The sequence below is a fragment of the Aeromonas sp. NJAU223 genome (genome assembly GCF_051125555.1).
In the GTDB taxonomy this organism is placed as follows: domain Bacteria; phylum Pseudomonadota; class Gammaproteobacteria; order Enterobacterales; family Aeromonadaceae; genus Aeromonas; species Aeromonas veronii_G.
Window position 1 is genome coordinate 3825001 of record NZ_CP144204.1, and the last position, 392500, is coordinate 4217500.

The 392500-nt window shown below is 62.0% G+C and carries 384 protein-coding genes, 8 tRNA genes, 2 rRNA genes, 2 pseudogenes and 1 riboswitch (1 of these 397 cut by a window edge); of the genes and pseudogenes, 170 read left to right on the forward strand and 226 right to left on the reverse strand.

What is annotated here, in order from left to right:
• On the forward strand, positions 1-2814 hold the 3' portion of the coding sequence (gene rapA / locus VZC39_RS17455; RefSeq protein ID WP_349919608.1) for an RNA polymerase-associated protein RapA. It extends 54 nt beyond the left edge of the window; 2814 of the gene's 2868 nt are visible here — the last part of the coding sequence; the start codon falls outside the window, past its left edge; its stop codon occupies positions 2812-2814.
• 95 nt (positions 2815-2909) lie between these two features.
• Complete coding sequence (gene rluA, locus VZC39_RS17460) at positions 2910-3578, forward strand: bifunctional tRNA pseudouridine(32) synthase/23S rRNA pseudouridine(746) synthase RluA (RefSeq protein ID WP_349919609.1); 669 nt, start codon at positions 2910-2912, stop codon at positions 3576-3578.
• 60 nt (positions 3579-3638) lie between these two features.
• Here rluA and VZC39_RS17465 read toward each other — a convergent pair whose 3' ends face one another.
• From VZC39_RS17465 to VZC39_RS17485, 5 genes are all read right to left on the reverse strand, one after another.
• A complete protein-coding gene (locus VZC39_RS17465) occupies positions 3639-3827 on the reverse strand; it encodes a hypothetical protein (RefSeq protein ID WP_349919610.1) in 189 nt (62 codons plus the stop codon).
• Positions 3828-3886: 59 nt separating this feature from the next.
• Positions 3887-5818 carry a putative bifunctional diguanylate cyclase/phosphodiesterase gene (locus VZC39_RS17470; RefSeq protein ID WP_349919612.1) on the reverse strand — a complete coding sequence of 644 codons (1932 nt, stop codon included), beginning with the start codon at positions 5816-5818 and terminating at the stop codon, positions 3887-3889.
• 25 nt (positions 5819-5843) lie between these two features.
• Positions 5844-6290 carry a molybdopterin-binding oxidoreductase gene (locus VZC39_RS17475; RefSeq protein WP_434476202.1) on the reverse strand — a complete coding sequence of 149 codons (447 nt, stop codon included), beginning with the start codon at positions 6288-6290 and terminating at the stop codon, positions 5844-5846.
• A 146-nt stretch (positions 6291-6436) separates the two neighbouring features.
• A complete protein-coding gene (groL, locus tag VZC39_RS17480) occupies positions 6437-8071 on the reverse strand; it encodes a chaperonin GroEL (RefSeq protein ID WP_349919616.1) in 1635 nt (544 codons plus the stop codon).
• A 40-nt stretch (positions 8072-8111) separates the two neighbouring features.
• On the reverse strand, positions 8112-8405 hold the full coding sequence (locus VZC39_RS17485) for a co-chaperone GroES (RefSeq protein ID WP_005309514.1): 294 nt from the start codon (positions 8403-8405) through the stop codon (positions 8112-8114).
• A gap of 241 nt (positions 8406-8646) precedes the next feature.
• Between VZC39_RS17485 and VZC39_RS17490 the strand changes: the two genes are divergently transcribed.
• Positions 8647-9981, forward strand: a complete 1335-nt coding sequence (locus VZC39_RS17490; RefSeq protein WP_349922552.1) for an MATE family efflux transporter — start codon at positions 8647-8649, stop codon at positions 9979-9981.
• 27 nt (positions 9982-10008) lie between these two features.
• Here the strand turns inward: VZC39_RS17490 and VZC39_RS17495 are convergent, their stop codons facing one another.
• Positions 10009-10482, reverse strand: a complete 474-nt coding sequence (locus VZC39_RS17495; RefSeq protein WP_349919618.1) for an FxsA family protein — start codon at positions 10480-10482, stop codon at positions 10009-10011.
• Positions 10483-10927: 445 nt separating this feature from the next.
• On the opposite strand from VZC39_RS17495, the gene aspA reads away from it, so the two are divergent.
• The 3 genes from aspA (at position 10928) to VZC39_RS17510 (ending at position 14675) form a co-directional block, all read left to right on the forward strand.
• The gene (gene aspA / locus VZC39_RS17500; RefSeq protein ID WP_349919620.1) at positions 10928-12370 is read left to right on the forward strand and encodes an aspartate ammonia-lyase; all 1443 of its coding nucleotides are present in this window, start codon (positions 10928-10930) and stop codon (positions 12368-12370) included.
• A gap of 131 nt (positions 12371-12501) precedes the next feature.
• Positions 12502-13821: an anaerobic C4-dicarboxylate transporter gene (locus tag VZC39_RS17505; protein ID WP_349919621.1), complete on the forward strand. Its 1320-nt coding sequence runs from the start codon at positions 12502-12504 to the stop codon at positions 13819-13821.
• Positions 13822-13949: 128 nt separating this feature from the next.
• Complete coding sequence (locus VZC39_RS17510) at positions 13950-14675, forward strand: lipopolysaccharide kinase InaA family protein (RefSeq protein WP_349919622.1); 726 nt, start codon at positions 13950-13952, stop codon at positions 14673-14675.
• A 47-nt stretch (positions 14676-14722) separates the two neighbouring features.
• Here VZC39_RS17510 and gshA read toward each other — a convergent pair whose 3' ends face one another.
• The 4 genes from gshA to VZC39_RS17530 are packed head-to-tail and all read right to left on the reverse strand — an operon-like array spanning position 14723 to position 20636.
• A complete protein-coding gene (gene gshA / locus VZC39_RS17515) occupies positions 14723-16321 on the reverse strand; it encodes a glutamate--cysteine ligase (RefSeq protein ID WP_434664191.1) in 1599 nt (532 codons plus the stop codon).
• A gap of 60 nt (positions 16322-16381) precedes the next feature.
• Positions 16382-19195, reverse strand: a complete 2814-nt coding sequence (locus VZC39_RS17520; RefSeq protein ID WP_349919624.1) for a M16 family metallopeptidase — start codon at positions 19193-19195, stop codon at positions 16382-16384.
• Between the two features lie 27 nt (positions 19196-19222).
• Positions 19223-19657: a YqaA family protein gene (locus VZC39_RS17525; RefSeq protein WP_434664193.1), complete on the reverse strand. Its 435-nt coding sequence runs from the start codon at positions 19655-19657 to the stop codon at positions 19223-19225.
• Between the two features lie 13 nt (positions 19658-19670).
• Positions 19671-20636: an NADP-dependent oxidoreductase gene (locus VZC39_RS17530; protein ID WP_434664195.1), complete on the reverse strand. Its 966-nt coding sequence runs from the start codon at positions 20634-20636 to the stop codon at positions 19671-19673.
• 65 nt (positions 20637-20701) lie between these two features.
• On the opposite strand from VZC39_RS17530, the gene VZC39_RS17535 reads away from it, so the two are divergent.
• Positions 20702-20860 carry a hypothetical protein gene (locus VZC39_RS17535; RefSeq protein WP_434664198.1) on the forward strand — a complete coding sequence of 53 codons (159 nt, stop codon included), beginning with the start codon at positions 20702-20704 and terminating at the stop codon, positions 20858-20860.
• 94 nt (positions 20861-20954) lie between these two features.
• Here the strand turns inward: VZC39_RS17535 and VZC39_RS17540 are convergent, their stop codons facing one another.
• The 5 genes from VZC39_RS17540 to rpsF form a co-directional block, all read right to left on the reverse strand.
• A complete protein-coding gene (locus tag VZC39_RS17540; protein ID WP_434664199.1) occupies positions 20955-21947 on the reverse strand; it encodes a Preprotein translocase subunit SecY in 993 nt (330 codons plus the stop codon).
• Between the two features lie 773 nt (positions 21948-22720).
• Positions 22721-23464, reverse strand: a complete 744-nt coding sequence (locus VZC39_RS17545; RefSeq protein WP_434664202.1) for a ferredoxin--NADP reductase — start codon at positions 23462-23464, stop codon at positions 22721-22723.
• 112 nt (positions 23465-23576) lie between these two features.
• Entirely contained in the window at positions 23577-24023 is a 447-nt protein-coding gene (gene rplI, locus VZC39_RS17550) for a 50S ribosomal protein L9 (RefSeq protein ID WP_349919632.1), read from the reverse strand.
• Between the two features lie 49 nt (positions 24024-24072).
• Positions 24073-24303, reverse strand: coding sequence for a 30S ribosomal protein S18 (rpsR, locus tag VZC39_RS17555; RefSeq protein WP_005313392.1), 231 nt, complete (start codon positions 24301-24303; stop codon positions 24073-24075).
• A 32-nt stretch (positions 24304-24335) separates the two neighbouring features.
• Positions 24336-24722, reverse strand: a complete 387-nt coding sequence (rpsF, locus tag VZC39_RS17560; protein ID WP_349919633.1) for a 30S ribosomal protein S6 — start codon at positions 24720-24722, stop codon at positions 24336-24338.
• A 235-nt stretch (positions 24723-24957) separates the two neighbouring features.
• Between rpsF and VZC39_RS17565 the strand changes: the two genes are divergently transcribed.
• Positions 24958-26181: an Nramp family divalent metal transporter gene (locus VZC39_RS17565; protein WP_349919635.1), complete on the forward strand. Its 1224-nt coding sequence runs from the start codon at positions 24958-24960 to the stop codon at positions 26179-26181.
• A gap of 104 nt (positions 26182-26285) precedes the next feature.
• Positions 26286-27134, forward strand: a complete 849-nt coding sequence (locus VZC39_RS17570) for a hypothetical protein (protein WP_434664209.1) — start codon at positions 26286-26288, stop codon at positions 27132-27134.
• 26 nt (positions 27135-27160) lie between these two features.
• Here VZC39_RS17570 and VZC39_RS17575 read toward each other — a convergent pair whose 3' ends face one another.
• From VZC39_RS17575 to rnr, 5 genes are all read right to left on the reverse strand, one after another.
• Positions 27161-27997, reverse strand: a complete 837-nt coding sequence (locus VZC39_RS17575; protein WP_349919637.1) for a DMT family transporter — start codon at positions 27995-27997, stop codon at positions 27161-27163.
• A gap of 100 nt (positions 27998-28097) precedes the next feature.
• Positions 28098-28550 (reverse strand): GNAT family N-acetyltransferase, encoded by a 453-nt coding sequence (locus VZC39_RS17580; protein ID WP_349919638.1) that lies wholly within the window; start codon positions 28548-28550, stop codon positions 28098-28100.
• Between the two features lie 57 nt (positions 28551-28607).
• Complete coding sequence (locus tag VZC39_RS17585; RefSeq protein ID WP_349919639.1) at positions 28608-29174, reverse strand: Crp/Fnr family transcriptional regulator; 567 nt, start codon at positions 29172-29174, stop codon at positions 28608-28610.
• A gap of 10 nt (positions 29175-29184) precedes the next feature.
• A complete protein-coding gene (gene rlmB / locus VZC39_RS17590; RefSeq protein WP_349919641.1) occupies positions 29185-29934 on the reverse strand; it encodes a 23S rRNA (guanosine(2251)-2'-O)-methyltransferase RlmB in 750 nt (249 codons plus the stop codon).
• Positions 29931-32324, reverse strand: a complete 2394-nt coding sequence (rnr, locus tag VZC39_RS17595; RefSeq protein ID WP_434664214.1) for a ribonuclease R — start codon at positions 32322-32324, stop codon at positions 29931-29933. The genes rlmB and rnr overlap by 4 nt, the downstream gene beginning before the upstream one ends.
• A 133-nt stretch (positions 32325-32457) precedes the next feature.
• On the opposite strand from rnr, the gene VZC39_RS17600 reads away from it, so the two are divergent.
• Positions 32458-33480 carry a GGDEF domain-containing protein gene (locus tag VZC39_RS17600; protein ID WP_349919643.1) on the forward strand — a complete coding sequence of 341 codons (1023 nt, stop codon included), beginning with the start codon at positions 32458-32460 and terminating at the stop codon, positions 33478-33480.
• Between the two features lie 64 nt (positions 33481-33544).
• On the opposite strand, the gene luxS is transcribed toward VZC39_RS17600, so the two are convergent.
• Genes luxS through VZC39_RS17620 form a run of 4 tightly spaced genes read right to left on the reverse strand, consistent with a single transcriptional unit; the run spans position 33545 to position 36693 of the window.
• Complete coding sequence (gene luxS, locus VZC39_RS17605; RefSeq protein ID WP_434664218.1) at positions 33545-34054, reverse strand: S-ribosylhomocysteine lyase; 510 nt, start codon at positions 34052-34054, stop codon at positions 33545-33547.
• 18 nt (positions 34055-34072) lie between these two features.
• Complete coding sequence (locus VZC39_RS17610; protein WP_434476159.1) at positions 34073-34696, reverse strand: transglycosylase SLT domain-containing protein; 624 nt, start codon at positions 34694-34696, stop codon at positions 34073-34075.
• Between the two features lie 26 nt (positions 34697-34722).
• Entirely contained in the window at positions 34723-35061 is a 339-nt protein-coding gene (gene glnB, locus VZC39_RS17615) for a nitrogen regulatory protein P-II (protein ID WP_100294159.1), read from the reverse strand.
• 9 nt (positions 35062-35070) lie between these two features.
• On the reverse strand, positions 35071-36693 hold the full coding sequence (locus tag VZC39_RS17620) for an NAD+ synthase (RefSeq protein ID WP_349919645.1): 1623 nt from the start codon (positions 36691-36693) through the stop codon (positions 35071-35073).
• Positions 36694-36831: 138 nt separating this feature from the next.
• Between VZC39_RS17620 and VZC39_RS17625 the strand changes: the two genes are divergently transcribed.
• Positions 36832-37353, forward strand: coding sequence for a GspH/FimT family pseudopilin (locus VZC39_RS17625; RefSeq protein ID WP_349919646.1), 522 nt, complete (start codon positions 36832-36834; stop codon positions 37351-37353).
• 13 nt (positions 37354-37366) lie between these two features.
• Here the strand turns inward: VZC39_RS17625 and VZC39_RS17630 are convergent, their stop codons facing one another.
• The 12 genes from VZC39_RS17630 to murJ form a co-directional block, all read right to left on the reverse strand.
• Positions 37367-37654, reverse strand: coding sequence for a TapY2 family type IVa secretion system protein (locus VZC39_RS17630; protein WP_349919647.1), 288 nt, complete (start codon positions 37652-37654; stop codon positions 37367-37369).
• Complete coding sequence (locus tag VZC39_RS17635) at positions 37651-41229, reverse strand: pilus assembly protein (protein ID WP_434664224.1); 3579 nt, start codon at positions 41227-41229, stop codon at positions 37651-37653. The genes VZC39_RS17630 and VZC39_RS17635 overlap by 4 nt, the downstream gene beginning before the upstream one ends.
• Before the next feature lie 11 nt (positions 41230-41240).
• Positions 41241-41672 carry a type IVa pilus pseudopilin TppD gene (gene tppD / locus VZC39_RS17640; RefSeq protein WP_434664227.1) on the reverse strand — a complete coding sequence of 144 codons (432 nt, stop codon included), beginning with the start codon at positions 41670-41672 and terminating at the stop codon, positions 41241-41243.
• The gene (locus VZC39_RS17645) at positions 41669-42679 is read right to left on the reverse strand and encodes a PilW family protein (RefSeq protein ID WP_434664230.1); all 1011 of its coding nucleotides are present in this window, start codon (positions 42677-42679) and stop codon (positions 41669-41671) included. The genes tppD and VZC39_RS17645 overlap by 4 nt, the downstream gene beginning before the upstream one ends.
• Complete coding sequence (gene pilV / locus VZC39_RS17650) at positions 42676-43236, reverse strand: type IV pilus modification protein PilV (protein ID WP_434664232.1); 561 nt, start codon at positions 43234-43236, stop codon at positions 42676-42678. Before pilV ends, VZC39_RS17645 begins: the two co-directional genes overlap by 4 nt.
• Before the next feature lie 3 nt (positions 43237-43239).
• Positions 43240-43647, reverse strand: a complete 408-nt coding sequence (tppA, locus tag VZC39_RS17655) for a type IVa pilus pseudopilin TppA (RefSeq protein ID WP_349919653.1) — start codon at positions 43645-43647, stop codon at positions 43240-43242.
• Between the two features lie 111 nt (positions 43648-43758).
• Positions 43759-44694 carry a 4-hydroxy-3-methylbut-2-enyl diphosphate reductase gene (ispH, locus tag VZC39_RS17660; protein ID WP_349919654.1) on the reverse strand — a complete coding sequence of 312 codons (936 nt, stop codon included), beginning with the start codon at positions 44692-44694 and terminating at the stop codon, positions 43759-43761.
• Positions 44695-44773: 79 nt separating this feature from the next.
• The gene (fkpB, locus tag VZC39_RS17665) at positions 44774-45226 is read right to left on the reverse strand and encodes an FKBP-type peptidyl-prolyl cis-trans isomerase (RefSeq protein WP_434664236.1); all 453 of its coding nucleotides are present in this window, start codon (positions 45224-45226) and stop codon (positions 44774-44776) included.
• The gene (gene lspA, locus VZC39_RS17670) at positions 45223-45732 is read right to left on the reverse strand and encodes a signal peptidase II (RefSeq protein WP_434664238.1); all 510 of its coding nucleotides are present in this window, start codon (positions 45730-45732) and stop codon (positions 45223-45225) included. Before lspA ends, fkpB begins: the two co-directional genes overlap by 4 nt.
• The gene (ileS, locus tag VZC39_RS17675; RefSeq protein ID WP_434664241.1) at positions 45732-48593 is read right to left on the reverse strand and encodes an isoleucine--tRNA ligase; all 2862 of its coding nucleotides are present in this window, start codon (positions 48591-48593) and stop codon (positions 45732-45734) included. The genes lspA and ileS overlap by 1 nt, the downstream gene beginning before the upstream one ends.
• Positions 48593-49567 carry a bifunctional riboflavin kinase/FAD synthetase gene (ribF, locus tag VZC39_RS17680; protein ID WP_349922557.1) on the reverse strand — a complete coding sequence of 325 codons (975 nt, stop codon included), beginning with the start codon at positions 49565-49567 and terminating at the stop codon, positions 48593-48595. The genes ileS and ribF overlap by 1 nt, the downstream gene beginning before the upstream one ends.
• Positions 49568-49716: 149 nt before the next feature.
• Positions 49717-51279, reverse strand: a complete 1563-nt coding sequence (murJ, locus tag VZC39_RS17685) for a murein biosynthesis integral membrane protein MurJ (RefSeq protein ID WP_434664242.1) — start codon at positions 51277-51279, stop codon at positions 49717-49719.
• Between the two features lie 191 nt (positions 51280-51470).
• Between murJ and rpsT the strand changes: the two genes are divergently transcribed.
• Complete coding sequence (gene rpsT / locus VZC39_RS17690; RefSeq protein ID WP_005308808.1) at positions 51471-51734, forward strand: 30S ribosomal protein S20; 264 nt, start codon at positions 51471-51473, stop codon at positions 51732-51734.
• 49 nt (positions 51735-51783) lie between these two features.
• Here rpsT and VZC39_RS17695 read toward each other — a convergent pair whose 3' ends face one another.
• The 8 genes from VZC39_RS17695 to rppH all read right to left on the reverse strand — a co-directional run bounded on the left by VZC39_RS17695 (position 51784) and on the right by rppH (position 59527).
• Positions 51784-52086 (reverse strand): ArsR/SmtB family transcription factor, encoded by a 303-nt coding sequence (locus tag VZC39_RS17695; protein WP_434664250.1) that lies wholly within the window; start codon positions 52084-52086, stop codon positions 51784-51786.
• A 43-nt stretch (positions 52087-52129) separates the two neighbouring features.
• A complete protein-coding gene (gene nhaR, locus VZC39_RS17700) occupies positions 52130-53062 on the reverse strand; it encodes a transcriptional activator NhaR (RefSeq protein WP_349919663.1) in 933 nt (310 codons plus the stop codon).
• Complete coding sequence (locus VZC39_RS17705) at positions 53049-53453, reverse strand: hypothetical protein (RefSeq protein ID WP_434664252.1); 405 nt, start codon at positions 53451-53453, stop codon at positions 53049-53051. Before VZC39_RS17705 ends, nhaR begins: the two co-directional genes overlap by 14 nt.
• Entirely contained in the window at positions 53450-54640 is a 1191-nt protein-coding gene (nhaA, locus tag VZC39_RS17710; RefSeq protein WP_434664254.1) for a Na+/H+ antiporter NhaA, read from the reverse strand. The genes VZC39_RS17705 and nhaA overlap by 4 nt, the downstream gene beginning before the upstream one ends.
• 276 nt (positions 54641-54916) lie before the next feature.
• Complete coding sequence (gene thyA, locus VZC39_RS17715; protein ID WP_349919666.1) at positions 54917-55711, reverse strand: thymidylate synthase; 795 nt, start codon at positions 55709-55711, stop codon at positions 54917-54919.
• Positions 55712-55802: 91 nt separating this feature from the next.
• Positions 55803-56639, reverse strand: coding sequence for a prolipoprotein diacylglyceryl transferase (gene lgt / locus VZC39_RS17720; protein ID WP_434664257.1), 837 nt, complete (start codon positions 56637-56639; stop codon positions 55803-55805).
• A 67-nt stretch (positions 56640-56706) separates the two neighbouring features.
• On the reverse strand, positions 56707-58986 hold the full coding sequence (gene ptsP / locus VZC39_RS17725) for a phosphoenolpyruvate--protein phosphotransferase (protein WP_349919669.1): 2280 nt from the start codon (positions 58984-58986) through the stop codon (positions 56707-56709).
• Between the two features lie 13 nt (positions 58987-58999).
• Positions 59000-59527, reverse strand: coding sequence for an RNA pyrophosphohydrolase (gene rppH, locus VZC39_RS17730; protein WP_349919671.1), 528 nt, complete (start codon positions 59525-59527; stop codon positions 59000-59002).
• Positions 59528-60260: 733 nt separating this feature from the next.
• Between rppH and mutH the strand changes: the two genes are divergently transcribed.
• Together mutH and VZC39_RS17740 are read left to right on the forward strand one after the other, a co-directional pair.
• A complete protein-coding gene (gene mutH, locus VZC39_RS17735) occupies positions 60261-60935 on the forward strand; it encodes a DNA mismatch repair endonuclease MutH (RefSeq protein ID WP_349919672.1) in 675 nt (224 codons plus the stop codon).
• A gap of 83 nt (positions 60936-61018) precedes the next feature.
• Complete coding sequence (locus VZC39_RS17740; RefSeq protein WP_349919673.1) at positions 61019-61348, forward strand: isoamylase early set domain-containing protein; 330 nt, start codon at positions 61019-61021, stop codon at positions 61346-61348.
• Between the two features lie 105 nt (positions 61349-61453).
• On the opposite strand, the gene rplS is transcribed toward VZC39_RS17740, so the two are convergent.
• From rplS to ffh, 5 genes are all read right to left on the reverse strand, one after another.
• Positions 61454-61801: a 50S ribosomal protein L19 gene (rplS, locus tag VZC39_RS17745; RefSeq protein WP_005313505.1), complete on the reverse strand. Its 348-nt coding sequence runs from the start codon at positions 61799-61801 to the stop codon at positions 61454-61456.
• A 35-nt stretch (positions 61802-61836) separates the two neighbouring features.
• Complete coding sequence (gene trmD, locus VZC39_RS17750) at positions 61837-62583, reverse strand: tRNA (guanosine(37)-N1)-methyltransferase TrmD (RefSeq protein WP_434664267.1); 747 nt, start codon at positions 62581-62583, stop codon at positions 61837-61839.
• Between the two features lie 34 nt (positions 62584-62617).
• Entirely contained in the window at positions 62618-63139 is a 522-nt protein-coding gene (gene rimM / locus VZC39_RS17755; protein ID WP_277856305.1) for a ribosome maturation factor RimM, read from the reverse strand.
• A gap of 24 nt (positions 63140-63163) precedes the next feature.
• Positions 63164-63412, reverse strand: a complete 249-nt coding sequence (gene rpsP, locus VZC39_RS17760; protein WP_010673084.1) for a 30S ribosomal protein S16 — start codon at positions 63410-63412, stop codon at positions 63164-63166.
• 184 nt (positions 63413-63596) lie between these two features.
• Positions 63597-64973: a signal recognition particle protein gene (gene ffh, locus VZC39_RS17765; protein WP_349919675.1), complete on the reverse strand. Its 1377-nt coding sequence runs from the start codon at positions 64971-64973 to the stop codon at positions 63597-63599.
• Positions 64974-65299: 326 nt separating this feature from the next.
• On the opposite strand from ffh, the gene VZC39_RS17770 reads away from it, so the two are divergent.
• Complete coding sequence (locus VZC39_RS17770) at positions 65300-66091, forward strand: cytochrome C assembly family protein (protein WP_434664270.1); 792 nt, start codon at positions 65300-65302, stop codon at positions 66089-66091.
• A 39-nt stretch (positions 66092-66130) separates the two neighbouring features.
• A complete protein-coding gene (locus tag VZC39_RS17775; protein WP_349919679.1) occupies positions 66131-67411 on the forward strand; it encodes an HlyC/CorC family transporter in 1281 nt (426 codons plus the stop codon).
• A gap of 31 nt (positions 67412-67442) precedes the next feature.
• Here the strand turns inward: VZC39_RS17775 and VZC39_RS17780 are convergent, their stop codons facing one another.
• Positions 67443-67910, reverse strand: a complete 468-nt coding sequence (locus VZC39_RS17780; protein WP_434664271.1) for an Rrf2 family transcriptional regulator — start codon at positions 67908-67910, stop codon at positions 67443-67445.
• Between the two features lie 111 nt (positions 67911-68021).
• Between VZC39_RS17780 and hmpA the strand changes: the two genes are divergently transcribed.
• Positions 68022-69215 carry an NO-inducible flavohemoprotein gene (gene hmpA, locus VZC39_RS17785; protein ID WP_434664272.1) on the forward strand — a complete coding sequence of 398 codons (1194 nt, stop codon included), beginning with the start codon at positions 68022-68024 and terminating at the stop codon, positions 69213-69215.
• A 75-nt stretch (positions 69216-69290) separates the two neighbouring features.
• On the opposite strand, the gene VZC39_RS17790 is transcribed toward hmpA, so the two are convergent.
• The 6 genes from VZC39_RS17790 to VZC39_RS17815 all read right to left on the reverse strand — a co-directional run bounded on the left by VZC39_RS17790 (position 69291) and on the right by VZC39_RS17815 (position 74313).
• Positions 69291-69881 carry a tetratricopeptide repeat protein gene (locus tag VZC39_RS17790; protein WP_434668507.1) on the reverse strand — a complete coding sequence of 197 codons (591 nt, stop codon included), beginning with the start codon at positions 69879-69881 and terminating at the stop codon, positions 69291-69293.
• A 429-nt stretch (positions 69882-70310) separates the two neighbouring features.
• Complete coding sequence (mdh, locus tag VZC39_RS17795) at positions 70311-71246, reverse strand: malate dehydrogenase (RefSeq protein WP_349919683.1); 936 nt, start codon at positions 71244-71246, stop codon at positions 70311-70313.
• 242 nt (positions 71247-71488) lie between these two features.
• Positions 71489-72151, reverse strand: a complete 663-nt coding sequence (gene artM / locus VZC39_RS17800) for an arginine ABC transporter permease ArtM (RefSeq protein ID WP_434664274.1) — start codon at positions 72149-72151, stop codon at positions 71489-71491.
• 2 nt (positions 72152-72153) lie between these two features.
• Positions 72154-72804: an arginine ABC transporter permease ArtQ gene (gene artQ, locus VZC39_RS17805; protein ID WP_434664277.1), complete on the reverse strand. Its 651-nt coding sequence runs from the start codon at positions 72802-72804 to the stop codon at positions 72154-72156.
• 3 nt (positions 72805-72807) lie between these two features.
• Positions 72808-73548, reverse strand: a complete 741-nt coding sequence (locus tag VZC39_RS17810) for a transporter substrate-binding domain-containing protein (RefSeq protein WP_349919687.1) — start codon at positions 73546-73548, stop codon at positions 72808-72810.
• Positions 73549-73572: 24 nt separating this feature from the next.
• Positions 73573-74313, reverse strand: a complete 741-nt coding sequence (locus VZC39_RS17815) for an ATP-binding cassette domain-containing protein (RefSeq protein WP_349919688.1) — start codon at positions 74311-74313, stop codon at positions 73573-73575.
• A 200-nt stretch (positions 74314-74513) separates the two neighbouring features.
• On the opposite strand from VZC39_RS17815, the gene argR reads away from it, so the two are divergent.
• A complete protein-coding gene (gene argR / locus VZC39_RS17820) occupies positions 74514-74984 on the forward strand; it encodes a transcriptional regulator ArgR (RefSeq protein ID WP_005308670.1) in 471 nt (156 codons plus the stop codon).
• A 196-nt stretch (positions 74985-75180) separates the two neighbouring features.
• On the opposite strand, the gene VZC39_RS17825 is transcribed toward argR, so the two are convergent.
• From VZC39_RS17825 to glnK, 5 genes are all read right to left on the reverse strand, one after another.
• Complete coding sequence (locus tag VZC39_RS17825; RefSeq protein WP_434664283.1) at positions 75181-76086, reverse strand: Dyp-type peroxidase; 906 nt, start codon at positions 76084-76086, stop codon at positions 75181-75183.
• Positions 76087-76123: 37 nt separating this feature from the next.
• Positions 76124-77200 (reverse strand): ABC transporter ATP-binding protein, encoded by a 1077-nt coding sequence (locus VZC39_RS17830; protein ID WP_434664286.1) that lies wholly within the window; start codon positions 77198-77200, stop codon positions 76124-76126.
• A 41-nt stretch (positions 77201-77241) separates the two neighbouring features.
• Positions 77242-78867: an ABC transporter permease gene (locus tag VZC39_RS17835; protein WP_434664288.1), complete on the reverse strand. Its 1626-nt coding sequence runs from the start codon at positions 78865-78867 to the stop codon at positions 77242-77244.
• A gap of 39 nt (positions 78868-78906) precedes the next feature.
• Positions 78907-79914, reverse strand: a complete 1008-nt coding sequence (locus tag VZC39_RS17840; RefSeq protein ID WP_434664290.1) for a Fe(3+) ABC transporter substrate-binding protein — start codon at positions 79912-79914, stop codon at positions 78907-78909.
• A 251-nt stretch (positions 79915-80165) separates the two neighbouring features.
• Positions 80166-80504, reverse strand: coding sequence for a P-II family nitrogen regulator (glnK, locus tag VZC39_RS17845; protein ID WP_169046793.1), 339 nt, complete (start codon positions 80502-80504; stop codon positions 80166-80168).
• A gap of 201 nt (positions 80505-80705) precedes the next feature.
• Here glnK and arfB point away from each other — a divergent pair, with 201 nt between their 5' ends.
• Both arfB and VZC39_RS17855 read left to right on the forward strand, forming a co-directional pair.
• A complete protein-coding gene (gene arfB, locus VZC39_RS17850; protein WP_349919697.1) occupies positions 80706-81122 on the forward strand; it encodes an alternative ribosome rescue aminoacyl-tRNA hydrolase ArfB in 417 nt (138 codons plus the stop codon).
• 41 nt (positions 81123-81163) lie between these two features.
• A complete protein-coding gene (locus VZC39_RS17855) occupies positions 81164-81655 on the forward strand; it encodes a methylated-DNA--[protein]-cysteine S-methyltransferase (protein ID WP_434668509.1) in 492 nt (163 codons plus the stop codon).
• 549 nt (positions 81656-82204) lie between these two features.
• On the opposite strand, the gene VZC39_RS17860 is transcribed toward VZC39_RS17855, so the two are convergent.
• From VZC39_RS17860 to VZC39_RS17890, 7 genes are all read right to left on the reverse strand, one after another.
• A complete protein-coding gene (locus VZC39_RS17860; protein ID WP_434664294.1) occupies positions 82205-83401 on the reverse strand; it encodes a NupC/NupG family nucleoside CNT transporter in 1197 nt (398 codons plus the stop codon).
• 182 nt (positions 83402-83583) lie between these two features.
• Positions 83584-84519, reverse strand: coding sequence for a LysR family transcriptional regulator (locus tag VZC39_RS17865; protein ID WP_434668511.1), 936 nt, complete (start codon positions 84517-84519; stop codon positions 83584-83586).
• A 76-nt stretch (positions 84520-84595) separates the two neighbouring features.
• A complete protein-coding gene (locus tag VZC39_RS17870; RefSeq protein WP_434664296.1) occupies positions 84596-85129 on the reverse strand; it encodes a glutathione peroxidase in 534 nt (177 codons plus the stop codon).
• A 75-nt stretch (positions 85130-85204) separates the two neighbouring features.
• Positions 85205-85768, reverse strand: a complete 564-nt coding sequence (locus tag VZC39_RS17875) for an NnrU family protein (RefSeq protein WP_434664299.1) — start codon at positions 85766-85768, stop codon at positions 85205-85207.
• Between the two features lie 210 nt (positions 85769-85978).
• Positions 85979-87112 (reverse strand): glycerate kinase, encoded by a 1134-nt coding sequence (locus VZC39_RS17880; protein WP_434664302.1) that lies wholly within the window; start codon positions 87110-87112, stop codon positions 85979-85981.
• A gap of 9 nt (positions 87113-87121) precedes the next feature.
• Positions 87122-88384: a GntP family permease gene (locus tag VZC39_RS17885; RefSeq protein WP_349919704.1), complete on the reverse strand. Its 1263-nt coding sequence runs from the start codon at positions 88382-88384 to the stop codon at positions 87122-87124.
• Positions 88385-88503: 119 nt separating this feature from the next.
• The gene (locus VZC39_RS17890) at positions 88504-89619 is read right to left on the reverse strand and encodes a sugar diacid recognition domain-containing protein (protein WP_349919706.1); all 1116 of its coding nucleotides are present in this window, start codon (positions 89617-89619) and stop codon (positions 88504-88506) included.
• Between the two features lie 212 nt (positions 89620-89831).
• Between VZC39_RS17890 and VZC39_RS17895 the strand changes: the two genes are divergently transcribed.
• From VZC39_RS17895 to VZC39_RS17905, 3 genes are all read left to right on the forward strand, one after another.
• A complete protein-coding gene (locus tag VZC39_RS17895; RefSeq protein WP_349919707.1) occupies positions 89832-90206 on the forward strand; it encodes a YacL family protein in 375 nt (124 codons plus the stop codon).
• Positions 90207-90257: 51 nt separating this feature from the next.
• Positions 90258-90548, forward strand: coding sequence for a hypothetical protein (locus VZC39_RS17900; RefSeq protein WP_349919708.1), 291 nt, complete (start codon positions 90258-90260; stop codon positions 90546-90548).
• A 225-nt stretch (positions 90549-90773) separates the two neighbouring features.
• On the forward strand, positions 90774-91604 hold the full coding sequence (locus VZC39_RS17905; RefSeq protein WP_349919710.1) for a CPBP family intramembrane glutamic endopeptidase: 831 nt from the start codon (positions 90774-90776) through the stop codon (positions 91602-91604).
• A 76-nt stretch (positions 91605-91680) separates the two neighbouring features.
• Here the strand turns inward: VZC39_RS17905 and VZC39_RS17910 are convergent, their stop codons facing one another.
• The 5 genes from VZC39_RS17910 to VZC39_RS17930 form a co-directional block, all read right to left on the reverse strand.
• Positions 91681-92100 carry a DUF4426 domain-containing protein gene (locus tag VZC39_RS17910; protein WP_349919711.1) on the reverse strand — a complete coding sequence of 140 codons (420 nt, stop codon included), beginning with the start codon at positions 92098-92100 and terminating at the stop codon, positions 91681-91683.
• Positions 92101-92104: 4 nt separating this feature from the next.
• Complete coding sequence (gene yggU / locus VZC39_RS17915; RefSeq protein WP_434664306.1) at positions 92105-92413, reverse strand: DUF167 family protein YggU; 309 nt, start codon at positions 92411-92413, stop codon at positions 92105-92107.
• Entirely contained in the window at positions 92413-92964 is a 552-nt protein-coding gene (locus VZC39_RS17920; RefSeq protein WP_349919714.1) for a YggT family protein, read from the reverse strand. The genes yggU and VZC39_RS17920 overlap by 1 nt, the downstream gene beginning before the upstream one ends.
• Before the next feature lie 25 nt (positions 92965-92989).
• Positions 92990-93814, reverse strand: coding sequence for a pyrroline-5-carboxylate reductase (proC, locus tag VZC39_RS17925; protein WP_349919715.1), 825 nt, complete (start codon positions 93812-93814; stop codon positions 92990-92992).
• A gap of 202 nt (positions 93815-94016) precedes the next feature.
• A complete protein-coding gene (locus VZC39_RS17930; RefSeq protein WP_349919717.1) occupies positions 94017-94736 on the reverse strand; it encodes a YggS family pyridoxal phosphate-dependent enzyme in 720 nt (239 codons plus the stop codon).
• A 39-nt stretch (positions 94737-94775) separates the two neighbouring features.
• Here VZC39_RS17930 and tapT point away from each other — a divergent pair, with 39 nt between their 5' ends.
• The 3 genes from tapT to yaaA are packed head-to-tail and all read left to right on the forward strand — an operon-like array spanning position 94776 to position 97753.
• Positions 94776-95810: a type IVa pilus ATPase TapT gene (gene tapT, locus VZC39_RS17935; RefSeq protein WP_349919719.1), complete on the forward strand. Its 1035-nt coding sequence runs from the start codon at positions 94776-94778 to the stop codon at positions 95808-95810.
• A gap of 26 nt (positions 95811-95836) precedes the next feature.
• Entirely contained in the window at positions 95837-96946 is a 1110-nt protein-coding gene (locus tag VZC39_RS17940; protein WP_349919721.1) for a PilT/PilU family type 4a pilus ATPase, read from the forward strand.
• Positions 96947-96979: 33 nt separating this feature from the next.
• Positions 96980-97753: a peroxide stress protein YaaA gene (gene yaaA, locus VZC39_RS17945; protein WP_434664310.1), complete on the forward strand. Its 774-nt coding sequence runs from the start codon at positions 96980-96982 to the stop codon at positions 97751-97753.
• Positions 97754-97934: 181 nt separating this feature from the next.
• On the opposite strand, the gene srmB is transcribed toward yaaA, so the two are convergent.
• Positions 97935-99158, reverse strand: a complete 1224-nt coding sequence (gene srmB, locus VZC39_RS17950; RefSeq protein WP_349919724.1) for an ATP-dependent RNA helicase SrmB — start codon at positions 99156-99158, stop codon at positions 97935-97937.
• Positions 99159-99285: 127 nt separating this feature from the next.
• Between srmB and VZC39_RS17955 the strand changes: the two genes are divergently transcribed.
• Positions 99286-99996, forward strand: a complete 711-nt coding sequence (locus tag VZC39_RS17955) for a tRNA1(Val) (adenine(37)-N6)-methyltransferase (RefSeq protein ID WP_434664312.1) — start codon at positions 99286-99288, stop codon at positions 99994-99996.
• Positions 99997-100232: 236 nt separating this feature from the next.
• On the forward strand, positions 100233-101495 hold the full coding sequence (gene brnQ, locus VZC39_RS17960; RefSeq protein WP_349922565.1) for a branched-chain amino acid transport system II carrier protein: 1263 nt from the start codon (positions 100233-100235) through the stop codon (positions 101493-101495).
• Positions 101496-101567: 72 nt separating this feature from the next.
• On the opposite strand, the gene VZC39_RS17965 is transcribed toward brnQ, so the two are convergent.
• The 3 genes from VZC39_RS17965 to zur are packed head-to-tail and all read right to left on the reverse strand — an operon-like array spanning position 101568 to position 102709.
• A complete protein-coding gene (locus VZC39_RS17965; RefSeq protein ID WP_349919727.1) occupies positions 101568-101795 on the reverse strand; it encodes a hypothetical protein in 228 nt (75 codons plus the stop codon).
• Between the two features lie 6 nt (positions 101796-101801).
• Entirely contained in the window at positions 101802-102263 is a 462-nt protein-coding gene (locus tag VZC39_RS17970) for a chemotaxis protein CheX (RefSeq protein ID WP_434664314.1), read from the reverse strand.
• Positions 102263-102709: a zinc uptake transcriptional repressor Zur gene (gene zur, locus VZC39_RS17975; protein WP_349922568.1), complete on the reverse strand. Its 447-nt coding sequence runs from the start codon at positions 102707-102709 to the stop codon at positions 102263-102265. Before zur ends, VZC39_RS17970 begins: the two co-directional genes overlap by 1 nt.
• Positions 102710-102845: 136 nt before the next feature.
• On the opposite strand from zur, the gene dusA reads away from it, so the two are divergent.
• Entirely contained in the window at positions 102846-103832 is a 987-nt protein-coding gene (dusA, locus tag VZC39_RS17980; RefSeq protein WP_434664316.1) for a tRNA dihydrouridine(20/20a) synthase DusA, read from the forward strand.
• A 2-nt stretch (positions 103833-103834) separates the two neighbouring features.
• Positions 103835-103984, forward strand: a complete 150-nt coding sequence (locus tag VZC39_RS17985; RefSeq protein ID WP_349919731.1) for a hypothetical protein — start codon at positions 103835-103837, stop codon at positions 103982-103984.
• 70 nt (positions 103985-104054) lie between these two features.
• Here the strand turns inward: VZC39_RS17985 and VZC39_RS17990 are convergent, their stop codons facing one another.
• Both VZC39_RS17990 and hupA read right to left on the reverse strand, forming a co-directional pair.
• Positions 104055-104480: a hypothetical protein gene (locus VZC39_RS17990; RefSeq protein ID WP_349919733.1), complete on the reverse strand. Its 426-nt coding sequence runs from the start codon at positions 104478-104480 to the stop codon at positions 104055-104057.
• A 112-nt stretch (positions 104481-104592) separates the two neighbouring features.
• Positions 104593-104865: a nucleoid-associated protein HU-alpha gene (gene hupA / locus VZC39_RS17995; RefSeq protein WP_005305063.1), complete on the reverse strand. Its 273-nt coding sequence runs from the start codon at positions 104863-104865 to the stop codon at positions 104593-104595.
• A 340-nt stretch (positions 104866-105205) separates the two neighbouring features.
• On the opposite strand from hupA, the gene rsd reads away from it, so the two are divergent.
• Together rsd and VZC39_RS18005 are read left to right on the forward strand one after the other, a co-directional pair.
• The gene (gene rsd / locus VZC39_RS18000) at positions 105206-105688 is read left to right on the forward strand and encodes a sigma D regulator (RefSeq protein WP_349919734.1); all 483 of its coding nucleotides are present in this window, start codon (positions 105206-105208) and stop codon (positions 105686-105688) included.
• A 102-nt stretch (positions 105689-105790) separates the two neighbouring features.
• Positions 105791-106180 carry a PilZ domain-containing protein gene (locus VZC39_RS18005; protein ID WP_349919736.1) on the forward strand — a complete coding sequence of 130 codons (390 nt, stop codon included), beginning with the start codon at positions 105791-105793 and terminating at the stop codon, positions 106178-106180.
• A 69-nt stretch (positions 106181-106249) separates the two neighbouring features.
• Here the strand turns inward: VZC39_RS18005 and radA are convergent, their stop codons facing one another.
• Positions 106250-107617, reverse strand: coding sequence for a DNA repair protein RadA (gene radA / locus VZC39_RS18010; protein ID WP_434664325.1), 1368 nt, complete (start codon positions 107615-107617; stop codon positions 106250-106252).
• 100 nt (positions 107618-107717) lie between these two features.
• Here radA and VZC39_RS18015 point away from each other — a divergent pair, with 100 nt between their 5' ends.
• Positions 107718-110087, forward strand: coding sequence for a PilZ domain-containing protein (locus VZC39_RS18015; RefSeq protein ID WP_434664327.1), 2370 nt, complete (start codon positions 107718-107720; stop codon positions 110085-110087).
• 102 nt (positions 110088-110189) lie between these two features.
• Here the strand turns inward: VZC39_RS18015 and VZC39_RS18020 are convergent, their stop codons facing one another.
• Both VZC39_RS18020 and serB read right to left on the reverse strand, forming a co-directional pair.
• Positions 110190-111095, reverse strand: coding sequence for an alpha/beta fold hydrolase (locus VZC39_RS18020; RefSeq protein ID WP_434664329.1), 906 nt, complete (start codon positions 111093-111095; stop codon positions 110190-110192).
• Between the two features lie 27 nt (positions 111096-111122).
• Entirely contained in the window at positions 111123-112127 is a 1005-nt protein-coding gene (gene serB / locus VZC39_RS18025) for a phosphoserine phosphatase SerB (RefSeq protein WP_434664332.1), read from the reverse strand.
• Positions 112128-112313: 186 nt separating this feature from the next.
• Here serB and VZC39_RS18030 point away from each other — a divergent pair, with 186 nt between their 5' ends.
• A complete protein-coding gene (locus VZC39_RS18030) occupies positions 112314-112922 on the forward strand; it encodes an AhpA/YtjB family protein (RefSeq protein WP_349919742.1) in 609 nt (202 codons plus the stop codon).
• Between the two features lie 64 nt (positions 112923-112986).
• On the forward strand, positions 112987-115242 hold the full coding sequence (locus VZC39_RS18035) for a PAS domain S-box protein (RefSeq protein WP_434664335.1): 2256 nt from the start codon (positions 112987-112989) through the stop codon (positions 115240-115242).
• A gap of 118 nt (positions 115243-115360) precedes the next feature.
• Here VZC39_RS18035 and VZC39_RS18040 read toward each other — a convergent pair whose 3' ends face one another.
• The 8 genes from VZC39_RS18040 to VZC39_RS18075 form a co-directional block, all read right to left on the reverse strand.
• Positions 115361-116149, reverse strand: coding sequence for an RT0821/Lpp0805 family surface protein (locus VZC39_RS18040; protein WP_434664337.1), 789 nt, complete (start codon positions 116147-116149; stop codon positions 115361-115363).
• Between the two features lie 132 nt (positions 116150-116281).
• Complete coding sequence (deoD, locus tag VZC39_RS18045; protein WP_100858606.1) at positions 116282-116995, reverse strand: purine-nucleoside phosphorylase; 714 nt, start codon at positions 116993-116995, stop codon at positions 116282-116284.
• Between the two features lie 148 nt (positions 116996-117143).
• On the reverse strand, positions 117144-118352 hold the full coding sequence (locus VZC39_RS18050; RefSeq protein WP_434664339.1) for a phosphopentomutase: 1209 nt from the start codon (positions 118350-118352) through the stop codon (positions 117144-117146).
• A gap of 14 nt (positions 118353-118366) precedes the next feature.
• On the reverse strand, positions 118367-119698 hold the full coding sequence (gene deoA / locus VZC39_RS18055) for a thymidine phosphorylase (RefSeq protein ID WP_434664340.1): 1332 nt from the start codon (positions 119696-119698) through the stop codon (positions 118367-118369).
• An 83-nt stretch (positions 119699-119781) separates the two neighbouring features.
• Positions 119782-120555, reverse strand: coding sequence for a deoxyribose-phosphate aldolase (gene deoC, locus VZC39_RS18060; protein ID WP_349919749.1), 774 nt, complete (start codon positions 120553-120555; stop codon positions 119782-119784).
• 390 nt (positions 120556-120945) lie between these two features.
• Entirely contained in the window at positions 120946-121116 is a 171-nt protein-coding gene (locus VZC39_RS18065; protein WP_349919750.1) for a XapX domain-containing protein, read from the reverse strand.
• Between the two features lie 123 nt (positions 121117-121239).
• Positions 121240-122514, reverse strand: coding sequence for a NupC/NupG family nucleoside CNT transporter (locus VZC39_RS18070; RefSeq protein WP_349919752.1), 1275 nt, complete (start codon positions 122512-122514; stop codon positions 121240-121242).
• A gap of 213 nt (positions 122515-122727) precedes the next feature.
• A complete protein-coding gene (locus VZC39_RS18075) occupies positions 122728-123516 on the reverse strand; it encodes a TatD family hydrolase (RefSeq protein ID WP_349919754.1) in 789 nt (262 codons plus the stop codon).
• A gap of 40 nt (positions 123517-123556) precedes the next feature.
• Here VZC39_RS18075 and tppF point away from each other — a divergent pair, with 40 nt between their 5' ends.
• Positions 123557-124171 carry a type IVa pilus pseudopilin TppF gene (gene tppF, locus VZC39_RS18080; protein ID WP_349919755.1) on the forward strand — a complete coding sequence of 205 codons (615 nt, stop codon included), beginning with the start codon at positions 123557-123559 and terminating at the stop codon, positions 124169-124171.
• Here tppF and VZC39_RS18085 read toward each other — a convergent pair.
• The 4 genes from VZC39_RS18085 to amt all read right to left on the reverse strand — a co-directional run bounded on the left by VZC39_RS18085 (position 124140) and on the right by amt (position 128238).
• A complete protein-coding gene (locus VZC39_RS18085; protein ID WP_434664344.1) occupies positions 124140-124322 on the reverse strand; it encodes a hypothetical protein in 183 nt (60 codons plus the stop codon). The two genes, tppF and VZC39_RS18085, sit on opposite strands and share 32 nt — an antisense overlap.
• Before the next feature lie 82 nt (positions 124323-124404).
• Complete coding sequence (locus VZC39_RS18090; protein WP_349919757.1) at positions 124405-124917, reverse strand: GNAT family N-acetyltransferase; 513 nt, start codon at positions 124915-124917, stop codon at positions 124405-124407.
• A gap of 274 nt (positions 124918-125191) precedes the next feature.
• Positions 125192-126544, reverse strand: a complete 1353-nt coding sequence (rlmD, locus tag VZC39_RS18095) for a 23S rRNA (uracil(1939)-C(5))-methyltransferase RlmD (RefSeq protein ID WP_349919759.1) — start codon at positions 126542-126544, stop codon at positions 125192-125194.
• A gap of 284 nt (positions 126545-126828) precedes the next feature.
• The gene (amt, locus tag VZC39_RS18100; RefSeq protein ID WP_349919761.1) at positions 126829-128238 is read right to left on the reverse strand and encodes an ammonium transporter; all 1410 of its coding nucleotides are present in this window, start codon (positions 128236-128238) and stop codon (positions 126829-126831) included.
• 915 nt (positions 128239-129153) lie between these two features.
• On the opposite strand from amt, the gene VZC39_RS18105 reads away from it, so the two are divergent.
• The gene (locus VZC39_RS18105) at positions 129154-129522 is read left to right on the forward strand and encodes a VOC family protein (RefSeq protein ID WP_434664345.1); all 369 of its coding nucleotides are present in this window, start codon (positions 129154-129156) and stop codon (positions 129520-129522) included.
• Between the two features lie 187 nt (positions 129523-129709).
• Here the strand turns inward: VZC39_RS18105 and VZC39_RS18110 are convergent, their stop codons facing one another.
• From VZC39_RS18110 to VZC39_RS18120, 3 genes are read right to left on the reverse strand one after another with little or no spacing between them, the layout of a single operon-like run.
• Positions 129710-130753: a site-specific integrase gene (locus VZC39_RS18110; RefSeq protein ID WP_434664346.1), complete on the reverse strand. Its 1044-nt coding sequence runs from the start codon at positions 130751-130753 to the stop codon at positions 129710-129712.
• A gap of 3 nt (positions 130754-130756) precedes the next feature.
• Positions 130757-132310 carry a KAP family P-loop NTPase fold protein gene (locus tag VZC39_RS18115; RefSeq protein ID WP_434664347.1) on the reverse strand — a complete coding sequence of 518 codons (1554 nt, stop codon included), beginning with the start codon at positions 132308-132310 and terminating at the stop codon, positions 130757-130759.
• A 38-nt stretch (positions 132311-132348) separates the two neighbouring features.
• The gene (locus VZC39_RS18120; protein ID WP_319859502.1) at positions 132349-132999 is read right to left on the reverse strand and encodes a LexA family protein; all 651 of its coding nucleotides are present in this window, start codon (positions 132997-132999) and stop codon (positions 132349-132351) included.
• A 118-nt stretch (positions 133000-133117) separates the two neighbouring features.
• On the opposite strand from VZC39_RS18120, the gene VZC39_RS18125 reads away from it, so the two are divergent.
• From VZC39_RS18125 to VZC39_RS18165, 9 genes are all read left to right on the forward strand, one after another.
• Positions 133118-133303 carry a Cro/CI family transcriptional regulator gene (locus VZC39_RS18125; RefSeq protein ID WP_319859501.1) on the forward strand — a complete coding sequence of 62 codons (186 nt, stop codon included), beginning with the start codon at positions 133118-133120 and terminating at the stop codon, positions 133301-133303.
• 11 nt (positions 133304-133314) lie between these two features.
• The gene (locus VZC39_RS18130; protein WP_323891709.1) at positions 133315-133602 is read left to right on the forward strand and encodes a hypothetical protein; all 288 of its coding nucleotides are present in this window, start codon (positions 133315-133317) and stop codon (positions 133600-133602) included.
• A gap of 28 nt (positions 133603-133630) precedes the next feature.
• Positions 133631-134113, forward strand: a complete 483-nt coding sequence (locus VZC39_RS18135) for a phage regulatory CII family protein (protein ID WP_434664348.1) — start codon at positions 133631-133633, stop codon at positions 134111-134113.
• Between the two features lie 12 nt (positions 134114-134125).
• Positions 134126-134554, forward strand: coding sequence for a hypothetical protein (locus VZC39_RS18140; RefSeq protein WP_434664350.1), 429 nt, complete (start codon positions 134126-134128; stop codon positions 134552-134554).
• Between the two features lie 39 nt (positions 134555-134593).
• A complete protein-coding gene (locus tag VZC39_RS18145; RefSeq protein ID WP_259232510.1) occupies positions 134594-134779 on the forward strand; it encodes a hypothetical protein in 186 nt (61 codons plus the stop codon).
• 2 nt (positions 134780-134781) lie between these two features.
• Positions 134782-135069 carry a helix-turn-helix domain-containing protein gene (locus tag VZC39_RS18150; RefSeq protein ID WP_434664352.1) on the forward strand — a complete coding sequence of 96 codons (288 nt, stop codon included), beginning with the start codon at positions 134782-134784 and terminating at the stop codon, positions 135067-135069.
• Positions 135070-135110: 41 nt separating this feature from the next.
• Positions 135111-135326: a ParE family toxin-like protein gene (locus tag VZC39_RS18155; protein WP_261998993.1), complete on the forward strand. Its 216-nt coding sequence runs from the start codon at positions 135111-135113 to the stop codon at positions 135324-135326.
• Between the two features lie 7 nt (positions 135327-135333).
• Positions 135334-135786, forward strand: a complete 453-nt coding sequence (locus VZC39_RS18160; protein WP_434664354.1) for a hypothetical protein — start codon at positions 135334-135336, stop codon at positions 135784-135786.
• 339 nt (positions 135787-136125) lie between these two features.
• On the forward strand, positions 136126-138891 hold the full coding sequence (locus tag VZC39_RS18165; RefSeq protein WP_434664356.1) for a replication endonuclease: 2766 nt from the start codon (positions 136126-136128) through the stop codon (positions 138889-138891).
• A 104-nt stretch (positions 138892-138995) separates the two neighbouring features.
• Here VZC39_RS18165 and VZC39_RS18170 read toward each other — a convergent pair whose 3' ends face one another.
• Entirely contained in the window at positions 138996-139388 is a 393-nt protein-coding gene (locus VZC39_RS18170) for a DUF2158 domain-containing protein (RefSeq protein ID WP_434664358.1), read from the reverse strand.
• 40 nt (positions 139389-139428) lie between these two features.
• Complete coding sequence (locus VZC39_RS18175) at positions 139429-139656, reverse strand: YodC family protein (protein ID WP_434664360.1); 228 nt, start codon at positions 139654-139656, stop codon at positions 139429-139431.
• Between the two features lie 334 nt (positions 139657-139990).
• Here VZC39_RS18175 and VZC39_RS18180 point away from each other — a divergent pair, with 334 nt between their 5' ends.
• Positions 139991-140524: a hypothetical protein gene (locus tag VZC39_RS18180; RefSeq protein ID WP_434664362.1), complete on the forward strand. Its 534-nt coding sequence runs from the start codon at positions 139991-139993 to the stop codon at positions 140522-140524.
• A gap of 34 nt (positions 140525-140558) precedes the next feature.
• Here VZC39_RS18180 and VZC39_RS18185 read toward each other — a convergent pair whose 3' ends face one another.
• The 3 genes and pseudogenes from VZC39_RS18185 to VZC39_RS18195 all read right to left on the reverse strand — a co-directional run.
• Positions 140559-140813 (reverse strand): ogr/Delta-like zinc finger family protein, encoded by a 255-nt coding sequence (locus VZC39_RS18185; protein WP_290023169.1) that lies wholly within the window; start codon positions 140811-140813, stop codon positions 140559-140561.
• Positions 140814-140870: 57 nt separating this feature from the next.
• On the reverse strand, positions 140871-141917 hold the full coding sequence (locus VZC39_RS18190; RefSeq protein ID WP_434664363.1) for a phage portal protein: 1047 nt from the start codon (positions 141915-141917) through the stop codon (positions 140871-140873).
• A gap of 1 nt (position 141918) precedes the next feature.
• Positions 141919-143733, reverse strand: a pseudogene (locus VZC39_RS18195) (terminase large subunit domain-containing protein); the annotation flags it as partial.
• A 177-nt stretch (positions 143734-143910) separates the two neighbouring features.
• On the opposite strand from VZC39_RS18195, the gene VZC39_RS18200 reads away from it, so the two are divergent.
• From VZC39_RS18200 to VZC39_RS18315, 24 genes are all read left to right on the forward strand, one after another.
• Positions 143911-144828 (forward strand): GPO family capsid scaffolding protein, encoded by a 918-nt coding sequence (locus tag VZC39_RS18200; RefSeq protein ID WP_434664364.1) that lies wholly within the window; start codon positions 143911-143913, stop codon positions 144826-144828.
• 10 nt (positions 144829-144838) lie between these two features.
• Positions 144839-145900 (forward strand): phage major capsid protein, P2 family, encoded by a 1062-nt coding sequence (locus VZC39_RS18205; protein WP_434664366.1) that lies wholly within the window; start codon positions 144839-144841, stop codon positions 145898-145900.
• Between the two features lie 2 nt (positions 145901-145902).
• Positions 145903-146628 carry a phage terminase small subunit gene (gpM, locus tag VZC39_RS18210; protein ID WP_434664368.1) on the forward strand — a complete coding sequence of 242 codons (726 nt, stop codon included), beginning with the start codon at positions 145903-145905 and terminating at the stop codon, positions 146626-146628.
• A gap of 105 nt (positions 146629-146733) precedes the next feature.
• Positions 146734-147195 carry a head completion/stabilization protein gene (locus tag VZC39_RS18215; protein ID WP_434664369.1) on the forward strand — a complete coding sequence of 154 codons (462 nt, stop codon included), beginning with the start codon at positions 146734-146736 and terminating at the stop codon, positions 147193-147195.
• Positions 147192-147707, forward strand: a complete 516-nt coding sequence (locus VZC39_RS18220; RefSeq protein WP_434664371.1) for a phage tail protein — start codon at positions 147192-147194, stop codon at positions 147705-147707. Before VZC39_RS18215 ends, VZC39_RS18220 begins: the two co-directional genes overlap by 4 nt.
• A 25-nt stretch (positions 147708-147732) precedes the next feature.
• Positions 147733-148845 (forward strand): DUF2586 domain-containing protein, encoded by a 1113-nt coding sequence (locus VZC39_RS18225; RefSeq protein WP_434664373.1) that lies wholly within the window; start codon positions 147733-147735, stop codon positions 148843-148845.
• Positions 148846-148848: 3 nt separating this feature from the next.
• Entirely contained in the window at positions 148849-149304 is a 456-nt protein-coding gene (locus VZC39_RS18230) for a phage protein (protein WP_434664374.1), read from the forward strand.
• A 10-nt stretch (positions 149305-149314) separates the two neighbouring features.
• Positions 149315-149524 carry a TraR/DksA family transcriptional regulator gene (locus VZC39_RS18235; RefSeq protein ID WP_434664376.1) on the forward strand — a complete coding sequence of 70 codons (210 nt, stop codon included), beginning with the start codon at positions 149315-149317 and terminating at the stop codon, positions 149522-149524.
• A gap of 23 nt (positions 149525-149547) precedes the next feature.
• Positions 149548-149874, forward strand: a complete 327-nt coding sequence (locus tag VZC39_RS18240) for a phage holin, lambda family (protein ID WP_434664378.1) — start codon at positions 149548-149550, stop codon at positions 149872-149874.
• Complete coding sequence (locus VZC39_RS18245) at positions 149861-150322, forward strand: glycoside hydrolase family 24 protein (RefSeq protein WP_434664379.1); 462 nt, start codon at positions 149861-149863, stop codon at positions 150320-150322. The genes VZC39_RS18240 and VZC39_RS18245 overlap by 14 nt, the downstream gene beginning before the upstream one ends.
• The gene (locus VZC39_RS18250; RefSeq protein WP_434664380.1) at positions 150319-150753 is read left to right on the forward strand and encodes a hypothetical protein; all 435 of its coding nucleotides are present in this window, start codon (positions 150319-150321) and stop codon (positions 150751-150753) included. The genes VZC39_RS18245 and VZC39_RS18250 overlap by 4 nt, the downstream gene beginning before the upstream one ends.
• Complete coding sequence (gene lysC / locus VZC39_RS18255) at positions 150686-150880, forward strand: Rz1-like lysis system protein LysC (protein ID WP_434664382.1); 195 nt, start codon at positions 150686-150688, stop codon at positions 150878-150880. The genes VZC39_RS18250 and lysC overlap by 68 nt, the downstream gene beginning before the upstream one ends.
• Positions 150877-151140 (forward strand): putative phage tail assembly chaperone, encoded by a 264-nt coding sequence (locus tag VZC39_RS18260; protein ID WP_434664383.1) that lies wholly within the window; start codon positions 150877-150879, stop codon positions 151138-151140. The genes lysC and VZC39_RS18260 overlap by 4 nt, the downstream gene beginning before the upstream one ends.
• A gap of 41 nt (positions 151141-151181) precedes the next feature.
• Positions 151182-151325 (forward strand): DUF6890 family protein, encoded by a 144-nt coding sequence (locus VZC39_RS18265; protein WP_434664385.1) that lies wholly within the window; start codon positions 151182-151184, stop codon positions 151323-151325.
• Between the two features lie 3 nt (positions 151326-151328).
• Entirely contained in the window at positions 151329-153383 is a 2055-nt protein-coding gene (locus tag VZC39_RS18270; protein ID WP_434664386.1) for a phage tail tape measure protein, read from the forward strand.
• On the forward strand, positions 153380-153703 hold the full coding sequence (locus tag VZC39_RS18275) for a DUF2590 family protein (protein WP_124251776.1): 324 nt from the start codon (positions 153380-153382) through the stop codon (positions 153701-153703). Before VZC39_RS18270 ends, VZC39_RS18275 begins: the two co-directional genes overlap by 4 nt.
• Complete coding sequence (locus VZC39_RS18280; RefSeq protein ID WP_434664387.1) at positions 153700-154887, forward strand: baseplate J/gp47 family protein; 1188 nt, start codon at positions 153700-153702, stop codon at positions 154885-154887. Before VZC39_RS18275 ends, VZC39_RS18280 begins: the two co-directional genes overlap by 4 nt.
• Positions 154880-155482, forward strand: a complete 603-nt coding sequence (locus tag VZC39_RS18285) for a phage tail protein (RefSeq protein ID WP_434664389.1) — start codon at positions 154880-154882, stop codon at positions 155480-155482. Before VZC39_RS18280 ends, VZC39_RS18285 begins: the two co-directional genes overlap by 8 nt.
• A complete protein-coding gene (locus tag VZC39_RS18290; protein WP_434664390.1) occupies positions 155479-157638 on the forward strand; it encodes a phage tail-collar fiber domain-containing protein in 2160 nt (719 codons plus the stop codon). Before VZC39_RS18285 ends, VZC39_RS18290 begins: the two co-directional genes overlap by 4 nt.
• Before the next feature lie 11 nt (positions 157639-157649).
• The gene (locus VZC39_RS18295) at positions 157650-158072 is read left to right on the forward strand and encodes a tail fiber assembly protein (protein ID WP_434664391.1); all 423 of its coding nucleotides are present in this window, start codon (positions 157650-157652) and stop codon (positions 158070-158072) included.
• Positions 158069-158950: a hypothetical protein gene (locus VZC39_RS18300; protein ID WP_434664392.1), complete on the forward strand. Its 882-nt coding sequence runs from the start codon at positions 158069-158071 to the stop codon at positions 158948-158950. Before VZC39_RS18295 ends, VZC39_RS18300 begins: the two co-directional genes overlap by 4 nt.
• Positions 158947-159498, forward strand: a complete 552-nt coding sequence (locus VZC39_RS18305) for a hypothetical protein (protein WP_434664393.1) — start codon at positions 158947-158949, stop codon at positions 159496-159498. Before VZC39_RS18300 ends, VZC39_RS18305 begins: the two co-directional genes overlap by 4 nt.
• A complete protein-coding gene (locus VZC39_RS18310) occupies positions 159495-161108 on the forward strand; it encodes a hypothetical protein (protein ID WP_434664394.1) in 1614 nt (537 codons plus the stop codon). The genes VZC39_RS18305 and VZC39_RS18310 overlap by 4 nt, the downstream gene beginning before the upstream one ends.
• Before the next feature lie 10 nt (positions 161109-161118).
• A complete protein-coding gene (locus VZC39_RS18315) occupies positions 161119-161817 on the forward strand; it encodes a phage virion morphogenesis protein (RefSeq protein WP_434664396.1) in 699 nt (232 codons plus the stop codon).
• 753 nt (positions 161818-162570) lie between these two features.
• Here the strand turns inward: VZC39_RS18315 and VZC39_RS18320 are convergent.
• The 4 genes from VZC39_RS18320 to VZC39_RS18335 form a co-directional block, all read right to left on the reverse strand.
• Positions 162571-163572 carry a type II toxin-antitoxin system PemK/MazF family toxin gene (locus VZC39_RS18320; protein WP_434664398.1) on the reverse strand — a complete coding sequence of 334 codons (1002 nt, stop codon included), beginning with the start codon at positions 163570-163572 and terminating at the stop codon, positions 162571-162573.
• A gap of 568 nt (positions 163573-164140) precedes the next feature.
• Positions 164141-164494: a hypothetical protein gene (locus VZC39_RS18325; RefSeq protein WP_124252049.1), complete on the reverse strand. Its 354-nt coding sequence runs from the start codon at positions 164492-164494 to the stop codon at positions 164141-164143.
• Between the two features lie 91 nt (positions 164495-164585).
• Positions 164586-164870, reverse strand: coding sequence for an ADP-ribosyl-(dinitrogen reductase) hydrolase (locus tag VZC39_RS18330; RefSeq protein WP_124252050.1), 285 nt, complete (start codon positions 164868-164870; stop codon positions 164586-164588).
• Between the two features lie 200 nt (positions 164871-165070).
• Positions 165071-165155: transfer RNA gene (locus tag VZC39_RS18335), tRNA-Leu, on the reverse strand.
• Positions 165156-165298: 143 nt separating this feature from the next.
• Between VZC39_RS18335 and VZC39_RS18340 the strand changes: the two genes are divergently transcribed.
• The gene (locus VZC39_RS18340; protein ID WP_434664400.1) at positions 165299-165817 is read left to right on the forward strand and encodes an RDD family protein; all 519 of its coding nucleotides are present in this window, start codon (positions 165299-165301) and stop codon (positions 165815-165817) included.
• Between the two features lie 241 nt (positions 165818-166058).
• On the opposite strand, the gene lptG is transcribed toward VZC39_RS18340, so the two are convergent.
• Both lptG and lptF read right to left on the reverse strand, forming a co-directional pair.
• A complete protein-coding gene (gene lptG, locus VZC39_RS18345; protein ID WP_434664401.1) occupies positions 166059-167129 on the reverse strand; it encodes an LPS export ABC transporter permease LptG in 1071 nt (356 codons plus the stop codon).
• A 25-nt stretch (positions 167130-167154) separates the two neighbouring features.
• Positions 167155-168267, reverse strand: coding sequence for an LPS export ABC transporter permease LptF (lptF, locus tag VZC39_RS18350; RefSeq protein ID WP_434664402.1), 1113 nt, complete (start codon positions 168265-168267; stop codon positions 167155-167157).
• A gap of 172 nt (positions 168268-168439) precedes the next feature.
• On the opposite strand from lptF, the gene pepA reads away from it, so the two are divergent.
• From pepA to pbpG, 6 genes are all read left to right on the forward strand, one after another.
• Entirely contained in the window at positions 168440-169951 is a 1512-nt protein-coding gene (gene pepA / locus VZC39_RS18355) for a leucyl aminopeptidase (RefSeq protein WP_349919791.1), read from the forward strand.
• 154 nt (positions 169952-170105) lie between these two features.
• Positions 170106-170558 (forward strand): DNA polymerase III subunit chi, encoded by a 453-nt coding sequence (locus VZC39_RS18360; protein WP_349919792.1) that lies wholly within the window; start codon positions 170106-170108, stop codon positions 170556-170558.
• Between the two features lie 62 nt (positions 170559-170620).
• Positions 170621-173473 carry a valine--tRNA ligase gene (locus tag VZC39_RS18365; protein WP_434664404.1) on the forward strand — a complete coding sequence of 951 codons (2853 nt, stop codon included), beginning with the start codon at positions 170621-170623 and terminating at the stop codon, positions 173471-173473.
• 252 nt (positions 173474-173725) lie between these two features.
• A complete protein-coding gene (locus tag VZC39_RS18370) occupies positions 173726-175018 on the forward strand; it encodes a hemolysin family protein (RefSeq protein ID WP_434664405.1) in 1293 nt (430 codons plus the stop codon).
• Between the two features lie 18 nt (positions 175019-175036).
• Positions 175037-175702, forward strand: a complete 666-nt coding sequence (locus tag VZC39_RS18375; protein ID WP_349919798.1) for a DedA family protein — start codon at positions 175037-175039, stop codon at positions 175700-175702.
• A 136-nt stretch (positions 175703-175838) separates the two neighbouring features.
• Positions 175839-176666, forward strand: coding sequence for a D-alanyl-D-alanine endopeptidase (gene pbpG / locus VZC39_RS18380; RefSeq protein ID WP_434664408.1), 828 nt, complete (start codon positions 175839-175841; stop codon positions 176664-176666).
• Positions 176667-177171: 505 nt separating this feature from the next.
• Here pbpG and VZC39_RS18385 read toward each other — a convergent pair.
• The 12 genes from VZC39_RS18385 to pncC all read right to left on the reverse strand — a co-directional run bounded on the left by VZC39_RS18385 (position 177172) and on the right by pncC (position 184742).
• Positions 177172-177248 (reverse strand) — tRNA-Arg (locus VZC39_RS18385).
• A gap of 29 nt (positions 177249-177277) precedes the next feature.
• A tRNA-Arg gene (locus VZC39_RS18390) sits at positions 177278-177354 on the reverse strand.
• Between the two features lie 28 nt (positions 177355-177382).
• Positions 177383-177459 (reverse strand) — tRNA-Arg (locus tag VZC39_RS18395).
• A 26-nt stretch (positions 177460-177485) separates the two neighbouring features.
• Positions 177486-177562, reverse strand: a tRNA-Arg gene (locus VZC39_RS18400).
• Positions 177563-177660: 98 nt separating this feature from the next.
• A tRNA-Arg gene (locus VZC39_RS18405) sits at positions 177661-177737 on the reverse strand.
• Between the two features lie 3 nt (positions 177738-177740).
• A tRNA-Ser gene (locus VZC39_RS18410) sits at positions 177741-177833 on the reverse strand.
• Positions 177834-178047: 214 nt separating this feature from the next.
• Complete coding sequence (gene csrA, locus VZC39_RS18415; RefSeq protein ID WP_005315760.1) at positions 178048-178236, reverse strand: carbon storage regulator CsrA; 189 nt, start codon at positions 178234-178236, stop codon at positions 178048-178050.
• Between the two features lie 92 nt (positions 178237-178328).
• Entirely contained in the window at positions 178329-179576 is a 1248-nt protein-coding gene (locus VZC39_RS18420; RefSeq protein WP_349919801.1) for an aspartate kinase, read from the reverse strand.
• Positions 179577-179592: 16 nt separating this feature from the next.
• On the reverse strand, positions 179593-182217 hold the full coding sequence (gene alaS, locus VZC39_RS18425; protein ID WP_434664411.1) for an alanine--tRNA ligase: 2625 nt from the start codon (positions 182215-182217) through the stop codon (positions 179593-179595).
• 338 nt (positions 182218-182555) lie between these two features.
• Positions 182556-183071 carry a regulatory protein RecX gene (locus VZC39_RS18430; RefSeq protein ID WP_349919803.1) on the reverse strand — a complete coding sequence of 172 codons (516 nt, stop codon included), beginning with the start codon at positions 183069-183071 and terminating at the stop codon, positions 182556-182558.
• A 35-nt stretch (positions 183072-183106) separates the two neighbouring features.
• Entirely contained in the window at positions 183107-184171 is a 1065-nt protein-coding gene (recA, locus tag VZC39_RS18435; protein WP_349919804.1) for a recombinase RecA, read from the reverse strand.
• A gap of 79 nt (positions 184172-184250) precedes the next feature.
• A complete protein-coding gene (gene pncC / locus VZC39_RS18440) occupies positions 184251-184742 on the reverse strand; it encodes a nicotinamide-nucleotide amidase (RefSeq protein ID WP_434668514.1) in 492 nt (163 codons plus the stop codon).
• Positions 184743-184998: 256 nt separating this feature from the next.
• Here pncC and VZC39_RS18445 point away from each other — a divergent pair, with 256 nt between their 5' ends.
• Positions 184999-185406, forward strand: a complete 408-nt coding sequence (locus VZC39_RS18445; protein WP_434664413.1) for a Spy/CpxP family protein refolding chaperone — start codon at positions 184999-185001, stop codon at positions 185404-185406.
• 248 nt (positions 185407-185654) lie between these two features.
• Positions 185655-188225: a DNA mismatch repair protein MutS gene (gene mutS / locus VZC39_RS18450; protein WP_434664415.1), complete on the forward strand. Its 2571-nt coding sequence runs from the start codon at positions 185655-185657 to the stop codon at positions 188223-188225.
• A gap of 89 nt (positions 188226-188314) precedes the next feature.
• Here the strand turns inward: mutS and VZC39_RS18455 are convergent, their stop codons facing one another.
• Together VZC39_RS18455 and VZC39_RS18460 are read right to left on the reverse strand one after the other, a co-directional pair.
• Entirely contained in the window at positions 188315-189913 is a 1599-nt protein-coding gene (locus VZC39_RS18455) for a BCCT family transporter (RefSeq protein ID WP_434664417.1), read from the reverse strand.
• Between the two features lie 9 nt (positions 189914-189922).
• Positions 189923-190450, reverse strand: coding sequence for a hypothetical protein (locus VZC39_RS18460; protein WP_349922574.1), 528 nt, complete (start codon positions 190448-190450; stop codon positions 189923-189925).
• A gap of 164 nt (positions 190451-190614) precedes the next feature.
• Between VZC39_RS18460 and VZC39_RS18465 the strand changes: the two genes are divergently transcribed.
• On the forward strand, positions 190615-191094 hold the full coding sequence (locus VZC39_RS18465; protein ID WP_434664418.1) for a MarR family winged helix-turn-helix transcriptional regulator: 480 nt from the start codon (positions 190615-190617) through the stop codon (positions 191092-191094).
• Between the two features lie 59 nt (positions 191095-191153).
• On the opposite strand, the gene VZC39_RS18470 is transcribed toward VZC39_RS18465, so the two are convergent.
• Positions 191154-191735 carry a YjaG family protein gene (locus VZC39_RS18470; RefSeq protein ID WP_349919811.1) on the reverse strand — a complete coding sequence of 194 codons (582 nt, stop codon included), beginning with the start codon at positions 191733-191735 and terminating at the stop codon, positions 191154-191156.
• Positions 191736-191895: 160 nt separating this feature from the next.
• Here VZC39_RS18470 and VZC39_RS18475 point away from each other — a divergent pair, with 160 nt between their 5' ends.
• Complete coding sequence (locus VZC39_RS18475) at positions 191896-192840, forward strand: D-2-hydroxyacid dehydrogenase (RefSeq protein WP_434664420.1); 945 nt, start codon at positions 191896-191898, stop codon at positions 192838-192840.
• A gap of 66 nt (positions 192841-192906) precedes the next feature.
• Here VZC39_RS18475 and mepM read toward each other — a convergent pair whose 3' ends face one another.
• Positions 192907-194244, reverse strand: a complete 1338-nt coding sequence (gene mepM, locus VZC39_RS18480) for a murein DD-endopeptidase MepM (protein ID WP_349919814.1) — start codon at positions 194242-194244, stop codon at positions 192907-192909.
• A 270-nt stretch (positions 194245-194514) separates the two neighbouring features.
• Between mepM and VZC39_RS18485 the strand changes: the two genes are divergently transcribed.
• Both VZC39_RS18485 and VZC39_RS18490 read left to right on the forward strand, forming a co-directional pair.
• Entirely contained in the window at positions 194515-195813 is a 1299-nt protein-coding gene (locus VZC39_RS18485) for a LapD/MoxY N-terminal periplasmic domain-containing protein (RefSeq protein ID WP_349919815.1), read from the forward strand.
• Positions 195810-196751 carry a TAXI family TRAP transporter solute-binding subunit gene (locus VZC39_RS18490; RefSeq protein ID WP_349919817.1) on the forward strand — a complete coding sequence of 314 codons (942 nt, stop codon included), beginning with the start codon at positions 195810-195812 and terminating at the stop codon, positions 196749-196751. The genes VZC39_RS18485 and VZC39_RS18490 overlap by 4 nt, the downstream gene beginning before the upstream one ends.
• Here the strand turns inward: VZC39_RS18490 and VZC39_RS18495 are convergent.
• Entirely contained in the window at positions 196746-197417 is a 672-nt protein-coding gene (locus tag VZC39_RS18495; protein ID WP_349919819.1) for a transglutaminase-like cysteine peptidase, read from the reverse strand. The genes VZC39_RS18490 and VZC39_RS18495 overlap by 6 nt on opposite strands.
• A 64-nt stretch (positions 197418-197481) precedes the next feature.
• Positions 197482-198396 carry a zinc ABC transporter substrate-binding protein ZnuA gene (gene znuA, locus VZC39_RS18500; protein ID WP_349919820.1) on the reverse strand — a complete coding sequence of 305 codons (915 nt, stop codon included), beginning with the start codon at positions 198394-198396 and terminating at the stop codon, positions 197482-197484.
• Positions 198397-198489: 93 nt separating this feature from the next.
• On the opposite strand from znuA, the gene znuC reads away from it, so the two are divergent.
• Together znuC and znuB are read left to right on the forward strand one after the other, a co-directional pair.
• Positions 198490-199254, forward strand: a complete 765-nt coding sequence (gene znuC, locus VZC39_RS18505; RefSeq protein WP_349919821.1) for a zinc ABC transporter ATP-binding protein ZnuC — start codon at positions 198490-198492, stop codon at positions 199252-199254.
• Between the two features lie 20 nt (positions 199255-199274).
• On the forward strand, positions 199275-200054 hold the full coding sequence (znuB, locus tag VZC39_RS18510; RefSeq protein WP_349919823.1) for a zinc ABC transporter permease subunit ZnuB: 780 nt from the start codon (positions 199275-199277) through the stop codon (positions 200052-200054).
• An 18-nt stretch (positions 200055-200072) separates the two neighbouring features.
• Here the strand turns inward: znuB and VZC39_RS18515 are convergent, their stop codons facing one another.
• Positions 200073-200990, reverse strand: a complete 918-nt coding sequence (locus VZC39_RS18515; protein ID WP_349919825.1) for a LysR substrate-binding domain-containing protein — start codon at positions 200988-200990, stop codon at positions 200073-200075.
• 91 nt (positions 200991-201081) lie between these two features.
• On the opposite strand from VZC39_RS18515, the gene VZC39_RS18520 reads away from it, so the two are divergent.
• Complete coding sequence (locus VZC39_RS18520; RefSeq protein WP_349919826.1) at positions 201082-201939, forward strand: DMT family transporter; 858 nt, start codon at positions 201082-201084, stop codon at positions 201937-201939.
• 16 nt (positions 201940-201955) lie between these two features.
• Here the strand turns inward: VZC39_RS18520 and VZC39_RS18525 are convergent, their stop codons facing one another.
• Positions 201956-202537: a uracil-DNA glycosylase family protein gene (locus VZC39_RS18525; protein ID WP_434664423.1), complete on the reverse strand. Its 582-nt coding sequence runs from the start codon at positions 202535-202537 to the stop codon at positions 201956-201958.
• Positions 202538-202638: 101 nt separating this feature from the next.
• Between VZC39_RS18525 and rarD the strand changes: the two genes are divergently transcribed.
• Positions 202639-203532, forward strand: coding sequence for an EamA family transporter RarD (gene rarD / locus VZC39_RS18530; RefSeq protein ID WP_434664424.1), 894 nt, complete (start codon positions 202639-202641; stop codon positions 203530-203532).
• Complete coding sequence (locus VZC39_RS18535; protein WP_434664425.1) at positions 203529-203879, forward strand: GIY-YIG nuclease family protein; 351 nt, start codon at positions 203529-203531, stop codon at positions 203877-203879. Before rarD ends, VZC39_RS18535 begins: the two co-directional genes overlap by 4 nt.
• Before the next feature lie 41 nt (positions 203880-203920).
• Here the strand turns inward: VZC39_RS18535 and pspG are convergent, their stop codons facing one another.
• From pspG to VZC39_RS18555, 4 genes are all read right to left on the reverse strand, one after another.
• Complete coding sequence (pspG, locus tag VZC39_RS18540; protein WP_434664426.1) at positions 203921-204139, reverse strand: envelope stress response protein PspG; 219 nt, start codon at positions 204137-204139, stop codon at positions 203921-203923.
• Between the two features lie 46 nt (positions 204140-204185).
• Positions 204186-204392, reverse strand: a complete 207-nt coding sequence (locus tag VZC39_RS18545) for a PspC domain-containing protein (RefSeq protein WP_349919831.1) — start codon at positions 204390-204392, stop codon at positions 204186-204188.
• Positions 204393-204394: 2 nt separating this feature from the next.
• On the reverse strand, positions 204395-205057 hold the full coding sequence (pspA, locus tag VZC39_RS18550) for a phage shock protein PspA (RefSeq protein WP_434664428.1): 663 nt from the start codon (positions 205055-205057) through the stop codon (positions 204395-204397).
• 203 nt (positions 205058-205260) lie between these two features.
• A complete protein-coding gene (locus VZC39_RS18555) occupies positions 205261-205989 on the reverse strand; it encodes a 1-acylglycerol-3-phosphate O-acyltransferase (protein WP_434664429.1) in 729 nt (242 codons plus the stop codon).
• Positions 205990-206152: 163 nt separating this feature from the next.
• Between VZC39_RS18555 and VZC39_RS18560 the strand changes: the two genes are divergently transcribed.
• The 4 genes from VZC39_RS18560 to VZC39_RS18575 are packed head-to-tail and all read left to right on the forward strand — an operon-like array spanning position 206153 to position 209902.
• Positions 206153-206524, forward strand: coding sequence for a hypothetical protein (locus tag VZC39_RS18560; RefSeq protein WP_434664430.1), 372 nt, complete (start codon positions 206153-206155; stop codon positions 206522-206524).
• A 50-nt stretch (positions 206525-206574) separates the two neighbouring features.
• Complete coding sequence (locus VZC39_RS18565; protein ID WP_434664431.1) at positions 206575-208614, forward strand: protein-disulfide reductase DsbD family protein; 2040 nt, start codon at positions 206575-206577, stop codon at positions 208612-208614.
• 10 nt (positions 208615-208624) lie between these two features.
• A complete protein-coding gene (locus VZC39_RS18570; protein ID WP_434664433.1) occupies positions 208625-209362 on the forward strand; it encodes a DsbA family protein in 738 nt (245 codons plus the stop codon).
• A gap of 3 nt (positions 209363-209365) precedes the next feature.
• Positions 209366-209902 carry a protein disulfide oxidoreductase gene (locus VZC39_RS18575; protein ID WP_434664434.1) on the forward strand — a complete coding sequence of 179 codons (537 nt, stop codon included), beginning with the start codon at positions 209366-209368 and terminating at the stop codon, positions 209900-209902.
• 91 nt (positions 209903-209993) lie between these two features.
• On the opposite strand, the gene VZC39_RS18580 is transcribed toward VZC39_RS18575, so the two are convergent.
• Positions 209994-210404: an EF-hand domain-containing protein gene (locus VZC39_RS18580; RefSeq protein WP_434664436.1), complete on the reverse strand. Its 411-nt coding sequence runs from the start codon at positions 210402-210404 to the stop codon at positions 209994-209996.
• A 312-nt stretch (positions 210405-210716) separates the two neighbouring features.
• Here VZC39_RS18580 and atcJ point away from each other — a divergent pair, with 312 nt between their 5' ends.
• The 7 genes from atcJ (at position 210717) to VZC39_RS18615 (ending at position 216120) form a co-directional block, all read left to right on the forward strand.
• Positions 210717-211001 (forward strand): cold adaptation protein ActJcold adaptation protein ActJ, encoded by a 285-nt coding sequence (gene atcJ / locus VZC39_RS18585; protein ID WP_349919844.1) that lies wholly within the window; start codon positions 210717-210719, stop codon positions 210999-211001.
• Between the two features lie 7 nt (positions 211002-211008).
• Entirely contained in the window at positions 211009-211539 is a 531-nt protein-coding gene (gene atcA / locus VZC39_RS18590) for a cold adaptation protein AtcA (RefSeq protein ID WP_434664438.1), read from the forward strand.
• A 13-nt stretch (positions 211540-211552) separates the two neighbouring features.
• Positions 211553-212320 (forward strand): cold adaptation protein AtcB, encoded by a 768-nt coding sequence (atcB, locus tag VZC39_RS18595; protein ID WP_349919848.1) that lies wholly within the window; start codon positions 211553-211555, stop codon positions 212318-212320.
• Between the two features lie 11 nt (positions 212321-212331).
• Complete coding sequence (gene atcC, locus VZC39_RS18600; protein WP_434664439.1) at positions 212332-213234, forward strand: cold adaptation protein AtcC; 903 nt, start codon at positions 212332-212334, stop codon at positions 213232-213234.
• Between the two features lie 177 nt (positions 213235-213411).
• Positions 213412-213663 (forward strand): hypothetical protein, encoded by a 252-nt coding sequence (locus VZC39_RS18605; protein WP_434668516.1) that lies wholly within the window; start codon positions 213412-213414, stop codon positions 213661-213663.
• A 182-nt stretch (positions 213664-213845) separates the two neighbouring features.
• On the forward strand, positions 213846-214220 hold the full coding sequence (locus tag VZC39_RS18610) for a hypothetical protein (protein ID WP_434664440.1): 375 nt from the start codon (positions 213846-213848) through the stop codon (positions 214218-214220).
• A gap of 649 nt (positions 214221-214869) precedes the next feature.
• Entirely contained in the window at positions 214870-216120 is a 1251-nt protein-coding gene (locus VZC39_RS18615) for a hypothetical protein (RefSeq protein ID WP_434664441.1), read from the forward strand.
• 155 nt (positions 216121-216275) lie between these two features.
• Here the strand turns inward: VZC39_RS18615 and parC are convergent, their stop codons facing one another.
• The 12 genes from parC to nudF all read right to left on the reverse strand — a co-directional run bounded on the left by parC (position 216276) and on the right by nudF (position 227593).
• Positions 216276-218570, reverse strand: a complete 2295-nt coding sequence (gene parC, locus VZC39_RS18620; RefSeq protein WP_434664443.1) for a DNA topoisomerase IV subunit A — start codon at positions 218568-218570, stop codon at positions 216276-216278.
• Between the two features lie 136 nt (positions 218571-218706).
• On the reverse strand, positions 218707-220605 hold the full coding sequence (gene parE / locus VZC39_RS18625; RefSeq protein ID WP_434664444.1) for a DNA topoisomerase IV subunit B: 1899 nt from the start codon (positions 220603-220605) through the stop codon (positions 218707-218709).
• 116 nt (positions 220606-220721) lie between these two features.
• The gene (locus VZC39_RS18630) at positions 220722-222734 is read right to left on the reverse strand and encodes an FUSC family protein (protein ID WP_434664445.1); all 2013 of its coding nucleotides are present in this window, start codon (positions 222732-222734) and stop codon (positions 220722-220724) included.
• 1 nt (position 222735) lies between these two features.
• Positions 222736-223602, reverse strand: coding sequence for an efflux RND transporter periplasmic adaptor subunit (locus VZC39_RS18635; protein WP_434664447.1), 867 nt, complete (start codon positions 223600-223602; stop codon positions 222736-222738).
• The gene (locus VZC39_RS18640; RefSeq protein WP_349919863.1) at positions 223595-223816 is read right to left on the reverse strand and encodes a DUF1656 domain-containing protein; all 222 of its coding nucleotides are present in this window, start codon (positions 223814-223816) and stop codon (positions 223595-223597) included. Before VZC39_RS18640 ends, VZC39_RS18635 begins: the two co-directional genes overlap by 8 nt.
• Before the next feature lie 110 nt (positions 223817-223926).
• Entirely contained in the window at positions 223927-224328 is a 402-nt protein-coding gene (locus tag VZC39_RS18645) for a GFA family protein (protein ID WP_434664449.1), read from the reverse strand.
• Between the two features lie 32 nt (positions 224329-224360).
• Positions 224361-224984, reverse strand: a complete 624-nt coding sequence (locus VZC39_RS18650; RefSeq protein WP_434664450.1) for an NUDIX hydrolase — start codon at positions 224982-224984, stop codon at positions 224361-224363.
• Between the two features lie 2 nt (positions 224985-224986).
• The gene (locus VZC39_RS18655) at positions 224987-225574 is read right to left on the reverse strand and encodes a YqiA/YcfP family alpha/beta fold hydrolase (protein ID WP_434664452.1); all 588 of its coding nucleotides are present in this window, start codon (positions 225572-225574) and stop codon (positions 224987-224989) included.
• Positions 225571-225741 (reverse strand): YqiA/YcfP family alpha/beta fold hydrolase, encoded by a 171-nt coding sequence (locus VZC39_RS18660; RefSeq protein WP_434664453.1) that lies wholly within the window; start codon positions 225739-225741, stop codon positions 225571-225573. The genes VZC39_RS18655 and VZC39_RS18660 overlap by 4 nt, the downstream gene beginning before the upstream one ends.
• A complete protein-coding gene (gene cpdA, locus VZC39_RS18665; RefSeq protein WP_434664455.1) occupies positions 225665-226483 on the reverse strand; it encodes a 3',5'-cyclic-AMP phosphodiesterase in 819 nt (272 codons plus the stop codon). Before cpdA ends, VZC39_RS18660 begins: the two co-directional genes overlap by 77 nt.
• Before the next feature lie 26 nt (positions 226484-226509).
• Positions 226510-226950 carry a DUF1249 domain-containing protein gene (locus VZC39_RS18670; RefSeq protein ID WP_349919871.1) on the reverse strand — a complete coding sequence of 147 codons (441 nt, stop codon included), beginning with the start codon at positions 226948-226950 and terminating at the stop codon, positions 226510-226512.
• A 1-nt stretch (position 226951) separates the two neighbouring features.
• On the reverse strand, positions 226952-227593 hold the full coding sequence (gene nudF, locus VZC39_RS18675; RefSeq protein WP_349919872.1) for an ADP-ribose diphosphatase: 642 nt from the start codon (positions 227591-227593) through the stop codon (positions 226952-226954).
• Positions 227594-227905: 312 nt separating this feature from the next.
• Here nudF and tolC point away from each other — a divergent pair, with 312 nt between their 5' ends.
• Positions 227906-229231, forward strand: coding sequence for an outer membrane channel protein TolC (gene tolC / locus VZC39_RS18680; RefSeq protein WP_349919873.1), 1326 nt, complete (start codon positions 227906-227908; stop codon positions 229229-229231).
• Positions 229232-229358: 127 nt separating this feature from the next.
• On the opposite strand, the gene hldE is transcribed toward tolC, so the two are convergent.
• Positions 229359-230786 (reverse strand): bifunctional D-glycero-beta-D-manno-heptose-7-phosphate kinase/D-glycero-beta-D-manno-heptose 1-phosphate adenylyltransferase HldE, encoded by a 1428-nt coding sequence (gene hldE / locus VZC39_RS18685; protein ID WP_434664457.1) that lies wholly within the window; start codon positions 230784-230786, stop codon positions 229359-229361.
• Between the two features lie 269 nt (positions 230787-231055).
• On the opposite strand from hldE, the gene lpxL reads away from it, so the two are divergent.
• Positions 231056-231979 (forward strand): LpxL/LpxP family Kdo(2)-lipid IV(A) lauroyl/palmitoleoyl acyltransferase, encoded by a 924-nt coding sequence (lpxL, locus tag VZC39_RS18690; protein WP_434664458.1) that lies wholly within the window; start codon positions 231056-231058, stop codon positions 231977-231979.
• A 58-nt stretch (positions 231980-232037) separates the two neighbouring features.
• Here the strand turns inward: lpxL and VZC39_RS18695 are convergent, their stop codons facing one another.
• From VZC39_RS18695 to VZC39_RS18705, 3 genes are all read right to left on the reverse strand, one after another.
• Positions 232038-234014: a bifunctional 2',3'-cyclic-nucleotide 2'-phosphodiesterase/3'-nucleotidase gene (locus tag VZC39_RS18695; protein WP_434668518.1), complete on the reverse strand. Its 1977-nt coding sequence runs from the start codon at positions 234012-234014 to the stop codon at positions 232038-232040.
• 126 nt (positions 234015-234140) lie between these two features.
• Positions 234141-234761, reverse strand: coding sequence for an L-lysine exporter (lysE, locus tag VZC39_RS18700; RefSeq protein ID WP_434664459.1), 621 nt, complete (start codon positions 234759-234761; stop codon positions 234141-234143).
• Positions 234762-235096: 335 nt separating this feature from the next.
• On the reverse strand, positions 235097-235876 hold the full coding sequence (locus VZC39_RS18705) for a LuxR family transcriptional regulator (RefSeq protein ID WP_349919880.1): 780 nt from the start codon (positions 235874-235876) through the stop codon (positions 235097-235099).
• A gap of 64 nt (positions 235877-235940) precedes the next feature.
• Here VZC39_RS18705 and VZC39_RS18710 point away from each other — a divergent pair, with 64 nt between their 5' ends.
• The 8 genes and pseudogenes from VZC39_RS18710 (at position 235941) to VZC39_RS18745 (ending at position 246474) form a co-directional block, all read left to right on the forward strand.
• Entirely contained in the window at positions 235941-236567 is a 627-nt protein-coding gene (locus VZC39_RS18710; RefSeq protein ID WP_349919881.1) for an acyl-homoserine-lactone synthase, read from the forward strand.
• A gap of 288 nt (positions 236568-236855) precedes the next feature.
• A complete protein-coding gene (locus VZC39_RS18715; RefSeq protein ID WP_434664462.1) occupies positions 236856-237755 on the forward strand; it encodes a LysR family transcriptional regulator ArgP in 900 nt (299 codons plus the stop codon).
• A gap of 86 nt (positions 237756-237841) precedes the next feature.
• Positions 237842-239860, forward strand: a complete 2019-nt coding sequence (locus tag VZC39_RS18720) for an exoribonuclease II (protein ID WP_434664463.1) — start codon at positions 237842-237844, stop codon at positions 239858-239860.
• Between the two features lie 592 nt (positions 239861-240452).
• Positions 240453-242381, forward strand: coding sequence for a PTS mannitol transporter subunit IICBA (locus VZC39_RS18725; RefSeq protein ID WP_434664464.1), 1929 nt, complete (start codon positions 240453-240455; stop codon positions 242379-242381).
• 34 nt (positions 242382-242415) lie between these two features.
• Positions 242416-243558: a mannitol-1-phosphate 5-dehydrogenase gene (locus VZC39_RS18730; RefSeq protein ID WP_434664466.1), complete on the forward strand. Its 1143-nt coding sequence runs from the start codon at positions 242416-242418 to the stop codon at positions 243556-243558.
• Positions 243559-243670: 112 nt separating this feature from the next.
• On the forward strand, positions 243671-244192 hold the full coding sequence (locus tag VZC39_RS18735; protein WP_349919889.1) for an MltR family transcriptional regulator: 522 nt from the start codon (positions 243671-243673) through the stop codon (positions 244190-244192).
• 22 nt (positions 244193-244214) lie between these two features.
• A pseudogene (locus VZC39_RS18740) lies at positions 244215-246127 on the forward strand (cation:proton antiporter).
• A 98-nt stretch (positions 246128-246225) separates the two neighbouring features.
• Positions 246226-246474, forward strand: a complete 249-nt coding sequence (locus tag VZC39_RS18745) for a hypothetical protein (RefSeq protein WP_349919891.1) — start codon at positions 246226-246228, stop codon at positions 246472-246474.
• A 40-nt stretch (positions 246475-246514) separates the two neighbouring features.
• Here VZC39_RS18745 and VZC39_RS18750 read toward each other — a convergent pair whose 3' ends face one another.
• Both VZC39_RS18750 and zntB read right to left on the reverse strand, forming a co-directional pair.
• Positions 246515-247033: a mechanosensitive ion channel domain-containing protein gene (locus VZC39_RS18750; protein WP_349919893.1), complete on the reverse strand. Its 519-nt coding sequence runs from the start codon at positions 247031-247033 to the stop codon at positions 246515-246517.
• A 9-nt stretch (positions 247034-247042) separates the two neighbouring features.
• Positions 247043-248035: a zinc transporter ZntB gene (zntB, locus tag VZC39_RS18755; RefSeq protein WP_434664468.1), complete on the reverse strand. Its 993-nt coding sequence runs from the start codon at positions 248033-248035 to the stop codon at positions 247043-247045.
• A 104-nt stretch (positions 248036-248139) separates the two neighbouring features.
• On the opposite strand from zntB, the gene VZC39_RS18760 reads away from it, so the two are divergent.
• Positions 248140-248592, forward strand: a complete 453-nt coding sequence (locus VZC39_RS18760) for a YaiI/YqxD family protein (protein WP_349919896.1) — start codon at positions 248140-248142, stop codon at positions 248590-248592.
• Positions 248593-249327: 735 nt separating this feature from the next.
• Positions 249328-252123, forward strand: coding sequence for a beta strand repeat-containing protein (locus VZC39_RS18765; protein ID WP_349919898.1), 2796 nt, complete (start codon positions 249328-249330; stop codon positions 252121-252123).
• A 188-nt stretch (positions 252124-252311) separates the two neighbouring features.
• Here the strand turns inward: VZC39_RS18765 and VZC39_RS18770 are convergent, their stop codons facing one another.
• Positions 252312-253517 carry a NupC/NupG family nucleoside CNT transporter gene (locus VZC39_RS18770; protein ID WP_349919900.1) on the reverse strand — a complete coding sequence of 402 codons (1206 nt, stop codon included), beginning with the start codon at positions 253515-253517 and terminating at the stop codon, positions 252312-252314.
• A 541-nt stretch (positions 253518-254058) separates the two neighbouring features.
• On the opposite strand from VZC39_RS18770, the gene dbpA reads away from it, so the two are divergent.
• Positions 254059-255438 carry an ATP-dependent RNA helicase DbpA gene (gene dbpA / locus VZC39_RS18775; protein WP_434664470.1) on the forward strand — a complete coding sequence of 460 codons (1380 nt, stop codon included), beginning with the start codon at positions 254059-254061 and terminating at the stop codon, positions 255436-255438.
• Positions 255439-255518: 80 nt separating this feature from the next.
• Positions 255519-255809 (forward strand): YkgJ family cysteine cluster protein, encoded by a 291-nt coding sequence (locus VZC39_RS18780; protein ID WP_349919903.1) that lies wholly within the window; start codon positions 255519-255521, stop codon positions 255807-255809.
• Between the two features lie 16 nt (positions 255810-255825).
• Here the strand turns inward: VZC39_RS18780 and VZC39_RS18785 are convergent, their stop codons facing one another.
• Positions 255826-256251 (reverse strand): hypothetical protein, encoded by a 426-nt coding sequence (locus VZC39_RS18785; protein WP_349919904.1) that lies wholly within the window; start codon positions 256249-256251, stop codon positions 255826-255828.
• A 274-nt stretch (positions 256252-256525) separates the two neighbouring features.
• Between VZC39_RS18785 and VZC39_RS18790 the strand changes: the two genes are divergently transcribed.
• Positions 256526-257932, forward strand: a complete 1407-nt coding sequence (locus VZC39_RS18790) for a PepSY-associated TM helix domain-containing protein (protein ID WP_434664471.1) — start codon at positions 256526-256528, stop codon at positions 257930-257932.
• Between the two features lie 70 nt (positions 257933-258002).
• Here VZC39_RS18790 and VZC39_RS18795 read toward each other — a convergent pair whose 3' ends face one another.
• The 5 genes from VZC39_RS18795 to VZC39_RS18815 form a co-directional block, all read right to left on the reverse strand.
• Positions 258003-258218 carry a DUF6500 family protein gene (locus VZC39_RS18795; RefSeq protein WP_434664473.1) on the reverse strand — a complete coding sequence of 72 codons (216 nt, stop codon included), beginning with the start codon at positions 258216-258218 and terminating at the stop codon, positions 258003-258005.
• A gap of 12 nt (positions 258219-258230) precedes the next feature.
• Positions 258231-259247: a CobW family GTP-binding protein gene (locus tag VZC39_RS18800; protein ID WP_434664474.1), complete on the reverse strand. Its 1017-nt coding sequence runs from the start codon at positions 259245-259247 to the stop codon at positions 258231-258233.
• Between the two features lie 116 nt (positions 259248-259363).
• Positions 259364-259561, reverse strand: coding sequence for a YbdD/YjiX family protein (locus VZC39_RS18805; protein ID WP_290019660.1), 198 nt, complete (start codon positions 259559-259561; stop codon positions 259364-259366).
• Positions 259562-259621: 60 nt separating this feature from the next.
• Positions 259622-261745, reverse strand: a complete 2124-nt coding sequence (gene cstA / locus VZC39_RS18810) for a pyruvate/proton symporter CstA (RefSeq protein WP_434664475.1) — start codon at positions 261743-261745, stop codon at positions 259622-259624.
• A 248-nt stretch (positions 261746-261993) separates the two neighbouring features.
• Positions 261994-262899, reverse strand: a complete 906-nt coding sequence (locus VZC39_RS18815) for a 1,4-dihydroxy-2-naphthoate polyprenyltransferase (protein ID WP_349919911.1) — start codon at positions 262897-262899, stop codon at positions 261994-261996.
• 214 nt (positions 262900-263113) lie between these two features.
• Here VZC39_RS18815 and VZC39_RS18820 point away from each other — a divergent pair, with 214 nt between their 5' ends.
• The 8 genes from VZC39_RS18820 (at position 263114) to VZC39_RS18855 (ending at position 274237) form a co-directional block, all read left to right on the forward strand.
• Complete coding sequence (locus VZC39_RS18820) at positions 263114-264448, forward strand: isochorismate synthase (RefSeq protein ID WP_349919912.1); 1335 nt, start codon at positions 263114-263116, stop codon at positions 264446-264448.
• A 33-nt stretch (positions 264449-264481) separates the two neighbouring features.
• Entirely contained in the window at positions 264482-266218 is a 1737-nt protein-coding gene (gene menD, locus VZC39_RS18825) for a 2-succinyl-5-enolpyruvyl-6-hydroxy-3-cyclohexene-1-carboxylic-acid synthase (protein WP_434664478.1), read from the forward strand.
• Positions 266208-266963, forward strand: coding sequence for a 2-succinyl-6-hydroxy-2,4-cyclohexadiene-1-carboxylate synthase (gene menH, locus VZC39_RS18830; RefSeq protein ID WP_434664479.1), 756 nt, complete (start codon positions 266208-266210; stop codon positions 266961-266963). The genes menD and menH overlap by 11 nt, the downstream gene beginning before the upstream one ends.
• Before the next feature lie 71 nt (positions 266964-267034).
• A complete protein-coding gene (menB, locus tag VZC39_RS18835) occupies positions 267035-267895 on the forward strand; it encodes a 1,4-dihydroxy-2-naphthoyl-CoA synthase (RefSeq protein ID WP_434664480.1) in 861 nt (286 codons plus the stop codon).
• Positions 267895-268824, forward strand: a complete 930-nt coding sequence (menC, locus tag VZC39_RS18840) for an o-succinylbenzoate synthase (RefSeq protein ID WP_349919918.1) — start codon at positions 267895-267897, stop codon at positions 268822-268824. Before menB ends, menC begins: the two co-directional genes overlap by 1 nt.
• Positions 268817-270238 carry an AMP-binding protein gene (locus VZC39_RS18845; protein WP_434664483.1) on the forward strand — a complete coding sequence of 474 codons (1422 nt, stop codon included), beginning with the start codon at positions 268817-268819 and terminating at the stop codon, positions 270236-270238. Before menC ends, VZC39_RS18845 begins: the two co-directional genes overlap by 8 nt.
• A gap of 223 nt (positions 270239-270461) precedes the next feature.
• The gene (locus tag VZC39_RS18850; protein WP_434664484.1) at positions 270462-273206 is read left to right on the forward strand and encodes a collagenase; all 2745 of its coding nucleotides are present in this window, start codon (positions 270462-270464) and stop codon (positions 273204-273206) included.
• A gap of 137 nt (positions 273207-273343) precedes the next feature.
• Complete coding sequence (locus VZC39_RS18855) at positions 273344-274237, forward strand: SanA/YdcF family protein (RefSeq protein ID WP_434664486.1); 894 nt, start codon at positions 273344-273346, stop codon at positions 274235-274237.
• A 69-nt stretch (positions 274238-274306) separates the two neighbouring features.
• On the opposite strand, the gene VZC39_RS18860 is transcribed toward VZC39_RS18855, so the two are convergent.
• Together VZC39_RS18860 and VZC39_RS18865 are read right to left on the reverse strand one after the other, a co-directional pair.
• Positions 274307-274921, reverse strand: a complete 615-nt coding sequence (locus tag VZC39_RS18860; RefSeq protein ID WP_349919925.1) for a superoxide dismutase — start codon at positions 274919-274921, stop codon at positions 274307-274309.
• Between the two features lie 22 nt (positions 274922-274943).
• The gene (locus VZC39_RS18865; RefSeq protein WP_349922582.1) at positions 274944-275369 is read right to left on the reverse strand and encodes a hypothetical protein; all 426 of its coding nucleotides are present in this window, start codon (positions 275367-275369) and stop codon (positions 274944-274946) included.
• A gap of 280 nt (positions 275370-275649) precedes the next feature.
• Between VZC39_RS18865 and VZC39_RS18870 the strand changes: the two genes are divergently transcribed.
• Together VZC39_RS18870 and VZC39_RS18875 are read left to right on the forward strand one after the other, a co-directional pair.
• Positions 275650-276561 (forward strand): lipase family alpha/beta hydrolase, encoded by a 912-nt coding sequence (locus tag VZC39_RS18870; RefSeq protein ID WP_434664488.1) that lies wholly within the window; start codon positions 275650-275652, stop codon positions 276559-276561.
• Positions 276558-277310 carry a lipase secretion chaperone gene (locus VZC39_RS18875; protein WP_434664489.1) on the forward strand — a complete coding sequence of 251 codons (753 nt, stop codon included), beginning with the start codon at positions 276558-276560 and terminating at the stop codon, positions 277308-277310. Before VZC39_RS18870 ends, VZC39_RS18875 begins: the two co-directional genes overlap by 4 nt.
• A gap of 93 nt (positions 277311-277403) precedes the next feature.
• Here VZC39_RS18875 and VZC39_RS18880 read toward each other — a convergent pair whose 3' ends face one another.
• From VZC39_RS18880 to sgrR, 3 genes are all read right to left on the reverse strand, one after another.
• A complete protein-coding gene (locus VZC39_RS18880; protein WP_434664490.1) occupies positions 277404-278105 on the reverse strand; it encodes a hypothetical protein in 702 nt (233 codons plus the stop codon).
• A gap of 31 nt (positions 278106-278136) precedes the next feature.
• On the reverse strand, positions 278137-278532 hold the full coding sequence (locus tag VZC39_RS18885) for an acyl-CoA thioesterase (RefSeq protein WP_349919930.1): 396 nt from the start codon (positions 278530-278532) through the stop codon (positions 278137-278139).
• 83 nt (positions 278533-278615) lie between these two features.
• Complete coding sequence (sgrR, locus tag VZC39_RS18890; RefSeq protein ID WP_434664491.1) at positions 278616-280322, reverse strand: HTH-type transcriptional regulator SgrR; 1707 nt, start codon at positions 280320-280322, stop codon at positions 278616-278618.
• 100 nt (positions 280323-280422) lie between these two features.
• Between sgrR and VZC39_RS18895 the strand changes: the two genes are divergently transcribed.
• Both VZC39_RS18895 and VZC39_RS18900 read left to right on the forward strand, forming a co-directional pair.
• Positions 280423-280599 (forward strand): hypothetical protein, encoded by a 177-nt coding sequence (locus VZC39_RS18895; protein ID WP_434664493.1) that lies wholly within the window; start codon positions 280423-280425, stop codon positions 280597-280599.
• A gap of 141 nt (positions 280600-280740) precedes the next feature.
• Complete coding sequence (locus tag VZC39_RS18900) at positions 280741-282009, forward strand: O-acetylhomoserine aminocarboxypropyltransferase/cysteine synthase family protein (protein WP_434664495.1); 1269 nt, start codon at positions 280741-280743, stop codon at positions 282007-282009.
• Between the two features lie 84 nt (positions 282010-282093).
• Here VZC39_RS18900 and VZC39_RS18905 read toward each other — a convergent pair whose 3' ends face one another.
• Complete coding sequence (locus VZC39_RS18905) at positions 282094-283269, reverse strand: iron-containing alcohol dehydrogenase (RefSeq protein ID WP_349919934.1); 1176 nt, start codon at positions 283267-283269, stop codon at positions 282094-282096.
• A gap of 210 nt (positions 283270-283479) precedes the next feature.
• On the opposite strand from VZC39_RS18905, the gene VZC39_RS18910 reads away from it, so the two are divergent.
• Entirely contained in the window at positions 283480-284064 is a 585-nt protein-coding gene (locus VZC39_RS18910) for a hypothetical protein (protein ID WP_434664496.1), read from the forward strand.
• 150 nt (positions 284065-284214) lie between these two features.
• Here the strand turns inward: VZC39_RS18910 and VZC39_RS18915 are convergent, their stop codons facing one another.
• Positions 284215-284649, reverse strand: coding sequence for a hypothetical protein (locus tag VZC39_RS18915; RefSeq protein ID WP_434664497.1), 435 nt, complete (start codon positions 284647-284649; stop codon positions 284215-284217).
• A 408-nt stretch (positions 284650-285057) separates the two neighbouring features.
• Between VZC39_RS18915 and VZC39_RS18920 the strand changes: the two genes are divergently transcribed.
• Entirely contained in the window at positions 285058-286530 is a 1473-nt protein-coding gene (locus tag VZC39_RS18920; RefSeq protein ID WP_434664499.1) for a C69 family dipeptidase, read from the forward strand.
• A 56-nt stretch (positions 286531-286586) separates the two neighbouring features.
• Here the strand turns inward: VZC39_RS18920 and VZC39_RS18925 are convergent, their stop codons facing one another.
• From VZC39_RS18925 to VZC39_RS18935, 3 genes are read right to left on the reverse strand one after another with little or no spacing between them, the layout of a single operon-like run.
• Positions 286587-287333: an SDR family oxidoreductase gene (locus tag VZC39_RS18925; protein ID WP_434664501.1), complete on the reverse strand. Its 747-nt coding sequence runs from the start codon at positions 287331-287333 to the stop codon at positions 286587-286589.
• A 43-nt stretch (positions 287334-287376) separates the two neighbouring features.
• Positions 287377-287619, reverse strand: coding sequence for a DUF3624 domain-containing protein (locus VZC39_RS18930; RefSeq protein ID WP_434664502.1), 243 nt, complete (start codon positions 287617-287619; stop codon positions 287377-287379).
• A gap of 30 nt (positions 287620-287649) precedes the next feature.
• Positions 287650-288123 carry a GNAT family N-acetyltransferase gene (locus VZC39_RS18935; protein WP_434664503.1) on the reverse strand — a complete coding sequence of 158 codons (474 nt, stop codon included), beginning with the start codon at positions 288121-288123 and terminating at the stop codon, positions 287650-287652.
• 185 nt (positions 288124-288308) lie between these two features.
• Between VZC39_RS18935 and VZC39_RS18940 the strand changes: the two genes are divergently transcribed.
• The gene (locus VZC39_RS18940; protein ID WP_349919944.1) at positions 288309-289751 is read left to right on the forward strand and encodes a RimK family protein; all 1443 of its coding nucleotides are present in this window, start codon (positions 288309-288311) and stop codon (positions 289749-289751) included.
• Between the two features lie 24 nt (positions 289752-289775).
• Positions 289776-290309: an MgtC/SapB family protein gene (locus VZC39_RS18945; protein WP_434664504.1), complete on the forward strand. Its 534-nt coding sequence runs from the start codon at positions 289776-289778 to the stop codon at positions 290307-290309.
• An 85-nt stretch (positions 290310-290394) separates the two neighbouring features.
• Here the strand turns inward: VZC39_RS18945 and VZC39_RS18950 are convergent, their stop codons facing one another.
• Together VZC39_RS18950 and VZC39_RS18955 are read right to left on the reverse strand one after the other, a co-directional pair.
• The gene (locus VZC39_RS18950) at positions 290395-292014 is read right to left on the reverse strand and encodes an alpha-amylase family glycosyl hydrolase (protein WP_434664505.1); all 1620 of its coding nucleotides are present in this window, start codon (positions 292012-292014) and stop codon (positions 290395-290397) included.
• A gap of 124 nt (positions 292015-292138) precedes the next feature.
• Positions 292139-292411 carry a DUF2442 domain-containing protein gene (locus VZC39_RS18955; protein WP_349919947.1) on the reverse strand — a complete coding sequence of 91 codons (273 nt, stop codon included), beginning with the start codon at positions 292409-292411 and terminating at the stop codon, positions 292139-292141.
• Between the two features lie 260 nt (positions 292412-292671).
• On the opposite strand from VZC39_RS18955, the gene VZC39_RS18960 reads away from it, so the two are divergent.
• Positions 292672-294636, forward strand: coding sequence for an LTA synthase family protein (locus VZC39_RS18960; protein ID WP_434664506.1), 1965 nt, complete (start codon positions 292672-292674; stop codon positions 294634-294636).
• A gap of 57 nt (positions 294637-294693) precedes the next feature.
• Here the strand turns inward: VZC39_RS18960 and VZC39_RS18965 are convergent, their stop codons facing one another.
• Complete coding sequence (locus tag VZC39_RS18965) at positions 294694-295164, reverse strand: Lrp/AsnC family transcriptional regulator (RefSeq protein WP_349919950.1); 471 nt, start codon at positions 295162-295164, stop codon at positions 294694-294696.
• Between the two features lie 161 nt (positions 295165-295325).
• On the opposite strand from VZC39_RS18965, the gene VZC39_RS18970 reads away from it, so the two are divergent.
• The gene (locus VZC39_RS18970) at positions 295326-295838 is read left to right on the forward strand and encodes a phosphatase domain-containing putative toxin (RefSeq protein ID WP_434664507.1); all 513 of its coding nucleotides are present in this window, start codon (positions 295326-295328) and stop codon (positions 295836-295838) included.
• A gap of 73 nt (positions 295839-295911) precedes the next feature.
• Here VZC39_RS18970 and metA read toward each other — a convergent pair whose 3' ends face one another.
• Positions 295912-296859, reverse strand: a complete 948-nt coding sequence (gene metA, locus VZC39_RS18975; RefSeq protein WP_349919953.1) for a homoserine O-acetyltransferase MetA — start codon at positions 296857-296859, stop codon at positions 295912-295914.
• Between the two features lie 143 nt (positions 296860-297002).
• On the opposite strand from metA, the gene VZC39_RS18980 reads away from it, so the two are divergent.
• Together VZC39_RS18980 and VZC39_RS18985 are read left to right on the forward strand one after the other, a co-directional pair.
• On the forward strand, positions 297003-298241 hold the full coding sequence (locus tag VZC39_RS18980; RefSeq protein WP_434664508.1) for an HD-GYP domain-containing protein: 1239 nt from the start codon (positions 297003-297005) through the stop codon (positions 298239-298241).
• A 34-nt stretch (positions 298242-298275) separates the two neighbouring features.
• Positions 298276-299439: a CinA family nicotinamide mononucleotide deamidase-related protein gene (locus tag VZC39_RS18985; RefSeq protein WP_434664510.1), complete on the forward strand. Its 1164-nt coding sequence runs from the start codon at positions 298276-298278 to the stop codon at positions 299437-299439.
• A 14-nt stretch (positions 299440-299453) separates the two neighbouring features.
• On the opposite strand, the gene VZC39_RS18990 is transcribed toward VZC39_RS18985, so the two are convergent.
• The 6 genes from VZC39_RS18990 to VZC39_RS19015 form a co-directional block, all read right to left on the reverse strand.
• On the reverse strand, positions 299454-299990 hold the full coding sequence (locus tag VZC39_RS18990) for a metal-dependent hydrolase (RefSeq protein ID WP_434664512.1): 537 nt from the start codon (positions 299988-299990) through the stop codon (positions 299454-299456).
• Positions 299991-300225: 235 nt separating this feature from the next.
• Positions 300226-301320, reverse strand: coding sequence for an ABC transporter permease (locus VZC39_RS18995; RefSeq protein ID WP_434664513.1), 1095 nt, complete (start codon positions 301318-301320; stop codon positions 300226-300228).
• Positions 301317-301442, reverse strand: a complete 126-nt coding sequence (locus VZC39_RS19000; protein ID WP_434664514.1) for a hypothetical protein — start codon at positions 301440-301442, stop codon at positions 301317-301319. Before VZC39_RS19000 ends, VZC39_RS18995 begins: the two co-directional genes overlap by 4 nt.
• Complete coding sequence (locus VZC39_RS19005) at positions 301439-301564, reverse strand: hypothetical protein (RefSeq protein ID WP_434664515.1); 126 nt, start codon at positions 301562-301564, stop codon at positions 301439-301441. The genes VZC39_RS19000 and VZC39_RS19005 overlap by 4 nt, the downstream gene beginning before the upstream one ends.
• Entirely contained in the window at positions 301561-302490 is a 930-nt protein-coding gene (locus tag VZC39_RS19010) for an ABC transporter ATP-binding protein (RefSeq protein ID WP_434668520.1), read from the reverse strand. Before VZC39_RS19010 ends, VZC39_RS19005 begins: the two co-directional genes overlap by 4 nt.
• 7 nt (positions 302491-302497) lie before the next feature.
• The gene (locus VZC39_RS19015) at positions 302498-303466 is read right to left on the reverse strand and encodes an HlyD family secretion protein (protein WP_434664517.1); all 969 of its coding nucleotides are present in this window, start codon (positions 303464-303466) and stop codon (positions 302498-302500) included.
• Between the two features lie 253 nt (positions 303467-303719).
• On the opposite strand from VZC39_RS19015, the gene VZC39_RS19020 reads away from it, so the two are divergent.
• The 3 genes from VZC39_RS19020 (at position 303720) to VZC39_RS19030 (ending at position 307460) form a co-directional block, all read left to right on the forward strand.
• Positions 303720-305384 (forward strand): DUF342 domain-containing protein, encoded by a 1665-nt coding sequence (locus VZC39_RS19020; protein WP_434664518.1) that lies wholly within the window; start codon positions 303720-303722, stop codon positions 305382-305384.
• A gap of 122 nt (positions 305385-305506) precedes the next feature.
• Positions 305507-306316 (forward strand): sugar-phosphatase, encoded by an 810-nt coding sequence (yidA, locus tag VZC39_RS19025; protein ID WP_434664519.1) that lies wholly within the window; start codon positions 305507-305509, stop codon positions 306314-306316.
• A gap of 370 nt (positions 306317-306686) precedes the next feature.
• Complete coding sequence (locus VZC39_RS19030) at positions 306687-307460, forward strand: gamma-glutamyl-gamma-aminobutyrate hydrolase family protein (protein ID WP_434664521.1); 774 nt, start codon at positions 306687-306689, stop codon at positions 307458-307460.
• Here VZC39_RS19030 and VZC39_RS19035 read toward each other — a convergent pair.
• The 7 genes from VZC39_RS19035 to lptM all read right to left on the reverse strand — a co-directional run bounded on the left by VZC39_RS19035 (position 307457) and on the right by lptM (position 312850).
• Positions 307457-307861 carry a hypothetical protein gene (locus tag VZC39_RS19035; RefSeq protein WP_349919969.1) on the reverse strand — a complete coding sequence of 135 codons (405 nt, stop codon included), beginning with the start codon at positions 307859-307861 and terminating at the stop codon, positions 307457-307459. The genes VZC39_RS19030 and VZC39_RS19035 overlap by 4 nt on opposite strands.
• A 108-nt stretch (positions 307862-307969) precedes the next feature.
• Positions 307970-308680 carry an HAD-IA family hydrolase gene (locus VZC39_RS19040; protein ID WP_349919971.1) on the reverse strand — a complete coding sequence of 237 codons (711 nt, stop codon included), beginning with the start codon at positions 308678-308680 and terminating at the stop codon, positions 307970-307972.
• Positions 308681-308710: 30 nt separating this feature from the next.
• Positions 308711-309664, reverse strand: coding sequence for a tyrosine recombinase XerC (gene xerC, locus VZC39_RS19045; protein ID WP_349919973.1), 954 nt, complete (start codon positions 309662-309664; stop codon positions 308711-308713).
• Positions 309657-310337 carry a DUF484 family protein gene (locus tag VZC39_RS19050; RefSeq protein ID WP_349919975.1) on the reverse strand — a complete coding sequence of 227 codons (681 nt, stop codon included), beginning with the start codon at positions 310335-310337 and terminating at the stop codon, positions 309657-309659. The genes xerC and VZC39_RS19050 overlap by 8 nt, the downstream gene beginning before the upstream one ends.
• A gap of 89 nt (positions 310338-310426) precedes the next feature.
• Positions 310427-311257, reverse strand: a complete 831-nt coding sequence (gene dapF / locus VZC39_RS19055; protein ID WP_349919977.1) for a diaminopimelate epimerase — start codon at positions 311255-311257, stop codon at positions 310427-310429.
• A gap of 112 nt (positions 311258-311369) precedes the next feature.
• Positions 311370-312620 carry a diaminopimelate decarboxylase gene (gene lysA, locus VZC39_RS19060; RefSeq protein WP_434664524.1) on the reverse strand — a complete coding sequence of 417 codons (1251 nt, stop codon included), beginning with the start codon at positions 312618-312620 and terminating at the stop codon, positions 311370-311372.
• Positions 312621-312640: 20 nt separating this feature from the next.
• On the reverse strand, positions 312641-312850 hold the full coding sequence (gene lptM, locus VZC39_RS19065; protein WP_349919980.1) for an LPS translocon maturation chaperone LptM: 210 nt from the start codon (positions 312848-312850) through the stop codon (positions 312641-312643).
• A 73-nt stretch (positions 312851-312923) separates the two neighbouring features.
• On the opposite strand from lptM, the gene cyaY reads away from it, so the two are divergent.
• Both cyaY and VZC39_RS19075 read left to right on the forward strand, forming a co-directional pair.
• Positions 312924-313238 (forward strand): iron donor protein CyaY, encoded by a 315-nt coding sequence (gene cyaY / locus VZC39_RS19070; protein WP_349919982.1) that lies wholly within the window; start codon positions 312924-312926, stop codon positions 313236-313238.
• On the forward strand, positions 313235-313888 hold the full coding sequence (locus VZC39_RS19075; protein ID WP_349919983.1) for an alpha/beta hydrolase: 654 nt from the start codon (positions 313235-313237) through the stop codon (positions 313886-313888). Before cyaY ends, VZC39_RS19075 begins: the two co-directional genes overlap by 4 nt.
• 76 nt (positions 313889-313964) lie before the next feature.
• On the opposite strand, the gene VZC39_RS19080 is transcribed toward VZC39_RS19075, so the two are convergent.
• The gene (locus VZC39_RS19080; protein WP_349919984.1) at positions 313965-316484 is read right to left on the reverse strand and encodes a class I adenylate cyclase; all 2520 of its coding nucleotides are present in this window, start codon (positions 316482-316484) and stop codon (positions 313965-313967) included.
• 322 nt (positions 316485-316806) lie between these two features.
• Here VZC39_RS19080 and hemC point away from each other — a divergent pair, with 322 nt between their 5' ends.
• From hemC to VZC39_RS19100, 4 genes are read left to right on the forward strand one after another with little or no spacing between them, the layout of a single operon-like run.
• Positions 316807-317736, forward strand: coding sequence for a hydroxymethylbilane synthase (hemC, locus tag VZC39_RS19085; RefSeq protein WP_349919986.1), 930 nt, complete (start codon positions 316807-316809; stop codon positions 317734-317736).
• A gap of 34 nt (positions 317737-317770) precedes the next feature.
• A complete protein-coding gene (locus tag VZC39_RS19090; RefSeq protein ID WP_349919987.1) occupies positions 317771-318505 on the forward strand; it encodes a uroporphyrinogen-III synthase in 735 nt (244 codons plus the stop codon).
• Positions 318502-319572 (forward strand): uroporphyrinogen-III C-methyltransferase, encoded by a 1071-nt coding sequence (locus VZC39_RS19095; protein WP_349919988.1) that lies wholly within the window; start codon positions 318502-318504, stop codon positions 319570-319572. Before VZC39_RS19090 ends, VZC39_RS19095 begins: the two co-directional genes overlap by 4 nt.
• A gap of 10 nt (positions 319573-319582) precedes the next feature.
• Positions 319583-320746 (forward strand): heme biosynthesis HemY N-terminal domain-containing protein, encoded by a 1164-nt coding sequence (locus VZC39_RS19100; RefSeq protein ID WP_434664525.1) that lies wholly within the window; start codon positions 319583-319585, stop codon positions 320744-320746.
• A gap of 155 nt (positions 320747-320901) precedes the next feature.
• On the opposite strand, the gene VZC39_RS19105 is transcribed toward VZC39_RS19100, so the two are convergent.
• Positions 320902-321153 carry a YkgJ family cysteine cluster protein gene (locus VZC39_RS19105; protein ID WP_349919991.1) on the reverse strand — a complete coding sequence of 84 codons (252 nt, stop codon included), beginning with the start codon at positions 321151-321153 and terminating at the stop codon, positions 320902-320904.
• Positions 321154-321316: 163 nt separating this feature from the next.
• The gene (glpX, locus tag VZC39_RS19110) at positions 321317-322327 is read right to left on the reverse strand and encodes a class II fructose-bisphosphatase (RefSeq protein ID WP_349919993.1); all 1011 of its coding nucleotides are present in this window, start codon (positions 322325-322327) and stop codon (positions 321317-321319) included.
• Positions 322328-322546: 219 nt separating this feature from the next.
• On the opposite strand from glpX, the gene VZC39_RS19115 reads away from it, so the two are divergent.
• Entirely contained in the window at positions 322547-323605 is a 1059-nt protein-coding gene (locus VZC39_RS19115; protein WP_349919994.1) for a porin, read from the forward strand.
• A gap of 236 nt (positions 323606-323841) precedes the next feature.
• Here the strand turns inward: VZC39_RS19115 and VZC39_RS19120 are convergent, their stop codons facing one another.
• Entirely contained in the window at positions 323842-324579 is a 738-nt protein-coding gene (locus VZC39_RS19120) for a class I SAM-dependent methyltransferase (protein WP_434664527.1), read from the reverse strand.
• Positions 324580-325053: 474 nt separating this feature from the next.
• The gene (locus VZC39_RS19125; RefSeq protein ID WP_434664528.1) at positions 325054-325536 is read right to left on the reverse strand and encodes a GNAT family N-acetyltransferase; all 483 of its coding nucleotides are present in this window, start codon (positions 325534-325536) and stop codon (positions 325054-325056) included.
• 279 nt (positions 325537-325815) lie between these two features.
• Between VZC39_RS19125 and VZC39_RS19130 the strand changes: the two genes are divergently transcribed.
• The 3 genes from VZC39_RS19130 (at position 325816) to VZC39_RS19140 (ending at position 329758) form a co-directional block, all read left to right on the forward strand.
• A complete protein-coding gene (locus tag VZC39_RS19130) occupies positions 325816-327858 on the forward strand; it encodes a TonB-dependent receptor (protein WP_434664529.1) in 2043 nt (680 codons plus the stop codon).
• A gap of 44 nt (positions 327859-327902) precedes the next feature.
• Positions 327903-328523, forward strand: a complete 621-nt coding sequence (locus VZC39_RS19135) for a PepSY-associated TM helix domain-containing protein (protein WP_434664530.1) — start codon at positions 327903-327905, stop codon at positions 328521-328523.
• A 200-nt stretch (positions 328524-328723) separates the two neighbouring features.
• Positions 328724-329758, forward strand: coding sequence for an acyltransferase (locus VZC39_RS19140; RefSeq protein WP_434664531.1), 1035 nt, complete (start codon positions 328724-328726; stop codon positions 329756-329758).
• Between the two features lie 5 nt (positions 329759-329763).
• Here VZC39_RS19140 and VZC39_RS19145 read toward each other — a convergent pair whose 3' ends face one another.
• Positions 329764-330105, reverse strand: coding sequence for a winged helix-turn-helix transcriptional regulator (locus VZC39_RS19145; RefSeq protein WP_434664532.1), 342 nt, complete (start codon positions 330103-330105; stop codon positions 329764-329766).
• Positions 330106-330221: 116 nt separating this feature from the next.
• On the opposite strand from VZC39_RS19145, the gene VZC39_RS19150 reads away from it, so the two are divergent.
• A complete protein-coding gene (locus VZC39_RS19150) occupies positions 330222-330527 on the forward strand; it encodes a monooxygenase (RefSeq protein ID WP_434664533.1) in 306 nt (101 codons plus the stop codon).
• Here VZC39_RS19150 and VZC39_RS19155 read toward each other — a convergent pair.
• Entirely contained in the window at positions 330508-331041 is a 534-nt protein-coding gene (locus VZC39_RS19155) for a GNAT family N-acetyltransferase (protein WP_434664535.1), read from the reverse strand. The two genes, VZC39_RS19150 and VZC39_RS19155, sit on opposite strands and share 20 nt — an antisense overlap.
• A 37-nt stretch (positions 331042-331078) precedes the next feature.
• Positions 331079-331696: an outer membrane beta-barrel protein gene (locus VZC39_RS19160; protein WP_434664537.1), complete on the reverse strand. Its 618-nt coding sequence runs from the start codon at positions 331694-331696 to the stop codon at positions 331079-331081.
• Positions 331697-331926: 230 nt separating this feature from the next.
• Between VZC39_RS19160 and VZC39_RS19165 the strand changes: the two genes are divergently transcribed.
• Entirely contained in the window at positions 331927-332565 is a 639-nt protein-coding gene (locus tag VZC39_RS19165; RefSeq protein ID WP_434664538.1) for an exopolysaccharide biosynthesis protein, read from the forward strand.
• Between the two features lie 59 nt (positions 332566-332624).
• Here VZC39_RS19165 and VZC39_RS19170 read toward each other — a convergent pair whose 3' ends face one another.
• Together VZC39_RS19170 and VZC39_RS19175 are read right to left on the reverse strand one after the other, a co-directional pair.
• A complete protein-coding gene (locus VZC39_RS19170) occupies positions 332625-333518 on the reverse strand; it encodes a diguanylate cyclase (RefSeq protein WP_434664539.1) in 894 nt (297 codons plus the stop codon).
• Between the two features lie 442 nt (positions 333519-333960).
• Positions 333961-334536 carry a penicillin-binding protein activator LpoB gene (locus tag VZC39_RS19175; RefSeq protein ID WP_349920014.1) on the reverse strand — a complete coding sequence of 192 codons (576 nt, stop codon included), beginning with the start codon at positions 334534-334536 and terminating at the stop codon, positions 333961-333963.
• A 306-nt stretch (positions 334537-334842) separates the two neighbouring features.
• Between VZC39_RS19175 and VZC39_RS19180 the strand changes: the two genes are divergently transcribed.
• Both VZC39_RS19180 and VZC39_RS19185 read left to right on the forward strand, forming a co-directional pair.
• Complete coding sequence (locus VZC39_RS19180; RefSeq protein ID WP_434664540.1) at positions 334843-335262, forward strand: GNAT family N-acetyltransferase; 420 nt, start codon at positions 334843-334845, stop codon at positions 335260-335262.
• A gap of 180 nt (positions 335263-335442) precedes the next feature.
• Positions 335443-336318, forward strand: a complete 876-nt coding sequence (locus VZC39_RS19185; protein WP_434664541.1) for a hypothetical protein — start codon at positions 335443-335445, stop codon at positions 336316-336318.
• Between the two features lie 552 nt (positions 336319-336870).
• Here VZC39_RS19185 and thiH read toward each other — a convergent pair.
• The 13 genes from thiH to VZC39_RS19250 form a co-directional block, all read right to left on the reverse strand.
• Complete coding sequence (thiH, locus tag VZC39_RS19190) at positions 336871-338085, reverse strand: 2-iminoacetate synthase ThiH (protein ID WP_434664543.1); 1215 nt, start codon at positions 338083-338085, stop codon at positions 336871-336873.
• Entirely contained in the window at positions 338082-338849 is a 768-nt protein-coding gene (locus VZC39_RS19195) for a thiazole synthase (protein WP_434664544.1), read from the reverse strand. Before VZC39_RS19195 ends, thiH begins: the two co-directional genes overlap by 4 nt.
• An 85-nt stretch (positions 338850-338934) precedes the next feature.
• Positions 338935-339141 (reverse strand): sulfur carrier protein ThiS, encoded by a 207-nt coding sequence (gene thiS, locus VZC39_RS19200; protein ID WP_434476163.1) that lies wholly within the window; start codon positions 339139-339141, stop codon positions 338935-338937.
• Positions 339138-339914: a HesA/MoeB/ThiF family protein gene (locus tag VZC39_RS19205; protein ID WP_349920023.1), complete on the reverse strand. Its 777-nt coding sequence runs from the start codon at positions 339912-339914 to the stop codon at positions 339138-339140. Before VZC39_RS19205 ends, thiS begins: the two co-directional genes overlap by 4 nt.
• The gene (gene thiE, locus VZC39_RS19210) at positions 339904-341508 is read right to left on the reverse strand and encodes a thiamine phosphate synthase (protein ID WP_434664546.1); all 1605 of its coding nucleotides are present in this window, start codon (positions 341506-341508) and stop codon (positions 339904-339906) included. Before thiE ends, VZC39_RS19205 begins: the two co-directional genes overlap by 11 nt.
• Positions 341505-343532 carry a phosphomethylpyrimidine synthase ThiC gene (thiC, locus tag VZC39_RS19215; RefSeq protein ID WP_434664548.1) on the reverse strand — a complete coding sequence of 676 codons (2028 nt, stop codon included), beginning with the start codon at positions 343530-343532 and terminating at the stop codon, positions 341505-341507. The genes thiE and thiC overlap by 4 nt, the downstream gene beginning before the upstream one ends.
• 266 nt (positions 343533-343798) lie before the next feature.
• Positions 343799-343912: riboswitch (TPP riboswitch) on the reverse strand.
• 35 nt (positions 343913-343947) lie between these two features.
• Positions 343948-344481 carry a GNAT family N-acetyltransferase gene (locus VZC39_RS19220; protein ID WP_434664550.1) on the reverse strand — a complete coding sequence of 178 codons (534 nt, stop codon included), beginning with the start codon at positions 344479-344481 and terminating at the stop codon, positions 343948-343950.
• Positions 344482-344494: 13 nt separating this feature from the next.
• Complete coding sequence (recD, locus tag VZC39_RS19225) at positions 344495-346576, reverse strand: exodeoxyribonuclease V subunit alpha (protein ID WP_434664552.1); 2082 nt, start codon at positions 346574-346576, stop codon at positions 344495-344497.
• Positions 346573-350172 (reverse strand): exodeoxyribonuclease V subunit beta, encoded by a 3600-nt coding sequence (gene recB, locus VZC39_RS19230; protein ID WP_434664553.1) that lies wholly within the window; start codon positions 350170-350172, stop codon positions 346573-346575. The genes recD and recB overlap by 4 nt, the downstream gene beginning before the upstream one ends.
• A complete protein-coding gene (recC, locus tag VZC39_RS19235; protein ID WP_434664554.1) occupies positions 350172-353558 on the reverse strand; it encodes an exodeoxyribonuclease V subunit gamma in 3387 nt (1128 codons plus the stop codon). The genes recB and recC overlap by 1 nt, the downstream gene beginning before the upstream one ends.
• 274 nt (positions 353559-353832) lie before the next feature.
• Positions 353833-354225: a DoxX family protein gene (locus VZC39_RS19240; RefSeq protein ID WP_349920033.1), complete on the reverse strand. Its 393-nt coding sequence runs from the start codon at positions 354223-354225 to the stop codon at positions 353833-353835.
• 84 nt (positions 354226-354309) lie between these two features.
• The gene (locus tag VZC39_RS19245; protein ID WP_349920035.1) at positions 354310-354996 is read right to left on the reverse strand and encodes a pirin family protein; all 687 of its coding nucleotides are present in this window, start codon (positions 354994-354996) and stop codon (positions 354310-354312) included.
• A 29-nt stretch (positions 354997-355025) separates the two neighbouring features.
• Positions 355026-355358, reverse strand: a complete 333-nt coding sequence (locus tag VZC39_RS19250) for a hypothetical protein (protein ID WP_349920037.1) — start codon at positions 355356-355358, stop codon at positions 355026-355028.
• A 256-nt stretch (positions 355359-355614) separates the two neighbouring features.
• Between VZC39_RS19250 and VZC39_RS19255 the strand changes: the two genes are divergently transcribed.
• Both VZC39_RS19255 and VZC39_RS19260 read left to right on the forward strand, forming a co-directional pair.
• Positions 355615-356529 carry a LysR family transcriptional regulator gene (locus VZC39_RS19255; RefSeq protein WP_434664556.1) on the forward strand — a complete coding sequence of 305 codons (915 nt, stop codon included), beginning with the start codon at positions 355615-355617 and terminating at the stop codon, positions 356527-356529.
• Between the two features lie 455 nt (positions 356530-356984).
• Positions 356985-357749, forward strand: coding sequence for a helix-turn-helix domain-containing protein (locus VZC39_RS19260; protein WP_349920041.1), 765 nt, complete (start codon positions 356985-356987; stop codon positions 357747-357749).
• 113 nt (positions 357750-357862) lie between these two features.
• Here VZC39_RS19260 and VZC39_RS19265 read toward each other — a convergent pair whose 3' ends face one another.
• Complete coding sequence (locus VZC39_RS19265) at positions 357863-358630, reverse strand: UTRA domain-containing protein (protein WP_434668522.1); 768 nt, start codon at positions 358628-358630, stop codon at positions 357863-357865.
• Between the two features lie 253 nt (positions 358631-358883).
• Here VZC39_RS19265 and VZC39_RS19270 point away from each other — a divergent pair, with 253 nt between their 5' ends.
• From VZC39_RS19270 to VZC39_RS19295, 6 genes are all read left to right on the forward strand, one after another.
• Positions 358884-359930: an ABC transporter substrate-binding protein gene (locus tag VZC39_RS19270; RefSeq protein WP_434664557.1), complete on the forward strand. Its 1047-nt coding sequence runs from the start codon at positions 358884-358886 to the stop codon at positions 359928-359930.
• Positions 359931-359939: 9 nt separating this feature from the next.
• Positions 359940-360773 (forward strand): alkaline phosphatase family protein, encoded by an 834-nt coding sequence (locus tag VZC39_RS19275; RefSeq protein WP_434664559.1) that lies wholly within the window; start codon positions 359940-359942, stop codon positions 360771-360773.
• Complete coding sequence (locus VZC39_RS19280) at positions 360773-361669, forward strand: ABC transporter permease (protein ID WP_434664560.1); 897 nt, start codon at positions 360773-360775, stop codon at positions 361667-361669. Before VZC39_RS19275 ends, VZC39_RS19280 begins: the two co-directional genes overlap by 1 nt.
• A complete protein-coding gene (locus VZC39_RS19285) occupies positions 361662-362438 on the forward strand; it encodes an ABC transporter permease (protein WP_434664561.1) in 777 nt (258 codons plus the stop codon). Before VZC39_RS19280 ends, VZC39_RS19285 begins: the two co-directional genes overlap by 8 nt.
• 6 nt (positions 362439-362444) lie before the next feature.
• Positions 362445-363452 (forward strand): ABC transporter ATP-binding protein, encoded by a 1008-nt coding sequence (locus tag VZC39_RS19290; protein WP_434664563.1) that lies wholly within the window; start codon positions 362445-362447, stop codon positions 363450-363452.
• A 65-nt stretch (positions 363453-363517) separates the two neighbouring features.
• A complete protein-coding gene (locus VZC39_RS19295; protein WP_434664564.1) occupies positions 363518-364177 on the forward strand; it encodes an HAD family hydrolase in 660 nt (219 codons plus the stop codon).
• 53 nt (positions 364178-364230) lie between these two features.
• Here VZC39_RS19295 and VZC39_RS19300 read toward each other — a convergent pair whose 3' ends face one another.
• A complete protein-coding gene (locus VZC39_RS19300) occupies positions 364231-365757 on the reverse strand; it encodes a sensor domain-containing diguanylate cyclase (protein ID WP_434664566.1) in 1527 nt (508 codons plus the stop codon).
• 165 nt (positions 365758-365922) lie between these two features.
• On the opposite strand from VZC39_RS19300, the gene VZC39_RS19305 reads away from it, so the two are divergent.
• Together VZC39_RS19305 and VZC39_RS19310 are read left to right on the forward strand one after the other, a co-directional pair.
• The gene (locus VZC39_RS19305; protein WP_434664568.1) at positions 365923-366363 is read left to right on the forward strand and encodes a DUF2214 family protein; all 441 of its coding nucleotides are present in this window, start codon (positions 365923-365925) and stop codon (positions 366361-366363) included.
• Between the two features lie 243 nt (positions 366364-366606).
• Positions 366607-367518, forward strand: coding sequence for a DMT family transporter (locus VZC39_RS19310; protein WP_434664570.1), 912 nt, complete (start codon positions 366607-366609; stop codon positions 367516-367518).
• Between the two features lie 153 nt (positions 367519-367671).
• Here VZC39_RS19310 and VZC39_RS19315 read toward each other — a convergent pair whose 3' ends face one another.
• Positions 367672-368547, reverse strand: a complete 876-nt coding sequence (locus tag VZC39_RS19315; protein WP_434664572.1) for an AraC family transcriptional regulator — start codon at positions 368545-368547, stop codon at positions 367672-367674.
• A gap of 13 nt (positions 368548-368560) precedes the next feature.
• Positions 368561-369052, reverse strand: coding sequence for a GNAT family N-acetyltransferase (locus tag VZC39_RS19320; RefSeq protein WP_434664573.1), 492 nt, complete (start codon positions 369050-369052; stop codon positions 368561-368563).
• A 159-nt stretch (positions 369053-369211) separates the two neighbouring features.
• Between VZC39_RS19320 and VZC39_RS19325 the strand changes: the two genes are divergently transcribed.
• A complete protein-coding gene (locus VZC39_RS19325; protein ID WP_434664575.1) occupies positions 369212-370657 on the forward strand; it encodes a catalase in 1446 nt (481 codons plus the stop codon).
• Positions 370658-370949: 292 nt separating this feature from the next.
• Here the strand turns inward: VZC39_RS19325 and VZC39_RS19330 are convergent, their stop codons facing one another.
• Complete coding sequence (locus tag VZC39_RS19330; protein WP_434664577.1) at positions 370950-371273, reverse strand: YnjH family protein; 324 nt, start codon at positions 371271-371273, stop codon at positions 370950-370952.
• Positions 371270-371506, reverse strand: a complete 237-nt coding sequence (locus VZC39_RS19335; RefSeq protein ID WP_349920063.1) for a hypothetical protein — start codon at positions 371504-371506, stop codon at positions 371270-371272. The genes VZC39_RS19330 and VZC39_RS19335 overlap by 4 nt, the downstream gene beginning before the upstream one ends.
• On the opposite strand from VZC39_RS19335, the gene VZC39_RS19340 reads away from it, so the two are divergent.
• Complete coding sequence (locus tag VZC39_RS19340; RefSeq protein ID WP_434664578.1) at positions 371496-372866, forward strand: hypothetical protein; 1371 nt, start codon at positions 371496-371498, stop codon at positions 372864-372866. The two genes, VZC39_RS19335 and VZC39_RS19340, sit on opposite strands and share 11 nt — an antisense overlap.
• A gap of 78 nt (positions 372867-372944) precedes the next feature.
• Here the strand turns inward: VZC39_RS19340 and VZC39_RS19345 are convergent, their stop codons facing one another.
• On the reverse strand, positions 372945-373322 hold the full coding sequence (locus tag VZC39_RS19345; protein ID WP_434664580.1) for a hypothetical protein: 378 nt from the start codon (positions 373320-373322) through the stop codon (positions 372945-372947).
• A 193-nt stretch (positions 373323-373515) separates the two neighbouring features.
• Here VZC39_RS19345 and VZC39_RS19350 point away from each other — a divergent pair, with 193 nt between their 5' ends.
• The 3 genes from VZC39_RS19350 to VZC39_RS19360 all read left to right on the forward strand — a co-directional run bounded on the left by VZC39_RS19350 (position 373516) and on the right by VZC39_RS19360 (position 376931).
• On the forward strand, positions 373516-374892 hold the full coding sequence (locus tag VZC39_RS19350) for a bifunctional NUDIX hydrolase/phosphatase PAP2 family protein (RefSeq protein WP_434664581.1): 1377 nt from the start codon (positions 373516-373518) through the stop codon (positions 374890-374892).
• A 16-nt stretch (positions 374893-374908) separates the two neighbouring features.
• Positions 374909-376021, forward strand: a complete 1113-nt coding sequence (gene ydiK, locus VZC39_RS19355) for an AI-2E family transporter YdiK (RefSeq protein ID WP_434664582.1) — start codon at positions 374909-374911, stop codon at positions 376019-376021.
• A gap of 205 nt (positions 376022-376226) precedes the next feature.
• The gene (locus VZC39_RS19360) at positions 376227-376931 is read left to right on the forward strand and encodes an SDR family oxidoreductase (protein ID WP_434664584.1); all 705 of its coding nucleotides are present in this window, start codon (positions 376227-376229) and stop codon (positions 376929-376931) included.
• A 91-nt stretch (positions 376932-377022) separates the two neighbouring features.
• Here VZC39_RS19360 and VZC39_RS19365 read toward each other — a convergent pair whose 3' ends face one another.
• From VZC39_RS19365 to VZC39_RS19380, 4 genes are all read right to left on the reverse strand, one after another.
• Complete coding sequence (locus VZC39_RS19365; protein ID WP_434664586.1) at positions 377023-378144, reverse strand: agmatine deiminase family protein; 1122 nt, start codon at positions 378142-378144, stop codon at positions 377023-377025.
• A 17-nt stretch (positions 378145-378161) separates the two neighbouring features.
• Positions 378162-379259: an extracellular solute-binding protein gene (locus VZC39_RS19370; protein ID WP_434664587.1), complete on the reverse strand. Its 1098-nt coding sequence runs from the start codon at positions 379257-379259 to the stop codon at positions 378162-378164.
• Positions 379256-380155, reverse strand: a complete 900-nt coding sequence (aguB, locus tag VZC39_RS19375) for an N-carbamoylputrescine amidase (protein ID WP_434664588.1) — start codon at positions 380153-380155, stop codon at positions 379256-379258. The genes VZC39_RS19370 and aguB overlap by 4 nt, the downstream gene beginning before the upstream one ends.
• A gap of 134 nt (positions 380156-380289) precedes the next feature.
• Positions 380290-381342 (reverse strand): agmatine deiminase family protein, encoded by a 1053-nt coding sequence (locus VZC39_RS19380; protein ID WP_434664590.1) that lies wholly within the window; start codon positions 381340-381342, stop codon positions 380290-380292.
• A gap of 116 nt (positions 381343-381458) precedes the next feature.
• On the opposite strand from VZC39_RS19380, the gene VZC39_RS19385 reads away from it, so the two are divergent.
• Both VZC39_RS19385 and dhaR read left to right on the forward strand, forming a co-directional pair.
• Complete coding sequence (locus VZC39_RS19385; protein WP_349920073.1) at positions 381459-382340, forward strand: LysR substrate-binding domain-containing protein; 882 nt, start codon at positions 381459-381461, stop codon at positions 382338-382340.
• Between the two features lie 52 nt (positions 382341-382392).
• The gene (dhaR, locus tag VZC39_RS19390; protein WP_434664592.1) at positions 382393-384309 is read left to right on the forward strand and encodes a dihydroxyacetone kinase operon transcriptional regulator DhaR; all 1917 of its coding nucleotides are present in this window, start codon (positions 382393-382395) and stop codon (positions 384307-384309) included.
• A 67-nt stretch (positions 384310-384376) separates the two neighbouring features.
• On the opposite strand, the gene dhaM is transcribed toward dhaR, so the two are convergent.
• The 4 genes from dhaM to VZC39_RS19410 all read right to left on the reverse strand — a co-directional run bounded on the left by dhaM (position 384377) and on the right by VZC39_RS19410 (position 388380).
• Positions 384377-385087: a dihydroxyacetone kinase phosphoryl donor subunit DhaM gene (gene dhaM, locus VZC39_RS19395; RefSeq protein ID WP_434664594.1), complete on the reverse strand. Its 711-nt coding sequence runs from the start codon at positions 385085-385087 to the stop codon at positions 384377-384379.
• Position 385088: 1 nt separating this feature from the next.
• The gene (dhaL, locus tag VZC39_RS19400) at positions 385089-385718 is read right to left on the reverse strand and encodes a dihydroxyacetone kinase subunit DhaL (protein ID WP_434664596.1); all 630 of its coding nucleotides are present in this window, start codon (positions 385716-385718) and stop codon (positions 385089-385091) included.
• Positions 385719-385727: 9 nt separating this feature from the next.
• Positions 385728-386798, reverse strand: a complete 1071-nt coding sequence (dhaK, locus tag VZC39_RS19405) for a dihydroxyacetone kinase subunit DhaK (protein ID WP_434664598.1) — start codon at positions 386796-386798, stop codon at positions 385728-385730.
• A gap of 223 nt (positions 386799-387021) precedes the next feature.
• Positions 387022-388380: an NCS2 family permease gene (locus VZC39_RS19410; RefSeq protein WP_349920078.1), complete on the reverse strand. Its 1359-nt coding sequence runs from the start codon at positions 388378-388380 to the stop codon at positions 387022-387024.
• Positions 388381-388593: 213 nt separating this feature from the next.
• On the opposite strand from VZC39_RS19410, the gene VZC39_RS19415 reads away from it, so the two are divergent.
• Complete coding sequence (locus VZC39_RS19415) at positions 388594-388926, forward strand: cupin domain-containing protein (RefSeq protein ID WP_349920079.1); 333 nt, start codon at positions 388594-388596, stop codon at positions 388924-388926.
• A 151-nt stretch (positions 388927-389077) separates the two neighbouring features.
• Here the strand turns inward: VZC39_RS19415 and VZC39_RS19420 are convergent.
• The 3 genes from VZC39_RS19420 to VZC39_RS19430 form a co-directional block, all read right to left on the reverse strand.
• Positions 389078-389154, reverse strand: a tRNA-Asp gene (locus VZC39_RS19420).
• A 95-nt stretch (positions 389155-389249) separates the two neighbouring features.
• A 5S ribosomal RNA gene (gene rrf / locus VZC39_RS19425) occupies positions 389250-389364 on the reverse strand.
• Positions 389365-389483: 119 nt separating this feature from the next.
• Positions 389484-392372, reverse strand: a 23S ribosomal RNA gene (locus VZC39_RS19430).
• Positions 392373-392500 lie beyond the last annotated feature (128 nt).

The following is a 392500-nucleotide window of genomic DNA, read 5'->3' on the forward strand; positions in this document are numbered from 1 at the left end:
TTGGGAACTGTCGTTGCTGTAGAAGGACGCATGGTTACCCTGATGTTTCCGGCTACCGGTGAAAACCGCATGTATGCCAAAGAGGAGGCGCCGGTCACCCGGGTCAGCTTCAATGTGGGCGATCAGATCGTCAGTCACGAAGACTGGACCATGTTGGTCGAAGAGGTGCAGGAGAAGGATGGGCTGCTTATATATGTCGGCACCCGTACCGACAATGAAGAGCCCGTCGTCCTCAAGGAAGTGTTTCTCAGCAACTTCATCAAGTTCAACAAGCCGCAGGATCGCCTGTTTGCCGGGCAGATAGATCGCATGTCTCGCTTCACCCTGCGCTTTGATGCCCTGATCAACCAGCACCAGCGTCGCCGCAACCCGACTCGTGGTCTGGCGGGGGGCAAGGTCAGCCTGATCCCTCATCAGCTCTATATTGCCCATGAAGTGGGCCACCGTTATGCCCCCCGCGTGCTGCTGGCCGATGAAGTCGGTCTGGGCAAGACCATAGAAGCGGGCATGATCATCCATCAGCAGCTGCTGTCCGGCCGTGCCCAGCGCGTGCTGATCCTGCTGCCGGAAACCCTGCAACACCAGTGGCTGGTCGAGATGATGCGCCGCTTCAACCTGCACTTCTCCCTGTTCGACGAGGAACGCTGCATCGAGGCATTCGCCGATGCCGAGAATCCGTTCGAAACGGAACAACTGGTCATCTGCAGCCTCGACTTCCTGCGCAAGAAGCGCCGCCGCTTCGAACAGGTACTGGAAGCCGAATGGGATCTGCTGGTTGTCGACGAGGCTCATCATCTGGAGTGGAGCGAGGAGACCCCGAGCCGTGCCTACGAAATGGTCGAGGCCCTGGCTGAACAGGTCCCCGGCGTGCTGCTGCTGACCGCCACCCCGGATCAACTCGGCCACCAGAGCCACTTCGCCCGTCTGCGTCTGCTCGACCCCGAGCGCTTCTACGACTACGACGCCTTCCTCACCGAGGAGCAGGCCTATGGCCAGGTCGCCAGCGCCGCCCAGGAGCTGCTTGCAGGCGGAGACCTGAGCGAGGAAGCGAGACGGATCCTCGCCAGCCAGCTTGATGGGCTGGATCTGGCCGATACCGCCGCCCGTCAGCAGGCGGTCGGCAAGCTGCTGGATCAGCACGGCACCGGCCGGGTGCTGTTCCGCAACAGTCGTGCCAATATTCAGGGCTTCCCCGAACGTCACCTCAACGTCTATCCCATGCCGCTGCCGGAGCAGTACAAGACCGCCATCAAGGTGATGGGCATGATGGGGGGCAACGGCGGCGATCTGCAGACCCGCGCCTTGCGCTATCTCTATCCGGAGAAGATCTTCCAGCAGTTCGAGGGAGACAACGCCAGCTGGACCCAGTTCGATCCCCGTATCGACTGGCTGCTGGAACTGCTGCTCGGTGCACGCCAGCAGAAGGTGCTGGTGATCTGCTCCGAAGCGGCTACTGCCATCGCACTGGAAGAGGCGCTGCGGACCCGTGAAGGGATCCGTGGCGCCGTGTTCCATGAAGGCATGTCCATCCTCGAACGTGACAAGGCTTCCGCCTATTTTGCGCAAGCGGAGGGCGGCGCCCAAGTGCTGCTCTGCTCCGAGATTGGTTCCGAGGGCCGCAACTTCCAGTTCGCCAGCCACCTGGTACTGTTCGATCTGCCCCTCAACCCGGATCTGCTGGAGCAGCGCATCGGTCGTCTCGACCGCATCGGCCAGCAGAACACCGTCGAGATCCACGTTCCTTATCTGATAGGTACCGCCCAGCGGGCACTGCTCTGCTGGTATCACGACGGTCTGGATGCCTTCGAACAGACCTGCCCCACCGCTCGCCCCATCTTCGAGGCGGTACGCGATGAGCTGTTCGAGCTGTTGGCTGCCAACGAAGATAACCAGGATGGCCTGGATGCCTTGCTGGTCAAGACCCGTGAGCTGCACGAGCCGCTCAAGGCGAGGCTGGAACAGGGCCGTGACCGCCTGCTGGAGATCCACTCCAGCGGCGGGGCCGCTGCCCAGCAGCTGGTTGACAAGCTGGCGGCCGAAGACGACGACACCGGCATGATCTCTTTCGCCCTCAAGATGTTCGACGAGATCGGTGTCAATCAGGACGACAGAGGGGAGAATGCACTTGTGCTGACCCCGGGGGATCACATGCTGGTGCCAAGCTTCCCTGGCCTGCCCCAGGATGGCATGACCATCACCTTCGATCGCCCCACCGCCCTGGCGCGGGACGACATGGCGCTGCTCTCCTGGGAGCATCCCATCATGCGTGGCGGCATCGATCTCATTCTGGGCTCAGAGATTGGCGCGACCTCGGTTGCCCTGCTCAAGAACAAGGCTCTGCCGGTGGGCTCCATCCTGCTGGAGCTGATCTTCGTGGCTGAATCTGCCGCTCATCCCCAACTCTATCGTTTCATGCCGCCGACCCCGATCCGGTTGCTGATGGACAAGAATGGCCAGAACCTCGGCGAGAAGGTGGCATTCGATGCCTTCAACCGCCAGCTGACCCCGGTCAATCGTCACCTTGGCAGCAAGCTGGTGACGGCGTCACAACCGGTGATCCACGGTCTCATCGGCAAGGGGCAGGTCATCGCCGAAGAGCTGAAAGCCGGCATCGTCGACCAGGCTCGGGCACAGATGGCGCAGACCCTGCAGCAGGATCTGGACAGGCTGGAAGCACTCAAGGCGGTCAATCCGAACGTACGCGACAGCGAGCTGGATTATCTGCGCACTCTGCAGGCAGAATTGCACCACCTGATCGATCAGACCCAACTCAAGCTGGACGCCATCCGCTTTATCGTGGTCACCCATAACTGACAAGGTAGTGAAGGTGCATCGCGGCTGCCGTGCACCTTATTTATCGTGGTCACCCATAACTCAGTCACTGATGGGGCCTGCCCCTTGGATGAAAGATGCAAGACGCTACTTTTGAATATTCACCACCGTTGGAACCCTGGCTCGACATCCTGTTCAAGGACAGAGACATCATGGTGGTCAACAAGCCTACCGGCCTGCTCAGCGTGCCGGGGCGTGGACCGGAAAATGAAGACAGCGTCCTGCACAGGGTCAAGCAGCAGCACCCCAAGGCGGCGGCGGCCCATCGGCTCGACATGTCCACGACCGGAGTGCTCGTCATCCCCCTCACCCCGAATTCCCATCGGGAGCTGAGTCGCCAGTTTCGTGAGCGAGAGACCGAGAAGCACTACCTCGCCTGGGTGTGGGGTGAGCCGGAAGCTAGCTCTGGGCAAGTGGATCTGCCGTTGTGCGTGGACTGGCCCAATCGCCCAAGGCAGAAAGTCGACTTTGAAGAGGGGCGCCATGCCCTGACGCTGTGGGAAAAACTCAAGGTGGAGAATGGCAACAGTCTGATCAAGCTGACTCCGATCACGGGCCGTTCCCATCAACTGCGGGTACACATGCTGGAGCTGGGTCACCCCATCCTCGGGGACAACCTCTATGCCCATCCCGAGGCGCTGGCTGCCGCACCGCATCTCTACCTGCATGCGGCCATGCTGACCATCACCCACCCCCGTAGTGGCGAACGTATGAGCTTCGAGGCCCCCGCCCCTTTCTCATGCTAAGCCTTGATGGCGTTGAATAAGAAAAGCCCCCATCCATGGATGGGGGCTTTTTTATCAGGGTCAGACGTGGATATTGATGTTGCTTCCCAATGATCCCGTCGCCGACGGAGTCGGTGCCTGGGCTGGCTGGGCGGCCGTCTGCAGCAGTTTCAGGGCGGTTTCCCCCTCCTGAAGTTGCTGTTTTTTCGCCAGGCTGGCCACCATCAAGGCAGAACCATATGACGAGGATGCAGTGCTAGAAATGTCCATTGTGTACCTCCTGCCTAAGCACTATCGGCTCTCCTTCCCAAAACATGAGTCATTCACCATCAAATGAGGCATGCCTTGTCCGGTATACGCCTGGCCAGCCAGCGCTCTTCCATTTCCAGCAGAGTCTGATAGGCCTTCACCGCCTGTTCGGGACGGCTGAACAGATAGCCTTGCCCATAGAGATGGATGTCCGTCAGTGCGCGCAGCACATCGAGCTGGCCCTGTGTCTCTATCCCCTCACACACCAGCTTCTTGCCCAGCATGGAGCCCATCCGGCAGATATTGGCAACCAGCTCGGCTGCCTCGACCGAGGTGTCTATGCCCTGTATGAAGGATCTATCTATCTTCACCTTGCTCACCGGCAGCTTCTGCAGATAGCTGAGGGAAGAGTACCCGGTACCAAAGTCATCAAGGGCAAGTTGAACCCCCTGCTGATTGAGATCCTGCATCAGCTGCAGCGAATTTTTCACCTCCCGCATGGTGGTGTCCTCGGTCACCTCGAGCACCAGGCTGGCCGCGGGGATGTGATGATCCATCAGGGCCCTGGCCACCAGTTTCAAAAGATTGCGCTGATACATCCCTGGTGAGATGTTGACGCACATCTGCAAATCAACCAGTCCCAGATGCTGCCATTTGTGCAACTGCTCGCAGGCGGTATTGAGGATCCAGCTGCCGAGCTTCTCCGCCAGCTGGAACTCTTCCGCCACCTGGATCACCTCGTTGGGCGGAATGAAACCGAGTTCGGGATGACGCCAGCGCAGCAGTGCCTCCACCGCCTCGCAGCGTCCGCTCTCCAGATTGACGATGGGCTGGTAGTAGAGCTCGAGCGCATTGTGTTCAAGCGCCATCACCATGTCTGAGGCCAGATGCTTGCGTCTGGCGGTTTCATTGAGCAGAGAGTTGTCGTAAATGACATAGGGCACGTGGGTCTTGCGGCTGTGGAACAGCGCCTGTTCGGCCCGGCTGAGCAACTCCTGGGTCTGGTTGCTATCCATGGGGAAGAAGGCGATGCCGATGCCGACTTCCAGCCGGAAGGGATAGTTGTCGATGAGGATGTCCTGCTTGAGGGCATAGAGTATCCTCGCCACCAACTCCCTGACCTGGCGCAGATCGCTCCCCTCCCGCTGCAACATGGCCAGCTGATCTCCCCCGAGGCGGGCGATCCACTCACCGTTCTCGCACAGAGCATTCAAGCGCCTTGCCAGCTCCTGCAGCAGGATGTCCCCCGTGCTGTAACCGAACTTGCTGTTGATATCCCGAAAGTCGTTGATATCCACCAGTACCAATCCGAAAGGCGTATCCCGGCTGACGTAGGACTCCATCTTCTCCAGCAGCGCCAGCCGGTTGGCGAGGCCGGTCAGCGGATCGACCCGGGCTGCCCTGAAATGCCGCCTGGCCTCGCGCACCAGCAGGCCACTGAGCAGAATGACCGAGATCACCAGCCCCAGCACCATGAACAGCAGCGCATTGCGCAGTTGGGCGAAGCGCTTGTCATTGCCCGTGTAGACGTTGATGTTGTTCTGCATCACGGAGGCGAGAGAGTAGGAGAGAGGCTCTTGCAGGGGGGCTATCCGCATCAGGATCTGCTGATAATCTGGCGTTCCAGGCTTCAAATCCGCCAATTTTGGCTCAATTTCCCGAATATTACTCTCGGTCAACTGGACCAGCCGCAGCGTTTTTTGATTGTCCCCCAGGCTTTTGCGCAACTGGCCGCTCAAGAGGATCGGAGTCCGGCTCCAGAGGATGTCGTAACGCAGCAGCAGGGCCTCATGGTCGATGCCACCGTAATGGTAGATCTCGACCGCATTGAGGAAGCGTCCCAACTCCAGCTGCAGTTGCATCAGGGCCCAGGAGACATCATAGGTGTACTTTTCCATCACCCGGGTCGCATTCTGTATCTGCACAAGGCAATACAAGGTGCTTCCCGTGAACAACAAGATGGATAGATAGAGAACGCCGAGTAAGGGCCAGGCCCTGGTCTTCGCTTTCACCCTGAACTCCTGCAAGCCACCGTCATTACTGCTGAATATCGATCGAACTCAACTGCCAGATCATCATGTCGGTGAAGGCTGACCGTTTGAGCTCGGGGTATTGATCCAAGGGCAGGATAAACCACAGGGGCCCCTTGTCACGTACCCGCATGGTCATGCCGTCATCCTGCCACGCCAGAATGGGATCATATTGCTTGACCTTATCCCAGTTGATCCGGATCTGAAAACTATTCAGGGCGGTGAGAGTGATGCTCTTGCCCTTGGCACCCACCGCCGTCATCACATCCGCCAGCTTGGGTCCCACGTATTTATGCGGCTTGTCCACCCAGGGGCTGCTGGTCAGGATTTCATGCTGCGGCAGAGCCTTGATCATGGCCAGATCGAATACCACCTCCTCACTGCTCGGGTCGACGGGTTTCACATCCCCCGTCACCTTGAGGATCACAGGACCTGCCGGGGCCGCCATCACCATGGTCGGCAGGCACAGGGAAAACAGTAATGGGATCAAACCTAAATTGCGCATCCTCACCTCAGCTGATTGCACTATCAATAAATCCAGTTTAGTAGTCCTAAAAAAAACGGCTCGCAAATGCGAGCCGTTTGATAACAATGGGTTGATTACATCATACCCATGCCGCCCATGCCACCCATATCAGGCATGGCCGGTGCATCTTTCTTCGGCAGTTCGGTGACCATGCACTCGGTGGTGATCATCAGACCGGCGATGGAAGAGGCGAACTGCAAGGCAGAACGGGTCACCTTGGTCGGATCCAGGATACCCATGGCCAGCATGTCGCCGTACTGTTCGGTATAGGCGTTGTAACCGAAGTTACCTTCACCGTTCTTCACCGCGTTGGCGATGACGGAGGCTTCTTCACCGGCGTTGATGACGATCTGACGCAGCGGGGCTTCCATGGCGCGCAGAGCAACTTTGATACCTACGTTCTGGTCTTCGTTGTCACCACGCAGGTCGGCCAGCTTGGCGGCTGCGCGAACCAGTGCCACACCACCACCGGCAACCACGCCTTCTTCCACGGCGGCGCGAGTCGCGTGCAGGGCATCGTCGACGCGGGCCTTCTTCTCTTTCATTTCCACTTCGGTGGCAGCGCCAACCTTGATGACGGCAACACCGCCAGCCAGCTTGGCCACGCGCTCTTGCAGCTTCTCACGGTCGTAATCGGAAGAGGTCTCTTCGATCTGCTGACGGATCTGGGCCACACGGCTCTCGATCAGAGCAGCATCACCCACGCCATCGATGATGGTGGTGTTCTCTTTGGTGATGACGATGCGCTTGGCACGGCCCAGATCTTCCAGGGTCGCCTTCTCCAGCTCCATGCCCACCTCTTCGGAGATCACGGTACCGCCGGTCAGGATGGCGATATCTTGCAGCATGGCCTTGCGACGGTCACCGAAGCCCGGCGCCTTGACGGCGGCAACCTTCACGATGCCACGCATGGTGTTGACCACCAGGGTCGCCAGCGCTTCGCCTTCCACGTCTTCGGCAATGATGATCAGCGGCTTGCCTGCCTTGGCCACACCTTCCAGCACCGGCAGCATTTCACGGATGTTGGAGACCTTCTTGTCCACCAGCAGGATGAAGGGGTCATCCAGCTCGACGGAGCCGGTTTCCGGCTTGTTGACGAAGTAAGGAGACAGGTAGCCACGGTCGAACTGCATGCCTTCTACCACAGCCAGTTCATCTTCCAGACCCTGACCATCTTCGACGGTGATGACGCCATCACGGCCCACTTTGTCCATGGCTTCGGCAATCAGCTTGCCCACTTTCTCGTCGGAGTTGGCGGAGATGGTACCGACCTGAGCGATGGCATTGCTGTCGGCGCAAGGGGTGGACAGAGCCTGCAGCTCGGCGACGGCAGCCACTACTGCCTTGTCGATACCGCGCTTCAGGTCCATCGGGTTCATGCCGGCGGCAACGGCCTTCAGGCCTTCGTTGACGATGGCTTGTGCCAGTACGGTCGCGGTAGTGGTACCGTCACCGGCAGCGTCGTTGGCCTTGGAAGCAACTTCCTTGACCATCTGGGCGCCCATGTTCTGGAACTTGTCTTCCAGCTCGATCTCGCGGGCAACGGAGACGCCATCCTTGGTGATGGTCGGGGCGCCGAAGGACTTGTCCAGTACCACGTTGCGGCCTTTCGGGCCCAGGGTGACCTTTACTGCGTCAGCCAGAATGTTGACGCCTTCCAGCATCTTGATACGCGCGTCGTTACCAAACTTAACTTCTTTAGCTGCCATGTTCTTGAGTCCTTAAATCAATTCGGGGAAAAGGGGAAAATTACTCTTCGACAATCGCCAGGATGTCGGTCTCGGACAGGATCAGCACGTCCTGGCCATCCAGCTTCTCGGTCTTCACGCCGTAGCCTTCGTTGAAAATCACCTTGTCACCAACCTTGACGGCCAGAGCTTTGACATCGCCATTATCCAGAATGCGACCAGTCCCCACGGCCAGAACTTCACCACGGGTGGACTTCTGGGCCGCAGTGCCAGTCAAGACGATACCGCCAGCGGATTTGGCTTCAGCTTCGATGCGCTTGATGATGACGCGGTCGTGCAGTGGACGAATTTTCATCGATAACTCTCCCAAAATGAGTCTCTGTGTTGCTTGAGGAATGGCCGCATCCGGCCAAATTTGTAATGCCCCTGATCTGGGGCAAATTGGGTAGCCCTTCAAGGGCAAATACAAAAAAAATTTTTTCACGTACTATGAACATCCTTGATGGATGAGCGACCCGAGCCAGGACGGTGAATGGACGCGGCCGGCGTGCTGGCCCTGCAGCAACAGAGACGACCCCGTGAGCCGACCCAATCCCATGCTGACCGCCCCCATGCCTGCCGTGCTGCTGCGCATGACGGGCCCCATGATCCTCGGCATCGTCGCCATCCTGGCATTCAACCTGGTCGACACCTTCTTCATCGGCCTGCTGGGCACGCAGGCCCTCGCCGCCATCAGCTTCACCTTCCCGGTCACCTTCGTGGTCACCTCCCTCGCCATGGGACTGGGAGCCGGCCTCTCCGCCCTGCTCGGCCACACCCTGGGTCAGGGACGTCACGACGAGGCGGCCCGCATCACCACGGATTGTCTGTTTCTCGCCGTCCTGCTGGTGACCCTGCTCGCGCTGCTGGGGGCCCTGACCATCACGCCCCTCTTCACCCTGCTCGGGGCCAGTGCCGACCTCATCTCGCTGATCCATGACTACATGCTGATCTGGTATCTCACCGTGCCCCTGCTGGCCCTGCCCATGGTGGGCAATGCCGCCATCCGGGCCACCGGCGACACCAAGACCCCGAGTCTGGTGATGGCGGTGGCCGGGCTGGTCAACGGGGTGCTGGATCCCCTGCTCATCTTCGGCATAGGCCCCTTCCCCGAATGGGGCATCCGCGGTGCCGCCATCGCCACCTCCCTCTCTTGGCTGATGGCGACCCTGGTCAGCCTGCATATCTTGCGCAAGCGGGAGCGACTGCTGTCATGGCGCCTCTCACCGCGGCCACGGCTGCTGGCTCACTGGCGCGCCCTCCTGCACGTGGCGGTGCCCGCCTCCTTCACCAACATGCTCAACCCCTTGGCCAACGCCGTGCTGATGATCATCTTCGCCGGTCTGGGCACCGAGGTGGTGGCCGCCTACGGTGCCGCCTCCAGAGTCGAGGCCTTGTTGCTCATCGTGATGATGGCGCTCTCCTCGGTACTGGCCCCCTTCGTCTCACAGAACTGCGGGGCCGGCAATCCAGCGCGAGCCAAGGCGGCCCTGCTGCTCAGCATGCGCTTCGCCCTGCTGTTCCAGCTCGCCGTGTACGCCTTCATCTGGCTGACGGCTCCCCTCATCGCCGCCCTGTTCAGCGACCAACCCCAGGTGGCACGACTAATCGTGCTCTATCTGCATCTGGTGCCCATCGGTTACGGCTTTCAGGGCATGGTGATGCTGCTGGCGTCCGCCCTCAACGGCGTACGGGCATCCAAGGTCTCCTTCCTGTTCAACGGTCTGCGTCTGTTTGTGTTCTTGCTGCCAGGGGCCTGGCTGGGGGCAAAACTCGGGGGGGAGCAGGGGATCTATCTGGGGATATTGGTGGCCAATCTGGCGGCCGGGGGGCTGGCCTGGGGCTATGCCCATCGCCGTTTCGAGGGACTGTGCCATCAAGGAACCCCCTGAGGACACAGTCCGGTGTCATGTGCGCACCTACTCTTTGCGTTCGAACTCGCCTTCGATGGTGTTACCGCCGCGGTTGCCCGGTTGCGGCCCCTCACCCTGCCCCGGTTCAAAAGGGGATGACGGGTTCTGGAAGCCCCCCATCTGCATCCGGAACTGGCTGCTGCCCACCAGCTTGTCCGCCAGGCGGTTGCGCAACCAGGGCTGCAACAGCAGGATGCCGAAGAAATCGGTCACAAAGCCCGGGATGATCAGCAGCAGGCCGGCCAGCGCCAGCATCATGCCCCCCATCACTTCCCGGCCCGGCATCTCCCCCTGCTGCATCTTCTGCTGGGCACTGAACAGGGTCTTGATCCCTTCGCTGCGCACCAGGGAAGAGCCCAGCACGGCGGTCAATATCAGCAGCCCCACGGTTGGCAGGGCGCCGATCACCGAACCCACCTCGATCATCACGGTGAGCTCCAGCACGACCAGGCCGAATAATAACAATAACAACTTGCCCATAAGATCCTCGGTACGAGTAAAAGGGGTGAACCAGGCGGACCATGGCGAGGAGAGCGATTCCGGCACAGCCAGCCTGCTATCGGTTCTGACAACTGAAATGGGGCCAACTGTACATTTTTCAAGTCTGATGAGTGATACGGATCGGGATTCAGACAAATATCTTCTTGAATCTCTGGGATTGAAGTGTCTGTTCTGTCACAGTAATTCGCACAATTGCAGTATCTGTTTAATGACCACAAGTTATTTAGGGTCGGCTCAAATTTAGTGATCCAGGTCTAATATCAGATACCTCAATTGAGGTAATATCGACCCCAATGATTACCCGGGGGCAGCAAGCTCCCAACCGCCCCACTCGATGTGTGGTGCTTCAGGATGAAAAGTGCGTAAGGAAGTCGCGCCACTCGGTGAGGATTGTTTCCATTTATCTGATTTCTGAGGCATTACAATGAGCGACATCAAGAACGTCCGCATTGAAGAAGACCTGCTGGGCACCAAAGAAGTTTCCAATGATCTCTACTACGGTGTGCACACCCTGCGCGCCGTCGAGAACTTCAAGATCAGCTCCCAGAAGATTTCTGACGTTCCCGAATTTGTCCGTGGCATGGTGCTGACCAAGAAGGCCGCCGCACTGGCCAACGGTGAGCTGGGCACCATTCGTCCCGAAATCGCCGACAAGATCGTCGAAGCCTGCGACCTGATGCTGAACACCGGCAAATGCTTCGACCAGTTCCCGGTCGACGTTTACCAGGGCGGCGCCGGTACCTCCGTCAACATGAACACCAACGAGGTGCTGGCCAACATCGCCCTCGAGATCATGGGTCTGGAGAAGGGTCGTTACGACGTCATCAACCCCAATGACCATGTCAACAAGTGCCAGTCCACCAACGATGCCTACCCCACCGGTTTCCGCGTCGCCGTGGTCAACAGCACCGACACCACCCTGTTCGCCCTGGAAGGTCTGATCGCCGCCTTCGACGCCAAGGCCCAGGAATTCAAGCACATCCTGAAAATGGGTCGTACCCAGTTGCAGGATGCGGTGCCCATGACCCTGGGTCAGGAGTTCCACGCCTTTGCCGTCACCCTGCGCGAAGAGATCAAATCCATCAAGCGCTGTCAGGAACTGCTGCTGGAAGTGAACCTGGGCGCAACCGCCATCGGTACCGGCCTGAACACGCCGCCCGAGTACTCAGCCCTCGCCATCAAACGTCTGGCCGAGATCACCGGTCGTGCCTACGTGCCGGCAGAGGATCTGATTGAAGCGACCTCCGACTGCGGCGCCTATGTCATGCTGCACGGCGCCATCAAGCGTCTGGCCATGAAGCTCTCCAAGATCTGTAACGATCTGCGTCTGCTCTCCTCCGGTCCGCGTACTGCCCTGAAGGAAATCAACCTGCCGGAAATGCAGGCGGGTTCTTCCATCATGCCGGCCAAGGTCAACCCGGTTATCCCGGAAGTGGTCAACCAGTCCTGCTTCAAGGTGTTTGGCAACGATGTCACCATCACCTTCGCCGCCGAAGCCGGTCAGCTGCAGCTGAACGTCATGGAGCCCGTCATCGGTCAGGCCATGTTCGAATCCCTGAGCCTGATGGAGAAGGCCTGTGTCTCCCTGCGCGTCAAGTGCGTGGAAGGGATCACCGCCAACCCGGAAATCTGCATGAACCACGTCCTGAACTCCATCGGTATCGTGACCTACCTGAACCCCTTCATCGGTCACCATGAAGGTGACATCGTCGGCAAGATCTGCGCCCAGACCGGCAAGAACGTCCGTGAAGTCGTGCTGGAACGCGGCCTGCTGACTGCAGAACAACTCGACGAGATCCTCTCCATCGAGAACCTGATGAACCCGCAATACAAGGCCAAGCGCTACACCCGCGAAGCCACTGCATAAGCGAGTCAACAGGCCGGGGTTAGCCCCGGCCTGTTGTAGAGTCAGTTCCCGATTGGCCTCTCCAGCCCCATCGGGAATTGGCTTTCCTGCCACATAAAAACCTAAAAAAACTGGATTATGGAGTGTTTAATATGATTGGAATCGAGTTACTTGTCGTGCTCGCCGCTATCTATCTGGGGGCTCGGATCGGCAGCATCGGCATCGGCTTCGCCGGTGGCCTCGGGGTACTGGTACTGACCTGGGGGCTGGGCATGCCCATCCCGGGTGATCAGCTGGTCGCCTACCTGCCCTGGGACGTGATCATGATCATCGCGTCCGTCATCTGCGCCATCGCCTGTATGCAACTGGCCGGCGGGATGGACTACCTGGTCTCCCTTGCCGAGAAAGCCCTGCGCAAGAATCCCAAGCACATCACCTTCGCCGCGCCCGTGGTCACCTACCTGATGACCATGCTGGCCGGTACCGGTCACACCGCCTTCTCCACCCTGCCGGTGATCGCCGAAGTGGCCAAGGAGCAAGGCATTCGCCCCTCCCGTCCGCTCTCCATCGCGGTCGTCGCCTCCCAGATCGCCATCACCGCCTCGCCGATTTCGGCGGCCGTGGTCGCCTTCTCCGGCATGCTTGAGCCACTGGGGGTGGATTACCTGACCCTGCTGGCCATCTGCATCCCGTCCAGCTTCATCGCCTGTATCCTGGGTGCCTTCGTGGCCAACATGCTGGGCAAGCCGCTGGAGCAGGACGAAGTCTATCTGGATCGCAAGGCCAAGGGTCTCATCAAACTGCGCGGTTCCAGCCAGATTGAGCTCAAGCCCTATGCCAAGCTCTCCGTCGGCATCTTCGTCGCCGCCATCGTCGCCGTCATGGCCTATGCCACCGCCATCTCCGGCAACGTGGGCCTGATCGCGAGCCCCCCCATCCCCCGTGACGGCGCCATCATGGGCATCATGCTCTCCGCCGCCACCCTGATGGTCCTGCTGTGCAAACTGGACGCCTCCCAGGTCACCAACATGCCGACCTTCAAGTCCGGTATGTCCGCCTGCATCTGCGTACTGGGTGTCGCCTGGCTCGGCAACGTCTTCGTGAAGGGCAACATGGTCGAGATCCAGGCCTTTGCCGGTGACCTGCTGAACCAGTACAGCTGGCTGCTGGCCGTGGTGCTGTTCTTCTCCTCCATGCTGCTCTACTCCCAGGGTGCGACCACCAAGGCGCTGATGCCTGCCGCACTGGCACTGGGCGTGAGCCCGCTGGCTGCCATCGCCTCCTTCGCCGCGGTGAGCGCCCTGTTCGTGCTGCCGACCTACCCCACCCTGCTGGCGGCGGTCGAGATGGATGACACCGGCTCCACCCGGATTGGCAAGGCGGTGTTCAACCACCCCTTCTTCATCCCCGGTGTGGCCACCATCGCCATGGCGGTCGCCCTTGGCTTCTTCTTCGGCGGCCTGATCCTCTGATCTTGTCCCATGGATGAAGTTAAAACGGCCCTGCGGGGCCGTTTTCTATTTCAGCCTCTCATTCAGCTCCAGTCAGGCTTGGCAGGGGAGAATTAATCACTATCAGAAAAAACTTACAAAAGCGCGCTATGACACTGACCTCACTCAACTTTAACGGTCAAAAGCACTACTACCTGCTGGTCAATGATGACCTCCATCTGGACAGCTGGACCCTCAAGCAGAGCACCCAGACCCGGCAGTTCGAGGCGCAGGGCAGCAGTCTGTTCTGGCATCACAACGCCAGCAACAGTCTCTGCAAGCTGGTCGCCGACAAATACCCCCGCTGGACCCTGCGCTGGTTCTGTCGGGACCTGCTCAGCAAGCGGATGGTTGGCCATATCGATGCCTTTCGTGAATGGCGCAGCAATCGCCTGATCCGTCAGGCCGGGCTCAATGTGGTGCCCTGCAAGGCCGCCGGTCTCGCCCTCAACCCCCTCAATCCCCTCGGCTCTTTCCTCGCCGTGCAATATCTGCAGGATCACCAGTCGTGCGAGGCTTACTTCCAGCGTGCCGACGAGGCGAACCGGCTCGCTCTGCTGCGCCAGATGGCCAACGATATCTTCCAGCTGGCCAAACAGGGTTATTACCACCGGGATCTGCACCTCGGCAACCTGATGCAGGCCCCGTCGGGCGCCATCGTCTGGATAGATACCCATGTCCGCCGCCTCCCCCTACTGCAAAGCCAGCGCCGGCAGACCCTGATCGCCTCCCTGGAGCCCGGCAAGCTGTTTGGTCAGGGCTACCGTGACTACCTGCTGGCCCAACTGGAGCGGCTGGTACTCGCTCACCGCGCGGCACTGAAAAACGCCCCATAAAAAAAGCCGCTCGAGAGAGCGGCTTTTTTCATCTTGCGAAGCAGGCGTCAGACCGTGGTCTGGCGGGTACCGAAGTAGTCTGCCAGGAAGTCATCGAACGAGAGGCTGTCACCGCGCTCACGCTCCCGCTGCTTGGCCAGCGAATCCCGCGCCTCACCGGCGAAGTAGGCCTCGTCCCAGTACTCCAGCTCACCAGCCAGCATCTCCTCCCGGTAGCGGCTCGCCAGCTCGTCGCCGAGGCAGCCGTTGTCCTGGCCGCTTTCCAGCAGTTGCTTGAGCAGGCGGGCGGAATAGGTAAGTTCGGGGTTTAGCAGCTTTTCCCGATGCATGGCCAGCGTCTCGCGATAGCGATTGCGACCACAGCAGCGATCCAGCAGCTCGGCCACCTGATCCAGCTCGCCAAACAGCGTGAGGCCGAACTCCTTGAGGCCGATTGGGTTGCCCTGTTCGTCCTCCAGTTCGAGGCCGGGACGACGACCCTCCAGCACCACCTTGTTCTGGTTGCGGCGATTGCGCGCCACCTCCTCGTCGGTCAGCACAGGGGACGGGCGCAGCAGGCACCAGACAAGGAAGAGATCGAAGAAGCGGATCTGATCCACCTCGATGCCGAACGGCGTGAAGGGGTTCACGTCCACGGTACGCAGCTCGATGTATTCGATGCCGCGTTGCTCCAGCGCATCCGACGGCTTCTCGCCGCTGCGCGGGGTGCGCTTGGGCCGGATGGGCGCATACAGCTCGTTCTCCAGCTGCAGCACGTTGTCATTGAGCTGACGGTACTCCCCGTTCACCTTGACCCCGATCTTGGCGAACTCTGGATCATGGGTGTTGATGGCGCGGCGCAAACTGCTGACATAGGCCGGCAGGTTGTCGTGGCTGATCTTGAGGCCCGCCTGGGCGCTGTTGGTATAGCCGAGATCGGACAGGCGCAGCGCGGTGGCATAAGGCAGATAGAGGGTCCCCTTGCCGGTCTTCTGGAACGGCAGGCTGCTCTTGCGGCCCTTGAGGAAGGAGTCGCAGATGGCGGGGGAGGCACCGAACAGATAGGGCACCAACCAGCCGAAGCGGTAGACGTTGCGAATAAGCCCCATGTACTTGTCGGAGATGAAGCGCTGGCTGCAGCAGCCCTCGCCAACCAGATCCTGCCATTCGCACCAGAAGCTGTCCGGCATGGAGAAGTTGAAGTGCACCCCGGCGATGACCTGCATCAGGCTGCCGTAGCGGTTCTTCAGCCCCTGCCGGTAGAGGGTCTTCATCCGGCCTATGTTGGAGCTGCCGTACTGGGCCAGCCGGATGCTCTCCTCGTCACCGACGAAGCAGGGCATGGAGAGGGGCCAGATCCGCTCGTCACCGATGTGACGGATGCTGTGGCGATGGATGTCGCCAAGCTGCTCGATCAGGCTCTCGATGGAATCCGTGGCCGGGGTGATGAACTCCAGCAGGCTCTCGGAGTAGTCGGTGGTGATGTTGCCATGGGTCAGGGCGGATCCCAGACTCTTCGGATGATCGGTCTGGGCCAGGGTGCCTTCGGGGGTAATGCGCAGGCATTCACGCTCTATCCCGCGGCGGATCCCCTTGAGGGCGGTGACCCGCTCGGGGGCGCCAAGGGCAGCCAACAACTCGGTGAGCGACAAGCTAGTAGTAGTCATATTCACGGCTCATGTGTGGCCGCCCCGGCCGGGGCGGCGCTCATTATTTTGCTCTGCCTGTCAGGGCAGTTGCAGTGGATAGATGGGAAGATGAAGCTCGGCAAGCGGTTTTTCAAGCTTTTGCTTGTCTCCCACCACCACAATCACCATGTCGGCCGGGTTCAACCAACGGGCCGCACTGGCTTTCAGCGTCTCGGGTGACACCGTTTTGATCAGCTGACTCTGGGCCTGCACATAGTCGGGTTTCAGGTCATACATGATCATCTGCAGCAGGAAGCCCGCCTTCTGGCCCAGGGTCTCGTAGGAGAGGGCATCCTGCTGGGAGACGGCGCTGCGCATATAGGCCAGCTCCACCGGGGTGGGGCCGCTCGCGCGATAGCCATCCATCTCTTTGAGGAACTGGCGGATCGCATCCACGGTCGCATCGGTCCGCACATTGGCACCGGTGGCGAAGACCCCCGCCTCGCGGTTGGCGGAGAAGCCCGAGCTGGCCCCATAGGTGTAACCCTTGTCTTCCCGCAGGTTGAGGTTGATGCGGCTGTTGAAGTTGCCCCCCAGGTTGAAGTTCATCAGGTTGGCGACGAAGTAATCCCCCGTGGTGTCGAACGCCATGGCGCGGCGGCCGATGCGGATCACCGACTGGGGGGCTCCCGGCTTGTCCACCAGATAGATGCCGGGTTTGGCCTGCTCACCCTGAGGCTTGAGATCCCCAAGCTTGGGCGCGGCGCCCTTCCACTCCGGCAGGAAGCCGAGTTCGGATTCGATCTGCTGCTGGGTCACGTCCCCGGTCACCACCACCTTGGCATTAGTCGGGTTGTAATAGGCCTGATAGAAGCGCTTCACATCCGCCAGGGTCAGCTTCTCCACATCGGTCAGCACGCCGTTGCTGGGTTGACCCAACCGGTTCTGCTTGCCGTAGACCAGCTCGCGGAACGCCTGACCTGCCAGCCACTCCGGCTGCTGTTCGCTCTGCTTCATCCCTTGCAGCATCTGGGCCTTGAGTCGCTCGAAATCCGCCTCCCGCATACCGGGGCGTTCGAACACCTCGCGCACCAGGGCCAGGGTCTGGGGCAATTTGTCGGTCAGCGAGCTGATGGTGATGAGGCTGTTGTACTGGGCGGTGGAGACGCTGATGCTGGCGCCGAGCTTTTGCAACTCGTCGCTGAGCTCGGCCTCGGAGAGGCGCACCGTGCCCTGTTCCAGCATGGCGGCGGTGAGGCTGGCGAGACCGAGTTCCCCCTTGCCTTCCGCCCGGATACCGCCCGGCAGGGCGATCATGATGGAGACGGCGGGGATCTCGTCACTCTGGGTGCCGATGATCTCGATGCCCTTGTCCAGCTTGCCGTGCCAGATGGCCGGCACCTTGACGCTGACCGCCTCGCCAGCCTTGGGCTGCACGCTGCGATCGAAGCTGTCTTTCACCGGACGCAGGGCCAGAGGCTCCCCGTGCTTGCTGTAATCGGGCAGCTCCCGCTTGGCCGGACTGAAGTTGGGGGCGGCGGCCTGCCAGTCCGTCTTGCCCTTGGGCACCACGCTCAGCACCACGGAAGGCTTGCCCGCGATGAACTTGTCGTAGGCGGCCTTGACGTCATCGGCCTTGACCGCGGCGATGGCATCCAGGTTCTTGAACACATAGTTGGGATCCTGGGCCAGCACCTGACCCATGGCGAGCTGACTCACCTTGCCCTCTATGCTGTCCAGCCCCCAGATGGCGGAGGAGCGATAGCTGCTGATGGCCTTCTCCAGATCCGCAGGCTTGACGCCCCGGTTGGCGAAATCGGCGATCACCTTGTCCACTTCCCCCTTGAGGGTCTTGAGGCTGCCATCCACCGCCGGGTTCGGATAGGCATAGACCGTCAGGGTACAGGCCAGCTCCTCGCAGGAGTGACCGGCCCCCACCTCGATGGCCTTGCCGGTCTTGACCAGGGACTGATAAAGCATGGAGCTGGCAGAGCCGCCGAGCACGTCGGCAAAGATGTCCAGCGCCGGCTCCTGGGGATCGCCAAGCGCCACGGTGGGATAGCTGATGTAGAGCAGCGGCAGGTGCACCTTGTCCTGCAAGGTGACGTAGCGGGTCTCGGGCAGGGTTGCAGGCTTGGGGGTCGGCTCGGCCACATCGGGCCCGCGGGGAATGGATCCGAAGTACTGCTCAATCCAGGCCAGCGCCTGCTTGCTGTCAAAGTCCCCGCCCAGGGTCAGGGTCGCGTTGTTCGGCCCGTACCAGCGCAGGAAGAACTGCTTGAGGTCATCCACCCCGACCCTGTCCAGATCTTCCACATAACCGATGGGCTGCCAGGAGTAGGGATGGGTGCGCGGATAGAGCGCCTCTCCCACCTTCTCGCTCACCAGGCCATAGGGCTGGTTGTCGATGCGCTGGGCCCGCTCGTTCTTGACGGTGGCACGCTGGATCTCGAATTTCTTCTGGCTCACCGCATCGAGCAGGAAGCCCATGCGATCCGCCTCCAGCCAGAGCACCTTCTCCAGCTGGTTGGCCGGCACCGTCTCGTAGTAGTTGGTTCTGTCCTTGTTGGTGGTGCCGTTCATGTCACCACCGGCCTCGTTGATGATCCGCATGTGCTCCTGATCACCCACATGCTTGGAGCCCTGGAACATCATGTGCTCGAAGAAGTGCGCAAACCCGGACTTGCCCACCGTCTCGCGGGACGATCCCACGTGATAGGTGACATCCAGGTGCACCAAGGGATCCGATTTGTCCGGTGCCAGGATCACGGTCAGGCCGTTGTCCAGCTTGTACATCTGATAGGGAATGCCGAGCTTGCCCTCCTGCTTGACCTGCTCCGATACCAGGGTCGGGGCGGCCAGCGCCGGCAGGGCAAAGCCCATGAGAAGGCTTAATGGGATGAGTTGCTTCACGGTTACCTCGTGACTGAACGAAAAAGACTAGAAGATCTGCTTGGCCAGCAGAAACACCAGGGCATAACGAAACAATTTGCCGAGCCCGATAAGAATGAGAGAGCGCCAGAACGAGAGGCGCAGCCAACCGGCCAGCAGGCAGAGACCATCGCCTATCACCGGCGTCCAGGCAAGCAGCAGACACCAGTGACCATGGAGTTTGAGCCAACCGAGCGCCTTTTGTTCCCCACGGCCTTGAAAATCTTCCGGTTTCTTCTTGAAGGTGGCCAGCCAGCCGAGCCACCAGGTGGTCATCGACCCCAGCGTGTTGCCGAGGGTGGCCCAGAACAGCAGGCTGGCCATGCTCCACTGACCCTGGTTGGCCATCACCCCGAGCAACACTTCCGAGCTGCCGGGCAGCAGGGTCGCGGAGGTAAAGGCGCTCAGAAACAGCCAGCCCAGCCCGGTTTCCAGGGTCTCCATCACATCGTCGCCCTTATGCCGGATACTGCTCGGCGGCCGGCATGCGCAGCACCAGCTTGCCACGGGTGTGGCCCGCCTCGATGGCCTGATGGGCCAGCGCCCCCTCCGCCAGCGTATACTCGCCGGCCAGGGTGATGTGCACATCCCCCTGACGCAGCAGGATAAGCATCTGGGCCAGCTGCTTGTTGTCGGGGTGCACCAGCATGCCGCTCACCTCAACCCCCAGCTCGGCACCGGCATCCTTGATAAGCTGGGCCGTGATGGTCGGCACCGTCACCAGCCGGCCACCCGGTTTGACGCAGGCAAGGGCCGCCTTGCCACTCTCGCCCCCCGTCAGATCCAGCACCAGATCCACCTGGCCTACCTGGGCAACCCAGTCGGCATCGTGGTAATCCACCATGACATCGGCGCCGATCCCGTGCAGGAAGCCGTGGTTATCCGGGCTGGCGGTCACCACCACCTCGGCGCCATAGGCGCTGGCAAACTGCACCGCCAGATGGCCGACCCCCCCGGCACCGGCCAGGATCAGCACCCGCTGACCACGCTTGAGATCGCCATGCTCGAACAGTCCCTGCCAGGCGGTGAGGCCCGCCAGCGGCAGCGCCGCCCCCTGCTTGAGGCTGACGCCGTCGAGTTTGACCAGCTCGCTTTCGCTCACCACTATGGATTCGGCATAGGCGCCCGCCGCCAGCGGGAAGCCCACCATGCCGCACACCGGTTCCCCCTCCTTGAGGGAGGTGACACCGGGGCCGACTTTGTCCACCACCCCGGCCATGTCATAGCCCGGGGTCCAGGGCAGGTTGTCCTTGTTCTGGGCCGCCGCCCAGCCGAGCCCGGCCCGGGTCTTGGCATCGATGGGATTGACGCCGGCATAGCAGATGCGCACCCGCACCTCTCCCTCTGCGGGGATCCTGTCCTGCGAAGGGTTGAGCTTGAGTACCGAGGGGGCGCCGAATGCGGTAATCTGTAGCTGCGTCATTGCACAATCCATCCTGTTGATTGATCAAGGATCCACAGAATAACAGCGAGGACCACATGGCTCGAATGTTTCTTATCCCTCTGTTGCTGGCTCTGGGTTGGTGGGCCTTCCTGCTCTACTTCCGGATCCCGCTCAAACAGGGGGCCAGGGGGTTTTACTGGATCATCGGTCTGGGTGGCGGGCTCGCCGCCTTCCTCAGCCTGATGATGGTGCTGACCCACTAGCCCGTCCTCCAGCAACGACGAGGCCACCCTGAGGTGGCCTCCTGTTTTTCCCGTCTGGTAATGACATCCGTAGCCATTGCCCCCGGTGGCTCGCTCAACCCGCTTGCACGTTGAGGTGGTAGTGGCGGTTGCTGCCCTGCCCCAGCACCCCTTCTGCCAGCAGATGCTGGAACACCCTGTCCACCTCTTCCAGCGGCATGGCCAGTGCCTCGGCGACCCTGCGCTTGCTGCATTTGGACTCACCGCTCTCCAGCAGGCTTCTCACCCTGGCGACCAGCGCGGGTTCCGGCGCCGGTCTGGCGACGACCAGGGGCTCGGCAGGCACGGTCGGGGGCACTTCCGCCTCCCGCGGTTGCTGCTGTCGTTGCCACAGTCGGCGGAAGCGGTTCTCCTCCCCGATCAGGCTGACGAAGTAGGCGCCGAAGGCATCGAGCAGGATGGAGAGGAAGCAGACCAGCAGGAACTGCACCTGACTGATGCTCATGCCCACCCCGTCTGCCAGGCTACTCATCAGCCCCAGCATGGAGGATTGCTCATTGAGGGGCTTGGCGTCCCGCTCCTGGCGCAGCGCATCCTGCTTCAGTCTCAGCTTGGTGTTGGCCTGCTGCAGGCCGTTGACACCGCTTGAGATCCGCGCCATCTCGATATACTTGCGGGCCGCCTCCTCGTTGAGCAGGATCTGCCGCTCTATGCTGGCGATCTGCTCGTCGAAGCGGGCGATTTCCCGCTCGTGGCGGGCTTGCTGGCTCAGGATGGTGTTGGTGGCGCTGTTGATGCCACCGATGCTGCCACCGATGGAGATGGCCGCCAGCACGCTGTAGAACAGCAGCGACCAGAAGGCGCCGCCAAAGTCCCGGCGTGCCTTGCACTCCCCGTATTCATACCAGACGTAGAACTTGCCCAGCTCGAAGATGATGGCCAGACCGCCAAACAGCCACTTCATCAAGGGGTTGTCGTCGATGGAGAGAAACAGCAGCAGGGAGAAAACAATGGAGGCCAGGATGGCCAGGCCGGTGAAGGAGTAAACGGTGCTGAGCGCGAACCACCCCTTGGGGTAGCGCAGCGCGGCGGGGGCTTGTGTCGTCATGATGAGCGAAAGATGAGAAGCAGAGGAAAAGTTGGCTGCCGATTATAGTCAGCCAGCGGGCAGAATGAAGGCGGATCCCCGGATTTCCGCCATATCCGCATCCGGATGGGCAGAACCCGACCGAATTGGACAAATAGCCACCCCCTTGTCCCCAGCAGACGGGATCCGGCAGCCACCGGATGCCGTCATGATCAAGGGACGCGCGGATACACGGCGCCCTTTCATCTGTCCCCCTGATCATGGCGAGTCCCTCCCGCCAATCGGCCTGCCGCTCGTCCAGAGTGCAGCTGGGAGGCCATCGCCTCCCATTCTTTGCTCCGAATAGCCTGCACAACTCATGCAGACCGGGGGCGTACCGAGCAGGCTGCCTCCCAGACGGTTCGGCCAACCCGTTGAATTGCTTCAACGTTTCTGACGCCACCCAAGAAGCCGACGCGTTCAAGGCATTTAACCACCATTTCTGCACCAAGTTGCCGGAAGTCACCGACAGACGTTGTTCCGCTTTGGTTCAGGTTGCCCCCCCTACACTGAGGCCCCTGCTACCAGAGAGGTCATCATGCGCAACTCCGTTTCCCATCTGCTCTCCAGGCTGCTCAACAGCGGCGCGGCCTTCGCGGCGCCCCCGGCCCACGACAATGCAGCCAATCGGGAGCGCCCTTCGCAAGACTCACGCCAGAGCGACACCGAGCAGCACAACGCACCGCAAAGGAAAGAGTTGTCAGCTGGAGTGGATCACGAAACCATCAACGGGCAGCACATAACACTGCCCATCCCTACCAGTAATTCTCCATGCTGATATTGCCCGGCGCTCGTCTCAGGTTTTTGGCCAACCCCAGTGCCAGCAAGGATTGCTGGGTCTCCTTCACCATGGCGGGATTGCCGCAGATCATCACCTGACTGTGCTCGGCGGAAAACGCCAACCCTACCCGCTCCTGCAGGCTGCCCTCATCGATGGCCGCCGGGATCCGTCCTGCCATGGCCCCCGGCCTCGCCTCGCGGCTAACGAAGGGGACATAGCGGAATCGGGGGCCGTACTGCTCGACCAGGCTGGTGATGAGGGCCTGATAGGTGAGCTCCTCCCCCTTGCGCACCCCGTGCACCAGCACCAGGTTCTCGAACCGCCGGAAGACCTCGCCCTCCGCCAGCATGGCGAGGAAGGGGCCGATGGCCGTGCCGGTGGAGAGCAGCCAGAGATCCCGCCCGGCGGGAAGCTCGTCCAGGGTCAGGAAACCGGTGGCCTGGGATTGCACCAACAGGCTGTCTCCGGGCAGGAGGGCGCCGAGGGAGGGTGTCAGCTCCCCGTCCGGGATCGTCACCAGATAGAATTCGTGGTAGGGCGTGGTGGGAGGATTGACGAAAGAGTAGGCCCGCTGGACCCGTTGCTCGCCCCGTTGCAGGGCCAGCTTGGTGAATTGACCCGCCTTGTAGGGGGCAAGTTCTGCCGCCACACGCAGGGAGAACAGGGTGGGTGTCCATTCGATGCGCTCGATGACCCGGCCTTCGACCCAGGCTGCCATAGGGATCTCCGTCAGAGGAACAGAGCCCCACTCTACCCCGTGATCCCCGCCGGATTCAAAAATAAAAAAACCCGCGCAGTTGCGCGGGTTTTTTCTGCAAAGCGAGACGCTATTACAGAGCAACAACCTGGATTTGTACGGTTGCCTTGACGTCAGCGTGCAGCTGAACAACAACTTCGTACTCACCGGTGTTACGCAGAACGTTGCCCATGCGGACTTCGCTCTTGGCAACGGCTACGCCGGCAGCAGTGATGGCTTCAGCCACGTCACGGGTACCGATGGAACCGAACAGCTTGCCTTCGTCGCCAGACTTGGAGGCGATGACAACGGCAGCCAGTTCACCCAGCTTGGCAGCGCGCTCTTCAGCGGCAGCTTTACCGGCAGCCAGCTTGGCTTCCAGTTCAGCACGGCGAGCATCGAAGGTCTCGATGTTGGCCTTGGTAGCCATAACGGCTTTGCCTTGCGGGATCAGGTAGTTACGGGCATAACCAGCTTTAACGGAAACTTGGTCACCCAGACCGCCCAGTTTGGCGATCTTATCGAGCAGGATAACTTGCATTACCTTTCCTCTATGAAAGTTGAGTTAGGCGTAAGCGCCGGACCGATTCTTACTTGTTGTGCAGATCGGTGTACGGCAGCAGAGCCAGGTAACGAGCACGCTTGATGGCGCGTGCCAGCTGACGCTGATACTTGGCGCGGGTACCGGTGATACGGCTCGGTACGATCTTGCCAGATTCAGTGACGTAGTTTTTCAGAGTAACGATATCTTTGTAGTCGATCTCGGTAACGTTCTCGGCGGTGAAGCGGCAGAACTTACGACGACGGAAATAACGTGCCATGGCCTTTATCCTCTATGGAATGATCTTAAGAATTACTCTTCGGAAGACGCTTCAACAGCATCTTCGCGGCGCTCGTCGTCACGACGGGTGAAGCGCTCTTCCTTGGCCTTGGCCATCGGAGAAACTTCAGTCACGGCGTGCTTGGTGCGCATGATCATGTTGCGGATAACGGCATCGTTGAAGCGGAAGTTGGTTTCCAGCTCATCGATAACGGCCTGCTCGGCTTCTACGTTCATCAGAACATAGTGAGCCTTGTGCAGCTTGTCGATCGGGTAAGCCAGTTGACGACGGCCCCAATCTTCCAGGCGATGAATGGTACCACCGGAGGTGGTGATGGCGCCGGTGTAACGCTCGATCATGCCAGGTACTTGCTCGCTCTGGTCCGGGTGAACCATGAAGACGATTTCGTAATGACGCATTTTAGCTCCTTACGGATTAATTCAGCCTCTGCCCAGGTGCAGCCAGACCTCGGAGGCAAGGAACATAGTGGTGTTTTGACGCTGCTTTCTAGGGCGGCGTATTGTACGAAATCGCCTCTCCCACTGCAACCGGCGTCAACATTTGTTTTTATCGATGGATCTGATGCAAAACTTCAATTGATAACAATTATCATTTAGATCCATACTATCCTCAGGACTTTCTGGAGGGTGTGATATGCAACCCGCGCTGAGCACGGCCATCCCGGCCCGCAAATTCAAGCTGACCCTGCTGGGGCCAGCCTTCATCGCCGCCATCGGCTACATCGATCCGGGCAACTTTGCCACCAATATCCAGGCGGGCTCCACCTTCGGCTATCAACTGCTATGGGTGGTGGTCTGGGCCAACCTGATGGCCATGCTGGTGCAGACCCTCTCCGCCAAGCTCGGCATCGTCACCGGCAAGAACCTGGCGGAGCACATCCGCGACAAGCTGCCAAAACCCGCCGTCTGGGCCTACTGGGTACAGGCGGAGATCATCGCCATGGCCACGGACCTCGCCGAGTTCATCGGCGCCGCCGTGGGCTTCAAGCTGCTGCTCGGGGTCACCCTGCTGGAAGGGGCCTGCATCACCGCCGTGGTCACCTGGGGCATCCTCATGCTCCAGAGCCGTGGCCAGAAGCCACTGGAGTTCGCCGTGGGTGGTCTGCTGCTGTTTGTGGCCGCCGCCTATATCGTCGAGCTGGTGTTCTCCCGCCCTCATCTGCCCAGCCTGCTGGAGGGCGCCCTCTTCCCCGGCCTGCCCAACAGTGATGCCATCTACCTGGCCGCCGGCGTGCTGGGGGCGACCGTGATGCCCCACGTCATCTATCTGCACTCGGCGCTGACCCAGCACACCCAGGATCAGGGCACCATCAGCCAGCGCCTGCACACTACCAAGGTGGATGTGGCCATCGCCATGACCATCGCCGGCTTCGTCAACCTGGCCATGATGGCCATGGCGGCGGCGGCCTTCCACGGCACCGGCAACCAGCAGGTCGCCGAGCTGGAGACGGCCTACCAGACGCTGACGCCGCTGCTCGGCCCCGCCGCGGCGACCCTGTTCGGCCTCTCTCTGGTGGCATCCGGCATCTCCTCCACCGTGGTGGGGACCCTCGCCGGTCAGGTGGTGATGCAGGGCTTCGTGCGTTTCAGCATCCCGCTCTGGCTGCGCCGGCTTATCACCATGGCTCCCGCCTTCGTGGTGATCGCCATGGGGCTCAACACCACGGAGATCCTGGTGCTGAGCCAGGTGATCCTGAGCTTCGGGATCGCCCTGGCCCTCATCCCCCTGCTGATCCTGACCGGGGATCGCGCCCTGATGGGCCAGCATCGCAACCATCCGGTCACCCAGGCGCTGGGCCGTCTCATCGTCGCCCTGGTGATCGGCCTCAACGCCTATCTGCTGGTCTCCATGATCTGATTTATTCCGTCAGTGCAAGGCGGGCTCATTAACCCGGGTTAATGAGCCCACCCGCACTTTGGCGTATGCTGCCCCTCTGTATTTGCAACGGGCGGGAGCCATCCATGGAACATAGCCGCGCCAGCTTCGTGCTGGGCCATCATTTCGAGCAGGCCAGAATCGTCCATTGCCAGGTGGGCGAGCCGACCCTGCTGGTGACCGAACTCACCCCTTTCCATCCCCAGAGCCACCTCTGGCCCGATCAACCGGGAGACGTCGGCACCGCCAGCTGGGAAGGCGGCAGCGCCGTCGTGGGTCCCTGCCGCATGGGCGCCATCAGCCCGGAAGGAGAACTCTTCGTCGATCAGGCCATCCCGGTCAAGCGGGGCGCAGAGGGCTGGGCCTTCGTGGTGGTGCACCCGCTGGCGGGCCAACATGCGCTTCCCATCGGCGGTGAGGTCGAGCTGAAGGTCGATGCAGAGGCTCGCCATGCCCTGAGTCTGGGCCACAGCGGCTGTCACCTGGTGGCCCTGGCCCTGAACCGGGTGCTGATGCCTTATTGGCGCAAGGAGGTGAGCGAGCGGGATGCGCTGGAGCAACCGGATTTCGACCGCCTCGCCATCCAGTCCTCCCGGGTCGAGTCGCGAGGCTCCCGGGAGCAATACCGCATCGGCAAGAGCCTGCGCAAGAAGGGGGTCAACAGCGAGGCGCTGCTGGCTGAACTGCCCCGCATAGAGCAGCAGGTGAACGCACAACTGGCCGAGTGGCTGGCGAGTGGCGGCGAGATCCGCCGTTCACGGGCTGGCGAGGCCATCATCGACTCTCGCTACTGGCACTGTGTGCTGGAAGGCAGGGAGGTCACCATCCCCTGTGGTGGCACCCACGTCGGCAGCCTGGCGGAGCTTGGCATCGTCAGCGTGCAGCTAAATCCCCGTGAGGAAGGCTTCACCCTGCAAAGCCGGGTCTCCCCTTAAACGGCGGTGGCAGGCCAGGAGGTGGTTCAGGCGAGGCGGATCAGCAGGATGCCGCCGAGGATCACCAGAGCAGCCACCAGCCTGACCCTGCCCAATCGCTCCCCCAGCCAGAGCCAGGAGAGCAGCATGGCAAACAGCACGCTGCTCTCGCGCAGGGCCGCCACCAATCCGATGGGGGCCTGGGTCATGGCCCAGATGACGATGCCGTAGGCAAGCAGCGACAGAGCCCCGCCGATCGCCCCCGCGGACCAGTCCGCCCGGCCCAGGCTACGCAGAGAGGTGCGGCTCTGCCACCGCATCAGCAGCGGCATCACCAGCGCCGTCAGAGTGAACAGCCAGAGGGTATAGCGCACCGGCGCGCCGGCCGAGCGGGCCCCCATGCCATCGGACAGGGTATAAGAGGCGGTGAAGAGCGCCGTCACCAACACGGCGGTGAGCGCCGTCGGCGCCAGCCTGATGCCACCGCGCCAGGCCATCAACAGCACGCCACTCACCAGCACCAATGCCCCCATCACCGCCGGCAGCCCGGGCCACTCCCCCAGCAGCAGAATACCCAGCAGCAGGGTCAGCAGGGGCGCACTGCCGCGCGCCAGCGGATAGACCTGGCCAAATTCCCCCAACCGATAGGCTCGGCCAAGAAACAGGCAATAGCCGCAGTGCAGCAGGATGGAGAGTGCCAGCCAGGGATACTCGGCGGGGGCCGGCCACCCAACCAGGGGCAGCAAGGGCAGGCAGAACAGCCCGGAACAGAGGGAGACCAGCAGCACGCTGACCCGGCCCGCGGCCTGGCGTTTGGCCAGAGCGTTCCAGAGTGCATGCAGCAGGGCGGCCAGCAAGATGGCCGCGAAGATGGTGGGGGTCACAGCAGAATTCCATGCTATCGGGGCCGGGGATCATAGCCCTTTATTCCATGGCAATGTGGGAGCCATCGCATGATTACGCTTTTGACTCCCACCAACAACCTCAGAGGGCCTTGCGCATTCCCATATGGGGGATGTCATCCTCGAGATAACCTTCCCCTTCCGCCACGAAGCCGTGACGGCCATAGAACCCCTGCAGATGGGCCTGGGCACCAAGCCAGATGGAGTGCGCAGGCCAGAGACCCTCGCAGCCCCTGACGGCCTCCGTCAGCAGGCGGTGGCCCAAGCCATCCCCGCGGGAGCGCGGCGACGTGACCACCCGGCCGATGGCCGCGCCCTGCTCGTCCCCGATGCCGGGGGCCATGATGCGGGCATAGGCCGCCAGATGCTCACCGTCATATCCCAGCAGATGCAGCACGCCGTCCCGGCGATCCACCCCGTCCAAGTCCTGGAAGGGACAAGTCTGCTCCACCACGAACACCTCGGCGCGCAGGGCAAGCAGGTCATACAACTCGTCCGTGGTGAGTTCACACCAGGGTTTGAGGCTCCAGTTCATCACATACTCCTTACCGATCCGGCTCGTCAGCATACTCTTGCAGATACAGGGTCGGCATTAACCTTGGTTAAGATGCTTGAGCCGCTTGCGAATACGGCTGAGGCTGATGGGGGTGATCCCGAGATAGGCGGCTACCTGATGATCCGGCACCCTGGCATCCAGCGCGGGGAAGCTCTGCAGGAAGTGCTGATAACGAGCCTGGGGGCTCTCGGTCAGCAGCAGCAACTCCTTTTCCTCCTTGATCCTCAACTGCACCGCCAGCAAGTGATGATACCAGGCAGGCCAGCAGGCGAACGTGCGCAGGTCTGACAGCGCGAACAGCTGCAAGCGACAGGGCTCCAGCGCCTCCACGCTGTAGCGGGCGGGTTCACCCGAGAGCAGATGGTGGAAGTCGATGAACTCATCCCCCTCCCAGTAGAACTCCTTGATGTACTCGCGCCCGTCCGCCAGCACCACCCTGGCCCGCAGCAATCCCTGCTCCACCCTGACCAGCAGATCCGGGCGCGCTCCCGCCTGCCAGAGGCAATCGCGGGGTGAGAGCCTCACCGGGCGGGCAAAAGAGAGGAGGCGCTCGGCCTCCTGCTCATTCATGTCCCTATCCAGATTGAACAGGGGTCTGTCCATCCCGACCAACTCAGCCGCGACGCTGACGCACGGCTTCGAACAGGCAGACGCCGGTCGCCACCGAGACATTCAGGCTAGAGACGGCCCCCGCCATGGGGATGCTCACCAGTTCATCACAGTGCTCACGGGTCAGGCGACGCATCCCCTTGCCCTCAGCGCCCATCACCAGCGCCATGGGGCCGGTAAGCTTGGCCTGGAACACATCGTGATCCGCCTCGCCGGCGGTGCCGACGATCCAGACACCGCGCTCCTGCAACTCGCGCAGGCTGCGGGCCAGGTTGGTGACCTGGATAAGCGGCACCACCTCGGCGGCGCCACAGGCGACCTTGCGCACCACAGAGGTCAGACCGGTGGCCTTGTCCCGCGGCACGATGACCGCATGGACCCCGGCCGCATCGGCGCTACGCAGGCAGGCGCCGAGGTTGTGCGGATCGGTCACCCCGTCCAGCACCAGCAGGAAGGGCTGGGCCTTTTGCTCGGCCAGGCCGTCCAGCAGGCTGGCCAGATCGTGCTCGGCCAGCTTGGGGGCCTCGATCACCTTGGCCATGATGCCCTGATGATTGTTGCCCTCGGCCTTATCGTCGAGCGTCTTGCGGTTCACGCTCTGCACCTTGAGGCCGAGGGATTCCAGCTCGTCCAGCAAGGGTTGCAGCCGGTCGTCATCGCGGCCCTTGAGGGCCCATACCTCGATGAAACGCTCCGGGGTGCGCTCGAGCAGCGCGGAGACAGCATGAATGCCATAGATCAGTTCAGTACTCATTTAGTGCTCTTGGCCTTGTCGCGGGCCTTCTTGCCCGGTCGTCTGTTGCTGGGTTTGGCACGGCCGCCCTTGTCGGCCTTGACGCCATCCTTGCTCTCCTTGCGTTTCTCGTGGCGCTGGGCGCTCTTGGCCTTCTCCTTCTTGATCTCGGCCTGCTTGCGCGCCATCTCCTTGGCGTTCTTGCCGGTGGCCTGGAGGGGCTCTTCCACCATCACGAAGTCGATCTTGCGATCGTCCAGATTCACGCCCATCACCTTGACCCGGACCTTGTCACCCAGACGGTAGCGGCGGCGGAAGTTCTCGCCGATCAGCTGCTGGTGCAGGGGGTCGAACTGGTAGTAGTCGTTGGTGAGGGTGCTGACGTGCACCAGACCGTCGATGTGGATCTCGGCCAGACGCACGAAGAAGCCGAAGCCGGTGACGCTGGCGATGACGCCGTCGAACTCGTCACCCACGTGATCCAGCATGTACTCGCACTTGAGCCAGTCGGCCACGTCGCGGGTGGCGTCGTCGGCACGGCGCTCAGTCATGGAGCAGTGCTCGCCCATGGGATCGACTTCGTCCAGCTGGTAGTGATAACCACCACTCGGGGTCCACTTGTGACGCAGATTCCCCTGCTGCTCTTTGGCAGTCTGGTATTTAATCGCGCGGTGCAGGATGAGATCCGGGTAGCGACGGATCGGCGAGGTGAAGTGGGCGTAAGACTTCAGGGCCAGACCGAAGTGACCGATGTTGTCGGCCTGATAGACCGCCTGGCGCATGGAGCGCAGCAACATGGTGGAGAGCAGCTCCGCATCCGGACGCCCTTCAAACTTGGCGGCCAGCTCGGCGAAGTCCTTCGGCTCGGGCTCGAGACCCCCCTTGAGCTCCAGGCCCAGTTCGGCCAAGAAGTCGCGGAAACCGGTCAGGCGCTCTTCACCCGGACGATCGTGGGTACGGAACAGGGCGGCGGCCTCGTTCTTCTCGATGTAGCGGGCGGCCGCCACGTTCGCCTGGATCATGCACTCTTCGATGATCTTGTGGGCGTCGTTGCGCACCAGCGGCACGATACGGTCGATCTTGCGCTGGGCGTTGAAGATGAAGCGGGTCTCTTCGCTCTCGAACTCCACGGCGCCGCGTTGGTGACGAGCGTGCTTGAGGGCCTTGTAGAGGTTGTTGAGCTCCTCGATGTGGCCGATCAGCGGCTCATACTGCTGACGCAGCTTGGGCTCGCCATCCAGGATCCCCGCCACCTTGGTGTAGGTCATGCGGGCGTGGGAGTTCATCACCGCTTCGTAGAACTTGTAACCGGACATGCGGCCGGCGGCGGAGATGGTCATCTCGCACACCATGCACAGGCGGTCGACCTGCGGGTTCAGGGAGCAGAGGCCGTTGGAGAGCACCTCCGGCAGCATGGGCACCACGAACTCGGGGAAGTAAACGGAGTTGCCGCGCTGATAGGCCTCGGCATCCAGCGACGTACCGGGACGCACATAGGCAGACACGTCGGCGATGGCCACCCAGAGGCGCCAGCCGCCACCGCGCTTGGCTTCACAGAAGACCGCATCATCGAAGTCACGGGCATCTTCCCCGTCGATGGTGATGAGCGGCAGAGCGCGCAGGTCGATACGACCCTCTTTGGCCTTCTCCGGCACCTGTTCGCCCAGGCCCGCGATCTCCTTGGTCACCTCTTCCGGCCAGGTATGGGGAATGCCGTGGGTGCGCAGGGCAATTTCGATTTCCATGCCGGGAGCCATGTTCTCCCCCAGCACTTCCAGCACGGTGCCGACCGCGTTGAAGCGGGCGCTGGCACGCTGGTTGATGCGCACGACCACCACCTGGCTCTGACGGGCACCCTTGTTCTCCCCTTCCGGGATGATGATGTCCTGGCCGATCCGGCTGTCATCCGGCACCACGAAGCCCACGCCGTTCTCGACGAAGTAACGACCGACGATGTCCGCCTCGCGGGACTTGAGCAGACGCACCAGACGCGCCTCCTGGCGGCCTTTGCGATCGATCTCGGTCGGCTGCACCAGGGCATAGTCGCCGTGCATCAGGCGCTGCATCTCGCGGTTGTTCAGGAAGAGATCCGCTCCGCCGCCTTCGGGACGCAGAAAACCGAAACCGTCTTTGTGGCCGAGCACATAGCCTTTCACCAGATTCAGACGATCCGGCAGGGCGTAACATTGGTTGCGAGTGAAGACCAGCTGTCCGTCACGCTCCATGGCGCGCAGACGACGGCGCAAGGCTTCCAACGGCTCTTCCTCGGTCAGCTTGAGGACCTTGGCCAGCTCTTCACGGGACATGGGTTTCTCATGACCCTTGATGAGCTCCAGCAGCATCTCGCGGCTGGCGATGGGGTTTTCGTATTTTTCGGCCTCGCGTTGGAGGAAAGGATCTTTTTGAGACATAAGCAGGCCTTTGAATAAGGAATAACGCAGACATTATATCGAAGGGGGGAGCTAATGGCATCCATCGACTGCCTTTTGGCCAATCTCTCTGTCATACTGACCGCAGTTTGCAGGTATGTGAGACTCGGAATTCATGAGCAAGGACTCGTTTGCCCAATCCGCCGCCTATTTGAAACAGGCGGTTCCCCTGATGATCAAGTATCAAATCCCCACCACCCCGAACAATTACCATCTCTGGTACAACTACGTCTCAGGGGACATGCCCGAGCTCAACAGTGCCGTCGATCAGGCGATCAAGCAGCAGGGCACCTTCTCTCTCACCACCTGTGAGCGCCTCTATCACCAGCATCTGGCCAACCAGGATGAACAGCAGATGGAGACCATGAAGCTCAACCTGGCCGCCATGGCCAACGAGCTCAGCCACTCCATGCAGGATGCCCTGGTCGATACCGGTCAGTTCCAGGCCATGCTCGACAAGAGTTTTGACAAGCTCAGCCTCATCGACGACGACGGGCTCAGCCTGGATGACACCATGTCCATACTGCGGGAGCTGGTACGCGAGTCCAGGGACGTGCGCCTCTCCACCCTGCATTTTCGCAATCAGCTCAGCAGCGCCGAGAAGGAGATCAAGGAGCTGAAGGAGGCGCTGAGCGAGACCCGCAAGCTGGCTACCGAAGATGCCCTCACCAGCCTGCTCAACCGGCGCGCCTTCGATCTGGAGGTGGACAGCCTGATCCGCAGCCGTCAGCCCTTCTCGTTGATCATGGTCGACATCGATCGCTTCAAGAACTTCAACGACGAATATGGCCACCTGCTGGGGGATCAGGTGTTGCGCATCTTCGGCAAGCGACTGCGGGAGGTGAGCAAGGAGGGGATCACCGCCTATCGGCTCGGAGGGGAGGAGTTTGCCCTGCTGGCCCCCCGCCGCTCCCTGGCACTGACCCGCCAGATGGCGGAAAGCCTGCGCCGGGCCATCGAGAAGATGTCCATTCTGGATAGAAAGTCCGGCCGGCGCATCGATCACATCACCGCCTCCTTCGGCGTCGGTGAGCACAGCGGCCAGGAGAGCGCAGACGCCCTGATCGAGCGCACCGACAAGCTGCTCTACAAGGCCAAGGCGCTCGGCCGCAACCGGGTGATGCCGCTCCCCACCTGATGCCTCATGGCAAGAAGGCCGGTCAAGATGACCGGCCTTCTTCATTTCACAAATCCACTCGTTCTCAGAGGCTCTTGAGCTTCTCTTCCGGCAGAGCCAGTTCGTCGTTGCGGTTGACGCCGATGCCGCGATCCAGCACCTGACGGGCGATGGCATGCGCCTCCTCCAGGGAATGCATGGCATAGGTGCCGCACTGGTATTCGTTCAGCTCGGGGATCTTGCCCTGTTCCTGCACGGTCAGCACGTCACTCATGGCGGCCTTCCAGGCGGCACCCACACGGGCTTCATCCGGTGCACCGATCAGGCTCATGTAGAAACCGGTACGGCAACCCATGGGGGAGATGTCGATGATCTCGACGCCGTTGCCATTGAGGTGATCCCGCATGAAACCCGCAAACAGGTGCTCGAGGGTGTGGATGCCACGCTCGGAGAGGATCTCCTGGTTCGGTACGCAGAAGCGCAGGTCGAACACGGTGATGGTGTCTTTGTTCGGGGTCTGCATGGTCTTGGCGACCCGTACTGCCGGGGCCTCCATGCGGGTATGGTCGACGGTAAAACTGTCCAATAACGGCATTTCTGACTCCTGATGTGGTTACGAGAACCAGCCCCCGCTGGGAAGCTGATCCTTGCATTGTCGATACTGGGCGCCATAGCGCTGGGCACGGGCCTCTACCTTGCGGGAGACCTTCATCAGCCACCCCTTGGCTCGGTAGCTGCCACGCCGGTAGCCGCCCCAGCCTTCGTGATAATTGAGGTACTGGCCGTAGGCATCCCACTTGGAGGTGCCGTTCAGCCGCTGGGCCTTGTTAGTGTACCAGCCCATGAAATCGATGGCGTCGGCGAAATCATCCCGATCGCTCCAGCCGTTGCCGGTTTCCCGCTTGTAGTCGTCCCAGGTATCATCCTTCACCTGGGCATAGCCATAGGCGGAGCTGGCACGGCCGGTCGGGATGAAGAGGAAATACTGCATCGGTGGCTGGGCATCGTGCACGAAGGAGGACTCCTGATACATCATGGCCATCACCACGTGCACCGGCGTTCCCCAGCGCTCGGTCATCTTGAGCGCCGCCTTGTGCCAGTCCGGTTTCTCCCGAAAGATCTGGCACAGGTTCTCCGGCTGGGCTGGCGGCGTGGTGCTGCAGGCGGTCAATCCCATCAGCAGACCCAGCACCACCACGAAGCGCTTTCCCATCAACGGCAGAGCCGCTGTTCGCATGTCAAACTTTCGAGGCAAATCCAACATCAAATAGCGTCTTCGTTCTCTTCACCAGTACGAATGCGGATAACACGTTCAACTTCGCAGACGAAGATCTTGCCATCGCCAATCTTGCCGGTACGCGCCGTGTTCTGGATGGCCTCCAGGCAGGCATCGAGATCCTCGTCCTGCACCACCAGCTCCAGCTTGACCTTGGGCAGGAAATCCACCATGTACTCGGCACCACGATAGAGCTCGGTGTGACCCTTCTGGCGGCCGAATCCCTTGACCTCGGACACCGTCATGCCGTTGATGCCGATCTCGGCCAGGGCCTCGCGTACATCGTCCAGCTTGAACGGTTTGATGATGGCTTCAATCTTCTTCATGGTGACTCCTTACCAGTTCTGTTTGCCAAACCCGGACGTGATGGGGTAACGGCGATCCTTACCAAAGTTGCGGGCCGTGATGCGGGGCCCGACGGCCGCCTGACGGCGCTTGTATTCGTTGAGATCCACCAGCCGGATCACCTTGCGAACCACCGCCTCTTCGAAGCCCTCCGCCACCAGCTCTGCGACCGAGGCATCCTCCTCCACATAGCGCTTGAGAATGGCATCCAGGATGTCGTAGGGGGGCAGGCTGTCCTGATCCACCTGATCCGGTGCCAGCTCTGCCGAAGGCGGACGATCGATGACCCGCTGCGGGATCACATAATCGAGGGTATTGCGATATTCGCACAGTTTGAAGACCAGCGTCTTGGGCACATCCTTGAGCACGTCGAAACCGCCCGCCATGTCACCGTACAGGGTGGCATAGCCAACGGACATCTCGCTCTTGTTGCCCGTGGTCAGCACGATGCGGCGACGCTTGTTGGAGAGCGCCATCAGCAGCACACCGCGACAGCGCGCCTGCAGGTTCTCTTCCGTGGTATCCCGGGCGGTACCGGCAAACAGCGGCGCCAGCTGGGTCATGAAGCCTTCGAACATGGGTTCGATGGAGATGATGTCAAACTCCACCCCCATCCGCTCGGCCTGCTCCTTGGCATCCTCCACGCTCATCTGGGCGGTGTAGCGGAACGGCATCATCACCGCCTGCACCTTGTCGGCTCCGATGGCATCGGCCGCAATGGCCAGGGTCAAGGCGGAGTCAATTCCACCGGAGAGACCCAGCACGGCGCCCTGGAAGCCGTTCTTGGTGATGTAGTCGCGCACCGCCAGCACCAGCGCCTGATAGATCTCCGCCAATGGCGGGAGGGACGCCGCAGGCTCCTTCTCCTTCACCGGCTGGTTCTGCTCGAAGCGCACCACTGCCAGTTCTTCGGCAAACGGTGCCAGCTTGTGGGTCAGCTCGCCCTGGCCGTTGAACACCTTGGAGCAACCGTCAAAGATAAGCTCGTCCTGACCACACACCTGATTGAGGTAGACCAGTGGCAGACCGGTCTGGGCACAGCGCTCCGTCATCAACTCATGGCGGATCCAGGGTTTTTCACGATCATAGGGTGAGGCATTGATGGTCAGCAACAACTCGGCACCGGCAGCCTTGGCCGCCATGGCCGGACCCGATTGCCACAGGTCCTCGCAGATCAGCAGCCCCAGTTGATGACCACGGAAAGAGACCACGCAGGTTTCACTGCCTGCGGTGAAGTAGCGCTTCTCGTCAAACACGCCGTAGTTCGGCAGATCCTGCTTGAAATAGCGAGCCACCAGCCTGCCCTGCTCGAAGAGAGACGCCGCGTTGTAGAGCGCGCCCTCTTCACGCCAGGGGTGACCGACCAGGATCGCGCACTGGCCAGCCCAGGCAGAGATGCGGGCCAGTGCGACCTCGACCCGGAGCATCAGATCGGCACGCAGCAGCAAGTCCTCCGGCGGATAACCGGTCAGCGCCAACTCGGAGCAGACCAGCAGATCGGCCCCCTGGGCGTCCGCCTCGGCGGCCGCGGCCAGCACCTTGTCACAGTTGTCTTCGATGGCGCCTACCGTCAGATTTAACTGGGCAAGCATCAGAGAGAGGGCTTTTGCCATGGCGATGCATCTTGAATTCGAAAATGATGGGGAATGATAAAGAAAAGGCGCTGGCTGTGCCAGCCCAACCCTTGGGCTTTGCGCTGGAGTTCTGGCCACCAGCAGATAAGATGTAACTAATCGAAGGAGAGATTTGCCATGATCAAGGATGTGAAAGGATTCACGCTACTTGAACTGATGATCGCCGTCAGCCTGGGGGTCATCTTGCTCGGTATTGGGGCGCCCGCCATGTCGAGCCTGCTCAACGAGAATACGCTGCAATTTGAATCGCGCACCCTGCTTAAGTATCTGCGCTTCGCTCGCGGTCAGGCCGTCGACAATCAGCAAACCGTCACTGCCTGCCTGGCCAACGCCAGCGATAGCTGCGTCACCGCCAGCCCGACCCAAATGCTAGTGTTCGTCGATAGCAACGGCAACCGCATTTTGAATAACGGTGAGCAGCTCCTAGCAAGAAGCCATATTTTTCCTACAAACTTTAGTGCGACGAACCAAAGCTCAGAGGCCACCAAGCGCGCCACTGTATTTATCCCAGATGGAACCAGCCTTGTTACCAATACCACCCTTAATCTCTGCAGCCCAGGCAATGCCCGGGTCGATCTGGTCATCGCCCCTTCCGGGCGCACCACTCAGTCAACCCAGGCCAATATCATTTGCCCCTGATGCGTATGGCCTGCTATCGCAGTTGGCTAGCATCTTGCCGCATCCCCTCTTTTGACTGGAACTTGTCTCCCGCAGGACGACACTCCAGCAGTTTAAGCACAGGGACCACGGCACCGTTGACCTCGTAACCCCTCTGCTGGAATTTCTCCTGTACGGCCTGCTGGCTGTTGTCATTGACAGTTCCGTGCAGTACGACTCTCTGCCCGTTGGTCAATTCGACATAGCACTTCATGTCATCCGCCAGCGCAACTCCTGACAGCAGAGTAACGAAAGCCAGCATCACTCTTTTAAGCGACTTCATTGTGCCTCTCCTTCATACAGGTAGATCTTCTTGGGCGACATATCCATTTCGGCCTCTTCCGCTCCTTCTGCACATTCTCCGCCACCGGTACAGCGCTCAGGCTCACCATTGCCCTCATCCTTGAGGATGACCTCTTCCCCTGTGCCGCCCCCCAGAATGCGGATCTTGGCATCATCCCCGGCATGGACCACCAAATCATCCGCCACCTTGTTTTGCACCTCGACGTAGCGTTCGGGAGTCTCATTGCCATCCAGATCCACGACGTAGCGGAACGAGCTGCCGTAGTGCATATCCACCATGTATTGACGCGCCGCGCCAATGGACTGGATGGTGCACTGCTGGAATGACTGCACCTGGGGCAGGAAAGAGGTGAAATAGAGCTTGCCCTGCAAGACCACACCGGTCCCCAACGATTTCTCCCCCTCTTCGTTCAGCCAGTTGGCCCACCCCTTCGCACTGGTGATCCCCGCCTTGACCGCCAACGTTCCGGCAGTGGTCGTCTGGGCCGAGAGCGGATCATTGGTGACATCATAAAGATCGGAGACCTGAATGGGGGTTCTAGCCGGTGAAGTAGCTGTACGCGGAGTGACGTCATAGTCGCGCAGCATGAAATAGCCGTTTCGGACGCTCGATTCGGACGAGGGGCGATTGCGATCACCGCTACCGATCAACACGGCATCGAAGGGGCGGTCTTGATAGGAGTAGGTCGTATTGCCCCCGGAAGTCGTTGCCGTTACCTGCTTGTTGATGGTCCTCACCACTATGGGCTGGGTGAAGAAACGGCGATCGTCTGTCAGCGTTGCATCCGACCCCAGACTGGCAAACTTGAAGACCTTCCAATCCGACTTGGTGGCAGAAGGTAGGTCCATCCGCCAGATGTTGCCACCGGTATCCCCCACATAGATGCGATCAACCTTGTCATCCCCATCACTATCCAAGGTCGCCACCGAGCCAGGCATGCTGTCATTCATGCCACTGACCTGCAAATTGGAAGTCGACGTGGCGGCAGGGGTAGCACTGAACACCAGTGCTCCTGTTGCGGCATTGACGATATAGATCCCCCTCCCCATGCTGTCATTGGTTCCCAACCCCTGAGCACTCTTGTTGGTGTCATACCCCCCCGTAAAGATAAGGACCGGATCGGTCACTCCGGGGACGAAAGCCACCTCGGGGACCGACCAGGTCAATCCCAACTCACCAAAGCCCGTGCTCTGGGCGTTCAGTCGCCATTTCAGGGTCGGGGTATTGGGACTGGACAGATCGAAGGCGTAATAAGCCTTGCCACCACTTCTCAGCCCGGTAAATACCCAGACAAAGTCGTTTTCGGAAGACTTCAACACTCCGTTTCGATTGGTATCCTTGATGAGGGCAACGGGTGAAGAGTCGACACCATAGAGATGTTCAGCTGACTCGGCATTGACCCGCAGCGCCTGTTGATTGGCCAGAAACTCATAGGGAATCGTGGCCCAGCTCTCGTCGATGGTGCTGCCCATGTCCTTGAACATGTGCAAGAAACCAGCATTGGTGCCAAACAAGATCCGCAAATCTGGCGCATCCGCCATGTTGCCTGACTGGGGTCCGTAGTTCAGTACCAGCGGGCGGGAGTGAAGCGGATCCCCCATGATGTGGCTACGGAGGGTGGTCGAGGTATCAAAGTCCTCATCATCCACATCCAACCCTTTGGTCCAGTTGATCAGCTTGTCCAGCTCGGCCGAGTCACCGACTTTCATCAAGGTCATCAATGCCGCCTCACTCCCTGCCTGAGAGACCAGATTCGCCTTGGTCAAAGCATCGAGCCGAGTCTGGGCATTGTTGATGACATAGAGATTCCGGTTGCTCTTGGCCGCCAGCATGGCTTGCGCCCCACCCTCCGCAACCCTGTTACCGTCCCGGGTCGTTGACCAGTATGTTTGTGCACTGTCGAGGATGGTGCCATCGAATTTGATAGCAGGCAGGCCACGGCTGTCGGCGACATAACCGTCGGGGGAGAACATCAGTTTCTTCAGATTGCCCCGCCACCTTGGACCCACATCCGGTTCGAACATGGCGTAATAGATATTGTTGAGGCTGCGGGTCCGGTCGAAGTTATTGCTGGCGATGGCAGGTGAAACCAGCGAGGTATTGATCCTGAGGATGGCGAGCAGGGACGCTTTCAGGGCATCGGTCAGGGCCGAGGCGTTGGTTGCCGGGTAATAGACACCACCACCACGACGAGCGGTTTCGGCCAGTAAATTACCGGCACCGCTGATAGCTTCATCACCGAAACCAACGGTAAAGGTAGTGACCGTTTGAGTACCTGGAGAGACGCTATTGACGTCCTTATGCTTCATATAGCCAGCCAGTGCGGCCAGATAGCTACTCGACCGGTTATTTCCTGTGCCATAGGATACGGCCGAACCATAGGCTGCTTTTTCATCCGTTGAAAGTGTATTGATCAGCCCCTGAACGACGGAATCTGATGAGGTATCCTGGGTCGGCTCACCATCGGTGATATATATGACATAACCATTGTTGGAGCAGTTGTCATACGGGGCTTGATAGGTGCCGGCCGGGCTCTCTGCCGTGGTATCTCTCGGAGTGCCTTGCAGCCCATAGACGACCTGTTTGCCCCCAAAGAATTGGTAGGCCTCACTCAGCGTTTCACAAAGCGGGGTATTGGTGCTGGCGGTCAGGGCCTCCACTCTATCCAATAAATCCTGCTCGCCACTTTTACCATTGGCCAGCGTAGCTTCACTCCCCAATATGTCTCGAACGATTCGCCCGCCATTTGAAGAGTTGCTGTTGTTGGTATTGAATATGGCCAAACCAAAATCGACGCCGGGTGTCGAGGATATCAACCCTTTGACAGCATCCTTGGCAATACGCAGCCTAGATTCTTTGGAGTACCCGGTTGGGCCATAATACCACCGGATATAATTAGCCGAATAAATGGTCACCGCCGTATTGCTGGCATTGACGGCATTGGCCTTGTTCGCCGTATAAAACCACTCCCCGCGATTATTACTTGTTTTATCGACCGGATAACCTGTGCCAACAGACCAACTCCCGGTGTAGGGGTTGGCCGAATTACTTGCCGTCACGTCCTGCTTGCAGTCAACCAGGCTGATGTTGCTCACCTGATAACCGCTAAGGGAGTACCACTCTCCCCGCCCTCTTCCTGGCGGTGTACCACTCTCCACCTCATAGCTCCACATCTGGGACTGAAAATATCCCGTATTGGCGAGGGGTGTTTTGGACGTGGCGCACGCATTGAATTTGTCAGAGAAGCGCTTATTGCTGTTGATGGCGGGAATACTGCCGTCCGTGGAGAAATAGATAAACTTGTTGTTATTGGCCGTATCGGGGTCATTGCTCAGTACGGGATAGACGGTCGCCGGATTATACGCTTCTTTTATCTGCTCCATGGTGTCCGCCATACTGCCCGAGTTGTCGAATATCAGCAGTACCTTGGGCCTGAAATCACCGGCTTTGTTAAAGTCATAGATAAAGAGCTCGGTATCATCGGCTCTCGTTGTATTGGCAACCAGTATCAGGCTGGACCAGCACAAGACGACTCCAATTTGTCGTAACCACATATCCTTCGCTCCTATTTGGTGAGCAGTGGCTGTTCCACACCTGCAACCCAGTTCAACTGGCTCGCATATTTTCCATAATTCACCGAGGTCTGCAGCTCGACGTACTTGCACGCAGGAATGACGTTGTTGCTGCTTGCCTCCACCTTGCGTTTGCAGACTGTCTCCGTTCGCGTTGTCAGCGCCACTGCCGCAGAGGCGTTGCTGCTGTTGACCGTGATGGCCGCACTGGCCCCCATATTCGAGATCAGCGTCGACACGTTATTGCTCTGCATGGCGGCCTCAATGATCCCTTCGAGCCGATGTTCCGCCTGCCGGAAGCTGGCCGCCGAGCCGGCCATCTTGAGATCCTGACCCGATGACTGCATCACCACGACGGCAATCAAGGTCAGCGGTACCAGAATAATCAGGGCAACGATCAGGGCTACCCCACGTTGACGCTTCATGAGCTTCCCCCCATGACTGCCGGATTGCGCAGTGACACGCTGGTTTCTAGCAGCAACCGGCGAAAACCATCGCCATTACCCGTAACCGAGACATCGCCAACCTGATAGGTATTGTTATTGACGTAGCGGCCGGAAGCTTGCAATGAACGCACGAGCACAAAGACTCTGGCGGCGACGACTCGCCCCTCGCTCCACTCCTGCTCGGTAACATTGCTGCTGGCGACATAGCGATCGATGGTGCTGTCCGGCACCGGACTGTCATCAACACCAAACAGTATGCTGAGTCTCTCAATCCCTTCCGCCATGGCTCCTCCGATCAGCACGGAACCGCCATTGGCCGTCAGATACCGTTTTCTCAACTCGGGGCTGTTGGTGGTGGCATTGGGGGAGAGGTAATAAACGATGTGCTGATATTCCCACAATTGGCGTGCAGGCATGGCGGTCACACTGGGTATTGGTTCGCCCCCCTTGAACATCTGGGCGGCCTGGGTGTTGGTCGCGAGATAGAAGCGGTTGCCTGCGGCGTTTGCATCCGTGAGGGGACGGCCCATCAGCCGCTTGATACTGATGACATCCGTGTTGGCAATACGCGATGCTGTTGGAATACAAGAAAAGGCGCCACCAGTAATGCCTTTATTATTATCAATTCGAGCTCCCCATATAGCCCTAAATGCTCTGTTATCGGTTTTTCTGGGCGGAAGACTACCTCCCCCTAAATTGTCGGAGCAATCATCCGTTGCAAGCAAAGTTGATCCGCTACTTAAAGTCATCCCTTGCTCTTCTTTCATGGGAGAGCCCGTATAGTCCCCCCAGAAACCGGCCCATTTCAGATCCTGGGTCAGCATGCGCATGGCGATGCGGCCATTCTCCTGCAATTCGCTCTGATCGAAGGCGTCCTCCGTAGTGGCACGGGAAGCCACGAAGATGCTGAGCCCCCCGCCCACCAGAAAGACGCCGATCAACATGGCGATCAGCCACTCGACCAGGGTAAAGCCACGGGATTTCACAGGGTGGTCGTCAGTACGAACTGACGCCTCTGCCGATCTGCGACATTGCTCAGGCCGCAGCTGTCACGCACTGCGGTGACATTAGTGGCCCCATCGGAGAGGGACTGGCGGCCACGCCAGAAGATCCCCACAGTCAGACTGTTGTTGGCCCCCCGAATGACGCAGCCAATGGGGGACTGCAAGGATGATGCGGCACCGGAGACGGCCGCCCCTGCCAGAGAGCGCTGCCAGTAGTAGAGATCGAGCGCCTGCCTGTCGCTGCGACTGCAGCCCGCCATGGTGCCGTCGTCATTGCCACAGGAGGGGCGGTTCAGGGCCGTATTGGAAACCACTGCGGTGCCCTGGGCAGACCAGCTGTCCTTGTTGATCCGCGCACGCTCCACGAGATCGTTGGCGAGCCAATTGGCGATGGTGCGCTGACGGGCCTCATAACCGGAAAACTTGGCCGTCGCCTGCATGGCCACCAGACCCAGCAGGCCAAAAGAGAGGATCACCGCGGCTATCATCACCTCCAGCAGGCTGAATCCGGTCATGTGAGAACGACGTTGTGCTCTCATCGGCTAATCCCAGCAGGCATTGTTGGTGGTATCGCCGAGCCGGGTGGCGCTGCGGGTTCCGTTCTGATCGATGGAGAAGATGACACAATCACTGTCGGAACCTTGCGCTCCGGATGCCGTCGCAAACAGCGTAAATGTATTGCCTGCCGCGGAGATAACCAGATGATAGAGGCCTGAACCCGAGTTATCCGATACGTTCAACGCAGCCGCAGAGGAGGCGTACTGGTTGAAATCCATAAAATAGCTTTCTTGCCTGTTGGCGGCATCCAGCAGCATATTTTTGGCTTCAACACGGTGACTGACCAGCAGATAACGCTGATAGGAGGGATAGGCAATAGTGCCAAGAATCGCCACGATTGCGACGACTATCATCAATTCGATGAGGGAAAAGCCTCGATAGAACCCAATCATGTCCCATCCTTAGGTGACTGGTACTCCTGACAGTCTAATGCCGGATTGGTCGCAACGACAAACCCGGCATCAGAAACTTCATGCTTTATTCTTAGGCCATCCTGGCCAAATTCAAATAATTCTAAGCTCGGGCGGCACCTCGAACACCACGTTCTCCTCACGGCCCGGGTGTTCGGTCACTATCTTGCCCCCCAGCTCCCGCAGGCGAGTGATGACGTTTTGTACCAGGATGTCGGGAGCCGAAGCCCCGGCCGTCACCCCGATGCGCTCCACCCCATCCAGCCAGCCCGGTTCGATCATGGTCGCGTCGTCGATCAGATAGGCACGCGCCCCCACCTTCTCCGCCAGCTCCCGCAGGCGATTGGAGTTGGAGGAGTTGCGCGACCCCACCACCAGCATGGCATCCACCAGTCCCGCCATCTCCCGTACCGCATCCTGGCGATTCTGGGTGGCGTAGCAGATGTCATCCTTGCGCGGCCCCTGGATCTTGGGGAAATGCTGGCGCAGGGCGTCGATGACATCCGAGGTCTCATCCACGCTGAGGGTGGTCTGGGTGACGAAGCAGAGATCGTCCGGATTCTTCACCTGCAGCTTGGCCACATCGTCCGGCGTCTCCACCAGATACATGCCGCCCTCGTGGTTCTCGTACTGTCCCATGGTGCCGATCACCTCGGGGTGGCCGGCATGACCGATGAGCACGGCTTCGGAACCCTTGCGGCTGGCACGATGGACTTCCATGTGTACCTTGGTCACCAGGGGGCAGGTGGCATCGAACACCTTGAGGGCGCGGGACTTGGCCATCTCGCGCACCGTCTTGGCCACCCCGTGGGCGGAGAAGATGACGATGCTGTCGTCCGGTACCTCATCGAGCTCCTCGACGAAGACGGCCCCCGCCTCTTTCAGCTTGTTCACCACGTAGCGGTTGTGCACCACCTCGTGGCGGACATAGATGGGCGCACCGAATTTCTCCAGCGCACTCTCGACGATGCTGATGGCACGATCGACACCGGCGCAGAAGCCGCGGGGATTAGCTAGCAAGATATCCATCAGCACACCTCGCTCATGTCGATGGCACGATCGATCCCAACACAACAGAAGCCACGGGGGTTGGCGAGCAGGATATCCATCAGTGAACTTTCTCCTCGTCATCGACAGCCAGGATCTCCACCTCGAAGGTCACGGTGTGACCCGCCAGGGGATGATTGAAATCGACAGTGACCGACATGCCTTCCACCGCCCGGATGATGCCGGGCAGCTCACCGCCGTTGGGCTGATCGAAGATCATGATGGTGCCGACCTTGGGTTCCATATCGGCGCCAAACTTGGCTCTGTCCAGGTGGTAGATGTTGTCGGGATTGGAGAGACCGAACGCCTGCTCCGGTGCCAGGGTGAAGCTCTTGGTCTCCCCCTGCTTGAGCCCCAGCAGACACTGCTCAAAACTCATCGTCAGGCTGCCATCCCCCATCCGCAGACGAGCCGGTTTGCCGTGCAGCGCAGTGCTGTCGGCGACCGAACCATCTTCCAGCTTGATGGAAAAGTGGAACAGCACGCTGCTGTCAGCGGCAATCTGCTGGCTCATGCGGCCTCTTCCTTTTTCTTCTCACTGCGAAAACCGTCCAGCACTATCATGGCGGCACCGATGAAGATGAAGCTGTCCGCCAGATTGAACGCCGGCCAATGGGCACGCTGCCAGTAGAAGTCGAGAAAATCGACCACATGACCGAGCACCAGCCGATCGAACACGTTGCCGAGCGCCCCACCGATGATGAGGGAGTAGGCTATGCCGCTCCAGCGCTGGGTCACCGACTGCTTGCGCAGCCAGTGGATCAGCAGACCGCAGATGGCAAACGCCAGCACCGCGAAGAACCAGCGCTGCCAGCCCCCCTGATCCGCCAGGAAACTGAACGCAGCCCCCTTGTTGTAGACATGCACCAGGTTGAAGAAGGGGGTGATCTCCACCCCCGGATAACCAAATGGCAGCAACTTGACCACGGCGAGCTTGCTCGCCTGGTCCAGCACGAAGGCCAGCACCGCCAGCCACAGCCAACGCAGGCCGGTTTTTTGAGTGTCTTGAGTCATGTTCATCAGGCAAATTGACGCGTTTCGCCGTCACCCTCGACGTTGGTGACGCAGCGACCACAGATCTCTTCGTGACCAGCAATGGTGCCCACGTCTTCCACATGGTGCCAGCAACGGTCGCACTTGGCGGCGGCAGACTGGGCCACGCTCAGCCAGAGATCGTCGCGCTCGGTTGCGACGGCGTCCGCCGGTGCAGACTCGGCAACCACGACCTTGGCCTTGGAAGTGAGCAGCACAAAGCGCAGCTCATCGGCCAGTGCGTTCAGGCGCGCAGCCAGCTCCGGCTTAGCGAACAGGGTCAGCTCGGCCTGCAGGGAACCGCCGATGCGCTTCTCGCCACGGGCGGCTTCCAGCGCCTTGTTCACTTCCCCACGAACGGTCAGGATCTCCGCCCAGAAGGCATCGCTCATCTGCTCGCCCGCTTCCAGCCCGAACAGGCCGTCATACCACTCCTCGGTGAACACGAACTCGCCGCGCTCGCCCGGCAGCAGGGCCCAGATCTCGTCGGCGGTGAAGCTCATGATGGGCGCCATCCAGCGCACCATGGCCTCAGCGATGTGATAGAGGGCGCTCTGGCAGGAACGACGGGCCAGGCTGTCGGCCTTGGCGGTGTACTGCCTGTCCTTGATGACATCCAGGTAGAAGGAACCCATCTCGATGGAGCAGAACTGCATCAACTTCTGGGTCACGCCGTGGAAGTTGTACTCGTCGAACGCAGTCACGATCTCGGCCTGCACCGCCTTGGCACGGCCCACCGCCCAGCGATCCACCACCACCATGTCGGCAGGGGCCACCATGTCGGTCGCCGGGTTGAAGCCGTTCAGGTTAGCCAGCAGGAAGCGGGCAGTGTTGCGGATACGGCGATAGGCATCGGCGCTGCGCTTGAGGATCTCGTCGGAGACGGTCATCTCGCCGGTGTAGTCGGTGCTCGCCACCCACAGGCGCAGGATGTCGGCACCCAGCTTGTTCATCACGTCCTGGGGGCTGACCACGTTGCCGATGGATTTGGACATCTTACGGCCCTGACCATCCACGGTGAAGCCGTGGGTCAGTACCTGGTTGTACGGAGCCTTGTCCTTCATGGCCACGCCGATCATCAAGGAGGACATGAACCAGCCACGATGCTGATCCGAGCCTTCCAGATACATGTCGGCCGGGTTGCCGTTGAACTCGGGACGGGCATCCACCACGGAGGAGTGGGTAGAACCGGAGTCGAACCAGACGTCCAGGGTATCCGGCACCTTCTCATAGTTGTCGGCGTCCGCACCCAGCAGATCGGCCTTATCCAGATCCCACCAGGCCTGGATGCCTTTCTGTTCCACCAGCTTGGCCACTTCTTCCATCAGACGGACGGATTCCGGGTGCAACTGCTGGGTCTCTTTATGAACGAACAGGGAGATGGGCACACCCCAGGTCCGCTGACGGGAGATGCACCAGTCCGGACGGTTCTCGACCATGGCCTGGATACGGTTCTTGCCCCATGCCGGCACCCAGCCGCTTTGGCCGTGTTCGGCAATGCCCTGGGTCTCGATACGCTCGATCTCTTCCAGCGCACGCTTGCGCAGACCATTCTGCTCCATGCTGATGAACCACTGGGGCGTGGCACGGAAGATGATCGGGGTCTTGTGACGCCAGCAGTGCGGGTAGGAGTGGTTGAACACCTGATGGTGCAGCAGGGCACCACGCTCGGTCAGCACATCCACCACGGCGGTGTTGGCCTTGAACACGTGCTGGCCGGCGAACAGTTCGGTATCCGGCAGGTAGACGCCGTTGCTGCCAACGGGGTTGGCCACTTCCAGACCGTATTTCTGTCCGACCACGAAGTCTTCCTGACCATGGCCAGGGGCGGTGTGGACGATACCGGTACCGGCGTCCAGGGTGACGTGCTCACCCAGTACCACGGGGACATCGTAGTGGTAGAAGGGGTGGTTGAAGCGCAGCAAATCCAGGGTGCTGCCCTTGGCATAACCCAGGTTGTGGAACTGCTCGATACCGGCACGGTCCATCACGTCCTTGACCAGCTCGGCGGCCAGGATCAGGCGCTCAGGCTGCTCACCATCCACCTGCACCAGGGCGTAGTCCAGATCGGCGTGCATGGCGATGGCGCGGTTGGCCGGCAGGGTCCAGGGGGTGGTGGTCCAGATCACGGCAGAGATCGGGCCTTTACCGGTGTGACCTTGCGGGCAGTCGAACTTGGCCGCCACTGCAGCCTCGTCGACGGCCTTGAAGCGCACGTCGATGGAGGGGGAGTTCTTGTCGTAGTACTCGACTTCGGCCTCGGCCAGGGCGGAGCCACAGTCGGTACACCAGTGCACCGGCTTGGAGCCCTTGTGCAGGTGACCGTTTGCGACGATCTTGGCCATGGCGCGGATGATGTTGGCTTCGGTGCCAAAGTCCATGGTCAGGTAGGGATGTTCCCAATCACCCAGCACCCCCAGACGGATGAAGTCGGTCTTCTGCGCTTCAATCTGGGTCTTGGCGTATTTGCGGCACTCGGCGCGGAACTCGGCGGCGGAGACCTTCTCCCCCGGCTTGCCGACCATGCCTTCCACCTTCAGTTCGATGGGCAGACCGTGGCAATCCCAACCCGGCACATAGGGGGAGTCGAAGCCCGACATGCCCTTGGACTTGATGATGATGTCTTTGAGGATCTTGTTGACCGAGTGACCGATGTGAATGCTGCCGTTCGCATAGGGGGGGCCATCATGCAGAATGAAAGAAGGCTTGCCCGCTTTGGCGCGGCGAATGGCGCCGTAAAGATCCTGATCGTACCAACGCTTGAGCATGTTGGGTTCGCGCTTGGCGAGATCGCCACGCATCGGAAACTCGGTTTCCGGCAGATTCAGGGTGTGTTTATAGTCGCTCATCAGTCCTGGGTTCCCTTCTTTTCTAAAAGAGTGCTGGGTAAATTGAATGATGGCAGCCCGAACCAGGCTCGGGCCGCCAGGGCATCTCGTTCGATCTGCTCTTTCAAGGCGGTGAAAGAGGCAAACTTCTGCTCTTCGCGCAGCTTGTGGCGAAGCAGCACCTTGACCTGCTGACCATATAGATCACCAGAAAAATCAAATAGATGTACTTCCAATCTGGCTTGTGTACCGCTCAAGGTCGGCCGTACACCCACATTGGCGACACCGGGGAAGGTCTTGCCGGAACATAACACTTCCACCGCGAACACGCCACCGACCGGGATCACCTGCCGCTTCAGGGCAAGGTTGGCAGTGGGAAATCCTATGGTGCGTCCCAGCTTGTCGCCGTGGGCCACCCGGCCGCTGATGGCATAGGGACGCCCCAGCATCAGCTCCACTTCCGCCATGCGGCCGGCCGCGAGGGCCTCGCGCACCAGAGTGCTGCTGACCCGCTGGCGGGACAGCTGGAAGCTCTGGGTGCTGATCACCTCGAAGCCGAAGCGGCGCCCCGCCGCCTCCAGCAGGTGGAAGTCCCCTTCCCGCCCCTTGCCGAAGCGAAAATCGTCCCCTACCACCAGGTAGTGAACGCCGAGCTTCTCCACCAGCAGCTGCTCGATGAAGGTGCTGGCCGCCTGCTCGGCGAAACGGTGGGTGAAACGCACACAGAGCATGCGATCGATCTGCATGGCCTTGAGCGCTTCGTACTTCTCCCGCCAACGACTGAGACGCGCCGGCGCGGCGCTGCCCGCGAACAGCTCGAGGGGCTGGGGTTCGAACAGCATGACGCAGGCGGGCAAGCCCAGCTGGGCGGCTTTTTCCTGCAACCTGGCCAGCACCGCGTGGTGTCCCTGATGAACCCCATCGAAGTTGCCTATGGTCAATACACAGCCCCGGTGACGGGGCTTGATATTGTGAATGCCGCGAATAAGCTCCATCAGTGCCTTGTGCGTTGCTGCCATGGAAATCGGCGGATTATATATCAGGCGGCCAGCAGGATCAGCCCTCATGGCCCGATTTCAGCAGCCAGGAGGCCATCACCCCGCCATCCGCCAGGTTTGGCCTGATACAAGACACCTGAAGAGTCCTACTGCTTATCCGACTTCAGGTGCCTTGGTCGAATGCCGAGCGCCAACAGCACGATGCCGTAGAGGCCACCGCCTGCGCAGAGCAACAGGGTCAGCTCCAGGCTGGCCTTGCCCATGCTCCAGGCCCCCCACTGGGCGAGATCCGGTGACAGGTAGGCGAGCAGCCCGCCCATCAGCAGGGTCGCAGCCAGCAGTTTGAGGCAGAACACTCCGGTCTGGCGGGAAGGGCGATAGACGTTCTGGACATAGAGCCCCTTGAACAGCAGAGCCGCATTCAGGGTGCCGGAGCAGGCGGTGGCGAGCGCCAGCCCCACGTAGCCGAGGGGATAGATGAAGATGAGGTTGCACACCATGTTCGCCACCATGGCCATGATACCGATGCGCACCGGGGTCCTGGTGTCCTGGCGGGCGTAGTAACCGGGGGCCAGCACCTTGATCAGCATCAGGGAGAGCAACCCGGTGGTAGAGGCCAGCAGGCTGGCACTCGACATGCTCACTTCGTGCAGACCGAACTCCCCGCGCATGAACAGCACCCGCAAGATGGGCTCGCGCAGCACGGCGATCCCCACCATGGCGGGCAGGCCGAGCAGCATCACCATGCGTACCCCCCAGTCCATGGTGCGGGAGAAGTCCACCGGATCCGCATCCACGTGCTTCCTGGCGAGCGCCGGCAGGATCACCGTGCTGATGGCCACAGCGAACAGGCCGAGGGGAAACTCCAGTAGTCTGTCCGAGTAATAGAGGTAGCTGATGGCGCCGGTTGCCAGGAAGGAGGCGAGCATGGTGTTGATCAGCAGGTTGATCTGGCTGACCGAGACACCAAACAGCGCCGGGATCATCAGGGTGCGGATCTTGACCACCCCAGGGTGGTTCCAACCCCACTTGGGCCACACCAGCATGTTGATCTGGCGCAGGAAGGGGTACTGGAACAGGAACTGCACCAGGCCGCCGAGGAAGACACCGATGGCGAGCGAGATCTCCGGACGCTCCATCAAGGGGGCAATCCACCAGGCGGCCGCAATCATGGTGATGTTGAGAAACACCGGCGTGAACGAGGAGACGGCAAAGCGACCGAAGGTGTTGAGAATGGCCCCCGCCATGGCGGTGAAGGTGATGAACCAGAGATAGGGGAAGGTGATCTTGAGCATCAGGCTCGCGAGTTCGAACTTCTCCGCCGCCGGTCCGCCGTGCAGCCAGTCCCAGAACCAGCCCCAGCCAAACAGGGCCGTCAGCACCCCGGAGCCCAGCACCCCGAGCAGGGTCACTATAGTGACAATGCCGCCGAGTGTCCCCGCGACCGCGGCCAGCAACTCGCGCACAGCCTGCTCGTCACCGTTTTTCTTGTACTCCGTCATCACCGGCACAAAGGCCTGATTGAAAGCCCCTTCGGCAAACAGCCGACGCAAGAAGTTGGGAATGCGATTGGCGAAGAAGAAGACGTCTGCGGCAACCCCGGCACCGAGCAGATTGGCGATGACCACGTCACGCACCAAGCCCATCACACGGGACGCCAGCGTCATTCCGGACACTATCATGCCGGATTTGATCAATTTCTTACTCAAGACGAGGCCTCTGGAACTGTCGGAAAGAAAAGAATGCTGGTAGAATCGGCCGACAGTTTAACCGTCTCCCATCTGACACACCACCGGGGGGCGGTGTTTATTTGCACAAATCATTTGACAATATGTGGTTGGGAAGGCATATTTCCGGGCCTTTTCAATACACTCGCTAAGACAGTTTTAGGAGTTTTACCTTGGCTAACATCAAATCTGCTAAGAAGCGTGCTCTTCAGTCAGAGAAACGTCGTCAGCACAACGCCAGCCGTCGTTCCATGACCCGTACCTACCTGAAGAAAGTGATCGCTGCCATCGCCTCTGGCGACAAGGCTGCCGCCACTGCCGCTTTCGCTGTTGCTCAGCCGATCATGGATCGTATGGCGACCAAAGGCCTGATCCACAAGAACAAAGCTGCTCGTCACAAGAGCCGCCTGTCTGCCCAGATCAAAGCTATGGCTTAATCAGCTTCGGCTGCATAAAGCTAAAAAAACCGGCCTTATGGCCGGTTTTTTATTTGGGCTCGCTGCAATACAACTCGTGCAACAAGCCGATCAGCGCACGCACCTCGTGACTGCGCAGAGAGTAATAGACCGTCTGGGCCGCCTTTCGTGTCACCACCAGCTCGTCGCGCCGCAGCACCGCCAGATGCTGTGACAGGGCCGACTGGCTCAGTCCGAGCCGCTCGTTCAACTCCCCCACCGACAGTTCCCGCTCCAGCAGCTGACACAGAATGAACAGACGCCGCTCATTGGCCAGCGCCTTGAGCAGGGCCACCGCACGACCGGCATTCGCCGCCATCGCCTCCAGTTGCATTCCGGCCTCTCCCTTCACGGCCTGCCTATGCTCTTGCGCCATGTCAGAACGACAGGCTCGCCGGCTGGATGGTGGAAAGATTCTCTTCTCCGGCAAACAGGAAGGAGAAATCACTCTCGCACACCCGTTTGACAGCAGGATGCTGGATCATCCGCTCGGCAAAGATGACGTAATACTCCTCCATCAGATCCTGGGTCTCCCCCAGCAGTATCACCTCCTCCCCCTCCAGGATCTCCTCCCGATAGATGGTCGGCGCCATGAAGATGCCCTGGTTGAAGAAGCCGAACGCCTTCATCAGGGCCGCGTCATCGAACTCACCCAGGATGCTGGGGGAGATCCCCTGCTGCTCGAACCACTGGGTCAGCTGGCGGCCCATGGCGGTACGCCGGCCCGGGATGAGCAACTTGCGCTCCTCCAGACAGGCGGGGAAGCCTTTCTCCGGCAGGGGAGCCTTGCAGAAGAAGCTGACCCCGCAGCCACCGAGGCGCTTGGAGAGCAGCCCCGCGTGCTGGCTGGAGTCCACCGGGCAGTCGGAGAGGATCATGTCGAGCTTGTGCTCACTCAGCTGTTCCAGCAGCAATTCGTGGGTCGATTCGAAGCAGCGCAGGTGGATGGAGCCATCGTTCGGGATGACGGAGAGCAGCACCCGGCTGGCGAGTCGTTTGGAGAGGGCGTCGGCGATGCCGACGTCGAACAGGATCTGGCTCTCCTTGCGGTAGTTGACGATATCCAGCATCTCGTAGGAGAGGCTGAACATCTTGTCGGCGTAGCGAAAGACCAGCTGGCCCAGCTCGGTGGCCTCGAGGGAGCGGCCCTTGCGGATCAGTAGCTTGCCGCCGAGACGCTGCTCCAGCAGCTTGATCTGGCCGGTGACGGTCTGGGGGGTAAGAAAAAGGGCTTCCGCCGCTTGTGTGACGGAGCCCTTCTTCTGTGTCATCCAAAAATAATAGAGATGGTTGTAGTTAAGGTGTGACATCCGATGGGGTTCCCGCGGCAGGCGGGCTCCGGTAGCAGCTGAGTTCAACTGCCAGAATGTCATACATGTCGCTGACCGAGTCAACCTTGTTCGCGCCAAACTGCCGCTGCAGGCTGAGCTTGAGGGCCGCCGGGCTCGGCATCCGCTCACCGCAATAGCGCTTGTTGGACTTCTTGACCCTCTCCCCGGCCCGGCTGCTCAGGGCCCGCTCGCTGAAAGTCTCGCCAAACTGGGCCTTGGCCTGCTTGTCCCCCAGCATCAGGGCGCTGTCGACCACTCCGTTCAGATAGGCCGAACAGCTGGCTGATGCGGCATCCTGCTGACAATCCGCCAGACTGCTTGCCCAGAGCGCCGGGCTCACCAGCAGGGCCAACCATCCTGTTTTTTTCATAACCCCTCCGTGCTCTGATCCGCCTCCCGATTGGGAAGGGATATCCGCAGGGCGAGATAGCCGACCACGGCCGCCAGGGTGGACCCGACCAGGATCCCGAGGCGAGAGAAGCTACCGTAGTCCAATCCGCCATGCTCGAATGCCAGCGATGCGATAAACATCGACATGGTGAAGCCAATGCCGCACAAGATGCTGACAGCAAAGATTTGTTTGAAATTAACCCCGCTTGGCAACTGGGCAACCCCCAGTTTCACCGCCAGCCAGCTGATGGTGAAGATCCCGAGCGGCTTGCCGACGAACAGCCCCAGCATGATGCCGAGCGGCACCGGGCTCAGCAGGGAGGAGAGTCCAATCCCGTCGAGCGACACCCCGGCGTTGGCAAAGGCAAACAGCGGCAGGATGAGATAGGCGCTCCAGGGATGCAGCGCGTGCTCCAGATGCTTGAGGGGAGAGGCGTAGCGCTTGCCGCTGAGCGGGATCATGAAGCCCACGATGACACCCGCCAGGGTCGCATGGACGCCGGACTTGAGCACGGCTACCCAGAGCACCAGACCGACCAGCATGTAGAGTGCGATCCTGTCTTCCCCACGCCGGTTCATCCACAGCAGGGTCAGGGTCGCCAGGACACCGACCGCCAGCGCGCCCAGGGAGAGCTGCTGGGTGTAGAAGAGGGCGATGATGATGATGACGCCGAGGTCATCCATGATGGCCAGCGCCAGCAGGAACACCTTGAGGCTGGTCGGCACCCGCTTGCCAAGCAGCGCCATCACCCCGAGGGCGAAGGCGATGTCGGTGGCCGCCGGGATGGCCCAGCCGGCGCGGGTCACTTCATCGTGGTAGTTGAAGAAGGCGTAGATGAGCGCAGGAGCCAGCATGCCCCCCACGGCGGCAATGGCCGGGAAGGTCGCCTGCACCCGGGAAGAGAGCGCCCCCTCCATCAGCTCCCGCTTGACCTCGAGGCCAACCAGCAGGAAGAAGAGCGCCATGAAGCCGTCGTTGATCCAGAGCAGCAGCGGCTTGTCGATGTCGAGCGCCGCGATGCGCACCTGCACCGGCGTATTGAGGAAACTCTGGTAATACTCCGCCAACCCTGAGTTGGCCAGGGCGATGGCCAGCAGTGCGGCCAGGATCAGGATGATGCCGGAGGCAGACTCCAGCTTGAGAAAGCGCTTGAATACATCACTCATGGTCTGACTATCCATTATTTTGCATTTTTTTCAGTCTAGAGCCGGCACGGTATAATGAAAAATCGTTTCTAATTGCCACAAACAACGGGAAAACCGAAGGCAAAGCCTCCATTGTCTGCTATAAGCACCCCTTTATTCCCTTTTCATCCTCCGTCATCATTCAATTTTTCGCATAAATATATTGATAACGACACAATAAAAAAGGCGCCGTCAGGCGCCTTTCAGGTCGATGCGATTCCACCGGGGATGACGCCATCCGGGCGCCTTCATCCAGGATCAGATGGCCACGGGAGCCTTGATGCCGGGATGGGGGTCGTAACCCAGGATCTCGAAATCCTCGAAGCGATAGTCGAAGATCGAAGCCGGTTTGCGCTTGATCGCCAGGGTCGGCAACGGACGCGGTTCGCGGCTGAGTTGCAGTGCAGTCTGCTCCATGTGATTGGAATAAAGATGCACATCCCCCCCGGTCCAGACGAAGTCCCCCACCTCGAGATCGCACTGCTGGGCCATCATGTGGGTCAGCAAGGCATAGCTCGCGATGTTGAACGGCAGACCGAGGAAGACGTCACAGCTGCGCTGGTAGAGCTGGCAGGAGAGCTTGCCGTCCGCCACGTAGAACTGGAAGAAGGCGTGGCAGGGGGCCAGGGCCATCTTGTCCAGCTCTCCCACGTTCCAGGCGGAGACGATGATCCGGCGGGAATCCGGATTGTGCTTGATGTCGTCCACCGCCTTCTGGATCTGGTCGATGACAGTGCCATCGGCCGCCGGCCAGGAGCGCCACTGGGCGCCGTAGACCGGGCCCAGATCGCCGTGCTCGTCGGCCCACTCATCCCAGATGCTGACGCCGTGCTCCTTGAGGTAGGCGGTGTTGGTGTCACCGTTCAGGAACCAGAGCAGCTCGTGGATGATGGATCTCAGGTGGCACTTCTTGGTGGTGACCAGAGGGAAGCCCTCGGCCAGATTGAAGCGCATCTGGTGACCGAACAGGGAAACGGTGCCGGTGCCGGTGCGATCGGACTTGACCGTCCCCTCGTCCAGGATCTTCTGCATCAGGTCGAGATAGGCTCTCATTGCGTTGCCTCCTTCCGGCTATCACCATTCATTTTCGCTACCCAGCAAACATCTGGCAGCACAATACTCTTAAACCGACTCAGGGAGAGGATCACTGCTTGGCCTCCCGGACCCCGTCGCTCCCCTTGCCGAACAGCTGTGGCCGCTTGTAGGCGACCCAGATCATCAGGGCGCCGATGATGATCATCGGGGTGGAGAGGATCTGGCCCATGCTGATCTCCTGGAAGTAGAGGCCGAGCTGGCTGTCCGGCTGGCGTACGAACTCCACCAGGAAGCGGAACAGGCCGTAACACAGCAGGAACATGCCGGAGATGGCGCCACGGGGCGGGTTCTTGCGCCAGAACAGGTTGAGGATGATGAAGAGCACCACCCCTTCCAGGGCAAACTGGTAGAGCTGGGACGGGTGGCGCGGCTCGGGGCCCGCCTCCGGGAAGATGATGGCCCAGGGCACATCGGTGACCCGGCCCCAGAGTTCGCCGTTCATGAAGTTGCCGATGCGGCCCACCCCCAGTCCGAACGGGATCAGGGGTGCCACGAAGTCGGCCACGGTGAAGAAGTGACGCTTCGTCTTGTGGGCAAACCAGATCATGGCGGTGATGACCCCGATGAGGCCGCCGTGGAACGACATGCCGCCGGTCCAGATCTTGAACAGGTAGGTGGGATCGGCGAGGAAGAGATCGAAGTTGTAGAACAGCACGTAACCGATGCGCCCCCCCAGGATCACCCCGAGGAAGCCGTAAAACAGCAGATCAGAGACCTCGTTGCGAGTCCAGCCACTGTTCGGCGTATCGGCGCGGCGACCTGCCAGCCACATGGCGAAGGCGAAGCCGAACAGGTACATGAGCCCATACCAGCGTACCGACAACGGCCCCAAACTGAATGCTACGGGATCAATCTGCGAGAAAACCCAATATCCGTCGTGCTGCATAGTGCGGCCTCAATCATAAGAAAAGCCGCATTCTCCGATCATTTGTCAGATGTAACAAGATTGAATATCAATCGGGCAGCTTGGCCTTGTGGCCGGCCCGCAGCAGACCGCCCAGGCCATGCTCTTCCAGATAGCGGGCAAACAGGCCACGCAGCACGTGGGGATTGTCGTGTTTGAGGCCATCGCTCATCAGGGCCGTGAGCTCGTCGAGGTGGGACTGGCGCAGCACGTACTTGATGCGGGAGATGTTGTGGGTGTTCATGCTGAAGCGCCGATACCCCATGGCCAGCAGCAGGAGCACGCCGACCGGATCCCCGGCCAGCTCGCCACACACCGAGACCGGCTTCTGATAGCGGTGGGAAGCATCCACCAGGAGCTGCAGGGCGCGGATCACCGCAGGGTGGAAGGCGTCGTAGATGCTGGCAACCCGGGCGTTGTTGCGATCCACCGCCAGCAGGTATTGGGTCAGATCGTTGCTGCCCACCGACCAGAAGTCGATGAGGGGGGCCATCTCCGGCAGTATGTAAAGGGCGGAAGGCACCTCGATCATCACCCCGAGGCTGGGGTAGCGAATGAGGGCATTGCGGGTGGCGGCCTCTTCGGAGACCTCGCGCCAGGCTTGGTCCAGCAGTCGACGGGAGGCGCGGATCTCGCCGACGCTGCTGATCATCGGCAGCATGATGGCCAGGTTGTCCAGCCCCTCGCTCGCTCGCAGCATGGCCTTGAGCTGGACCAGGAACAGCTCGGGGTGATCCAGGGTGAGCCGGATCCCCCGCCAGCCAAGGAAGGGATTTTCCTCCACGATGGGGAAGTAGGGCAGTTGTTTGTCCCCCCCTACGTCCAGGGTACGCATGCAGACCGGTCTGTCCCGGTAGGTCTCCAGGATGCCGCGATAGCGGGCGGTCTGCTCCCACTCCGAGGGGAAGCTCTCCTGCAGCATGAAGGGGATCTCGGTGCGATAGAGCCCGACCCCGTCCGCCAGATGGTTGAGGGAGATCTCGGTATCCGCACTCAACCCCGCGTTGAGCAGCAGGGAGACCGGGGTACCGTCAGCGGTCTCGGAAGGCTGGGTGTCGACGCTGCGCACCAGGGTATCGAGGGCCTGCTCCTCGCTCAGCAACTGCCGGTACTCGGTCAGGATCACCTGATTGGGTTCGATGAAGAGATCGCCGCTGTAGCCGTCCACCACCAGGGTACGGCCCCCGATGTCGCCGAGCGGCAGATCCACCCCCATGATAGCGGCAACCCCCATGGCTCTGGCCAGAATGGCCGCGTGGGAGTTGGTGCCCCCTTTCAGCGACACCACGCCGCTCAGGAACTCCCGCGGTATCTCGGCGAGTATGGTGGCGGTCACCTCGTCGGCGACCAGCACCACGGGCTCCCCTATGGTGAGTTGTTCGGGCTCGTCCTGTACCAGCCGGCTGATGAGGCGCAGGGCGATATCCTTCACATCGGCGGCGCGCTCGCGCAGGTAGGGGTCCTTCATCCCCTTGAACTGTTCGATCAACCGGTCACTGATGAGCTTGACCGCCGAGATGGCTGTCCAGTGCTCCTTGCCGACCTTGTTGCGAATGGGTTTGATGTAGCCGGGATCGTCCAGCAGGTGCAGATAGATGTCGAAGATGGCGACCGAGTCCTGGCTGTAGCTCTCGCGAAAGCGCAGGGCCAGGCTCTCCAGATCGTGGCGCACCTCCTCGATGGCAAGTTCGAGACGCGCCAGCTGCTTGCCATGATCCTCATCCTTGCGGGGGGTAATGGAGTTCAGCGCCTTGCGCGGGCGCCACACCCAGGCCTTGGCGATGGCGATGCCGCTCGCGCCGGCAATGCCGCGCAGGGGTTTGCTCCAGTCGGTCTTCTGCAACCAGCCCTTGGCCTGGGCCTGGGCGATGCGCGCCGCCAGCTGGGCCGCCAGGGTGACCATGAAGGACTCTTCCCCCTCATCGAACAGGCGGCTCTCTTTTTGCTGTACGACCAGCACCCCCACCACCTGGCGCTGATGCATGATGGGGGCACCGAGGAAGGAGCGAAACGCCTCTTCAGCCACATCGGGCAGGAATTTGAAACTGGGGTGGGAGGGGGCATCCGCCAGGTTGATCAGCTCCTCGCGCTGACCCACCAGACCGACGATCCCCTGCTCGAATGGCAGGGTGGCCTTGCCCACCGCCGACTCGGCCAGGCCATCGGTCGCCGCCAGCCGGTAGCGCCGCATCTCGGGCTCGGCCACATAGACGGAGCAGCAGTTCACCGTCATGGCGAGCCGGGTCTGGCTCACCAATGCCTGCAAGGCCTGCTCGAGGGTATTGGCCTCGGCCATGCTTTCGACGATGCGTCTGAGTTCCGTCAGCAACTAGCTGTGCTCCTTAACGAGAGCGGTTACGCCGCCCATCCTTTCGATTAACCTGCACCACCGGCACCGGCATGGCCAGCGGGGCAAACTCTTTCATCACCCGGCGGTAGACCTCCCGCTTGAAGGAGACGACCTGACGCACCGGGTACCAGAAGCTGACCCAGCGCCAATCATCAAACTCCGGATGGCCATGACAGCCAAACTGGATCCTGGACTCCTTGCCCGGGTTCAACTGCAACAAAAACCACTTCTGCTTTTGGCCAATACAGACCGGTGAACTGTCCCAGCGAACGAGTCGTTTGGGTAAGCGGTACTTCAGCCAGTTGCGGCTGGTCGCCAAGATGGTCACATCGTCAGATTTGAGGCCTATCTCCTCATACAGCTCACGATACATGGCCTGTTCCGGCGATTCACCATCATCAACCCCCCCCTGCGGAAACTGCCAGGAGTGCTGCCCATAGCGCTTAGCCCACAAAACTTGTCCGTCACGGTTACAGATCACGATGCCGACATTGGGACGAAATCCGTCGCCATCTATCACGTGATCACCATATAAAGGCTGAATCTATAAAGGGATTGTTCCACATTCACCCCGTGGCGGCAAACAGGGACTGTCATCTTCCATTCATGAATAACTTGCCATTTCAAGCCAAGTTATAAACAAATTTATGGCGACACCCCATCGAGTTGCCCACCCAGACTGTGCATAAACCTGTGATCAAGCAGGTATATACAGTAGTTTTATCTCAGGGCATTCAAGCAGCCATTATCATAACCCAATCTCACGAAAACAAAATATCCATTTAAATACATATAGTTAATATTTAAGTGCTGGATCAAGATCCATGACTTTTGAGGTCGAGGATCCTCATCGGTATTTGTGAACAAGTCCCGCTGTTCAAAGATCCACCACGGCTGATTTATCCACAAGACTGGCGCATAATCTGCTCCAATATGGCGGGTAAAATCGGCGGGTTCTCACATTAATTTCTATCCGAGACCCAAGATTGATCCCTTTACGCCAGTTATCCAAGATTTCTGTGGATAACTATGTGCAACAGCCAGTCCAAACCCTTGGACAACTCGTTTTACGCAGGATCCTGTCCGGCGCATATCTAGAAAAAAACATCAAAACCCTTTAAAATCATCAGCATAAATATAATTTCGCTGCCGTCGCCCCCCTGTGCATAGACCACCCGGGATCGGTTATAAAAACAGCGATCCACACGCAGGATCCGGCTTGGTAGAATCAAAGCCACAGACGAGGAGCCCAGATGCCCAACAATCCGCAGTCAGAACAGGAGCTGCTGACCCGTGCCTATGCCATGGCGGGCCTGCCGCTGGCTCAGCTCGCGGCCAGTGCCGGGATCCCGGTGCCACGGGATCTGCGCCGTGACAAGGGCTGGGTCGGTCAGTTGATCGAGTGGCAGCTGGGCGCCAGTGCCGGCAGCAAGCCGGAGCAGGATTTCCCGGATCTCGGCATAGAGCTCAAGACGATCCCGGTGGATCCGGCGGGCAAGCCACTCGAAACCACCTTCGTCTGCGTGGCCCCCCTCATCGGGGTCAGCGGCCAGCGCTGGGAGGAGTCGAACGTGCGCAACAAGCTGTCACGGGTGCTCTGGATCCCGGTGGAAGGCAGTCGCGAGATCCCCATCGGCGAGCGCCGGATCGGCATGCCGCTGCTGTGGAGCCCGAGCGTGGAGGAAGACGACCTGCTGCGTCAGGACTGGGAAGAGCTGATGGACATGATAGTGCTGGGGGAAGTGGAGCAGATCAGCGCCCGCCACGGCCAGGTCATGCAACTGCGCCCCAAGGCGGCCAACAACAAGGCCCTGACCCGTGCCATCGGCCGTAACGGCCAGCCGATCCAGACCCTGCCACGGGGTTTCTACCTCAAGATAGCTTTCACCCATGGCCTGCTGCAGCGCCATTTCGCTCTGCCCATTTGACCCTGACTATCAACATTCCTGTCATAAGCTGGTATAAAAACAACCAGCAGCACTTTCTTCGCAGTCAATGACAAGGAGGCGTTATGCCGATCAACAAGCAGTTTCTCAAGTCCCGTCCCGAGGTCAAGGTGACCTTCGCTGTGGAAAAAGAGGCCGCCGGCGAGGCGGAGCAGATCTGGTTGCTTGGGGAGTTCAGCCAGTGGCAACCCATTGAATTAAAAAGGATGAAGAGCGGGGAGTTCAAGACCACCCTCAACCTTCCTACCGATGGCCCCAGCCATTTCGAGTTCTGCTATCAACTGGTGCAGCCGGATGGGGAGACCCTTTACGACAATGACTGGGCAGCGGATGACTATGTGCCCGGTCCCTTCGGGCGGGACAACTCGGTAATACGGGTCGCTCAACCGGCTTGAAACCGGGGCTGCCGCATCGCGGATACAAAAAAGGCTCGCCATTGGCGAGCCTTTTCACTACCTGTCGAGCTATTCGTCGACATACCGACACCAATTCGAATCGAATTAGTTGAGCTTCTCTTTGATACGAGCAGCTTTGCCGGACAGGTTGCGCAGGTAGTACAGTTTGGCGCGGCGAACATCACCACGACGCTTCAGTTCTACACTGTGGATCAGCGGAGAGTGAGTCTGGAATACACGCTCAACACCTTCGCCGTTGGAGATCTTGCGAACGGTGAAAGCAGAGTGCAGACCGCGGTTACGCTTGGCAATCACGATGCCTTCGAAAGCCTGCAGACGCTCTTTACCACCTTCTTTAACACGAACTTGAACACGTACGGTGTCGCCCTGGGCAAAAGCCGGGATGTCGGTACGCAGTTGCTCTTGTTCAAGCTGCTGAATAATCTTGCTCATTGTCTTTCCTTACCTAGGATAAACTGAAAACTCTACTAAACGCTGTCACGCACTTCGCGGACATACTCGGCAAGAAGTGATTCTTGCTCGTCAGTCAGAGCTAGGTTGTTAATAAGTTCCGGCCTTCTCTGCCAGGTTCGTCCGAGCGATTGCTTGAGCCGCCAGCGTCGAATCACTTCGTGATTGCCGCTTGTCAGCGCCTCGGGCACCGCCAATCCATCCAACAACTCCGGCCGAGTGTAGTGGGGATGATCCAGCAGTCCATCCGTGAAGGAGTCCTGCTCGGCACTGGCCTGATCGCCCAAAACCCCGGGGACCAGACGCGAAACCGCATCGATCAGGGTCATGGCAGGCAGTTCGCCACCACTTAACACGTAATCCCCGATAGACCACTCTTCGTCGACTTCGGTTTGTATCACGCGTTCATCGATACCTTCGTATCGACCGGCGACCAGAATCAGCTTTTGATTCGTCGCCAACTCGGTTACGCCCGCTTGAGTCAGCTTGCGTCCCTGAGGAGAGAGATAGATGACTTTCGCCCCGTCTCCCGCCGCTTGCTTGGCCGCATGAATCGCATCACGCAGCGGCTGAACCATCATTAACATGCCGGGCCCACCACCATAAGGACGATCATCGACCGTACGGTGTTTGTCGTGGGTGAAGTCCCGGGGGTTCCAGCACTCAATCTGCAGCAGGCCACTCTTGACGGCCCGACCCGTTACCCCGTGCTCGGTAATGGCTCGGAACATTTCCGGGAAGAGGCTAATCACCCCAATCCACATAAGAAACCTCCGGCACCCGTGTTAGCGCGGGAAACTAGAAACCAGGATCCCAATCAACTTCGATTGTGCGAGCAGTCAGATCAATATTCTTGATCACCTGCTCTTCCAGGAACGGAATCAACCGCTCCTTCGCACCGAAGGCATCTTTTACATTGGCTTCAACCACCAACACATCGTTGGAGCCGGTTTCCATCAATTCGGTCACCTTGCCCAGGTCGTATCCCTTGGTGGTCTTTACGGTGCAACCGATGAGGTCACGCCAGTAGAATTCACCTTCGGGCAACGCGGGCAACAGATCGGCGTTAACGCCAATCTCGACATTGGTCAATGCCAGGGCATCCTCGCGCACATCGATACCATCGAGCTTGCAGATCAGACCCTTGTTGTGACGCTTCCAGGCCGAAACCCGGATCTCACGCCACGCCCCGTTCTGATTGATCAGCCAGGGGTTGTAATCGAAAATCGCTTCGGCAACATCGGTGAAGGAGTTCACTTTAAGCCAGCCCTTGATACCGTAAACGGTGCCCAGGGTGCCCAGAACTACAGGTTTTTCCACCTTAACTCCCTACCGTTTGGCTGATTAAGCAGCTTTAGCAGCGTCTTTGATCAGCTTGGCAACGCGGTCAGAAACAGCGGCACCAGTAGCAACCCAATGCTCGATACGAGCCAGGTCCAGGTTCAGCTTTTCAGCGTTACCAGCAGCAACCGGGTTGAAGAAACCAACGCGCTCGATGAAACGACCGTCGCGGGCGTTACGGCTGTCAGCAACTACTACCTGGTAGAACGGACGCTTTTTCGCGCCACCACGTTGTAAACGAATGGTTACCATATCGTCCTCATAAACATCTAATGAACAAGGCCCGCAAATACGCGGACCCTAGCTTAAAATAAGCCGCATAATTCTACTTGGATTCGTAATAATTGCAACCGAGCCAGCCACTTTTTGCACAAGGATGAGCATGAAAAGGGCCCACCGCTGGTGAGCCCTTGCATGGCTGGCTGTCGCCTTAAGATTAGAAGGGGCCGCGGCCGCCACCAAATCCCGGTGGCAGCATGTTTTTCATCTGCCCCATCATCTTGCGCATGCCGCCCTTGCCGGACATCTTCTTCATCATGCGCTGCATCTCGGTGAACTGCTTGAGCAGCTTGTTCACGTCCTGCACCTGCATGCCGGAACCGGCTGCGATGCGGCGTTTGCGGGACCCCTTGATGAGATCGGGATGAGCACGCTCCTTCGGGGTCATGGAGCTGATGATGGCCTCCATGCGCACGGTGAGCTTGTCATCCATCTGATCCTTCACGTTGTCCGGCAGCCCGGACATGCCCGGCAGCTTGTCCAGCATGCCCATCATACCGCCCATGTTGCGCATCTGGGCCAGCTGTTCGCGGAAGTCTTCCAGATCGAAACCCTTGCCACTCTTGACCTTGCTGGCCAGCTTGGCGGCTTTTTCTTTATCGACGGTGCGCTCCACCTCTTCGATGAGAGAGAGCACGTCCCCCATGCCGAGGATACGGGAGGCGAGACGGTCCGGGTGGAAGGGCTCCAGCGCATCGGTCTTCTCACCCATACCGATGAACTTCACCGGCTTGCCGGTGATGTGGCGCACGGACAGGGCCGCGCCACCGCGGGCGTCGCCGTCCGCCTTGGTGAGGATGACACCGGTGAGCGGCAGCGCCTCGTTGAACGCCTTGGCGGTGTTGGCCGCATCCTGACCGGTCATGGCATCCACCACGAACAGGGTCTCGACCGGCTTGATGGTGGCATGCAGATCCTGGATCTCCGCCATCATCTCGCTGTCGACGTGCAGACGACCGGCGGTATCGACGATCACCACGTCATAGAACTTCTTGCGCGCCTGATCGATGGCGGCGGTGGCGATGGCCACCGGCTTCTGGGTCACGTCGCTCGGGAAGAAGTCCACCCCGATGTCGCCGGCCAGGGTTTCCAGCTGCTTGATCGCCGCCGGGCGATAGACGTCCGCACTGACAACCAGCACCTTCTTCTTGCTGCGCTCTTTGAGCAGCTTGGCCAGCTTGCCAACCGTGGTGGTCTTACCGGCACCCTGCAGACCCGCCATCAAGATGATGGCTGGCGGCTGGGCAGCCAGGTTGAGCTGCTCGTTGGCTTCTCCCATCACGGAGACCAGCTCGCCGTGCACTATCTTGATGAAGGCCTGGCCCGGGCTCAGGGACTTGGCCACTTCCTGGCCGACCGCCCGCTCCTTGACCCGTGCCACGAAATCACGCACGACCGGCAGGGCGACGTCCGCCTCGAGCAGCGCCATGCGCACTTCACGCAGGGTATCCTTGATGTTCTCTTCGGTCAGTCGACCACGGCCACTGACATTGCGCAGGGTGCGCGAGAGTCGTTCTGTCAAATTCTCAAACATGACGCATTCCGGTTCTTGGCGTAACAATTGGGGGCATTATACCCCAGACAATCCTGTGGGACGATTATTCACCGCAAGGAGCGAGGGGCAACCCCTTCACGAGCAAGACCTGCACATCCATCGGTACAGGATGCTCATGCCCGACACGGCCCAGCGAAGGCAGGATTTTGCCTCCTGTCGACACCAATGGGTGTCAGGGAAGGGATCAACCACCAGTCTGCTGCTTATATATGGGCAGTTAGCCGCTGGCGCAACTGGCGAGCATATCTTGTGCAAGGTATACTGCTCCTCTTATTCCATAAAGCTTGCTTAACAACGACCTGGTTATGATCGTGATCTCCATCCTGGCCCTGGCGTTTTATCTGCTGGCCATCATCGCCTCGCTGCACCTGCTGCTCAGCGCCAAGCCCGTCGGGCAGATACCGCTGTTCGCCTGTGTGGGCCTGGCCCTGACAGCCCATGGCGTTGCGGTTGGCAGCGAAGTGCTGGCTACTCAGTCGGGCCAGAACCTCAGCATGCTGAACGTCGCCTCCCTGGTCAGCCTCATCATCAGCTGCTTCATGACCTGCGTCACCCGCCGTTTCAACGGCTGGATCCTGCTCCCCGTGGTCTACAGCTTCTCCGCCCTGTTGCTGGCGGCGAGTGCGCTGATCCCGGGCCGCTACATCACGCATCTGGAAGCCCATCCCCAGCTGCTGCTGCACATCGGTCTGGCCCTGATGGCCTATTCGGTACTGATGATCGCCTGCCTGTTTGCGCTTCAGCTCGCCTGTTTGGACAGGCAACTCAAATCCAGAAAAATCAGCAATCTGCCAGCCATGCCACCGCTGATGACGGTGGAACGCCGGCTGTTCCAGCTCATCTCGGCCGGCCTGTTCCTGCTGACGCTCTCCATCGCCTCCGGGCTCTTTTTCCTGGATGACATGTTCGCCCAGGGCAAATCCCACAAGGCGGTACTCTCGATCCTGGCTTGGTGCGTCTATGTTTTGCTGCTGTGGGGTCACCATACCCGCGGCTGGCGCGGTCGCAAGGTCATCACCCTGAGCCTCATCGGCAGCGTCATCCTGACCCTGGCCTATTTTGGCAGCCGTTTCGTCAAGGAAGTCTTGCTGAGCTGACGGCCTAGCCATCCCCCAACCATCCAACAGGAGCCCTTCTTGGACAGTATCTCAACGAGTACATTACTGATTGTTCTCGTTATCTTGATCCTCTTGTCAGCCTTCTTCTCCAGTTCCGAAACCGGTCTGATGTCCCTCAACCGTTACAAGTTGCGGCACCTGGCCCAGACCAAGCACAAGGCCGCCCGCCGGGTTGAAAAACTGCTGGCACGGCCGGATCGTCTGCTCGGCCTCATCCTGATCGGCAACAATCTGGTCAACATCTTGGCCTCCGCCATCGCCACCATCGTCTGTATCCGGCTGTTCGGGGATCTCGGGGTCGCCATCGCCACCTTCGGCCTGACCCTAGTGGTACTGGTGTTTGGGGAAGTCACCCCCAAGACCCTGGCGGCCATGTTCCCGGAGCGCATCGCCTATCCAGCCTCCTGGGTGCTCAAGGGATTGATGGTCCCCCTCGCCCCTTTCGTCTGGCTTATCAATGGCATCACCAACCTCTTGCTCAAGCTGATGCGGCTGGAGCACCGCAAGGATGACTCTCTCAATACCGAGGAGCTGCGCACCATCGTCAACGAGGCGGGTAGCCTCATCCCCCAGCGTCATCAGGAGATGCTCATCAGCATCCTGGATCTGGACAAGATGACGGTGGAGAACATCATGGTGCCGCGCAGCGAGATCTCGGCCATCGACATCAACGACGACTGGAAGACCATACTGCGCCAGCTTGCCCATTGCGCTCATACCAAGATCCTGCTCTATCGCGACAATATCGATGACGTTGTCGGATTTTTGCACTCCAGGGATGCCCTCAGACTGGTGGCCAGGGATCAGTTCAGCAAGTCCAGCCTGCTGCGGGAAGTGGACCCCATCTACTTCATTCCGGAAGGAACACCTCTCAACGTGCAACTGGCCAAGTTCCAGCGCAACAAGGAGCGGATCGGGCTGATTGTCGACGAATACGGGGATATTCAGGGGTTGATCACCCTGGACGACATTCTCGAAGAGATCGTGGGGGATTTCACCACCTCCATGGCTCCGGCGCCCAGCGACGAGATCCACCCCCAGCCGGACGGCTCATTCCTGGTGGAAGGCTCCGCCAACATCCGCGAGCTGAACAAGGAGATGAACTGGCACCTGCCCATGGACGGTCCCCGCACCCTCAACGGAGCACTGCTGGAGTATCTGGAGGAGATCCCACAGCCCAACATCAGCGTGAGGCTGGCAGGCTATCCCATCGAGATCCTTGAAGTGGAGAACAATATGGTGAAGATGGCGCGGATAATGCCCCATCTATACCGCAACGAGTCGGGTTACGAGGATTGAAAAAAGGCTGCCGATGGCAGCCTTTTTCGTTTCACTCGTTTTCGTCGTCCGGCTCAAGCACCAGGGTCGGGATCATCTCGCCAAACACCCGCAGCAGTTCATCGCGATTGGCCAGCAAGTCTTTCAGGGTATAGCCGTCCATTACCGCCAGGAAGGCGTTCATCGCCTCTTTCAGGGCACTCTTCAGCAGGCAGACCGAGACGATGTGGCAGACAGGCGAGTTGCAGTCGATGCCATCCAGGTTCCCTTCCAGCGCCCGGATCACCTGACCGATGTTCACCTCCTCCGGTGCGCAGGCCATGCGGATCCCGCCGTTCTTGCCACGCTGGGACTGCAGGTAACCCAGCTTCACCAGCTGGTTCACCACCTTCACCATGTGGTTGCGGGATACGTCGTACAAGGCGGACACCTTGGCAACGCTCGACAGCTCCCCTTCCGGCAGCGTGGCCAGATAGAGCAGGGCTCTCAATCCAAAATCGGTATAGCTCGTCAGTCTCATAATGCCTGTGGCGCATAGCGCGAAAAAATTGGTTATTGATTCAGATCAATTAAACATCTAGGATGCAACTTATGAAGTGACATTCTAGATGTTCAATTAAAAAGGATCCCTATGTTAGATCAAGCCACCATCGCAGTCATCAAAAGTACCATTCCTCTGCTCGAATCTGCGGGCCCCGCCCTGACCCAGCACTTCTATCAACGCATGTTCAGCCACAATCCGGAACTGAAGGATATCTTCAACCTGGCGCACCAGCGCAGTGGTGGTCAGCCGTTGGCGCTGTTCAATGCGGTGGCGGCCTATGCCAAGAATATCGACAACCTGGGCGCCCTCTCCGGCGCGGTGGAACGCATCGCCCACAAGCACACGGGTTTTCTGATCCAACCGGAACAATATCACATTGTGGGTAGTCATCTCTTGGCCACGCTCAAAGAATTGGGCGGCAGTGCGGTCACCGACGAGGTACTGGACGCCTGGGGCAAGGCTTATGGGGTGCTGGCCAGCATCTTCATCGGTCGCGAGAGCGAGATCTATCAGGAGAAGGCGCAGCAGCCGGGAGGCTGGCAAGGCACCCGCCCCTTCATCATTCGCGAGAAGCGCAAGGAGAGCGAACTCATTACCTCCTTCGTGCTGGCCCCCGCAGACGGAGAGGCCGTTCTGAGCTTCAAGCCGGGACAATACCTCAGTATTCAGCTCAATCACCCCGATCTCGAGTATCAGGAGATCCGCCAGTACTCTCTCTCCGACGCCCCCAATGGCCGCGACTACCGCATCAGCGTCAAGCGTGAGCCAGAGGGTCAGGCCTCCAACCTGCTGCACGACGTGCTGCAAGTCGGTGACGAGGTGGCCCTGATGCCGCCGACCGGTGACTTTTTCCTGCAGACCGATGCCCGCACGCCCGTGGTGCTGCTCAGCGCCGGCGTAGGCCTGACCCCCATGTTGAGCATGCTCAACCAGTTGCTGACAAAGGGCCATGAGGCCGATATCCGCTGGCTGCACGCCTGCGAGCACGGGGCATTGCACGCCTTCAACGAGGAGATCCGGGACAAGAGCCGGCAACATGCCAATCTGGAGAGCCGGGTCTGGTATCGGGAACCACAGGTGCAGGACGAACAAGGGAAGGACTACGACTTCGCCGGCATGCTGAATATTGAACAGGTCAGCGGCCTCATCCCGGCCAATGCCAACTTCTACTTCTGCGGCCCGATCGCGTTCATGAAATCGGTGAAGGGGCAGTTGAGCGATCTCGGCGTGTCTGCCGACAAGATGCACTACGAAGTCTTTGGCCCCCACCAGGACTTCTAAGCCCGATATCCCCTTCAAAACAGCGAGGCCCACCGTCAGGGTGGGCCTCGTCCTATTCGTCCGGCAAACAGGGCTTTAGCGCATCGCCTTGGCGCGGGCGATGGCATTGGCCGGCATGCGTTTGCCCAATTGGCTGAGCAGGCTGGCCGCCTCCTGGTGAGTCGCCTTGTCACCGATGACGGCGCCGTGCAGCCAGTGATACGCCTCCTCGTAATCCAGCGGGCTCCCCATGCCCTGCAACAACATCTCCACCCACTCGATCTGGGCCCGCAGGAATCCCAGGCTCGCCGCTTCCCGCATCAGGGTCTCGGCACGTACCAGATCCTTCTGCACCAGTATCCCCTTCCAGTAGTAGCGGCCAAGCTGCTCCAGGGCCGGGGCCAACCCCTGATTGGCCGCCTCCCACATGTACTGGACCCCGATCTCCGCATTGGGTTTGATACAGACTCCCCAGGCCAGCATGTCTCCCCACAGGAACTGGTAGGCCGGGATCTTCATCACCGAGGCCCGCGCCTCGATGTCTTGGGTCAACTGGCACCTGTCCTGCTTCACCCGGGCCAGATGGCGCCCCTGTTCTATCCAGTTGAGCAGCTCATCCTGCCGATAGAGCGGCACCGCCTGCAGCTCTCCGCTGGCGATGGCAGCAGGGACCGCCGCCTTGGGCAGGGGGGCCGAGGCCTGAGCCTTGACCGTAGCCAAGGGCGCCGTCACCTCTCCCGCCGCTCCCAGCGCCGCGTCCTGCGGGGCAATGATGGGGGGGGAAATGGGAGCCGCGGAACCGATGGCAGCTGACGCCGGCAAGGCGTTCGTCAACGAAATCGTAGTCGAGACGGCGGCAGAGGTCGGCGTCTCGACCAGGGGGGCTGCGGCGGCAGAGGAGGCCGGACTCAGGGTAGCGGAGGCGGCCGAAACACTCTCTGCCCCCTGCAAGGGGAGGCTGCATAGACAGATAAGGCCGACGAGGGAACTGGGTTTAATCATAAGGATCTCCTGCTGCCTCCTGTTATCGGCAGCCTCCCCCGTTTCGTTAGCGTCTCACCGGCACCAGAGACGACAAAGGGGAGCCGAAGCTCCCCTTGTGACGACTCAAGCGGCTTATTTGACGAAGTCGATACCCAGCTGGATGTCGGCCTTCAGGGTGGCCAGCATGCTGTTCATGGCTTCTTGCTCGAAGGCGCTCAGCTTGCCGTAGTCCAGCACGGACTCGACGCCGTTCTTGCCAAGCAGCACCGGCTGCGCGAAGAAGGTGGCGTGCTCGCCGTTGCCTTCCACATAGGCGCACTCGATGACATTGGCTTCGCCCTGCAGACCCTTGATCAGGGACAGACCGAAACGACAAGCAGCCTGACCCATGGAGAGGGTCGCGGAGCCGCCACCGGCCTTGGCTTCCACCACTTCGGTACCGGCATTCTGGATACGCTTGGTCATGGCGGCGACTTCATCGGCGCTGAAGCTGGCCCCTTCGATCTGGGACAGCAGCGGCAGAATGGTCACGCCGCTGTGGCCACCGATCACGTTGATGCGTACCTTGTCGACGTTCAGGCCCTTGGCCTCGGCCACGAAGGTTTCGCCACGGATGACGTCCAGGGTGGTCACACCGAACAGGCGGCGCTTGTCATAGACACCGGCCTTCTTCAGCACTTCGGCGGCGATGGCGACCGTGGTGTTGACCGGGTTGGTGATGATGCCGATCAGTGCCTTCGGGCAGCTGGCCGCGCACTTCTCGACCAGGTTCTTGACGATACCGGCGTTGATGTTGAACAGGTCGGAACGATCCATGCCGGGCTTGCGCGCCACGCCGGCGGAGATCAGTACGACATCGGCGCCAACCAGAGCCGGGCTCGGGTCTTCACCGCAGAAACCTTTTACTTTCACGTCAGTCGGGATGTGGCTCAGATCGGCTGCAACACCCGGGGTGACCGGGGCGATGTCATACAGGCTCAATTCGGAACCAGCAGGCAGGCGATTTTTCAACAGCAGAGCGAGGGCTTGGCCGATGCCACCGGCGGCACCCAGAACGGCAACTTTCATGATCAACTCCATGTTCAAGCGTAGGTTTAAGGTTGTTTCTTGTTGGGATTAAGACGGCTTCTTATTGTGGGCATCACCTTAAAGGATCCCCTGCTAAAAAACAATCTGATAACAGTTGTAATCACAGGTTCTGTGAGCCAGGGAACAGCGACGAGGAAAACAGAGCGGAATATGCGATTTATGGGAGGGAAAGCACAGATTTCCTGTGCTTTCTTGACCATTAAGAGGTAAATAACACTGCTTTATGACTGGAATGCCAGTGCCCGGCGCTCACACCAACGGAAACCAATTGTTAACAATCCATTCATGGTCAGGTAGAGGGCTCCCGCCACGGTGAACACGGCCAGGGTGTCATAGGTCTGGGCGTTGAGGCGCTGGGCCAGCCCCATGATGTCCATGATGGTGATGGTGCTGGCGAGCGAACTCCCCTTGAGCACCAGGATCACCTCGTTGGAGTAGGCGGGCACCAGCCGGCGGGCGGCATGGCGCGTCTTCATCCACAGGGTCTGACCGGCGGAGAAGCCAAGCGCGCGGCAGGCTTCCACCTCGCCGGCGGGGATGGCGTCCAGCGCCCCCTTGAACAGCCGGGTGGAGTAGGCGGCGGTGTTGAAGCCGAGCGCCAGCACGGCGCAGAACCAGGGCTGCTTGAGCAGCGGCCAGAGCGGACTCGCTTTCAGCCACTCGAACTGGCCGGGGCCGTAGTAGATGAGGAAGATCTGGATGAGCAGCGGTGTGCCGGTGAAGATCAGCACCCAGAGTTGCACCAGCTGGGTGGCGACCGGGATGCGACGCTCCAGCACCCAGGTCATGGCGACGGCGAGCAGCACGCCGAGCAACAGGCTCGACGCCGTGAGTTGCAGGGTGATGGCCAAGCCACCCAGCAGGGTAATGAGGTAATCCTGCATGGTCAGCCTCCGTAACGGCGGGTATAACGGGCAGCCTGCTTGAGGCCGAACTCACTCACCAGACTGATGGCCAGATAGATGAGGGCCGCGGCGGCATACCAGGTGAAGGGTTGATAGGTGCTGGCCGAGGCCATCTGGGCCTGGCGCATCATCTCGTTCACCCCGATGAGGGAGACCAGGGCCGTATCCTTGAGCAGCACCAGCCATTGGTTGCCGAGCCCGGGCAGGGCGTGGCGCCAGGCCTGGGGCAGCACGATGCGAAAGAAGATATGTCCCTTGCCAAGCCCGAGGGCCAAGGCCGCCAGCCGTTGACCGGCGGGCACCGCATTGAGGGCCGCCCGCAGGGTCTGGGTGGCATAGCTGGCAAACAGCAGGGAGAGCGCCAGCACGCCGCAGGCGAAGGGGCTGAACTCCACGTACTCGCCGGTGATGAGGAACAGCACCTGGGTCGAGCCGAAGTAGATGAACAGCACCACCAGCAGTTCGGGCAGCCCGCGGATCAGGGTGGTCAGGGTGGCCACCGGCCACACCAGCCAGCCGCGCTTGCTGAGCTCGGCGGCGCTGAACCCCAGCGCCAGCACCATGCCCCCCACCAGAGACGCCAGGGCCAGCCCCAGCGTCATCCAGGCCGCATCCAACAACAGACTCAACATGGCTTATTGCTGCGCGAAGTATTTGTCATAGATCTTCTGATAGGTGCCGTTGGCCTTGATCTCGGCCAGCCCCTTGTTCAGCTGGGTCAACAGCTCTGTGTTGTCCTTGGCCACGGCGATGCCAAAACCGGTACCGAAGTACTTGGCGTCGGTCACGGGGGTGCCGATCACGCCGTAATCCTGGTGCTGCTTGAGCCACTCGGCGGCCACGGCGGTGTCGGCGAAGACGCCATCGGTGCGGCCGTTCATCATGTCGAGGAAGGCACTCTGGTAGCTGGCATAGGGCACGGTGAGCAGGCCCTTGCTGATCCAGTTATCCACCAGGTAGGACTGGTGAGAGGAGCCGTTCTGCACGCCGACCGTCTTGTCCACCAGATCTTCCGGTCCCTTGTAGGCACCCTTCTTGGCGACGAAGACCGCGGAGTTCTCGTAATAGATGTCGGAGAAGTCGACCTGGGCGGCCCGCTCCGGGGTCACGTCCATGGCGGCGATGGCGGCGTCATAGCGACGGAACTTGAGGCTGGGGATCAGGCTGTCAAACGCCTGGTTGTGGAAGCTGCACTCCAGTTTGGCCTGGGCGCAGATGGCGCGGGCCAGATCGATGTCGAAGCCCTGGAACTCGTTCTTGTCGTCCAGGTATTCGAACGGCGCATAGGTAGCCTCGGTGGCGAACTTGATCTCCTTGGCCAGCACGGAGGTGCTCAGCAGGCCCATGGCCGCAACCAACAACAGACTCTTTTTCATGACAGCTTCCTTATCGACTCAATATCAATGCATCAAGAATTCGGCAAACCGGCTGGTTTGCGGGGCCTGGAAGATAGCGGCGCTACCGGATTCGATGATCCGCCCCTTCTCCAGATAGATCACCTGACTGGCCACCTTGCGGGCGAACTCCACCTCGTGGGTCACCACCACCTGGGTGATGCCGGTCTGGCTCAGGCCGCGGATAATCTCCGCCACCTCTTTGGTAATTTCAGGATCGAGCGCGGCGGTCGGCTCGTCGAACAGCAGTACCTGGGGATCCATCATCAGGGTGCGGGCGATGGCCACCCGCTGTTGCTGGCCACCGGAGAGGCGAGCAGGCCAGGCGTCGCGCTTGTCGGCGAGCTGCAGCTGGGCCAGCAGATAGGCCCCCTTGTCGATGGCGGCCTCACGGTTCATGCCGAGCACCTTGATGGGCGCCTCGATGAGGTTCTCCATCACGGTGAGATGGGGCCAGAGGTTGTACTGCTGAAAGACCATGCCCACCTTGCGGCGCAGGGCCTGGGCCTGGCGATTGAATTGCACCGCAGAGAGGTCGCTCGGGAAAGAAAATTCACTGTCGCCAATGCGCAGCACACCGGCATCCGGGGTATCCAGCAGGTTCATCATGCGCAGCAGGGAACTCTTGCCCGCACCGCTAGGGCCCAGCAATACCAAGGTTTCGCCGGGAGCGGTCTTGAAGCTGACCTGCTGCAGTACCTGCACCTTGTGCCAGGATTTCTCGATGCCGATTAATTCAATACCCATACGACCTAATTGAATAAGTTTTCAAAATTTCGTCCTGATTCTAGCGCTAGCATAAGTGGATGCAAGCTATATTTGAATCAATATGCAGAAGAAGCGCCGCTTCCTTGCCAAAACCGGCATATGAATGCAAAATAGCAGCGCTGTTCGTACCTGTCCCCTGAGCGTGACGGGCGACCACTCCCCTCATTCGTGAGTCCAAGATGAAACATAACGACAAGCAAGAAAAACTGGCCAAGGCCTTTAAAGCCCTGCTAAAAGAGGAGCGTTTTGGCTCCCAGGCAGAGATAGTCACTGCCTTGCAAGAGATGGGCTTCGAGAACATCAACCAATCCAAGGTATCGCGCATGCTGAGCCGCTTCGGCGCCGTCCGCACCCGCAATGCCAAGATGGAAATGGTCTACTGCCTGCCGGTGGAACTGGGTGTGCCGACCACCTCCAGCCCCCTCAAGAATCTGGTACTGGACGTCGACCACAATGGCGCCCTGGTGGTGATCCACACCAGTCCGGGTGCCGCCCAGCTGATCGCCCGCCTGCTCGACTCCCTCGGCAAGGCCGAAGGGATCCTCGGCACCATCGCCGGTGATGACACCATCTTCATCACCCCGACCAGCGACACCGATATCGAGGAACTCTACCTCTCGGCGCTCGAGCTGTTCGAACAGACCCCCTGATCGGGTTGCCACCCTGGCGGCGCCACGACCCGAACGAAAAATCCCGGCCTAGGCCGGGATTTTTGTTTTCTGGGCCGCCTGCTGGCGGCCTGACTTGCATCCGAGCTCTACTGCCCGGCGCCAGAGATGCGCCGACCGGGTCAGAGATCCATGCCGGAGCGCCCGCTCGGGCACATTTTTCAGCGCATTCGTGCTGTTATTCCCCCTGGGATAGCAGGAAATCTTGTGAAGGAGCGAAGAAGGCAGCCCCCGTCACCGCCTTGGTGAAACGCAGCAGGTGATCGTAGTGGCTGCCCTCCCCCTTGTACATGCTGGCCAGCATGGCGTTGAAGTGCAGCGGCGTGCGGCAGCAGGAGATGAAGTAGAGCCCCTGCTCGCGCATGGTGCCCCAGGGCATGCTCTGGCGCAGTATCTCCATGGACTCCCCCTTGGGAGTCTTGAGGTTGACCCGCTTGATGTGGGAGGTCAGCGGCTTGTCGGCAGACTCGTATTCGATGTTGTCGGCCTTGGTGCGGCCGATGATGTCTTCCTGCTCCTTCAGAGCCAGCTTCTCCCAGTCCGCCAGGGCGTGAACCCAGCGCTGCACGTGGATGTAGGAGCCACCGGCAAACTCGCCCCCTTCCAGCAGCGCCACCTCGGCCCGGTGATCCTCTTGCGGATTCTCGGTGCCATCGACGAAACCGGTCAGATCGCGACAATCCAGGTTGCGGAAGCCGCGCACCTCTTCGGCCAACGCTACCAGACCCGCCAGCAGCGCCATCACCCGCTGACCGGCGTGATGCAGCACGTCCACCCGATCGGCGCGCAGTTGCACGAACAAGTCGAACGGGGTGTTCGGTGCCTCCTGACCGTTGGCAGACTGCGCCATGAAACCACGGAACTGGGGCGGGCGGGCAACCGGATAGAGGGCATCCCACCCTTCGGCACCGACGGCCACCAGGCCGCTGAATGCGGCATCGGGGAAATCGGCACTCACCGCATCCCACAGCACAGGCAGCTTGGCCAGACGGGCCGCCAGCTCGGCGCCGTCACCGGTGCGATTGAACATCAGATAGAGGGCGTGCAGATTCGGCTCTGCGCAGATCCCGGCTTGGGCTTTCATTTCTCTCTCCAAAGACATTGGCTAGGGCATCGCGGGATTATAAACCGGAATGGGGCCAATTCCTTGATTTCACATCGCTATCGGCCACATCCCCAAACAGCACCAGGGCATGGGGGGCGACCGTCACCCTGGCACGCTCCCCCTCGAGGGGCTCGCCAATACTGGCCTCCAGCAGCTGATCCCCGCACGCCACCAGCACCCGGCAGTGGTGGCCGAGGAATTGCTGCTCCCGTATCACCAGGTCCCCCTCAGCCGCCGCCGTCAGCACCAGCTGCTGGGGCCTGAGCATGAGTTGCAGCCGCTCGCCGACGGCCCGGCCATGGGGCTCATGGCCCGTCATCCGCCCCAACACAGTCTGCACGCTGTGGCTGTCCAGCACCTCGGCGGCCAGGTAGTTGACCCCGCCGAGAAACTCCGCCACGAAGCGGTTCTGTGGACGGCGATAGAGCTGTTCGGGCTCCCCCACCTGCTCGATGCGACCGGCCCGGAACAGCGCCAGCCGGTCGGCGAAGGCGAAGGCCTCCTCCTTGCTGTGGCTGACGAAGATGGCGCCGATGCCCTGGCGCTTGAGCAGGGCGCGGATCTCGAGGATGAGCTTCATCCGCACCTGGGTGTCGATGTTGGAGAAGGGCTCGTCCAGCAGCATCAGCCGCGGTTTGCACACCAGGGCGCGGGCGATGGCGACCCGTTGCTGCTGGCCGCCGGAGAGCTGATGGGGATAGCGATCCCCCAACCCTTGCAGATTGACCAGGGCCAGCGCCTCCGCCACCTGCTGCTCACGCACACTGCGGCTCTGGCGGATCAGCCCGAAGCCGACGTTCTCGGCCACCGTCAGATGGGGGAAGAGGGCGTAATCCTGGAAGATCATGCCGATGTTGCGCGCCTCCGGCGCCATACTCCGGCCCGGCCCATCCAGCAGGGTCTCGCCGAGCCGGATCTCTCCCTCAGCGAGTGGCAGCAGACCGGCCACGGCCTTGAGCAGGGTCGTCTTGCCGCAGCCACTGGCCCCGAGCAGACAGACGATCTCGTTGTCGGCCACCTGCAGTGAGAGCTGTTCCAGTACCGGCCGGCCGTTGTAGTGACAGCTGACCTTCTCGATATTCAGACAAGACAAGGCTCGTCTCCTTTGTTCTTTGACCCAGGCTGGACGCGGGCTCAGTGCCCCTGACTGTCCAGGTTGCGGTTGATCCAGATGAGCGGCACCAGCCCCACCAGCACGATGACGATGGCACCGAGCGCCCCCCGCTCCAGCATCTCGTCCGAGACGAACTGATAGACATGGGTCGCCAGGGTCTCGAAGTTGAAGGGGCGCAGCAGCAGGGCGGCGGGCAACTCCTTCATGGATTCGATGAATACCAGCAGGGCGCCGGCGAACAGGCCGCGCCGCACCAGGGGCAGGTGTATACGTCGCAACATGCCGCCGCTCCCCTGACCCAGGGAGCGGGCCGCCGCATCCAGGCTCGGGGAGACCTTGCCCATGCTGCTCTCCACCGAGCCGATGGCGATGGCCACGAAGCGCACCAGATAGCCAAACACGATGGCGGTGAGGGTGCCGGTCAGCAGCAGACCGGGCCCCTGCATGCCGAGCCACTCGGCCAGATCGTTGATGCCAAAGTCCAATGCGGTCAGGGGGACCAGTACCCCGATGGCGAGCACAGTGCCCGGCATGGCGTACCCCAGGCTGGCGATGCGCAGGGGCAGGAGGCTGCGAGCGCCCCCATCGAGGCGGCGGCAGAAGCCGAGCAGCAGGGCGACGGCCATGGCCAGCAGGGCGGTCAGCGCCGATATGGCCAAACTGTTGCCGGCGAAGCGCACAAACTCCGGCGTCCAGGAGAGCGCGAAGTAGCGTACCCCGTAATCGAGCAGGATGGCGAACGGCAAGGCGAAGCCCGCCAGTACCAGCCCCCAGCACCAGAGCCCGGCGAGCAGGCGCCATCCCCCCTCGAGGGGGTAGCGCAGCGGCGCCTCATGGCCCATGGATTTCTGGAACACCTGCTGACGCCGGCGGGAGCGGCGCTCGATGGCGATGAGCAGCACCACCGCCAGCAGCATCAGACAGGAGAGCTTGGCGGCGGTGGCCAGGCTGCCATAGCCGAGCCAGGTGTCGTAGATGGCCGTCGTCAGGGTATTGAGGGCGAAGAAGTGGACGGTGGCAAAGTCCGCCAGGGTCTCCATCGCCACCAGTGATGCGGCCACCATGATGGCGGGGCGCGCCAGAGGCAGGCTCAGGCGGCGAAAACTCTGCCAGGGAGTACAACCGAGCAAGCGGCTGGAGTGAATCAGGCTGACCGACTGCTCAAGGAAAGAGGCGCGGGCCAGCAGGTAGACATAGGGGAAGAGCACCAGGGCCAGCACCCAGGCAGCCCCCCCCAGGGAGCGGATGGCCGGGAACCAGTAGTCGGCCGGACTCTGCCAGCCGAACAGGGCGCGCAGCCCTGCCTGCAAGGGGCCCGAGTAGTCCAGCAGATCCGTGTAGACGTAAGCGACGATATAGGACGGCATCGCCATGGGCAGCATCAGTGCCCACTGCAACGCCCGGCGGCCAGGCACCTGGCACATGGCCACCAGCCAGGCGGTCGGCACCCCGAACAACAGGCTGAGCCCCACCACCCCCAGCACCAGTCCGGCGGTGTTGGCGAGGTAGTTCGGCAAGACGGTATCGGCGAGATGGGCGAACAGGGCGCCGTCCGCCGAGAAGGCGGAGAAGACGAGGGCGAGGACGGGCAAACCCAGCAGCAGGGCGCTCGCCCAGCTGCCGGCAATCCAGACAGGATGTTTCATGAGATCACAAGGTTTGATGGGGCCAGCGGCCCCATCCGATTACAGGTCGAACTTCACTTCATCCAGCAGCTGCAGGGCATCCTTGCGGTGCTTGGCGTAGTCGCTGACCGGCAGGGTGTCAGACTTTAAGCTGCCCCAGGACTTGACCATGGCGGAAGGCTCCACCCCGGCCTTGACCGGATACTCGGCGTTCACGTCCGCGTACAGGTGCTGGGCGGTGTCGCCGGAGAGGAACTCCATCAGCTTTTGGGCCGCTTCCTTGTTCTTGGCGTACTTGGTCATGGCCACGCCGCTCACGTTGACGTGGGCACCGCGATCGGCCTGGTTCGGGAAGTTGATCTCCACCGCATCGGCCCAGGACTTCTGCGCCGGATCCTTCAGCATGGCGCCGAGGTAGTAGCTGTTGCCCAGCGATACATCACAGATACCGTCCTTGATCGCCTTGACCTGATCCCGGTCGTTGCCCTGGGGCTTGCGCGCCAGGTTGGCCTTGACCCCTTCCAGCCAGGTCTTGGTGTCGGCCATGCCGTGGTGGACGATCATCGAGGAGACCAGGGCCACGTTGTAATCGTGCTTGCCGCTGCGAGTACAGATTTTCCCTTTGAATTCAGGCTTCACCAGATCTTCGTAGCGAATGGTATCGAGCTTGCCGAGACGATCCTTGCTGGAGTAGATGGCACGCACCCGGGTGGTCAGGGCAAACCACTTGTTGTCCGGATCCCGGTAGATGGAGGGGATGTTCTCCTGCAGGGTCTTGCTGTCCACCGCTTGCACCAGATCCTTGTCCACCAGATCGGTCAGGCGGCTGATGTCGACGGTCAGCATCAGGTCAGCCGGGGAGAGCTTGCCTTCCCGCTCCAGACGCTCGTTCAGCCCCTCTTTGGCGAACACCACGTTGACCTTGATCCCCGTCTCCTTCTCGAACTGCTGGATGATGGGCTTGATCAGCTCATCCTGGCGGTTGGAGTAGACATTCACTTCTGCGGCGGCAAAGGCCGACTGGGCGACCAGAGTGGAGAAGGCCAGTGCCAGCATCTTCATTTTCATCGTCATCCGTTCCTTGTGTTGCGTGTCGTTGAGAATTGTTTTTGTTTGCATTCTGCACGAGGCGCAACCCAGGGATCAAGGCGATTCCGGGAGGTAGGATCACATATTTAACCATTGACTAAACAAAAAGGCCGGATGGCATAGCCTCCGGCCTATCAATGATAATTCACTCTATTACTGCCTCGATCTGGCACGGTATGCTGCCCATCCCCCTTCCAACCCGCGAAACGAGGGATCGGGCCGCGCGAGGATCAGAGCGCCTCGTCGTCGCTCTCGCCGGTACGGATCCGCACCGCCTGCAGCAGGTCGTAGACGAAGATCTTGCCGTCGCCGATCTTGCCGGTGTAAGCCGCCTTGCAGATCGCCTCGATCACCCCTTCCACGTTGTCGTCGGCGGTGGCGATCTCCAGCTTCACCTTGGGCAGGAAGTCGACCTGGTACTCGGCTCCCCGGTATAATTCGGTATGCCCCTTCTGGCGGCCGAAGCCCTTGACCTCGGATACCGTCAGGCCTTCGACCCCCAGGCTGGCGATGGCCTCACGCACATCGTCCAACTTGAAGGGTTTGATAATCGCAGTAATCAGCTTCATCTGGTTGCTCCCAATCCATGGTATGTCGTGGAAGAGTCATCAATTCTTGTGCCAAGTATTTTTATTGTTTATTTTCATAAAGATAGCCTTTAACCCTTGGGCCGTCAGGGTCCGGGATCACCAAGGAAGCGCAACTCGCCCCAATATGAGGCACCAAGCTGCACCAGACTCCCTTGATGCACCAAATGAGAGCATCGCCCCATGTTAGTCATCTCCAACAGCGTCACCATTCCCTGGCATGAGCTGCAATTCCAGACCATGCGCGCCCAGGGCAACGGCGGTCAGCACGTCAACAAGACGGACTCCGCCGTCTGGCTGCGCTTCGATTACCGGGACTCTCCCAGCCTGACACCGCTCTACAAGGAGGGGCTGGAGAAGCTCGCCGACAGCCGGGTCCACGATGGCTTCATCCAGATCAGGGTCGAGACCCATCGCAGCCAGGACATGAATCGCAAGGAGGCCATGAACCGCCTGGTGGAGTTGCTGAAAAAAGCCGCCTGGCGCCCCAAGGCGCGCCACGCCACCAAACCGACCCGCAGCTCCCAGCGCAAACGGGTCGATGCCAAGAAGCGCAAGGGGGAGATAAAATCCACCCGCGGCAAACCCGGGCTGGACTAGCCCGGGATGCGCGCCATGAGGTGCAGAGAACCAGCATGCAGATAAGATACGACTTTTGTGACAGTGCCCATGGCCCCCTGCTCGTCGCCATCGACGCCCGGGGTCTGCGGTTTGTGGAGTTCGTGCGAGGGGAGAGACCCATAGTGCCGGCCCCGGAGTGGTTGCAAGACCCGCAGGCCCTCGCCCCTTTTATCGCCCAGTTCGAGGCCTACTTTGCCGGCCAGCTGCAGCGCTTCGATCTGCCCCTTGCCGCCCGTGGCACCAACTTCCAGCAAGCGGTGTGGGGGGCCCTGTGCGACATTCCCTATGGCGAGACCGTCAGCTATCTCGACATCGCCAGCGCCATCGGCAACCCCAAGGCGGTGCGCGCCGTGGGAGCCGCCAACGGCCAGAACCCCTTGAGCATCATAGTGCCCTGCCATCGCGTCATCGGCCGCAGCGGCAAGCTGGTCGGCTACGGGGGAGGACTGCCCATCAAGCAGTGGTTGCTCGCCCTGGAACAGAGTCACCGGGACTTTGTCCTCACCCCCTGACGGCGCCGCCCTGCCCCTTCAATGCCAGTGGCTGCTCGCTCTGGAACAGAGTCACCGGGACCTTGTCCTCACCCCCTGACGGCGCCGTCCTCCCCCTTCAATGCCAATGGTTGCTCGTCTAGCCCAAAGCCAGCGGGGCCCCATCCTCACCCCCTGACAGCCGCAGACCTCCGGGGATCTATCCTCCCCCGATCCCGGGGGAGTAAAACTTCACGTCTATGCTACCAATAATAAATCCATCGAAATAAAGTACTGATTATTTAAATAAACACAGCATCACAGGCATGCCCCATGAATACTGGGCAGCGTTTATCAAAATGAACACAGTATGAAGAATCGCCTCAGAAGGGCTTCAGAGAAAGGGAGGCATGATGACCCTGTACCTGGGTGGTATGGCTCATCCCTCATCCAGGTCGCACCCATGTGACGCTTCCAATCTGTCTTTTTCCCCGCGCCTCCCCAGAGGCGCTTTTTTTTTGCCTGCCATCCGGCCACAAAAAAGCCCGCCGAAGCGGGCCCTGACCGGAAGGTGCTAGCTTCGGTGGTCAATCAGAGGCTGAGGAACAGACCCGCGAGGGAGGCGCTCATCAGGTTCGCCAGCACGCCGGCCAGGATGGCACGCATGCCGTAGCGGGCGATGAAGGCCTTGCGCTCCGGCACCATGGCTCCCAGGCCACCGATCAGGATCGCCATGGAGGAGATGTTGGCAAAGCCGCACAGGGCGAAGGTGACGATGGCCTTGCTCGACTCGTTCAGGGTCTGATCCTGCACCAGGGCGATGAAGGCGACGAATTCGTTGATGACGATCTTGGTACCGATAAGCGCCCCGGCGGCCTGAGCCTGATCCCAGGGCACCCCGATGAGCCAGGAGACGGGAGCAAACAGCCAGCCCAGGATGATCTGGAAGCTCAGCTCCAGCCCCACCAGATCCCCGGCCCAGCCCAGCAGGCCGTTGAGCAGGGCGATCACCCCGACGAAGGCCAGCAGGGTCGCCCCCACCGCCACCGCGATGTTCAGGCCGGACATGGCCCCGTCAGCCGCCGCCTCGATGACGTTGGTGGCACGGGGGATCTCCACGTCCTCATGGTGATCCACTTCCTGTTCACCCGGCGGCACCAGGATCTTGGCCATGGCCAGACCGGCAGGGGCCGACATGAAGGCCGCCGCAATCAGGTATTTCAGCTCGACCCCGATGCTGGCATAGCCCACGAGCGTGCCACCGGCCACCGAGGCCAGGCCGCAGCTCATCACCGCGAAGAACTGGGAGTCGGACATCTTGGAGAGGTAGGGCTTGACTACCAGGGGCGCCTCCACCATGCCGACGAAGATGTTGGCGGTGGCGGAGAGGCTCTCGGCGCGGCCGGTACCCAGCAGCTTCTGCAAGCCACCCCCCAGCAGAGCGATCACCTTGGGCATCAGGCCGATGTGGTAGAGGATGGCGATGAGGGCGGAGAAGAAGATGATCACCGGCAACACGTTGAAGGCGAAGATGAAGCCCAGCTTGAACTTGGCGAGATCCCCGAACAGGAAGGCGATCCCCTCCTGGCCGTAACCGATCACGCTGCTGACGCTCTCGCTCACGCCGTTCAGCACGTGCTGACCCGCGGGCAGCCAGAGTACCAGAGCGGCGAAGAGCACTTGCAGGCAGAGGGCGAAGCCCACTGTTCGCAACGGGATACGACGACGATTATCAGAGCAGAGTACGGCCATGGCCAGAATACTCAGCATGCCGAGCAGGGCGATCATAGGGAGTCCATCGAGTGAGATAAAAGATGGGCGCGGATTCTGCGCCCCCTCCCCCATCACTGCAAGCCCGCCCGGTTACAGCCCTGTTAGCAAAAACGTTTTCACGATATCGGTTGCGGCAAGCTGCTGATTTCGCTGATCTTTGATATCACGAGAAAGCCAGTGTTCTTATATAGAAACGATCATTCCTCCCTGCCGGACAATTTGCCCCCGAGCCAGGGGCTGAGCCGCTGCTCCCAATAAGGGGTGGGGCCGAAGCTCTCCTTGAGGAAGTCGATGAACAGGCGGATCTTGGGATCCAGGTGCTCGCGCCTGGCATAGACGGCGTGTACCGCCATCTTCTGGTTCGGCCGCCACTGGGGCAGCAGGGGAATGAGCTGACCGCTCTGCAACTCCTTGTCCAGCAAGTAGTTGGCCACATAGGCGATGCCGAGACCGGCCAGCGCCGCGTCCCGCACCGCCTCCGCCAGATCCACCCGGTAGTTGCCCGCCACCTGCACCGTCTGGCGCTCCTTGCCCTGGCGAAACGACCACTCGTGATAACGCCGCTCCCGGCTCTGATAGGTGATGCAGTTGTGCTGGGCGAGATCCTTGGGTTGCAGCGGCGTACCGTGGCTCAACAGGTAGTCCGGCGAGGCCACCAGCACGAAGCCGATGTCCGCCAGTCGCTGCCCCACCAGGGCTTGCGGCTTGTCTTCATAGGTGGTGATCCAGAGATCCAGCCCCTCGTCCACCAGGTTGGTGCGGTGATCGAACAAGGACACCTCCAGCTCCAGCTCGGGATAGCGTGCCTGAAACGCCTTGAGCCGCGGGATCACGTGCAACCGGCCGAAGGACTGGCCGACCCCGAGGTGCAGCACCCCGCTCACCTTGCCGCGACGCTCCGCCACCATGGAGTCCGCCTCCAGCGCTACCGCCACCAGGGCCCGGCAGTGGCGGGCATACTCCTGACCGAGGTCGGTCAGGGCGAAGCGGCGGGTGGTGCGCTGCACCAGCTGGGCGCCGAGCTCGGCCTCCAGCAGGGCCAGCTGCTTGCTGATGTGGGACTTGGAGACCCCGAGCCGGCGCGCGGCCGCCGAGATGCCCTGTTCACGGACCAGGGCATCGAAGATCACCATTTGGGGCAGACGTTGCAGCACGGGATGTCCAGATGAAGAGAGGGGGAGCCATTATTCCAGACTCCCGGAACCCGGCCTAGGGTTCGAGCGCCTGTTTCAGCTCCCCCAGCAGGGGATCCTCTCCCGGCGCCTGGCTGGCACCATAGCTGCCAAGCAGCCTGCCATCGCGGCCGATGAGGTACTTGTGGAAGTTCCAGCCGGGGGCATCACCACCGGCGGCGGCTGCCAGCCCCCGGTAAAGCGGGCTGGCCTCGCTGCCGCGCACGGCGATGCGGTTGAACATGGGGAAGGTAACGCCGTAGTCTCGCCGGCAGACGCTCGCCGTCTTGCCCTCATCGGCGGACTCCTGCCAGAAGTCGTTGGAGGGGAACCCCAGAATAATCAGTCCCTTGTCCTTGTAGTTCTGGTAGAGCCGCTCCAGATCCGCGAACTGGCCGCGATAGCCACAATAGGAGGCGGTGTTGACCACCAGCACCACCTTGCCCTCGGTGAGCTGACAGAGGTTATGCCGCTGGGTGCTGTTCAACTCCCGCTGTTCCAGATTGAAGTAGGCAGGACAGGCGGCTGCACTGCCCGTCACCAGCCACAGCAGCAGGATCATCCATTTCATCTCGCGCTCTCCCGTGGGTATGCATGGTTTCATGATACTGGCAGCAGAAGTCGCTGTTGGCGACCCTCGGATCACTCAATGCAGGGGAATGCCGGTGAGCCAGCCGTGACCCCAGAAGATGAGCAGGGTAGTCACCGCCAGCCCGGCCCCCAGGCTGATCCCCGTCCCCAGCCAGGTCGCCGCCGGACGGGGCACGGCGCGCCAGTCCCGTACCGAAATCCAGACCAGGCTGATGAGCGCCCACAGACCCAGGCCACCGAACAACATCAGGGAGCGGGCTTCGCTGTTCACGGCCAGATGGGCGCCCGCCCACAGCAGGGTGCCGATCAGCTGGGGGTGCACCAGGTAGCGTCTGAAATGATTGTTCCCCTGGCCTGCACACAGCAGGATGAGCGCCACCGGCATGATGGCCATCGCCAGCATGGGGCCCCAGGCGGGCAGGAAGTAGAGCGGCATGGGGCTGGCCATGCGCCAGCCGGCGAGGATGCAGCCGATGGCCACGAACACCAGCAGGGAGAAGAGTCCCTTGTAGCGGTTCTCCCCCAGCCGTTCCCGCAGACGGGCGCGGTGTGCCGGGGCGAAGCAGGGATAGAGGTGAGTCAGGGTAAACAGCACAACCCCCAGGGTCAGCAGGATCATGGGCGTCTCCTCGCACCTTGCCCTTCATGGGGGTTAACTATGCCGCAAAGGGCTGAACGAGAATAGAAAAACCATATAAAAGACAGCGGGATAATGAAAAAAGCCGATCAGAGATCGGCAAGGTGCGTCAGAGGGTCTGGTGCCAGGCAGCCAGCCACATCCGCTACACGGGGCGGGGTTGGCCGGTGCCAGGCACCGGCCGAATAAGGTTTATTTGCGCAGCAGGTAGAGGGCGGCCACGTTGCGGGCCGTGAGCTCCAGATTGATGGTGGCGGTGGCCAGTGCCTCCGGCAGGGCCATGGCCCGGTTGACCACCGCGAAGACGGCATCCAGACCGTGTTCATGCACCACGCCGTAGTCATCGGTGAGACAGCCTGCGATGCCGATCACCGGCTTGCCGAACTGCTTGGCACAGCGGGCCACGCCGATGGGGGTCTTGCCATGAATGGTCTGGCTGTCGATGCGTCCCTCGCCGGTGATGACGAGATCCGCGTCGGCGACCGCTTCCGCCAGCTTCAACGCCTCGATGACGATCTGGATGCCGGGCTTGAGTTCGGCACCGAGCAGCCCCACCAGGGCAGCCCCCATGCCACCGGCGGCGCCGGCTCCCGGGATCTCCTTCACCTGCTTGCCGAGGGCCTGTTCGATGCAGTCGGCGTAACGGGCCAGGTTGGCATCCAGTTGCGCCACCAGCTCGGGGGTCGCCCCTTTCTGGGGACCAAACACCGCGGAGGCCCCCTTCGGGCCGCACAGCGGGTTGTTCACGTCACAGGCCACCTCGATGGTGAGCCCGGTCAGACGGGGATCCAGCTCGCTCAGATCGATGCTGGCCAGCTCACTCAGGCTGCCACCACCCTGGCCGATGGGAGTGCCATCGGCTTTGAGCAGCTTGCCGCCCAGCGCCTGGATCATACCGGCGCCGCCGTCGTTGGTCGCACTGCCGCCGATGCCGAGGATGAGGTGACTCACCCCCATCTCCAGGGCGGCCAGGATCAGCTCCCCCGTGCCCCAGCTGGAGGTCAGCAAGGGGTTGCGCTGCTCGGGCGCCACCAGATGCAGGCCGGAGGCGGCCGCCATCTCGATGACGGCACGCTCCCCATCCCCCAGCAGGCCGATGAAGCCTTGCACCCGGTTGCCGAGCGGGGCGGTTACCTCCACCGGCAGGATGTGGCCACCGGTGGCATCCACCAGGGACTGCACCGTCCCCTCGCCACCATCGGCCATGGGCAGCTTGACGTAGGTGGCGTCGGGCAGCACCTGCTTGAAACCGGCCTCGATGGCATCAGCCACCGCCATGGCGCTCAGGCTCTCCTTGAATGAATCTGGGGCGATAACAATTTTCATATCAATTCCTTAGGCGAGACCGAACACGCCAAACATCAGGGTGGAGACGGCAGCAATCGTCAGACCGACGGCAGTTTCATAGGGGATGAGCTTGAGACGCTCGCTCACACCCATGTGAACGCTGCCCCCGGTGGCATGGAAGAAGGAGCCATGGGGCATGTGGTCAAATACGGTGGCACCGGCGTGGATCATGGCGGCCCCCGCCAGACTGGTGATACCCAGTTCGATCAGGGTAGAGCTGAACACGTTGGAGGCCACCACAGTACCGGCCGTGGTCGAGGCGGTTGCCAGGGACATCAGGGCACCGGAGATGGGGGCCAGCAGGTAGGAGGGCAAACCGGACGCAGTCAGGCCGCTGATCAGCACATCTTTGAGGCCGGAGTTGGCGATGATGCCCGCCAGGGTACCTGTCCCCAGCAGCATGATGGCAACCGGCGCCATCCGCGCCAGACCGGAGACGGCGAACTGGTTCACCTTGCTGAATTTCCCCATCATCAGGGCGCCCACCAGGCCGCCGAGGGGCAAGGCGATGAGGGGATCGACGACGATGCCGGCCACCGGGCGCAGGGCCAGCAGCAGGATGGCGACCAGGGGCGCGCTGATGGCGGCCATGAAGCCGGGCAGAGCGGCGCCATCGAAGCTCACCACTTCGTCGGCGGCAACCTTGCTGCCCTTGTTGTTGAGGCGCTTGGCGAGCCAGTAGGCCATCACCAGACCGAACAGACCCGGGATGATGCCAGCCGCCATCACGGAAGTGAGGGGCAGGTGGAAGGCGTCGGAGGCGGCGATGGCGTTCGGGTTCGGGGACATGACGTTGCCCGCCTTGCCGCCGCCGATCATGGCCAGCAGGATGGCCGCCTTCGAGAGGTCGGCACGGCGCGCGATGGCGAGTGCAATGGGGGCGACCGTGATGACGGCCACGTCCACGAAGACGCCCACCGCAGTCAGGATCAGGGTGGCCAGGGCCAGGGCCAGCAGGGCCCGGGTCTCGCCAAGCTTGCGGACTATGGTCTCGGCGATGGTGGTCGCCGCGCCAGATTCAATCAAGACGCCCGCCAGCACACCGGCGGCCAGGATCCGCATCACGGCGGTGGTGATCCCCTGAGCGCCGCCGATCATCAGGGCGACGGTCTGGGTCAGGTCGGCACCGCCGATCAGGCCGCCGGCCAGAGCGCCGACGATCATGCCATAAGCGGGCGGTACCTTCTTCAGGATGAGGAAGATGGCGATGGTAAGCGCGGCGAGAGCGCCGAGCGCGGATACAGGGATCATGACGGGCACCTTTTGTTGTAGTTAGTGGCCGCCATTATGGGGATCCCCGCCGGGAAAGCTTTGGTTAAAAAACCAAAACTTGATGACGAAAATCCATGCTATTTGTTCAATTATACAAATCAACTATCCAGATTCAGTCCGAGATAGAGCAGAAACTTGTCATCTAACTTGTTGAAATTTAAACCAGTTATCTGCTCTATCCGGGTCAGGCGGTAGCGTAGGGTATTGGGATGAATGAAGAGTGAATCGGCACAGGGATGCAGATCACAATCCTGCAAGAAATATTGGCGCAGCGTCTTCTGCAGCACCCCCTTGGCGTCCTCCCTGGCCAGTTTCTGCAGGGGCGCCCGCAGCTGATCCGCCTGCCAGGAATCCGCCAGACTGCCGAGCAGCACCGGCAGCCGGTAATCCTCGAAGAAGTAGACCTGCTTGCGCGGCGCCTGGCGCATGCCACGGCGCAGGGTGTCTCGCGCCGTCTGGTAGGAGCGTGCCAGCCCGCCGATGCCGGCGAAGTAATCACCCACCCCGATGCGCATCTTGAAGTGGGGAATGCGGGCCAGCAGCTGCTTGATGCGGCTGCGCTCCTGCTCCGACTGCCAGACGCCGTCGCTGAGCTGGGCCGGCTTGAGCACCACGATCTCGTCCAGTCCGTTGATGGCCACCAGGTTGTCCCGCTCCGGGTTCTCCAGCAGGTGCACCAGCTCCCGCAGGCGGGCGGGATCCGCCTCCTCCAGCGCCAGCACCGCGACCACCCGTGGCTGGGCCAGATCCAGGCCGAGGAAGCGGGCCGCCTGCTGCAACTGATCGACTCGCCCCTCGCCGCGGATGAGCTGCAGCACCAGCTCCTCCTTGTGGCGCTTGTCCCACTGCAACTGCTCGGTGAGCGCCGCCTGCTCCAGGATGAGCTCCGCCGTCATGCGCACCAGTTCGGCGTAAGCGCGAACTTCGTCCGGATCCCCCGAGATGCCGATGACCCCGAGCAACTCCCCCTGATAAGCGATGGGCAGATTGATGCCGGGGCGGACCCCCTTGAGCTGCTTGGCGGTGGCGTCGCTGATCTCCACCACCCGGTTCTCGGTCAGGGCCAGCACGGCCCCCTCGTGACGCTGCAGCAAGCGCTCCGGGTTGCCGGACGCGATGATGAGACCGTGCTCATCCATGACGTTGACCGAGAAGGACAATATCTTCATCGCCCGGCTGACGATCTGCCGCGCCAGACTCTCATCAAGCTGCATGGGGACTCCGATCGGTGACGGGGGAGCGGGAAATGAACGACATGGGGTCTCCGTGTAAAAGCCGGGTGGCAGCGCAAAGATGCCACATCCTCAAGACAAGCGAGGGGGGGATCGCTAGAATAGGCCACTTTACCTCAGGTATGCCCCGCCAGGGATCACGGAATTGACGGGATCCCTGATGATGAGCCTGCCGTTATCTGATGGACGCCGCTATGGACTATGAATTTCGCCGCGACCCGTTTGGTGGCTATCGCGCCCGGTTCTCCATGGGTCACGAAGCCATCGGCCAGTGGCTGATCGACGAAGTGGGCAAGGATGAGGAGAAGCTCGATCTGCTGTTCTCCATCATCGACGAGCTCTCCAGCCGTGCCCGCGTCGAGTATCAGCTGGCCGGGGGCGACTACTCTTTGCTGCTCACCCACGAGGAGGCAGAGGTCAAGGCCAACGTCCTCAATATCGAGCTGGGCGAGGATCTCGACGATCTCGCCTACTACGATGATGAACAGCTGGCCATGTGCGGGCTGGAAGATTTTGCCCAGGTGCTCGCCTCCTGGCGCGCCTTTATCCGCAACGAGGATATGGGCTAGGTATTCAATACAGGCAGGGCAAGCGCCCGCCACAACCCAACAGGATTGACTATGTCTATTTACGATTTTGATGACGAACTGCCGGAAGACGAGCAGGATCAACCGAAGAAAGCCGCCCCGGCCAAGAAGAAAGGCAAGCAGGTGCTCAATACCCAGGTCAACCTGAGCCCGCGCGATGCCAGCCGTCTGAACGGCATGCACGTCGAGGCCATCACCACCCTGGATGACGTCAGCCTGCCGAAGAACGTGATCTTCAAGGCCGGTCTCATCGCCCTGGGTGAGCTGGAAGCCACCAAGCGCGCCGACATCATCGCCCGGGTAATCGCCGAATCCGGCCGATAAGCCTCGACACCCGGGTTCAAAGGCAGTCATTCATGCTGATGACGTGGGTAGATGAAAATTTAAATATCGCCTGACATGAAAAAACCGGAGCCTCTGCTCCGGTTTTTTGTATCCCGGCGATGGCAGGATCCTCGACAGCCACGGGATCCGACCAGTCTATTGACCCTTGTGTCACGGCAGGGGGAGCCGGTAAGGTGCGCCCCCTCGATGCCAAAAGGAGACTCAATGTTACCGCTTCCTGATGCCCTGATCTGGGGGACACTGGCGCTGGCCGTGCTGCTCTGTCTCGCCCGCCAACGCACGCCCGGCCTCATCCTGCTCGGGGTCGCCCTGACTGCCGCCCTGATCCTGGGCCGTATCGCGCCATCCGCCCTGCTGGTCAGCCTCGCCGGCCTGTTGCTGGCCTGGCGCACTCCCACGTTGCCCCAGCCCTGGCGCCCGGTGGCCCTCGCCCTGGTGCTGCTCTGGGCCATCGCGCTCACCCTGCACTTGGTGCCGGGGTTTGACAACCTGCGGGTACTGGACAAGGTTCAGGCCGGCCCCGCCAGCGTGCCTTTCACCCTTTACCTCAATCTGGACAAGCCGCTGATCTTCTTCGGCCTGCTGTTGGCCTGGCCCAGCCTGCTGGGTCAGGGCGGCCCCCTGCGCTGGCGCCCCCTGGCGCTGCTGGTGTTGCCGCTGGCGGCCATGCTGCTGCTCGCCTGGCAGCTCGGAGCCCTCAAGCCCGAGCTGGGGCTGCCCCACTGGTGGTGGCTGTTCGCCTTCAACAACCTGCTGTTCACCTGCGTGGCGGAGGAGGCGTTGTTCCGGGGCTTCATCCAGCAGGCCATCGCCCAGCGCAGCCGGGTCTGGCTGGGGATCCTGGCCGCCAGCCTGTTGTTCGGGGCGGCGCATCTGGCCGGTGGCCCGCTGCTGGTGCTGTTCGCCACCCTGGCCGGGGCCTGCTACGGGCTGGCGTTCCAGCTGAGCGGCCGCCTCAGCGTCGCCATCCTGCTGCACTTCCTGTTCAACTTCGCCCATCTGGCCCTGTTCACCTACCCCATGGCCAGTCGATAACGCTGGGTCGGCCGCAGAAAAGGCGGATAAAAAAAGCCCCGAACCGCAGGGTCCGGGGCTTTTGTGACGCCTGGCGTCAGTCGACGTAGAAGGTCTGCTGGAAGCTGAGGGTCTGCAGTTGCCCCTCTCCCATGATCTTCAGGGTGAACTGGTAGGTGTCCTCGTTGCGATAGGGCAGTACCGCCAGGTAGTAGATGGACTCCCCTTCCTTCACCTCCTGGAAGCTCAGGGTGCGGATGGTGCCGGTCAGGTTCTTGGCCTCGCCGCTGATGCCAACCGCCTGGGCCACCCCTTGTTTGTTCTGCACCGCGATATTGACGATGCCGTTGTAGCGGCTGCGTTCCAGCCCGTAGGCCTTGGCCACCTCGGGGGTGAGGAAGCTGGAGTTGAAGGCGCTGTAATGCACCCGCCAGGGGCCCAGCTCCTTCATCTGTTCCGCCTGCAACGGCAGCGCCATCAAGAGTGCCAGCAGGCAGCTCATCCAGGCTGTTTTCATGATGTCATCCCTCTCCTATTCCGCTTTCCAGCAGGGCATCTATCTCGGCGGGGATCTGCCTCGGTGCCTCGATGGCCACCGTCTTGTGCCGACCGAGCTCTCCCCGCACTATCCTGACCTGCCCCTTGGCCACCTTGAACTGCTTGGCCAGATATTTGATCAGATGGCCGTTGGCCTGGCCATCCACCGGCGGAGCCGTGATGGCCACTTTCACTTCATCGCCGTGCAAGCCGACGATTTGATCCCGGCTCGCCTTGGGCTGGATCATCAGATGCAGTACCAGATCGTCCCCTTCACGCAGGACGGCCGGCATCAGATCATCCACCACAGCTGGCCAAACAGATCCCCTAACAGATAGTTTATGGCCTGCAGCGCGATAAAGGCGACCAGCACGGAGAGATCCAGCCCGCCCAGGGCCGGCAGTATGCGGCGGATGGGGGCCAGGAAGGGCTCGGTCAGCTGATGCATCACGTACTCGATGGGGTTGCGACCCTGGCTGACCCAGCTCAGGATGGCGCGGATCAGCAGCACCCAGAAGATCATGGAGCCCGCTTTCTTCAGCACGGTGAGGAAGGCGAACAGGCTGAGGGTGAGCCAGTCAGCCAGCAGCACGTTCATGCTCTTGAGCAGCGCCAGCTTGGCGAAGGCGATGATGAGCGCCAGCACCACGGAGGCCATGTCCAGCCCGCCAAAGCCCGGAATGATGCGACGCAGGGGCACCACCAGCGGGTTGGTGAGCTTGACCACCATCTGGCTCATGGGGTTGTAGAAGTCGGCGCGGGCCCACTGCAGCCAGACGCGCAACAACACCACCATGAGGTAGAGATCGAAAATCGTGTTAATCAGAAAGTAAGCGGTATTCATCTGGGCTCCCGGTTAAGGACTGTGTTCAAAAAAGGGTTTCCATCTCGGCGGCGCGGGTCACGGCTGCCTGCATGGCGCGAGCGGTGAGCGGCATCAGCCCCTGCTCCTGGAAGGTCTTGACCGCCTCGGCCGTGGTGCCCCCCTTGCTGGTCACCTGCTCTCGCAGGGTTTGCAGGGAGAGCTCGGGATTGCGCTCCACCATGGCGGCGGCACCGAGGGCCGTCTGCTGCACCAGCAGCCGGGCCTGCTCGGGGCTGAATCCCATGGCTTCGGCCTCTTCGGCGATGGCCTGCATGAACAGGAAGAAGTAGGCCGGGGCACTGCCCGCCGCGGCGATAACGCCGTTGATCCCCGCCTCCTGCTCGGTCCAGAGGGTCTTGCCCACGGACTGCATCATCTGCTCGGCAAAGTTCCGATCATCCTGTCCGATGGCGGCAGGCGCATAGAGGCCCGTCATGCCGAGCCCCAGCAAGGAGGGGGTATTGGGCATGGCGCGCACGATGCGACTGTGACCGCCCGCCATCTCCTGGAGGCGCTCGACCCGGATGCCGGCGGCAATGGAGATGAGCAGCTTGCCCTCCAGGGAACCGACCCTGGCGACGAGCTCCGTCAGCATGGTTGCCATCAGCTGGGGCTTGACCGCCAGCACGATGGCATCGGCCGCCCTGGCCGCCTCGGTGTTGTCCTGGGTGACACGGATGCCAAACTGGCTGGCCAACTCGTCCAGCTTGGGACGGCTCGGGTTGGCGGCCAGGATGCAGTCGGCGGGGTAGCCCGCCTGGATGAGTCCGGCGATGATACTGCGGCTCATGTTGCCTGCGCCGATAAAGGCAAGAATTCGGTGTTGCATCACGCACTCCTGTGGTCAATGTGATTGGGACATCTGCCGTACCGGCGCCGATACGCCAGGGGATGACAGACTCCCGAAACTGATGGTATTGCCGCCCTGACTGTCGGCCCGCAATGGGCACAATCCCTTCGCCAGTCAGGATGTGCGGCACAGGATGATGAGGCCCGGCGGGGTTGGCCGGGGCAACCGCATCCCGTGCTCGCTATGAGTAGTCGCGGGCGCCGAAGATGGCGGTACCGACCCGTACCATGGTGCTGCCATGGGCGATCGCCGGCTCCAGATCCTCGGTCATCCCCATGGAGAGGGTGTCGACACTCGGGTATTGTCGCGCAAGCTCGGTGAACAGAGCCTGCATGCGTCGCATCTGCCCGGCCAGCACCGCCTCGTCGCTGGTGTGCTCCGGGATAGCCATCAGGCCACGCAGCCGCAGCCGCTCGCAGTTGGCCACCAGGGCCGCCAGCCGGAAAATCTCTTGCTCCGACGTACCGGATTTGCTGCTCTCTCCGCTAATATTGATTTGCAGACAGACATTTAGCGGCGCCATCCCGGCCGGACGTTGGTTGTTGAGGCGCTCGATCAGCTTGTCACGATCGACGCTTTGAACCCAATCGAATCGCTCTGCCACCAATCTGGATTTGTTGGATTGCAGGGGCCCGATAAAGTGCCACTCTATGTCTGCGTAGTCTGCACTCGCCGTCTGCTCGGCCCGGGCACGCAGGGTGTCGATCTTGGTGGCCGCCTCCTGGGCGTAGGATTCGCCGAAGCGACGCTGACCGGCGGCATAGGCGGCCTGAATATCCTCGAGGGGTTTGGTCTTGCTGACCGCGAGCAGCTCAATAGGATCGGCGCCACGGCCAACCCGTCTGGCCGCCTGTATGATACGTTCCTTTACCTGAAGCAGGTGCTGGGCAATCTGGCTCATATTTCGTTCGTGATCTTGTGATGGGAGAAAAACAAATCTATGGATATCACAGAGTTATTGGCTTTTAGTGTAAAGCATAAGGCCTCGGATCTACACCTCTCGGCCGGGGTTCCTCCGATGATCAGGGTTGATGGGGAGGTTCGCAAGATCAATTTGCCCGCCCTGGACCACAGGGAAGTACACGCCCTCATCTATGACATCATGAATGACCACCAGCGCAAGGAGCTGGAGGAGAACTTCGAGGTGGACTTCTCCTTCGAGGTGCCCGGCATGGCGCGCTTCCGGGTCAACGCCTTCCAGCAATCCCGTGGCTCGGGCGCCGTGTTCCGGACCATTCCAAGCCAGGTCATGAGCCTCGAGGATCTGGGGGCACCGGAGATGTTTCGCAAGATAGCCGAGTTCCCCCGCGGGCTGGTGCTGGTCACGGGGCCGACCGGCTCGGGCAAGTCCACCACCCTGGCGGCCATGGTCGACTATATCAATGACAACACTCACCAGCACATCCTCACCATCGAGGATCCCATCGAATTCGTGCACGAGAACAAACGCTGCCTGGTCAACCAGCGCGAAGTCCATCGCGACACCAAGAGCTTCACCAACGCCCTGCGCTCGGCCCTGCGGGAAGACCCCGACATCATACTGGTGGGGGAAATGCGGGACCTCGAAACCATACGCCTGGCCCTGACCGCCGCCGAGACCGGCCACCTGGTGTTTGGCACCCTGCACACCTCGTCAGCGGCCAAGACCATCGACCGTATCATCGACGTCTTCCCGGGCGCAGAGAAGGACATGGTGCGCTCCATGCTCTCCGAATCCCTGCGAGCCGTCATCTCCCAGACCCTGCTCAAGCGGATCGGCGGCGGCCGGGTGGCGGCCCACGAGATCATGCTGGGGATCCCGGCGGTGCGAAACCTCATCCGGGAAGACAAGGTGGCCCAGCTCTACTCTGTCATCCAGACCGGGATGACCCACGGCATGCAGACCATGGATCAGAGCCTCAAGCAGCTCGTCAACCGTGGCGTCGTGGCCGCGCTGGATGCCAAGGCCAAGGCGGCCGATCCCAACAACATTTAAGAGAACCTCAAACCCAAGGAGACGCTATGAACATGGATGTTCTGTTGGCTGCACTGGTTGAACAAAAGGGGTCGGATCTCTTTATCACGGTCGGCGCCCCCCCCACCCTCAAGGTCAATGGCCGCCTGGTGCCCCTCGGCGAGGTCCCGCTGGATCGCCAGACCACCCTGACGCTGGTCAGGAGCAGCCTGGATGCCGCGCACCTCGAACGCTACCAGCATAGCCGGGAGGCCAACTACGCCATCGTCCGCGAGGGGATAGGTCGTTTTCGGGTCAGCGCCTTCTGGCAGCAGGATCAGCCGGGCATGGTGCTGCGCCGTATCGAAACCCAGATCCCCGGCTTTGAGGAGCTGAAGCTGCCCCCTATCCTGCAGGATGTCGCCATGGCCAAGCGCGGTCTGGTGCTGTTCGTGGGGGCCACCGGTGCCGGCAAGTCCACCACCCAGGCCGCCATGATAGGCTTTCGCAATCAGCACGGTGACGGCCATATCCTGACGGTGGAGGATCCGGTGGAGTTCGTGCACAGCCACGACCGCTGCCTGGTCACCCAGCGAGAGGTGGGCATAGACACCGAGTCGTTCGATGTGGCACTCAAGAACTCCATGCGCCAGGCCCCGGACGTGATCCTCATCGGCGAGATCCGCACCCAGGAGACCATGGAGCTGGCCATCCAGTTCGCCGAGACCGGCCACCTCTGTCTCGCCACCCTGCACGCCAACAACGCCAACCAGGCGCTGGATCGCATCCTCCATCTGGTGCCCCAGGAGAAACACCGCCAGTTCCTGTTCGATCTCTCCTTCAACCTGCGCGCCATCGTCGCGCAGCAACTGCTGCCCAACCTGCACGGTCAGCGCCGGGTCGCCGCCTTCGAGATCCTGCTCAACACCCCGCTCATCACCGACATCATCCGCAAGGGGGAAGTCCATCGGCTCAAGGAGGTGATGAGCAAATCCACCGAGCTCGGGATGCAAACCTTCGATCAGGCACTGTTCACCCTGTTCTGTGGCGGCCAAATTGGCTACAGTGAGGCCCTCGCCCATGCCGACTCCGCCAACGACCTGAGGCTGCAGATCAAGCTCTCCGGTCGCCAGCAGCTGGGCACAGGTTCACTGGACAGCGCCACCCTGGATGAATGAGGGGGCGCTGACCATCGCGAATGAAGGAAAGTTATGCTGATTGTGGTTTCCCCGGCCAAGACGCTGGATTACGAGTCGCCGCTGGTGACCTCCCGTTTCACCCAGCCCGAGCTGCTGGATCACTCCGCCCGGCTCATCACCCGCGCCCGCCAACTGACGCCGGCCCAGATCGCCAGCCTGATGAAGATCAGCGACAAGCTGGCGGGGCTCAACGCGGCGCGTTTCAGCGAGTGGCAACCGGACTTCACCCCGGCCAATGCCCGCCAGGCGCTGCTGGCCTTCAAGGGGGATGTCTACACCGGTCTCGCGGTGGAAGACTTCAGCGAGGAGGACTTCGCCTTTGCCCAGACGCATCTGCGCATGCTGTCCGGTCTCTACGGGGTGCTGCGCCCGCTGGATCTGATGATGCCCTACCGCCTCGAGATGGGGATCCGCCTCGACAACGAGCGCGGCAAGGATCTCTATCAGTTCTGGGGCGACATCATCACCGAGCACCTGAATAAGGCGCTGACGGCCCAGGGGGACGAGGTGCTGATCAACCTGGCTTCCGACGAGTATTTCAAGTCGGTGCGCCCGAAAGCCCTGACGGGACGGATCATCACGCCGGTGTTCAAGGACGAGAAGAATGGTCAGTACAAGATCATCAGCTTCTACGCCAAGAAGGCCCGCGGCATGATGGCCCGCCACATCATCAAGCACCGCCTGACCGAGGTGGAGCAGCTGACCGGTTTCAACGATGGCGGCTACCGTTTCGTGGCCGAAGAGTCAGACCCGCACACCCTGATGTTCAAGCGCGCTGAAAATTAATTACAAAAAAAGTGAACCAACCACGGGATCCTCGGGTCTGAACCTATGAATCCTCTGTTGTAAGCACTTTTTTGTTAGCCGACGTTCATGCGTCGGCTTTTTTCTGTCCGCGATCCGGCGGGATCCTGCCAAGATCCCCTGAAACAAAACGGCCACCCTGAGGTGGCCGCCTGACAATGGCTTACTTCTTTTTCTTCTTGGCTGACTTCTTCTTGCCATCCTTCGGCTTTTTCTTCTTCACCGGCACCCGGGCTTCCTTGTGCTTGGGACGCAGCTCATCGATCACCCGGCGCTTGAGGCGCTCCTCGGTGTAGCGCTCGATCTTGGCCACCATGGCCATGTCGTGGGCCTCCACCAGGCTGATGGCGCAGCCCCGGTTGCCGGCACGGCCGGTGCGGCCGATGCGGTGCACATAGACGTCGGTGCCATAGGGCATGTCGTAGTTGATGACATGGCTGACGTTCGGCAGGTCGATGCCGCGGGCGGCGACGTCGGTGGCGATGAGGAAGGGCACCTCCCCTTCGTGGAACTTGCGAATGGATTCGATGCGCTTGGCCTGCTCCATCTCGCCGCGGATCCAGGCGCAGGGCACGCCCGCCGCCTGCAACTGGCCAGAGAGCTCTGCCAGCCGCTCGCGGGTCTTGACGAAGACGATGGCCTTTTGGGTCTGCGGATCCTTCAGGATGTGTATCAGCAGCGCCAGCTTGTGGGCGGCGTCATCCGCCAGGTGCACCCACTGGGTGATGGGGCGACGCTCGCTGCGGGGCGGCTCGGCGTGCAGTTCCACCGGATCTTTGAGGATCTCGTTGGCAAACTTGGTGAGGCCGGCCCCCTCCAGGGTGGCGGAGAACAGCATGGTGTGCTTGCGGTAGCGCGCCTCTTCCACGATGCGGTTCACGTCCTTGATGAAGCCCATGTCCAGCATGCGATCCGCTTCATCCAGCACCAGCACTTCGATGTCGTGGCTCTCGAACTCTTCCTTCTCGATGTACTCGAGCAGGCGGCCCGGGGTTGCCACCACGATGTCGGTGGTCTTGGTCAGCGCCGGCAGCTGCTCTTCATGGCTGACACCGCCGATGATGGTCTCGATGCTGAGGTGGGTGTGCACCGCCAGCGCCTTGGCGTGGGCACTGACCTGCAGCGCCAGCTCCCGGGTCGGGGTCAGGATCAGCATGCGGCAGGGGCCCGGCTTGCGGCGCGGGAAGTCCAGCAGATGCTGCATGGCGGGCAGCAGGAAGGCGGCGGTCTTGCCGGTTCCGGTCGGCGCGGACGCCAGAATATCGCGGCCATCCAGGGCTGGCTCCAACACCATCTGCTGGATGGTCGTGGGGCGGGTGAAACCCATCTCGGCCAAGGCCCGGTTGAGGGCGGGATTCAGGTCGAAATCATCAAAGGACTGGCTCATGGCAATACTCGGTCATTTAGGAAGCGGCAGATTATAGGCGATTATGTCGCCCGCTCCTATGGCGCTGGCACCTTAGCCGCTATAATCGCCGACCATTTTTTGTATCGCGGACGGGATAGAGGGCCAGATGGGGCGCAGCAACGGCTTTACCTTCAAACAATTTCATGTCGCCCATGACCGCTGTGCCATGAAGGTGGGCACCGACGGCATCCTGCTCGGCGCCTGGGCCCCGCTGACCGGCGTGCGCCGGGTGCTGGACATCGGCACCGGCAGTGGCCTCATCGCCCTGATGCTGGCTCAGCGCAGCACAAACGACTGCCAGATCGATGCGGTAGAGCTGGATAAGGATGCAGCCGGCCAGGCCAGAGAGAATGTCGCTGCCTCCCCCTGGGCCCACAGGCTCACCATCGTGGAAGCGGCCATCCAGGATCACCGGGCGGTGCCCTATGACCTCATCGTCTCCAACCCGCCCTACTTCGTGGCAGGTCAGGCTTTCAGCGACCCGGCCAGGGCATTGGCCCGGCACACCGGCAGCCTGGATCCCCGGGCGCTGCTGACCGCCTGCCAGCGCCTGCTGGCTCCGAGTGGCCGGGTGGCGCTGGTGCTGCCCACCGCCATGGCTGCTGAAATTTTATGCATTTCCGAGCATTTTGAACTGTATGCCAGTTGTTATACAGCTGTTATCACCAAGGAAGGGAAAGAGGCAAATCGCGTTTTATTGCTACTTCACAGAGGATTAAACAGGTGTGAACGGGGTGAAATTGTGATCCATTCTGCTACTGGAGGCTATTCCGACAGATACATCCAACTAACCCACCCCTTCTATTTGAAGATGTAAATTTTGTCTTGAAGAATTTTTCCACATCATTATGCTGACTGTTAAACGAGCACCCGCTCCAGACCAGCCAAAACCACTGGTCATGATGAAAAAAACAGCGGGGCTCCTTTTTTTTATCCCCGAGGGGCCTGGGTCACTGACCAATAAAAAACTATAACAAGCAATAGTTTACAAGACAGACGAGGTTGAACTTGACGAAATCACTCACGACGTCCGATGTACTCGGATTGGGCTTTATGACCTTCGCCTTCTACCTGGGCGCCGGTAACATCATCTTCCCGCCCCTGGCCGGCTATCTGGCGGGTGAGCACCTCTCCCTCGCCATGCTGGGCTTCCTGGTCACCGCCGTGGGCCTGCCGCTCATCACCATCATCGCCGTCGCCAAGGCTGGCAACGGCTGGGCCGGCATGACCAAGCTGCTGCCTGCCGGCATCGCCACCACCCTGGCGGTCGCCATCTACATCATCATCGGCCCGGCCTTCGCCGCCCCCCGTACCGGCCTCGTCGCCTACGAGATGGGCATCAAGCCCTTCATTGGTGACATGGGGCAGGCGGGTCTCGCCGTCTACACGGTTATCTTCTTCGGCATCGCCATCCTGGTCTCCATGAATCAGGGCAAGCTGATGGACGCCATCGGCAAATACCTGACCCCGGTGCTGATGATCCTGCTGCTGACCCTGGCTGTCGGCGTCTTCATGGCTCCGCAAGGCACCATGCCCGCCGCCACCGGCGACTACCAGAGCGGCCCCTTCGTGAAAGGGATCCTGGAAGGCTACAACACCATGGACACCCTGGCGTCCCTGATGTTTGGCGCCCTCATCGTCGATCTGCTGCGCCAGAAGGGCATCACCGACTACCAGAGCCAGTTCAAGTACCTGGCCATCGCCGGCGTCATCTCCGCCATCGGTCTGTCCGTGGTCTATGTCTCCCTGTTCCAGCTCGGTAACACCGCCGCCGGCGTGGCCACCGATGTCAGCAACGGCGGCGCCATCGTCAACGCCTACGTGCTGAGCCTGTTCGGTCAACCGGGCCAGTTCATCCTGGCCGGCATCATCACCCTGGCTTGCTTCACCACCGCCGTGGGCCTCATCTCCGCCTGCTCCGACTTCTTCCACAATCTCACTGGCATCGCCTACAAGAAGCTGGTCGTGCTGCTGGGTGTCATCTGCGCCGTTGTGGCCAACGTCGGCCTGAGCCAGCTCATCAGCCTCTCCATCCCGGTGCTGGTTGCCATCTACCCGGTCGCCGTGGCCCTGGTACTGGTCACCTTCCTGAAGGGCTACTTCGGTCGTCCGCGCCTGGTGTTCCGCTCCGTGCTGCTGGTCGCCTTCCTGTTCGGCTGCCTGGATGGCCTGGGCGCCGCCGGCATGAAGATGGATGCGTTCGCCTTCCTGCCGCTGTTTGACAAGGGCCTGGCCTGGTTGCTGCCAACCCTGCTGGCCTGTGGCCTGGGCGTGATGATCCGCGCCGGTGACAAGCTGGCTGCCGAAGCCGCCTGATAGTCCGCCGCACATGAAAAAGGGCCAGCATCTGCTGGCCCTTTTTGTTTGTCTCGAGATGAGCGGTTCGGGCTAGAGCCCGGCGCCCGGCTTGGGTTTGCCGGCCAAGCCATACCAGTGATGCTCTATCCTGCCCGCATGCCAGCTGAGAGTGCCCCATGGCTGCTTCGCCTGCCAGCGGGGGAAGCTTATCAGGACGCTGTTGTCCTCATACTTGTAGATGGAGGTCTTGAGCTGGATGTCCGACAGGATCAGCAGCAGGACTGCCGCGATGAAACTCCATTTCAACGCTTTCCACATGATGGGTTACTCGAAGCAGATTTCGATGGTAGCGCGGCCGTAGTCCGAATCGAACGGCATCATGATCTTGGCCCCGTCCGCCCTGTGGGTGATGGTGTGATTCGGCCCCGAGACGATGATGGGCGTCGCCATGTCGAACTCGTAGCCCTTCTCCCCCAGTATCCGCTTGGCCCCGCCGGTCACCATGTTGGTGATCTCCCCCACCATGTCGGTGACCTCCTCGTTGAGGGTGGTCGGCGCCTCCCCCAGCATGCGGCGCATGATCTCCAGCGCCAGCCCCTTCTCGAAGCTGATGGAGAGGGAACCGCGGGTCTGCGGGCCCACCATGCCGATGAGGCCGGACACATCCCCGCGTGCCAGCTCGTCCGTCTTGCGCTTGGGGGCACCGGGCTTGAGCTCCAGCTGCGCCATGGTGGAAATCACGTTGAGCAGGGAGAGCAGGAACGGGTTTACAAAATCAGCCTTCATCATGCCTCCGGGGCATCGGCGCAACGGGCACATTGACCGTGAGCCTCTATGGTCTTGTTGGTAATAGTAAAACCATGCTGGCGCGCCTGCTCGGAAAAGGCGCCGTCGATGGCGTTGTCGTGCAGCTCCACCACGTCGCCGCAGCGATCGCAGATCAGCAGCTGCATCGGGTGGGCATGGTCGAAGTGACAGCAGAAAATGAAGGCGTTGAGGGATTCCACCTTGTGGGCGAAACCTTGTTCCAGCAGGAAGTCGAGGGCCCGGTAGACGGTCGGTGGCTTGGCATGGGCCTCGGTCTGCTGCAACTGGGCCAGCAGGTCGTAGGCGCTGATGGCATTGCCGTGGGCCGCCAGCAGGCGAAACACCTGACGCCGGGTGGGGGTGAAGCGGATCCCGCGCTGTTCGCAGAGGCGTTCCGCCCTTAGTAAGAGTTGGTCTTGATTCATCATCACGCAGCTACCCTGTCAATTAGCCGGATACTATCACAGGGCCCAGCCGAGGCGGCGACAAAATTCATTTTCGGGGGGGCCCTCACGTTGTGGTAGGATCCGGCCCCTTGTTTTGCCACCCCGGATGATTTTTATGCAGGCGCAGCGCTTCTCCATCGCCCCCATGCTGGACTGGACCGATCGACATTGCCGTTATTTCCATCGGCTGATGACCAGTCAGACGCTACTTTATACCGAGATGGTCACCACTGGCGCCATTATCCATGGCAAAGGCGACTATCTGGGCTACAGCGAGCAGGAGCACCCCATCTCGCTGCAGCTGGGAGGCAGCAATCCGACGGATCTGGCCCGCTGCGCCAAGCTGGCCGCGGAGCGCGGCTATGACGAGATCAACCTGAACGTGGGCTGCCCCTCGGATCGGGTGCAGAACGGCCGCTTCGGCGCATGCCTGATGGGAGAACCCGCCCTGGTCGCCGACTGCGTCAAGGCAATGCGCGACGTGGTGGACATTCCGGTCACCGTGAAGACCCGCATCGGCATCGACGAGCAGGACTCCTACGAATTCTTGCAGGCCTTCATCGAGCAGGTGCGGGACGCCGGTTGCGACACCTTCATCGTCCATGCCCGCAAGGCCTGGTTGAGCGGGCTGAGCCCCCGCGAGAACCGCGAGATCCCGCCCCTGGACTACCCGCGCGTCTACCGGGTCAAGCAGGACTACGCCAACCTCACCATCGCCCTCAACGGCGGTGTCACCAGCCTGGAGCAGACCCTCGAGCATCTGCAGCATGTCGATGGCGTCATGATGGGGCGCGAGGCCTACCAGAATCCTTACCTGCTGGCGCAGGTGGACAACCTGTTGTTCGGCCAGAACAAAGCAGTACCGAGTCGCCACGAGGTGGTACGCATGATGTTGCCCTACATGGAGCAGGAGCTCGCCAAGGGCAACTACCTCTCCCACATGACCCGTCACATGCTGGGCCTGTTCCAGAACATGCAGGGGGCTCGCGCCTGGCGCCGTCACCTGAGCGAGAACGCCTGCAAGCCCGGCGCCGGCATCCAGGTGGTGCTGGACGCCATGGCCAAGGTGCCCGAGTTTCCCCAGACCGAGACGGTGGCATAAGCATGTATCGTTTCACCGGCACTTGGCTGCACAAGGCCCTGGTGCGCCTGTGCGCAGGCCTGCTCGCCATCCTCGGCATCAAGCTCAGCCCCTTCTATCTGCTGGGACTGGTGGTCGTGCTCGGCCTGCACAAGGATCAGCTGCTGGGCTGAGCCTTTTCCCTGCCCGCAGACACAAAAAAGCCGGAACCTCGCAGTTCCGGCTTTTTCATTGATGTGAAGCTTACTCGGTCGCCTCGACGAACTGCAGTTCGGGAGGCAGGGAGGTCAGCACGTCGGCGCAATAATCCCAGGTCGAGATGCGGTAATGCTGCAGATCCTCGTCCAGATGCAGGCCATCGGACTCCTGATGGAACCAGCTGGCGAAACGGGACGGGGTGATCAGCTGGATCTGCTCCTCGAGGGTGTGACTGTCGCGCCCCTCCGCCAGATCGCAATCCTCCATGACCCGCACGGCGAAGATATGGCGGAAGCTGACCCGGCACAGGTGCTGCGGCGGCAGATCGATGCTGCGTGCACGACCCAGCACCACGGTCAGGGTGTCACTCCAGATATCCTGATGCAGTTCGGCCACGACCAGGCCGGGGGGAAGTTGACGAGCGGGTGCCCAGGGCACGGCCACCTGCCGAATGGCATTCTTCTGTTCCATATCCACCTCGCTACAGCGACTGCCATATCCTGAGTGTATCTGAAACAAATTCTGCCGGCGATGGCAAGAAAAAACCCGGCAGGTGCCGGGTTCACAGGATTACTTGACGCTATTACTTGACGGCGTCTTTCAACGCCTTGCCTGCCACAAAGGACGGCACATTGGCGGCTGCAATCTGGATCTCTTTGCCAGTTTGCGGGTTGCGACCGGTACGGCCCGCACGATGGTTGACCTTGAAGGTACCAAAACCCACCAACTGAACGGCATCGCCCTCTTTCAGGCTCTGGGTAATACCATTGATGATCTCTTCCAGAGCAACTTTGGCCTGAGCTTTGCTCAGGTCTGCTTTGGCGGCAATTGCATCGACAAGTTGAGCTTTGTTCATAACATTTCCTTTATGATCGGGCATTTAGCACCGGGCCACTCTATTCAAAAAAAAACACTCAGGCAAAGGCTTTATCAGCCCCATTGGCTTGAATGCTGGGGTTTTCATCAAGATCTGCGGAAATAGTCACATATCTCGCCCCTTCATCGTCCTTGGTGACGACACGGCGGCGCACAACCGATGAGGGACTTGTACGCAAACCCCCACCTGATGTAACAATATCCCCACACTCCTATTGACGGTCAACAGGATTTTCCCTAGTTATAGGAAGTGTCGTCAGTCGATGGAATGACCGCAGGCCTGCCGCCATCGCGCCGCAGGCCATGCCCATGGAGGGTTTATGTTAACTGAACTGGAAAACACCAAGCGCGCTTTGGCAGGCAAACACAGGGCCATTGACGACTGGCTCGACGCTCGCCAGGCCTTGCTGGTCGAGTACATCCGGCTGGCCGGCCTCAAACCTGCCAGAGCCAAGCAGCGCTCCCTCCCCAGCCATAGCGAGTTGCAACGCTTCTGCGAACAGCTGGTCGACTACGTCAGCGCCGGTCACTTCGAGATCTACAACCACGTGGTGACGGCCTTCGAGCAGGCCAGCGGCGACAAGCTGGAGCTGGCCAAACGCATCTATCCCCATATCCGGGCCTGCACCGAGTTCGCCCTGGAGTTCAACGACAAGTACAGCAATGCCGACGAAGCCCAGTTGCTGTTGCTCGACGATGACCTGAACCACCTGGGCCCCGTGCTGGAAGACCGATTCAAACAGGAGGATCGTCTGGTGAAAGCGCTGCAGGTGGTGGAATCTCTCAGCCACCAGCAAGGTTGATGGTCAATACCGGAGCCAGCTCAAGATCCTGCCGCTCAAGCTGGATTACAATCTGAAGCAACCTTTGCCAGCCCTGAATCGGCCTTTCTACCGGAGATGAACATGCCAGAGCGCCGCCAGTTTACCCGGATCTTCTACCTGACCGCCGCCAGGCTGAGCCAGGGGGGGCGTCAGTGGCGCACCCAGCTGGTCGATGTCTCCCTGCAGGGTGCCCTGCTGCTCAGGCCGGAGGATTGGTCCCCCAGCGGCGACAAGGAGTACGAGGTCTGTTTCGTGCTCAGCGGCAGCGATATCGAGATCAAGATGCAGGTGGAGCTGACACACGAGGCCAGCAAGAAGCTGGGCTTCTACTGCCACCACATCGACATCGACAGCGCCAGCCACCTCAAGCGGATGATCCAGCTGAACGTGGGAGAAGAGCAGCTGCTCTATCGCGAGCTGGAACAATTGCTGCAGGAGCATCAGGATCACGCAGCCCCCAGCCCTGAGTGACCGGGCTGCATGATTCAAAAGAAAAAGGAGCGCCAACGCGCTCCTTTTTCTTTGCCGCAACTGACCTCGTTACAAGGCCTCGAGGGCGTCGGACAGTTTCTTCACCGGCACCACCTCCATCCCCTCGATGGGATGTTTGGGGGCATTAGCGTGAGGCACGATGGCACGCCGGAAGCCGTGCTTGGCCGCCTCCTGCAAGCGCTCCTGGCCGGAGGGCACGGGCCGGATCTCGCCGGAGAGCCCCACCTCCCCGAACACCACCAGATCCTTGGGCAGGGCCTGATCCCGGAAGCTGGAGACCATGGCCAGCAAGAGCGCCAGATCCGCGCTGGTCTCCTCCACCTTGACGCCCCCCACCACGTTGATGAAGACGTCCTGATCCGCCATCTGCAGGCCGCCATGGCGATGAAGCACCGCCAGCAGCATGGCGAGACGGTTGTGATCCATCCCCACCGCCACCCGGCGCGGGTTGGAGAGCTGGGAGTAGTCCACCAGCGCCTGCAGTTCCACCAGCAGCGGCCGGGTGCCTTCCCAGATCACCATGACGATGGAGCCCGGTGCCTGCTCCTCCCCCCGGCTCAGGAAGATGGCGGAGGGGTTGCTCACCTCCTTCATGCCCTGCCCGGTCATGGCGAAGACCCCGAGCTCGTTGACCGCCCCGAAGCGGTTCTTGTGGGAACGCAGGGTCCTAAAACGGGAGTCATGGCCCCCGTCCAGCAACACGGAGCAATCGATGCAGTGCTCCAGCACCTTGGGACCCGCCAGGGTGCCGTCCTTGGTGACATGGCCGACCATGAAGATGGCGACGTGGTTCTGCTTGGCGTAGCGGGTGAGCAGGGCCGCGGATTCCCGAACCTGGGAGACGGAACCCGGCGCGGACTGCACGTCCGCCACGTGCATCACCTGGATGGAGTCGATGACCATGATCTGCGGCTGCTCCTGCTGGGCGATGAGGCAGATCTGCTCGACGGAGGTTTCAGACAGCATACGCAGCTTGTCGGTGGGTAGCCCCAGCCGGCTGGCCCGCATCGCCACCTGTTGCAGGGACTCCTCCCCGGTCACGTACAGGGTCTTCATCCGCTCTGCCAGTCCGCACATGGTCTGCAGCAGCAGGGTCGACTTGCCCGCCCCCGGATTGCCACCGATCAGGATGGCGGACCCCGGCACCACGCCGCCGCCGAGCACCCGATCCAGCTCCTTGAAACCGGAGCTGAAGCGGGGGATCTCGGTGGTGGCGATCTCCGCCAGGGTCTGCACCTGGCTGCCGACGGCGCCGGCATAGCCACTGTAACGGGCGCTGCTTTTGCCCGGGGTATTCACCCCCAGCCGGACTTCGCTGATGGTGTTCCACTCCTTGCACTCGCTGCACTGACCTTGCCAGCGGGTAAAGTCGGCGCCACATTCGGTGCAAACATAGGCGGTTTTGTTTTTGGCCATGGATAACTCGGGGACAGGATGAATTCCTGCTTGATATACTTGGTTGCGACCGACAGATCAAACCCAGATTTGGAAAAGTGACCCTCCGCGGCAGGATGACATGGATTCAGAACAGCCCCTACACCTGATAGAACAGCTTGTCCCCCTGCTTCGGGAAAAGGACTTCGACGAGATCTTCAACCGTCTGACTCAAAACGAAAATACCAACAGTCGCTTCCTCCTCAAGATGGAGCTCAAGCGCAAGTGCACCCCCTGCCGTCGGGTGATCGACATGCGCAGCGAACTCGGCGAGCTCTGTCAGGTCTATGAGTCAGAGGGCGTGACGCATTTCATGCCCACCGAGGCCATCGCCCTGTTCCAGTCCCAGTGCTATCTCTACCGGGACAGCTACACGCTGGGGGTCTACGAGGCGTTGCAGGCCTGGTACAAACTCAATCAGGAGCGCATGGATCGCCTCTCCCTGCCCAGCAGCCCGTTTCATCCCTTCGACGTCAACGCCATCCCCTTCGCCAGCCACTATGGCCGCCAGGAGGAGCGGATGCACTTCAGCTCCCCCATGGTGCTCAGGCTGGCCAGCGGGGAGAAGATCTTCGCCAAGAGCTCGGATCTCTCCCTCGGCGGGATCCGGGTCTCGGTCCCCTACCTGCCCGACTACCAGACCGGTGAGCAGATCGAGGTCATCTTCACCGGTCTGGAGCGGGAATCGGCCAATCCCCTGCTGCGTCAGCCCATCGATTACCAGATCCTGGGAGAAGAGCAGAAAGAGGGGAAATTCTGGCTGAGGCTGGTGAAGATCGGGGATCATCCTGCCTTCGAGCGCTTTCTCAGTGAATTCATCGAACACAACCGCAGCCGCTACCGGGTCAGTGTCGATTACCTGCTGTCCGCCGCCATCATCAAGGGCTATGAGCAGTTCTACCTGCCGCGGATGACCGGCATGCCCCTGTTCTTTGGCAAGGGGGATGCCCCCGCCCTTGAAATCGCCCTGCGCACCGAGAACAACCAGCATCTGCTCGAATACTGGCGAGACGCCAAGAACCGGGACATGCTCGCCAGCCTGTTCTCGCCGGCCCGGCTGCGCGATCTGCTGCCCCAGGGCGGTGGATTGAAAGAGACCCTGATCTACAGCTTCACCCACTCGGTGCGCAGCCACCTCTACTTCTTCTCCGCCACCCGGGAGGAGCTGCAACAGAGCGGCCTGACCGCCCTCTTCTTCCAGGTCGGCGCCCGCCGCCCCAGCTGGCGCGTCTACAAGTTCAGCCTGGAAGCTTGTTCGCTGGCGGAGGCCGATCTCGACAGTCAACAGGGTGAACCCCACCAGTTGCAGGACATGCTGCTGCGAGAGAGGCTGAAACAGATAGGTTATGTGGGAGCGCTGCAGGAGATCGGCCTGGACAACCAGCGCGAGGAGTTCGGCTACGATGCCAGCCTGCACCACAACGCCAATGAATTGCAGCGCTTCGGTCACGGCATCGAGGCCGCCCCCTTCGAGATAGAGACGCTGCACTATGTGCAACTGCGCAAGGAGGCACGCTACGTTCACAAGACCGCCATCGTCATCCGCCACAAGGAGCGAGCCTGGCTCGGCTGGACCCGGGACATCTCGGCCCACGGCATGCAAGTCGAGCTGGAAGAGCCCCTCGACGGGGAGAAGGGGGATATCCTCCAGGTTGCCCTGCCCCGGTTGCAGGAGCTCTCCAAGAGCATGGATCTGCAGCGCCTGCCCTACCGGCTGGTCAGCCAGAACCTCAGTCGCACCGTGCTGCATCTGTGCATCGAGGGGACACCGGAGCGTCACACCGGCCATCAGTTCTTCAGCCTGCTGATCGAAAGCAACCAGAACAAACTCAAGGCCACCCGGGAGCACAGGCGCTACCGTGGCATGGCGCGGGCGCTGCGCAACATCTTCACCCACCACCTGTTCGACACCCCCGTCTACATCAACAAACAGAAAGCGGCTCCCCAGCTGGCGGCGGCGGGCCTCTCCCCCCGGCCCCGCAGCCTCACCAAGCTGCTGCACTCCTGCGCCGAGCAGGAGGGAGAGATCAACCTCTATCCCCTGTTCCAGGGGGGGCTCCTCAAGAGCCTGCTGCTCAATCCCTTGCGAGCCATCGAACGGGAAGACAAACCCGCCCAGGAGGAGGTCTATATCGCCAGCCTCCACTCCCAGGGAGGAGCGCCTCTGTTCCTCAGCCGTCTGGCGAGCAGCTTCCCGACCCTGGCGGACAAGCGCCGCTTCGTGGAGCTGGCCCTGCAACAGGGGCAGTTCTACTCGGTACTGGTCGGTATCTCCCGCACCGGCCGGCCGGATACCAGCTTCATCGCCAACGAGCTGGACTACATCGCCAAGTTTGCCATCCACAAGGCCAAGAAGCTGGAAGAGGAGCTGTGGAGCGTGGTGGGGGTCGGTGAGCTGACGGACACCAGCCAGGCCACCCTGTTCCGGCTCGGCATCCGGCCAGCGGCTTAACCCAGGGCAACCTTCGTCGGTTCACCCGCAAGAGAGAGGGCGGCCCCAAGGCCGCCCTCTCTGTATCCGGTCATCGGTTCAATCACCGATCTCCACGCCGCCTCAGGTCGCCTGCGGGTTGCCGAGCCAGGTGAGGATCTGGGGGAAGTGATCCTCCTGGGCCTGGGGAGCGGTCAGCATGTTGATGTGGTCATAATCGAGCCGGTTGCCGTTGTCCCGCCCGAGCCGGGTATGGCGGGTCGCCGAGCCCATCTCGCCGCTGAACCGGCGCACGTCGATGGGGTGGCCCAGCACCTTGTCGGCTCTGGCCGAGATCATCCAGAGGGGCGGCCAGGCCACCCGGCCAGCCGCCTCCCCATAGGCAAAGCCGTCATGGGGATCCTGCCAGGGGCCGCACTTCACCCAGGGGATGGTCTCCTGCAGGTAGCGCAGGGGTTCGTCGTCCGCCCCCATTTTCAGTTTGCGCGCCGCCAGGAAGCCGCTGTTGCGGGCCAACCAGGGCGCGAGCCGATTCCAGATGAGATCGACCTTCAGCCAACGTTCCGGATTCTGCACCGAGACGCCACGCTTGGTGCCGAAGAACACCATGCTGGCGATGCCATCCGCCATCTCGGGGAAACGAGCCAGGGTCGAGGCCATGATGACGCCACCCCAGGAGTGCGCCATCCAGTGCACCCTGGCATCGGGATGGCGCGCGGCCACCCAGCGCTGCAGGGCGGGGATATCCTCGGTGATGAGCTCATGTTGGCCGTGGCCGGCCCGTTCGGCAATGGCAGGAGTGCTCAGGCCCCGGCCCCGCAGGTCCGCCACATAGACCTGATAGCCGTGGCGAGCCAGGTAGCAGGCCAGCCCCTTGCCCGATTCGGTATAGAAGATGCGGCCATTCTCGATGGCCCCATGGACCATCAGGATGGGGTCGGCGTGGACCGCCACACCGGGGTGAATATGGCGGACATGCAGTCGATGCTCGCCGCAGGGGATAAACAGGGATTGTTGCAACAGTTCCATCTTGATTTCCGGTCCTCCTGACCGATGTCAACACCAGCGCAAATCGCGGCAGGCCAGTGCCCCGAGCAGGCAGATGACCCCTTCGAGGTCGTGGTGGTTGAGGGTGGCCGCCGCCTGCGCCCGCACCAGGGGCTTGGCATGAATGGCGATGCCGAGTCCCGCCACTCCCATCATCTTGAGATCGTTGGCTCCGTCCCCCACCGCCACCGTCTGGGAGGGGGGAACAGCATAGCCTGCCGCCAGTTGCTCCAACACCTCGGCCTTGACGGCGGCATCGACGATGCGACCGCTCACCTGGCCGCTCAGACGATCACCGTCCAGGGCCAGCTCGTTGGCGAAGATGGCATCCAGCCCCAGCGCCCGCTGCAGCTCACCGGCGAAGCGGGTGAAACCGCCGGAGGCGATCGCCACCTTCCAGCCAGCATCTTTCAGGGTATCGACCATCAGCCGCAATCCCGGCATCCAGGGCATGAGCCCCGCGACGTCATCGAGAATGGTGACCGGCGCGCCCGCCAGCAGAGCGACCCGGTTGCGCAGGCTGTCCGCAAATTCCAGCTTGCCCTGCATGGCTGCCGCCGTCACGGCGGCCACCTGCTCCCCCACCCCGGCCAGGCGAGCTATCTCGTCGATGCATTCGATCTGGATGGCGGTGGAGTCCATGTCCATCACCAGCAGACCGGGCTCACGCAGGCTGGGCAGAGCGGCGAGGTGACAGAGATCGAGATCCCAGGTTTCGGCCTTGATCCCCTGCACCAACGCGGGGGAGAAATGACTGGTGCCGAGCAGCAAGAGCGGGATCCCCGCCGGCTCTCCCGGCGGGTAGAGACTGGCTGACACCCCATGATGAGTCAGCAGGGCGGCCAGCCGCGCCAGATGGTGGGCCCCCAGCCCCTTGCCGAACAGCACAAGCCAGGCGGCATCCAGCGGCTCATCCACGGGGAGCAAGGCTTCGGAAGTCAGCAGCCAGTGGGGCGCGGAGCACAGGGCCAAAGGCCAGTCAGAGAGAGTCGGGGGGAGTTGGGACAACAACATAAGAGAGACGCCTTCCTTGGGGGTTCAACATGCTGGCCCAGAGTAGCGTATTGCTTTTTGTACAGGCAAGCGCCAAGATCCCGCCATGGATCCGCCCGGGTGAACAGTGCCTGGCAGGGTTCCCAGGCGGTGTGCCAGCAGCATGCCGCGGCTTTCCGGCATCACCCATCGCAAGAGGTTCGGGCTTTGCGTCATCTTCCCATCAAACGTGTCATCAGTCTGGCGGCCGGCACCCTGCTCGGCCTCTGGGTGCTGGGGCTGCTCATTCACATGCAGGGAGAGAGCCAGGCCGCCCTGCACAGCGAAGCCCGTGACCGCGCCCAGGCCCTGGTCTCCTACGCCGCCCGCGACATGGGCCGCTGGATCAAGGAGGACAAGGAGAGCGAGCTGGAACGTTTGGCGCAAGACCTGGCTTCCGAACCGGAGATCCTGGATGTCACCCTCTACGACTCCCGTGGCATTCCCCTGGCCCAGTCTGATCAGGCCGTGCCGCTGGAGAATCTGCTGCCCATCGGTGCCGACAACAAGTCCCTGCCGGAACAAGGCAAGGGGCGTATCCAGTTCGTGCAGGAAGTGCAGGATGGCAATCTGACTCTGGGCTACCTGAGGATCACCCTGGAGGAGCAGAAGCTGCTGGCCAAGCAGGATACCCATCTCAAGGTGAATCAGGAGAAACAGCGGCTGATGCTGCTGGTGATGCTGCTGGCCGGCCTGCTCATCTCCTACGGTGTGCGCCGCAACTACATGCGGGTACGCAAGCACAAAAAGCAGAGCAAACCCGCCGCCCCCCAGTAAATGGGGTAGATCGCTCCCGCCACCTTGTATATAACTCTGACAGGATGACTGGCAGGAGAGCCACATGATTGCCTCCCCCTTGCCCCTGGACGAGCACAGCCGGTTGGAACGACTGCAGATGCTCGGCCTGCTCGATCGGGAGCCCATCGACCAGCTGGATCGTCTCACCCGGCTCATCACCCGCCACTTCTCTCAGCCCATCGCCATGGTCTCCCTGACCGACGTGAACCGGCAGTGGTTTCTCGCCCGTACCGGCCTGGAACTGTGCGAGATCAGCCGGGAGCACTCCTTCTGCGGCCACGCCATCCTCCAGCCCGACATCATGCAGGTACCGGATGCCCGCCTCGATCCCCGTTTCGCCGACAACCCGCTGGTGACGGGAGAGCCCCGGGTCGTGTTCTATGCCGGCCGTCCCCTGCGCGCCCTCGATGGCGTGGTGCTTGGCACGCTTTGCCTGGTGGGTACTGAAGCCCACCACCTCGATGAGGAGGCGTGTCGCGACCTCGACGACTTCGGTCGCCTAGTGGAAAACACCCTGCACGACCTGGAGCGGCGCCATCAGGTTCGCAGCCTGAACCAGGTATTGGAGGACAAGGAGCACCTCTTCACCCTCACCTTCAACCAGTCGTCGATCGGCATGGCTCTCTCCACCCTCGATGGCAAGTGGATGCGGGCCAACCCGGGACTGGAGCGACTGCTCGGCTACAGTGAACGGGAGATGCTGGGGCGCACCTGGCACACCATGACCCACCCCGAGGATCTGCCGCAGGAACGATCCCTGTTCAATGCGCTGCTAGCAGGGGAGATCCGGGACTACCGGCTGGAGAAGCGGATGATCCGGGCCGACGGCAACCTGTGCTGGGTGCAGCTCAGCGTGACCCTGTGCCAGGGCCGCACCATGGAGCCCCACATGATCGCCGTGTTTGCCGACCTGACCGAGCGCAAGCAGGCCGAGGCCGACCTGCTGCGACTGCAGCTTGGGCTCGAGCAACAGGTGCGCGAACGCACTCGCGAGCTGTCAAACACCGTGGAGCAGCTGCATCTCGAGATGCAGGAGCGCGGCGCCGTGCAACAGCGTCTATGGCAGGAGCAGCGCCGCCTGCAGTACATGCTGGAGCACACCAGCAACGCCTTCCTGGAACTCGACGAATCCCTCGTCATCACCGGCTGGAATCCGGCTTCCACGACCCTGCTAGGCTGGCGAGCGGAAGAGATGTTGGGACAACGCCTGCCTCGCTTGCTTGGGAGTGGGCATCCCCTTATCCCCCTGCTGGAGACCCCGCAGAGCCCGCCACGACGTCTGGAGTGTGAGCTCGGGACCCGATCCGGCCAGCAGATCCCGGTCGAGGTGATCGCCGAGCGTTACCAGTTCGACGGCAAGGTGCGCCTCGCCCTGTTCCTGCATGACATCACGACCCGTCAACAGGCGTTGGCCGAGATAGAGCGCGGCCGGGCCCGACTGCGCTCCATCACTGACGGCCTGCCGGTGATCATCAGCATGATCTCTCCCGAGGGGCGCTACCTGTTTGCCAACCAGACCTATTGTCATTACTTCGGGCTTCGTGCCGATGCCGTGCGAGAGCTCAGCGTACGAGAGGTGATTGGCGAGGAGGCCCACGACATGGCCATGGCCCAGGTGGCAAGAGCCCTGGCGGGTGAACAGGTTAGCTACGAGCACAGACTCGACCTGCCCATCGGCACCCGCGATCTCAGGATCACCATGATCCCGAGCCGGGGGGATGAGCCCGGGGTCTATATCCTCGGCAGTGACATCACCGATTTCAAGGCACTGCAAAACCAGCTGGAACATGAGGCGGCTCACGACCCGCTCACGGCCCTGCCCAACCGGCGCGCCTTCACCCTGCGTCTCTCCCGGGAACTGGAACGGGTCCATCGAAACGGCGAACCCCTGGGCCTGCTGTTCCTCGATCTCGACGGCTTCAAGGGGATCAATGACAGACTGGGGCATCACGTCGGCGACGCCCTGCTGCAGCGCTTCGCCGCCGTGCTGATCGCCGAGGTGCGTCCGGGGGACATGGTGGCTCGCCTCGCCGGCGACGAGTTCACCATCATATTGCCAGCCCTGCGCCAGCCTGAGCAGGAGCTGCCCGCCCTGTGCGAGCGGCTGCTGGCGGCCATGGCCCTCCCCGCCGATGTCGCCGGTCATCTGCTGCCCCTCGCTGGCAGCATAGGGGGAGCCCTCTGCCACTCGGGGCAATATTGCCACATCGACGATCTGCTGCACCGGGCCGATGCCGCCATGTACAGAGCCAAGCAGGCTGGCAAGGGAGGCTTCTACCTCGATCTCGACACGGCATAATAGGCTGTCAGACCTCAAAGCAACGGGGAGGCCTGATGCCTCCCCGTTTCTTGCTCCACCCCAAATTTCTCGCAGGTTGCGCAGATCGGGCGTCAACGGCCCCCAACCCCGCTGGCGTTCAATCCGAAACGATCTCCCAGGAGCCATCAGGCTTCTGGCAAGCAGTACCGAAGGCATCCTCCTTCTTGCCCCCCACCGTGATGGTCTGCTGGAATTCGCGGCAGTAACGGCCACTGCTGCTGGTCCCTTCCCGCACCGCAGTCACCGAGCCGGAGGCGTCGCCATCGCTCCAGGTGACGGGATCATTCAGGGGCGCCGTAGTCGCCTTGACCTGGGCCGCCTCGTGCTCCCGCTGCTGCTCCTCATTGATGTTGTCGAGGATCTTCAGGGTAATGGCGGTGAAGGCCAGCCACTTCCAGGCATCGTTGTCATCGTAATAACTGCCATAGCCTCCATACCAGTGACCATAGGGACGAACCACCACCACGTCGTGATAGACACGGCGCCGGTTCGGCGGCACGACGATGTTGTTGTGGCGATTATCGATAACCACGTTGTTGCCCCTGATGTCACGACTGTTGTCGATATGGCGGTTGTCCAGCTGACGGTTGCCCTCGACATGGCGATCCTGTACCTGACGCTGGTTGACATGAACCGGACGGGTCGCCTTGTCCCGCGCCCTCACATTGCCCCACCCCTCGTTGAACTTCACCGACTCCCGATTGGCCTGACGGGGCACGGCCCTGTGCTGCACCGCATGGGGTTGGGATACCCGCTGCGACGCTGGCCTGTGCTGCGGCGCCCGGTGCTGACCCCTGCCCTCCAGCGCCAGCACCTCCTGCCAGAGCGTCGGGACTATCAACGTCATGGCAAGCAGCAACGGGGTCAGGATATATATTCGTTTCATGGTGTTAGCCTCGTGAGGAGTTGCCCGAAAGTATAGACAGCGCAACTCGCCAGCTGAGTTTTCCACCCCGATGAGGCATAAAAAAACGGCGACCCCGAGGTCGCCGTTCTTGCGTGGAGCCGAGGCTTGGGATCAGTCGCCCAGCAGCACGGAGTCCAGCGCCACTTCGATCATGTCGTTGAAGGTCAGCTGACGCTCTTCGGAGGTAGTCTGCTCACCGGTACGGATGTGATCGGAAACGGTGCAGATGGTCAGGGCCTTGGCACCGTATTCGGCGGCTACGCCGTAGATACCGGCCGCTTCCATCTCGACACCCAGGATGCCGTATTTTTCCATGACGTCGAACATGGAGGGATCCGGGGTGTAGAACAGGTCGGCGGAGAAGATGTTGCCAACGCGCACGGCAACGCCCTTGTTCTTGGCGGCCTGCACGGCATTGGCCACCAGATCGAAATCGGCGATGGCGGCGAAGTCGTGATCCTTGAAGCGCAGACGGTTGACCTTGGAATCGGTGCAGGCACCCATGCCGATCACCACGTCACGCAGTTTTACATCTTCACGGACGGCGCCGCAGGAACCCACGCGGATCAGGGTCTTCACGCCGTAGTCGGTGATCAGTTCCTTGGCGTAGATGGAGCAGGACGGGATACCCATGCCGTGGCCCATGACGGAGATACGACGGCCCTTGTAGGTGCCGGTGAAGCCGAGCATGCTGCGCACGTCGCACACCTGCTCCACGTTCTCCAGGAAGGTCTCGGCGATGTACTTGGCGCGCAGGGGGTCGCCCGGCATCAGTACGGTGTCAGCAAAGGCGCCATCTTTCGCATTGATATGAGGAGTTGCCATTCTCTTAATTCCTTCACACTAGGTTGAGTTTTATTGTCTTTATTGGGTTGCCCGCCACCTCGCGGCAGCGGGCGGGTAACTTACAGGACGCGGGTGCGACAGTGCAACCCGGGCAGGCGCATGCATCAGGCACACACTGGCTGCATCATCACAGGAAGCTGGTGCCGTATTGCAGCTTCGGCAGGCCGTGGTAGGCGGCGATGCTCTGGCCGATGTCGGCGAAGGTCTCGCGACGACCGAGGGAGCCCGCCTTGACCGGCTTGCCGTAGAACAGCACGGGGATGTACTCACGGGTATGGTCGGTACCGCTCCAGGTCGGATCGCAACCGTGGTCGGCGGTCAGTACCACCACATCGCCATCCTGCAGGATCTCGAACAGCTCCGGCAGGCGGGAGTCGAAATACTCCAGCGCATCGGCGTAACCCTTGACGTCACGACGGTGACCGTAGGAGGAGTCGAAGTCCACGAAGTTGGTGAAGACGATGGTGTTGTCACCGGCGGCCTTCACTTCTTCCAGAGTGCGATCCCACAGCTCGGTCAGGCCCGTGCCTTTCACCTGCTTGGTGATGCCTTGCTGGGCATAGATGTCGGCGATCTTGCCGATGGAAACCACCTGGCCACCCGCATCCTTCATGAAGTCCAGCACGGTCGGTGCCGGCGGCAGCACAGAGTAGTCGTGACGGTTGCCGGTGCGTTTGAAGTTACCCTTGCCGGTACCCACAAACGGACGGGCGATGACGCGACCGATGTTGTAGGACTCCAGCAGCTCGCGCACGATGTGGCATAGCTCATAGAGCTTCTCGAGGCCGTAGGTCTCTTCGTGGCAGGCGATCTGGAACACGGAGTCGGCAGAGGTGTAGAGGATCGGCTTGCCGGTACGCATGTGCTCTTCACCGAGATCATCCAGCACCTGGGTACCGGAGGCGTGGCAGTTGCCGAGGTAACCCGGCAGGCCGGCCTTCTCGACGATGGCATCCAGCAGCTCCTGCGGGAAGCTGTTGTGGTGATCGTGGAAGTAGCCCCAGTCGAACAGCACGGGCACGCCGGCGATTTCCCAGTGGCCGGACGGCGTGTCCTTGCCGGAGGATAGCTCCTGGGCGAAGCCGTAGGCTCCGACCACTTCGATGTCCTTCTTCAGGCCCGCCGGGAAGACGCCGGAGGCGAGCTCCCCGGCGTGACCCAGACCCAGCTTGTTCAGGTTCGGCAGGTTGAGCGGGCCACGGCCCTCGAACTCACCGGCTGCGCAGGCCTTGGCGATATGGCCAAGGGTGTTGGCGCCCACATCTCCGAACTTCTCGGCGTCGGCGGCAGCGCCAATACCGAAAGAGTCCATCATCAGAATAAAGGTACGTTTCATGGGACTTCCCCTTGTTACAAATCAGCCAGACCGATGCGACGATAGACCTCGGGCAGTGCCTCTGGTCGGGTGTCACCGATCCTGACAGCCGCCTGCACCATGCCGGCAGCCTGAGCAAATTGCTCTTCGGTTTGAGCGTGGATCAGCGCGAGCGGCTTGTCAGCATCGACGCTCTGACCCAGGCGGATAAAGTCGGTCAGACCGACCGCATAATCGAGTTTGTCACCGGCGGCGCGGCGACCACCACCCATGGCGACCACGGCCAGACCCAGCTCACGGGTATCCATGGCGGTCACGAAACCGGCCTTGGGCGCGAACACGGGACGCACGATGGCGGCCTTCGGCAGATGGTTGTCGTAGCGTTCCATGAAATCGCTCGGGCCACCGAGGCCGGTCACCATGCGACCGAAGATCTCGGCCGCCTTGCCGTTGTCCAGCACGGCCTGCAGTTTGGCGCGGGCATCGCGCTCGTCGCTGGCAAGACGGGCGGAGATCAGCATCTCGGCACACAGGGCCATGGTGACTTCATGGATACGCGGATTGCGGTATTCACCGGTCAGGTAGCGCACCGCTTCGCGCACTTCCACCGCATTGCCGGCACTGGAAGCCAGCACCTGGTTCATGTCGGTCAGGAGCGCAGAGGTACGGCAGCCAGCGCCGTTGGCCACGGCGACGATGCTCTTGGCCAGCTCTTCGGAGGCTTCGAAGGTCGGCATAAAGGCGCCGGAACCCACTTTCACGTCCATCACCAGCGCTTCGAGCCCGGAGGCGAGCTTCTTGGAGAGGATGGAGCCGGTGATCATGGCGATGGATTCGACGGTGGCGGTAATGTCACGCACCGCGTAGATGCGCTTGTCCGCCGGGGCGAGATCGCCGGTCTGGCCGATGATGGCCACGCCCGCCTCTTTCACCACCTTCAGGAAGCGATCGTTGTCGACTGAGGTCTGGTAGCCGGGGATGGCATCCAGCTTGTCCAGGGTGCCGCCGGTATGGCCGAGGCCGCGGCCGGAGATCATGGGCACGAAGCCACCGCAGGCGGCGACCATGGGGCCCAGCATCAGGGAGACCACATCACCCACCCCACCGGTGGAGTGCTTGTCGACGATGGGGCCGCCGAGGTTCAGATGATCCCAGGAGAGCACCATGCCGGAATCGCGCATGGCACAGGTCAGGGCCACCCGCTCATCCATGGTCATGTCCTTGAAGTAGACCGCCATGGCGAGTGCCGCGATCTGGCCTTCACCGATGGTGTTGTTGGTAATGCCCTGGACGAAGAATTGAATCTCTTGGGTACTGAGCGCTTCACCGTTGCGCTTCTTGCGAATAATTTCTTGAGGCAAAAACATCTTTCATTCCCTCCGTGCGCCGTGCACGAACACAGACCAAACAGGATCCAGATAGAGGGCGGCGTACCGCCCTCTGCCGCGACTCAGTAACCGCTGGTGTTGGCCGGCTTGTCGCCGTGACCCAGGGTCGCCAACAGGCTGGCCAGCAGGCTGGAGGCGCCGAAACGGAAGGTGCGGGGGGAGACCCAGTCCTTGCCCAGGATCTCTTCAGCCATGGCCAGATACTGACCCGCCACGGCGGCATCCTTCACGCCACCCGCCGGCTTGAAGCCCACTTTCGGGTTCTTGGCCTTGATCACTTCCATCATGATGCGCGCCGCTTCCGGAGTCGCGTTCACCGGCACCTTGCCGGTGGAGGTCTTGATGAAGTCGGCACCGGCGTCGATGCAGATCTCGGAAGCGCGACGGATCAGCGCCTCTTCCTTCAGCTCACCGGTCTCGATGATCACCTTCAACAGGGCTTGCGTGCCACAGGCTTCCTTACAAGCTTTGACCAGATCGAAGCCAACCTGTTCATTGCCCGCCATGAAGGCGCGGTACGGGAAGACCACATCCACCTCGTCGGCACCGTAGGCGACGGCGGCACGGGTCTCGGCCACGGCGATCTCGATGTCGTCGTTGCCGTGGGGGAAGTTGGTCACGGTGGCGATGCGCACGTCGGCGGCACCGATCTCACGCAGGGTCTTGCGTGCGATGGGGATGAAACGGGGATAGATGCAGACGGCGGCGGTGAGGCCGGCCGGAGACTTGGCCTTGCGGCACAGATCGATCACCTTCTGATCGGTGTCGTCATCGTTCAGGGTGGTCAGGTCCATCAGGTTCAGGGCGCGTTGGGCGGCCAGTTTCAGATCGGTCATGCTATGTCTCCAAAGTCTCGATGATTCCCAATACCAGCGATCAGCATCCGCCGAACCAAGGGGATCGGCAAGTGAAGATCCCGGGTAAACGGGATATGGAATTACAGCGCAAATGCACAGGCAATACGGCTGCAAATAAGGCAAGAGCCCTGTCACTTTCTTACAAAAGTGCGGACTTGGTTCCATGAAGACTTGAGAAAGGCCGACAACCGCTGACCCGGATTCCCAATCAATTCCATTTGACCGCCAACACCCGACTTGAGCGGGTATTAGTCAATGCCAGCACCCTGCTGGCATCGCCTATTTCAGCCGAGATACCCCGTGTTTGCAAGCCGGATTTGCCAATTTCAGAGGTACCTCACATCTGGCAAAACCGGGTCTGGAAAGTGCTTAAGAGAAGAATTTTGTCAGGATCCAGGAGTAGGCAATACCCCCCAGATAGACCCCGACTATGCCCATCACCCCAGACAGAACCGGTGGTGCCGGGATCGGCAATTTGAGGAAAGAAAACAACACTCCGACGAGAAAGCCGGCTGCCATCGCCAGTAGTACTTCATTCATATAACCTCCGATTTGACTCATTTTTTTATTAGTTTAAGCAGGAAAACGGTTGTCACCGCCCCAAACGCGAACGCCACAGCTTTTCGCTGTGGCGTTCGTCTTTACCCGTGTGTCAGGCAAACATTACATGGCGGTCAGTGCCAGGAAGAAGCCTGCGATGGTGGCAGACATCAGGTTGGACAGAGAGCCAGCCAGTACGGCCTTGAGGCCGAACTTGGCGATGGTGCCGCGACGGTTCGGTGCCATGGAGCCCAGACCACCCAGCAGGATGGCGACAGAGGACAGGTTGGCGAAGCCGCACAGGGCGAAGGAGATGATTGCCTTGGTGTGGTCAGACATGGCCACGCCGTTGATCAGCATCTCATCCTTCAGATACGGGGCGAAGTTCAGGTAGGCAACGAACTCGTTCACCACCAGCTTCTGACCGATGAAGGAACCGGCAACGACGGCTTCGTTCCAGGGTACCCCGATCAGGAAGGCCAGCGGGGAGAACAGCCAGCCCAGCAGCAGTTCCAGAGACAGTTCAGGCATGCCGAACCAGCCACCCACACCGGAGAAGATGCCGTTGATCATGGCGATGAGGCCGATGAAGGCCAGCAGCATGGCGCCCACGTTCAGGGCCAGTTGCAGACCGGCGGAAGCACCCGCAGCGGCCGCGTCGATCACGTTGGCCGGCTTGTCGTCCAGATCGCCATCGGCGGCGTTCTCGTCGTAGTTGGGGGTTTCGGTTTCCGGCACGATCAACTTGGCGAACAGCAGACCACCCGGTGCAGCCATGAAGGAGGCGGCGATCAGGTATTCCATCTTGACGCCCATGGAGGCGTAACCGGCCAGCACGGAGCCGGCAACGGAGGCCAGGCCACCACACATGACGGCGAACAGTTCGGAGTCGGTCATCTTGGAGATAAAGGGACGTACCACCAGCGGGGCTTCAGTCTGGCCCACGAAGATGTTGGCAGTCGCCGACAGGGACTCGGTACGGGAGGTGCCCAGCACCTTCTGCAGACCACCACCCAGCAGCTTGATTACCCACTGCATGATGCCGAGGTAGTAGAGAACCGCGATCAGGGAGGAGAAGAAGATGATGACCGGCAGCACCCGGAAGGCGAAGATGAAGCCGCCGCCACCGAACACTTCAAACATCTTGTTGCTGACCAGGCCACCGAACAGGAATTCGATGCCGTTCTGGCCATAGCCGATGACGCTGGAGACGGCATCGGAAACGCCGACCAGGATGTCACGGCCCACCGGGACGTAGAGTACGAATGCACCCAGGCCAGCCTGAATGGCAAAAGCACCCGCCACGGTACGAACTTTGATTGCCTTGCGATTGCTGGAGAACAGCACCGCGATAAGGATGAGCGTCGCCATCCCCACCAGACCCATAATCAGATTCATTATTAACACTTCCTCTTAAGTAGCACCTTCCAGCTTGTTAACGTTTTGTGTCTTGCAGCCGTTAATCAAGGGTGCGCATTATACTAATTACAGTGCGACAAAGTAGAATGCTGGTCACATTTTATAAGCCCGAAATGGGCTGGACATTGTTTAATTAGACCGCAAACGATTTTTATGGGTCCTATTTTTTATCACGGCGCTATCAATAGTTAATCAAGTGTTAAATGCCATGTCCAACCGTGGAAAAGCCTGCAGAGTGGATTCACGTAACACCGAGGCAACATCCGCCAGCTGTTGTTGCCGCAATTGCGCCAGCAGCTGGATGATGGTCAGCAGGCTGGCAGGGGTATTTGGCCCCGCTTGCTGCCCTTGCAGCGGCATATCGGGGGCGTCAGTCTCCAGCAACAACGCCTCCAGCGGCATCGCCCGCACCGCCTCCCGGGTCTTGTTGGCCCGCTCATAGCTGATGACCCCTCCGATCCCCAGTCGAAAACCCAGTCGCCAGAAGGTTTGAGCCTGCTGCAAGGAGCCACCGAAGGCATGGATCACCCCGCCTCTGGCCGGTTTAAGGCGTCTGAGAATCTTGGCAACGCTATCGTTCGCCCGCACCGAATGGACGATGAGCGGCAGATCGAACTCCATGGCCAGCTTCACCTGTGCCTCGAATGACTCGACCTGCCCCGCCTGCGGTACCTGGCTGCGCAGATCCAGTCCACACTCGCCGACGGCCACCAGGCCGCGAGGCTGGCTCGCCAGCAGGGAGCGCAGCCGAGTCAGCGTTCCCTCGCGTTGCGTCCCCACATGCCAGGGATGGATCCCGAGGCCATAGGCCATACCGGCATGCTGGTCAGCCAATGCCATCACCCTGCCCCAGTTTTCCTCCCCCACGGCGGGGATGATATACTCGCCCACCCCCAGTTGGCGCCATGCGGCCAGCTGCACCTCCCGCGTCTCGTCAAAGACCGGAAAATCGAGGTGGCAATGGGTGTCGATCAGTTGCATGTCACGCCTACCTGTTTGTCGTATTTAATGGGTTCATTCAATGTCAAAACGCGCTTCCCAAGGCTTCACCCTGATAGAACTGGTGCTGGTCATCATAGTGTTGGGGATCCTAGCGGTCACTGCCCTGCCCCGCTTCATCAACGTGCAGGATGATGCGCTCAAGAGCAGCATGGCGGCAACCGCAGGCGGTTTCTCCAGCGCCGTGCAACTGGCCCACGCGGGCTGGGCCGTCAAGGTGAAGGGGGAGCCGCTGGCACTCTATAACTTTAGCGGCATGGGCAAACAGGATCTCGACATCAACAGCCTGGGTTGGCCGGTGGGTACCAAGGAAGATCAGGGAGGCCAGGGGCCGGATACCGTCTTCCCGGGGGGAGAGAGCGATCAGATCTCCGTCAGCAGCCGGGACGACTGCGAGAGCCTGTTCGGGGGTCTGCTCGATACCGGTCAGACTGCTGAAGATGAGCTCCACACCGATTCGGACAGCGACTATATCTCCCGGCTCATCCCCGCCGACAGCCAGAGCGTCGGCAGCCTGCGCCACGACAACTGCCGCTATACCCTGCGGGATTCCATCGGCCGCTTCCCTGCCCATCCGGACGGGCTGGCGTTTGACTACAACAGCATCACCGGCGCCGTGACTCGCAACTTTCAGTGAGGGATGAGGGGGCCTCCGCCATGGCAGTCTCCCGATGATCTTCCTCTTCCCGGCGTACCGGCACGCAGCAGCGCCGGTTCTCGGGAGTGAGTCCCCACTCCTGGCACCAAGCATCGTAACGGGCCAACCAGCGTAACAAGATACCCTTCATCAACGTTCTCCTCTTCTTATCGGACCAGTCGATACGCTGCCCCATTGCGGCTTGCCCATCCAGCACCATCGGGCCAACGGCGTCATGGGGCACTGGACGGCAACAGCAGGCTCATGCTGATCTCGTCGACATAACCCTCGTCCAGTCGATACGCCTGCCGCCGCAACCCCTCATCCATGAAACCGCACTTGCGGTAGAGAGAGTGGGCCACCTCGTTATGGGCCATGACCCCCAATTCCAGCCGGCTGACCCCAAGGTCGCTGGCGGCTGCAATGAGAGTGCGCAGCAAACGCTCTCCCCAACCCTGGCCACGCGCACCAGACCGCAACCCCATCACCACCAGTGCACAGTGACGATTGCGCTGCAGGTTCCCTCCCAGCAGGACGGCAAAGCCCTGGACCTCGCCAGCCAGCTCCAGCAGCCACATGCGCTGATTGGGGCTGGCTGTCATGGTCGCCAGACGCTGGCGCTGCCCCTCGATATCCGAGGGCCGCTCCCCCGCCTCATAGAGCATGAAGCGGGTCTCCCCGTCCAGTTGCCGGAAGAAGCGATCCAGTGCGGCGGCATCTTCCACTCCTGCCAGACGAACGCTCATCCCTGCTTGCTCCTTCCTGCGGCCATAAAAAAACGACTCCATGTGGAGTCGTTTTTATCAGAGCCATCTGGCTAATTCAATTCACGCCTTGGCAGGCAGGCTCAGGCGGGCGACGGCCTCTACGTGCATGGCCGAGAGGGAACATGTCCATCGGCAGAATGCCTGTCTATCCGGTGTCAATCGGCCTTGGCAGGCAGGCTCAGACGGGCGACGGCCTCTACGTGCATGGACGAGAGGGAACATGTCCATCGGCAGAATGCCTGTCTATCCAGTGTCAATCGGCCTTGGCAGGCAGGCTCAGACGGGCGACGGCTTCTACGTGCATGGAGTGTGGGAACATGTCCACCGGCTGCACCTCGTCCAGCACGAAGCCCTGCTTGACCAGCCAGGCCAGATCCCGGGCCAGGGTCTGGGGATTGCAGGAGACATAGACCAGCCGGCGCGGCGCCATGGCGACCAGGGTCTGCAGCACCGCCTTGTCGCAGCCTTTACGGGGCGGATCCATCACCACCACGTCGGCGCTCACTCCCTGGGTGTGCAGCTCGGGCATCAGTTGCTCGGCTTTGCCCACGTGGAACTCGGTGTGCTCGATGCCGTTCAGGGCCGCGTTGCGACGGGCGTCGTTGATGGCGCTCTCCACCGACTCGATTCCCACCACCCGGGCCGCCTTGTTCGCCAGGAACAGGGAGATGGTGCCGATGCCGCAGTAGATGTCGAACACCGTCTCGCTGCCGGTCAGCTCGCAGTACTCCAGGGCCTTGGAGTAGAGCACGTCGGTCTGGCTCGGGTTGTTCTGGAAGAAGGAGAGGGGCGAGATCTCGAACGCGAGTTCGTGGATCTGATCACGGATCACCCCTTCCCCCAGCAGCACCCGGTTGCGATCCCCGAGGATACGGTTGGTCCGCTCCTCGTTGATGTTCTGCACCAGGGTGGTGATGGGCAGATCGCTCAGGGCCGCCAGCAGCTCGGCTTCAAACGGCAGGGTCTCCCCCAGGGTGACCAGTACCACCATCAGCTCGCCGCTCTTGAAGCCCTTGCGGGTCATCAGGTTGCGCACGCAGCCGCTGTGGTTCACCTCGTCATAAGCCTGGATCTCGTGCTCGCGCATCCAGTGGCGCAGGCGGGCGTTGAGCTCCACGTGCAAGGCGTCCTGCACCGCGCAGTCGTCGGCGGTGATGAGATCGTGGGAGTGCTTGCGATAGAAGCCAAGCTCGGCGCCAGCCTCGGTGCCGCGCACCGCATACTGCGCCTTGTTGCGATAGGCAAACGGGCTGTCCATGCCGAGGATGGGGTTGACCCGGGTCACCAGTCCGGCCTGGGCCAGCGCACTCTCCACCAGGGATTGCTTGAGCGTGAGCTGCGCCGGATAGGCAAGGGGGCGCACCTGGCAGCCACCGCATTCGGTGTTGGGGCAGAAATCCGGTACCCGATCGGCGGACGGCTGGGTCAGTTCCACCAGCTTGCCGTGCAGATAGTTGGGTTTGACTTCGGAAAGTTCCACCAACGCCTGCTCACCGGGCAGCAACCCTTCGACAAACAGGGGGCGATCGAACAGGCGTCCCTTGCCATCCCCTTTGTCGGTCAGTTCCAGAATATCGATCTGATGTTGGTGTCCCACTAACGGCATGAGCGGCTCCGAAGGCATGAATAAAGAAGGATGAAAGCAGGGCAAGCCCGGCTACCCCGAATAAAGGGTGGCAGAGTTTAGCGGAGATCCACACAAAATGCAGGCATAAAAACACGCCGACTCGCAGACGACCTCACTACGGGCACAGGGAAGGGCAAGCCGCTCAGACCTGCTTGGGGAAGATAGGATGGAACCTTATCGAGGCGACAACCCGACACAGCAGCCAGACAATAAAAAAGCCGCCGGACAGAGCCCGGCGGCAAACTTCTCAATGGGAACTTCTATTACAAACTGTACGCTTTCTCGCCATGGCTGGTCACATCCAGCCCTTCGCGCTCGGCGTCTTCCTTCACTCGCAGACCCACCAGCAGGTCCACCAGCTTGTAGGCCACGACAGAGACCACGGCGGTCCAGGCGACCGTCACCAACACCCCGATGACCTGCACCTTGACCTGCGCCAGGATGGAGTAGCCTTCGGCGACCTGGTTGGTCACATAGTCCCACACCCCGGTACCGCCCAGATCCGGGCTGGCAAACACCCCGGTCAGCACCGCACCCAGGATCCCGCACACCCCGTGCAGGCCGAACACATCCAGGCTGTCATCGGCCCCCAGCAGACGCTTGAGACCGTGTACGCCCCACAGACCAGCGACCCCGCTCAGCAGGCCGATGATGAGGCCACCACCGACACCGACGAAACCGGCCGCCGGGGTGATGGCGACCAGACCGGCCACCGCACCCGATACCGCCCCCAGCAGGGAGGGACGACCCTTCATCAGCCATTCGGCGAAGGTCCAGGAAAGAGCTGCCGCCGCCGGCGCCACCCAGGTATTGATCAGGGCCAGGGCAGCCGTGCCGCTCGCTTCCAGCGCAGAGCCCGCGTTGAAGCCGAACCAGCCGAACCAGAGCAGGGCGGCACCTATCATGGTCATGGTCAGGCTGTGAGGCGTCATGGGATCACGGCCGTAGCCCACCCGCTTGCCCGCCATGAAGGCCCCCACCAGACCGGCCACCGCCGCGTTGATGTGCACCACGGTACCGCCGGCAAAGTCGAGGGCGCCATGCTGGAACAGATAACCGGCAGTGGCACCGGCCGCTTCGGCCGCGGCGGCATCGGTATAGGCATCGGGACCGGCCCAGTACCACACCATGTGCGCCATCGGGATGTAGGCGAAGGTGAACCAGATCACCGCGAACAGCAGCACCGCCGAGAACTTCATCCGCTCGGCAAAGCCACCGACGATGAGGCCACAGGTGATGGCCGCGAAGGCCCCCTGGAACACCACGAAGATGAACTCGCTGATCCCCACGCCCTTGCTGAAGGTGGCACCGATGGAATCAGGGGTGATCCCCATCAGCAGCACCTTGTCGAAGGAGCCGTAGAAGGCGCCCCCTTCGGTGAAGGCCAGGGAGTAGCCATAGACCACCCAGAGCACGGTGATGAGGCAGAACAGGGTGAACACCTGCATCAGCACGCTCAGCATATTCTTGGCGCGCACCAGGCCACCGTAGAACAGGGCAAGCCCGGGGATCGACATCAGGATCACCAGAGCCGCGGCCACCATCAGCCAGGTATTGTCTCCCTTGTTGATGGTGACGGTCGCCGCCTGCACGGCCACTTCTTCGGCCCAACCTGGGGTGGCCATGGTGGCGCCCAGCGCCAACAGGCCAGTCATTACGAGTCTCTTGAACATACAGCCCTCTCCTTGTCGTCCCGGCACCTGGCCGGGTCCATGTCCTGATATGAATGTCACACTCGGCTATTTACTCACATCGTCAAACCGGTATTGCCCCTCTGCCGATCCCGTCGGGATCATCATGGCGACATGAATCTTTTAAAGCATAAAGCAGGCCAAAAAATATAATTCATATATTTCAATGCGTTGAGGTGACTGGCGATGCGCAATGCACCATGATGGCGCAGCCTGACCATCAAGGAGAAGGAGATCGCACTCCTGCTGTGCAGCCGCCGCAGGTCGCACCAAGATGGGACGGGATGTCAGCGCCTAACCGCAGGCGCGCCGTTCTATCTGGGCCGGGGCATTGAAGCATCAGGGCGTTGGGCATCAGGTGCTGGGACGTTCTCCACCCCGGCTGACACGCCACATGCCGCGCGATGCCCGCGCAAACAGGATGACCGAATGTGGCGAAGAGATAGGAGAGATCAGCCCCTACCAGCGCCACCAGTGGCGACGCCATATCGCCATATGAAGAGAGATAAAGAAGAAAAGCCGCATCAGGCCGCCGACCCATCGCCGGGCAATGCCTCCCGGCCCCGGCCAAGAGCCGTGATGATGGGGAACCCGCCCCTGGTGGCATTTATAAAATAAATGGATTGCCTGTTTTCATTAACGAATCGAATGATGTGATGGCCCGGATCCGGGGCATGACGGCCATACAGGACGTGAACTTGGCTGCGAGGAGAGGATCCCGGCACTCTATCCAGAGGTCGGTAGCGATGCCTTGCGACCCGGGCATGGCGATCGCGCTCTGCCCAGACGGGTGACCCCGGCAGTCAGGGCTGGCGAGCCTCGGATATTCCGGGTGATACTGGCTGCACGTTACCACGCGACCCCGCATCACTCGCTCCATCACCGCCAGAGGGCCTCATGAGCAACCTTAACATCACCGAAATCAAGGCCTTCGTGCCTGCCCGCGACTTCGCCCTGTCCAAACAGTTCTATCAGGATCTCGGCTTCACCCTGGCCTCGGATGGCTGCGGGGTCGCCTATTTCCATTTCGGGGAGGTGAGCTTCCTGCTGCAGGATCATTGCCACGAACAGCTGGCCGAGCACTTCATGATGCACATCCTGGTGGAAGATGTGGCGGCCTGGTGGGCCCACGTCAATGCCAGCGGGGTCGCCGCCCGCTACGGCGTCAGGGTCACCGAGATCGTCACCCAGCCCTGGCGAATGCAGGATTTCTGTCTGTATGACCCGTCCGGCGTGCTGTGGCGCATCGCCCAGAACATCGACTGAAGCCTCTGCAAACCCAGAAAAACAAAAGGCCACCCGCGAGGATGGCCTTTTGTCATGAATCTGTATGGTGCCCGGGGTCGGACTCGAACCGACACGTATTGCTACGGCGGATTTTGAAACCATCGCAAGCCGCTGTGAATCAATGGGTTGCCGTGTTTTCGCGGTTTTACTTGGGAATCAATAGGGGTTATTGGGTGTCGCTGGTGAGCGCTGCCGCCACTTTGCCGCCATTTTTCATCGCTGTGATCGGGTTTAGTTTGACTGCATCTTCGAGGTGGTCCGGGGCGAAGTGGGCATAGCGCATGGTCATCTTGATATCGGTGTGGCCAAGGATGCGCTGCAGCACCAGGATGTTGCCGCCGCCCATCATAAAGTGGCTGGCGAAGGTGTGGCGTAGCACATGGGTTCGCTGGCCGGCCGGCAGGGTGATCTCCGCGCGGCGTAGCGCTTTTTCGAACTCGGCGTAACAGTCACCGAACAAGCGGCCGGTGCGCTTGGGCAGCAAGGCCAACAGCCAACCGGCCACCGGCACGGTGCGGTTCTTCTTGCCCTTGGTGCGGGTAAAGGTCAGCCGGCCGATGCCGACCTGTGAGCGAGTCAGCTTTTCAATCTCGGACCAACGCGCCCCGGTCGAGAGGCACAGCATCACGATCAGCCACAAGTCGTTCAGCCCCGCGCACGCCGCCAGCAACTGTTCGATTTCATCCTGATTAAGGAACGCCAGCTCAGATTCTTGCACCTTGTACTGGCGCAGTACCTCGAGCGGGTTGCCGTGGGCCCACTCACCCAGGCGGCCGAGCTCATTGAACACGGCCTGCAGGTAGAGCAGTTCGCGGTTGATGGTGGTCGGGGAGACCTGTTTGCGCTGACCGGGCACATAAAGCTCACCCGCCAATCGCCGCTCGCGATAGGCCGCAAACTGCTGGGCAGTGAACTCGGTCGCCAGCGGGTTGCCCAACGCCTCCGCCAGCCAGACCAGCTTGTCGCGGCGCCGATCGCCATCGGTCAGGGTTTGGCCGTGGCGACCATACCAGAGTGCCACTAGGTCGCTCAGCCGCCGCTCATCCACATTGCTCGCCTCTGGCTGTTGCCAGGGCTGGGCCAACATATATTTTTCCCATGCCAAAGCTTCGCCTTTGGTGGCAAATTGCTTTCGCTTGCGGGGGCCTTCTCGCCCTTGTGGATATATTTCAGCAAGCCATTTTCCAGTAGATAACTTTCTAGTTGTCATAAATTAATCAAATGATATTGCTAATTCAACCAAGTTTTTATATATACTTCTATTTACTGTGTACATCCTATAATTAAGATAGGATATAGAAGCTAACTCCATTTCATACTCTTTATTTCTACTTTTTCCATGGAGCTCATCTACCTTAGTCATAACTCGCTTAGTTAATGTTTCATCATCATCCGTTAAATTATTAAAAACAAGACCAGTTAAATTCCTGTTATTAAAAGCTCCCGAGTAATCAAGGAAGACCTTTTCATAATAGGCAGCCAACTCAATACTATCGTTTACATACTGCCCATGAAAGTTATCAAAATACACGCGGATACTTATTTTGTTCTTGGATTTTGTCGCATCAAACTTAGCAGCAAAAATTGAATAATCCTGTTTCTCCTTACCCTCCACGATCATTCTATAGGCTTTCTCATCCTTAAATTGCAAGCAAAATAAAGTTGCAAGATAGATCAAATCAATTCGGCTGTCATCTTTCCTTAAGAACCTAACAACTGCTGTAATTCTCTCAAGTATTTGAATGGCATTCCTTGCCGGAATATTGAAAGCATCAATGACGGCGGCTACATTATCAATACTAGCATTTCCAATAGGCCATATCTTTATGTCATTATCATCCAAATATTCAGATTCAAACACGCTAGTATCGCACCGTGAAAAAATTGTTCTCCCGATAGTGCTCGTGGGAAGAGTAAATCTAGAATCAAAGAACCTTGATAGATAGGTCTTTGCATCAAACTCCAGGCCATAGACAACCTTTATTGCATGCTGAAGTTGTTCAGTATCTGTAGCAACAATAAAGAAAACACCTGGAACATCAAATATATGTTTAACAATCTCTAATATTTCAACTGCATAGCTCGGCCTGCAACGATCTAACTCATCAATAATGATAAATGTCGGATGTTCTACCTTATCATCTATACTATTATTCTGACCGATGACGGTATCAATCCATTCCTTCATTGTGTTCTTCAACGAGCTGATCGAGGATGCTTTTTTTTCATGCTCAGACATCAACAGGTTGGTTATTTTTTGGGCGGCTTTATCTATATTATCATTACTATTAGATGGCTTAGCACCGTCAATCTTATCTGGATATATTTCATCAAGAGCCAACCCTATATATTTCTTTGCCAATCCGCCAGCGATAATAGGAGCAATTTCCTTTACTAACCTAGCGCCAAATTCATAACCTCTGCTCAGAGCTGAATCTTCTTTTTTATCTGTTTTAGCTCTCAATTGGGAAATAACACTTGAAACGACTGACATCAAAGGATCATCGGAATGATCATTTTTCCAAGCATCAATATATATAACCGGGTGCCTTTTACTTAAATCATGCTTCCAACGTTTCAAGAAGTAAGTTTTTCCAGTTCCCCATTCAGAGTTCAAGTTGAGAACGTATGGCTTACTTTGGCTTTGGCCTCTTAAAAATGCAGTAAGAAAATCAGCATATCGGGTTCTATTTAAACAATCAGGGCCAAAGGCCTCGCCATCAATTACAACTGGTTCACACCAATTAAACTCACTATGGATAGACATATGACCTCATTATTATAATTTTGAAGCTTTCAGTACCTTCATCGTTTACGGAAGATCCGGTGCTCAACCATCACGCCGATGATCTCGATATGCTGCCGATCGGAATGCATGGTGGGGTAATCATCGTTGAGCGGTACCAGCTCAAACACTTCTTGTCCGTTCTCATCGATGCCACGCGGCCGATACTTCTTGAAAGTAGCCTCTTCGCCGCCGTTCTTGGCCACTACATAATCACCGGGGCGCGGCTGTTCATCAGGGTCAACGATCACCAAGTCCCCTTCGTTAAAGAACGGAGTCATGGAGTTACCGCGTAACCAGAGGCCAAACCCACAAGGGCCAATATCAACGCTGGCAGACACATACTCCACATTGCCATCAAAGCCAGTTGCCTGTTCACACATTCCACGCCAGTGGCCAGCCTGAACATAGCTAAGAATCGGCACTCGATTCCCCTGCGGGATCACGGCTGGCTCAACGTTCGACAGTTCAGGCGACCCCTTGCCCGTAGAAAGCCAGTGAGCCGAGACACCGAACGCCTTCGCCAGTGCAACAAGATTGTCACCACTTGGAGCATGCTCACCGCTTTCCCACTGCGAGATTGATGATTTTTTCACACCAACAAGTTCACCCAGCCTTTGCTGGGTAAGTCCTTGTTTTTTCCTAAGTTCTTTAATTCGTTCGCTCTTCATAGTTCAGAACTCTAAACCATCTAAAGATCAGAGTGTTGGACTTTTGAGTCCAGAGTACTTAACATCACCCAAAGTTCAGTTATTTGGACTTGTTCAACATGTTAAACAAGAGGGGATTATGAAAAAGTCTGACGCGATTGAGCACTACGGAACAGCTACCGCACTAGCCAGAGCTCTGGGGATCAATAAATCCGCAGTTTCCTTGTGGGGCGACACGATCCCCAAAGGCCGCGCCTACCAGATCGAGGTTATGACCGGCGGCAAGCTGAAAGCCAACCCTGTCCAACCTAGCTCAGCAGAATAGGGGCCGCCGCCATGCCACCTCGCCATATCAACCCTGCCGCATCATCTGCCCCAGTTGCAGCCGTCAGTGCGATCAATCTGGTGATCTCCCCCGACACTCCGCCGCTGATGCCTATCGCCAAGTTTGCCGAGTGGGTGGGCGTGTCTGTCGATACCGCTCGCCACTGGGTCAAAACCGGCCGCCTTGATGTAATGGAAAAGACCAGAGGCAACGAGCTGGTGATGGTCAAGGTGCATGTGTTTATCGCCAAGCAGATGGCGGGCTCCCTGTTGGCCCCCCAGTTCAAACTTGCGAGTTAACCCTAACGACATTTGGAGGGAAATCAGAGTGTCGAATACCACCAGAAACCTACACCCCCACTACCGCAGTGCCTGCGCGGGTTTCGTGAAGGATCGCAACGTAGAAAAGTTGGCCGCCAGCATGGGTATGTCGGCTCATGTACTGCGCAACAAGTTCAATCAGCAGCAGAAACACAAGCTGTCGGGTGACGACTTGATCGCTCTCTACCAGGTGACCAAAGACGAAACGCTGCTCGATGCCCTGCTGTTTGAGTGTGGCCTGACTGCAGTCGCCATTCCCGATGCAGAGCGGGCGCCATCCCTGACCCATCAGGTGATCAACCTGAATTCCCAGATAGCGAGCATCGGCCAGCGCACCCTGGAGCTCACGGAACGCGGCCGCATCACCAGCAACGAGCACCAATCTTTCATGAGCATTGCCGCCGCAGCGATGGGGTCGGTTGCGCTGCTGATCAATGACGTCGAACAACGCTTTCAGGTGGTGTCACCACTCGCTGCGCTGGCGATGTGAGGAGAGGAAACGATGAACACATTACAAGCGAGCGCAGCCGAGAGAGCACTGGCAGAAATGCGTCAGGCGATTTACCACGCCAATTGCAGGGTTGCGAAATATTGGGGTGAGCTCAATCAGCCGCAACGTCGAGCCATCTGCAATGAAGCCGAGTTACCCAGTTCGCTGGCAAGACCTGAATTCCCACTCGGGGAACGCGACCGCGAGGCCCTTTGTCTGGCCATGCGTCGCCTTGGGTACCAACACCTGTTTCACGGTGCGGTCAGTCTCGAAGAATGGCGCTCCGGTTTGATAGCTCCACCAGAAGAAAAACCGGAGGTAACAGGACCAGCCGACCGGCTAGCGAAGAGCAAGGGCTTGTTGATGACACTGGTCAACAACCCACAAACCGCAAATTGCGGGCAAGAAAAAACCCCGGTCACTGGTGCGGCAAACACCTAACGGGGCTCTCTATCAACCACTCTAGGAAGGGAAGTCGACATGGCAACTCTAGCAATCCCCTGCGCGCTGCGCAACCGCAAGATCCAGAACAGCCGTATCACAGGGCCATATGCCGCCCGCTACTCGGAAAACGACCTGACGATCCTGAGCCAGCGCGCTAATGCCCTGGTCTGGGCTTCTCTGTTTGGTCACATCAATCGCCTTAATGCCCATCAAGGAGCCTAACCATGACCCTGCACAACTCTGAAATGCCGTCCATGACGGCCCTCAATGACAGTACCCGTCAACGTCTGCGCCAACTGCGCGAATTTCTGGGACTGAGTCGTCCCAAATTCGCGGCACAGCTGGATATCCCGCCCACCACCCTCAAGAACTACGAGCTGGGCTATCGCGAGATTGGCGGCGGCCTGCTGCTGCGCATCATCAATACCCCCGGCCTGTCTGATTACGCCGTATGGCTGATGAAAGGCTCTCTGATCATTCCCCAGCAAGTGCGCCCAGCCCATCCCAACTAATCCAACAAGGGGCTGCTTCGGCAGCCCCTGGAGCAATGCACATGGAAGGATTCAAGAGCATTGGCCGGATCCCGGCCCAGATACAGGCAAAAGCGGCATTGATGCTCACCTGTAAACGCCCTCGCCGGCTGCAATCCGGGTGTGGGGATGTCATTGCCGTGGGCTACCGATACCGCCTGTTTCGGCCCTGTGGGGCCAGCGGTTATCAGCTGATGACCCACGAGCGGTACAACAAACTGACAGTAAAAAAGCGCTGAGGATGATATGAGCGACGCTATCAAGATCGCCCGCCAGGCCCCCAAGCTGATCGAGGGGCTATTGGCCGATATGTTTGCAACCCATGCCGAAGATAACCGGATCTGTTTGGGTGGAGTGTACTCCGGCCAACAGTACGTCCAGATCCAGCTGGTCGCTACCTGCAGTCCAGCTGCACTCATGGATGAAGACTATGTCGATGAGGAGTTCATCGGCGAGAGCGAGCCCAATCCGCGCAGCAAGCTGGCCAGCCACTGGCTAGCAGCCCGCGCTGAATTTATCACTGCAGGTGGTGAAGCCAGAGGAGATCGAAACATCTCCCAGGAACTGCTGGCGCTTGGCGCTGTGCGCTCGGTCTATTGGCTGGCTCTGGGCCAAGGAGATACCGCACTGGCCCGGGAGATCGGCGACTGGTGGAAAGAATGTGCTCCACTGCATGGTCAGGGTGAGGTGATCCAATGAGCTCTCGCTTGAGAATCGCCCAGGAAGAAACCATGGGTAGTTGGCGAACAATCATGCTCGGCGATACCGCTCGCTTACGCGGCTATCAGCGTGACCTGCTGACCATGCGCTCACTCTCTCCACGTCCACGGATCAGCATATCCTTCACCCTTCGCCAGTGTGCAGCAGCCCGCAAGATGAGAGGTATGGCAGCCAGAGCACTGGCGAGCTGTCGCCTTGAGCTTCAAGCACTGTCAGGAGGCGCCAAGTAATGATGGTCGCCTCACAGCACTATCCTGGTTTTTCCTATCTAGAGCGCCTGCTCGCAGCTCTGCCCGGTGACGAGCCCCTGTCGTTCTAATGTCGCTCCACCCCGATCTGTTCGACGCTAAACCCATATCCCCCAGGCAGCCTGCTGCCTGGAAATTGGCCGCATCCACCAAAGCCATGGCTCGTCGCATCATGGCTTGTCGTCGTGTTTCACTCTGTCCACTCGACGCATCCCGCCTCCCTGCCGCTCGACGCAGGGAGCTCGCCGGCGGCGATATCAATACCCAGGTTGAGGCCATCAAGAGCTATTTTGTCGGCATCCCTGGCGCCTATGCCCTGGACTGGGCGCTTGACCTGCTGGAGCGGCCGATCCCGCGTGAGAACGGCGGGCCTGGGGTGCAACTGCCCGGCGAGCTGATCGCCGAGTTGTTCGTGGGTTACTGCGCCCGTCGCGCCCCGGACGTCCTCAAAGGCGTGGCGATCTGCTACGACGCCAACCGCTGGCTATCAAGCCGCATCACGACCTTGCGCCAGGTGCAGAACGTGATCCCCGAACCACTCGAAGCGCTGCGCACCAAAGAGAGCCGCGAGCGCCTGGCCGTCAACTACGCCGAACGTGTCACCCGGCTGTTTAATGCCATCACCGATTTCGGCGCTGAGCAGGTGCCGGCGATCCGTTTGTGGAAGGCGTGCAGCCAACCGCTGACCGCTTGGGGCATGCTGCCCCGCCTGCCCAGGTTCAGAACGGCCGCAAGCCGCGACGACTTCATCGCACACCATCTGATCCGCTGGCTCGACCCCAAGTGGTGGGCCAGGCGCATGCGCAAAATCTGGGAGCAGTACAACGAACATTGCGCCATCCTGCTCGGCAAGGTGCGCAAAGGGGTATCCGCTTACGTGTCCAGCCAGGGATTGCAGGCCTTTATCGAGCGTCAGCGAATGGCCGCAGCCTGGCTCAAAGACATGGAAGCCTATAACGCCCAGGACGACATCATCATCAGCCTGGAGGATGCGGTAAAAGCCTCCATCGCCAACCCGGAGAACCGCCGCCATGAGTTGATCGTTCGGGCGCGCGGCTTCTCTGACGTGGCTGACGAAATGGGCTATGTGGGTCTGTTCTTCACCTGGACTGCGCCGAGCCGCTTCCACCCCTGGAAGACGGTACGAGCCTCCCAGGCCGGCGGGCCAGACAGCACAGAAGAGAACCCCAAGCACGACGGCTCATCCCCCCGCGACTCGCAACACTACATCAGCGAGCTGTGGAAGCGCTGCCGTTCTGCCCTCGATCGCAACCTGGCCAAGCGGGGGGAGTTCCTAGTGGCCGACCCTATCGACTATTTCGGCTTTCGGGTGGTCGAACCCCACCACGACGGCACACCTCATTGGCACCTGCTGATCTGGGTCAAACCCGAGCACCAGCACCGGCTGATCGGCATCCTGCAGCGCTATGCCCTGAGCCATGACAAAGGCGACCTGGAACGCAAACGCCACCCGGAGAGCAAAAAGCCCTATAGCGACATCACACCCCGCTTTGACTGGAAGGTAATGGACAAGGAGAAGGGCGGCGCCGTCGGCTACATCGTCAAATACATCGCCAAGAACATCGACGGGTACCGGGTCGGTGACGAAGGCGATCTGGAAGCCGAGACCGCGGCTACCGAAGGCGCCCGCCGAGTGCGGGCATGGGCATCGCTCTGGGGCCTGCGCCAGTTCCAACCGCTGAAAGGCCCGCCGGTCGGGATATGGCGGGAGCTGCGCCGGCTGCCTGGCCGCTTGCAAGAGGCCAAGGGGATCATCGTGGCCCCGCTGGCCAGCCCCATCATGGAAGAGTGCCGGCGCTATGCCGACGCGGTGGACTGGAAAAACTTCACCCAAGCCATGGGCGGCCCCTGCTGCCGGCGCGATGAACGTCCCTTGAGTATCCACCGCACCGCTTTTGCCGAACCCAACCAATACGGCGAACCGCAAACCAAGCTTGTGGGTGTGCGGGCTGCTGACGGCCTCATCCAGCAAACCCGCGTGGGGGAATGGGTACTGCGCAAATGTGGGTCACAGAGCGCCACTGAGGCCCAAGGCAGCGGGTTTTGGTCTGTGGGCGAGCGCAGCGAGTTAGTGGGTACCGAGCGAAGCGAAGGGGGTTTCCCCCTTGGAGCTCTGGCAACAACTGTACGCGACGATCTAGAAGGATCTAAAGAGGATCTGTTGAGTGATAGAAATCTATTCCATTTGGGGCTAGATGATGAAGAAATGACCATGATACGACACGGCTTGATTGTCAGGTCGGGGGACAGGTCAGTTTGCATCCGGGATGGAGTATTGAAAGTGACCGAACGGCACCCGTTCGAATCACCAAACGAGCTATCACCGTATCAAATTGAAGCCGAAGCCAGACGCCGGGAGGCAAAACGCCAGGCAGAACTCAAGGACGTGCGGGGCCTACTGGCCGAGTCGGGAGATCCAGCGGCCTGGCTGGCCAGCATGACGGCTGCCGGCGCCGAGGATGCTCTGGCGCTGCTGAATACCCTAGGGGATGAGGATACCGAGGCAGCCTGCGTCCAGCTTGACCGACTGCGCAATACCGTCGATCTGCGTACATGGCCATTGCCACCAGTCGAACGCCGCCAGGAGGCGATCAGTAATGCCGAGTTCTTCGGGTTACCAGCTGATGGCCTGCGCTCTACGGCACTCAAATCAGACGTGCACCACCTCATTGCTGAGACGACTAATACACGCTTGGCCGACGTTCGTCCAGAGCATCGAGAGGCGCTGATCACTCACCTGATGGCCAAAGCCGATGCCATAACTCCAAGTGGTGGTGACACAGTCGCATTTGTTGCCGATTGCTTACTGGCATAACCGAACAGATAAGAGGGAAACAGATTAGAGTCGTTGATTACCATCAACACAATGTGCGGTCAGGCATGGAGGTAAGGCAAAGGGGCCGGAGGCCCCTTGAAAGACTATCGGCTTTCTATAGCTAAAGCGTTTGGGTGAAAGCCAGCTGATAACGGAGCCATCTCTCTGGGATCGAACCACAGGCATACAGTTTTCGGCGTAACCCCATCGACATGTACGGAATCGACAGTCATTGACGGTCCGCCACTATGCAGTTGAACGACATCTCCGACATGAACTTCCTGCAAAGCGCCATCATTGAGGATCGCTTGTACTTGGAGTGGCACCAAAACCGCACCGGAGAGCCGCGTATGATAGCGATTTGGTCCGAATTTCGAGTCGAACCAAATACAATCAACATAGCCATCCTTACGGGAAACATGGGTGACAGTCATAATCGGACCGCCACTTCTTAGAACAACTTGTTGTCCAGGGTAAAATGTAACATTAGTTTGCATCCTCAGCTCTCCATGATGCCGATAACTGGATTTATCGGCATTAATTAGTGCCAGTTAGGCCAATCTTCTTTCGAATGGCATCAGCGTCAGGCTCTTCAAACTTATGAAGCGTGTCGGGATGGAAATATTCTGCAAAAGATGCCGCAGCATGAGACGTATCGAACCACCGACACTGATAAGTCCCTTGTGTAGTCACCGTCCCCGAAACAGTCATCACAGGCCCCCCACTCTTGAGACGAACCTGATCACCAATTTGGAATGCAGTCATAATTTTAGGCCTCTATATGAGCAGTATGCTCCACACGCATATTGGGGCCATCGCTCAAAACCCAAGCCCTTGATGATAATTTTTTCAACAGGCTAGAGATAACACCCCTGCCCCGTGGCAGAGCTGAGTATGTGAGGATTGAATTCCTCCCGAAATACGACTCGGAGAGAGGCCATCAATTGCGCCAGCAAAAGAGAGATGACTAGCGCAGTCTGTCGCCCTCTTTTGCTGGCCGGCAAGCGAAGCGCGGCAGAGCACGCTATTTGTTATTGATTATCAAACTCACAGCATGAAAAATACTCGGACGAGTATCATTGGTAACGATTGAGGATTTATGAAAAATATTGTCTTGCTGATGGCATCCCTTGCATTGAGTGCATGTTCACAAACGCCACATAACGATGCGAATGTGAAGTCATTTGCTGCGAAGCCAGGGGTATCAACCCCTCTGGATATGAGCAAATGGGAAGAGAAACGTAGTGGGCTGATTCCTGCCAGAAATGGCAATGTCATCTCCGCGAAGTTTTTTAATACGTACCCTGTCCCGGTCACCATCAGTCGACTCGAATTCCCTGCAACAGAAAATGTGGCATGTGCCATCAAATCAAATGCACAGATCGTTGTACCGCCATACACCATCACTGACATCGACTTGATTGATGCCGCTACTCTGGCGGAGTGCCACCCAGATTTGGTAACTCACAAAGGGGCTAAGTTCATTGGCGTACCCAATGATCGTGACTATGCAGAATCCACTCGTACAACGGGTGTCATGCTGCAATATGACACAAAGGTCTATAAAACAACGGGGAAGACCACCATGTCATACCCCCTTGTCTTTGATACTCGCAACATGTCATATAATTAAAAAATGAATAAGGGGCGCATAATGCGCCCCTTATTCATTGTCCTAGGTTGAGTTCCCGCTGCAGGGCCTGTCGCCCATCGGGACTGAGTGAGTTGATAAGGCTCAAGGCCAGTTGGCTGGTCGTGCGGCCCGATGGGCTCAGTGGGTGGCTGTATGACATCTGCGACACCCAGCTGTGCCCGCACTCTGCATCCGTGCATTGGCAGTACAGATCCGCGGTATCACGGCTCAGGCGGTGCGTCTTGGTGATGCGCCCCAGTTCCCCACATTCCCGACAAAATACCCGCATAAATCCCCCCTGATACCGTCGATAAAAACCGCTCGATTATACCTCTAAGCTGGATCTCTATACAGTGACACCGACCTCCAGAGAGCGGTTGAACTCCACCTGCAGCCGGCGTGGCAGATTGGCGCCATTGATCGCATCCTGGATAAGCTCGCACATCGGGATCGTTTCGTTTCGGGCATAGGTCCGGTCGTACTGCTCCGGGTTCCCGAGACCCGCACCACCATTGGCCGGGATGATGCCGGCAAGGGCAGCTGGGAACCGGTGAGCCGTCAGCACATCCTGGGCGGTGATCGCCTTGATGGCCGCGAATTCGTCCTTGGTCGCGATGTCCCCCACCGGGATCAGCTTGATGCCATCGGGCTTGCCGCCCGGGATGTTGACGAACATCGAGCGAAAATTCCCGACCCCCTTGGAGCTTGCGATCATCTCCTTCATTTCCGCTTCCTGGTCATCGTCCATGTTCGGGTCGGTGGCGTAGAAGATGAACCCCATGTGCGCCCCATTGAGGAAGTATTTACGCCGAAACATGGTGGCGTCCTGGTTGAGCAAGGCCGACTGCAGGCCCCCCAGGTAATCGGGCTGGCCGTACACCTGCTGCACCGGGTCGTACTGGGCCAGCCAGATGATGTCGGCCGCCTGGTAGTGCTTGTAACTGCCGTCGCGCTGCAGCATCAGGAAATTGCCATCCTGGCAACGGCGAAGATAAAGGCTCGACAGAGGGTAGAGCCCCACCACCTGGCCAAACCCGTTGCGCAATTTCAGCAAGGCCGCGTCCCCAAACTGCAGCAGGTTATGCACGAAGGCGGTGATCACCTCCCGGGGCACGCCCTCGCTGCTGATAAACCGGCCCGATACCATGTTGCGCCGCGCCATCAGGATGGCGCCATGGTGCGCATTGGCGCGGGCGACCTTGGCCAGCCCCTGCCGGTCGATAGGCGGCAGGTAATACTCGCCCCAGGGGCTGTAGAACACGTCCGTGTAGTCGGTCATCCAAGCCGTGGGATCGATGGGCTCGGCCATGGAAAAGCTGACCGATGGTCGGCTGCCGGTTGTAGTGGGGATGGGCCGCTCGGCCCGCTGCTGAAAGCGCTGTTTGCGGCTCATGTTTTCCTCGTTTGCTGATGGCCCAGGTGGATTTGCGGCGGCGCGATGTGTCGAGCGGTTCGTTGTCCACCGCGTGGGCGATGGCAAAGAACACGTCGGCGTGTCCGGTCTCGCTGCTGCGCGAGGCCCTAAACGTCAGCTGGCCACCGCCGGTGGTGCTGCGCTTGATGCTCATGAAGGCCAGCGGGATCTCGATGTCTTCCTGATCCCATTCGATGCGGTCTGACTCGACCACATCCACCATCTTGAGCACCAGCCGGGCCTTGCTCTCCACGTTGTAGTTAATGGGGGTAATGGTTGACTTGAACACGGGCTGCAGCAGGTCATAGACCCCGCTGCCCACCCCGGAGACGTCGATCCCCAAATAGGTGACCCGGAATTTCTTGGCGATCTTCTCTATCTCGTCCGCCTGGTAACGGAAGTTCATCCCGCGCCAGAAATGCTTCTCCAGCACCCGGAACTTTTCGCCCGGGAACAGCGGCGGGGCAACCACCACCAGGGTGGCGTTATCGCGGGTGCGGCTCGGGTCATAGCCCAGCCACACCTCGCGCTTGCCGAACGGCTCGGGATGCCCCGGGGTGTAGTCGCTCCAGTTGTTGATACTGGTCTGGGCCCGCTCCATGTGCTGGAACTTGAACACCGAGGCGTCATCGTCCACAAAGGCGCACATGTAGAGGTGGTCGAATACCTCGATGGCGGTCTCTTCGCGCAGCGCCTCGATGTCGATGAGGGTGAACCCCTTGGCCACCGCCTCTTCCAGGGTGAGGATGTAACGCCACACCCGATCCGGGCAGACCCGCCCCCCGTCGCGCAGCTCTGCTTCGGTCGGAAATTCGATAGCCTGGCGGGCCGGATCCTTGCCCTTCCAGTCATCCCCGGTCCACAGCTTGTAACCGCCATGGGCCTTGCTGGACGGAGTGGAGAAAAAGGTCTTGCGCCAGTGGGATTGCGACCCCATGCCGGTGGCCACATCGGTGACCGCCTTGAAGTTCTTGATCCAGAAGTATTCATCGGCGTAAAAGTTGCCGGTGTAACCCTGGGCACTGTTAGCACTGGTTGAGCAGAACACCAGCTGCGCACCGTTGGAGAGCACAATGGGGTTGCCGCTGAGCTCCACCCCAAGAAACTTGCGGGCAATGTTGATGATGTAGGAGCGGAAGATCTCGGCCTGGGCCCGGGTGGCGGACAGGAACACCTGATTGCCGCCGGTCAAGATGGCATCCTCCAACGCTTCGCCGGCGAAATAGTAGGTCATGCCGATCTGGCGGGACTTGAGGATGTTGCGGGTACGCGGGATGGCCGGGTCGTTCTTGACCTCACGCACGTACAGCTGGTGCGGGAACAGGGAGGCCAGCCACCCCTCGAAGTCTTCGGGGCCCAAGTCATTGACCCAGTTCTTGGTCTTCTTGCCGCCCTTCTTCGGCTTGCTCTCCCCGCGCTGGCGGCGCCCTTCACCCTCACCCGCCTCGCCAGTCTCATCTGGCGGGGCGGCCTGCCGGCGAGCCTTGAGGGCCTGCTCGCGCTCGGCCAGCTTGACGGCCTCCGCCTTGAGGGCGACGTGGTGGCTGATGAGCCTGTCCATTTCGGCCAGGTCGGCGTGGTTCTTCTTCGACTTGGCGGCCAGCGCCTGGTAACGACGGGTGATCGCATCTTCCAGCGCCTCGTCGCTTAATAGCTCCGTCCAGCCATACTTTTCGGCCCACAGGTACACCACCCGCACGCTGCCAAGGCCGAGTTCTTCCTTGATCTCCCGTGCACTCCAATGGCGCAGATAAAGCCGCTTGGCGGTTTGTCGTACCTCTTCTGTATAGGCCATGAGGCTCCCCAGTCATAAAGCTGGGGCTCATGATACTGAGCCGATCCCCCCCATCCCGCCGCCTTCATTCGGATGAATTCGGATAACCCCCGCTATCCGAAATCGCCCGAACGCCTCTGAGTGCTCCCCTGCGCTGGCCCCGATAACCTGACGCCAATTCGACACCAGGAGGCCGCCGTGCCAACACCGACAGACTCATCACTGCGCACCGGCTGGGTGGCGATCGCCACTGAGGGCCAGTCCGTGGATGGCCGTGAGATTTCGGCCAAGTGGATCACCGACATGGCCGACACCTACGATCCGACCTTCTACTGCGCACAGCTCTGGCCTGACCATGCGAAATGGGGCGAGAACCTGGGCTACGTGCAGGCCCTCAAGGCCGACAAGGTGGACGGCAAACACACCCTGTTCGCCATCCTCTGCCCGACCCGCGACCTCATCTATCAAAACCAGCGCGGCCAGTACAAGTTCTGCTCCATCGAGCCGCTTGATAATTTCACCGGTCAGGGCAAAACCTACCTGTTTGCGGTGGGCGTGACGGACATCCCCGCCAGCACCGGCACCACCATGCTCAAGTTTTCCGCCAAGCACCCGTCGCCAGCCGTGGGCACCAGTCAGCCGCTGGATTTGTCCGGTTTCTCGCTGCCTGCCGATGAGCACAGTCATCCCGACCGCGTCTCACTCCTGCACAAGGTGTTCAACTTCCTGGGCACTCACGGCGCCCCGACTGCGGCGATCCCCACTGAGTCACCGACCAGCACCCAACCCGAGGACAGTACCGACATGAACGAAGAACAGATGAACAAGCTGGCGGGGATGTTCACCGCGCTGGGCACCCAGATTGAAACCTTTGGCGCCAAGGTTGACGCGCTGACGGCAGACAAGCAATCGACTGCTACCGAGCCAGCCACCACGACCGATCCCGCCCCGGTCGCCGTCACCGGCGAGCAGTTTTCGGCTTTCGAACAGACCCTCAAGGGCCTGGGCGATCAGCTGAACAGCCTGAACGCCAAGATCGAAAAATTCTCGGTAGAAGCACCGGACCAGCGCCCCGATGCCCTGGGCGGCAGCGACACCCACCCGACCGTTTGCTGAGGAACCCTCTGTGAGTCAAACCAAAACCCCGCAGGCCGAGCAGTGCCTGAACCACTACAACGCGTTGCTGGCCAAAGCCTTCAACGTGCCCGAGAACGCGCTGGCCAAGCAGTTCTCCGTCAGCGCCCCCATGGAAACCGTGCTGCGCGGCGCCATCCTCGAATCCACCGAGTTCTTGAAACTCATCACCTGCCTGGATGTGGAGCAGCTGACCGGCCAGGTGGTGCAAGTCGGCGCCAGTGCCCTGCACACCGGCCGCAAGGTTGAGGGACGTTTTCGTCGCAAGATTGGGGTCGATGGCAACAAGTACAGCCTGACCGAGACCGATTCCTGCGTGCGCTTGGACTGGAGCACCCTGTGTTCCTGGGCCAACGCCGGCAACGAGGGCCAGTTCGTGCAACTGGTGTCCGACTTCACCAACCAGACCTTCGGCCTCGACATGCTGCGGGTGGGCTTTAACGGTACCCACATCGCCGACGACTCCGATCCGGCCACGTACCCGCTCGGTGAAGACGTGAACAAAGGCTGGCAGCAGCTGGCGCGTGAATGGAACAAGGGTAGCCAGGTGGTGAAAGCCCCCGCCGGCGACAAGATCTATTTCGACCCGGACGGCCACGGCGACTTCAAGACCTTGGATGAAATGGCCTCCGACCTCATCAACGCCACCATCAACCCGCTCTATCGCACCGATCCGCGTCTGGTGGTGCTGGTCGGTACCGACCTGGTGGCCGCGGCCCAGGCCAAGCTCTACAGCGAGGCCACCAAACCCACCGAACAGATTGCCGCCCAGCAGTTGGCCAAGTCCATTGCCGGTCGCCCGGCCTACATCCCGCCCTATTTCCCGGCGAACGGGATGTGGGTCACCACCCTGGCCAACCTGCACATCTACACCCAGCGCAACACCCGCAAGCGCAAGGCGGCCGACAACGACGACACCAAGGGCTTTGAAAACCAGTACTGGCGCCAGGAAGGCTATGCCATTGGCGATTATGAAGCCTTTGGCAGCTATGAAGAGGCCGATGTGGTGGTCGGGGCGCGCCCTGCTGACGCGCCCAGCGAGCCGGAGGCGTAACCATGGCTCTCTCGCCAGGCATGCGTCACAAGCAGCAGGTCTTGGCCCAGTTGGGGGCGGCGCAAGCCGCCACCACCGGGCAAGCCACAGGACTTGTGGCCAACAGCTTGCACCTGCAGCTGATTGCTCTGGAGCAGGATATGGCACGGCTCAAGGCGCTGGCCAGGATGAGCGACAAGGTGGCGATGAAACGGGATGAACTGTTTCCCAAATATCGCCCCTACGTGGACAAGTACCTGGAACTGGCGGCGCTCGGCACCGTGTACCAGAACGCGCTGTTTCAACGTCTGATCGTCTGGGCGTTTGACATCGGCGATCTGGAGACCGCCATCCGCTGGGCGCTACTGGCCATCGAGCAGAACCAGCGTACCCCGGGCAACATCAAGCGCGACTGGGCCCATTTCACTGCCGACACAGTGCTCGGCTGGGCCGAGGAGCAAGCGGCGCTGGGCCATGGCGTCGAACCCTGGTTCTCCCGGGTGTTCGACAAGGTGCGGGGTGACTGGCGCCTCAACGAGCAAGCCACCGCCAAATGGTACAAGCTGGCCGGTTGCCTGCTGCTGCGTGACAAGGACGGGGTACCTCGCCCCAGCGCGCTGGCAGACAACGCCACCCTGGAGCAGGCCGACCACTGGCTGGCCCTAGCCGAGAAGACCCACAGCAAGATCGGGGTCGGCACCTTGCGCCACAAGATCGCCATGCGCCTGCGCGCGCTCAACCCAGAATAACGACTCCCACGCCACCGCGCCCCGGCGGGGATGAGCCTGCAGCTGACCGCTCGCACCGCGCTCAATCCCGTGGCCTCAGGGGCGCCCCAATTGATAGGGCAGCACATGATTTCAGGCAAAAGCATCCACTACAGCGAGCAGACCATCACCAATGACGGCTTTTGGCCTGACGTGGTGTGTGGCGACTTCGAGCGCCGGCGCGCCCTGCCCGCTGACATGGACAGCGACGCCATCAGTGCGGCCCTGCTGGCGGCCATCAGCGAGATCAACCTGCAGCTGACCCGCCACCAGGCCACCTTGCGAGCCCAGGGCTACACCGAGGCCGGTCAGGTGCCCGGCCCCCGGCTCGCCGGCGGCAACAACGCGCTGACCGAGACCTACCTGGCCGCCGTCTTTGCCCGGGCCAAAGCCATGCTGCTGCCTGAGTTCGCCACGGTCACCGAGCGGGACGCCCGCAAAGACCTGGCCGAGCGCGCCCCCGACCTGCGTGAGCAGTTGCTGGCCGAAAGCCAGCAGCTGGTGCGCAGCATCAAGAACAAGCACCGGGTCGGGGTCTCGATGATATGAGCGAGACCAACGAGGCCCTGCATCCCCAGGGGTATTTCCTGTCAGCCCTGCACAGCGAGATTGAGCGTGTGCTGCCGGCCCGCTGCGCCCGCGCCCTCGACAGCTGGATGGAGGGCGGCACCATCAGCCTGGAACCCAAGGACATGGGGATCACTGGGATGGATCTGGCCTGGCTCAAATACACCGCCGTGTTTTCCCTGGAAAGCATGCCGTTTCGGGAGTGCCGCACCGAGACCCTGCTGGCGGTGATCGCCAGCTGGATACAGGAAAACGACCCCTTCCGCGAGCGCTTCGCCCTGCCCGATCCCACCTATGACGTGGTGCCCAATGATGAGCACAGCGCGGATCTGGATTTGGAGGTGAAGTTCGCCGAGCCCCTGCGCATCGTGGAAGACCCGGACGGTGCAATCCGCTGGCTGGATAAGACCTGGACCGTGGCCCCCTTTGAAGTGTGGGTGGCCGATGAAATCACGCTGTCGGTGGCGGGCAGTGCCCACCCTGTCCGCCCCTAACCCCGAGACTTAAGGAGTCCGCGCCATGTGGCCGAATGTACAGATCCACAACTTGAACCAGATGCAGGGGCCGGTGACGGAAGTCGAGCGCCACCTGCTGTTTGTCGGCAGTGCCGCCAGCAACACAGGCAAGCTGCTCTCCTTCAATACCCAGTCAGACTTCGACCAGTTGCTCGGCACAGCTGACAGCGAGCTCAAGGCCAACCTGCAGGCGGCCATGGTCAACGCCGGCCAGAACTGGACGGCCGCCGCCTTCGTGCTGCCCACCGACATGGATTGGAAAGAGGCGGTGCGTGATGCCCAGCAAACCCAGTCGTTCGAGGGGGTCGTGGTACTGGGGCAGGAGTGGGACACCGCCACCATCAACGCCGCCCATGCCCTTAGCCAGGAGCTGATCGCCCAGTGGGGGCGCTGGCAGTTCCTGCTGCTGGCGGTACCAGGTATCGGCCCGGATCAAGACTGGTCCACCTACGAGGCCGAGCTGGCCGCCCTGCAAGATGGCATCAAGGCCGATTCGGTCGGTCTGGTGCCTCAGCTTTGGCCCAACCTCATCGGGGCTTACGCCGGGCGCCTGTGCAACCGGGCGGTGAGCATCGCTGACAGCCCCTGCCGGGTGAAGACCGGCGCCCTGGTGGGCCTTGGCAACAAGCCGAAGGACAAGGACGGCACCGAGCTGCCGCTGGCCACCCTGCAGACCCTGGAAACCAACCGCTACTCGGTGCCGATGTGGTACCCGGACTATGACGGGCTGTTCTGGGCCGATGGCCGCACCCTGGACGGCGAGGGCGGCGACTACCAGGTGATCGAAAACCTGCGCATCGCCTACAAGGTGGCGCGCCGGATGCGTATCCGGGCCATCGCCCGCATCGGGGATCGCTCGTTCAACTCCACCCCGGGCAGCACCGCCATGGCCATCACCTACTTTGGCAAGGATCTGCGCGCCATGGCCAAGGCAACCACCATCAGCGGCCAGCTGTTCCCGGGCGACATCGCCTCCCCACAAGATGGCGACATCGCCATCCAGTGGACCGCCAAGAACCTGGTCTCGGTGTTCGTGGTGGTACGCACCGTGGACTGCCCCAAGGGGATCACCGTCAACATCATGCTCGATCTGAGCCTCAACAACGGGGAGGGTTAACCCGTGACCAAACGCTTTTCCGGTATCAACTTCGACACCACCCTGATGGGGGCCATGGTCCACGTCGAAAAGGCCAGCCTCTCCATCACCGATAACAGCGCCGTGGCACAAACCCGAGGCATTCCTGATGGCTTTGTGGATGGGGATGTGTCGGCCGAGTGTGAGTTCGAGCTCGACACCAAGAACCTCAAACAGCTGATCGCCGCCGCCAAGCGGGCCGGCAGCTGGCGCGGGATGGCGCCGGACGATGTGCTGTTCTACGCCAGCACCGGCAGCGAGGAGATCAAGGTGGAAGCCTTCGGCGTGAAGCTGAATGTGGCCGACCTGCTCGACATCGACCCCAAGGGCGGCAGCAAGGCCGTGCACAAGGTGAAAGGCTTCGTCACCTCCCCTGATTTCATCCACCTCGATGGCGTGCCGTACCTCTCCAAGGACGACACCCGCCACCTGATGGATTAAGGGGAACGCCTTGGACGACATCGACCGCGCCAACCACCACGCCGCCCGCATGCTGGCGGCCCAATTGGCCAATCAGGTGGGCAAGGGACGCTACCAGGGAGAGAGCCGCCACCAGTGTGAAGAGTGCGACGACCCCATCCCGGAAGGACGCCGCCGCCATGTACCCGGGGTGCGCCTGTGCGCCCCCTGTCAGACCCGCCTTGAGCGGCTGGGTCGCTAATCAGAGCAATGGACATGAACCCTATGCCAAACAAAGACCCCACCTTCTGGGCCGCCCTGCTGGCCTGGTTGATGGACAACTGGCCCGCCGTCTATGGGGCACTGCTGGCGCTGGCCATCGCCTTCCTGCGCATCACCTATGCCGGCGGACGGGGTCGTCGTCGGCTAATCGAATCCCTGCTGTGCGGCCTCATCACCCTGGCGGCCGCCACCGGGACCCATCTGCTCGGGATCCCCCAGGAGGCTACCCCACTACTGGGGGGCATGGTGGGGTTGCTTGGGATCGACATCATCCGCGACCGGGCCGAACAGATGTTACGCAAGAAGGAGGACAACAATGCCGCGCAGTAACTGCCATCCACAGGTGGCCGCCTTTCTCGACATGCTCGCCTATGCCGAAGGCACCAAGGATCTCGGGGACGATGGCTACAACAAGCTGGTCAATCCGGCGGGGTTCTTCGGTGATTACCGCACCCATCCCAACGTCTCGGTGATTGTCCGCCCTGGGTTGGTCAGCACCGCCGCCGGTCGCTATCAGCATCTGTCCAGGCACTGGAGCCATTACCAGCTGTTGCTCGGCCTGCCGGATTTCGGTCCCGCGTCGCAAGACACCTGGGCTATCCAGCTCATCCGCGAACGCAAGGCGCTGGACGATGTGCTCAAGGGGCGCATCCCCCAGGCGGTGGCCAAGTGCGCCAACATCTGGGCCAGCCTGCCCGGGGCCGGCTACGGCCAGCGCGAACATCGGCTGACCGACCTGCTGGCCAAGTTCACCGAGTTCGGCGGGGTGCTGGCATGAACACGCTCATCCGGTTCTTGCCGACCCTCATCGGGCTCGTACTGGGCACCCTGCTGTTTGCCCAGGGCGAACGGCTCACCGCTCGCACCAAAGCGCTGGCCAGCGCCAACGACACCATCAGCATCCTGCAGGCAGTCAACAACCAGCAAGCGACCGCCTTCCAGGAGCTGCTGATGCAGGCAAAGGGATTGCGTCTGCTGCTCGCCAACCAGAACGACGCGCTGACCGAGCTCGACAAACAGCACAGGAAAACTGCCGATGAACTGCAAGAAGCACTGGCCACGCCGCCGGCGGGCCGCCCGGACTGCGCTCGCGAGCCTCTGCCTGGTGGCGCTTTGCGCCTGCTCCAGCCAACCCACCACGGTGGTGCAAACCCAGCTGGTCAAGCGCCTGCCGCCGCCGGGGCTGGTACCCCATTGCCCGGAGCCTGATTTTACGGGGACCACCTACGGCGAGGCCGTGCGGTTTATTCCCACCCTGCAGACGGCGCTGCGCCGCTGCCAAACCCAGATAGCCACCCTGAATCTTTGGATTGAACAAGAGGAAACCACCCCATGAGCAAGCAAACCATCACCCTGACTATCGCAGGCCAAGACATCCGCTTTGTGCCCACCATGGTGGCCTACAACAGCTACATCAACGGCCTGTCGATGACCGACAAGGTGGCGCCGTCCCACCAGTACCTCAAGCGCATCGTCGACGCCGACAGCAAAGAGGCGCTGGATGACCTGCTGGCCCGCCCGGGCGCGGCCCTGCAGATCGCCGCCAAGGTCAACGAGCAGTACGCCCCTGATCTGGATATCGAAGTAAAAAACTGACCGCGCGCGCCGAGGCCATCGAGCACAACCAACTGGAGCAGGTGCTGGCGCTGCGCCGCCATTACCTGCCCCATGAGGATGACGAGCTCGACACCCTGGCTCGCGCCCTCTGGTTAGACAAGTACCACGCCCAACGCCACGCCCGCGCCGTCGCCGAGGGCATCGCCACCGCCTTCAATGGATAAATCATGGCTTCTGTCACCGAACAACTGATCATGAGGATTGCCCTGATTGATGCCGTTACCCGGCCGCTTGAGGGCATCAACAACCAGCTGAACCAGGTGAAAGAGACCGCGCAAAACGGCTTTGCCAATATCGCCGGCGGTGGCGCGGCCATGCTGGCCGGCACCATGGCGATCCAGAATGCCCTGGGGCCAGCCCTTGAAATGGACAAGGCCCTAGCCGAGGTCTCCTCGCTGGATGTCCATGAGAAGACCCTCAAGCAGCTGGCCGATACTGCCCTGCAGTTCTCCGTGGAATACGGCGAATCAGCCAGCGCGTTTGTCAGTGCCTCCTACGATATCCAATCCGCCATCGCAGGGCTGGAGGGTAATGAACTGCCCTCCTTTGCCCGTGCCTCAGCCGTGCTGGCCAAAGCCACGAAAGCCGACACCGCCACCATCACCAGCTACATGGGCACCATGTACGGCATCTTCGAGCAGCAGGCCAAGAAGATGGGCAAGGCCAACTGGGTGGAGGATGTCGCCGGCAAGAGTGCGCTCGCCGTGCAGATGTTCAAGACCACCGGTAAAGGCATGGCCGATGCCTTCGGCGCCCTTGGTGCCAACGCGACATCCGCCAAGATTTCGATGGATGAGCAGTTCGCCGTGCTCGGTCACCTGCAGGCCACCATGGGCGGCGGCGAGGCGGGTACCAAGTTCAAGTCCTTCCTGGCTGGGGTCGGCAACGCCCAGAAAGCACTCGGTCTCAAGTTCACCGACTCGGCGGGCAACATGCTGCCGGTGCTCGATATCCTGGACAAGCTCAAGGCCCGTTATGGTGACACCCTCACCGTGGCCGGCAGCGACGAGCTGAAAAAGGCGTTTGGCTCGGATGAAGCGGTCGCAATGATTAAGCTACTGATGAGCAACACCCAGGGGCTGGCCACCAGTATCAATGCCCTGAGTAACACCCACGGCATGGGCAAGGCAGAACAGATGGCGGCCGCCATGACGGACCAGTGGCAGCGGGTCGAATCGGCCTGGTTCGCCATCCGGGCGGCCGCCTTTAGTGCCGTGCTCCCCACCATCAACAAGGTGGTGGGCGCCTTTGCCGATGGTGGTGACGTGGTGCTGCGCTGGACCCGGCTCTTTCCCAACTTCACCAAGGTGGTGGGTTACGCCGTGCTGACCATTGCGGGCCTTGGGATCGTGACCGGTGCCTGGTTGATGCTAGCTGGCCTTGCCAAACTGGCGACCCTTGCCTGGGCACTGACGTTTGGCAGCCTCACGGCGCCCCTCAACCTATTGCGAAAAGCCCTCGCGGGCCTGCGCCCGGTGATCCTGGCCGTCAATATGGCGATGAGTCTCAATCCGGCGGTGATCATCATCGGGGCGATCCTGGCGCTGGTCGCCGCCGTGGCGCTGGCCATCATCTACTGGGACGAACTGCGCGCCACCTTCGCAGTGCTGACCGATTTTGAACTACTGAGCGCCTTCTTTGGTGGCCTGGCCGAGACCTTTGGTCCGCTCGCTTCGCAAGCATTGGCCCCCTTGGTGGATTTTTTCACCCTCATCGTGGGTCTGCTCGGTCAGGGGATCGCCTGGCTTGGCAGTTTCTTTGAGCAAACCAACCAGGCCAGTGTCGGGATTGACAACGTGGCCGATGCCGGCCGCCGGATGGGCAATATCCTTGGCACGGCATTCGACACCCTGCTCACCCCGTGGCGGGCGCTGATCGCGCTCATCAAGACCGCGCTCGATGCTTCAAATCAGTTCCTGGGCACCCAGTTCGACACCGGCGCTTTGAACGTGGATGTGCTGCCAACGTGGGCCGCCGCCCCCGTGGAGATGGCGCCAGCCAGCGTGCTGAACAGCCCCTTGGCCAGCTACCGCCAGCAGGACCAGAGCAAGGTGCCAGCAGGTGGCCTTGGCCAACAGCTGATCCAGGCCAACGCGGCTGCGACCACGGCCAATCAGAAGCCGACCCGCGCCCTGCATATCGCCGAGGTGCACATCACCCCCCAAACCATGCCGACCCCGGACGAGCTGGAGAAAAGCGCCTGGGTGGAGCAACGCGGATGAACGAACCCAAGTACATCGATCTGCTGGTAGTGAACGGCGCCTGGCAACTCGATGCCGGTGGCCAGCCACGCTACACCCAGGACCGCCACAGCATCGGCCAGGACATCAAGCACCGCATCATGGAGTCGGGGCTGGCCCGCAAGCTCATCGGCGAGCGCAGCCCGACCCTGCGAGCCGACGTGATGACCGAGATTGAACTGCTGGTAGAAGACGACGAGCGGCTGGTGCCCGGCACCATCGTGATCCGCGAAGAGGCCCCCGACCGGGTGCTGGTCACCGCTCGCACCTATGAATTCGGCGAACTGGAGGTAACCCTGTGAACCTGCGCCCGACCGTGGACTTTATGGCCCTGCTGGCCGAGGCCGGCGTCCCGACCACCGAACAGGCCATGGAGGCCGAGCTCAAAAAGGAGGTGGTGGCCGCCGGCTCCCTCATCACCAACGACAGCGATGTGAGCCCCTTCTGGCGGCTGGTGCGCGGGGTGGTCATTACCCCGGCACTGTGGCTTATTCGCACCCTGCTGGCGGGCCATGTACTGCCCAACACCTTTGCGGCCACCGCCACCGATGCCTATCTCGACCTCAAAGCATGGGATGTGGATCTCACCCGCAAGGCCGCCCAGAAGACCCGAGGGGTGATCAACTTCGTCAAAACCAATCCGAGCGAGGCGGTCACCATCCCGGCCGATATCTGGATCACCACCGAGCGCATCAACGGCACAATCTACCGAGTGAAGCCCCTGCAGGCGGTGGTGAGCCCTGCCGGCGAAGCGGTAGCCAAAGTGGTCTGCGAGGCAGAGCTCGCTGGCAGCGCCTGGAATCTGGCCCCGGGCTATTACAACCTGCTGAGCGAACCGGTGACCGGCATCCTGTCGGCCCGCAACGATGACAAGGAGTGGATCACCACCCAGGGGGCCGATGCCGAGGGCAACGACGCCCTCGGCCTGCGCATCCAGAACCAGTTCTCGGCGGTGGGTCGCTACCACATCGACGCGATTTACCGCTCCATGCTGGCGAGCGTGGCGGGGATCCGGGCCGATCACATCTTCTTTGAGCATGAGGGCCCCCGTGGCCCGGGTACCGCCAACGCTTATATCCTGCTGGAAGTCGGCGCCACCCCGGCCAGCCTTATCAACCAGCTCAACGACTACGTGGGCCGCCAGGGCAACCATGGCCACGGCGATGATCTGTTCGTGATGGCCATGCCCGAGACCCAGCACAGCCTGACGCTGGCGCTCTGGCCCCAGCCCAACCTCACCGACGAGCAGAGGGCGGCGCTTAAAGCAGGTACCGAGAACCTGGTCAAAGCAGCATTTCGCCAGTCGGCCGACTTCCCATCTGTCACCCGCACCTGGCCGCGCTCGCGCTTCTCGCTCTCCCAGCTGGGCCGCGAGATCCACAGTCAGTTCCCGCAGTTACAGAGCCTCAAGTTTACGCAAGATGACATCGTGTCGGGGCTGGCCATCCCCCGTCTGAGCTCGCTGGAGGTGACCCTGCATGACTGACCCGACCCCGCTTGAACACGACCTGCAGGCGCCGGTGCTGCCAGATGCCAGTGCCCCCTGGTGGGAAGACGGCTACACCATCAGCCCGGCCCACGCCGAGCCCGGATTTCTGGCCAAGGGCATCAACGCCTTCTGGCAGCGGATCAAAGGCTGGCTGTTGCTGCCCCTGGCCCAGCAAGACCCGCTGACTTGCTCGGAGTCCCTGCTGGCGCTGCTCGCCTGGGAGCGGGACATCACCCGCTTCAACGGCGAGCCGATTGCGCTCTTTCGCAAGCGGGTCAAGTTCGCCTTTGTGAACGCCCGGGACGCCGGCGAGGTGGCCGGCTTTAAACGCATCTTCGAGCGCCTTGGCATCGGCTGGTGCGATATCCACGAGCGCCAGGCCAATACCCCCTGGGACGTCATCACCATCGAGGTGACCGACGGCGCCATTGCGGCCAACCAGAAACTGATGGAAACCCTGATCCAACACTATGGCCGCACCTGCCGCCGCTATCGCTTCCAGGTGGTCTACCCGGTCACCGGCACCCTTCACACCGGCCGCATCGACATGAGCCAACAGGTGTTCGGCGCGTCACTTAAGAGGAACCCATGAGCCAGATCATTACCAATGCCTTCTCCCGCTACTGGCAGGAGTGCCTAGCAACTCAGGTGCCGGTGGTTCTCGATGAGTTCGTGCTGGCCAACGTGCCGGGGCTCGATCCCGATGCGGCCATCAACCCGGACAGCGGCCTGCCGCCGACGAGCCAGATTGTGCACCGCCATGCAGTGGACCAGCGCGGGCGCATCAACAACGACGCGGTGGCCTACACCATCGTCATGGACACCACGGTCGGCGATTTCAGCTTCAACGCCATGTACCTCATCAACAAGGCCAGCGGCCTGGTCGGGATGATTGTGCACAAGGGACTGGAGACCAAGCTCAAGACCGATGAGGCCAGCGGCCAGACCGGCAACAGCTTGGTCAAATCCCTGCTGATGGAGTACGACCGCGCGGCTGAGGCCAGCCTCACTCAGGTGGACGCTGGCACCTGGCAGATCGACTATGCCGCCCGCCTGCGTGGGATGGACGACGACCTGCGCCTACAGGCGCTGCAGTTCTTCGGGCCTGCGACTTTCTACGGCGATGGCTTCAAGCTGGTGAACGAATCCGGGATCTACAAGGTGCAGCCCGGGGTGGCCTATGTGGGTGGCCTGCGGGCGGAGCTCAACGAGGTCAAGAAACTGACCCCGGGCGCCAAGCCGGTGGGGCTCTGGCTCGACATCTACCGGGCGGGCTCCTTGCTCGATGCCTGGGTGAACCACTTTACCCTGACCTTGAGCGTGCCGGAGGTCACCGACTACCTGGACAGCAACGGCTATCAGCACCATGTGACCAAGGTGGCCATCGTCAATACGGACGGCAGCGTCACGGACGTGCGCCGCAAGCGCACCATCGAGCTGACCGGGGACGTCACTGGTAAGGGGATCCTGGAAGACGCCCAGGGCGTCACCATCGCGGTGGAGATCAAGGACAACAGCCACGACCACCAGATTGAGAACGTGGAAGGACTGACCCAGGTGCTGGCCAGCAAGCTCGATACCAGCGGCTATCAAGCTCGCCGCGACATGCTGAGCAACAACGGGACCTCTTTCGGTGTCACCTACAGCAAAGACATGGACACCTGCAAAGCCGGTGAATTTGGGCTGTATGCAACCATCAGCTGCCCGAATGGCCCACCGACAGCGGGCAACTATTTCTACTGCGAGACCAAGCGCATCTATGCGTCCGAACCCCTGCTCCAGATTGCCTGGCCATATGACGGTGACGGGGCAGTGGCCATGCGCAATTTCAGCGCAAACACCAAGGCGTGGAGCCCATGGCGTGAGGTGTTCGACACCGGTCACAAGCCGACCATCGCGGAAGTGGATGGCCTGCCACAAGCCTTGGAGAACGTGGCCCCATCCTCCCACACCCACCCGGGTTCTTGGCTCAACCCCATCAACCTGGGAACTGAAGACCTCGACACCCTGAAAGAGCCCAAGGTGTATGCACAACATGCCAACGCCAACACCTCGGCCGCCCGTCATTACCCGGAGAACTGCGCGGGGGCACTCATCGTCAGCAGTGGCGCCGGCCCCCAGCAGACCTACCACGTCTATAACTCCAGCCGAGTCTGGCGCCGCGCCCAGTACAGCACCGGGGCCTGGACGCCCTGGACGCGAGACTACAACACCGGCAACAAGCCATCAGCAGCCGATGTCGGGCTCGGGAACTTAGTGAACAAAGGCTGGAGCTATGACCCTATCGGTGACTCCTATGCGGTTCGGGACGGGGCTGGGGATCTGCAGGGGCGGCTTTTCCGGGCCTCCTATCAAAATGAGAGCAGCATATCGGGTGCCATGGCATTTCGGGTCAACAACACCACCGATAACTACACCCGTTATTGCAGTAACCCTACCGCCATCCGCAATTGGCTGGGTGCGGTGCCCGCAGCTCACAACCACCCCGCCGCCCAGGGTAATGCCGATGTGGTCGCCAGCGGCTGGGGACAAGTCGGCTCTTACGCCATGGCTTGTTGTATTGCCAACGTCGGCGCCCGCGCTGCTGGATATGCCATTGCTGGCGGCTATCTGAAGCTCGCTTGCGGCTCTGACCAGTGGGCCGGCCGCGGGGGCACCTTACCCGGCACCTGGAAGCTGCTCGGCTATATCGTCGGCGACGGCAAGGAAGGCGGCTGGAATAACTCAACCTGGATCCGCATCAGCTAAGGAGCAACCCCATGACGTTCGAAATTATCCAGGCACGCAATGTCACTGCTCATCCCGACCAGAAAGACGAACTGAACATGGAAGTGCTGTTCTCCCACCTGCAGGAGTTTGTCCCCTTCACTGCCAGCCGCAATGACTGCGAGGAACACGGTCGCGAGCTCTACAGCCGCGCCATGTTCGGCGAGTTTGGCGACATCAGGGAGCTTGTCCTGCCGCCCCCCACCGAGGCCGAGCAGCGGGCCCACATCGATGCACTACTCAAGCAGGCCGCAGCAGCCATGGCCCCACTGGAGGATGCCGACAAGCTGGGCATCATCAGCGAGGCCGAACGCGAGCAGCTCACCGCCTGGCAGCGCTACCGGGTTGCCCTCTACCGCTTGCCACAAAGCAACGGCTGGCCCGCCGAAGTCACTTGGCCAGAGGCCCCGCAATGAGTTGGACACAAGGCCAGCTGACCTGGCCAGCCAATACCGCCAGCCTGCACACCCGCGCCCAAGGCGTGCTGGGTCAGATCCCAGCCACCCAAGGCAGCGCCATGGCGCGCCTGCAGGCGCTGGCCAGTCGCGCCCAGTACCCGCGCCACCCGCTCGGCGAGACCGCTGCCGCGCTGGCCGGCCTGCGCGCCGAGCTCGACCAGCTGCTGGTCACCGGCCGCTGCCTCACCGTCACCCCCTACCAGCACGGGGTCGGCCAGCAGCAGGGCCAGCAGTTCAGCCTGGCCGCCCCCAATGCCGTCGCCACCCTGGCCGCCAAGCTGCAGGATGGGGCGGATCTCTTGCTGCCCACCGGGCAACTGCATGCCCTCGTCTGGCTGGCCACCGGCAACAGCGCCGAAGATCTGGCCCGCCAGCTGGCCATCCTCTGCGCCCTGCTGCCACTGCCGGAGTGGTGCGCCACCCTGCGCCGTCTAACGGCCAACAACGACGCCATGAGCCAGCCCACGGCGGCCAAGGTGCCGCGCTGGCGCGCCGATGAGCCGCTGAGCTGGGCACCGCTGCGCCCTGCTCGCCTGGCGCTGGGGGCAGAGTTCTCCCAGCTGGAGAGCCTGGCCCGGGACAGCCAGACCCCGATCGCCAAGCTGCAGGGGCTGGCGAAGCGCCGTGCCGACCGGCTGGCGACCCTCGCCGAGACGCTGGCCGCGCTGGGCACCCTCTCCGGCACCCTCTGGCACTGGCAAGGCCAAGGAGATGCAGCCAGCCTCGCCACCCAGCTCGGCCAAAGCGCCCCACCGGATCACAGCCATAGCATGACGGTCGGCGCCCTGCTGCTCTCCCCCTCCCCGCTCACCTTCTGGCAGGAGTTAACCCCATGAGCCAAGCCATGCTGACCCTCGATGGCGAGCCCATCATCATGAAGTCGATGCGGGTGTCCGCATCGATGCAGTTTCAGGACAAGGACCAGAGCGGCCAGACCAGCTCGACCAGCAGCGCCGAACAGGGGGCCAAAGCCAAGGAGCTCGACATCTCCGGCCTCATCCCGTTCAAGGATGAGCAGATGCTGAGCCGGCTGTTTGAGCTGGCAGACGCCAAAGGGAACGGCGGCAAGCGCCACGTCTACCGGATCGGGTCGCTGCTCGCCAAGTCGGTGAAGGTACGCCAGGCCAAGTTCGCCGGCCGCATCACCGCCAGCGAACAAGAGGGGCTGCTGGCCTGGCAGGTGCAGTTCACCCTGAAGGAGTTCAACTCGGTACCGGAGAAGCGTGAAGCCCGTTTACCTGGTAGCCCCGCCAACCTTGGCAAAGGCTCCACCGGCACCACGGCGGCCAAGGGCGGCCAGGGCCAAACCGGCGATGAGAAGCTATCCAAGGGGGAGGCTTTCTTCAAGAAACTGGACGACAAACTGGGGGATGTTCTGGCATGAAGTTGACCACCCGTCTGACTATCAATGACCAACCGGCTCACCTGGTCGAGCACGACATCATGCTTGACCTCAACGCCGGCGGCCGGGCTGCCCTGACCGCCCAGGGCGAGGTGCAAAAAGGCCAACCGATCACCATTGATGTCGGTTACAACAACGAGCTGCGCCGCTGGTTCACCGGTTACGTGTTCGATGTGCAGCCAGCGGCGGCGGGATCTGTGCAACTGCTTTGCCGAGAGCTGGCTGGCGTGCTGGCCGGTCGCCTCCCCGTCAGCATGCAGCATGCCACCCTGCGCAATCTGCTAGCCTGGCTCAGCACCGAGACCGGTCTGGTGTTCATGCTACCAGCCACGGCTGACTATGCAGACCGCCCGATCCCCAACTTCACCAGCGCCGGCACCGGTTACCAGTTGCTGGAGAACGCCGGCCGTGCCTTCGAGGTACCCGACTTTGTCTGGTACCAGCAACCCGATGGCGACATCTTCGTGGGGAGCTACGCCGATTGCCGCTGGCATGGCCGTGAGGTGGAGATTGACCCGGCCTGGACTAACCGCCAGGCGGGCAACCTTATCACCTTGTCACCGGTACCGGCCATGCGCCCCGGGGCGACCGTCAACGGCAAGCGGGTCACCCGGGTACGACTCAAAGGGGATGACATGACCCTGACCACCGTCACCCCGGGTAAAGTCAGCAAGTCGCTGGAGCGGCGCAAGATCGAAGGGGAGTTCCCGGAGCTCGCCGACAACATGCACCTGCCCAAGTTCGGGCGGGTTGAGGCCATCAGCGACCAGGCCCGCGCTGGCCAGCTCAACGATCCATTCCGCCCTCGCTATGCGGTGGATGTGCAACTGCTGGGTGAGGATGGCCAACCGGACAAGGCAGCCCCGCTATATCGGGCCGTACCGCTGCCGGTGCAGCTTGGCGGGCAGGAGCAGGGCCTGCTGCAGTTCCCCCTTGAAGGGACGCTGGTTGAACTGGGGTTCGCCTTCGGGCGGGCCGACCGGCCCTTTATCCGCACGGTGCTCGGTAGTGGCTGGGCCCTGCCGGACATCGCCCCGGGCGAGCAACTACAACAGCAACGGGCAGAGGTGTTCAGCCGCACCGACACCGTGGGCAACCTCTCCCGCCACACCGACCGGCGCCTGCACGACCACGCTCTGCAGATGCACCACCAGAGTGACGACTACCTGGGAGAACATGGCCAGCATCACCTGCAGGTGGCCCAACACAGCATCGAGGAGGTGGGCGGGTTCAAGCTTATCGAGGCGCTGGGCGCCATCGAGCTGCTGACCGGCGACGATCTCACCCTGGGAAGTCTGGGCAACCTGAGCCAGACCACGGCAGGGGATCTGGTCGAGGTGGTGGGCCAACTGCGCCGAGCGGTTGCAGGCGAGCTGCAGCACCTGGAGGCGCCCCGTTCGTGGATGGGTACAGAAGGCGTGAACATCTTCCGACTGCTGCTACAACTGATGAACGTGGTGGAACAGCTGGCGACAGCCACCGCCAGCCACACCCACGGCAGTGGGCCAGCTCCTGGCAACAGCGAGGCCATAACCGGACATGGCCAACAGGCCAAGCAGCTGGCCAGCCAGCTCTCTCCCATCATCGAATAGAGGTGTGCAGATGATTTCACTCACCATCAATCAGGGCTCCATGCTCAATCTGCTGGAACGCCTGAATGCTGCGTCTCTGCCACCGGCGAAACGTCGGCGCATCACCCAGCAGATAGGCCGCGAGGTGGCCAAGGTGAACCGCCAGCGCATCAGAGCCGGTAAAGCCCCAGATGGCACAAAGTGGGCGCCAACCAAGAGCAAACGCAAGCACAAGCGGCTCACAGGACTCTCCAAGCGTCTGCGCTCTCGCGGTACCGAAGACGCGGCCATCATCGACTTTGACTCCCGCTTTGCGGGGATGATCGCCAATCAGCAGCACCAGGGGATGTCACAGTCATTCACAGCTGCGCCCCCTAAGCCTGCACAACCGAGGAAATCAGAGCGGGACAAGAAGAAAGAACCGTTCAAACCAACGGACAGCCCTTGCACCCGCAGCCAGGCGCAGCGCCTGCGTGCGCTAGGGTACAAGGTGCTATCAGACCGGGGCGCTCGTCGTCGCTACCGCAAGCCCTCTCTCAAGTGGATACGGGGACATGTCAGTGTTACCCGGGCGGCCATCCTGATCAGAACCATCACTGGAGAGACCAGGAAGAACCGCTGGACGGTAGAGACCCCCGCCCGCCCCATGCTGCCCCAGGCAAACAACGACGAACTGCTGGCTATCGCAGCCAAGGCATTCAAGAAGATGGGATGGGGCACAGGCCAGTAACCCGCCGACCATCACACCGCACACGACAGCGACGCACCAGCGTCGCTTTTTTGTGGCCAGCCCCCGGCCCTGCAGCCCAGGCGCGACGGAGGAAACGCGCCGCTCACGGAATCCGCACTCCTCCCCCCCCACCTTCGCGGTAAAAATGTGGCGTTTTTTGCACAAATAAAATGGTGCAAATTCATCGTCTAACCCACGCCGTGGCGGGGTTCTTGGGGGGAGTTCAGAATTTCACAAAAATGCATTTTGTGATCGTTTTTCAAAACAACGATCACGCAAGATCTCGGCAAAGGAAAAGGTAAGTAATTGATAAGCAACGGGGATGACTATTTTTCGTGAGGATCTGGGGTAGCGGGCTGGAGCGGGTATGACCACTGGAGCGAAACGACAAAGCCTTGCGGGGCGCGGCTTGGCAGGCTGTTTTGGCAAAGATCCAAAATTTCACGAGTGAACATTTTCGGAATCCTTATACACCGGCCTGAAAAGCAATGTAACTGACAACAACCCCTAAGGCTAAGGGTTGCCCCCTACAAATGATACGAGGTATCGAACATGTAACGAGCATGATGGTGAATGTAAAAAGGCCCCTCTTAAGAGGGGCCTTTTGATATCTGGTTTACATAAACGGCTGGGCTACTTAAAGCGTCGCAAGGCTGGAAGCCGTTCCAATTGCCTTGCCGTATGAATCTAATGTAGTCTCGTTTGGCTTTCTCGTCAACACTATTTGCGCAAGATTGATAGCATCATCGTTTTTCAAGCCGGTAAAAGAGTACGGAATGCTATCACTTCGTTCTCAATGTACTGGTCGAGTTCTTCACCGTTAAGTTCTCTATGACACCCTCGATACATGTCCCAAAGAAGTTCTTTGTAGATGTTAAGCTTGTCCCTCTCAGCTAGAAGTAACCTCAGTTGTTGCTCGAGCTCTTCCTTCTCTCTCTCTTGTTCTTGCTGTCTAAGTAGATGTGTCTGCTTTTCAAGCCGAAGAGTATTTCGTTCTTTTCTAACCTGGGTATAGTCGCCAATCCCTACAGCTGACGAGAGTGCAACCTCAAGCTTCTTCATATCATCAGGTGTTAACTGACTTGGATAGCTCACATTTCGCTTAACGTGTTTTCTAGCATGATCAATCGACTTTGGAGGTAGTATCCTGGCTGGAGAGATCGTCTGAAGCATCCCACAAAGGACATAGCTATGTTTAGCCGGATCGTTGTAATCGACTAACCGTTGAAGCGATTCCGCACTAACTTCAAATGAAGTTGGATCTGGCGAAGACGGAACCCTAGAGGTGATGGGGACAACTTGGACACGATCACGGTTTGCTTTGATAACGACGGCTAACCGCCTTTTGTGCATTTCCCCTTTCTTGGCTTGATCTGGATAGCGTTTATTTGACCGATGCTCTCCAGTGACCTTCCTCACTGAATGGATGTATCCAAACTCAACCTCTACAAGAGTTCCTTTCCTTACAGATACCGACATGAGGCGTGCTCGACCACTGATGATCGTCTTCAAAAGATACTCTTCATCCAACGTTTGCACTCTCGGGCGAAGCATTACAATTGCATCTGTGAAAGACGTATGTACAACACCAGTCACTTCCCACCGATACTCTCTCTGCCCATCAAATTTCTTCGTGATGGTCATCGCATGATCAGAAAAATTAGCGTCAGGGAACAAAACCTCGCTTACACCTGATGAAGACTCTTCGCCAAGAACAGCCCCCGAGCCATCATCAAGCATGTAAGTTGTTTTCATTATTGTTGGCATTCGTTCAAAACCTATCTGCGAGGGATACAAATGCGGCATATTCTATCACTACCAACTCGGACTCGCAGTAATCCCAGATAGAATTATCAGCATCTCACGTAACTCATTACATGAAGCTAACCGAAGATTCCCATAAAATAAAAAACCCTAGCTATAGCTAGGGTTTCTACTGTTGATGTCACCAATAACATGGCCAGGGAATAGCGCCGCATGAACTTAGTAACATCAGACAGCGAGGCATCATACCTATATCAGGCCATCAGCCACAATTCACCTCGACAGATAGTCCCATTATTAATGAAGAACCCCCAGCGAGTACCAGGGCGTCTGCGTCTGATTTTCTCAGTGTGGTCAATATGTGGGCAAAGTAAAAAACAAATTCTTTTGTTTCATATGGTTATGAATGATTTACAAAAACACCCCGAGGTACCCTCATGGTCATGCGAATGCTCAGTCGTGGGCAATATGTGGCAACCAAAGACAAAAACAACAACAAAAACAATTATTTAAATACATAAAAAAGGAGGCCTGAGCCTCCTTCTTACTTGTCAAGCCATCACGCTCTTTTCAGTTGCGCTTCTGCTGCTTCCATCTCTCTAGCTAACTGCTCTTCTTTGCGCTGAGTAGCCAGCACTTCAGTTGCAATTCTTTTCATCTCGCAATCTACAAACCGAGTGAGAGCCTGTCGAACCAACGGTTGGTAACCGATACCATTAAGCTCCGCAATTGTTTTCAAATTCTCAATCAGCCCTTTCTGCAGCCTGATTGAGATTGGCTGCAGAGACAGAGCTTCGTTAATCAGCTCGTCGGTAGAGTGGTTAGATACAGCTACATACTGTTCGTCGGTGCCCAGAACCCCCGCGTCCCAGGCTTCTTCTGTGCCTAGAATCTTCTCTTGGTGGGTGCTCATAGAATTGATCCCTCGCATGTTTATATTTACCGCCGCAGACTTCGGCGTACATCTCTTTTTTAGCTCACGCCCATGTCTTATGGGAGCCAAATCAAACGGCGTATTTATTGTAGATGCCAATCTCAATCTGATTGGCTGCGTATGCAGTTTTGATGTGAATGTCGCCGTTTCTACGCATAAAACAGACCTTAAGCTTAATGCCTCGATCCGTCTCAGCAATAAACCACTCTGTCGGAGGGTTGGTTTGGTGATCTTCTCGGGTATCGATCAGAAACCCCTTCTCTCTGTTTGCGAAAGCTTCAATGACCTCGCTCTCTTCAACACAGTGCTTTACCTTTAGCTTAGCCCTGACAGCCGCTGATACGATAAGTGCCAAACCAGCCCCCATGCATTTACGTTGTATATACAGCGTATATCGCTAGGATTCTCACGTCAACATGATCCGAAGCAATGAAAGGGGAAACTGGGAGCTCAATCAGAAAAAGGCATGCTCTCGCTGCCGCCATTCTGTCGCCACTTGGCAATAGAAAAACAAAAGGCCATCCCTGAGGATGGCCTTAAGTCATTGAATTCTAATGGTGCCCGGGGTCGGACTCGAACCGACACGTCTTGCAACGGCGGATTTTGAATCCGCTGCGTCTACCGATTTCGCCACCCGGGCAACTGCGAGGGATTATACGAATGGCGTTTGGGCATGCAAGGTGTTTTTCTCTCGCCCATTGTTGTTTGCTCATTTATTCAACGCCTTGCCGATGCATGACCAGTTACATAGAATGCCCGCATCGTATTAATGGAATAAACACCATGGTCAAGCGCAAGACAATCACCCCTCTTCAACCTCCGCCCCAGCACAAGTACCCGTCGGCTGGCTTGCTGCGCCGCCTGGGCGCCCTGCTCTATGACTATCTGGTGGTCATCTCCTTGCTCATCATCGCGGGCTTCATCGGCATGGGGGTCGCCTACCTGCTGCTGGCCACCGGCGTGACCACCGTGCCCGAGGGCAAGGACGCGGCCTGGCTGCTGACCAGCCCGCTCTACAGCGCCTGGCTGGCCCTGGTGATCTGCGGTTTCTACACCTGGTTCTGGACCCGCGCCGGCCAGACCATCGGCATGCGTGCCTGGCGCCTGCGCATCCAGAACCTGGATGGCAGCAACATCCGCATCACCCAGGCCCTGATCCGGCTCGGCACCGCCGCCTTCGGGCTCGGCAACCTGCTGTGCGTGTTCAACCGGGAGCGGCCCCGCGCCTTCCAGGACATCTGGGCGGAGTGCGAGGTGGTGGTACTCGGCAAGCAGGACAACCTGGATCAGCTGAACAAGTAAGGCGGTTGGCCTGCAAGTGGGGATCCTCCCCCCTCAACGCCTATCAAGCAAAAAGGGCCCGGCGGGCCCTTTTCGCTGTTTGATGCGCCGACACAGGCCACAGCACGCCAAAACAAAAGGACCCGGTGGGTCCTTTTGTTTTCCTGTCCCGCACTCAGCGAGCGCGACTCAAAACATAACAGGCTGGGGGCAGGCGATCTCAGCATAAACCGGCACCGCAGCCCATTCTCACCTCATGTCGCTACTGCTTGCGGCTCAGGATATAGAAGGAAATACCGCCAAACAGCAGGCTGGGCGCCACTGCCGCCAGTATGGGAGGCACCGCATAGACCAGGCTCACCGGGCCGAACACCCGATCGCTCACATAGACGGCGAAGCCGGTCATGATCCCCATCAGCATCCGCGCCCCCATGCTCACCGAGCGCAGGGGACCGAAGATGAAGGAGGAGGCGAGCAGTATCATGGCGACCACCGAGAGCGGTGACAGCAGCTTGCGCCACATCTCCAGCTTGTAACGACCGGCGTCCTGCTTGTTGGCATCCAGATAGCCGATGTAATCCCGCAGCCCGGCGATGGGCAGGTTTTCCGGGTCGACGCTGACCACCCCCAGCTGCTTGGGGGTCAGCTCCGAGCTCCACGCCATCTGGGCAAGCTGCTCGTCCTGGATCTGCTTGGGGTCGTCGAAGCGGGTGATGTGTACCTGCTTGAGCAGCCAGTGGTGCTGCTCGAACACCCCCTCCTCCGCCTGGATCACATCGATGAGGTTGCGCGACGGGGTGAACCGGTACAGGGTGATGCCGGTCAGGGCGCCATCATTGCGTACCCCGTTGATATTGACGAAGTTGTTGCCATCCCGGGCCCAGACCCCGTAGGCCGAGACCGTCAACCGCCCTTCGGACATGGCCCCCGCCTTGATGTCATCGGCCATTCGCTTGGCGACCGGGGCCACGTACTCCCCCATCAGCCCCACCAGCAACATCAGCGGGATCGCCGTCTTGAGCGCCGCCATCACGATGCTGATCTTGGAGCGGCCCGCCGCCTGCATCACCACCAGCTCCGAGGTGGTCGCCAGCTGGCCGAGGCCGATGAGGCCGCCGAGCAGGGCCGCCAGCGGGAAGAAGAGCACCGCCTCTTTCGGCATGGAGAGCACCACGAAATAGAGGGCGTTGAGCATGTCGTAGTTGCCCTCCCCGACCGCCTTGAGCTGCTCCACATACTTGATGAGCGCCGCCAGCCCGACCAGGGTCAGCTCGCACAGCAGGATCGACATGAAGATGACCCGGCCGATGTATCTATCGAGAATGCCAAACATCAGCAGTAATTCCTATGTTGCAGCATCATGCTGATTTGCCTTTGAAAAAGTGGCCTTTCACCCCGTTCCACCAACTGGTGCCCTGCAAGTTGAGCGGCAGGCCGATCAGCAGCAGATAAGCCAGCGGCACCAGGAACATGCCGGGCCAATGGGGCAGTCGTCCGCTGTCGATGGCCGAGCGGGCAGCGCTCAGCAGCAGGAAATAGGAGAGATAGAGCAAGATGGCGGGCAGCAGCTTGGCATAGCGACCCTGACGCGGGTTGACCCGGGCAAGGGGCACCACCAGGAAGGTGAGCACCAGGATGGAGAGCGGCAGCGACAGGCGCCACTGCAATTCGGCCATCAGCTGATTGTCCTGGGTACCGAGAAGCTCCATGGTCGGCTTGGCCGCCGCCTTGCGGTTGGAGCGCTCCATCTCCTGCTGGCGGATCACCAGGCTGTATTCGCTGAATTCGGAGACCTGGAACTTCTTGCCGGTGAACTGGCCCTCGTAGCGGGAGCCATCGATCAGGGTCAGCCACTGCAGACCGTTGCTGTCGGCGGTCACATGGCCTTCGCTCGCCACCACCACGGAGGGGGGTGAGGTGCCTTCTGCCCGCTGCAGCACGAAGATCTTCTGCAGCTCGGAGCCCTTGTCGTTCAGATCCTGGATGTAGGCGACCAGCCGCCCCTTGTCGAGCTCCATGAAGCGACCCGCCTGCAGGAAGGAGATGCCGGGATCCGCCTTGAACTCGTCGATCACCTGATACTCACGCTCCTTGGCCTGGGGAGCGACCCAGCCGGTGTTGAAGGCCGCCACGGCGGCGGTCAGCAGGGCCAGCACCAGGGCGCTGCGCATCACGAAACGGTGGCTGAAGCCCACCGCGTGCATCACCGTCATCTCGCTTTCGGCATACAGGCGACCGTGCGCAAACAGAATGGCTAAAAACAGGCTGATGGGCAGCATCAACAACGCCATGTTGGGCAGGTTGAGCAGCAGCAGGGTGGAGACCAGGCGTGTCGGCACCTCGCCATCGGCGGCGTCACCGATGATCTGGATGAATTGCTGGCTGACGAAGATAAGCAGCAGTACGAATAACACCGCCAGCTGGGTTTTCAGGGTTTCCCTGAACAAATATCGGAAAACGATCACAGTCATTCCCAAGTAAACTTGTGTTTTTAGTCGAATGCCTGAAAAATAGGGCCCTATATTGGATTTTTACCAGTTTGAACTGCGGAGCCTGTGGCTGTTCGCTCCGCCTCTGATACCCCAACAAGCACCGCATTATTCAATAATTGGTGCCTTTTGTCTTTAGGATGTAGGAGATTCCATGGAGTTCAGTGTAAAGAGTGGCAGTCCTGAGAAGCAACGCAGTGCCTGCGTGGTGGTCGGCGTGTTTGAACCCCGCCGTCTCTCTCCGGTTGCCGAACAACTGGACAAGATCAGCGACGGCTACCTCAGCTCGCTGCTGCGCCGCGGCGATCTGGAAGGCAAACCAGGCCAGATGCTGTTGCTGCATCAAGTACCGGGCGTGCTCAGCGAGCGCGTGCTGCTGGTCGGTTGTGGCAAGGAGCGGGAACTCGACGAACGCCAGTACAAGCAGATCATCAACAAGACCATCACCACCCTGAACGAGACCGGATCCATGGAGGCCGTCTGCTTCCTGACCGAGTTGCACGTCAAGGGCCGTGATACCTACTGGAAGGTGCGTCAGGCGGTGGAAACCACCAAGGCGGGCCTCTACAGCTTCGATCAGTTCAAGACCAACAAGGCCGAGCCACGCCGCCCCCTGCGCAAGCTGGTGTTCAACGTGCCGACCCGTCGGGAACTGACCATAGGCGAGCGCGCCATCACCCACGGCCTGGCCGTGGCGAAAGGGGTGCGCGTCTGCCGCGACGTGGCGAACATGCCGCCCAACGTCTGCAACCCGGCCTACCTCGCCTCCCAGGCCCGTCGTCTGGCGGATGCCTATGACAACATCAGCACCAAGGTGATCGGCGAGCAGGAGATGGCCGAACTTGGCATGAACTCCTATCTGGCGGTGGCCCGCGGCTCCGAGAATGAAGCCATGATGGCCATCATCGAGTACAAGGGCAACGGCGATGCCAAGCCCGTGGTACTGGTGGGCAAGGGGCTGACCTTCGACTCCGGCGGCATCTCCATCAAGCCGGCCGACGGCATGGACGAGATGAAGTACGACATGGGTGGCGCCGCCTCCGTGCTCGGCACCATGCACGCCCTCGCCCAGTTGCAACTGCCCATCAACGTCATCGGCGTGCTGGCGGGGTGCGAGAACATGCCGGGGGGCAACGCCTATCGTCCCGGTGATATCCTCACCACCATGTCCGGCCAGACCGTCGAGGTGCTCAACACCGACGCGGAAGGGCGCCTGGTGCTGTGCGATGCCCTGACCTACGTGGACCGTTACGATCCCGAGACCGTCATCGACGTGGCCACCCTGACCGGTGCCTGCATCATCGCCCTGGGTCACCACACTTCGGGCCTGTTGGCAAACCACAACCCGCTGGCCCACGAGCTGCTGAACGCCTCCGAGCAGGCCGGCGATCGCGCCTGGCGCCTGCCCCTCTTTGAGGAGTATCAGGAGCAGCTGGAAAGCCCGTTTGCCGACATGGCCAACATCGGCGGTCGGCCGGCCGGCACCATCACCGCCGCCGCCTTCCTGTCGCGCTTCACCAAGAAGTACAACTGGGCCCACCTGGATATCGCCGGGACCGCCTGGAAGAGCGGAAAGGAGAAAGGCTCCACCGGTCGTCCGGTGCCCCTGCTGACCCAGTTCCTGCTCAACCGGGCCGGTGTGGCGGACGTCGAAGACAAGGAATAAGCCTTCTCTTCGGATGTCCCATCGGGAGAGTGGTATCACAAGGAAGAGGCTCGCCTCTTCCTTGTTTCATTGAGAACATTGGGAAACCGCGCACGGCACGGCACCCCAGAAGACGGCCAACTGCTGTCCGTCACAGCCAAACGGGACTGACCTGATGAGCCAAGTGACCTTTTACCTGATGAACGAGCAGGATGACGAGCGCGGCAGCGCCTGCGAACGTCTCGCCTGCCAACTGGCAGCCGATGGCTGGAGTGCGGGGCATATCTACCTGCTGTGCCGCGACGAAACCCAGGCCCAGCGTCTGGATGAGCTGCTCTGGCAGTTGCCAACCGATCGCTTCGTGCCCCATCAGTTGCAGGGGGAGGCCGGGCAGGCCCCGGTGGAGATTGGTCATCAGCCGCCGAAGCGGCGCTACGCCCGTCTCATCAACCTGACCGAGCAGACACCTTTGTTTGCAGGACACTTCGCTCAAGTGGTAGATTTTGTCCCCACTGACGAAACGCAAAAGCAGCAAGCCCGCGAGCGCTACAAGCACTATCGCCAGGCAGGCCATACCCTCGAGATGAGGGATCAGCCCGCTGCCGCACCGGATCCGGCGCAGCCCTGACGGCCGCCCCCGCAGATCCCGAATCCATTCACACCAGCATCCATCCAGAATACGGCGAGACCATGGAAAAGACCTTCAATCACAACGCCATCGAACAGGCGCTCTACCAGCACTGGGAATCCCAGGGTTACTTCAAGCCCCACGGTGACACCAGCAAAGACTCCTTCTGCATCATGATCCCGCCGCCGAACGTCACCGGCAGCCTGCACATGGGTCACGCCTTCCAGCAGACCCTGATGGACACCCTGATCCGCTACAACCGCATGCAGGGCAAGAACACCCTGTGGCAGGCGGGCTGTGACCACGCGGGTATCGCCACCCAGATGGTGGTGGAACGCAAGATCGCCGCCGAAGAGGGCAAGACCCGTCACGACTACGGTCGCGACGCCTTCATCGACAAGATCTGGCAGTGGAAGGAAGAGTCCGGTGGCACCATCACCCGCCAGATGCGCCGTCTCGGCGACTCCGTGGACTGGGAACGCGAGCGTTTCACCATGGATCCGGGTCTGTCTGACGCCGTGCAGGAAGTGTTCGTACGCCTGTACGAAGATGGCCTGATGTACCGTGGCAAGCGCCTGGTGAACTGGGATCCCAAGCTCAACACCGCCATCTCCGATTTGGAAGTAGAAAACCGCGAGATCAAGGGCCACATGTGGCACCTGCGCTACCCGCTGGCGAACGGTGCCAAGACCGCCGAAGGTCAGGATCACCTGATCGTCGCCACCACCCGCCCGGAGACCATGCTGGGTGACACCGCCGTCGCCGTGAACCCGGAAGATCCGCGCTATAAGGCCCTGATCGGCCAGCACATCCTGCTGCCGCTGACCAACCGTCTGATCCCCATCGTCGCCGATGAACACGCCGACATGGAGAAGGGCACCGGCTGCGTGAAGATCACCCCGGCTCACGACTTCAACGACAACGAAGTCGGCAAGCGCCACAACCTGCCGATGATCAACATCTTCACCCTGGACGCCCACGTGCGTACCGAGGCCGAAGTGGTCGACAGCAACGGCAACCCGAGCACCGCCTATGACGCCGCTTTGCCGAGCGAGTTCGCCGGTCTCGAGCGCTTCGCCGCCCGCAAGGCCATCCTGGCCAAGCTGGACGAACTGGGCCTCTTGGCCGAGACCAAGGATCACGTGCTGCAACAGCCCTACGGCGATCGCGGTGGCGTGCCCATCGAGCCCATGCTGACCGACCAGTGGTACGTGCGCGTGGCCCCCATGGCCAAGACCGCCATCGAGGCGGTGGAAGATGGCCGCATCCAGTTCGTGCCCAAGCAGTACGAGAACATGTACTTCTCCTGGATGCGCGACATTCAGGACTGGTGCGTCTCCCGTCAGCTGTGGTGGGGTCACCGCATCCCGGCCTGGTATGACGAGGCTGGCAAGGTCTACGTCGGGCGCGACGAGGCCGAGGTGCGCGCCAAGCACAACATCCCGTCCGTGACCGTGCTGCGTCAGGACGAAGACGTGCTGGACACCTGGTTCAGCTCCGCCCTGTGGACCTTCTCCACCCTGGGCTGGCCGAACAACACCGAGGCGCTCAAGACCTTCCACCCCACCGACGTGCTGATGAGCGGCTTTGACATCATCTTCTTCTGGATTGCCCGGATGATCATGATGACCATGCACTTCATCAAGGACGAGGACGGCACCCCGCAAGTCCCGTTCAAGACCGTCTACATCACCGGCCTCATCCGGGATGAAGAGGGCCAGAAGATGTCCAAGTCCAAGGGCAACGTGCTGGATCCCCTCGACATGATCGACGGCATATCTCTGCCGGACCTGCTGGAGAAGCGCACCGGCAACATGATGCAGCCGCAGATGGCCGAGAAGATCGCCAAGCGTACCGCCAAGCAGTTCCCGGAAGGGATCGACGCGCACGGCACCGACGCCCTGCGCTTCACCCTGGCGGCGCTGGCCTCCACTGGCCGTGACATCAACTGGGACATGAAGCGCCTGGATGGCTACAACAACTTCTGCAACAAGCTGTGGAACGCCTCCCGCTACGTGCTGATGAACACCGAAGAGCAGGATTGTGGCCTGAATGGCGGCGAGATGCAGTTCAGCCTGGCGGATCGCTGGATCCAGTCCCAGCTGCAGGTCGCCATCCGTGACTTCCGCACCGCCCTCGATACCTACCGCTTCGACATGGCGGCCGGCATCCTGTACGAATTTATCTGGAACCAGTTCTGCGACTGGTATCTGGAGCTGACCAAGCCGGTCCTCGGCAAGGGCTCGGAAGCCGAACAGCGCGCCACCCGCCACACCCTGGTGAACGTGCTGGAAACCCTGCTGCGCCTGGCGCACCCCATCATCCCCTTCATCACCGAAACCATCTGGAAGTCGGTGGCCCCGCTGGCGGGCGTGCATGCAGACACCATCATGCTGCAGGCCTTCCCGGAGTTCGACGGCGCCAAGCTGGACGAGACCGCCATGGCGGATCAGGAGTGGGTGAAGGAGTTCATCGTCAGCATCCGCAACATCCGTGCCGAGATGAACGTGGCGCCGAGCGTGGGGCTGAACGTGCTGCTCAAATGTGACGCCAAGGATGCCGAGCGTGCCCGGGACAACGAGGCCTTCCTCAAGTCACTGGCCCGTCTGGAGTCCATCCGCGTGCTGGCGGACGGTGAAACCGCGCCGTTGTCGGTGAAGAAGCTGATCGGCGCCACCGAGCTGATGATCCCCATGGCGGGCCTCATCGACAAGGAGGCCGAGCTGGCCCGTCTGGCCAAAGAGCTCGCCAGGCTCACCGGCGAGTGTGCCCGCATCGAAGGCAAGCTCGGCAACGAGGCCTTCGTGGCCAAGGCGCCGGATGCCGTCATCGCCAAGGAGCGCGAGAAGCTGGAAGACTACCGTCTCCAGCTGGTCAAGCTGGAAGCCCAGCAGGCCGAGATCGCCGCCCTCTAAGCGACGCCCATGCCATGCAAGAGCCCCCGTCAATCGGGGGCTTTTTTATGGGCCGCCCGCCGGCGAATGGGGAAAATGCTTCGCACCGTCCGCCCTGCCCCGGCAAAGCGGAGCCAATCAGCCCTTTCTTTTGGCCGTTCCCCCCCAGAAAATTCAAAAATTCACGAGCCAGATCCCCTGCTTTCACAAGCGCATCGCCCGCAAATTCATTACACTGCCAGCGACCTTTTCTATCAGGAGTGCTGTCGCAGTATGGAAATATTGATCCTGCTTGGATTGATTTTGCTCAATGGCGTCTTCGCCATGTCGGAAATTGCCATCGTCACCGCCCGCAAGGCGCGCCTCAGCAAGATGGCCAGCGAGGGCAGCCGCTCCGCCGCCATCGCCCTCAAGCTGGGCGAGAATCCGACCCACTTCCTCTCTGCAGTCCAGATAGGCATCACCAGCATAGGCCTGCTCAACGGTATCTATGGTGAATCCCTGCTGGCCCAGCCCTTCGCACTCTGGTTGCAGGAGTGGGGACTCACCCCCAAGAGCAGCAGCCTGATCGCCACCGTCATCGTGGTGGTGCTGGTGACCTATCTCTCCATCGTGGTGGGGGAACTGGTCCCCAAGCGCCTCGGTCAGCTCAACGCCGAACGCATCGCCTGCCTGGTGGCCCGCCCCATGCTGTGGCTGGCCACCCTGACCCGTCCCTTCGTCTGGCTGCTCTCCGCCTCCACCAACGCCAGCCTGCGCATCCTGCGGGTCGATCAGAGCGGCAGCAACAATGTCACCCAGGAAGAGATCCACGCCATGCTGGTGGAAGGGTCCGAGGCCGGCATCATCGAAGATCACGAGCACACCATGCTGCGCAACGTGTTCCGCCTCGATGAGCGCAGCTTGGCCTCCCTCATGGTGCCCCGCAGTGACATCCACTACATCGACCTCTCCCTGCCGCTGGACGTCAACCTGCAGCGGCTGGTGGAGTATCGCCACGGCTTCTTCCCGGTATGTGACGGCAGCCTGTCGGATCTGGTGGGCATCCTCAACGTCAGCCGGGTACTGCATGCCTACATCAAGGGAGAGCCCATCGATCTGGCCGCCCTGACCCAGGATGGCAGCCTGCTGCCGGAGACCCTCAACGGTCTCGAGCTGCTCAACCACTTCCGTACCCACTCGGAGCACATGGTGCTGGTGGTGGACGAATATGGTGAGTTGCAGGGGCTGGTGACCCAGCAAGATCTGCTGGAAACCCTGGCGGGAGACTTCCAGCAGGAGGGGGGCGAAGACAACTGGGCCTTCCAGCGCGCCGATGGCAGCTGGCTGCTCGACGGCCTCATCCCCCTGCCCGAATTGAAGGATTGTCTGGAGCTGGTACGGCTACCGGAGGAAGAAAAACATCACTATCACACCCTGGGAGGGCTTATCATGCTGCTCCTTGGCCGCCTGCCCCAGACCGGAGACATGGTCACCCTGGAGCAGTGGCAACTGGAAATTGTGGATATGGACGGCCTGCGCATCGACAAGGTGCTCGCCATGCCGCTGACCGACCAACCCAGCTAATCTGCGGAGTTTGCTTGTATGGAGCAGTTTTACCACCTGGCTCACGCCTTCATTAATCAGGATCTGGCGGTGCTGTCCGATCCCAAGATGGTCTTCATGGTCTATGTCGTCCTGCTGACCTTCCTGGTACTGGAAAACGGCTTCATCCCGACCGCCTTCCTGCCGGGAGACACCCTGCTGATCCTGACCGGCGTGCTGATCTATCAGGGGGTGCTGCCCCTGGCCGTCATTCCGCTGCTGATCGTGGCCACCTTCGTCGGCACCTGGCTCGGCTACATGCAGGGACGCTTCCTCGGCCATACCCAGATGTACCACAAGCTGATGTCCCACCTGGAAGACAGGCACAAGGAGAAGGTGCACTACCTGCTCAACAAGTACGGCATCATCACCCTGATCACCGCCCGCTACATCGCCTTCGTGCGCACCGCCTATCCCTATATCGTCGGGGCCAACGAGATCCCACAGGGCCGCTTCCTGGTGGTGAACCTCATCAGCTCCATCATGTGGATCTGCCCCCTGGTGGGTCTGGGCTACTACCTGAGCCACACCAAGCTGGCCGCGCAGTACGAGTCCCAGTTCCTCAGCGTCATCCTCTGTCTGCCGCTGGTGCTGCTGGTGGGCGGCCTGATCGCCATCGTCTGGCGCTGGTGGAGCAAACGTAAGGCCAGCGCCACCAAGCCTTGAGGCAAATCATCAGGGTCGCCGCGAGGCGGCCCTTTTTTATGGAAATAATGACGAAATCCTCACTCCCGCTCTTGTAAAGCGGGGGCAAAAATGAGTGAATCTAGCGCCTTTTTTTCGCCGTGGATGGAGTCGTTGTATGGGGTGTCGGATTCGCGCAATCGCGCTGGTGTGTGGCCTGATGAGCCTGCTGGGGCTGCCCGCAGCCATGGCGGCCCCCAACCCGGCCAAGCTGCAGCTGAAATCGGGCAGCGCCCTGGTGATGGACGTCAACACGGGCAAGACCCTCTACCAGAAGAACCCCACCCAGGTGCGCCCCATCGCCTCCCTCACCAAGCTGATGACGGCCTTGGTGGTACTGGATGCCAAGCAGAACCTGAGCCAGACCCTGACCGTGGATCAGAACGACAGGGATAACCTCAAGCACACCTACTCCCGGGTGCGCTTCGGTACCAAGGTGAGCCGCCGGGATGCCCTGCACCTGGCGCTGATGTCCTCCGAGAATCGCATGGCCTCGGCACTGGCCCGCCACTACCCCGGTGGCCGCGCCGCCTTCGTGCGGGCCATGAACAACAAGGCCAGAGCGCTTGGCATGCGCAATACCCGCTACTATGACTCTACCGGCCTGTCGACCCGCAACGTCTCCACCGCCCAGGATCTGGCCAAGCTCATCTCGGTGGCCTATCGTCAGCCGCTGATCCGCCAGTTCACCCAGAACGACAGCATGGAGATGCGCTTCTCCAACCCCTCCTACAGCCTGATGTTCAACAACACCAACCCCCTGGTGAAGAACCCGGACTGGGATGTGCGCCTCTCCAAGACCGGTTACACCGACGAGGCGGGCCGCTGCCTGCTGATGCGCGCCAAGCCGGATCGCCAGGAGCTGGCCATCGTGCTGCTCAACTCGGTGGGCAAGCGCACCCCCATCGGCGATGCCAACCGCATTCGCAAGTGGCTCAAAAGCTGAGCCCCACCCGATGACAAAAGGATGCCGAGGCATCCTTTTTTATTGGCCGGGATTCCTGATCCCTGAGCGTCTCGCGCTCCCGGTGCCTGTCTGAACCGCGCCAGGGGATGCCTGGACCCACTTGGTCATGAAGGCCGCTCACCAGCCTGCCCCCGCCAGTACCATTCTCCAAAGGGGTGCCAATGCCTCAGGGCCAGGCATGCCTGCCAGCACCGATGCTCGGGAGACGGCGGATCACTTGCCAGGACGGGCGCATGGGCTCCTCATGCCTGCTGGCGCCACGCCTTGGAAAGAGGCACCTGCACACAGGGTTGGGGGCAAGAGACGTTCAGAGCAGCCATGGCGGGCGCGTAATGCGGCGCCGGGAGGTGCCGACCAGTCGACGAAGGGGCCAATAAGGCAGAGAGAAAGAGAGGTAAATGTAGAAATGGCAGCATATCTGCATGCTGAAGTCGGTTTTTGGCACATAAAAAAACAGCCCCGACCGAAGTCGGAGCTGTCTATATGGTGCGCCCGAGAGGATTCGAACCTCTGACCACCTGGTTCGTAGCCAGGTACTCTATCCAGCTGAGCTACGGGCGCTCATCAACTTTTGACATTGCTTCTTAAAATGGTGCGCCCGAGAGGATTCGAACCTCTGACCACCTGGTTCGTAGCCAGGTACTCTATCCAGCTGAGCTACGGGCGCTCACAAACTTTGACATTGCTTTATAAAATGGTGCGCCCGAGAGGATTCGAACCTCTGACCACCTGGTTCGTAGCCAGGTACTCTATCCAGCTGAGCTACGGGCGCTCATAAATCATTGATTTCACTTTAAATGGTGCGCCCGAGAGGATTCGAACCTCTGACCACCTGGTTCGTAGCCAGGTACTCTATCCAGCTGAGCTACGGGCGCCCTGATTTAAAGCGATAAAAAAAGCTTACTCAACAGTAAGCCTTTTATAGCGTACCGACGTGCTGAAGGTCGATACATGACTCATCGTGAGTCGAATATGGTGCGCCCGAGAGGATTCGAACCTCTGACCACCTGGTTCGTAGCCAGGTACTCTATCCAGCTGAGCTACGGGCGCAAATGGCGGAGAAGGGGGGATTCGAACCCCCGATGCGGGTATAAGCCGCATACTCCCTTAGCAGGGGAGCGCCTTCAGCCTCTCGGCCACCTCTCCGTTTGCGGGGCTGATAATACTTCACAGGGATTTTTAGTCAAACACTTTTTTGGAGAAAACAGAGCGTTCGCTCAGCATTTGGCCAAAGAGTGGAATATTCAAGCAAAATGGGTATTTACCCACAACTTCCGTGCCCTGGCGGGCCTTTTCGGGAACCCGGAAAAACAAAAGGCGACACATGAGATGTCGCCTTATAGCAGCTTAGAGATGCGGCTTAGAAGTTCGGTTGACCCGGTACTTTCTCGGCCTGTATCCGCATGTAGATCTCTTCACGGTGTACAGAGACCTCTTTCGGCGCGTTCACACCGATACGTACCTGATTGCCTTTCACGCCCAGAACGGTCACGGTCACTTCGTCACCAATCATCAGGGTTTCCCCTACACGACGAGTCAAAATAAGCATTCGCTTGCTCCTGTATCCTGTTTTGTATTTATATCGATATAGCCATTATCTTACAAAGATACCGATATGGTAAATGGTTGAAACTAAATCAATCAGGGATTGTTCCCCAAGGGCTGCTCATGCGGCTCTTGATCCAACCCGAAAGCGGAGTGCAACGAACGCACCGCCAGCTCCAGGTACTTCTCGTCAATCACCACGGATATCTTGATTTCAGAGGTGGAAATCAACTGCATGTTGATCCCCTCCTCGCCCAATACCTTGAACATGGTGCGCGCGACGCCAGGGTGATTCCACATGCCGACCCCGACGATGGAGACCTTGGCGATCTCCCCGTTGCCCTGTACGCAGGCGGCCCCCAACTCGGTGGCGGTCTCCTCCAGCAGGGCGCGGGCCCGGCGGTAGTCATCGCGATTCACCGTAAAGGTGAAATCGGCGGTGCCATCCCCCATGGTGTTCTGCACTATCATGTCGACATCTATGTTGGCATCGCTGATCGGATTCAGGATCTGCGCCGCCACCGTGGGTCTGTCCGGCACACCCAGAATGGTCAGACTGGCCTCGTTGCGGTTGAACGCAATGCCGGAAACCAGGGGTGCTTCCATTCTCTCACCTCCGTATGTGATTAAGGTTCCCTCTCCGTCGACAAAGCTCGACAGCACCCGCAGCGGTACGCGGTACTTGCCCGCGAATTCCACCGAACGGATCTGCAGCACCTTGGCCCCCAGACTCGCCATCTCCAGCATCTCCTCGAAGGTGATGGTGGAGAGCCGCCTGGCCTTGGGCTCGATGCGCGGATCCGTGGTATAGACCCCATCCACATCGGTAAAGATCTGGCATTCATCGGCCTTGATGGCTGCCGCCACCGCCACCGCTGTGGTATCCGAGCCGCCGCGGCCCAGGGTAGTGATGGCGTTATGCTCATCACGGCCCTGGAAACCGGCGATCACCACCACCTTGCCCGCCCCCAGTGCATCCTGCACCTGTTCGGTATCGATGTGGGTGATGCGCGCCTTGCCATAGGCGGAATCGGTGTGAATGCGCACCTGATCACCGGTCATTGAGACCGCGGGACACCCCCGCTGGTTCAATGCGATGGCCAGCAGCGCTATGGTGACCTGCTCACCGGTGGAGACCAGCACATCCATCTCCCGCCGGTTGGCATCCGGATCCAGCTGCTGGGCCATGCCCAGCAACCGGTTGGTCTCACCCGACATGGCGGAAACCACCACCACCACGTCATGCCCCTGGGCGCGGGTCAGGCTCACCCGTTCGGCGACTGCCGCTATTCGTTCCAGCGTGCCGACCGAGGTGCCGCCGTACTTCTGTACATAGAGTGCCACAGATCACCTCGCCCGTTTACAGGCGCTCTTCCAGCCAGGAGTGTACGGATTGCAGTGCCGCCGGCACGGCCTCTGGCTGGGTGCCCCCTGCCTGCGCCATGTCGGGACGACCACCGCCCTTGCCGCCCACTTGCTGGGCCACCAGGTTGACCAGCTCGCCCGCTTTTACCTTGGCGGTCAGGTCGTTGGTGACACCGGCGATCAGATTGACCTTGTCGTCGCTGCTGGTCGCCAGCAGCACGACACCGGATTTCATCTTGTTCTTCAGCTCGTCCAGCATGCCGCGCAGGGACTTGGGATCCGCGCCATCCAGCGCCGCGACCAGCACCTTCTGACCGTTGATCTCGATCACCTGGCTCAGCAGGTCGCTGCCCGCCTGAGCGGCCAGCTTGGCCTTGAGCTGCTCCAGCTCGCGCTCCATCAGCTTGGCCTTGTCCATCAGCTGGCGCACCTTGTCGGCGATGGAGAACTGATCCCCCTTCACCAGGGCGGCCGCCTCTTCGATCTGCTCGCCCAGCTGGTGCATGAAATCGATGGCACCCTTGCCGGTCACCGCTTCGATGCGACGCACCCCGGCGGCGATGCCGCTCTCGGCGATGATCTTGAAGAAGCCGATGTCACCGGTACGCTTGGCGTGAGTACCGCCACACAGCTCGGTGGAGTAGTCGCCCATGCGCACTACGCGCACGTCGTCTTCATACTTCTCGCCAAACAGTGCCATGGCACCGGCAGACTTGGCCGCCTCCAGATCCATGACCTGAGTGGTGACGTCGTGGTTGGCGCGGATCTGGGCGTTGACCAGCTCCTCGATGCGACGAATGGTTGCCATGGTCAGGCCTTCGAAATGGGAGAAGTCGAAGCGCATGCGCTCTGCTCCCACCAGCGATCCCTTCTGGGTCACGTGATCCCCCAGCGCCTGGCGCAGGGCCGCGTGCAGCAGGTGGGTCACCGAGTGGTTCAGGGCCACGGCCTGACGGCGCTCGCCATCGACCTCGGCTTCGACCTCGGCACCCTTCTCCAGGGTACCCAGCTCCAGATAACCCTTGTGGATGATGGCCTTGCCCGCCTTCTGGGTATCGGTCACGGCGAAGATGCCGTCGTCCACCTTGAGCACGCCGCTGTCACCCACCTGGCCACCGGACTCGGCGTAGAAGGGGGTCTCGGCCAGTACCACCACGGCCTCTTCACCGGCGATCAGGCCATTCACCTCGACGCCATCCTTGTAGATGCCGACGACGGTGGTCTTTTCGCTGAGCTGCTTGTAACCGGTAAATGGAGTCTCGAAGTCGAGTTTCAAGACCTCGTTGTAGTTCACGCCGAAGCTGGAAGCCTCCTTGGCTCGGGCGCGCTGTTTGGCCATCTCGACGTGGAAGCCTTCCTCGTCGATGCCGATCTCCCGCTCACGCACCACGTCTGCGGTGAGGTCGGCCGGGAAGCCGTAGGTGTCATAGAGCTTGAACACCACCTCGCCCGGGATCACCTTGGCGTCCCCCAGGTTGGCCAGCACGTCTTCCAGCAGCAGCAGGCCGCGGTCAAGGGTGCGGACGAACTGCTCTTCCTCGATACGCAGCACGCGCTCCACCAGGGGCAGCTGGGCAATCAGCTCGGCGGCCACATCCTTCATCTGAACCGCCAGCTCGGCGGCCAGCTTGTAGAAGAACACCTCGGTGGCACCCAGCTTGCGGCCGTGGCGCACGGCGCGGCGGATGATGCGGCGCAGCACATAGCCACGACCTTCGTTGGACGGCATGACACCGTCAGCCACCAGGAAGGCGCAGGAGCGGATGTGGTCGGCGATGACCCGCAGGGACTGATTGCTCAGATCGTTGGTACCGACGATCTCGGCAGCCTTCTTGATCAGCGCCTGGAAGATGTCGATCTCGTAGTTGGAGTGCACTCCCTGCAGGATGGCGGAGATGCGCTCAAGGCCCATGCCGGTATCCACGGACGGGCGGGGCAGCGGCTCCATGGTGCCGTCGGCCTGACGGTTGAACTGCATGAAGACCACGTTCCAGATCTCGATGAAGCGGTCGCCGTCTTCGTCCGGGGAGCCGGGAGGGCCACCCTGGATGTGGTCGCCGTGGTCATAGAAGATCTCGGTGCAGGGGCCGCAGGGGCCGGTGTCACCCATCTGCCAGAAGTTATCGGAAGCAAAGGCCGCGCCCTTGTTGTCACCGATGCGCACGATGCGATCGGCGGGAACCCCGATTTCCTTGGCCCAGATGTTGAATGCTTCGTCGTCCGTCTCGTACACGGTCACCAGCAGGCGCTCTTTGGGCAGCTTGAGGGTACCGGTCAGGAATTCCCAGGCAAAACGGATGGCGTCCTGCTTGAAGTAGTCACCGAAGCTGAAGTTGCCCAGCATCTCGAAGAAGGTGTGGTGACGGGCGGTATAGCCCACGTTTTCCAGGTCATTGTGCTTGCCGCCGGCCCGTACGCAGCGCTGGGCCGTGGTGGCACGATGATAGGCACGCTTGTCTGCGCCAAGGAACACGTCCTTGAACTGGTTCATCCCTGCGTTGGTGAACAGCAGAGTCGGGTCGTTATGAGGAACCAGGGAGCTGGAGGAGACAACCTGGTGCCCCTGGGAGCGGAAATACTCGAGAAACGCGGCGCGTAACTCAGACGTGGACATATACATGGAAAATCCTGCTTGATTCGGATACGGACTTTTAATCGCAATAATGTAAGTTTTCTGCGGGGTAAAGTAAAACGTACCAGCCCCTGATGGGTGAAAAAGCCCCGTTCGGGAAGGGTGCAGGCGAGCCCTTGGTGACGGCGGCGTGCCACAGGGGGAAATCAGGGGAAAATACTAAACGAGTGTCCCGGCCAGCGTCAGTCGGCGGTGACCATTTTCGACGGATTGGGGAGCATCGCCACGTTGGCGTCAGGGGCTCGGGACACCCACTCAGGTGCTAAAAAGGCGGCGCCCTCCAGGCCCGAGGCTGTCAGATCCGAAGAGGCGCCACACTTTGGCGCTTATTCCTCCTGGCCCTGCATGACGGCGATGGCATAGCGGGCCTGATCCTGATTGAAACCACGGCCCAGCAGGTACTTGAGCCACTTCATGCGCAACTTGAAATCCGCGAAATCCGTTGCCCTGGCGCGGCGCTGCAACAGCTCGGCCGCCAATTCGAACCAATCCAGCTCAGGTTGCTCGAACGCCGCCTCTATCTGGTTGTCGTCCAGCCCCTTGCGACGCAGCTCGAAGCGGATCTTGATGGGGCCATGGCCCTTGGCTGCCCCGGCCCGCACCGCCATGGCGCCGTAGCGCTCGTCGTCGACCCAGCGATGCTCACGACAATAGTCGAGAACAGCCTCGATCACGGCGTCCGTAAAGCCCTGCTTGCGCAGCCGGTTCGCCAGCTCGGACTCGGCACTCTCCCGCCGCGCCAGACTGCGCATGGCGAAGGCGCGCGCCGCGGCAAACTGCTCTTCAAAGGTGGGCTCGGGGAGTGGGTTATCTGCGGGTTCTGACATGGGGGTATCGACCATAAATGAGAAGGCCGGGTATCAACCCGGCCTCTTTGTTATTCGAACTCTTGCTCGTTTTCGGGCTCGAACTCATCGGCCTCGGCCACCTCGGCCTTGCCGTCCTGCGGGATGGCACCCGACAGCAGCAGTTCGCGCAGACGGGCTTCCACCTCAGCCGCCATCGCCTTGTTCTCGGAGAACAGCTTCATCACGTTGGCCTTGCCCTGACCGATCTTCTCGCCGTTGTAGCTGTACCAGGCGCCAGCCTTGTCGATCAGCTTGTGCTTGACGCCCAGGTCCACCAGCTCGCCTTCCTTGGAGATACCGGCCCCGTAGAAGATCTGGAACTCGGCCTGCTTGAAGGGAGGCGCCACCTTGTTCTTGACGACCTTGACGCGGGTCTCGTTGCCGACCACTTCGTCCCCTTCCTTGATGGCGCCGGTACGACGGATGTCGAGACGCACGGAGGCGTAGAACTTCAGGGCGTTACCACCTGTGGTGGTCTCGGGGCTGCCGAACATGACGCCGATCTTCATCCGGATCTGGTTGATGAAGATACACAGACAGTTCGCGTTCTTGATGTTGGCGGTCAGCTTGCGCAGGGCCTGGGACATCAGGCGAGCCTGCAGACCGACGTGGGAATCCCCCATCTCGCCTTCGATTTCGGCCTTCGGCGTCAGGGCGGCCACGGAGTCGACGATGATGACGTCGACGGCATTGGAGCGCACCAGCATGTCGCAGATTTCGAGAGCCTGTTCGCCTGTGTCAGGCTGGGAAATCAGCAGATCATCGACGTTTACACCGAGCTTGGCAGCATAAATGGGGTCCAGAGCGTGCTCTGCATCGACGAATGCACAGGTCTTGCCTTTCTTCTGGGCTTCCGCGATCACCTGCAGGGTCAGGGTCGTCTTGCCGGAGGATTCCGGACCGTAGATCTCGACGATACGGCCACAGGGCAGACCGCCGATCCCCAGCGCCACGTCCAGGGAGAGGGAACCGGTGGAGATGGCTTCGATGTCCATGGTCTTGCTGTCGCCCAGACGCATGATGGAGCCCTTGCCGAACTGCTTCTCGATCTGCCCCAGCGCAGCCGCCAGTGCCTTCTGTTTGTTCTGATCCATGCCAATCTCCGCTGGGAATCGTGGTAAGAAATGAAGTTGGGCTAAGTATACTGTTTATGCATACAGTATCAAGCCAAAATTATCTGAGCAGGGCCAACAAGCCGGAGAGCGCCTGTCTGACGGCCTGTTGTCGCACTTGCTGGCGGTCGCCGTCGAAGCGGGCCAGCAGGGAGTGCTGGCGGCCGCTCTTGTCCGCCCAAGCGAACCAGACGGTACCCACCGGTTTGTCATCGCTGCCGCCCCCCGGGCCGGCGATGCCGCTGATGGCGACACTGATGCCCGCATCGGAGCGGGCCAGGGCTCCCCGCGCCATCTCCAGCACCACGGTCTCGCTGACGGCGCCGTGACGCAGCAGACTGTCGATGCTGACGCCCAGCATCTGCTGCTTGGCCTCGTTGGTGTAGGTGACAAAGCCCCGGTCAAACCAGCCCGAGCTGCCGGCGATATCGGTGATGGCGGTAGCCACGCCGCCACCGGTACAGGACTCCGCGGTCGTGGCCAGCCAGCCCCGCGCCGTCAGCGCCTCGCCCAGTTCCTGGGAGAGGCGGGCAATCTCTGCATCAAGCCCCATCGTCATGCCCTCGTTGGCCCCTTGCGGGCTGAATATGGGGCTCATTATGCAATTGCCCCTGCCCGGGGACAACCCGCGAGGCACCCCCTGCGTCAGCCTGGTTCAGGCGCCGGTGGCCGCTCACCAGACGAGCGCCCCGGCAAATGGTCCGCGCTTAAGCTTCAGTACATGGGGGCTCTCTATAATCAACGGGCGCCGCCGTTGGAGCGGCATCCACTTGATGAATACCTTCCGATGAAAACATGGAGAAGAACAGATGAAGCATCAGTTTAAAGTTGCCATGGCCGCGCTGGCTATCTGTGTGAGCAGCCAGGCCTTCGCCGCCGAGAATGCTCCCGAGCTGCAAACCGAGACCACCCTGGCCCAGGAGCTGAACCTGTCCAGCGCCCAGGTTGAACAGATCAAGGGGCTGCGGGAGCAGGCGGCCAAGGAGCTGAGCTCCGTCAAGCTCGATGCCATCGGTCAGGATGTCATCGTCAACATGATCAAGAGCGGCAAGTGGGATGAAGCCGCCGCCAAGAAACAGCTGCAGACCATCAGCAACGTCCAGGCCGAGGCTCGCTACTACCGCGCCCACTACCTGTTCGAGGTGAGCAAGGTGCTGACTGCCGAGCAAAAAGCCAAGCTGCACGAGATGCTGAGCGGCGGCGAAGCCATGTACTAAGGGCGATGCCCTCCCATCCCCGCTGCCTGGCGGGGATGTTGTCTATCCCCATTTATCCCCGCCACCCGAGTCCTCCCCACTCCAGCCAGCTCACTGCGTCAGGACACGCCAACCCGGTCAAGACGCCGGGTTTGCCCCCAAGACGGAGATTCCCCCTCACCATCCGCCCCCGAGCATGTAGAATGGCTGCCAGATTCAGACCCAAGATGGCAGACGCTTCCCTGCCAGAGCACCTTCTGGAATAGCACATGACAGCACAGCACCCAGTCAGCGGCGCCACCCTCAGCGCCCACACCCCCATGATGCAGCAGTACCTGACCCTCAAGGCCGAGAACCCGGAGATCCTGCTGTTCTACCGGATGGGCGACTTCTACGAGCTCTTCTATGACGATGCCCGCAAGGCCTCCCAGCTGCTCGACATCTCCCTGACCAAGCGCGGCCAGTCCGCCGGCAGCCCCATCCCCATGGCCGGGGTGCCCTATCATGCCATCGAGGGGTATCTGGCCAAGCTGGTGCAGCTCGGCGAGTCTGCCGCCATCTGCGAGCAGGTGGGGGATCCCGCCACCAGCAAGGGACCGGTGGAGCGCAAGGTGGTACGCATCATCACCCCGGGCACCGTCTCCGACGAGGCGCTGCTCAGTGAACGCCAGGACAACCTGATCGCCGCCGTCTATCACGATGGTCGCCGCTTCGGCTACGGCACTCTGGACATCGGCTCCGGCCGCTTCTTCATCAATCAGTTCGACAAGGAAGAGACCCTGCTGGCGGAGCTGCAACGCACCAACCCGGCCGAGCTGCTCTACCCGGAATCCTTCGAGTTCCTGCGCCACATCGAGGGCCGCCGCGGCCTGCGCCGCCGCCCGGAGTGGGAGTTCGAGCTGGGCACCGCCCGCAAGCTGTTGTGCCAGCAGTTCGGCACCCAGGATCTGGTGGGCTTCGGGGTCGAGCAGAGCGAGACCGCCCTGTGCGCCGCCGGCTGTCTGATGCAGTACGTGAAGGACACCCAGCGCACCGCCCTGCCCCACATTCGCGGCGTGCGACTGGAGCAGCCGGATCACGCCGTCATCATGGACGCCGCCACCCGCCGCAACCTGGAACTGACCCAGAACCTGGCGGGCGGTTATGACAATACGCTCGCCGAAGTGCTGGACAGGACCGCCACCCCCATGGGCAGCCGCTTGCTCAAGCGCTGGATCCACCAGCCAATCCGGGATCGGGTGATCCTCAAGGGGCGCCAGAGCACCATCGCCGAGCTCATCGAGCAGAACCTCTACGACGAACTGGGCGGCCTGCTGCGCCAGGTCGGCGACGTGGAGCGGGTGCTGGCGCGTCTGGCCCTGCGCAGTGCCCGTCCCCGCGATCTCACCCGGCTGCGCCAGGCCTTCGGCCAACTGCCCGAGCTGCAACGGCTGCTGGCAGACAGCGAACACGAGGCCGTGCAGCAGCTGAGCGAACGGGCCAGCACCTTCCCCGAGCTGCTGAGCCTGCTGGAGCGGGCCGTGATGGAGGTGCCGCCGGTGCTGATCCGCGATGGCGGCGTCATCCGCGATGGTTTCAACCAGGAGCTGGACGAGCTGCGGGATCTCGCCAACGGCGCCACCGCGAGCCTCGCCCGCATCGAGGAGCGGGAGAAGGCCCTCACCGGCATCAATACCCTCAAGGTGGGCTACAACAAGGTGCACGGCTTCTACATTGAGGTGAGCCGCGCCAACAGCCACCTGGTGCCGACCCACTACATCCGCCGCCAGACCCTCAAGAACAACGAGCGCTACATCATCGATGAGCTCAAGAAGTACGAGGACAAGGTGCTCACCGCCCAGGCCCAGGCGCTGGCGCTGGAGAAGCGTCTCTACGAGGCGTTGCTCGACGCCCTGTTGCCCCACCTCGGTGAACTGCAGGAGTCCGCCGCCGCGCTGGCGGAGCTGGACGTGCTGTCAAACCTGGCGGAGCGGGCCGAGACCCTGGACTACCGCTGCCCCACCCTGACCGAGGAGGATCAGATCCTGATCGAGGCGGGTCGCCACCCCGTGGTGGAACAGGTGATGACGGATCCCTTTATCGCCAACCCGATCAACCTGCAGCGCAGTCGCCGCATGCTGATCATCACGGGCCCGAACATGGGGGGTAAGTCCACCTACATGCGCCAGACGGCACTCATCGTGCTGCTGGCCCACATCGGCGCCTATGTGCCCGCGAGCAGCGCCCGCATCGGCCCCATCGACCGCATCTTCACCCGCATCGGGGCCTCGGATGACCTGGCTTCCGGCCGTTCCACCTTCATGGTAGAAATGACCGAGACCGCCAACATCCTCAACAACGCCACCGCCCGCAGCCTGGTGCTGATGGACGAGATCGGCCGCGGCACCAGCACCTACGACGGCCTCTCCTTGGCCTGGGCCTGTGCCGAGCAACTGGCGAGCAAGATAGGCGCCTACACCCTGTTCGCGACCCACTACTTCGAGCTGACCCAACTGCCCGCACTGATGGAGGGGCTGGCCAACGTCCACCTGGACGCGGTGGAACACGGAGACACCATCGCCTTCATGCACGCGGTGCAGGAAGGGGCGGCCAGCCGCTCCTACGGTCTGCAGGTGGCGGCACTGGCGGGGGTGCCCAAATCGGTGATCCATCAGGCTCGCCACAAGCTGGCCGAGCTGGAGAGCGCCACGCCGGCCCCCGCCGGCGAGGCACGCCCGGCCCCGGTCGTGCTGACACCCCAGCCCCACCCCGTGGTGGAAGAACTGGCAGCTGTGCGCCCGGATGAGCTCAGCCCCCGTCAGGCACTGGACCTGCTCTATCGCCTCAAGCAGTTGCTGTAACCGGCGCCGAACGACAGCCATGAAAAAAGGGAACCGCGAGGTTCCCTTTTTTATTTTCCGTTCAATGGCTTGTCATCGGCCGGTCTGGCTTAGGCCGGACCAATCCGGTCCATCAGGCTCAGGTGGGAGGAGCCGTCGTGACGCTTGAGGTTCTGCCGGTACTCGAACTGGCGCTGACTCTCTTGCTTCAAACCCAGCATCAGGGAGTAGCACATGGCCAGCATGATCAGGGAGAAGGGCAGCGCCGCTATGATGCTGGCCGCCTGCAGAGCCGCCAGACCGCCGGATACCAGCAGTATGGCCGCCACCAGTCCCTGACCCAGACCCCAGATGGCGCGGTGCAGCACGGGGGGATCCTGATCACCGATGGAGAGCAGCGTCGTGATCACGAGCGTGCCCGAGTCGCTGGAGGTGATGAAGTAGGTGCAGATGAGCAGGGTCAGAACCCCCTTGGCAATCCAGCCGAAGGTATCCCAGTGCAGCAGCTCCACCGTCTTGTAGAGGGCCAGGGTCACATCCTGGTTGACCGCTTCGACCACGCCACCGCTACCGAACAGCTCCAGGTGCATGGCGGTGCCACCGAACACGGTGAGCCAGAGCATGCCGAGCAGGGAGGGCACCAGCAGGACGCCGAGCACGAACTCGCGGATGGTACGGCCCTTGGAGATGCGGGCGATGAACATGCCGACAAAGGGTGCCCAGGCAATCCACCAGCCCCAGTAGAAGGCGGTCCAGCTGGATTGCCAGGCCGAGGTGCCGTTGGCCTCGGTATTGGTCCAGAAGCTCAGCTTGACGATGTTTTGCAGGTAGTCACCGATGTTCTGCACATAGGCGTTGAGCAGATAGGTGGTCGGCCCCAGCGCGAGGAAGAGGGCGAGCACGAAGACGCTGAGCCAGATGTTGAGTTCGGAGAGGATCTTCACCCCGCGTCCCACCCCGGAGATGGCGGAAAGAGTAGCAATAACGCTGATGCCACCGATGAGCCAGAGCTGGTTGGTCTGGGAGACCCCCATGCCAAACATCTGGTTCAGACCCGTATTCATCTGGGAGACCCCCAGTCCCAGGGAGGTCGCCACCCCGAACACGGTGCCGAACACCGCCAGCACATCGGCCGCGTGGCCCCAGAAGCCGTAGATGCGCTCACCGAGGATGGGATAGAGCACGGAGCGGATCGCCAGTGGCAGCTTGCGGCGGTAGCTGAAGAACGCCAGCGAGAGACCGACGATCACATAGATGGCCCAGGGATGCAGGCCCCAGTGGAAGAAGGTGAGGCGCATGGCGATCTGGGCCGCCTCCGGGGTCATCCCCTCGGTGATGAAGGGATTGCTCTGCAGGTGATACATGGGCTCGGCGATGCTCCAGAACACCAGACCTATGCCCATACCGGCACTGAACAACATGGAGAACCAGGCGAAGTAGCCAAATTCCGGTACCTGGTCGTCGTCGCCCAGCCGGATGCTGCCAAAGCGGCTGAACATCAGATAGACGGCGAAGAACAGAAACAGGGCGACTACCAGGATGTAGTACCACTTGAAGCCGGCAATGATGGTGTCTTTGGCGCCGGTAAACCAGGTTCCCGCAGTATCGGGATCAAAGACGCCGAACAGCAGGAACAGGGTCACGACGGTCAGGGCCGTCATGGCCATGGTGGGATTGAGGCCTTTCAACAGCCCTTTGGTTGCTCTCATCTGGCCTCCTTAGTCATGGTTGAAAAAATCTTCGCCGACGTGATCGCCCGCCCCGCCGATGGCGCGATAGACCAGACGGCCCGCCACCTGCTCACGGTGATCCACCAGGCTGACCGACGGTTGACCGTTCACCGCATGGCGCTTGCCGAGGAAGATGGCCATGGGAACCCCCAGGCTGGAGACGCCGCTGGTGATCCAGAGCCGGTTGAAATCGTAGGAGCCGCCGATGAATTCAAGTTGGGCCAAGCCGTTGTCCAGGCCCGCCAGGTAGAAGTTCATGGCGCTCTCGTCGGGGAAGAGGTGTACCAGCACATAGGCATAGCGCAGTTCGTTCACCAACTCCTTTAAGCTGAAAGCACCGGTGTTGCTGCAAGAGAGGGGCAACTCACCATCGTAGTGATGCACCTTGAGGTTGTTCGGGTCTTCGTCATAGGCGGGCTGGTAACGCACGAATGCCGAGGTATCTGGCAGTTCATAGCGAACTCTGACTACCCGTAGCTCGTTCACAAGGGACTTGATATCCAGGTCGTTCTGCATCATTTAGCTCCTCAAAGATCGGATTAAATTTCGAAAACAGCGGGATAACCTAACACAAAATTAGTTAGAGCAGAAACTATTAGACCAAAAACCATATTGACCTTGTGTGGAATTAGGCGGAAAATCTTGCGCCTCTCAACTACCAGGCCATGAGCCGGACCCCAGTGGAAAAACATGATGAAGTGCTGGTCGCCCTGCGCCAGATCATCCGTGCCATCGATATGCACTCCAAACGCTTGATCAAGGAAGCCGGGCTGACCTCACCACAGCTCCTGCTGCTCAAGGGGATAGACGAGCTGGGGCAGATCTCCATGCGCCAGCTGGCGGATCACACCAACATGAGCCAGGCCACCGCCACCACCATCATGGATCGGCTCGAGAGCCGCCAGCTGGTGCAGCGGATCCGCAGCGAGACCGACAAGCGCAAGGTACATGCGACGCTGACTGACGCGGGCCGAGCCCTGCTGGAACAAGCGCCGACCCCGCTGCAAGAGAGCTTCATCCTGCGTTTCCAGGCCCTGGAAACCTGGGAGCAGACCCTGCTGCTCTCCTCCCTGCAGCGGATCTCCTCCATGATGAATGCCGATGGCATCGACGCCGCACCAGTGCTGAGCGTCAGGCCCCTCACCGAGGAGCGGGCATAAAAAAAGCTCCCATTCGGGAGCTTTTTTTATGGGCAAGCGTGGAAGGCGCCACACTCGTATCACTCGTCCAGGCTGATACCGATGTTGGACACACCGCCCTGGGCGGCAAACTCGCGGATGGCCAGGATGCGGTCGCTGTCGCGCTCGAAGGCCACGCGCTTGAGCAGTTCGACCTGAAACTCCAGCTCGGCCTCGATGTACTCGTGCTCGTAGAGTTCCTCATCGGTCAGGTCCCGCTCTTCCAGCATCTCGATGAAGCCGGCTACGGTGCCCACAGACGCGTGACTGGCATCCGTGGCTTCTTCGCCCACCCGGCAAATTACCGAGTTGTAGGCGCAGCCCAGTGCGACGCAGGCATCCAGTGCCGGATAGGCACCATAGGATTCAAACTTGCTGGGCTCGGGAATGTAGATCTCGAACGCCTCCAGAATGGCCCCCAGATTGACCCGGGAACCCTTTACCGTGAGGTAGTTCCACATCTGATCCAGCGCGTGACGAAATGCCCTGGCATCGCCGAAACCGGACGCCTGGGAAAACAGCACATAGTTGGGGTACATGCGCTCTGCCAGCGCCAGGGTGTAGACGGTCTGCTGCCAAGGCTGCAGCTCGGCCAGTCGCTTATAAAACTTGTCACCAAACACTGGAGTCTGATCCTTTGCAAAATGTGGGGCAGATTGTAGCCCACGAGGGGGCTGGCGAAAACGAAAAAGCACCCTGCTCGGCTATCTTGCCCGATCAACTGGGGTAAGATGGGAACAGATCCCCCTTTGCCGTGCCATAAACATGATAAGGAACAAGAGTATGAGCCAACGTACCCTGCTTCTGCTCAGCCAGGACAACGCCCATTACGAGCGCCTGCTCAAGGCCGCTCACCTCCCCCATCTGCGCATTCTGCGGGCCGACAACCCGAGCGAAGCCGAACGGCTCATCGGTGAGGCACACATCCTGATGGCCGAGCCGGCTCGTGCCAAACCCCTGCTGCCCAAGGCCGGCAAGCTCGGCTGGTTGCAATCCACCTACGCCGGAGTCGATGTGCTGCTGGATGCCAGTTGTCGCCGGGACTACCTGCTCACCAATGTGCGCGGCATCTTCGGCCCCCTGATGAGCGAGTATGTGTTTGGCCACCTTCTGAGCCTGACCCGTCATCTGCCCCTCTACCGCGAACAGCAACAACAACAGCTGTGGCAGAGCCAGCCTTATCAGGGACTCAAGGGCAAGACCCTGTTGCTGCTCGGCACCGGCAGCATAGGCCAGCACATCGCTCACACCGGCAAACACTTCGGCATGCGTGTACTCGGCATCAGCCACAGCGGCCGTGAGCGGGCGGGCTTCGATCAGGTGTATCAGCTGCCGGCGCTGAACAAGATGCTGGCCCAGGCCGACGTCATCGTCAGCGTGTTGCCGGCAACCCGGGAAACCCGCCACCTGTTCACCGCCGATCGCTTCAACCACTGCAAGCCGGGCGCCATCTTCTTCAACGTCGGCCGGGGCAATGCGGTACACGAGGGAGATCTGCTGGCGGCCCTGCAAAATGGCAAGCTCGCCACCGCCGTGCTGGATGTGTTCGAGCAGGAGCCCCTGGCTCCCACCAGTCCCCTCTGGCATCAGCCCAATCTCATCATCACGCCCCACAACAGCGCCTACAGCTTCCCGGAAGATGTGGCCCAGATCTTCATCCGCAACTACATCCGCTTCATCGACGGCCAGCAGCTCGATGGGCGCATCGACTTCGACAAGGGTTACTGAGTCCGGCCCATAAAAAAGGCCCCGCCATGATGGCGGGGCCTTTTGCTATCTGGACAAGAAAGAGGCTCAACCCGCCTCCATCTCCTGGCGATAACTCTTCACCTTGGCGAGGAACTGGCGCTTCTCCTTGCCGGAGAGCGGTTCAGCCATGGGCAACTTGACCGTCATGGGGTTCACCGGGCGGTTGTTGATCCGCACCTCGTAGTGCAAGTGGGCCCCCGTGGAGCGTCCGGTGTTGCCGGAGAGGGCTATCTTGTCACCCATCTTCACCTTCTGACCGGGTTTCACCAGCAACTTGCTCAGGTGCAGGTAGCGGGTCATCAGGGTGCGGCCGTGCTTGATCACCACATAGGTACCAGCCAGCGGGTGGCGGGTCGCCTTGAGCACCACGCCATCACCGGTGGCCATCACAGCGGTGCCCACCGGCAGGGCGAAGTCGGTGCCCTCGTGGGGACGGACCTGCCCCGTGATGGGGTGGCGCCGGGCCGGGTTGAAATTCGAGCTGATCCGGTAGCGACTGTGGGTCGGATAACGGCGGAAACCACGCTCCAAGCTGTTCGCCTGACCGTCATAGTAGTTGCCGTCCTCCGACAGCCAGGCAGACACCGCCTTGCCCTGGCTGAACACCTCGACACCCAGCAGCTGGGTGTTGCCCGTGCTCTTGCCCTCGACCGTCTCCTGACGCACCAGCACCTTGAATTTGTCACCTTTTTGCAGATCTTTCGCGAAGTTCATCCGCCACTGGAACAGGTTGGCAATCTTCTGGATATGGTTGGCCGGGATGCCGGCATTGCGGGCGCTGACATAGAAACTGCCATTGATGACACCGTCATAACTCTTCTTCTGCCACTCCACCTTCTCGTTGAGCATGTTGGCGCTGTAGGTGTCATCGGTGCGCTCCAGCACCAGAGTCTGCTTGATGTTCAGGCGGATCTTGAGCTGCTGCAGTATGTTGTCCTGATCGATCAGCAACTCTATGGTCTGGCCAGGCTTGAGACGGGCCAGATGATTCTTGGCATCCGCATCCAGCACCTTGTAGAGGGTGGTGGTGGAAAGCCCCAGATTGTTGAAGATGGCCGTCAGGTTTTCACCGTTGCGCACCCGGTAATCCTGCCACTGGGGAGTCACATCCGCCGGGATGTCATCCTCCGGGGCGGCCGCCTCCACCAGTTCGTGGTCCGGGATATCGTTAAAATCGGTGTTATCTTCGTTGGTCGCGGTGCCCGGGGTAGCGATGGGCAACTCGAGACGCAGTGGCCGCTCCAGGATGTCACCGGGGGCTGGCAATACGGCTACCGCCGACAGCGTCATGGCCGTGAGCAGTAACATGGCATAAAAATGCTTGCGGGGAACCGGGGGTTCCCAGTTGGCAGCCTGCGCTACCAAGGGACGGAGACGTTTCATCCGCTATCCTGTCATTAGATCTAAGGGTGGTAGTTGTGTGTCTGTCTTTATGATTTTTTATTATGAAAACCGTGCATCTGGCAATTAGACCTAAATACTTACAAAAAGTTCATAGCTATATGCACGAACCCCACATTTTATGCATAACCTTCCTGTATTGGCAGAAATGATCGCCAGTTTCAGACATTTCTTTCTATTTTTAAGAACCCGATCCGGTTGTCGTCGCTCAAGAGCAACCAAATGTTGCAAGAACATTTCCATGGAGTGGATATGTCATTAGCAAAATTGTTAAACGTAATCATCCTGATCCTGTTCACCATTGGCGCCATCCTGCTGTTCATGCTGGAGATCACCACGGTGCGGCAATCCATCCTCGACCAGATGTCCGCCAACCTGGAGACGGCCATCACCGCCCTCGGCCTGGTGCTGCAAGGCACCCTGCTCAATGACGACAAGGTGCTGGCAGAAACCATCGTCAATGCCATGTTTGACGGCGGTTTCGTCAGCTCGGTCACCCTGCTGGATCCGGACGGCCAACTGCTGTTCCAGAAGGCATTCCACACCGCGCAACAGAACATCCCCGCCTGGCTGCCGAGCCTCATTGCCATGCCACCGATCAAGGTGGAGCAAGAGCTCACCGATGGTTGGCGCATTCTCGGCACCCTTACCCTCGAGGGGCACAAGGGCTATGCCTACCAGCATCTGTGGAACGCCATCAGCCGCACCGGGCTGGCCCTGCTCGGCGGCCTGCTGGTGCTGACCCTCATCATCCAGTGGGTATGCAACCGGCTGTTACGTCCTCTCGAGCAGGTGAACCTGCAATTGTTGCAGGTGCGCCAGCGCCAGTTCAGTGGCAACCTGCCCATCCCCTGGCTGAGAGAGTTGCGGGAGGTCGTCTCCTCCATCAACCAGCTGGTCTCCGAACGCAAGCGGGATCTGCTGCAGCAACGGCTCAAGATCACCCAGCTCGGCAAGCAACACGAGGGTCAAAGCAGCCAACCGCTGATGGGACTGACACAGACCCCGGGCGACATGCATCTGCAGCATTTCGTCTCTACCCAGGGGGATATCCGGCTCTACAGCCGCCTGCTCCCGCAAAACCCACCGAGTGCGGACAGTTCACCTGACGAGATCCGGGCGCTGCTCAACCACTGGCTCGCACAAAAGACGGAGGGGATACAGCTTCCTCTCAGCCTGCTCGCCCACCCAGACTGGGCACAGTTCTCGTCCACACTGGCCAGCGGCAAGGGCAAGACCCTGGACTGGCGCTGGGATCAGCCAAACTTCCCTCCCCTTGCCGAGGAGAGACTGTCGGCCCTGGCGGCTCAGGGGGTCGAGATGGCCTTCAGCAATGTCCCCATGAACAACGACAACCTGACCAGGCTCGACCCCGTCAAACCCGTGTTCATCAGTTGCCAGCTCACCGACGCCCCTCTGTACTGGAACCTGCTTTCCCAGTGCCTGCACGCCTCCGGATACACCCTGCTGGCAGAAGCCAGCGAGGTAACGGATATGGGCACCTTGCGCAGTTGGGGCATCGATGGCTATGCCAGCCAGGAGGCATCATGAAACGTTCCCTGTTGCTGTTCCCCCTGCTCCTGGCGTCTGCCTCTCATGCCCAGACCGTGTCCATCGGTACCGGTGGCGAGCAGGGGATTTATTATCAGGTCACCAAGGAGTTCTGCCGTCTGGCCAACAAGAGCGACCCCGGCCTCCAATGCAAGCCGCAGGCCAGCTCAGGTTCCATCGAGAATCTACGGCAGTTGCAGGCAGGGGAAAGCCCCTATGCACTGGTGCAATCCGACTGGCTCTATCAGGCCAGCCACGGCAGCGGCCCCTTTGCCAAACAACCCCAGCCCGAACTGCGTGCTCTGTTCGCCACCCATGCCGAGCCTTTCACCATAGTGGTGCGGGCCGATGGTGACATCACCAAGCTGGAACAACTCAAACTGGCCCCCATCGACATGGGGTTGAAGCACTCTGGCACCCGTCAGACGGCACTGGCATTGTTCTCTTTACTCGGCGCCACCGAGCAAGACCTCGATCTGAAAAGCGTGGCCAACCAGGCCGAAGCCCTGTGCAGCAAGCAGATCGACGCCTTCGGGCTGGTGATGGGCCATCCGAATCGCATCGTGCTGGACACCTCGAAGCGTTGCGCCATCCGCTTCTTGTCCATCGATGGCCCCGTTCGTGATCAGCTGCTGCAGGGGGTCAAGTATTACCAGCGCAGCCAGGTGCCGGCCCGCATCTACCCGGGCAATCTCAAGGCCACTCCCACCTTCGCCATCGCCGCCACCCTGGTGACCAATGCCAGCATGCCGGATGGGGATGTCTACCGCCTGACCAAGGCCATGTTGAGCCAGCAGACCAGCTTCAACGAGCAGACGTACGGTTACGCCAACCTGTTCCACAAGGCGCGCAATAAAGTCGGCCCGGTGCTGAGCATCAGTCAGCATCCGGGCGCGGCAAGGTACTTTGAGGAGTTGAAAGCGGCGGGCAAGTTATAGCTGACGGCGGGGGGCACGCAGATGCTCGCTGGAGAAGCGGCTCTGCATCGAAGTCCACTGGGTCAGGCGATCGGCGCTCCCCGCCAGGGTGCCTTCGCGCCGGGACTTCATCACCCAGATGCTCTTGGCATCAAAACTGTAAACCGGCTGCAAGTCGTTTCTTTTGCTGCCCGGCAGGATGCGGCCATTGATGTTGTCGAGGACCAGAGGGTCAGATTTGGCGGTAGGAAAGTAAAGCGTCACCATGTGAAACTGGTTGTATCGAATGGCCTTCACATAGGCCAGCCGCAGCTTCTTCTCATCCACCCCCAGCTCCATCAGGGTGTAGTACTTGGAGATACTGTAATCCTCGCAATCCCCACCACGGGCTCCGATAAACTCCAGCGGATTGGCCCAGTAGTCTTCCTCTCCCCATAACCTGGGATCCTCGCTATAGGTCAGGTTGTTGAAGTAGTTGTTCACCAGCTCCAGTTTCTGCTGATCCGTCGTGCCCGCCCGCGGGCTGAGCAAGCGAGAAAACGCCTCCGCCCGCTGCAGCGCCCGAGCGCCGTAGACTTCCTGCAACTTGGACTTGAGATCAGGGCTGGTGATATAGCTGGACAGCTGGGAAGCCTGCAACGGGGCACTGATCAGTGCCACCATGCAGGCGGGGATAATCCATTTCATACGGGACACTCCATGTCATGCGCTGGAGGTCAGTATAGTCAGCCCTGATGGTCACACCGGGGTGTTAGCGGCACTCGGCAAAGGCATCGGCCAGTTGCTGCATAAACTGCGGATAACCCTCGGGTCCTAGCGGTACTTGTTCACCCACTTCATCCAGCAGCAGCACCTTGGCCCCCGTATTGCGGGCGACCGACTCGATCACCGCGGGCGAGAATTGCGGCTCGGCATAGATGCAGCTCGCCTGTTTCTCCTCCAGCGCCTTGCGGATCTCCACCAGCGTCCTGGCACCGGGGCGGCGCTCAGGGCTCACGGTAAAGTGACCCTTGGAACTCATGCCATAGTGGCGCTCCCAGTAGCCATAGGCTTCATGAAACACGAAGTAGCCCTTCTGATTGACCGCTTTCATCTGTCCGGCAATCACCTTGTCCTTGGCATCGACCTTGGCCGTGAAGGCTTTCAGGTTGGCACCGTAACGAGCGGCATTGGCCGGATCCTGGGTGCTCAGCGTGTCACTCAGCGCCTTGGCGATCACCAGAGCCTGGGTCGGTCCCAACCAGATGTGAGGATCCACCCCCTCGTGATGATGTCCCTCATGACCGTCATGGTCATGACCCTCATGTTCCTCGTCACCGTGCTCCTCGTGTCCGGCCTGCTTACGATAGTCAAACAGCGGCATGCCCGGCACCTTGGTCAGGGTCAGCACATGGGGATGCTGAGCTAGTGGCTTGGCCATGAAACCCTCCAGCTCGGGGCCAACCCAAACCACCAGGTCGGCGTCATTGATGCTGCGAATATCGGAGGGACGCAGAGCAAAGTCGTGGGGAGAAGCGCCGGTCGGCAGCAGCACTTTGGGCTCGCTCACACCGTCGGTGATGGCGGCGGCGATGAAGCCGATGGGTTTGATGGTGGTCAGCACCTCGAGGGCACGGGCGGGCAGACTCACCGCCAGCAAGGCAGTGATCAGGGCAAGAATGCGCATAGGGGTCTCGTCAGGAAGTATGTGTGTGATAATATAACAGCCAACGCTATTGTTATATTATAACTCTCACAGGCTGTAAACCCCGGAGCTGTCATGACCCAACTAGTGGAGCTAAAAGATGTCTGTCTCTCGTTTGACGGACGTTCCGTGCTCGACAAGGTCTCCTTTACCCTGAACAAAGGCAAAATCACCACGCTGGTCGGCCCCAACGGGGCGGGCAAGAGCACCCTGAGCAAACTGGTATTGGGCCTGCTCAATCCGGACTCCGGCGAGATCCGGCGCCGCCGGGACTTGCGCGTCGGCTATGTCCCCCAGCGCCTCTATCTGGATCCCACCCTGCCGCTGACGGTGCGCCGCTTCCTTCAGCTTGGCAAGAATGGCCGCCTCTCCATCGAAGAGGCACTGAACCGGGTCGGCGCCCAGGATCTGCTGGACAACCGGATGCAGAAACTCTCCGGTGGCGAGATGCAGCGGGTGCTGCTGGCCCGTGCCCTGCTGGTCAAGCCCGAGCTGCTGGTGCTGGACGAACCGGTGCAGGGAGTGGACATCAACGGCCAGATCGAGCTCTACGCCCTTATCGGCCAGCTCGCCGCCGAGCTCCACTGCGCCGTGCTGATGGTCTCCCACGACCTGCACCTGGTGATGGCCAGCACCCACGAGGTGATCTGCCTCAATCGCCACGTCTGCTGCCATGGCGAACCGGAAAGCGTGGCTCGTCACCCGGAATTCGCCCGCCTGTTCGGGCGCCCGGAACAGGAGGTGCTGGCGGTCTATACCCACCATCATCACTGCGACGGTGAACACCACCATCACGAACCGCAGGCCCCGATCATCCGCCTGCCTTCTCGCAACAAATAGCCAAGCAATAGGACATTCCAGTGGACAGCTTTCTGTTATACGCCCTCGCGGCCGGCCTCGGCATCGCCCTGCTGGCCGGCCCCCTCGGCAGCTTCGTGGTGTGGCGCAAGATGGCCTATTTTGGCGACACCCTCTCCCACGCCTGCCTGTTTGGCATCGCGCTCGGCATCCTGCTGCAGGTGGATTTGACCCTGGCGGTGGTGGTCTGCTGCCTCGCCATGGCCATGCTGCTGGTCGTCATGAGCCGCAACCAGCAGGTGGCCACCGATACCCTGCTCGGCATCCTGGCCCACAGCGCCCTGTCGCTGGGCCTGGTGACCTTGAGTTTCATGGACAACGTGCGGGTGGACCTGATGGCCTACCTGTTCGGCGATCTGCTCTCGGTACAACCCATGGATCTGCTCTGGATCTACGGCGGCGGCGCCCTGGTGCTGCTCACCCTGTGGCGGCTGTGGGATCCCCTGCTCTCCATGACCATCTCCGAGGAGCTGGCGCGGGTGGAGGGGGTACGAGTGGATGTGCTGCGCTGCGTGCTGATGCTGCTGATCGGCCTGGTGATCGCGGTGGCCATGAAGTTTGTCGGGGCCCTCATCATCACCTCCCTGCTGATCATCCCCGCCGCCACCGCACGGCGCTTCAGCCAGACCCCGGAACAGATGGCGGGCCTCGCGGCCCTGATCGGTTGCCTCTCCGTGCTGGGGGGGCTCAGCCTCTCCTGGTATCAGGATACTCCGGCGGGCCCCTCGGTGGTGGTCTGCGCCACCAGCCTGTTCGTGCTGAGCCAGTTCAAGAAAGCCTGAATGCAGAGTCCGAGCGCCTCACGTCCGCTTGAGGGGTTCGTTTTCACCGGGGCGCAGGCTCGCCTGTGCCTCCTGCCAGAGCCACTGTCGCAACCGGCTGATGGCGGGTTCATGGGCCCGTGAGCGCTTGCAGACGAAATAGAAGTGATCCCCGGTCTCCAGAGCATGGAGCGGCAGCCGCACCAGGCCGGGATCCTCCGGTTGCAACATGTAGTCGTTGATGAGCGCCACCCCCTGATCCCAGTTGGCCGCCTCCAGCGCCAGCAGGATATGGCTGAAATGGTGCATCCGCGCGGTCGGGGCAATCGTCAGTCCGCCCACCTCGGCCCAGCGCCGCCAATCCTCCCCTTTTTCCCGGTAGATCGCCTGGATGGAGAGCAGTGGCAACTGCCACAGGGCCTCGGGCCACTCCCCCTCCACCTGCTGCCACAGGCGCCGGCTGCACACCGGCATCAGCCGCTCCCGGTAGAGCAGATCGTGCATGTAGCCAGGCCCCTCGGGGGACACGGTGATGAAGCCGTCCGCCACCCGATCGGAGAGCTCGGGATCTTCCGCCACCATCTCCAGGCTCAAGTCCAGCTCGGGGTAGAGCTGGCGCAGCCCCGCCAGACGCGGGATCAGCCACTTGACCGCGAACGAGCTGTAGACCGCGAGCCTGACCCGCATCTCGCCGCCACCGCGCAGCTGCTCGCTGCTGTGGGCAATCTGGCCGAGCCCCGCCGAGATCCCCTCGAAGTAGACCTCCCCCTGCGCCGTCAGGGAGAGCAGCCGCCCCTGGCGCAGCAGCAGCCGCTCCCCGAGAAAATCCTCAAGCAGACGAACCTGATGGCTGACGGCACTCTGGCTGACGTTGAGCTCCAGCGCCGCGCGGGAGAAGCTGAGCAGGCGGGCGACCACCTCGAAGTATTGAACGGCGCGCAGGGGAGGCAGCTTCATTATCTAAAATTCTCATGAATGGTCATTTTTTATCATTTTACTGGATAACAAGCCCCAGACTACTCTTACCGCTTCTGAAACGGGAGGCAGTATGAATGCAGTCGGGATAGGCATCCTCTATCTGGTGCTGGGCAACATGGTGGCGGTCTTCTCCGACGCCCTGGTCAAGGTGCTGGATCCGGATCAGCCGGTGTTCCAGTTCGTCTTCTTCCGCCAGCTCTCCGCCGCCCTGTTGCTGATGCCCTGGCTGCTGTGGTCCTGGCGCGCACACCCGCCGGTCGCCATCAAGTGGCACCTGCTGCGAGCCCACATCTGGGCGGCCGGGGTCTGTTTGATGGTGGTCGCCCTCACCCGGCTGCCGCTGGCCACCGCCAACGCCCTCTTCTACGCGGCGCCGCTCTTGATGGTGCCGCTCGCGGTCTGGCTGGCGGGAGAGGCGCTGTCGCGCCAGAAGGTGCTGACGGCACTGCTGGGTTTTGTCGGGGTATTGATCGTGCTGCGACCGACCGAGGTGAACTGGGCGGCCCTGGCCGCCCTCGGCGTGGCATTGTCATTGGCGGTCAACAACCTGCTGATCAAGCGCATCCCCCTCAAGCAACCCATTGCCCAGACCCTGTTTTTCACCAACGTGCTGAGCATGCCCATCATACTGGCGCTGGCCTGGTGGGAGGGGGGCGACTGGCAGTGGCAGATGTGGTGGCCCGCCTTCGGTTCGTCGGCGCTGATCATGGTCTATGCCGGGCTCTGCGTGATGGCCTATCGCAAGGCGGAGGCGAGCAAGATCGCCTCGGCGGAGTACACGGGGCTCTTGATGGCGGTGGCCATCGGGGTCTGGCTGTTCGATGAGCAGCCCGGCCTGCCGCTGCTGCTGGGGTGCCTGTGCATCATACTGCCCCTGGTCGCCATGGCCCGCAGCAAACCCAAGCCGCTGGCCGAGCCCGCGACCTGAGTCCGAGACAATAGGGTCACCCCAGCAGTGGGGTGACCCTCTGTTTAAGGTGCGGGATCACCTCCTGCTCGAACCAGGGATTCTTCTTGAGCCAGAGGGAGTTGCGCGGCGAGGGGTGGGGCAGCGGCAGCCAGGCGGGGCCGTACTCGGCCCAGTGTCTGACCGTCTCGGTGAGGGTGTGTTGTGCTGCCTTGCCCAGATAATGATGCTGGGCGTACTGGCCGATGAGCAGGGTCAACTCGACATTGGGCAACAGCATCAGCACCTTGTCGTGCCAGGTCGGCGCGCACTCGGGACGGGGGGGCAGGTCCCCGGACTTGCCTCGGCCCGGGTAGCAGAGCCCCATGGGCATGATGGCGATGCGGGATTCGTCGTAGAAGGTCGTTTTATCCACCCCGAGCCAGTGACGCAGCCGATCCCCGGAGGGATCGTCCCAGGGGATGCCGCTGGCATGGACCCGGGTGCCCGGTGCCTGACCGATGATCAGCAGGCGGGCAGAGGCGGCCCCCCGGATCACCGGTCTGGGGCCGAGCGGCAGGTGAGCCTCGCACAGGCGGCAGGCCCGGATCTGTTCAAACAGGACGTCGAGTCGATTCATGGGGGCATGGTAGCAGAGTTTTCCCGCCGATCCCGCTTGTGAAAGCCGTGGCGGATACCTATCATGCGGCCACAATTGTTTAATTTAATAAACGGAAAGCGATGAAGAACTGGCTGGGCCCCGGCAGTGCGGCCCTCTCTTTCGTGCTCTGGGGCATGCTGCCGCTCTATTACCAGTTCATGCCCGAGGTCAACATGTGGGAGCTGCTCTCTCACCGGGTGCTCTGGTCGGTCGTCCTGCTCGGCAGTCTGTTCCTGCTGCTCGGCGTACGGGTGCCCTGGGCACGCCTGCGCGGCGAGCCGCGCCAGCTCGGCCTCATCCTGCTGGCGGGCCCCGTCATGTCCATCAGCTGGTGCATGTTCACCTGGTGCCTGACCACCGGCCAGGTGCTGGCCACCAGCCTCGCCTTCTTCATGACGCCCCTGTTCAACATCGTCTTCGCCGTCCTCTTCCTCAAAGAGAAGCTCACCCCGCAGAAACACCTGGCGGTGGCCCTGGCGTTGGCCGGTCTCGCCTACATGCTGTTCTCCTACGGCGAGCTGCCCTGGTTCTCCCTCATCATGGGGGCCAACTTCGCCTTCTACGGCCTCATCAAGAAGAAGGTGCGCTATGACGCCGGGGCCAGCCTCTATCTCGAATCCCTGGTGCAGCTCCCCATCGCCCTGCTGATCATCGGCTATCTCGGCGTCCAGGGTACCAGTCTGTTTATGGACGGCGACTGGCGCGAGCGCCTGCTGTTGATGGGCAGCGCTCCCGCCACCCTGCTGCCGGTCGGGCTCTTCTGCTACGCCGTGGCCCGCACCCGCATGAGCACGGTCGGGTTGCTGCAATACATAGAGCCGAGCCTCGCCTTCCTGCTCGCCATCTTCTGGTTCGGGGAGACCCCGGATCCGGTGAAATCCGTGGGCTTCGCCTTCGTCTGGGCCGGCCTGCTGGTGAGCCTGCTGCCCCTGCATCGACTCCGGCGCAGTCAGGTGCAGTGGAAAGAGTCATGACGACAGACGTTTGTACCGATAAACCGGCAGATAACTGGTTTATCTATCTGGTGCGTACCCAGGGTGGTGCGCTTTACGCCGGTATCACCACGGATCCCGAGCGGCGCCTGCGCCAACATCAGAGTGGCAAGGGGGCGCGTGCCCTGCGTGGCAAGGGGCCTCTGACCCTGGTGTGGCAGCAGACCGTCTCGGACAAGGGCCAGGCCCTGCGCCTCGAATATCGCCTCAAGCAGCAGAGCAAGGCCTTCAAGGAGCGGCTGGTGCAAGAGCCAGCCCTCTGGGATGAGTGGTACAGCGCCTGGCTGACCAGCCTCTCCACCCCCGAGTCAGTCAGCCCTGCGCCATAAAAAAGGCCACCGCAAGGGTGGCCGTAAAGTGCGAGGGAGGCCTAACGATAGGTATTGGATTGCTTGCGCCTGTTGCTGAGCAGCCAGCACACCACCAGCCCCAACAGCAGCCAGGGCGCCAGCTTGATGACCAGAGCAAGCATGCCGGCCAGGATGCCAAACAGCGCGAAGACCCCGCTCACCAGCAACATGGCCAGCACGGTAAATCCGGTCAGCGCCATGGTGACCAGCACCAGCATCAAGACGATAAATTCCAGCATGTTTTGCTCCTTGGTATCTCATTGGCAGATAGAAACCCTGCCTGGGTCAATCCAGCCAGCGTTTCAATTCACGGCGCGGCGGCATGATGAGCACCGCCAGCAGGTAGGCCGCCAGGGCCAGGGGTGGCATCAGGATCAGGGCGAGCAGCATGACCACCCGCACCGTCACCCTGGAGATCCCGAGCCCGTTGGCAAGACCGGCGCAGACGCCGGTGAGCTTGCGGTGGGCCAGATCTTTCGGCCAGGGGGTCATGATCAGGCCTCCTCTTTTTGGCCCTTCAGACGGGCCAGCTCGCGTTCGATCTCGTCATTGAGCTCCAGCTCGCGGAACTGGGCCTCGAGGGAAGGATTCTGCCCCAGGGTCGCCGCCTCCAGCTGGGCTTCCAGCTGATCCACCCGGCCCTGGAAACCGTCGAAACGGGCCATCAGTTCATGCATGCGCTGGTTGTCCACCTGGGCACGGGCCCGGATCCGGCTGTGGGCGGTCTGCTCGCGCAGGGTCAGCATCTTCTGCTTCTCCCGCGCCTCGGTCAGCTTGGCCGCCAGGCGCTCGCTGTCGGCGGTCAGCTGGGCCAGCACCTCGGCCACCCGGGCCTTGTCCTGCTCCAGCTGTTCGCATTTCTTGACCTCGGCCAGCTTCTCGGTGAGGGCGGCGCGGGCCAGGTCTTCCCGCCCCTTCTGGATGGCGAGTTCGGCCTTGGCGGACCACTCCTGGATCTGGTTGCGCAGCGCCTGCTGGTGGCGTTCCAACTGCTTCTGCTCGGCGATGACGCGGGCGGCCTGGGTTCTCATCTCGACCTGGACCTGCTCCATCTCCTCGATCATCAGCCGCAGCATCTTCTGTGGCTCCTCACTCTTGTCGAGCAGGCTGTGCAGGTTGGCATTGATCACGTCGGTCAGGCGGCTAAATACGCTCATGGTCTGGCTCCTTGTGGATGGGATGGCTATCTCTCCCAAAAGCATTACAAGAGCCGTGCCAAGAAAATTTATCCTTTTCTTACAAACAGATGGGGATTGATAGTGGAAATTCAACGGGCCAGGCGTGGTGAAAAAAACCAATGAAGTGGTAATTCTCACCAATAAAAAAGGGAGCCAGTGGCTCCCTTTCTCTCTTCTCAGGCTCAGGCGGCCTTGTGATGACCCAGCCTGGCGTCCAGCTCCGCCAGCTTGGCCTCCATCCGGGCCCGGCAGGTGTCGGACAGCTCGCGAATGCCGGCGGCGCCGTGCTCCTTGCTGCACACGGGGGGCAGCATCTCCAGCAGCACCTCGCCGTTGTCCCAGCGGTTCAGGTCAACCTGACCGAAGTAGCTGGAGCAGACGATGGGCACCACGGGCACCTCGGCCTGCACGGCGGTGTGGAAGGCGCCGGCCTTGAACGGCAGCAGGCCACGGCCCTGGGAGCGGGTCCCTTCCGGGAACATCCAGATGGAGGTGCCGCGACCCTTGATGCGATCCACCACCTGGCCGATGGTGCCGATGGCGCGGGAGCGGTTGGATCTGTCGATCAGCACGTTGCCGGAGAGCCAGAAGATGAGGCCGAAGAAGGGCAACCACAGCAGGCTCTTCTTGCCCACCGCCACCACGCCGGGCACCACGGCGCCGGTCACGGTGAAGATGTCGAAGTTGCTCTGGTGGTTGCACACATAGACAGCCGGGCCGACCGACTTGATCTCGTCGGGAATGGTGACCCTGACCTTGAGCCCGATGAGGGGGCAGACCGCATGATACATGCGGGCAAAGACATAGACGTTGTTGGGATGGCGCGGGCGCACCAGACAGAGCAACAGACCGAATACGAACCAGAAGACGAGCAGCAGGGCAAGCAGCAGCACGCGGGCAATTTTGAGCATCGAACACCTCGGAATTTAACTCGGCGCAGTATACTGGTCCCCCTTTTAGCGAACAAGCGTTCGCCAAACAGAACTGACCACCCCGGGCGGTACAGACCGGCCTCGGCTTGCTCCTCCCGTCATTGGCCGTTAGGATGTGCCCATCTTGATGAAGGGGGCAAGCATGATTCACCAACAACGTGTGGCGAAACGACTCCTGCTGCTGGTCTGCCTGCTGGTGCTCAACTGCGCTGCCCAGCCGCTGGCCCGGCTGGCCCTGCTCGATCACGCCCTCAGCTGCCAGACCCTGCCCTCGCTCGCCGATGCCGAGGATCAGGATGGCGCCACCACCCCGCAGCCAAACAGCTGCCAGCTCAACGGCAAGTGGCTGAGCGCCGTCACCCTGCTCTGCGTCGAGCAGCTCTTCTTTGCCATCGCCCTGGTGATCGCCCTCCTGGCCCCGCTCTGGCGATATGTTCCCCCCTTGCCTCCCCCGAGAGTCATCTCACCGCCCGAGCGGCGTCTGCACCTTCGTCTCTGCGTCTGGCGGGAATGAGTTCGACTGCTAGCCATTAGCCGTCATTCATTTTTTTGCGAGAGAACAAGATGTCAAAACTCCTCAAGGCAACCCTGTTACTGGGCTGTCTGCTGTGGCAATCCACGGGATTGGCCAGCGACACGGGCTGGCTCACCAGCCCCCAGAACGATCACGCCAAGATCAGGCTGCAAGCCGATCGCAGCGACCCCGCCCAGACCCGGATCCTGCTCGCTGTGGCGCTGGAAGCAGGCTGGAAAACCTACTGGCACAGCCCGGGTGAGGGGGGGATCGCCCCCCAGATCCTGTGGGACCAGCCGGTCAGCGACTTCCAGTGGCACTGGCCCACCCCCCGTCACTTCGAGGTGGCAGGGCTCAGCACCCAGGGCTACCAGCAGAGCGTCAGCTTCCCCCTCAGCCTGAGGGCCGATGCGGATCAGCCCCTCAAGGGTACGCTGCGCCTCTCTACCTGCAGCAACGTCTGTATCCTGACCGACTACCCCTTCACCCTGTCAGCCGGTGAGGCGGCCCCGGCGGGCTTCGACTTCGCCTGGGCCAAGGTCATGAGCGCCCTGCCCCAGCCCCTGCCCGCCGACACCCAGGTGAAGGTCGGCTATGGGCACAATCAGCTGCAGCTCCTGGCGGAGCGCCCCCAGGGCTGGCAATCCCCTGCCCTCTTCATCGATGCCCTGGAAGGCGCCGAGTTCGGCAAACCCGAGCTGGCCGTGCAGGGCAATACCCTGACGGCCCGGGTGCCGGTCAGCGACGGCTGGCAGGGAGACGCGCCCGACTTGCGCGGCCAATCCCTCGGCCTGTTGCTCACCGACGGGGAGCAGGCCTGGCAGGCAAAGGCCGCCATCGGCGAGGCCCTCTCCCTGCCGGCGCCAGGCAGCTCCCTGCCCTGGCTGCTCGGCATCGCCCTGCTCGGCGGCCTCATCCTCAACCTGATGCCCTGCGTGCTGCCGGTGCTGGCCCTCAAGCTCGGCTCTGTGCTGCAACAGCAAACGCAACAACAGGGGACGATACGCAAGCAGTTCTTCGCCGCCAGCGCCGGCATCCTGGTCTCCTTCTGGTTGCTGGCCGCCATGAGCAGCCTGCTGCGCGCGACCCAGGGGGCGGTCGGCTGGGGCATCCAGTTCCAGAGCGCCGGTTTCATCGGCTTCATGGTGCTGGTGACGGCGCTGTTCTGCGCCAATCTGCTGGGCTTGTTCGAGATCCGTCTGCCGAGCGCCTTCAGCACCCGGCTCGCCACCAGCGGCGGCAACGGCCTCGGCGGCCACTTCCTGCAAGGGGGCTTTGCCACCCTGCTGGCCACCCCCTGCTCGGCCCCCTTCCTCGGCACCGCGGTCGCCTTCGCGCTGGCGGCGCCGCTCGGGGAACTCTGGCTCATCTTCACCGCCCTCGGGCTTGGCATGAGCCTGCCCTGGCTGCTGGTGGCGGCCCTGCCGCGCCTCGCACTCTGGCTGCCAAAGCCCGGTCGCTGGATGGGCCAGCTGCGTATCCTGCTCGGCCTGATGATGCTGGGCTCCAGCCTCTGGTTGCTGAGCCTGCTCGCCAACCACCTCGGCACCCTCACCACGGGCTGGCTGATGGTGGGCCTGTTGCTGGTGCTGCTGGCAGGCATCATCTGGCGTCATGGCATCCGCGGCTTCACGCTGGCCCTCTCCCTCTCGGCCCTCGTGGGGGGCGCCCTGCTGCTGGGCGGCGCCTTCAGCGCCCAGGGCGGCACAACCGCCGATCGGGTCGCCTGGCAGCCTCTGTCTGAACAGGCTATCACTCAGGCATTGGCCCAGAACAAGCGGGTCTTCGTGGATGTCACCGCCGACTGGTGCGTGACCTGCAAGGCCAACAAATACAACGTCTTGCTGCGCGATGAGGTGCAGACCGCCCTCTCGGCCCCGGATGTGGTGGCCCTGCGCGGAGACTGGAGCAGGCCGAGCGACACCATTTCCGCCTTCTTGCGCAAGCGGGGGGCGGCCGCCGTGCCCTTCAACCAGATCTACGGCCCCGGCCTGCCAGAGGGAGAGACCCTCTCTCCCCTGCTGGACAAGGGCGACCTGCTCGACGTCTTGAACAAGGCCGGCCTCATCAAGCCCGCCACCCATTTCTGAGGAGAATCCCATGAAACTGAACACCCTGACCCTGATCGCCGCCCTCTCCGCCAGCGTGCTGGCCCCGGCCCTGCACGCCGCCCCCTTCACCCCGGAGCAGGAGGCGCGCATCAAGGAGCTCATCCGCGAGACCCTGGTACAGAACCCCAAGATCCTCGACGAGGCGGCCGAATCCTGGGAGAAGCAGAATGCCGCGGCCCAGGAGGCCCAGCTCGGTGACTTCATCAAGGGCAATCAGGACGTGCTGTTCAACAGCGCCACCAGTCCGCGCCTGGGGGCCAAGAATCCCAAGCTGACTCTGGTGCTGTTCACCGATTACAACTGCCCCTACTGCAAGCAGTTCGATCCCGAAGTGACCAAGCTGCTCAAGGCCTACCCGAACGATCTGGGGCTGGTGATCAAGCTGTTGCCGTTCAAGGGGCAGACCTCCGCCAAGGCGGCCCAGTACAGCCTGACCCTGTGGCAGCAGGACCCGGCCCGCTTCCTCCCCCTGCACGACAAGCTGATGAGCAAGCAGGGCATGCTGACGGAGGCAGACATCAACAAGGCGCTGGCGGCCACCGGCAACGTGGCGCTCAAGCCTGATGCCAAGGCCAGCGAGGAGCTGCGCAGTAGCTTGCGCATCGGCACCCTGCTCGGGGTGCAGGGCACCCCGGCGACCCTGATCGGCAATCAGCTGGTTCCGGGCGCACTGCCCTATGAACAGCTCGAGCAGCTGGTCAAAGCCGAACTGGCCAAGCGGAGCTAAGCCATGGTCGATAACGTGCGCCCCAAACCGCCACGCTGGCGGCGTTGGGGCAAAGAGGCGCTCTGGCTGTTGCTGATGGCACTGATCGTCTCCACCCTGCTGGATCTGTGGCGCAGCCCCAGCCTGCCGGACGGGGCCATGCAGGCTCCTATCACCCTGCAGGATGGCACTCGCACCGATCTCGCCACCCTGAGCCAGGGACAGCCCCTGCTGGTCTACTACTGGGCGAGCTGGTGCGGGGTCTGCCGCTTCACCACCCCGGTGGTGGAGCAGCTATGGCAGGAGGGCGACAACGTGCTGACGGTGGCGCTGCGCTCCGGCAACGACACCCAGTTGCAACAGGGCATGAGCAAGAAGGGGCTCGGCTTTCCCACCCATAACGATGAGCAGGGCAATCTCGCCGCCCGGTGGCAGGTCGGGGTCACTCCGACCTTCCTCATCGTTCGGGACGGGGAGCTGGTGAGCAGCACCACCGGCTGGAGCAGCCGCTGGGGGCTCAAGCTGCGGCTCTGGTGGGCCAGCTGGTCGCTCCCCGCCTGATCCTGCAATGGAAAGAGCCCGGTTGCAGGACCGGGCTCTTTTATCTGACGGCAAACGCTCACCGGATGGTGGCTTCCTCGCGGCGGATCCGCTATTGCGCGGCCTCCATGACCCGCTTCTCCAGGTTGGCCTTGATCTCGGCCCGTTCGGACTCCCCAATCACCCCGTCCCCATTCTTGTCCAGGTGCGCGAACAGCTTCTCCTGACGGGCCATGAACTGCGCCTTGCTGGTGTCCCGTCTCGGCTTGAGCTGCGCCATCCGATCCGGCACCGGCTTGCCCGCCTGCTTCATCACACCCTCTATCTTGGCCAGGGCGGCCTCCTTCTCGGCGACGGAGATCACGCCATCCCCGTTCTTGTCCTGTTGGGCGAAGCGCTGCTCGGCCCGCTCCATGAACTGGGCCTTGGTGATATCGCCCATCAAGGGAGTGGAGGGCAAGGTATCGGTGGCAAAGGCAGCGCTGCTGCAGAGCGCGAGGGCGAGAAGACAAGGTTTGAACATGGCGATGATTCCTTATGCTGACCCGACAGGCCGGGCCCTGAATAATGAGACTCAAACCAAGCGCCAGCCAGGCACCCGGTACCGCAGTTGGGCAACGGGGCGGACAAAGAGTTCCGGCCGCCATCCCTTCTGCCATTGTAGCCCCGCCACCGAGTCCCATTCCCCCATCACTTTTTGCGCAAGAGCGCCGCACGCTCGTGGCAGTGGTGCCGGCTTTCCGTTAAAATGGCGAGTTTTTACCACGCCTGGTTCCCCAAGCCCCTCCGGCGCCAGCCTTGTGACTCTGATGATGCCAGTGATGCAGGATCTGCCATGAACAACTACTTTCGGGTGCTGGGCGTCAAGTCCAACGCCAGCGAAAACGACATCAAGAAAGCCTATCGACGGCTCTCGAACCAGTTCCACCCCGACAAGCTGATTGGGGCGAGTGAAGAAGAGAAAGAGCAGGCCGCCATCCGGCTGCATCAGGTGAAGAAGGCCTATGAAGTGCTTTCCGACCCCAAGGCCCGCGCCGCTTTCATCAAGGATTTCAACAACGTCATCGTGACCGATCCCGCTGCTGCCATGCAGGAGATGTGGGACCAATTTTACCCCTGAGGCTGATATGCAAAAAAAATGGGACCAGGCGCGGCTCAAGACGCTGCAAAGCGATGCCGGCGAAAACATCGAATCCTACCGGGATCAGGATCAGCCCAAGGCGCTGGAACAGTTCACCGGCAAGATGAAGGCCCTGCTGCTGGCGGATATCAGCATGCTGGAATTCATGCCCGAATACCTGCCGCTGGCCCTCTATGGCCGGGTGCAGTTCCCCCCCAAGGCCAAGCTGGAGTGGGCCAAGTGGCTCGCGAGCGGCGTCCAGCCCGACTGGGATGCGTTCAAGGTGTCGGTGGCGTTCAACAACGCAGACCTGCCCCTGGTCAAGGCCGTGCGTGCCCAGAGCGAGGATCAGCTCATCGAGGCCTGTGCCGTGCTCTATCTGCTGGACAACCCGCAGCCCCGCGGTGGCCGTCATGCCGATGACGACTATGAGTTGCGCGACGAGGATGACGAGGACGGGGAAGATGCCGACGCCGATTATCATGGCGGCGATGGCGAGGAAGACGATCAAGACATGTACGACGAAGTACGTTTCTAACTTGAGGCAGAGCATGAGCAACAGTCTGATAGAAATTACCGCCATCGAGATCAAGGAACTGGCGGTGATCGAGCCGAAACAGGCCAGCGAGAAGTTCGAACTGATCGCCAAGACCATGTCTGACGAGCAGTTGGCCGAAGTCATTGAAAACATTGATATCGTCACCCTGACCCAGATCAACGGCCAGCACGACATCTCCTTCCCGTCCATCATCTCCGAGCTGATGACCCCGGAGCGGATCCGCGACATCGTCTGCCAGCAGCCCCTCTACTGGGAAGAGGCCATCAAGAACAACGCCGACGAGCTGCAGCAGCACACCTTCGATTTTCTCAACTACCTGATCCGCACCCAGGACAGCGAGGCCAAGCAGCGGGAGATCCTCGAGTGCATCGCCGAGGATCCCGCCGGCCTCTTCTACCTCGCCATCCCCTTCATCGAGTTCTACCGGGGCGATCGCTACGAGGATGACGAAGGCTATGGCGACGTGCTGCACGCCGAAGAGGAGGATCTCGAGGAGTCCCTGCGCTACAGCGAGCGCCAGCAGGCCGAGGGCACCCACGACTACTCCCTGGATGACCCGAGAAGCCTGCTGATGCTCATTCGCGAGCAGGCCCCCGAGGTGGAAAAAGCCATCAAGGCCCTGTTGCGCAGCGAAACCTCCTCCTGGGATGGCATCATCAACAAGTTCGCCGCCGAACTGGTGATGCAGGCCAAGGAGAAAAACAAGGTCGAGGAAGACGAGTACGGCGACGTCGACGACATGTTCAGCTTCCTGGATTGAGGTGAAGACCCATGCAACTCGTCATTCGTGAAGCCAATGAAGGCCCCTTCCTCAGCCAGGTGCTGCGCTTCGGGCGCGACAACGAACGCCTGAGTCAGCAGCAGCTCGCCGCCATCAAGGGCAAGGCGGTGCTGATGAGCCTGAAATTCGCCGACAAGTACTACAACAAGTACAAGATGCACCTGCTCGAACAAGCCGCCCACGACGTCATCGGCGTGGTGAGCCTGGGGCTGCAGGAGCTCTCCGGGCGGGACACCGCAAAGGCGTTGGCCCTGCTGCAGGCGCCGGAAGGGCCCATCAAGCCATTCCAGAAGGGCTGGTCCATGCTCATCACCGTCAGCCCCAAGCAGGCGGGCAACAGCCTCTACGGGGACGTGGATGCGCGGCTCTTGGACAAGATCTCGAGCCCGCCGGACGTGGAGGAGTGGCAAGGCTGGCAGGAGTACGAAAAGGCCCTGGCCGAACACAACAAATCCCGGCTGATGGGGCTGCTGGACGGCCACTTCTTCGCCTATGACAACGATCACCCCACCATGGAAGACAAGCTGGCGGAGGCCCTGCTCTATCGCATCCTGTGCGGCAAGGGCAGTGGCGCCGCCCCGCTCAAGGTGAAGCAGGATCTCAAGCGTCGGCTGGCACGGGATATCGTGCTGCAAGATGCCTGGTTGGAGCAGGATTATATCGCCGCCCAGCTGGCACTGCTGCTGGCCGAGCTGCCCGCCGACATGGCCAATGCCCTGCGCCAGGAGCTGAGCCCGGGCTTCGTGTCCAATCTGCTGCACACCCTGAACTTCGTGCGCCAGTATCAGCAGTTGCAGCAGGAGAACGCCTCGCCGGAGAAGCTCGACAACATGGAGATGCGTGCCGGTCTCAAACACCCCCTGCTTGGCTGGCCGCTGTACCACGACTTCTAGGGATGCCCCCTTGCCCCAGGACCCCATCACGCCCGGCTCGCCGGGCGTGATGCTATCCAGCCTCGGCCAAACTACCCCCTAAGCGTCATAGGCCTGCAGTTTGTCAGGGTTATAATGGCTCCTTTCCACCGGCAGCAGGGGCCAGCCATGAGCAGAAAACCCGACCGCATCACCGCCATGCAGCAGATCATCGACGCCGTGAAGGCAGAGTTCCCGCTCTACCAGCCGGACACCTTCAAATGCGGCCCCGACAACACCTGCATCGGCTGCCCCAAGAAGCTGATGGAGCTGGTGGATACGGATCTCAGCTACTGGCAATACCAGATCGATCGCGGCATCCCGCCGACCTTCGACGAGCTCTACAGCTTCGGCAAGATGTGCAAGAACATCCGCCGGGCCCTGGTGCGCAATGGCCGCATCCCCGCCTGACGTTTTATAAACCACTGCCTTATGGTGATTTCGCAGATCGTTTCAGCTATCGGGAGTAGAAATACCCTGATGGGATAAGGCAGAGGCGATAATGTGCAATAAAACAGGCCGATCTCGGGTCTAGGATCAAGGGCCCCCAGCGGCTCACGCTATGCTCATCTCTCAATTCAGGAGGACACGCCATGACTCAGGAAAGGATCCAGACCCGCTACCCCTTGGGCGGCCCCTTCGCCACCCAAAGCGCGCTCAAGCAGGCCATCAGCCAGGCCATCGAGACCCACAAGCGGGACTTCTTCCCCCTGCTGGAGCGGCTGGTGGACGTGGGGGACACCCGGGTCAACTTGAGCCAGGAGAACCCGCTGCGAGTGCTCAGCATCGAGCTCGCAGACGATGAATCTGGAGGCATCGCCCAACTCAACTACGAATCCAACTTCGCCGAGAGCTGTCTCATCATCAACGAATACGACCAGCACCAGACCAGCGTGGCCTTTCGCCTCGACGGGGATCAGCTTGTCTTCGACGTCGAGTTGCCGATTGCGTGGAATTTCAATAACTGACGATTCATAGGCCTAATGCCGCTTGGTTTCGACACCCAACCGGCCAGCTCCCCTCACCCTAGCCCTCTCTCAAAGGGAGAGGGAACATATCGTGCCAGCCTAAGCCCTGACTGCCTCCATTCCAGCTACGCATCACCAAACCCCCCTTAGCTCACCGCCAGCCGGTATAGCTGCGACCTGCGCTCCCTTCTCCCCTTGCGGGAGAAGGGCCGGGGATAAGGGGGAATAAGCCATCAAGGCAGAAGCAATAGGCAAACAACAGAGAGTTGAATCAAGTAGGTCGATTAGCGAAGCGTAATCGGCCGCGCCGAAATCCCGGTGGCTATGGACATAGAGAAGAGATCAGCTGGAGCACCGGCAGAATTGCGGCAACCTGTTTTCGCGAACGTCTGATTACGCTTCGCTAATCAAACCTACGGCCCTGACCCTCTCCCAAAGGGAGATGGTCATCACAAAAATAAGACTCGGAACACAACAAGGAACCATTTGATTCTGATAAGCTAAGCGCCATAATCATTGTTAATTAACGTTTTAAGATTTCCAAAGTAAATGAACATGGTATTTTTACATGAGTGCATTAATTAGTCATTTTTAAATTTAGCATTGGTGGGCATTAAATTCCAACTTATATTAAGACAAGGACTGTATTATGAGCTTCATCATTGACATCCCATCGGAACTTGGAGATAAAAATTTAGCTGGGTTTTTCACTGGATGGACATGGCATGATGATCCCGAAAGCCCCGTTATTTTGCGTATTGAGCGCGGCACTCATATTGCGCCCTGGGCCGTCACACTATTTGGTGCGTATGCTATCTGGCTAAAAGAAGTAAGAGGAAAAGATGTCGAGCTCCACTATGATGAACATTCCTATATTGGAATGTTCATTGAGCAAATGGGACTACCTAATCTCGTTGGTCAAAAACCAAAAGCCATAAATAATGGTGACAACAGAATATTCCCCATCACTAGAATCTCCGAGAGCAAACAAATAGCTCCAATTGCAAGTGCATTAATGGAAATGCTAAGAATAGAAGATGAAGAAGTCGAAGGGGCTATAAAATACTCTTTAGTAGAATTACTACGCAATGTCGTCCAACATTCTAAAAGCAGAATAGGTGGGTTAGTTTCAGCAGTTTATTTCCCCAAAACTGGTCTTGTCGATGTAATTGTTGCGGATATTGGATGTGGCCTTCGCTCATCACTTAGAAATGCATATCGTGAAATAAATTCTGATCAAAAAGCGGTTAGATTTTCTCTTCTTCCACACGTCTCCGGAACTTTTCAAAGCGGAGCTTATCATGCTATGCGTGATAATGCTGGGCTTGGATTGTTCTTCATTAAAGAAATAGCATCAAGGGCTGGCGGTGGTTTCTTTCTTGCTTCAGGTGATATGCTTGCTGATATCTGGGGAAATAAAGATGGTTCTCTTGGAAAGAAATATATCCAGGCAAGGAACGGAGGATGGCGTGGAACCTTTGCTTTATTGCAATTAAGAAAGGACAGCATTGGTGAATTTGGATCATTATTAGCAAAGTGTCGTGAAATAGCAGATGAAGTCAGGAAGAACAGAACTAAATTTGCAATCGATTTCTTAGACGAAAAACTTGAAGTAGAAGGGTTGAAGACAATAAAAATAAAAGAATTCGAGGAGGATGTGGAGGTTGCTGCATCAATTAGAGATAGTGTGATAATACCTAGTCTAGATAGTGAAGAGCTTATTCTATTAGATTTTTCAGGAACAAGAGCGGCAACCCAATCTTTCATCCATGCGCTAATGTACAAAATATTTAGAGACGGAAAAAACTTAGAGTCTTGCTTAAGTGTATCTTGTGCAGACTCAGCCACTGCAGAAGCAATTAAAGCAGTAGCTGCATATGCTGCGGTTGAAGGGAGATAATGTTATAAATAATAAACGTTTAGTATTATCATGCACCATCAGTAACGTAGGTTGAGCTGAGTTTATGAAACTCGATATTTACCACGAAAATTAATTAATTTTAAATCACACAGTCTAAATAAAAGGGAACGACCAATTCGCTCCCTTATATTTATTTACCCTTCCTGATTTTCCCCGGCTATCGGTTCCGCACCGGCAGCGGGTTCTATCTCTATCCTATCTACCCGCTGCAGACCGCGGGGCAGCTTGGCGCCACGGCGGCCACGCTCGCCGCGGTAGTAGTCAAGATCCGAAGGTTTCAGGGTCAACTTGCGCTTGCCGGCGAACAGGGTCACCGACTGGCCTTGCGGGATGACGGCCGCCATCACCACGAACTCCTCCCGCGCCTTCACGCGCGCTGACGGTATGCTGATGAGCTTGTTGCCCTTGCCCTTGCCGAGCACCGGCAAGGTGTTCAAGGGGAACAGCAGCATGCGGCCCTCGTTGGAGATGGCCATGCAGAGATCGCTCTCGGGCGAGCCAATCTTCTGGGGCGCCATCACCAGGCCCCCTTCCGGCACGGTCAGCAGCGCCTTGCCGTTCTTGTTCTTGCCGATGAGATCGTCGTAGTTGCAGACGAACCCATAACCGGCGTCGGAGCAGATCAGGTAAGGCTCACCCTCGTTGCCCATCACCAGATGACGCACCTCCTCGCCGGCGCCGAGCGCGAAGCGGCCGGTGAGCGGCTCGCCCTGGCTGCGGGCGGAGGGCAGGGTATGGGCCTCCAGGGCGTAGGTGCGCCCCAGTGTTGAGAGGAACACCGCCTGCTGGTTGCTGCGACCGGGGGCGTGGGCCAAGTAGCTGTCTCCCGCCTTGTAGGAGAGCCCCTCCACATCCACGTCGTGGCCCTTGGCTGCACGAACCCAACCCTTGTCAGAGAGGATGACGGTGACCGGCTCGCTCGGAGTCAGCTCTTTTTCGGTCAGCGCGACTGCGGTGGCGCGCTCCACCAGCGGGGTGCGGCGCTCGTCGCCGTACTTCTCAGCGTCCGCCAGCAGCTCTTTCTTGAGCAGGGTATTGAGGCGACGCTCGGAACCCAGGATGAGTTCCAGCTTGTCGCGCTCCTCGGCCAACTCTTCTTGCTCGGCGCGCAGCTTGAACTCTTCCAGCTTGGCCAGATGGCGCAGTTTGAGTTCCAGGATCGCCTCGGCCTGGGTCTCGCTGATGTTGAAGCGCTCCACCATCACCTTGCCCGGCTCATCCTCGGTGCGGATGATCTCGATCACCTCGTCGATGTTGAGGTAGGCAATCAGCAAGCCTTCCAAGATGTGCAGGCGGGCCAGCACCTTGTCCAGGCGGAACTGCAGGCGGCGGCGCACCGTCTCACGGCGGAAGCTGATCCACTCGGAGAGGATCATCTTGAGATCTTTCACCTGGGGACGGTTATCGAGCCCCAGGATGTTGAGGTTGACTCTGTAGTTCTTCTCCAGATCCGTGGTGGCGAACAGGTGGGCCATCAGCCCCTCCACGTCCACCCGGTTGGAGCGGGGCACTATCACCAGACGGGTCGGGTTCTCATGGTCCGACTCATCTCGCAGGTCGGTGACCATGGGCAGCTTCTTGGCCACCATCTGGGCGGCGATCTGCTCCATGATCTTGGCGCCGGAGGCCTGATGGGGCAGCGCCGTGATGACGATGTCCCCATCCTCCTCGCTCCAGACCGCCCGCTGCTTGATGGAGCCCTTGCCGGTCTCGTAGATTTTGCGGATGTCATCGCGAGGGGTGATGATCTCGGCGTTGGTCGGGTAGTCCGGCCCCTGAATATGCTGCATCAGCACATCCAGGCCGGCGTTTGGGTTGTCCAGCAGCTCGGCGCACGCATAAGCCACTTCCCGCGCGTTGTGGGGCGGGATATCCGTCGCCATGCCGACCGCGATACCGGTCACCCCGTTGAGCAGAATGTGCGGCAGACGGGCCGGCAGCACCACGGGTTCTTTCATGGTGCCGTCGAAGTTCGGGGTCCACTCCACAGTCCCCTGCCCCAACTCGGAGAGCAGCAGCTCGGAGAAGCGGGAGAGCCGCGCCTCGGTATAACGCATGGCAGCGAAGGATTTGGGATCGTCCGGCGCGCCCCAGTTGCCCTGACCGTCCACCAGCGGGTAGCGGTAAGAGAAGGGCTGGGCCATCAGCACCATGGCTTCATAGCAGGCGCTGTCGCCGTGGGGATGGTACTTACCCAGCACGTCACCCACGGTACGGGCGGACTTCTTGTGCTTGGACAGCGCAGAGAGCCCCAGCTCGCTCATGGCGTAGATGATGCGCCGCTGCACGGGTTTGAGGCCATCGCCGATGTGCGGCAAGGCCCGATCCATGATGACGTACATGGAGTAGTTCAAGTAAGCCTGTTCGGTAAAGGTGCGCATCGGCTGACGCTCTACCCCGTCCAGACTGAGCTCGATAGCATCACTCATGTGATAGTTCTCTTCCGGTTCAGGAGCCGCCTTCTAGCGACTCCGGCTAAATGCTTACCGGCCCCGACAGGGCCGGCCGACGGCTTAGATGATGGCCAGGTTGCCCTTGTCGCCACGCGTGACAAGGGTGGCTGACCTAGATGATCGCCAGGTTGCCCTTCTCTTCCAGCCATTCACGGCGATCGGAGGCGCGCTTCTTGGCCAGCAGCATGTCCATCAGCGCCAGGGTCTCGTCCCCCTCTTCTCCCGCGTCGTCCATGGTGAGCTGCACCAGACGGCGGGTATTGGGGTCCATGGTGGTTTCCCGCAGCTGCTTGGGGTTCATCTCACCCAGGCCCTTGAATCGGGTCACCATCACCTTGCCCTTCTTCTTCTCCGCCTCGACCCGCTGCAACACACCGTTCTTCTCGTCCTCGTCGAGGGCATAGAAGACCTCCTTGCCGATGTCGATGCGATAGAGCGGCGGCATGGCGACGTAGACATGGCCCTGCTTGACCAGGGTTCTGAAATGCTTAACAAAAAGCGCGCAGAGCAGGGTGGCGATGTGCAGACCATCCGAGTCCGCATCCGCGAGTATGCACACCTTGCCGTAGCGCAGGCCGGACAGATCGTCCGAATCCGGATCCAGACCGATGGCCACCGAGATGTCGTGCACCTCCTGGGAGGCGAGCACCTGACCGGCTTCGACCTCCCAGGTGTTCAGGATCTTGCCGCGCAGGGGCATGATGGCCTGGAATTCCCGATCCCGCGCCTGCTTGGCGCTGCCGCCCGCGGAGTCACCCTCCACCAGGAACAGTTCCCCTTGCATGGGATCGGCGCAGTTGCAGTCGGTGAGCTTGCCGGGCAGGGCCGGACCCTGGGTGATTTTCTTGCGCACCACCGTCTTGGCGGCGCGCATCCGGCGCTGGGCGCTGGAGATGCAGAGCTCCGCCAGCTGCTCCGCCAGCTCGGTGTTGCTGTTCAAATAGAGGCTGAAGGCATCCTTCACCACCCCGGAGACAAAGGCCGAGCTCTGGCGCGACGAGAGCCGCTCCTTGGTCTGACCGGCGAACTGGGGATCCTGCATCTTGATGGAGAGGATGTAGGCGCAGCGATCCCAGATGTCTTCCGGCGTGAGTTTCACCCCGCGCGGCAAGAGGTTGCGGAACTCGCAGAACTCCCGCATGGCGTCCAGCAACCCCTGACGCAGGCCGTTGACGTGGGTGCCGCCAAGCGCGGTGGGGATCAGGTTCACATAGGATTCGGCGAGGCACTCGCCCCCTTCCGGCAGCCAGCACAGGGCCCAGTCCACCGCCGACTGCTCGGTGCTGAAGGTGCCGACGAAGGGCTGCTCCGGCAGACAGGTGAACTGCTTGACCGCATCGACCAGGTAATCCTTGAGGCCATCCTCGTAGCACCACTCAAGCCGGATGCCGGTGTTCTTGTCCAGGAACTTGATGGTGAGGCCGGGGCAGAGCACGGCTTTGGCTTTAAGCAGGTGCTCGAGCTTGGAGACCGAGAAGCGGGGCGAGTCGAAATAGCTCGCCTGGGGCCAGAAGCGCACCCGGGTGCCGGTGTTGCGGCGCCCGCAGGTGCCCGTGATGGTCAGCTCCTGCACCTTGTCGCCGCGCTCGAAGGCGATGTCATAGACCTGGCCGTCCCGGCGCACCGTCACCTCGACCCGATCGGACAGGGCATTCACCACCGAGATGCCCACCCCGTGCAGACCGCCGGAGAACTGGTAGTTCTTGTTGGAGAACTTGCCCCCCGCGTGCAGCTTGCAGAGGATGAGCTCGACCCCGCTGACCCCTTCCTCCGGGTGGATGTCCACCGGCATGCCACGGCCGTCATCGATCACCTCGAGGGACTGATCCTCGTGCAGGATCACCTCCAGATTGCGGGCATGTCCCGCCAGCGCCTCGTCGACGCTGTTGTCGATGACCTCCTGGCCGAGGTGGTTGGGCCGGGTGGTGTCGGTGTACATGCCGGGGCGACGACGCACCGGTTCGAGGCCATTGAGAACCTCGATGGCATCCGCATTGTATTGAGTAGACATGGAGGGCCTTGCGAATTGACGTTTGGGGAGAATCTTACTCGCTGAGCGGGGCTGGGACAAACCCGTCTGTGGCAAAGGGTGATCCAGAGGGGCCAAGTCACCCCGACTGGCGGGATTCAGCGGGCTTCGGGGGTGCCAGGCAGCGCCAATTGCAGTTGGGAGAGCGAGCATTGCAGCCGCCACACCAGCCCCGCTAGTGCCTGGGCCGTCGGTTCGGGATTGGCGGCCAGCCCCTGGCTGATACGCCCCAGTTCGGCCAGGGTGCGCGTCAGGGCATCATGCTGCACCCCGCCGGCATCCAGTATCCCCTTGAGGGAGCGAAGGCAGCCGTCCCGTACCAGATAGAGCGCCGGATCCCGGCTCTGCCACTGACGCAGTTGCCAGACGATGTGGCTGCAGTTGAGCAGCACCACGCCCCAGCGCAGCCCCCAGATCCTGGCGCCCTGATCCGTCCCCTGACCGAGCTGGCCGATGAGGTGATAGATCCTGGACTCGAACTCGGGCTCGCTCTGGTGCGGGCGGGATCTGAGCTGATCCATGAAATAGAGCCGCAGGCGGCGGATGAGGCGCCGGCTCTTGCGAGAGTCCGAACTGGGTCTGAGGATCTGGAACGCCAGCCCCGCCACCATGACCCCCAGCACCTTGGCGATGCTGTCGTTGACGAAGCCCTGATAGTCGTAGCTCGGCGGATTGGTGATGGCGAGGAAGGAGCCACAGAGCACGATGAGCTGGCCCCATAGCGCCGCCGAGGCGGGCTTCTGCAGCTTGAGCATCTGCATGGTCATCAGCGCCGGGAACAGCAGGGCGCAGAAGACCCAGAAGTCATCGATCTGGATCATCAGGCCGAACTTGATGGCGAAACAGGCGAGGCTCAGCAGCAGGATGGCATTGAGCATATTGCTCACCCCCTTCAGGGGCGCCGCCCCCGATGAGTAGAGCACGCAGCAGATGGAGAGCATGGTCAGCGCCGCCGCCCCGGATTCCCACTGGGTGCCTATCCAGAAGGCGCAGCCCAGCACCACGCTGGCGAAGGTGCGCAGACCATTGTAGGCCGCCTCCAGGCTGTCGGTATGGCTGGCGAGCGACGTATAGCGCGGTGGCGTCGGCCACTCCTGCCCTTCATAGCTTGCCAGTCGGCGAAGCCAGCGCTGGCACTCCAGATAGGTCCAGCAGAAGACCCGCAACCGCCACCAGAAGGTCTGCAGCCGATAGTCGTCGGAGCCCACGGCCAGGGGGGCCAGCAGGCGGGCGATGCGCACCTTGTCGCAATCGGGATCGCTCAGGGCATTGAGCACCTCGGCGAGCAGCGGCTGTAGTTGTGCCTCCAGCTCCGGCAGGTTGTGCAACATGCGGCGCTGGCCCGAGAGCAGGCTGACCATGCGCAGCTGGCGGTGCAGCAGGAAGTTGAGCAGCTTGTTGTGGCGCCTGAGCCGGTGGTGGCTCCAGACCGCCTGGATACGCAACAGGTTCAGGGTCAGGATCTGGCCTATCACCCCTTCGTGGGCACTGCGCACGTCGGCGCTTGCCTCCCCCAGCCAGAGCAGTCTTGCGTGTTCCAGCAGCCGGGCCTGGCTGCGCTGCAGGGAGGCCAGCAGGGTCTCTCCATCCGAGGTACTCGGCAGGATCATCATCATCAGACCGCCACAGAGGATGCCGGTGATCACCTCGCTCACCCGCGCCTGGGCGATGTCGAAGATGTGGCGGGGATCATCCACGTTGACGCAGGCGAAGGCGATGATGGCCGCCGTGTAGCCCGCCAGGGCGAAGGCGTAGGAGACGTTGTTCTGATAGTGGTTGGAGACGTAGGTGCAGAGTCCGAGCCAGAGCGCGATGAGGAAGGTGAAGAGCCAGGGATCGGCAAGGCCCAGACCGGTCAGCATCACGGCGGCCATGGCGCCGATGAGGCTGCCCACCACCCGTCCCAGACTCTTGCTGATGACGCCGCCAACGGTGGGAAAGCTCACCACAGCGGCGGAGGTCATGGCCCAGTAAGGGGAATCCAGCTCCAGCACGAAGGCCAGCCACAGGGACAGGCACATGGCCAGACTGTTGCGCAGGGCGTAGCGCCACTGCCCCTCATTGGCCTGGCCCCAGGGGGTGCGCCGCCAGAGGGATACCCCGGCGTTCATCTTACCCTCCTATGGTGATGGTGCAGGTGGTGCCCGCGATGAGCGCCAGATCGGACGGCACCTCCAGCAAGCGGATGCGCACCGGCACTCGCTGGGCCAGCCGCACCCAGGGCACGTTCGGTTTGACGTCGAGCAGCAGGCTGTCGCTCCCCTCCACGCTCTGATCGTGAATGGCGCGCCCTATGCTCTCCACCTCTCCCTTGAGCGCCTGTTCACCGCTGTAGAGCACGATCTGCGCCGGTTTGCCCGGCTGGATGTGCCTGAGCTTGGTTTCCTCGAAATAGCCCTGCACATAGAAGGAGTGGATGTCCACCAGGGCCACCAGGGGCACCCCGGCACTGGCATAGTTGCCGACCCGTGTCTGCAGGTTGGTGATGTAGCCATCGCTCGAGGCCTTGATGGTGGTCTGGGTGAGAGACCACCTGGCCTGCTCCAGATCCGCTTCGGCCACCTGATAGGCCGCCCGCATCGCCTGGGCGTTGAGCCGCGCCTCATCCACCGCCTCGGCGGAGATGACGGTGCGAGACAGGCTCTGGCGACGGTTCGCCTCGTGTTCGGCCTTGTCGAGATCCGACTTGGCCTTGGCGAGCGCCGCACTGGCGTTGTCCAGGGCGATGCGATAGGGCACGGGATCCAGGTTGAATAGCACCTCCCCCGCCTTCACCAGCTGGTTGTCCCGCACCGGGATGCTGACGATCTTGCCCGACACCTCGGGGGTGATGCTGACCAGCTCGGCCCGCACCTTGCCATCCCGGGTCCAGGGCCCCTGCATGTAGTAGTTCCACAGCCACCAGCCCGCCGCCAGCGCCAGGGCGCACACCAGCAGGGTGGAGAAGTATTTGAGGGTCGCGAGGGGAGATTTAGCCATGAAGCAGGATCCAGAACGCGCCGCTGACGGCGAGGATGAAGAGGGAGAGATCCATCAGCAGGGGGTGCCATACTTCGCCGCCGTAGAGCCAGTCCCGCAGCAGATGATGAACCGGCAACCAGCCGAGCAGACCGAGCAGCACCGCCTTGAACAGGGGCGGCAGATAGAGCGAGGCGCCCAGAATGAGATCGGGCAGGGCTGAGGCGATCGGCAATGGCGGCTCCCTGTGGATGGAGTAAAGAGCGGAAAACACCCGCCTTGGGCAGGCCAACCAAGGGTAACACAGCCCCCGGAGGCGCTACAGAAGCAGATGAAGCCTTCTTCTCAGCCCTTTCTGTCCGCCGGATGGTTGACCCCGTTTCGCACGGGCACGTCACCGAGATCAAACGGATTGACCCCCTCGAGACAGGCGAGGTTGTAGCCGTACTCGGCCGGGTTGGAGCGACGCTGATGATGGGTGTAGATGCCGCAGATGCCGCAGAAATAGTGCTTGGCGGTGCGGGTATTGAACTGGTAGCAACGCAGCACAGCCTCCCCCTGCAGGATGCGTATGCCCGCGAGCGGCACCGACGCGACGATGGCCCCGCGCCGCCGACAGAGGGAGCAGTCGCAGCGGCGGGGATCCACCACCCCGTCCGGCAGGCTGAGCTCCAGCACCAGCGCCCCGCAGTGACAGCTGGCCCTGTGTTTATCCTGGATGAGGGTATTGCCGATTTGCTTGATCATGGGGCCTCCTTGCCAGCCGATGTCACAAAGCGTCAGTCAAACAATGTCTCCACTCGCCCCTCTCGCACCCGCCCATGCAGGTTGTGCAACTGGCTCTCCACCACCCGGTGGCGGGAGAGCTCGGGCAACTGGTCGATGGGGAAGTAGCCGGCGCCCTGGGTCTCGTCGGTCTGGGTCAGCAGCTCGCCCCCCGTCACCTCGCACAGGAAGAAGGCCTTGTGGGCGTGGGGCAGCTGGGACGGATGGGGATGCTTGTGCTTGTCGAACAGCGCCAGCAGCCGTGTGGCATTGCACGCAAGACCGGTCTCCTCCTGCACTTCCCGCACCACAGCCTCTGCGGGGGAATCGCCGATATCGCACCAGCCCCCCGGCAGGGTCCAGCAGCCGTCGCTGCGCTCCTGCACCAGCAGGATGTGGCCGACCTCATTCACGATGAAGGCTCGCACATCCAGCTTGGGGGTGGGGTAGCCGCTGTCCAGTGCAATCCAGTGGGCGATGGCCGCGGGATCCAGCTCGCTCTGGCTGGCGATGAGGGTCACCGCGGCGTTTCGCAGCGCCTCGAAGCGGCCGATGTCGAAGGGATCCTTGGAGTAGGTGAGCCCGGCCTGGGCCGTGGCCAGCACCTGTTCAAGAAAGGCGGCCAACGGCGCTTGCATGGCTAGAGCCCGAGGAAGCGAATGATCTGGGCGGGATAACGCTCGAAGCCGACGAAGGCGTGGTTGCCGCCGCACTCCAGGGAGAGGCGGGCGAAGCGGTACTCCTCCAGCGCCTTGCGATAGTCGAGCACTTCATCCTCCTGCTGTTGCAGGATCCAGAGCCGCTCGGGGGCGCTCACCCTCACCGCCAGTGCACGCAGCTCGTCCATGTGGGCGGGCAGCAACTCATAGCGCTCATCGGTGTAGGGGTTGGTCTGGGGACCGAGATAGTCTTGCAGGAGCTCGTGGGGACGCACCGCCGGATTGATCAGCGCGGCGCGGCAGCCATGCAGCTCACTCACTCTGGTCGCCATGAAGCCACCGAGGGAGCTGCCCACGGCACCGAGTCGCAGTCCGTCACCATGGCGAGCCTTGAGGGTCGCTATCTGCTGTTCGATGGCTGCCCAGGCCGCCGCCGGGGTGTTGGGCTGGGCCGGGATCACAACCTGGATATCCGGCCTGTTTGCCGCCACCCAGGCCGCCATCTGCTGTGCCTTGGCGGATCCCGGCGACGAATTGAAGCCGTGCAGATAGAGCAGGACTGATTTCATGCCGGCTCCCTCATTAACTGTGCCTTGGCGGATCCCGGCGAAGAGTTGAAGCCGTGCAGATAGAGCAGGACTGATTTCATGCCGTTCCCCTCAGTAACCGGTGGCGTTGGGGTCTGGCACGAACTGTCCCATGGGCAGACGCCACACCTGGCTATCCAGCCGACCATCCGGATAGAGGGTCATATAGCGCCAGCCCGGGCCGGATTCATCCAGTGCGAACCCATCGGAAAGCGGCTTGAACTGGATGCAGGTGGAGGGACTGGCGATGAGCCTCACCCCGCGGTGCATCTCGTCAAATTCCTGATGGACGTGACCAAACAGTATGGTCTTCTGCTGCGGGTGACGGGCCAGCACGGCGAACAGCTCGTCGGCATTCTTGAGGTTGTGCTGATCCAGCCAGGCACAGCCCACCGGTACCGCCTGATGGTGCAGGGCGATGAGGGCGTGGCGGTCGGGGTACTGGCGCAGGGCGCGATCCAGCGCCGCCAGCTGGTGATCGCCGAGCAGGCCGTGGGGTTTGCCGCGTACCTGGGTGTCGAGCAGTATGATCTGCCAGTGATCCCCCACCAGTTGCTTGGCCTCGCTGATCCCGGCGGCATGCAACTGCTCCGTCATCAGCGGGCCGTCGTCATGATTGCCGGGCAGCCAGTAGATGGGGCGAGCCAGGGGCGCCATCATGGAGGCAAAACGCTGATAGGACTCGGGGCTGTGATCCTGGGAAAGATCCCCGGTCGCGAGCACCAGGTCGAATGGATGTGCATTGTCCTTCACCCGTGTCAGCACGGCATCCAGACTCTCGGCGGTGCGTACGGCCAGCAGTAGTCCTTCGGCACTGGCGAAAAGATGGGTATCGGTAATCTGTAACAGACGCACGTTTCCGTCCGGCGCCTGAGGTAGCTCTGTTTCCAAAATCACGCTTCTTTTTATGAGTTCAACTAGAGGATGTTAATCAAGCTGGTGCCATGTTTGAGACAAAACTTCAGCCATTCGGCCAGAAACAGATTTACCTGCTCCTTTTCATCCCTGTGGTGCATTTTTTGATTGGGATAATCATAACGTGGTTGCAACATTGAAATCTGTTGCGCGGCACACACTTCCGCCATGCGCACATCATGATACAAACGAATCTCGATACGAGCCTGCAAGTAGCTCGGCAACTCGGGATTATCCTGGGTCAGGATCACCTGGCTGGTGAAACGGCTGTCATCGCTGACGGTCAGCCTGAACTGCAGGCCGTTTCCCACCTGATAACGGCGCTCGTCCCCCACGGTACCACCCGGTGGCAGCAGCTTCATCAAGGCCATGTAGTTCACCTCGCAGGTACGCTGCAAGGACATCAGGTCAGGCACATGGCGCTTGGCGAGGAGTACGGACATCTCAGCGCCCCGCCAGCCAGCGCGTCTGCAGCTCACCATGATTGAGCGCCAACCATTGCAGGGCGATGACGGAGGCGGCGTTGTCGATGCGCCCCTCTTTCAGCCAGGCGTAGGCCTGCTCGCGGCTCACCACGTGCACCCGGATGTCTTCCCCCTCTTCCGCCAGACCGTGGATCCCGGCGGCCTGACTGGCGTCAACTTCCCCCACATAGACCTCGATCCGCTCGGTGCTGCCCCCGGGGCTAACCAGATAGCTGATGGCATGCTCACAGCGCCCCACCTCGAGGCCCGCCTCTTCCACCGCCTCCCGACGCACCACGGCCTCCGGGGTCTCCCCTTCGTCGATGATGCCGGCCACCAGTTCCAGCAGCCAGGGGGTGGTGCCTGTCTCCATGGCGCCGATGCGGAACTGCTCCACCAACACTATCTGGTCACGCACCGGATCATAGGGCAGCAAGGCTGCGGCATGGCCCCGTTCGAACAGCTCGCGGACGATGGGCTCGTTCCAGCCACCGGCAAATAATCTGTGCTGCAGGCGATAGACGTTCACCTTGAAGAATCCGTTATATCCGGATGATTTTTCGATGATTTTCACATCACTACCCGAGTAGTGACGGGTTTGTGGCAAGGTTTGCTGCGACATACGACACTCCTGCCAGCTTGACTTGGCGAGGTTTGACCATAATATTCGAGAACATGAATGAACGTTCATTCACTCATTCTCGCTGGCGATAGGGGATGGATTTTAGCAGCCACAGGGTATTTGGCTAGGCACGCAGCCCAGAAAATCCCCCCGAAACCTTGACATTACCGCTGCTGGAAAAGAGACAGTTCGCATTCAAATTTGCTTATAGTAGAGTGGTTAAGCTGAAATCAAGCTTGCTCGGTGACAATCTCTCCTCCCTCTTCATCCAGCGGACAGCTTTGGGTTGATACATAAGGTCAAAACTATCATATGAAAAGAACACTCTTGTCAGTCATGGTGATGCTGGGTGTGAGCAGCGCTGCTCATGCCGAAAACCTGCTCGATATTTACCAACAGGCCCAGGTCAAGGATACCCAGCTGCTGGAGTCCAAAGCGAGACGAGACCAGGCCTTCGAGAAGATCAATGAATCCCGTGCAGCCCTGTTGCCACAGATCAACCTGGGCGCCGGTCTGAACTATCTGCAGAACAAGAACGACACCCAGACCAACACCGGAGCCAACGGTTCCCTCACCCTGGATCAATCCATCTATCGCCGCAGCAACTGGGTCAATCTGGATCTCACCGAGAAGAGCGCCACCCAATCCGACGTGGGCTACAACCTCGAAATTCAAAACCTGATGCTGCGTACCTCCCAGGCTTACTTCGATGTGTTGAAGGCCATGGACACCCTGGAATTTGTACGCGCCAACAAGGTCGCGGTCGAGCGTCAGCTCGAACAGACCCAGCAGCGCTTCGAAGTGGGCCTGACCGCCATCACCGACGTGCATGAAGCCGAGGCCGAGCGCGATCAGGCGCTGGCAGACGAGATCAATGCCGAGAACACCCTGGACAACAGCTACGAGAGCCTGCGTGAGCTGACCGGCATCGATCACCGCCAGCTGGATGTGCTGAACACCGATCGCTTCGCTCCGCAGAAGACGCCGTTCAACTCCGACAAGTGGCTGGAGCTGGCGCTGGACAAGAACCTGGAACTGCACAGTGCCCGCATCGGCAAGGACATCGCCAAGGAGCAGATCGATCTGGCCAAGACCGGTCATGAGCCGACTCTGGATCTGGGCGCCGGTCTCAGCGCCGGTTACAACGACTACAAGGACGAGATCCGCAACCCCGAGAGCAACAGCAATCAGGGCAACGTGGGCTTGACCTTCAATCTGCCGCTCTATACCGGCGGGGCCACCACCTCCCAGGTCAAACAGGCGCAGTTCAACTACGTGGCCGCCAGCGAGCAGCTCGAGCGCAGCTTCCGTTCGGTACAGAGCACCGTACGCTCTTCCTACAACAACGTGAACGCCAGCATCGGCTCGGTCCGTGCCTACAGCCAGTCCGTCATCTCCGCCGACAGTGCCCTGAAGGCGACCGAAGCCGGTTACGAAGTGGGGACCCGCACCATAGTCGACGTGCTGGACTCCACCCGCAAGCTGTACGAAGCCAAGCAGAAGCTCTCCGAGGCGCGCTACAACTACATCCTCAGCATCCTCTCCCTCAAGCAAGCCGCCGGTACGCTGGAGCAGAAGGATCTGGAAGACGTGAACCAGGGTCTGATGCCCGCCCCTCAGGTCACCAAGAAGTCCTGATCCGGTTTCACGCCATGCAAAAGGCGACCATAAGGTCGCCTTTTTGTTGTCTGCCCATGCTTCATCAGGGCGGACGGACACCATCAAAAAACCCGGCCTCGGCCGGGTTTTTCATGACATATCAACCTTAGCCGCGTTCGCGGATGGTCTTGATGATGTCGCTGGTGGAGCAGCCGTCCTCGAAGTTCAGCACCCGCACCTCGCCGCCGTTGGCGGTCACCTCGGCGTAGCCGGCAATCTCTTCAGGCTTGTAGTCGCCGCCCTTGACCAGCAGATCCGGCAGGATCTCGGCGATCAGCCGCTGCGGAGTGTCTTCACCAAAGGGCACGACCCAGTCCACGGCACCGAGTGCCGCCAGCACCGTCATGCGGCGCTCGGTCGGGTTGACCGGGCGACCCGGCCCCTTCAGGCGGCGCACCGAGTCATCGGTATTGACCGCGACGATCAGGCGATCCCCGAGCTTGCCGGCGTTGGCCAGGTAGGAGACATGGCCCGCATGCAGGATATCGAAGCAGCCGTTGGTCATCACCACCTTCTCGCCCCGCAGGCGGGCAGCCTGCACGGCCACCTTCAACTGGGCCTCGGACATGACGCCGAAGCCGGTTTCGTGCTCGGTGTAGAGCGCATTGGCGAGTTCGACCGGGCTGACGGTGGAGGTACCCAGCTTGCCGACCACGATGCCGGCGGCGGTGTTGGCCAGGGCACAGGCCTCGTCCAGACTCTTGCCGGCGGCAAGGGAGGTCGCCAGGGTGGAGATGACGGTATCACCGGCACCGGTCACGTCATAGACCTCGTGCGCCTGGGCAGGCAGGTGCAGCTCGGGCTGACCTTCGCGGATCAGGGTCATGCCGTTCTCGGAGCGCGTCACCAGCAGGGCCGCCAACTCGAAGCGCTTGACCAGCTCCAGCCCCTTGGCGACCAGCTCGGCCTCGTTCTTCACCTTGCCCACCACGGCCTCGAATTCGGACATGTTGGGGGTCAGCAGGGTGGCGCCACGGTACTTCTCGAAATCCGTCCCCTTGGGGTCCACCAGCACGGGGATGCCGGCGGCGCGGGCACGAGCAATCATGCCGGGGACGTCGTTCAGGGCGCCCTTGCCGTAGTCGGAGAGGATCATCACGTCCGCCTGGGGCAGCGCCTGCTCGACCTTGTTCATCAGCAGGGAGGCGTCCACGTCGTGGAAAGCCTCTTCAAAATCCAGACGCAGCAGTTGCTGGTTGCGCGACAACACCCGCAGCTTGGTGATGGTCGGATAGTCCGCCAGACGAACAAAATCACAGGCGACCTTGACCCCGGCCATCTGGCTCGCCAGGGCGTCGGCCGGCTCATCCTGACCGGTCAGTCCCAGCAGCACGGCGTGGGCACCGAGCGCGGCCGAGTTCAGGGCCACGTTGGCGGCGCCACCCGGGCGCTCCTCGATGTGTTCGACCTTGACCACGGGCACCGGCGCCTCGGGGGAGATCCGGCCGGTGGGGCCGTGCCAATAGCGGTCCAACATGACATCGCCAACGACCAGGACGCGGGCTTTTTCAAACTCGGGCAGGGTGATCTTCATCTGTATCGGCTCTCAAAACCTGAAAAATTCAGTCCCGGATTTTATCACACTCTTTTCCCTGGCGTGAAAAAAGCGCGGTAACCCCAGCGGTGGCGGCCCTTCCCCGTCGTTTGACCCCTCTGACCAGATGCGGCGATTCGCACCCGCCCCCCCTTTTCGGATAGAATCCTCAGATTGCGCTTAACACCGTTCGCACGGGGCCAGTGCCGCGAGGCCCTCTCCCTCATGCGGCCTCCCGCTGATTTGCGATTGAGAACAAGAGACTCTTCATGGCCCAAGAACACGCTCCCCGCCTCGAACCCCGTCTGTTCCATCCCCGTTATTGGGGCAGCTGGCTCGGCCTCAGTCTGCTCTGGCTGCTGGTGCTGCTGCCCTGGCGCAGCCAGATGTGGCTGGGCCGCCAGCTCGGTACCCTGGCTCGCAAGATATTGAAATCCCGCGTCAAGATCGCGCGCCGCAATCTGGAGCTGGCCATGCCCGAGCTCAGCCGGGATCAGCGAGAGGCCTTGCTGGTGCAAAACTTCGAGAGCGTGGGCTGCGCCATCTTCGAGGTGGGCATCGCCTGGTTCTGGCCGGACTGGCGGATGCGCCGCCTGATGAAGGTGGAAGGAGAAGAGCACGTCATCGACGCCGTCGAGAAGGGTCAGGGCATGCTGCTGCTCTCCTGCCACTTCCTGACGCTGGAACTCAACGCCCGCTGCTTCGGCCTGGTACGGCCCGGGGTCGGCGTCTACCGCCCCAACACCAATCCCGTGCTGGAGTATGCCCAGTACCACGGCCGCTGCGCCTCCAACAAGTATCTGGTGGACCGGCTGGACGTGAAGGGGATGATCAAGGCCCTGCGCAACGGCGATGCCCTCTGGTACGCGCCGGATCACGACTACGGCGCCCATGCCAGCGTCTTCGTGCCCTACTTCGCGGTGGAGCAGGCCGCCACCATCACCGGCACCGCCACCCTGGCCCGGGTCAAGAACACCGTCACCCTGCCCTGCTACAACATCCGTACCCAGGACGGCTACACCCTGCACATCGGGGCGCCCCTGACGGATTATCCGAGCGGCGATGACGTGGCCGATGCCGCCCGCGCCAACCGGGAGATTGAAGCCGCCGTACGCCGCGCGCCCGAGCAGTACATGTGGCTGCACCGCCGCTTCAAGACCCGCCCCAATCCGGAGGATGCGGGTTTCTACTAAGCGCCGCCCCACGAAAAAGCCCTCGCACAGCGAGGGCTTTTTGTTATCGGTCTGGGAGTCAGCGAACCAGCCGGTAGATGGCGTAACCCGGATGTTTGGCATCACTCATTGGCAGAGTGGACTGATAGCTCAAGTCTGCCCCCGCCAGGGCTTTGGCCTCATCCCGTGGCGAAGAGTAGAGGCGCACGTCCACGCCCGCAGGCAGTACCTTCATGTGCCAGTTGTCGTTGGCCGCCGGGCTGAAGCCGGACGGGTTGTCCGCGGACTGGGACTTCAGATACTGGGCGATGATCTCCCGCGTTTCGAAGGGATCCTCGTGGACGATGTTGCTGCCATCGATCCCCGGGAAGTGTCCGCCGCCGCTGGCACGGTAGTTGTTGGTCACCACGTAGAACTTCTGGGCCGGATCCAGGGGCTGGCCGTTGAAGGTCAGGCCGCTGATGCGTTGGCCATCGCTCACCTTGGCGCCGTCCTTGTTGTAGCGGGCGGGCTGGGTGATATCCACCTCGTAGCTGACCCCGTCGATGACGTCGAAGTTGTAGGTGGGGAAGTTCTCGTTCACCAGCCACTGCACGCCCGTGTTGCCGGCGTCGATCTGGTTGAACTGGCCGGCGCTCATCTCCAGCCACTCCTTGACGGTGGCGCCGTTCACCTCCACCACCTGCAGGGTGTTCGGGTAGATGTAGAGGTCGGAGACGTTGCGCAGGGAGATGTTGCCCTGGGCCACATAGGTGAAGTCATTGATGCCGTTGCGACCACCGCGGAAGGGGGCGGCCACCGAGAGGATGGGGTAAGGCTCCTTGAGCAGGCCGTCTTTTTGCAACTGCTCGGCATGCTGACGCTGGGCGTCACTCACCAGTTGGACGGACGGATCATCCTGCACCAGGGCGAAGAAGCTGTGGATGGGGGAGGTGATCTTGCCGAGCGGCTCGTCCAGCCAGAGGTTGGTGGCGTCGTGATCCGCCTGCACCAGGTCCACCACCCGCTGATCCACGGCGCTGCCTTCGCTGGAATCGATCTTGCGCAGGCTGGCCTGGCTCTGCCTCACCTGCCACTTGCCATCCACCTGCTCCAGCTTGAGATCGATGATGCCGAGGTGATTGCCCCAGTAGCCGGGCATGACGGTGGGGATGCCACTCAGGGTGCCAGCCTGGTTGTCCACCTCCGGCAAGTCCGGGAAGTCGCCGGGGAAGTTCTTGTGGGCGTGGCCCAGCATCAGGGCGTCGATGCCCTTCACCTTGGCCAGGTGCCAGGCGGAGTTCTCCATCATGGCCTCGTAGCTGCTGGCGTTGATGCCGGTGTGGGCGACCACCACCACGATGTCGGCCCCCTTGGCGCGCAGCTCCGGCACGTAATGGTTTGCGGTTTCCACCATGTCGGCCACCACGACCTTGCCCTCCAGGTGGCGCTTGTCCCACTGCAACACCTGGGGCGGGGTCAGGCCGAGGATACCGACCTTGACGGTTTGCGGCTGGCCCTTGTCATCCGTCACCTTGCGCTCCAGCAGCAGGTAGGGGGTGAACTTGTTGCCGCTCCAGTCAATCTGCCCCTTGGCATCGCGCTTGAAACTCCCGGCCTCGAACACGTTGGCGTTCACGTAGGGGAACTTGGCCCCCGCCAGCACCTTGCCGAGGTAGTCCAGCCCGTAGTTGAACTCGTGGTTGCCGAGGTTGCCGGCGTCATAGCCGAGTTCGTTCATGGCCTTGAACACCGGATGAGCCTGCTTGTCGAGGTAGCCGGCACCGGACTGTTCGAAGATGTAGTCAGCCAGCGGCGTGCCCTGAATGAGATCGCCGTTGTCGAGCAGCAGGTTGTTGGGGTTCTCGGCGCGGGCGGCCCGGATCAGCAGAGCCGTGCGGGAGAGGCCGAATTTGCGATCCTCCTTGTTCTGGTAGTAGTCATAGCCCAGCACGTTGGAGTGGATATCGGAGGTCTGGATGAGGCGCAGGGAGACGGCTCCCGGTTGCGCCTCGCTGTCGTTGTCGCTGCTACAGGCAGACAACAGCACGATGGCGGCAATAGCCCCCAGTTTCATGGTTTTATTCACTGTCTATTCCCTTTTTTATGAGTGACGCTTTACCAGCGACGGGAATTTAACAGACGAATATGTCAGCAGATGAAGCCGGGACTCATTTTTATGAGGCCCGGCACAAAAATAGCCTTATGACGCCATCAGGGCCCCGAACGCCAACTTGGCTGCCAGCACCAGCATGATGATACCGACAATAATATCAATGGCTTGCTGCACTTTCCCCCGTGCGAGCCAGGGTGAAAGCGCCGCCGCCCCGAACGCCAGGCTGTAGAACCAGACCAGGGAGGCCAGCATGGCCCCGGCCGCGAAGGCGGGCCTGAGATCCTCGGCGAACTGGCTGCCGAAGGAGCCGAGCAGCATCAGGGTATCCAGGTAGACGTGGGGGTTGAGCAGGGTCACCCCCAGGGTCATGGCCAGCACGCTCTTGATCCCCATCAGCTGGGGGGAATCCTCCAGCGCCCCGCCCTGCCCGCGCCAGGCGCTGCGCAGGGACCGCACGCCGAACCAGCCGAGGAAGATCACCCCTCCCCAGGTCAGCAGCGCCAGCCCGATGGGGCTGGCCGCCAGCAGATTGGCACCGCCGAACACCCCGATGCCGATCAGCACGAGGTCGCACAGGCAGCAGAGGGTGGCCGTCAGCAGGTGATGGTTGCGGTGGATGCCCCGGCTCAGCACGAAGGCATTCTGGGCGCCGATGGGAATGATCATGGCGAGGCCGAGGGTAAAGCCTTGCAGGGTAGTGGCAAACATAGGGGGTACGTCCAGTGAAGAGATGGACGGCACTATAGAGCCTGCCTCTTCATCAGAGAAATTCATTCATTTGCTGATGCATTAGCCATTCTGATGACAAAGCGGTTTGCCATTCCCCCTCCCCTGTCAATAGCAGGATCTGACAATTGTCCCTCCCCCTCCCCGACCCGAGAATCGTCAGGGTTATTTCCCCGGGCACGGCAAAACGCCGGCCAGACGGGGAGAGACGCAATCCGGCATCCCGCGGCGACAAGGATCTTGGCACTGTGATCGGGAGAGGTGGAAGTGAGCTCCATGAGAAGCCCAGCGACAGCTTGTTGTCGCCAGGCCCGGGATCATTGCAGCAGCGAGGGATAGTTGGTGATCACGACCTGTTCCAGGTTGGGCAGCAGAATGCCGCTGCTCACCCCCTTGGCGATGGCCTGGTAGCGATTCATGGAGCCGGTCTTGCGGGTCACCTGATTGAGGTGGTAGTTCACGGTGCGCTCGGTGATGCCGAGGATGCAGGCGATCTCGCTCGAGGTCTTGCCTTCGCTGGCCCAGAACAGGCACTCGGTCTCCCGCTCGGTCAGCGCCTCCTGCTCCTCCTCCAGCATGCTCTTGCGCACGATCCGGATCGCCGCCTCGAAGATGTAGTTGGACATCCAGGAGAGGATGGGCGAGGACTCCAGCAGCAGATCGCTCGAGGCCCGCTCCCGGGTGATGAAGGAGAGAATGCCATTCTCCCCCGCCGCCCCGTGCAACGGGAAGGAGATGCCGTTGCGCAGGCCGAACTCCGCCGCCAGCCCCATCACATCCATGCTGCCCTCTTGCAGGAAGCGCGCCTTCTCGTCCAGCCGGTTCCAGTAGATGGGCAGGGTCTGCTTGCGGGCGAGCTGAATGATGGGATCACAGGAGAGCATGTGGTTGGCCGTGTAGGCCTGCACCCAGGAGTCGGGGCACTGGTTGAACAGCACCACCTTGGGCCTTTGCATGGACATGGGCAGGATGAGCGCAAAACGATAGTAGTCGTAACCCATTCCCAGGGTGAAGCGGCCGATCAGTTCGGCCAGCCGATTGCCATCGGTAACCAGTGTGAAATGTTCCAGATACTCAAGCAGTTGGTCGCGTGTCATTAGGCTAGCCCCCCTAGACAAGGCTTTGGATTATAGCGCCGAAACATGAAATGGAGAGACATGAATGCTTGTTTTCAAAGGAAAAATAAAAGAACACCCCAAATGGGAGGTCGAAAACGAGCTCTATCGCTTTCGCAAGCGAGTCTTCTCCGATCGGCTCGGCTGGGATGTGGAAGCCCACAAGGGGCTGGAGCGGGACAGTTTTGACAAACCGGACACCCACTGGGTGCTGATCGAAGACGAACAAGGGCTGTGCGGCTGCATCCGGTTGCTCAGTTGCGCCCAGGATTACATGCTGCCCAGCATCTTCCCCTGCGCCCTCGCCGGCGAGATGGCTCCCCGCGGCCCGGAGGTCTGGGAGCTGACCCGGCTCGCCGTCGACGCCAGCCGGGCTCCCCAGCTCGACAACGGCATCAGCGAGCTGACCTGCGTCATCTTCCGCGAGGTCTATGCCTTCGCCAGAGAGCAGGGGATCCGGGAGCTGGTCGCCGTGGTCAGCCTGCCGGTGGAGCGCATCTTCCGCCGCCTCGGCCTGCCCATCGAGCGTCTGGGCCACCGCCAGGCCGTGGATCTCGGCGCGGTGCGCGGGGTCGGCATCCGCTTCCTGCTGGACGAGCGCTTCGAGCGCGCCGTCAACCGGCCGCTGCGGGGCCGCTACAGCCGGGCCGGCGAGCTGCTCGGCACCCCCTGAATCCACTCAGCCCGCCCCATGCGGCCGACCCTCCGACTCTCGCCATAAAAAAGTCCCGGGACTGTGCCCGGGACCAAAACTCTCGCTATGGCCCGTTTCCACCCCATGCAAAAACGGACCGAGTGAGTATCCAATGAATCTCATTCGCCCGCTACTGTCACTTATCACAGTGGCCGACCTGCACCTTCCCGGCAGCCGGGATGCCACCAGAGCCCGCTTCGCCTGGTTGCCAACCCAGCACTTTCAGTAGCATATTTACTGATATTGAAATTTTCATAAGGAATGCTGATGAAGGCACTGGACTATAAGCTGCTGCTGGCGCTGGACGCCGTGATGGAGGAGCAGAATTTCGAACGGGCCGCCCAGCGCCTGCACCTCACCCAGTCCGCCATCTCCCAGCGCATCAAGCAGTTGGAGCAGCAATTCGCCGAACCGCTGATCATCCGCAGCCAACCCCTGCGGGCCACCGAGCTCGGCCAGAAGCTGCTGGCCCACTACCGTCAGGTGCGCCAGCTGGAGCTGGAGTTGGCGGGGGAACTCTCCCCCGAGGAACCCCAGGCACCGGTGCGGGTCAGCATCGCCATCAACGCCGACAGCCTGGCGACCTGGTTCCTGCCCGCCCTCGGCCCGCTGCTTGAGCAGCACCCCATCGAGCTGAACCTGCTGGTGGATGACGAGAGCCGCACCCTCGACAAGGTGCGCGAGGGCCAGGCATTCGGCGCCGTCAGCCTGCAGCCCCAGCCGCTCGCCGGTTGCTGTGTCGATGAGCTCGGCGAGATGCGCTACCTGCTCACCGCCAGCCCCGCCTTCGTCGCCCGTCACTTCCCGCACGGCCTCACCGCCACCGCGCTCGCCAAGGCACCGGCGGTGGCCTTCGACCAGCGCGACGACATGCACGTGAGTTTCGTGGCCCGCCACTTCGGCCTGAAACCCGGCGGCTACCCCTGTCACACGGTGCGCTCCTCCGAGGCTTTCGTCGCCATGGCCGAACAGGGACTGGCCTGCTGCCTCATTCCCGAGCTGCAGATCCGTCGCCAGCTGGCGGAGGGCAGCCTGCTCGATCTCTGCCCGGATCTTCACCTGGTGGAGCGGCTCTACTGGCATCGCTGGGTGCTGGAGCGGGGGCTGCACAAACAGGTCTCCCAGCGCCTGATCGTGCAGGGTCGCCGGGCACTGCAACCCCGCTGACGCGGCCATTCACCTTGGCTTTGGGGGGGTAAAAACGTATAGTGCTGGGCGATTCTTCATCGGTTTCCACCTCAGGTTCCTCACTTATGTTTCAAGACAATCCGCTGCTGGCCCAGCTCAAGCAACAAATCCGCGAGAACATCCCCAAGAAAGAGGGTGTGATCCGCGCCTCCGATCGAGGCTTCGGCTTCCTGGAGGTCGATGAGAAGACCAGCTATTTCGTGCCCCCTCCCTACATGAAGAAGGTGATGCACGGTGACCGGGTGAGCGCCCTGATCCGGACCGAGAAAGAGAAGGAAGTGGCCGAGCCGGACGCCCTGCTGGAGCAGGCGGTGACCCGCTTCGTCGGCCGCGTGAAGATGTTCCGCGACCGCCTCAACGTGGTGCCGGATCACCCCCTCATCAAGGACGCCATCAAGGCCCGCGCCAAGAAGGGTCTGGACGAGAAGTCCTTCAAGGAAGGGGACTGGGTGGTGGCGACCCTCAAGCGCCACGCCCTGGTGGACGGCAACTTCTCCGCCGAAATCACCCAGCTCATCGCCGACAAGGACGATCACAACGTGCCCTGGTGGGTAGTGCTGGCGCGCCACAACCTGGCCCAGATTGAACCGGCCGACCTGCCGGAGTGGAAGGTGATCGAGGAGGAGGAGCTGCCCCGCACCGACCTGACCTCTACCCCCTTCTTCACCATCGATGGCGCCAAGACCAAGGACATGGATGACGCCCTGGCTATCCGCAAGCTGGACAACGGCTGGGAACTGCTGGTGGCCATCGCCGATCCGACCGCCTACGTGGCCGAGGGCAGCGAGCTGGATCTGGAAGCCGCCAAGCGCGCCTTCACCGTCTACATGCCGGGCCGCAACGTGCCCATGATCCCGCGCACCCTCTCAGACGAGCTCTGCTCCCTGAAAGAGGGCGAGGAGCGCAACACCCTGTGCGCCCGCCTGCTCATCGCCGAGGATGGCCTGCTGCTGGAAGAGACCGAGTTCTTCGCCGCCCGCATCAACTCCCACGCCCGCCTCTCCTATGACGACGTCTCCGACTGGGCCGAGCACGGCAAAGAACTGAACATCGACGCCGAGGTGCTGGCCCAGCTGCCGCTGATGAAGGCCATGACCGAGGCCCGCATTGCGTGGCGTACCGAGCACGCCCTGGTGTTCCCGGACCGCCCCGACTACGACTTCGAACTGGGTGAGAACGGCGAAGTGCTGGCCATCCACGTGGAGCCGCGTCGCATCGCCAACCGCATGGTGGAAGAGTCGATGATCGCCGCCAACATCTGCGCCGGCCGCGTGCTCGGCAAGCAGGTGGGTTACGGCATCTTCAACGTCCACACCGGTTTTGACGAGGAGTCCCTCGATGGTGCCATCGAGCTGCTCAAGACCGCCGAGGCGCCGTTCGAGAAGGAAGAGATCGCCAGCCTGTCCGGCTTCTGCGCCCTGCGCCGCTGGATAGACAACCTGGATACCCGCTGGCTGGACGGCAAGATCCGCCGCTTCCAGAGCTATGCGCTGATGTCCTCCGAGCCGGGTGCCCACTACGGCCTGGGGCTGGACGCCTATGCCACCTGGACCTCCCCCATCCGCAAGTACGGCGACATGGTCAACCATCGTCTGCTGAAAGCCGTCATCGCCGGCAAGGCTCCGGGCCCGCGCCCGAGTACCGAGCTGACCGAGCACCTGACCGCCTGCCGCCGCCTGCACCGCATGGTGGAGCGCGACATCGGCGACTGGCTCTATGTCCGCTACCTGATGTCTGCCGCCGGCACCGATCAGGTGTTCAACGCCGAGATCATCGACGTGATGCGCGCCGGCCTCAAGCTGCGCCTGCAGGAGAATGGCGCCGTGGTCTTCATGCCCGCCCGCCACATCCTGGACAACAAGGACAGGCTGGAGTGCAACTGGGACAACGGCCGCGTCTATCTGGACAAGACCGAGGTGGTCTACGAGCTCGGTCAGGTGATCCAGGTCAAGCTGACCGAAGCGGTGGAAGAGACCCGCTCCCTCATCGCCAAGCCGGCGGTGGCGCTGGTACCTGGCCCGGCGCCGGTCGCCCCGGCCGCCGATGCCGAGACGCCGGCCGATCCGGCTCCCAAGGCGGAGTAAGCTCTCCCCTTTCAAAAGGCCCGCCCCGTGCGGGCCTTTTTCATGGCGGTGCCCGGGCCGCTCACCACTCATTCCCACCCCGCGTACCCCTTTCCCGATCCTTCCCCCTCAGGCTTACTACAGACGAAACTCTGCTCCCCTCCCTCTCTCTGCCTGAAAGTGGGCAACAAATCAGAGTGATTCATCGCTCAGTTAGCCCATTGCATGGCAGATCCATCGCTGCCACCCCCGGATACAGGTTCAGTGACAGGGCTTCAATTGGAGTCAAATTCGCATTTTGTGACTAAAATCACATTGACAGCCACTCACGGCAGGCATGAAAACGAGAAGTAAATCACGGTAAAACATCGTTCGCAGCAGAAAAGAACGAAAAGTAGCCAAAAAACAGTTCTAAATCGTGATTGGGATCACTCATGAGGGAGGGGGGAGGGAGGTGTATTTGAGAGGCAAGTCACAAGATGCCCCGTTTTCAGCCTAATTTGATCGCAAGCTGGTAGATTGAAGTTGCTTAGACGACCCGGATGGGGGTTCGGCAAAACCCACCACTCCGACTACCACTCTTAATCAAACAGGCTTAAAACGGGGTCCCGACATGTTATCACCGGATACCAAAGTCAAGATACAGAATTTTGGACGCTTCCTGTCCAATATGGTCATGCCCAACATAGGCGCCTTCATCGCCTGGGGCTTCATTACCGCCCTCTTCATCCCCACCGGCTGGCTGCCCAACGAGACGCTCGCCAAGCTGGTCGGCCCCATGATCACCTACCTGCTGCCACTGCTCATCGGCTACACCGGCGGCAAGCTGATCGGCGGTGAACGGGGCGCCGTGGTCGGTGCCATCACCACCATGGGGGTCATCGTCGGCACCGACATCCCCATGTTCATGGGTGCCATGATGGTCGGTCCCCTCGGTGGCTGGGCCATCAAGCGCTTCGACAAGGCGATGGAAGGCCGGGTCAAGAGCGGCTTCGAGATGCTGGTCAACAACTTCTCCGCCGGCATCATCGGCATGTTGTGCGCCATCCTCGCCTTCTTCGTGATCGGTCCCTTCGTCAAGGTGCTCTCTGGCGCCCTGGCTGGCGGAGTCGACTTCCTGGTCGCCCACAGCCTGCTGCCGCTGACCTCCATCTTCGTCGAACCGGCCAAGATCCTGTTCCTGAACAACGCCATCAACCACGGCATCTTCTCGCCGCTCGGCATCCAGCAGGCGACCGAACAGGGCCGTTCAATCTTCTTCCTGATCGAAGCGAACCCGGGCCCGGGCCTCGGCGTGCTGCTGGCTTACATGGTGTTCGGCCGTGGCAATGCCAAGCAATCCGCTGCCGGTGCCTCCATCATTCACTTCTTCGGCGGCATCCACGAGATCTACTTCCCCTATGTGCTGATGAACCCGCGCCTCATCCTGGCGGTGATCGCCGGCGGTATGACCGGTGTCTTCACCCTGACCCTGTTCAACGCGGGCCTGGTCTCTCCGGCCTCCCCCGGCTCCATCTTCGCCGTGTTGCTGATGACGCCCAAAGCCTCCCTCATCGGGGTGCTGCTCTCCATCGTCGCCTCGGCCACCGTCTCCTTCCTGGTCGCCGCCGTCTTCGTGCGTGCCCAGCAACCGGAAGCCGACGAAGCCGATGCCCTGGGTGAAGCCACCCGCAAGATGAAGTCCATGAAGGGTGCCAAGCCAGAAGCCGCTGCGGCCAAGAAGCCCGGTGGTGAACTGATGGCGGTACGCAACATCGTCGTCGCCTGCGATGCGGGCATGGGCTCCAGCGCCATGGGCGCCGGCATGCTGCGCAAGCGGGTAGAGGCCGCTGGCCTTAACATCAGCGTGACCAACCGCGCCATCAACAGCCTGGACGATCAGGTGGATCTGGTCATCACCCACAAGGATCTGACCGATCGTGCCCGCCGCCATGCGCCGCACGCCCAGCACATCTCCCTCAACAACTTCCTCGACAACGCCCTCTATCAGGAGCTGGTGCAGAACCTGAGTCTGGCCAGGGCTGCCAACGACGACGTAGCCAACCCGCACCTGCTGGTGGCCGCCAACGACGACAGCTTTGAGCCGCAGAGCACCGAGGTCTTCACCCTGAGCCTGCAGGACGTGCACCTGGGCCTTCAGGCCGACAACAAGGAAGCCGCCATCCTGGCTGCCGGCAAGCTGCTGGCCGAGCGTGGCTACGTGGCCCCGGACTATGTCGACGCCATGCTGGAACGCGAGCAGCTGGTCTCCACCTATCTTGGCGAGTCCATCGCCGTGCCCCACGGCACCATCGCCGCCAAGGAGCACGTGAAGCGCACCGGCATCGTCATCTGCCAGTACCCGGCCGGCGTGCCGTTCGGCGAGTCCGCCGACGAGGTGGCGCGGCTGGTGATCGGCATCGCAGCCCGCAATGACGAACACATTCAGGTAATAACCAAGCTGACCAATGCACTGGATGAACCGGGTCTCATCGACCGGTTGGCCAGCACCCGGGATCCCCAGGAGTTCCTGGATTTACTGGGTGCCGAACAGGCCGCATAACTCATCATCGTCTTTGGTTGTAGAGGTTAATATCATGAAAACATTGCATTTTGGTGCCGGCAATATAGGCCGTGGCTTCATCGGTAAACTGCTGGCCGACGCCAGCCACCAGGTCACCTTCGCCGACGTCAACGAGACCCTGATCGATCAGCTCAACCACCGCCAGGAGTACAAGGTGCTGGTGGTGGGCACGGATCAGAAGCTGGATGTGGTACGCAACGTGGCGGCCGTCAGCTCCGCCGGGCAAGAAGTAATCGATCGCATCGTCAGCGCGGATCTGGTGACCACGGCGGTGGGCCCCAACATTCTGGACAAGATTGCCAGCACCCTGGCCAAGGGGCTGCAGGCCCGCTTCGATGCCGGCAACCTGACTCCTCTCAACGTCATCGCCTGCGAAAACATGGTGCGCGGCACCAGCCACCTCAAGCAGGAGGTACTCAAGTACCTGCCGGTCGAGTATCATGCCCGGCTCGACGCCTGCATCGGCTTCGTCGACTCGGCGGTGGATCGCATCGTGCCACCCGCCGCGGCCAACGACGATCCCCTTGAGGTGACGGTGGAGAGCTTCAGCGAGTGGATTGTCGACCAGACCCAGTTCAAGGGCGAGCTGCCCAAGGTGGCGGGCATGGAGACGACCGACAACCTGATGGCCTTCGTCGAGCGCAAGCTGTTCACCCTCAATACCGGCCACATCGTCACCGCCTACCTCGGCAAGCTGAGGGGCTACCGGACGGTGCGCGACGCCATCGAGGATCCGCTCATTCGCAGCAAGGTGCGCCGCGCCATGGAGGAGAGCGGCGCGGTGCTGGTACAGCGTTACGGCTTCGATCCGCGGCTCCATGCCGCCTATATCGAGAAGATCCTGGCCCGCTTCGCCAACCCCTATCTGGTGGACGAAATCGACCGGGTGGGCCGTCAGCCGCTGCGCAAGCTGGCGGCGGGCGACAGGCTGGTGAAGCCGCTGCTCGGCACCCTGGAATACGGCCTGCCCAATGATCATCTGCAGGAGGGCATAGCGGCGGCGCTGCACTATCGCAATGCCGACGACCCTCAGGCGGTAGAGCTGCAAGCCTTGCTGGCGGAGCTCGGCCCGGCCAAGGCCCTGGCACAAGTGACCGGCCTGGATGCAGACAGCGAGATCGTTGCCGCCATCGTCGCCCGCTATCAGGCCCTGTGAGGACCCACTGGCGGTGTCCTGGTCTGCCCCGTCACGGGGTGATCAGGCGCCGCCAAGTTAAAAACCGGGAGAGAGCCTGGCTCTCTCCCAGTCAGCTGGACCCCAAGTACCTATGACCACACACCAGGAAGATGAAGTACTGGAACGACTGAACGAGCAGGATGGCCCCCGCGGCTTCTTCCTTGAGGTCGTGACCATCCTGGAAGAGGCGGTCGACTCCCTGATGCGGCGCGCGTTCCGCCAGGAGGAGTATGCCGTCAAATACGCCATCGAACCCCTGCTCAACCAGAGCGGCCCCCTCGGCCAGCTGGAGGTGCGCCTCAAGCTCATCTTCGCCCTCGGTCTCATCTCCCTCGAGCACTATCAGGACATCGAGGCCTACATGAAGATCCGCGATTTTCTGGTGCGCGACCCCAAGGATTACCGTTTCAGCGACAAACCCGTTCGCGACCTGCTCGATCGCCTGCATGGCATCAGTCAGGCCAGCATGATGCCGCAGGATCCCCCGGCCAACGAGGAAGACTGGCCCCTCTACCAGATGCAGCTCAACCGGCTCGATCAGATGGTACGCTCCGCCCTGGTGCTGGCGGTGACCGACTGCGTCACCGAGCTGCACAAGGAGAGCCCCATCTAGTCGCGCCGCACATTCCGCACCCATTTCCCCCTCCACCGCCTGGGCGCGGGTCGCTTACCCTGTTCCAATCGAATGTCAATTTGCCCCGCTTCCCCGCTACACTACTCCCAGTCCCATTACCTGCCCGAGGTTGGCATGATCGCACTCTCCCTGGCGGGGATCGCCCTGATCTCCCTGTTGGCCCAGTGGCTGGCCTGGTCCCTGCGGGTGCCAGCCATCCTGTTTCTGCTGCTCAGCGGCCTGTTGCTCGGCCCCGCGACAGGGGTGCTCGACCCCGATGCCCTGCTCGGGGATCTGCTGTTCCCGCTGGTCTCCCTGTCGGTGGCCATCATTCTGTTCGAGGGGGCATTGACCCTGCATCTGGCCGAGCTCAAGGGGATTGGGAAGGTGGTGCGCAACCTCTGCTCCGTCGGCATGCTAGCCAGCTTCGCGGTTATAGGCGGTGCCAGCTACTTCCTGCTGGGGCTGGATTGGCGAGTCGCCATGGTACTCGGTGCCGTACTGGTGGTGACGGGACCGACCGTGGTAGCCCCCATGCTCAACGTGATCCGGCCGGTGCGGGAGGTCGACAAGATCCTGCGCTGGGAGGGGATCGTCATCGATCCCATCGGAGCCTTGTTCGCGGTGCTGGTGTTCGAGGCGGTTCGCCTCGGCAGCCAGAGTGACGTGCTCAGCCACACCCTGCTGGCGCTCGGCAAGACGGTGGGGGTCGGCACCCTGATCGGGGTGGGCGCCGGCTGGCTCACCACCCTGCTCATTCGCAAGGACTGGCTGCCGGTCAGCCTGCACAAGTTCGGCGTGCTGGCGCTGGTGCTGGTCACCTTCACCCTCTCTGACTGGATCAGCCACGAATCCGGCCTGCTGGCGGTCACCGTCTTCGGCATCTGGCTCGCCAATCAGGAGGGGCTGGATCTGGAAGAGGTACTGGAGTTCAAAGAAGACCTCGCCGTCATCCTCATCTCCTCCCTGTTCATCCTGCTGGCGGCCAGGCTCGATCTGGCGCAGCTCTGGCAGCTCGGGCCCATGGTACTGCTCCTGCTGTGCGTGGTGCAGTTTGTGGCCCGCCCGCTCTGTATCCTGGTATCGACCATGGGATCGGATCTTCCCTGGCGTGCCCGCGCCCTGCTCAGCTGGATTGCCCCGCGCGGCATAGTGGCGGCGGCAGTGAGTGCCTCCTTTGCCATCAGCATGCACGAGGCCGGCATTGCAGATGCCGACAAGCTGGTGCCTCTGGTGTTCGCCGTCATCATCTTCACCGTGGTGTTGCAGAGCCTGACCTCTGCCCCCCTCGCCAGCCTGCTCGGCATGCGCCAGAGCGCTCCCAATGTCTGGCTGCTGATCGGTGCCAACTCGGTGGCCCGCGCCATCGCCAAAGCGCTGGCGGATCAGGGCATCCCGGTGCAGCTGTCGGATCCCGCCTGGGAACACTGCAAGCTGGCCCGCATGAGCAACCTGCCCTGCTACTTCGGCAATCCGCAGTCGGAGCAGGCCGAGTTGCACCTGCCGCTCACCAGCATCAGCACAGTGCTGGCCCTCTCTCCCAACCGCCACAACAACGCCCTCGGCGTGCTGCACTTCGCTCACCTCTATGGGGAGGAGAAGGTCTACTCCCTGCGCTCCAGCGATCAGCACGGCAAGGCGAACCGGGAGAGTGCCACCTTCCGCGCTCGCCAGAATCTGTTCGGAGCCGAGATGAACTTTGCCCGCCTGAGCGGCCTGCTGAGCCGAGGGGGTCAGATCAAGGCGACCCGGCTGCGGGAAGCCTTCGACTGGAACCAGTATCAGGAGGCCAATCCGGGCGCCATACCGCTGTTCCTGCTCGATGCCAAGGGGCAGCCACAGGTGGTCACCGGCCCCATTCAGCCCCAGACTGGCGAGCTGGTGATCGCCCTGCAACCGCCCCGAGACGCTCCCGTCCCGGATGCCATCAAGTAATCAGCGCCTGAGAGATGATAGAGGGCTGGCCGGACAGGGCTCCGCCCAGCCCGGGCAACTAGAATGAAGGTGAGTGTCATCGGTCATAGGAGGATGTCATGACGGTCACCGAATTGCGGACATTGCATCAGCAACAGCGTTTCAAGGAGGCGGAGATCCTGCACGATGTCATCTCACCTGGCTGGATCGTGGAATTTCGCGGGCAGGACGGTCGTCTGTACGCGATGACGGACACTCTGGGGTGCCCGGTGAGCTTCGCCTCCGCCGAGGAGGCGCGCGATCATATTCACCGGGTGGCCGATTGTCCGGTGCAGGTCGAGCATCTCTACCACTTCTTCGAACGCTGAGTCAGCCTGTCCATGAAAAAAGCTCCCGAGGGAGCTTTTTTCATTCTGGTTGCAGGGGCACGGCCTCCCTCTCCTCCAGCTTCCTGACCGGTTTTTGCAGAATCAGGTTCGCCGGATAGGTGACCATGTCTCCGTTGTCGTCCCGCACTCGCACGTAGAAGAGACCGATCTCTGTGATGACCCCCGTCACGGAGTCATCCTTGTCGAGGATGCGGATCCGATCGCCAATCTTGTAGGGAAAGGCGAAGAAGATGGTGATGCTGGCGGTGATATTGGAGAGGATCGACCACTGCGCCACCATGGCGACGCCGAGTACCGCGAAGAAGGAGGAGGCCAGTACCACCAGGCGAGAGAAGTCGAGTCCCCAGACTCCGGCCAGGATCAGCAGGGTCGCGCACCCCAGCAGGAAGTGGAACACATGCTCCACGTAGAGCACCCGGTTTTCACTCACCTGCCTGGATTTGGCCAGGGCCAGCAGGCTCTTGTGGATAAGCCCGCGAATAAGGGTGTGACCCAGCAGCAACAGCAGGGTCACGCCAAAAGATTCCCACGTCGTCATCTTCGCTCCTTACCACCAGCGTCTGTGTTTGAGCCAGACGCCCAGCCCGACGGCCAGCGCCAGCAGGGAGCCGCTGAAGATCCAGAAGGCGGCTGGGCTCTCGGCCCCCGGCATTCCCCCCAGGTTGATGCCGAACAGACCGGTCAGGAAACTGGCCGGCAGGAACAGCAGCGCCATGACCGACATCTGGTAGGCGCGGCGGTTGGTCGCCTCCGCCATCAGGTTGTTGATCTCGTCCGCCAGCACCGCGGTACGGGCCACCCCGGCATCCAGATCGTCCAGCCAGCGCCGCAGGCGATCGGCAATGTCGAGCAGGCGGCGCCTGTCATCTTCATCCAGCCAGCTAATCTTCTCGTTGGCGAGGCGGGCCACCAGATCCCGCTGGGGAGAGAGGTAGCGGCGGATCATGATGAGTTGCTTGCGGATCCTGGCCAGACGGCCGTTGGGGGGAAGATCCCGCAGCAGAACCTGCTCTTCCAGCTCCAGGATCTGATCGTGCAGCTCTTCGACAAACTCCCCCGCCCGGTCGGTCAGGGCATCGCAAATCTCCACCAGCCAGTCAGCTGGCGAGTCGGCTCCGCCCCCCAGCTTCAGCTGTTCGAACACATCCCGTTCAGACAACAGGGGGCGACGGCGGCTGCTCAGAATGAGATCGGGGGTGATGTAGATCCGCAGCGCCACCATCTCCTCGGGGCGGTGATCCTTGTTGTGGTTGATGCCGCGCAGGATCAAGAGCACCGTCTCCCCCATCCGGACCAATTTGGGGCGATTGCTTTGGCCGAGCAGAGATTCACGGACCACCTCATTGATGAGCGGCGTCTGCAGCAGCCAGCGAGCCGCTTCCGGATTGCCGTAATCCAGGTGCAACCAGCTGGGTTCGGCGGCGGGGATCTCGCTCCCCACCGCCAGAGGCTGCATGCCCCCCTTGCCATCCAACGTCAGGCCGTAAATCACATCACTGGGCACCCGATCCATCCACTCATCCTTTTCGCGTCGATTCATCGGGTCAGCTTACACGAAAGCGCGGCCTGGCTCAGCCCCGGGCGGTCTCTCTCGGCCAGCCATGCTAAGATGTGCCCTTCGTGTGAACCATTGGAAACCATGCCATGCCCATCTGGGTCGATGCCGATGCCTGCCCTCTCCCGGTCAAGGAGATCCTCTACCGTGCCGCCCACCGCACCCAGGTCGTTACCACGCTGGTAGCCAATCAGGGGCTGCGCGTGCCTCCTTCTCCCTTCATCAAGACCCAGCAGGTGGAGAAAGGTTTCGATGTGGCGGATCACGTGATAGCGCAGCAGGTTAAACCCGGTGACCTGGTCATCACCGGCGACATTCCGTTGGCGTCTTGGGTGATCGACGCTGGTGGCGAAGCACTCAATCCTCGCGGCGAGATCTATACCCGCGAAACCATACAGGCCAGACTCGGTATGCGTAACTTCATGGAGGAGCTGCGATCGGCTGGCGTCCAGACCGGTGGGCCCGCTCCCTTCAATGCCGCCGACAAACAGCGCTTCGCCAACGCCCTGGATAGATGGTTGCTCAAGGGCAAACTGACTTGACCCAGCACAGCGCTCCTCTTGCCACCATGGGCTTGGCTTGCCGGCCCATGGACTCAAGTCATCCCTTCCCATCCAGTTTCGTCCAGCCTGCTGTCTCACCTAAGTCTTGTCCTCATGCCATGGTTCACACCAAGGCCATCGATACCTGATTGCCGCCTTCTCCACCGGCAGAACGGTTCATCAATATAACTAAAGAACGGCGATTTGTTACAAAGCAATACTTTTAATTATATCAATAGCCATTGAAATACCCCTTCCCCTGACCTAGACATATTAACAAACCACAAATAATAAACTTATCCATAGCAGTCATCTAGGATTCACACCCTTAGCATTCACACCCACATAGAAAAGAGGGCTTGTCTCATAAAAAGCATCTATCACTAGAATTTAATACAGATAAATCAGCACATTGATAAAACATGTCATTCAACAAAAACAGAGATAAATATCTCTGCAGGATTCGCTGTCCCCTCATCAGGGTGAATCTCCTCTTACCTTAAGCACAGAGATTAAAGGGGAATATCCATGAGCAAGCCAATGACAGTATTTCTTTCGCTGTTTCTTACCTTCTTCTTATTCAGCTGCGGCGGAGGAGGCGGAGGGGGAGGCACCAAACCAACGAATCCATCCGCCAAAACTATCACCAAAATAGATATATCTGGCGATACCGCAGGCAATCAGGCCCGGGCAGAAGCCAACCCCAGCACCCCCCTTGGCCTGAGTACCCAGTATTTGGCCATCGCCACCTATAGCGACAACAGCACCGCCAACATTACTGACGTCGCCAGCTGGAGCAGCGCCGATACCAGCATCGCCACCATAGATGCCATGGGATTAGCCAAGACACTCAAGGTCAGTGAGACGGTGATCACCGCCAGCTATCAGGGAGTCACCAGCAATAGCTCGGAGCTCACCATCACGGATGCCATCCCCACCCAGGTTTCCATCATTCCCCCGACCACCAAGCTCGCCAAGGGGTTGTCACTGCAGTTGCAAGCCATTGCTACCCTCTCGGACGATACCACCAAGGATGTGTCGACTCAGGCCAGCTGGCAGAGTGACAACCCATCCGTGCTGAGCGTCGATAGCCAGGGGAAAATCACCGCAAACGATACTGGTGATGCGACTGTGACGGCCACCATATTGGGCGTCACTGGCCAAACCACTGTTTCTGCCGTCAATCTGGCCGTCAGCCAGATCCAGATCATTCCGGCCTCCGTGCAACTGGCCATCGGCACCACCACCAAGTTGACGGCCATTGCCACCTTTGCCGACAACAGCACCCAGGATGTCTCCTCCCAAATCGCCTGGCTGAGCAGCAACAACGCCGTTGCCACCGTCGATAGCACAGGCCTGGTGACCGGTGTCGCTGCGGGTTCAGTGACGCTGTCCGCCACCCTGCTCGGCGTCACCGCGACTACCAGCATTCAGGTCAACAACGCCAGCCCTACCGCCCTACAAGTCATTCCTGCCGTCTCGACCATTGCCCTCGGTACCAAGAGTCAGCTGCAGGCCATCGCCACCTTCAGCGACGGCTCGACTCAGGACGTGTCGGCTCAGGCACTGTGGAGCAGCGACAACCCCGTCATCGCCAGCGTAGACAGTCAGGGACAGGTCTCGGGTAACGGCATAGGCCAGGCCAGCATCACCGCCACCCTAGGTTCCGTCAGCCGCAGTGTCAGTCTGACCATAACCAATGCCATCGCCACCTCGTTGCAGATCATTCCGCCCACCGCCTCCCTGCCTGCAGGCACCAAGTTGCAATTCCAGGCCATCGCCAGCTTCAGCGACAACTCATCGCAGGATGTTAGCGACCAGGTCAGCTGGATTAGCTCGGATAACAGTGTGGCGGTCATAGACCAGTACGGTGAGGCAACTGCGGTCAGTACAGGAGGAACAAACATCTCGGCCCTCTTCCAAGGCGTCAGCAGCAATACTGTATTGCTGGTGGTCACCAATGCCACCGTCAGCAGCGTCCAGGTCGTCCTCGATAGCGGCAGTGGCACTCTGGCCAAGGGCAGCTCGGTCCAGTTCAAGGCTCAGGCGGTGTTGAGCGATGGCAGTACGCTGGATGTCTCCAACCAGGCTGCCTGGGTCAGCAGCGATCAGACCAAGGTCACCATCGATACCCAGGGTCTGGCGACCGGGGTCGCGGTGGGTACCAGTACCATCACTGCCAGCGTCAATGGCGTGACCAGCGCCGGGACAATCTTGACGGTCACCAACGCTATCATCGGCCAGATCCAGATCACCCCTCCCATTCTCACCCTGGCCAAGGGTACCAAAGGCAAGTTGACGGCTATCGCCACCTATAGCGATGGCACGACTCAGGACATCTCTAACCTGGTGGCCTGGAACAGCTCGGATATCGGTGTCGCCACCGTCAACCTGTCCGGTGAAGTCACCGCGGTCACCATTGGCAATGCCACCCTCACCGGTCGCGTGGGCAGCGTCACCAGCAATCCAGTCAGCCTGAGCGTCTCCAGTGCCAGCGTGAACCAGATCGACCTGTCTGCGACGGCATCGACTCTGGCGGCTGGCACCAAGACCCAGTTGACTGCCGTTGCCAACTACTCCGATGGCAGCAGCCAGAACATCTCGAGTCTGATCTCCTGGAGCAGCAGTGACAGCAACGTTGCCACCGTCGATACCAATGGAGAGGTGACGGCAGTATCCCCCGGGACTGCCACCATCACCGGCAGTTTTGGCGGGCAGACCAGCACCCTGATCATCACGGTCACGGCGGCAACGGTCAGTACCATCCAGATCAGCACCCCCTTGGCCTCCCTGGCACTGGGTACCAATGGTCAACTGAGGGCGCTGGCAACCTACTCCGACAATACGGTGGTGGATGTCACCAGCCAGGCCAGCTGGAGCAGCAGCTCTCCCGCCTTGGTGAGCGTGGATGCGAGCGGCCAGATCAAGGCTCTGGCCGTGGGTTCTGCCAACATCAGCGGCACTCTGGGCGGCATCACATCCACCATCAACATCGCGGCAACGGCTGCAACTGTGAGTTCGCTCAGCATAGAAACCATCCCCAATCTGGCGAGTGGAAACGAGGTACAGCTCAAGGCGACAGCAACCTTCAGTGACCTGACCACCCAGAATGTCAGCGCCCTTGCCCATTGGCAAAGTGACGATATTGGCGTGGTGACCGTCACCGGCACCGGGGTTGCACATGGGGTGGCGGCAGGCAATGCCAATATCAGTGCCAGCTTCCTGACCGGCTCAGACAGCAAGCCGATCACCATCACGGCAGCGACTCTCGGCAGCCTGACGGCCAGTTGCACCACCCAGGTCCAGCTCGGGCTGCTCGGCCTCCCGATTGCCAACATAGTGACCCGCAAGGCCGTCGCCAGCTTCTCTGATGGCAGCACGCTTGATGTCAGCAACAGCGTCACCTGGAGCAAGAATGGTGTTGTGCTCGGGGTAACCCTCAACAATATCGACATACTGCTGTTGACCCAGCAGGTGACTTACCAGGCCACCCTCAATGGCGTGACCAGTAATACCGTCACCTGTCCTTAAATAACCGGCATCGCCTCATCGTCCCTGCGATGGGGTCCTTGCCCCAGACAAAGAGGCCGCCACATTGGCGGCCTCTTCATTTTTCTGGTCACCCCCATACAGCACGAGACCGTATATCGATGCTTCCTATCACAAAAGAACAACCCCCTGCCTGGGCAGGGGGCTGTTGGCAAGACAAGAGCGACTTGTCAGATCATCACACCGGCGATCACAGCGGAGAGCAGGCTCACCAGAGTGGAGCCATACACCAGCTTCAGACCGAAACGGGAGACCATATTGCCCTTCTCTTCGTTCAGCGCTTTCACCGCACCGGCGATGATGCCGATGGAGCTGAAGTTGGCGAACGACACCATGAATATGGAGAGAATGCCGACGGTGCGCGGAGAGAGATCGGCGGCGATTTTGCCCAGATCCATCATGGCCACAAACTCGTTGGTCACCAGCTTGGTTGCCATGATGGAGCCAGCCTGCAGTGCCTCCCCGCTCGGGATACCGAGGATCCAGGCGATGGGGTAGAAGATGTAGCCCATCACGTGCTGGAAGTTGACACCGAAGGCCACCTCAAACAGGTAGTTCACCAGGGCGATCAGGGCGATGAAGCCGACCAGCATGGCCGCCACGATCACGGCCACCGAGAAACCGGCCATGATGTATTCCCCCAGCATCTCGAAGAAATTCTGGCGTTTCGGGCTATGGTGCTCGTCACCCTCTGCCAGGCTCTTGGCGTCGGTGACCGTGTTGTCAGGCTCATAAGGATTGATGAGGGAGAGCACCACGAAGGTACTGAACATGTTGAGCACCAGCGCCGCGACCACGTAACGCGGTTCAATCAGCTGCATGTAGGCGCCGACGATGGACATGGACACGGTCGACATGGCGGTCGCCGCCAGGGTATACATCTGCTTCTCGTTGAGGTGCGGCAGTATGTTTTTGAGGGCGATGAAGTTCTCGGACTGGCCGACGATCATGGAACTGATGGCATTGAAAGACTCCAGCTTGCCCATGCCGTTGATCTTGGCCAGCACGGTACCGATGCCGCGGATCACCAGCGGCAACAGGCGGATGTACTGCAAAATGCCGATCAAAACGGAGATGAAGACGATGGGCATCAGCACCATCAGGAAGAAGGAGAACGCCCCCTCATTCATCAGACCACCGAAGACGAAATCGGTCCCCTGTTTGGCAAATTCCATCAGCTTGGTGAAGCCTGCGGCAAAACCACCCACCACCGCCAGACCCACTTCGGAGTTCAACATGAACCAGGCCAGTGCCAGTTCAACCACCAACAGCTGGCCGATATAGCGCAGCTTGATCTGCTTCCAGTTGCGGCGGTTTGCCAGCAACGCCAACACGAGGACCATGACCAGTCCGAGCACAAAGTGAACGTATTCCATAGCGGTAGCACCTGAGTGAGTTTTAATTTTTTAACCGGCGCCATCATAGGGAATTGCCTATTTAAAAATCGGAGGGGCATCACAATTTGCAGTAGAAATATGTACCCAGAATAATACAAACGTTTTTAAATTAATTAATCTGCAAGAATACGTTTCAATTAACCGAGATAGTCAGCATAAACCAACATAAACAATGACTTGCAATACTGAAACCCGGTATTGATATACACTATGTAATCAAAGACAGGTTGATTAATGGCTTGAAAATGCCTGCTTGAAGTATATTGCGCTGCTTTATTTAATCACTTTCGATTGAAAAACGTTTGTATTCTTTGAGCATAATTAGTCATCCCCCTATGTTCGTCAGCCTGCCGTCGACATAGTCAGGATTCATCCAGACATCACACGGCTCGTTGCCCCAGGAGCCGCCGGGCTGCGCTCAAAAATCCGCCACAATCCATCACAGCGAGCATGACTTCTGGTACAATGCGCCCCCTTAAGCGCACCGCGCTCCCGGTTTTCTTTGAAATAGAGTCTTTTTGTGAACAACAGCGAATTTAGCAGCCTCAACCTCTCCCCCGCCCTGCTGGAGAACCTCGCCAGCCTGGGCTACCAACAGATGACCCCGATCCAGGCCCAGAGCCTGCCCCTGGTGCTGGAAGGCAAAGACCTCATCGCCAAGGCCAAGACCGGCAGCGGCAAGACCGCCGCCTTCGGCCTCGGCCTGCTCTCCCGTCTCAACGTCAACCGTGTCGACGTGCAGGCCCTGGTGCTCTGCCCGACCCGTGAGCTGGCAGATCAGGTGGCCACCGAGATCCGTCGCCTCGCCCGCGCTATGCCCAACGTCAAGCTGGTGACCCTGTGCGGCGGCACCCCGACCGCCCCCCAGTCCGCGACCCTGAGCTTCGGTGCCCACATCGCCGTCGGCACCCCGGGCCGCATCCTCAAGCACCTGGAGCAAGGCACCCTTGAGCTCTCCAGTCTGGAGACCCTGGTGCTGGACGAAGCGGATCGCATGCTGGACATGGGCTTTGGCGAAGACATCAACCGGGTCATCAGCCATGCCCCCGCCCGTCGCCAGACTCTGCTGTTCTCCGCCACCTACCCGGAGGGGATCGCCCAGATGAGCCGCGGCGTGCAACGCAACCCGGTGGAGGTGAGCGTGGAGTCCCTGCACGAAGGCAGCGCCATCGAACAGAAGCTGTATGAAGTGCCTGCCGGTCAACGCCTCGAGGCCCTGACCTGGCTGCTGAGCCACTATCAGCCGAGCTCTTGCGTGGTGTTCTGCAACACCAAGCGCGCCTGCAACGACGTGGCCGACCACCTGGCCGCCAAGGGCTTCTCGGCACTGGCGCTGAACGGCGATCTGGAACAGCGGGAGCGGGATCAGGTGCTGGTGCGCTTCGCCAATGGCAGCGCGACCATCCTGGTCGCCACCGACGTGGCCGCCCGTGGCCTCGACATCAAGGAGCTGGGCGCCGTCATCAACTATGAGCTGACCTATGACCCCGAGGTGCATGTGCACCGCATCGGTCGTACCGGCCGTGCCGGACAGCAGGGTCTGGCCCTGAGTCTCTATCAGCCCAATGAGGCCCAGCGCGTCAACTTCATCGAAGAGTACCAAGAAGCTCCCATTCCCCAAGGGGATCTGAGCGAGATCGGGCGCGAGCTCAAACCCGTCACGCCACAAATGGTGACCCTCTCCATCGATGCGGGCCGCAAGAGCAAGGTGCGCGCCGGCGACATCCTGGGCGCCCTGACCGGGGAAGGCGGCATTGCCGGCAGCGAGGTCGGCAAGATCCAGATCGCGGAGCAATACTCCTACGTGGCGGTCAAACGCCAGGTGGCGAGCGCCGCCCTCAAGCGGCTGCAGGAAGGCAAGATCAAGGGTCGCAGCTACCGCGCCCGCAAGCTGGGTTAAGACTCCCGCCATGAGCCAGACGCAGGCGCCGATGTGGCGCCTGTTTCATTTTTCCATGCCATGACCGCAAGGGTGATGAGATGACCCAACAGACACTACCCGAAGTGAGTTGCCAGAACTGTGAGGCCTGCTGTTGTCGCCTCGAGGTGATGCTGTTCACCGATACCGGTGTACCGGATCGCTATGTGGAGGAACGGGAAGGAGAGGTGCCCGTGATGCACCGGCTGGAGGATGGCTGGTGTGCGGCGCTGGATCGCAACACCATGATGTGTCGTATCTATGAGGTGCGCCCCCTCATCTGCCGGGAATTCGAAATGGGCGAGCCGGACTGCATCGACGAGCGGGACAAGTGGTTCATCCATCTGAACTGATTGCCAGCTGGCGCCTCTATGACACCGGTTCTTCAACGCGGAGCCTGCCGTCCAGTGCGGCCAGCTGTTCCCTGACCCAGTTCATGGCCTCCTCTTCACTCTCGCAAAAATGCACGCCCTGAAATGGCAGACCGGCAAAGACCCGCTCCGCCAGATACTGTTTGAAGCCCCCTGCCATCACCACCGCCAGAAAGGCGCAGCCGTTGGCCGCGCACCAGCCAAACTGGCTGCGAAAACGGGCAAGGACGTCGGGACCGGCAGCCTCGAACTCGGTCGCTATCTCGACGATCCCCCAGGGAGCCTGACTCAGGCTGGCGATCCGCCGACTGAACTCGGCCTCGTAGGCCATGGCCCCCGCCAGGTTGAACGCGCCAATCGGACGACAGAGCAGCACCCGTTCCCGCTGCTGCAACTCGAATTGACCGTGCGGTTGCAAATACACAACAACTTCCTCCTGGATTTTCCGCTACCCTGCTCACCCCATCAATATGCCACAAATAACTGACACAGTAATCAGTTACCACCCATTTCATCACTACAATTATTTTTGTAATCAATAAATTAGGTTCTATTCGCCAACACGGGCGCTGCGAACAAAGGCCAGGCCCCGAGCGCTCGGCGCTGTTTTATTGCAGTTAACAAAACGTTGCTGCTATCATCCGCGCCAGCAAACCTTCCACCAGCTGAAACCTTCACCCCGACCGCAAGGATCTGAGATGAAAAACCACGACGCGACTCATTACCAGCGGATCTGGCGCTGGCACTTCTATGCCGGCCTCTTCGTCGCGCCCTTCCTGATCCTGCTCTCCCTCACGGGTATGGTGTATCTGTTCAAGCCTCAGCTGGACAATCTCATGTATCCCGATCTGATGAAGGTTGCACCGGCCACCCAGACCCTGAGCGCGGATCAACTGCTGGCCAAGGCGGTGATCGCCATGCCGGATGCCAGCCTGCGCAAATACTTTCCCCCCACGGCGCCGGATGCCAGCGCCCAGATAGTGGTCCATCGCCAGGGCAGCGAGCTGACCCTGTTCATGGATCCCGCCAGCGGCGCCCTGCTCGGCACCATGGACAACAAGTGGAATCTGCAGGCGGTGGCGCGGGCCCTGCACGCCGAGCTGATGATAGGCACCACGGGCGATCGGTTGATCGAGCTGGCCGCCGGCTGGGGCATAGTGCTGCTTATCAGCGGTTTCTATCTGTGGTGGCCCCGCAAGGGACCCGGCGTCGGCGGCATCCTCTGGCCCAGAATGCACCAGCGGGGACGACTCTGGTGGCGGGATCTGCACGCCGTGGTCGGCTTCTGGGGAGCGGGTTTCCTGCTGCTGCTGCTGCTGAGCGGCATGACCTGGACGGGGTTCTGGGGGGATCAGTTCGCCAACCTCTGGAATCGCTTCCCGGCTGCCATGTGGAACGAGGTGCCCAAATCCGCCCCCCTCGCCCGCAGCCTCAACCATGCCCACGAGCAGACGGTGCCCTGGGCCATGGAGAGCACTCCCATGCCGAGCTCCCAGCCCGCCAGCGAGGGGCATGATCACAGTGCCATGGGTCACGGCGGTCACGAGGGCATGGTGATGGCCAGCCACCGCATCCCGCTGCAACAGGTAGTCGACATCGCAAGCACACGCAAGGTCGTCCCGGGTTACAGCATCACGCCCCCCTCGGGGGAGACCGGCGTCTACACCATCGCCATCTTCGCCGACGATCCGCGCAACGACGCCACCCTGCACATCGATCAATACAGCGGCAAGGTGCTGGCGGACGTACGCTGGCAGGATTACGGCCCGGTCGCCAAGGTGGTGGAGACCGGCGTCATGCTGCACATGGGCAAGATGTATGGCTGGCCCCATCAGCTCGCCATGTTCCTCATCTGCCTGATGGTCCTCGCCAGCTCGGTAAGTGGGCTCTGGATCTGGTGGAGCCGCCGTCCCCAGGGCCGCCTCGCTGCACCGCCCCTGCCCGCCAAGCTTCCCCCCATGCGGGGCGCCATCGCCGTGCTGGTACTGCTCGGGTTGGCCTTCCCCCTGGTCGGGGCTTCCATGGTGGTCATCTGGCTGCTGGACACCCTGATCTTCTCCCGCCGTCCGGCGGGTGCGACCCAGGCTGGCGGCTCCCGCGGCTAGCATCATCATCAGCCAGGCTAATAAAGAAAGGGCTCCCATCAGGAGCCCTTATCGTTTTTATCCCACCCGGTTACTCTGCTTCAACCAGGCGGATGATCTTGCTGGCCTTCTCGAAATGGTCCAGTCGGTGAGTCTGGATCCACCTGGTCGCCGCCTCCATCAGTAGCGCCGGATCCTCATTCTTGTTGGCAAAGAAGGCGTAGAAGGAGACGCCGACACCCTCCCCTTTCTGGGCGATCTTCTGCTGGCAGACCCGGAGCATCTTCTCTCTCAGCGACGCGCGCATCCATCTATCTCCTCAGTGCCCTGCCTCGACAAAACCGGCTCGCAGTGTATCGATGGGCAGGTAACGGCCGATGATCACCAGCCGCGAATGCGGCGCCTCTTCTTCTCCCCAGGGGGAGCCATAGTCGAAGCCCACCACCCTGTGCACCCCCTGCACGATGAGACGGCGCGGCTCCCCTGCGATGGCCAGCACCCCCTTGTAGCGCAGCATGTCATTGCCGTGCTGCTCGACACAGGCGTCCATGAAGGCGCCTGCCCGCTTCAAATCCAGCTCGCCCCCCTCGAACAGATGGGCCGCGATGGCATCGTGCCAGGAGCGGGGTCGGGCCGAAAGGGGCGAGAAGGCCTCAAAGCCCTGGCCTCCCCCCCGCACGATGCGCAGGCCCGCACTCAGGGTGAGTTCATCGCTCAGGGTAAAGGCGTCCAGATCCAGCCAGAGCGCCGCCGGGCACTCCCCTTGCACGATGTCGAGGATCTCGGCCCTGGGATTGATCCCGTGGATGCGGGTGATGGCGGCTGCCCGCGCCACCTCATCCACCCTGTCCGTCTTGGTGAGCAGGATACGGTCGGCAAAGCCGAGCTGGGCCGCCGCCACCGGATGCTCGTCCAGCTGGCGACCGATGTGCTCACAGTCCGCCAGGGTCACCACGGCGTCGAGGCGCAGGGCGTCCCGCAACCCCTCCTCCACGAAGAAGGTCTGGATGATGGGGGCGGGATCGGCGAACCCCGTGGTCTCGACGATCAGCCGCTCGAAGTAAAGTTCTCCCGCCGCCCGCCGGGCCAGCAGATCGCTCAGAGCGGCGCTGAATTCGCCCCGCACGCTGCAACAGACGCAGCCGTTGCTGAGCTCCACCACGCTGACCCCGGCGCCCCCCTCCAGCAAGGTGCCGTCGATATTGGCGGCGCCGAACTCGTTCTCGAGGATGGCCACCGAGGCATCTGCGTGGTGGCGCAGATAGTGGTTGAGCAGGGTGGTCTTGCCGGCGCCGAGAAAACCGGTCAGCAACGTGACGGCTACAACTTGCGTCATGATGGAAGTCCTGTGGGGAAGGGATGAGTGGCCGCTCCCAGCCACGCCGAGAAAACCGTCCAATCAAGGGTGACCGCTACAGCCTGGGTCATGGCAAGGATCCTACAGCAAAAGGATTAGCAGCAGCGCCCGCCATTCTTGCCGCCATAGCGGGCATCCTGGCGTTCGCGGAAGAACTCGTCGTGGCTCATGGGGGTCTGATCCGGGTGGGTCAGCCGCATGTGCTGCACGTAATTGTCGTAATCGGGCACCCCCACCATGAGTCTGGCGGTCTGCCCCAGGTATTTGCCCGCCTTGGCCAGGGTATCGAACATGGTTGCTCCTTGAACCGCTTGCCCACAAACCGGCACCGGGGTGCCGGTTTGTGGAGTCACTTACTTGAGGCTGGGGGCCAGATCGCCGTTATCATCCGACTTGGAGGATGCACCCTTGCCCGCCGGCATCGGCTGATACGGGGTCTCGTTGGCGGTCGGCTGCGGATCGTGCAGCGCCTTCATGGCCGTCTTCAGGGAGAAGAAGGCGAGGATCACCACCACCGCCATGAAGAACAGGGTCAGCCCCGCGTCCAGCCGGTTGTTGAACACCAGCTGGGCCAGCTGGGATTCGGTGTACTGGGCCGGAATGGTGCCACTGTCGATCATGGCCTGGAACTTGTTGGCGATGGCCAGGAAGCCGAGCTTGGGATTATCGCTGAAGGTCTTCTCCCAGCCCGCCGACAGGGTGCAGATGAGCAGCCAGCTGGTGGGCAGCAGGGCGACCCAGGCGTAGGCCTGGCGCTTCATCTTCACCAGTACCACCGCGCAGAGCATCAGTGCCATCCCCGCCAGCATCTGGTTGGCGATGCCAAACAGCGGCCACAGGGTGTTGATGCCACCAAGCGGATCCACCACACCCTGATGGAGGAAGTAGCCCCAGGCCAGTACGCACAGGGCGGTGGCCAGCAGGTTGGCCGGCAGAGAGTCGGTGCGTTTCAGGGATGGAGAAATAACCCCCATCAGATCCTGCAGCATGAAGCGCGCGGCCCGGGTGCCTGCATCCACCGCGGTGAGGATGAACAGCGCCTCGAACAGGATGGCGAAGTGATACCAGAAGGCGACGTTCATCAAGCCGCCGAGGGCGCCGTGCAGTATGTAGGCCATGCCCACCGCCAGGGTCGGGGCACCGCCCGCCCGGGCGATGATGCTCTGCTCCCCCACTTCGCTGGCGATACGGGTCAGGGTCTCCGGGGTGATCTGGAAGCCCCAGCCGCTCACCACGGCGGCGGCGGAAACCACCACGTCGGCAGTGCCCGCCGGTGCCAGCACCGCCATCGGGCTGTTCATGGCGAAGTAGACACCCGGATCGATGACGCAGGCGGAGACCAGGGCCATGATGGCGACAAAGGACTCCATCAGCATGCCGCCGTAGCCGATGAAGCAGGCCTGGTTCTCGTTGGCCAGCATCTTCGGTGTCGTGCCGGAGGAGATGAGGGCGTGGAAGCCGGAGACGGCGCCACAGGCGATGGTGATGAACAGGAAGGGGAAGAGATCCCCGGCCCAGACCGGGCCAGTACCGTCCACGAACTGGGTCAGCGCCGGCATCTGCAGGGTCGGTTGGGTCACCAGTATGCCGATGGCCAGACCCACGATGGTGCCGATCTTGAGGAAGGTGGAGAGGTAGTCGCGCGGTGCCAGCAGCAGCCAGACCGGCAGCACGGAGGCGACGAAGCCGTAGCCCACCAGCATCCAGGTCAGTTGCACCCCGTCGAAATCGAAGTAGGGGGCCCAGGTCTCGCTCTCGGCCACCCAGCCACCGGAGACGATGGCGAAGATGAGGCACACCAGGCCGATGATGGAGACTTCACCGATGCGCCCCGGCCTCAGGTAGCGGGTGTAGATCCCCATGAAGACGGCAAGCGGTATGGTGAAGGCCACCGTGTAGGTGCCCCAGGGGCTGTGAGCCAGCGCCTTGACCACTATCATCGCCAGCACCGCCAGGATGATCACCATGATCATGAAGGTGGCAATCAGGGCGATGACCCCGGCCGTCGGCCCCATCTCCGACTTGATCAGCTCGCCGAGGGAGCGGCCGTCCCGACGGGTGGAGACGAACAGCACCATGAAATCCTGCACCGCCCCCGCCAGCACCACCCCGGCCAATAGCCAGAGCATGCCGGGCAGATAGCCCATCTGGGCCGCCAGCACGGGGCCCACCAAGGGGCCGGCGCCGGCGATGGCGGCAAAGTGGTGGCCAAACAGCACCTTCTTGTCGGTCGGCACATAGTCCAGACCATCGTTGTGACGCACCGCCGGGGTCATGCGGGTGCTGTCCACCGCCAGCACCCGCTTGGCGATAAACAGACCGTAATAGCGATAGGCGATGAGATAGACACACACCGCCGCCACCACAATCCAGAGTGCGTTGATCTGTTCACCCCGGTTGAGGGCGATGTAGCCAAGGGAGCAGGCGCCGGCCAGTGCCAGTAACCCCCATCCCAGATGTTTTCCCAACTTGTCCATTTTGTGCTCCTTCCATGGATTTTTTACACAAGCAGTCAGATACGGTTACATCTCTATAGCAATCCGAGGAGTGCCACAATCGGGGCCCGTCACAACTCGGCCTGCCATCGGCATAATTTCTCAATATTGCCGACCGGATCACGGGCGGCCGGAGGCGACCATCCGGACATGGCTGAATGAATTGAGAAAAGCGGCGGCAGCGGCCACAAAAAAGGCCCCTCGCGGGGCCTCATACCTGTCATCTCCCCTCAGGAGAGGGCGAGACCGGTGGAAAGCAGCAGGCTGTAGAGGAAGGCGCTGATGGCGGTCTTCTTGAGGGCGCCGGTCAACACTTCCCCATCGAAGCTCAGCCGCAGGGTGCGGGCGGCGTCGGTGAGGGGCTTCAGGGCGGGCAGGAAGATCCAGGGCCAGAGACCGGCGTTCTGCGTCAGCAGGAAGGCGACGGTGGCCAGCACTGCCGCCCCGAGCAGGGCCCAGTGGTAGGCGATGGCGCGGTTGCGGCCGAGGCGCACCGCCAGGGTTATCTTGCCGCTGGCGGCATCGGTTTCGATGTCCCGCACGTTGTTGATGTTGAGCACGGCGGTCGCCAGCAGGCCGCAGGCGGTGGCGGGCAGCAGCAGATCCCACTGCAAGGTATGGGTGAACAGGTAGTAGGAGCCGAGCACTCCCAGCAGGCCGAAGAACAGGAATACCGAGATGTCGCCGAAACCGCGATAGCCGTAGGGGGTCTTGCCCACCGTGTAGGTGATGGCGGCAACGATGGCCGCCCCTCCCAACAGGATGAACAGCAATATCTGCTGCCAGGCCTCGCCGAAGGCACAGGCCAGCAGGGCGAGACCGCTGACGATGGCCGCCAGCGCCGTCATCCCCATGGCCACGCACATCTGCTTGCGGGTGATGAGACCGGACACCACGGCACGCTGGGGGCCGATCCGTTCGCCGTTGTCGGCGCCGGAGACTGCATCCCCATAGTCGTTGGCCAGGTTGGAGAGGATCTGCAGCAGGATGGCGGTCAACAGGGAGAGCCCCATGATGGTGCCGTCGAAGGCACCCCGGCTGGCGGCCAGCCCCGACCCCAGCAAGATGGAGGAACAGGCGAGCGGCAGTGTTCGCAAACGCGCCGCCAACAGCCAAACAGAGAAGGTATTTGTCATATTGTGATGGCCAAACAATCAGATATTGATCGTGTTAAGGGTTATCGAACCGGATTTCGGTATACTTGGCCCCGTGGGAACGCTTTGAGCTCCCTCGGGCAATTTACATGGAAGAATGGGCAGATAATATATAGGAAATCATCGCCCTTTGGCATCAACCTGCGCCATCCTCCCCTCGGAGCGATCGCCATTATCCGGCTCAGACAAGACATCCATGTTGGCTCAGACCCATATCAAGCAACAACTGGACGCCCTGCGTCACAGCAATGTCAGCGGCTTCGTGCGGTTGCGCGTGGCGGCACCGGTGCAATCCTTCCTGGGCTGGCTGGCGGCGCAAACCCTCTATCCCCGAATCTATTGGCAGGCCCGCGGCCCCGAAAGCCCCGAATATGTGGCCCTCGGCTGCATCCATGAACTGACCCGCCCCCGGGATATCCGCCAGGTCTGTGACAGCATCGACGCCGGCAGTGACGACAGCCCCCGCTATTATGGCGGCCTGGCGTTCGATCCCGATCAACCCGGCTGGCCGGGATTTGGCCCCTGCCGCTTCGTGCTGCCGCGCATCGAACTGGTACGCCGGGGCGAGTGCGTCAGCCTCTGCCTGAACCTCTGGCTGCCCGCACGGGCTGAGACCGCCGCCTTCGATGCCGAGTTGCAAAGCGCGCAAGCCGCCCTCGATGCCCTGTTGCCGGAATCCCCCCTGCCCGCGCTGCACAAGCGGGAGTGGCGGCGGCAGGATTGCCCGTCGCCCGCCCTGTGGCAGCAGCTGGTCGGCGCCGTCACCAGCCCGGCGGCCCAGGCCCACACCCCCAAGGTGGTGCTCTCGCGGGAGAGTCGGCTGGATCAGTGCGATGCCGACCTGTCGCCCCTCTCTCCCTGGTCCCTGCTGGCCCAGTGGGCAGGCCATGCCCAGGAGTGCTTCCACTTCGGCTTCCAATTCACCCCGGCCCAGGCCTTCATCTCCTGCTCCCCCGAGCGTCTCTATCGCCGCGAGGGGCGCCACCTGCTGACCGAAGCGCTGGCGGGCACCATTCGCCGCTCCGGGGATGCAGCCACCGATGAGCGGCTGGCGGCGGAGCTGCTGGCCGACAGCAAGAACCGGCTGGAAAACAGACTGGTTCATGCGGATATCCTGAACCGCCTGGCCCCCCTCACCAGCCACACCAGCCTGACCGAGCCACGGATCCTCAAGCTGCGACTCTTGCAGCACCTCAAGTGCGACATCGAGGCCGACCTCCACCCCGAGGTCTGTGACTGGCAACTGCTGGAGGCCCTGCACCCCACTCCGGCGGTGGGCGGTGCACCGCGCGAATCGGCGCTGGCCTTTCTGCGCGAATACGAGCCCTATGACAGGGGCTGGTATGCCGGCGCCTGTGGCATGCTGAGCCGGGAGACCTCCGAGTTCGCCGTCGCCATCCGCAGTGCCCTGGTACAGGGGCAGACCCTCCGCCTATACGCCGGGGCTGGCATAGTGGCGGGATCCGAACCCGTCGCCGAGTGGGCCGAACTCGACAACAAGATAGCCAACGTGCTCTCCCTGCTGGGATAGCGTTTTCCATCGTTTCCTCACTGCGAGAGCCTCATGTCCGCGCGCCCAGCCTTTGCCACTCAACACGCCACCTTCAACCACGTCTGGTCTTCCCTCCTGCTGGAGGAGCTCCATCGTCTCGGCGTGCGGGATATTGCCCTGGCCTCCGGCTCCCGCTCCGCGCCGCTGACCATGGCCGCCGCCGCCCATGAGGGTTTTCGTCGCCACCTGCATTTCGACGAGCGGGGTCTGGGCTTCATGGCCCTCGGGCTCGCCAAGGGGACGGGGCGACCGGTGGCGGTGATCATGACCTCGGGCACCGCAGTGGCCAACCTCTGGCCCGCGGTGGCCGAGTCCCAGCTGACCGGCGTGCCCCTCATCATTCTCTCCGCCGACCGGCCTCCCGAGCTCATCGACAATGGGGCCAACCAGGCCATCAATCAGCAGGGGATCTTCGGCCACTACCCCGTCTATCAGCTCAACCTGCCGAGCCCCACCCAGACCATTCCTGCCGCCTTCGTGCTGAGCTCGGTGGATCAGGCTCTGGCCCAACAGGCGCGCACCCCGGGGCCGGTGCATCTCAACTGCATGTACCCCGAACCCCTCTACCCGGGTGAGCACTATCAGGAGTTTGGCGACTATCTGGCGCCGTTGGGGGACTGGCTGAACTCCGGTGAACCCTGGAGTCCCTGGCTGATGGGGGAGCAGGCTTGCCCTCCCCAGGCCGACTGGACGGCGCTGACGGGCAAGCGCGGCGTCATCGTCGCCGGCCGCATCCAGGATCCGGCGCAGGGCGAGGCGGTGGCCGAGCTGGCAGAGCGCCTCGGCTGGCCATTGCTGGCGGATCTGCAGAGCCAGATCCGTTTCGATGAACGCAACCACATCCACGTGGATCTCGCCCTGCAAAATGGCGACTTCGCGGGTGAACTGGCCCGCGCCGAGGTGCTGCTGCAATTTGGCGCCCGCCTCGTCTCCAAGCGCCTCGGCCAGTTCATCAGGCAGCACTCCTGGCAGGATTACTGGCTGGTAGACCCGCAGCCGGCGCGCCTCGATCCCGATTACCGGCTGCGCCGCCGCCTGCTGTGCGAACCCGCCGCCTTCGTCGCCGCTCACCCGCTCCCTGCGGCGCAGGCGCAACGACCCTGGCACCGGCTGGCAGAACACCAGCAAGGGGCCAGCCAGCTGATCCGCGCCGCCTGCGATCGCTTCTCCGAGCTCGGGGTCTGCCACCGTCTGAATCAGCTGATCCGGGGCCAGCTGTTTGTCGGCAACAGCATGCCCGCCCGGCTGATGGACATGCTGGGCGAAACCGGCAAGGGGCCCCGCCGGGTGATGACCAACCGCGGCGCCTCCGGCATCGACGGCCTCATCGCCACGGCCTACGGCTTCGCGCAATCGGTCGAGCAGGGCAGCGATGAGCCCACCACCCTGCTGCTCGGAGACTTGAGCGCCCTGCACGATCTCAACAGCCTGGCCCTGCTTCGCAAGGGGAGCCAACCCCTGGTGGTGGTGCTGCTCAACAACGACGGCGGCAGCATCTTCCGCCTGCTGCCGGTGCCGACCCAGGATCAACTGCTGGAGACCTATTACTGCCTGCCCCACGGTCTGCATTTCGAGCACGCCGCCGCCATGTTCGGCCTCGCCTATCGGGCCCCCACCTCGCTGGCCGAATTCGAGCAGGTCTACGCCACCGCCCTGGAAAAAGGCGTAACGCTGATTGAAATCAAGGTACCGAGCCAGGAAGTGGCCGAGGATCTGAAAGCACTGGGGAACGCCATCCGTGGCCTCTAATCCAGAGAGTCGTGGGCTGCCGCTGGTACTGCTGCACGGCCTGCTCGGCGATGGCCACGACTGGCAGGATGTGATCGACGCCCTGCCCGGGATCGAATGCCACGCACTGGATCTGCCGGGCTATGGCCGCAACCAGCATTTGCGGGTGGACGGTTTTGACGAGGCCAACGCCTGGCTCAGCGGCGAACTCGAAACCCGCGGCATCCGCCACTACCGGCTGGCGGGTTATTCCCTCGGCGGGCGGCTGGCGCTCTATCACGCCAGCCACTCCCCTGCGGGGCTGCAGGCCCTGCTGCTGGAAAACTGCCATCCCGGGCTGCCAAGCGGCGAGCGGGCCGCCCGCCTCCGCCACGATGAGGAATGGGCCAGTCGCTTCGAGCACGAGCCCCTGGCCGAAGTGCTGGCAGACTGGTATCGCCAGCCGGTGTTCGCGGATCTCGACGAGGATGGACGGGCGCGACAGCTGGCCAGGCGCCTTGGCAATGATGGCCGGGCGGTGGCCGCCATGCTGCGGGCCACGTCGCTGGGCAAGCAGCCGGAACTCGCCCCCTGGCTGGCATCCACGGGCTTGCCCTTGACCTGGATCTCCGGCAACCGGGATCAAAAATTCCACCGCCTGGCTTGCCAGCTGGTGGAGCAGGGTTGCAATATCAATCACTTGGCGCTGGATGGCGGCCACAATCTGCACGCCGACCAACCCGAACGCTTCGCCGCCTGCCTGCGTGACTGGCTAGGCAGCACCTGAGCCGACCACCTGTCCGGCCCCGATCCATTCCGGCCTGCCCCTGCGGGCCGACCAACCACAAGAGAGTGCACATGATTGAAGCAATGACGGAAGCGGAACTCTACGCTCCTATCGAATGGCAGGATTGCTCTGCCGGTTACGAGGACATCCTCTATCACAAGTCCCAGGATGGCATTGCCAAGATCACCATCAACCGTCCCCAGGTGCGTAACGCCTTCCGCCCCCGCACCGTCAAGGAGATGCTGCAGGCCCTGGCCGATGCACGCTACGACGATCAGGTCGGCACCATCATCCTCACCGGCTTCGGCGAGAAGGCGTTCTGCGCCGGTGGCGACCAGAAGATCCGGGGCGACTACGGTGGATACCGGGATGACGAAGGCACCCACCACCTCAACGTGCTGGACTTCCAGCGCGACATCCGCACCTGTCCCAAGCCCGTGGTGGCCATGGTGGCGGGCTACGCGGTCGGTGGCGGCCACGTGCTGCACATGATGTGTGACCTGACCATAGCCGCGGACAACGCCCAGTTCGGCCAGACCGGCCCGAAAGTCGGCTCCTTCGACGGCGGCTGGGGTGCCTCCTACATGGCCCGCATCGTCGGCCAGAAGAAGGCCCGCGAGATCTGGTTCCTGTGCCGCATGTACGATGCCCAGCAAGCCCTCGACATGGGTCTGGTCAACACCGTGGTGCCTTTGCCTGAGCTCGAGCGCGAAACCGTGCGCTGGTGCCGCGAGATGCTGCAGAACAGCCCCATGGCCCTGCGCTGCCTGAAGGCGGCCCTGAACGCCGATTGCGATGGTCAGGCCGGCTTGCAGGAGCTGGCGGGCAATGCCACCATGCTGTTCTACATGACCGAAGAGGGTCAGGAAGGGCGCAACGCGTTCAACGAGAAACGCCGTCCCGACTTCTCCAAATACAAGCGGAACCCCTGATGACACTCGCCCTCTATCGCTACCATCTGCCTTTTATCCAGCCTCTGACCTTTCACGGCAAGGTGGAGGCGGCGCGCGAGGGCTTGCTGGTGCGCATCGACGACGGCTGGGGGGAAATCGCCCCCCTGCCCGGTTTCTCCAAAGAGACCCTGGCCGAGGCCCAGACCGAGGCCATCGCCTGTCTGACACAGCTGGCGAGGGGTGAAGCCATGGCCCCCCGCCTGCCCTCGGTGCAATTTGGCCTGGACTGTGCCCGGCGTCAGTGGCCTGAACAGACCGCCACCTTGCCCGACCCCTATCCCCTCATTCAGGGCTCTCCCCAGGAGCTGCTCAAGAACTGGAAGCTGTGGCTGCACGAGACCCCTATCAAGGCCAAGCTGAAGGTGGCCCGCTACCCCATGCGGGATGAACTCGCGCTGATCCGCCTGCTGCTGGACAGACGCCCCAATCTCAAGCTGGTGCTGGATGCGAACCAGGGCTGGACCCGCGAGGAGGCCTGGGCCTTCTGCGGCCACCTGGACGCGAACCGGATCGAATACCTGGAAGATCCCTGCGCCCGCTTCGATGACATCGCCTTCGTGGCCGCCCGCACCAACATGCCGGTGGCACTGGACGAACTGCTGAGCCAGGGGGAAGCCTGGCAGCCCATCCCCCAACTCAAGGCCCTGGTGCTCAAACCCATGCTGCTGGGCAGCCTCGCCAACAGCGAGGCCCTGGTGGCCCGTGCCCGGGAGCTGAGACTCAAGGTTATCGTCTCCTCCTGCTTCGAATCCGGCGTCGGTCTCGGCCAGCTCGCCCGCCTCGCCGGGGAGTGGGCACCGGATCAGGCGCCGGGTCTGGATACCCGTCGCTGGCTGACCGGGGATCTGCTGGACAAGCAGGGCCACCCCGATCTGGCACAGCTCAAACCCCTGTTTCACCGTGACTGAGGCCCAGTCCCCCGCCGGGCAGGCCACCGAGCCCTGCCCGGTACGCCACTGGGCCCAGCTGGCCCCGGAGCGGATCGCCATCCACGCCGCCACGTCGCTGGAACGGCCGCTTTGCTACCGACAGCTGGATCTGAGGCTCAACGCCCTCTGCGAGCAGTTGGCATCTGCTGGCTTACGGGCCGGCGACAGGTTGGCCGCCGTGGTGCGCGGTGCCGAGGCAGATGTTCTGTTGGCCTGGGCCTGCATTCGCAGTCAGATCGTCTTCTGCCCTCTCAACCCCGCCTTCCCCCTCAGCCGACAGGCCGAGCTGGCAAGCCAGCTCGCGGTCGCCGCCTTCTGGTCGGCGAGCGAGATCCCACATGGCCCCTGGCAAGGGCTGACGCTGGATTTCGAGGCTGAGCTGGAGGTAGGGAACAAGCCGCTGCTGCTGATTCCCGAGCGGCAGAGCAACATGATCCTCACCTCGGGATCGAGCGGCATGCCCAAGGCGGTGGTGCATCGTCTCGCCAACCATCTCGCCTCGGCCAGGGGCTCAAGCACCCTCATTCCCCTGGATGAGGCGTGCGGCTGGCTGTTGTCATTGCCGCTGTTTCACGTCGGCGGCTACGCCATCCTGTTCCGGGTCTTCCTGGCGGGGGCCGCGCTGGTGCTGGACGATCGCAGCCAGCCCCTCAAGGATCGGTTGGAGCGCCAACCCATCACCCACCTCTCCCTGGTACCGACCCAGCTCTGGCGCCTGCTGGCCCAAGGCTTCGATCCCGCCCGCACCCGGTTGCGGGAGCTGCTGCTCGGCGGCGCCGCCATCCCGGAGCCCCTGGTGAACCGACTCGCATCCCTGGGGCTGACCCCCAAGGTGAGCTACGGGTTGTCGGAGATGGGTAGCCAGGTCTGCACCGGCCAGCCCGCCGGCGCCGGGGTGGTGGGCCACCCCCTGCCCGGGCGGGAGATCTGCATCCGGCAGGGGGAGATCTGCGTGCGCGGTGCCACCCTGTTTGTCGGCTACTTCCAGGCGGGCGGGCTGGCGCTGCCGCTGGACGCCGAGGGGTGGTTCCACACCCGGGACAAGGGCCATTTCACCCCGGACGGTGCGCTCGTGGTGGAGGGGCGACTCGACAATCTCTTCATCTCGGGCGGCGAGAACATCCAGCCAGAGGCCATCGAGCAGCGGCTGGTGGATCACCCCGCCGTGGCCCAGGCCCTGGTCGTCCCCATCCCGGACGAGCAGTGGGGCCAGCGCCCCGCCGCCTTTATCGACTGGCACCAGGAAGCCATCGACGTCGCCGAGATGAGCGCCTGGATCAGAGCGTCATTGCCCGGCTTCATGGTGCCGGATCGCTGGCTGCCCTGGCCGGATCTCGGCGGCAACCTCAAACCCTCCCGCACCCGGCTCGCCGCCCTGGCCGCCTCGAGCTGACCCGCCAGGGGCGGACCCTCGCCCCTGTTCCCCCCATGCCCCCGCTGCCTACCCCCATATAGGGCTAAGCCCTTGCTATCGATATGGCTCCCAATGGGACTGACTTTGCCATCTTGCATGTGAAAGGCATGATTGCCCCGGCCCAGCTGGCCAATTGATATTCCTTTGGCACCCAATACCCTCCCTAGTCCCCCACGCCCATCCATCCACCAAAGGGATCAACATGAACTACCTGGGTACCCGGCTGCTGTTGTTGGCAGCCCCAAGCCTGCTCGCCACCTCGGCGCTGGCCAACTACAGCACCGACTGGCGGCACTACCAACTGGACGGCGAGACCAGCCGCCAGCTGGGGGATCGCCTCACCGAAGTCACCTACGAGTTGAACGCCCGCGACAGCGGCGCCCCCTATCAGCGGCTGCGGGTCTACCGCCGCTTCGACTGGCAGACAACCGACCTCGCCCCCCTGGCCGAGCGGCAGTGTAGCGAACCCAGGGTCAGGGTCGAGCAGGGCTGGCAGATCCGCTACCTCAGTTGCGAGCAGGTGGTGCCGGTGGGCAAGGCGATCCCTGCCAGCAGCTATGACTTCGGCTATGGCCTGAAGCAGGGTCGCTGGGAGCCCCTGGCGGGGACACCGACCGCCCCGCGCCAAGATAGCCTGCCACTGGCGGAGCGGATCGTCCTCGGTCACAGCGAACAGGAGCTGGATCGCTGTGAACTCGGCAACGATGGCCGCTGTACCGAACAGACATGGCAGTATCACCCCCGGGAGTGGCAACAGCTGAGCGTGCTGGAGGAAACCCCCAACGAGCGGGATGGCCGGCTCGAGCAGATCTTCTTCCGCCTGCAACCCGTGGCTGGCAGCCAGGCCGCCAGCCAGGTGCGTGAACTGCACGTCTGGCGCCAATACAGCTGGTTGCTGGAGGAGGCCAAGGCCCAGCAGGAGTGCGACGAACCCCAAACCCGCACAGAGGGCACCAGGATCATCAGCTACCGTATCTGCCGCCAGACTCTGCTCGCCGGCAGCGAGGTGCAGGTGATGCTCAAAGATACCGGCTATCAATACCCGGTCGGGGGGAGCGAGTGGCAGGCCTTGCCAGAGACGACCGAATGGCAGGAGAGCCGGACTCTCAATCGTCCCATCATACTGGCCAGCAAGGAGGAACAGCTCGACTGCCGCCGTGCCGATGGCCGTGCCTGCTCCGAACCCGAACTACCGGGCACGGATCTGCTGGACGCCGACGCGGCCAGGATAGTGCAGGATGCCAGCGGCCAGCCCGCCCCCGTGTGGCAGGAGAACTATGGCCACAACGACGCCAAGCTGCTGGCGGTCTCCCGCGGCATCCAGAGCCTGCTGGCGGCCAACCAGCCGGCCCACCCGGCCATGAAGCTGCTGCTGGAGTACGTGCGCGCCCACAACTATCACAACTACGGCAAGCACAGGGAGGATGGCCCCGCCGCCGCCGAAGCCCTGGCCGAGGCGCTGACCGCCCTCGGGGCCCATCCCCTGCTCTATCCCGAGCAGGCGAGCGATGAGGTGGGGGGCGTCATCGGTGCCTGGAGCATCGCCCTGCACGGCCAGTTCAGGAGCCCGGCGGTGCAGAGCCGGTTCGGCACCCTGCTCGGCCAGTTCAACCAGATGCTGGCCTACAGCACCCATCACGCCGGCGAGATCAACGGCCGCCATCCCTGGGCGACCGGCCTGTTCGATCTGCTCAACTTCATCGACTTTGCCAGCGACTACGCGGCCCCCTTCGCCGCCGACTTCCGCCAGCAGGACGAGGAACTGCGCAAGCAGCTGCGTGCCATCGGCATGAGCGAGCTGGCCCTGTGGCAAGGGCGGGACGGCCCGGATCTCTTCCTGCTCAACAACGTGCTGGATGCCTACACCCGCCTCTACCGGGTGGTGCGCTACACCCGCCCGGACGAGGCCGAGACCTATCGCAAGGGGCTGGATGAGGCCGTCATCGCCCAGATCCGCCACCACGGCCTGATCCCTGGGGGACCTCAGAGCCCGGATCTGCTGGAAGAGATGTCGCTGACCCTCTCCACCTACTACCTGACCTACACGGATCGCACCAGCGAGGCCTGCATCAGCGGTGATTTCGCCGGGCTCTGCACCCCGGTGCGGGTTGAAGACGTGCTGCCATTCGAGCACACCTGCTCCCCCACCCTGCGCCTGCGGGCCCAGGAGCTGACCATGAGCCAGGCCGAGGGGATCTGCCGCGAGCTGGGGGCCGAGGAGCAGCAGTTCCACCAGCAGATGGAGACCGGCGGCCAGCCGGTGGCGGATGACCTCAACGAGGCCCTGGAACTGGTGATCTTCGACTCTTCCGCCGACTGGAAACGCTACGGCAGCGCTCTGTTTGGCGGCGTTTCCACCGACAACGGCGGCATCTACCTCGAGGGGGATCCGGCGCGCCCGGGCAACCAGGCCCGTTTCTTCGCCTACGAGGCGGAGTGGAAACGCCCCGCCTTCCAGGTGTGGAACCTGCGCCACGAGTACGTCCACTATCTGGATGGCCGCTTCAACCAGTACGGCAGCTTCGGTCACTACCCCCTCAACCGCACTACCTGGTGGTCGGAAGGGCTGGCGGAGTTCATCGCCCACGGTCAGTGCTTCGCCCGCGGTCTGGACAACGTCAGCGCCCGTCCGGCGGGCGAGCGCCCCAGCCTCGCCGAGATCCTGCACCTCGATTACGACAAGGGGGGTGAGATGGTCTACTCCTGGTCCTATACGGTGCACCGCTTCCTGAACGAGACCGGACGCGGCGGCAGCTGGCTGGCCATGGCCCAGGCCCTGCGCGGCCCGGATCAGGCCCAGGCCATGAGTGCCTTCGAAGGCGAGCTGGACACGCTCATCGCCAGCGACAGCGAGGCCTACCAGTCATGGCTGGCCGACGAGCTGCTGCCCTGGTGGGCGGCCAACAAGGAGTCCGAAGCCTGCCAGGGCAACGATTCAGCCCACTGAGTTCCCTCCTTGCCATCACAGGGGCGGCCATGTCGCCCCTGAATCCTCCCGCCCAGCCCCCCCCCAGCGACAGTCTCTGCCCGAGTGACACCCTTCGGGGCCATCAAGCCTGACGCCAGCGCCCAAGTTGTAATAGAATGGCTCCTTGTCATCCCTTACTTCAGACCCGAATCGCGCCGCGCATGAAGAAGTTTGCCAAGATCCTGCTCGCCGTTCTCTGCCTGCTGCTGGCCTTTGTCGCCGCACTGCTGGGCTACAGCGAATGGACCGTCTCGGACGCCCGTCACTACACCTATGACGACGTCGATGCCGTGCCCTACAACCGGGTCGCCGTGGTGCTTGGCACCTCCAAATACCTGATCGGGGGCAGCCCGAATCACTACTTCAAATACCGGATCAAGGCCGCGGCCGAGCTCTACAACAACGGCAAGGTGGACTACATCCTGGTCTCCGGCGACAACGCCACCGTGCAGTACAACGAGCCGCGCCAGATGCGGCGCGCCCTGATCCAGGCGGGCATCCCCGCCAGCGCCATCTACAGCGACTACGCGGGTTTTCGCACCCTGGACTCCGTCGTGCGGGCCAAGGAGGTGTTCGGCCAGTCCCGCTTCACCGTGGTCTCCCAGGCCTTCCACAACGAACGCGCCATCTTCATCGCCCGCCACTTCGGCATCGAGGCCGTCGGCTTCAACGCCCTGGATCCCAGCGCCTATCAGGGCATTCGCACCCGGGTGCGTGAAGTGGGCGCCCGCCTGATGGGGCTGCTCGATCTCTATGTACTGGACAAGGGCCCCAAGTTCCTCGGCGAACCCATCGTCATCGGTGGCCCCATTCCCTGCGAGGCCCTGAGCACCCTGGGGGCGAGCCAGCCCTGCCTGCCCCTCCCCACGAGTCTGGGGGAGCCAGCAAAACCGCTGAAAACCGGCCAGGGCGGCGTGGACAAGCCTGCTCCGGCGAACCCCGCCAGCAGTGCCAGCGACACTCGCGAAGCCAGCAGCTCGGCGGTCCCCACCGGCTCGGCAACCGACTGAGGCGCATCGCCCCAAGAAAAGACCCGCCAGCTGGCGGGTCTTTTTTTCATGGGCAGTGACGGGCCGGGCTTATGCCAGCGCCTGCTGGTAGCGGCGCGCCACCTCGGCCCAGTCCACCACGTTGTAGAAGGCGGCGATGTAGTCGGGACGCTTGTTCTGATACTTGAGGTAGTAGGCGTGCTCCCACACGTCCAGCCCGAGGATGGGCACATGACCCTGCATCAGTGGGCTGTCCTGGTTGGCACTGCTCTCTACCTGCAGCTTGCCGGCCTTGTCCACCACCAGCCAGGCCCAGCCACTGCCGAAACGGCTCAGGGCCGCCTGGGTGAAGGCCTGCTTGAAGGCATCCAGCCCCCCCAGATCCCGCTCGATGGCGGCGGCCAGGGCGCCGCTCGGCACGCCACCGCCCTGGGGGCTCATCACTTGCCAGAACAGGCTGTGATTGGCATGGCCGCCACCGTGGTTGCGCACCGCCCCCTGGATCTTGGCTGGCAGGCTGTCGAAACGGGCCAGCAGTTCATCCACCGGCAAGGCGGCGAGTTCAGGGGCCCCTTCCAGGGCGACGTTCAGGTTGGTGATATAGGTCTGATGATGACGGCTGTGGTGGATCTCCATGGTCAGGGCATCGATATGGGGTTCCAGCGCATCGTAGGCATAGGCAAGGGCGGGCAGGGTATGGCTCATGTTCGTCTCTCTTGGTATGGGGTTAATGCAGTCGGGAGGCTGGCTCGGCCTGACACAGACACTGGCCGAGGCAACGTTGAATGCCGTCGTGGCTGCCGTGTCTGCGCACGAAGGCGAGCAGCTCGGTACGGGTGTTGTGGCTGTGGCGCTGGGCCGAGGCACGCAAGGAGGCAGAGCAGGCCGGTGACTGGCTGGTGGCCAGCAGGCAGTCATGGATATGGCACAGCATGTCGGCGGCTCTGTCTGGCAGGGTCATGGCGATCAGCAGATCCGCCATGTTGTGATGGGCCACCACCAGGGCCGCCACCGCTTCATCGGCATCCGGCCAGAAGGAGAACTGCTGGCGGGCCAGCCAGAGCGCCTGCTGGTAGCAGTCGAGCGCCCTGGCATGCTCACCGGCATCGAAATGGCGGTTGCCGCACAGGGTCTGCTGTTTCCAGTGCGCCATGCTGTTGTCCGCGTCACTCGCGCCGACCCATCCCTTCACCCAGCTTGCCGTCATGCCTTGAACACCGAAATGATAATAATTATTATTTAACTTATTTGTGCTGGGAACACAAGGGATAGATTTGCCACTCCCTTCTGCCCATATGGGTAGTGTTTTGTCGAGATGATCGGTTTAGTGACCGCACCCACAGATACATTCGAGTTCAACGACCATGCTGATGGGCACTGGCATGAGGCCGGTGGCTGCCAGGCGGCAGTCTGTCGACACAAGGATGATGCAAATGAAGAGATGGCTTCTGGCGCTGCTCTGCGCCCTGCCCCTGCTGGCCCAGGGGGCTGGCTACACCCAGACCCGTTATCCCATCGTGCTGGTGCACGGGTTGTTCGGCTTCGACAAGCTGCTCGGGGTCGATTATTTCTACGGCATTCCCCAGGCCCTGAGCCGGGACGGGGCCAGGGTCTACGTGGCCCAGGTCTCCGCCACCCAGAGTTCCGAGCTGCGTGGTGAACAGCTGCTCAAGCAGGTACAGCAGGTGCTCGCCATCACGGGGGCGGAGAAGGTGAACCTCATCGGCCACTCCCACGGCGGCCCCACCATTCGCTACGTGGCCTCGGTCGCCCCCGAGCTGGTCGCCTCCGCCACCAGCGTGGGGGGGGTCAATCAGGGATCCGAGATAGCGGATCTGGTGCGTGCCAGCGTCACACCGGGCTCGGCCGCCGAACAGCTGGCGGTGGCGGCGGCCTCGGCCCTGTCCGGGGTCATCTCATTGCTCTCCGGTGGCAGCAGCCTGCCCCAGGATCCCCTCAAGGCGCTCGATGCCCTCACCAGCAGCGGGGCCCAGCGCTTCAACCAGCGCTATCCGGAAGGGCTGCCCAGCCAATACTGCGGCGAGGGGCCGCTTCGGGCCGCCAACGGGGTCTACTACTTCTCCTGGAGCGGGCGCGGCAACATGACCAACATCCTGGATCCGGTGGATCCGGCCCTGGCCCTGACCGGTACCTTCTTCAAGGAGCCCAACGACGGCTTGGTCGGCGTCTGCAGCAGCCACCTCGGCAAGGTGATCGGCACCGGCTACCGGATGAACCACCTGGACGAGGTGAACCAGTCCTTCGGCATTCACCACCTGTTCGAAACCGATCCCCTCACCCTCTATCGCCAGCACGCCAACCGCCTGCAGGGGCTGGGGCTATGAAGCGGGGAACCCTGATACTGGGGCTGCTCTGCCCAGCCCTACTGCTGGCGGGGCTGACCCTGTGGCCAACCCCCGACACCAGCCTGACGGCCGCTCCCGAGCGCGGGGCCCTGCGCCACCAGCTGGCCCAGCGCATCGAGCAGGGAGAGACGGGCGAGGGGGACGATCTGATGCGCCGCTATCAGGGATTCCTCGCAGCAGAAGGGAGCCTGACGGTACCGACGGATCCCGGCCTCGCCAGCCTGCAGTTGCTGTTCGACGAGCGCGAGCAGTTGCGCCAGCTGAGCTTCACCCCGGCCGAGCAGGATCAGCTGTTTGCCGAGGATCGGCTGATGGAGCAGTGGACCCTGCGCCGCAAGGCGCTGGCGGAGGCGAGCGATGCCGACAAGCCGGGGCTGGCCACCGGGCTGGAGCTCTGGCTGGCGGAACAACCCCAGTGGTTCAGGGAGGCCGATGCCAATGGCCGCCTGCTGGCCGATCTGCAACAGATGGAGCGTCTGCCAGGGGATGAGCGGGCAGCCTTGCTGCAGGAGCGGCTGGGGCAGGAGGCGGCGGATCGCCTGCATCAGCTGGAACAGGGTCAGCAGGCGTTCGATCGGCAGCTGGCGGGCTATCTGGCGGAACTGACCCCTCTTTCCCTCGACGACAGACTCGGACAGCAGCAGGAGATACTGGCCAGATGGTTCCAACCAGAACAATGGGAAAGGGTAGAGGCACTGACCAGAATAAAACTCGGTGAAACCCGATAGGAAAACCCCCTGTCCGGTTTGCCCGGGCCAGGAATAGCACGAGAGATCCAGACAACGAGGGGGCCAGCGCCCCCTCGTTGTCTGTCGGCCGCCTTATTGCGGCTTGTTGGCGGCGGGCATCGGCTGCCAGGTGAGGCGGGTCACCTGGGTGCCCTGCAGCTCGCAGGTGAAGCAGAGATCCTGCCAGCCCTTCTCCTGGCGCAGAGAGACCTCCCCCTTCACCCCCTCTTCGCTCACCTTGATCTTCTGCGACTCGACCTCCACCTTGTCGCCCTTGGCCAGCGCCATCAGCTTGCCGCTGCACAGCCACTGGGCCAGCTCGGCTCCCTTCAACTTGACGCCCCCCTTGGCGGCCTTCTGCTCCGCCTGGCTCGGCACGAACAGCTGGCTCAGTTCGGCGGCCCGTCTGGTGAGCCACTCCTGACGCTGCTGCATGCTCATCTTGCTGACGAACTCCGCCGGCTGACCCTTGTCATCCAGCCACTGGGTCAGGGTGCCCGCGTCGTCGAAGGCGAACTGGGCGGCCGGCTCCTTCACCCCGAACAGATTGCCCCCCTTGAAGTAGTAGCGACTCTCCCCTTCCAGCTTGCCCAGCTCGTTCATGATGGGCACGGCGATGATGACGGGCTGGCCGTCGATCCAGGCCTTGATATCCACCCCGTCATGACTGAACAGCCGGGTGTCGAGGGCACTCTCGGCCCCCTTCTCCATCAGGGTGAACTGTTCGGCCAGGGTGGCGGCGAGTGCGGGCAGGGAGCTGAGCCCCAGCGCGAGAGCGATCAGGGTATTGCGCATATGTGTCCTGTGATGGCCCGGAGGCCTTGGGTTAACGCTCTATCAACCAGACCTGGAGCCCGGCCTTGTGTTGCTCGTCGAGCGGCCGGGACTGGCGGGTCTGGTAATTGAAATGGATCAGGGTGGTCTCGCCGGTGACGGCCAGCTCCCCCTCTTGCCAGGCTTCCTGCCACAGGGTAAACGAGCTGGTGCCGATGCGGCGCACCCCGGTCTTGATAGTCACCGGCTGGCCGTAGAACAGCTCCCGTTTGAACTGCACCTCATAGCCCGCGATGATCAGATGCCAGTCACGCACGTCCAGCTCGGGAGTGAAGAGACGGAACACGGGATCCCGGGCCGACTCGAACCAGACCGCCGGTACCGTGTTGTTGATGTGGCCGAGGGCGTCTGTCTCTTGAAAACGGGGTTGGATCTGCATTTCCAGCATGGATATCGACTCCTTGTCGTGGGACCGGGCACAGGCTAGCGCGCCCGCTGCCGCGACTCAAGCCTGTCAGTGCCCGGCCGGGATCAAGCTCCGTTTTCTGTCTGCTGCGCCCCCTGTTCGGGTTTTAACCAGGCGCTGCGAAAATCGAACCAGCCCAGGGCCGTCATGCGCACGCCATGCACACCCACCCGGCTCTCCAGCTCCAGCCAGTGGTGAAACAAGGGCACGAACCAGTGCTGGCGCTGCACCTGCGCCAGCAGGGCGCGGGGGCCGGGGGCCTCCTCCTCGGCGCGCCACTGCGTCAGACCCTGCCACAGGGCCTGCTGCCCCCCCCACACCCGGCGCAGCAAGGGGGTGCCCTGCAACCAGGCGTAGGGGGCGAAGGCCTGCTCGTGCTCGAGGTTGAGGGTGCCGAGCCAGAGATCCACGTCCTCATCCACGCCGCTCACCCAGCGATCGTAATCCAGGAAGCGCACCTCGAGCCGGATCCCCTGTTCGGCCAGCAGACTTGCCATGGCGCGGCCGCACTCGTCGAACTCCAGGTGCTGGTTGAAGCAGGCCATCACCAGCCGGGCCGGCAACCGCTCGGGCTCGGGGAGCGAAGCCGCCAGCCCCTCCCGCCAGTGAGGCAAGAGGCCGAGGGCACTGGTCCAGCCCCGTTGCAACTCGGGGGCGACCCGCGCCATCAGGGCGATGGGATTGAGCAGACGGGTCAACCAGTGGCGCAGAGCCGGATCCTGCAAGGCGGCGGATCTGTCGTCCTGCAGCAGGAAGTAGCAGCCGGACTCCAGTTCGGACTCCCCGCGCATGGTGCCGAGCTCCGGGCTGTCGCTGCCCAGTTGCAGGTGGCTCTCCAGGCGTTCCGCCAGCTCGGGCAGCATCCAGATGTCGATCTCGTCGAGCAGGGCGCGCAGGCCGAAATAGTCGTCAAAGGCGCTCAGGCACAGGTGCAGCGGATCATTGGTGGTCACCCGGTAGGGGCCGGTGCCGACCGGCTGCAAAGGGAATCCGGCCGTGCCCCTCAGCTCCCGGGGCAGCACCGCCGCCACCGGCTCTGCCAGCAGATGGAGCAACCAGGGATCCGGGCTGTCCAGATGCAGATCCAGGGTGCGCGGCCAGGGGCTCTCCAGCCGGGTGAAGTGGGCGAACAGGGGGCGATCCCGCAGCGCCTGCAGGCTATCGATAACATCCTCCGTCTCCAGCTCGCGGCCATGATGAAAACGTACCGCCGGCCTCAGGTAGAAACGCCAGTGGCGGGGGCCGAGGCACTCCCAGTGGTGGGCCAGATCCCCTTCGATTTCCCCATTTTCCTCATTTCGCCGGGTTAGACCGTTGAAGATCTGCCGGCTCAGGTGCACCTCGGAGCGGCGCAGGGGGGCCGTGGGCAGCAGGTGGGGCAGCGGGCGGTAATAGGGTACCCGCAGGATCTGGCGTCCGGCCCGGGTGGCCTGGCCGAGCTGCTCGATGAGCAGCGGGGTGAGCAGATCCAGCCGATCCTCCGCCACCCTCACCGCCTGGGCCAGCAAACCTTGCTGCAACAATGCCCGCAGGCGGCGCCGGATCAGCCCCTCCTGATTGTCCAGCAGGGTCAGCCGGGAGCGACGCCCGCGTCCCGCCTCGGCGGTCCAGTTAAGCCAGCCCTGCTCCTGCATGCGTCTGAGCAACAGGCGGGCGTTGCGCGGGGTGCAGCACAAGAGATCGGCCACCTCGGCGAGGCTTATCTCCCGTTCGTCGGCCCCGAGTTGCTGGGCGAGCCGTTGAAACTGCTGATAGAGACGAGTGGTGGGCATAAAAGAGGAAATCCATGTACGTGAAGTCGTCAGTTTTTACTTCCTCATTTTAGCTCAATACTGATGCCGAACATGAGTACAACGTCACAGGAGCACCATCATGAGCCATGTATCTACCCCCAAGCCGAACCGGACCCAACAGATCCTGCACCGCTACTTCCTGCGGATCCTGCCCCGCTCGCTGCCGCTGATCGAGGATCCCATGAACCAGCTCAACCGCCTGATGCAGTGGGACATGACCCAGATCGACGACAGGGAGTACCGCCGCCGCTTCTGAGCCCCGGGGACAGGGGCCGTATCACATCGCCAGCAGAAGCAATAGCTTTGCCGGATCTGCCTGTTTACAACGGGTCAGAGGCTGCTAGATTGGACGTCTATCCATCTATAACAGCGAGCTACATCCAGCAAGGAGTGTGTGATGAAAGATGCGACCCTGGCCCTGCACCACGGCTTTTCCCACGACCCCACCACCAAGGCGGTGGCCGTGCCCATCTACCAGACGGTGGCTTACGAATTCGACAACGCCCAGCACGGGGCGGATCTGTTCAACCTGGCGGTGCCCGGCAACATCTACACCCGCATCATGAATCCCACCAACGACGTGCTGGAGCAGCGCCTCGCCGCCCTGGAGGGGGGCATCGCCGGGCTGGTGGTATCGGCGGGCTCCGCCGCCATCACCTATGCCATCCAGGCACTCACCGCCGCCGGGGACAACATCGTCTCTACCCCCCAGCTCTACGGTGGCACCTACACCCTGTTCGCCCACATGCTGCCGAGCTTCGGGGTCGAGGTGCGTTTCGCCAAGGATGACAGCGCCGAGGCCATCGCCGCTCTCATCGACGACAGGACCAAGGCGGTCTACTGCGAGAGCATCGGCAACCCGGCGGGCAATATCGTCGATCTGGCAGCCTTCGCCCAGGTGGCTCACGCCCGCGGTGTGCCCCTCATCGTCGACAACACGGTCGCCACCCCGGTGCTGTGCAAACCCATCGAGCATGGCGCCGACATCGTCGTCCACAGCCTCACCAAGTACGTGGGGGGCCATGGCAACTCCCTCGGCGGCGTCATCGTCGACGCGGGCAAGTTCCCCTGGGCGGATCATGCCGAGCGCTTCCCCCAGCTCACCCGGCCCGAACCCTCCTACCACGGGGTGGTCTACACGGAAGCCTTCGGCCCGGCGGCCTTTATCGGCCGGGTGCGCACCGTGCCCCTGCGCAACACCGGCGCGGCGCTGGCCCCCATGAACGCCTTCCTGCTGCTGCAGGGGCTGGAGACCCTGAGCCTACGCATGGAGCGCCACGTGGATAACGCCCTGCGGGTCGCCCACCACCTCAAACATCACCCCAAGGTGGCCTGGGTCAGCTATGCCGGCCTGCCGGGCCACCCCCACTACCCGCTGGCGGAGCAGTACATGAAAGGTCGCCCCTCAGCCATTCTCTCGTTCGGGTTGAAGGACGGTTACGAGGCGGGGGTACGCTTCTACGATGCGCTGAAGATCTTCAAGCGGCTGGTCAATATCGGTGACGCCAAATCCCTGGCCTGCCACCCCGCCTCCACCACCCACCGCCAGCTGAGCGAGGCCGAGCAGGCCAGAGCCGGGGTCAAACCGGAGATGATCCGGCTGTCGGTGGGCATCGAGGCCATCGAGGATATACTGGCGGATCTGGATCAGGCCCTGGAGGCCTGAGGCCGAGCATGTCACCATCCTGTCTATAGCAAAACGCCCCGTCAGACGGGGCGTTTTGCATGATGGAGAACGACAGGCGCGGGATCAGATCGCGTGGGAGAGGATCCTGGCGACCTTGTCCGGATCGATGTCCTGGTGTTCCCCGAGGGCGGTCAAGTCGAAGCGCTTCAGGTTGGAGCAGATCCCCGGGATGCAGGACGCATCCAGGCCGTAGTCGGCGAGGCGGGTGCCCACTCCCATCTGCTGGAAGAACTGCTCGGTGCGGATGATGGCCTCCTCGATGCGCAGCGCCCTGTCTTCCCGTCTGGAATGCCAGACCCGCTCGGCAAACTGGGCCAGCTTCTCCTGCTTCTGGGACGCCTGCTCCCGCAGCAGGGAGGGCAGCACCACCGCCAGGCTCTGGGCGTGATCCAGCCCGTGCAGGGCGGTGAGCTGATGGCCGATGGCGTGGGTGGACCAGTCCTGGGGCACCCCGCGCCCGATGAGACCGTTCAGGGCCAAGCTGGCGGCCCACATCAGGTTGGCCCGCACCAGGTAGTTGGTGGGCTCCGCCAGCGCGCGCGGACCGTTGTCCACCAGCACCTGCAGCAAGCCTTCCGCCAGCCTGTCCTGCACCTCGCCCCCCACCGGGAAGGTGAGGTACTGCTCGGTGATGTGGATGAAGGCATCCACCACGCCGTTGCCGATCTGTCGTGCCGGCAGGCTGTAGGTGGTGGTGGGATCCAGCACGGCGAAGCGGGGCTGCACCAGCTCGCTCTTGAAGGAGAGCTTGGCGTCACCCCGGCTCACCACGGCGGCGGGGTTGCTCTCCGAACCGGTGGCCGGCAGGGTCAGCACGCAACCAAGCGGCAGCGCCGCGTCCACCGCCGCCTTGTGCAACAGGATGTCCCAGGGATCTTCCCCCTCGAAACGGGCGGCGGCGGCCACGAACTTGGAGCCATCGACCACGGAGCCACCCCCCACCGCCAGCAGGAAGTCGATGCCCTCGCGTTTCACCAAAGCTACCGCTTCCATCAGCTGATCGTACTGGGGATTGGCGCCGATGCCGGAGAACTCCTGCCACTCCATGCCCGCCAATGCCCGGGTCAGCTGCTCATAGACCCCGTTCTGCTTGATGCTGCCCCCGCCATAGAGCACCAGCAGGCGGCTGCCCGTCGGGATCAGCTCCGGCAGGCTGGCGATCTGGCCCTCCCCGAAACAGACCCGGGTCGGATTGGCATATTGGAAGTTGTACACGGCAAAGCCCTCGGTTGAATGCATGCAGGGGGATTGTGCGCCCCCCGGCGGGCAAGGTCAAAAACGGGATCCCCTTATCAAATGGCGCGGGGGGACACGGAAGGGGGATGGTACTCAGGTGTGACTTTGCTATGGTGGTAGCGGGGAGTGGCCATCCGGCCCTTGCCCTCATCGGTTCATCGCCGCCGCATCGCCAACGGGTGCGCACCATTTTCTGGTCACAGGATCTTTATCATGAAGCTGAAACACGCATGGATTGCCGGTCTGCTCACCCTCTCGTCCGTCTCCCTGGTACAGGCCGCCGTGGTCACCACCAATGTGGCCGTCACGCCGGGCAGCGCCAGCCTGGCGGAAGAGGTGACGGCCCAGGCGACGGTCACCGCCATCGATCTGGCCACCCGCAAGGTCAGCCTGAAGAATGCCGACGGCAAGCCCTTCGATCTGGTCGCCGGGGAAGAGGTTACCAATCTGCAGAACATCAAGGTGGGGGATGTGGTGGCGCTGCGCTACCTGCAACTGCTGGATCTGGAGCTGCTCAAGGGCACCGCCGGGGTACGCAAACGGGTGGTCGAGGTGGAAGGGAGCAAGGCCGCCGCCGGGCAGGAGCCGGGCGCAGGTGCCGGCATGCAGGTGACCATCTATGCGGACGTCATCGACATCGACAAGGCGACCCAGACCATCAAGGTCAAGGGCGTGGACAAGACCCTCACCGTCAAGGTGAACGACCCCGCCCAGTTTGCCCTGATCGCCAAGGGGGATCAGATCAAGGCGGTCCAGACCACGGCCATCGGTATCGGCATCGTGCCAGAGCAGAAGTGATCACCCCCTGATCCGCGGGGAGGGCGTACCTCCCCGTCTCCACCAACCCGCACCTGACCCCTGCTCTCGCCGCTCTTCGCCCCCAGCCACCCGGTGGCAAGCCCTTGCCAGCGGCCAACAAGGATTGCCGTTTGGGTCAGATTCTTACCCTCAGGCGCTCTGCGTCTCTGACGACTTGCCGATGAGTTTCTCCATGGCCGCCTTGAGCATGGCATCCCGCTGCTCGGTCAGGGCCTTGGTCTGTGCCTCCCGCTCCTCGCCGGAGAGCTGCTTGTTGCCAGCCACCTCCTTGAGCTGACTCTCGATGGCGTCAAATTTCTTGCGATCAAAGCCCAGCGCCTTGTCCACCAGCTGCTGGACCAGCACATTATTGGCGCTGCCGCTCTGGCCCGTGCTCTTGCCGCTCTTGGCCAGGTGCTCATAGGTCAGCACCTGCTGCGCCTTGCCGGTCATCACCTGGCTGGAGAGGCTGACTTGCTGATCCCAACCGCCGCCCTGCTGGCTGTCGCTGGCGCTGAGGGTGGCCAGAGCCCGTTGCTGGGACGCGCTCTGGGCGAGTTGTTGACCATAGGGTTTGATATTCATGAGAGCTCCGCGCTATCTGCCGGCCCGACCGGCGTTTGGGGATGCTTCCCCGTGATGGCAACAGCAGAGCAAGTTGCAGGCCAAGTTGCCGAGATGACGTCCAGACGCCCCCTTTCACCGCAGATCCCGCTGCCCAGGCACCATGGGGCCACAGCCCTCACCACTTATTGCTCTCATCACCGAACAAAAGCCATGAATGACCCATAGATCACAAAATAAACACCTGCAGAGGAATAAGATGCCAGCGCACAATACGGTCAGGACGCGGTATTGTGGATGAAGTGTTTGCAATATCAATAAGATGCAGACCAATCTACCGGCATCCCCAGGTTGCCGCCCAAGGCCTGCGGCAAGCCCCCTCTCCTCATCCAGCCTGACTCACACCCACTATCAGCTTCGGGCAACTCCATGAAAAAACACACCTTGAGCCTTCTCAGCGCCACCCTGTTCACCCTGATCGGCAGCAGTGCCGATGCCTGCACCGGCCTCATCGTCGGCAAGGGCGCCAGTGCAGACGGCAGCGTGATGATCGCCAGAAACGAGGATTTCGGCGTCAACAACTGGAACAAGCATCTGGTCTTCCATCCCGCCAGGCAGAACGAGGGCAAGCTGTGGAAGCTTGGCAACGGCCTTGAAGTGCCCATGCCCAAGGCCTTCCTCGCCTACTCCGCCATCCGTGACTGGGATGCCGTCACCAGCGAGCCCGCCGGCGGATATTACGAGGAGCGCGGCATCAACGAAGCCAACGTCGCCATCTCGGCCACCACCAGCGCCGAGGTCAACGAGCGAGCCCAGAAAGCCGATCCGCTGATCGAGACCGGCGTCATCGAGGCTGTCATCCCCACCCTGATCCTGCCCCAGGCGAAAAGCGCCAAGGAGGGGGTCGAGCTGCTCGGTCGCTATGTGGAGCAGTACGGGGCCGGCGAGGGCAACAGCCTCTATCTGGCTGACGTGAACGAGGCCTGGCTGATGGAGATAGGCTCCGGCCACCACTGGATCGCGGTGCGGGTCCCTGACGACAGCTACGCCATGGTGGCCAACGGCCTGCGCATCCACGACGTCAATCTGGACGGCGCCGATGTGCTGCACTCCCCCAAACTGCTGGAGTTCGTGCGCGAGCACAAGCTGCTGGACAACGCCGATGCCAAGGCCTTCAACTTCGCCAAGGCGTTCGGGGTCATCGCCGACCCTTACAACGTGGACAGGGAGTGGCTCGGCCAGCAGATGTTGAGTGCCTCCCACCAGCAGTCCACCCGCCAGGCGCAGTATCCCCTGTTCATGAAACCGGATGCCCCCATCGCCGTACCGGATGTGACCAGGGTTCTCAGCGCCACCTATGAGGGCACGCCACTCGACGGCAAGGCGGAGCGGCCCATTCGCATCGACCGGCAGCTCGAGTCCCACATCATCCAGTTGCGCAAGGAGATGCCCAAAGAGCTGCAGGGGCTCATCTGGCAGAGCTACGGCGTGCTGGCCGAGTCGGTGATGGTGCCCCTCTACAACACCCTGGAGTCCTACCCCCAACCCTATCGCACCGGGAGCGACAGCTACTCCGACGACTCCGCCTATTGGCAGTTCCGCAGCCTGACCGCGCTCGCCAACACCAATCCGGGCAAATACCTGCCCCTGCTGCGGGAGGTCTGGGCCAGGCAGAGCGACAAGTACCACAAGGAGGTGGCGGTGCTGGACAAGACCCTCAAGCAGACCTATCCCAGCGACAAGGGCACGGCGTTGCAACTGGCGTCGGATTACTCCTACGGTCAGCTGGAACAGAGCTATCAGTTGGCGAAAGCGTTGCGCTTCAAGCTGATGACGGATCTCACCAAGAGCACGGAGAAGAAATATTCGGAAGAAGAGTTCAAGAAGATCATGAGCCTGTAGGGTCAGGCATGAACGAAGAGGCACCTCAGGGTGCCTCTTTTTATTGCCTCACGGGATCAGTGGCGACTGATATGGAGCGGCCCGAAGGTCTGGGCCACCGGCATGATCTCGATGCTGTTGATGTTGACGTGGGCGGGCTGCTGGCTGACCCAGAGCACGGTATTGGCGATGTCTTCCGGCTGGATGGACTTCACCCCCTGATAGACGGAGGCCGCCTTGGCGTCATCCCCGTGGAAGCGCACGTTGGAGAACTCGGTGCCGCCGCACAGGCCGGGCTCCACATTGGTGACCCGGATGGCGGTGCCCGCCAGATCCGCCCGCAGGTTCAGGCTGAACTGCTTCACGAACGCCTTGGTGGCGCCATAGACGTTGCCGCCCGGATAGGGGTAGGTGCCGGCGATGGAGCCGATGTTCACCACGTGGCCGCGATTGCGCTCCACCATGCCCGGCAGCAGCAGGCGAGTGAGCAGGGTCAGGCCGCTGATGTTGGTGGCGATCATCTGCTCCCAATCCTCCAGATCCGCCTTGTGGGCAGGTTCGAGCCCGAGCGCCAGGCCGGCGTTGTTGACCAGCAGATCCACCTGCTGCCACTCGGCGGGCAAACCCGAGATGGCGGCGCGGGTGGCGGCCTTGTCCTGCACGTCGAACACCAGGGGCAGGAAGTTCTCCCCCAGCTCCCCGGCCAGGCTGGCCAGCCGCTCGGCACGGCGACCGGTGCCGATCACCTTATAACCGGCACCCACCAGCAAGCGACTGATGGATTCACCAAAACCGGACGATGCGCCCGTTACCATTGCAATCATCGGAACCTCCATTGTCATTTATCTAATTGATAGCTAAAAGAATTCATTCATTTCCCGCCGGCTTGGCGAAGCGTCGCCAGAGAAATACCAGCAGGTGCAGCCCGAACAGGCCGGAGCCCGCCAGGGCAAACAGCAGGGCGGTGAGAGCATTGACCGAGGTGTCGGCCCCCAGCCACCCCCAGGCCAGCCAGCCGATGGCCCCGATGAGGAGGGTCTGGGCGGCGCAGACCGGGCAGCGCCCCAGCTTGGCGCGGATGCTGGTCGCGAGGCAGTCATCGCAGCTCATGGTCATCCCTCGGTTTCTGGGCATCCCGGCTCATGGGTTGTCCCGTTGGTCCGCTTGCAGTTCCAGCACCAGCCTGTGTGCATGCTGACCCGGCCCGTAATAATCCGGCAGCCGCAGCCGAGCGCGGAATCCCAGCCCATGGTAGAGGGCGCCGGCCTCTGGGTTGGCATCGGACACCTCGAGGCGGATGGCCCCCCAGCCTGCGGACCTGCCCTCGGCGATCACCTGCTCCAGCAGGCGGCGGGCCCAGCCCTGGCGGCGCACCGTCCAGCGGATGGCAAGGGTCTGGATGGTGAGCCGATCCCAACCCCTGTGCTCCAGCACGCAGAGATAGCCCATCAACTGGGTCTTGTCGTCTTCCAGCAGCAGGGTGCGGCCCTTGGCCTGGTTGAGCAGATAGTGCCAGCGGCTGCGGCCGAAGGCGACCTCGGGGGGAAAACAGTAGCGCTCCAGCCGGGTGATGGCGCCCAGATCGTCGGGGTGGGCGGCCCGTAGGGTCAACAAGGCGTTATCCTCGTTCGGTTATTTATCCTCAGCACCAAAAATGCGACTTGTATCACAAGTTACCAAGGCAGATGATTAGGCACTGTAACCTCTTGTTTCCCCTCGCGCCATTGTCGTGCTTGTCGGTGCATCGAAGCCCACTGGGGAGACTGCCATCCAGGCAGTCCTTTTGTGGAGCCGAAAATATGAGTACCTATGTCATCGTCGAGGAGCTCGGCGACTGGCCCTGCCATGCCGACTACCTGCTGACCGCCCGCACTTACCTGCAGCACGGCCTGCCCACCACGGGGGGTCGCCCCCGCATCATCAACCTCTGCCGCAGCCTGGAACACCTGAGCGCCGGCTACTACTGCTCCTTGCTGGCCCAGGCTCGCAGCCACCACTGTCTGCCGGGGCTGCAGGCCATCAGCGTGCTGCAACCCCAGCAGCCGCCGGCCAAGTTGTGGCGCAAGCTGCAGGGCTGGCTGAGCCGCCAGAGCGAGGACAGGATCCGGGTACGCGCCATCTTCGGGCAGTGCGAGCAGAGCGAGCTGGCGGGGCTGGCCCGCTACTACTACGGCCTGAGCCAGCTGCCGCTGCAGGAGCTGACCCTCAAGCGCGGCCGCCACGGCTGGTCGGTACGCCAGCAGCAGAGCCTGTCACCACTGGAACTGAGCCAGGGCGAGCGGGAGCTGATGCTGCAACACGCCCAGGCGCTGGTGGGGGCCGCTGACGAAGAGCAGGCGGCCCCCCTCTATCAACTCGCCATCCTGGTGGATCCCAACGACGGCCGTGCCAGCAGCGACGAGCTGGCCCTGCGCCGCTTCATCCAGGCCGCCGCCGCCCAGGGGATCCAGGCCGAGATCCTGGCACCCTCGGCCATCGAGAGGCTGCCTGAGTTCGACACCCTCTGGCTGCGATCCGAGACGGCGGTGGGTCACTACACCTTCGAATTCGCCCGCCGCGCCGAACAGCTCAAGATGCCGGTGATCGACAGTTCCCGCGCCATCCTCGCTTGCAGCAACAAGCTCTATCTGTACGAACTGATGGTACGCAGCGGCGTCCCCATGCCGCCGACCATGGTGGTGACCCGCCGCGGCCGCCACCATGTGGACGAACTGGTACAACGGCTCGGCCTGCCGCTGATCGTCAAGGTGCCCGATGGTGCCCAGGGGCGGGATCTCGCCATGGCAAGCGACGAGATCCAGCTCGCGCGTCTGCTGGACGAGGGGCTCGGTCGCTCCGCCCTGCTGCTGGTACAGAGCCGGATCCCCGCCGAGTTCGACTGGCGCATCGGCTTCCTCGACGGTTCCCCGCTGTTCGCTTGTCGCCGCTTCCGGCCCGAGCCCGGCAACCGCATCCGTCGTCGCAAGCACCCCCTCGACATGAGCCGCATCGAGGCCCTGCCCCTCACCGAGGTGCCGGAGCGCGTGCTGCAGACCGCCCGCCGCGCCGTCCATCAACTCGGCAACGGCCTGTTCGGCGTCGATCTGCGCCAGCAGGGACGGGACTGCGTCTTGCTGGAAATCATCGACAATCCCTGGATCCGTGGCGATATTGAAGACAAGGAGGCAAAGGACCTCTATGAGCGCCTGGCCAGGGCCTTCCGGCAGCGACTGGAAAACCGGGGACAGGGCGCGCTCGGATAACAAGCATCGAACGCAGAGGTGAACATGATGACAACGCAGTGGTGGGACATAGCGCCCCTCGGCTGGGAGAATATCCTGGCCTGCCTGGTGTGCGGCGGTCTGGTGGGGCTGGAGCGCCAGCTTCACGGCAAGCCGGTCGGCATCCGCACCTCCTCCCTCATCGTCCTCGGTACATACTGTTTTCTCGCCATCGGGGCCACCGTCAGCACGGTGGCCGCCGATCAGGCGCGGGTGCTGGGCCAGCTCATCACCGGCATCGGCTTTCTCGGCGCCGGGGTCATGATGACCCGGGACGGCCAGGTGCAAGGCGTCACCTCGGCAGCCACCATCTGGATGCTGGCCGCCCTCGGCGCCCTCATCGGCATGGAGCTGCTGCGCCAGGCCTTGCTGCTCACCGGTGTCACCCTGGGGATCCTGGCGGGTGTGCACTACCTGGAGAGCAGCTTCAAAAGTCTGCGCCGCGGGGTACACGACAGGCTGGAGCTGTGGCGCAGCGGCAACGGTCATGCTCCCGCCCGCAACCACAGGGATGAGCTCGGCAGCGGCATCGAGAAATAGCGAATGCCGGAGAAACCGGCACAATGCAGCAGGGCTCCATATCGGAGCCCTGCTTGTTGCTGGGGTAAAGGTGTGAGGGGGCGCGCTATTGCAGCAGCAGGAAGCGTCCGCTGAGCGGCGGCAGCTCGACGGTCACGCTGCTGCCTCCGAGGGCCAGCCGCTCGCCGCTTTGCAGATCCACCAGGGCACTGCCGCTGCGCAATTTACCGACCGGCACCCCATAGCTCTGGGGCGTGCTGGAGACGTTGAGCAGGTAGACGACTTGTTCGGCTGCCGTCTGCTTGATGTCCCCGTAGACGCTGCCATCGGCCACCAGCTTGACCCGCTCCCCCTGATAGAGGGCGGGATGCTTGGCGCGCAGGGCCAGCAGCTGGCCGAGCCAAACCTTGAGATCCGCCTGCTCGCTGCTCGGCACGAAGTCGGTGACGCCCGGCACCTTGCCGTCGCTGCGAGCCACGTGATCGTCACACAATCCCTGGGCCGCGCAGTCGCCGCTCACCTGCTTGGCAAAGCCCGGCACCTCGTCACCAAACTCCTCCCCGTAGTAGAGGGTGATGGGACCGGAGCGGGCCGCGAGGAAGCTCAGGGCCGCCTTGTGGCGCAACCAGTAGCCCGCCGGATCGAAGTTGCCGCGCTGGAGCAGGTCACCGAAGCGCACCAGATCGTGGTTGCCCAGCATCAGGTTCGGCATGGCGTGGTCCGGGTAGTTCTCCACCTTGTTCCAGCTGGCATCGAGCACGCCAGCCCCCTGCCCGCCCTTGCCGGACTCTTCCACCGCCAGGGCCTGCACCAGGCCGTAGCGCAGGGGGAAGTCGAACGCCGAGGGGAGTGCCGGCCGGTCGCTCGGGCCATAGGCTTCACTTCGGATCTCGTCCGCCCCCTTCCACACCTCCCCCACCAGGTAGCCCAGGGTGCCCCACTGCTGGCCTGCGGCCTTGCGAGCCGCGCTCGCCTGCTCCACCTCGGTGCGAATGGCGCGCCAGTCGTCCAGCCCGAGCTGATAGGCCTGATCCAGGCGCCAGCCATCGATGCCGTACTGCTCGACCCAATAGCGCGCAACTTCCTTGAAGTAGGCGAGGCTCTCGGGTTTGCCGTAATCCACCAGCTGGCCCGGATACCCGGCGCCACCGCTCTTGAGGGCAGGCAGACGTCCCTCGGGGGAAGGCTTGCTCACCCCGACTGTGTTGACGTGGCCGAACACCCCGTCGAGCAGAACATAGAGCCCCCGCTTGTGGGCCTCGTCCACCAGGGTCTTGAGCTCCGCATTGGTGCCGAAATTGGGATCGACGTTGAAGAAGTCGCAGGCGAAGTAGCCGGTGGCATCCAGCCTGTCATCCCCGCCCTGACCGGCGCAGGAGTCAAACACCGGGGTGAGCCAGAGGGCGTTGACGTTGAGGCTCTTGATATGATCCAGGCTCTGGATGATCCCTTGCAGATCCCCGTTGTGCCGGGAGGGGCCATAGCCGACCCCGTAGTTGGCAGCCCCATTCCCGTCGACGAAGGACTCCACCATCACCTGGTAGATCCGCAGGTTGCAGGCGGCCAGATCCGTACCATAGCAAGCCCGGGCGGAGGCAGGAGGAGAAGGTGGATTGACTACCGGCGGCTGGGCCTCGGTCTGAGAGCCGCCACCGCCGCTGCCGCATGCAGAGAGGAGCATGGCTGCCCCCAGTAGGGCGCCATGGCGCAACTTTCCCTGTTTCATTGTTATCTTCCCGCTGTGGAGGTATCGGCGCAGGGTGCGCCGCACTGATGCCATGATAACCAGCGGACAGAAGGGGGTCTGTGACTGAAAACGTTATCTGGTTCAGCGTGTTAGCGCTGCCGGCTCAGTGCAGGTTACGGCTGTTGAACGCCTCGCGCTCGTCGATGGGGGTGATGAGGTGATAGACCTCGTGAGCGGCCAGCACGCAGCCTCCCGGCCAGGCCAGCTGATGGCGATCATTGATGAAGACCCGGGCACAACGTCGCTCCGTGTCCAGGGTGGCAAACAGGGGTTGCTCACGCCAGGGGGTCAAGTCCAGCGCCCCCGTGGTCCCGTCCGAAAGCACCACAAACAGACACCACCCCTGCAGATACTCCACATCCAGAAAGACCGGCATGATCTCGGCTCCATTCGAGAGATTCCGGCGCCATTATAGTGAAGCGCGCCCCATGCTTTGTGATGCCCATCACGTTTCAATCAGCCGTTTATACCGTCATTTTGTGTGAGATTGCCCAGTAAAACCGGCCACCGCCCCACTCCCTGAACATTTTCCTTCCCCTTGCCGCAACCTTATCGAACCGCCACTGTCATACATTTGCAACATCATAAAAATGGCCCCGGATGGGCTTAACAGACAGGCTTTTTTCAGGAAAAACAATGACAAAGATAAGGAATTGGCTGGGCCCATTTTGGCCCATTGCCGTGTTTTCAGTGATCGCGCTATTTGCCCTCTCCGCGAGCCGGATAGGGCTCGGGCTCTGGCAACAGGAGCGGGTTGAGGCGGTCAACGGCTGGTCTCAGATGTTGCTGCAAGGCCTGAGGGTCGACTTCGCCACCCTGTGCTGGGTATGGGGCGTCCCCGCCGTCTTTACCCTCCTGCTGGCCGGTCCCCATGCCCTCGGCCGAGCCTGGATGCAGCTGATCCGGCTCTGGCTGACCCTGGGGCTCTGGCTGATGCTGTTCCTCGAGATCTCCACCCCTTCTTTCGTCACCGAGTACGGGGTGCGCCCCAATCGCCTCTACGTCGAGTACCTCATCTATCCGAAAGAGGTGCTGGCCATGCTGTGGGCCGGTCGCAAGGGAGAACTGCTGCTGGCCCTGGTGTTCAGCACGGGCGTACTGGCTGGTGGCTGGTGGCTCGGGGGTCGCCTGATCCGCGGCCTCAGCTTCCCGCGCTGGTATCTGAGACCCGCCTTCGCCCTGCTGATCCTGGCCATCGGCTTCCTCGGCGCCCGCTCCAGTCTGGGCCACCGGGCCCTCAACCCGGCCATGGTGGCCTTCGCCAGCGATCCCCTGATCAACGCCCTGGTGGTCAACTCCTCCTACTCCCTGTTCTTCGCCATCAAGCAGATGGGGGCCGAGGAGAATGCCAGCGAGTTCTACGGCGAGCTGCCCCAGCAGCGGATCCTGGAGCTGGTGCGCGAGGAGGGCGGGCGCCCGAGCCAGGACTTCAACTCCGAAACCCTGCCGAGCCAGAGCTTCAACGAGGCCAGCCATACCGGCAAGCCGAAGAATCTGGTGATCCTGTTGCAGGAGAGCCTGGGGGCCCAGTTCGTCGGCTCCCTCGGCGGCCTGCCGCTGACCCCCAATATCGATGCCCTCTCGAAGGAGGGTTGGGCCTTCAACCAGCTCTACGCCACCGGTACCCGTTCGGTGCGCGGCATAGAAGCGGTGCTGACCGGTTTCACGCCAACCCCGGCCCAGGCCGTGGTCAAGCTCGGCAAGAGCCAGACCAACTTCTTCACCATCGCCGATCTGCTGCGGCAGCGGGGCTACAGCACCAGTTTCATCTATGGCGGCGAGAGCCACTTCGACAATATGCGCAGCTTCTTCCTCGGCAACGGTTTCAGCCACATCGTCGAACAGAAGGACTTCAAGAACCCGGTGTTCGAAGGTTCATGGGGCGCCTCTGACGAGGATCTGATGGCCAAGGCGGACGAGACCTTCCGGGCTCTCAGCAAGGAGGGCAAGCCCTTCTTCAGCCTGGTGTTCAGCTCCAGCAACCACGATCCCTTCGAGTTCCCGGATGGCCGGATCGACCTCTATGAGCAACCCAAGCAGACCCGCAACAACGCCGCCAAGTATGCGGACTACGCCGTCGGCGAGTTCTTCAAGAAAGCCAGAGCATCGGATTACTGGAAGGACACCCTGTTCCTGGTCATCGCCGATCACGACAGCCGGGTCGGCGGTGCCAGCCTGGTGCCCATTCCCCGCTTCCACATCCCCGGGGTCATCGTCGGCGAGGGCATCACCCCGCGCCAGGATCCGCGCATCGTGAGCCAGATAGACATGGCGCCGACCCTGCTCTCCCTGATGGGGATAAGCGCCGACTACCCCATGCTGGGCAAGGATCTGACCCAGATGCCGGCAGACTGGCCGGGGCGCGCCCTCATGCAGTACGACAAGAACTTCGCCCTGATGAGGGGCAACGACGTGGTGATCCTGCAACCGGAACGGGCGCCCGAGGGGTATGAATATGACCCGGCCAGCCAGCGGCTCACTCCGGCTGCGCAACCGGATGCCATGAAGGAGGCGGCGCTGGGACTGGTGCTCTGGGGCAGCCTGGCCTATCAGCAGGGGCTCTACCGGACCGCGCCTGACAGTCGCCTTGTGCTGAACTGATGCGATTTTGTAGACAAAAAAACCGCCATTTGGCGGTTTTTTATTTCCTCATGCTAATCAGGAGGGGGAGAAGCAGGGGAGTGAACGGCTGAACTTGTGCTCGAACACCAGGGACGTCTCCAGATGCACCACCTCTTCCCGGGCGGTGAAGTGATCGAACACGAAGTTGCGCAGGTGCTCGGTATCGGCGACGCAAAGATGCACCAGGAAGTCGTCCTTGCCCCCCATGTGGAACAGGCTGATCACCTCGGGCAGGGCCAGGATGGCGTCACGGAAGGCGTCGATGATCTGCCGGCTGTGGCGGGCCAGTTGCAGGGAAACCATGGCCTGGATATGACCACCCAGCGCCTGATAGTCCACCTCGCAGTGCGCCCCCTTGAGCACCCCGTCCTGTTGCAGTTTGCGCACCCGCTCCAGGCAGGTGGAGGGCGCCACGCCGACCAGGGCGGCCAGGTCCTTGTTGGTCATGCCCGCATCGCGAAACAGGTGGGCCAGGATGTCCAAGTCCAGTTGATCCAGGTTTCTCATCTTCACTCCTTGCATCACTCGATTTTTTTAAGACTCTGCCCGTAATCCGGGCCGAACACAACGCTCATTGACATGGCAATCACTGCCTCTATGCTTTGCCGCACTCGGGCCTGGCACCGACAGCGTCGTTCAACACCTATCGACCCCTCACAAGGAACCCCATGCACCCCTCCCATCCGTTCTGGAGTCTGGATGTCCCCCGTTTCGACGGCCAACTGCTGCTGACCCCCTGCCCCGGCACCCAGCAGGTGTCCGCCCCGCACGCCCTGAGCCAGTTGCAGCTGGCCGGTGCCCGAGCGCTCATCACCCTGGTCACCGCCGACGAGCTGGCGGCCCAGGGCCTGCATCGGCTCGGCGCCGAGTCTGAGGCCAGGGGCATGGCCTGGTACCATCTGCCCATTCGGGACGACGAGGCGCCGGATGCCCAGTTCGAACAGACCTGGCGCCAGTTGCTACCGGAGCTCATTTCCTTGCTGCGAGACGGCCAACAGGTCGCCATTCACTGCCGCGGCGGCAGTGGTCGTACCGGTCTGGTGGCGGCCGCCCTGCTGATGGCGCTGGGCCAGCCACAACCGGAGGCCATGGCCTGCGTCCGGGCCCACCGCCCCAGGGCATTCACCCTGGGCAGCCACCGCCTCTGGCTCGATGGCTGGGGAGCTCGGCTGGCGGACTGAGGCAATTCAACCGCCGGACTGCTCGCAGGCCCACTGTCTCTTCGGGATAGCGGATAGACCGGCCGTTGGCACCTCAAGGCTTGGGCGGCTGGTAAGTAAACACCTTGCCGATGTCTTCCACCTTGTAGCTGGTGAGCTGGTAGACGTAGTAGTTGAGCCAGTTGGAGAACAGCAGGTGGCCGTGGCTGCGCCAGCTGGCTCGCGGCGTCCGGGTCGGATCGCCCTCCGGGTAGTAGTTGACCGGCACGACGGGGGTGAGTCCGGCCGCCAGATCCCGCTGATACTCTCCGTCCAGGGTCAGGGCGTCGTATTCAGGATGACCGGTGACGAACACCTGACGGCAATCCTTGGTCGCGGCCAGATAGACCCCCGCCTCTTCGGACTCCGCGAAGATCTGCAGATCCGTGTGGGCGCGGATAAGATCCCCATCGAACGCCGCATAGCGGGAGTGGGGGGCGACGAACTCGTCGTCGAAGCCCCGCAGCAGCGGCTCGTGCTCATCGAGACGATGATGGCGATAGACCCCGGAGAGCTTCTCGCCGTGAGTCTGTTTCTCCATGCCGTACAGCGCCTTGAGCGCCGCCTGCACCGCCCAGCACAGGAAGAGGGTGGAGGTCACGTGCCGATGGGACCACTCGATGATCTCGACGATGCGCGGCCAGTAGACCACCTCCTCGAACTCCACCAGCCCGAGCGGCGCCCCCGTGATGATCATGCCGTCGTAGTTGTTGCCCCGCACCTGTTCGAAGTCGTGATAGAAGTTCTCGAGGTGCGCCTGGGGCGTGTTCTTGGACTCCCTGTCGTCGATGCGCAGCAGATCCACGTCCACCTGCAACGGCGAGTTGGAGAGCATGCGCATCAGCTGGATCTCGGTCTCTATCTTCTTGGGCATCAGATTGAGGATGAGCACCCGCAGGGGGCGGATGTTCTGGGTGACGGCCCGGGATTCCGTCATGACGAAGATGTTCTCTTCCCCCAGCACTTCGGCGGCGGGCAACTGGTCCGGGATCTTGATCGGCATACTGACTCCCTGTACTGCATCGGTAAACATGTCTGGACATCTAGAAGCCTATAATAAAGCGCCCGCCCTGTCATCAGATAGCTTTTCTTCATTCCGCCCTTTGACTAGCATACGACTTCACTCTGTTTTTCATGCCCAAGCCCATGACAGGTATCAAGATCTCGGTAGATCGGCTGCAAGTCGGCAATTATGTCTCCCTGCCACTGGGCTGGCGCGAACACCCCTTCCTGTTTTCCAGCTTCAAACTCAAGAGTGAACAGGAGATAGCGCTCATCCGCCGGCTCGGCCTCAAACTGGTCACCATCATCCCCGACAAGAGCGATACGCCCCCCAAACCCCTCGACCAGGTCGCTCCCCCATCAGCCGATGGCGGTGCCCTCGCCAACCGCCAGCAGGAGATGCAGCAGGAGAAGGCCAGGCGCATCGAGCAGTTGCAGCGTTATCGCCGGGATCTGCAGCAGTGCGAGAAGCAGTTCCAGCAATCCCTGGCCCAGGTACGCAGCCTGATGGGCAAGATCCAGTCCCGCCCCCTCAACGCCATCGGCGAGGCCCGGGAGCTCATCAACGCCATGACGGAACAACTGCTGTCGGTGGACGAGATGGTGCTGCACCTGGTCTCGGACAGCGAGGATGGCAACAGCCTGCAGTTCCACTCCCTCAACGTCAGCGTGCTCAGCATGCTGCTGGCCAGGGAGTGCAAGCTGCCGGCGGAGGCGATCCGCCAGGTCGGCATGGGGGCGCTGTTCCACGACATCGGCAAGTTGAAGCTGCCGAGCCAGCTGCTGCGCAAAAGCGGGCCCCTTACCAGACCCGAGCAGAATCTGATGGCCCAGCATCCCCGCTTCGGCCTGGACCTCCTGAGCCACGCCAAGGATTTCCCGGAGCAGGCCAGGAACATAGTGCGCCACCACCACGAATATCTGGATGGCAGCGGCCCGGAAGGGATCAAGGGGGCGCAGCTCGATCCCCTGACCCAGATAGTCTCCCTGGTCAACGAGTACGACAACCTCTGCCATCTGCAGGCCAAGGTGCCCTACTCCGCCCTCGGCAACCTCTACAAGCAGCGCAAGGGGCAGTTCAACATCGACTACCTCGGCATGCTGATCCGGCTGATGGGGATCTACCCGCCGGGCAGCGTGGTGCAGCTCTCCAACGGCCAGGTCGGGCTGGTGATGTCGGTCAACAGCGCCCGTCTGCTCTACCCCGCCGTGCTGGTGTACGATCCGCGCATCCCGCGCCAGGAGGCCGCCATCATCGATCTCGAGCAGGCGGAGCTCACCATCGCCAAGGTGATCCACCCCAAACGGCTGCCACCGGCTGTGTTCGAGTATTTGAACCCGCGCACCCGGATCAGCTACTACTTCGAGTACGCCAAGCCTTGAGCTGCGCGGCTCATCATCGACCTCAGGAGTCTGCATGCGCATCGAGATAATCAGCACGGGGGACGAGATCGTCACCGGCCTGGTGGTGGACACCAACGCCGCCTGGCTCAGCGCCCTCTTGCTGGAACAGGGCTGGCAGGTGCGCCGCCGCGCCACCGTCGGTGACAACCTGGCGGATCTGAAGGCGGTGCTCGCAGAGAGCAGCGAGCGCGCCGAGGTGGTGCTGGTGTGCGGCGGGCTCGGCCCCACCGCCGACGATCTCACCGCCCAGGCGGCGGCCGAGGCCTTTGAGCAGCCGCTCACCCTCCATCCGGACTGGCTCGCCACCCTGGAGGCCCGCTACGAGGCCCGCGGCATCCCCATGCCCGCCAGCAATGCCAAGCAGGCCCATCTGCCTCGGGGCTGCGAGATCCTGGACAACCCGGTGGGCACCGCCTGCGGTTTTGTGGTGCGACACCCGGCCAGCCACGGCCAGAGCCAGCTGTTCTTCACCCCGGGCGTGCCGTTCGAATTCAAGCAGATGGTGCGCGAGCAGATAGTGCCGCGCCTCAAGGCGCTGGCCGGAGAACAGACCGACACCGAGCTGCGCCGCTTCTACAGCTTCGGCGTCTCGGAATCCGCCCTGTCAGACAAGCTGGATGCCGCCCCCTGGCCAGCGGGGGTGGAGCTTGGCTATCGCTCCGCCATGCCGCTCATCGAGCTCAAGCTCATCGGCCACGGGGCGAGCGCCGCCGACCTGGATGCCGCCGAGGCGCGGCTGCTTGGGGAGATCGCCCCCTGGCTGGTGGGACGGGGAAACGAGGAGCCGGCCAGCCAGATCCTGGCTCTGCTCCGGGACCAGCCGCTGACGCTCTGCGAGGGAGAGAGCCGGGGTGCCCTGCTCGGCCTCTGCCACGACTATCCCCAACTGCAGGCCCATTTCGACCCGCAGCTCCCCAGCGAGCTGGAACAGCTGAAGCGTGCAGAGACGGGGCTCAGTCTCACCATAGGGCGGGCGGGATCGGACGGTGTGCCCCTGCTGCTGTGCGCCCATGGCCAGGTGATGGGCCAGACCCTCAAGGTCCGCCACCCGGATCCGGACAGCGGGCGCCGGATCCTCGCCTTCGCCGCCCTCGACATGCTGCGTCGCCACCTCTTGGGGCTGCCGGTGATCGCGGACTATCTCACCCTGACCCGCAGCGCCCTGCGCCGGGACTAGGTCATCGACCGGGCTCAGAGCCTCGGCAGCAGGGCGGCCAGGGTACCCAGCCCCTGACCGCCATGAACCCAGTAGCCCGCCAGCGCCAGGGTCAGCAGACAGAACGCCGCCTCGTAGCCGCCCCCGCTCTTGAGGGACAGGCCGGGCAGGCGAAAGCGCCGACGCAGGGGCCAGAACAGCGGGATCCCCGCCGGGGTGAGCCAATCCCCCAGCAGATGGCTCAGGTAGCCCACGATAAGGGCATCCTTCATCGCCACCGAGATAATCTCCGGCCCCTGAAACTGGGCCAGCCCCCAGATCCCCGCCCCGACCGCCAGCAGGCTGTGGGTAAAGCCGCGATGGCCGAACAGGCGCGACAGCGGCCCCGAGATCCAGGGCAACTGGCGGCCGAGCAGGGACTTGGGGTGATCGAGATCCGGCAGCAGGGCACTGGCCAGGGCGAGCGGCACCAGCTGCCAGAGGCTGGCATCGGCCAGGGCCGGGGTCAGCTCCAGCTTGTGGGCAATCAGGGTACAGGTTACGGCAAACAGCAGGTGGCCTTGGGCGGTCATGATGGGCGTCGATGGAGCAAGAGATGGGCGGAGGGGATACTGGCCCGATGAGACCGGGCGGCAGATTAGCACCCCTCCCCGGGTCATGAGCAAGATGAATGTTGCTCATTCCCAGTTTTTGCAGTCATTTATTCCACAAAATACCCGTTCCACAGGCCAATGTTGACTCATACGGCGCCAAATTCACCACCAAACAAGGGGGTCGACCAGCCCGAGGGCGCTGGCCGAGCTCCACTCAGTCCAGGCTCTTCTTGAAGCGACGGGCGGCCAGGGTCAGCATCAGCAGGGTGAACCCCGCCAGCCAGAGCACGTCCGACAACAGATCCCCCATGTCACCCCCCCGCAGCACTATGCCCCTTATCAGCCGCATGAAGTGGGTGGCGGGCAGCACCTCGGCCACCCACTGGGCCGGCACCGGCATCCCCTCGTAGGGAAACATGAAACCCGACAGCAGGATGGAGGGCAGCAGGATGAACACCGTCATCTGCATCGCCTGCAACTGGGTCTGGGCCAGGGTGGAGATGAGCAGCCCCAGGGTCAGGCTGGCGGCGATGAACAGCAGGGTCGCCAGCAGCACCTGGCCCAGGGCGCCGTTGATGGGCACCGCGAAGATGAGGTGGCCGAGACCGAGGATGATGACCACCTGGACGAGCCCCACCACTATGTAGGGCAGGATCTTGCCAATCATCAGTTCAAGCGAGCTGATCGGGGTGGTGATGAGCAGCTCCAGGTTGCCCCGCTCCCGCTCCCGCACGATGGCCGCCGAGGTGAACATGATCATGGTCATGGTGAGGATCACCCCGAGCAAGCCGGGCACTATGTTGACCGCCGCCCGGCGGGAGGGGTTGAAGTAGAGCACCGTCTCGAAGGTGGGGGGCGCACGTTCGGCCCCCGGCTTGAGTCCACTGAGGGGCATGGCGCGCAGCCCAAGCAGGGCATTGGCGATGACGGTATCGGACCCATCCACCAGCCACTGACCCGCGCTCTCCCCATCGCTCAGGCGGCGAGCCAGATCCCGGGGCAGCACCAGCACGGCGCGCACCTCCCCCCGGGTCAGGGCGGCTTCCGCCTCCTGCAAGCCCACGTAGCGCCGCTCTATCTGCACCACCTGGGTGGCCCTGACCGCCTCCACCAGCAACCGCCCCGGCACGCTCTCGCTCATGTCCACCAGCCCGGCCGGGAGCTGGCGCACATCCGTGTTGATGGCATAGCCAAACAGCAGCAGTTGCAGCAGGGGGATCATGACGACCATGCCGAAGGTCAGTCTGTCCCGCGCCAGCTGTCTCAGCTCCTTCTGGGTTATTGCCCAGAGCCGTCTCAGGCTGTTCATGGGTTCGCTCCTTCGGCAAAGATCCACGGGGTCATCACCGCCATGTCGACCGTCAGCCTGTCCCGCGCCAGCGGTCTCAGCTTCTTCCGGGTGATGGCCCAGAGCCGTCTCAGGCTGTTCATGGGTTCGCTCCTTCGGCAAAGATCCACGGGATCATCACCGCCATCCCCACCGTCAGCCTGTCCCGCGCCAGCTGTCTCAGCTTCTTCCGGGTGATGGCCCAGAGCCCTTGCAAGCTGTTCATGCCCTGCGCTCCTGTCCGGTACAGCTGACGAACACATCCTCGAGACTGGGTCTGGCCGGTGCCAGGCTGGCGTTCGCCAGGGCCGGGCTGGCCTGCCGCAGCCAGGAGACGGGGTCCGCCAGCTCCTTGTCCACCAGCACTCGCAGCCGCTGGCCGAGCTGGGCGGCGGATCGCACCGGCGCCAGTTGCAAGAGTTGCTGCTTGAGCAGCCGCAGATCCGGGGCCTGCACCTCCACCACCCGGGTGTTCATGGCCTCCATCAGCGCCAGGGGGGAGCCCTGGGCGCGCACCTTGCCCGCCTCCATGATGGCTAGGCCGTGGCAACGCTCCGCTTCATCCATGTAGTGGGTGGTGACCAGGATGGTGGTACCCCCTTCGCTCAGGTCGAACAGCTTCTCCCAGAAGTCGCGCCGGTTCTGGGGATCCACTGCCGAGGTGGGCTCGTCCAGCAGCAGCAGATCCGGGCGGTGGATCACCGCCGCCGCCAGCGCCAGCCGCTGTTTCTGACCGCCGCTCATGGCCCCGGCCCGGCGCCGCGCCAAGGGCGTCAACTCATAGGTCGCCAGCAGCTCATGCAGACGGGCATCGAGATCTCGGCTGCCCATGCCGTGGATCCGCCCCATGAATTCCAGGTTTTCCCAGGCGGTGAGTTCGTCATAGAGGGAGAACTTCTGGGTCATGTAGCCGATGCGGCGGCGCAGTGCCTCCGCCTGTTTCGGGATGGCGAGGCCCAGCACCTCGATCTCTCCCTCGGAAGGAGTGAGCAGGCCGGTCAGCATCCGCAGGGTGGTGGACTTGCCACAGCCGTTGGGGCCGAGAAAGCCCTGGATCTGTCCTCTGGGCACCGCCAGCGCCAGCCCGTCCACGGCGAGGAAGTCACCGAAGCGGCGACTCACCCCCCGGGCACTGATGGCCAGTTCACCCACGGATGTCTCACTCATGGGCGGGCTCCCCGCCATCGGCAGGCTCGGCCTGCACCGGCAGGCCGCTTGGCAGGTCCCGGGCCGCGGGCAAGTCTATCTCCGCCAGATAGACGAGCCTGGCCCTGTCCTGTTCGTTGAGGGCGTAATAAGGGGTGAAGGCGGGCTCCTGGGAGATCCAGCGCAGCCGGCCGTTCAAGGGATCCGCCAGACCATCCACCCGCACCCGCATGGTCTGACCTACGGGGTAATGTGCCAGGGCGGTCTCCGGCACATAGACCCGGGCGTAGGGGGCACTGTCCGCCTGCAGGGCTGCCAGCACGGCACCGACCGGGACCCGCTCGCCGAGGTTGTAGGGCAGGCTGTCGAGGCGTCCGCTGCGGGTGGCGACCACGGTGAGATCTGCCAGTTCACGTTCTGCCAGCAATACATCCGCTCTGGCCGCTTCGAGCTTGGCAGTGGATTCATCTATGTCCTCCGCCCGCACGCCCCGGGTCAGCTTGTCGAGCTGCTGGCGGGCGCCATCCCGCTCGGCCAGGGCGCCATCCCGCTCCGCGCGGGCCTTGTCCAGCTCCGAGGGGCTCTGCAGCTTCTGCCGCACCAGCCGTTCGGTACGCTGGAAGCTGCGCTCGCTCTCCTTGAGGGTCGCCTGGGCCTTGTCCAGGCTGGCGCGGGCGGCGGCGATGTCTTCCGGCCGCTCGCCATTGGTCATGCGGGCCAGGGCCGCCCGGGCACTGGCCTCCTCGGCACGGGCCCGGGCCAGTACCGCCTGCTGGCGGCTGTCGTCGAGCCGGGCCAGCACCGTGCCCTCCTCCACCCGGCTGCCCTCCGCCACCGGCAGGGCGCGGACAATCTCGTTGGCGGTGGCGGTGAGCAGTACTCTGTCCCGCTCCAGGGTGCCGAGCGCCTCGCCGCTACGGTCGGGCTGGCAGGCGCCGAGCAGACCCAGCAGGGGAATGAAGAGCAGGCAGTGACGTAGCATAGGGGCTCCTTGGCCCGGCACCCGAGTCTGACCCGGCAGGGGCCGCCCGGGGTGGGCGTTGATGCATGACTGTCGCCAGCATATCCATTGTCAGTATTTTTTTCCTCAAGCCAGCTCACTCATTTGCATTCAGCTCGTTGACCTAAAAAGAAAAATATCAGAATACTGCGATTCAGGGCCGTTCAGGCAGCATCCTTTGCCGCCAGCGCAGAGCGCCAGGGACGCTGGCGAAGGAGAGACAAGGAGGTACCCGGTGTTAGACAAAACGTGGTTTCAGCTGTCGGCGGACATGACCTATGTCTGTCTTCGCATCGCCCCCGGACTGACCCACCCCGTCGCCGAGGCCGACGTGCTTGGCCTGCTGCGGGCCTCCAACTGTCGTCGCTACCAACCCCTCACCGAAGGGATCCGGCAAGCGGTCACCCTGCTCGGTGCCCTGCAAGACAATCCCGATGCCCCCTCCCATGCCCCCGTCCCCATCGCCCAGCGCCAGGACGCCAGGTTGCTGCTGCAGGTCGAGAAGGATCTGATGAGCGCCAGGGCCCAGATCACCGCAGACTGGGGGGGCAAGCCCCTGACCCTGGAGCAGTTGCAACAAGCCCTGGCGGAGAGCCAGATCAAGCGCGGGGTGGAGCCGGCCAGGCTGCTTGCCGCCGTGCAGGCGGCCAGGGAGGCGGCTCCCGGCAGCCAGATCAACCCTGTCATCGCCCTTGGCCAGGCCGCCGAGCACGGGCTGGATACCCGGCTGGAGCGACTGGTGGAGACGGCAGCGGAGCGGATCCTCAAACCCCAGGAGCGGGATCACGGCAAGGTGGACATGCGCGACCTGGGTACTCTGCTGACCGTCAAGGCGGGCTCCCAGCTGATGCGGCGCCACCCCGCCACCCGGGGCATCGACGGTTTCACGGTGACCGGCCAGCCCCTGCCCGCCAAGGCGGGCAAGGAGAGCGCCATGGTGGCGGGGGAAGGCAGCTGCTTCTCCCCCGAGGATCCGGATCTGCTGCTGGCGACCCGGCCCGGCCTGCCCTGCCAGGAGCGGGCGGGCATGCGGGTCGACGAGGTGCTGAGCGTCAAGCAGGTGGATATCCGCCACGGTCACGTCATGTTCGAGGGATCCTTGCTGGTCACCGGTGACGTCATGCCCGGCATGCGGATCAAGACCAGCGGCGACGTGGTGATCGGCGGCTTCGTCGAGGGGGGCTATATCGAATCGGGGGGGACCATCACGGTGCGCAGCGGCGTCATCGGCCGCAAGCAGGATAACGACGAATACCTCTGTCACCTCTATGCCGGTGGCGAGATCCACGCCAGCTATGCCCAGTACGCCCGACTGGAGGCCGATGGCGACATCCATATCCAGAGCCAGCTCAGCCACAGCTATTGCCGCAGCGGCCAGGATCTCAAGGTGGGAGACAGCGCCATGCGCAAGGGCCACCTGATCGGGGGGATCAACATCGCCAACCGGCTGATCATGGCTCCCGTGCTCGGCGCCTCGGCGGCGAATCGCACCCGGCTGCAGATCCTCGGCGGCTACTTCAGCCACAAGGAACAGGAGCAGGCCCTGTGCCAGCGCAAGCAGGCCTGCCGGGAACAGCTCGACAAGCTGCAGGATCTCATACTGCGGCTGCTGCAACTGCCCCACGACAAGCGCAACCCCGAGACCCTGCAGAAGATCAAGGAGATCCGCACCCGCCAGCTCGACGAGAGCCGGTCTCTGGACGAACAGCTGGCGACGGCCCAGATCGAGCTGCAGGCCCTGATGACCAAGATGGACATCATCGCCACCCAGCGTCTCTTCCCCGGGGTCGAGGTGGAGATGGCTCACCACCACAACAGGGTCGACATCGAACACGGCCCCATCCATTTCGCCATCCGGGACGACCAGTTGCAACTGACCCCCTATCAGGGCCAGCGCTGATCCCAACGCTATCTGTCGTCGGCGTCCCCCACCGCTTGGCGTGATCCCGACGGTGATTTTCGCTACACTCGACAGCCCATTGGCCCCATGGGGCGGGCCAGCCAGACTCAGGTAGTGAGAAGATGTACAAGCTGATCGCATTGGATATGGATGGCACCCTGCTGAACCCAGAGGGCCGCATCACCCCCCGCACCCACGCCGCCATCACGGCAGCCCGCGCCAAGGGTGTCACCGTGGTACTGACCTCGGGTCGCCCACTGGAAGGCATGACCCCCTATCTGGCCGAACTCGGCCTCACCGGCCCCGATGACTACGTCATCTGCTACAACGGCGCCCTGGTACAGAAAGTCTCGGATCAACGCATCATCCGCAGCCAGCTGCTGACCGGCAAGGACGCCAGTGCCATCGCCCATCTGGCGGATGAACTCGGGGTCAACATCCACGGTTTCTCCGTGCGTCAGGGACTCATCAGCCCCAGGGTCAGCACCTATACCGAACACGAATCCCGACTGGTGAAGATGCCCATCAACCTGGTGGACTTCGCCACCCTGCCTGTCGACGAGCAGGTGATGAAGGTGATGATGATAGACCCGGAGCCCCAGCTCTCCCGCGCCATCGCCCAGCTGCCTGCCGAGCTCTATGAGCGTTATACCGTGGTGCGCAGCTCCCCCTACTTCCTCGAGTTCATGAACAAGCTGAGCAACAAGGGCACCGGGGTCGCCGCCCTGGCGGAGCACCTCGGCATCGACGCCAGCGAGGTGATCGCCGTGGGGGATGCGGGCAACGATCGCCACATGATCGAATACTCCGGACTCGGGGTCGCCATGGGCAACGCCACCGACGAGATCAAGCAATTGGCGCAGCACACCACCAGCCGCAATGACGAGGACGGGGTCGCCAAGGTGATTGAGCAGTTCATCCTGAATGCGTGATCATGGCCGGGGCACCCAGGGTGCCCCGCATTTTTCACCACCCAGCCTGCATGTTTAATATATCCACCATTATGACCACCCCCTCTCACACCCTCATCCCTTCAGCCCCCTGATAACGGGACTCGAGCTGGCTCCCGCCTTATCAAAATTAACATAAACGCATCATTTCGTTTGACATATTGAACGGCCTTGGCAGACTGGGATCAGGATCCAGGCTGTCATCGCCCAGGCTGACCGACGATTCTGGCACCCCGGCACGACCCCGGATCCCATGACCATGCCTTGAGGCATGCCCTTGTCGCCACCCAGTGGAAAGGGCCTTCCCAAGGCGCAGGATGAGACACCACAGCCAAGGATAGCCAGGTGACCTATGCCCAACCCCTCCCGATCCCATGCCAAACCCGTCGTGTTGATGACCATGGGGGCCCAGCCCCGTAACGGTCACCCCTATCAGGTGATGACCCACAAATACATCAAACCCCTGGTGGAGATCAGCGGCTGCGTGCCCCTGCTGGTTCCCACCTGCTGCGGCGCCGAAGATCTGGAGCAATACCTGGATCTGGCGGACGGCGTCTATCTGAGCGGTGCCGGCTCCAACATAGACCCCGCCCTCTACGGTCAGGAGAACCTGACCCCGGACAAGCCCCAGGACAGGGACCGGGATCTGTTCGATATCCCGCTGGTGCGGGCTGCCATCGACCGGGGTCTGCCCCTGCTCGGCATCTGTCGCGGCATGCAGGAGATCAACGTGGCCCTGGGTGGCGACATCTATCAGAAGGTCTATACCGAGCCCGGCTACGCGGATCACCGGGAAGATGCGGAGGATACGGTGGAGGATCAGTATGGTCACAGCCATCAGGTCAGCCTGGTGCCTGGCAGCTGGTTTGCCGAACTGATGGGAGAGGAGCGGATCCCGGTCAACTCGTTGCACGGTCAGGGGATCAAGACGCTGGCCAAGGGGCTGGCCCCGCTGGCCTATGCCGAAGATGGTTTGATTGAAGCCCTCCATGCCCCCGAACTGCCCCAGTTCACCCTGGCGGTGCAGTGGCATCCGGAGTGGAAGGCGAGCGAGAACCCCCACTCCATCAAGTTGTTCGAGGCCTTCGGGGCCGCCTGCCGCGAGCGCAGGCAGCAGCTGGGTTAATCGCCAAAGCCCTTGGCTTTGAGTCTCGGCAGCGCCCCGCGATCGGGGCGCAGGGTACGGCACACATCCAGCCCCTTGAGGCCCCGCTGGACGTGATCCGGGGCCTGGCCGAGCACCATGCCGTTGCCGCGATAGAGCTTGGTCTCTTCCAGCTCGAACAGCTCACCCCCAATCAGGAGCTGCTCCCGACCGTCGACCACCTTGCCCCGCTTCAGGGGCAGCGTCATGTCCACCTGGATTTCTCCCGTGGCGCAGCCCTCGCGCCAGGTAGCCTCGTCGGAGAAGGGGGAAATGGTGATCTCCCGCCAGGATCCATCTCGGAACTCCATCCGGTAGTGATCGCTCAGCAGATCGCACCCCGCCAGCACCATGGGCATCAGCAACCAGATGCCTCTCTTCATGCAGTTCAAACCCGCCGCTCCTTCATCTACTTGTGCCAAAGATAATCACCCCGCGCCAGGCCCCATGACAGGCACCGGAAACGGTACCTTGCTTATCGGCCGCGCCCCTCAGAGCAACAGGGTAGCCAGCTCGTCGAGGGCACTCAGCTCAACATCCGGCAACAGTCGCAAGCCCTGAGCTGACCGGCCGCCCTCGTTGAGCCAGGCGGCCCGATAACCGTGTAATCGGGCACCCAGCACATCGCTCTCGGGGTGATCCCCCACGTGCAGGATCCGCTCGGGGGAGAGCTTGAGGGCCGCCTGCACCGCCAGAAACATGTCGGGGGCCGGTTTCATCCGGGCGCCCAGCCCGGCCTTGCAGACCAGGGTGAAGTAGTCCGCCAACCCGGCCTGCACCAGATCCAGGTTGCCGTTGGTGATCACCACCAGGGGGTAGCGCGCCGCAAGGCGGTCCAGCAGGGCGTGGGTTTCGTCGCTGACCGCTATCTTCGAACGCTCTGCGAGGAAGCCGGCGAACACCGCCCTGGCCTCTCGCTGTGCCTGTTGCCGTGCCATTCCCCCCTGCATCAGGGCTGCGCAGATCCCCTGCTCGCGCGCCAGGCTGACGTCGTCGCGCAGCTCGGGGCGCGCCAGCAGCAGGTCGCGCTTGAGGGCGAGCCAGCCCGCCTTGTCGAGCATGGCGGTCGCCAGGTATTCACTGCGCAGGTGAGCCAGCATCCACTGCTCGGCACGGGTGATGGCGGGGCCGTTGTCATAAAGGGTGTCGTCGAGATCGAACGAGATGGCGGCCACCGGCTGCCAGCGGCGATAGAACTGCATGGACTCTCCTTGGGTGGCTGGGCTGCCCCCTTATTCGTTTTCCTCTGAACCCGGATCCCGCTTGGCTCTAGGGTGAGCACCGTCATACACCTTGGCCAGGTGCTGGAAATCCAGGTGGGTATAGATCTGGGTGGTGGAGAGATCCGCGTGACCCAGCAGCTCCTGCACCGCCCGCAGATCCCCCGAGCTCTCCAGCATGTGGGTGGCGAAGCTGTGACGCAGCTTGTGGGGATGAACGTGGGCGTTGAGCGCCTGCTTGTTGCCCCAGCCATCGAGCCGCTCCTGCACGGAGCGCGCCGACAGCCGCTGCTTGCGCTTGGAGACGAACAGCGCCTCCAGCTCGTCTCCCGCCAGCAAGGGGCGCACCTTGAGCCACTTCTGCAGCCACTCCACCGCCATGCGCCCCATGGGCAGTACTCGCTCTCGCGATCCCTTGCCGGTCACCCTGAGCTGACGATCATCGAGCTTGATGTCCGCGAGGTTGAGCCCCACCAGTTCGGCCAGACGCAGACCGGAGGAGTACATCAGCTCCATGATGGCGCGATCCCGCACCGCCAGCGGATCCTGCTCGTCGGTGATGTTGAGCAGCTGGTACATCTCGTCCACGTCGAGGTTCTTGGGCAGGGGGCGCCCCTGCTTGGGGGTCACGATGCCGCGGGCCGGATTGGCCGCCAGCCGCCCCTGGCGAACCTGCCAGTCGCAGAAACTGCGGAGGGCCGAGACCTTGGTGGCAAGGGAGCGAGGCGCCAGCCCCGCCTTGTGCATCCGGGTCACCAGGCTGCGCACCTGGCTCACCTCCAGCCTGGCCCAGTCGGTCAGGCCGAGACGCGCCAGCTCGGCAGTCATGGCTTCCAGATGAGCCTGGTAGTTGCTGCGGGTGTGGGGGCTGAGCTGACGTTCGACTCGCAGATACTCGATAAAGGCCGTCAGCGCCTGAGCCAGGGTGGCAGGCAGGGCATCGGCGGCGCCAGGAGCCTCAGCCACGGCCGATCTCGGGCAGGCGCAGTTGCAGCAGGCGGCCGAGCTGTCCCAGCAGCAGGGTATCCGTGTGGGGGGTGAAGTGGCCCGGATCCGAGCTGGCGAAGGCCAGCACACCCAGATCGCCAATCCGCATCAGGGCAACAGAATTGACCAGGACATCGCTACCAAACAGCGTCTGTTTCTCGCCCTGATTCAGCCGGCCGAAATAATAGTCTGTCCCCGGCAGGCGCTGACCCAGCAGTTGATCGAGCTGTTTGCCCTCCGCCAGGAAGCGCTGCTCCGGGCCGCTCAGCGGGAAGCGTTTCGGGTTGAGCCAGAGCCGTACTCCGGTCAGGCGCAGGCGCTGCACGAAGGCCTTGCCCATGACGGCGCTGACTTCGAACAGGCTCTGGCAGCCGTAGAGTTCACCGTAGAGATCCGCATAGATCTTGAAGATCCGCTCGTTCTCGCTGGCGATCCCCATCAGCTCGGTGATCTCCTGCTCCAGCTGCTCGATGCGCTCTCGCTGCCTGTCCATCTGGCGTTCCACCAGGGAGACGCTGCCCTTGCGCTCGTGGGGAATGCGAATGCGATCCAGCATGGCGGCATGACGCTGGAAAAACTCGGGATAACGGGCCAGGTACTCCAGCACTGTGGCTTCATCCATCAGTGATTCCTGCCGTTTGAGTTCGCTCATAACTTGGTTGATCCATCTGAAAAAGGGGCGCAGGGCCCCGACATTATCGTGACGGGGAGGGCTGACCCTCCCTCATGCCAGCAAGTCGCCTACAACTCTATCTGACCATCAAACACATGCTCGGCCGGCCCCGTCATGTAGACCGGCTGACCCGGCCCCTTCCAGGCGATGGTCAGCTTGCCCCCCGGCAGGGTGACGGTGACCCGCTCCTTGAGCTTGCCCTGACTGATGCCGATCACCACGGCGGCGCAGGCACCGGTGCCGCAGGCCAGGGTCTCCCCCACCCCGCGCTCGAACACCCGCAGCTTGATTTCGCTGGCGTTGACCATCTCCATGAAGCCGACGTTGACCCGCTCGGGGAAACGCTCGTGACGCTCCATGATGGGACCCAGGGTCAGCACGGGGGCCTCCTCCACCGAGGGCACCTCGATGACGCAATGGGGGTTGCCCATGGAGACCACGCCGCACATCACAGTATGCTCCTGCGCGCGCAGCAGGTAGGTTTTTTCTGCCTTCTGGGCCCGGAACGGCACCTTGCCCGGTTCAAACTGGGGCACCCCCATGTTGACCGTGACCTGGTTCTCCCCCTCCAGCTGCAGGGTGATGCGGCCACGGGCGGTGCTGACCGCGATCTTGTCCCGGTTGACCAGCCCCTTCAGGCGCACGAAGCGGGCGAAACAGCGGGCACCGTTGCCGCACTGCTCCACCTCGCTGCCATCGGCATTGAAGATCCGGTAGTGAAAATCGAGCTCGGGATCATAGGGAGGCTCCACCAGCAACAGCTGATCGAAGCCGATCCCGAAATGGCGATCCGCCAGCTTCTTGATGACGTCGTTGCTGAAGAACACCTTCTGGGTGACGCCGTCCACCACCATGAAGTCATTCCCCAGCCCATGCATCTTGGAAAAATCTATCAACATCCTGCGTTCCTGTGCCCCTTGGGCAGTAAATCCCCACCACACCGGCGACGGGTCAACGGCTCACGCTCTCGATTCGGCGGAACGTCTGGAAAACTCGGCAATGCCCGCGCACTCAGGGCAGCAGGTGCTCACCGCGCCAGAGATCGGCCAGCTGTTCCCGCTCCCGGATGAGGAACGCCTTGTCCCCATCCACCAGTACCTCGGCCGCACGGGGACGGGTGTTGTAGTTGGACGCCATGGTGAAGCCGTAGGCACCGGCGGAGCGTACCGCCAGCAGCGAGCCTTCACCGATCGCCAGGGTACGCTCCTTGCCGAGGAAGTCGCCGGTCTCGCACACCGGGCCCACCACGTCGTACAGCGCCTTCTCGTGGGTCGCGCGGCTGTCCACCTCGATGATGTTCATCCAGGCGCCATAGAGGGAGGGGCGCAGCAGATCGTTCATGCCGGCGTCGATCAGGGCGAAGTTGCGGGTCTCGCCCGGCTTCAGGAACTCCACCTTGGTCAGCAGCACTCCGGCGTTGGCGACGATGGCCCGGCCCGGTTCGAACAGCAGGGTCAGATCCCGGCCCGCCAGCTTGCGCTTGAGGGCTTCGGCATACTCGCTCGGATGAGGGGGCTGCTCGGCGCCGTAGTTGACCCCAAGACCACCGCCCACGTCCAGATGATGTATGTGGATGCCTTCCACCGCCAGCTCGTCGATGAGCCGCAGCAGCTTGTCCGCCGCCTCCATAAAGGGCGTGAGTTCAGTCAGCTGGGAGCCGATGTGGCAATCCACCCCCTTGATCTCGATGTGGGCCATGGCCGCCGCCTTGCGGTAGATGGCGGGAGCCTGCTCGATGGGGATGCCGAACTTGTTCTGCTTGAGGCCGGTGGAGATATAGGGATGCGTGCCCGCGTCGATGTCCGGGTTGACCCGAACCGACACCCTGGCGATCTTGCCCATGGAACCCGCCACCCGGTTCAGACGCTCCAGTTCGGCTTCGGACTCCAGGTTGAAGCAGAGGATCTCTTTTTCCAGGGCGAGGCGCATCTCGGCCTCGCTCTTGGCTACGCCGGAGAAGACCACCTTGGCCGGATCACCGCCCGCCGCCAGCACCCGGGAGAGTTCCCCGCCGGAGACGATGTCAAACCCGGATCCCAGACGGGCCAGCAGGTTCAACAGCGCCAGGTTGGAGTTGGCCTTGACCGCGTAGCAGATGAGATGGGGGATGTCGCCCGCCGCCTGATCGAAGGCGTGCCAGTGGCGCTCCAGGGTGGCACGGGAGTAGACGTAGAGCGGGGTACCATACTGCTCGGCAAGTTGTTGCAGGGGCAGCTGCTCGGCCTGCAACTGGCCGTCGGCGTCGTAGTTAAAGTGATCCAAGGGGGCGGTTCCTTCCTAAATTATTGCGGCGCGGCCTCGGAGGCCGGTTTGGCGGTCGCAGACGAGGTGGCTTGCGGTGTACTCTCTGTCTCGGGCTTGGCGGGGGCAGGCTGCTCGGCAGGAGCGGCTTGCTCGGGGGGCGGCATATAGAGCGGCCCCGTCAGACCACAGGCGCCCAACCCAAGGGAGAGAAATGCGGCCAACAGGCACTTGGTGAACTGGGTAGTCATAATGGTTCGCTGCGAAAAAATTTTTGGCCCTCTATAATCGCACTCACATTGTTAAAAGCAACAGGATAAACCGATGAAGGATCACGAGTATCACGCCCTGACAGACGCCTTTTTCCAGTACGTGGAGGACGTCATCGACGAGGGGTATCCGGATATCGACTGTGAACGGGCCGGCGGCGTGCTGACCTTGAGCTTCGAGAACAAGACCAAGGTCATCATCAACAAGCAGGAGCCCCTGCACCAGATCTGGGTCGCTACCCGGGAGAACGGCTTCCACTTCGAGCTGCGCGGGGAGAGCTGGATAGACAACCGCTTCGGCGACGAGCTCAAGACTCTGCTGACCCGGGCCTGCACCACCCAGGCGGGCGAGCCGGTGCGCTTCCCATGATAGACCTGCACCCCGACGGCGCCCGTCATGCGGTGATCTGGCTGCACGGGCTGGGAGACTCAGGTGCGGGTCTGGCGCCCCTGGTGGACGCCCTAGACCTGCCCGCCACCCTGCCGGTGCGCCACCTGCTGCCGGATGCCCCCGAACGGCCCATCACCATCAACATGGGCTACAAGATGCGCGGCTGGTACGACATCAAGAGCTTCGAGGATCCGGCGGATCGCGCCGTGGAGTCCCATGTCCGCGAATCCGCCGCCCGCATCCAGGGCTTGCTGGATCAGCTGATTGCCGAGGGCTTCGCCCCCGAGCGCATCGTGCTGGCCGGTTTCTCCCAGGGGGGCGTCATCGCCTCCTTCACGGCCTTGCGCTGCCCGCAGCCCCTGGCGGGCCTGCTCTGCATGTCCACCTATCTGGCGGCGCCCGATGCCCTGATGGGGGAAATGAGCGAGGCGGCCCAGCGTCTGCCCATCTGCTACATGCACGGCATCTATGACGACGTGGTGGCGCTCTCCATGGGCTGGGAGGCGAAGAACCGGCTGGAAGCGGCGGGCCTCGCCCCCGAGTGGCACGAGTACCCCATGCGCCACGAGATCTGCCGTCCCCAGCTCGCCGACATCCGTCACTGGCTGCTGGCACGCCTCGACGGCTGAATCCCGGACGACGAATATGACAACGGCCTGCATCTGCAGGCCGTTTTCGTTGGCTCATCGGCAATCCGGCAGCATATCAACCTACCTCGCGGGCAGGCCCTGGATTATCTCGCTGTGGATTCTGGCTGCGGTAGGGGATCACCTCCAACTCATCACCCTGTTGCACGATTTCGTAGTACTGGGGCAGGTTGAAGTTGCTGAACTGGCCGGCATCCCCCGCACGCTCCTTGCCCGAGGTGTAGAAGCGGTTCACCCCCTGTACCAGTTCATCCTTGTTGCCGGCGAAGTGCTGGTAGATCTCCACCCGGTTGGCCTCGTCCAGGATATAGATGTTGGTGCCCGCATTGCGGGTATCGAAGAAGAACTGCACCAGCCCCTCGCTGGCGTAGGCATCGACGATGCCGGGCAGGTGCTGGCTATGGCTCCTGTCCAGACGCAGCGGCAGGTGATCCAGCTTGTTGTGAGAGATGTGGCGGTAGAAGTCGATGGCGTTTTCCAGCTTCTTGACCGACACCCCGCGCCGCTCGAAGAAGATGCCGTACTTCTCGCGCCCGAGGGCCAGCGTCTTGACCAGCTGCTGTTTGTCCCGGGCGAGGCGCAACTCGATGCACTCGGCCAGCAGTTGCTGGAAGCGGGAGCGCACCAGGGAGCGGAAGTGCTGGCTGTAGCAGAACACCTCTATCATCTCCGGCGCGGCGGCATCCTGATGCATCTTGCCGAGTATGGTGGTGAGGGCATCCACCACCGCCTCTTCTCCCTGGAAGTGCAGGGTACGGATCTCGCTCCAGGAGTTGCGATAGACCAGATCCACCGAGCCCACCAGGCACTCCTGGTTGCGACCGAAGGAGAAGACGTCGGCGGCGTTGGCGTCGAACTCGATCACCTGCCCCACCCAGTGGCTGGACGGATCCGTCTCCAGATTGAGGAAGATGGAGAGCTGGTGGATCTCGCAGGGACGGCTCAGGGCCAGGTTGGTGGCACGGGGATATTTGACCGGGAAGGTGCCGGAGAGATCGCGGCAGAACTGGTGCAGGTTGTCGATGTGCAGATCCGAGCCCTGATTGAACAGGTGCACCCGGGACTGGGGCGTCATCAGGCCATTGAAGTAGGCCCAGGCCACCAGCTTGCTGATGTAGCCGTTATATTCGAGCGGCGCCCGGCCGATGATGTCCACCGGCTCCAGAGAGTGCTTGTAGAGATACCAGCCGGCGCGGTTGAGGCGACCGTGGGGCACCTGCACCAGGCTGAGATCCGGCTCGCTCAAGTCCGGCGCTATCTTGAGGTTGATGCGCTGAACCTTGCCCGGCAGGCTCTCGAAGGCGGCATAGAGCTTGCGCGACAGTATGCCGATGTCTTCCGGGTTGATGGACTCGCTGATGTTGTTGCGACGGGCGAACTGGATGAGGTTGCGGTAGCTCTGCATCAGGGCTTCCAGCAACTCGGCATAGGCCACCTTGACCTCTTCGACCTTCCACTCCTCCCGGTGATCCAGGTGGTGCAGGCGCTCCGGGCCCCAGCCCCAGTAGGAAACCAGCTGGGCCATCAACTCGCGACGCCAGCTCGGGCTGTGCTCCTCTTTGGGATGGCTCAGGCCGTCACATACTTTGAGGTAGAAGCAGCGGCGCACCAGATCGAGGCGCTGCATGTCGCCGATGGACTTGAGGTAGTTGGTCACCTTGTCCAGCATCAGGCAGTAGTTGTCGAGCCGATAGTGCATCCCCTCGTTGTGCTGGAACCAGTCGCGACTGGTCACCGACAGCAGACGGGTGTTGGGATACTCGTGGGAGTAGGCTTCCATCAACAGGGACTTGAGCACCGCCTTGTAGGGGGAGTCGATCCCCTTGTAGAGCTGCCAGAGGGCGGAACCGAAGTACTCCTCGGCGGGAATGCGGTTGAAACCACCGAGATCCAGCCAGTCGTCCTGGCTCAGCTTGCCGTGGGCAAACAGGCCGTTCACATAGTCGTCGTAATGATCGTCATACTCAGCGGGCACCAGGTACCAGAGCAGGCGCTTGCCGGCGATGAGCATGGCGCTGCGATAGAACTCGTCGAGCAGCAGCAGGTGCTGGGCGCTGCCGCAGCTCTCCCCCTGCATCTGGGCATCGTTGCGCTGGCGGAACTTGTCTTCGGGGATCAGGAAGAAGTTGAGATCGACCCCCCGCTGCTCGGCCCACTTGGAGAGGAGTTGGCACTTCTGCTCCAGCAGCGCCAGCCGTTCCTGGGAGAGGCCCGCCACGTGGCAGACCCAGATATCGAGATCCGAATGGCAGCACTGGCCGATGGAGGAGGTGCTGCCCATGGAATAAAGACCCTGGATCGACTTGTCGTGGGTGCTGAGGCCTCCCTGACAATTCGCGTTCTGACACAGATCCTGGATGAAGGCTTGCTGAGCCTCGTTGGCCACGAAGCTCCAGATGCCATGGGGCACATCACCTGCCACATAACCGGGCAAGAGAGGGTGATTGAAGTGCAGCATGACAGGCAGCAACTGAAACACCTGCTGCCCATAGCGACTCATGAGATCCAGCGCCCGTTGCGTCTTGAGACGATTGATCTCGTCGTAGCGCGCCACCAGCGTGTCGAGTTTTACCAGCAATGCCCTACCTATCGGGGAGAGAAATGACGCACCAAAATGGGGAGACGTCAAAAAAGTGTGATCATGTTAACAATGCAAACCGCCGTGGTAAACAAGCCCGCATGGAATCACCGGATTATTTCTGACCCTGTCAATAACGGTATCATGGGAAAGTAATAAATTTTAATATTTTCAATTAATTAAATATCCGTAGCGGCTTAATGAAAATCATTTTCAGCTGCCTTTTTTGAGCCTGCCCCCGCTTTTGCCGGCTGCGCCATGAAAGCCCCTGCAAAGGGTGATAAGATCGTTTTCCTCACTAAAGATGAAACAACTGATTGATATGGCAGCCCGAACTCTGAGAATCGCCACTCGCAAGAGCCCATTGGCCCTGTGGCAGGCCAACTTCGTGAAAGACAGCCTCGAAGCGCTCTATCCCGATCTGGACGTCGAACTGGTGCCCATGAGCACTCAGGGGGACAAGATCCTGGATACGCCGCTCGCCAAGGTGGGCGGCAAGGGGCTGTTCGTCAAGGAGCTGGAGACTGCCATGCTGGAGGGGCGCGCCGATATCGCGGTTCACTCCATGAAAGACGTGCCGGTGGAGTTCCCCGAGGGGCTCGGCCTGCACACCATCTGCGAGCGGGAAGACCCGCGCGATGCCTTCGTCTCCAACCGTTTCACGCAGATTGACGAGCTGCCCCAGGGCGCCGTGGTCGGCACCTCCAGCCTGCGCCGCCAATGTCAGTTGCGGGCCGCCCGCCCGGATCTGGTCATCCGCGACCTGCGTGGCAACGTCAACACCCGTCTTGCCAAGCTCGATGCCGGTGAGTACGACGCCATCATTCTCGCCGCTGCCGGTCTGAAACGGCTGGAAATGGCGCATCGCATCACCGCCTTCATCGAACCGGAACAGAGCCTGCCCGCCAACGGCCAGGGCGCCGTCGGCATCGAATGCCGGCTGGATGATCATGAATTGCACGCCCTGCTGGCGCCGCTCGAACACGGCGAGACCCGGGTGCGGGTGCTCACCGAGCGCGCCATGAACCGGGCCCTGCAAGGGGGCTGTCAGGTTCCTATCGGTGCCTATGCCCTGGTGCAGGGAGAGGAAGTCTGGCTGCGTGGCCTAGTGGGCAGCCCGGATGGCAGCCGCATCATCCGCGACGAGATCCGCGGCCCTGTCGCGGATGCGGAGCGGCTCGGGGAGACCCTGGCCCAACGCCTGCTGGCCGATGGCGCCGACGTCATCCTGGCCGAGGTGTATCACCCATGACAGTGGGCAGGCGGGTAGCGGAGCGCGTGGCCTGATGATCCCGCTGGTGGTACGCCCCACCGAGCAGGCCGACGAGTTGGCGCAACTCTTGCGCCAGCAAGGCCACCAGCCCCTCTGCTGTCCCTTGCTGGAAACCCGGCCGGGGAGCGAGCTATCCCGTCTCAGTGACATGCTGCCTGCGGCGGACATCGTCATCGCCGTCAGCATGCATGCAATTCATTTTGCTCATCATTTTCTGTTGCAAACTGGTCTGACCTGGCCACATATTGAGTACTTTGCGGTCGGCCAGGCCAGCGCGGATGCCTTCGCCGATGTGGGCATCCAGGCCCAGTGCCCGCACGATCCCCGCAGCGAAGGCTTGCTGCTGTTGCCAAGCCTGCAGGGGGTGGCCGGCAAGCGCGTGCTGATCCTGCGCGGCAACGGCGGGCGGGATCTCATCGCCACTACACTGGCCTCACGCGGCGCACTGGTGCACTATTGTGCCACTTATGAGCGCCACTACCCCGAACTCGACGGGGACGCATTGACCCGCCATTGGCAGCGTGCCGGCCTCGACAGCCTGCTCATCACCAGTGGTGAACTGTTGCAGCGACTGTTGGCACTGGTGCCAAGCCAGCATCAGCCCTGGCTCTATGATCGTCTGCTGGTGGTACCCAGCCCGCGCGTGGCCGAACAGGCCGAGGCGGCTGGCTTTACCCGTATCGTGATTGCCCAAGGTGCATCCAACCAGGCTCTGGTGGCCGCCCTGGAACTGAGGAAGATGGAATGACTGAACAACAAGAATCCGAGGTCAAATCCCACCCAAGCACTGCGGCCCCCGTGGCCAGCGATGTGCCCGGCAAGAAACAGGGTCGCTCCGGCGTACTCCTCGGCGGTGTCGCCATTTTGCTGGCCCTGGGGCTGACCGGCGGCCTCTATCTGCACGGACAACAGACTGCCGCCGCCCAGCAGGCCGAACTCGGTGCCCTCAAACAGCAACTGGCCGAGGCCATGGGCAAGCTGGACCAGAGCAGCAGCAAGGATGCCGATCAGCTGGCAGCCTTCGGCAAGAGTCAGCAACAACTGCAAGATGCCCTGGACGCCCTGCAGCACAAGGTGCTGGATCTGGATGACAAGCGTCCCAACGACTGGATGCTGGCCGAATCCGAATACCTGGTGCGGATGGCGGGTCGCAAACTGTGGCTCGAACATGATCTCATCTCTGCCATCACATTGCTCGGCAATGCCGACGAGCGGATCAAGGCCCTCAACGATCCCAGCCTGATGCCCATCCGCAAGGCGCTGGCGGAAGATATCGCCAAGCTCAAAGGGATGCCGCGGGTCGATCGCGAGGGGCTGACCCTGAAGCTGGCCGCTCTCTCCGATCAAATCGAGCTGCTGCCCCTCTCCACCGTCAGCATGCCGGAAGCCAAGGCCGAGGCGGATCAGGCCGTCAGCACCAACCCGGACGAGTGGGAGAGCAACCTCAAAAAGAACTGGGTCAAGTTCACCGAAAACTTCATCACCATCCGTCGCCGGGATGGCGCCGTGGAGGCCCTGCTCTCCCCCCAGCAGGAGATCTTCCTGCGTGAGAACCTCAAGACCAAGCTGCTGCAGGCCCAGCTCGCCGTCTATCGCGAGCAGCAGGCGCTCTACACCGACAGCCTGGACAAGGCCGAGCGCTGGCTGACCCAATATTTCGACGTCGACAACAGCGCCACCCAGTACATGCAATCCGAGCTCGACAAGCTCAAGGGGGAGCAGATCCAGTTCGACTATCCGGATCAGTTCAAGACTCAGGCCATGCTGGAGCAGGTGCTGACCGAGCGCCTGCAACGCATCCTGGCCGGCAACTGAGGAGGGCACCATGATTCGTCTGATCGTCATCGTCGCCGTCATGGTGGCGGGCCTCATCTTCGGCCCGCAAGCCTCCGGCAACAAGGGCTATGTGCTCATCTCCCTTGGCAACTACACGGTAGAATCCTCGGTCACCAGCGCCGTGATCCTCGCGGTGCTGTTCTACGGTGCCCTGCTCATCGTCGAGTGGCTGCTGACCCGGGTATTCGGACTGCGTCGCAAGACCCAGGGCTGGTTCGGTTCCCGTCGTCGCCGCAAGGCAAACCTGCAAACCGTCAACGCCACCCTGGCCATGGCCGAGGGGCATTACAACCAGGCCGAGAAGCTCTTGATCAAGGGGGCTGACAACAGCGACACCCCGCTGCTGAACTACCTGAGCGCCGCCAAGGTCGCCCAGGCGCGCGGCGATGACATCCGCCGGGATCACTACCTGCAAAAAGCGCAGGAGGAGAACCCCAAGGCCGAGCTGGCACTGACCCTGATCCAGACCCAGTTGCAGATAGAGCAGGGCCAATACGACAGCGCACTCGGCCGCCTCGAATCCGTCTATGCCCTCAATCCCCGCCACCCCATGGTGCTGGACCAACTGCGTCAGGTCTATCTGGCTCGCCAGGACTGGGCCGCACTCATCGAACTGGCCCCCGCCCTGCGCAAGGTCGGCAAGCTGACCCCCCAGCAGGAAGAGGAACTGTTGCAACAGGCCTGGTGTGGCCGGCTTGAAGCCGCCGGGGACGCCCTCGACAGCCTGCGCCCGGTCTGGCAGGAACTGCCGCGCAAGCTGCGCCAGGATCCCGCCCTGCTCATCCGCTACGGGGATCGCCTGCGCCGGCTCGGTGCCGACAGCGAGGCGGCCGATCTCTGGCTGGAGGCGCTGCGCAAGCAACCCGCCCCCGAGCTGTTCGCCCGTCTGCCCAAGCTGAAGCTCAATGACTACCAGCCCATGCTGACCCAGCTCCAGAAGATGCAGGATCAACCGGGCGCCGAAGCGGCACTGGCCCAGGTCTATCTGCTGGCGGGCCAGCTGGATGAGGCCCAGCGTTTGCTGGAGCAGGAAGTGGCCAAGGCGCCGAGCCCTGCCCTCTGCCACGCCCTCGGCCAGCTGATGGACAAGCGCCGCCTCACCAACAAGGCCAACGAATACTATCGTCAGGCCCTGGAGCTGGCCGGGATCTGAGTCCAGCCCACCTCACGGAAAAGAGGCCGCAATCGCGGCCTCTTTTTATGAATGGGGTTTTGAATACTATCGCCACGCGGGAGAAGGGGCTGGGATGAAGGGCAACAGACCACCATCCTCATCCAATCCCCTCTCTGAGGGAGAAAGTCCAACGCTCAGGCGGTCAGCCGCTCCAGCTCACCGATGAGCCAGATGGCCTCCTGACGATGAGTGCCGCACACATCCTGCATGGGTCGAAAGCCGCTGCACACCGCCGGACGCTCGGGCTGGCCGAAGATCTTGCAGCCCAGGCTGGCATCGAGCTGGATACAGGGGACGCCTGCCGGTTTGCCCTGGGGCATGCCGGGAATGGCGCTGCTGATGCTGGGGGCGATGCAGCAGGCGCCGCAACCCTGACGACATTCCATGTGATTCTTCCTCTGTAGGGCGAAGCAGTGTAGCAAGGAGTCCGCATTCCCCTAAGCCTTATCCCTGCTACCGCCAGAAGAACCGTTCGCCTACTGCGGGCAGCAAAAAGCCCGACCGTCAACACGGCCGGGCTTTTTGTGGCAGGGGCTCAGCGCTTGTTCATCAGAGGATGATGTCGCGCACCACACTGTCCTTGCGATCCAGGAAGTGGATAGACTTGATACGACGAATGGTGCGCGACTTGCCGCGGATCAGCAGGGTCTCGGTGGTCGCCATGACGCCATCGCTGGTGATGCCTTCCAGCAGATCACCCTTGGTGATGCCGGTGGCCGAGAAGATGACGTTGTCATTCTTGGCGAGATCTTCCAGCTTGAGCACCTTGTTCACGTCGATGCCGAGGGCCTCGCAGCGAGCGATCTCCTGCTCCCCTAGGGCACGCACGTCGGGGCTGTCGCCCTTGACCTTGTGACGGGGAACCAGGCGGGCCTGCATGTCGCCATCCAGGGCGCGGATCACCGCCGCCGAGATGACCCCTTCCGGGGCGCCGCCGATGCCGTACAGCATGTCGACTTCACTGTCCGGCAGGCAGGTCAGGATGGAGGCGGCCACGTCGCCATCCGGGATGGCGAACACCCGCACACCCAGCCCCTGCATCTCCTTGATCGCCTTGTCATGGCGCGGCTTGGCCAGGGTGATCACGGTCAGGCGGGAGAGCGGCTTGCCGAGCGCCTTGGCGACGGCCTTGAGATTCAGCTCCAGAGCCAGATCCAGATCGATGGCGCCCTTGGCCTTGGGGCCGACGATCAGCTTTTCCATGTACATGTCGGGGGCCTTGAGGAAGGAGCCCTTGTCGCCGACCGCCAGCACCGCCAGCGCGTTGGACTGACCCATGGCGGTCATGCGGGTGCCTTCGATGGGATCGACCGCGATGTCCACCGCATCGCCCTGACCCGTGCCCACCTTCTCGCCGATGTAGAGCATGGGAGCCTCGTCGATCTCCCCTTCGCCGATCACAATCTCACCATCGATCTGGATCTGATTGAGGATATGACGCATGGCCGCCACGGCCGCCCCATCGGCGATGTTCTTGTCACCACGTCCGAGCCACTTGTAGCCAGCCAGTGCAGCCGCTTCCGTCACTCGGGAAAATTCGATTGCCAGTTCACGTCTCATCGCAATATCCAACCTTTGGAGCCCGAAAACGGGCGGCATTCTACCACAAGGGCAAACCTTTGCGCGTAAAAGTGGCGGATCGCCACATAAATCGCGGCTTTCATCGGAATGACACACAACCGCAACCCCTTGTTCATGACACGGTCACCCCGCTGTCATCTGCCACTTCTAGCATGGCCCCGTCTTTTAAAACAGAAGCTTGCAACACAAGGGATTAAGATGAAAAAGCTGACAGTAGTAGCATTGGCTCTCACCGCTGCCTTCCAGGCTCAAGCCGTCGAAGTATACAAAAATGACAGCACCATGCTGGATATCTACGGCCGCATCTATGCCGGCCAATTCTTCGGAGAGAAGAAGGAACTGGATGCCAACGGTGACATCAAAAACGAATATAGCGACAAACAGGGTGCAAACCAGTTTGTTCGTCTGGGCGCAAAGGTAGAAAGCGCCATCAACCCGGGGCTCAAGGCCCTGGCCCAGTACGAGCTGCAGTTCTACATCAACGACAGCGAGAAGACCGTCAGCGAGAACTCCGACAACCTGCGCACCCGTCTGGCCTTCGCCGGGGTGGGCGCCGACTGGGGCAACGTGACCTTCGGTCGTCAGCAAGGCGCCCCCGGCATGCTGGCCAACTGGACTGACGTCTCCCTCTCCGACGGCTATGGCAACGACGCCCTCGGCGCCAAGACCGACACCTTCGCCACCAACCGTGCCGGCTCTGTCCTGAAATACTCCGGCCTGTTCAACGGCTTCCAGATCGACACCAGCTACAAGTTCGACGGCGGTGACACCGAAGAGACCACCAGCAAGGATAGCGATGCCGCCTACGGTGCCGCCGTGTCCTATACCTTCCCGTTCAATCTGGCGCTCGGCACCGCCTACAACGTGGGGATCCGCGACAAGAACAACGAGGAAGACGCCAAGCTGTGGCTGCTCTCCGCCAAATATGACAACAAGGCCGTCTATGCCGCCCTGAGCTATGCGGACGGTACCGACTTCCTCAAGACCGGCCAGGATCACACCGGCTGGGAAGCCGCCCTCGGCTACAACTTCGAGAACGGCATCGGCCTGATGGCCCTGTGGAACAAGCAGAAGGTGGAGCAGGACGGCAAGGCCGACTATGACTCCATCGACTACTACACCCTGGGTGCCCAGTACAAGTTCAACAAGAACCTGCGGGTCATCGGCGAATACCGCATCAACAACCTGGACAGCCAGGACAGCGGCAAGCTGAACACCAAGGACGACTTCCAGCTGGCAGCCCGCTACGACTTCTAAGTCGAGCCTCGCTTCAGCTGAATGCCATAAAAACGGCGCGCAGAACTCTCTGCGCGCCGTTTTCGTTTCCCTCTAGTCTCAGAAGCTGTTCACGATCTGTCGCGAGAGGTCGTCAGCAAGGTGAAGAGCAGTACAGGAACCGGAGTGTATGTGAATACATGAGCCTCTTTACCACACACAAGCGAGCAGCACATGAGCCTTGATCACGGCCTCGCAGCAAGATCATAAACAGGTTCTCAGCTCAGCGGCTTTTGCACTGCTACCAGCAGCAGCATGGGTCGCTCTGCCTCTTCTGCCAGCGCCGGATTGGCGGCGATCTGCCCGGCCGTGGGGCCCCAATCCTCCACGTGACGGATCTCGAATCCCGCCCCGATCAGGGCATTGAGATAGGTGCCCAGAGTGCGGTGATACTTGATCACCCCTTCCGCCAGCCAGTTGCTGACCCGCTCGCCCTCCCGCTGATAGCCGTTGATGGGCCAGGATCGGCGTCCCTCCTCGTCCACCAGCCAGCCCTGGGGCTGGGGGCAGGTGAAGATGGGATGTTCCACCGAGAACACAAAGCTGCCGCCCGCCGCCAGGGCGCCGTGGATCTGCGCGAACAGGCTGTTTACCTCCGGCAGGTAGTGCAGCGCCAACGAGCTGTAGACCAGATCGAAAGGCTCACGACTCAGCTCAAGCCGGGCCAGATCCCCCTGCTGATAGTGGATCCGGTCGTCCCGGGTCAGTTCGGCGGCGCGGGCCAGCATCCTGGTGGAGAGATCGATCCCCGTCACCTCCCCCGCCCCCAGCTCCCGGGCCGCCCGGCAGAACCAGCCGTAGCCACAGCCCAGATCCAGCACCCGCTTGCCGCTCAAGGCCGGCAGCATGGCCTGCAGCGCCGGCCACTCCGGCGCCCCTGCCAGCCCCTGCTGGGAGCGGGGCAACTGGGCATAGCCTTCAAAAAAGCCTTGGTTATCATAGATATTTTGTGACATTTCACGCTTTCCTTATTCAGGGTCATCGCGGCCGGGAGGCTGAGCGGTACAGCCATGAGCATACCCCTTGAACCGCCATCACCAGCCAAAAAAAAGCAGAGAACCCGGGCGGGCCTCTGCTCTGCTTCGTCCCCGCATCCAGGATGCGGGCCAACAAAAAAGGCCATAGACGAGGCAGCGTCTATGGCCTTGATTCAATCGTGCAGTTGCGACCCGGCGCTCGCGTCAGGGCGAGATCCGGAAGGTGACGGCACGATGAATGAGTGGGAGGTTCAGGCCTCCCCGGGCTCCGGACAATGCTTCATCGCACGCATCTGTTCGGAGTTCACTCGGGTCACTCGCTGATCCGAGGCATAAAGAGTCATCTGGTTCACCGGGCCAAGATTGGCCGTTGAGAGAAGGGAGAAACTGGGCGCCACTCTAGGGGCTGAGCAGCCCGCTGACAAGCAGAGGATCCCGACTCTGCCAGGTGGCTCACGGCAATGTCTTCTGCCAGAACAGGGCGCGGCCCACCTCGGGGCTGAGTTCATAGCCCGCAAAACCACTGGCACGATAGGCGGCCTGCGCCACCTTGTTGCCCTCCAGCACCTCCAGCGTCAGCTTGCAGCAGCCGAGCTCCCGGGCCAGACGTTCCACCTCCGCCAGCAATCGCTTGCCGAGGCCGCGCCCGCGATGCGCCGGGTGTACGGCGATGTCGTGGATGTTGAGCAGAGGGCGGCAAGCGAAGGTCGAGAAGCCCTCGAAGCAGGTGGCCACCCCGGCGGGCTCACCCTCCACCCAGGCCAGCAGCACATGAGCACCGCTTCTCGCCGCCAGCGCCTTGGCCAGATTGGCCTGCACCTCGTCCGAGAGCGGACTGCCACCCCCCATCTCGTCTTTCGCGTATTCGTTGAGCAGATAGACCAGCGCCTCGCCGTGGTGCGGGTTGTGCAGGTCTGCCCTGATGATCTCTTCCATGTTCCGTGTCCTGTTTCCTTAAGGTGGCATGGGCGCCACCGCACCCGGATGGTAAACCAGCCCCTTGCCACAACCAAGACTCATCCGATTCATTACTTCAGGACGATGAGCCTCAACTGACCGCACAACTGGTCGTAGGTGTGCCATTTTTGCATCTTTGCCTTGCCAGCCAAATGAAAATGAATATCATTAGCGCCCTCCTGCTTCGGGAGCATTTTAATAACTACAAATAAATCAATAAGTTCAGGCCAACAGGTCGATTAGAAGAGTCACACGCAGATGCAGAACCCCAACCCCCAGCGCGCCCTATTGGGCGTCGCCTTGCTGTCCCTTTGCGCCAGCGCCCGGGCCGAAGACGAGACCCTCACCGTCATCGGCAAACGCAGTCAACACGAAGAGGTCGCCACCGCGACCCGCACCGCCACCCCGGCCAAGCTGGTACCCCAGACCATAGAGAGCATCCCGGCCAGCGAGCTGACCGCCTATGGCCAACCCACCCTGAGCGAGGCTCTGAGCGGCATTCCCGGGGTCAACGCCAGCGGCGACACCCGTTTCGACGGCGTCACCATTCGCGGCTTCAACGCCAGCAACGACTTTTACCTGGACGGTCTGCGCGACGACATGCAGTACACCCGCGATCTCGGCAACATCGAGCGGGTCGAGGTGCTCAAGGGCCCGGCCGCCGTGCTCTACGGCCGTGGCAGCACCGGCGGCATCGTCAACCGGGTCAGCAAGAAGCCTCAGCGCGGCCAGGCCTCCAGTGTCACCGCCCGGGTCGGCAGCTTCGACAGCCAGCGCCTCGCGGCGGATCTCAACGCCGAGGCCGGTGAGCGGGTGCAACTGCGCCTCAACCTGGCCCAGGAGGACAAGGAGAGCTTCCGCGACGGCGTAACCAGCAAACGCACCCTGCTGGCCCCGTCCGCCAACTGGGAGATCACCGACAACCTGAACTGGCTGGTGCAGTACGAGCGCAACGGCAGTGACCGCACCCCGGATCGCGGCATCCCCGGCGTCGACGGCCGCCCCGCCGATGTGCCCATCGAGAGCGTCTACAGCGACACCCGCCGTGACTACATCGATGACGTGGCCCAGTCCACCCGCTCCCAGCTGACCTGGGATCTGAGCGAGCAGTGGCAGTTGCGCCAGCAGCTCGGCTACACCACCCTCGACAGCCAGTTCGACAACACCTATGTCACCAGCGTGAAAGGCGATCAGGTCACCCGCGCCCGCTGGCAGCAGGATCTCAAGGCCAAGAGCCTGACCAGCAACACCGAAGCGGAAGGCGAGCTGCAGACCGGCCCCGTCGAACATCGCCTGCTGGTGGGACTGGAGCAGAGCTGGCAGGAACGTACCCCCAAGCTCTATCAGAACGCCAGTGCCATCCCGCCGGGCAACCTCTACGATCCGGGTTCATTACCCACCTATAACGGCGCCATGAAGCTCTCCAGCGATGCCAACCACAAGGTGCGTGGCTACGGCCTCTATGTGCAGGATCAGCTCAGCCTGGGTGACTGGCACCTGCTCGGCGGCCTGCGCCGGGACGAGTTCACCGTCACCAGCCGCCGCAACGATCTCAACAAGGAGGAGACCCTCTCGGTCACCAGCCTGAGCCCCCGTCTGGGCCTGGTGTGGAACCCCCTTGAGGAGCACGCCTTCTACACCTCCTACAGCAAGACCTTCACCCCGGTGGGCGGTGAGCTCATCGGCATCACCCCGGGGGACAAGAACAACAACCTGGATCCCCAGCACACCCGGCTGTATGAGGGTGGGGTGAAGAGCGACTGGCTGGATGGCAAGCTCGCCACCACCCTCTCCCTTTACCGGTTGGAGATGTACAACAAGCGCAGCAAGGATCCGCTGGACCCCACCAAGGTGATCCTCACCGGTCTGCAGCGTACCGACGGCATCGAGCTCAGCGCCCGCGCCCAGCTGACCGACGAGATCTACCTGCACGGCGGCGTCGCCATCCAGGATGCGGAGCAGGTCAAGGCGGATGCGGATCTGCAGGGCAAGCGGCCGATGAACGTCTCGCGCGAGAACAGCCAGTTGTTCGCCGGTTACCAGAGCGGCCCGCAGGGCTGGTATGGGGAAACCGGGGTGACGGCGGTGGGGGATCGTTTCGCCGACAACGCCAACACTACGGTGCTGCCGGGCTACGCCCGCTATGACGCCCGCGCCGGTTACCGCTGGCAGCACTGGGATGCCCAGCTCAGCGTGGAGAACCTGACCGATCACCACTACTACGTCAGCGCCACCAGCGCGGCCCAGATCATGCCGGGCAGCCCCCGTCAGCTGAACCTGACCGCGGCCTACCGCTTCTGATCCCCTCCTGACCAGACTGGCCGGCGCAAGCCGGCCAGAAACGCATGAAAACCAAGAAACTCCCGCTCCACAACAACAAGTGGGTGCGCCGCATCCACGCCTGGGCCGGTTTTGCCACCCTGGCCCTGATGCTGATCTACGGCCTCACCGGCCTCTGGCTGCAACACAGGGCCGTGCTGCCCCTGCCTGGCCCCCATACCGACAAACAGAGTGAAATCCTGACGCTGACGACGCCGCTGGCGGATCCCGCCGCGCTCACGGCCCTCTTGCAACAGCACTATGCCGACGGACTGGCAGAGGCGCGCACCGCCATCACCCCGCACCAGATCCTGCCCACCCCGAGCGGCACGCTCACTCTGCCCGCACGCTGGGAGCTCAAGGGCGTCACCTTGAGCGAGAGCCTGGCTGCCAGCTATGTGGTCGGCACCCTGGAAGTACGCATCGAGCGCCAGCAGGCCAACTTCGCCGCCAGCCTCAACCGGCTGCATCGCGGCATGGGCACCGGGCTCTCCTGGCAGCTGATGGGAGATCTCGCCGCCCTGGCGCTGTTGCTGCTCGCCCTCACCAGTCTGCTGATGTGGAACAAGCTGCACGGCCCGTCCCGCCGTGGCATTGCCCTGCTCCTTGGCGGAGCTCTCGTCACCCTGCTGATCGCCTTGCTCTAGGCGCCAGCCTGGCCAGGGGCCCCGGCCCGTTACATACACCAAAACGGGATCCTGCTCTCACCGGGGGTAACGTCATTTTCGGGGGAGGTAACAAAGGGTAACCCGGCGCGGGCAAGGGTCACAGTTGTCGGCACACCGGCTGGCGGGGGTCGGATGCGGCTGTTAGGGTGCGGCCAGAACTCCAGATCCCAAGAGGAATCATGCGCATTTCCAGTATCGAGTGCGGGCGGGTGCTGGCCATCCTGGCCGTGATGACCATCCACATCTCCCCCTTCAGCAACCCCTTCGATCCCACCCTCTGGGGGGACCCCCTCTATCTGTGGCTCGGGGGCATCATCAACCAGCTGTGTCGCTTCGCGGTGCCGCTGTTCTTCCTATGCGCCGGTTATTTCCTGCAACCCAGGCTGAGCCAGGATCCCCTGGGGGTGGCACTGCGTTACTGCCGCCCGCTGCTACTGCTCTGGCTGGGCTGGAGCCTCATCTACCTGCTGGTGCCCTTCAACCCGGTGGCGGCGGTGCAGCAGGGTTATCTGCCGACCATGGCGGGCCAGTGGCAGATGCAGATCGGGGATAGCCTCAACGCCTGGCTGGTGGGCGGCATGATCCACCTCTGGTTCCTGCCCGCCCTGATGCTGGCGGTGCTGATCCTGGGGCTGTGCCAGCGTGCAGGGCTGCCCGGACTGGCGCTGGTGATGGGGGCGGGACTCTATCTGCTGGCCCTGCTCGGCGGCTCCTATGGCAAGCCGCTGCTGGGGGGCGAGTGGGCCCTGCTGACCCGCAACGGCCCCTTCTTCTCGCTGCTGTTCGTGGCCCTCGGCGCCTATCTCAAGGCTCGCAACTGGCGGCCGGACACCGCCCTCGGCGTTCGCCTGCTGGGTATGGGGCTCGCCCTCTACGCCCTGGAGGCCTGGGGACTGCTGCGCTTTGGCGAGGTACCCCTCAATCGTCACGACTTCCTGCTGGGATCCGTCCCCTGGGCCATTGGCCTGTTCGGCCTGCTACTGGCCAATCCCGGCTGGGGCGAAGGGAGCTGGCTGGCACGCCAGGCCCCCAAGGTGCTCGGCCTCTACTGCGTGCACATGATGCTGGTGGTCTGGCTGATGGTGTTCGGCCCCCAGGGCAAGCTCGTCTGGTGGGAGCTGCTGAAGGTGCCGGCCCTGTTCGCCTGCTCCCTGCTGGCCTATCGGTTGCTGGCCGCCACGCCGGCCAGCCGCTGGTTGCTGCGGGCCCGCTGACCGGATCAGTCTGCGGTCTCGGCCTCATTCTGGCGCGCCAACAGCTCGCCGTGAGTCAGGGCGAAGTCGTGCATCTGTTGCAGCAAGGGGATGAGGGCGGTGCCGAGCGGGCTCAGGGCGTATTCCATCCTGGGGGGCACCTCGGGGTAGAGGGTACGGCGGATCACCCCGTCGGCCTCCAGCTCCTTGAGCTGGGCGGTGAGCACCTTCTGGCTCACCTCCGGCAGGCAGCGGCGCAAGTCCCCGAAGCGCAGGGTCTGATCACGCAGATGAAACAGGATGGCGGGCTTCCACTTGCCGGTCAGCAGGCGCAGCACCTCGTAGGCAGGACAGGGAACAGAAGACACGGCAAGGCTCATATGTGGTTACTTTGAGGTAACTATGCCACGAAAAGGTGCCTTCTTGCAGCCAAGATGCCGGCTTCTTATGATGTGGGCTCAGCCAGTCCAGAGAGAGGTAAACCATGCCCAGCCTGCTGCAGATCCATTTCAACTTTCCCCGCGAGATGATGGGGCCGGCCCTCACCGAGGCGGCGCTGCCGCTGGCGGAATCCATCACCCGGGAGCCCGGCTTCATCTCCAAGATCTGGACCGAGAACCCGAATACCGGCGAGGCCGGCGGCATCTATCTGTTCGAGGATGAAAAGAGCGCCCTCGCCTACGCGACCATGCACGAGCAGCGTGTGCTAGCCATGGGTGCGAGCGGCGTGCAGTACAAGCTGTTCGAGGTCAACGAGCCCCTGAGCCGGATCACCCGCGGTATCCTCTGATCCTCTCGCCAAGCCCCAGCCGGTAATGGCTATCCCCCAGCCAGACGAAGCCCAGCCGCCGGAATAACCGCTGGCTGGGCAGATTGTCCGGATCGATATCCGCCAGCAGCGTGGTCAGCCCCAGCTCCCGCGCCAACTCCAGCAGGGCGCCCAGCGCCTCCCCCATCAGCCCCTGCCCCCAATGGCGCCGGGCCAGCATGCAACCCACTTCTGCCTGACAGCGCGCCCGCTCGAAGCTGTGCAGGCCACAGGTGCCGACGAGGCGCTCGCCATCCCGCTCCACCAGCCCCCACTCCAGAGACTCCCCGACTGCCAGCAGGCGTTCGACGCTCGCCAGCATCTGCGCCACGGTGGCGAGTTCGGGAAAGGCGGGCTCTCCAGTGAAGCGCATCACGACGGGATCCCCGTAGATGGCGAACAGATCCGCGCTGTCTTGCCCGTTGAGCGGGCGCAGCAACAGTCGCGGGGTGTGCAGCACGGGGAGTGTATGGGGCAGCGGGTTCAGCAGATTCAACCCCTTGAAGGTGTGGGTGTGTCTCCCATGATGACGCCTAGAACCTCAGGGTCAATCCCACATTCGCCTGCCACTGGGTGACCAGATCCCCCCGCACCCGAAAGGCGCAGATCTCGGGGTCGCAGAGGAAATCCCCATCCTCGTCGAGCAGGGAGCCATAACCGCGCACCTCGGCCCGCAGCGCCAGATGCTCGCTCAGGCGTGGCTGCACCCCGAGCGCCAGGGACATGGAGGGGGCCGTCTCACTGTCATGGGCATCGAAGCGGGTCACCCCGATCCCGGCGCCTATGTAGGGGGCCATGACGTTGTCCGACAGGGTCAGCACCCCGGCAAAATGCAGGGTATCCACCGTCAGCCGATCCGGCAGTGTCGGGGAGAGGGGGGTGGACTGGTGGCTGTAGAGCAGCTCTATCAGACCGGGATCGTCCACCTCCTTGCTGATGAAGAAGCCCCAGTTGGCCGAGCTCTCCCCCTGCAGGGAGGTGACAGCGCCCCCATGCGGGGTCGGGACCGCGTCATCCGCCTTGTCAAAGTCGATGGCCGAGCTGTATCCCGCGAAGGGAGTCAACTGCCAGCCGCGATCCCCGTCTTCGGCCGCCCAGCCCTGACCCAGCGGCAGCAGCAGCCCCATCACCATCATGCCCGCTCTCGTCACGGCTCTCTCCCTGCTCGTCAGTTGATTGCAACGCGTTGTGCCAAAAGCATATCAGGGCCCCTGGCACCCCATGCTGCACAGGGGCTGTATCGAATATTTTTAGGCCGCATGTCCTTCTCCATCCCCCGAGATAAAGATCCATCCTGCATGCGTCATTCATCTGGGATTAACCTCGAGCCCGTAAGCTGGCGGCGCCACAGGGGTGGCATCACAGAACGAGGATTTCAGGAATGGTTGCCGCGCAACTCAACGACCCACAGAACAAGCTGTCAGACACCTTGCGAGCCACGGCCCACGCCATCGAGGAGAGCCACATCAGCCTGCGGGACATGTTGGCTCTGGTGGGTGAGCAGGGCATGCTGCTGTTTTGCGTGCTGCTCACCGTGCCCTTCCTGCTGCCGGTCTCCATTCCCGGCGTCAGCACCCCCTTTGGCCTGCTGATCCTGTTTATCGGCATCGGCATCACCCTCAACCGGGTGCCCTGGCTGCCCGCCATCCTGATGGAGCGCCGCTTCGCCGCCGAGCACCTGAAACCGGCCCTGCACAAGGGGGCCGATCTGCTGGCCCGCATCGATCGCTTCATCCGCCCGCGCCTGTTGCTGCTGACCGGCAGCACCACCATCAATCGCTGCAACGGCCTGCTGATCATGCTGGCGGCCCTGCTGCTGATGCTGCCCCTCGGCGCCATCCCCTTCACCAACGCCATGCCCGCCTGGGCCATCCTGCTGCTGGCCATCGGCATGTTGCAGCGGGACGGTCTCTTCATCGCCGGCGGCTATGCCCTGGTGAGCGCGACCCTGGTCTGGTTCAGCGTGCTGGCCATCGGCCTGCTGATGGCGGGCCAGAGCGTCTCGACCCTGTTCGGCTAGGGCCTGACTGAAACAACAAGGGCGACCTCCTGGTCGCCCTTGTTGTCATGGCTGCCTCATCACGTCGAGATGTCATCATGGGCCACCCGGTTGCGCCCACCCCGCTTGGCCCGATAGAGCCACTCATCCGCGCGCGCCAGCACGGCGCCCACCGTCTCCCCCGGCTGGATCAGGGTGGTGCCGAGGCTCACCGTGATGGGAGCCGGATCCGGCGCCATGGCCGCCACCGCGGTGCGAATGCGTTCCGCCACCTTGAGCAGCGTCTGCTCGCCTATCTGGGGCAGCAGGATCAGAAACTCCTCGCCGCCGCTGCGCACGAACATGTCCTCGGCCCGAAGCTGGGCCGCCACGCAGGCACTGAAGCTGCGCAGCACCCGGTCCCCCACCTGATGGCCGAAGCGGTCGTTGATCTGCTTGAAGTGATCGATGTCCAGCATGATGAGACCGCTCCCCCCCTCCCCCTGCAGCCGCTGCTGATAGTGTTCGAAGAAGAAGTGGCGGTTGTAGAGGCCGGTGAGCTGATCCGTCTCCCCGAGCCGCTTGAGCCGCAGTTGCAACTCGTGCTGGCGGGTGATGTTGCGGGTCATCCAGGCCACCGCCCGCTTGCCGTCATAGAGGGATGGCAGGGGGGCCAACTTGCCCTCGAAGCGCTGCATCCCCTGGGGGCCCGCCTCTGCGTTGATCCCCTCCACCTCCACCGGAGAGAGGTCATACTCCACCACCTGCACCTCGCCGCTGGCAAAGGCCTGCGCCATCTGATCCAGCACCCACTGCGCCTTCTCCAGGGGCAGCACATCCAGCAAGCGCTTGCCGATCAAGGGGTTGCCATCCTGATAGGACTGCTGCTCAACCCCGCCGATGTATTCCACGTAGTAGCCATCTTCACTGAGGATGAAGACGGGATCGGGCAACTGAGCCATCACTTCGTAGAGCTGTGCCACCGAGAGAGCCATCTGTGTTCCTTCCAGGATCCGGGCGCAGGCCCCGTGTGTTCTGTTATACACGACCCGTTAAATATCGCACACGGTCTTTCTACGGGCAGGACGGCGCCTCTGCGCCAGCCAGACACCCCTGTCATGGCGGTCATCTGCCTCTCGATGGCATAGGTGAACTGGGAATCAAACAGCCCCCTATTCAGGCCGAGCAGTCGGCGAGAGCCGACACCCCGAAAGTCTGGCAATCGATAATTTCAATGGATGCGCTCAAATCTCATCATTCATATCGTCATGATGAAACAATCAGCATATTTGACAGGTAAAATGCAGTGGCGGCAGTTCAATACACCACCACAAAGTGGCGAGGATGGGCTGATAGGAAGGGGTCGGCCAGGCAGATTCAAACAGCCCATGCGACAACGCCACCTCGTGGGTGGCGTTGTCGGGGGCAAGGAGGCACTTAACGACTGGCGGAGCGACTCGCGTTCCACAGCAGTTCACCGCTTTTCAGATCCATCAGGGTCATGGCGAGCCGGTAGCCGGTCCCCTCGGAGACGAGATCCCCGTACAGCATATAGTTGGCGCCGGTCTGACGACCCAGCCGCACCAGGGACGCCGGATTGCCCCCCTGCTGATACTCCAGCTGACCGGTGATGGCCGCCACCTGACCGGGATCGGCGAAGCTGAAGCCGCCGTGCTGCTGGATGCGCTGGCTCATGGCGATGGCCATGGGCTGGGTGCTGAAGGGCTCAGTGGTGCCGTTACGCGGCGGGGTCAGCAGCAGCACGGGGTTGCTGCCCGCCAGCGCCTTCACCTCCGGAGCTTTCAAGAAGGCATCCGCCATGGCCAGCGCCAGGCCGGTCGGCGCCACGGGTTTGGGGGCAGGCTTCACCACCTCGGGCTCGGTCACCGGCTTCTCCGGCTGGACCACAGGCTGCTTGGGCTCTGACACCGGCGCCTGAGTGCCGCCATAGGGATTGACCGCACAACCGCCCAGCACCAGGGCACCCAACACCAACAAGGAACGCAGCTTCATCTTCTCTCTCCACCTAAGTCCGTAACCGGACGCCGCCAACATCCGCAACCGGGCGCCATCAACACCCATCAGCCGGGCAGCGCCAACCATCCATATAACGGAGCCCGGCTCCGCGCCCCTCCATGCTAGAGAAAAACCGGCCCGAGCGCGAGGCGCCTTGCCCACCCAGCGACAGGGATTGGCCCAATCAAATAGCCATCGCTACAAGCGACACTGTGAGAGAGAGCCGACAACCACTCATTCTCCACCTTGACCCTCTGCCGTTGCCGGGTGATGCTGCTCACTCTTCATTTGGAGCTAACCACCATGCGACTGACCCCACCCCAGACCCCACAGAGCGATGATCTGGATGCCCTGCGCGCCGGCCTCTCCGGCTACAACCTGGCCATGGCGGGCGCCCATCAACGGGAACAGATCGCCAGCTTTATCAAGGACGAAGAGGGCAAGGTATTGGGGGGCATCCTCGCCGATATCAAGTGGGGCTGGCTGCACGTGGACTGGCTCTGGATCGACGAACGCATTCGTAAAGATGGCTGGGGCGCCCGCCTGCTTGACGCCATGGAGCAATACGCCCAGAACCAAGGCATCACCAATTTCCACCTCGAAACCACCAGCTTCCAGGCCCTGCCCTTCTATCAAAAACAGGGCTATTCCGTCTTTGGCGAGCTGCCGGATATGCCGCCAGGGCATGTCAGTTACTTTCTCAAAAAGCAGGGTTGCCAATGACATTCCAGCCCCTTGCCAACGCCAATATAGTGATTAGCTCCTTCGAGCCGGGCGATGCAGATGAAGTAGTGTCTTACTGTAACTGCATGGCAATTGCAGGCCGACACACAATTTCGGATACTCCATAAAATTTCGTGATAAATTAGATGAAAATCAAAAAAATATAATAAGGTAGAATATATGCCATACAATAGATGGATTTCTGCAGACCCAAATACAATTGCATACAGAATATTTAAAAAACATCATTGCGAAATAAACGACTACATCTGGAGCTATATCCCACTGGAGTCTTTTTGTTCTTATATAGTCAGAAATGAAAAAACAAAAAATATACACGAGATATTTTATGTAAGTGGCCCCGATGCAAAACGAGTGTATAAGGAAAGACATAAGTGGAAAAACGACATCGAAGATTTTTCCAAATGGACAAATATCAATGCTCTGGTTTCCATTCTTTCGTATTTTGAATTTTATATGAAGCGAATCTGCTACACAGCCATCATGTCAGATCCAGGTTTAATAATAGGTTCATCACGAGCAGTTGACGGCATCATAAACTTAAAAAACAACATTGAAATACCAATAGATGTTTACGTTGAGAGAATAACAAAAGGGACGTGGTTTGATAGAGCAAGAAACTTTGAGAGTTTATTCAAATGGATTCCTGATTCGATAAAACACAACTTAAACAAATTAGATGACATGAGGAATATTAGAAACAGAGCTGCCCATGCATTTGGACGTAACTTGAACGATGTTTTCATTGAGAAAGATGATGACATGCCTATGGACACGTTAAAACTAAAACAACTTAAATCTTTTATGTCTCTAATAGATAACATTGCCACAGAAATCGATCAATATCTTTTGGAAAATCATATTGGAGAATTTGAATCCATTCATTTACTTCATAAAAACAAAAGTAAACTACATGGTTTTAATAATGAAAAAGCACGGCAGATTAAAAAGTTGCTCAACGCATCTAGAGTCGGCAACTCGAGGAATATAGATTTTTGCGAACAGCTAGTTGAGTATTATTACAGAATAGAATAAACCCCATACTTTCTCAGCGCTATAGAACTGCACCTCTATATCCCTTACCCAAAAACGCATGCGCGGCGCTATGTGCTCAACTTATTGCACTCTACGACTCCCCCCCTGAGGTTATGGCGGGCACGGTCTTGGTTCCCCCTCCAATCCGCCGAGGGGAAGGGGCAAGGTCAGGAGCGCCATCAGGGATGATGGCGCAGACGCAGCCGGCACAGGGATGTGCCGTCTGCGGCGGTCCGTCCGACCTTGCCCTGACCCGAGGGAAACCGCGAAGCGGTCGGATTGGCGGGGGTGGCCTTTCTTTTGGTGACTTTTCTTTGGCCACGCAAAGAAAAGTTACTCGCCCTGGCCCGAAGGGCGGGCGAAAACCCTTCGAGGCCAGCGGCCTCGTGTCCTGCACGGCGCAGCTGTGCCATTTCCCCCACCCTGTGGAACGCGCCAATTTCCCCACTCGATCGTCTGATTACGCTTCGCTAATCAAACTTACGACGGCACGGCGTCGCCGTGCCATCAGACTTGCCGCAGACAGCGGAGTCCCGCCGCCATGCCGGGCGGCTACCGGCCAAGGAAAGGTTCCCAGTCCTTAAACACCGGCTGCAACCCCGCCTGCCGCACGGCAGCAGCCACTTCCCCCAGGGATCTGTCGTCGTGGATGGCAAACTGCTCCAGCTCCTCCTTGCCGCCGTCGGCGTAGCCGCCGGGCTGGGTGCGCGACTCCGCCGACATCTGGGTGATACCAAGGCGCAGGGCGCCGTTGCGAAACGCAGGGGATTCCCGGGTAGAGAGGGAGAGATCCAGAGTCGGCGAGAACAGGCGCCAGGCGCAGATAAGTTGCACCAGCTGGCGGTCCGTCATGGTCACCTCGGGCTCCAGCCCGCCGGTGCAGGGGCGCAGGCGCGGGAAGGAGAGCGAATAACGGCTCTGCCAGTGATGGCGCTCCATCCAGGCCAGGTGTTCGGCCACGAAGTAACTGTCGGCGCGCCAATCTGCCGAGAGACCGATGAGCGCCCCGAGGCCTATCTTGTCCACCCCGGCGCGGCCGAGCCGGTCCGGGGTGGCGAGACGCCATTCGATGTCCTGCTTGTTGCCGCGCAGGTGATGGCGGGCGTAGGCGGGGGCGTGATAGGTCTCCTGATAGACCATGACGGCGTCCAGGCCGAGGGTTTTCAGCTCGGCGTATTCGGCCTCGGACAGGGGCTGTACCTCCATCCCGACGGTGCTGAAGTGGCGGCGAATGATGGGCATCATCTCGCGAAAATAGGCCATGCCCACCTTGGTCTCGTGCTCACCGGTCACCAGCAGCACGCTGTCAAAACCGCGCGCCTTGATGGCCAGGCACTCGCGCTCTATCTCATCGCTATTCAGGGTCTTGCGTTTGAGGCGGTTGCTCATGGAGAAGCCGCAGTAGCTGCAGTCGTTGGCGCAGAGGTTCGACAGATAGAGCGGCACATAGAAGCCGACCGTGTTGCCAAAGCGCTGACGGGTGATACTTTCTGCCAGCTGGGCTAGCTGGGGCAGATAAGCCTCTGCCGCCGGGGAGATCAGCGCCATAAAATCCTGCAGATTGCGGCGCGATTTTCCCAGCGCCAGTTCCACGTCCCGGGCCGTCTTGGCCCGGATCTGCATGCCCACGTCGTCCCAGTCGAGCGCCTGCCAGCGGTCGACAAAGCTCGCTTCCTTTGTCTCGGCCGCGGCCCTCACCCCCAGCCCCTCTCCCAAAGGGAGAGGGGAGATAATAGCTTGTCCCGTGACGACGACTCCCTGGCTCATAGGGCCTCCAGAAAATCGGTCAGGGGGCTAGAAGCGCTGGCCTGGAAGCCGCGAATGCCGAGGCCAGCCGCATAGGCGCTGCGGCCCGCCTCGCAGGCGAGCGCGAAGGCACGGCCCATGGCGACCGGATCACCACTCACGGCAATCGCCGTGTTGACCAGCACCGCATCGGCGCCGAGTTCGAACGCCGCCGCCGCGTGGCTGGGCGCCCCTATGCCCGCATCCACCACCACGGGCACATTGGCCTGCTCGATGATGATGGCGAGGAACTCCCGGGTCACCAGCCCCTGGTTGGAGCCGATGGGTGCGCCAAGCGGCATGACGGCGGCGCAGCCCACCTCTTCGAGCCGCTTGCAGAGCACGGGATCGGCGCCGCAGTAGGGCAGCACCACGAAGCCCTCCTTCACCAGCTGTTCGGCGGCTTTGAGCGTTTCTATGGGATCGGGCAGCAGGTATTTGGGGTCGGGGTGAATTTCCAGTTTCAGCCAGTTCGTCCCCAGCGCCTCTCGGGCCAAGTGGGCGGCAAACACCGCCTCGGCGGCGGTCTTGGCCCCCGAGGTATTGGGCAGCAGCTTGACCCCGAGCGCTCGCAAGGGCGTGAGGATATCGTCGTGGCGTTTGCCCGGCTCCAGCCGCTTGATGGCCATGGTGACCAGCTCTGAGCCGCTCGCCTCGATGGCGGCGGCCATCAGTTCCGGGCGGGCGAACTTGCCGGTGCCGGTAAACAGACGCGATGAGAAATGGTGATCGGCAATGCGCAGCATCTTAGCCTCCGGCCATAGTGGTAGGAAGAGATGGCGATCCGCCGCAAGGCAGCCCCATCAGGAGTGAGAGAGCAAACTTCATGCGTTACCCTCCGGCGATGGCAGTGAAGAGATGAAGTTCATCCCCGTCATTGAGGGGGGTCTCTGGCCAGCGGCTGCGGGGCAGCACGGCGCCATTGAGGGCCACCGCCACCCCCTGAGGGTTGATCGCTTGCGCCGCCAGCAGGGCGGCCACGCTGGCACCCTCTTCCGTCGTCAGGGCCAGCGCCTTGTCGTTCAATCGAATATTCATGGGCAATCCTTGTTGGCGCTGCCACAAACAGGGCAGGCGGGATCCGCAGGCAGGCGCAGAGTCTGCCACTCGTGAGTCAAAGCATCGAAGCGGCGCAGGGTGCCCGCCACCGGGCTCTCACGGCCGAGCAGCAGCTTGATGGCCTCCAGCGCCTGCAAAGAGCCCATCACGCCCACCAGCGGGCCGGTGACGCCGCTGCTCTGGCAGCTCTCCTTGATGTGGGTATCCGCCGGGTAGAGGCAGGCGTAGCAGGCGTGCTCGGGGGCGCTTCGCACCATCAGCTGACCCTGCCAGCCGACCGCGGCGGCCGAGACCCAGGGCTTGCCCAAGGCCACGCAGGCGGCGTTGATGGCGTGGCGGGTGGCGAGGTTGTCGCAGCAGTCGATCACCAAATCCACCTCGGCCACGAACGCCGGCAGGTTCGCGTCATCGAGACGCTGGTTGATGGCAATCAGCTCCACCAGCGGGTTGTGGGCTGCCAGTCGCTCGCGGGCCAGCTCGGCCTTGGAGCGGCGCAGATCCTCGCCCGTGTAGAGAAACTGGCGCGGCAGATTGCTGGAATCCACCACGTCGCCGTCGGCGAGCCAGAGCGTGCCCACCCCGGCGCCGGCGAGATAGAGGGCGAGCGGTGAGCCCAGCCCCCCGAGGCCGACCACCAGCACCGACTTCCCTTTGAGCCGCACCTGTCCCGCTTCCCCAATTTCCGCCAGCATCAGCTGGCGGCCGTATCTCAGGTACTCTTCGTCACTTAACGACGCCTCGTCAGAGCGCATAGACAGCCTCCTTTGCCTGGATGGCGGAGTGCGCCGGATCCCCTGCCCCCACAGCGGCCAGCAGCCGGGCCGTGGCCCCCTGCCAGTCATCGCTCCCTGTGATGGCGGAGACCAGGGCGATGCTGCCGACCCCGCTCTCCTGCACCGCTGCAATGCGGGGCTCGCCGATGCCGCCGATGGCGACCGTGGGCCAGTCCGCCATCAGGGCGCGGTAGTGGTGCAACCGCACCAGCCCCTGGGGGCACGACGGCATCTGCTTGGTATTGGTGGGGAAGATATGACCGAGCGCGATGTAGGAGGGGGCGAGTTCCCGCGCCCGCATCAGCTCGAAGTAGCCGTGGGTGGAGATGCCGAGGCGCAGGCCGGCGGACTGGATGGCGGCGAGATCCGCCGTCTCCATGTCCTCCTGCCCCAGGTGCACGCCGTAGGCACCCGTTTCAATGGCCAACTGCCAGTAGTCGTTGATAAAGAGCCGGGCGCCATGCTGGCGGCCCAAAGCCACCGCAGTTCGAATAGCTGGCGCCACCTCGGCTTCTGGCAAGTCCTTGATCCGTAATTGTATGGTCTTGACCCCCGCCGCCAGCAGCCGCTCCAGCCACTGCACCGAATCCACCACGGGGTAGAGGCCGAGGTGATGTTCGGTCTCGGCGAAGGGGCCTCGGGGCAAGCGTGCCTCGCTGGCAGGACAGAGACCGAAGCGGCGATCCAGCTCGGAACCTGGCAGCACGGCGCGAGGGAACCGGGCGAGATCGGTCGGCCAGCCGAGGTGGGCGATGGGGCCGGGGCCGGCTCCCACCCCTTGTGCCCCTGCCAGCCCTTGCTGCAGGTAAGCGCGCGCAAGCGTGATGGCGTCTTCGATGGGGTAATCCAGCGCCACAATGGCGGCGATGGCGCTGGCATAACAGCAGCCGGTGCCGTGGCCGTGGCGGGTGGCCAGACGAGGTGCCGCCAGCCAGAACTCGCGGTGCTCGTCCTGGTAGTAGTCAAGGCAGTGATCCCCGCTCCAGCCGAGGTGGCCGCCCTTCACCAGCACGGCGCGGGCGCCGAGTTCTCGCAGCCGCGCCGCCCCTGCCCGTACCAGTGCCGGGCTGGTCGCCGGGATGCCGGTCAGGGCCTCCAGCTCGGGGCCGTTGGGGGTGATGAGGGACAGGCGTGGCAGCAGGTGTTCGCGCACCGCCGCCAGCATGTTCGGCTCCGCCATGGGGGTGCCGGTGCTGGCGATGGCGACCGGGTCATAGACCACGAAGGGGGCGCTCAGGGTATCGAGTCGCCGGGCCAGCACCTCCACATGCAGCCGGGTCGGCAGCAGGCCTATCTTGATGGCGGCAGGGGGCAAGTCGACGCCGAGGGCGTCGATCTGGGCCGTGAAGCTCTGCATCAGCACAGGATCCACCATCTTCACCGCCACCGAGTTCTGGGCCGTGATGGCGGAGATCACCGAGCAGCCGTGCACGCCGAGGGCGTGCAGGGTATGCAGATCGGCCTGGATGCCGGCGCCGCCCCCGGAGTCCGAACCTGCTATGGTCCAGACCACGGGGCGTGGGGCCGCCGTCAGGGCATGGGCGGGGCTGAGAGCCCCGCGCTCGCTGCTCACGCCTCCTCCCCTGCGGCCTGCTTCAGGGTAGCAGCCTGATGGTAGAGCTCGCCCCCCTTCTCCTTGAACACTTCCGCCATCTGGGCCATGCCGGTTTCCACCTCCGCCACGACCCGCTCCTGCTGGCCGTCCATGCCCACCAGTTTCACCTCGACCGCTTCCAGCTTGGCGGCATAGTCGCGCACGTCCTGGGTGATCTTCATGGAGCAGAACTTGGGGCCGCACATGGAGCAGAAGTGCGCCACCTTGCCGGACTCTTGGGGCAGGGTCTCGTCGTGGTAGGCGCGGGCTGTCTCGGGATCCAGCGCCAGGTTGAACTGATCCTCCCAGCGGAACTCGAAACGCGCCTTGGACATGGCGTTGTCGCGGATCTGGGCGCCCGGGTGACCCTTGGCCAAGTCGGCGGCGTGGGCGGCGATCTTGTATGTGATGAGCCCCTGCTTCACGTCCTCCTTGTTTGGCAGCCCCAGGTGCTCCTTGGGGGTGACGTAGCAGAGCATGGCGCAGCCGTACCAGCCGATCATGGCGGCACCGATGCCGGAGGTGAAGTGATCGTAACCGGGGGCGATGTCGGTGGTGAGCGGGCCGAGGGTGTAGAAGGGGGCCTCGTGGCAGTGCTCCAGCTGCTCGGTCATGTTGCGTTCGATCATGTGCATGGGCACGTGGCCCGGCCCCTCGATCATCACCTGCACGTCGTACTCCCAGGCAATCCTGGTGAGCTCACCCAGGGTGTGCAGCTCGGCGAATTGCGCCTCGTCGTTGGCGTCATAGACGGAGCCCGGACGCAGGCCATCACCCAGCGAAAGTGCCACATCGTAGGCCGCACAGATCTCGCAGATCTCGCGAAAATGCAGGTAGAGGAAGTTCTCCTTGTGGTGGGACAGGCACCACTTGGCCATGATGCTGCCACCACGGGAGACGATGCCGGTGAGGCGCTTGGCGGTCATGGGCACGTAGCGCAGCAGCACACCCGCGTGGATGGTGAAGTAATCCACCCCCTGTTCGGCTTGTTCGAGCAGGGTGTCGCGGAACAGCGCCCAGGTGAGATCCTCGGCGATGCCGTTGGTCTTCTCCAGGGCCTGATAGATGGGCACGGTACCGATGGGCACCGGGCTGTTGCGCAGGATCCACTCGCGGGTCTCGTGGATATAGCGGCCGGTGGAGAGATCCATGACGGTGTCGGCGCCCCAGCGGGTGGACCAGACCAGCTTCTCCACTTCCTCCTCGATACTGGAGGTCACCGCCGAGTTGCCGATGTTGGCGTTGATCTTCACCAGGAAGTTGCGGCCGATGATCATGGGCTCCGCTTCCGGGTGGTTGATGTTGCTGGGGATGATGGCGCGACCGGCGGCCACCTCATCGCGCACGAATTCCGGGGTAATGTTCTGGGGCAGACGGGCACCGAAGCCCTGACCCGGATGCTGGCGCAGCAGCAGCTCGGAGCGCACCCGCTCGCGGCCCATGTTCTCGCGAATGGCGATGAACTCCATCTCGGGGGTGACGATCCCCTGGCGAGCATAGTGCAGCTGGGTCACCCACTTGCCGGATTTGGCGCGACGGGGTTTGGGCAGGTGCTCGAAGCGCAGATGATCCAGCCCCTCGTCCGCCAGACGCTCCTGGGTGAAGATGGAGCTCAGGCCCGGCAGCGGCTCGGTATCGCCCCGCTCCAGCACCCAGGCTTCCCGCAGTCGTGGCAGGCCGAGACGCACGTCAATCTGGGCGTTCTCATCCCCATAGGCGCCCGAGGTATCGTAGACGGGCACGGGATCGTTGGATTCAAACTTGGGCTCCTCCTTGGTGCCACCGACGAAGGTGTCGGCCAACTGGATCTCGCGCAGTCCAACCCGGATGTCAGGACGGGAGCCCTGGATGAAGATGCGCTTGGAGTTGGGATGGGCCATGCCCTTCAAGTTATCGATAAAGCGCTGGGCGCTGGCACGCTGCTCGCGGCGGCTGGCCGGGACGGCCTTGGCATTGTCGGAAACGGGCTGGACTTCTGGTGCGGACTGGATTGGGGTAGACATAGCAAAACTCACATTAACTGGTTGAAGTTATGGGTGTTTGCTTGTCTGGAGTTCGAGGAGAAGATGAACCTGCGAGCGGATGTGCTTACGAGAGGGAGTGGTGCCGCTGTCTTGGCCACCAGGCTGACTATCCTGGCTTCCCCTCCTGTCCCGCACAGACCCTCCCTGATGGGATGATTCGGCGAGGCAGGCTCCCCCTCGTGCGCTGGCTTGCCGAGGGCTGGCCCTGTAGCAAGCAGGGAGCGGAGGCTCCCAAGCGCGGCAACTCGCAAGTTACCCTTGTTTCCCTTCGCAGGTCTTAACCTGATCAGGTTCCACGGATCCCGAATTAACGGTCTCAGCTTAGCGTCGTTCGACGGTCAGCACTCCGACAAGATGGCGCCAGTATAAAGGGGGTTTCACAAAGCACAAGCCATTAACACAGCCGACCAGTAAGGCCTGAGGCCGCTCCTCTATAGCTCCAAAGGTCTAATGGCGCCAGGCTGAGGCGATAAAAATCCGTCTGCACATGTTTGGGGTTGGGGCTCAGCCATGCCCAACCAAACCGCCGGTAATGATTGAGTGCCCGCACGTTGGTTCTACTCACGGAGAGCATCGCCCATCGACAGCCTGCAATGCATAACTGGTGCCGGATATATGCCTGCAACTGTGCCGCCAGGCCGGTGCCACGGTAGTCGGGGAACAGATAGATAAGTTGCACATAACCTGTCTCGGCGTCATCGGAGAAGCTGCGAAACTCCAGCTGGCCGACCAGCTTCTCGTCTGCCCAGATATGGCTGTAGAACCACCCCGGCTGCGTTTGCCGCTGCTGGATCTTGTCCCGATAGCCAGAGATAAATTCGGCAAAGCCATCATGTGTATGGAAGCTGCAAAAATAGGCATCCCTGCGCGCCTCGAGACAAAGTTCGAAATCTCTTTCGAGATTGATCTCCTTAAATTCAACCAGCAATGGCGACCTCCTGTCACGCTACTGAGGCTGGGCAATCAGCCTCCAACCGCTGCGCCAACCCCGAATACCGCTCGGTCTTTTTCCGTACCGCCTGGGCCAGCAGGGCGCGATCGCCATAGAGATCGAGGCGGCGCTTGGCGCGGGTGATGCCGGTGTAGACCAGCTCGCGGGTCAGCAAGGGGCTGGGGCCATCCGGCAGCACCAGCACCGTATGGGCAAACTCCGACCCCTGGGACTTGTGGATGGTCATGGCGTAGACGGTCTCATGGGAGGGCAGGCGGCTTGGCAACAAGGCCCGCAGGCTGCCGTCCGGCTGCTCGAACCACACCTTCAATCGGCCGCTCTTATCATGCTCATCGCTGTAATCCGGCAGGCAGAGCCCCATGTCGCCGTTGTAGAGGCCGATGCCGTGATCGTTGCGCACCACCATCACGGGGCGGCCCGCGTACCAGTCACCGTCACGCTGGACAAGCCCGGCTCGCGCCAGCGCCAGTTCGAGGCGCTGATTCAGCCCCTCCACCCCGAAGGGGCCGTCCCGCAGGGCGCAGAGGATCTGAAAGCCGTTGAACGCCTTGAACACGGCGGCGGGATCCTGCCCCTCCCGGGCCGCCTTGAGATAAGCCCCATACCCCTCCACCCCCTGGGCGATCAACCCCTCGTAGGCCTCCCCCGCCCAGGGGTGCAGGCTGATGTCCTTGAAGCCCTGACTCCAGACCGCTTCCATCGCGGCCGTGTCGCCACCGTTGCAGGCCCGCGCCAGCTGGCCGATGCCGGAATGCTGGTCGAAACGCCAACTCTTGGTGAGCAGGCAGAGGCTGTCGCGCACGGTTGCCCCCGCAGGCGTACCCTGCAGCCGGTAGCCGGTCTGGCGGGAGAGCCATTGTGCCTGCGCCTGGCTCACGCCCTCTTCCGTGAAGCTGCAGATATCGCCGAGCACGGCCCCGGCCTCCACCGAGGCGAGCTGATCCTTGTCCCCGAGCAGGATGAGGCGGGCATGCTTGGGGAGCGCATCCAACAGGCGCGCCATCATGGGCAAGTCCACCATGGAGGCCTCATCCACCACCAGCAGATCCAGGTGCAGGGGGTTGCACTTGTGATGGCGGAACTGGCTGCGACCGGGGATGACCCCGAGCAGCCGGTGCAGGGTGCCCGCCTCGGTCGGGATGGCCGCCACCACCTCGGGGGCGAGATCCAGCGCCTGCAGGGCGCTGCCGATACTCTCGGTGAGCCTTGCCGCCGCCTTGCCGGTGGGGGCCACCAGCCGGATGGCGGGGGCCTTGCCCTGTTGCAGGCCGGTCTCCACCAGGATGGCCAAGAGCTTGGCCACCGTGGTGGTCTTGCCGGTGCCGGGGCCGCCGGAGATCACCGCGAAGGGACGCGCCGCCGCGGTGGCCGCCGCCAGCTTCTGGCCGTTGCAGCAGAGCGCCTCGGGCACCAGGACATCCAGCGCAGCCAGGTCGCTCGCCGCCTGGGCGCGGGCCAGCAAGGCTTCCACCTCGGGCCAGTTCACCTCGTCCGGGAAGACCAGATCCAGATACTTCTCCACAAACTGGGGGGCCGAGAAATCGGGGGCAAGGCGCGCCTCCAGCAGGGCCGAGAAGATCAAGGCGTCATCCCGGGCAAACAGCCGTGACAGGGTTGGTGCTATCTCGGGCCATGCGGCCTGCTCGCTCAAGGCACCCAGATGGCGAGCCACCCCCTGCTCGAAGTCGTGGTAGCGGGTGAGGTAGAGCCGCTCCTGCCAGAGCCGCAGGGGCCAGCGCGGCGCCTCCCCGTCATTCTCCTCCTGGCCCACCAGCGGGCTCATGGCGAACAGCCCGGGCCAGAGCGCAGGATCCGCCAGATCTCCCAGCAGCTCCCGGCTCTGCTCCGGATCCAACCCGAAGGGGCGCCAGCCACCCTGGCTCGTCAGCAGGTTGAGCGGCAGACAGACGTGGCCACGGCCGAGCTCGAAACAGGTGAGCGCCGCCCCCAGCACCAGCTCGGGACCGGCCCCCAGATCCGCCACCAATTTGGCAAATTGCAGATCCAGCTGGCGGATGCGCCCCGCCAGGGCCAATTGTTTCAAGCGTTCGATCATCACAGCGCCCGTCATGCGTCCACCTTGTTTGATTTTTCTAAACGATCTTCATCAGGCATCACAGTTTGACTAAACAACTCGTCCAGCCCCAGCACCAGTTCCCGGCTCGGACGGCAGTGGAAGACGCCCCCCGCCGGCATGCCCCGCAGGAAGAGGTAATAGACGCCACCAAAGTGCTGCTCGAAGTCGTAACCCGGCAGCCGCAGGCTGAGCAGCCGGTGCAGCGCCAGCGAATAGAGCTGGTATTGCAGGTCGTAGCGATGCTCCCGCATGGCAGACTCCAGCGCCGGACGTCCGTAATCCGCCGGGCTCATGCCGAGGTGGTTGGATTTGTAGTCCAGCAGATACCAGCGCCCCTGCCACTCGAACACCAGATCGATAAAGCCCTTGAGCATCCCCTGTACCGTGCTGAAATTTAAGGGGTTGTTGCCCGCAGACAGGGGATCATGGCGCTGACACAGGGCCGTCAGGGCCGGGGCCGTGACCCGCCCCATGGGCAGGAAGAACTCCAGCTCCACCTGCTTGCTGCCCGCCCCGAGCGCTCGCAGTCGCACCGGCTCCCCAAATCCCGTCTTGAGGGGGGTGTCCAGCACCGCCTCCACCTGCCGTTGCAGCACGGGGGCCCAGCTCTCGTCGAACCCCTCCTGGGCCAGCAGGGTGGCGATATGGGCGCACAGCTCGTCCCCTTGCGCACTTTGGAAGTCGATGGTCTCGAACAGGCTGTGCAGCAGGGTGCCGGGGCGCGCGCCCTTGGGGAAGCTGAAGATGGAGGCCTCGGGGGCCTCTTCCAGCAGCGGCGCGGCCGCCTCCGTCACCACCTCCGCATCGAAGCCGGGATTGGCCAGCACGCCCTTGCTGTGCCCCTGACCCTGGGCCGCGAGGCCGGAGTAGGAACTGATCCACCAGTCCCGCTCCAGTCGCCCCTCGAAGCGGCGTACCAGGGGCTCACCGAGGGACGCCTGCTCGGGCGCCAGCGGGGCCGGGCGGGTGAGCGAGGGCTCACCGACCGCCACCCCGGGCAGGGCCTGCGCCAGCTCGCCGAGGGCCGTGTTCAGGGTGGCGGCATCGCCGGCCTCCCCCCGTTGCAGCAGGTAGCCGATGGCGCACTGGTGCAGATCGGTCTGCTCGGATTTGCCGTTGCCGGAGCGCACCGGGGCCAGCCCCAGCCAGGTGGCATAGACCCCCCGGGTCAGGGCGACGTAGAGCAGCCGCAAGTCTTCGGCGAGGCGCTCCCTGTCGGCCTCGGCCAGGGATGCTTCCGACTCGGTCAGATCGAGCACGGTGCGGTTCTGGCCATCCTCCTCCTCGTGATAGAGGGGCAGTTCGGCGGCCCGATGGCTGCAGATGAAGGGCAGGAACACCAGGGGGTACTCCAACCCCTTGGACTTGTGGATGGTGACGATCTGCACCAGCTTTCGCTCGGATTCGAGGCGCAGTACCTGCTCCGCCACCTGGCCGTTGGGGTGGCTCACCGCCTCCCCCAGCCAGCGCAGCAGGGCATACTCCCCGTCCAGCTCGCAGCTTGCCTGTTGCAGCAACTCGGCGAGGTGAAGGTAGTTGGTCAGCCGCCGCTCCCCATAGGGGCTCGCCAGCAGGGAGGCGGCGAGGTTGCGCCTGTGCAGCAGGGCCCGCAGCATGGCCAGCACCCCGTTGCGGTGCCAGATCGCGCGGTAGTCCATGAACTCCTGCACCGCGCTCTCCCAGGCCCGCTCGTCCGAGGCGAGGGCGTCCAGCGCCCTGGCGTCGAGATCGAACAGACCGGTGGCGAGCGCCGCCCGCAGGCTGCGCTCCTCACTCGGGTTCTGGCAGGCATGCAGGATGAAGAGGATCTCCCGCGCCTCCACCTGAGCCAGCACGCTCTCCCGGTTGGAGAGATAGACGGAGGCGATGGCGAGGCGGGCCAGCTCCTGTTGCACCAGCCGCCCCTCGGCGCCGGTGCGCACCAGCACGGCTATCTCCCCCGCCTTGAGCGGCGCGTCGCCTATCATGGCCTTGCCCTCGCGGGCGAGTCCGAGCAGGCGGCGGATCTCGGCGGCGGTGGCGCGGGCCATCAGGCTCTGATACTCCCCCCGGTTGAAGGTGGGCTGGCCGCCCAGCTGCCAGCAGTGCAGCACGGGAGCGACCTCTCCCTCCAGCAGCAGCGTCTTGCCCTTGCCTTGGGCTTCCACCGGCAGGAAGGGGATGTCCGCCTCATAGATGAAGGGATCCTTCGCCCGCTCGAACAGACCGTTGACCGCCGCCACCAGGGCGCGGCTTGAGCGGTAGTTGCGCCCGAGGGTGTAGTGGGCACTCACATTCCGGCGCGCCTGGATATAGGTGAAAATATCGGCGCCGCGAAAACCGTAGATGGCCTGCTTGGGATCGCCGATCATCAGCAGCGCGGTATCCTGCCTGCCGCCGTAGAGGCGGTGGAAGATGCGGTACTGCTGGGGATCGGTATCCTGGAACTCATCGATCATGGCAACCCGGTAGGTCGCCCGGATCCGCTCGCACAGCCGCTCTCCGAGCCCGGAGCCCAGCGCCCCGTCGAGATCTTTCAGCAGGTCGTCGAACGAGAGCTGATGGGCCTGGCGCTTGCTGGCCTGCATCCGCTCACGCACCACCCGCGCCGCCCGCTGCAACACCAGATCCCGGATGCCGGGACGGCTCGCCAGCAGGGCATCGATCTCGGTGAAGAGCGGCAGGGTCGGCACCGTCCCCCCTTTCTTCAGATTCTCCTCCAGCGCCCGCTGGCCGAAGCGCTCCAGCTCCTTGGGAATGGCGTAGCCGCTGGCGGAGTCCCGGGCCCAGTCGGCCAGCTTGCCGAGCCAGCCTTCGTAGTTTTTGCCGGTATAGCGGCTGATGTGACCCTCGGTCTGGCGGCGGATCTCGTCTCCTTGCGCCAGCCACCGCCCCTTCACCTCGTCGATGCGGGCCATGGCCTCGCGGTGACGCTCGATGAGCGTCTCCTCCCCCAGAGGCGGGCGGATCGCCAGCTCGCTGTTGTCGAGCCAGCCGTTCATCTCCCGCAGCAGGGCCGCCGGGCTCGGCCAGAGCTTGCGCACCGCCCGGGCCAGGGCCTCGTCCACCGGGTAGAACTCGGCGCGCCAGTAGTCACTCACCGCCTGCAACCGCAACTGGCTGTCGTCGGTCAAGAATTCCGTTTCAAACAGGGCGCCGGATTCGAAGGCGTTCTGTTTGAGCATGCGCTGGCAGAAGCCGTGGATGGTGAAGACCGCCGCCTCGTCCATCTGCCGCTCGGCGGCCAGCAGGCGGCTCGCCGCCAGGGCATGATCCTCCACCTCCACCAGCAGCTGGGCCAGCAGGGGATCGCCACTCTCACCGCGCAGGAAGGCGAGGCGAGCCTCATGGATGCGGGCGCGGATCCGCCCCCGCAATTCAGCGGTGGCGGCCTCGGTGAAGGTCACCACCAGGATCTCGGTCACCGACAGGGGGCGCTCGTGGGCGCAGGGCTCGCCCGCCGCCTCCCCCTCTTCCATCACGGGGCCGTGACCCAGCAAGAGGCGCAGGTAGAGACCGGCGATGGTGTAGGTCTTGCCGGTACCGGCGGAGGCTTCGATCAGGCGCTCCCCATAGAGGGGGAAGCGCAGGGTATTGAGCAGATTCGCCATTATTCCAGTCCCTCGAGGGCAGCAGAGAGCGGGCTCAGGTGTTCCCGGGCCAGGGCCTGCAACTGGCCGAGCACCTCGTCATTGAGCTCGGGGAAGCAGCGGGCGACGTAGATGTCCTGCCCCTCGCCAGTCACCATGTAGCCGCCATTGAAGCGGGCCAGCGCCACCTTGTCAGCGGCATCGGGTTTCTCGGGATCCTTCTCGATCGCCTTCTGCCACTCCCAGGCGGTGCTCGGGAAAAACGGCAGCGGCCGCTTCATGCCCTGTTGCCAGAGCGCCACCAGGGCCGCCAGTCGGGGGCGCGCCTCCTCGGCGGGCAGCACGGGCAGACGCCAGCCCTGCTTGGCGTCCAGCAACAGGGTCTCGCCGGGATATTGGCTGAGGCAGAGGCACAGGTGCTGTACCCAGCCCAGCAGCAGATCCTTGCCGTTGAAGCTGCCGGGTTTCACCACCAGGGCGCGGCCATGCTGGGTGTCTATCCAGCCCTGCAACTGCCCCTGGGTGAGGGCGATGTCGATCTCCACCGCTCGCTTGTCCCCGTCGTCAACCGCCAGCCAGGGGCGCAGACGCGCCGCCAGCTTGCCCATGTCGGCGTCCAGATCGTCCAGCAAGAGGTTGCCGAACCAGCCCTGGGGCAACTGACCGGAGAGGCGCAGCCGCTCCCGGCGCTTGCTCATGGCCTCCCCTTCTGCCAGATGGGCATCCAGCAGCAGGCTCTTGAGTTGATAGTGCTGCAGGCCGTCCAGCTCGAACGGCTCGCTGTCCTCGATATTGGCCTCGTCCAGTTCGAACCACACCTTGAGGCGACGGTTGAGGAAATACTTGGCGGGCTGGCGGTAGAAACGCAGCAGTTCGGCCAGCTCCAGCCCCTGCTCCTTGCCCCATTCGGCGGGCAGCGGCAGCTCGCCGCTCTGGAAATTCGCCGCTCCGGGGATGGGGTTGAGAGCCGGCAGCCAGTCGGCGGCATAGGTGAAGAGGCCGGATCCCGGCGTCGGGTAGAAGTAGCTGTGGCTGTAGGGGGTGAGGGGATGCTCTGTCACCAGGTGTGCCAGCAGCCGCTCGCCGGACGCCTCGTCGGAGAGCGCTTCATCCCCCGCCAGCACGAAGCCCTGGCGCACATAGTCGATGAGCTCCGCCAGCAGCACGGACGGCACCTTCTCGCTGTTGTCCTCGGCGCTGAAACCCTGATAGCTGATGTAGAGCCCCTGCTGGGCGCTGAGCAGCGCCTCGAGGAAGAGGTAGCGGTCGTCGTCCCGGCGGGATCTGTCCCCGCGCCGGCCCGCTACCGCCATCAGATCGAAGCCCATGGGAGCCAGGGTACGCGGATAGACGCCGTCGTTCATGCCGAGCAGGCAGACCTGGCGAAACGGGATGGATCGCATGGGCATCAGGGTGCAGAAGTTGACCTGGCCGGCGAGGAAGCGCTGGCTGGAGCGGGACTCCCCCAGCACGCTGCCGAGATAGTCCCGCAGCAGGTCCGGTGAGATGGGCTGCTCGAAGTGCGCCTCGGCCAGCCCCTGCTGCCAGTCGGCGAGCGCCGTGCGGATGAGTTGCAACAGCCGCTCCTCGTCCTCGTCGGCAAGGTAGAAGCGCTCCAGCAGGGCGTTGAGGCAGCCGATCCACTCCCCCAGGGGCTGGGGCTGTTGCAGCCTCGGCAGGAACTCGGCGAGGGAATCCACGAACCAGGCCAGCTTGCCGAGAATGAGCCCCTGCTGGCCCTCGATATCCGCGTAAGGCAGGATACCGTCCACCGGCTCTCCGTCCCCCATGGCGAAGCCCAGCAGCATGCGGCGCAGACCGAACAGCCAGCTGTTGCCGGCGAGCGGTGGCAGATCGAAGCGCGCGGGATAGGCATCGTCCAGCCCCCAGCGAATGCCGGTCTCCTGCACCCAGCGCCGCAACTGGTTGAACTCCTCATCCCCGAGCTCGAAGCGGCGCAGCACGGCGGGCACTTCCAGGATGGCCAGCAGCTCCCCCGCCCCGAAGCGGGCGCTCGGCAGCCCCAGCAGGGCGAGGAAGCTTTGCAGCAGCGGACTCTCCTGACTGGCGGCGCGGTCCGATACCGCAAAGGGGATCCGGGCACGGTCACCCGGCCGCTCCTTGCCGAAGACGGCCTGGATATAGGGGCCGTAGCTGTTCACATCCGGCATCATCACCACCACGTCCTTCGGGGTGAGGGTGGGATCCGCGTCGAACATCGCCAGCAGCCGATCGTGCAGCACCTCCAGCTCTCGCATGGGGCCGTGGCAGGCGTGGATCTGCAGGGATCCATCCGCCGCGTCGAGCGGGCTCTTGTGGCGGCTGCTGTCGAGTTCGAACTGGCCTTCCCCCCGCGAGGCCAGCTCCAGCACATCCTTCTGGATGCAGCGCAGCAGGCTGGTTTTGCCCGCGCCATCCTGCTCGTCGATATCGACGAAGGCCTCGATCTGCGGCACCTCCAGCTCCATCAGCTGGTGCAGATAGTCCCGCCCCAGCTTACCCATGGAGGCGAGCAGCGGATTGGCGGGGCCTTGCAGCGCCTCGAGATCGGTGCCGGGTTTGAGCCTGCGCTCGAGCCGCGCCAGAGTCTTTCTGTCCAGCAGATCCCCCCAGTAGTAGCGGCAGGGGTTGGTGATGAACAGGTGCACTTCCACCCGGCTGCCGAGGGCTTGCAGCGCCTCCACGTAGCGCGGCGGCAGGGCCGAGATACCGAACACGAACACCCGCTTGGGCAGCGTGCCCGGCAGATCATGGGTGCGCGCCAGCTCGTGGATGAACTCTTCGTAGAGATTGGCGCGGTGATAGCCGCTCGGGGAGAGCGCCAGGGTGCGGGCCACCAGTTCGCGCCACAGCTCGGGCTGCCAATCCTGGCCACTCACCTCTGCCAGCTCCTGGCTGCCGGTGCCGACCAGTCCCTCCCCCTGCTCCCAGCGGGCGATCCAGTCCGGCCGGTAGACCAGATATTGGTCGAACAGATCCGCAATCTTCTGGCACAGCTGCCACAGCCGCACCTGCTCCGGCTGGGAAGAGCCTTGCGCCTCGCTTTCCTCACTGGTGTTCCCCAGATAGGCGGCGAGCGGCGCAAAGGCGGGTCTGTCCAGCAAGGCGGGCAATATGCTCATCAGCTGCCAGCTCATGGCTCCCTTGTTATAGGGACTCTGACGCGGCACGTCCGCCAGCACCCGGGTAAACATCTCCCAGATGAAGCTGGCGGGCAGTGGAAAGTCGATGTTGGCGGCGATGCCAAACGCCTTGGCCAGCTCCAGCTTGAGCCACTGGGCCATGCCCGGACTCTGCACCAGGATCTGCTCCCGCTCGAAGGGGTGAGCCAGGGGTGCCTGCCGGATGTGGTTCACCAGCAGCTCTTTGAGCAAGTCCAGTGAATTGGAGTGGTAGAGGGTAAACATGATCAACGCCCGCCAGATCAGAAGATGATGGGGTGGATAGTCGACGTGGGCGACTCCCGCCATGACGAAGCAGGGTGCGGGAAGAACCCGGGGCCCATCACGTCATGGGAGAGGAGATTGTCGGGGATTGGGGGATAAGATGCAAAAGGCGCTTGTCCCCCCATGGCGGGGGACGATCACAGTTCCTGACAAGGCGGCCCTGAAACGCGGACAATAAAAAGGCCGGTGCACTCGCACCGGCCAAAGGCGTTGGAAAACTTCAACTATCAGGGCATTACCAGTTCTTGCCGAGGCGGGCATCCAGGCTGAAGGCACCGGCACCGGCCGCCGCCAGGGCCAGGAAACCACCGGCCACCGAGACGTTCTTCATGAACATCAGCATCTGCATCTGCTCGGCAGGCTGATAGTGGAAGATGAAGGCAGCCATCAGGGTGAAACCGGCCATCAGCACGGAGAGGCTACGGGTGAACAGGCCCAGCATGATGGCGAGACCACCACCCAGCTCCAGCAGGATCACCAGCGGCAGGATGAATCCGGGAACCCCCATGGCTTCCATATACCCCTGGGTACCGGCATAACCGCCGATCTTGCCCCAGCCAGCCACCACAAACATCAGTGCCAGCAATACACGACCCACCAGCAGTGCCACGTCTCTCATTTTGTCCATCTCCAGATTCCTTTGATTACTCATCACTCGTTAAATAGTGTAAGACCGATTTAGTAACTCATTAATTTCACCATGATTTATAAATCACGGCAGATCAAACAGCAGGGCTTCACTGTCTTGCGAAGCCATCAGCGACCAACTCTGCTCATCACGGCTGAGCAGACCATCGCCGGGTTGGGCAGCCAGACCATTGCCAGTCAGCTCCCCCGAAATCATATGCAGGTAACCGTGGCGTCCTTGCAATGCCCATTCGAGGGATTCCCCATGTGCAAGTTGCAGTCGCCATACCCGGGCCTGCTGGCGGATCCTGAAGGATCCGGCTTCCCCGTCCGGTGACGCCACCAGGGTCATACCGGGCTGGGTTTCAATCTTCTTCTGCTGATAACCCGGTTCGGTACCGAACTCGTTCGGCTCAATCCAGATCTGCAGCAGGGAGAGCGGCTCTGTCTGCGAGGGGTTGTACTCGCTGTGGCGGATGCCGGAGCCTGCGCTCATCAACTGGAACTCTCCCACCGGGATCTGCTCGGCATGACCGAGGCTGTCCCTGTGTTCTATGGTGCCGCTCAGCACACAGGTCAGGATTTCCATGTTGGCATGAGGGTGGGTGGCAAAACCGCCACCCGGCGACACCCGATCCTGATTGATGACTCGCAAGACAGAGTGTCCCATCCAGTCCGGGTCATAGTAGTGACCGAACGAGAAGCTGTGACGGGCATCCAGCCAGCCAAAGTTGGCGTGACCTCGTTCTGCTGCGGCTCTCAATTTCATCATGGTGTGCTCCTCATGTAGCAAGGCGTGTATTAACGCTGGCGACCGTCACCCAGACCGAACGGGATGCGGTAATTGCTGCTTTCATTGCCCAGGTTGACCGTCAGGTTGCCCTGGGTGCGGCTCGGGATCTTCACGATCTGGGTGCCGGTCAGGTTCGCATGAACCGAGGCGAGCACATCACCGGCTTCGTCACGCACCTCCAGCATGGGGTTGGACTTGCCGTCAATGGCGGCGCTCGCCTGCCAGTTCACAACCAGCACACCCGGCGCGGCGCTGAAGTCAGCGGGGACGGAAGCGTGAGCCACACCAGCGGTCATCAGGCCTGCAACGGCCAGCATCTTGATTACGTTTTTCATGTTCATTCACTCTCTTGTTTTATATGTCATTGCCAAGGCCGACTGGCCCGAATCAATGCATCCATGCAAGAGGTCATTCAAATATGGTGTTGTTCTTTCACCGACATCAGACTTCACCCCTTGGGGTGTCACGGCCCTGAACTACCGATTATTTGGCCGCTCGGCTCTCCTGCCGAAGCGATGATTGAATATTAGGGTGAGTTGCCCTAAGTTGTTAGCGAGATAATCTGGCAAACATGTTCAAAAAAATTGAAGGTTAGATATGGCCAAGGAGACGAACAAGGAACGGGCCCTGACCCTGGAAGCCATCCGGGTGCTGGATGCCATCGATCGCCGGGGCAGCTTTGCGGCGGCGGCCGATGAGCTGGGCAAGGTGCCATCGGCCCTGAGCTACACGGTACAGAAGCTGGAGGATGAACTGGATGCCATGCTGTTCGATCGCAGCGGCCATCGCACCAAGTTCACCCCCGCCGGGCGCATGCTGCTGGAGCGGGGTCGGGTGCTGCTGGAGGCGGCCGAACATCTGGTGGGGGAGACCCGGGCCCTGGCCCGTGGCTGGGAGACCGACATCACCATCGCCGTCGATGCCCTGGTGCCGATCCAGTTGCTCTATCCGCTGGTGGAGCGCCTGGCCGAGCTGACCGACACCCGCTTGCGGCTGCGGGCCGAAGTGCTGGCGGGCAGCTGGGAGTCGCTGGAAGATGGCCGCGCCGATCTGCTCATCGCCACCCTCAACCCCGACATCATGCTGACCGGCATCAAGCATCAGATACTGCAGGAAGAGGTGATGCTCTACGTGGCCCACCCGGATCACCCCCTGCATCAGGAGGCAGAGCCACTGGCGGACGATACCCTGCGCCGCTACCGCGCCATCGCCATCGCCGACTCCGCCCTGCGCAAACCCGTGCTCACCTACCGCCTGCTCGACAAGCAGCCGCGCCTCACCGTCAGCACCATGGCCGAGAAGCGTGACGCCCTGCTGGCGGGGATCGGGGTCGGTACCATGCCGATGAGCTGGATTGCCGAAGACATCAAGGCGGGCAGGCTCAAGGTGATAGGGCCCGAGTATCGTCATCAGGTCCAGGTCGCCCTGGCCTGGCGGCGGGATACCATGGGCAAGGCCAAGAGCTGGCTGATCCGGGAGATCCCCAGGCTGTTCCCCTGCAAGGAGACATAAAGCTGAATCGATTGAGTACCGAAATGACGGCGAGCGGGGGGAAAGAGGCGAAAGATGCGCCTCTTCCTTGACGGCGGGCTCAGATTCGGAGAAAAGAAAAAGCGGATCTCTTGCGAGCTCCGCTCAATGCCAGGAAAGAATAAAAACCTTACGGTTTAAAAAACCCTTAAATTGGAAGCAAACAATCGTTTTCTCAACCAGGAAGGTTATGAATCCGATTCGTGTTGAATTATGTGCGATGTAATATGCATCACCAGCAAAATGTTGAAAGGTTGAAGGATATGCACCATGGAGTGTCATAATCTGCCACCTTGCTACCTCACTGGTCAGTCCATTTCAGCCGTTATCGCCGGGTTTATTTCCTCTGGTTTTTCAAGGTGTCAATTTCTGAGCCCAAAACCATAAAAACTCTCACTTTCTGACACGACTAAAAATGCAGATAAAGGAATAATTGCATGACCTATAGCCAGACCCTGGCCAACCACATTCTCGACACCCTGAAGAAGACCCTCACCGACAAGGGGATCCGCTACCAGACCCTGGCGGAGGCCATGGGCGTCTCCATCGCCACCGTCAAACGGATGATGAACAAGCCCTCCCTGCCGTTCGATACCCTGCTGGAGATCTGCCATTTGGTGGGGCTGTCGTTCGAAGAGCTGCTGGACAAGACCCAGGATGCCCAGAGCCGGCGCGCCGTCTTCACCCAGGAGCAGGACGAGGCATTTCACAAGGAGCCCGGCCTCTACGCCTTCCTCGCCAACATCTTCTGGCGTGACAAGGCCCTGGTGGACTTGAAGCGGGACTATGGCCTCACCGATGCCTCCTGCTATCTCTATCTGCGCAAGCTGGAGCGCCTCGGCATACTGCAGCTCGGCATCGACAACAGCTACCACTTCCTCATCAGCGAGCGCATCAGCTTCGAGCAGCACAGCCGCTTCGCCCGCCAGCAGGCACGCCAGGCCATGTCGGTGCTGGGGGACTATCTGGTGGAGAACATGCACAAGTCCAACAACTATATGGCCCTGTGCCAGTTGCACCTGAACGAGAGCGAGGCCATGGCGCTGATCGATCGCATGAAGGAGTACTGGCATCAGGAGCTCAAGTTGAACCGCCCCGCCATCGGCCAGCGGGAAGACAGCAAGACCTACACCATGTCCCTGCAACTGGCCGACTGCGGCTACCAGAGCTTCGACGACCTGATCCCCAATATCGACAACTGATCCGCCGGGATCCCTTCCCAGGATCAGGATCCTGCCATCAAACTGGCAGGATCCTTTTTCACTCCAACCCAGACCAGTCCCTCGACGAACCAGCGTGGCGCGCTTTGACTCCCTCACCCTGGCACGGCGCCCGGGCTGTCGGCCAGCACGGGAGCGTGCATCCCTCGTGGTGGCACCAGGGTTCGGGTATCCAGACAGATGCGAATCGCATCGGATCGCCAGTGCTCGATGTCGCAGTCCACCAGCGCCCCCGCCTCGTCGTAATTGACCCGCACCAACCGCAGCACGGCGCTCCCCTCCGCCAGATTGAGGGCCTGGGCGATGGCTCCGCGCGCCGCCGAAGGAGTGATCTCGAGGCTGGCCCCGCCCTGGCCTATGCCATAGCGATGCCGGTAGAGCTCGGTGAGGGAGCTGGCCAGGGGGGCATTCGCGATATCCGGGAAGCGGCTCGCCAGCAGATGATGGCTGACGTGGAGCACGGGCCGCCCGTCGATCAGCCGCTGGCGCCTGATCTCATAGAGCGGGGTAAACGGAGCCAGCCCCATCCAGTGGCAGAGCTCGCTGCTGGCCAGGGCGCTGCCGTGGGCCAAGACCCGGGTCTCTGCCATGCGCTGCTGCTCGCCAATCCACTGATGAAAATGGGTGTGGATGGCGGGGTCGTAGGTGAGCCTGGGGGGTGCCACGAACCAGCCGCGCCGCTCGGCTCGGTAGATGAGGCCGTCCGCTTCGAGGCTCGAAAGCGCCTCCTTGACGGTGATGCGGGTGGTGGCGAAGCGCTCGCTCAGGGCCCGCTCGGCAGGCAGCTGCTGCCCCGCCCCCAGCTGGCCGCTGCCGATGTAACGGCGCAGGATCTGGCATATCTGTTCACTCTTGGAAGGCATTCGGCTCTGGCTCACGATCGGGTCCTGCTGATGACTGGCCTATGCCAGCGGCGTTGGGGCAACGTTGTACCCCGACAGAATGACAAGCCGGTGACAGGCACGCAGATGATGCAAGAGGAACCCACCGACCAGCGTGACCACAACCCTTGCGCCCATTGTCATCAAACTGCCACTCAACTGCCCCGCCAGCGTCACATTTGCCCCCTAGCATCCCTCTCGAACCTTAACTGACCTAGTCCAGAGGGATGGGATGATGAAAAGCGTGATCGTAAGTGCACTGGCCCTGGTGGCCATCAGCCAGCCGCTGTTGGCGGCAGACAATATCGCGGATCTGGAGAAGGCCGCCCGCGGCGAAGGCCAGCTCAACAGCGTCGGCATGCCCGACAGCTGGGCGAACTGGAAGGACACCTGGCAGCAGATCGGCAGCGTTTACGGCATCAAGCACCAGGACACCGACATGAGCTCGGCCCAGGAGATCGCCAAGTTCGCCGCCGAGAAGGCCAACGCCACCGCCGACATCGGCGATGTGGGCGGTGCCTTCGGGCCGGTCGCCGTGCAGCAAGGGGTCACCCAGCCCTACAAACCCTCCACCTGGGCGGACATTCCGAACTGGGCCAAGGATGCGGACGGCCACTGGATGCTGGCCTACACCGGCACCATCGCCTTCCTGATCAACAAGGATCTGGTCAAGGCCGCCCCCACCAGCTGGCAATCCCTGCTGGGCGGCGATTACAAGGTGACCCTGGGTGACGTGGGCGTCGCCTCCCAGGCCAACAACGGCGTGCTGGCGGCGGCCTATGCCACCGGCGGCAGCGAGAAGAACCTGAAACCGGCGCTGGAGCTGTTCGGCAAGCTGGCCAAGCAGGGCCGCCTGTCCTTGAACGATCCCACCATCGCCAATATCGAGAAGGGAGAGGTGGAAGTGGGGGTGCTGTGGGACTTCAACGCACTGAACTACCGCGACCAGATAGACCCCGCCAAGTTTGACGTGGTGATCCCGAGCGACGGCTCCGTCATCGCCGGTTACACCACCATCATCAACAAGTGGGCCAAGAACCCCAACGCCGCCAAGCTGGCGCGGGAGTACATCCTCTCCGATGCCGGTCAAGTCAACCTGGCCCGCGGCTATGCCCGCCCCATCCGCGACAACGTGGTGCTGCCGGATGACGTGAAGGCCAAGCTGCTGCCGACCGAGCAGTACGCCAACGCCAAGCCGGTCCAGGATCACGCCGCCTGGGAGCAGAGCTCCAAGGCCCTGCCCCGCCAGTGGCAGGAAACCGTCATGATCAACATGCAGTAAGGAGTGCCAGTGCAACACAAGGTGATAGTGGTACTTGTGGATGGCCTGTCTGCCGAGGTAGCCCACACCATGGGCTACCTCGAAGGCATGGTGGAGGCAGAGCGCGGCCTGTTCACGACCCTGTTCTGCGCCCTGCCCTCCCTCTCCCGGCCACTCTACGAATGCATACTGACCGGCGTGCCCCCGGTGACAAGCGGCATCACCCACAACGGGATCAGCCGCCTCAGCCAGCACGACTCCATCTTCCATCTGGCCCGCGCCGGTGGCAAACGTACCGCCGCCGCGGCCTATCACTGGGTCAGCGAACTCTACAACCAGAGCCCCTGGCAACCGCTGCGGGATCGCTTCACCCATGACGAACAACTGCCCATCCAGCACGGCTGCTTCTACTGGGACGACGGCTACCCCGACAGTCACCTGCTGCTGGACGGCGAGTGGCTGCGCAGCCGGTACGACCCGGACTTCCTGCTGATCCATCCCATGGGGGTGGACGATGCGGGCCACCGATTTGGCCTCGATTCCCCCCAGTACCGCAACCAGGCGCGGCGCATGGACAGCCTGCTGGCCGATCTGCTGCCCCAGTGGCTGGATGAGGGGTATCAGGTGCTGATCACCTCGGATCACGGCATGAACGAGGATCGCAGCCATGGCGGCACCCTGCCCGCCGAGCGCCAGGTGCCGCTCTGGCTGTTCGGGGATGCCTTCGTGGCCCAGTGGCCGGCCGGACCCGCGATCCAGCAGACCCAGCTCTGCGCCCTGATGGCGGACCTGCTCGGCGTGTCCCACGACAAGCCGAGGGGCCCCCAGTTGCTCAAGACGGGCCAGAACCGGGAGGTCCACTGATGATGCCTGCCGCCACTGATACCCTGACAACACAAGGCGCGCGCCAGGGCCGCGCCCGCCGTCACTGGCTGCCCGCCCTGGTGCTGCTGCCGTTCGCGCTGCTGATGATCCTGTTCCAGCTCGCCCCCATGGTATGGGTACTGGTGGGCAGCCTGCAGACCCCGGATGGCTGGGGGCTGGGTCATTATCAGGAGATCCTGGGCTCTCCCTTCTACCTGCAATCCTTCGGCAACTCATTGCGCATCGCCGGCATCAGCAGCCTGGCGGGGCTCGCCATCGGCACCCTGGGAGCGGCGGCCCTGCGCCACAGCGGCGAGGGGGTCAAGCGCCTGCTGCTGGCCTTCGTCACCATGACCGGCAACTTCAGCGGGGTGCCGCTGGCGTTCGCCTTCATCATCATCCTCGGCATCAACGGCGCCATCACGCTCTTGCTCAAATCCTGGGGCTGGATCGACGGCTTCAACCTCTACTCCGGCAGCGGCCTCATCCTCATCTACACCTACTTCCAGATCCCCCTGGCCCTGCTGCTGCTCTACCCGGCCTTCGACGCCCTGCAGGATGACTGGCCCCAGGCCGCCGCCCTGCTCGGTGCCAGCCCGCGCCAATACGTGTGGCAGGTGGCCCTGCCGGTGCTGACCCCCGCCCTGCTCGGCACCCTGATCATCCTGTTCGCCAACGCGGTGGGGGCCTATGCCTCCGCCTATGCCCTCACCACGGGCAACTTCAACCTGGTGACCATACGAGTGGCCAGCCTGGTCTCCGGCGACATCTTCCTCGAACCGAACCTGGCGGCGGCGCTGGCGGTGATCCTGATGGTGCTGCTGGGCGTGGTGACCGCCGCCAACCAGTGGCTGCTCAAGCGAAGCTATCTGAACAAGGGGAACTCCCATGCGTGACCTGACACCGCGCTGGCCGAGGTGGGTGCTGGGCGCCCTGGTGGCGACCCTGCTGCTGCCCCTGCTGGCCACCTTCCTCTATTCGATCTCCACCCGCTGGGGCGCCACCCTGTTGCCGGATGGGCTGACCCTGGATTGGTATCTGAAGCTCTGGGGGGATCCCCGCTTCCTCGCCGCCTTCGGTCGCAGTTTGCTGGTCTGCTTCGCCACCCTGCTGCTGGGGACGGCTGTGCTGGTTCCGACCGTGCTGGTAGTGGCTTACTACTTCCCAAGGCTGGATCCCTGGATGAATCTGCTGATCCTGCTGCCCTTCGCCGTCCCCCCCGTGGTCTCCTCGGTGGGTCTGCTGCAGATCTACGCGGACGGGCCCCTGCCCCTCATCGGCACGCCGTGGATCCTGATCGGCACCTGGTTCACCGTGGTGCTGCCCTTCATGTACCGGGCCCTGGCCAACAGCCTGCAGGGGGTGCCGCTCAAGGATCTGATGGACGCCGCCCACCTGCTCGGTGCCAGCAGCGCCCGCGCCTTCGCCCTGGTGGTGCTGCCCTGCCTGCGCAAGGGGCTGCTGGCGGCGCTGTTTCTGTCGCTCTCCTTCCTGCTCGGGGAGTTCGTGTTCGCCAACATGCTGGTGGGCACCCGCTACGAAACCCTGCAGGTCTATCTCTACAACATGAGATCCACCTCGGGCCACTTCACCAGCGCCCTGGTGATGAGCTACTTCCTGCTGACCCTGCTGCTCACCTGGGCGGCCAACAGATTCCATCGGTGACAAGTCATGTTCCACTTAGAAGTCAATCAGTTGCATAAATCCTACGGCGAGACACGGGTGTTCGAAGGGATCGAATTCGGCATCCGCAAGGGGGAGCTGGTGACCCTGCTCGGCCCCTCCGGCTGCGGCAAGTCCACCCTGCTGCGGGCCCTCGCCGGGCTCACCCCGGTGGACGGTGGCCAGATCCGGGTCATGGGGGAAGAGATCACCTGGCTGGCGCCCCAGCAGCGGGGCATCGGCATGGTGTTCCAGAGCTATGCCCTGTTCCCGAACATGACGGTGTGGGACAACGTCGCCTTCGGCCTCAAGATGAAGCCCCAACCGGGGCGGGAGCTGGCCAGCAGCGTGCGGGAGGTGCTCGATCTGGTTGAGCTCACCGAGCTGGCGAAGCGCTACCCGAGTGAACTCTCCGGCGGTCAGCGCCAACGGGTCGCCCTGGCCCGCGCCTTGGTGGTGCGCCCGCGGATCCTGCTGCTGGACGAGCCATTGTCGGCACTGGACGCCCGCATCCGCCGCAGCCTGCGCCAGCAGATCCGCGCCATCCAGCAGCACCTGGAGCTGACCACCCTGTTCGTCACCCACGATCAGGAGGAGGCGCTGACCCTGTCGGATCGGGTCTTCCTGATGGACAGGGGTCACATAGTACAGAGCGGCAGCCCGGAGCAGATCTACACCCGGCCCGCCAACGCCTTCGTGGCGGGTTTCATCGGTCACTACAACCTGCTCGAATCCGGGCAGGCCCGTGCACTGCTGGGGACTGGCCACCACGGCAGGCTGGCCCTGCGCCCCGAGTCCATCAGCCTGCTGCCGGCCGGGAGCCAGAGCCAGGATCCCAGCCTGCCCGGCATCATTCGCCAGCAACAGTTGCTCGGCAACGTCATCCGCTATCAGGTGGAGTGCGCGGCGGGCCTACTGACGGTGGATGCCCTCAACCGCTCGGCCTGTGAGCTGCTGCCCGTGGGTACGGGCGTCACCCTGGCGATAGCCCGGGATCAGCTCTGTGAGGTAGCATAAGATGATGAATCCTATTCTTTTTTCCACCGGCGCCCGGGTGCCGGCAACCCTCACGAGGAGCGGACATGGCACTGGCACTGTTTGATTTGGACGAGACCCTGATCGCCGGGGACTCCGCCAGCCTCTGGCTGGCGTACATGGTGGCGGAGGGGCTGGCCCCGGAGGCCATGATCGCCGAGGAGCAGGCCATGATGTCCCTCTACCATCAGGGCAAGATGGACATGCACCAATACATGGCCTTCACCCTGCAACCCCTGGCGGGCAAGCCCAGAACCTGGCTCGACAGCCTGTGCCAGCACTTCGCCGAAGGGGTGCTGCGGGAACGGATCTATCCGGAAGGATTGGCTCGCATCGAGTGGCATCGGCAACGAGGTGACGTCCTGGTGCTCATCTCCGCCTCCGGCGAACACCTGGTGGCCCCCATGGCCCGCATGCTGGGAATGGATCACTGCGTCGCCATCCTGCTGGATGAGGAAGAGGGCAGGCTCACCGGCCAGACCCGGGGCACCTTGAGTTTTCGGGAAGGCAAGGTCAGTCGCGTCAACCAGCTGTTCGGCGGGGAGTCTCATGTCTGGCAGGAGAGTCATGGCTACAGCGACTCCCACAACGATCTGCCGCTGCTGCGGGCCGTGGCTCACCCCCATGCGGTCAACCCGGCCCCGGGCCTGCGCCAGGTGGCCGAGGAACTGGACTGGCCACGCCTCAGCTGGCAGCTGGCCGTCTGATCACCAGGAGCCCTGCCGGGCTCTTTTGCCATTCATCTGTTACTCGCCTCTCGTCAGGGCATCGCCAGGGTGGGGAGATCGATGGGGGGACCGAAATAGAGCCGGTTCTTGCCGTCCCGCTTGGCGCGATAGACCTCCGCATCGACCAGGGTCAGCAACGCCTTGGCATCCAGACCCGGGGCGGTGGCCACCAGCCCGCCGCTGAAGGTGATCCTGAGCGCGGGCTCGCGCCACTCGAGGGCCGCCACCCTGTCCCGGTACTGCTCCAGCAGCATCTGGCAGAAGGCCGCATCGGGGTTGATCAACAGCACCGTCAGCTCCTCGCCACCATAACGGCAGACCCAGCCATGATCCCCCAGCAGCTGGGCCCCCAGATGGGCCACTCGCCTGAGCACCACGTCCCCGGTCTGGTGGCCATAGGTGTCGTTGACCCCCTTGAAGTTGTCCAGATCCAGCATGGCCAGGCAGAAGGGTTGCTGCTCCGCCAGCAGATGGTGCAGCCGTTCATCGAAGAAGCGCCGGTTGTAGAGGCCGGTCAGCTTGTCCATGTTGGCCTGCTGGCGCACCTCGTGATAATCCTTGCTCACCTCCGCCAGCTCCGCATAGACCCGGCTCAGCTCGCGCATCCCCCCCTGGGGCACACCGTCCGGCCGCAAGCGGCTCTCCCGGATCATGGTGGAGAGCTCGTTTTGCATGCGCCTGAAGTTGCGGGACCAGAACAGCGCCAGCAGCGCATAGAGCACGCTGGCCAGCACCACGACCCCCAGCACGTTGAAGGAGGCGCGGGTCACCACGGCCTGGAAGCTGGCCGCCGGCTGCACGCTGATCAGCACCCAGTTCCAGTGGGGCAGACGGCGGTAGGCCACGAACTGCTGGGACTCCTCGTCAAGGAAGATGCCCTCGTTGTGCTGGAAGCGGGAGAGCCACCTGGGATACGGCATGGCCTTCATCAGCTGGTTTGCATCCGGGTAGGCCAGCACCTTGCCGGAGCGGTTGATGATCATCTGATAGCCCGCATCGGGCTGGCTGTTGAGCTGGGCGGAGAAGGGAGCCAGTACCACGTCGATGGCCACCACCCCCTTCACCTCATTTCGTTGATCGGTGAGGGCGCGAGCAAGGGAGATCACCAGGTTGCCGTCGCTGTAATCCAGATAGGGCTCGGTCCAGACCATCTTGCCCACATGCTGGCTCGCCAGTTGATACCAGGGACGCACTCTGGGGTCAAAATCGGCGTCCGCTCGCCAGTCGGGATAGATCAGGATCTGGCGGCTGGCGGTGCCCACGTAGACGTAGATGAGATCCGCCATCATCTTCGTGTAGAGCGACCACTCCTGCCGGTAGCGATCGCCGTGCAGCACAGTGGGGCCGCTGAAGTCCTCAACCCTGACCCGTTCGTAGATCAGGCTGAATTCGCGCTCAAGTTCGTTGAGATAGGGTTCGATGAAGCCGTGTTGCAGCTGTTGATTGGTGGCGAGCAGGCGCTGGCGCAAGTCATTTTGCAGGCTGCGTTCCATGTGCAGATAGTAGATACTGCCGAGCATCAGCACCGGCAGAAATAGCAAGACAAGCCCCAGTCGCATCCTGGCAACCAGAGACCAATTCTGCGTGGTCACAATCCGCTTGTCACCCTTGGCCAATCCGGGCCCCCGCTACCGTCCGATGCGATCTGATGTCAGAATATCAGCCCTGCCAGATGGCACCAAGAGGAAGCGTGCGATGAGCAAGATGAGAAGGAACAGGCTCAGATGTTGAACCCGGATCTGCTGACGGCGCTCCATTATTGCGCCGTGATCGCGCTCACCGGGGCGGTGACCTCGGTCTATTTCCTGTTCCGGCGTGGCATGTCCATCGAGCAGGTACGCAAGCTGCTGCTGGCGGACAATCTGGCGGCCCTGGCGCTGCTGCTCATCTTCATCACCGGCGTGTTGCAGGTGCTCGCCCACCCCATGAGCCCCGCCGCCCTGTTCGCCAATCACGGCTATCGCACCAAGCTGCTGCTGTTCTTCGTCATGGCCATCAGCTTTGGCTACCCCAGCCGGCTGTTCCATCGCTGGCGCCGCTCCCTGCGCCAGGGGCAGGCCCCCATCGTCTCCACCCAGCAGCAGTTCTGGGTGATCTGGATCCTCAGGGGCAACCTCTTGCTGCTGGCCCTGATCCCCGTGCTGGCCAGGCTGGCCAGCGGCTGAGCCAAGGTGGCGCTCACGCCTCAATCCTCATGCTGACCCGGGCCCTGCCAGCAGCCACACCAAGGTAGCCACCTCCTCGCCACAGGTGGCGGTCACTCCGCCGCCTCGGTGCTGACCCGGGCCCGCCCGCGGCGGAGTCAGCCTGCGATCGCAAATCCCGCGACAATCCCCCCCGTACACGGGTATCGTGGTGACAGGAGCCGAGGAGTGCTCCCGTTAATGCTGCTTCAGGGATGAATTCACATGCGTTCGAACATGATGTTATTGATGGCCGCCGCCATCTGGGGGCTGGGCTTCGTGGCCCAGCGTCTGGGGATGGATCACATGGGCCCCTTCACCTTCAACGGCCTGCGCTTCCTGCTCGGCGCCCTCTCCCTGCTTCCCCTGCTGTGGTGGCTCAAGTCACGGCAACCCAGTGCGCCATCCGGGCAACCGTCCGCTGAGCGCCGCCTGCTGCTGACGGGCGGCCTGCTCGCCGGTACCGTGCTGTTCAGTGCCGCCTCCCTGCAGCAGGTGGGGCTGCTCTACACCACGGCCGCCAAGGCCGGTTTCATCACCGGGCTCTACATCATCCTGGTGCCGGTCATCGGCCTGTTGCTGCGCCACAAGACGGGGGCCAACACCTGGATCGGCGCCCTCATCGCCATGGCCGGGCTCTACTACCTCAGCGTGACCGACGACTTCACCATTGGCTACGGGGATCTGTTGCAGGTCGTCGGCGCCCTGTTCTGGGCCATCCACCTGCTGGTGCTGGATCACTACTCCAACCGGGTCGCCCCCATCCGCCTCGCCGGCGTCCAGTTCGTGGTGTGCGGCCTGCTGAGCCTCGCCACCGCCTTCGTCATCGAGGTACCGACCCTCACCGGCGCCGTGGCGGGCTGGCAGGCCCTGCTCTACGCCGGTCTGGTATCGGTCGGCATCGGCTACACCCTGCAGGTGGTGGGTCAGCGCGGCGCCCATCCGGCCCACGCCGCCATCATCCTCAGTCTGGAGACCGTCTTCGCCGCCATCGGCGGTGTCTTGCTGCTCGGCGAAGTCCTGGACGAGCGCGCCATCGTCGGCTGCACCCTGATGCTGGCGGGCATGCTCATCTCCCAGATCCGGCTGCGCTGGTGGTGGAAATCCCGCCGGGACAAGGTGCCCAGCCAGCCCTGATCCCAGGCGCCCCCTCATGGATCCGGCATGGGATCACCGACCCTGCCGACGGGGGCTCACGGGCCCGGATGCAAGAAGGAGCCATCACTGGCTCCTTCTTTATTTACTTCCCACATCGACTGCCTGATGGCTAATAAGCAGTGTCTCTGACCATCAGGCTCTGACACTGGAGCAGAAGCTCACGTCGTCTCGCAGCGGATCCTGGCTCACGCTGTGATAGAGCTCGAAACAGGGGTCGTCGCCGAAGGCCAGCCCGGCCGCCACGATGTCGCCGATATGCTCCTGCCACAGGGGTCCGTACTGGTTTCTGTCCGTGATCTCGTAGCGGGACTGGGCGTAGCGACCGGCGGGGATGAGCTGGGACTCCACCTCCCCCGAGACCGCCGTGCCCGCCGGCACCGTCACCCCGATGTCGGTACGGCACAGGGCGGGCGCCGTCACCTCCGGGTTGTCGTGGTAGATGAAGATCCACTCCCCCTCCGCCAGGCCACGCGCCGCCGCCCACTGGTAGAGGCGCTGGCAGACCGGATCATAGCCCTCGCCATAAGGGCCGGTGACACGAATGTAGGCCAGGGTACGGGCACTCATCTGTTCGGTTTTCATCCTGAAACTCCTCTCGTTTGACTGACCCCCATCATGCCCGCGCCCCTCGGGGAAGGCGTGTCCATCCTTGCCAACAAGGTGTCCAGCCTTGCTGTTTGGCAGCCGCTCCGGGTGGCGGCGCACCTCCCCCGGGGTCATGGCGAACTGCTTGCGAAACGCCTTGGCAAAGGCCTGGGAGCTGGAAAACCCCGCCGCCAGCGCCACGCTGGTGACCGGCGCCTTGCCGTAGCGCAGGGCGGCGCAGGCCCGCTCAAGGCGCAGCCGACGCTGCATCTCGCCCGGGGACTCGCCGGTCACGGCGGTGAAGACCCGGTGGAAGTGGTAGCAGGAGAGGCAGGCCAGCGCCGCCACCTCGTTCAGGCTCAGCTCGGGATCCTGCTCCAGCGCCCGGATGGCGGGCCGCAAACGGGCATGGTAATCGATCATGACAAGTTCACTCTCATGGCAGGCGCACCCGCCCCATGTGCAGGGCATCGACGAAGCGCCCCTCGCGATAGGCGTAGGCGGGGGATCGCCCCTCCTCCACGAAGCCAAACTTGCGATAGAGGGCGATGGCAGGGGCGTTGTCACTGAACACGGTCAGCTCCAGGCGCTGCAGGTTGAGCCAGTTGTCCGCCAGATCCACCGCCGCCCCCAGCAGGGCCGAGCCCACCCCGCGGCCAGCCCAGTCATCCCGCACCCCCATGCCAAAAGAGGCCACATGGCGGCGCCGCGGGTTCGGCTCGATCGCGAGCCTGAGATCCCCCACCAGCAGATCGTCGACCATGGCCACCAGGCCGTAGCCGCTGCGCTCCGCCAGCCGCTGCTGCCACATGGCCAGGGCCGGATAGGGCAGTTGCAGGGTGCCCGCCTGGGCCCTTGGCATGGCATAGAGATCCCGCAGTCCCTCGGCATCGCCGACCTCCGTCTGACGGATCCTGATCTCAACCATCTTCTCTCCTCCCTGCGCTGTGAATATCCGTCCAACATAGCGCCCTTTGCGTCCATCGCCAACTCCATTTGGTTCATCTATCAAACACTTAGGCATGGCCGATTGGCCCCGTTTTCGCCCCTTGGGTAGAGTGCCTCCATCAACACAAGGAGCCGCATCATGACCGACAAGACCCTGCACAGCGCCAATGGCGCCCCCGTCGTCGACAACAACAACAGCCTCACCGCCGGCCCCCGTGGCCCGGTGCTGATGCAAGACATCTGGTTGATGGAGAAGCTCGCCCACTTCGATCGTGAGCGCATCCCGGAGCGAGTGGTCCACGCCAAGGGCTCGGGCGCCTACGGCACCTTCACCGTGACCCACGACATCAGCGCGTTCAGCAAGGCCGACCTGTTCAACGCCGTCGGCAAGCAGACCCCGGTGTTCCTGCGCTTCTCCACCGTGGCCGGTGAGAAGGGGGCCGCCGACGCCGAGCGCGACGTGCGCGGCTTCGCCCTCAAGTTCTACACCGAGCAGGGCAACTGGGATCTGGTGGGCAACAACACCCCCGTCTTCTTCATCCGCGATCCGCTGAAGTTCCCGGACTTCATCCACACCCAGAAGCGGGATCCCCGCACCAACCTGCGCAGCGCCACCGCCGCCTGGGACTTCTGGTCCCGCCATCCGGAGTCCCTGCACCAGGTCACCATCCTCTTCAGCGACCGCGGCATCCCCAGGAGCCTGCGGGAGATGAACGGCTACGGCAGCCACACCTTCAGCTTCATCAACGACGCCAACGAGCGCTTCTGGGTCAAGTTCCACTTCAAGACCGAGCTGGGCCACAGCTTCTACACCGATGAAGAGGCCGCCACCGCCGTCGGTCAGGACAGGGAAACCAGCCAGGCGGATCTGTTCAACGCCATCGAGCGGGGCGACTTCCCGCGCTGGAAGGTCTATGTGCAGGTGATGCCGGAGGCCGAGGCCCACACCTACGCGATCCACCCCTTCGATCTCACCAAGGTGTGGCCCCACAAGGACTACCCGCTGATCCCGCTCGGGGAGCTGGAACTCAACAAGAACCCGGACAACTACTTCGCCCACGTGGAGCAGGCCGCCTTCACCCCGGCCAACGTGGTGCCCGGCATCGGCTTCTCGCCGGATCGCATGTTGCAGGGGCGACTCTTCTCCTACGGCGACACCCAGCGCTACCGCCTCGGGGTGAATCACGGCCTGCTGCCGGTCAACGCCCCGCGCTGCCCGTTCAGCGGTGCCCACCGAGATGGGGCCATGCGAGCAGACAGCAACGGCGGCGCCAGCCCCAACTATCAGCCGAACCGTTTTGGCACCCAGACCCCGAGCGGCCAGCACGAACCGGCCCTGAGCCTGGAAGGGGCGGCCCTGCACTACGATTTTCGCGACTATGACAGCGACTACTACAGCCAGCCGGGGGATCTGTTCCGCCTGATGGATGAGGCACAGCGTGCACGCCTCGCCGCCAACCTGGCGCGATCCTTGGTCAACGTGGAAGATGACGCCATCGTCAGCGCCCAGTTGAAGCACTTCGAGCAGGCGGATCCCGAATACGCCAGGCGCATCGAGCTGGCACTGGCCGCACTGCAGCGCTAACCATCTGACAGGCAATAAAAAAGGAGGCCAAGCGGCCTCCTTTTCTGTTCCTGGAAACAGGGAGATGCGGGGCCCTGAGGCCCCGCATCTATTTAATCATCAATCCCGAACGGAACGCGCTTCGCGCTCTGCCCGTTCCCGTACCAACAGGCGTTTATACCACCAGCTACTGCGACGACGTTGCATATTGGAGGAGCGACGAGCCATTTGCTTAGATCCCAGTCGAGAGAAGAAAGTGCCGCATTATGCGATAGAGATCACGCCCGTGTCTGTAGCTGGATCAAGAAAACGCTCACTGACCCACGACGATCGTCTGCCGATTGGGGGCCCCCTGCGGGGCGCTCTGATACAACTGAGGCTCACGCCAGGCCAACGGGCCGTTGCTCTCCTGCGGATCCTGCGGGGCGCACTCCAGCCAGATATCCCCCTGCTGGATGCGGGCCCCCGGGGAGAACTTTTGATCCTGATACCAGCAGACCCGTTCCGGCAGGGAGCCAAGGGGCAGCACCAGATCCGCGCCCACCGAATGGCGAGCAGGGGTCTGCACCTTGACCGGATCCGCCAGGGCATCGGCGATCCCGGCAAGGGCAAACAGCGGGAGTACGAATTTAATCATGACAAGCGACCTGTGACGAAAGAACCCGATCCATAAAGGCGACCATCGCCGTCGTCTACTTGACCAAAAAGTGACGGCCCATCTGGCATTCCGGGGGCAATATGGTAGCCTGCCAGCGCCCGCTGGCTCCATCCATCGAGCAGGCGAACCAGTTCAGGTGATACTGTCGGGAATGCACAGAATATTACCTTATTAATCAAATAATTATTGGATATGTTGTCAATGCGTATCATGCCGTTGCTCAAGGCTGCCTGCCTGAGCCTGATGTTGTCAGCCTGCGTTGCCCCCCTCCTGCTGATGAGCCCCACCAGTCAACTGATGTGGGCCCTGCTCAAGCCCCTTGTCGGTTTCGACCCGAACGAGGCGAATCTGTTCGAGCAGCCGATCATCAAGGATCGGATGACCGCCATGCTGGGCCCCAACTACGACACCACCATGCAGTTGCTCAAGACCGCCAATGAGCTGCAACAGGAGGGGCCGCTGTTCTACGTGGTCTCCCGCTATGCCCCCGTGCCGGATATCGCCAAGCAGGCAGGCATGGTGTGGAACGCCGACACCAACCAGCTCGCCGTCATGCTGCAAAAAGGGGACGGGGCGACCCAGGTATTCGGTGAGAACACGAATGGGGCCACCCCCACCTGGCCCAGCACCATGCAGGATTGGCAGAGCGCCAGCCCTGCCGCCACCGCCCTCGGCGGGGTCGGCAAGGCCATGACGGGATCCGGCGGCTCATTGCTAGGCAACATGGTGGGCGCCATGCAGCAGAGTGCGACCCAGGCCATTTCCGGCTCCGCCAGACAGGCGGTCGACGGCGCCACCGGCGCGGCGACCCAGCAGGTGAACAAGAGCCTCACCGGCACCCTGCAACAGGCCAACCAGGCGGTGACGGACTCCGCCAAGCGGGCGGTCGGCGACGCGACCACCGGCGTTCAGCAGCAAGCCACCAAGGCGGCCACCGACGGCGCCAAGCAGACCGTCGGCGGCGCGACCAGCAGCGTTCAGCAGCAGGCCAGCAAGGCGGTCACCGACGGCGCCAAGCAGGCCGTCAGCGGTGCAACCAGCAGCGTTCAGCAGCAGGCCAGCAAGACGGTCACCGACGGTGCCAAGCAGGCCGTCATCGGTGCAACCACCGGCGTTCAGCAGCAGGCCGCCAAGGCGGCCACCGACGGCACCAAGCAGGCCGTCAGCGGCGCGACCAGCACTCAGCAGCAGGCCGCCAAGGCGGTGAGCGATGCCGCCACCTTGCAGCAGCAAGCCATTCAGGCCGTGAGCAAGGGAGCCAAGCAGGCGAGCGGGGCCGCAGCCACCGTCCAGCAACAGGCTACCCAGGCCGTGACCAACGGGGCCAAGCAGGCGAGCGGTGCCGCAGCCACCGTCCAGCAACAGGCCACCCAGGCCGTGACCAACGGAGCCAAGCAGGCGAGCGGGGCCGCAGCCACCGTCCAGCAACAGGCCACCGACAGCGCCAAACAAACAACGAGCGCCGCCGGGGCGGTGAAGGCGAAAGCCGACAAGCTGGAGAGCCAGGCTGCCGAGCAGGGTGACCAGGCCAGGGCGGATGCGGAAGCGGAGCTTGAAAAGCTGCTCAACTAAGCCATGGCGATATATTCCACCATGCAAACAGGCCACCCCGGGGTGGCCTGTTGTTTATCCGCGATGAGGCAGTGAACCTTAGAGGTGACGATCCTGCTCGTCCGGCTTGGCAACCTTGTCTTCGCTGTGTTCGATGGCGGTGCGGATAAGATCGACCCCGGCCCGGATGATCAAAACCCCCATGTTGACCAGCTTGACGCAGACCCACATGAAGGTGATGAGCAGTATCAGCTTGAGCACCGTCTGGAACGCTTCCAGGAAGTTCTGTTCCAGCTGGTTGGTGAGGCCGTTGGCACTGGTCATCAGCCAGGTGTACACCTCGCGCACGAAGGGGATGCGGCTTGGCATCTCCAGTACGTCCAGCGCGGCGGGCAACGCCTGGAAGATGACGATGCTGCCGAACAGTATCAAGATGACGCCGATGGCGACCCCGAGGAAAAAGCCAAACTGTCTCATGGAAAGCCCCAAGATGAGTTGAGTGAAAGGAACAATAGCCGCCAATACTAGGGACTGCCTCTGCCAACGGCAATCCTTGCGGCCCAGATTGGCCCTGTGCTGCGTCAGTTGCGACAGGGATGCGTCGGTAAACATTGCCCAAGTCGCTGATTTCTGTGACCCTTGCCCTATTCCCCAGCCCCACGGACCCGCCATGATCCGCGCCTGTTTTTTCCTGTTTCTGCTGCTGTCGCCCCTGCTCGCCGTCCAGGCCGGGCAAGCGGCCCCCAGCGCGGCCGCCTGCGTGATCCGCCACCAGCAACAACTGCTGCTGGTGCAAGACAGGATCTCCGGCCGCTACAGCCTGAGCGGCGGCTACATCGACGAGGGGGAGACCCCGGCGCAGGCGGCCCTGCGAGAGCTCCACGAGGAGACAGGGTTGCCGGGGCGCATCACCGCCGAGCTGGGACGCTGGCAGCGGGCCCAGCTGTTTGCCTGCCAGACACTGGCCCCCATCCAGGCCCAGCGAGGTTCAGGCTTTGTCTCCCTGTTGCAAGCCCCCAACCTCGGCGGTGAAATCCTCAATGCCAGGTTGATAGAACCGGCCAGCTTGCCCGATGACCAGCGGCGCTTCCCTGCGCAGCTCGACTGGCTGGCCCCCAGGCTCGGGGAGGTCCCCGAGAGCCCGGTCGCCTGGCAAACGGATTTCAGCGCGCACGCCAGCCCCTTGCACAGAACCGAGCTGCCCCTGATCCAGCGTCTGCAACAGTGGATCGGGCCCAACGCCCAGTGGCTGGAGGCCGGCAACCTGCTCGGCAGTGCCCCGGCGCAACTCGCCCTCGCCCTGTTGCTGCTCCCTCTGCTGGGCTGGCAGAAACTCCGGCGACTGCTGTTTGCCATGGGGTTGCTCACCCTGCTGGTGCAGCTCGCCAAGGAGGGATTGGGCTGGCCCAGACCATTCCACCTGGATCCCGCCCTCGGCCAGCGCAGTGCCCAGGGCTTTGGCATGCCGAGCGGCCACACCGCCTCCGCCCTGCTCTGCTGGGGCATGGTGCTCGGCTGGCTGCCCGGGCTCAGGGCCTGGCAGAGCCTCGGCCTGGCGCTGCTGCTGGCGGCCCTGGCCGGGCTGGCCCGGATCTGGCTCGGGGTGCATTTCATCTCGGACGTGGTGGCGGGGCTGGGGCTCGGCGCCCTGCTGCTGGCCCTGCGTACCCCGCTCTGCGCCCTGGCGGACCGGCAGGCTTCCTGGTTGGCTCTTATCCTCGCCAGCCTGATCGGCGCCTGGTTCACCCAGTCCAGCGCCCTGACCGGGCTCGCCATGTTCACCCTGGGGCTGGTATCGGGTAATCTGTTCCCACTCGAACGACACCCAGTCCCGCCCCTCGGCGGCCCCTTGCTGGCGCTGACCGGCAGCCTGGGTATCGGCGGCCTGCTGCTCGTCCTGCCTCTGCTCACCAGCAGTTCCCTGCTGATATTGGCGGGGCAGGGTGTGCTGCTGGGTTGCCTGGGGCTCTGGCTCAGTGCCGGCCTCTGGTGGTCACTGCGTTTCATCAACCCCGGCTCCCGATCCCGGGGCCCAACCCCTCATTAAAGGGAATGCGATAGCTATGAAAAAAGTGGATTTGGCCAAGATCACCCTGGGTGTGCTGTTCCTCAGCCTGCTCATCGTCTCGTGTTTCATGGTGCTGCGCCCCTTCCTGCCCGCCCTGGTGTGGGCCACCATGATCACCATCGCCACCTGGCCGCTGATGCAGATGGCCCAGCGCCTGCTGTGGGGCAAACGGGCCCTTGCCGCCCTGCTGATGAGCAGCATACTGCTGCTGATGTTCGTCATTCCCCTCTTCATGACCCTGGCCAACGTGGCGGAGAAGGCGCCCATGCTGATCGAGCTCGGCACCGAGCTCAGCCACTCGCCGCCCCCCGAGCTGCTCTGGCTGCAACAGGTGCCGGTGGTCGGTGACAAGCTGTTCGAGTTCTGGCAGCAGATCCTGGCGAGTGGCGGTCAGGTACTGTTCGCCAAGCTGGCCCCCTACTTCGGTCAGACCGCCCGCTGGTTGGCGGCCCAGGCGGGCAACCTCGGCCTGCTGTTCGTCCACTTCATGCTGACCGTGGCCATCTGCGGCCTGCTCTACCACTCCGGCGAGAAGGCCGCCGACGGCATTCGCCGTTTCGCCCACCGGCTGGCGGGGCAGCGCGGCGACAACGCCACAGTGCTGGCCTCCCAGGCCATCCGGGCCGTCGCCATGGGGGTCGTGGTCACCGCCCTGGTGCAATCCTCGGTGGCGGGCTTCGGCCTGCTCATCGCCGGCATCCCCTACACCATGATCCTGGTGGTGCTGATGTTCCTGCTGATCGTGGCCCAGATCGGCCCCTTCCCCGTGCTGCTGGCCAGCGTCGGCTACCTCTACTGGAGCGGTGACACCACCTGGGGCACCTTCCTGCTGGTCTGGTCCGTGCTGGCGGGCACCATGGACAACTTCCTGCGTCCCTTCCTCATCAAGCGGGGTGCCGACCTGCCCCTCATCCTGATCCTGGTCGGGGTCATCGGCGGCCTGCTGGCCATGGGGATCATCGGCCTCTTCATCGGCCCCGTGGTACTGGCGGTGGGTTACACCCTGCTGGATGCCTGGATCAAGGAGGATGAACATCCCGCCAGCAACCTGCCGGCACAACCCCAGGGCAAGGTGGTAGCGCCACCTCAGGAGAAGGCGCAGCCATGATGTGAAACGCCGCCCTCGGGCGGCGTTTTGTTTTCAAGATCAAGGAGTAGGCTCTGACCCCTGGATAGCCTCAACATTAGCCTAGAACCAAAGTTCGAATCCCTTGCGCCAAATCCGAACCAGGGTTCGAATCGCCGACCTCCCTCCCCTACCTCCCCCGCGTTCATACCGCCACAATGCCTCCACTATGTCGGAGGAACACAAGATGAACGAACTGAGAGCAACACGCGCCCTGATCACTGGCGGCGCGAGCGGGATCGGACTGGCCATCGCCGAGGCCCTGGCCCGTGAGGGGGTGGAGCTTGTCCTGGCGTCCCGTCGCCAGTCATTGCTGGAGCAAGAGGCCGCTCGCCTTAGCGCCCAATACGGGGTGAGAGTGCTGCCGCTGGTGCTGGATGTGTGCGATGGCCCCCAGGTGCGTGCCCAGCACGCCCAGGCCAGCGCCCTGCTCGGCCCCATCGACCTGCTGATCAACAACAGCGGGGTCGGCAGCGACTATCTGGTGCAGGATCTGCCGGAGTCGGAGTGGGACAGAGTGATGAACACCTGCGCCAAGGGGACCTTCCTGCTGACCCAGGCCTGCCTGCCGGACATGCTGGCCCGCCGCCACGGCACCATCATCAACATCGCCTCCCAGGCCGCCAAGCACGGCTATGCCAGGGCCAACGTCTACTGCGCTGCCAAGTTTGCGGTGCTGGGCTTCGCCAAGGCGCTGCGCGAAGAGGTGCAGCATCAGGGCATCAGGGTGCATACCCTCTGCCCCGGCCTGGTACAGGTGCCGCCCCCATCCTGCGCCAGTGAGCGCAAGCCCGGCTGGTTGCAGGTGGAAGATCTGGCCGAGGCCGTACTCTACACCCTGCGCCAACCCGCCCACGTCCAGCTCGACGAGATCGGCATGACGGGGATCTGACCCAGGTGCGCCATCTTACGACAGCAATGACAAGGGGCACCGAGGCGCCACTTTAGTATTTTATTCCGGCATAAACATCCAGAGCAGGATATCAGGCAGGCTGATGCAGGGTGATGCAGTGGATACCACCACCTCCTGCGGCCACAGGATCTATGTCGATCTGCACTATCTCTCGATCCGGATAGAGGCGGGCCAGCAGATCCCGACAATGTCGGTCGGCCTTGGCATCCCCGAACTGGGGGGCGATGACGGCGCCGTTGATGGGCAGGTAGTTGATGTAACCGGCGGCAAAGTCCGGGCTGCGGCTGAATTTATTGTCCCGCCCGCCTAGGGGAGGCGGCAGCTGATGCAGCTCCAGCTTGTTGCCATCGGCGTCCGTCGCCTGCTGCAAGATGGCCAGGTGCTGGCGGGTCACCTTGTAGTCGTAGGAGTCGGGATCGTTGTCCATGTTGATCACCACCACCCCGGGGCGCACGAAGCGGGCGTAGAAGTCCACGTGGGCATCCGTGATGTCCTTGCCCTTGATCCCCGGCAGCCAGATGATCTTGCGCAGCCCCAGGTTGGCCTTGAGCTCCGCCTCCACCTGTGCCTTGGTGAGGCCGGGGTTGCGGTTGCTGTTGATCCAGCTGCTCTCGGTCATGATGGCGGTGCCGTTGCCGTCCACCTCGATGCCGCCCCCCTCGCCGATGAGATCGCTCTGCAGGTAATAAGCGTCCGCCTGACGGCTCACCAGGGAGGCTATCCTGGCGTCATAGCTGTGCTCCTGCTTGTCTCCCCAACCGTTGAAGTTGAAGTCCACCAGCCCGAGTTCCCCCTGCTCGTCCTGCACAAAGACGCCGCCGGTATCCCGCAGCCAGATGTCGTCCATCACGGCGTGGATGAAGTGGGTGTTGCGCTCGCCGCACAGCTGGCGCGCCAGATCCTCTTCTTCCTCATGACAGAGCACGTTGACCCGGGTGTAGGGGGCCATGGCCTTGACCAGCCGGCCTATGGTGGCCTGCACGTCCTTGTAGTTACGACCCCAGATCTCGCTGGTGGCGCCGAAGGCCACCCAGACCTGGGCCTGGGGCGAGGACTCCTCCGGCATGTGGTAGCGACCGGCGACACTGGTCTCACCGGCGGCGAAGGCCGAGCGGGCACCGGGCAGGCTGCCAAACCCGGCAATGGCACCGAGGGCGACCAGCTGTTTCAATACATGGCGTCGGGAAAACATCTTTCTACTCCTAAGGTTCAGAGGCTGCTCTTGAAGCGAGTCCAGGCTCGCATGCGGGCACGCATCTGGGATTGTGCAATGTCTTTGCCCGGAATGAGTCGCTGATAGCTGGCCTCATCCAGGTAAATATCCGGGTTGGCCGTCATGGTGGTATCCACCATGGGTTTGGCCTTGGCACTGGCGGTCGGATAGCCGGTGCTGTTGGTGATGGCCGCCATGTTGGCGGGGCGCATCACGAAATTGATAAAGGCATAGGCATATTCAGGATGGGGGGCATCCGTCGGGATCGCCATGGTGTCCATCCAAATGGTGCTCCCCTCCTTGGGCAGCCGGTACTCAAAGTCGATGGCTTTGCCCGCCTCGGTGGCGGCTCGCCTGGCCTGGGTCATGTCACCGCTGTAGCCCAGCGACAAGCAGAGATCCCCGTTCACCAGCTGGGTCACCGGCTGGGACTGGAACTTGCGGATATAGGGCTTGATCTCCTTGAGCAGGGCCAGGGCCGCCTCCAGATCCGCCGCCTTGCCGCTGCGGGGATCCCGCCCGAGGTAGTGCAGCACCACAGCCAGCACCTCGTCCGGGGAGTCCACGACCGAGATGCCGCAATCCGCAAATTTCGCCGCCAGCTCGGGCTTGAACAACATGTCCAGGCTGTTCACCGGGGCATCCGGCATCCTCTGCTTGATCGCATCCGCATTGTAGGTGAGCCCTATGGTGCCCCAGGTGTAGGGCACCACGGCCTCCTTCGCATGGGGATAGGCCTGCTGCAAGCGCACCAGCTCGGGGTCCAGGTCGCCGAGGTGCTGCAACTTGCCCTTGTCGAGCGGCTGCAGACTGCCCGCCCGCATCAGCCGCTCCGCCACCGTATCGCCGGGGAAGATGAGGTCATACCCGCTGCGACCCGCCATCAGCTTGGCCTCCAGGGTCTCGCTGCTGTCCATCACGTCGTAGATGACCCGGATCCCTGTCTCCCTGGTGAATTCGCTCAGGGTATCGGGGGCGAAATAATCGGACCAGTTGTAGAGGCGCAGCACCTTCTCCTCCTGCGCCTCCTCGGCCTGAACCCCGACGCTTAGCAGCAGGGCCAGCCCCATGGCTATCTTGGTCAAAGCGCTCATGATGGACGCCCTCCCCGATGGCTGCGTCCGTCCAGGCTCAGCAAGGCGTCATACATCTCGGGGCGGCGATCCCGATAGATGCCCCAGGTCAGCCGCTCCTCCGCCATGGCAGCCAGATCCAGCTCCTGCACCAGCACCCCCTGGCTGTCCCTGTCCGCCTCGGCCAGCAGAGCCCCCTTGTGATCCGTGATGAAGGAGGAGCCATAGAAGCGCATCTGCAACTCGGGATCCCGGGTCGCCACCTCGCGTCCGATGCGGTTGGCGGCGATCACCGGCATGATGTTGGCGGCGGCGTGGCCGCGCTGGGTCAGCTGCCAGTGATCCCGCGAGTCGAGCCCCTCGGCCCCCGGCTCGGAGCCGATGGCGGTGGGATAGAGCAACAGCTCGCCCCCCTGCAGCGCCATGGCGCGGGCCGCCTCCGGGAACCACTGATCCCAGCAGATGCCGACCCCGATGCGACCGACTGCCGTGTCCCAGACCCTGAACCCCGTGTCCCCCGGGCTGAAGTACTCCTTCTCCTGATAACCGATGGCGTTGGGGATATGGGTCTTGCGATAGACCCCGAGCAGCCTGCCATCCTCATCCGCCACCGCCAGGGAGTTGAAGTAGGCGTTGCCGGCACGCTCGAACCAGCTGATGGGCAGCACCACCCCCAGCTCCCGCGCCAGGGCCGAGAAGCGGCGCAGCACCCGGCTCTGTTCGAACGGCTCCGCCAGCGCCAGATGGCCGTGATACTGCTCGATGCAGAAGTAAGGGGTGGCAAACAGCTCCTGCAACAGCACCAGGTTGGCCCCCTTGGCGGCGGCCTCCCGTACCAGGCTCTCCGCCATGTCCAGATTGCGCTCCAGCTCCCAGCTGCAGGCGAATTGCGTGGTGGCGACGACTATCTTGCTCATCCGGATACCCTCCCCGACACCCGTTCCCGCCGACAGGCGAACTGCTTGGTTGCGACGACCTTGTTCATGAATCTCTCCTCCCTGATCCCATCATGGCGCCTCGCCGGGTTCACCCGGCGAGGCGGTCCCTATCCTTAACCTTGCAACGGCCAGGCCGGCTGCTGCTGAGTGATGCAGTGAATGCCACCGCCGCCGTGGGCCAGTTGGTTGATACGCACCGGCACCAGCTGCCTGTCCGGGAAGGCGAGCCTCAGCACCTCGCCCGCCGCCTCGTCCGCTGCCACGCCGTAGGCAGGCATGATGATGGCGCCATTGGCGATGTAGAAGTTGGTGTAGGAGGCGCAGAACACCTCGGCCTCGGCGTCCACCGCCTCGCTCGCTTCGAACAGCTCGAGGCACTCAAAGGATCGCCCCCTGGCATCGGTGGCCAGGGCCAGGGCACGGCGGTTCTCCCGCACGACCCGGCCATAGGTGGAGTTGGCATCCAGGGTCGCGTCCACCAGCAGGTGGCCGGGGCGGCTGAAGGCACAGACCCCGTCCACATGACCGTCCGTCATGTCGCCGGTGACGTGGTCGGGATCCCCCGGCAGCCAGATAGTCTTCTCGATGCCGAGCAGGCGGCTGAAGATCCCTTCGATCTCCCGTTTATTCATGCCGGGGTTGCGGTTGCTGTTGAGCAGCACGGATTCCGTGGTGATCAGGGTGCCCTCGCCGTCCACGTGGATGGCGCCCCCCTCGTTGGCGAGGAAGCTGCCGATGCACTCCAGCTCCAGGCTGTTGAGGACGCGCCGCGCCAGCCCCTCGTCCAGACCGTGGGCCGACTTGCCGCCCCAGGCATTGAAGCGCCAGCTGATACCGGCGGTACCGAGATCGGGATGGCAGATGAAGGTGGGGCCAGAGTCCCGGCACCAGCTGTCATCCACCGGCAGGGGAATGAAGCGCACCCCCTCGCCGCACAGGCCGCGCGCCTCTGCGATGGCACTGGGGTCCACCACCAGGTTCACCGGTTCGAAGCGGGCGATGGCGTTGACCACCCGGGCGAAGTCCTGCTGCACCTGGGGCAGGGTCACACCCCAGCCGTTTTCCCACAGCGCCTTGTTGTGCGGCCAGACCATCCAGGTCGCCGCGTGTCGGCACCACTCGGCGGGCATAAACCAGCCTGTTGCCACCATTCCCAGCTCGCGCATCTCAGCCTCTCTGATTAGGTACTATTAAGGTTGTTGACGATGGGAATAGACTATTCTCCCGAGAGATGGGTAACAAACGATCGATTTTCGGTAAAAGTGATAAGTGGAGCTAATCAATGATGTTCAAACACTGGCCTCCCCTCAACGTGCTGCGGGGCTTCGAGGCGGCGGCCAGGCTCGGCAGTTTTCATCAGGCGGCGCAGGAGCTGCACCTGACCCAGTCTGCCATCAGCCAGCAGATCCGCTCCCTGGAGGAGCTGATCGGCCAGCCCCTGTTCTATCGGCAGGGTCGCTCCGTAGCCCTGACCGACGCGGGCCAGGATCTGCTGGAAACCACCCAGAAGGTACTGCTGCAACTGGCGGTGGGGATCCAGCGGCTTGAGCAGTATCGCAAGCCGAACCAGCTGGTGCTCAACACCAGCACTGCCATCGCCCGCCACTGGCTGCTGCCCCGGCTGGCCGATTTCCACCGCCAGCATCCCGGCATCGATCTCTGGCTGTTCACCGGCGACGACACCCCGAACATGGCCGAGCAGACCATAGACATAGCGCTGCGCTGGGGCCTGGCACCCCAGGTGGAGTGCCGCCATCAGCCGCTGCTGGCGGATCGGCTGCTGCCGGTGGCGAGCCCGGCGGTGCTGGCACAACCGGCGCAGGAGCGCACCACCTTGCACGGGGAGCGGGAGATGGACTGGCACCACTGGACCCTCAAAGGGGGAGAGGATCTGCAGCTGCTCACCCAGGGGCTCAACTTCTCCGATCCCGGTCTGCTGCTGGATGCCGCCCAGGCAGGCCTGGGGGTGGCGCTGGTGAGCGAGCGACTCTCCCGCACGGCCCGCCAGCAGGGACTGCTGCAACCCCTCTCCAGCCACAGGGTCCCCGGCCCGAGCTGGAGCCTGCTGGTCCATCAGGAGAGCGATGGCGGCCACCAGTGCCGCACCTTCTGCCACTGGCTGGAGCGGCAGTTTGCCGAGGGGGGTGAGGAGGCGAACCTCTGAGGGGGGTCACTGAATCGGCCAACCCGCCGTGGTTAAATGGTGGATTAGCCCCATGCCGGAATTCGCCGTGATCCAGCCATCCATCCAGCCACACCCGTCCTGGCCCGACGACCTGCAGGCCTCCTGGCTGCGCTGCGCCCACCAGACCAGCCGGGAGCTCTGGCACCCGCCCCACAGCGCCAGGGGCCAGACTCTGCACAGCCTGCGCCAGCGCAAGCGGGACTTGCTCACCACGGGGGAGATGGCGCTCGAGGATCTCTACGAATACATGGAGGGGCGCCCCTGCGCCCTGCTGCTGACCGACGAGAGCGGCTGCCTGCTGGCCCGCACCGGCCACGGCGAAACCCTGGCAGAGCTGGAGGCCCTCGGTTTTGGCCCCGGCGCCTTCTTCAGCGAGGGGCGCATCGGCACCAATGCCGTCAACCTGGCGGCCCTGACGGGCACGCCCCTCACCGTCAGCGGCATCCAGCACTTCAACCGTACCCTGCACCCCTGGCACTGCTGCGCCAGCCCGGTCTACAACAGCCATGGCCGCCAGGTCGCCATCATCGCCCTGGCGTGCAAGGTGGAAGCCGCCACGGCCGGCGATCTCGCCCTCACCGTCAGCGCCGGGCGCGAGCTGGCCAACCTGCTGCGGGCGGAGACCCTGATGCAGGAGTCCCAGCATCACCTGAGCGAACTGTATGCCCTGCTCGATGGCATGGATGACGGCGTGCTGGCCTGGGATCCCCAGGGACGGTTGCGCTACCTCAACGCCCTGGCGGCGCGGCAACTGCGCCTCGATCCCGAACGCAGCCTCGGCCAGCCACTGACCCAGCACCTGTTGCTGCCCCAGCGACTGCGGCTCGCCATCGAGGGGCAGACCCCCCTTAGCCACGTGGAGCTGACCCTGGAGCGGATCGGCGAGCAGGACGGGGAGTTCATCAACGCCCTGATGAGCCTCAAGCCCTTGCCGGGGCCGGACGGGGTCGGTTTCATCGCCCTGATCCACCCCGCCGATCGATTGAGGGCCATCCATCAGTTGCGCCAGTCGGTGCCCGAACTCTCCACCCTGGTGGGGGAGTCCGGCCCCATGCGCACGCTGCTGCGCCATGCCCGGCAGGCGGCCCAGAGTGCGGGGCCCATGCTGCTGCGCGGCGAGGAGGCGGTGGGCAAGGGGCAGATCGCCGAGGCCATTCACTTTGCCGGTGAGCGCGCCGACGGCCCGCTCATCCTGTTCAACTGCCAGGCCCTGCCAGCGGAGCGGATGGCGCTGGAGCTGATGGGTTCCGATGAAGCGGGGCAGGAGCGGGCCGGCAAGTTCGAACTGGCCCATGGCGGCACCCTGGTGCTCGAGCAGATTGAGTATCTGGCGCCGCCCATGCAGGCGGCCCTGCTGCAACTGCTCAAGACGGGCCGTATCCAGCGCTTCGACTCGGCCCGGATCCTGCCCTTGAGGGTGCGGATCATCGCCACCAGTAGCGCTTCGCTGGAGCAGAGGGTGCAGGAGGGACAGTTCGGCCGCCAGCTGCTCTATGCGCTGCAGGCCTGCGAGCTCTGGGTACCCAGCCTGCGCGAGCGTGGGGCCGACCTGCCCGCCCTTATCGGCCAGCAGTTGAACGCCCGGGGGCGAGCGCCCCATCGCCACTTCAGCCCGGCGGCCCTGGACTGCCTGCTGGCCTACCCCTGGCCCGGCAACCTGGGGGAGCTGCGCAGTGCCGTCGAGCACGCCCTGCTGCATGGCGGCGACGCCCCCATTCCCCCAGAGGCCCTGCCCGTCGCCATTCGTCATGGTCATCGATTGCTGGCAGACGAGGTGGTGGGACAACCCCTGCTCAGCCTGGCCGAGCTGGAGTGCCAGGCGATCCGGCGCAGCGCCCTGGCCTGTCAGGGCCAGATCGGCCTGATGGCCCGGCAACTGGGGATCAGTCGCACCACATTATGGCGAAAAATGAAGCAGTGGCAGATAGATCCACTCGTGCCGCAATAAATGGCAGATAAAAACGAAAGAGAGGGGCCTGGGCCCCTCTCTTCTATGCTGGCATCTTCCTGCCAAACTATTCCCCGAAGCGCCCCTCGGCCACGGCTTTGAAGGCCTGGATTGCCTGCTCCGCCTCGGGGCCGCTGGCGCGCAGCTCGATCTCGTCCCCGCAGCGCACATCCAGCATGGCGAGCCGGGTCAGGCTGCGGGGGTTGATCCCCTTCTCCCCCTTGTAGAGGGTGAGCTCGGCATCGAACGGCTTGAGGGCCGCCACCAGTTTGGCGGCGGGGCGCACATGCAGGCCGTGGGGATTGCACACCCGATGGCGCCAGCAGAGGGTGGCCACAGAAGCGGGCTCCGACACAGTCACCTCAGGGGCCGGCCCCCCCAGCATGGCGATCTTGGCCTGCAAGCCCGCCACCGCCTCGGCGGCGACCTCGTCCAGGGTCAGACCGGCTCCGGCCGCCACCACGGCGGCCAGGGTCCCCTCCACCAGAGGGGCCGGGCTGAGCCGCACCCGGGCACTCAGCTCGGGGGGCAGCAGCTCCAGAGCTGTCTCTGCGCTCAGCAGGGCGGAACCGAGATCCATCAACACCAGCACGCCGCGGCCGTCGTCCGCCTGCTCGATGGCGTTCATCACGGCGATGGCATCGGTGCCGATGGGGTGCTCGGGATCATCCACACCGGCCGCCAGCAGCAAGGGCGCCGGACTGCCCAACTGGGCGGCGAGCTCACCGATGCCGGCAGCCAGGGTGGCGCTGTGGGAGACAACGACGATACCTACCATGTCACAACCTCGCCCGGTCACGCAGGGCGGTGAGCAGCAGCAGGGTCGAGGTGGCCCCGGCATCCTGATGGCCGATGCTGCGCTCCCCCAGATAGCTGGCGCGTCCCTTGCGGGCCTGCATCTGGATGCTGGCCTCGGTGCCTGCCGCCGCGGCCGCCACGGCTCCGTCCAGCGCCTCAAGCAGGGGCAAGCCTTGCTGCTGTGCCTGCTGCAAGGCCGCCAGCGCCGGCCACCAGGCGTCACACATGGTCTTGTCGCCAGGCTCGGCGCGGCCACGGGAGACGATACCCTCCACGCCGTCTGTCAGCATCCGGGTCAGCTGATCCAGGTTCAGGCTCTGGCAGGCATCGGCGCTGGCGGCCGCACGAATGAAGAAGGTGCCGTAGAGGGGGCCGCTGGCCCCGCCCACCGAGGAGAGCAAGGTCATGCCGGTGGTCTTCAGCACCTGACCGATGTCCTTGTCTGCCACCGCAGGCAGCTTCTCCGCCACCTTGGCAAAACCCCGCTGCATGTTGAGGCCGTGATCCCCGTCGCCGATGTCGGTATCCAGCGCGGTGAGATAGTCGCGCTGTTCGGTGAAGATGTGCTCGCAGTCGAGCAGCCAGTTCACTATCTGATGTTTGCTTAACATGATTCTTCCTCAGCAGCCACGGCGCAACGCCGGGGTATGGACGGGAGCATCCCACAGGGTCATCAGCTCGTCATCCACCTTGAGCAGGGTGATGGAGATCCCGCTCATGTCGAGGGCGGTGCAATAAGGGCCGACGAGATTTCTGACCAGGTGGATACCGGCCTCCTCGCACAGGCTGGCGAGCTGCCCATAGACCCCGTAGAGCTCGGAGAGGGGGGTGCCTCCCAGGCTGTTGACCAGGGCGATCACCCTGTCCCCTTCCTGGAGGGGTTCAATGAAGACGTGCTCCTCCTGCCAGCGGCCAGCCTCTCTGTCCCAGTGGCGCAGGGTTCGGCCATAGGGGCTGTTGTCGGTCAACTCCCTGAACATCTCATCCACCAGGTTGTCCAGGGTCGTGAAGGGGCGCCGCGCAATGCCGGGCTCACCGTGAATGCCGACGCCGAACTCCAGCTCGTTGTCCGCCAGGGTGAAGGAGGGCTTGCCCGCCGCGGGAACGGTGCAGGCGTGGGTGGCCACCCCTATGGTGCGGCTCTGGTTGTTGATGCGCCGCGCCAGCGCCTCGCAGCGATCCAGGTCATAGCCCGCCTCGGCGGCGGCCCCCACCAGTTTCTCGCACAGCACTGTGGCTGCCACCCCGCGGCGACCGGCGGTGTAGAGGCTGTCCTTGACCGCCACGTCGTCATCGATGAGGGCAAAACCGACCCTGACTCCGTCGCCGTGCAGCAGCTCCACGGCCGTCTCGAAATTGAGCACGTCGCCGGTGTAGTTCTTCACCAGAAACAGGACGCCGGCGCCACCGTCCACCGCCTGGCCGCACTCATACATCTGATCCGGTGTCGGCGAGGTGAAGATCTCGCCGGGGCAGGCACCATCCAGCATGCCCATCCCCACCAGGCCGCCGTGCATGGGCTCGTGACCGCTGCCGCCACCGGATACCAGCGCCACCTTTCCCTTCACCGGCGCATCGGCACGGGTGATGTAATGGGGCTCGATACGCACCTTCAGTTCGGGGTGGGCAGCGGCCATCCCCATCAGTTGTTCACGGACCACGGCATCGACGGCATTGATCAGCTTCTTCATGGCTCACTCCTCGACTCGCCCAGGGGCGGATGATTGATGGAACCAGTCTAACGGGCGAAAACGGGATAAAAATGACGGGCCAGATGGTCAGGATTTGGAACCGGGATGGGGGTATCGGCGTTTCAATTTGAAACGATGGATAGCCAAGGAGCGGAAAACTGTTAGGCCCCTCACAGAGACGAAAAAGGGCTCCCGTGGGAGCCCTTCTCGACATCGGTTTGGCTTAGATGGCCCAGCCACCGGCGTAGAACACCACCAGTGCCACGGCGATGATGACAGTACCGACGTTGAGCTTCTTCCACTCGGCAGCGAACAGTCGACCGACCACCAGGGCCACGAAGCCCAGCATGATACCGGTGACAATGTTGCAGGTGAGCACGATGAAGACAGCGCACAGCATGCCGGAGAGCGCATCCACCGAATCCTTGAAATCCAGCTTGGTGACGTTGCCCAGCATCAGCAGGCCGACATACATGAGCGCGGGTGCGGTGGCGTAGGCCGGCACCAGATAGCTCAGGGGGGAGAGGAAGATCATCAGCAGGAAGAGCACGCCCACCAGGGTCGCGGTCAGGCCTGTCTTGCCACCGGCGGCGGTGCCTGCGGCTGATTCGATGTAGACGGCGGCCGGAGCCCCGCCCACGGCGCCCGCCACCATGCTGCTGACGGAGTCGGCGGTCAGGGCCTTGCCACCGCTGATGATATGGCCACGCTCGTTGATGAGGCCGGCCTGACCCGCCACGGCACGGATGGTGCCGGTCGCATCGAACACGGCGGTCATGACCAGCGCCAGCACGGTCGGGATCACCACGGGGTTGAGAGCGCCCAGCAGATCCATGCTGCCCACGAGCGACCCCTTCTCACCAGTCAGGCTCGGCATGGCGAAGAAGCCCTGCCAGGTCACCTTGGGATCGAAGGCAAGACCCAGGGCGGAGATGGCGATGATCACCATCAGGATGCCGCCCGGCACCTTGCGACGCTCAAGACCGAAGATGGCCGCCAGCCCCAGCACCGTCATGATGACCGGGAAGGAGGTGACCTCACCGAGCTGGACCGGCAGGCCGGCCCCTTCGTTCTTGATCACCATGCCGACGCCGTTGGTGGCGATCAGCAGCAGGAACAGGCCGATACCGATGCCGGTACCGTGGGCGATGCCGGAGGGCAGGTTGTCCAGGATCCACTGGCGCACGCCGGTGACGCTGATCAGGGTGAACAGCACCCCCATCAGGAAGATGGCACCCAGCGCCACCGGAATGCTCAGCCCCTGTCCCAGCACCAGGCTGAAGGCGGTAAAGGCGGTGAGGGAGATGGCACAACCGATGGCCATGGGCAGCTTGGCCCAAAGCCCCATCAGCAGGGAGCCGAAGGCGGCGATCAGGCAGGTCGCCACGAACACGGGCCCCTGCTCAAAGCCTGCGACACCCAGCATGTTCGGCACGACGATGATGCTGTAGACCATGGCCAGGAAGGTGGTCAACCCGGCCAACAACTCCTGGCGTACGCTGCTGCCGCGCTCGGAGATGGAAAAATAGGAATCCAAAAAGCCGCCTTTCCCTGCTTGGGCGGCGATATCTTGCGTTGCCATAACTCATCCTGAAAGTGTGAAGGAAATCGTTTGCTTTTATGGCTGCGCAAAATAGCAAGAATTTGTCAGGATTGCAGCGACTTCTCCGAACTTTTCCACAAAGTCATGATAAAAAGCCTCACTTGTGACTCATTTCCAATCTGGGACAGGCGACTCCGCCGGGGGAGAGGCTTCTATACTGCAATGACATTCTGTATCTGACCGGAGATGAGCATGCACACGCGCAATCTGTTGAACGACATCCCCTCCCCCCTGCCCACCGAGTTCTTCCAGGATCTGGTCAGCACCAACCACCTGCGGATCGAGCGTATCGTCTCCCATGGCCATCAGACCCCTCCCGGGGAGTGGTACGATCAGGATGAACATGAATGGGTATTGATCGTGCAGGGAGAAGCCAGCCTGCTGTTTGTGGATCCCCAGACCCAGGAGCAGCAACAGGTCCTGCTGGGACCGGGGGACCACATCAACATCCCCGCCCGCCAGAAACACAGGGTGGAGTGGACCCATCCAGATATACACACCATCTGGCTCTGCGTGTTCTACTAAGCGATCCTGGGGTGCAATCAGCCATCTGCGGTGAGATATGCAAGACATGGAGATTCACCAAGCAGGAAGGGAAGACTCGCCCGGGTGAGCATGAAGTCGAAAACGCATAAACGAAAAAAAGCCCAGTCGTTAGACTGGGCTTCTTAAGTAGTGGCGGAGCGGACGGGACTCGAACCCGCGACCCCCGGCGTGACAGGCCGGTATTCTAACCGACTGAACTACCGCTCCGCATTCGGTTAGCTTTCGCTAAATCTTTTGCCGCTTATCTGAGGTGTCATCCTCGCAGCCAATCGCGCAATGTGTGCACAACTGTTTAATTGGGTGCCTGGCAGTGTCCTACTCTCGCATGGCGAATGCCACACTACCATCGGCGCTACCGCGTTTCACTTCTGAGTTCGGCATGGGATCAGGTGGTTCCACGGCGCTATGGCCGCCAGGCAAATTCTTAATCTAGAAAGCTGACGTGAATAACGATGTCGCTCTTGGCTCGTCGCTATCACTGAATTTGAGTAGTTCATGCACTTGCTACAAGGCCAGAAACACTTCTTGGGTGTTGTATGGTTAAGCCTCACGGGTAATTAGTATGGGTTAGCTCAACACGTCGCCGCGCTTACACACCCCACCTATCAACGTTGTGGTCTCCAACGGCCCTTTAGGACCCTCAAGGGGTCAGGGATGACTCATCTCAGGGCTCGCTTCCCGCTTAGATGCTTTCAGCGGTTATCGATTCCGAACTTAGCTACCGGGCAGTGCCACTGGCGTGACAACCCGAACACCAGAGGTTCGTTCACTCCGGTCCTCTCGTACTAGGAGCAACTCCCTTCAATCATCCAACGCCCACGGCAGATAGGGACCGAACTGTCTCACGACGTTCTGAACCCAGCTCGCGTACCACTTTAAATGGCGAACAGCCATACCCTTGGGACCGACTTCAGCCCCAGGATGTGATGAGCCGACATCGAGGTGCCAAACACCGCCGTCGATATGAACTCTTGGGCGGTATCAGCCTGTTATCCCCGGAGTACCTTTTATCCGTTGAGCGATGGCCCTTCCATTCAGAACCACCGGATCACTATGACCTACTTTCGTACCTGCTCGACCTGTCCGTCTCGCAGTTAAGCTGGCTTATGCCATTGCACTAACCTCCTGATGTCCGACCAGGATTAGCCAACCTTCGTGCTCCTCCGTTACTCTTTGGGAGGAGACCGCCCCAGTCAAACTACCCACCAGGCACTGTCCGCGAGCCCGATTCAGGGCCCTGCGTTAGAACATCAAACATACAAGGGTGGTATTTCAAGGACGGCTCCACGACAACTGGCGTCATCGCTTCAAAGCCTCCCACCTATCCTACACATGTAGGTTCAATGTTCAGTGCCAAGCTGTAGTAAAGGTTCACGGGGTCTTTCCGTCTAGCCGCGGGTACACCGCATCTTCACGGCGAATTCGATTTCACTGAGTCTCGGGTGGAGACAGCATGGCCATGGTTACACCATTCGTGCAGGTCGGAACTTACCCGACAAGGAATTTCGCTACCTTAGGACCGTTATAGTTACGGCCGCCGTTTACCGGGGCTTCGATCAAGAGCTTCGCTTGCGCTAACCCCATCAATTAACCTTCCGGCACCGGGCAGGTGTCACACCCTATACGTCCACTTTCGTGTTTGCAGAGTGCTGTGTTTTTGATAAACAGTCCCAGCCATCTGGTCACTGCGACTCCCGACAGCTCCATCCGCAAGGGACTTCACCATCAAGAGCGAACCTTCTCCCGAAGTTACGGTTCTATTTTGCCTAGTTCCTTCACCCGAGTTCTCTCAAGCGCCTTGGTATTCTCTACCCGACCACCTGTGTCGGTTTGGGGTACGATGACTTGTAATCTGAAGCTTAGAGGCTTTTCCTGGAAGCAGGGCATCAATGGCTTCCGCACCGTAGTGCGTTCGTCTCGTGTCTCAGTGTTGTGTCTCCGGATTTGCCTAGAAACACCACCTACGCACTTTCACCAGGACAACCGTCGCCTGGCCCACCTAGCCTTCTCCGTCCCCCCATCGCAATTACAAGTCGTGCAGGAATATTAACCTGCTTCCCATCGATTACGCCTTTCGGCCTCACCTTAGGGGTCGACTCACCCTGCCCCGATTAACGTTGGACAGGAACCCTTGGTCTTCCGGCGAGGAGGCTTTTCACCCCCTTTATCGTTACTTACGTCAGCATTCGCACTTCTGATATCTCCAGCATGCCTCTCGACACACCTTCGCAGACTTACAGAACGCTCCCCTACCACTCACGCTTAGCGTGAATCCGCGGCTTCGGTGCCTGGTTTGAGCCCCGTTACATCTTCCGCGCAGGCCGACTCGACTAGTGAGCTATTACGCTTTCTTTAAATGATGGCTGCTTCTAAGCCAACATCCTAGCTGTCTGAGCCTTCCCACATCGTTTCCCACTTAACCAGAACTTTGGGACCTTAGCCGGCGGTCTGGGTTGTTTCCCTCTTCACGACGGACGTTAGCACCCGCCGTGTGTCTCCCGGATATTACTTACTGGTATTCGGAGTTTGCATGGGGTTGGTAAGTCGGGATGACCCCCTAGCCCAAACAGTGCTCTACCCCCAGTAGTATTCGTCCGAGGCGCTACCTAAATAGCTTTCGGGGAGAACCAGCTATCTCCGAGTTTGATTGGCCTTTCACCCCCAGCCACAGGTCATCCCCTAACTTTGCAACGTTAGTGGGTTCGGTCCTCCAGTTGATGTTACTCAACCTTCAACCTGCCCATGGCTAGATCACCCGGTTTCGGGTCTACACCTTGCAACTAGACGCCCAGTTAAGACTCGGTTTCCCTACGGCTCCCCTATACGGTTAACCTCGCTACAAAATGTAAGTCGCTGACCCATTATACAAAAGGTACGCAGTCACCCCGAAGGGCTCCCACTGCTTGTACGTACACGGTTTCAGGTTCTATTTCACTCCCCTCACAGGGGTTCTTTTCGCCTTTCCCTCACGGTACTGGTTCACTATCGGTCAGTCAGGAGTATTTAGCCTTGGAGGATGGTCCCCCCATGTTCAGACAGGATGTCACGTGTCCCGCCCTACTCGATTTCACATCAAGGTTGTTTTCGTGTACGGGGCTATCACCCTGTATCGCCGGCCTTTCCAGGACCGTTCCACTAACTTCCAAGATGCTTAAGGGCTAATCCCCGTTCGCTCGCCGCTACTGAGGGAATCTCGGTTGATTTCTTTTCCTCGGGGTACTTAGATGTTTCAGTTCTCCCGGTTCGCCTCCGTTAGCTATGTATTCACTAACGGATACCCAGCTTGTGCTGGGTGGGTTTCCCCATTCGGAAATCTGTGAGTAATAGCGTCTCTTACCGACTTCTCACAGCTTATCGCAGGTTAGTACGTCCTTCATCGCCTCTGACTGCCAAGGCATCCACCATGTACGCTTAGTCACTTAACCATACAACCCCAAGAAGTGTCGTCGAAACGACGCGACTCGTTGCTGTACAACAAGGACCAAATAAAATTTGGTTTTCGCCAAGAAGTTTCCAAAGCACTTGTAACAAATGTTTGAGAACTACTTTTTAA

Bases quoted from the DNA above. Each gene is read 5' to 3' on its own strand.
- rluA (WP_349919609.1), top strand. From the start codon at position 2,910: ATGCAAGACGCTACTTTTGAATATTCACCACCGTTGGAACCCTGGCTC.
- VZC39_RS17465 (WP_349919610.1), bottom strand. From the start codon at position 3,827: ATGGACATTTCTAGCACTGCATCCTCGTCATATGGTTCTGCCTTGATG.
- VZC39_RS17475 (WP_434476202.1), bottom strand. From the start codon at position 6,290: ATGGTGATGGCGGCCCCGGCAGGTCCTGTGATCCTCAAGGTGACGGGG.
- groL (WP_349919616.1), bottom strand. From the start codon at position 8,071: ATGGCAGCTAAAGAAGTTAAGTTTGGTAACGACGCGCGTATCAAGATG.
- VZC39_RS17485 (WP_005309514.1), bottom strand. From the start codon at position 8,405: ATGAAAATTCGTCCACTGCACGACCGCGTCATCATCAAGCGCATCGAA.
- VZC39_RS17490 (WP_349922552.1), top strand. From the start codon at position 8,647: ATGCTGACCGCCCCCATGCCTGCCGTGCTGCTGCGCATGACGGGCCCC.
- VZC39_RS17495 (WP_349919618.1), bottom strand. From the start codon at position 10,482: ATGGGCAAGTTGTTATTGTTATTATTCGGCCTGGTCGTGCTGGAGCTC.
- aspA (WP_349919620.1), top strand. From the start codon at position 10,928: ATGAGCGACATCAAGAACGTCCGCATTGAAGAAGACCTGCTGGGCACC.
- VZC39_RS17505 (WP_349919621.1), top strand. From the start codon at position 12,502: ATGATTGGAATCGAGTTACTTGTCGTGCTCGCCGCTATCTATCTGGGG.
- VZC39_RS17510 (WP_349919622.1), top strand. From the start codon at position 13,950: ATGACACTGACCTCACTCAACTTTAACGGTCAAAAGCACTACTACCTG.
- gshA (WP_434664191.1), bottom strand. From the start codon at position 16,321: ATGACTACTACTAGCTTGTCGCTCACCGAGTTGTTGGCTGCCCTTGGC.
- VZC39_RS17525 (WP_434664193.1), bottom strand. From the start codon at position 19,657: ATGGAGACCCTGGAAACCGGGCTGGGCTGGCTGTTTCTGAGCGCCTTT.
- VZC39_RS17530 (WP_434664195.1), bottom strand. From the start codon at position 20,636: ATGACGCAGCTACAGATTACCGCATTCGGCGCCCCCTCGGTACTCAAG.
- VZC39_RS17535 (WP_434664198.1), top strand. From the start codon at position 20,702: ATGTTTCTTATCCCTCTGTTGCTGGCTCTGGGTTGGTGGGCCTTCCTG.
- VZC39_RS17540 (WP_434664199.1), bottom strand. From the start codon at position 21,947: ATGACGACACAAGCCCCCGCCGCGCTGCGCTACCCCAAGGGGTGGTTC.
- VZC39_RS17545 (WP_434664202.1), bottom strand. From the start codon at position 23,464: ATGGCAGCCTGGGTCGAAGGCCGGGTCATCGAGCGCATCGAATGGACA.
- rplI (WP_349919632.1), bottom strand. From the start codon at position 24,023: ATGCAAGTTATCCTGCTCGATAAGATCGCCAAACTGGGCGGTCTGGGT.
- rpsR (WP_005313392.1), bottom strand. From the start codon at position 24,303: ATGGCACGTTATTTCCGTCGTCGTAAGTTCTGCCGCTTCACCGCCGAG.
- rpsF (WP_349919633.1), bottom strand. From the start codon at position 24,722: ATGCGTCATTACGAAATCGTCTTCATGGTTCACCCGGACCAGAGCGAG.
- VZC39_RS17565 (WP_349919635.1), top strand. From the start codon at position 24,958: ATGCAACCCGCGCTGAGCACGGCCATCCCGGCCCGCAAATTCAAGCTG.
- VZC39_RS17570 (WP_434664209.1), top strand. From the start codon at position 26,286: ATGGAACATAGCCGCGCCAGCTTCGTGCTGGGCCATCATTTCGAGCAG.
- VZC39_RS17580 (WP_349919638.1), bottom strand. From the start codon at position 28,550: ATGAACTGGAGCCTCAAACCCTGGTGTGAACTCACCACGGACGAGTTG.
- VZC39_RS17585 (WP_349919639.1), bottom strand. From the start codon at position 29,174: ATGGACAGACCCCTGTTCAATCTGGATAGGGACATGAATGAGCAGGAG.
- rlmB (WP_349919641.1), bottom strand. From the start codon at position 29,934: ATGAGTACTGAACTGATCTATGGCATTCATGCTGTCTCCGCGCTGCTC.
- rnr (WP_434664214.1), bottom strand. From the start codon at position 32,324: ATGTCTCAAAAAGATCCTTTCCTCCAACGCGAGGCCGAAAAATACGAA.
- VZC39_RS17600 (WP_349919643.1), top strand. From the start codon at position 32,458: ATGAGCAAGGACTCGTTTGCCCAATCCGCCGCCTATTTGAAACAGGCG.
- luxS (WP_434664218.1), bottom strand. From the start codon at position 34,054: ATGCCGTTATTGGACAGTTTTACCGTCGACCATACCCGCATGGAGGCC.
- VZC39_RS17610 (WP_434476159.1), bottom strand. From the start codon at position 34,696: ATGCGAACAGCGGCTCTGCCGTTGATGGGAAAGCGCTTCGTGGTGGTG.
- glnB (WP_100294159.1), bottom strand. From the start codon at position 35,061: ATGAAGAAGATTGAAGCCATCATCAAACCGTTCAAGCTGGACGATGTA.
- VZC39_RS17620 (WP_349919645.1), bottom strand. From the start codon at position 36,693: ATGGCAAAAGCCCTCTCTCTGATGCTTGCCCAGTTAAATCTGACGGTA.
- VZC39_RS17625 (WP_349919646.1), top strand. From the start codon at position 36,832: ATGATCAAGGATGTGAAAGGATTCACGCTACTTGAACTGATGATCGCC.
- VZC39_RS17630 (WP_349919647.1), bottom strand. From the start codon at position 37,654: ATGAAGTCGCTTAAAAGAGTGATGCTGGCTTTCGTTACTCTGCTGTCA.
- VZC39_RS17635 (WP_434664224.1), bottom strand. From the start codon at position 41,229: ATGTGGTTACGACAAATTGGAGTCGTCTTGTGCTGGTCCAGCCTGATA.
- tppD (WP_434664227.1), bottom strand. From the start codon at position 41,672: ATGAAGCGTCAACGTGGGGTAGCCCTGATCGTTGCCCTGATTATTCTG.
- pilV (WP_434664232.1), bottom strand. From the start codon at position 43,236: ATGAGAGCACAACGTCGTTCTCACATGACCGGATTCAGCCTGCTGGAG.
- tppA (WP_349919653.1), bottom strand. From the start codon at position 43,647: ATGATTGGGTTCTATCGAGGCTTTTCCCTCATCGAATTGATGATAGTC.
- ispH (WP_349919654.1), bottom strand. From the start codon at position 44,694: ATGGATATCTTGCTAGCTAATCCCCGCGGCTTCTGCGCCGGTGTCGAT.
- fkpB (WP_434664236.1), bottom strand. From the start codon at position 45,226: ATGAGCCAGCAGATTGCCGCTGACAGCAGCGTGCTGTTCCACTTTTCC.
- lspA (WP_434664238.1), bottom strand. From the start codon at position 45,732: ATGAACATGACTCAAGACACTCAAAAAACCGGCCTGCGTTGGCTGTGG.
- ileS (WP_434664241.1), bottom strand. From the start codon at position 48,593: ATGAGCGACTATAAACACACCCTGAATCTGCCGGAAACCGAGTTTCCG.
- ribF (WP_349922557.1), bottom strand. From the start codon at position 49,567: ATGGAGCTTATTCGCGGCATTCACAATATCAAGCCCCGTCACCGGGGC.
- VZC39_RS17695 (WP_434664250.1), bottom strand. From the start codon at position 52,086: ATGCAACTGGAGGCGATGGCGGCGAATGCCGGTCGTGCGGTGGCCCTG.
- nhaR (WP_349919663.1), bottom strand. From the start codon at position 53,062: ATGTCACACCTTAACTACAACCATCTCTATTATTTTTGGATGACACAG.
- VZC39_RS17705 (WP_434664252.1), bottom strand. From the start codon at position 53,453: ATGAAAAAAACAGGATGGTTGGCCCTGCTGGTGAGCCCGGCGCTCTGG.
- nhaA (WP_434664254.1), bottom strand. From the start codon at position 54,640: ATGAGTGATGTATTCAAGCGCTTTCTCAAGCTGGAGTCTGCCTCCGGC.
- thyA (WP_349919666.1), bottom strand. From the start codon at position 55,711: ATGAGAGCCTATCTCGACCTGATGCAGAAGATCCTGGACGAGGGGACG.
- lgt (WP_434664257.1), bottom strand. From the start codon at position 56,639: ATGCAGCACGACGGATATTGGGTTTTCTCGCAGATTGATCCCGTAGCA.
- mutH (WP_349919672.1), top strand. From the start codon at position 60,261: ATGCCCAACAATCCGCAGTCAGAACAGGAGCTGCTGACCCGTGCCTAT.
- VZC39_RS17740 (WP_349919673.1), top strand. From the start codon at position 61,019: ATGCCGATCAACAAGCAGTTTCTCAAGTCCCGTCCCGAGGTCAAGGTG.
- rplS (WP_005313505.1), bottom strand. From the start codon at position 61,801: ATGAGCAAGATTATTCAGCAGCTTGAACAAGAGCAACTGCGTACCGAC.
- trmD (WP_434664267.1), bottom strand. From the start codon at position 62,583: ATGTGGATTGGGGTGATTAGCCTCTTCCCGGAAATGTTCCGAGCCATT.
- rpsP (WP_010673084.1), bottom strand. From the start codon at position 63,412: ATGGTAACCATTCGTTTACAACGTGGTGGCGCGAAAAAGCGTCCGTTC.
- ffh (WP_349919675.1), bottom strand. From the start codon at position 64,973: ATGTTTGAGAATTTGACAGAACGACTCTCGCGCACCCTGCGCAATGTC.
- VZC39_RS17770 (WP_434664270.1), top strand. From the start codon at position 65,300: ATGATCGTGATCTCCATCCTGGCCCTGGCGTTTTATCTGCTGGCCATC.
- VZC39_RS17780 (WP_434664271.1), bottom strand. From the start codon at position 67,910: ATGAGACTGACGAGCTATACCGATTTTGGATTGAGAGCCCTGCTCTAT.
- hmpA (WP_434664272.1), top strand. From the start codon at position 68,022: ATGTTAGATCAAGCCACCATCGCAGTCATCAAAAGTACCATTCCTCTG.
- mdh (WP_349919683.1), bottom strand. From the start codon at position 71,246: ATGAAAGTTGCCGTTCTGGGTGCCGCCGGTGGCATCGGCCAAGCCCTC.
- artM (WP_434664274.1), bottom strand. From the start codon at position 72,151: ATGCAGGATTACCTCATTACCCTGCTGGGTGGCTTGGCCATCACCCTG.
- artQ (WP_434664277.1), bottom strand. From the start codon at position 72,804: ATGTTGAGTCTGTTGTTGGATGCGGCCTGGATGACGCTGGGGCTGGCC.
- VZC39_RS17810 (WP_349919687.1), bottom strand. From the start codon at position 73,548: ATGAAAAAGAGTCTGTTGTTGGTTGCGGCCATGGGCCTGCTGAGCACC.
- VZC39_RS17815 (WP_349919688.1), bottom strand. From the start codon at position 74,313: ATGGGTATTGAATTAATCGGCATCGAGAAATCCTGGCACAAGGTGCAG.
- argR (WP_005308670.1), top strand. From the start codon at position 74,514: ATGAAACATAACGACAAGCAAGAAAAACTGGCCAAGGCCTTTAAAGCC.
- VZC39_RS17825 (WP_434664283.1), bottom strand. From the start codon at position 76,086: ATGAAAGCCCAAGCCGGGATCTGCGCAGAGCCGAATCTGCACGCCCTC.
- VZC39_RS17835 (WP_434664288.1), bottom strand. From the start codon at position 78,867: ATGAAACATCCTGTCTGGATTGCCGGCAGCTGGGCGAGCGCCCTGCTG.
- VZC39_RS17840 (WP_434664290.1), bottom strand. From the start codon at position 79,914: ATGAAAATGAAGATGCTGGCACTGGCCTTCTCCACTCTGGTCGCCCAG.
- glnK (WP_169046793.1), bottom strand. From the start codon at position 80,504: ATGAAGCTGATTACTGCGATTATCAAACCCTTCAAGTTGGACGATGTG.
- arfB (WP_349919697.1), top strand. From the start codon at position 80,706: ATGTTAGTCATCTCCAACAGCGTCACCATTCCCTGGCATGAGCTGCAA.
- VZC39_RS17860 (WP_434664294.1), bottom strand. From the start codon at position 83,401: ATGATCGCCCTGCTCGGCATGCTGAGTATTCTGGCCATGGCCGTACTC.
- VZC39_RS17865 (WP_434668511.1), bottom strand. From the start codon at position 84,519: ATGGTGATCTTCGATGCCCTGGTCCGTGAACAGGGCATCTCGGCGGCC.
- VZC39_RS17870 (WP_434664296.1), bottom strand. From the start codon at position 85,129: ATGAAATGGATGATCCTGCTGCTGTGGCTGGTGACGGGCAGTGCAGCC.
- VZC39_RS17875 (WP_434664299.1), bottom strand. From the start codon at position 85,768: ATGATCCTGCTGACCCTGGGGGTTGTGCTGTTTACCCTGACTCACCTC.
- VZC39_RS17880 (WP_434664302.1), bottom strand. From the start codon at position 87,112: ATGAAAATTGTTATCGCCCCAGATTCATTCAAGGAGAGCCTGAGCGCC.
- VZC39_RS17885 (WP_349919704.1), bottom strand. From the start codon at position 88,384: ATGATCCCTGTATCCGCGCTCGGCGCTCTCGCCGCGCTTACCATCGCC.
- VZC39_RS17890 (WP_349919706.1), bottom strand. From the start codon at position 89,619: ATGCAGCTTGATGAGAGTCTGGCGCGGCAGATCGTCAGCCGGGCGATG.
- VZC39_RS17895 (WP_349919707.1), top strand. From the start codon at position 89,832: ATGGACTATGAATTTCGCCGCGACCCGTTTGGTGGCTATCGCGCCCGG.
- VZC39_RS17900 (WP_349919708.1), top strand. From the start codon at position 90,258: ATGTCTATTTACGATTTTGATGACGAACTGCCGGAAGACGAGCAGGAT.
- VZC39_RS17905 (WP_349919710.1), top strand. From the start codon at position 90,774: ATGTTACCGCTTCCTGATGCCCTGATCTGGGGGACACTGGCGCTGGCC.
- VZC39_RS17910 (WP_349919711.1), bottom strand. From the start codon at position 92,100: ATGAAAACAGCCTGGATGAGCTGCCTGCTGGCACTCTTGATGGCGCTG.
- yggU (WP_434664306.1), bottom strand. From the start codon at position 92,413: ATGCCGGCCGTCCTGCGTGAAGGGGACGATCTGGTACTGCATCTGATG.
- VZC39_RS17920 (WP_349919714.1), bottom strand. From the start codon at position 92,964: ATGAATACCGCTTACTTTCTGATTAACACGATTTTCGATCTCTACCTC.
- proC (WP_349919715.1), bottom strand. From the start codon at position 93,814: ATGCAACACCGAATTCTTGCCTTTATCGGCGCAGGCAACATGAGCCGC.
- VZC39_RS17930 (WP_349919717.1), bottom strand. From the start codon at position 94,736: ATGAGCCAGATTGCCCAGCACCTGCTTCAGGTAAAGGAACGTATCATA.
- tapT (WP_349919719.1), top strand. From the start codon at position 94,776: ATGGATATCACAGAGTTATTGGCTTTTAGTGTAAAGCATAAGGCCTCG.
- VZC39_RS17940 (WP_349919721.1), top strand. From the start codon at position 95,837: ATGAACATGGATGTTCTGTTGGCTGCACTGGTTGAACAAAAGGGGTCG.
- yaaA (WP_434664310.1), top strand. From the start codon at position 96,980: ATGCTGATTGTGGTTTCCCCGGCCAAGACGCTGGATTACGAGTCGCCG.
- srmB (WP_349919724.1), bottom strand. From the start codon at position 99,158: ATGAGCCAGTCCTTTGATGATTTCGACCTGAATCCCGCCCTCAACCGG.
- VZC39_RS17955 (WP_434664312.1), top strand. From the start codon at position 99,286: ATGGGGCGCAGCAACGGCTTTACCTTCAAACAATTTCATGTCGCCCAT.
- brnQ (WP_349922565.1), top strand. From the start codon at position 100,233: ATGACCTTCGCCTTCTACCTGGGCGCCGGTAACATCATCTTCCCGCCC.
- VZC39_RS17965 (WP_349919727.1), bottom strand. From the start codon at position 101,795: ATGTGGAAAGCGTTGAAATGGAGTTTCATCGCGGCAGTCCTGCTGCTG.
- VZC39_RS17970 (WP_434664314.1), bottom strand. From the start codon at position 102,263: ATGAAGGCTGATTTTGTAAACCCGTTCCTGCTCTCCCTGCTCAACGTG.
- zur (WP_349922568.1), bottom strand. From the start codon at position 102,709: ATGAATCAAGACCAACTCTTACTAAGGGCGGAACGCCTCTGCGAACAG.
- dusA (WP_434664316.1), top strand. From the start codon at position 102,846: ATGCAGGCGCAGCGCTTCTCCATCGCCCCCATGCTGGACTGGACCGAT.
- VZC39_RS17985 (WP_349919731.1), top strand. From the start codon at position 103,835: ATGTATCGTTTCACCGGCACTTGGCTGCACAAGGCCCTGGTGCGCCTG.
- VZC39_RS17990 (WP_349919733.1), bottom strand. From the start codon at position 104,480: ATGGAACAGAAGAATGCCATTCGGCAGGTGGCCGTGCCCTGGGCACCC.
- hupA (WP_005305063.1), bottom strand. From the start codon at position 104,865: ATGAACAAAGCTCAACTTGTCGATGCAATTGCCGCCAAAGCAGACCTG.
- rsd (WP_349919734.1), top strand. From the start codon at position 105,206: ATGTTAACTGAACTGGAAAACACCAAGCGCGCTTTGGCAGGCAAACAC.
- VZC39_RS18005 (WP_349919736.1), top strand. From the start codon at position 105,791: ATGCCAGAGCGCCGCCAGTTTACCCGGATCTTCTACCTGACCGCCGCC.
- radA (WP_434664325.1), bottom strand. From the start codon at position 107,617: ATGGCCAAAAACAAAACCGCCTATGTTTGCACCGAATGTGGCGCCGAC.
- VZC39_RS18015 (WP_434664327.1), top strand. From the start codon at position 107,718: ATGGATTCAGAACAGCCCCTACACCTGATAGAACAGCTTGTCCCCCTG.
- VZC39_RS18020 (WP_434664329.1), bottom strand. From the start codon at position 111,095: ATGGAACTGTTGCAACAATCCCTGTTTATCCCCTGCGGCGAGCATCGA.
- serB (WP_434664332.1), bottom strand. From the start codon at position 112,127: ATGTTGTTGTCCCAACTCCCCCCGACTCTCTCTGACTGGCCTTTGGCC.
- VZC39_RS18035 (WP_434664335.1), top strand. From the start codon at position 112,987: ATGATTGCCTCCCCCTTGCCCCTGGACGAGCACAGCCGGTTGGAACGA.
- VZC39_RS18040 (WP_434664337.1), bottom strand. From the start codon at position 116,149: ATGAAACGAATATATATCCTGACCCCGTTGCTGCTTGCCATGACGTTG.
- deoD (WP_100858606.1), bottom strand. From the start codon at position 116,995: ATGGCAACTCCTCATATCAATGCGAAAGATGGCGCCTTTGCTGACACC.
- VZC39_RS18050 (WP_434664339.1), bottom strand. From the start codon at position 118,352: ATGAAACGTACCTTTATTCTGATGATGGACTCTTTCGGTATTGGCGCT.
- deoA (WP_434664340.1), bottom strand. From the start codon at position 119,698: ATGTTTTTGCCTCAAGAAATTATTCGCAAGAAGCGCAACGGTGAAGCG.
- deoC (WP_349919749.1), bottom strand. From the start codon at position 120,555: ATGACCGATCTGAAACTGGCCGCCCAACGCGCCCTGAACCTGATGGAC.
- VZC39_RS18065 (WP_349919750.1), bottom strand. From the start codon at position 121,116: ATGAATGAAGTACTACTGGCGATGGCAGCCGGCTTTCTCGTCGGAGTG.
- VZC39_RS18070 (WP_349919752.1), bottom strand. From the start codon at position 122,514: ATGAATCTGATTATGGGTCTGGTGGGGATGGCGACGCTCATCCTTATC.
- VZC39_RS18075 (WP_349919754.1), bottom strand. From the start codon at position 123,516: ATGCAACTGATCGACACCCATTGCCACCTCGATTTTCCGGTCTTTGAC.
- tppF (WP_349919755.1), top strand. From the start codon at position 123,557: ATGTCAAAACGCGCTTCCCAAGGCTTCACCCTGATAGAACTGGTGCTG.
- VZC39_RS18085 (WP_434664344.1), bottom strand. From the start codon at position 124,322: ATGAAGGGTATCTTGTTACGCTGGTTGGCCCGTTACGATGCTTGGTGC.
- VZC39_RS18090 (WP_349919757.1), bottom strand. From the start codon at position 124,917: ATGAGCGTTCGTCTGGCAGGAGTGGAAGATGCCGCCGCACTGGATCGC.
- rlmD (WP_349919759.1), bottom strand. From the start codon at position 126,544: ATGCCGTTAGTGGGACACCAACATCAGATCGATATTCTGGAACTGACC.
- amt (WP_349919761.1), bottom strand. From the start codon at position 128,238: ATGTTCAAGAGACTCGTAATGACTGGCCTGTTGGCGCTGGGCGCCACC.
- VZC39_RS18105 (WP_434664345.1), top strand. From the start codon at position 129,154: ATGAGCAACCTTAACATCACCGAAATCAAGGCCTTCGTGCCTGCCCGC.
- VZC39_RS18110 (WP_434664346.1), bottom strand. From the start codon at position 130,753: ATGACAACTAGAAAGTTATCTACTGGAAAATGGCTTGCTGAAATATAT.
- VZC39_RS18115 (WP_434664347.1), bottom strand. From the start codon at position 132,310: ATGTCTATCCATAGTGAGTTTAATTGGTGTGAACCAGTTGTAATTGAT.
- VZC39_RS18120 (WP_319859502.1), bottom strand. From the start codon at position 132,999: ATGAAGAGCGAACGAATTAAAGAACTTAGGAAAAAACAAGGACTTACC.
- VZC39_RS18125 (WP_319859501.1), top strand. From the start codon at position 133,118: ATGAAAAAGTCTGACGCGATTGAGCACTACGGAACAGCTACCGCACTA.
- VZC39_RS18130 (WP_323891709.1), top strand. From the start codon at position 133,315: ATGCCACCTCGCCATATCAACCCTGCCGCATCATCTGCCCCAGTTGCA.
- VZC39_RS18140 (WP_434664350.1), top strand. From the start codon at position 134,126: ATGAACACATTACAAGCGAGCGCAGCCGAGAGAGCACTGGCAGAAATG.
- VZC39_RS18145 (WP_259232510.1), top strand. From the start codon at position 134,594: ATGGCAACTCTAGCAATCCCCTGCGCGCTGCGCAACCGCAAGATCCAG.
- VZC39_RS18150 (WP_434664352.1), top strand. From the start codon at position 134,782: ATGACCCTGCACAACTCTGAAATGCCGTCCATGACGGCCCTCAATGAC.
- VZC39_RS18155 (WP_261998993.1), top strand. From the start codon at position 135,111: ATGGAAGGATTCAAGAGCATTGGCCGGATCCCGGCCCAGATACAGGCA.
- VZC39_RS18160 (WP_434664354.1), top strand. From the start codon at position 135,334: ATGAGCGACGCTATCAAGATCGCCCGCCAGGCCCCCAAGCTGATCGAG.
- VZC39_RS18165 (WP_434664356.1), top strand. From the start codon at position 136,126: ATGTCGCTCCACCCCGATCTGTTCGACGCTAAACCCATATCCCCCAGG.
- VZC39_RS18170 (WP_434664358.1), bottom strand. From the start codon at position 139,388: ATGCAAACTAATGTTACATTTTACCCTGGACAACAAGTTGTTCTAAGA.
- VZC39_RS18175 (WP_434664360.1), bottom strand. From the start codon at position 139,656: ATGACTGCATTCCAAATTGGTGATCAGGTTCGTCTCAAGAGTGGGGGG.
- VZC39_RS18180 (WP_434664362.1), top strand. From the start codon at position 139,991: ATGAAAAATATTGTCTTGCTGATGGCATCCCTTGCATTGAGTGCATGT.
- VZC39_RS18185 (WP_290023169.1), bottom strand. From the start codon at position 140,813: ATGCGGGTATTTTGTCGGGAATGTGGGGAACTGGGGCGCATCACCAAG.
- VZC39_RS18190 (WP_434664363.1), bottom strand. From the start codon at position 141,917: ATGAGCCGCAAACAGCGCTTTCAGCAGCGGGCCGAGCGGCCCATCCCC.
- gpM (WP_434664368.1), top strand. From the start codon at position 145,903: ATGGCTCTCTCGCCAGGCATGCGTCACAAGCAGCAGGTCTTGGCCCAG.
- VZC39_RS18215 (WP_434664369.1), top strand. From the start codon at position 146,734: ATGATTTCAGGCAAAAGCATCCACTACAGCGAGCAGACCATCACCAAT.
- VZC39_RS18220 (WP_434664371.1), top strand. From the start codon at position 147,192: ATGAGCGAGACCAACGAGGCCCTGCATCCCCAGGGGTATTTCCTGTCA.
- VZC39_RS18225 (WP_434664373.1), top strand. From the start codon at position 147,733: ATGTGGCCGAATGTACAGATCCACAACTTGAACCAGATGCAGGGGCCG.
- VZC39_RS18240 (WP_434664378.1), top strand. From the start codon at position 149,548: ATGCCAAACAAAGACCCCACCTTCTGGGCCGCCCTGCTGGCCTGGTTG.
- VZC39_RS18245 (WP_434664379.1), top strand. From the start codon at position 149,861: ATGCCGCGCAGTAACTGCCATCCACAGGTGGCCGCCTTTCTCGACATG.
- VZC39_RS18250 (WP_434664380.1), top strand. From the start codon at position 150,319: ATGAACACGCTCATCCGGTTCTTGCCGACCCTCATCGGGCTCGTACTG.
- VZC39_RS18260 (WP_434664383.1), top strand. From the start codon at position 150,877: ATGAGCAAGCAAACCATCACCCTGACTATCGCAGGCCAAGACATCCGC.
- VZC39_RS18270 (WP_434664386.1), top strand. From the start codon at position 151,329: ATGGCTTCTGTCACCGAACAACTGATCATGAGGATTGCCCTGATTGAT.
- VZC39_RS18275 (WP_124251776.1), top strand. From the start codon at position 153,380: ATGAACGAACCCAAGTACATCGATCTGCTGGTAGTGAACGGCGCCTGG.
- VZC39_RS18285 (WP_434664389.1), top strand. From the start codon at position 154,880: ATGACTGACCCGACCCCGCTTGAACACGACCTGCAGGCGCCGGTGCTG.
- VZC39_RS18290 (WP_434664390.1), top strand. From the start codon at position 155,479: ATGAGCCAGATCATTACCAATGCCTTCTCCCGCTACTGGCAGGAGTGC.
- VZC39_RS18295 (WP_434664391.1), top strand. From the start codon at position 157,650: ATGACGTTCGAAATTATCCAGGCACGCAATGTCACTGCTCATCCCGAC.
- VZC39_RS18300 (WP_434664392.1), top strand. From the start codon at position 158,069: ATGAGTTGGACACAAGGCCAGCTGACCTGGCCAGCCAATACCGCCAGC.
- VZC39_RS18305 (WP_434664393.1), top strand. From the start codon at position 158,947: ATGAGCCAAGCCATGCTGACCCTCGATGGCGAGCCCATCATCATGAAG.
- VZC39_RS18310 (WP_434664394.1), top strand. From the start codon at position 159,495: ATGAAGTTGACCACCCGTCTGACTATCAATGACCAACCGGCTCACCTG.
- VZC39_RS18315 (WP_434664396.1), top strand. From the start codon at position 161,119: ATGATTTCACTCACCATCAATCAGGGCTCCATGCTCAATCTGCTGGAA.
- VZC39_RS18320 (WP_434664398.1), bottom strand. From the start codon at position 163,572: ATGAAAACAACTTACATGCTTGATGATGGCTCGGGGGCTGTTCTTGGC.
- VZC39_RS18325 (WP_124252049.1), bottom strand. From the start codon at position 164,494: ATGAGCACCCACCAAGAGAAGATTCTAGGCACAGAAGAAGCCTGGGAC.
- VZC39_RS18340 (WP_434664400.1), top strand. From the start codon at position 165,299: ATGGTCAAGCGCAAGACAATCACCCCTCTTCAACCTCCGCCCCAGCAC.
- lptG (WP_434664401.1), bottom strand. From the start codon at position 167,129: ATGTTTGGCATTCTCGATAGATACATCGGCCGGGTCATCTTCATGTCG.
- lptF (WP_434664402.1), bottom strand. From the start codon at position 168,267: ATGACTGTGATCGTTTTCCGATATTTGTTCAGGGAAACCCTGAAAACC.
- pepA (WP_349919791.1), top strand. From the start codon at position 168,440: ATGGAGTTCAGTGTAAAGAGTGGCAGTCCTGAGAAGCAACGCAGTGCC.
- VZC39_RS18360 (WP_349919792.1), top strand. From the start codon at position 170,106: ATGAGCCAAGTGACCTTTTACCTGATGAACGAGCAGGATGACGAGCGC.
- VZC39_RS18365 (WP_434664404.1), top strand. From the start codon at position 170,621: ATGGAAAAGACCTTCAATCACAACGCCATCGAACAGGCGCTCTACCAG.
- VZC39_RS18370 (WP_434664405.1), top strand. From the start codon at position 173,726: ATGGAAATATTGATCCTGCTTGGATTGATTTTGCTCAATGGCGTCTTC.
- VZC39_RS18375 (WP_349919798.1), top strand. From the start codon at position 175,037: ATGGAGCAGTTTTACCACCTGGCTCACGCCTTCATTAATCAGGATCTG.
- pbpG (WP_434664408.1), top strand. From the start codon at position 175,839: ATGGGGTGTCGGATTCGCGCAATCGCGCTGGTGTGTGGCCTGATGAGC.
- csrA (WP_005315760.1), bottom strand. From the start codon at position 178,236: ATGCTTATTTTGACTCGTCGTGTAGGGGAAACCCTGATGATTGGTGAC.
- alaS (WP_434664411.1), bottom strand. From the start codon at position 182,217: ATGTATATGTCCACGTCTGAGTTACGCGCCGCGTTTCTCGAGTATTTC.
- VZC39_RS18430 (WP_349919803.1), bottom strand. From the start codon at position 183,071: ATGGTCGATACCCCCATGTCAGAACCCGCAGATAACCCACTCCCCGAG.
- recA (WP_349919804.1), bottom strand. From the start codon at position 184,171: ATGGATCAGAACAAACAGAAGGCACTGGCGGCTGCGCTGGGGCAGATC.
- pncC (WP_434668514.1), bottom strand. From the start codon at position 184,742: ATGGGGCTTGATGCAGAGATTGCCCGCCTCTCCCAGGAACTGGGCGAG.
- VZC39_RS18445 (WP_434664413.1), top strand. From the start codon at position 184,999: ATGAAGCATCAGTTTAAAGTTGCCATGGCCGCGCTGGCTATCTGTGTG.
- mutS (WP_434664415.1), top strand. From the start codon at position 185,655: ATGACAGCACAGCACCCAGTCAGCGGCGCCACCCTCAGCGCCCACACC.
- VZC39_RS18455 (WP_434664417.1), bottom strand. From the start codon at position 189,913: ATGAGAGCAACCAAAGGGCTGTTGAAAGGCCTCAATCCCACCATGGCC.
- VZC39_RS18460 (WP_349922574.1), bottom strand. From the start codon at position 190,450: ATGCAGAACGACCTGGATATCAAGTCCCTTGTGAACGAGCTACGGGTA.
- VZC39_RS18475 (WP_434664420.1), top strand. From the start codon at position 191,896: ATGAGCCAACGTACCCTGCTTCTGCTCAGCCAGGACAACGCCCATTAC.
- mepM (WP_349919814.1), bottom strand. From the start codon at position 194,244: ATGAAACGTCTCCGTCCCTTGGTAGCGCAGGCTGCCAACTGGGAACCC.
- VZC39_RS18485 (WP_349919815.1), top strand. From the start codon at position 194,515: ATGTCATTAGCAAAATTGTTAAACGTAATCATCCTGATCCTGTTCACC.
- VZC39_RS18490 (WP_349919817.1), top strand. From the start codon at position 195,810: ATGAAACGTTCCCTGTTGCTGTTCCCCCTGCTCCTGGCGTCTGCCTCT.
- VZC39_RS18495 (WP_349919819.1), bottom strand. From the start codon at position 197,417: ATGAAATGGATTATCCCCGCCTGCATGGTGGCACTGATCAGTGCCCCG.
- znuA (WP_349919820.1), bottom strand. From the start codon at position 198,396: ATGCGCATTCTTGCCCTGATCACTGCCTTGCTGGCGGTGAGTCTGCCC.
- znuC (WP_349919821.1), top strand. From the start codon at position 198,490: ATGACCCAACTAGTGGAGCTAAAAGATGTCTGTCTCTCGTTTGACGGA.
- VZC39_RS18515 (WP_349919825.1), bottom strand. From the start codon at position 200,990: ATGAAGCTGCCTCCCCTGCGCGCCGTTCAATACTTCGAGGTGGTCGCC.
- VZC39_RS18520 (WP_349919826.1), top strand. From the start codon at position 201,082: ATGAATGCAGTCGGGATAGGCATCCTCTATCTGGTGCTGGGCAACATG.
- VZC39_RS18525 (WP_434664423.1), bottom strand. From the start codon at position 202,537: ATGAATCGACTCGACGTCCTGTTTGAACAGATCCGGGCCTGCCGCCTG.
- rarD (WP_434664424.1), top strand. From the start codon at position 202,639: ATGAAGAACTGGCTGGGCCCCGGCAGTGCGGCCCTCTCTTTCGTGCTC.
- VZC39_RS18535 (WP_434664425.1), top strand. From the start codon at position 203,529: ATGACGACAGACGTTTGTACCGATAAACCGGCAGATAACTGGTTTATC.
- pspG (WP_434664426.1), bottom strand. From the start codon at position 204,139: ATGCTGGAATTTATCGTCTTGATGCTGGTGCTGGTCACCATGGCGCTG.
- VZC39_RS18545 (WP_349919831.1), bottom strand. From the start codon at position 204,392: ATGACCCCCTGGCCGAAAGATCTGGCCCACCGCAAGCTCACCGGCGTC.
- pspA (WP_434664428.1), bottom strand. From the start codon at position 205,057: ATGAGCGTATTTAGCCGCCTGACCGACGTGATCAATGCCAACCTGCAC.
- VZC39_RS18555 (WP_434664429.1), bottom strand. From the start codon at position 205,989: ATGCTCAAAATTGCCCGCGTGCTGCTGCTTGCCCTGCTGCTCGTCTTC.
- VZC39_RS18560 (WP_434664430.1), top strand. From the start codon at position 206,153: ATGATTCACCAACAACGTGTGGCGAAACGACTCCTGCTGCTGGTCTGC.
- VZC39_RS18565 (WP_434664431.1), top strand. From the start codon at position 206,575: ATGTCAAAACTCCTCAAGGCAACCCTGTTACTGGGCTGTCTGCTGTGG.
- VZC39_RS18570 (WP_434664433.1), top strand. From the start codon at position 208,625: ATGAAACTGAACACCCTGACCCTGATCGCCGCCCTCTCCGCCAGCGTG.
- VZC39_RS18575 (WP_434664434.1), top strand. From the start codon at position 209,366: ATGGTCGATAACGTGCGCCCCAAACCGCCACGCTGGCGGCGTTGGGGC.
- VZC39_RS18580 (WP_434664436.1), bottom strand. From the start codon at position 210,404: ATGTTCAAACCTTGTCTTCTCGCCCTCGCGCTCTGCAGCAGCGCTGCC.
- atcJ (WP_349919844.1), top strand. From the start codon at position 210,717: ATGAACAACTACTTTCGGGTGCTGGGCGTCAAGTCCAACGCCAGCGAA.
- atcA (WP_434664438.1), top strand. From the start codon at position 211,009: ATGCAAAAAAAATGGGACCAGGCGCGGCTCAAGACGCTGCAAAGCGAT.
- atcB (WP_349919848.1), top strand. From the start codon at position 211,553: ATGAGCAACAGTCTGATAGAAATTACCGCCATCGAGATCAAGGAACTG.
- atcC (WP_434664439.1), top strand. From the start codon at position 212,332: ATGCAACTCGTCATTCGTGAAGCCAATGAAGGCCCCTTCCTCAGCCAG.
- VZC39_RS18605 (WP_434668516.1), top strand. From the start codon at position 213,412: ATGCAGCAGATCATCGACGCCGTGAAGGCAGAGTTCCCGCTCTACCAG.
- VZC39_RS18610 (WP_434664440.1), top strand. From the start codon at position 213,846: ATGACTCAGGAAAGGATCCAGACCCGCTACCCCTTGGGCGGCCCCTTC.
- VZC39_RS18615 (WP_434664441.1), top strand. From the start codon at position 214,870: ATGAGCTTCATCATTGACATCCCATCGGAACTTGGAGATAAAAATTTA.
- parC (WP_434664443.1), bottom strand. From the start codon at position 218,570: ATGAGTGATGCTATCGAGCTCAGTCTGGACGGGGTAGAGCGTCAGCCG.
- parE (WP_434664444.1), bottom strand. From the start codon at position 220,605: ATGTCTACTCAATACAATGCGGATGCCATCGAGGTTCTCAATGGCCTC.
- VZC39_RS18630 (WP_434664445.1), bottom strand. From the start codon at position 222,734: ATGAACGCCGGGGTATCCCTCTGGCGGCGCACCCCCTGGGGCCAGGCC.
- VZC39_RS18635 (WP_434664447.1), bottom strand. From the start codon at position 223,602: ATGGCTAAATCTCCCCTCGCGACCCTCAAATACTTCTCCACCCTGCTG.
- VZC39_RS18645 (WP_434664449.1), bottom strand. From the start codon at position 224,328: ATGATCAAGCAAATCGGCAATACCCTCATCCAGGATAAACACAGGGCC.
- VZC39_RS18650 (WP_434664450.1), bottom strand. From the start codon at position 224,984: ATGCAAGCGCCGTTGGCCGCCTTTCTTGAACAGGTGCTGGCCACGGCC.
- VZC39_RS18655 (WP_434664452.1), bottom strand. From the start codon at position 225,574: ATGAAATCAGTCCTGCTCTATCTGCACGGCTTCAATTCGTCGCCGGGA.
- VZC39_RS18660 (WP_434664453.1), bottom strand. From the start codon at position 225,741: ATGGTCGGCTGGATAGCCAGGTGTGGCGTCTGCCCATGGGACAGTTCG.
- VZC39_RS18670 (WP_349919871.1), bottom strand. From the start codon at position 226,950: ATGTCCGTACTCCTCGCCAAGCGCCATGTGCCTGACCTGATGTCCTTG.
- nudF (WP_349919872.1), bottom strand. From the start codon at position 227,593: ATGTCGCAGCAAACCTTGCCACAAACCCGTCACTACTCGGGTAGTGAT.
- tolC (WP_349919873.1), top strand. From the start codon at position 227,906: ATGAAAAGAACACTCTTGTCAGTCATGGTGATGCTGGGTGTGAGCAGC.
- hldE (WP_434664457.1), bottom strand. From the start codon at position 230,786: ATGAAGATCACCCTGCCCGAGTTTGAAAAAGCCCGCGTCCTGGTCGTT.
- lpxL (WP_434664458.1), top strand. From the start codon at position 231,056: ATGGCCCAAGAACACGCTCCCCGCCTCGAACCCCGTCTGTTCCATCCC.
- VZC39_RS18695 (WP_434668518.1), bottom strand. From the start codon at position 234,014: ATGAAACTGGGGGCTATTGCCGCCATCGTGCTGTTGTCTGCCTGTAGC.
- lysE (WP_434664459.1), bottom strand. From the start codon at position 234,761: ATGTTTGCCACTACCCTGCAAGGCTTTACCCTCGGCCTCGCCATGATC.
- VZC39_RS18705 (WP_349919880.1), bottom strand. From the start codon at position 235,876: ATGACACGCGACCAACTGCTTGAGTATCTGGAACATTTCACACTGGTT.
- VZC39_RS18710 (WP_349919881.1), top strand. From the start codon at position 235,941: ATGCTTGTTTTCAAAGGAAAAATAAAAGAACACCCCAAATGGGAGGTC.
- VZC39_RS18715 (WP_434664462.1), top strand. From the start codon at position 236,856: ATGAAGGCACTGGACTATAAGCTGCTGCTGGCGCTGGACGCCGTGATG.
- VZC39_RS18720 (WP_434664463.1), top strand. From the start codon at position 237,842: ATGTTTCAAGACAATCCGCTGCTGGCCCAGCTCAAGCAACAAATCCGC.
- VZC39_RS18725 (WP_434664464.1), top strand. From the start codon at position 240,453: ATGTTATCACCGGATACCAAAGTCAAGATACAGAATTTTGGACGCTTC.
- VZC39_RS18730 (WP_434664466.1), top strand. From the start codon at position 242,416: ATGAAAACATTGCATTTTGGTGCCGGCAATATAGGCCGTGGCTTCATC.
- VZC39_RS18735 (WP_349919889.1), top strand. From the start codon at position 243,671: ATGACCACACACCAGGAAGATGAAGTACTGGAACGACTGAACGAGCAG.
- VZC39_RS18745 (WP_349919891.1), top strand. From the start codon at position 246,226: ATGACGGTCACCGAATTGCGGACATTGCATCAGCAACAGCGTTTCAAG.
- VZC39_RS18750 (WP_349919893.1), bottom strand. From the start codon at position 247,033: ATGACGACGTGGGAATCTTTTGGCGTGACCCTGCTGTTGCTGCTGGGT.
- zntB (WP_434664468.1), bottom strand. From the start codon at position 248,035: ATGAATCGACGCGAAAAGGATGAGTGGATGGATCGGGTGCCCAGTGAT.
- VZC39_RS18760 (WP_349919896.1), top strand. From the start codon at position 248,140: ATGCCCATCTGGGTCGATGCCGATGCCTGCCCTCTCCCGGTCAAGGAG.
- VZC39_RS18770 (WP_349919900.1), bottom strand. From the start codon at position 253,517: ATGGAATACGTTCACTTTGTGCTCGGACTGGTCATGGTCCTCGTGTTG.
- VZC39_RS18780 (WP_349919903.1), top strand. From the start codon at position 255,519: ATGACCCAACAGACACTACCCGAAGTGAGTTGCCAGAACTGTGAGGCC.
- VZC39_RS18790 (WP_434664471.1), top strand. From the start codon at position 256,526: ATGAAAAACCACGACGCGACTCATTACCAGCGGATCTGGCGCTGGCAC.
- VZC39_RS18795 (WP_434664473.1), bottom strand. From the start codon at position 258,218: ATGCGCGCGTCGCTGAGAGAGAAGATGCTCCGGGTCTGCCAGCAGAAG.
- VZC39_RS18800 (WP_434664474.1), bottom strand. From the start codon at position 259,247: ATGACGCAAGTTGTAGCCGTCACGTTGCTGACCGGTTTTCTCGGCGCC.
- VZC39_RS18805 (WP_290019660.1), bottom strand. From the start codon at position 259,561: ATGTTCGATACCCTGGCCAAGGCGGGCAAATACCTGGGGCAGACCGCC.
- cstA (WP_434664475.1), bottom strand. From the start codon at position 261,745: ATGGACAAGTTGGGAAAACATCTGGGATGGGGGTTACTGGCACTGGCC.
- VZC39_RS18815 (WP_349919911.1), bottom strand. From the start codon at position 262,899: ATGACAAATACCTTCTCTGTTTGGCTGTTGGCGGCGCGTTTGCGAACA.
- VZC39_RS18820 (WP_349919912.1), top strand. From the start codon at position 263,114: ATGTTGGCTCAGACCCATATCAAGCAACAACTGGACGCCCTGCGTCAC.
- menD (WP_434664478.1), top strand. From the start codon at position 264,482: ATGTCCGCGCGCCCAGCCTTTGCCACTCAACACGCCACCTTCAACCAC.
- menB (WP_434664480.1), top strand. From the start codon at position 267,035: ATGATTGAAGCAATGACGGAAGCGGAACTCTACGCTCCTATCGAATGG.
- menC (WP_349919918.1), top strand. From the start codon at position 267,895: ATGACACTCGCCCTCTATCGCTACCATCTGCCTTTTATCCAGCCTCTG.
- VZC39_RS18850 (WP_434664484.1), top strand. From the start codon at position 270,462: ATGAACTACCTGGGTACCCGGCTGCTGTTGTTGGCAGCCCCAAGCCTG.
- VZC39_RS18855 (WP_434664486.1), top strand. From the start codon at position 273,344: ATGGCTCCTTGTCATCCCTTACTTCAGACCCGAATCGCGCCGCGCATG.
- VZC39_RS18860 (WP_349919925.1), bottom strand. From the start codon at position 274,921: ATGAGCCATACCCTGCCCGCCCTTGCCTATGCCTACGATGCGCTGGAA.
- VZC39_RS18865 (WP_349922582.1), bottom strand. From the start codon at position 275,369: ATGGCGCACTGGAAACAGCAGACCCTGTGCGGCAACCGCCATTTCGAT.
- VZC39_RS18870 (WP_434664488.1), top strand. From the start codon at position 275,650: ATGAAGAGATGGCTTCTGGCGCTGCTCTGCGCCCTGCCCCTGCTGGCC.
- VZC39_RS18875 (WP_434664489.1), top strand. From the start codon at position 276,558: ATGAAGCGGGGAACCCTGATACTGGGGCTGCTCTGCCCAGCCCTACTG.
- VZC39_RS18880 (WP_434664490.1), bottom strand. From the start codon at position 278,105: ATGCGCAATACCCTGATCGCTCTCGCGCTGGGGCTCAGCTCCCTGCCC.
- VZC39_RS18885 (WP_349919930.1), bottom strand. From the start codon at position 278,532: ATGCTGGAAATGCAGATCCAACCCCGTTTTCAAGAGACAGACGCCCTC.
- sgrR (WP_434664491.1), bottom strand. From the start codon at position 280,322: ATGCCCACCACTCGTCTCTATCAGCAGTTTCAACGGCTCGCCCAGCAA.
- VZC39_RS18895 (WP_434664493.1), top strand. From the start codon at position 280,423: ATGAGCCATGTATCTACCCCCAAGCCGAACCGGACCCAACAGATCCTG.
- VZC39_RS18900 (WP_434664495.1), top strand. From the start codon at position 280,741: ATGAAAGATGCGACCCTGGCCCTGCACCACGGCTTTTCCCACGACCCC.
- VZC39_RS18905 (WP_349919934.1), bottom strand. From the start codon at position 283,269: ATGCATTCAACCGAGGGCTTTGCCGTGTACAACTTCCAATATGCCAAT.
- VZC39_RS18910 (WP_434664496.1), top strand. From the start codon at position 283,480: ATGAAGCTGAAACACGCATGGATTGCCGGTCTGCTCACCCTCTCGTCC.
- VZC39_RS18915 (WP_434664497.1), bottom strand. From the start codon at position 284,649: ATGAATATCAAACCCTATGGTCAACAACTCGCCCAGAGCGCGTCCCAG.
- VZC39_RS18920 (WP_434664499.1), top strand. From the start codon at position 285,058: ATGAAAAAACACACCTTGAGCCTTCTCAGCGCCACCCTGTTCACCCTG.
- VZC39_RS18925 (WP_434664501.1), bottom strand. From the start codon at position 287,333: ATGATTGCAATGGTAACGGGCGCATCGTCCGGTTTTGGTGAATCCATC.
- VZC39_RS18930 (WP_434664502.1), bottom strand. From the start codon at position 287,619: ATGAGCTGCGATGACTGCCTCGCGACCAGCATCCGCGCCAAGCTGGGG.
- VZC39_RS18940 (WP_349919944.1), top strand. From the start codon at position 288,309: ATGAGTACCTATGTCATCGTCGAGGAGCTCGGCGACTGGCCCTGCCAT.
- VZC39_RS18945 (WP_434664504.1), top strand. From the start codon at position 289,776: ATGATGACAACGCAGTGGTGGGACATAGCGCCCCTCGGCTGGGAGAAT.
- VZC39_RS18950 (WP_434664505.1), bottom strand. From the start codon at position 292,014: ATGAAACAGGGAAAGTTGCGCCATGGCGCCCTACTGGGGGCAGCCATG.
- VZC39_RS18955 (WP_349919947.1), bottom strand. From the start codon at position 292,411: ATGCCGGTCTTTCTGGATGTGGAGTATCTGCAGGGGTGGTGTCTGTTT.
- VZC39_RS18960 (WP_434664506.1), top strand. From the start codon at position 292,672: ATGACAAAGATAAGGAATTGGCTGGGCCCATTTTGGCCCATTGCCGTG.
- VZC39_RS18965 (WP_349919950.1), bottom strand. From the start codon at position 295,164: ATGAGAAACCTGGATCAACTGGACTTGGACATCCTGGCCCACCTGTTT.
- VZC39_RS18970 (WP_434664507.1), top strand. From the start codon at position 295,326: ATGCACCCCTCCCATCCGTTCTGGAGTCTGGATGTCCCCCGTTTCGAC.
- metA (WP_349919953.1), bottom strand. From the start codon at position 296,859: ATGCCGATCAAGATCCCGGACCAGTTGCCCGCCGCCGAAGTGCTGGGG.
- VZC39_RS18980 (WP_434664508.1), top strand. From the start codon at position 297,003: ATGACAGGTATCAAGATCTCGGTAGATCGGCTGCAAGTCGGCAATTAT.
- VZC39_RS18985 (WP_434664510.1), top strand. From the start codon at position 298,276: ATGCGCATCGAGATAATCAGCACGGGGGACGAGATCGTCACCGGCCTG.
- VZC39_RS18990 (WP_434664512.1), bottom strand. From the start codon at position 299,990: ATGACCGCCCAAGGCCACCTGCTGTTTGCCGTAACCTGTACCCTGATT.
- VZC39_RS18995 (WP_434664513.1), bottom strand. From the start codon at position 301,320: ATGAACAGCCTGAGACGGCTCTGGGCAATAACCCAGAAGGAGCTGAGA.
- VZC39_RS19000 (WP_434664514.1), bottom strand. From the start codon at position 301,442: ATGAACAGCCTGAGACGGCTCTGGGCCATCACCCGGAAGAAGCTGAGA.
- VZC39_RS19005 (WP_434664515.1), bottom strand. From the start codon at position 301,564: ATGAACAGCTTGCAAGGGCTCTGGGCCATCACCCGGAAGAAGCTGAGA.
- VZC39_RS19015 (WP_434664517.1), bottom strand. From the start codon at position 303,466: ATGCTACGTCACTGCCTGCTCTTCATTCCCCTGCTGGGTCTGCTCGGC.
- yidA (WP_434664519.1), top strand. From the start codon at position 305,507: ATGTACAAGCTGATCGCATTGGATATGGATGGCACCCTGCTGAACCCA.
- VZC39_RS19030 (WP_434664521.1), top strand. From the start codon at position 306,687: ATGCCCAACCCCTCCCGATCCCATGCCAAACCCGTCGTGTTGATGACC.
- VZC39_RS19035 (WP_349919969.1), bottom strand. From the start codon at position 307,861: ATGAAGAGAGGCATCTGGTTGCTGATGCCCATGGTGCTGGCGGGGTGC.
- VZC39_RS19040 (WP_349919971.1), bottom strand. From the start codon at position 308,680: ATGCAGTTCTATCGCCGCTGGCAGCCGGTGGCCGCCATCTCGTTCGAT.
- VZC39_RS19050 (WP_349919975.1), bottom strand. From the start codon at position 310,337: ATGAGCGAACTCAAACGGCAGGAATCACTGATGGATGAAGCCACAGTG.
- dapF (WP_349919977.1), bottom strand. From the start codon at position 311,257: ATGTTGATAGATTTTTCCAAGATGCATGGGCTGGGGAATGACTTCATG.
- lptM (WP_349919980.1), bottom strand. From the start codon at position 312,850: ATGACTACCCAGTTCACCAAGTGCCTGTTGGCCGCATTTCTCTCCCTT.
- cyaY (WP_349919982.1), top strand. From the start codon at position 312,924: ATGAAGGATCACGAGTATCACGCCCTGACAGACGCCTTTTTCCAGTAC.
- VZC39_RS19075 (WP_349919983.1), top strand. From the start codon at position 313,235: ATGATAGACCTGCACCCCGACGGCGCCCGTCATGCGGTGATCTGGCTG.
- hemC (WP_349919986.1), top strand. From the start codon at position 316,807: ATGGCAGCCCGAACTCTGAGAATCGCCACTCGCAAGAGCCCATTGGCC.
- VZC39_RS19090 (WP_349919987.1), top strand. From the start codon at position 317,771: ATGATCCCGCTGGTGGTACGCCCCACCGAGCAGGCCGACGAGTTGGCG.
- VZC39_RS19095 (WP_349919988.1), top strand. From the start codon at position 318,502: ATGACTGAACAACAAGAATCCGAGGTCAAATCCCACCCAAGCACTGCG.
- VZC39_RS19100 (WP_434664525.1), top strand. From the start codon at position 319,583: ATGATTCGTCTGATCGTCATCGTCGCCGTCATGGTGGCGGGCCTCATC.
- VZC39_RS19105 (WP_349919991.1), bottom strand. From the start codon at position 321,153: ATGGAATGTCGTCAGGGTTGCGGCGCCTGCTGCATCGCCCCCAGCATC.
- glpX (WP_349919993.1), bottom strand. From the start codon at position 322,327: ATGAGACGTGAACTGGCAATCGAATTTTCCCGAGTGACGGAAGCGGCT.
- VZC39_RS19115 (WP_349919994.1), top strand. From the start codon at position 322,547: ATGAAAAAGCTGACAGTAGTAGCATTGGCTCTCACCGCTGCCTTCCAG.
- VZC39_RS19120 (WP_434664527.1), bottom strand. From the start codon at position 324,579: ATGTCACAAAATATCTATGATAACCAAGGCTTTTTTGAAGGCTATGCC.
- VZC39_RS19125 (WP_434664528.1), bottom strand. From the start codon at position 325,536: ATGGAAGAGATCATCAGGGCAGACCTGCACAACCCGCACCACGGCGAG.
- VZC39_RS19130 (WP_434664529.1), top strand. From the start codon at position 325,816: ATGCAGAACCCCAACCCCCAGCGCGCCCTATTGGGCGTCGCCTTGCTG.
- VZC39_RS19135 (WP_434664530.1), top strand. From the start codon at position 327,903: ATGAAAACCAAGAAACTCCCGCTCCACAACAACAAGTGGGTGCGCCGC.
- VZC39_RS19140 (WP_434664531.1), top strand. From the start codon at position 328,724: ATGCGCATTTCCAGTATCGAGTGCGGGCGGGTGCTGGCCATCCTGGCC.
- VZC39_RS19150 (WP_434664533.1), top strand. From the start codon at position 330,222: ATGCCCAGCCTGCTGCAGATCCATTTCAACTTTCCCCGCGAGATGATG.
- VZC39_RS19165 (WP_434664538.1), top strand. From the start codon at position 331,927: ATGGTTGCCGCGCAACTCAACGACCCACAGAACAAGCTGTCAGACACC.
- VZC39_RS19170 (WP_434664539.1), bottom strand. From the start codon at position 333,518: ATGGCTCTCTCGGTGGCACAGCTCTACGAAGTGATGGCTCAGTTGCCC.
- VZC39_RS19175 (WP_349920014.1), bottom strand. From the start codon at position 334,536: ATGAAGCTGCGTTCCTTGTTGGTGTTGGGTGCCCTGGTGCTGGGCGGT.
- VZC39_RS19180 (WP_434664540.1), top strand. From the start codon at position 334,843: ATGCGACTGACCCCACCCCAGACCCCACAGAGCGATGATCTGGATGCC.
- VZC39_RS19185 (WP_434664541.1), top strand. From the start codon at position 335,443: ATGCCATACAATAGATGGATTTCTGCAGACCCAAATACAATTGCATAC.
- thiH (WP_434664543.1), bottom strand. From the start codon at position 338,085: ATGAGCCAGGGAGTCGTCGTCACGGGACAAGCTATTATCTCCCCTCTC.
- VZC39_RS19195 (WP_434664544.1), bottom strand. From the start codon at position 338,849: ATGCTGCGCATTGCCGATCACCATTTCTCATCGCGTCTGTTTACCGGC.
- thiS (WP_434476163.1), bottom strand. From the start codon at position 339,141: ATGAATATTCGATTGAACGACAAGGCGCTGGCCCTGACGACGGAAGAG.
- VZC39_RS19205 (WP_349920023.1), bottom strand. From the start codon at position 339,914: ATGCGCTCTGACGAGGCGTCGTTAAGTGACGAAGAGTACCTGAGATAC.
- thiC (WP_434664548.1), bottom strand. From the start codon at position 343,532: ATGTCTACCCCAATCCAGTCCGCACCAGAAGTCCAGCCCGTTTCCGAC.
- recD (WP_434664552.1), bottom strand. From the start codon at position 346,576: ATGACGGGCGCTGTGATGATCGAACGCTTGAAACAATTGGCCCTGGCG.
- recB (WP_434664553.1), bottom strand. From the start codon at position 350,172: ATGGCGAATCTGCTCAATACCCTGCGCTTCCCCCTCTATGGGGAGCGC.
- recC (WP_434664554.1), bottom strand. From the start codon at position 353,558: ATGTTTACCCTCTACCACTCCAATTCACTGGACTTGCTCAAAGAGCTG.
- VZC39_RS19240 (WP_349920033.1), bottom strand. From the start codon at position 354,225: ATGGACAAAATGAGAGACGTGGCACTGCTGGTGGGTCGTGTATTGCTG.
- VZC39_RS19245 (WP_349920035.1), bottom strand. From the start codon at position 354,996: ATGATGAAATTGAGAGCCGCAGCAGAACGAGGTCACGCCAACTTTGGC.
- VZC39_RS19250 (WP_349920037.1), bottom strand. From the start codon at position 355,358: ATGAACATGAAAAACGTAATCAAGATGCTGGCCGTTGCAGGCCTGATG.
- VZC39_RS19255 (WP_434664556.1), top strand. From the start codon at position 355,615: ATGGCCAAGGAGACGAACAAGGAACGGGCCCTGACCCTGGAAGCCATC.
- VZC39_RS19260 (WP_349920041.1), top strand. From the start codon at position 356,985: ATGACCTATAGCCAGACCCTGGCCAACCACATTCTCGACACCCTGAAG.
- VZC39_RS19265 (WP_434668522.1), bottom strand. From the start codon at position 358,630: ATGCCTTCCAAGAGTGAACAGATATGCCAGATCCTGCGCCGTTACATC.
- VZC39_RS19270 (WP_434664557.1), top strand. From the start codon at position 358,884: ATGAAAAGCGTGATCGTAAGTGCACTGGCCCTGGTGGCCATCAGCCAG.
- VZC39_RS19280 (WP_434664560.1), top strand. From the start codon at position 360,773: ATGATGCCTGCCGCCACTGATACCCTGACAACACAAGGCGCGCGCCAG.
- VZC39_RS19285 (WP_434664561.1), top strand. From the start codon at position 361,662: ATGCGTGACCTGACACCGCGCTGGCCGAGGTGGGTGCTGGGCGCCCTG.
- VZC39_RS19290 (WP_434664563.1), top strand. From the start codon at position 362,445: ATGTTCCACTTAGAAGTCAATCAGTTGCATAAATCCTACGGCGAGACA.
- VZC39_RS19295 (WP_434664564.1), top strand. From the start codon at position 363,518: ATGGCACTGGCACTGTTTGATTTGGACGAGACCCTGATCGCCGGGGAC.
- VZC39_RS19300 (WP_434664566.1), bottom strand. From the start codon at position 365,757: ATGCGACTGGGGCTTGTCTTGCTATTTCTGCCGGTGCTGATGCTCGGC.
- VZC39_RS19305 (WP_434664568.1), top strand. From the start codon at position 365,923: ATGTTGAACCCGGATCTGCTGACGGCGCTCCATTATTGCGCCGTGATC.
- VZC39_RS19310 (WP_434664570.1), top strand. From the start codon at position 366,607: ATGCGTTCGAACATGATGTTATTGATGGCCGCCGCCATCTGGGGGCTG.
- VZC39_RS19315 (WP_434664572.1), bottom strand. From the start codon at position 368,547: ATGATCGATTACCATGCCCGTTTGCGGCCCGCCATCCGGGCGCTGGAG.
- VZC39_RS19320 (WP_434664573.1), bottom strand. From the start codon at position 369,052: ATGGTTGAGATCAGGATCCGTCAGACGGAGGTCGGCGATGCCGAGGGA.
- VZC39_RS19325 (WP_434664575.1), top strand. From the start codon at position 369,212: ATGACCGACAAGACCCTGCACAGCGCCAATGGCGCCCCCGTCGTCGAC.
- VZC39_RS19330 (WP_434664577.1), bottom strand. From the start codon at position 371,273: ATGATTAAATTCGTACTCCCGCTGTTTGCCCTTGCCGGGATCGCCGAT.
- VZC39_RS19340 (WP_434664578.1), top strand. From the start codon at position 371,496: ATGCGTATCATGCCGTTGCTCAAGGCTGCCTGCCTGAGCCTGATGTTG.
- VZC39_RS19335 (WP_349920063.1), bottom strand. From the start codon at position 371,506: ATGATACGCATTGACAACATATCCAATAATTATTTGATTAATAAGGTA.
- VZC39_RS19345 (WP_434664580.1), bottom strand. From the start codon at position 373,322: ATGAGACAGTTTGGCTTTTTCCTCGGGGTCGCCATCGGCGTCATCTTG.
- VZC39_RS19350 (WP_434664581.1), top strand. From the start codon at position 373,516: ATGATCCGCGCCTGTTTTTTCCTGTTTCTGCTGCTGTCGCCCCTGCTC.
- ydiK (WP_434664582.1), top strand. From the start codon at position 374,909: ATGAAAAAAGTGGATTTGGCCAAGATCACCCTGGGTGTGCTGTTCCTC.
- VZC39_RS19360 (WP_434664584.1), top strand. From the start codon at position 376,227: ATGAACGAACTGAGAGCAACACGCGCCCTGATCACTGGCGGCGCGAGC.
- VZC39_RS19365 (WP_434664586.1), bottom strand. From the start codon at position 378,144: ATGTTTTCCCGACGCCATGTATTGAAACAGCTGGTCGCCCTCGGTGCC.
- VZC39_RS19370 (WP_434664587.1), bottom strand. From the start codon at position 379,259: ATGAGCGCTTTGACCAAGATAGCCATGGGGCTGGCCCTGCTGCTAAGC.
- aguB (WP_434664588.1), bottom strand. From the start codon at position 380,155: ATGAGCAAGATAGTCGTCGCCACCACGCAATTCGCCTGCAGCTGGGAG.
- VZC39_RS19380 (WP_434664590.1), bottom strand. From the start codon at position 381,342: ATGCGCGAGCTGGGAATGGTGGCAACAGGCTGGTTTATGCCCGCCGAG.
- VZC39_RS19385 (WP_349920073.1), top strand. From the start codon at position 381,459: ATGATGTTCAAACACTGGCCTCCCCTCAACGTGCTGCGGGGCTTCGAG.
- dhaR (WP_434664592.1), top strand. From the start codon at position 382,393: ATGCCGGAATTCGCCGTGATCCAGCCATCCATCCAGCCACACCCGTCC.
- dhaM (WP_434664594.1), bottom strand. From the start codon at position 385,087: ATGGTAGGTATCGTCGTTGTCTCCCACAGCGCCACCCTGGCTGCCGGC.
- dhaL (WP_434664596.1), bottom strand. From the start codon at position 385,718: ATGTTAAGCAAACATCAGATAGTGAACTGGCTGCTCGACTGCGAGCAC.
- dhaK (WP_434664598.1), bottom strand. From the start codon at position 386,798: ATGAAGAAGCTGATCAATGCCGTCGATGCCGTGGTCCGTGAACAACTG.
- VZC39_RS19410 (WP_349920078.1), bottom strand. From the start codon at position 388,380: ATGGCAACGCAAGATATCGCCGCCCAAGCAGGGAAAGGCGGCTTTTTG.
- VZC39_RS19415 (WP_349920079.1), top strand. From the start codon at position 388,594: ATGCACACGCGCAATCTGTTGAACGACATCCCCTCCCCCCTGCCCACC.